General features: G+C 62.8%; 408 protein-coding genes, 16 tRNA genes, 1 other RNA gene, 7 pseudogenes and 1 riboswitch (1 of these 433 cut by a window edge). Of the genes and pseudogenes, 232 read left to right on the top strand and 200 right to left on the bottom strand.

Annotated elements, in window-relative coordinates; genetic code table 11:
* Positions 1–129 precede the first annotated feature (129 nt).
* The 7 genes and pseudogenes from gltX (at position 130) to AC1IN8_RS06625 (ending at position 2,498) form a co-directional block, all read left to right on the top strand.
* Positions 130–1,545 (top strand): glutamate--tRNA ligase, encoded by a 1,416-nt coding sequence (gene gltX / locus AC1IN8_RS06655; RefSeq protein ID WP_479758417.1) that lies wholly within the window; start codon positions 130–132, stop codon positions 1,543–1,545.
* An 11-nt stretch (positions 1,546–1,556) separates the two neighbouring features.
* A pseudogene (locus AC1IN8_RS06650) lies at positions 1,557–1,692 on the top strand (glutamyl-tRNA synthetase); the annotation flags it as partial.
* Positions 1,693–1,929: 237 nt separating this feature from the next.
* A tRNA-Ala gene (locus tag AC1IN8_RS06645) sits at positions 1,930–2,005 on the top strand.
* A gap of 28 nt (positions 2,006–2,033) precedes the next feature.
* Positions 2,034–2,109, top strand: a tRNA-Ala gene (locus tag AC1IN8_RS06640).
* 63 nt (positions 2,110–2,172) lie between these two features.
* Positions 2,173–2,248 (top strand) — tRNA-Ala (locus AC1IN8_RS06635).
* A 58-nt stretch (positions 2,249–2,306) separates the two neighbouring features.
* Positions 2,307–2,382 (top strand) — tRNA-Ala (locus AC1IN8_RS06630).
* Between the two features lie 40 nt (positions 2,383–2,422).
* Positions 2,423–2,498: transfer RNA gene (locus AC1IN8_RS06625), tRNA-Ala, on the top strand.
* A gap of 148 nt (positions 2,499–2,646) precedes the next feature.
* Here AC1IN8_RS06625 and AC1IN8_RS06620 read toward each other — a convergent pair.
* Positions 2,647–4,794 (bottom strand): ExeM/NucH family extracellular endonuclease, encoded by a 2,148-nt coding sequence (locus AC1IN8_RS06620; RefSeq protein ID WP_479758416.1) that lies wholly within the window; start codon positions 4,792–4,794, stop codon positions 2,647–2,649.
* 295 nt (positions 4,795–5,089) lie between these two features.
* Positions 5,090–5,173: riboswitch (cyclic di-GMP riboswitch) on the top strand.
* Between the two features lie 113 nt (positions 5,174–5,286).
* Between AC1IN8_RS06620 and AC1IN8_RS06615 the strand changes: the two genes are divergently transcribed.
* Complete coding sequence (locus tag AC1IN8_RS06615; protein WP_479758415.1) at positions 5,287–8,325, top strand: glycosyl hydrolase family 18 protein; 3,039 nt, start codon at positions 5,287–5,289, stop codon at positions 8,323–8,325.
* Positions 8,326–8,738: 413 nt separating this feature from the next.
* On the opposite strand, the gene AC1IN8_RS06610 is transcribed toward AC1IN8_RS06615, so the two are convergent.
* The 7 genes from AC1IN8_RS06610 to AC1IN8_RS06580 all read right to left on the bottom strand — a co-directional run bounded on the left by AC1IN8_RS06610 (position 8,739) and on the right by AC1IN8_RS06580 (position 16,495).
* A complete protein-coding gene (locus AC1IN8_RS06610; protein WP_139436722.1) occupies positions 8,739–9,974 on the bottom strand; it encodes a tetratricopeptide repeat protein in 1,236 nt (411 codons plus the stop codon).
* An 11-nt stretch (positions 9,975–9,985) separates the two neighbouring features.
* Positions 9,986–10,621: an energy transducer TonB gene (locus AC1IN8_RS06605; protein ID WP_106887700.1), complete on the bottom strand. Its 636-nt coding sequence runs from the start codon at positions 10,619–10,621 to the stop codon at positions 9,986–9,988.
* Positions 10,622–10,637: 16 nt separating this feature from the next.
* Positions 10,638–11,045: an ExbD/TolR family protein gene (locus tag AC1IN8_RS06600; RefSeq protein ID WP_005327075.1), complete on the bottom strand. Its 408-nt coding sequence runs from the start codon at positions 11,043–11,045 to the stop codon at positions 10,638–10,640.
* Positions 11,046–11,112: 67 nt separating this feature from the next.
* Positions 11,113–11,640, bottom strand: coding sequence for a MotA/TolQ/ExbB proton channel family protein (locus AC1IN8_RS06595; RefSeq protein WP_068979220.1), 528 nt, complete (start codon positions 11,638–11,640; stop codon positions 11,113–11,115).
* 10 nt (positions 11,641–11,650) lie between these two features.
* Positions 11,651–13,024 (bottom strand): MotA/TolQ/ExbB proton channel family protein, encoded by a 1,374-nt coding sequence (locus AC1IN8_RS06590; protein WP_139439731.1) that lies wholly within the window; start codon positions 13,022–13,024, stop codon positions 11,651–11,653.
* Complete coding sequence (locus tag AC1IN8_RS06585) at positions 13,021–13,785, bottom strand: DUF3450 domain-containing protein (RefSeq protein ID WP_202046608.1); 765 nt, start codon at positions 13,783–13,785, stop codon at positions 13,021–13,023. Before AC1IN8_RS06585 ends, AC1IN8_RS06590 begins: the two co-directional genes overlap by 4 nt.
* Positions 13,786–13,888: 103 nt before the next feature.
* Positions 13,889–16,495, bottom strand: coding sequence for a TonB-dependent receptor plug domain-containing protein (locus AC1IN8_RS06580; protein WP_265437597.1), 2,607 nt, complete (start codon positions 16,493–16,495; stop codon positions 13,889–13,891).
* Between the two features lie 739 nt (positions 16,496–17,234).
* On the opposite strand from AC1IN8_RS06580, the gene AC1IN8_RS06575 reads away from it, so the two are divergent.
* The 5 genes from AC1IN8_RS06575 to AC1IN8_RS06555 all read left to right on the top strand — a co-directional run bounded on the left by AC1IN8_RS06575 (position 17,235) and on the right by AC1IN8_RS06555 (position 23,570).
* The gene (locus AC1IN8_RS06575) at positions 17,235–18,260 is read left to right on the top strand and encodes an ABC transporter permease subunit (protein ID WP_319912655.1); all 1,026 of its coding nucleotides are present in this window, start codon (positions 17,235–17,237) and stop codon (positions 18,258–18,260) included.
* Between the two features lie 2 nt (positions 18,261–18,262).
* Positions 18,263–19,306, top strand: a complete 1,044-nt coding sequence (locus AC1IN8_RS06570; protein ID WP_205642345.1) for an ABC transporter permease — start codon at positions 18,263–18,265, stop codon at positions 19,304–19,306.
* 82 nt (positions 19,307–19,388) lie between these two features.
* Entirely contained in the window at positions 19,389–21,206 is a 1,818-nt protein-coding gene (locus AC1IN8_RS06565; RefSeq protein ID WP_265437445.1) for an extracellular solute-binding protein, read from the top strand.
* A gap of 13 nt (positions 21,207–21,219) precedes the next feature.
* Positions 21,220–22,278 (top strand): ABC transporter ATP-binding protein, encoded by a 1,059-nt coding sequence (locus tag AC1IN8_RS06560; RefSeq protein WP_319912657.1) that lies wholly within the window; start codon positions 21,220–21,222, stop codon positions 22,276–22,278.
* A 290-nt stretch (positions 22,279–22,568) separates the two neighbouring features.
* Positions 22,569–23,570 (top strand): ABC transporter ATP-binding protein, encoded by a 1,002-nt coding sequence (locus AC1IN8_RS06555; protein ID WP_479758414.1) that lies wholly within the window; start codon positions 22,569–22,571, stop codon positions 23,568–23,570.
* A 613-nt stretch (positions 23,571–24,183) separates the two neighbouring features.
* On the opposite strand, the gene AC1IN8_RS06550 is transcribed toward AC1IN8_RS06555, so the two are convergent.
* Positions 24,184–25,635 carry an aminoacyl-histidine dipeptidase gene (locus AC1IN8_RS06550; protein WP_479758413.1) on the bottom strand — a complete coding sequence of 484 codons (1,452 nt, stop codon included), beginning with the start codon at positions 25,633–25,635 and terminating at the stop codon, positions 24,184–24,186.
* A 931-nt stretch (positions 25,636–26,566) separates the two neighbouring features.
* On the opposite strand from AC1IN8_RS06550, the gene gpt reads away from it, so the two are divergent.
* From gpt to AC1IN8_RS06520, 6 genes are all read left to right on the top strand, one after another.
* A complete protein-coding gene (gpt, locus tag AC1IN8_RS06545) occupies positions 26,567–27,034 on the top strand; it encodes a xanthine phosphoribosyltransferase (RefSeq protein WP_005325980.1) in 468 nt (155 codons plus the stop codon).
* Positions 27,035–27,207: 173 nt separating this feature from the next.
* Positions 27,208–28,476, top strand: a complete 1,269-nt coding sequence (gene frsA / locus AC1IN8_RS06540) for an esterase FrsA (protein WP_139437199.1) — start codon at positions 27,208–27,210, stop codon at positions 28,474–28,476.
* A 62-nt stretch (positions 28,477–28,538) separates the two neighbouring features.
* On the top strand, positions 28,539–28,931 hold the full coding sequence (gene crl / locus AC1IN8_RS06535; RefSeq protein ID WP_479758412.1) for a sigma factor-binding protein Crl: 393 nt from the start codon (positions 28,539–28,541) through the stop codon (positions 28,929–28,931).
* Between the two features lie 134 nt (positions 28,932–29,065).
* Positions 29,066–30,169, top strand: a complete 1,104-nt coding sequence (gene proB / locus AC1IN8_RS06530) for a glutamate 5-kinase (RefSeq protein ID WP_163147058.1) — start codon at positions 29,066–29,068, stop codon at positions 30,167–30,169.
* Between the two features lie 124 nt (positions 30,170–30,293).
* A complete protein-coding gene (locus AC1IN8_RS06525; protein WP_479758411.1) occupies positions 30,294–31,547 on the top strand; it encodes a glutamate-5-semialdehyde dehydrogenase in 1,254 nt (417 codons plus the stop codon).
* A 150-nt stretch (positions 31,548–31,697) separates the two neighbouring features.
* Complete coding sequence (locus AC1IN8_RS06520) at positions 31,698–32,333, top strand: murein L,D-transpeptidase catalytic domain family protein (RefSeq protein WP_025325965.1); 636 nt, start codon at positions 31,698–31,700, stop codon at positions 32,331–32,333.
* 57 nt (positions 32,334–32,390) lie between these two features.
* Here AC1IN8_RS06520 and AC1IN8_RS06515 read toward each other — a convergent pair whose 3' ends face one another.
* Positions 32,391–32,822: a universal stress protein gene (locus tag AC1IN8_RS06515; protein ID WP_025325966.1), complete on the bottom strand. Its 432-nt coding sequence runs from the start codon at positions 32,820–32,822 to the stop codon at positions 32,391–32,393.
* Between the two features lie 195 nt (positions 32,823–33,017).
* Here AC1IN8_RS06515 and AC1IN8_RS06510 point away from each other — a divergent pair, with 195 nt between their 5' ends.
* A complete protein-coding gene (locus AC1IN8_RS06510; protein WP_479758410.1) occupies positions 33,018–33,770 on the top strand; it encodes a hypothetical protein in 753 nt (250 codons plus the stop codon).
* A 59-nt stretch (positions 33,771–33,829) separates the two neighbouring features.
* On the opposite strand, the pseudogene AC1IN8_RS06505 reads toward AC1IN8_RS06510, so the two are convergent.
* Positions 33,830–33,937 (bottom strand): annotated as a pseudogene (locus AC1IN8_RS06505) (TrmH family RNA methyltransferase); the annotation flags it as partial.
* A gap of 111 nt (positions 33,938–34,048) precedes the next feature.
* On the bottom strand, positions 34,049–34,549 hold the full coding sequence (locus AC1IN8_RS06500; RefSeq protein WP_479758409.1) for an RNA methyltransferase: 501 nt from the start codon (positions 34,547–34,549) through the stop codon (positions 34,049–34,051).
* 313 nt (positions 34,550–34,862) lie between these two features.
* Between AC1IN8_RS06500 and AC1IN8_RS06495 the strand changes: the two genes are divergently transcribed.
* From AC1IN8_RS06495 to AC1IN8_RS06450, 10 genes are all read left to right on the top strand, one after another.
* The gene (locus AC1IN8_RS06495; protein WP_479758408.1) at positions 34,863–37,484 is read left to right on the top strand and encodes a nitrate reductase; all 2,622 of its coding nucleotides are present in this window, start codon (positions 34,863–34,865) and stop codon (positions 37,482–37,484) included.
* A gap of 29 nt (positions 37,485–37,513) precedes the next feature.
* Complete coding sequence (gene cobA, locus AC1IN8_RS06490; RefSeq protein ID WP_479758407.1) at positions 37,514–38,272, top strand: uroporphyrinogen-III C-methyltransferase; 759 nt, start codon at positions 37,514–37,516, stop codon at positions 38,270–38,272.
* Between the two features lie 124 nt (positions 38,273–38,396).
* Complete coding sequence (locus AC1IN8_RS06485; protein ID WP_479758406.1) at positions 38,397–38,978, top strand: ANTAR domain-containing response regulator; 582 nt, start codon at positions 38,397–38,399, stop codon at positions 38,976–38,978.
* A 355-nt stretch (positions 38,979–39,333) separates the two neighbouring features.
* Positions 39,334–40,692 carry a CmpA/NrtA family ABC transporter substrate-binding protein gene (locus AC1IN8_RS06480; protein WP_479758405.1) on the top strand — a complete coding sequence of 453 codons (1,359 nt, stop codon included), beginning with the start codon at positions 39,334–39,336 and terminating at the stop codon, positions 40,690–40,692.
* Positions 40,693–40,706: 14 nt separating this feature from the next.
* Entirely contained in the window at positions 40,707–41,651 is a 945-nt protein-coding gene (locus tag AC1IN8_RS06475) for an ABC transporter permease (protein WP_429160211.1), read from the top strand.
* 31 nt (positions 41,652–41,682) lie between these two features.
* Positions 41,683–42,504, top strand: a complete 822-nt coding sequence (locus AC1IN8_RS06470; RefSeq protein ID WP_479758404.1) for an ABC transporter ATP-binding protein — start codon at positions 41,683–41,685, stop codon at positions 42,502–42,504.
* Between the two features lie 27 nt (positions 42,505–42,531).
* The gene (gene nirB / locus AC1IN8_RS06465) at positions 42,532–45,114 is read left to right on the top strand and encodes a nitrite reductase large subunit NirB (RefSeq protein WP_479758403.1); all 2,583 of its coding nucleotides are present in this window, start codon (positions 42,532–42,534) and stop codon (positions 45,112–45,114) included.
* The gene (nirD, locus tag AC1IN8_RS06460) at positions 45,111–45,470 is read left to right on the top strand and encodes a nitrite reductase small subunit NirD (protein WP_319912668.1); all 360 of its coding nucleotides are present in this window, start codon (positions 45,111–45,113) and stop codon (positions 45,468–45,470) included. The genes nirB and nirD overlap by 4 nt, the downstream gene beginning before the upstream one ends.
* A gap of 144 nt (positions 45,471–45,614) precedes the next feature.
* A complete protein-coding gene (locus tag AC1IN8_RS06455) occupies positions 45,615–46,706 on the top strand; it encodes a PfkB family carbohydrate kinase (protein ID WP_265435545.1) in 1,092 nt (363 codons plus the stop codon).
* The gene (locus AC1IN8_RS06450) at positions 46,700–47,608 is read left to right on the top strand and encodes a pseudouridine-5'-phosphate glycosidase (protein ID WP_319916255.1); all 909 of its coding nucleotides are present in this window, start codon (positions 46,700–46,702) and stop codon (positions 47,606–47,608) included. The genes AC1IN8_RS06455 and AC1IN8_RS06450 overlap by 7 nt, the downstream gene beginning before the upstream one ends.
* A 181-nt stretch (positions 47,609–47,789) precedes the next feature.
* Here the strand turns inward: AC1IN8_RS06450 and AC1IN8_RS06445 are convergent, their stop codons facing one another.
* A complete protein-coding gene (locus AC1IN8_RS06445) occupies positions 47,790–48,515 on the bottom strand; it encodes a carbonic anhydrase (protein ID WP_479758402.1) in 726 nt (241 codons plus the stop codon).
* Between the two features lie 448 nt (positions 48,516–48,963).
* Between AC1IN8_RS06445 and AC1IN8_RS06440 the strand changes: the two genes are divergently transcribed.
* The 3 genes from AC1IN8_RS06440 to AC1IN8_RS06430 all read left to right on the top strand — a co-directional run bounded on the left by AC1IN8_RS06440 (position 48,964) and on the right by AC1IN8_RS06430 (position 51,528).
* Positions 48,964–49,941 (top strand): cytochrome-c peroxidase, encoded by a 978-nt coding sequence (locus AC1IN8_RS06440; RefSeq protein ID WP_139437237.1) that lies wholly within the window; start codon positions 48,964–48,966, stop codon positions 49,939–49,941.
* A gap of 243 nt (positions 49,942–50,184) precedes the next feature.
* Complete coding sequence (locus tag AC1IN8_RS06435) at positions 50,185–50,940, top strand: DNA/RNA non-specific endonuclease (RefSeq protein WP_479758401.1); 756 nt, start codon at positions 50,185–50,187, stop codon at positions 50,938–50,940.
* A 240-nt stretch (positions 50,941–51,180) separates the two neighbouring features.
* Positions 51,181–51,528, top strand: coding sequence for a DUF2541 family protein (locus AC1IN8_RS06430; RefSeq protein ID WP_241672794.1), 348 nt, complete (start codon positions 51,181–51,183; stop codon positions 51,526–51,528).
* A 59-nt stretch (positions 51,529–51,587) separates the two neighbouring features.
* On the opposite strand, the gene mog is transcribed toward AC1IN8_RS06430, so the two are convergent.
* The gene (gene mog / locus AC1IN8_RS06425) at positions 51,588–52,118 is read right to left on the bottom strand and encodes a molybdopterin adenylyltransferase (RefSeq protein ID WP_479758399.1); all 531 of its coding nucleotides are present in this window, start codon (positions 52,116–52,118) and stop codon (positions 51,588–51,590) included.
* Between the two features lie 403 nt (positions 52,119–52,521).
* Here mog and AC1IN8_RS06420 point away from each other — a divergent pair, with 403 nt between their 5' ends.
* The 7 genes from AC1IN8_RS06420 to proX all read left to right on the top strand — a co-directional run bounded on the left by AC1IN8_RS06420 (position 52,522) and on the right by proX (position 58,801).
* The gene (locus AC1IN8_RS06420; RefSeq protein ID WP_479758398.1) at positions 52,522–52,860 is read left to right on the top strand and encodes a DUF3135 domain-containing protein; all 339 of its coding nucleotides are present in this window, start codon (positions 52,522–52,524) and stop codon (positions 52,858–52,860) included.
* A gap of 221 nt (positions 52,861–53,081) precedes the next feature.
* The gene (locus AC1IN8_RS06415; protein ID WP_139437247.1) at positions 53,082–53,894 is read left to right on the top strand and encodes a threonine/serine exporter family protein; all 813 of its coding nucleotides are present in this window, start codon (positions 53,082–53,084) and stop codon (positions 53,892–53,894) included.
* 115 nt (positions 53,895–54,009) lie between these two features.
* Complete coding sequence (locus AC1IN8_RS06410) at positions 54,010–54,477, top strand: threonine/serine exporter family protein (RefSeq protein WP_139437249.1); 468 nt, start codon at positions 54,010–54,012, stop codon at positions 54,475–54,477.
* A 24-nt stretch (positions 54,478–54,501) separates the two neighbouring features.
* Entirely contained in the window at positions 54,502–54,996 is a 495-nt protein-coding gene (folA, locus tag AC1IN8_RS06405; protein ID WP_479758397.1) for a type 3 dihydrofolate reductase, read from the top strand.
* A gap of 462 nt (positions 54,997–55,458) precedes the next feature.
* Positions 55,459–56,655 carry a glycine betaine/L-proline ABC transporter ATP-binding protein ProV gene (proV, locus tag AC1IN8_RS06400; protein ID WP_247625681.1) on the top strand — a complete coding sequence of 399 codons (1,197 nt, stop codon included), beginning with the start codon at positions 55,459–55,461 and terminating at the stop codon, positions 56,653–56,655.
* Positions 56,652–57,803 carry a glycine betaine/L-proline ABC transporter permease ProW gene (proW, locus tag AC1IN8_RS06395; protein ID WP_479758396.1) on the top strand — a complete coding sequence of 384 codons (1,152 nt, stop codon included), beginning with the start codon at positions 56,652–56,654 and terminating at the stop codon, positions 57,801–57,803. Before proV ends, proW begins: the two co-directional genes overlap by 4 nt.
* Complete coding sequence (gene proX / locus AC1IN8_RS06390; RefSeq protein ID WP_429108859.1) at positions 57,800–58,801, top strand: glycine betaine/L-proline ABC transporter substrate-binding protein ProX; 1,002 nt, start codon at positions 57,800–57,802, stop codon at positions 58,799–58,801. The genes proW and proX overlap by 4 nt, the downstream gene beginning before the upstream one ends.
* Before the next feature lie 102 nt (positions 58,802–58,903).
* Here proX and AC1IN8_RS06385 read toward each other — a convergent pair whose 3' ends face one another.
* From AC1IN8_RS06385 to AC1IN8_RS06375, 3 genes are read right to left on the bottom strand one after another with little or no spacing between them, the layout of a single operon-like run.
* Positions 58,904–59,710, bottom strand: coding sequence for a phosphoadenylyl-sulfate reductase (locus AC1IN8_RS06385; RefSeq protein WP_479758395.1), 807 nt, complete (start codon positions 59,708–59,710; stop codon positions 58,904–58,906).
* Positions 59,700–61,424, bottom strand: a complete 1,725-nt coding sequence (gene cysI / locus AC1IN8_RS06380; protein WP_319912679.1) for an assimilatory sulfite reductase (NADPH) hemoprotein subunit — start codon at positions 61,422–61,424, stop codon at positions 59,700–59,702. Before cysI ends, AC1IN8_RS06385 begins: the two co-directional genes overlap by 11 nt.
* Positions 61,424–63,214: an assimilatory sulfite reductase (NADPH) flavoprotein subunit gene (locus AC1IN8_RS06375; protein WP_479758461.1), complete on the bottom strand. Its 1,791-nt coding sequence runs from the start codon at positions 63,212–63,214 to the stop codon at positions 61,424–61,426. The genes cysI and AC1IN8_RS06375 overlap by 1 nt, the downstream gene beginning before the upstream one ends.
* A 178-nt stretch (positions 63,215–63,392) precedes the next feature.
* Here AC1IN8_RS06375 and AC1IN8_RS06370 point away from each other — a divergent pair, with 178 nt between their 5' ends.
* Positions 63,393–64,193, top strand: coding sequence for a PhzF family phenazine biosynthesis protein (locus tag AC1IN8_RS06370; RefSeq protein ID WP_479758394.1), 801 nt, complete (start codon positions 63,393–63,395; stop codon positions 64,191–64,193).
* A gap of 93 nt (positions 64,194–64,286) precedes the next feature.
* Here AC1IN8_RS06370 and lysS read toward each other — a convergent pair whose 3' ends face one another.
* Both lysS and prfB read right to left on the bottom strand, forming a co-directional pair.
* Positions 64,287–65,825 (bottom strand): lysine--tRNA ligase, encoded by a 1,539-nt coding sequence (lysS, locus tag AC1IN8_RS06365; RefSeq protein WP_202046562.1) that lies wholly within the window; start codon positions 65,823–65,825, stop codon positions 64,287–64,289.
* A 20-nt stretch (positions 65,826–65,845) separates the two neighbouring features.
* Positions 65,846–66,944, bottom strand: a protein-coding gene (gene prfB / locus AC1IN8_RS06360; protein WP_139437270.1) for a peptide chain release factor 2 whose coding sequence is annotated in 2 segments (ribosomal slippage) — positions 65,846–66,868 and positions 66,870–66,944 — 1,098 coding nt in all. Because the reading frame shifts where the segments join, the coding sequence is not laid out codon by codon here.
* Positions 66,945–67,199: 255 nt separating this feature from the next.
* Here prfB and AC1IN8_RS06355 point away from each other — a divergent pair.
* The gene (locus AC1IN8_RS06355; protein WP_139437272.1) at positions 67,200–69,071 is read left to right on the top strand and encodes a methyl-accepting chemotaxis protein; all 1,872 of its coding nucleotides are present in this window, start codon (positions 67,200–67,202) and stop codon (positions 69,069–69,071) included.
* A gap of 212 nt (positions 69,072–69,283) precedes the next feature.
* On the opposite strand, the gene gltS is transcribed toward AC1IN8_RS06355, so the two are convergent.
* Complete coding sequence (gene gltS / locus AC1IN8_RS06350; protein WP_479758393.1) at positions 69,284–70,483, bottom strand: sodium/glutamate symporter; 1,200 nt, start codon at positions 70,481–70,483, stop codon at positions 69,284–69,286.
* Positions 70,484–70,916: 433 nt separating this feature from the next.
* On the opposite strand from gltS, the gene ansA reads away from it, so the two are divergent.
* Complete coding sequence (ansA, locus tag AC1IN8_RS06345) at positions 70,917–71,924, top strand: asparaginase (RefSeq protein ID WP_042648756.1); 1,008 nt, start codon at positions 70,917–70,919, stop codon at positions 71,922–71,924.
* A gap of 222 nt (positions 71,925–72,146) precedes the next feature.
* Here the strand turns inward: ansA and AC1IN8_RS06340 are convergent, their stop codons facing one another.
* Together AC1IN8_RS06340 and AC1IN8_RS06335 are read right to left on the bottom strand one after the other, a co-directional pair.
* A complete protein-coding gene (locus tag AC1IN8_RS06340) occupies positions 72,147–72,425 on the bottom strand; it encodes a YeaC family protein (protein WP_163137374.1) in 279 nt (92 codons plus the stop codon).
* A 79-nt stretch (positions 72,426–72,504) separates the two neighbouring features.
* Positions 72,505–73,938 (bottom strand): glyceraldehyde-3-phosphate dehydrogenase, encoded by a 1,434-nt coding sequence (locus AC1IN8_RS06335; RefSeq protein ID WP_479758391.1) that lies wholly within the window; start codon positions 73,936–73,938, stop codon positions 72,505–72,507.
* Between the two features lie 210 nt (positions 73,939–74,148).
* Between AC1IN8_RS06335 and AC1IN8_RS06330 the strand changes: the two genes are divergently transcribed.
* Together AC1IN8_RS06330 and AC1IN8_RS06325 are read left to right on the top strand one after the other, a co-directional pair.
* Positions 74,149–74,952, top strand: a complete 804-nt coding sequence (locus AC1IN8_RS06330) for a DUF2989 domain-containing protein (protein ID WP_479758390.1) — start codon at positions 74,149–74,151, stop codon at positions 74,950–74,952.
* Positions 74,949–75,506 (top strand): NUDIX domain-containing protein, encoded by a 558-nt coding sequence (locus AC1IN8_RS06325; RefSeq protein ID WP_479758389.1) that lies wholly within the window; start codon positions 74,949–74,951, stop codon positions 75,504–75,506. The genes AC1IN8_RS06330 and AC1IN8_RS06325 overlap by 4 nt, the downstream gene beginning before the upstream one ends.
* 64 nt (positions 75,507–75,570) lie before the next feature.
* Here AC1IN8_RS06325 and sppA read toward each other — a convergent pair whose 3' ends face one another.
* Complete coding sequence (gene sppA / locus AC1IN8_RS06320) at positions 75,571–77,415, bottom strand: signal peptide peptidase SppA (RefSeq protein WP_479758388.1); 1,845 nt, start codon at positions 77,413–77,415, stop codon at positions 75,571–75,573.
* 306 nt (positions 77,416–77,721) lie between these two features.
* On the opposite strand from sppA, the gene AC1IN8_RS06315 reads away from it, so the two are divergent.
* Complete coding sequence (locus AC1IN8_RS06315; RefSeq protein ID WP_479758387.1) at positions 77,722–79,749, top strand: oxidoreductase; 2,028 nt, start codon at positions 77,722–77,724, stop codon at positions 79,747–79,749.
* A gap of 143 nt (positions 79,750–79,892) precedes the next feature.
* Positions 79,893–80,441, top strand: a complete 549-nt coding sequence (locus AC1IN8_RS06310; RefSeq protein ID WP_139437282.1) for an NAD(P)H nitroreductase — start codon at positions 79,893–79,895, stop codon at positions 80,439–80,441.
* Between the two features lie 422 nt (positions 80,442–80,863).
* On the opposite strand, the gene AC1IN8_RS06305 is transcribed toward AC1IN8_RS06310, so the two are convergent.
* The 3 genes from AC1IN8_RS06305 to AC1IN8_RS06295 all read right to left on the bottom strand — a co-directional run bounded on the left by AC1IN8_RS06305 (position 80,864) and on the right by AC1IN8_RS06295 (position 84,003).
* Positions 80,864–81,409 carry a sugar O-acetyltransferase gene (locus AC1IN8_RS06305; RefSeq protein ID WP_479758386.1) on the bottom strand — a complete coding sequence of 182 codons (546 nt, stop codon included), beginning with the start codon at positions 81,407–81,409 and terminating at the stop codon, positions 80,864–80,866.
* A gap of 165 nt (positions 81,410–81,574) precedes the next feature.
* Entirely contained in the window at positions 81,575–82,453 is an 879-nt protein-coding gene (prmA, locus tag AC1IN8_RS06300) for a 50S ribosomal protein L11 methyltransferase (protein ID WP_005317670.1), read from the bottom strand.
* A gap of 533 nt (positions 82,454–82,986) precedes the next feature.
* A complete protein-coding gene (locus tag AC1IN8_RS06295; RefSeq protein WP_479758385.1) occupies positions 82,987–84,003 on the bottom strand; it encodes a zinc-binding alcohol dehydrogenase family protein in 1,017 nt (338 codons plus the stop codon).
* 100 nt (positions 84,004–84,103) lie between these two features.
* On the opposite strand from AC1IN8_RS06295, the gene AC1IN8_RS06290 reads away from it, so the two are divergent.
* On the top strand, positions 84,104–84,976 hold the full coding sequence (locus AC1IN8_RS06290) for a LysR family transcriptional regulator (protein WP_479758384.1): 873 nt from the start codon (positions 84,104–84,106) through the stop codon (positions 84,974–84,976).
* Here the strand turns inward: AC1IN8_RS06290 and AC1IN8_RS06285 are convergent, their stop codons facing one another.
* The 12 genes from AC1IN8_RS06285 to torC all read right to left on the bottom strand — a co-directional run bounded on the left by AC1IN8_RS06285 (position 84,977) and on the right by torC (position 99,912).
* Entirely contained in the window at positions 84,977–86,401 is a 1,425-nt protein-coding gene (locus tag AC1IN8_RS06285) for a PTS transporter subunit EIIC (RefSeq protein ID WP_139437288.1), read from the bottom strand.
* An 88-nt stretch (positions 86,402–86,489) separates the two neighbouring features.
* Positions 86,490–87,947, bottom strand: coding sequence for a sodium/pantothenate symporter (panF, locus tag AC1IN8_RS06280; RefSeq protein ID WP_429108881.1), 1,458 nt, complete (start codon positions 87,945–87,947; stop codon positions 86,490–86,492).
* A gap of 68 nt (positions 87,948–88,015) precedes the next feature.
* Entirely contained in the window at positions 88,016–88,264 is a 249-nt protein-coding gene (locus AC1IN8_RS06275; RefSeq protein WP_139437292.1) for a YhdT family protein, read from the bottom strand.
* A gap of 196 nt (positions 88,265–88,460) precedes the next feature.
* Positions 88,461–89,801: an acetyl-CoA carboxylase biotin carboxylase subunit gene (gene accC / locus AC1IN8_RS06270; protein ID WP_025326014.1), complete on the bottom strand. Its 1,341-nt coding sequence runs from the start codon at positions 89,799–89,801 to the stop codon at positions 88,461–88,463.
* A 15-nt stretch (positions 89,802–89,816) separates the two neighbouring features.
* The gene (accB, locus tag AC1IN8_RS06265; RefSeq protein WP_139437295.1) at positions 89,817–90,278 is read right to left on the bottom strand and encodes an acetyl-CoA carboxylase biotin carboxyl carrier protein; all 462 of its coding nucleotides are present in this window, start codon (positions 90,276–90,278) and stop codon (positions 89,817–89,819) included.
* 36 nt (positions 90,279–90,314) lie between these two features.
* A complete protein-coding gene (gene aroQ / locus AC1IN8_RS06260) occupies positions 90,315–90,764 on the bottom strand; it encodes a type II 3-dehydroquinate dehydratase (protein WP_005326561.1) in 450 nt (149 codons plus the stop codon).
* A gap of 286 nt (positions 90,765–91,050) precedes the next feature.
* Complete coding sequence (acs, locus tag AC1IN8_RS06255; RefSeq protein WP_043129155.1) at positions 91,051–92,997, bottom strand: acetate--CoA ligase; 1,947 nt, start codon at positions 92,995–92,997, stop codon at positions 91,051–91,053.
* Between the two features lie 171 nt (positions 92,998–93,168).
* Complete coding sequence (locus tag AC1IN8_RS06250; RefSeq protein WP_479758383.1) at positions 93,169–94,962, bottom strand: putative bifunctional diguanylate cyclase/phosphodiesterase; 1,794 nt, start codon at positions 94,960–94,962, stop codon at positions 93,169–93,171.
* A gap of 106 nt (positions 94,963–95,068) precedes the next feature.
* The gene (locus tag AC1IN8_RS06245; RefSeq protein ID WP_043129151.1) at positions 95,069–95,437 is read right to left on the bottom strand and encodes a hypothetical protein; all 369 of its coding nucleotides are present in this window, start codon (positions 95,435–95,437) and stop codon (positions 95,069–95,071) included.
* 7 nt (positions 95,438–95,444) lie between these two features.
* Entirely contained in the window at positions 95,445–96,113 is a 669-nt protein-coding gene (gene torD / locus AC1IN8_RS06240; RefSeq protein WP_247625697.1) for a molecular chaperone TorD, read from the bottom strand.
* A gap of 99 nt (positions 96,114–96,212) precedes the next feature.
* Entirely contained in the window at positions 96,213–98,705 is a 2,493-nt protein-coding gene (gene torA / locus AC1IN8_RS06235; RefSeq protein WP_479758382.1) for a trimethylamine-N-oxide reductase TorA, read from the bottom strand.
* Positions 98,706–98,745: 40 nt separating this feature from the next.
* Entirely contained in the window at positions 98,746–99,912 is a 1,167-nt protein-coding gene (gene torC, locus AC1IN8_RS06230) for a pentaheme c-type cytochrome TorC (RefSeq protein WP_479758380.1), read from the bottom strand.
* Positions 99,913–100,057: 145 nt separating this feature from the next.
* Between torC and torR the strand changes: the two genes are divergently transcribed.
* Complete coding sequence (torR, locus tag AC1IN8_RS06225; RefSeq protein ID WP_479758379.1) at positions 100,058–100,771, top strand: two-component system response regulator TorR; 714 nt, start codon at positions 100,058–100,060, stop codon at positions 100,769–100,771.
* Positions 100,772–100,785: 14 nt separating this feature from the next.
* Here the strand turns inward: torR and torT are convergent, their stop codons facing one another.
* Complete coding sequence (gene torT, locus AC1IN8_RS06220) at positions 100,786–101,838, bottom strand: TMAO reductase system periplasmic protein TorT (protein ID WP_479758378.1); 1,053 nt, start codon at positions 101,836–101,838, stop codon at positions 100,786–100,788.
* 70 nt (positions 101,839–101,908) lie between these two features.
* Between torT and torS the strand changes: the two genes are divergently transcribed.
* Entirely contained in the window at positions 101,909–104,737 is a 2,829-nt protein-coding gene (gene torS / locus AC1IN8_RS06215; RefSeq protein WP_479758377.1) for a TMAO reductase system sensor histidine kinase/response regulator TorS, read from the top strand.
* 3 nt (positions 104,738–104,740) lie between these two features.
* On the opposite strand, the gene AC1IN8_RS06210 is transcribed toward torS, so the two are convergent.
* The gene (locus AC1IN8_RS06210; protein WP_139437313.1) at positions 104,741–105,067 is read right to left on the bottom strand and encodes a hypothetical protein; all 327 of its coding nucleotides are present in this window, start codon (positions 105,065–105,067) and stop codon (positions 104,741–104,743) included.
* Between the two features lie 430 nt (positions 105,068–105,497).
* Here AC1IN8_RS06210 and glyA point away from each other — a divergent pair, with 430 nt between their 5' ends.
* From glyA to AC1IN8_RS06140, 14 genes are all read left to right on the top strand, one after another.
* Positions 105,498–106,751 (top strand): serine hydroxymethyltransferase, encoded by a 1,254-nt coding sequence (glyA, locus tag AC1IN8_RS06205; RefSeq protein WP_043153250.1) that lies wholly within the window; start codon positions 105,498–105,500, stop codon positions 106,749–106,751.
* Positions 106,752–106,858: 107 nt separating this feature from the next.
* Positions 106,859–107,287 (top strand): hypothetical protein, encoded by a 429-nt coding sequence (locus AC1IN8_RS06200; RefSeq protein ID WP_479758375.1) that lies wholly within the window; start codon positions 106,859–106,861, stop codon positions 107,285–107,287.
* A gap of 146 nt (positions 107,288–107,433) precedes the next feature.
* On the top strand, positions 107,434–107,883 hold the full coding sequence (nrdR, locus tag AC1IN8_RS06195; protein WP_025326027.1) for a transcriptional regulator NrdR: 450 nt from the start codon (positions 107,434–107,436) through the stop codon (positions 107,881–107,883).
* 175 nt (positions 107,884–108,058) lie between these two features.
* Positions 108,059–109,168, top strand: coding sequence for a bifunctional diaminohydroxyphosphoribosylaminopyrimidine deaminase/5-amino-6-(5-phosphoribosylamino)uracil reductase RibD (ribD, locus tag AC1IN8_RS06190; protein ID WP_479758374.1), 1,110 nt, complete (start codon positions 108,059–108,061; stop codon positions 109,166–109,168).
* Between the two features lie 55 nt (positions 109,169–109,223).
* Positions 109,224–109,877 carry a riboflavin synthase gene (locus tag AC1IN8_RS06185; RefSeq protein WP_479758373.1) on the top strand — a complete coding sequence of 218 codons (654 nt, stop codon included), beginning with the start codon at positions 109,224–109,226 and terminating at the stop codon, positions 109,875–109,877.
* A 142-nt stretch (positions 109,878–110,019) separates the two neighbouring features.
* Positions 110,020–111,129: a bifunctional 3,4-dihydroxy-2-butanone-4-phosphate synthase/GTP cyclohydrolase II gene (gene ribBA, locus AC1IN8_RS06180; protein WP_139437321.1), complete on the top strand. Its 1,110-nt coding sequence runs from the start codon at positions 110,020–110,022 to the stop codon at positions 111,127–111,129.
* Positions 111,130–111,419: 290 nt separating this feature from the next.
* Positions 111,420–111,890: a 6,7-dimethyl-8-ribityllumazine synthase gene (ribH, locus tag AC1IN8_RS06175; protein ID WP_139437323.1), complete on the top strand. Its 471-nt coding sequence runs from the start codon at positions 111,420–111,422 to the stop codon at positions 111,888–111,890.
* Between the two features lie 14 nt (positions 111,891–111,904).
* Positions 111,905–112,318, top strand: a complete 414-nt coding sequence (nusB, locus tag AC1IN8_RS06170; RefSeq protein WP_139437325.1) for a transcription antitermination factor NusB — start codon at positions 111,905–111,907, stop codon at positions 112,316–112,318.
* Positions 112,319–112,375: 57 nt separating this feature from the next.
* On the top strand, positions 112,376–113,335 hold the full coding sequence (gene thiL, locus AC1IN8_RS06165) for a thiamine-phosphate kinase (protein ID WP_106887632.1): 960 nt from the start codon (positions 112,376–112,378) through the stop codon (positions 113,333–113,335).
* Positions 113,332–113,820 (top strand): phosphatidylglycerophosphatase A family protein, encoded by a 489-nt coding sequence (locus tag AC1IN8_RS06160; RefSeq protein ID WP_106887631.1) that lies wholly within the window; start codon positions 113,332–113,334, stop codon positions 113,818–113,820. The genes thiL and AC1IN8_RS06160 overlap by 4 nt, the downstream gene beginning before the upstream one ends.
* Before the next feature lie 769 nt (positions 113,821–114,589).
* Complete coding sequence (locus AC1IN8_RS06155; RefSeq protein WP_106887630.1) at positions 114,590–116,314, top strand: dipeptide ABC transporter ATP-binding protein; 1,725 nt, start codon at positions 114,590–114,592, stop codon at positions 116,312–116,314.
* 58 nt (positions 116,315–116,372) lie between these two features.
* Positions 116,373–117,929, top strand: coding sequence for an ABC transporter substrate-binding protein (locus tag AC1IN8_RS06150; RefSeq protein WP_106887629.1), 1,557 nt, complete (start codon positions 116,373–116,375; stop codon positions 117,927–117,929).
* 95 nt (positions 117,930–118,024) lie between these two features.
* Positions 118,025–118,999 carry an ABC transporter permease gene (locus tag AC1IN8_RS06145; RefSeq protein ID WP_479758371.1) on the top strand — a complete coding sequence of 325 codons (975 nt, stop codon included), beginning with the start codon at positions 118,025–118,027 and terminating at the stop codon, positions 118,997–118,999.
* A 3-nt stretch (positions 119,000–119,002) separates the two neighbouring features.
* Positions 119,003–119,944, top strand: a complete 942-nt coding sequence (locus AC1IN8_RS06140; RefSeq protein ID WP_025326038.1) for an ABC transporter permease — start codon at positions 119,003–119,005, stop codon at positions 119,942–119,944.
* A 129-nt stretch (positions 119,945–120,073) separates the two neighbouring features.
* Here the strand turns inward: AC1IN8_RS06140 and dxs are convergent, their stop codons facing one another.
* From dxs to xseB, 3 genes are read right to left on the bottom strand one after another with little or no spacing between them, the layout of a single operon-like run.
* Positions 120,074–121,939: a 1-deoxy-D-xylulose-5-phosphate synthase gene (dxs, locus tag AC1IN8_RS06135; protein ID WP_479758370.1), complete on the bottom strand. Its 1,866-nt coding sequence runs from the start codon at positions 121,937–121,939 to the stop codon at positions 120,074–120,076.
* A 21-nt stretch (positions 121,940–121,960) separates the two neighbouring features.
* Positions 121,961–122,851: a (2E,6E)-farnesyl diphosphate synthase gene (gene ispA / locus AC1IN8_RS06130; RefSeq protein WP_202046532.1), complete on the bottom strand. Its 891-nt coding sequence runs from the start codon at positions 122,849–122,851 to the stop codon at positions 121,961–121,963.
* Entirely contained in the window at positions 122,852–123,103 is a 252-nt protein-coding gene (gene xseB / locus AC1IN8_RS06125; RefSeq protein WP_025326041.1) for an exodeoxyribonuclease VII small subunit, read from the bottom strand.
* Between the two features lie 234 nt (positions 123,104–123,337).
* On the opposite strand from xseB, the gene pomA reads away from it, so the two are divergent.
* From pomA to greA, 3 genes are all read left to right on the top strand, one after another.
* Positions 123,338–124,096 (top strand): flagellar motor protein PomA, encoded by a 759-nt coding sequence (gene pomA, locus AC1IN8_RS06120; RefSeq protein ID WP_139437339.1) that lies wholly within the window; start codon positions 123,338–123,340, stop codon positions 124,094–124,096.
* An 8-nt stretch (positions 124,097–124,104) separates the two neighbouring features.
* Positions 124,105–124,998 (top strand): flagellar motor protein MotB, encoded by an 894-nt coding sequence (locus AC1IN8_RS06115; RefSeq protein ID WP_139437341.1) that lies wholly within the window; start codon positions 124,105–124,107, stop codon positions 124,996–124,998.
* 145 nt (positions 124,999–125,143) lie between these two features.
* Positions 125,144–125,620, top strand: coding sequence for a transcription elongation factor GreA (gene greA, locus AC1IN8_RS06110; RefSeq protein ID WP_139437343.1), 477 nt, complete (start codon positions 125,144–125,146; stop codon positions 125,618–125,620).
* Between the two features lie 49 nt (positions 125,621–125,669).
* Here the strand turns inward: greA and AC1IN8_RS06105 are convergent, their stop codons facing one another.
* Positions 125,670–126,263: a PilZ domain-containing protein gene (locus AC1IN8_RS06105; RefSeq protein ID WP_479758369.1), complete on the bottom strand. Its 594-nt coding sequence runs from the start codon at positions 126,261–126,263 to the stop codon at positions 125,670–125,672.
* A 105-nt stretch (positions 126,264–126,368) separates the two neighbouring features.
* Positions 126,369–126,665 carry a ribosome assembly RNA-binding protein YhbY gene (yhbY, locus tag AC1IN8_RS06100; protein WP_025326057.1) on the bottom strand — a complete coding sequence of 99 codons (297 nt, stop codon included), beginning with the start codon at positions 126,663–126,665 and terminating at the stop codon, positions 126,369–126,371.
* A gap of 97 nt (positions 126,666–126,762) precedes the next feature.
* Between yhbY and rlmE the strand changes: the two genes are divergently transcribed.
* The 16 genes from rlmE to AC1IN8_RS06020 all read left to right on the top strand — a co-directional run bounded on the left by rlmE (position 126,763) and on the right by AC1IN8_RS06020 (position 143,575).
* On the top strand, positions 126,763–127,392 hold the full coding sequence (gene rlmE, locus AC1IN8_RS06095; RefSeq protein ID WP_025326058.1) for a 23S rRNA (uridine(2552)-2'-O)-methyltransferase RlmE: 630 nt from the start codon (positions 126,763–126,765) through the stop codon (positions 127,390–127,392).
* A gap of 45 nt (positions 127,393–127,437) precedes the next feature.
* Positions 127,438–129,390: an ATP-dependent zinc metalloprotease FtsH gene (gene ftsH, locus AC1IN8_RS06090; RefSeq protein ID WP_202046530.1), complete on the top strand. Its 1,953-nt coding sequence runs from the start codon at positions 127,438–127,440 to the stop codon at positions 129,388–129,390.
* Between the two features lie 84 nt (positions 129,391–129,474).
* A complete protein-coding gene (folP, locus tag AC1IN8_RS06085; protein WP_479758368.1) occupies positions 129,475–130,320 on the top strand; it encodes a dihydropteroate synthase in 846 nt (281 codons plus the stop codon).
* A 17-nt stretch (positions 130,321–130,337) separates the two neighbouring features.
* A complete protein-coding gene (glmM, locus tag AC1IN8_RS06080; protein ID WP_202046528.1) occupies positions 130,338–131,672 on the top strand; it encodes a phosphoglucosamine mutase in 1,335 nt (444 codons plus the stop codon).
* A 131-nt stretch (positions 131,673–131,803) separates the two neighbouring features.
* A complete protein-coding gene (gene tpiA, locus AC1IN8_RS06075) occupies positions 131,804–132,568 on the top strand; it encodes a triose-phosphate isomerase (RefSeq protein WP_479758367.1) in 765 nt (254 codons plus the stop codon).
* Positions 132,569–132,895 carry a preprotein translocase subunit SecG gene (gene secG, locus AC1IN8_RS06070; protein WP_025326063.1) on the top strand — a complete coding sequence of 109 codons (327 nt, stop codon included), beginning with the start codon at positions 132,569–132,571 and terminating at the stop codon, positions 132,893–132,895.
* Positions 132,896–132,904: 9 nt separating this feature from the next.
* A tRNA-Leu gene (locus tag AC1IN8_RS06065) sits at positions 132,905–132,989 on the top strand.
* A 91-nt stretch (positions 132,990–133,080) separates the two neighbouring features.
* Positions 133,081–133,157: transfer RNA gene (locus AC1IN8_RS06060), tRNA-Met, on the top strand.
* 166 nt (positions 133,158–133,323) lie between these two features.
* A complete protein-coding gene (rimP, locus tag AC1IN8_RS06055) occupies positions 133,324–133,782 on the top strand; it encodes a ribosome maturation factor RimP (protein ID WP_025326064.1) in 459 nt (152 codons plus the stop codon).
* A gap of 14 nt (positions 133,783–133,796) precedes the next feature.
* On the top strand, positions 133,797–135,299 hold the full coding sequence (gene nusA / locus AC1IN8_RS06050; RefSeq protein ID WP_042648795.1) for a transcription termination factor NusA: 1,503 nt from the start codon (positions 133,797–133,799) through the stop codon (positions 135,297–135,299).
* 20 nt (positions 135,300–135,319) lie between these two features.
* On the top strand, positions 135,320–138,013 hold the full coding sequence (gene infB / locus AC1IN8_RS06045) for a translation initiation factor IF-2 (protein WP_139437351.1): 2,694 nt from the start codon (positions 135,320–135,322) through the stop codon (positions 138,011–138,013).
* 55 nt (positions 138,014–138,068) lie between these two features.
* Positions 138,069–138,503, top strand: coding sequence for a 30S ribosome-binding factor RbfA (gene rbfA / locus AC1IN8_RS06040; RefSeq protein ID WP_005326642.1), 435 nt, complete (start codon positions 138,069–138,071; stop codon positions 138,501–138,503).
* A 1-nt stretch (position 138,504) separates the two neighbouring features.
* A complete protein-coding gene (truB, locus tag AC1IN8_RS06035; RefSeq protein ID WP_479758366.1) occupies positions 138,505–139,464 on the top strand; it encodes a tRNA pseudouridine(55) synthase TruB in 960 nt (319 codons plus the stop codon).
* Between the two features lie 160 nt (positions 139,465–139,624).
* Entirely contained in the window at positions 139,625–139,894 is a 270-nt protein-coding gene (gene rpsO / locus AC1IN8_RS06030; RefSeq protein ID WP_005317514.1) for a 30S ribosomal protein S15, read from the top strand.
* Positions 139,895–140,074: 180 nt separating this feature from the next.
* On the top strand, positions 140,075–142,216 hold the full coding sequence (gene pnp / locus AC1IN8_RS06025; protein WP_139437353.1) for a polyribonucleotide nucleotidyltransferase: 2,142 nt from the start codon (positions 140,075–140,077) through the stop codon (positions 142,214–142,216).
* A 147-nt stretch (positions 142,217–142,363) separates the two neighbouring features.
* Complete coding sequence (locus AC1IN8_RS06020; RefSeq protein WP_479758365.1) at positions 142,364–143,575, top strand: MDR family MFS transporter; 1,212 nt, start codon at positions 142,364–142,366, stop codon at positions 143,573–143,575.
* A gap of 3 nt (positions 143,576–143,578) precedes the next feature.
* Here the strand turns inward: AC1IN8_RS06020 and AC1IN8_RS06015 are convergent, their stop codons facing one another.
* Complete coding sequence (locus tag AC1IN8_RS06015) at positions 143,579–143,932, bottom strand: DsrE/DsrF/TusD sulfur relay family protein (RefSeq protein ID WP_265435509.1); 354 nt, start codon at positions 143,930–143,932, stop codon at positions 143,579–143,581.
* A 159-nt stretch (positions 143,933–144,091) separates the two neighbouring features.
* Between AC1IN8_RS06015 and AC1IN8_RS06010 the strand changes: the two genes are divergently transcribed.
* Positions 144,092–144,484 carry a DUF1090 domain-containing protein gene (locus AC1IN8_RS06010; RefSeq protein WP_202046523.1) on the top strand — a complete coding sequence of 131 codons (393 nt, stop codon included), beginning with the start codon at positions 144,092–144,094 and terminating at the stop codon, positions 144,482–144,484.
* 182 nt (positions 144,485–144,666) lie between these two features.
* Here AC1IN8_RS06010 and AC1IN8_RS06005 read toward each other — a convergent pair whose 3' ends face one another.
* Positions 144,667–144,915, bottom strand: a complete 249-nt coding sequence (locus AC1IN8_RS06005) for a YfhL family 4Fe-4S dicluster ferredoxin (RefSeq protein ID WP_005326658.1) — start codon at positions 144,913–144,915, stop codon at positions 144,667–144,669.
* 1 nt (position 144,916) lies between these two features.
* Positions 144,917–146,278, bottom strand: coding sequence for a prephenate-dependent tRNA uridine(34) hydroxylase TrhP (trhP, locus tag AC1IN8_RS06000; protein WP_041205198.1), 1,362 nt, complete (start codon positions 146,276–146,278; stop codon positions 144,917–144,919).
* Between the two features lie 455 nt (positions 146,279–146,733).
* Here trhP and AC1IN8_RS05995 point away from each other — a divergent pair, with 455 nt between their 5' ends.
* Positions 146,734–147,660 carry a L,D-transpeptidase family protein gene (locus AC1IN8_RS05995; RefSeq protein ID WP_479758363.1) on the top strand — a complete coding sequence of 309 codons (927 nt, stop codon included), beginning with the start codon at positions 146,734–146,736 and terminating at the stop codon, positions 147,658–147,660.
* Positions 147,661–147,726: 66 nt separating this feature from the next.
* Here the strand turns inward: AC1IN8_RS05995 and AC1IN8_RS05990 are convergent, their stop codons facing one another.
* The 4 genes from AC1IN8_RS05990 to fldB form a co-directional block, all read right to left on the bottom strand.
* A complete protein-coding gene (locus AC1IN8_RS05990) occupies positions 147,727–148,122 on the bottom strand; it encodes a VOC family protein (protein ID WP_162519240.1) in 396 nt (131 codons plus the stop codon).
* A gap of 229 nt (positions 148,123–148,351) precedes the next feature.
* Positions 148,352–149,692 (bottom strand): TldD/PmbA family protein, encoded by a 1,341-nt coding sequence (locus AC1IN8_RS05985; protein WP_479758362.1) that lies wholly within the window; start codon positions 149,690–149,692, stop codon positions 148,352–148,354.
* Positions 149,692–151,092 (bottom strand): TldD/PmbA family protein, encoded by a 1,401-nt coding sequence (locus AC1IN8_RS05980; RefSeq protein ID WP_429160325.1) that lies wholly within the window; start codon positions 151,090–151,092, stop codon positions 149,692–149,694. Before AC1IN8_RS05980 ends, AC1IN8_RS05985 begins: the two co-directional genes overlap by 1 nt.
* A gap of 258 nt (positions 151,093–151,350) precedes the next feature.
* Positions 151,351–151,869 carry a flavodoxin FldB gene (gene fldB, locus AC1IN8_RS05975; RefSeq protein WP_025326077.1) on the bottom strand — a complete coding sequence of 173 codons (519 nt, stop codon included), beginning with the start codon at positions 151,867–151,869 and terminating at the stop codon, positions 151,351–151,353.
* Positions 151,870–152,052: 183 nt separating this feature from the next.
* Between fldB and xerD the strand changes: the two genes are divergently transcribed.
* Positions 152,053–152,964, top strand: a complete 912-nt coding sequence (gene xerD / locus AC1IN8_RS05970) for a site-specific tyrosine recombinase XerD (RefSeq protein WP_139437365.1) — start codon at positions 152,053–152,055, stop codon at positions 152,962–152,964.
* A gap of 69 nt (positions 152,965–153,033) precedes the next feature.
* Here xerD and mscL read toward each other — a convergent pair whose 3' ends face one another.
* A complete protein-coding gene (gene mscL / locus AC1IN8_RS05965) occupies positions 153,034–153,441 on the bottom strand; it encodes a large-conductance mechanosensitive channel protein MscL (protein WP_139437368.1) in 408 nt (135 codons plus the stop codon).
* Positions 153,442–153,701: 260 nt separating this feature from the next.
* Between mscL and AC1IN8_RS05960 the strand changes: the two genes are divergently transcribed.
* The 4 genes from AC1IN8_RS05960 to nqrE all read left to right on the top strand — a co-directional run bounded on the left by AC1IN8_RS05960 (position 153,702) and on the right by nqrE (position 157,594).
* Positions 153,702–154,418 (top strand): disulfide isomerase DsbC N-terminal domain-containing protein, encoded by a 717-nt coding sequence (locus AC1IN8_RS05960; protein WP_479758361.1) that lies wholly within the window; start codon positions 153,702–153,704, stop codon positions 154,416–154,418.
* Complete coding sequence (gene recJ, locus AC1IN8_RS05955) at positions 154,384–156,114, top strand: single-stranded-DNA-specific exonuclease RecJ (RefSeq protein ID WP_479758360.1); 1,731 nt, start codon at positions 154,384–154,386, stop codon at positions 156,112–156,114. Before AC1IN8_RS05960 ends, recJ begins: the two co-directional genes overlap by 35 nt.
* A 277-nt stretch (positions 156,115–156,391) precedes the next feature.
* A complete protein-coding gene (locus AC1IN8_RS05950) occupies positions 156,392–156,817 on the top strand; it encodes a hypothetical protein (RefSeq protein ID WP_479758359.1) in 426 nt (141 codons plus the stop codon).
* A gap of 177 nt (positions 156,818–156,994) precedes the next feature.
* Positions 156,995–157,594: an NADH:ubiquinone reductase (Na(+)-transporting) subunit E gene (gene nqrE, locus AC1IN8_RS05945; RefSeq protein WP_479758358.1), complete on the top strand. Its 600-nt coding sequence runs from the start codon at positions 156,995–156,997 to the stop codon at positions 157,592–157,594.
* A gap of 48 nt (positions 157,595–157,642) precedes the next feature.
* Here the strand turns inward: nqrE and AC1IN8_RS05940 are convergent, their stop codons facing one another.
* The 15 genes from AC1IN8_RS05940 to leuS all read right to left on the bottom strand — a co-directional run bounded on the left by AC1IN8_RS05940 (position 157,643) and on the right by leuS (position 173,130).
* Positions 157,643–158,149: a GNAT family N-acetyltransferase gene (locus AC1IN8_RS05940; RefSeq protein WP_479758357.1), complete on the bottom strand. Its 507-nt coding sequence runs from the start codon at positions 158,147–158,149 to the stop codon at positions 157,643–157,645.
* 164 nt (positions 158,150–158,313) lie between these two features.
* The gene (gene lipA, locus AC1IN8_RS05935; protein ID WP_025326085.1) at positions 158,314–159,279 is read right to left on the bottom strand and encodes a lipoyl synthase; all 966 of its coding nucleotides are present in this window, start codon (positions 159,277–159,279) and stop codon (positions 158,314–158,316) included.
* An 85-nt stretch (positions 159,280–159,364) separates the two neighbouring features.
* On the bottom strand, positions 159,365–160,042 hold the full coding sequence (gene lipB / locus AC1IN8_RS05930) for a lipoyl(octanoyl) transferase LipB (protein ID WP_139434106.1): 678 nt from the start codon (positions 160,040–160,042) through the stop codon (positions 159,365–159,367).
* An 83-nt stretch (positions 160,043–160,125) separates the two neighbouring features.
* Entirely contained in the window at positions 160,126–160,389 is a 264-nt protein-coding gene (ybeD, locus tag AC1IN8_RS05925) for a DUF493 family protein YbeD (RefSeq protein WP_005329804.1), read from the bottom strand.
* A gap of 286 nt (positions 160,390–160,675) precedes the next feature.
* Entirely contained in the window at positions 160,676–161,905 is a 1,230-nt protein-coding gene (locus AC1IN8_RS05920) for a D-alanyl-D-alanine carboxypeptidase family protein (RefSeq protein WP_005329807.1), read from the bottom strand.
* 181 nt (positions 161,906–162,086) lie between these two features.
* Complete coding sequence (locus AC1IN8_RS05915; protein ID WP_479758356.1) at positions 162,087–163,019, bottom strand: septal ring lytic transglycosylase RlpA family protein; 933 nt, start codon at positions 163,017–163,019, stop codon at positions 162,087–162,089.
* The gene (gene mltB / locus AC1IN8_RS05910) at positions 162,961–163,959 is read right to left on the bottom strand and encodes a lytic murein transglycosylase B (protein WP_479758355.1); all 999 of its coding nucleotides are present in this window, start codon (positions 163,957–163,959) and stop codon (positions 162,961–162,963) included. Before mltB ends, AC1IN8_RS05915 begins: the two co-directional genes overlap by 59 nt.
* The gene (gene rodA, locus AC1IN8_RS05905; protein WP_139434103.1) at positions 163,959–165,062 is read right to left on the bottom strand and encodes a rod shape-determining protein RodA; all 1,104 of its coding nucleotides are present in this window, start codon (positions 165,060–165,062) and stop codon (positions 163,959–163,961) included. Before rodA ends, mltB begins: the two co-directional genes overlap by 1 nt.
* 68 nt (positions 165,063–165,130) lie before the next feature.
* On the bottom strand, positions 165,131–167,059 hold the full coding sequence (mrdA, locus tag AC1IN8_RS05900) for a penicillin-binding protein 2 (protein WP_005329814.1): 1,929 nt from the start codon (positions 167,057–167,059) through the stop codon (positions 165,131–165,133).
* A 101-nt stretch (positions 167,060–167,160) separates the two neighbouring features.
* The gene (gene rlmH / locus AC1IN8_RS05895; RefSeq protein ID WP_319912722.1) at positions 167,161–167,628 is read right to left on the bottom strand and encodes a 23S rRNA (pseudouridine(1915)-N(3))-methyltransferase RlmH; all 468 of its coding nucleotides are present in this window, start codon (positions 167,626–167,628) and stop codon (positions 167,161–167,163) included.
* 6 nt (positions 167,629–167,634) lie between these two features.
* Positions 167,635–167,970 carry a ribosome silencing factor gene (rsfS, locus tag AC1IN8_RS05890; RefSeq protein ID WP_139434100.1) on the bottom strand — a complete coding sequence of 112 codons (336 nt, stop codon included), beginning with the start codon at positions 167,968–167,970 and terminating at the stop codon, positions 167,635–167,637.
* Between the two features lie 213 nt (positions 167,971–168,183).
* Positions 168,184–168,837 (bottom strand): nicotinate-nucleotide adenylyltransferase, encoded by a 654-nt coding sequence (nadD, locus tag AC1IN8_RS05885; RefSeq protein ID WP_247625726.1) that lies wholly within the window; start codon positions 168,835–168,837, stop codon positions 168,184–168,186.
* A 64-nt stretch (positions 168,838–168,901) separates the two neighbouring features.
* Complete coding sequence (holA, locus tag AC1IN8_RS05880; RefSeq protein WP_479758354.1) at positions 168,902–169,936, bottom strand: DNA polymerase III subunit delta; 1,035 nt, start codon at positions 169,934–169,936, stop codon at positions 168,902–168,904.
* Positions 169,937–169,949: 13 nt separating this feature from the next.
* Positions 169,950–170,432 (bottom strand): LPS-assembly lipoprotein LptE, encoded by a 483-nt coding sequence (locus tag AC1IN8_RS05875; protein ID WP_106887591.1) that lies wholly within the window; start codon positions 170,430–170,432, stop codon positions 169,950–169,952.
* A gap of 121 nt (positions 170,433–170,553) precedes the next feature.
* Positions 170,554–173,130, bottom strand: a complete 2,577-nt coding sequence (leuS, locus tag AC1IN8_RS05870) for a leucine--tRNA ligase (RefSeq protein ID WP_479758353.1) — start codon at positions 173,128–173,130, stop codon at positions 170,554–170,556.
* Positions 173,131–173,364: 234 nt separating this feature from the next.
* Between leuS and AC1IN8_RS05865 the strand changes: the two genes are divergently transcribed.
* Positions 173,365–173,847 carry a zinc ribbon-containing protein gene (locus AC1IN8_RS05865; RefSeq protein WP_139434096.1) on the top strand — a complete coding sequence of 161 codons (483 nt, stop codon included), beginning with the start codon at positions 173,365–173,367 and terminating at the stop codon, positions 173,845–173,847.
* 65 nt (positions 173,848–173,912) lie between these two features.
* On the opposite strand, the gene lnt is transcribed toward AC1IN8_RS05865, so the two are convergent.
* The 5 genes from lnt to miaB form a co-directional block, all read right to left on the bottom strand.
* A complete protein-coding gene (lnt, locus tag AC1IN8_RS05860) occupies positions 173,913–175,490 on the bottom strand; it encodes an apolipoprotein N-acyltransferase (protein WP_247625731.1) in 1,578 nt (525 codons plus the stop codon).
* 149 nt (positions 175,491–175,639) lie between these two features.
* Positions 175,640–176,521 (bottom strand): CNNM family magnesium/cobalt transport protein CorC, encoded by an 882-nt coding sequence (corC, locus tag AC1IN8_RS05855; RefSeq protein WP_005329827.1) that lies wholly within the window; start codon positions 176,519–176,521, stop codon positions 175,640–175,642.
* 98 nt (positions 176,522–176,619) lie between these two features.
* Positions 176,620–177,084, bottom strand: coding sequence for an rRNA maturation RNase YbeY (gene ybeY, locus AC1IN8_RS05850; protein WP_247625732.1), 465 nt, complete (start codon positions 177,082–177,084; stop codon positions 176,620–176,622).
* The gene (locus AC1IN8_RS05845) at positions 177,081–178,139 is read right to left on the bottom strand and encodes a PhoH family protein (RefSeq protein WP_202046502.1); all 1,059 of its coding nucleotides are present in this window, start codon (positions 178,137–178,139) and stop codon (positions 177,081–177,083) included. The genes ybeY and AC1IN8_RS05845 overlap by 4 nt, the downstream gene beginning before the upstream one ends.
* Before the next feature lie 49 nt (positions 178,140–178,188).
* Positions 178,189–179,622, bottom strand: coding sequence for a tRNA (N6-isopentenyl adenosine(37)-C2)-methylthiotransferase MiaB (gene miaB / locus AC1IN8_RS05840; protein ID WP_479758352.1), 1,434 nt, complete (start codon positions 179,620–179,622; stop codon positions 178,189–178,191).
* A gap of 226 nt (positions 179,623–179,848) precedes the next feature.
* Between miaB and AC1IN8_RS05835 the strand changes: the two genes are divergently transcribed.
* The 3 genes from AC1IN8_RS05835 to AC1IN8_RS05825 all read left to right on the top strand — a co-directional run bounded on the left by AC1IN8_RS05835 (position 179,849) and on the right by AC1IN8_RS05825 (position 182,367).
* Positions 179,849–181,012 (top strand): FAD-dependent monooxygenase, encoded by a 1,164-nt coding sequence (locus AC1IN8_RS05835; RefSeq protein ID WP_479758351.1) that lies wholly within the window; start codon positions 179,849–179,851, stop codon positions 181,010–181,012.
* A 33-nt stretch (positions 181,013–181,045) separates the two neighbouring features.
* Positions 181,046–181,612 carry a cysteine hydrolase family protein gene (locus AC1IN8_RS05830; RefSeq protein WP_202046499.1) on the top strand — a complete coding sequence of 189 codons (567 nt, stop codon included), beginning with the start codon at positions 181,046–181,048 and terminating at the stop codon, positions 181,610–181,612.
* A gap of 116 nt (positions 181,613–181,728) precedes the next feature.
* Complete coding sequence (locus AC1IN8_RS05825; RefSeq protein ID WP_479758350.1) at positions 181,729–182,367, top strand: excalibur calcium-binding domain-containing protein; 639 nt, start codon at positions 181,729–181,731, stop codon at positions 182,365–182,367.
* Positions 182,368–182,461: 94 nt separating this feature from the next.
* On the opposite strand, the gene AC1IN8_RS05820 is transcribed toward AC1IN8_RS05825, so the two are convergent.
* Entirely contained in the window at positions 182,462–183,358 is an 897-nt protein-coding gene (locus tag AC1IN8_RS05820; protein ID WP_479758349.1) for a LysR family transcriptional regulator, read from the bottom strand.
* A 113-nt stretch (positions 183,359–183,471) separates the two neighbouring features.
* Here AC1IN8_RS05820 and AC1IN8_RS05815 point away from each other — a divergent pair, with 113 nt between their 5' ends.
* Both AC1IN8_RS05815 and AC1IN8_RS05810 read left to right on the top strand, forming a co-directional pair.
* Positions 183,472–183,696, top strand: a complete 225-nt coding sequence (locus AC1IN8_RS05815; RefSeq protein ID WP_479758348.1) for a hypothetical protein — start codon at positions 183,472–183,474, stop codon at positions 183,694–183,696.
* Positions 183,693–184,355 (top strand): HAD-IA family hydrolase, encoded by a 663-nt coding sequence (locus tag AC1IN8_RS05810; protein WP_479758347.1) that lies wholly within the window; start codon positions 183,693–183,695, stop codon positions 184,353–184,355. The genes AC1IN8_RS05815 and AC1IN8_RS05810 overlap by 4 nt, the downstream gene beginning before the upstream one ends.
* Before the next feature lie 16 nt (positions 184,356–184,371).
* On the opposite strand, the gene AC1IN8_RS05805 is transcribed toward AC1IN8_RS05810, so the two are convergent.
* Together AC1IN8_RS05805 and AC1IN8_RS05800 are read right to left on the bottom strand one after the other, a co-directional pair.
* The gene (locus AC1IN8_RS05805) at positions 184,372–185,841 is read right to left on the bottom strand and encodes a sensor domain-containing diguanylate cyclase (RefSeq protein ID WP_479758346.1); all 1,470 of its coding nucleotides are present in this window, start codon (positions 185,839–185,841) and stop codon (positions 184,372–184,374) included.
* Positions 185,842–185,951: 110 nt separating this feature from the next.
* On the bottom strand, positions 185,952–186,554 hold the full coding sequence (locus tag AC1IN8_RS05800) for a nitroreductase family protein (protein ID WP_139435787.1): 603 nt from the start codon (positions 186,552–186,554) through the stop codon (positions 185,952–185,954).
* Positions 186,555–186,834: 280 nt separating this feature from the next.
* Between AC1IN8_RS05800 and AC1IN8_RS05795 the strand changes: the two genes are divergently transcribed.
* On the top strand, positions 186,835–188,382 hold the full coding sequence (locus tag AC1IN8_RS05795) for a diguanylate cyclase domain-containing protein (RefSeq protein ID WP_479758345.1): 1,548 nt from the start codon (positions 186,835–186,837) through the stop codon (positions 188,380–188,382).
* A gap of 244 nt (positions 188,383–188,626) precedes the next feature.
* Positions 188,627–189,103, top strand: coding sequence for a glycine zipper domain-containing protein (locus AC1IN8_RS05790; RefSeq protein ID WP_139435782.1), 477 nt, complete (start codon positions 188,627–188,629; stop codon positions 189,101–189,103).
* 53 nt (positions 189,104–189,156) lie between these two features.
* On the opposite strand, the gene AC1IN8_RS05785 is transcribed toward AC1IN8_RS05790, so the two are convergent.
* The 6 genes from AC1IN8_RS05785 to AC1IN8_RS05760 all read right to left on the bottom strand — a co-directional run bounded on the left by AC1IN8_RS05785 (position 189,157) and on the right by AC1IN8_RS05760 (position 194,828).
* A complete protein-coding gene (locus AC1IN8_RS05785; protein WP_139435779.1) occupies positions 189,157–190,113 on the bottom strand; it encodes a D-2-hydroxyacid dehydrogenase in 957 nt (318 codons plus the stop codon).
* A 121-nt stretch (positions 190,114–190,234) separates the two neighbouring features.
* Complete coding sequence (locus AC1IN8_RS05780) at positions 190,235–190,987, bottom strand: DUF3530 family protein (protein ID WP_202046491.1); 753 nt, start codon at positions 190,985–190,987, stop codon at positions 190,235–190,237.
* 107 nt (positions 190,988–191,094) lie between these two features.
* Complete coding sequence (locus AC1IN8_RS05775) at positions 191,095–191,706, bottom strand: DUF2238 domain-containing protein (RefSeq protein WP_247625741.1); 612 nt, start codon at positions 191,704–191,706, stop codon at positions 191,095–191,097.
* Between the two features lie 198 nt (positions 191,707–191,904).
* Positions 191,905–192,471, bottom strand: coding sequence for an elongation factor P (efp, locus tag AC1IN8_RS05770; protein ID WP_011707002.1), 567 nt, complete (start codon positions 192,469–192,471; stop codon positions 191,905–191,907).
* 43 nt (positions 192,472–192,514) lie between these two features.
* Positions 192,515–193,690, bottom strand: coding sequence for an elongation factor P maturation arginine rhamnosyltransferase EarP (earP, locus tag AC1IN8_RS05765; protein WP_479758344.1), 1,176 nt, complete (start codon positions 193,688–193,690; stop codon positions 192,515–192,517).
* Between the two features lie 94 nt (positions 193,691–193,784).
* Positions 193,785–194,828 carry a GMP reductase gene (locus AC1IN8_RS05760; protein ID WP_479758343.1) on the bottom strand — a complete coding sequence of 348 codons (1,044 nt, stop codon included), beginning with the start codon at positions 194,826–194,828 and terminating at the stop codon, positions 193,785–193,787.
* A gap of 395 nt (positions 194,829–195,223) precedes the next feature.
* Here AC1IN8_RS05760 and rloA3 point away from each other — a divergent pair, with 395 nt between their 5' ends.
* Complete coding sequence (rloA3, locus tag AC1IN8_RS05755) at positions 195,224–195,724, top strand: retropepsin-like aspartic peptidase RloA3 (RefSeq protein ID WP_139435768.1); 501 nt, start codon at positions 195,224–195,226, stop codon at positions 195,722–195,724.
* Positions 195,725–195,801: 77 nt separating this feature from the next.
* Here rloA3 and AC1IN8_RS05750 read toward each other — a convergent pair whose 3' ends face one another.
* The 7 genes from AC1IN8_RS05750 to AC1IN8_RS05720 all read right to left on the bottom strand — a co-directional run bounded on the left by AC1IN8_RS05750 (position 195,802) and on the right by AC1IN8_RS05720 (position 202,305).
* Positions 195,802–197,244, bottom strand: coding sequence for an ATP-binding protein (locus AC1IN8_RS05750; RefSeq protein ID WP_479758342.1), 1,443 nt, complete (start codon positions 197,242–197,244; stop codon positions 195,802–195,804).
* Positions 197,241–197,933, bottom strand: coding sequence for a response regulator (locus AC1IN8_RS05745; RefSeq protein ID WP_247625745.1), 693 nt, complete (start codon positions 197,931–197,933; stop codon positions 197,241–197,243). Before AC1IN8_RS05745 ends, AC1IN8_RS05750 begins: the two co-directional genes overlap by 4 nt.
* An 81-nt stretch (positions 197,934–198,014) precedes the next feature.
* Positions 198,015–198,650: a tetratricopeptide repeat protein gene (locus AC1IN8_RS05740; RefSeq protein WP_479758341.1), complete on the bottom strand. Its 636-nt coding sequence runs from the start codon at positions 198,648–198,650 to the stop codon at positions 198,015–198,017.
* A 1-nt stretch (position 198,651) separates the two neighbouring features.
* The gene (locus AC1IN8_RS05735; RefSeq protein ID WP_479758340.1) at positions 198,652–199,500 is read right to left on the bottom strand and encodes an SDR family oxidoreductase; all 849 of its coding nucleotides are present in this window, start codon (positions 199,498–199,500) and stop codon (positions 198,652–198,654) included.
* Positions 199,497–200,153 (bottom strand): iron-containing redox enzyme family protein, encoded by a 657-nt coding sequence (locus AC1IN8_RS05730; RefSeq protein ID WP_139435758.1) that lies wholly within the window; start codon positions 200,151–200,153, stop codon positions 199,497–199,499. The genes AC1IN8_RS05735 and AC1IN8_RS05730 overlap by 4 nt, the downstream gene beginning before the upstream one ends.
* Entirely contained in the window at positions 200,150–201,643 is a 1,494-nt protein-coding gene (locus tag AC1IN8_RS05725) for an AMP-dependent synthetase/ligase (RefSeq protein WP_479758339.1), read from the bottom strand. The genes AC1IN8_RS05730 and AC1IN8_RS05725 overlap by 4 nt, the downstream gene beginning before the upstream one ends.
* Positions 201,640–202,305 carry a thermostable hemolysin gene (locus tag AC1IN8_RS05720; protein ID WP_479758338.1) on the bottom strand — a complete coding sequence of 222 codons (666 nt, stop codon included), beginning with the start codon at positions 202,303–202,305 and terminating at the stop codon, positions 201,640–201,642. The genes AC1IN8_RS05725 and AC1IN8_RS05720 overlap by 4 nt, the downstream gene beginning before the upstream one ends.
* Before the next feature lie 130 nt (positions 202,306–202,435).
* Between AC1IN8_RS05720 and AC1IN8_RS05715 the strand changes: the two genes are divergently transcribed.
* Complete coding sequence (locus AC1IN8_RS05715) at positions 202,436–203,077, top strand: class I SAM-dependent methyltransferase (RefSeq protein WP_479758337.1); 642 nt, start codon at positions 202,436–202,438, stop codon at positions 203,075–203,077.
* A gap of 74 nt (positions 203,078–203,151) precedes the next feature.
* Complete coding sequence (locus AC1IN8_RS05710; RefSeq protein WP_479758336.1) at positions 203,152–204,372, top strand: winged helix-turn-helix domain-containing protein; 1,221 nt, start codon at positions 203,152–203,154, stop codon at positions 204,370–204,372.
* A gap of 10 nt (positions 204,373–204,382) precedes the next feature.
* On the opposite strand, the gene AC1IN8_RS05705 is transcribed toward AC1IN8_RS05710, so the two are convergent.
* Entirely contained in the window at positions 204,383–205,024 is a 642-nt protein-coding gene (locus tag AC1IN8_RS05705; RefSeq protein WP_479758335.1) for a TetR/AcrR family transcriptional regulator, read from the bottom strand.
* A gap of 94 nt (positions 205,025–205,118) precedes the next feature.
* Here AC1IN8_RS05705 and AC1IN8_RS05700 point away from each other — a divergent pair, with 94 nt between their 5' ends.
* A complete protein-coding gene (locus AC1IN8_RS05700) occupies positions 205,119–205,817 on the top strand; it encodes a DAPG hydrolase family protein (RefSeq protein WP_479758334.1) in 699 nt (232 codons plus the stop codon).
* Positions 205,818–205,967: 150 nt separating this feature from the next.
* On the opposite strand, the gene frdD is transcribed toward AC1IN8_RS05700, so the two are convergent.
* From frdD to mscM, 7 genes are all read right to left on the bottom strand, one after another.
* Positions 205,968–206,324: a fumarate reductase subunit FrdD gene (gene frdD / locus AC1IN8_RS05695; RefSeq protein ID WP_025326128.1), complete on the bottom strand. Its 357-nt coding sequence runs from the start codon at positions 206,322–206,324 to the stop codon at positions 205,968–205,970.
* 11 nt (positions 206,325–206,335) lie between these two features.
* Positions 206,336–206,734: a fumarate reductase subunit C gene (locus AC1IN8_RS05690; protein WP_139435736.1), complete on the bottom strand. Its 399-nt coding sequence runs from the start codon at positions 206,732–206,734 to the stop codon at positions 206,336–206,338.
* Between the two features lie 11 nt (positions 206,735–206,745).
* Positions 206,746–207,480 carry a succinate dehydrogenase/fumarate reductase iron-sulfur subunit gene (locus AC1IN8_RS05685; RefSeq protein WP_059168380.1) on the bottom strand — a complete coding sequence of 245 codons (735 nt, stop codon included), beginning with the start codon at positions 207,478–207,480 and terminating at the stop codon, positions 206,746–206,748.
* On the bottom strand, positions 207,473–209,257 hold the full coding sequence (frdA, locus tag AC1IN8_RS05680) for a fumarate reductase (quinol) flavoprotein subunit (RefSeq protein WP_202046479.1): 1,785 nt from the start codon (positions 209,255–209,257) through the stop codon (positions 207,473–207,475). The genes AC1IN8_RS05685 and frdA overlap by 8 nt, the downstream gene beginning before the upstream one ends.
* A 515-nt stretch (positions 209,258–209,772) precedes the next feature.
* Complete coding sequence (locus AC1IN8_RS05675; protein ID WP_139435729.1) at positions 209,773–211,650, bottom strand: methyl-accepting chemotaxis protein; 1,878 nt, start codon at positions 211,648–211,650, stop codon at positions 209,773–209,775.
* 159 nt (positions 211,651–211,809) lie between these two features.
* Positions 211,810–212,487: a glycerophosphodiester phosphodiesterase gene (locus AC1IN8_RS05670; protein ID WP_479758332.1), complete on the bottom strand. Its 678-nt coding sequence runs from the start codon at positions 212,485–212,487 to the stop codon at positions 211,810–211,812.
* 35 nt (positions 212,488–212,522) lie between these two features.
* Positions 212,523–215,798, bottom strand: coding sequence for a miniconductance mechanosensitive channel MscM (mscM, locus tag AC1IN8_RS05665; RefSeq protein ID WP_479758331.1), 3,276 nt, complete (start codon positions 215,796–215,798; stop codon positions 212,523–212,525).
* Between the two features lie 153 nt (positions 215,799–215,951).
* On the opposite strand from mscM, the gene AC1IN8_RS05660 reads away from it, so the two are divergent.
* Entirely contained in the window at positions 215,952–217,289 is a 1,338-nt protein-coding gene (locus AC1IN8_RS05660; RefSeq protein WP_479758330.1) for an MATE family efflux transporter, read from the top strand.
* A gap of 67 nt (positions 217,290–217,356) precedes the next feature.
* Here AC1IN8_RS05660 and AC1IN8_RS05655 read toward each other — a convergent pair whose 3' ends face one another.
* Positions 217,357–218,184, bottom strand: coding sequence for a peptidoglycan DD-metalloendopeptidase family protein (locus AC1IN8_RS05655; protein ID WP_479758329.1), 828 nt, complete (start codon positions 218,182–218,184; stop codon positions 217,357–217,359).
* Between the two features lie 250 nt (positions 218,185–218,434).
* On the opposite strand from AC1IN8_RS05655, the gene AC1IN8_RS05650 reads away from it, so the two are divergent.
* The 6 genes from AC1IN8_RS05650 (at position 218,435) to AC1IN8_RS05625 (ending at position 224,988) form a co-directional block, all read left to right on the top strand.
* Positions 218,435–218,974 (top strand): fimbrial protein, encoded by a 540-nt coding sequence (locus AC1IN8_RS05650; protein ID WP_025326137.1) that lies wholly within the window; start codon positions 218,435–218,437, stop codon positions 218,972–218,974.
* Between the two features lie 52 nt (positions 218,975–219,026).
* Positions 219,027–219,746, top strand: a complete 720-nt coding sequence (locus AC1IN8_RS05645; RefSeq protein ID WP_236661628.1) for a fimbria/pilus periplasmic chaperone — start codon at positions 219,027–219,029, stop codon at positions 219,744–219,746.
* Between the two features lie 76 nt (positions 219,747–219,822).
* Positions 219,823–222,375: a fimbria/pilus outer membrane usher protein gene (locus AC1IN8_RS05640; protein WP_479758328.1), complete on the top strand. Its 2,553-nt coding sequence runs from the start codon at positions 219,823–219,825 to the stop codon at positions 222,373–222,375.
* Complete coding sequence (locus AC1IN8_RS05635; protein WP_479758327.1) at positions 222,372–223,139, top strand: fimbrial biogenesis chaperone; 768 nt, start codon at positions 222,372–222,374, stop codon at positions 223,137–223,139. The genes AC1IN8_RS05640 and AC1IN8_RS05635 overlap by 4 nt, the downstream gene beginning before the upstream one ends.
* The gene (locus AC1IN8_RS05630; RefSeq protein WP_479758326.1) at positions 223,132–224,166 is read left to right on the top strand and encodes a fimbrial protein; all 1,035 of its coding nucleotides are present in this window, start codon (positions 223,132–223,134) and stop codon (positions 224,164–224,166) included. The genes AC1IN8_RS05635 and AC1IN8_RS05630 overlap by 8 nt, the downstream gene beginning before the upstream one ends.
* 39 nt (positions 224,167–224,205) lie before the next feature.
* Positions 224,206–224,988 (top strand): BPSS1780 family membrane protein, encoded by a 783-nt coding sequence (locus AC1IN8_RS05625; protein ID WP_479758325.1) that lies wholly within the window; start codon positions 224,206–224,208, stop codon positions 224,986–224,988.
* Between the two features lie 48 nt (positions 224,989–225,036).
* Here AC1IN8_RS05625 and AC1IN8_RS05620 read toward each other — a convergent pair whose 3' ends face one another.
* A complete protein-coding gene (locus tag AC1IN8_RS05620; protein ID WP_139435713.1) occupies positions 225,037–225,939 on the bottom strand; it encodes a LysR family transcriptional regulator in 903 nt (300 codons plus the stop codon).
* Between the two features lie 126 nt (positions 225,940–226,065).
* On the opposite strand from AC1IN8_RS05620, the gene AC1IN8_RS05615 reads away from it, so the two are divergent.
* The 3 genes from AC1IN8_RS05615 (at position 226,066) to oxyR (ending at position 228,701) form a co-directional block, all read left to right on the top strand.
* Positions 226,066–226,926 carry a Vmh family MBL fold metallo-hydrolase gene (locus AC1IN8_RS05615; RefSeq protein ID WP_202046675.1) on the top strand — a complete coding sequence of 287 codons (861 nt, stop codon included), beginning with the start codon at positions 226,066–226,068 and terminating at the stop codon, positions 226,924–226,926.
* Positions 226,927–227,004: 78 nt separating this feature from the next.
* Positions 227,005–227,640, top strand: a complete 636-nt coding sequence (locus AC1IN8_RS05610) for a DsbA family protein (RefSeq protein WP_479758324.1) — start codon at positions 227,005–227,007, stop codon at positions 227,638–227,640.
* A 164-nt stretch (positions 227,641–227,804) separates the two neighbouring features.
* Positions 227,805–228,701: a DNA-binding transcriptional regulator OxyR gene (gene oxyR, locus AC1IN8_RS05605; RefSeq protein WP_139435706.1), complete on the top strand. Its 897-nt coding sequence runs from the start codon at positions 227,805–227,807 to the stop codon at positions 228,699–228,701.
* 56 nt (positions 228,702–228,757) lie between these two features.
* Here the strand turns inward: oxyR and AC1IN8_RS05600 are convergent, their stop codons facing one another.
* Positions 228,758–231,247 (bottom strand): penicillin-binding protein 1A, encoded by a 2,490-nt coding sequence (locus AC1IN8_RS05600; RefSeq protein ID WP_319917686.1) that lies wholly within the window; start codon positions 231,245–231,247, stop codon positions 228,758–228,760.
* A 297-nt stretch (positions 231,248–231,544) separates the two neighbouring features.
* On the opposite strand from AC1IN8_RS05600, the gene tapM reads away from it, so the two are divergent.
* The 21 genes from tapM to AC1IN8_RS05495 all read left to right on the top strand — a co-directional run bounded on the left by tapM (position 231,545) and on the right by AC1IN8_RS05495 (position 250,804).
* Entirely contained in the window at positions 231,545–232,606 is a 1,062-nt protein-coding gene (gene tapM, locus AC1IN8_RS05595; RefSeq protein ID WP_479758323.1) for a PilM family type IVa pilus assembly protein TapM, read from the top strand.
* Entirely contained in the window at positions 232,594–233,163 is a 570-nt protein-coding gene (tapN, locus tag AC1IN8_RS05590) for a PilN family type IV pilus biogenesis protein TapN (protein ID WP_265435806.1), read from the top strand. Before tapM ends, tapN begins: the two co-directional genes overlap by 13 nt.
* Positions 233,160–233,759, top strand: coding sequence for a PilO family type IV pilus biogenesis protein TapO (gene tapO / locus AC1IN8_RS05585; RefSeq protein ID WP_479758322.1), 600 nt, complete (start codon positions 233,160–233,162; stop codon positions 233,757–233,759). The genes tapN and tapO overlap by 4 nt, the downstream gene beginning before the upstream one ends.
* A 2-nt stretch (positions 233,760–233,761) precedes the next feature.
* Positions 233,762–234,289, top strand: a complete 528-nt coding sequence (locus tag AC1IN8_RS05580; RefSeq protein WP_025326151.1) for a pilus assembly protein PilP — start codon at positions 233,762–233,764, stop codon at positions 234,287–234,289.
* Between the two features lie 16 nt (positions 234,290–234,305).
* Positions 234,306–236,531 carry a type IV pilus secretin PilQ gene (locus AC1IN8_RS05575; protein WP_319912753.1) on the top strand — a complete coding sequence of 742 codons (2,226 nt, stop codon included), beginning with the start codon at positions 234,306–234,308 and terminating at the stop codon, positions 236,529–236,531.
* A gap of 191 nt (positions 236,532–236,722) precedes the next feature.
* A complete protein-coding gene (gene aroK / locus AC1IN8_RS05570; protein WP_005329951.1) occupies positions 236,723–237,241 on the top strand; it encodes a shikimate kinase AroK in 519 nt (172 codons plus the stop codon).
* A 16-nt stretch (positions 237,242–237,257) separates the two neighbouring features.
* Positions 237,258–238,340 carry a 3-dehydroquinate synthase gene (gene aroB, locus AC1IN8_RS05565; RefSeq protein ID WP_479758321.1) on the top strand — a complete coding sequence of 361 codons (1,083 nt, stop codon included), beginning with the start codon at positions 237,258–237,260 and terminating at the stop codon, positions 238,338–238,340.
* Positions 238,330–239,868: an AAA family ATPase gene (locus AC1IN8_RS05560; protein ID WP_479758320.1), complete on the top strand. Its 1,539-nt coding sequence runs from the start codon at positions 238,330–238,332 to the stop codon at positions 239,866–239,868. Before aroB ends, AC1IN8_RS05560 begins: the two co-directional genes overlap by 11 nt.
* A gap of 70 nt (positions 239,869–239,938) precedes the next feature.
* A complete protein-coding gene (locus AC1IN8_RS05555; RefSeq protein ID WP_479758318.1) occupies positions 239,939–240,811 on the top strand; it encodes a Dam family site-specific DNA-(adenine-N6)-methyltransferase in 873 nt (290 codons plus the stop codon).
* 260 nt (positions 240,812–241,071) lie between these two features.
* Positions 241,072–241,743 carry a ribulose-phosphate 3-epimerase gene (rpe, locus tag AC1IN8_RS05550; RefSeq protein ID WP_404837975.1) on the top strand — a complete coding sequence of 224 codons (672 nt, stop codon included), beginning with the start codon at positions 241,072–241,074 and terminating at the stop codon, positions 241,741–241,743.
* On the top strand, positions 241,733–242,398 hold the full coding sequence (locus AC1IN8_RS05545) for a phosphoglycolate phosphatase (protein ID WP_005329960.1): 666 nt from the start codon (positions 241,733–241,735) through the stop codon (positions 242,396–242,398). Before rpe ends, AC1IN8_RS05545 begins: the two co-directional genes overlap by 11 nt.
* A 17-nt stretch (positions 242,399–242,415) precedes the next feature.
* Positions 242,416–243,420, top strand: coding sequence for a tryptophan--tRNA ligase (gene trpS / locus AC1IN8_RS05540; RefSeq protein ID WP_025326158.1), 1,005 nt, complete (start codon positions 242,416–242,418; stop codon positions 243,418–243,420).
* 123 nt (positions 243,421–243,543) lie between these two features.
* Positions 243,544–243,759, top strand: a complete 216-nt coding sequence (locus tag AC1IN8_RS05535) for a hypothetical protein (RefSeq protein WP_106887541.1) — start codon at positions 243,544–243,546, stop codon at positions 243,757–243,759.
* A 343-nt stretch (positions 243,760–244,102) separates the two neighbouring features.
* Positions 244,103–244,684 carry an aminodeoxychorismate synthase component II gene (locus AC1IN8_RS05530; RefSeq protein WP_479758317.1) on the top strand — a complete coding sequence of 194 codons (582 nt, stop codon included), beginning with the start codon at positions 244,103–244,105 and terminating at the stop codon, positions 244,682–244,684.
* 278 nt (positions 244,685–244,962) lie between these two features.
* The gene (locus AC1IN8_RS05525) at positions 244,963–246,180 is read left to right on the top strand and encodes an aspartate aminotransferase family protein (protein WP_454010060.1); all 1,218 of its coding nucleotides are present in this window, start codon (positions 244,963–244,965) and stop codon (positions 246,178–246,180) included.
* A gap of 75 nt (positions 246,181–246,255) precedes the next feature.
* On the top strand, positions 246,256–247,275 hold the full coding sequence (gene astA, locus AC1IN8_RS05520; protein WP_139435675.1) for an arginine N-succinyltransferase: 1,020 nt from the start codon (positions 246,256–246,258) through the stop codon (positions 247,273–247,275).
* A 65-nt stretch (positions 247,276–247,340) separates the two neighbouring features.
* On the top strand, positions 247,341–248,810 hold the full coding sequence (gene astD, locus AC1IN8_RS05515) for a succinylglutamate-semialdehyde dehydrogenase (RefSeq protein ID WP_479758316.1): 1,470 nt from the start codon (positions 247,341–247,343) through the stop codon (positions 248,808–248,810).
* Between the two features lie 201 nt (positions 248,811–249,011).
* Complete coding sequence (locus AC1IN8_RS05510; RefSeq protein ID WP_247625772.1) at positions 249,012–249,809, top strand: DUF1338 domain-containing protein; 798 nt, start codon at positions 249,012–249,014, stop codon at positions 249,807–249,809.
* Between the two features lie 186 nt (positions 249,810–249,995).
* Positions 249,996–250,256 carry a hypothetical protein gene (locus AC1IN8_RS05505; RefSeq protein ID WP_479758315.1) on the top strand — a complete coding sequence of 87 codons (261 nt, stop codon included), beginning with the start codon at positions 249,996–249,998 and terminating at the stop codon, positions 250,254–250,256.
* An 81-nt stretch (positions 250,257–250,337) separates the two neighbouring features.
* Entirely contained in the window at positions 250,338–250,589 is a 252-nt protein-coding gene (locus AC1IN8_RS05500) for a hypothetical protein (protein WP_479758314.1), read from the top strand.
* The gene (locus tag AC1IN8_RS05495) at positions 250,589–250,804 is read left to right on the top strand and encodes a hypothetical protein (RefSeq protein WP_479758313.1); all 216 of its coding nucleotides are present in this window, start codon (positions 250,589–250,591) and stop codon (positions 250,802–250,804) included. The genes AC1IN8_RS05500 and AC1IN8_RS05495 overlap by 1 nt, the downstream gene beginning before the upstream one ends.
* A gap of 7 nt (positions 250,805–250,811) precedes the next feature.
* Here the strand turns inward: AC1IN8_RS05495 and AC1IN8_RS05490 are convergent, their stop codons facing one another.
* Complete coding sequence (locus AC1IN8_RS05490) at positions 250,812–251,408, bottom strand: HAD family hydrolase (protein ID WP_202046456.1); 597 nt, start codon at positions 251,406–251,408, stop codon at positions 250,812–250,814.
* Positions 251,409–251,580: 172 nt separating this feature from the next.
* Here AC1IN8_RS05490 and AC1IN8_RS05485 point away from each other — a divergent pair, with 172 nt between their 5' ends.
* Entirely contained in the window at positions 251,581–252,945 is a 1,365-nt protein-coding gene (locus AC1IN8_RS05485) for an MDR family MFS transporter (RefSeq protein ID WP_479758312.1), read from the top strand.
* Positions 252,946–253,015: 70 nt separating this feature from the next.
* Here the strand turns inward: AC1IN8_RS05485 and AC1IN8_RS05480 are convergent, their stop codons facing one another.
* The 6 genes from AC1IN8_RS05480 to yqfB all read right to left on the bottom strand — a co-directional run bounded on the left by AC1IN8_RS05480 (position 253,016) and on the right by yqfB (position 259,731).
* Positions 253,016–254,155 carry an MFS transporter gene (locus AC1IN8_RS05480; protein WP_479758311.1) on the bottom strand — a complete coding sequence of 380 codons (1,140 nt, stop codon included), beginning with the start codon at positions 254,153–254,155 and terminating at the stop codon, positions 253,016–253,018.
* Positions 254,156–254,165: 10 nt separating this feature from the next.
* The gene (locus AC1IN8_RS05475; RefSeq protein WP_479758309.1) at positions 254,166–255,725 is read right to left on the bottom strand and encodes an ABC-F family ATP-binding cassette domain-containing protein; all 1,560 of its coding nucleotides are present in this window, start codon (positions 255,723–255,725) and stop codon (positions 254,166–254,168) included.
* 339 nt (positions 255,726–256,064) lie between these two features.
* Positions 256,065–257,699: an alpha-glucosidase gene (locus AC1IN8_RS05470; RefSeq protein ID WP_479758308.1), complete on the bottom strand. Its 1,635-nt coding sequence runs from the start codon at positions 257,697–257,699 to the stop codon at positions 256,065–256,067.
* A gap of 249 nt (positions 257,700–257,948) precedes the next feature.
* A complete protein-coding gene (locus AC1IN8_RS05465; protein ID WP_319912766.1) occupies positions 257,949–258,329 on the bottom strand; it encodes a DUF1622 domain-containing protein in 381 nt (126 codons plus the stop codon).
* Positions 258,330–258,389: 60 nt separating this feature from the next.
* Positions 258,390–259,310 carry an alpha/beta hydrolase gene (locus AC1IN8_RS05460; protein ID WP_479758307.1) on the bottom strand — a complete coding sequence of 307 codons (921 nt, stop codon included), beginning with the start codon at positions 259,308–259,310 and terminating at the stop codon, positions 258,390–258,392.
* Between the two features lie 88 nt (positions 259,311–259,398).
* Positions 259,399–259,731 carry a N(4)-acetylcytidine aminohydrolase gene (yqfB, locus tag AC1IN8_RS05455; RefSeq protein WP_479758306.1) on the bottom strand — a complete coding sequence of 111 codons (333 nt, stop codon included), beginning with the start codon at positions 259,729–259,731 and terminating at the stop codon, positions 259,399–259,401.
* Positions 259,732–260,012: 281 nt separating this feature from the next.
* On the opposite strand from yqfB, the gene AC1IN8_RS05450 reads away from it, so the two are divergent.
* On the top strand, positions 260,013–261,845 hold the full coding sequence (locus AC1IN8_RS05450; RefSeq protein WP_265435828.1) for an SLC13 family permease: 1,833 nt from the start codon (positions 260,013–260,015) through the stop codon (positions 261,843–261,845).
* 187 nt (positions 261,846–262,032) lie between these two features.
* Here the strand turns inward: AC1IN8_RS05450 and AC1IN8_RS05445 are convergent.
* The 15 genes from AC1IN8_RS05445 to lolB form a co-directional block, all read right to left on the bottom strand.
* Positions 262,033–262,116 (bottom strand) — tRNA-Leu (locus AC1IN8_RS05445).
* 8 nt (positions 262,117–262,124) lie between these two features.
* Positions 262,125–262,201 (bottom strand) — tRNA-Met (locus AC1IN8_RS05440).
* A 36-nt stretch (positions 262,202–262,237) separates the two neighbouring features.
* Positions 262,238–262,312 (bottom strand) — tRNA-Gln (locus tag AC1IN8_RS05435).
* Between the two features lie 41 nt (positions 262,313–262,353).
* Positions 262,354–262,428, bottom strand: a tRNA-Gln gene (locus AC1IN8_RS05430).
* Between the two features lie 17 nt (positions 262,429–262,445).
* Positions 262,446–262,522: transfer RNA gene (locus AC1IN8_RS05425), tRNA-Met, on the bottom strand.
* 36 nt (positions 262,523–262,558) lie between these two features.
* A tRNA-Gln gene (locus tag AC1IN8_RS05420) sits at positions 262,559–262,633 on the bottom strand.
* A 47-nt stretch (positions 262,634–262,680) separates the two neighbouring features.
* Positions 262,681–262,755: transfer RNA gene (locus tag AC1IN8_RS05415), tRNA-Gln, on the bottom strand.
* Between the two features lie 13 nt (positions 262,756–262,768).
* Positions 262,769–262,845: transfer RNA gene (locus tag AC1IN8_RS05410), tRNA-Met, on the bottom strand.
* Positions 262,846–263,080: 235 nt separating this feature from the next.
* Positions 263,081–264,172 carry a redox-regulated ATPase YchF gene (gene ychF, locus AC1IN8_RS05405; RefSeq protein ID WP_005330171.1) on the bottom strand — a complete coding sequence of 364 codons (1,092 nt, stop codon included), beginning with the start codon at positions 264,170–264,172 and terminating at the stop codon, positions 263,081–263,083.
* A gap of 91 nt (positions 264,173–264,263) precedes the next feature.
* Positions 264,264–264,860 (bottom strand): aminoacyl-tRNA hydrolase, encoded by a 597-nt coding sequence (gene pth / locus AC1IN8_RS05400; protein ID WP_005330168.1) that lies wholly within the window; start codon positions 264,858–264,860, stop codon positions 264,264–264,266.
* A 181-nt stretch (positions 264,861–265,041) separates the two neighbouring features.
* Positions 265,042–267,075 carry a bifunctional metallophosphatase/5'-nucleotidase gene (locus AC1IN8_RS05395; protein ID WP_479758304.1) on the bottom strand — a complete coding sequence of 678 codons (2,034 nt, stop codon included), beginning with the start codon at positions 267,073–267,075 and terminating at the stop codon, positions 265,042–265,044.
* 96 nt (positions 267,076–267,171) lie between these two features.
* Positions 267,172–268,119: a ribose-phosphate pyrophosphokinase gene (locus AC1IN8_RS05390; RefSeq protein WP_139435637.1), complete on the bottom strand. Its 948-nt coding sequence runs from the start codon at positions 268,117–268,119 to the stop codon at positions 267,172–267,174.
* Positions 268,120–268,291: 172 nt separating this feature from the next.
* A tRNA-Gln gene (locus AC1IN8_RS05385) sits at positions 268,292–268,366 on the bottom strand.
* Positions 268,346–269,236, bottom strand: a complete 891-nt coding sequence (gene ispE, locus AC1IN8_RS05380) for a 4-(cytidine 5'-diphospho)-2-C-methyl-D-erythritol kinase (RefSeq protein ID WP_479758302.1) — start codon at positions 269,234–269,236, stop codon at positions 268,346–268,348. The genes AC1IN8_RS05385 and ispE overlap by 21 nt, the downstream gene beginning before the upstream one ends.
* A complete protein-coding gene (gene lolB / locus AC1IN8_RS05375) occupies positions 269,233–269,811 on the bottom strand; it encodes a lipoprotein insertase outer membrane protein LolB (RefSeq protein ID WP_202046447.1) in 579 nt (192 codons plus the stop codon). Before lolB ends, ispE begins: the two co-directional genes overlap by 4 nt.
* 125 nt (positions 269,812–269,936) lie before the next feature.
* On the opposite strand from lolB, the gene hemA reads away from it, so the two are divergent.
* The 7 genes from hemA to AC1IN8_RS05340 all read left to right on the top strand — a co-directional run bounded on the left by hemA (position 269,937) and on the right by AC1IN8_RS05340 (position 276,893).
* Positions 269,937–271,196 carry a glutamyl-tRNA reductase gene (gene hemA, locus AC1IN8_RS05370; RefSeq protein ID WP_139435633.1) on the top strand — a complete coding sequence of 420 codons (1,260 nt, stop codon included), beginning with the start codon at positions 269,937–269,939 and terminating at the stop codon, positions 271,194–271,196.
* Positions 271,197–271,246: 50 nt separating this feature from the next.
* The gene (gene prfA / locus AC1IN8_RS05365) at positions 271,247–272,335 is read left to right on the top strand and encodes a peptide chain release factor 1 (protein ID WP_041205238.1); all 1,089 of its coding nucleotides are present in this window, start codon (positions 271,247–271,249) and stop codon (positions 272,333–272,335) included.
* A 5-nt stretch (positions 272,336–272,340) separates the two neighbouring features.
* The gene (prmC, locus tag AC1IN8_RS05360; protein ID WP_429109526.1) at positions 272,341–273,174 is read left to right on the top strand and encodes a peptide chain release factor N(5)-glutamine methyltransferase; all 834 of its coding nucleotides are present in this window, start codon (positions 272,341–272,343) and stop codon (positions 273,172–273,174) included.
* Between the two features lie 42 nt (positions 273,175–273,216).
* Complete coding sequence (locus tag AC1IN8_RS05355; protein WP_265435833.1) at positions 273,217–273,600, top strand: SirB2 family protein; 384 nt, start codon at positions 273,217–273,219, stop codon at positions 273,598–273,600.
* Positions 273,601–273,611: 11 nt separating this feature from the next.
* Positions 273,612–274,412 (top strand): SirB1 family protein, encoded by an 801-nt coding sequence (locus AC1IN8_RS05350; RefSeq protein WP_139435629.1) that lies wholly within the window; start codon positions 273,612–273,614, stop codon positions 274,410–274,412.
* A gap of 38 nt (positions 274,413–274,450) precedes the next feature.
* The gene (gene kdsA, locus AC1IN8_RS05345; protein WP_319912771.1) at positions 274,451–275,305 is read left to right on the top strand and encodes a 3-deoxy-8-phosphooctulonate synthase; all 855 of its coding nucleotides are present in this window, start codon (positions 274,451–274,453) and stop codon (positions 275,303–275,305) included.
* Positions 275,306–275,609: 304 nt separating this feature from the next.
* The gene (locus AC1IN8_RS05340; RefSeq protein ID WP_479758299.1) at positions 275,610–276,893 is read left to right on the top strand and encodes a dicarboxylate/amino acid:cation symporter; all 1,284 of its coding nucleotides are present in this window, start codon (positions 275,610–275,612) and stop codon (positions 276,891–276,893) included.
* Positions 276,894–277,000: 107 nt separating this feature from the next.
* On the opposite strand, the gene grcA is transcribed toward AC1IN8_RS05340, so the two are convergent.
* The gene (gene grcA / locus AC1IN8_RS05335; protein ID WP_025326187.1) at positions 277,001–277,381 is read right to left on the bottom strand and encodes an autonomous glycyl radical cofactor GrcA; all 381 of its coding nucleotides are present in this window, start codon (positions 277,379–277,381) and stop codon (positions 277,001–277,003) included.
* A gap of 596 nt (positions 277,382–277,977) precedes the next feature.
* Between grcA and ung the strand changes: the two genes are divergently transcribed.
* Together ung and AC1IN8_RS05325 are read left to right on the top strand one after the other, a co-directional pair.
* Positions 277,978–278,664 (top strand): uracil-DNA glycosylase, encoded by a 687-nt coding sequence (gene ung / locus AC1IN8_RS05330; RefSeq protein ID WP_319912773.1) that lies wholly within the window; start codon positions 277,978–277,980, stop codon positions 278,662–278,664.
* Between the two features lie 166 nt (positions 278,665–278,830).
* On the top strand, positions 278,831–279,379 hold the full coding sequence (locus AC1IN8_RS05325) for a hemerythrin domain-containing protein (RefSeq protein WP_202046443.1): 549 nt from the start codon (positions 278,831–278,833) through the stop codon (positions 279,377–279,379).
* A 98-nt stretch (positions 279,380–279,477) separates the two neighbouring features.
* On the opposite strand, the gene AC1IN8_RS05320 is transcribed toward AC1IN8_RS05325, so the two are convergent.
* Positions 279,478–279,657 carry a DUF3545 family protein gene (locus tag AC1IN8_RS05320; protein WP_025326190.1) on the bottom strand — a complete coding sequence of 60 codons (180 nt, stop codon included), beginning with the start codon at positions 279,655–279,657 and terminating at the stop codon, positions 279,478–279,480.
* Between the two features lie 192 nt (positions 279,658–279,849).
* On the bottom strand, positions 279,850–280,800 hold the full coding sequence (gene tal, locus AC1IN8_RS05315; protein ID WP_319912774.1) for a transaldolase: 951 nt from the start codon (positions 280,798–280,800) through the stop codon (positions 279,850–279,852).
* A gap of 724 nt (positions 280,801–281,524) precedes the next feature.
* On the opposite strand from tal, the gene AC1IN8_RS05310 reads away from it, so the two are divergent.
* The 4 genes from AC1IN8_RS05310 to yidZ all read left to right on the top strand — a co-directional run bounded on the left by AC1IN8_RS05310 (position 281,525) and on the right by yidZ (position 286,823).
* Complete coding sequence (locus tag AC1IN8_RS05310; RefSeq protein ID WP_139435616.1) at positions 281,525–282,964, top strand: alanine/glycine:cation symporter family protein; 1,440 nt, start codon at positions 281,525–281,527, stop codon at positions 282,962–282,964.
* 248 nt (positions 282,965–283,212) lie between these two features.
* On the top strand, positions 283,213–284,370 hold the full coding sequence (ampC, locus tag AC1IN8_RS05305) for an FOX/MOX family class C beta-lactamase (protein WP_479758295.1): 1,158 nt from the start codon (positions 283,213–283,215) through the stop codon (positions 284,368–284,370).
* A gap of 262 nt (positions 284,371–284,632) precedes the next feature.
* Complete coding sequence (locus tag AC1IN8_RS05300; RefSeq protein ID WP_479758293.1) at positions 284,633–285,802, top strand: MdtL family multidrug efflux MFS transporter; 1,170 nt, start codon at positions 284,633–284,635, stop codon at positions 285,800–285,802.
* 13 nt (positions 285,803–285,815) lie between these two features.
* Entirely contained in the window at positions 285,816–286,823 is a 1,008-nt protein-coding gene (yidZ, locus tag AC1IN8_RS05295) for an HTH-type transcriptional regulator YidZ (RefSeq protein WP_479758291.1), read from the top strand.
* Positions 286,824–286,851: 28 nt separating this feature from the next.
* On the opposite strand, the gene ruvX is transcribed toward yidZ, so the two are convergent.
* From ruvX to metK, 8 genes and pseudogenes are all read right to left on the bottom strand, one after another.
* Complete coding sequence (gene ruvX / locus AC1IN8_RS05290) at positions 286,852–287,274, bottom strand: Holliday junction resolvase RuvX (RefSeq protein WP_025326196.1); 423 nt, start codon at positions 287,272–287,274, stop codon at positions 286,852–286,854.
* A gap of 245 nt (positions 287,275–287,519) precedes the next feature.
* A pseudogene (locus tag AC1IN8_RS05285) lies at positions 287,520–287,624 on the bottom strand (YqgE/AlgH family protein); the annotation flags it as partial.
* 103 nt (positions 287,625–287,727) lie between these two features.
* A complete protein-coding gene (locus tag AC1IN8_RS05280; protein WP_139435608.1) occupies positions 287,728–288,282 on the bottom strand; it encodes a YqgE/AlgH family protein in 555 nt (184 codons plus the stop codon).
* Between the two features lie 193 nt (positions 288,283–288,475).
* A complete protein-coding gene (gshB, locus tag AC1IN8_RS05275) occupies positions 288,476–289,426 on the bottom strand; it encodes a glutathione synthase (protein WP_025326198.1) in 951 nt (316 codons plus the stop codon).
* A 51-nt stretch (positions 289,427–289,477) separates the two neighbouring features.
* Positions 289,478–290,209: a 16S rRNA (uracil(1498)-N(3))-methyltransferase gene (gene rsmE, locus AC1IN8_RS05270; RefSeq protein ID WP_307765608.1), complete on the bottom strand. Its 732-nt coding sequence runs from the start codon at positions 290,207–290,209 to the stop codon at positions 289,478–289,480.
* Positions 290,210–290,278: 69 nt separating this feature from the next.
* Entirely contained in the window at positions 290,279–290,971 is a 693-nt protein-coding gene (locus AC1IN8_RS05265; RefSeq protein WP_162519165.1) for an endonuclease, read from the bottom strand.
* A 73-nt stretch (positions 290,972–291,044) separates the two neighbouring features.
* The gene (locus AC1IN8_RS05260) at positions 291,045–291,584 is read right to left on the bottom strand and encodes a SprT family zinc-dependent metalloprotease (RefSeq protein ID WP_265435837.1); all 540 of its coding nucleotides are present in this window, start codon (positions 291,582–291,584) and stop codon (positions 291,045–291,047) included.
* A 68-nt stretch (positions 291,585–291,652) separates the two neighbouring features.
* Positions 291,653–292,804 (bottom strand): methionine adenosyltransferase, encoded by a 1,152-nt coding sequence (metK, locus tag AC1IN8_RS05255; protein WP_005330558.1) that lies wholly within the window; start codon positions 292,802–292,804, stop codon positions 291,653–291,655.
* A gap of 341 nt (positions 292,805–293,145) precedes the next feature.
* On the opposite strand from metK, the gene tkt reads away from it, so the two are divergent.
* Together tkt and AC1IN8_RS05245 are read left to right on the top strand one after the other, a co-directional pair.
* Positions 293,146–295,137, top strand: coding sequence for a transketolase (tkt, locus tag AC1IN8_RS05250; RefSeq protein WP_139435601.1), 1,992 nt, complete (start codon positions 293,146–293,148; stop codon positions 295,135–295,137).
* A gap of 371 nt (positions 295,138–295,508) precedes the next feature.
* Positions 295,509–295,910, top strand: coding sequence for a hypothetical protein (locus tag AC1IN8_RS05245; protein WP_479758287.1), 402 nt, complete (start codon positions 295,509–295,511; stop codon positions 295,908–295,910).
* Between the two features lie 96 nt (positions 295,911–296,006).
* On the opposite strand, the gene AC1IN8_RS05240 is transcribed toward AC1IN8_RS05245, so the two are convergent.
* From AC1IN8_RS05240 to AC1IN8_RS05230, 3 genes are all read right to left on the bottom strand, one after another.
* A complete protein-coding gene (locus AC1IN8_RS05240; RefSeq protein ID WP_479758285.1) occupies positions 296,007–297,272 on the bottom strand; it encodes a RidA family protein in 1,266 nt (421 codons plus the stop codon).
* Between the two features lie 792 nt (positions 297,273–298,064).
* Positions 298,065–299,189 (bottom strand): anhydro-N-acetylmuramic acid kinase, encoded by a 1,125-nt coding sequence (locus tag AC1IN8_RS05235; protein WP_479758283.1) that lies wholly within the window; start codon positions 299,187–299,189, stop codon positions 298,065–298,067.
* A gap of 166 nt (positions 299,190–299,355) precedes the next feature.
* Complete coding sequence (locus AC1IN8_RS05230; protein WP_479758281.1) at positions 299,356–300,675, bottom strand: peptidoglycan DD-metalloendopeptidase family protein; 1,320 nt, start codon at positions 300,673–300,675, stop codon at positions 299,356–299,358.
* A 114-nt stretch (positions 300,676–300,789) separates the two neighbouring features.
* On the opposite strand from AC1IN8_RS05230, the gene tyrS reads away from it, so the two are divergent.
* Positions 300,790–301,989, top strand: coding sequence for a tyrosine--tRNA ligase (tyrS, locus tag AC1IN8_RS05225; RefSeq protein WP_043128989.1), 1,200 nt, complete (start codon positions 300,790–300,792; stop codon positions 301,987–301,989).
* 78 nt (positions 301,990–302,067) lie between these two features.
* Here the strand turns inward: tyrS and ygjK are convergent, their stop codons facing one another.
* The 3 genes and pseudogenes from ygjK to AC1IN8_RS05210 all read right to left on the bottom strand — a co-directional run bounded on the left by ygjK (position 302,068) and on the right by AC1IN8_RS05210 (position 306,375).
* Positions 302,068–304,545: an alpha-glucosidase gene (gene ygjK / locus AC1IN8_RS05220; protein WP_479758279.1), complete on the bottom strand. Its 2,478-nt coding sequence runs from the start codon at positions 304,543–304,545 to the stop codon at positions 302,068–302,070.
* A 191-nt stretch (positions 304,546–304,736) separates the two neighbouring features.
* A pseudogene (locus tag AC1IN8_RS05215) lies at positions 304,737–305,051 on the bottom strand (helix-turn-helix domain-containing protein); the annotation flags it as partial.
* A gap of 67 nt (positions 305,052–305,118) precedes the next feature.
* Complete coding sequence (locus tag AC1IN8_RS05210) at positions 305,119–306,375, bottom strand: adenylosuccinate synthetase (protein ID WP_139435583.1); 1,257 nt, start codon at positions 306,373–306,375, stop codon at positions 305,119–305,121.
* 169 nt (positions 306,376–306,544) lie between these two features.
* Here AC1IN8_RS05210 and AC1IN8_RS05205 point away from each other — a divergent pair, with 169 nt between their 5' ends.
* The gene (locus AC1IN8_RS05205; protein WP_247625795.1) at positions 306,545–307,453 is read left to right on the top strand and encodes a LysR family transcriptional regulator; all 909 of its coding nucleotides are present in this window, start codon (positions 306,545–306,547) and stop codon (positions 307,451–307,453) included.
* 78 nt (positions 307,454–307,531) lie between these two features.
* Here the strand turns inward: AC1IN8_RS05205 and AC1IN8_RS05200 are convergent, their stop codons facing one another.
* A complete protein-coding gene (locus AC1IN8_RS05200; protein WP_479758276.1) occupies positions 307,532–308,860 on the bottom strand; it encodes a TAXI family TRAP transporter solute-binding subunit in 1,329 nt (442 codons plus the stop codon).
* Between the two features lie 122 nt (positions 308,861–308,982).
* Positions 308,983–310,125, bottom strand: coding sequence for a MalY/PatB family protein (locus tag AC1IN8_RS05195; RefSeq protein ID WP_479758274.1), 1,143 nt, complete (start codon positions 310,123–310,125; stop codon positions 308,983–308,985).
* A gap of 162 nt (positions 310,126–310,287) precedes the next feature.
* On the opposite strand from AC1IN8_RS05195, the gene AC1IN8_RS05190 reads away from it, so the two are divergent.
* Positions 310,288–311,460 carry an MFS transporter gene (locus AC1IN8_RS05190; protein ID WP_043128994.1) on the top strand — a complete coding sequence of 391 codons (1,173 nt, stop codon included), beginning with the start codon at positions 310,288–310,290 and terminating at the stop codon, positions 311,458–311,460.
* A gap of 75 nt (positions 311,461–311,535) precedes the next feature.
* On the opposite strand, the gene AC1IN8_RS05185 is transcribed toward AC1IN8_RS05190, so the two are convergent.
* Entirely contained in the window at positions 311,536–312,420 is an 885-nt protein-coding gene (locus tag AC1IN8_RS05185; protein ID WP_479758272.1) for a LysR family transcriptional regulator, read from the bottom strand.
* A gap of 87 nt (positions 312,421–312,507) precedes the next feature.
* Complete coding sequence (locus tag AC1IN8_RS05180; protein WP_139435573.1) at positions 312,508–313,263, bottom strand: YciK family oxidoreductase; 756 nt, start codon at positions 313,261–313,263, stop codon at positions 312,508–312,510.
* A 224-nt stretch (positions 313,264–313,487) separates the two neighbouring features.
* On the opposite strand from AC1IN8_RS05180, the gene sohB reads away from it, so the two are divergent.
* Complete coding sequence (sohB, locus tag AC1IN8_RS05175) at positions 313,488–314,495, top strand: protease SohB (RefSeq protein WP_479758270.1); 1,008 nt, start codon at positions 313,488–313,490, stop codon at positions 314,493–314,495.
* A gap of 89 nt (positions 314,496–314,584) precedes the next feature.
* Here the strand turns inward: sohB and astB are convergent, their stop codons facing one another.
* Positions 314,585–315,922 carry an N-succinylarginine dihydrolase gene (astB, locus tag AC1IN8_RS05170; protein ID WP_319912789.1) on the bottom strand — a complete coding sequence of 446 codons (1,338 nt, stop codon included), beginning with the start codon at positions 315,920–315,922 and terminating at the stop codon, positions 314,585–314,587.
* A gap of 360 nt (positions 315,923–316,282) precedes the next feature.
* Between astB and topA the strand changes: the two genes are divergently transcribed.
* Both topA and AC1IN8_RS05160 read left to right on the top strand, forming a co-directional pair.
* The gene (topA, locus tag AC1IN8_RS05165) at positions 316,283–318,904 is read left to right on the top strand and encodes a type I DNA topoisomerase (RefSeq protein WP_479758268.1); all 2,622 of its coding nucleotides are present in this window, start codon (positions 316,283–316,285) and stop codon (positions 318,902–318,904) included.
* Positions 318,905–319,020: 116 nt separating this feature from the next.
* On the top strand, positions 319,021–319,191 hold the full coding sequence (locus tag AC1IN8_RS05160; RefSeq protein WP_162852227.1) for a hypothetical protein: 171 nt from the start codon (positions 319,021–319,023) through the stop codon (positions 319,189–319,191).
* 20 nt (positions 319,192–319,211) lie between these two features.
* On the opposite strand, the gene AC1IN8_RS05155 is transcribed toward AC1IN8_RS05160, so the two are convergent.
* From AC1IN8_RS05155 to AC1IN8_RS05100, 12 genes and pseudogenes are all read right to left on the bottom strand, one after another.
* The gene (locus AC1IN8_RS05155; RefSeq protein WP_427230232.1) at positions 319,212–319,568 is read right to left on the bottom strand and encodes an MGMT family protein; all 357 of its coding nucleotides are present in this window, start codon (positions 319,566–319,568) and stop codon (positions 319,212–319,214) included.
* 77 nt (positions 319,569–319,645) lie between these two features.
* Complete coding sequence (locus AC1IN8_RS05150; protein WP_139435563.1) at positions 319,646–321,199, bottom strand: methyl-accepting chemotaxis protein; 1,554 nt, start codon at positions 321,197–321,199, stop codon at positions 319,646–319,648.
* A gap of 200 nt (positions 321,200–321,399) precedes the next feature.
* Positions 321,400–323,265, bottom strand: coding sequence for a beta-N-acetylhexosaminidase (locus AC1IN8_RS05145; RefSeq protein ID WP_479758265.1), 1,866 nt, complete (start codon positions 323,263–323,265; stop codon positions 321,400–321,402).
* Between the two features lie 195 nt (positions 323,266–323,460).
* A complete protein-coding gene (locus AC1IN8_RS05140) occupies positions 323,461–324,333 on the bottom strand; it encodes a glucosamine kinase nucleotide-binding domain-containing protein (RefSeq protein ID WP_479758263.1) in 873 nt (290 codons plus the stop codon).
* On the bottom strand, positions 324,326–324,454 hold the full coding sequence (locus AC1IN8_RS05135) for a hypothetical protein (RefSeq protein WP_275066072.1): 129 nt from the start codon (positions 324,452–324,454) through the stop codon (positions 324,326–324,328). The genes AC1IN8_RS05140 and AC1IN8_RS05135 overlap by 8 nt, the downstream gene beginning before the upstream one ends.
* The gene (locus AC1IN8_RS05130) at positions 324,447–326,162 is read right to left on the bottom strand and encodes a glycoside hydrolase family 9 protein (RefSeq protein WP_479758261.1); all 1,716 of its coding nucleotides are present in this window, start codon (positions 326,160–326,162) and stop codon (positions 324,447–324,449) included. Before AC1IN8_RS05130 ends, AC1IN8_RS05135 begins: the two co-directional genes overlap by 8 nt.
* A 100-nt stretch (positions 326,163–326,262) precedes the next feature.
* Positions 326,263–327,255 carry an ABC transporter ATP-binding protein gene (locus AC1IN8_RS05125; protein ID WP_139435555.1) on the bottom strand — a complete coding sequence of 331 codons (993 nt, stop codon included), beginning with the start codon at positions 327,253–327,255 and terminating at the stop codon, positions 326,263–326,265.
* Between the two features lie 11 nt (positions 327,256–327,266).
* Positions 327,267–328,289, bottom strand: coding sequence for an ABC transporter ATP-binding protein (locus AC1IN8_RS05120; protein ID WP_319912795.1), 1,023 nt, complete (start codon positions 328,287–328,289; stop codon positions 327,267–327,269).
* The gene (locus tag AC1IN8_RS05115) at positions 328,286–329,200 is read right to left on the bottom strand and encodes an ABC transporter permease (RefSeq protein WP_111910280.1); all 915 of its coding nucleotides are present in this window, start codon (positions 329,198–329,200) and stop codon (positions 328,286–328,288) included. The genes AC1IN8_RS05120 and AC1IN8_RS05115 overlap by 4 nt, the downstream gene beginning before the upstream one ends.
* Before the next feature lies 1 nt (position 329,201).
* Complete coding sequence (locus AC1IN8_RS05110; RefSeq protein WP_005331240.1) at positions 329,202–330,185, bottom strand: ABC transporter permease; 984 nt, start codon at positions 330,183–330,185, stop codon at positions 329,202–329,204.
* A gap of 117 nt (positions 330,186–330,302) precedes the next feature.
* Positions 330,303–331,988: an ABC transporter substrate-binding protein gene (locus AC1IN8_RS05105; protein WP_139435547.1), complete on the bottom strand. Its 1,686-nt coding sequence runs from the start codon at positions 331,986–331,988 to the stop codon at positions 330,303–330,305.
* 559 nt (positions 331,989–332,547) lie between these two features.
* Positions 332,548–332,916: pseudogene (locus AC1IN8_RS05100) on the bottom strand (TRAM domain-containing protein); the annotation flags it as partial.
* Between the two features lie 272 nt (positions 332,917–333,188).
* On the opposite strand from AC1IN8_RS05100, the gene AC1IN8_RS05095 reads away from it, so the two are divergent.
* Positions 333,189–333,683, top strand: coding sequence for a GNAT family N-acetyltransferase (locus AC1IN8_RS05095; RefSeq protein WP_479758258.1), 495 nt, complete (start codon positions 333,189–333,191; stop codon positions 333,681–333,683).
* 134 nt (positions 333,684–333,817) lie between these two features.
* On the opposite strand, the gene rimO is transcribed toward AC1IN8_RS05095, so the two are convergent.
* Entirely contained in the window at positions 333,818–335,146 is a 1,329-nt protein-coding gene (gene rimO, locus AC1IN8_RS05090; protein WP_247625806.1) for a 30S ribosomal protein S12 methylthiotransferase RimO, read from the bottom strand.
* A gap of 293 nt (positions 335,147–335,439) precedes the next feature.
* On the opposite strand from rimO, the gene befA reads away from it, so the two are divergent.
* The 42 genes from befA to AC1IN8_RS04880 all read left to right on the top strand — a co-directional run bounded on the left by befA (position 335,440) and on the right by AC1IN8_RS04880 (position 373,780).
* Entirely contained in the window at positions 335,440–336,216 is a 777-nt protein-coding gene (befA, locus tag AC1IN8_RS05085; RefSeq protein WP_139435540.1) for a beta cell expansion factor BefA, read from the top strand.
* Between the two features lie 149 nt (positions 336,217–336,365).
* On the top strand, positions 336,366–336,716 hold the full coding sequence (locus AC1IN8_RS05080; protein WP_479758256.1) for a hypothetical protein: 351 nt from the start codon (positions 336,366–336,368) through the stop codon (positions 336,714–336,716).
* A 125-nt stretch (positions 336,717–336,841) separates the two neighbouring features.
* On the top strand, positions 336,842–337,159 hold the full coding sequence (gene fliE / locus AC1IN8_RS05075) for a flagellar hook-basal body complex protein FliE (protein ID WP_106887480.1): 318 nt from the start codon (positions 336,842–336,844) through the stop codon (positions 337,157–337,159).
* 55 nt (positions 337,160–337,214) lie between these two features.
* On the top strand, positions 337,215–338,921 hold the full coding sequence (gene fliF / locus AC1IN8_RS05070) for a flagellar basal-body MS-ring/collar protein FliF (protein WP_162519164.1): 1,707 nt from the start codon (positions 337,215–337,217) through the stop codon (positions 338,919–338,921).
* On the top strand, positions 338,914–339,975 hold the full coding sequence (fliG, locus tag AC1IN8_RS05065; protein WP_139435536.1) for a flagellar motor switch protein FliG: 1,062 nt from the start codon (positions 338,914–338,916) through the stop codon (positions 339,973–339,975). The genes fliF and fliG overlap by 8 nt, the downstream gene beginning before the upstream one ends.
* Before the next feature lie 68 nt (positions 339,976–340,043).
* A complete protein-coding gene (gene fliH / locus AC1IN8_RS05060; protein WP_139435533.1) occupies positions 340,044–340,847 on the top strand; it encodes a flagellar assembly protein FliH in 804 nt (267 codons plus the stop codon).
* Positions 340,848–341,093: 246 nt separating this feature from the next.
* Positions 341,094–342,425: a flagellar protein export ATPase FliI gene (fliI, locus tag AC1IN8_RS05055; RefSeq protein WP_139435531.1), complete on the top strand. Its 1,332-nt coding sequence runs from the start codon at positions 341,094–341,096 to the stop codon at positions 342,423–342,425.
* A gap of 16 nt (positions 342,426–342,441) precedes the next feature.
* Positions 342,442–342,882 (top strand): flagellar export protein FliJ, encoded by a 441-nt coding sequence (gene fliJ / locus AC1IN8_RS05050; protein ID WP_139435529.1) that lies wholly within the window; start codon positions 342,442–342,444, stop codon positions 342,880–342,882.
* A gap of 87 nt (positions 342,883–342,969) precedes the next feature.
* Positions 342,970–344,772, top strand: coding sequence for a flagellar hook-length control protein FliK (locus AC1IN8_RS05045; protein WP_479758253.1), 1,803 nt, complete (start codon positions 342,970–342,972; stop codon positions 344,770–344,772).
* A 57-nt stretch (positions 344,773–344,829) separates the two neighbouring features.
* Positions 344,830–345,336, top strand: coding sequence for a flagellar basal body-associated protein FliL (gene fliL / locus AC1IN8_RS05040; RefSeq protein WP_171268714.1), 507 nt, complete (start codon positions 344,830–344,832; stop codon positions 345,334–345,336).
* Between the two features lie 10 nt (positions 345,337–345,346).
* On the top strand, positions 345,347–346,417 hold the full coding sequence (fliM, locus tag AC1IN8_RS05035; RefSeq protein ID WP_106887475.1) for a flagellar motor switch protein FliM: 1,071 nt from the start codon (positions 345,347–345,349) through the stop codon (positions 346,415–346,417).
* 50 nt (positions 346,418–346,467) lie between these two features.
* Positions 346,468–346,863: a flagellar motor switch protein FliN gene (gene fliN / locus AC1IN8_RS05030; protein WP_025326247.1), complete on the top strand. Its 396-nt coding sequence runs from the start codon at positions 346,468–346,470 to the stop codon at positions 346,861–346,863.
* On the top strand, positions 346,860–347,252 hold the full coding sequence (gene fliO / locus AC1IN8_RS05025; RefSeq protein WP_265436191.1) for a flagellar biosynthetic protein FliO: 393 nt from the start codon (positions 346,860–346,862) through the stop codon (positions 347,250–347,252). The genes fliN and fliO overlap by 4 nt, the downstream gene beginning before the upstream one ends.
* Complete coding sequence (fliP, locus tag AC1IN8_RS05020; protein WP_202046412.1) at positions 347,239–347,994, top strand: flagellar type III secretion system pore protein FliP; 756 nt, start codon at positions 347,239–347,241, stop codon at positions 347,992–347,994. Before fliO ends, fliP begins: the two co-directional genes overlap by 14 nt.
* Before the next feature lie 27 nt (positions 347,995–348,021).
* Positions 348,022–348,291 carry a flagellar biosynthesis protein FliQ gene (gene fliQ / locus AC1IN8_RS05015; protein ID WP_010673927.1) on the top strand — a complete coding sequence of 90 codons (270 nt, stop codon included), beginning with the start codon at positions 348,022–348,024 and terminating at the stop codon, positions 348,289–348,291.
* 70 nt (positions 348,292–348,361) lie between these two features.
* Positions 348,362–349,159, top strand: a complete 798-nt coding sequence (gene fliR / locus AC1IN8_RS05010) for a flagellar biosynthetic protein FliR (RefSeq protein ID WP_202046411.1) — start codon at positions 348,362–348,364, stop codon at positions 349,157–349,159.
* Positions 349,152–349,580: a hypothetical protein gene (locus AC1IN8_RS05005; protein ID WP_479758249.1), complete on the top strand. Its 429-nt coding sequence runs from the start codon at positions 349,152–349,154 to the stop codon at positions 349,578–349,580. The genes fliR and AC1IN8_RS05005 overlap by 8 nt, the downstream gene beginning before the upstream one ends.
* Complete coding sequence (gene flhB, locus AC1IN8_RS05000; RefSeq protein WP_042650090.1) at positions 349,573–350,703, top strand: flagellar biosynthesis protein FlhB; 1,131 nt, start codon at positions 349,573–349,575, stop codon at positions 350,701–350,703. The genes AC1IN8_RS05005 and flhB overlap by 8 nt, the downstream gene beginning before the upstream one ends.
* 534 nt (positions 350,704–351,237) lie before the next feature.
* On the top strand, positions 351,238–353,340 hold the full coding sequence (gene flhA, locus AC1IN8_RS04995; protein WP_139435519.1) for a flagellar biosynthesis protein FlhA: 2,103 nt from the start codon (positions 351,238–351,240) through the stop codon (positions 353,338–353,340).
* A gap of 16 nt (positions 353,341–353,356) precedes the next feature.
* Positions 353,357–354,856, top strand: coding sequence for a flagellar biosynthesis GTPase FlhF (gene flhF, locus AC1IN8_RS04990; RefSeq protein WP_247625816.1), 1,500 nt, complete (start codon positions 353,357–353,359; stop codon positions 354,854–354,856).
* A gap of 1 nt (position 354,857) precedes the next feature.
* Entirely contained in the window at positions 354,858–355,733 is an 876-nt protein-coding gene (locus AC1IN8_RS04985; RefSeq protein ID WP_025326254.1) for a MinD/ParA family protein, read from the top strand.
* A complete protein-coding gene (locus AC1IN8_RS04980) occupies positions 355,726–356,445 on the top strand; it encodes an RNA polymerase sigma factor FliA (protein ID WP_025326255.1) in 720 nt (239 codons plus the stop codon). Before AC1IN8_RS04985 ends, AC1IN8_RS04980 begins: the two co-directional genes overlap by 8 nt.
* 123 nt (positions 356,446–356,568) lie before the next feature.
* Complete coding sequence (cheY, locus tag AC1IN8_RS04975) at positions 356,569–356,940, top strand: chemotaxis response regulator CheY (protein WP_425266319.1); 372 nt, start codon at positions 356,569–356,571, stop codon at positions 356,938–356,940.
* A 12-nt stretch (positions 356,941–356,952) separates the two neighbouring features.
* Positions 356,953–357,693 carry a protein phosphatase CheZ gene (locus tag AC1IN8_RS04970; protein WP_025326257.1) on the top strand — a complete coding sequence of 247 codons (741 nt, stop codon included), beginning with the start codon at positions 356,953–356,955 and terminating at the stop codon, positions 357,691–357,693.
* A gap of 11 nt (positions 357,694–357,704) precedes the next feature.
* Positions 357,705–359,846 carry a chemotaxis protein CheA gene (locus AC1IN8_RS04965; RefSeq protein ID WP_479758246.1) on the top strand — a complete coding sequence of 714 codons (2,142 nt, stop codon included), beginning with the start codon at positions 357,705–357,707 and terminating at the stop codon, positions 359,844–359,846.
* 31 nt (positions 359,847–359,877) lie between these two features.
* Positions 359,878–360,990, top strand: a complete 1,113-nt coding sequence (locus AC1IN8_RS04960) for a protein-glutamate methylesterase/protein-glutamine glutaminase (protein ID WP_247625818.1) — start codon at positions 359,878–359,880, stop codon at positions 360,988–360,990.
* A gap of 2 nt (positions 360,991–360,992) precedes the next feature.
* Positions 360,993–361,730 (top strand): flagellar motor protein, encoded by a 738-nt coding sequence (locus AC1IN8_RS04955; RefSeq protein WP_162519155.1) that lies wholly within the window; start codon positions 360,993–360,995, stop codon positions 361,728–361,730.
* A gap of 2 nt (positions 361,731–361,732) precedes the next feature.
* Positions 361,733–362,641: a flagellar motor protein MotB gene (locus AC1IN8_RS04950; protein ID WP_202046406.1), complete on the top strand. Its 909-nt coding sequence runs from the start codon at positions 361,733–361,735 to the stop codon at positions 362,639–362,641.
* 4 nt (positions 362,642–362,645) lie between these two features.
* On the top strand, positions 362,646–363,440 hold the full coding sequence (locus tag AC1IN8_RS04945) for a ParA family protein (RefSeq protein WP_139435283.1): 795 nt from the start codon (positions 362,646–362,648) through the stop codon (positions 363,438–363,440).
* On the top strand, positions 363,437–364,303 hold the full coding sequence (locus AC1IN8_RS04940) for a chemotaxis protein CheW (RefSeq protein WP_139435281.1): 867 nt from the start codon (positions 363,437–363,439) through the stop codon (positions 364,301–364,303). The genes AC1IN8_RS04945 and AC1IN8_RS04940 overlap by 4 nt, the downstream gene beginning before the upstream one ends.
* 69 nt (positions 364,304–364,372) lie before the next feature.
* Complete coding sequence (locus AC1IN8_RS04935) at positions 364,373–364,861, top strand: chemotaxis protein CheW (RefSeq protein WP_005333026.1); 489 nt, start codon at positions 364,373–364,375, stop codon at positions 364,859–364,861.
* A gap of 94 nt (positions 364,862–364,955) precedes the next feature.
* Positions 364,956–365,342, top strand: coding sequence for a DUF2802 domain-containing protein (locus tag AC1IN8_RS04930; protein WP_479758242.1), 387 nt, complete (start codon positions 364,956–364,958; stop codon positions 365,340–365,342).
* A 235-nt stretch (positions 365,343–365,577) separates the two neighbouring features.
* Positions 365,578–366,213, top strand: coding sequence for a cytochrome c biogenesis heme-transporting ATPase CcmA (gene ccmA, locus AC1IN8_RS04925; RefSeq protein ID WP_139435277.1), 636 nt, complete (start codon positions 365,578–365,580; stop codon positions 366,211–366,213).
* Positions 366,214–366,215: 2 nt separating this feature from the next.
* Positions 366,216–366,884: a heme exporter protein CcmB gene (gene ccmB / locus AC1IN8_RS04920; RefSeq protein WP_202046404.1), complete on the top strand. Its 669-nt coding sequence runs from the start codon at positions 366,216–366,218 to the stop codon at positions 366,882–366,884.
* A gap of 164 nt (positions 366,885–367,048) precedes the next feature.
* Positions 367,049–367,789, top strand: a complete 741-nt coding sequence (locus tag AC1IN8_RS04915; RefSeq protein ID WP_025326267.1) for a heme ABC transporter permease — start codon at positions 367,049–367,051, stop codon at positions 367,787–367,789.
* A gap of 2 nt (positions 367,790–367,791) precedes the next feature.
* The gene (gene ccmD, locus AC1IN8_RS04910; protein ID WP_202046403.1) at positions 367,792–367,998 is read left to right on the top strand and encodes a heme exporter protein CcmD; all 207 of its coding nucleotides are present in this window, start codon (positions 367,792–367,794) and stop codon (positions 367,996–367,998) included.
* On the top strand, positions 367,995–368,486 hold the full coding sequence (gene ccmE / locus AC1IN8_RS04905; protein ID WP_025326269.1) for a cytochrome c maturation protein CcmE: 492 nt from the start codon (positions 367,995–367,997) through the stop codon (positions 368,484–368,486). The genes ccmD and ccmE overlap by 4 nt, the downstream gene beginning before the upstream one ends.
* Positions 368,487–368,651: 165 nt before the next feature.
* The gene (locus AC1IN8_RS04900; RefSeq protein WP_202046402.1) at positions 368,652–370,607 is read left to right on the top strand and encodes a heme lyase CcmF/NrfE family subunit; all 1,956 of its coding nucleotides are present in this window, start codon (positions 368,652–368,654) and stop codon (positions 370,605–370,607) included.
* Positions 370,604–371,134, top strand: coding sequence for a DsbE family thiol:disulfide interchange protein (locus AC1IN8_RS04895; protein WP_139435269.1), 531 nt, complete (start codon positions 370,604–370,606; stop codon positions 371,132–371,134). Before AC1IN8_RS04900 ends, AC1IN8_RS04895 begins: the two co-directional genes overlap by 4 nt.
* Positions 371,135–371,145: 11 nt before the next feature.
* Entirely contained in the window at positions 371,146–371,625 is a 480-nt protein-coding gene (locus AC1IN8_RS04890) for a cytochrome c-type biogenesis protein (RefSeq protein ID WP_139435267.1), read from the top strand.
* Positions 371,622–372,890 (top strand): c-type cytochrome biogenesis protein CcmI, encoded by a 1,269-nt coding sequence (gene ccmI, locus AC1IN8_RS04885; RefSeq protein WP_479758238.1) that lies wholly within the window; start codon positions 371,622–371,624, stop codon positions 372,888–372,890. The genes AC1IN8_RS04890 and ccmI overlap by 4 nt, the downstream gene beginning before the upstream one ends.
* 80 nt (positions 372,891–372,970) lie before the next feature.
* On the top strand, positions 372,971–373,780 hold the full coding sequence (locus AC1IN8_RS04880; RefSeq protein WP_479758236.1) for an MlaA family lipoprotein: 810 nt from the start codon (positions 372,971–372,973) through the stop codon (positions 373,778–373,780).
* 103 nt (positions 373,781–373,883) lie between these two features.
* On the opposite strand, the gene sodB is transcribed toward AC1IN8_RS04880, so the two are convergent.
* The gene (gene sodB / locus AC1IN8_RS04875; RefSeq protein WP_010673954.1) at positions 373,884–374,468 is read right to left on the bottom strand and encodes a superoxide dismutase [Fe]; all 585 of its coding nucleotides are present in this window, start codon (positions 374,466–374,468) and stop codon (positions 373,884–373,886) included.
* A 287-nt stretch (positions 374,469–374,755) separates the two neighbouring features.
* Between sodB and AC1IN8_RS04870 the strand changes: the two genes are divergently transcribed.
* Positions 374,756–375,100 carry a Grx4 family monothiol glutaredoxin gene (locus AC1IN8_RS04870; protein ID WP_139435261.1) on the top strand — a complete coding sequence of 115 codons (345 nt, stop codon included), beginning with the start codon at positions 374,756–374,758 and terminating at the stop codon, positions 375,098–375,100.
* Positions 375,101–375,310: 210 nt separating this feature from the next.
* Here the strand turns inward: AC1IN8_RS04870 and AC1IN8_RS04865 are convergent, their stop codons facing one another.
* Positions 375,311–376,522 (bottom strand): RsmB/NOP family class I SAM-dependent RNA methyltransferase, encoded by a 1,212-nt coding sequence (locus AC1IN8_RS04865; RefSeq protein WP_202046398.1) that lies wholly within the window; start codon positions 376,520–376,522, stop codon positions 375,311–375,313.
* 211 nt (positions 376,523–376,733) lie between these two features.
* On the opposite strand from AC1IN8_RS04865, the gene AC1IN8_RS04860 reads away from it, so the two are divergent.
* The 4 genes from AC1IN8_RS04860 (at position 376,734) to AC1IN8_RS04845 (ending at position 380,792) form a co-directional block, all read left to right on the top strand.
* Positions 376,734–378,710: a reprolysin-like metallopeptidase gene (locus tag AC1IN8_RS04860; protein ID WP_479758233.1), complete on the top strand. Its 1,977-nt coding sequence runs from the start codon at positions 376,734–376,736 to the stop codon at positions 378,708–378,710.
* Positions 378,707–379,030, top strand: a complete 324-nt coding sequence (locus AC1IN8_RS04855) for a hypothetical protein (RefSeq protein WP_139435256.1) — start codon at positions 378,707–378,709, stop codon at positions 379,028–379,030. Before AC1IN8_RS04860 ends, AC1IN8_RS04855 begins: the two co-directional genes overlap by 4 nt.
* Positions 379,031–379,194: 164 nt before the next feature.
* Positions 379,195–379,833, top strand: a complete 639-nt coding sequence (pdxH, locus tag AC1IN8_RS04850) for a pyridoxamine 5'-phosphate oxidase (protein WP_202046396.1) — start codon at positions 379,195–379,197, stop codon at positions 379,831–379,833.
* A complete protein-coding gene (locus tag AC1IN8_RS04845) occupies positions 379,833–380,792 on the top strand; it encodes a LysR substrate-binding domain-containing protein (RefSeq protein ID WP_429109508.1) in 960 nt (319 codons plus the stop codon). Before pdxH ends, AC1IN8_RS04845 begins: the two co-directional genes overlap by 1 nt.
* Positions 380,793–380,876: 84 nt before the next feature.
* Here AC1IN8_RS04845 and AC1IN8_RS04840 read toward each other — a convergent pair whose 3' ends face one another.
* The 3 genes from AC1IN8_RS04840 to AC1IN8_RS04830 are packed head-to-tail and all read right to left on the bottom strand — an operon-like array spanning position 380,877 to position 383,322.
* The gene (locus tag AC1IN8_RS04840) at positions 380,877–382,058 is read right to left on the bottom strand and encodes a M20 metallopeptidase family protein (protein WP_479758230.1); all 1,182 of its coding nucleotides are present in this window, start codon (positions 382,056–382,058) and stop codon (positions 380,877–380,879) included.
* Entirely contained in the window at positions 382,058–382,507 is a 450-nt protein-coding gene (locus AC1IN8_RS04835; RefSeq protein WP_139435248.1) for a hypothetical protein, read from the bottom strand. The genes AC1IN8_RS04840 and AC1IN8_RS04835 overlap by 1 nt, the downstream gene beginning before the upstream one ends.
* Positions 382,504–383,322 carry a DUF3100 domain-containing protein gene (locus tag AC1IN8_RS04830; RefSeq protein WP_479758228.1) on the bottom strand — a complete coding sequence of 273 codons (819 nt, stop codon included), beginning with the start codon at positions 383,320–383,322 and terminating at the stop codon, positions 382,504–382,506. Before AC1IN8_RS04830 ends, AC1IN8_RS04835 begins: the two co-directional genes overlap by 4 nt.
* A 219-nt stretch (positions 383,323–383,541) precedes the next feature.
* Between AC1IN8_RS04830 and AC1IN8_RS04825 the strand changes: the two genes are divergently transcribed.
* Both AC1IN8_RS04825 and AC1IN8_RS04820 read left to right on the top strand, forming a co-directional pair.
* Positions 383,542–384,756 carry a GNAT family N-acetyltransferase gene (locus tag AC1IN8_RS04825; RefSeq protein ID WP_479758226.1) on the top strand — a complete coding sequence of 405 codons (1,215 nt, stop codon included), beginning with the start codon at positions 383,542–383,544 and terminating at the stop codon, positions 384,754–384,756.
* A 161-nt stretch (positions 384,757–384,917) separates the two neighbouring features.
* Positions 384,918–385,424 carry a GNAT family N-acetyltransferase gene (locus tag AC1IN8_RS04820; RefSeq protein ID WP_139435242.1) on the top strand — a complete coding sequence of 169 codons (507 nt, stop codon included), beginning with the start codon at positions 384,918–384,920 and terminating at the stop codon, positions 385,422–385,424.
* A gap of 59 nt (positions 385,425–385,483) precedes the next feature.
* Here the strand turns inward: AC1IN8_RS04820 and AC1IN8_RS04815 are convergent, their stop codons facing one another.
* Positions 385,484–385,984: an SRPBCC family protein gene (locus tag AC1IN8_RS04815; protein ID WP_202046392.1), complete on the bottom strand. Its 501-nt coding sequence runs from the start codon at positions 385,982–385,984 to the stop codon at positions 385,484–385,486.
* Between the two features lie 182 nt (positions 385,985–386,166).
* Here AC1IN8_RS04815 and AC1IN8_RS04810 point away from each other — a divergent pair, with 182 nt between their 5' ends.
* The 3 genes from AC1IN8_RS04810 (at position 386,167) to AC1IN8_RS04800 (ending at position 391,346) form a co-directional block, all read left to right on the top strand.
* A complete protein-coding gene (locus AC1IN8_RS04810; RefSeq protein WP_479758224.1) occupies positions 386,167–386,598 on the top strand; it encodes a GNAT family N-acetyltransferase in 432 nt (143 codons plus the stop codon).
* Positions 386,599–387,059: 461 nt separating this feature from the next.
* Positions 387,060–388,133 (top strand): DNA cytosine methyltransferase, encoded by a 1,074-nt coding sequence (locus AC1IN8_RS04805; RefSeq protein WP_479758223.1) that lies wholly within the window; start codon positions 387,060–387,062, stop codon positions 388,131–388,133.
* Between the two features lie 90 nt (positions 388,134–388,223).
* Entirely contained in the window at positions 388,224–391,346 is a 3,123-nt protein-coding gene (locus tag AC1IN8_RS04800) for an N-6 DNA methylase (RefSeq protein WP_479758221.1), read from the top strand.
* Between the two features lie 326 nt (positions 391,347–391,672).
* Here the strand turns inward: AC1IN8_RS04800 and AC1IN8_RS04795 are convergent.
* From AC1IN8_RS04795 to smpB, 3 genes and pseudogenes are all read right to left on the bottom strand, one after another.
* Positions 391,673–392,347 (bottom strand): annotated as a pseudogene (locus tag AC1IN8_RS04795) (integrase arm-type DNA-binding domain-containing protein); the annotation flags it as partial.
* A 179-nt stretch (positions 392,348–392,526) separates the two neighbouring features.
* Positions 392,527–392,886, bottom strand: a transfer-messenger RNA (tmRNA) gene (ssrA, locus tag AC1IN8_RS04790).
* Positions 392,887–393,008: 122 nt separating this feature from the next.
* Positions 393,009–393,497 (bottom strand): SsrA-binding protein SmpB, encoded by a 489-nt coding sequence (gene smpB, locus AC1IN8_RS04785; protein WP_041206169.1) that lies wholly within the window; start codon positions 393,495–393,497, stop codon positions 393,009–393,011.
* A 240-nt stretch (positions 393,498–393,737) separates the two neighbouring features.
* On the opposite strand from smpB, the gene AC1IN8_RS04780 reads away from it, so the two are divergent.
* Both AC1IN8_RS04780 and AC1IN8_RS04775 read left to right on the top strand, forming a co-directional pair.
* Positions 393,738–394,172, top strand: coding sequence for an SRPBCC family protein (locus AC1IN8_RS04780; RefSeq protein ID WP_042650424.1), 435 nt, complete (start codon positions 393,738–393,740; stop codon positions 394,170–394,172).
* On the top strand, positions 394,165–394,524 hold the full coding sequence (locus tag AC1IN8_RS04775; protein WP_479758220.1) for an RnfH family protein: 360 nt from the start codon (positions 394,165–394,167) through the stop codon (positions 394,522–394,524). The genes AC1IN8_RS04780 and AC1IN8_RS04775 overlap by 8 nt, the downstream gene beginning before the upstream one ends.
* Before the next feature lie 88 nt (positions 394,525–394,612).
* On the opposite strand, the gene AC1IN8_RS04770 is transcribed toward AC1IN8_RS04775, so the two are convergent.
* From AC1IN8_RS04770 to yiaY, 3 genes are all read right to left on the bottom strand, one after another.
* Positions 394,613–395,248 (bottom strand): NAD(P)H-binding protein, encoded by a 636-nt coding sequence (locus tag AC1IN8_RS04770; protein ID WP_479758219.1) that lies wholly within the window; start codon positions 395,246–395,248, stop codon positions 394,613–394,615.
* Between the two features lie 125 nt (positions 395,249–395,373).
* Positions 395,374–395,712, bottom strand: coding sequence for an outer membrane protein assembly factor BamE (locus AC1IN8_RS04765; protein WP_005325779.1), 339 nt, complete (start codon positions 395,710–395,712; stop codon positions 395,374–395,376).
* Between the two features lie 135 nt (positions 395,713–395,847).
* Positions 395,848–396,999 carry an L-threonine dehydrogenase gene (gene yiaY / locus AC1IN8_RS04760; protein WP_479758218.1) on the bottom strand — a complete coding sequence of 384 codons (1,152 nt, stop codon included), beginning with the start codon at positions 396,997–396,999 and terminating at the stop codon, positions 395,848–395,850.
* 392 nt (positions 397,000–397,391) lie between these two features.
* Between yiaY and udp the strand changes: the two genes are divergently transcribed.
* On the top strand, positions 397,392–398,147 hold the full coding sequence (gene udp / locus AC1IN8_RS04755) for a uridine phosphorylase (protein WP_025326293.1): 756 nt from the start codon (positions 397,392–397,394) through the stop codon (positions 398,145–398,147).
* Between the two features lie 128 nt (positions 398,148–398,275).
* On the opposite strand, the gene AC1IN8_RS04750 is transcribed toward udp, so the two are convergent.
* On the bottom strand, positions 398,276–399,004 hold the full coding sequence (locus tag AC1IN8_RS04750; RefSeq protein ID WP_479758217.1) for an RluA family pseudouridine synthase: 729 nt from the start codon (positions 399,002–399,004) through the stop codon (positions 398,276–398,278).
* A 173-nt stretch (positions 399,005–399,177) separates the two neighbouring features.
* On the opposite strand from AC1IN8_RS04750, the gene rihA reads away from it, so the two are divergent.
* Positions 399,178–400,113, top strand: a complete 936-nt coding sequence (gene rihA / locus AC1IN8_RS04745) for a pyrimidine-specific ribonucleoside hydrolase RihA (protein ID WP_247626898.1) — start codon at positions 399,178–399,180, stop codon at positions 400,111–400,113.
* A gap of 29 nt (positions 400,114–400,142) precedes the next feature.
* Entirely contained in the window at positions 400,143–400,613 is a 471-nt protein-coding gene (locus tag AC1IN8_RS04740) for a hypothetical protein (RefSeq protein WP_479758216.1), read from the top strand.
* Positions 400,614–400,727: 114 nt separating this feature from the next.
* On the opposite strand, the gene AC1IN8_RS04735 is transcribed toward AC1IN8_RS04740, so the two are convergent.
* The 4 genes from AC1IN8_RS04735 to AC1IN8_RS04720 all read right to left on the bottom strand — a co-directional run bounded on the left by AC1IN8_RS04735 (position 400,728) and on the right by AC1IN8_RS04720 (position 403,881).
* The gene (locus tag AC1IN8_RS04735; RefSeq protein ID WP_479758215.1) at positions 400,728–401,174 is read right to left on the bottom strand and encodes a hypothetical protein; all 447 of its coding nucleotides are present in this window, start codon (positions 401,172–401,174) and stop codon (positions 400,728–400,730) included.
* A 67-nt stretch (positions 401,175–401,241) separates the two neighbouring features.
* Entirely contained in the window at positions 401,242–401,538 is a 297-nt protein-coding gene (locus AC1IN8_RS04730; RefSeq protein WP_247626897.1) for a winged helix-turn-helix domain-containing protein, read from the bottom strand.
* Positions 401,539–401,569: 31 nt separating this feature from the next.
* Complete coding sequence (locus AC1IN8_RS04725) at positions 401,570–402,100, bottom strand: DUF1523 family protein (RefSeq protein ID WP_139435198.1); 531 nt, start codon at positions 402,098–402,100, stop codon at positions 401,570–401,572.
* A 158-nt stretch (positions 402,101–402,258) separates the two neighbouring features.
* Positions 402,259–403,881, bottom strand: coding sequence for a methyl-accepting chemotaxis protein (locus tag AC1IN8_RS04720; protein WP_479758214.1), 1,623 nt, complete (start codon positions 403,879–403,881; stop codon positions 402,259–402,261).
* Positions 403,882–404,044: 163 nt separating this feature from the next.
* Here AC1IN8_RS04720 and AC1IN8_RS04715 point away from each other — a divergent pair, with 163 nt between their 5' ends.
* Entirely contained in the window at positions 404,045–404,677 is a 633-nt protein-coding gene (locus tag AC1IN8_RS04715; protein WP_139435193.1) for a LysE family translocator, read from the top strand.
* Positions 404,678–404,749: 72 nt separating this feature from the next.
* Here the strand turns inward: AC1IN8_RS04715 and AC1IN8_RS04710 are convergent, their stop codons facing one another.
* The 7 genes from AC1IN8_RS04710 to AC1IN8_RS04680 all read right to left on the bottom strand — a co-directional run bounded on the left by AC1IN8_RS04710 (position 404,750) and on the right by AC1IN8_RS04680 (position 410,781).
* Entirely contained in the window at positions 404,750–405,853 is a 1,104-nt protein-coding gene (locus tag AC1IN8_RS04710; RefSeq protein ID WP_479758213.1) for a beta-N-acetylglucosaminidase domain-containing protein, read from the bottom strand.
* Positions 405,854–405,942: 89 nt separating this feature from the next.
* Positions 405,943–407,670: a potassium/proton antiporter gene (locus AC1IN8_RS04705; protein WP_139435189.1), complete on the bottom strand. Its 1,728-nt coding sequence runs from the start codon at positions 407,668–407,670 to the stop codon at positions 405,943–405,945.
* A 268-nt stretch (positions 407,671–407,938) separates the two neighbouring features.
* The gene (locus AC1IN8_RS04700) at positions 407,939–408,085 is read right to left on the bottom strand and encodes a hypothetical protein (protein ID WP_005325762.1); all 147 of its coding nucleotides are present in this window, start codon (positions 408,083–408,085) and stop codon (positions 407,939–407,941) included.
* Complete coding sequence (locus AC1IN8_RS04695; RefSeq protein ID WP_479758212.1) at positions 408,085–408,771, bottom strand: M15 family metallopeptidase; 687 nt, start codon at positions 408,769–408,771, stop codon at positions 408,085–408,087. The genes AC1IN8_RS04700 and AC1IN8_RS04695 overlap by 1 nt, the downstream gene beginning before the upstream one ends.
* Positions 408,768–409,895 (bottom strand): succinyl-diaminopimelate desuccinylase, encoded by a 1,128-nt coding sequence (dapE, locus tag AC1IN8_RS04690; RefSeq protein WP_247626893.1) that lies wholly within the window; start codon positions 409,893–409,895, stop codon positions 408,768–408,770. The genes AC1IN8_RS04695 and dapE overlap by 4 nt, the downstream gene beginning before the upstream one ends.
* Positions 409,896–409,917: 22 nt before the next feature.
* Positions 409,918–410,268: an ArsC family reductase gene (locus tag AC1IN8_RS04685; protein WP_479758211.1), complete on the bottom strand. Its 351-nt coding sequence runs from the start codon at positions 410,266–410,268 to the stop codon at positions 409,918–409,920.
* 198 nt (positions 410,269–410,466) lie between these two features.
* Positions 410,467–410,781: a hypothetical protein gene (locus AC1IN8_RS04680; protein WP_162519153.1), complete on the bottom strand. Its 315-nt coding sequence runs from the start codon at positions 410,779–410,781 to the stop codon at positions 410,467–410,469.
* Between the two features lie 284 nt (positions 410,782–411,065).
* Between AC1IN8_RS04680 and dcuC the strand changes: the two genes are divergently transcribed.
* A complete protein-coding gene (gene dcuC / locus AC1IN8_RS04675) occupies positions 411,066–412,442 on the top strand; it encodes a C4-dicarboxylate transporter DcuC (RefSeq protein WP_479758210.1) in 1,377 nt (458 codons plus the stop codon).
* An 82-nt stretch (positions 412,443–412,524) separates the two neighbouring features.
* Positions 412,525–413,664, top strand: coding sequence for a M20 family metallopeptidase (locus tag AC1IN8_RS04670; RefSeq protein ID WP_479758209.1), 1,140 nt, complete (start codon positions 412,525–412,527; stop codon positions 413,662–413,664).
* Between the two features lie 70 nt (positions 413,665–413,734).
* Here the strand turns inward: AC1IN8_RS04670 and AC1IN8_RS04665 are convergent, their stop codons facing one another.
* From AC1IN8_RS04665 to AC1IN8_RS04655, 3 genes are all read right to left on the bottom strand, one after another.
* Positions 413,735–414,391, bottom strand: a complete 657-nt coding sequence (locus tag AC1IN8_RS04665; RefSeq protein ID WP_479758208.1) for a Dph6-related ATP pyrophosphatase — start codon at positions 414,389–414,391, stop codon at positions 413,735–413,737.
* A 131-nt stretch (positions 414,392–414,522) separates the two neighbouring features.
* Positions 414,523–415,866 carry an anaerobic C4-dicarboxylate transporter gene (locus AC1IN8_RS04660; protein ID WP_025326310.1) on the bottom strand — a complete coding sequence of 448 codons (1,344 nt, stop codon included), beginning with the start codon at positions 415,864–415,866 and terminating at the stop codon, positions 414,523–414,525.
* A 298-nt stretch (positions 415,867–416,164) separates the two neighbouring features.
* The gene (locus AC1IN8_RS04655; RefSeq protein WP_479758207.1) at positions 416,165–416,773 is read right to left on the bottom strand and encodes a TetR/AcrR family transcriptional regulator; all 609 of its coding nucleotides are present in this window, start codon (positions 416,771–416,773) and stop codon (positions 416,165–416,167) included.
* Between the two features lie 233 nt (positions 416,774–417,006).
* Between AC1IN8_RS04655 and AC1IN8_RS04650 the strand changes: the two genes are divergently transcribed.
* From AC1IN8_RS04650 to AC1IN8_RS04640, 3 genes are all read left to right on the top strand, one after another.
* On the top strand, positions 417,007–418,098 hold the full coding sequence (locus AC1IN8_RS04650; protein ID WP_479758206.1) for an alkene reductase: 1,092 nt from the start codon (positions 417,007–417,009) through the stop codon (positions 418,096–418,098).
* A gap of 115 nt (positions 418,099–418,213) precedes the next feature.
* Positions 418,214–419,011: an SDR family NAD(P)-dependent oxidoreductase gene (locus AC1IN8_RS04645; RefSeq protein WP_479758205.1), complete on the top strand. Its 798-nt coding sequence runs from the start codon at positions 418,214–418,216 to the stop codon at positions 419,009–419,011.
* 173 nt (positions 419,012–419,184) lie between these two features.
* Positions 419,185–420,189, top strand: a complete 1,005-nt coding sequence (locus AC1IN8_RS04640; protein ID WP_479758204.1) for an NADP-dependent oxidoreductase — start codon at positions 419,185–419,187, stop codon at positions 420,187–420,189.
* A 74-nt stretch (positions 420,190–420,263) separates the two neighbouring features.
* Here the strand turns inward: AC1IN8_RS04640 and asnS are convergent, their stop codons facing one another.
* Entirely contained in the window at positions 420,264–421,664 is a 1,401-nt protein-coding gene (gene asnS / locus AC1IN8_RS04635) for an asparagine--tRNA ligase (RefSeq protein ID WP_479758203.1), read from the bottom strand.
* A gap of 199 nt (positions 421,665–421,863) precedes the next feature.
* Between asnS and AC1IN8_RS04630 the strand changes: the two genes are divergently transcribed.
* A complete protein-coding gene (locus tag AC1IN8_RS04630; RefSeq protein ID WP_247626885.1) occupies positions 421,864–422,208 on the top strand; it encodes a hypothetical protein in 345 nt (114 codons plus the stop codon).
* Here the strand turns inward: AC1IN8_RS04630 and AC1IN8_RS04625 are convergent.
* Positions 422,196–423,017 (bottom strand): HAMP domain-containing protein, encoded by an 822-nt coding sequence (locus AC1IN8_RS04625; RefSeq protein ID WP_202046359.1) that lies wholly within the window; start codon positions 423,015–423,017, stop codon positions 422,196–422,198. The genes AC1IN8_RS04630 and AC1IN8_RS04625 overlap by 13 nt on opposite strands.
* Positions 423,018–423,152: 135 nt before the next feature.
* The gene (gene bioA / locus AC1IN8_RS04620; RefSeq protein ID WP_479758202.1) at positions 423,153–424,427 is read right to left on the bottom strand and encodes an adenosylmethionine--8-amino-7-oxononanoate transaminase; all 1,275 of its coding nucleotides are present in this window, start codon (positions 424,425–424,427) and stop codon (positions 423,153–423,155) included.
* Positions 424,428–424,618: 191 nt separating this feature from the next.
* Here bioA and bioB point away from each other — a divergent pair, with 191 nt between their 5' ends.
* From bioB to htpX, 5 genes are all read left to right on the top strand, one after another.
* Positions 424,619–425,707 carry a biotin synthase BioB gene (gene bioB, locus AC1IN8_RS04615; RefSeq protein ID WP_043131627.1) on the top strand — a complete coding sequence of 363 codons (1,089 nt, stop codon included), beginning with the start codon at positions 424,619–424,621 and terminating at the stop codon, positions 425,705–425,707.
* On the top strand, positions 425,704–426,900 hold the full coding sequence (gene bioF / locus AC1IN8_RS04610) for an 8-amino-7-oxononanoate synthase (protein ID WP_479758201.1): 1,197 nt from the start codon (positions 425,704–425,706) through the stop codon (positions 426,898–426,900). The genes bioB and bioF overlap by 4 nt, the downstream gene beginning before the upstream one ends.
* Positions 426,890–427,693, top strand: coding sequence for a malonyl-ACP O-methyltransferase BioC (gene bioC, locus AC1IN8_RS04605; protein WP_429160736.1), 804 nt, complete (start codon positions 426,890–426,892; stop codon positions 427,691–427,693). The genes bioF and bioC overlap by 11 nt, the downstream gene beginning before the upstream one ends.
* 120 nt (positions 427,694–427,813) lie before the next feature.
* Positions 427,814–428,494: a dethiobiotin synthase gene (gene bioD / locus AC1IN8_RS04600; RefSeq protein WP_139435152.1), complete on the top strand. Its 681-nt coding sequence runs from the start codon at positions 427,814–427,816 to the stop codon at positions 428,492–428,494.
* A gap of 114 nt (positions 428,495–428,608) precedes the next feature.
* Positions 428,609–429,481, top strand: a complete 873-nt coding sequence (gene htpX, locus AC1IN8_RS04595; RefSeq protein ID WP_171269207.1) for a protease HtpX — start codon at positions 428,609–428,611, stop codon at positions 429,479–429,481.
* 85 nt (positions 429,482–429,566) lie between these two features.
* Here htpX and AC1IN8_RS04590 read toward each other — a convergent pair whose 3' ends face one another.
* Complete coding sequence (locus AC1IN8_RS04590) at positions 429,567–431,369, bottom strand: MOSC N-terminal beta barrel domain-containing protein (RefSeq protein ID WP_479758200.1); 1,803 nt, start codon at positions 431,367–431,369, stop codon at positions 429,567–429,569.
* A gap of 352 nt (positions 431,370–431,721) precedes the next feature.
* On the opposite strand from AC1IN8_RS04590, the gene AC1IN8_RS04585 reads away from it, so the two are divergent.
* The 4 genes and pseudogenes from AC1IN8_RS04585 to AC1IN8_RS04570 all read left to right on the top strand — a co-directional run.
* On the top strand, positions 431,722–433,368 hold the full coding sequence (locus AC1IN8_RS04585) for an NAD(P)-binding protein (protein ID WP_479758199.1): 1,647 nt from the start codon (positions 431,722–431,724) through the stop codon (positions 433,366–433,368).
* Positions 433,365–436,940 carry a pyruvate:ferredoxin (flavodoxin) oxidoreductase gene (nifJ, locus tag AC1IN8_RS04580; RefSeq protein WP_479758198.1) on the top strand — a complete coding sequence of 1,192 codons (3,576 nt, stop codon included), beginning with the start codon at positions 433,365–433,367 and terminating at the stop codon, positions 436,938–436,940. The genes AC1IN8_RS04585 and nifJ overlap by 4 nt, the downstream gene beginning before the upstream one ends.
* A 237-nt stretch (positions 436,941–437,177) precedes the next feature.
* Complete coding sequence (locus AC1IN8_RS04575) at positions 437,178–438,512, top strand: KAP family P-loop NTPase fold protein (RefSeq protein ID WP_479758197.1); 1,335 nt, start codon at positions 437,178–437,180, stop codon at positions 438,510–438,512.
* A gap of 180 nt (positions 438,513–438,692) precedes the next feature.
* Positions 438,693–438,785: pseudogene (locus tag AC1IN8_RS04570) on the top strand (SDR family NAD(P)-dependent oxidoreductase); the annotation flags it as partial.
* Between the two features lie 134 nt (positions 438,786–438,919).
* On the opposite strand, the gene AC1IN8_RS04565 reads toward AC1IN8_RS04570, so the two are convergent.
* The 6 genes from AC1IN8_RS04565 to AC1IN8_RS04540 form a co-directional block, all read right to left on the bottom strand.
* A complete protein-coding gene (locus AC1IN8_RS04565) occupies positions 438,920–439,135 on the bottom strand; it encodes an HP1242/YdcH family protein (protein ID WP_005313020.1) in 216 nt (71 codons plus the stop codon).
* 286 nt (positions 439,136–439,421) lie between these two features.
* Positions 439,422–440,012: a hypothetical protein gene (locus AC1IN8_RS04560; protein WP_139435139.1), complete on the bottom strand. Its 591-nt coding sequence runs from the start codon at positions 440,010–440,012 to the stop codon at positions 439,422–439,424.
* 11 nt (positions 440,013–440,023) lie between these two features.
* The gene (locus AC1IN8_RS04555) at positions 440,024–441,370 is read right to left on the bottom strand and encodes an MATE family efflux transporter (RefSeq protein WP_479758196.1); all 1,347 of its coding nucleotides are present in this window, start codon (positions 441,368–441,370) and stop codon (positions 440,024–440,026) included.
* Positions 441,371–441,509: 139 nt separating this feature from the next.
* On the bottom strand, positions 441,510–443,333 hold the full coding sequence (locus AC1IN8_RS04550) for a SulP family inorganic anion transporter (protein ID WP_202046348.1): 1,824 nt from the start codon (positions 443,331–443,333) through the stop codon (positions 441,510–441,512).
* A gap of 70 nt (positions 443,334–443,403) precedes the next feature.
* Positions 443,404–443,988 carry a nucleotidyltransferase family protein gene (locus AC1IN8_RS04545; protein WP_479758195.1) on the bottom strand — a complete coding sequence of 195 codons (585 nt, stop codon included), beginning with the start codon at positions 443,986–443,988 and terminating at the stop codon, positions 443,404–443,406.
* Positions 443,978–444,235, bottom strand: a complete 258-nt coding sequence (locus tag AC1IN8_RS04540) for a GNAT family N-acetyltransferase (protein WP_427230564.1) — start codon at positions 444,233–444,235, stop codon at positions 443,978–443,980. The genes AC1IN8_RS04545 and AC1IN8_RS04540 overlap by 11 nt, the downstream gene beginning before the upstream one ends.
* A 146-nt stretch (positions 444,236–444,381) precedes the next feature.
* Here AC1IN8_RS04540 and cysM point away from each other — a divergent pair, with 146 nt between their 5' ends.
* Positions 444,382–445,284: a cysteine synthase CysM gene (gene cysM / locus AC1IN8_RS04535; protein ID WP_479758193.1), complete on the top strand. Its 903-nt coding sequence runs from the start codon at positions 444,382–444,384 to the stop codon at positions 445,282–445,284.
* 37 nt (positions 445,285–445,321) lie between these two features.
* Here the strand turns inward: cysM and AC1IN8_RS04530 are convergent, their stop codons facing one another.
* From AC1IN8_RS04530 to AC1IN8_RS04515, 4 genes are read right to left on the bottom strand one after another with little or no spacing between them, the layout of a single operon-like run.
* Complete coding sequence (locus AC1IN8_RS04530) at positions 445,322–446,506, bottom strand: iron-containing alcohol dehydrogenase (protein WP_479758192.1); 1,185 nt, start codon at positions 446,504–446,506, stop codon at positions 445,322–445,324.
* A gap of 17 nt (positions 446,507–446,523) precedes the next feature.
* Positions 446,524–447,030 (bottom strand): hypothetical protein, encoded by a 507-nt coding sequence (locus AC1IN8_RS04525; RefSeq protein WP_479758191.1) that lies wholly within the window; start codon positions 447,028–447,030, stop codon positions 446,524–446,526.
* The gene (locus tag AC1IN8_RS04520) at positions 447,020–447,610 is read right to left on the bottom strand and encodes a TetR/AcrR family transcriptional regulator (protein WP_479758190.1); all 591 of its coding nucleotides are present in this window, start codon (positions 447,608–447,610) and stop codon (positions 447,020–447,022) included. Before AC1IN8_RS04520 ends, AC1IN8_RS04525 begins: the two co-directional genes overlap by 11 nt.
* Positions 447,611–447,618: 8 nt before the next feature.
* Positions 447,619–449,046, bottom strand: coding sequence for a coniferyl aldehyde dehydrogenase (locus AC1IN8_RS04515; RefSeq protein ID WP_479758189.1), 1,428 nt, complete (start codon positions 449,044–449,046; stop codon positions 447,619–447,621).
* Positions 449,047–449,259: 213 nt separating this feature from the next.
* Between AC1IN8_RS04515 and AC1IN8_RS04510 the strand changes: the two genes are divergently transcribed.
* Positions 449,260–449,553 (top strand): hypothetical protein, encoded by a 294-nt coding sequence (locus AC1IN8_RS04510; protein ID WP_025326337.1) that lies wholly within the window; start codon positions 449,260–449,262, stop codon positions 449,551–449,553.
* A gap of 66 nt (positions 449,554–449,619) precedes the next feature.
* Here the strand turns inward: AC1IN8_RS04510 and AC1IN8_RS04505 are convergent, their stop codons facing one another.
* Both AC1IN8_RS04505 and AC1IN8_RS04500 read right to left on the bottom strand, forming a co-directional pair.
* Complete coding sequence (locus AC1IN8_RS04505; RefSeq protein WP_202046340.1) at positions 449,620–450,069, bottom strand: C40 family peptidase; 450 nt, start codon at positions 450,067–450,069, stop codon at positions 449,620–449,622.
* A gap of 117 nt (positions 450,070–450,186) precedes the next feature.
* On the bottom strand, positions 450,187–450,758 hold the 3' portion of the coding sequence (locus AC1IN8_RS04500) for a hydrogen peroxide-inducible genes activator (RefSeq protein WP_202046339.1). 343 nt of this gene lie beyond the right edge of the window; 572 of the gene's 915 nt are visible here — the last part of the coding sequence; the start codon falls outside the window, past its right edge — the gene reads right to left on this strand; the stop codon is at positions 450,187–450,189.

The following is a 450,758-nucleotide window of genomic DNA, read 5'->3' as shown; positions in this document are numbered from 1 at the left end:
ACCCCGGCGGAATCAAGACCTGTTTAGGCCCCGGCTATTGCATGGTTTTCCCATCCGTGATTCTGAGTGCTAAAATGCGACGGTTTTTTCTAACGCATTGGCCCAAGGCCCTCTACACAAGGCTTAAAGATGAAAGTCAAAACCCGTTTTGCTCCCAGCCCGACCGGCTTTCTGCATGTCGGCGGTGCCCGTACCGCACTCTATTCCTGGTTGTTCGCAAAGAGCCAGGGCGGCGAGTTCGTGCTGCGTATCGAGGATACCGACCTGGAACGTTCCACTCAGGAGGCGATCGACGCCATCATTGAGGGCATGGAATGGCTGGAGCTGAACTGGGATGAGGGCCCCTACTACCAGACCAAGCGCTTCGATCGCTACAACGGCATCATCGACGAGATGCTGGCCGATGGCCGTGCCTACAAGTGCTTCTGCTCCAAGGAGCGCCTGGAGGCGCTGCGCGAAGGCCAGATGGCGAGCGGCGAGAAGCCCCGCTATGACGGCAAGTGCCGGGATGCCGCCCACGATCACCCGGCCGATGCGCCCCACGTCATTCGCTTCCGCAACCCCACCGAAGGCTCAGTGGTGTTCGATGACCACGTCCGTGGCCGCATCGAGTTCGCCAACACCGAGCTCGACGATCTCATCATCCGCCGCACCGACGGCGCCCCCACCTACAACTTCTGCGTGGTGGTCGATGACTGGGACATGGAGATCACCCACGTGGTGCGTGGCGAAGACCACATCAACAACACCCCGCGCCAGATCAACATCTACAAGGCCCTGAACGCGCCCGTGCCTGAGTTTGCCCACGTCTCCATGATCCTGGGTGACGACGGCGCCAAGCTCTCCAAGCGCCACGGTGCTGTCTCCGTGATGCAGTACCGGGACGACGGCTACCTGCCGGAAGCCCTGCTGAACTATCTGGTGCGTCTGGGCTGGTCCCACGGCGATCAGGAGATCTTCAGCCTGGAAGAGATGATCAAGCTGTTCAGCCTGGACGCCATCTCCAAGTCCGCCTCCGCCTTCAACACCGACAAGCTGCTGTGGCTCAACAACCACTACATGCGCAGCCTGGATCCGGCCTATGTGGCCAAGCACCTGGAATGGCACATGGCCACCCAGAACATCGACACCAGCAAGGGCCCGGCGTTGCCTGCCGTGGTGACCCTGCTGGCTGAGCGCTGCAACACCCTGGTGGAGGTGGCCGCCCAGAGCCGCTACCTGTTCGAAGAGTACGAGGCCATCGACGAAGCGGCCGCCAAGAAGCACCTGCGCGGCGTCGCGGCCGAGCCGCTGACCCTGGCCAGGGCCAAGCTGGCGGCGCTGGAGACCTGGACCACCGAGGCGCTGCACGAGCTGATTGAAGCGACCGCCGCCGAACTGGGTCAGGGCATGGGCAAGGTCGGCATGCCGCTGCGCGTGGCCGTGACCGGTCTGGGTCAGTCCCCTGCCATCGATGCCGTGATGGCGCTGGTGGGCAAGGAGCGGGTGCTGGCCCGCATCGATCGTGCCCTGGCCTATATCGAAGCGCGCATGGCCGCCGAGTAAGCTTGCCGTCGCACATTGCCGTCACCGGTCTGGGGTAATCTCTCCCCCGCCATCGACGCCGTGATGGCGCTGGTGGGCAAGGAGCGGGTGCTGGCCCGCATCGATCGTGCCCTGGCCTATATCGAAGCGCGCATGGCAGCCGAATAAGCCTCTGCCATTGCTTGAAAAAGGGCTCCCGCAAGGGGGCCCTTTGCTTTTGTGCGGCGCTCAGATTCATGACATAAAACAGCGACATAGCGACGCAGTTGGCGGTAAAAACAGCTAACTGGCTGAATTTTGACTAAACGCTCCAACGGGCGTTATTTTTGGGTTGACAGCAAAGCGGGTGATGCCTATCATGCGCCTCCGTTGCCAGAGATAACTTTGGTAGCGCCGAGGTGAGTTGGGGTTATAGCTCAGCTGGGAGAGCGCTTGCATGGCATGCAAGAGGTCCGCGGTTCGATCCCGCGTAGCTCCACCAAATTCTCCTCGAGCAATCTGGAATCCAAGGGGTTATAGCTCAGCTGGGAGAGCGCTTGCATGGCATGCAAGAGGTCCGCGGTTCGATCCCGCGTAGCTCCACCAGGTTCCCGATTGAAATGAAGTACCCAGGGCAGTGCGGTGTGTAACACCCAGGCCGACCTTTGTGGGGTTATAGCTCAGCTGGGAGAGCGCTTGCATGGCATGCAAGAGGTCCGCGGTTCGATCCCGCGTAGCTCCACCACTATTTAGCAGTAAGGCAACTGGCCGCCAGAACCCGTTGTCTAATGAAGAAAGAATTTGGGGCTATAGCTCAGCTGGGAGAGCGCTTGCATGGCATGCAAGAGGTCCGCGGTTCGATCCCGCGTAGCTCCACCAAATTCAGAGTGAAGGTCTTGACCTTGATTCGCCACAACTTGGGGTTATAGCTCAGCTGGGAGAGCGCTTGCATGGCATGCAAGAGGTCCGCGGTTCGATCCCGCGTAGCTCCACCAAACACTTAAGGCCACCGCATTGCGGTGGCCTTTTTGTTTGTTTGGGTATTTGCTTTTTTCATGATGACGGCCTCTTCATTTACAAATCAAATGACCAAAATGAAAAAGCCCGCGGCTGTCGCGGGCTTTTGGCGTTATTCAATGCGGATCATGACGAGTGCCGACGCCGCCAGGCCAGCGGCAACAGGGCCAGCAGCAGGGCCCCCATGGCCCCGCCGCCCCCCTTGCTCTCTTCCTTGAGCTTGAGGTCGACGATGACGGGATCGTGATCCGAGGCGCTGAAGGGGTTGTCCGACTTGATGAGATCGCCGCTGAAGGCGCCGCCATATTCGAACAGGTTGCTCTCGAACGAGTTGATGTGCCAGTCGGCCACCGCCACCACCTTGTCAGCCAGCGCCGGGTTGGCGAGGGCGTAGTCCAGGGTGCCGAGCTCGGCCTCGTAGCTGTAGGAGATGGCTTTCGCCTGGTTGAACTTGACGTTCAGATCCACCAGGCCGTAACCCTTGCCCACCGCCTGGCCTATCTGCTCGTAGGGCTGCTCGCCGATGAAGGTGTGGGAGGCGGAGCGGATCTGGCGCTCCCCCGCGACCGGCGCATAGTCGGTCAACACCCGGATGGGATCCTCCTTGGCGTAGGAGTTGAAGTCCCCCACCAGCAGCACCTGGCCCGGCATCTTGCTCACCGCCTCCCCCAGTACCCTGGCGGCGCTCACCCGAAACTCGGTGCACTTGCCCTGCAGATCCGCAGGCTCCGTCTTGCCATCCCCGTTCTCGTAGCAGCCCGATCCCTTGGATTTCAGGTGGTTGACCACCAGGGTCAGGGGGGCGTCGCTGCCCGCCACCGTGAAGCGCTGCACCAGAGAGTCCCGCTGACCGGCGCTCCTGGGGACGCCACCCGTGGTGTAGCGCTGCTCAGGCAGGGGGATGACCTCGGCATCCCCGCTCGGGGTGAGCAGGGCGGGGCGGTAGATCATGGCCACCATGATGGCGTCGCCGCCGAAGAAGCGCTCCTCGGTGAGCAGGGCCTTGGGCAGGGTGACGAAGGCGTAGTGCTTGCTCGCCTCTTTCTGGCGGGCGTTGAGGCTCTGCACCAGATCGTGGAGGGCGGCGTGCTCGTCGAAGCCGTTGTTCTCCATCTCCATCAGGCCGAGCAGATCGGCGTCCATCTCGGCGATGGCGTTGACTATCTTGGCGCGCTGCAACTGGAACTCCTCCAGGCTCTTGGCGCCGCGGTTGCAGCCCTTGGCGCTGTCCGCATCCGCCTGATCCGCGCAGAGCACGTTGAGGGCGCCCCCCACGCTGGAGTGGCTGGTGAAGTAGTTGAGCACGTTGAAGCTGCCGATCCGCAGGTCGCTGTCATGAGCGCGGGCCGGAGCACCCTGGCGATCGTTCTCGTCGGTGCGCAGCAGATCCCCCGCGGTGATGCGCTGCTCCTTGGGCACGATCAGGCGGTACTCGTCATAGCTGTAGCCCACCAGGGCCTCCAGGTTGAGCGGGGCATCGCCGATGCGCAGATAGCCCTGCTCCGGCTCCCAGGCCGGCAGCCAGGGGAGCTTGCCGTTGGCGGCCTTGAAGTCCGATTCGAGGAAGACGCGGTTGCCGGCGTTGGCCTCGGCCAGCGCCACGGCCTCTGGGCTGCCCGCCACATGGAGCTGGGTCGGCTTCATCAGCGGGGCGCCGTGGGCGAGCACCAGGTTGTTGCGCTTGGCGGCGTAGTCGTAGCTGAAGTTGCGGCTTATCTTGAGCGCGCTGCCCTCATCGAGGCGCACCCGCATCCCCTCGTGACGCTCCAGGGCCCGGGCCAGGGTCTCCCCTTCCTGCACCCGCAGCGCCGTGGCGGCCGGTGCCGCGCCCTGGGCCAGCACCGCCAGGCGCGGGGCGTTGCCGTCAACCAGTGGCTTGAGCTGGGTGTGGCCGTAGAACTCCTCGACCCTGGCCTCCAGGCAGACCAGGGCCCCCGGCTGGATGCCCGGGTACTTGCTGGCGAACTGCTTGTCGTTGAGGTAGACGAAGATGCCGTCCGATGTCTCGGGGTTGCCGTCCCCCTGCAGATCCTGCAGGTAGAAGCCTCTGTTCAGGCTCTCGCCGAGGGCGGAGACCAGAGCCTTGACCTTGACAGTCCCGGGGCTCTCGAACAGATCGCCCGGAACGAGGGGGCTCTTGTCGCCGCTGCCCTGGATGGCGGGGATGGGGGTGAGGGCGCTGTCGGCCGGGCAGCTGAAGCCGGCGGCATGGAGAGACGGGGACGCGAGGGCGAGCCCCACGGCCAGGGACAGCAGGGTAGGTCTTCCTTTCATGGGTATTCCTTTTTTTATTTTTGCCAGTGTTTCCATAGCCTTGGCGCTTTGGCCAAGGGCGCGCATTGTCACATTTCTGGCAGCTCTGACCAGTGAGGCAACGCACATTATGGGGAGACAAAAGAGGCTGAGTCCGTTTTTTTGACGTGGCTAACAGATTGATATTAATGACTTAATGGTTAGTTGGCCGATTGAGGGGAAGTGTGAGCCGGCCGGCATTCACATATTTTCCTTAGAGAATAAAGATTGAGCGGTTGCCACTTGCTTCCTATACTCGAGCCGTTCCTCACGGAACCCAGGCAAAGGGCAAACCGGCAGTGATGCCGGGACGCAAAGCCTCCGATCTGCCCCAAGCGGGCCAGACAGCGGGGTTACCCAGGGTGACTTGAGGGTTTGTGGCCCGTCCATGGCCTGTTGTCGCTCCCTTGTTCCCTGTTGCGATTGCGCTTTTCCCGGTCTTAGAAGCCAAGACAAAACAAGGATGATAACAATATGCAACAGATCTTGAGGCCCAGCAGGCTCGCCATGCTGGTCGCCCTTGCGGCCGTCCCTGCCTGGGCGCAGGCCGCCTATCCCGCCTATCAGGCCGGCACCGCCTACAAGGCTGGCGACATCGTCAGCAACGCAGGCGCCCTCTATGAATGCAAGGAATTCCCTTACTCCGGCTGGTGCGGCGCGTCGCCTTACCACTACGAACCCGGTGTCGGCGCCGTCTGGGCAGATGCCTGGAAGCTCTTTGGCGGCGAGGTGCCGCCGCCGGCCCTGGTGGTCGCCATCGGCTCCCCCGCCGTGGGCAGCAGCGTCAGCGAAGGGGCCAGCCTGGCCCTGGCGGTGACCCTGAGCGGCCCGGTCACGGCACTCGCCCGGGTGGAATACCTCATCGACGGCACCCTGGTCGCCACGGCCATGGCTTCCCCCTGGAGTGCCAGCTGGTCTGCCGCCGGCGTGGGCAATCACGCCCTCAAGGCACGGGCGCTGGATAAAGACGGCAAGGTGCTGAGCGAGGCGGATTCGAGCTTCCAGGTCGCCGCCGTGGTGGCGCCAGAGGCGCCCAGGGTGAGCATCGCCAGCCCCGCCGCCGGGGCCAGGGTGACCCTGGGCCGCGCCCTCACCGTGACCGGCAATGTGACCGACGCCAATGACGACGTCGCCAAGGTCGAGCTCTTCGTGAATGGCCAGAAGGTGGGCGAGGACAGCAGCGCCCCCTGGCAACTGAGCTGGACGCCCCAGAACAAGGGGCTGACCGGTCTCAAGCTGGTGGCGACCGACAAGGCAAATCTCTCTGGCGAATCGGCCCAGGTGGATGTCCAGGTGGAGGAGGCGGCCCTGCCCCCCACCGGCGGCAATCTCTCCTGCGACGTGCGCCAGATCTACCGCGCCGACGGCAGCGAGTGCATGGGGGATGACCACGGCCGCCGCGTCATCGGTTACTTCACCTCCTGGCGCACCGGCAAGAACGGCCTGCCCGCCTACCTGGTGGGCGACATCCCCTGGGACAAGATCACCCACATCAACTACGCCTTCGCGGCGGTGGACGAGCAGAGCCACACCATCAAGGTGGATGACGCCGCCACCAAGCTGACCTGGAACGGGGTGCCGGGCGCCGAGATGGATCCCGAGTTCGCCTATCAGGGCCACTTCAACCTGCTGTCCAAGTACAAGAAGCAGTACCCGGACGTGAAGACCCTCATCTCCGTGGGGGGCTGGGCCGATACCCGCGGCTTCTACGCCGCCACCACCAAGGGCGACTGCTCGGTCAACACCGCCGGCATCAACGCCTTCGCCGACTCGGCGGTGGGCTTCATCCGCCAGTACGGCTTCGATGGGGTGGACATCGACTACGAGTACCCCACCTCCATGAAGGATGCGGGCAACCCCAACGACTTCCCGCTCTCCAACCAGTGTCGCGGCAAGCTGTTTGCGAACTATGAAGTGCTGATGAAGACCCTGCGCAACAAGCTCGACAGCGCCGGGACCGAGGACGGTCGCAAATACATGCTGACCATCGCCTCGCCGGCCTCGGCCTACCTGCTGCGCGGCATGGAAAACTTCCAGGTCACCCAGTACCTCGACTACGTCAACCTGATGACCTATGACTTCCACGGTGCCTGGAACCACTTCGTCGGCCACAACGCCGCCCTGTTCGACAACAAGGCGGATCCCGAGCTGTCCCAGTGGGGTGTCTACACCCAGGCCCAGTTTGGTGGCATCGGCTATCTCAACTCCGCCTGGGCGGCCCACTACTTCCGCGGCGCCCTGGCGGCGGGCAAGATCAACATAGGGGTGCCTTACTACACCCGTGGTTGGCAGGGGGTCACCGGTGGCACCCACGGCCTGGGGGGCAAGGCGGCGCTGCCGAGCCAGAGCGATTGCCAGCCGGGGACCGGTGGCAGCACCATCCCCTGCGGCAACGGGGCGGTCGGCATCGACAACATCTGGCATGATCTGGACAAGAACGGCAAGGAGATAGGCGGCGGCGCCGTGCCCATGTGGCATGCCAAGAACCTGGAGCACGCGGCCAGCCTCGGCATCACCACATTGCCGAGCTACGGCCAGGCCTGGGGTCTGGATCCCAACAACCCGGCCCACGTGATGCAAGGCCAGTACGTGCGTTACTACGACGACAAGGCCCATGCGCCCTGGCTGTGGAACGAGCAGAAGAAGGTGTTCCTCTCCACCGAAGATGAAGAGTCCATGGGTCACAAGCTCGACTACATAGTCAAGCGGGGCCTGGGGGGCGTCATGTTCTGGGAGATGGCGGGGGACTATGACTTCGACGCCGCGAAGAACGAGTACGTGATGGGCAGCACCCTCACCAGCCTCGCCTACGAGAAGTTCAGCAAGGCCGACAAGGCGGCCCTGAAGCAGAACGATCTGCCGGCCCCGGCCGCCCAGCTCGACATCGGCGTGAGCCTCTCCGGCTTCAAGGAAGGGGACTCCAACTACCCGATCAACCCGACCCTCAAGCTCACCAACAAGTCGACCCAGACCATACCGGGCGGCACCCGCATCGAGTTCCTGATGCCCACCTCCACCTCCGACACCATCACCGACCAGAGCGGCATGGGGTTGAAAGTGGTGGAGAGCGGCGGCAACCAGAACTCCGACGGCATCGCCAATGAGAAGGACTTCCACAAGGTGGCCCTGACGCTGCCGGCCTGGAAGGCCTGGGCGCCGGGCACCGAGGTGGAAGTGGCCATGACCTACTACCTGCCGGCCGCCGGCGTGCCGAGCGGCATGCGCCTGATTGCCGGCAGCCAGACCATAGGCCTGAAGTCCGACTTCCCGGCCCTGGCCGAGGCGGTGCTGGGGGGCAGCAGTGGCGGTGACGGCGGCAGCGGTGGCGCCAGCTGCGCCAGCCAGAACGTCAACCCGGCGGACTACAATGCCTATCCGACCTGGCCGCGCGGGGATCACGCCAATGGCAACGACCGCATGACCAACGGCAAGGCGGTGTGGCAGGCCAACTGGTGGACCAGCAGCGAGCCCAAGGCGGGTGACGGCAGCTGGAAGCTGGTGTGCAACTATTGAGTTGTCCCGGCTGCTGTACCAGCAGCGAGCTCAGAGCGGGCGATGGCGGCTGGAAGCTGGTGTGCAACAATTGAGTTGTCCCGGATGCTGTACCAGCAGCGAACTCAGAGCGGGTGACGGCAGCTGGAAGCTGGTGTGCAACTACTGAGTTGTCCCGGTTGCTGAAGCGGGTGTGCAACTATTGATAATCGGTTGAGGGGTTAACCCCGCATCAACCCAATGACCCAATCCGGAGCCCAGGCTCCGGATTTTTTTCGCCTCATACAAGGAAGGGATCTCGTGACAACCGGGGGAGGGGACCATAAAAAAGACCGCTCCGAAGAGCGGCCAATTGCCACCAGGCAAGCTGCGGGGCTGACCCCCTTGTGGATGGGCTGTCGCCATGGGCGGATGCCTGCCCATGGTGTGCCGGTTTATTGAGTGACGGCGCCGCCCTGTTGCTCCTTCAGGAAGCTGATCCAGGGGGAGGCGCGGCCACTGACGTTGCCATTCTGGGCGGCCTGGGTGAAGGCGCTGAGCGCCTCCTTCGGCTTTTGCTGCTCGAAGTAGGCGACCCCGGTCAGGAACTTCAGATCCGCCCGTTGCTCGCCGCTGGCATTGGCGGCGGGCTTGGCGGCCAGGGCGACCAGATCCTTGTAGCGCTTGCTCTGGATCATCATGCGCGCCATCTTCAGCTGCAGCTCGGCACTGGGGGCCAGCTGGTAGGACTTGGCCAGGGTGTCGATGGCCGGATCCAGCTCCTTGGCCTGATGCCAGTAGTTGGCGAGCGTCTTGTAGTTGGCCGCGCTGCTCTCGATGGTCCCCTCCTTCATCGCCTTCTCCATCACGCGGGCGGCGCGGTGGGGAATGCCGGCGAAGGCCAGGTAGTTGGCGAGCCGCTGCAACTCGGCCGCCTCGGTCAGCATGCCGAGGTTGTAGGCGCCTTCCAGCGCCGCCAGGGCCTTGGCATCGTTGCCCGCCTGCATGTGCATGGCGGAGAGCTGGGTCCAGTACTTCTTCTTCTCCGGGTATTTGTCCACCAGGGCGGTCAGCACCTCGGTGGCCGGCTTGTACTGTTTCAGCTCGTAGTGGGCCGCCATCTTCAGCAGATACCAGGACTCCGGCGCCTTGCCCGCGGAGAGCTTGATCGCCTGATCCACCGCCGGTATGGCCTCCCGGTACTGCTTGAGCTGCACATGGGCGTTGGCCAGGGTGATGTAGGCGTGCGGGGTCGGCTTCTCCTCCTTGCCGAGGTTCGCAAACCACTCCTTCATGGTGCTGATGGAGCCCTTGAAGTTCCCCTCCGCCATATAGAGCTGGGCCAGGTTGTAGCGCACCTGCTGGGCCACCGGCTGCGGCAGGCCGCCGGTGGCGATGGCATCGGCGAAGTATCTGGTCGCCTGACTGTATTTCTCCTGCTGGGCGGCCACGAAGCCCAGGGTCTGCAGGATCACCCCCTTGTCGTAGACCCGCTCGCCTGCGCCGGACAGCGCCTCCTGCAGCTTGGCATTGGCCTCGCCGTATTTCTTCTCGGTGATCAACGCCTGGGCCTTGTTGACCGCGCGGTAGGCGCGATCAGACAGGGCGGGTTGCTCGGCGGCCCAGCCGGCGGTACTGAGCAGTACCGCCATGGCCACCGGGGCGAGGATCAGGGTATGTAACTTTTTCATCGCCACCTTCCTTAGTTGACCGCGAACTCGATCTCTTGCTGCATGCGGCTTGCCTGGGGCTTGCCGTCCACCATGGCCGGCTTGAAGGTCCACTTGGCAATGGTCTTGCGCGCCTCCTTGCCGAGGTCGTAGCTGCGGGGCTCTTCCTTGACGATCCGGATGTTGCTGACGGTGCCGCGCTCGGTGACGGTGAACTCCACCAGTACCTTGCCGGAGGCGAGACCGGCCAGCGCCGCCTTGCGGGGCATCATGGGCTCGAAGGTCGCCATGGGCATGGCGCCGTTGTTGCCGCCCATGCCGCCACCACCGCCGCCGGTGCTGTAGGCACCCAGGGCGTTGCCGCCGCCGATGTTGACCGGGATGTCGAGCTTGGGCATGTCCATGGGGGCACTGTCCATCTTGGGCCTGTCCGTGCTCGCCACCTCCATCTCGGGTGGGGGCGGCGGGCGGTTCGGGGGCGGCGGTTTGGGCAGTTCCCGTTGTTTCTCTTGCAGGGTCTCCTGGGGCTTGAGGCGAATGAAGTCGGTCATGGTGACGTCTTCTCTCTCCGTCAGCTCCCGGTGATCCGGTGTGATGAGCTTGTTCATTCCCAGAAACAGGAAGAACACCACCACACAGGAGACAGCTATCGCTATCAGGTATCTCATGGTGCTCGCTCCGGCATCAGCTGCTCTTGCTCGCCGCGATGGAGATGTTCTGGACACCGGCCATGCGGATCTGATCCATGACCTGGACGACCAGCCCGGAACGGGACTCGGTATCGGCCTGGATCACCACGGCGCTCTCCGGGTTCTCCGCCCGCAGCCGCTCGATGTTGGCACGCACGGCGCCCACCTCGACGACCCGTTTGTCGACCCAGACCTGGCCGTTCTCGCGGACCGCGACCATGATGTTCCCCTTCTTCACCGTCTCGGCCGTGCTGGCGCTCGGGCGGTTGATCTCCACGCCGGACTCCTTGACGAACGAGGTGGTGACGATGAAGAAGATCAGCATGATGAACACTATGTCCAGCATGGGGGTCAGATCGATGGCCGCCTCATCGGCACCGCTGTCGCTGTGACGTTTTCTCATGGCAAAAAACTCCTTGCTTGTTCTGTGCCCCGGCGGGCCTGGGCCTGCCGGGGATGTGCATCCTGCATCAGCCGTGTTTCAGGTTGTCTTCCAGCTTCTGCACCGCCAACTTGGCCTTGTGATCGAGCTGGTTGACAAAAAACAGGCCGGAAAGGGCGGCAATCATGCCCGCCATGGTCGGTACCGTCGCCTTGGAGATCCCCGAGGCCATGGCCCTGGGGGAACCCGTGCCCGTGATGGCCAGGGTGTCGAACACCTGCACCATGCCCACCACTGTGCCGAGCAGCCCCATCAGCGGACAGAGGGCGATCAGCACCTTGATGACCGGCATCCCCTTGTCCACCGCCATGGCGACCCGGGAGACCAGCTCGCGCCGGATCTGCTTGGCAGACCAGGAGAGGTGATCGCTGCGGGCCAGCCAGGTCGCCTTGGTCTGCTTCACCTGTTTGGGATAGACCGCCATGAAGTAGAACCAGCGCTCCAGCAGCAGGGCCCACATCATCAGGGTCAGGAAGAACAGGGCGACCAGTACGTCGCCCCCCAATCCCAGAAACCGGCGGACCGACTCGACTTCTTCAATCAACCAGAACCACATGGGTGACTCCTTAGGCTGCGGCTTTGGCGGCGTGCAGACGTTCCTGATAACGGGCGACGAAACCGGCGCTCTGCTCTTCCAGGACCTGGATCAGACGACGGCTCTGGGTCTGCACTATGGTGTAGAGGAACAGCATGGGCACGGCGACCACCAGACCCTGCATGGTGGTGACCAGGGCCTCGGAGATGCCGCCCGCCATCAGCTTGGGATCCCCGGTACCGAACAGGGTGATGGCCTGGAAGGTGGCGATCATCCCCACCACGGTACCCAGCAGACCCAGCAGCGGCGCGACCGAGGCGATCAGCTTGATGATGCTGATGCCCTTCTCGAACTTGGGCACGTTGCGCAGGATGATCTCGTCGAGCTTGGACTCCAGATCCTCTATGTTGTCACCGCGGTGGGACTGATAGGCCCCCAGCATCTCGCCGATGGGGTTGCCCTTGATGATCTGCTCGGATTTCAGCTGCTTGCGCATGGACGAGCCGATCAACGACAGGCGGATACCGCAGAAGATGGCCAGCAGGGTGCCGAGCACGCCAAGCACCATGATGACGTAACCCACTTCACCCCCCTGATCGATCCGCTCCTTGAGGGTTGGCGACTGCACCAGCAGGGAGAGGATCACCCCGCGGGACGGGTCGATGAAGATGGGCTCGACGGCGCCGTTGCCCTGTTCAAACTCGGCGATCGGCTCCAGCACGCTCTTCTCCGGTTGACGGGAGAGCTGCTCGAACTTGCCGGTCTCCGGCACGAAGGTGAGGTACTTGCCCTCGGAGACGGTGTTGAACTCGCCTATCTGGGTCACCGTCTTCTCGGCCTGGTTGCCCTCGCCGTAAACCACGGTCGCCGGGATCTGGCTCACCTTGCCACCATCGACCATGCGGCCTAGGGTGGTGGTCCAGAAGGCGGTCAGATCGTCGCTGGAGGGAAGCTCCTTGCTCTCCGCCAGACGGGTCAGCAGTGCCGTCTGCTCAGGGTGTTCGACCCGGCGGGCGGAGGCGTTGAAGATCCCCTTGAACTCGCCGGCGAACTGGCGCAGCACGCCGAACATCTCGCCCATGTTGCCGGAGCGCTGGCGCAGGGTCTCGGTCAGCTCGGTGAGCTGCTTGTCGTTGGCATCGAAGGTGGCCTTGAGCTGCTCGCCCTTGGCGGTCTCGGCGGCCAGCTCCGCCTTGGCCTTGGCCAGCAGGGCCCCTTGCTCGTTCTTGTCAGCCAGGAAGCGGGCCTCCCGCTCCTTGTTGAGCTGGGATTCGCTGGTGCTGGCGGCCTTGACCTGGCTCAGCAGGGCATTGAGATCCACCGGTTTCTCGGCGGCGGTCACCGGCAGGGTGATCAGGGTGGCTCCCGCGATCAGGGAGGCAATGGCGAGTCTGATTCCTTTCATGATGCTTTCTCCGCAGTTTGAACCGGCAGCTTGATGAGGGCGGGGGGCGCCTGCTTCTTGGCGATGCGAAGGCCCTGTTCAACCGCACTGCGATACTCCTGGGGTAGCTCTTCCCACTGGCGGGTCTTCTTGTTCCACATGCCGGTCTCGTTGCCATCCGGGGACTGGTAGAGCAGGGCGATACGGCCGACGCGCAGGAACTCGTAGGTCTTCTCGCCGCCGTCCTTGTCCAGGCTGGCCTTGTAAGATTCGATGGTGCGGCTGAAGCCCTCCTCGATCTGGTAGGCCTCGAGGATCTTGCGGTACTTCTCGGAGATGGTGACGTCGGCCCGGTTCATGAGATCGGTCAGGGCCGCCACGCGGTCCTCCCGCTCGACCTTCTGGAACGGCAGGTCCAGGGCGACGAACTGATCGAGGGAGTCGATCATCTTGAGCATCAGGGGCACCACCTCGGTGCTGGTCTGATCGATCTGGGCTATCTGACGCTGCATCGAGGCTAGTTCGGCACTCTGGGAGTCGACCATCTTGCCCACTTGCTCGTTGTAGGTGCGCAGGCTGTCGACCTGGCGCAGGGCGGCCTTGTACTGGGCCAGGGCAGACTCGGCAGACTCGGCGTAGCTGTCGATCTTCTGCTGGGATACTTTGGAGGCATTGTCGGTGGCGGCTTGAGCGTCCACTGCCTGACCGGCAGAGGCGGCACTCAGATTGAAGCTGGTCAGCAGGGCAGCCGAAACCAGGCTGCCGAGGAGCGCTTTCTTCATTGTAATAGTCCTTGTTTTCATAGGATTACCCTATCTCCGTGACTTCCTTGGAACCTTGGGCAGAGCCGGCCCGAGGGGGCCGGCTCGTCACTTTCCTGGTGGATCAGAACTTCTGGGCGTAGTCGAGGTAGTAGATGCGACCGTCGATGCTGTAGAGCTCCTCGTCATAGGTGAAGCCATCGCTCTCGAGGGACGGGCCCGCGTTGAACATGTTCTTCACCCCGACCTGGATCTTGCCGTTCCAGGGGGCATCCACGCCGACGTTCAGGTTCCAGGTGGTCTGGGACGCGATGTGGCCCACTTCCTCACCGGTGTCGGCGATGTAGTCCTGGCTCTGGGAGTCGATGTAGTTCGCGCTCAGGTAGGTATCCATGTTCCACCACTGGGGCACATTGACACCCACGCCGGAGCTGAAGCGCATCTGCGGCTTGCCGTTCTGGCCGATCTTGTCGATGACGGGGCCACCGGCGTACAGGCCTTCCTTGTACTCCAGGATGTAGGTGCCGCCGAGGTCATAGCGGATGGTGGCGGAGGTCAGGTCGTAGCGGTAATCCAGCTTGAGATCCAGGCCGCTGGTGTTCAGGGTCCCCCGGTTGACCATGGGGGCGATGGCACCGCTGATCTTGCCCTGGCTGTTGCGGGTGACGTTGCTGGAGCCCCCGTTGTTCAGCTCGTCATAGATGACGGACTGCAGGGTGTTCAGCTGGATCACGTCCTCGATCTTGATGGTGTAGTAGTCCAGGGAGAGGTTCAGGTCATCCAGCGGGCTGTAGGCCACCCCGAAGTTCCAGGTGTCTGCCGTCTCTTCCTTCAGCTCCTCGTTGGAGGTGCGGGTGGTGTCGTACTGACGGTTCGGGCAGTCCGCCGCCGAGATGCCGTTGGCCTCGCAGTAGACATAGTCCTTGGCCCAGTCGGCCGAGAAGGAGTCAGCCGCGTAGAGATCGCTCAGGCTGGGGGCGCGGAACGAGCGGGACCAGGAGGTGCGCAGCATCAGGTTGTCCAGCGGCTGGTAACGCAGGCTCGCCTTGGGGGAGAAGGCGCTGCCGAAGTCGCTGTAGTCATCGAAGCGACCGGCCAGGTTCAGCTCGATCTGATCCGTGATGGGCACCAGGGACTCGATGTAGGCGGCGGTGACGTCGCGCACCCCGCCTGAGGAGTTGCCGGAGGAGCCGATGATGTTGCCGGCCTCGGACTGGGCATCGTACTTGTCGGTATAGACCCAGTCGTTGTACTCGGCGCCCGCATACCAGCTGACCGGACCGGCCGGCAGCTCACCCATGTCCCACTGGACACCGGCGTACCACTGGTAGAAGTCCATGGTGGAGCGGCGGCTGGTGTCGGCTGCCATGGCGGCAGTGCTCTTGGGATCGAACTCGCCCCCGACGAACTTGCCGTCAGCGATGGCCTGCTGGGCGGCGGATTGCAGCACGTAACCGGTGCCGTTCTCCTTGTTGTCGGTCTTGGAGTACATGTAACCGGCGTTCCACTGCATGTCGCCCACGGATTCTGTGGTGACAGTGCCCTCGAAGCCGAGGTTCAGGCTGCCGGTCATGTCGGTGACATAGTTGTCACGGGGACCGACGTTGCTGAAGCGGTAGTAGGCGTAGGCGGCTTCACCCAGACCCTGGGTGGCGGCGGCGTCCAGGCCGTTGTCGGTGAAGAACTGGGCGTTGTTCGGGTTGGACGGATCTATGGCGAAGGCACCGGCGGCGGGGGCGAAGCGGCCGAAGCTCTCGACCCGGGAGCCGATGATCTGTGGCACGAAGTCGACGGTGTCGTTGATGTGGTAGCGACCGTTCACATAGAGGGTGTCACGGCTGCGGGAGGCCGTGGTGGCCGCGACCTGACCGTAGTTGAAGTTGCAGCCGCCCTCGAAGCCGATGAAGGGCTCCTTGCAACTGCCGTCGGCATTGGTGGCACCGGCCAGGGGGCCGTATTTCCAGATGGGATCCCCGTTGGCGTCGAGGCCGGTGATCCCCTCCACGTTGCGACCGTAGGCGCTGGGGGCATCGTTGCCCTGCTTGGCCAGATAATCGCGATCACGGCTGTAGATGACGTCCTTCTTGTCGTGCTCGTAGACCGCCATCAGCGAGCCCTTCTCGCCATTGACGCCTGCCACGACGGAGCCACTGCTCTCGTCACCGCCCTCTTCGGTCGGGGAGCCGAGGCGTCCCTGGAAGGTCAGGCCGTCATAGCCCTCTTTGAGCACCACGTTGATGACACCACCGATGGCGTCGGAACCATAGATGGCGGAGCCGCCGTCCAGGTTGACTTCGACCCGCTCAACGGCGGCCATGGGGATGGTGTTGAGGTTGATGGAGGTGCCGCCCATGGTGGGGGAACCCGCCACCCGCTTGCCGTTCAGCAACACCAGGGTGCGCTCTGACCCCAGGCCGCGCAGGCCGACGGTGGATTGGGACTGGAAGGAGCTGCCGGAGGCCGGGGAGACGCCACCGAAGGAGTTGTAAGAGGCTTGTTTGAGGTAATCGGCGACGGTCTGCTGACCGGATTGCTCGATCTTTGCCTTGGTCACTGAGACGACCGGGGTGGATCCTTCCACATCGACCCGGGAGATCCGCGAGCCGGTGACCTTGATCTTCTGCAGTTTTTCGACATTCTGGCCCTCTTCGGCCAGGGCAGGGGTGCCCACAACTGCCGCGCTCGCCAAGGCAAACGCTACGGCAGCAGAGAGTCTGCTTTTCCTAAGCATCGTTAGTATCCTTCCTGATTGTTTTTTTGTTTGCTTCCCTTACCGCCCTCGTTGGAGCGGTGCGTAAGGCTTATCAAGGTTTGATGATTGACGTCAAATGGCACGACGAGGATGGGGACGACAGGGGGAATTAGAAGACTATGCAGGATAGCGGCATTTTTTTTGGCGTTTTATTCCGTAAAGAATGCGCCACTTCGTGTAAAGATGTTGTTAATTTTGTATTTTGCCATTTTATTGATTATTTTTGAACTTATCGATAAACCGCCTGTCTCCATGGCCTCGGTATCGTGGAATGACATTTTTGCAGTATTTAACTCTATCTTTGGTGGCCGGGGGATTTCAGTTCAGGTTCAGGCAGGAGGATATTTCCCTCTTCTTTAAGAGGTAAAATGAGATCAGGGGGTGTTTGATTTTATCTATATGTTTTTATTTGTGTTTTGTTGATTTTAAACGGTTGTGTAATTAATTTTTTAATAATTAAAAACAAGTTAAATGAGAAGGCGTAGCAGTTTTTTATATTGAAGTTGGATTTTTTGGAAAAAAACGTCAGCGAGTTATGCTGCGGACATCACTGACGATTGACGGGCTTAGTTCTACTTGATTTTTGTTGCAGAGCTTTTACAGTGGCCGAGCGGGATTGTCTGCCAATACCAGTCAATTCAGTGAGTAATGCCAGGAAGGAGAGGCCGGTCACCGGATGTGACTGACCATAAAAGAACAACAAGGACGAGGTTCCACCATGCTGTCGTATTTCTTACGTCGGATGCTTTTGATCATCCCGACGTTTCTCGGTATCACCCTGCTCGTCTTCACCATCACCCGCTTCGTGCCGGGCGGCCCGGTCGAGCGCATGTTGCTGCAGGCGCAGGTCTCACAGAACGAGACAGGTCGCTCCAGCGGCAGCAAGGGGGCGCAGGCGCTCTCCGATGAGCAGATCGAGGAGCTCAAGGCGTTTTACGGCCTCGACAAGCCCATGCTGATCGCCTACTGGGAGTGGCTGCAGAAGCTGGCGGTGCTGGATCTCGGGGAGTCGACCCGCTACTACGAGCCGGTGTGGGATCTCATCAAGGAGAGGCTGCCGGTGACCGCCTTCTTCGGGCTGGCGACCTTCCTGCTGAGCTACGCCGTCTCCATCCCGCTCGGGGTGGCCAAGGCCCTCAGGCACAACACCCGCTTCGATTCGCTCAGCTCCATGCTCATCTACATGGCCTATGCGCTACCCGCCTACGTGGTGGGGATCTTCCTCATCACCGTCTTCGCCTTCCACCTTGAGTGGCTGCCCATGGGGGGCTTCCCGGGGGAGGACTTCGAATACATGGAGAGCAGCTGGGATCAGATCCGCACCGTCTTCGCCCACGCCCTGCTGCCGCTCATCGCCTACGCCATCGGGGATTTCGCCATCCTCACCATGACCATGAAGAACAGCCTGATGGAGAACCTGTCGGCGGATTACGTGCGCACCGCCGTGGCCAAGGGGCTGCCGTTTCGCAAGGCGGTCACCGATCACGCCATGCGAAACAGCCTGATCCCCATCGCCAGCCACTTAGGATCGGTGCTCACCGTCTTCTTCGGCGGTTCCTTCCTCATCGAGACCATCTTCAACATCGACGGCATAGGTCTGCTCGGCTACGAGGCCATCGTCGAGCGGGATTACCCCACCGTCATGGGCATACTGGCCATCACCTCCATGTTGATGCTCATCGGCAATATCGTCTCCGACATCTGCGTGGCCCTCGTTGATCCCCGCGTGCGGTTTGGAGACTGACCATGAACCTGAACCCGGTAACGCTGAAAAAACTCAAGCGCTTCAAGTCCATCAAGCGCGGTTACTACTCCTTTGTCATCTTCTCGGCCCTGGTGGTCATCTCCCTGCTGGCGGAGCTGCTGGTCAACAGCCGGGCGCTGGCGGTGAGCTATCAGGGAGAGCTCTACTTTCCCACCTATGGCGACGTGATCCCGGGCCAGCACTTCGGGCTCGACTACGAGTACGAGACCAACTACCGCCAGCTCAAGGGCAAATTTGCGCAGGAAGGGAAGGGGGACTGGGTGCTGCTGCCCCTGGTGCCCTGGAACCCCTATGAGCAGGACTTCAAGGAGGAGGCCTACCCGCCCTATGCCCCGAGCCTGGCGGAGCGCCACTTCCTCGGCACCGACACCAGCGGTCGCGACGTGCTGGCGCGGCTGGTCTACGGCTTTCGCATCGCCATCGGCTTCGCCTTCATCACCCTGGTGGCGAGCTATGTCATCGGGGTCAGCATCGGCTGCATGATGGGCTTTCTCGGCGGCCGTTTTGACCTCATCCTGCAGCGCTTCATCGAGATCTGGTCCCAGGTGCCCTTCCTCTACGTCATCATGATCCTGGTGTCGCTTGCCAAGCCGAACTTCGGCCTCTTCGTCGGCATCAACGTGCTGTTCGGCTGGATGGGGATCACCTGGTACATGCGCACCCTCACCTACAAGGAGCGGGCACGGGACTACGTGATGGCGGCGCGGGCGCAGGGGGCGACCACGGGGCGGATCATCTTCCACCACATACTGCCCAACACCCTGATGATGATAGTCACCCTGGCTCCCTTCGCCGTGGTGGGCAACATCTCCACCCTGACGGCGCTGGATTATCTGGGCTTCGGCCTGGCCCCGCCGACCCCGAGCTGGGGGGAGCTGCTCTCCCAGGGGATCAACAACCTGGATGCCATCTGGATCGTGAGCTCTGTGGTGGCGGCGGTGAGCCTGGTGCTCATCATGGTCTCCTTCATCGGGGAGGCAATCCGCGAGGCGTTCGATCCGCGCAAGTTTACCCGTTATCAGTGACCCGGGGCCCGCCTCAGGGCCCTGGGTATCCAACCCTTAATTGAGACGCCCCCGGTGCAGGGGCCAGACTTGGAAGTCAAACATGAACAATAAAATCAAATGGATAGGTGCTCTCTTCGTGCTGGTGAACGGATCCTGGGTGTGGGCCGCCAGCCTGCCTGCGGATCTCAAGTGGGAGACCAACGACACCGACCCCACCTTCGCCTCTCCCAAGGCACTGCCCGGCGGTACCCTCAACCTCTTCATCGACAGCTTTCCGCTGACGTTTCGCACCGTGGGGCCCGACTCCAATGGCTCGTTCCGCTCCTTCATCCTGGACAACCAGCTGAGGCTCATCAGCTTCCACCCCAATACCGGCAACCCCATTCCCTCGCTGGCGAGCGCCTGGGCCATAGCACCGGACAGCCAGACCGTCTACTTCAAGCTGGATCCCCGCGCCAAATGGTCTGACGGCAAGCCGGTCACCGCCGACGACTACACCTTCGGCTACGAGATGATGCGCTCCAAGGACATCAAGGGTCCCTGGTTCAACAACTACTACACCACAGAGGTGGTGGCGGTGGAGAAGGTCGACGATCACACCATCCTGGTGAAGGCGGGCAGCCGCAAGGCCAGGCTGGATCTCCTCAACACCACCGAGCTGTGGCCCCAGCCGAAGCACTACTACAAGATGGGGCCGAACTGGGTGAAGCAGTACAACTGGGCTGTGGTGCCGACCACTGGCCCCTATGTGATGAGCGAGGTGAAGAAGGGCAAGTCCATCACCTTCAGCAAGCAGAAGGATTGGTGGGCCCAGCAGGATCGCTACAACCAGCACAGATTCAACCTCGACCGCATCAAGGTGCAGGTGATCCGGGATCACAACATAGCGTTCCGCCACTTCCTCAAGGGGGAGCTGGACACCTTCGAGATGATACTGCCCAACTGGTGGCATGAAAAAGCCGTGACCCCGGAATACAAGAAGGGCTATGTGCAGAAAGTGATGGCCATGACAGACACCAAGCAGGGGGGGCAGGGGGTGCACCTCAACGTCAGCAACCCCAAGCTGGCGGACGTGAATGTGCGGCTCGGCATCCAGCACGCCATGAACCTGGACAAGATGATTGCGACCGTGCTGCACGGCGACTATGACAGGGCCACCACCTTCGGCTCCGGCTTTGGCGAATTCACCGACATCAAGCTGCCGGAGCGGGCCTATGACATCACCAAGGCGCGGGAGTACTTCGCCAAGGGTGGCTACAACAAGCCGGGGCCGGACGGCATCCTGCAAAACGACAAGGGGGAGCGGCTGACCCTGGCGCTGACCTATACCAGCCAGGAGCACTCCAAGCGGCTGACCGTGCTCAAGGAAGAGGCCAAGAAGGCGGGCCTGGATCTGGAGCTCAACCTGGTGGATGGCGCCACCGGCTTCAAGGTGATGCTGGAGAAGAAGCACGAGGCGGCCTGGCTCGGCTGGGGCGGCGGCGGTCTCTACCCGCAATACTGGGAGTCGTTCCACTCCGACAACGCCAACAAGCCCCAGACCAACAACCTGTTCAACGTGGCCGACAAGGAGCTGGACGCCCTGATCGACGCCTACAACGTCGAGTTCGACATGACCAAGCGGGCCGGGATCTCCCGCCAGATCCAGCAGCGCATCTATGACTTGGCCATCTTCGTGCCCGGGGTGCAGCTCAACTACGTGCGGGCCAGCAGCTGGCGCCACCTGATGCTGCCCGAAGTGCCCGCCACCCGTAACACCCCGGATCTGCTCTACTGGCCCATGGATGGCTACCCCCACAGCAGTGGCGGCCTGCTCTGGCTCGATCCCAAGGTGCAGGAAGAGACCCGAAAGGCCAAGGAAGCGGGTGAGTCGCTCGCTCCCATTACCCTGATCGACAAGACCTATGCGCATCATTGAGAAGGGGGAGACGATGGCAGAGACAGAGACCCCCATCCTGAACGTTCGAGAGGATGGGGGAAAGTTCACCGCCGATAACGACAAGGGCAGGGCTCCCATCCTGGAGGTCAGGGATCTCGAGGTGGAGTTCACGGTCGATGACGGCAAGATCAAGGTGCTCGACGGGGTCAGCTTCCAGGTCGCCCCGGGTCAGACCTTAGGCATAGTCGGCGAGTCCGGCTGCGGCAAGAGCGTTACCTCGCTCGCCATCATGGGGCTGCTGCCCAGGCCCCACGGTCAGGTGGTGGCCGGCTCCATCCGCTTTCAGGGGGAGGAGTTGCTCACCCTGGCGCCGGATCAGATGTACAGGGTGCGTGGCAACCGCATCTCCATGATCTTCCAGGAGCCCATGACGGCGCTCAATCCGGTGCAGACGGTCGGGGATCAGCTAATGGAGGTGTTTCACCTGCACAGGCCGGATTTCAGCAAGGCCCAGCGCAAGGAGGCGGCCATCGCCATGCTGCAGAAGGTGGGGATCCCGGAGCCGGCCCAGCGCTTTGCCGTCTATCCCCACAACCTCTCAGGCGGCATGCGCCAGCGGGTGATGATCGCCATGGCGCTGGCCTGCGAGCCGGACTTGCTCATCTGCGACGAGCCGACCACGGCGCTGGATGTCACCATCCAGGCCCAGATCCTGGATCTGATGAAGGCGCTGCAGGCCCAGACCGGCATGGCCATCATCTTCATCACCCACGATCTCGGGGTCGTGGCGGAGCTGTGCGACGAGGTGGTGGTGATGTATGCGGGCCGCGCCGTGGAGCGGGCCGACATCTTCGAGCTGTTTGACCACCCGCGCCATCCCTATACTCATGGTCTGATGGCCTCGATCCCGCGCCTCGAAGACGTGCCCAAGAGCCTGCTCAAGACCATCAAGGGCCAGGTGCCCGCCCTGCACGAGATGCCGGCGGGCTGCCGCTTCTCCAACCGTTGCCCCCACGCCACCGAGCTCTGCGTGGGCACCAACCCGGTGACAGAGCAGTTGAGCGATCGCCACGCGGTGGCCTGCCACCACTGGAAGGAGTTGAGCATATGAGCATCTTGTTGTCGGTACGGGAGCTGAAGCAGCACTTCAGCAACAGGGAAGGGGCTATGTCGGCTCTTCACCAGGATGGACGGGAGCGGCGGCGATGAGCATCTTGTTGTCGGTAAGAGACTTGAAGCAGCACTTCAGCAACAGGGAAGGGGCTATGTCGGCTCTTCACCAGGATGGACGGGAGCGGCGGCGATGAGCGTCTTGTTGTCGGTAAGAGACTTGAAGCAGCACTTCAGCAACAGGGAAGGGGCTATGTCGGCTCTGCACCAGGATGGACGGGAGCGGCGGCGATGAGCGTCTTGTTGTCGGTAATAGACTTGAAACAGCACTTCAAGATGGGGGGCGGTTTCTTGCGCAAGCCCTACACCGTCTACGCGGTGGATGGCATCAGCTTCGATCTCAAGCAGGGGGAGACCCTGGGGCTGGTGGGGGAGTCCGGCTGTGGCAAGTCCACCCTCGGCCGCTCCCTGCTCAAGCTGTTTGAGCCCACGGCGGGGCAGATAAGCTTCGAGGGGCGCGACATCACCCGGTTGTCATCCGGGGAGATGCGATCCCTGCGCCAGGAGATGCAGATAGTGTTTCAGGATCCTGCAGAATCCCTCAACAGCCGCCACACCGTGGGCCAGATCCTGGAAGAGCCCTTCATCATCCATGGCAAAGGCAACACAGTGCAGCGGCGTGGCTGGGTGCTGGAGCTGCTGGACAAGGTGGGGCTGCCGAAGAGTGCGGTGGATCGCTATCCCCACGAGTTTTCCGGCGGTCAGCGCCAGCGCATCGGCATCGCCCGCGCCATCGCCCTCAAGCCCAAACTCCTGGTGTGTGACGAGGCGGTGTCGGCGCTGGATGTCTCGGTGCAGTCCCAGATAGTGAACCTGCTGCTCACCCTGCAGCGGGAGATGAACCTGGCCATCATCTTCATCGCCCACGATCTGTCGGTGGTCAAACACATCTCGGACCGGATTGCGGTCATGTACCTGGGCCGGGTCGTCGAGCTGGCCGAGGCCCAGCAGCTTTACCTGAGCCCGCGCCACCCCTATACCCAGGCGCTCATCTCGGCGATCCCGGTGCCGGATCCCCGCAGGCGCAACCAGCGTATCCTGCTGACCGGGGACGTCCCCTCACCCATCTCCCCCCCGAGCGGCTGTCACTTCCATCAGCGCTGCCCCTATGCCACCGAGCTGTGCCGCACCACCTCGCCGAGTCTGGAGAGCTGTGGCACAGAGGCCCATCAGGTGGCCTGCCACTTCCCCTTGCCCGTGGTGGAGGCGGCGCCGCTGGGAAAGGCGATCTGATGCCGGCGTCCACTGCGCCAGGGCCGGTATCACAGCAAGGTGGCGTCGGGGACGAGCAATAAAAAAATGGGGCCTGTGGGCCCCATCTTCATGGTTGGAGTTCAGGTTTGGCCGTGGAACATCTGGCCCGGGCAGGACAGCGCCCCGAGGGGGTGGCTGTGGTGTGAATTGCTGAGTTGTTTTGTGGTTTTATTACGTCGTCAATGTCGACTTCCGGACGGGCGACATCAGGCGCCATAGCGGAAGTAGTAGTTGCGAGTCGAAGGCGCATAAGTGTCTTTCTCTTGTGTGCCTTTCTTGCTGGATGCACCTTTCAGGTGGAACAGCACTGCCAGGTTCTCAAACATAGTCTTACCTCTTCGCTCTGTTGATTATTGTTTCCTGTGACCTTGGTCACACTTTGATGCTAGAGGCTTTCGTGATCTCGATCAACTTATTGTGTTGTAAATTTACATAAATCATGGAAAAGGTTTTCAAATCCAGGGTTGCTTATGGATACGATTTCAAGGGAGAGCGGCAGGGGCTGTGAAGAGGCAACGCAGGGAGAGCAAGGGGGAGCACCAATGACATGCCCCGCACTGGGCGGGGCATGAAGCGGCAGGGGAGGCTGTGCTTACTTGGCCGGGATCTGTTCCAGCACGTGGACCAGCAGTTGCCAGAAGCGCTCGACCGCCGGGATGTGTACCTTCTCGCCCGGCGCGTGGGCGCCGCGTATGGTCGGGCCGAAGGAGACCATGTCCCAATCCGGGTAGGCGCTCTTGAACAGACCGCACTCGAGGCCGGCGTGGATCACCATGACGTTCGGCATCTCGCCGAACAGGGTCTGGTAGCTGTTGCGCACCAGGGCCATGACGGGGGAGTCCACGTTCGGTGCCCAGCCCGGGTAGGCGCCGGTGAATTCACAGCTGGCGCCCGCCAGGCTGAACAGGGAGCTGGTCATCTGCTCTACGCTCTCGCGACCGGAGTCGATCAGGGAGCGGATCAGGCACTGCACATACACCTCGCCGTCGAGGGTCTTGATGACCCCGAGGTTGGTGGAGGTCTCGGTGACGCCCGGGATGGCGTCGCTCATGCGCATCACCCCGTTGGGGCAAGCCACCAGGGCGTCCAGCAGGCGGGTCTGGAGGGATTCGCTCATCAGCTTGGCGGGCGTGTCCCGGCCGCTTAGCAGCACGGTCAGGTTCGCTTCTGTGGCGGCCAGCTCGCTCTGGTAGATGCCGGCGTAGCGGTCAACCAGGGCCTTGAATTCGCTGACACTGGCGGTGGGCACCAGCAGGGTAGCGCGGGCTTCGCGGGGGATGGCGTTGCGCAGGGTACCGCCGCTTATCTCGGCCAGACGCACCCCCAGCGGCTCGGCGGCCTTGAGCAGGCGCACCAGCAGCTTGTTGGCGTTGCCACGACCGCGGTGGATGTCGACCCCGGAGTGACCGCCACGCAGCCCCTTGACCTGCAGCTCGAAGCCTTCCCCTTCAGTGGCGGCAACCAGCTCAAGCGGGAAGCGGATATTGGCATCCACGCCGCCAGCGCAGCCCATGTAGACCTCGCCATCCTCTTCGGAGTCGGTGTTGAGCAGGATCTCGCCCTCCAGCCAGCCCGCCTCCAAGCCGAAGGCGCCTGTCATGCCGGTCTCTTCGTCGGTGGTCAGCAGCACTTCCAGCGGGCCGTGCTTGATGGTCTTGTCCGCCAGCACGGCCAGGCAGCCTGCCATGCCCATGCCGTTGTCGGCGCCCAGGGTGGTGCCACGGGCGGTGACCCATTCACCGTCGATGTAGGCATCGATAGGGTCTTTGGTGAAGTCGTGCTGGGTATCGGCATTGGCCTGGGGCACCATGTCGATATGGGCCTGCAGTACCACGGCCTTGCGGTTTTCCATGCCCGGGGTGGCCGGCTTCTTGATGATGATGTTGCCCACGGCGTCCTGCTTGACCGCCAGGCCTTCTCCCTGGGCCCACTGCACTATCCAGGCGCTCAACTTGGCCTCGTGCTTGGAGGGGTGGGGAATGGAGCAGATCTGCTCGAAGAATTGCCAAATCAATTTGGGAGACAGAGAACTAAGCTGTGCCACGTCGGGACTCCTTACCAGCACGGAAATGGACAGGGCCCAGTGGGCCGCAGAAGAGGGTAACGATAATACAGTCAATCACACAAAAATGTGAGCGATCTGCGCAAATTGCGGTCTGCTTGTGCTGATAAAGGGGGCTTGAATGGCGGACATGACTGCCTTGCCCATGTGTACCAGCAGAAGATGAAATTCGTGATGCGCGTCACAAAAATATTGTCTTTTTGCCGCCGGGTGGTAAATTAGCCGCCGTGGGTCAACCACTTGTCAGGATGACAATCAATGCCTCCAGGGAACCGAAGCAAAGCAAGTGCGCCTCCACGGAACCGAGTGTCTGTTCAAGGATCTGAACCCGCATTATAGGTACGTAACTTGTTAAGCAATCAGGAGTTTTAATATGTCAGGCAGCAATTCAACCTATTGGTTTGCCCAGTCTCTCTATACCCAGGGTTTCAACTATCCGAACCCCTACGCCGGTCGCCGTTAAGACGGGCAGTCAGCCAGGCTGACAGAGAAAGCAGCAGGTGTGTGAGGATTCCATCCTCCCCCTGCTATTTTTTTGCCCGAAATTCGAGGTTTGCTCTTCAAATGAGCACCCTGTTGATGAGGACTGGGCCCGAAGGGGAGGCGAAGCAGACAGGAGATGACCGACTTTTCCTGTTTTTCGCATACGTTTGCCAGTCATTTTATCTGCAAAGGGTGCTATCATACCGGCCCAACAGCTGGCCTGAGGTCTGGGTTTCGATCGATATGGCCGCCAGCCATGCCCGTCCTGCTTTCAATGCATCTGCTTTTTGCTGCCGAGGGTTCACCCCTGAGGCCGCAAAAGTGCAAGCAAAATTCAGGAAACGGGGGCCAGAATTTACCGGATCCCGTGTGTCTGCCGGGACTCTTACGTCTTAAGTGATTGCCTTTATAACTCGTTGAGATCGATAGCATGCCAAAAAAGTTCTATGTATCGTGGGATAACCTGCAACGTGAAGCGCGCCGTCTGGCCCGTCGTCAACTGCCCGTCAGCCAGTGGAAAGGGATCATCGCGGTCAGCCGTGGTGGCCTGGTACCGGCTGCCCTGATGGCCCGTGAACTTGGCATTCGCAACGTCGAAACCCTCTGCATCTCCAGCTATGACCACAACAGCCAGCGTGAGCTGGTGGTCGTCAAGGCTGCCACCACCGCCGGTGACGGCGAAGGCTGGCTGGTCGTGGACGATCTGGTGGATACCGGTGGCACCGCCAAGGCGATCCGTGACCTCTACCCCAAGGCCAAGTTCATCACCATCTTCGCCAAGCCCATGGGCGAGCCGCTGGTGGATGACTTCGAAGTGGCCATCCCGCAGGACACCTGGATTGAGCAGCCCTGGGACATGGCGCTGGAGTTTGCCAACCCTATCTGCGACGAAGAGTAATCGGCACCTGCCTTGGCGCACCGCCCCTGACTGCTGCGGGGACGGGTTGCTCGCGCCTATGGCAAGACGGTTTCATAAGGCCCCTGTTTGGGGCCTTATGTGTTTATGATGTGGCTGCCCGCGGTGAAAAGTGGTTAAGATGGGCCATTGTTTGAGACAGAAGAGTCACCATCTTGGAACCAAACGACGATACCAACCTGACGGAAAAGCTGTTCACCCGGGTCAAAAAGGTATTGGAAACCTCCGAAATATCCAACTCCAGCCCGGTCGAAGAGCAGGACAGCTCCCTGGCCGAGAGCTTCATCGACGGCGCCCTGTCGCCCCATTGGTATCGCCTGCTGCGCCGGCCGACCTGGGCCTGGCAGGGGGCGGATCCGGTGGAAGTGGAGCAGACCCTGGCCCGCATCGCCATGGGGCAGGGAGAACGCAGCCACGAGCGCTATCTGGATACCATCAAGGGCTATGTGCCCGGCAACTGGGTCTATGAGTGGAGCCAGCTGGCTGGCCGCTATTTCAATGCCGGGCGCGAGCTGGTCGGCCAGGGCGATAGCGCCGGAGCGCTGAAGAATCTGCTCAAGGCGGTGCGCTACTACTCCATCGCGAGCTACCCCCACCTCAAGAATGACGAGCTGGCGGATCAGGCCCAGTTGCTCTGCAACATGGCCTACCGCGAGGCTGGCAGGCTGTTCAAGGTGCCTCTCAAGGAGCTGCAGGTCCCGTTCCGGGGCAAGACCATTCAGGGCTATCTGCACCTGCCCACCACCGACAGGCCTGTGCCTCTGGTCATCGTCAGCGGCGGCATCGACGCCCTCCAGGTCGACTTCCTCAACTTCTACTTCAAGTGCCTCGAGCCCCACGGCATCGGCATGCTGTCGCTGGATATGCCGGGAACCGGCTATGCGGAGCACTGGCCGCTGGTGCAGGACACCAGTCGCCTGCACCAGGCGGTGCTCAACCACCTCTCCGAGGTGGCCTGGGTCGATCATCAGCGCATCGCCATGGTGGGGTTCCGCCTCGCCGGCAATGTGGCGGCGCGCCTCGCCTTCATCGAACCCTTCAAGCTCAGGACTGTGGTCTGCATCGGGGCCGGCATCAATCAGGTGTTTACCAATCAGGAGATGTTTGCCCGCTGTCCGCGCATGATGCGGGACGGGCTGGCGAACCGCCTGGGGGCCGATGCGGCCCAGTGGGATCTGCTGCGCACCAAGTGCCAGGTCTTCTCCCTCAAGACCCAGGGATTGCTGGGGAGTCGCACCTCTGTGCCCATCCTGAGCATTGGTCACAAGCGTGATTTCATCTGTCCCGAGCAGGATGTCCGGGCTCTGGCCTCCGCCAGCCGCAATGGCAAGGCGGTGGTGTTTGACAAACAGCCTCTGCTAGAGGTGTATGACGAGGCGCTCAAAGAGACGGTAGATTGGCTAAAGAAACACTTATGTACATGATATAGAACTAAAAATGTAACATCATCATGTGATGGTATGGCTTGTTCAACAGGGAGGTTAGCATGTCAGAAAGAGTGACCTACAAGCGATTGTTGCGGCAATTCGCGGCCATTGGCCCCTATCTGCGCGAGGATCTGTGCGAGGAGGGACGCTACCGCTTCGACTGCCTTTCCGTCTGCGTCAGCGCCAAACCGGCGCCGGACAAGCGGGAGTTCTGGGGTTGGTGGCTGGTGCTGGAGCAGGAGGACCACAGCTTCAGCTATTACTATCAGGTCGGCTTCTACAATGCGGACGGGGAGTGGATCGACAAGCCGCTGCCCAAGAAGCATCAGGCCGAAGTCGAGCGTACCCTCAACCACTTCTACAAGCTCATCAGCGCCAAGCTGACCCTGCTGGAGTGCACCTTGTCTCCCGCCAAGCAGGTCACCGCCGAGCTGAATGTGACGGCGGCCTGATCCGCCCGGGCCCTGCGGTCATGGATCCGCGGGGCCTCCTTCTTTGCCATGACAGCGGTGAGGCTTAATTGCCTTGCAGGGCAACAGGGCCGTGGGTATAAAGGGATTCCTTACTTTTCTAACCCTTTGTTCCCATGGAAAACAGAACCATAGTCGTCAAATTGGGCACCAGCGTGCTCACCGGGGGATCTGCCCGTCTCAACCGTGCCCACATGGTGGAGCTGGTCAGGCAGTGTGCCGCCCTGCATCGACACGGGCACCGTGTCGTTCTGGTGACCTCTGGCGCCATCGCCGCCGGACGTGAGCACCTGGGGCACCCTCCGCTGGCGCCGACCCTGCCCAACAAGCAGATGCTGGCGGCGGTGGGCCAGACCCAGCTCATCCGGGTATGGCAGGACCTGTTCAATCTCTACGGGCTGCACATCGGCCAGATGTTGCTGACCCGCGCCGATCTGGAGGACAGGGAGCGTTACCTCAATGCCCGCGACACCCTGCGCACCCTGCTCGATCATCGCATCATCCCGGTCATCAACGAGAACGACGCCGTGGCCACCGCCGAGATCAAGGTGGGGGACAACGACAACCTCTCCGCCCGCGCCGCCATTCTGGCGGATGCGGATCTGCTGATCCTGCTCACCGACCAGAAGGGGCTCTTCACCGCGGATCCCCGCACCAACCCGGATGCCCAGCTCATCGAAGAGGTGCAGACCATAGACGACACCCTGCGATCCCTCGCCGGTGACAGCGTCAGCGGTCTGGGTACCGGCGGCATGGCCACCAAGCTGCAGGCCGCCGATGTGGCGCGCCGCGCCGGGGTCAACGTGGTGATCGCCACCGGCCAGATCCCGGAAGTGATCGGTCGCCTCGCCGCCGGCGAGCGTGTGGGCACCCTGTTCCCGGCCCTGGCCTCGCCGCTGGAAGGGCGCAAGAGCTGGATCCTGGCAGGGCCGCCCCCCCACGGGGAAGTCCAGGTGGATCAGGGGGCCGTGGCCGCCATGCAGGAGAAGGGCTCCAGCCTGCTGCCCAAGGGCATAGTCGCGGTCAAGGGAGACTTCGTCCGTGGCGACGTGGTGCGGATCCTGGGCCCCCAAGGGAGCGAGCTGGCCCGTGGCATCTGCCGTTACGATCATCTGGAGCTTGAGAAGCTGCGGGGCGTACACTCGGATCAGATAGAGGCCGTGCTGGGTTACGGCTATGGCGCCGTTGCCATTCACAGAGACGACATGGTGCTGCTGTGAGCAGTCGGCCCCGATAGACCCTGCCGCTACGGCTGCGGCCATGGCTATGGGGTCATGGGCCAGCCACCGAGACGACATGGTGCTGCTCTAAGCAGCACCTATGAAAGAGAAAAAGGATGACGTTATGAGTCTGGAGAAAATGGGGCAGGCGGCCCGCGAGGCCGCCTATCAGCTGGCGACCATCAGCACGGTGCAGAAAAACCGTGCGCTGGCCGCCATCGCCGATGAACTGGAGGCGCACAGTGCGCAGATCCTGGCTGCCAACGAGAAGGATATAGCGGCAGGCCGCGACGCCGGCTTGTCGGAAGCCATGCTGGATCGCCTGCTGCTCAACCCTGCCCGTCTCGCCGGCATAGTGGCGGACGTGCGCAAGGTGATCTCCCTTGACGATCCGGTCGGCGCCGAAATCGACAGCCGGGTGCTGGAGAACGGCCTGCGCCTCTCCCGCCGCCGGGTGCCCATAGGGGTCATCGGCGTCATCTACGAGGCACGCCCCAACGTCACCATCGACATCGCCAGCCTCTGCCTCAAGACCGGCAACGCCAGCATCTTGCGCGGTGGGCGCGAGACCTTCCACTCCAATCTGGAGCTGGTACGGGTGATCCAGCGCGCGCTGGCGGCCTCGGGCTTGCCTGGGGATGCGGTGCAGTACATCGACAACCCTGACCGGGCCCTGGTGGGCGAGCTGCTGCGCCTCGATCGCTATGTGGACATGATCATCCCCCGCGGCGGCGCCGGGCTGCACAAGATGTGCAAGGAGAACAGCTCCATCCCCGTCATCATCGGCGGCTTTGGCATCAGCCACATCTTCGTGGACGAGAGCGCCGATCTGGCGCGCTCCCTGGCGGTCATCGACAACGCCAAGGTGCAGCGCCCCTCCGCCTGCAACGCCCTCGATACCCTGCTGGTACACGAGAAGGTCGCTGCGACCTTCCTGCCGCAACTGGTGGCACTGATGAACCAGCGCAAGGTGACCCTGGTGGGGGCGCCCAACGCCATGGCGCTGCTGGCAGGCGGCGACAACCTGTGCGAGGCGGGAGCGGAAGATTTCGACACCGAGTGGCTGGGGCTGACCCTGGGGATCAAGCTGGTGGCGGACGTCAACGAGGCGCTCGCCCACATGCGCGAGCACAACGCCGGCCACTCCGACGCCATCCTGACCAACGATCTCGCCAATGCGGAGCGCTTCGTCAACGGTGCCGGTTCGGCGGCGGTCTACGTCAACGCCTCCACCCGCTTCACCGATGGCGGCCAGTTTGGCCTGGGGGCCGAAGTCGCGGTCTCGACCCAGATGCTGCACGCCCGTGGCCCCATGGGGCTGACCGAGCTGACCAGCTACAAGTGGGTCGGTCAGGCGGACTATCTGATCAGAGCCTGAGCCAGGTCGTCAGCACAGTGCCGTCAATGCCGACTCAGGTCGGCATTTTTGTGGTTTTTTATTGCGCACTATCAGTGGCTTGCATATAACTATCCAGCGAGACATGGCGTCATTCAGAGCGCCAGTTCAGGAAGGGGAGCGACTTCAAGGATGAAGCGACAGTATTGGATGTCGCGGCTGGCCAGCCTCTGGCTGGGGCTGCCGCTGCTGCTGGGGGCCCTCTGCTTCAGCAGCCAGGGTCACGCCAGCTGGGATCAGGATCTCTATCGCCAGCTGGGTCTGGCGGGCAAGCTGGACAAGCAGGTGTTCCGCAAGGCCCTGCAGGGCTATCAAGATGTGCGCCACAAGCGCAAACCCATACTCACCATCATCGACTACAGCAAGCCCTCGACCATGCGCCGCCTCTTCGTCATCGACGTGAAGCGCCACAAGCTGCTCTACCACACCTGGGTCAGCCACGGTCGCAATTCGGGGGAGCTGGCGGCGCGCCAGTTCTCCAACCAGCTCAACTCCCGCCAGAGCTCCCTCGGGGTCTATCGCACCGCCGAGACCTACCAGGGCAAACACGGCTACTCCCTGCGCCTGGACGGACTCAGTCCCGGCAAGAACAGCAATGCCCGCAAGCGCGCCATCGTGGTGCACGGTGCTGACTACGCGAGCCCGAGACACCTGCAAAAATATGACAAGCTGGGCCGCAGCTGGGGTTGCCCGGCCCTGCCAAGGGAGCAGTCCAGGGCCATCATAGACACCATCAAGGGGGGCAGCGTCATCTATGCCCACGGTTGAGGGGGCATAGAGAGCAAAAAGGCCAGCATGGGCTGGCCTTGTGATCGGGGGCTGGAGTTACTTGCGCACCACCAGCACCGGGCAGGGGGCGTGGCGCACCACGGATTCCGCCACGCTGCCCACCAGCAGGTGGCTGATGCCGGAGCGACCGTGGCTGCCCATGACCAGCAGATCCACCTTGTCTTCCTTCGCCTGGATCACTATCTCGTCGGCGGCGCGGCCGAAGCGCACCTCGAATTTGGCCGGGATGGGCAGGCTGGCGACCAGCTCCTTGAGCTGGCTCTTGGCCTGACGCTCCATCTCATGGGTGATCTCGATGGCGGTCATGTGCAGGATCTTGTAGCTGTCGAAACCGTGCAGCTGATCCACCACGTGGACCAGCTTGAGCTCGGCCTGATGGCTCTGGGCCATGAAGACGGCGTAGTCGAGCACGGCCTTGGACATCTCGGAAAAATCGACGGGACAGAGCAGGGATTTGATGGTTGGCATGAGAAGGCTCCCCTCAGTTAGGTCACTAATGAATCTTATGGTTCATGATACCGATCGAGGGGGCAATAACCCTCGACCCGCTCGCAAAATCGGGAAAAATGTCACCGGGCATGCTGGCTTTCTATGCTATCAGTATGCCTGAACGGACCGCCTGGCGATGAGCGCCTGCCGACGGTCATACCACTGAGGAAACCCATGGTTCGTCTTTTTCTGTTCTGCTGCCTGCTGCTCATCTGGCCCGTGCGGGCCGATACCCTGCATGTCTATTGCGATGACTGGCCCGGCTTCTGCCAGCAGGATGGCGAAGGTGTCTATCTGGACATAGTGCGCGCCATCTATGAGCCCGAGGGCTATGTGGTGCGCCCCCACCTGGTCCCTTACAAGCGGGCGCTGGCGGTGGTGTCCCAGAAGGCGGGGGACATGGCGATGGGGGTCTATCGGGGAGAGGTGAAAGGCACCCATCAGCCCGATTACCCCGACTCGGCGGACTACGTGAGCGTGGTGATGCAGAGCCGCTGGTTGCCGCACTGGGACGGTGAGCACAGCCTCAAGGAGCAGGAGGTGCTCTGGCTGCGGGGCTGGGCCTTCGACAAGTTCATCCCGGTGCCGATGCGCTGGTTCGAGATAGACAGCCATGAGATGGCGCTGCAATTGCTGCTCAAGGGGCGCTATCGCTACTACCTGACCGACGGTGCCCTCTACCCCAGGGACGCCCTCCCGCCCGAGCTGGCACAGGTGTTCCTGCGCTGGATCCCGACCTACCCCATCTTCGCCGACAACGAGAAGGGCAGGCAGTTGCATGGGCTCTGGGATCCCGGCATGTGCACCCTGATAAGGGAGGGGACACTGGCACGTATCTATCGGGAAAACCGGCTCTACGACGACTACCAGGACTTTATCAGGGAGCAGGAGGCCAAGGTGCGCAGGGAGGCGCCATCACAGGATTGAAGCGGCCTGCTGGCTGGCCATCCGGATCATCTTCTTGCTTGGCCTTCAGCCTTCAGCCCTCAGCCCTCAGCCCTCAGCGTCTTGGCCAGCCGGTCGTAGAGGATGACATTGACCGAGGCGGCCAGGTTCATGCAGCCATTGGCTGTGGTCACGTAGATCACCGTCTTGCTCAGCCTTCAGCCCTCAGCGTCTTGGCCAGCCGATCGTAGAGGATAACATTGACCGAGGCAGCGAGGTTCATGCAACCCTGAGGTGTGGTTACGTAGAACACCTGCTGCTTACTTGGTACGCAGCTGCTTGGCCAGCCGGTCGTAGAGGATGACATTGACCGAGGCCGCGAGGTTCATGCAGCCGTGAGTCGGTACATAGATCACCTCCTTCACCGCCGCGAAGCGGGCGGGCTCCAGGGTGCCATCCTCAGGGCCGAAGATGTAGAAGGCCCGCGCGGGGTGCTCGTAGTCCGGCAGGGAGGTGGCTCCCTCGATGAGATCCACCAGCACAGGGGTGCAGCCCTCGGGGACGAAGTCCAGCAGATCCTCGACCCCGAGCAGGGGGATCTTCTCCACCATCTGCTTGGTGTCGGTGGCAAAACGCCGTGCCAGCTCGAAGCGCTGACCCGTGTAGTAGACCTCTTTTGCCCCGTAGCAACCGGCGGCCCGCATCACGGCCCCCACGTTCTCCGGTGACTTGGGATTGACCAGCCCGATGGCGCAATACCCGGGGGCCGCATCCGGCCGCGCATCGACCCGCTGCGCGGCGTCGTAACCTGACTCTTTCATCTCGTTCTCCTCTGTGGCGGCGCATTATACCCCCGGCGCGCCCCTTGCCCAGCCTGTGGGCCGACTCCCGCCCGTCGGGCCCAACAAGGGAGCAGTTGCACCGCCCTGGCGCAGCCCTGCACCCTGGCGCCCAATGGCGGCGCACCTGGCATCCTGGCGCGGGGTTTGCAGTCCCTTCCCCATACAAGATGATCCAGGCTCATCCGGACAAAGGCGTCCGTCCCCGCAGGGGGCGGACGCTTTTTTTATGGGCCTGCCATCAGACGGGACAAGGGGCGGCCCCCGGGGGCTGCCGGCGACAAGGAGCGAGGGAATGAAGACCACCTGTGCCTATTGTGGAGTGGGATGTGGCATCCGGTTGAGCCGGGAGGGGGAGCGCTGGCAACTGCAGGGGGATGAAGATCATCCGGCCAACGGCGGCGCCCTGTGCGTCAAGGGGGCCAGCCTGCTGGAGAGCCTGGCCTTCCCCGATCGCCTGCTCTATCCGCGCTGGCTGGGGCAGCGCATCGGCTGGGAGGAGGCCCTGGACACTCTGGCGGAGCGCCTTGCCGCCATTCTGGCCGAATCCGGGCCACAAGCCATCGGCATCTATCTGTCTGGCCAGCTCACCACCGAGGATTACTACGTCGCCAACAAGTTGATGAAGGGGTACCTCGGCAGTGCCAACGTGGACACCAACTCCCGGCTCTGCATGTCGTCGGCGGTGGTGGCCCACCAGCGCGCCTTCGGGGAGGATCTGGTGCCCGCCTGTTACGAGGATCTGGAGCTCGCCGATCTGGTGGTGCTCACCGGTGCCAACACCGCCTGGACCCATCCCGTGCTGTTTCGCCGCCTGCAGCAGGCCAGGGCGCGGCGCCCCGAGCTCAAGCTGGTGGTGCTGGATCCCCGCCGCACCATGACGGCGGAGCAGGGGGATCTGCATCTGGCCCTCAAGCCCGGCAGCGACGTGGCGCTCTGGAACGGCCTGTGCCGTTATCTGCTCGACAGCGACGGCTGGGACCAGGCCTATGTGGCGCAGCACGTGAGCGGCTTCGAGGCGCTGGCGGCGGCGCTGGACGACCCCGCCTGGCAGCTGGACGAGGTGGCCCGCAGCTGCGGCCTCTCTCGCAGCGATCTGCTCGGCTTCTACCAGCTGTTTGCCCGCACCCCCAGGACGGTCACCCTGTTCTGCCAGGGGATAAACCAGTCCAACCAGGGGGTGGACAAGGCCAACGCCATCATCAACGCCCACTTGCTGTGCGGCCGCATCGGCAAGCCGGGGGCGGCCCCCTTCTCCATGACGGGGCAACCGAACGCCATGGGGGGGCGCGAAGTGAGTGGTCTGGCGACCCAGCTCGCCGCCCACATGGGCTTTGGCGAGGAAGAGTGCGATCGGGTGCAGCGCTTCTGGGGAAGCCCGACCATGGTGCGCGGGCCGGGGCACAAGGCGGTCGATTTGTTCGAGGCGGTGCACAGGGGGGAGATCCGCGCCCTCTGGGTGCTCGGCACCAACCCGGCGGTCTCCCTGCCGGACGGCAACCGGGTGCGCGAGGCCCTGAGCCGCTGCGAGCTGCTGGTGGTCTCCGAGGTGACGGCCAACACCGACACGGCGCGCCTCGCCCACCTGCTGCTGCCCGCCGCCGCCTGGGGGGAGAAGAGCGGCACAGTCACCAACTCCGAGCGCACCATCAGTCGCCAGCGCGCCTTCCTGCCCCTGCCGGGGGAGGCCAGACCCGACTGGTGGGCGCTGACCCGGCTCGCCCGCCGACTCGGCTTTGGCGAGGGGTTCGCCTATGAGCATGAGCACGAGATCTTCTGCGAGCACGCCGCCCTCTCCGGGTTTGAGAACGAGGGGGCCCGCCAATTCGACATCTCGGGGCTGGCCGGCCTCAGCCGCGCCGAATTCGAGGCGCTGGAACCCTTGAGCTGGCCCGTCAACGCCGACTGGCCCCGGGGCCGTGCCCGCTTGTTCGAGGACGGACGCTTCGCCACCCCGGATGGCCGGGCCCGCCTGCTGCCCCTGGCCCAGCACTTCCCCCCGCAGCCCGAGGCCGGGCCAGGGGAGGATCTCTCCCTGCTCCTCAACAGCGGCCGGCTGCGGGATCAGTGGCACACCATGACCCGCACCGGCCACGTGCCCAGGTTGCAGGAGGCCGAGCCCTGGCCCAGGGTGCGGGTGGGGGCCGCCAGCCTGCTGGCGCTCGGTGCCAGGGAGGGGGATCTGGTGCGTCTTCACAACGAGCTCGGGGAGGCCCTGCTGCTGGTGGGGCTGGACGAGGGGCTCAGGGAGGGGGAGGCCTTCCTGCCCATGCACTGGACCGACAGCCAGTGCAGCCAGGGGGCGGTCAACCGCCTCATCGCCGCCGTGGTGGATCCCCTCTGTGGCCAGCCCATGTTCAAGCAGGGGCGGGTGCAGGCCAGGGCGCAGCCCACCCGCTGGCAGGGGCTCTGGTGCGGCCGCCATGACTGGCGCGAGCCGGTGGACTGGTGGGCCAGGCGCCCCCTGCCCGAGGGCAACTGCACCCTGCTGGCTTCCTGGTCCGACAGCCCCCAGGGGCTGTGGCAGCGGTTGGGGTCGGAGGGGCACTGGCTGCGGCTGCCCCTGAAGGAGGGCTGGCTCGCCCTGGCCCTGGCCGGGGATCGCATCGAGGGCATCTTGCTGGTGGGGGAGCGGCGTCCTGACATCAAGGTGGATCTGCTGGCCAGCCTGCTCGGCACGCCGCTGCAGGCGGGGGCCCTGAGCCAGACCCTGAGTCTGGCCCTGGCCGGGGAGAGCCGGCTGGTCTGCTCCTGCCTGCGGGTGTCGGAGCAGCGCATCGTCGATGCCATCACCCGGCAGGGGGTGGGCGAGCTGGCGGGGCTGCAGGCCCTGCTCGGCTGCGGCAGCAACTGCGGTACCTGCCTGCCAGAGATCGACAAGCTGTTGATCAAGCATGTCTATATCGCCCAGGCCTGAGGTCTGGGCAGCAACACAAGGAGTGTGCGATGAGCCAAATCAGTCTGGTAGGAGCGGGCCCCGGGCCCCTCGAATTGTTGACCCTGCGCGCCCTGCAGCGCATAGAGGCGGCAGAGGTGGTGGTCTATGACCGCCTGGTGGGGAGCGAGATCCTGGCCCGGATCCCCCAGGGGGCTGCCCGCTTCGACGTGGGCAAGCGCTGCGGCGAGCCGAGCCCGACCCAGGAGGAGATCAACGCCCTGCTGCTGGCCCTGGCCCGCACCGGCAAGCGGGTGGTGCGCCTCAAGGGGGGGGATCCCCTGGTGTTCGGCCGGGGCGGGGAGGAGGCGCTGCACCTGGCCCGCCACGGCATAGAGGCCGAGCTGGTGCCCGGCATCACGGCGGCCCTGGGCTGCGCCGCCAGCACCCTGATCCCCCTGACCCACAGGGGATTGGCCCGCTCCCTGACCCTGGTGACGGGCCACCTGATGGACGAGGGGGACTATCGGGGCTGGCAGGGGCTGACCCGGGCCGGTCACACCCTGGTGTTCTACATGGGGCTGGAGCGGGCGGCCCAGATCCGGCAGGGGCTGCTGGCGGCGGGGGCATCCGGGGATCTGCCGGTGGCCCTGGTGGTGGCCGGGTGCAGTGCGCGCCAGCAGGTCCATCACGCCAGGCTGGAGGGACTGGAGCAGGCCGCCCGTACCCTGCTCGGCCAGAGCCCCGTGCTGATGATCATGGGGGAGGTGGTGAACCTTGGCGCCGAGCTGCAGGCCCTGCTGAACCAGACCATGGAGCGGGTGGCCTGAGCCGGTTTTCCCCTCTACCCCCACTACCTCCTGATGGATAAAAAGGAGGTAGATTCAAATAGTTGGCCTTCATGTTGCGGCATTTTCGGCAGACACGTTGCGATAGCCGTTGGCAAGGAGCGCCATGACTACTCTTCCCCGGGGCCAGGACGGCCCCCCCTCCCGCCTGCTGATCCACGCCGATGATCCGGGCCAGGCCAATCGCCTGGCCCTGCTGGTCAGCCACTACGGCCATCAGCCCAGGATACTCGACACCCGCCAGCTGCTGACCCCGATGGAGCAGGGGGACGCCCTGCTGGTCAGTTGCCGCCAGTTCGGCGCCGAGGTGCGCCTCGGCCTCTCCCTCTGGCCCGGCTTGCCGCGCCTCTTGTTCTGCGAGCGGCTGGGGGGCGACACCCAGCTCGCCCTGTTGCAGCAGGGGGTGCTGCTGGTGCCTCATCCTTGCGGCGAACGGGAGCCGGTGGAGCAGTGGCTGCGCCTCGCCCGCAGCCAGCTGGCTATGGTGAAGGCCCTGATGCAGACCGAGAGCGAGCTGCGCCAGAAGCTGGAGGAGCGGCGGCTCATCGAGCAGGCCAAGGGGCGCCTGATGCGCCATCAGGGGCTGGACGAGGAGCAGGCCTATCGCCTGATGCGCAGCACCGCCATGAGCCGCCACCTGAGCCTGGGGGAGCTGGCGCGGCAACTGCTGCAGGCATTGCCCGCCTGAGCGCCCCGCTGGCAAACCGTTTTGGTGCAATTGCGCCTAATTGAGGCAAGTGGGGGACAAAAGCAGGAAGACAAAGACCGGAAAAGGCCGTCCGATGCGGCTTGGACGAGCTGGCACGGAAAGTGAATAACAAAATAACAAGAAGACGAGTGCAATGAAGTGAAGAGACGCAGTGAGGGGCCAGATCGGCCACCTCGCTGCAACAGGGCAAAGAGGCCCCACCGATCCCGGATCGGTGGGGCTTTTTTTTGGTCGCAACACGCTGTCCGGGTCGCAGCGCTGCAACGAGGCAGCACAGCGATCCCCCGACGGCCTGGCGCGAATGCCCGGACCCTGAACCGAGCGAGGAGATGCAATGAAGGGACGACAAGGATGTGCGGGGCTGCTGCTGGCGGCGCTGTCGCTGCCGGTGCTGGCGGCTGTGGGTGCCCCCGAGCAGGAGGAGCTCAGGCTCGGCTTCATCAAGCTGACCGACATGGCGCCGCTGGCGGTGGCCTACGAGCGGGGCTACTTCGAGGATGAGGGGCTCTACGTGACCCTGGAAGCCCAGGCGAACTGGAAGATCCTGCTGGATCGGGTGATAGACGGCGAGCTGGACGGCGCCCAGATGCTGGCGGGCCAGCCCCTGGCGGCCCACATCGGCATCGGCACCCAGGCCGAGCTGGTGACGGCCTTTGCCATGGATCTCAACGGCAACGCCATCACGGTGGCCAACAGCGTCTGGGCCGCCATGGCGCCCCAATTGCCCAAGGCGAAGGCGGGCCAGGTGCCGCCCCCGGTGAGCGCCGCCGCCCTCAAGCCCGTGGTAGCGGAATACCGCCAGGGGGGCAAGCCGTTCAACATAGGGATGGTGTTCCCCGTTTCCCCCCACAACTACGAGCTGAGGTACTGGCTGGCGGCGGGCGGCCTGCACCCCGGCTTCTATGCCCCCCAACTCGGCGACAACTCGGGCCAGCGCCAGGCAGACGTGCTGCTGTCGGTGACGCCGCCGCCCCAGATGCCCGCCACCCTGGAGGCGGGCACCATAGCGGGCTACAGCGTGGGTGAGCCCTGGAACCAGCAGGCGGTCGCCAGGGGCATAGGGGTGCCCGTCATCACGGATCAGGAGATCTGGCGCAACAACCCGGAGAAGGTGTTCGGCGTCACCCGGCAGTGGGCCGAGCGTCACCCCAACACCCATATCCGGCTGGTGAAAGCGCTGCTGCGGGCGGCCTGGTGGCTGGATGCGGAGCAGAACGGCAACCGGCGCGAGGCGGCCAAACTCTTGGCCAAACCCGAGTACGTGGGGGCCGACGAGGCGGTGATCGCCAGCTCCATGACCGGCACCTTCGAGTACGCCAGGGGGGACAAGCGCCAGCTGCCTGACTTCAACGTCTTCTTCCGCCACCACGCCACCTATCCCTACTACTCCGACGCCATCTGGTATCTGACCCAGATGCGGCGCTGGGGCCAGATCCCCGAGGCCAGGCCGGACGCCTGGTTCGAGCAGGTGGCCAAGGCGGTCTATCAACCGGGCGTCTATCGCCAGGCCGCCGAGGCACTGATCGCCGAGGGCAAGCTCAAGGCCACGGACTTCCCGGACTTTGCCAGCGAGCAGGGCTATCGCGGCCCCCAGGATGGCTTCATCGACGGCCTCATCTATGACGGCCGCCACCCCAACGCCTATCTGCAGCAGTTCGCCATCGGCCTCAAGGGCGATGAGCGGGTGCAATGAGCGAGGAGAGCGCAATGAAACGACTTCAGTGGAAAATCATTGATTGGAAAACCCTGGTGCAGCCCCTGCTCGGCGTGCTGCTGTTCCTCGGCCTCTGGCAGTGGGGGGCGAGCCAGGTGCAGACCAGTCTGGGCACCCTGCCCGGGCCGCTCGCCACCGCCAGCCAGCTCTGGTCCCTGGGTCAGGAGCATCTGGCGGAGCGGGAGAAGGCGAGCGCCTTCCTCGAGCGCCAGCAGGTTCGCAACGCGGCAAGGCTGGCGGCGGATCCGGCGGCCGAGGTGAAGCTGCGCCCCTACACAGGGCGCCCCACCTTCTTCGATCAGATAGCCACCAGCCTGCTCACCGTGCTGTGCGGCTTCACTCTGGCGACCCTGATCGCCATCCCGTGCGGGGTGCTGCTCGGCATGAACCAGGGGCTCTATCGCGCCGCCAACCCGGTGATCCAGCTGCTCAAGCCGGTGTCGCCCCTGGCCTGGCTGCCCCTCATCACGCTGGTGGTGAGCGCTCTCTATGCAAACCCGAGCCCCTGGCTCGCCAAGTCCTTCCTCACCTCGGCCCTGACGGTGACCCTCTGCTCCCTCTGGCCGACCCTGATCAACACCGCGGTGGGGGTGGCGGGGCTGGATGGGGATCTGCACAACGTCAGCCGGGTGCTGCGACTGTCGTTTGTGACCCATGTGCGGCGCATCGTGCTGCCCGGGGCCCTGCCCATGATCTTCACCGGGTTGCGACTCTCCCTGGGGGTGGCCTGGATGGTGCTGATCGCGGCGGAGATGCTGGCCCAGAACCCCGGGCTCGGCAAGTTCGTGTGGGACGAGTTCCAGAGCGGCGGCTCGGCCTCCCTGGCCCGCATCATGGTGGCGGTGATCACCATAGGCCTCATCGGCTGCGCCCTGGACAGGGGCATGCTGGCCCTGCAGCAGTGGTTGTCCTGGGACAAGCGCCAGGTACTGCGTTAATCACATTCCTATTCAGGCAGGAGAAGAGCCAATGAAGAGTTATCTGCAGTTAAGCGACGTCGGCATCTCGTTCGAGACGGAGCAGGGCAGCTTCGAGGCCTTGAGCCGGGTCAACCTGCGCATCGAGAAGGGGGAGTTCGTCTCTCTCATCGGTCACTCGGGCTGCGGCAAGAGCACCGTCCTCAACCTGGTGGCCGGGCTGCTGGAGCCGACTCTCGGCGGCATCATCCTCGATGGCCGCGAGGTGGCGGGCCCGGGGCCGGAGCGGGCCATGGTGTTCCAGAATCACGCCCTGCTGCCCTGGCTCAGCGTCCAGCAGAACGTGGCGCTGGCGGTGGGCCAGGTGGAGTCTGACAAGCGGGCGGTGGCGGAGCGGGTGGACTACTACCTCTCCCTGGTGCAGATGGATCACGCCAGCCAGAAGATGCCCCATGAGCTGTCGGGGGGGATGAAGCAGCGGGTCGGGATCGCCCGCGCCCTGTCGCTCTCCCCCAAGGTGCTGCTGATGGACGAGCCGTTCGGCGCCCTCGACGCCCTGACTCGGGCCCATCTGCAGGATGCCCTGATGGCCATCCAGGCGGAGCTTGGCAACACCGTCATCATGATCACCCACGACGTGGACGAGGCGGTGCTGCTCTCCGATCGCATCGTCATGATGACCAATGGCCCCGCCGCCACCGTCGGGGAGATCCTGACCGTGGACTTGCCAAGGCCCAGAGACAGGGTCGCCCTAGCGGACGATGGTCACTATCACAAGCTGCGCCAGCAGGTGCTGCGCTTCCTCTACGAGAAGCAGCGCAAGGTGACCCCCCTCAAGGCGGCCGAGAAAGTGCGCAGCAAGCTGCGCGCCTGAGCCCAAACGGATTCAAGGAAGAGAGACATGACTGACAAAGAGCAACAGTGGGTGACAGGGGATGGCATGGGTCTGCTCGATCGCCAGAGCGCCGGATCCGCCAAACAGACCGCAAAGCAAAGGCTGCTGGTGGTAGGCAACGGCATGGTGGGCCATCACTTCGTCGAACAGCTGGTGGCGGCGGGCGGCCTCGATCGGTTCGAGGTGACGGTGTTCGGGGCCGAGCCTGACTCCGCCTACGACAGGGTGCACCTCTCCGAGGTGTTCGGCGGCAAGGCCCCGGAGGCGCTGCGCATGGCGGATCCCGCCTGGTATGAGGAGAACGGCATAACGCTGCGGCTGGGGGCCGAGGTGGAGGTGCTCGACCGGGCCGCCCGCACCCTGACCCTGGCCAACGGCGAGCAGTTCCCTTACGACCGTCTGGTGCTGGCGACCGGCTCGGTTCCCTTCGTGCCCCCCATCCCCGGCCATCAGCGGGAGGGGTGCTTCGTCTACCGCACCCTGGGGGATCTTGCCGCCATCCGCGATGCTTGCGCCCAGGCCCGCAGCGGCGTGGTCATAGGTGGCGGCCTGCTGGGGCTGGAGGCGGCCAACGCCCTGCGGCTGCTCGGCCTCAAGACCCAGGTGGTGGAGTTCGCCCCCAGGCTGATGCCGGTGCAGCTCGACGAGAGCGGTGGTGCCGTGCTGCGAGACAAGATCCAGGCTCTCGGGGTCGAGGTGCTGGTGGAGAGGGCCACCGAGTGCATAGAGCAGGGGGAGCAGGCACGCCACCGGCTGCGTTTCAAGGACGGTTCCCACCTTGAGACCGATGTCTTGTTGTTCTCGGCCGGCATCCGCCCCGCCGACGCCCTGGCCCGCCAATCCGGACTGGAGGTCGGGGAGCGCGGCGGCATCTGCATCGACGACGGCTGCCACAGCTCGGATCCTGCCATCCTCGCCATCGGCGAGTGTGCGCTCTGGCAGGGGCGCATCTTCGGCCTGGTGGCCCCCGGCTACCAGATGGCCCGGGCCGCCGTGGCCAGCCTGTGCGGTGGCGAGACCCGTTTTGTCGGGGCCGACATGTCCACCAAGCTCAAGCTGATGGGGGTGGACGTGGGCTCCATCGGCGATGCCCACGCCGCCACCGCCGGTGCCCAGGAGCTGCTGCTGCTGGACAGGGTCAAGGGCATCTACAAGAAGCTGGTGACCGACGGCGAGGGGAGCCGCCTGCTCGGCGCCATTCTGGTGGGGGACGGCGCCGACTATGAGCGGCTGCTGCAGTACTACCAGAACGGAGTGGCACTGCCCCAGCCGCCGCTCTCCCTGCTGGTGGGGGAGGCAGGCGCCGCCCCCGCACCCCTGGTGCTGCCGGACAGCGCCATCCTCTGCTCCTGCCACAACGTCAGCAAGGGGGAGGTGGTGGCCGCCGTTCGGGCGGGCAACCACGAGCTATCGGCGGTGAAGAGCTGCACCAAAGCGGGCACCGGCTGCGGCGGTTGCAGCAACCTGCTCAAGCAGGTGGTGGATCAGACCCTGACGGACCTCGGTGTGGAGGCGGACAAGGGGCTGTGCGAACACTTCGCCTACGGCCGCCAGGAGCTCTATCACCTGGCCCGGGTCGGCGAGCTGAAGAGCTTCGAGGCGCTGCGGGACAAGCACGGCCAGGGGCTGGGGTGTGACATCTGCAAGCCGACGGTGGCCTCCATCCTGGCGTCGCTGTGGAACGAGCACGTGCTGGAGAAGCCCCACCGCGCGTTGCAGGACACCAACGACGCCTTCCTCGCGAACCTGCAAAAGGACGGCACCTACTCTGTGGTGCCGCGCATCCCGGGGGGGGAGATCACCCCGGACGGCCTCATCACCATCGGGGAGGTGGCGCGCAAGTACGGCCTCTACACCAAGATCACCGGCGGCCAGCGCATCGACTTGTTCGGTGCCCGGGTCGACCAGCTGCCCGCCATCTGGGGCGAGCTGGTGGCGGCGGGGTTCGAGACCGGCCAGGCCTACGGCAAGTCGGTGCGCACCGTGAAGTCCTGTGTCGGCTCCACCTGGTGTCGTTACGGGGTGCAGGACTCCATGACCCTGACCCAGACCCTGGAGCACCGCTACAAGGGGCTGCGGGCGCCCCACAAGCTGAAGTTTGCGGTCTCCGGCTGCACCCGGGAGTGCGCCGAGGCCCAGAGCAAGGACATCGGCGTCATCGCCACCGAGCGGGGCTGGAACCTCTATGTGTGCGGCAACGGCGGCATGCGGCCGCGCCACGCCGACCTGTTCGCCACCGATCTCGACGAGCAGACCCTGATCCGCTACATCGACCGGCTGCTGATGTTCTATGTGCGCACCGGAGACAGGCTGCAGCGCACCTCGGTCTGGATGGAGAACATGGAAGGGGGGCTCGACTACCTCAAGTCGGTGATCATCGAGGACAGGCTCGGCATCGGTGCCGAGCTGGAGGCCATGATGGGGGAGATAGTCGGCACCTGGCAGTGCGAGTGGAAGAGTACCTTGGCGGATCCGGACAAGCTCAAGTTGTTCGAGGCCTTCGTCAACCGGCCCGAGGACCAGACGCCGCCGCGCCGTGAGGAGCGGGGGCAATGGGTGCCGGATATCGCTATCAAGGAGGTGGTATGAGCGACATAAAAGAAGAGACCTTGCAGTCAGCGACCGGGGCCTGGCATCGGGTGTGCGAGCTGGCGGCGCTGCCGGAGCAGGCCGGGCGCAGCGCCTGGCTGAATGGGCGGGTGCTGGCGCTGTTTCGCCTCGGGGAGCATGTCTATGCCCTGGACGGGGTGGATCCCCTGGCCGGGGTGGCGGTGCTGGGGCGCGGCCTGGTGGGGGATGCCGGGGGCGAGCCCGTGGTCGCCTCGCCCCTCTACAAGCAGCGCTACGCCCTGATGGACGGTCGCTGCCTGGATGATCCGGCCCTGAGTGTCGCCTGCTGGCCGGTGCGGCTGGAGGGGAGCGAGGTCTGGGTAAAGCTGGGTTGAGTGGCATCATCTGAAAACCGTTTTTCTATCACCGGGCTTGCCCGGTGATTTTTTGTGGCTGACCCGACATTTCTTGCACGAGAGGATGGCGGGAAAACGTTTTTCGGAAATAATGGACAAACGTTTATAACTGGATGTTTGTCTATGACGGAACGTGAACAGGAGATCCTCGCCCTGCTGCGACAGGATCCCATGATTGCCCAGCAGGAGCTGGCAGACAGACTGGGTATCAGCCGCTCGGCGCTGGCGAGCCACATCTCCAGCCTGATGCGCCAGGGCTATGTGCAGGGGCGAGGCTATGTGCTGCGCGAAGGCCCCTATGCCGTGGTGATCGGCGGTGCCAACATGGATATCTGCGGCTGCAGTCACGACAACCTGCGCATCGGCGACTCCAACCCGGGTCGGGTGCGCACCTCCGCCGGCGGGGTGGGGCGCAACATCGCCGAGAACCTGGCGCGGCTCGGCACCGACACCCGGCTGCTGACCGCAGTGGGCAACGATCAGTACGGCCATCACCTGCTGGAGGTGAGCCAGCGCGCCGGGGTCGACGTGCGCCAGGTGCTGGTGCTGGAGGGGCAGGCGACCTCCTGCTACCTCAGCCTGCACGATGGCAGCGGCGAGATGAGCTGCGCCGTCAACGACATGGGCATCATCGACGAGCTGACTCCGGCCAGGCTCACCCCCTTGAGCGGTTTTCTGCAGGCGGCGCGGCTCTGGGTGCTCGACACCAACCTCGCCACCCACACCCTGGACTGGCTGTTCGAGCGCCAGGGTGAGCACATCATCTTCGTCGATACCGTCTCTGTGGCCAAGGTGGAGAAGATCCGCCCCTGGCTGCACCGCATCCACACCCTCAAGCCCAACCGCAGCGAGGCGGAGCAGCTGTGTGGCTTCCGCATCGCCGGGCCAGATACCTGGCCCATGGCGGCGGCCTGGTTCCACCGCGCCGGGGTGCAGCGTCTGTTCCTGAGCCTCGGCGATCAGGGGATCTTCTACAGCGACGGGGCGTGCCAGGGCCATCTGCCCGTGCTCGGCAGCCCTGTCGTCAACGTGACCGGCGGCGGCGATGCCTTCATGGCAGGGCTTGCCCACGCCTGGTTGCTGGAGCAGGGCATCATGGAGGCGACCCGATTCGCCCTCGGCTGCGCCGCCCTTACCGTCAATTGTTCCGATACCGTCTTTTCCGGCCTATCCAAGGCCGCCGTTGAACGCATGCTGGAGGAGTACCCATGTTGAACGCTTACCTCGATATCCAACCTGTCGTCGCCGAAGCCCTGGCCGCCGGTAAACCCGTCGTTGCCCTGGAGTCCACCATCATCTCCCACGGCATGCCCTATCCGCAGAACGTGGAGACGGCGCGCCAGGTGGAGCAGGTGGTGCGGGACAACGGCGCCGTGCCGGCTACCATCGCCATCATCGATGGCCGCCTCAAGGTGGGTCTGGATGAGGGGGCCCTGGAGGCGCTGGGCCGGGCCGGCCACGCCGCCACCAAGTGCAGCCGTCGCGACATCCCCTTCGTGCTGGCCAACAAGGGTCTGGGGGCGACCACAGTCGCCTCCACCATGATCATCGCCGCCATGGCGGGGATCCGGGTGTTCGCCACCGGCGGCATCGGCGGCGTGCACCGCGGCGCCCAGGAGACCTTCGACATCTCCGCCGACCTGCAGGAATTTGCCCAGACCCCGGTGGCCGTGGTCTGTGCCGGCGCCAAGTCCATCCTCGACATCGGTCTGACCCTGGAGTACCTGGAGACCCAGGGGGTGCCGGTCATCGGCTACCAGACCGAGGAGCTGCCCGCCTTCTACACCCGGGAGAGCGGCTTCAAGGTGGATTACCGCCTCGACACCCCGGCGGCCATCGCCGAGGCGCTGCGCCTCAAGTGGGAGCTGGGGCTGGCCGGTGGCGCCGTGGTGGCGAACCCCATCCCGACCGAGTTTGCCATGCCCAAGGCGGACATAGACGCGGCCATTGCCCAGGCGCTGCGGGAAGCGGACGAGCAGGGGGTCAAGGGCAAGGAGTCCACCCCCTTCCTGCTGGCCCGGGTGTGCGAGCTGACCGGCGGCAACTCCCTGGCGGCGAACATCCAGTTGGTGCTGAACAACGCGGCCCTGGGGGCAAAGATTGCCGCCAGCCTGTAACGGTCAGTCCGGGTGTGCGAGCTGACCGGGTGTGACTCCCTGGCGGCGAACATCCAGCTGGTGCTGAACAACGCGGCTCTGGGGGAAAAGATTGCCGCCAGCCTGTAACGGTAGGTGAATGAACGCAAAAAGAGGGCCAGAAGGCCCTCTTTCTATTGCGCAAATCGGTGAGATAACCCCCTTATTGCAGCACCTGACGCCCGTTGAGGGGCTGGACTGGCCTGTTGTTGGGGTGGTGCATCACCGCCTTGAAGGCGTCGATCTGGGCCTGGCTCACCTGCACCGGCTGCTTCATCACCAGCCAGCGCACCCCTTCCGAGCAGGGCGGCGTGGTCAGGGAGCCGCTGAAGCGGTAGTAGTCGCGCTGGGCGGGCAGCAGTTGCTCCGCCGAGATCGGTTCCTTGAAGGCGTGGATCTCTCCCGCCTTGGCTGGCAGGGTTTGCCAGGCCTGGCTCAGGGCCGGGTTGGCGCTGCCCGGCTCGAACATCACGGCGACCACCGCCAGCTCACCCTTGGCGTTGGCATGCACCAAATGTCCCTCAAGCGGATAGGATCTGCCCTCGATGAGGTTTTCGCTGGGGGCGTGGAAGTGGAACTGCTTGAGCTCGAAGCGCATGCCATCGAGCTCCAGGCTGCTGCCGGGGGCATAGTTGACCTGCACCGTGTGGCCGTTGTTGACCAGCGTCTTGCCGCCCGGCAGGTAGTGGAACTGCAACGGCGCCAGCTCGGCCTCCACCAGACCCGAGAGGTTGACCGGCGACTGGTTGCTGCCGGCGCACTGGCCATATTCCGGGGTCAGGCTGGCCCATTTCGCCGGGCCGCCCTCGCCGCTGTATTCCCAGTGCACTGTGGCAGCGAAGGCGGCGGGGCAGAGCAGCAGGGCACCGGCCAGCAGGGACTTTTTCATCATATATCCTTATCTTGATTGAAAAGCACAACCATTCGCCTCCTTAATAAGTGAAGGAGTGACAAATGGCATCGTCTGAAATAAGGGGAACAGCGGTTCAGACCGGCTTATTTATTATGGGTGGCGACAGCTGCTCATATTTATGATGCATATTAAATGGATCTAATTAACGGACGGTCGCCACTGCATATTGAATAATCGCTTTATTCAATGACAGCAATCTAATTAATGGGCTGTCGTTGCTGATGAATTAGCTCATAATTCATTCATCGAAATTCAGCTTGTTTTTACCTCGCAAGTCCCCGCCGTTATTCCGTCTGAAATAAATCAATCCATTGTTTTTGTTGTGGTTTTTTATGACTGGCATTGATCTTGGGCAAATAAAAGACAGCCTTTCCCGGGCAGGCTGAGGCTGCGATTGTTCGCAGACTCAAGGGAGAGAAAAAAGATGAATAAATATTGTCTGCTACTGGCACTGGCCTTGCCCGGGATGGGGTGGGCGAGTGAACCGATACAAGCGGTCGAGGCCGCCAGGGCGAAAGACCCGGCGAAAGTCGAGCTGGGCAAGATGCTGTTCTTCGAGCCTAGACTGTCAAAATCCAATGCCATCTCCTGCAACTCCTGCCACAACCTGGCAACCGGCGGGGTGGATAATCAGGTCAGCTCCCTCGGCCACAAGTGGAAGGAGGGACCGATCAACTCCCCGACCGTGCTCAACTCCAGCCTCAACTTCGTGCAGTTCTGGGATGGCCGCGCCAAGGATCTCAAGGAGCAGGCGGCCGGGCCCATCGAGAACCCGCTGGAGATGGCCTTCACCCACAAGCTGGCGGTGGGCACCCTGCACACCCTGCCCGAGTACCGCGCCCGCTTCGATGCCGTCTATGGCAAGGCAGACTTCGGCATAGATGAAGTCACCGATGCCATCGCCGCCTTCGAGGAGACCCTGATCACCCCCAACGCGCCGTTCGATCGCTGGCTGAAGGGGGACGGCAAGGCGCTGACGGCGCAGCAACTGAAGGGGTACCAGCTGTTCAAGGAGAAGGGCTGCACCGCCTGCCACAACGGGGTCGCCATAGGTGGCAACTCCTTCCAGAAGATGGGATTGGTGAAGCACTACCAGACCGACAACCCGGCCCAGGGGCGTGGCGCCGTGACCGGCGAGTCGCAGCTCATCGGCTGGTTCAAGGTGCCCACCCTGCGCAACATAGAGCTGACCTACCCCTACTTCCACGACGGCGCCGTCTGGGATCTCAAGGAGGCGGTGCAGATCATGGCGGACATCCAGCTCGGCCAGCGCCTGAGCGAGCAGGAGGCCGACGACATGACCGCCTACCTCAAGAGCCTGACCGGGGAGCAGCCGCAGATAGTGCTGCCGATCCTGCCGCCGTCCCGGCCCGATACCCCAAGGCCTGAGGTGAAGAGCTGAGCAGTACGATAAGCGCAGCGGAGCCGGTGGCTCCGCTTTTTGTCTGCCTATCTATCTGATAACCAAGTCAAAGTCCTTTTCCTGTCACAGGGAGGGAGGGATGGCAATCCCCCAGCTGGCGACAGGGATTTCACCGATCTGCCGCCCCCCTCACATTTCCGAATTGCTCGCTATTTGTGCGATTGCCTTGCTCGTCCGACCTGGTGTCAAATCACTCCGCCTAACACAAGGAGTGGCATAATGATGAATAATATCAATAAATTAGTTCTGGCTATCGGATTTACTCTCAGCGCTTTCCCGACCCTGGCGGCGGGCTTCCAGTGCAAGGATCACGTCACCCTGGGGGTGCCAGGTCAATCCAGTCAGCTGTTGTGCCGGGAGGGCTATGCCGCCGGTTACAACTATGACACCAAGGTCTCTGACTGGGTCTCCTACCGGATGACGGCGGCCAGCGCCCAGGGGCAGGTGCCGCGCAAGGATGCCTTCGCCGAGGACAAGGAGGTGCCGGTGCAGTACCGCGCCACTCTGGCGGACTACAAGGGCTCGGGCTTTGATCGCGGCCATCAGGCGCCCGCGGCGGACATGCGCACCAGCGCCACCACCATGAAGCAGAGCTTCCTGCTGACCAACATGACGCCGCAGTTGCCGGCACTCAATCAGGGGGCCTGGCGCATCCTGGAGGAGAAGACCCGGCAGTGGGCCATCGCCTATGAGAATGTCCAGGTGATCACGGGCCCCATCTTCACCAACTCCGATGGCGCCATCGGCAACGGCGTGACTGTGCCCCACGCCTACTACAGGGTGGTGATGGATGTGGCCAATCAGGAAGCCATCGCCTTCATCCTGCCCCAGGAGAATGTGTCGGCCAGCAAGCTTGCGGACTACATAGTGACGGTGGATGCGGTGGAGGAGCAGACCGGGCTCGATTTCTTCACCGCACTGCCGGATGAGCCGGAAGAGGCCATGGAGTCACAGCTGATGACCATGTGGGGCAACTAGTCTCCCCGGAGGTGATGACGGGGGCCTGAGCCCCCGCCATCACAGGCCCGGCGCCTGAGGTGCCATCGCCTGTATGAGCCTCGCCTGGCTATTGTCTTGCCCCCTGGTACAGCTCCAGTACAGCTTGGGTTTGGCTATGGACCCTTATCATGCCCCCTTTTTTCAGGAGGCATAATGTCAGGTCTGTTTTCACTTCATCTCTCATCCCCCTTTACTCGCGCCTTGCGCATCCTGGTGCCGATGGCGCTGCTCGGCGGGGTGGTGTCCCCGGCCATGGCCGACGATGAATTTCGGCTGGGTAACACCCTACTGCTGGGGGTAGGCGATCACCCAGCCATTATCCCTATCATCATCTGCCGACCGGCCAGGTCCATCATGGTCAAGGCGGGGCGGGAGCTGACCCTGGACAGGGTCAAGGTGATCTACGGCAATGACCGCAGCAAGACGCTGCACTTTGACAAGGGCCTGAAAGAGGATCAGGAGTCGGGCTGGAAGTCCCTCGGCAGCCGGGTCTGCATCAAGCGGATCGAGGTCTATGGCAATTCGGAAGGGAGCAAGGCGGGGGTCAAGGTGTACGGCCGCAAATAGGGCGGAAATAACGGTGGCCGGGGAGACCCGGCCACCGTGTTCATGTTCTGGGGAATGCCTTATTTCTTGGGTCTGAACGGCTTGATGACGGCTTCGTCGCACTCGAGATAGGGGCCGTCCATCAGGTCGATGCAGTAGGGAATGGCGGGGAAGACCGCATCCAGGCACTCGCGGATGGACTTGGGCTTGCCCGGCAGGTTGACGATGAGGGAGGTGCCGCGCAGGCCGGCGGTCTGGCGTGACAAAATGGCGGTGGGCACGAACTTGAGGGACTCGGCCCGCATCAGCTCGCCAAAGCCCGGCATCATGCGATCGCACACGGCTTCGGTGGCTTCCGGTGTCACATCCCGCCTGGCCGGCCCTGTGCCGCCCGTGGTGACGATGAGGCAGCATGACTCCTCATCCGCCAGTCGAACCAGGGTCGCCTCGATCTGATCCTGCTCATCCGGGATCACCTGATAGACGGGCTCCCACTCCGAGGTCAGATAGGCGTTCAGGGTGTCGATGATGGCCTTGCCGGAGAGATCTTCATAGATGCCCGCGCTGGCGCGATCGCTGACGGTGACGATACCGATTCTTGCCTTGCTCATGCTCAACCCTTGGTCATTGGAAAAAGTGGTAAATAAAATAACATAATCAGTGAGATATGTTAAACCACCGGCTCGGGTACGAGATGGAAAGGCGTAAATTGAGAGTCGAACGAAAAGCAGATTTATTCGCTATCGATGAATAGGGAATAAGAAGAGCCATAAAAGCCTTTAAAATTTATAAAAAAAGTGACGCATGTGACATCACGATAATTTCATGAATCCTAAAGAATAAATCTCTCCTCTCGCCCAATATCCGCCAGCTGGATGAAAAAGTGGACTCCTGTGGCTCGGAGTCGACTGACCCAAAATCCCCACTATCTTATATAACCTTCCTGTGGACGGCGAAATGATGTGCCGGGCGTGGTCGTACCGAGATGTGCGGGGAGTCTGGCCAGGAGGGGATATGGAGCTGCCAGATTTTGATACGCTCAAACACTGGGCCCTGGCCGAGCCGGAGCGGCTCGATGCCTTGCTGCACCAGCAGATAGAGGCGCTGATCGCCCAGGTGGGGCCGGATCAGCAGCGAAGGTTGCGGGGCCTGCAGTTTCGCATCGATTGCCAGCGCCGCCTGGCCAGGAACAACCTCGACAGCTGCATCCGGATTGCCAACATGATGCACGACTCCGTCTATGCCATGCGCCGTCACATGCTTCACCTGCAGGAGGAGTCACTGGCGCAAGCCGAAGAGAGCCTGCCGCCAGACAATGTGATAGTGCTGGCGGATCATCCGAGGATTAAATAATTTATTGGCCGCCATCCTGTACCGTTATTTTCAATATTTCCTTCGGCGCAAACCACCCAATGTTAATAAACAGGGTGGTTTGTTTTTTATTTGCTGCAAACCCCAGTCGCGCACTCATTTAATTCCATGACGGCCCGCTAAATCCACAGATATGGATGAAGGAATATAACGCTTGGGGTAATATCTCGGCACAATTCATCTTGCTACGACTCTAAGGGATTATGAGAAGTATCACTCCAAGAAGGGTGCTGTCGCGGGAGCAACAGACAGAGATCACCCGGATCATCGTCAAGGTGGGCCAGTTGCTGGCCCAGCATGGTGCCGAGGGGCGCATCATAGAGCAGACCACGGTCCGGCTCGGGTTGGCGCTGGGGCTGGAGAGCGTCGAGATGGCCATCTCCGCCAGCGCCATAGTGCTCACCAGCCTCTATCAGGGGAGTTGCGTCACCACCACCCGCCGGGTGCGGGATCAGGGGATCAACATGCAGGTGGTGTGCGAGGTCCAGCGCATCTGCATCCTGGCGGAGAAGGAGCTGATCGGTGTACGGGAGGTGCGCCAGCGGCTCGACGGCATAGTGCCGTTCCATTATCACCCCTGGCTGGTGGTGCCCATGGTGGGGCTCTCCTGTGGCGCCTTCAGCGTGCTGTTCGGCGGCGACTGGCCCATCTTCCTGGTGACCTTCGTCGCCTCTTCGGTGGCGATGCGAGTGCGCCAGCTGATGGCTCGCCATCACCACAGCCCGCTCATCAACTTCGCCGCGACCGGCTTCGTCGCCACCCTGATCGCCTCCTGCGCCACCTACTTCCAGTGGGGAGACCAGCCCTATCTCGCCATGGCGGCCAGCGTCTTGCTGCTGGTGCCGGGTTTCCCGCTCATCAACGCGGTCTCCGACATGGTGAAGGGCTACTTCAACCTGGGGCTGGCCCGCTGGGGCATGGCGACCCTGCTCACCATCAGCGCCGTCATCGGCATAGTGCTGGCCATGTCGGTCACCGGGATCTGGGGCTGGAAGCTGTGGTGGAACTCCATATGAGATGCAATGACACTACCCGCTCCCGGAGCGGGACAATCGGGCTTTGCCTCTGTGCCGCGAGCTTGAACCCTGGGCCGGCGCCTTGCCCGGTCGCCTTGGCGGGAGGGACGCAGCCATGATGGAACTGCTCTTGCTGCTGGCCAGGGATGCGTTCTGGTCTGCCATGCCGGCGGTCGGCTTCGCCATGTTGTTCAACGTGCCGCCGAGGATGCTGAAGTATTGCGCCATGGGGGGCGCCCTGGCCCACAGCCTGCGCACCCTGCTCATTCATTACGGCATGCCCATCGAGTGGGCCACCCTGGCGGCGTCCACCACGGTGGGCTTTGTCTGCGTCTACTGGTCGAAGCGCCTGCTGGCACCGCGTCCCGTGTTCAGCGTCGCCTCCATCATCCCCATGATCCCAGGTGCCTATGCGTTCAAGACCATGATCGCCGTGGTGGAGCTCAACATCTCGGGGGTGACCACAGAGCTTATCCACCACGCTGTGACCAACGGCCTCAAGGTGCTCTTTATCGTGGGGGCCCTCAGTTTCGGTTTGGCGATCCCCTCCCTGGTCGTGTACCGTAACCGGCCCATTGTCTGAGACAGGCTGCAAGAGGCTGAACCCATGCACATTTCCATGATTGCCGCCATGGCGCACGATCGCGTGATTGGCCTGGACAACCAGATGCCCTGGCATCTGCCCGCCGATCTGGCCCACTTCAAGCGGGTGACCCTCGGCAAGCCGGTGCTGATGGGGCGCAAGACCTTCGAGTCCATAGGTCGCCCGCTGCCCGGGCGCCGCAATCTGGTGATCAGCCGCAATCCCGACTATCGCGCAGAAGGGGTGGAGGTGGTCGATTCGGTGGAGGCCGCGCTCGCCTTGCTGGCAAGCGGCGAGAAAGTGGATGAGCTGATGGTCATTGGGGGCGGCTATCTTTATGAACAGCTGCTGCCCAAGGCGGATTGCCTCTATCTGACCCGGATCGATCTGGCGGTGGCAGGGGACACCCGCTTCCCCGCCTTCGACGAGAGCGACTGGGTGCGCACCGAGAGCGATCCCCATCAGCCCGACGAGAAGAACCCTTATCCTTACTGCTTCGAAACCTGGCGGCGACGCTAGTCCCTCCCGTCGGCAAGGCCCCTCCACAGCGAGGGGCTTTTTTTGCGACCTTGCCGCCGCGCCCCGCATCGGTTCCTGCTCCGCTCACCCCTCTCCTGAACTCTCCCCTGCACAGGGATTAAATATGGTTAGCTCTGTAATCATTTCATGAGTGCCGATGGAGGTATCCTCTGCCCGGGAACCACCCTCATTCATGCCTCTCACTCGCTTGATTTTACTCATTAAATGGATGTGGTATGGACTCTTTATGCAGTTTATTCATATTTTCCCGATCTTTTTCGGTCATCTGTTGAATTTTTGTTGCTTTAAATAAGTGATAAAAATCATATGCTTATGACTTGGCTCGTCATGGCGGACTCTTACGGTTCTTTTGTTTTGGCTCAAAATTACTTAGTGTTAAAAGTAATTGGTGCGCGTTCGGCAGCAGGAACAGCAAGATGCCGGCCATAAAAAAAGGACAGTATGACAGTCAAACTCGAAGTGAAATCGCTCTATAAAATCTTCGGAGAACATCCGGAAAAAGCGTTCAAATTGCTGGCGAAAGGGCACGACCGCGCCAGCATACTGCAAAAGACCGGGCAGACCCTGGGGGTCCAGGATGTCAATCTGGCCATCCAGGAGGGGGAGATCTTCGTGGTGATGGGCCTCTCCGGCTCGGGCAAATCCACCCTGGTGCGTCTCTTCAACCGGCTGATAGAGCCGACCCGCGGCCAGGTGCTGATCGACGGCGAGGACATAGCCGCCATCTCGGAGCGCGAACTGCGCCAGGTGCGGCGCAAGAAGATCAGCATGGTGTTCCAGTCCTTCGCCCTGATGCCGCACCTGAGCGTGCTGGAAAACACCGCCTTCGGGCTGGAGTTGGCCGGGGTGCCCCTGGCGGAGCGCCAGCAGAGCGCCCGTCAGGCGCTCCACCAGGTGGGGTTGGGGCCGTGGATCGACGCCTTCCCCGATGCCCTCTCCGGCGGCATGAAGCAGCGGGTCGGGCTGGCCCGGGCGCTCGCCAACGACCCCGATATCCTGCTGATGGACGAGGCCTTCTCGGCGCTGGATCCCCTGATCCGCACCGAGATGCAGGACGAGCTGCTCAAGCTGCAGGCCAGCCAGCAGCGCACCATCGTCTTCATCTCCCACGATCTGGACGAGGCGATGCGCATCGGCGATCGCATCGCCATCATGCAGGATGGCCAGCTGGTGCAGGTGGGTACCCCGGACGAGATCCTGAACCAGCCCGCCAACGACTATGTGCGCGCCTTCTTTCGCGGGGTGGATCTCGCCAACGTCTTCAGCGCCCGGGATGTGGCCAGCCGCAAGCAGACCCCCCTCATCAAGAAGCACACCACGGACGGGCCGGGCAACGCCCTGCGCCAGCTCAAGGAGCTGGAGCGGGAGTATGGCTACGTGGTGGATCGCAGCCGCCGCTTCCTCGGGGTCGTCTCGGTCGAGTCGCTCGGCCGGGCGGTCCGTGACAAGGGGAGCCTGGAGCAGGCGCTGCTGGCGGACATCCAGCCCATACTGGCGGACACCTCCCTCAACGAACTCATCAGCCAGGTGGCCGCTGCACCCTGTCAGGTGCCCGTGGTCGAGGAGGATGGCACCTATCTGGGACTCATCTCCAAGGCCAATCTGCTCAACACCCTGGACAGGAGTACCCCGGTATGAATCTCAACCACTTTAAGCGTCTGCTGACCGGCTTGCTGGCGCTGTTGCTATTGACCAGCACTCCCGCCTGGGCCGACGAGGCACAGGCCGATCCCTGGGGGGCTGCTGCCACCACCACGCCAGCCGAGGATCCCTGGGGCAGTACGGCCACAGAGGCGGCAGACTGGCAGAGCCAGATCGCAGCGGTCGACAACAGTGCCGCCGTCGACTGGCTGGATCCCTTCCAGCAGGCCCTGGTGCCGCTGGATAGCTGGGTCGAGGGGGGCATCGGCTGGCTGGTGGAGAACCTGCGCCCTGTGTTCCAGCTGATCCGCGCGCCAGTGGAGCTGGCCCTGGGGGCCATGACCCAGCTGCTGCAGACGGTGCCCTCCACCCTGATGATGGGGCTGCTGACCCTGATCGCCTGGCAACTGGTGGGTGGGCGCATGGCACTCGGCACGCTCGCGTCCCTTGTCGGGATAGGCCTTATCGGGGCCTGGTCCGATGCCATGGTGACCCTCTCCCTGGTGCTGACCTCGCTCTTCTTCTGCGTGCTGATAGGCTTGCCGGTGGGCATCTTGCTGGCCCGCAGCGAGCGGCTCTCCACCTGGACCCGGCCGCTGCTGGACGCCATGCAGACCACTCCGGCCTTCGTCTACCTCATTCCCATCGTCATGCTGTTTGGCATAGGCAACGTGCCCGGGGTAGTGGTGACCGTCATCTTCGCGCTGCCCCCCATGATCCGCCTCACCATGCTGGGCATTCGCCAGGTGCCCGCCGATCTGGTGGAGGCGGCCCACTCGTTCGGCGCCAGCCCCTCCCAGCTGCTGTTCAAGGTACAGCTGCCGCTCGCCATGCCCACCATCATGGCCGGGGTCAACCAGACCTTGATGCTGGCGCTCTCCATGGTGGTGATCGCCTCCATGATCGCGGTCGGCGGTCTGGGGCAGATGGTGCTGCGCGGCATAGGCCGCCTCGACATGGGGCTCGCCTCCATCGGCGGCCTCGGCATAGTGCTGCTGGCCATCGTCCTCGACCGACTGACCCAGGCGATGGGGCAGCCGGATCGCAGCCGGGTCGGCCGCTGGCATCAGCGCGGCCCCGTCGCCCTGCTGCTGCGTCTGTGTGGCCGCGGCAAATCCCTCGATTACCAAGGAGTTAAAGCATGAAACAGATCACCAAAGGATTGACCCTGAGCACCCTGCTGCTGAGTTCCCTCGCCATGGCCAGCGCCGAGTTGCCGGGGGAGGGGGTCAAGGTGCAGCCCCTGCAGAGCTCCTTGCCGGAGGAGGCCTTCCAGAGCCTGCTGGTCAGCAAGCTGATGGGGCGCCTCGGCTACGAGGTACAGCCCGCCCAGGAGGTGGACTACAACGTGGCCTACGCCTCGGTGGCGCAGGGGGACGGCACCTTCCTCGCCTTCAACTGGATACCGCTGCAGGACAACAAGTACCAGCAGGCGGGGGGGGACAAGGTGTTCTTCCGTCAGGGCACCTATGTGGCCGGTGCCGCCCAGGGGTACCTCATCGACAAGAAGACGGCGGCCCAATACGGCATCACCAACCTGGGCCAGCTCAAGGATCCCAGGCTGGCGGCCCTGTTCGACGGCGATGGCGACGGCAAGGCCGACCTGGTGGGCTGCAACCCGGGCTGGGGCTGTGAGGGAGCCATCAACCATCACCTGGACGAGTTCGGCCTGACCCCCACGGTGACCCACAAGCAGGGCAACTACGCGGCCCTGATCGCCGATACCCTGGCCCGTTACCAGGCCGGCAAGCCGGTGCTCTACTACACCTGGACCCCCTACTGGCTCAGCAGCGAGCTGGTGCCGGGCAAGGATGTGGTGTGGCTGGAGGTGCCCGCCGATGCCCCTGATGGGGACAAGACCCGGCTGCCGAACGGCAAGAACTACGGCTTTGCGGTGAACACCATGCACATAGTCGCCAACAAGCAGTTTGCCGAGGCCAACCCGGCGGCCGCCAAGCTCTTCTCCATCGTCAAGCTGCCGCTGAACGACATCAACATCCAGAACGGCCTGATGAACAAGGGCCAGAACAAGCCGGCGGATGTGGAGCGCCACGCCGACGCCTGGCTCAAGGGACACGAGGCCCTGGTCAATGACTGGCTGACCCAGGCGCGCGCCGCAGCGCAAGAGCAGTCTGCGGGCTAAACCCCGCCTCGGCCCAGTCCATGGATGTCAGCAAGCAAAACGCCCGGCCATTGCCGGGCGTTTTTTTATGGGCGGGGCGCAGCAACAGGCTGCGCTCCAGGCTCAGATACCGGAGCCGTCGTGCTCGCCGTTCTCTTCGTGCAGGCCGCATTCGCGCTTGAGGCCGAAGAAGCGGGTCTGCTCCTCGCTCATGCCCGGCTCCCACTTGGCGGTGGTGTGAACGTCGCCCACCGAGAGGTAGCCCTGCTCCCACAGGGGGTGGTAGGGCAGGTCGTGCTCCTTGAAGTAGTAGAAGACGTCCTTGTTGCTCCAGTCGATCACCGGCAGGAACTTGAAGCGGCCGCGCTGGATGGCCAGCACCGGCAGCTTGCCACGGCTGCCCGCCTGCTCCCTGCGCAGGCCGGAGAACCAGGTGCGGGCGCCGAGCTCGCTCAGGGCGCGATCCATGGGCTCCACCTTGTTGAGCTGGTTGTAGCGGGTGATCCCCTCCACCCCCTGCTCCCACAAGAGGCCGAAACGGGCCTCCTGCCAGGCCGGGCTGAGCTCGGCCCGATAGATCTTGAGGTTGAGGGCGAGGCGCTCGGTCAGCTCGTCGATGAAACGGTAGGTCTCGGGGAAGAGATAACCGGTATCGGTCAGCACCACGGGTACATCGGCCCGCTCGCGGCTCACCAGGTGCAGCATCAGCGCCGCCTGGATGCCGAAGCTCGACGACAGCACGTGCTGCCCCGGCAGGTTCGCCAGGGCCCAGCGCACCCGCTCGGGGGCGTTCATGGCGTCCAGCTCCCGGTTGAGGGGGGCCAGCGCCTCGGTCTGCTCTTCGCGGCCCAGGGCCAGCAGGGCGTCGAGGTCGAGCCGGCCGTCGGCGGTGCGCGCCAGCCGCTCGGTATCAGTCTGTTCAGGCTGCATAGAAGTCCCTCGCAGAGTCGATGACCGGGGCTATGATCCCGGCGCGGATGACGAAGTCGCCGAAGCACTCGTTCCCGTCACGCTCGCTGGCCCAGCGGCCGATCAGGGCATCCAGCTCCGCCAGGATCTGCGGCTCCGTGATGTTCTCCAGGTGCAGGCGCGGGATGCGGGTCCCCTCCAGGTTGCCCCCCAGGTGCAGGTTGTAGCGGCCCGGGGCCTTGCCCACCAGACCCACTTCCGCCAGCATGGCGCGGCCGCAGCCGTTGGGGCAGCCGGTGACCCGGAAGATGATGGCGTCATCCGCCAGACCGTGCTTGGCCAGCAGCCCTTCGATGTCGGTGACGAAGGCCGGCAGCATGCGCTCGGCTTCCGCCATCGCCAGGGGGCAGGTCGGCAGCGCGACGCAGGCCATGGACTGCTTGCGCTGCTCGCTCACGCCGTCGTCCAGCAGGCCATACTGGCGCGCCAGGGCTTCGATGCGGGCCTTCTCGCCGGCAGGTACCCCGGCGATGATGAGATTCTGGTTGGCGGTGAGACGGAAGTCCCCCTGGTGGATCTTGGCGATCTCCAGCATGCCGGTCTTGAGGGGCTTGCCCGGGAAGTCCAGCAGGCGGCCGTTCTCGATGAAGAGGGTCAGGTGGTGCTTGCCGTCTATCCCCTCCACCCAGCCGAAACGATCGCCACGGCTGGTGAACTCATAGGGGCGAACCTCGCCAAACTGGATGCCGGCCCGGCTCTCCACCTCGGCCTTGAAGGCCTCGACCCCCACTCGCTCGAGGGTGTACTTGGTCTTGGCGTTCTTGCGGTTGACCCTGTTGCCCCAGTCGCGCTGGGTGCTGACCACGGCGGCCGCCACCTCCAGCACGTGGGATAGCGGGATGAAGCCGAAATCGCTCGCCTTGCGCGGGTAGGTGCTGGTGTCGCCGTGAGTCATGGCCAGACCCCCGCCCACCAGCACGTTGAAGCCCACCAGCTTGCCGTGATCACTAATGGCCACGAAGTTGAGATCGTTGGCGTGGATGTCCACGTCATTGTGGGGCGGGATCACCACGGTCGTCTTGAATTTGCGCGGCAGGTAGTTGGAACCCAGGATCGGCTCCTCGTCACCCCCCAGCTTCTCGCCGTCCAGCCAGATCTCCACGTAGGCGCGGGTCTTGGGCAGCAGGTGCTCGGAGATCTTCTTGGCCCACTCGTAGGCCTCCTGGTGCAGCTCGGACTCCACCGGGTTGCTGGTGCAGAGCACGTTGCGGTTCACATCCCCCGCGGTGGCTATGCTGTCGATGCCGGTGCTGTTGAGGGTCTGGTGCATCAGCTTGATGTCGCGCTTGAGCACCCCGTGGAACTGGAAGGTCTGGCGGGTGGTCAGGCGGATGCTGCCGTACAGGCTGTGCTCTTCGGCGAACTTGTCGATCACCTGCCACTGGGCCGGGGTGATGATGCCGCCCGGCAGACGGGCACGCAGCATGACGTTGTGCAGGGGCTCCAGCTTCTGGGCGGTGCGCTCCGGGCGGATGTCTCTGTCATCCTGCTGATACATGCCGTGGAAGCGGATCAGCTGGAAGTTGTCGCCGTTGAAGCCGCCGGTGAGGGGATCCTGCAGATCCTCGGCTATGGTGCCGCGCAGGAAGTTGCTCTCGCGCTTGAGGCGCTCGTTGTCAGCCAGCGGCCCTTCGACCGGTCCCGCTTTTTGGTGAGAGAGAGGTTGTTTGCTCATCAATAGACATCCCTTTGATAACGTTTGGCACGACGCAATTCGCTCAGATACTCTTCTGCTTCCTCACGACTCTTGTGGCCGTGTTCGGCAATCACATCCAGCAGGGCTTCCTGCACATCCTTCGCCATGTGGTTGGCGTCGCCACACACATAGAAGTGAGCGCCTGCTTCCAGCCACTGGTAGAGCTCAAGCCCGGCCTCGCGCAGGCGGTCCTGCACATAAATCTTGTTGGCCTGATCCCGGCTGAAGGCCAGGGAGATCTTCGACAGCAGGCCAGATTTCACATAACGCTGCCACTCCACCTGATAGAGGAAGTCCTGGGTGAAGTGGGGGTTGCCGAAGAAGAGCCAGTTCTTGCCCTCCGCCCCTTGGGCTTCCCGCTCCTGCATAAAGGCGCGGAACGGGGCTATGCCGGTGCCCGGGCCCACCATGATGACGGGGGTGTCGGGGTTGGCGGGCAGGCGGAAGTTGTCGTTGTGCTCCACGAACACTCTGACTTCGGCGTCTTCAGGCAGACGGTCCGCCAGATAGGAGGAGGCGCCGCCAGATCGCACTGTGCCATCTTCCTGGGGGTAGCGCACCACGCCCACGGTCAGGTGCACCTCTTCCTCTACCTCGCTCTGGGCGGAGGCGATGGAGTAGAGGCGGGGAGTGAGGGGGCGCAGCAGGCCGGTCAGCTGCTCGGCACTGAGGGCGGTCGGGAAGCGTTTCAGCACATCCACCACCTGGGCGCTGGCCACCAGGGCGTTGACCTGGGCCTTGTCGCCGGCCAGATCTTTCAGCGCCGCGTTACCCGAGATCTCGGCAAGACCAGTGATAAAGCCGCCGTGCAGCCGAGTCAGCTCGACGTGGCGGGTCAGGGCCGCGCGCAACGGACCCTGGGCGGTGGCCTCGTCACCGGTGAGACCGGTCAGGGCCAGCACTTCCCCCACGAGATCGGCGTCGTTGTCGAACCAGATGCCCAGGGCATCCCCCGGCTGATAAGTGATGCCGGACTCTTCCAGGTTGATCTCGATATGGCGGATGTCCTTGGTGGAGTCGCGACCGGTGATCTTCTGATTGACCGAGAGTCGTGCCGGGAAGGGGTTCTCCTTGTGATACTGGCTATGGCCGACGGCTTGCTGCACCGAGCCCGCCACGCTGGCAGTCGCGGCGCCGGCAGAGAGGGTGGCGGCGACGGCATTGACCGCCTGTTCGCCCCAGGCCTTGGCCGCTTCCTGATAATCCACGTCCAGGCTCGCGAGTTCATGAATGCGCTCGGCCCCGGCTTTTGACAGGAAGTCGTCGAAGTCCTTGCCGGTCTGGCAGAAGAACTCGTAGGAGCTATCACCCAGCCCCAGCACGGCGAACTTGAGCCCCTCGAGTTTGCCAATCTTGCCCTTCTTGAGCTGCTCGAACAGATCCACCGCGCTCTCCGGCGGCTCACCCTCCCCGTAAGTGCTCACTATCACCAGCAGGTGGGTCTCTTTCTTGAGCTGCTTGGGTTTGTAGTCCGCCATGGAGGTCAGGGTCACCGGCAGGCCGTGGGCCTTCGCCTGCGCCTGGATGGCGCTGGCGACACCCTTGGCGTTGCCGGTCTGGGAGCCGTAGAGAATGGTCAGGCTGCCACCGGGGGCGGCCACGGCGGCGCTGGTGGCGACGCTCTGGACGCCTGATTGGGAAATACCGTAGAGATAACCGCTCACCCAGGCGAGTTGCTGGGTGTTGAGGGTCGACAAAACCTGATTCAGCTGGCGCTGCTGCTCGTCAGAGAGCGGGCTTATGTTGGGTATTGGGGCTGTCAATTGCATCACACACGTCTTCCATGGTCTGATTTTTGGTCAGGTTAAGGGGTGCAATGAATAACAACAAAGAATAAAAATATCTTCTTTATGCGATTTATGAATTTATAAAGCCGAAATCCGCCTCAGCGGCTCCCCGGCTGTGGTATAAAAATCGCAATATTGAGTCCCCTTTCAGGATCTGCCGATGTCCAGACTGTTCCATGTCAATGCCTTCAGCCAGCACCCCTTCGGGGGCAATCCCGCCATCGTCGTATTGGGGCCGGAGCGCAGCGATGCCGAGCTGCAGGCCATGGCGGCGGAGTTCAACCTGTCGGAGACCGCTTTCCTCAGCCCCCTGGGGGAGGCGCACTATCGGCTGCGCTGGTTTACCCCGACGGTCGAGGTGGATCTCTGCGGTCACGGCACCCTGGCGGCGGCCCATGTGCTGTGGCAGACCGGGGCCGTGGCCCGCTCCCAGACGCTGCGCTTCGAGACCCGCAGCGGCCTGCTGGAGGCCAGCGCCGAAGGGGAGTGGATCCGGCTCGACTTTCCGCGCATCCCCCTTGCTCCGCTGACATTGGATCCCGCTTATGCCAAAGCCCTCGGCTGCACACCGTTGCAGACCCTGGCCGCCGGCGCCAAGTTCCTGCTGGTGCTCGGCAGCGAGCAGGAGGTGCAGGCCCTCAAGCCGGACTTCCACGCCCTGCGGGCCCTGCCCGGTCGTGGCCTGATGGTGACGGCGCCGTCGAGGGATCCGGACCATGACTTTGTCTCCCGCTACTTCGCCCCCTGGGTCGGGGTGGAGGAGGATCCGGTCACCGGCTCCAACCACTGCGCCCTGGTGCCCTTCTGGGCCGAGCGCCTCGGCAGGGCGCAACTGAGGGCGCGCCAGATCTCCGCCCGGGGCGGGGAGCTTGTGCTGGAGTTGCAGGGGGACAGGGTGTGGATGTCGGGTCAGGCGCTGACCCTGTGGCAGGGGGAGTGGCTGCTGCCGCCCGGCCCATGAGCCGCAAGCCGGTTGTTGTCTTCGCCATAAAAAACGCCCCGCAGTTGCGGGGCGTTTTATTGCTAGAACGCTCGGGCTGGCCGAGCGGCAGGCTTATTTCTGTTGCGGACGCAGGGCCGGGAACAGGATGACGTCGCGGATGGTGTGGCTGTTGGTGAACAGCATCACCAGACGGTCGATACCTATGCCCTGACCGGCAGTCGGCGGCAGACCGTGTTCCAGCGCGGTGACGAAGTCGGCGTCATAGAACATGGCTTCGTCGTCGCCCGCTTCTTTCTGGTTCACCTGATCCTGGAAGCGCTTGGCCTGATCTTCCGCATCGTTCAGCTCGGAGAAGCCGTTGGCCAGCTCGCGGCCGCCGATGAAGAACTCGAAGCGATCGGTCACGTCCGGGTTCTTGTCGTTGCGGCGGGCCAGCGGGGAGACGGCAGCCGGGTACTCGGTGATGAAGGTCGGTTGCAGCAGCATGTGCTCAACGGTCTCTTCGAAGATGGCGGTGATCACGTGGCCCAGCTCCCAGCCCTTCATCAGCTCGATGTGCAGGCGCTTGGCGACGGCCTTGGCGCTCTCCAGGGTGGCCAGGTCGGCCAGGGTCACATCCGGGTTGTACTTCAGGATGGACTCGACCATGGTGAGGCGCTGGAACGGCTGACCGAAATCGATGGTCAGACCCTCTTCACCCTCTTTGGCGTAACGGATCTTGGTGTCACCCAGGATGTCCTGGGCCAGGGTGCGCAGCAGCTCCTCGGTGAGATCCATCAGATCGATGTAATCGGCGTACGCCATGTAGAACTCGATCATGGTGAACTCGGGGTTGTGACGCACCGAGATCCCTTCGTTACGGAAGTTGCGGTTGATCTCGTAGACACGCTCGAAACCACCGACCACCAGACGCTTCAGATAGAGCTCGGGGGCGATACGCAGGTACATGTCGATGTCCAGCGCATTGTGGTGGGTGACGAACGGACGCGCGGAGGCACCACCCGGGATGACCTGCATCATGGGGGTTTCCACTTCCATGAAGCGCTTCTCGTTGAAGAACTTGCGGATACCGGCCACTACCTGGGTGCGGATCATGAAGGTCTTGCGGGACTCTTCGTTGGCGATCAGATCCAGGTAGCGCTGGCGGCAGCGGGCTTCCTGGTCGGTCAGGCCCTTGTGCTTCTCGGGCAGCGGACGCAGTGCCTTGGTCAGCAGGCGGATTTCGCCCACATGGACGGAGAGCTCGCCGGTGTTGGTGCGGAACAGGGTTCCTTCCACGCCGACGATGTCCCCCAGATCCCACTTCTTGAACTGCTCGTTGTAGAAGCCTTCCGGCAGGTCGTCACGGGTCACGTAGATCTGGATCTTGCCAGCCATGTCCTGCAGGGTAGCGAAGGAAGCCTTGCCCATGATCCGGCGGGTCATGATACGACCGGCAATCTTCACCCGTTTATTCAAGGCCACCAGCTCGTCGGCGCTCTTGTCGCCAAACTCGGCGTGCAGATCGCCGGACAGGCTGTCACGACGGAAGTCGTTGGGGAAAGGGTTGCCCTGGGCGCGCAAGGCGGCCAGCTTGGAGCGACGCTCAGTCATCTCGTTGTTCAGTTCGAGAGTCTGGTCGACTTCCGGAGTAGTGGTTTGTTCAGACATGGTGATTCCTGCTGCTCTGTTTACAGGCCTGATTTCAGGCTGGCTTCGATAAACTTGTCCAAGTCGCCGTCGAGTACCGATTGGGTATTGCGGGTCTCGACGCCGGTGCGCAGATCCTTGATACGGGAGTCATCCAGTACGTAGGAGCGGATCTGGCTGCCCCAGCCGATGTCGGACTTGGTCTCTTCGAGGGCTTGCTTCTCAGCGTTCTGCTTCTGAATTTCCAGCTCGTAGAGCTTGGCCTTCAGCTGCTTCATACACTGATCTTTGTTCTTGTGCTGGGAACGGTCGTTCTGGCACTGCACCACCACCCCGGTGGGGACGTGGGTGATACGCACCGCGGACTCGGTCCGGTTGACGTGCTGACCACCGGCACCGGAGGCGCGGTAGACGTCGATGCGCAGATCCGCCGGGTTGATCTCGATCTCGATGTCATCATCGATCTCGGGATAGACGAACACGGAGCAGAACGAGGTGTGGCGACGCCCACCGGAATCGAATGGCGACTTGCGAACCAGACGGTGTACGCCGGTTTCGGTGCGCAGCCAGCCGAAGGCATACTCGCCGGTGAACTTGATGGTGGCGGACTTGATGCCGGCCACGTCGCCCTCCGAGCATTCGATGAGCTCGGGCTTGTAGCCGTGGGCATCGCCCCAGCGCAGGTACATGCGCAGCACCATGTTGGCCCAGTCCTGGGCCTCGGTGCCGCCGGAACCGGACTGGATGTCGATGTAGCAGTCGGAGCCGTCGTGCTGACCGGAGAACATGCGACGGAACTCGAGATCCACCAGCTTGGCTTCCAGCTGATCGGCTTCGACGATGGCCTCGTTGAAGGTCTCCTCGTCTTCGCCCTCGACCGCCAGGCTGACCAGCATCTCGACATCATCGACGCCCTGGGTCAGGGTATCTATGGTGGTGACCACGTTGTCCAGGGACACGCGCTCCTTGCCCAGCGCCTGTGCGCGCTCCGGCTCGTTCCAGACATCCGGCTGTTCCAGCTCGGCATTGACCTCTTCTAGACGCTCTTTCTTGGCGTCATAGTCAAAGGTACCCCCTAAGCAGCTCGGTCCTCTCAGACAGCTCCTTAAGCTTGTTTAATACAGGATTGACTTCAAACATCGTGAAAACTCTCGGGGTCGATGTGATTTAAAAACGGGATATTCTAGCCAATTGTGGAAGGAATAAACAGGGTTGGCTGGCCCCGGCCGCCTTCTGTCGCCGATTTCGGAGGCCATTTTGTGCTTTCTTGTGGAAAATATCGCCGGCCGCGTCATTCTGCGCTTCAGTTCTGTGCGCTTTGGCCGCTAACAACAACATGGAGTGCCGCGCACTTTTCGAGTAATCCTGTTCCTGACCCCACAAGAAGAAAGCACGATGAAAAACCTATCACTCAAGCAGAAGATACTGTTGTCTGTGGTGATCGCCCTCTCCCTGGTGATCCTGCTGCTCTCCTGGCAGAGCTACAGCAGCCAGAAGTCCCTGTTGCTGCAAGGCAGTCAGGAACAGGTACAGCGCCTCGGCAGCCAGCAGGCCGCCAGCGTCAGTGACTGGCTTGCCGCCCGTCGCGATGTGATCCAGGCCCTTGGCAACAAGGCTGGCCCCGACCCCCTCAACGCCCTGCAACAGGCCCAGGTGTCGGGCCGTTTCCAGCTCACCTATTTCGGTGAGGGCAGCGGCAAGATGAACGATTCGGATCCCTCCATCAACCGTGACGGCTATGATCCCCGCTCCCGTGGCTGGTATCAGGAGGCCATGGCCAAGGGCGGCATGATAGTGACCAAACCCTACTTGGACGTGGCCTACAACGTCATGGTGGTGACCCTGGCCCAGCCGGCCCAGGGCGGCGTGGTCGGCGGCGACCTCTCCATCGCCTCCCTGGTGGAGGATGTCACCAAGATGGCCCTGCCGGCGGACGGTGTCGCCATCCTGATGCACAAGGACGGCACCGTCATCGCCTATAAAGATGCGGCCAAGGCGATGAAGCCCGCCAGCGAGATCGACAACGATCTCTCCAATGCCCTGATCGAACAGAGCAAGAGCAGCAACAGCCTGCTCCCCGTCTATTTTGACAACGAAGGGCGCGACAAGCTGCTGTGGGCGACAGACATCCCGAACACCGACTGGGAGCTGGTGCTGGTGCTGGACAAGGCCACCCTGGAGGCGCCGCTCTCCTCCCTGCTGATGACCCAGCTCGGCCTGGCCCTGCTGGTACTAGTGGGCAGCATCATCGCCATCTCCTGGCTGGTCAGCCTGCTGCTGGGCCCGCTTGGCAAGGTTTCCCAGGCTCTGGCCCGCATCGCCGACGGTAACGGCGATCTGACCCAGCGCATCAAGATCGACGCCAACGACGAAGTGGGTCAGCTGGCCAACAGCTTCAACCGCTTCGTCGGCAGCCAGCACCAGCTGATCGGCAACATCCGCCAGCTGGCCAACGAGCTGAATGCCGATGCGGAGCGCAGCCTGGTGACCAACCAGGCCGCGGTGGAAGAGCTGCAGCGTCAACAGCAGGAGGTGACCATGGTCGCCACCGCGGTCACCGAGATGGCGAGCGCCACCATGGAGATCGCCGGCAACGCCGAGAACACCGCCGCCGCCGCCCAGCAATCTGCCCAGAGCAGCGAGCAGGGCAAGATGCTGGTGAACCAGACCCGCCAGTCCATCAACAACCTGGCCGAGGAGGTGGGTCAGGCCACCGGCGTCATCGGCGAGCTGAGCCGCCACGCCCAGGCCATCTCCGGCATCCTCTCCACCATTCAGGGCATCGCCGAGCAGACCAACCTGCTGGCGCTGAACGCGGCCATTGAAGCGGCCCGTGCCGGTGAACAGGGTCGCGGTTTCGCCGTGGTGGCGGACGAGGTGCGGGTGCTGTCGCGCCGTACCCAGGACTCCACCCAGGAGATCCAGTCCACCATAGAGACTCTGCAGCAGACCACGGCCCGCGCGGTCAGCCTGATGCAGACCAGCCAGGGGCTGGCTGACAACAGCGTCAAGGACGCCGATGCCGCCGCCGCCGCGCTCGAAGAGATCACCCAGGCCGTCTCCCTCATCTCCGATATGGCGGGCCAGATCGCCACCGCCGCCGAGGAGCAGACCCAGGTGACCGGCGAGATCACCCAGAACACCACCGCCATCAAGGATGTGAGCGACGAGATCACCGCCGCCGCCATGCGGGATCTGGATCAGGCGCACCACCTCAAGGGACGTGCCACCAACCTGAACCAGCAGGTGTCGACCTTCATCCTGTAAGGCAGGGTCGGGAAGCGGCGCCATCCCGGCGCCCTCCCATGTCAAAGCCCCGCACGAGAGTGCGGGGCTTTTTGTTGTCCACCATCCGGCCAGTGCCTCGATGGGATGCGTCAGGGGACGCCCCAGACGCTATGGAGGTGCAAGGTGCGGGAGCCAGCAAGCAAAGAGCCCACCAAAAGGTGGGCTCATTCATACGGGGTCTGGCGCAGGGCTTACAGGAAGGGCAGGGCCAGGAACAGCTTGATCACCACGGCGTTGATGATGTCGATGAAGAAGGCGCCCACCATGGGCACCACCAGGAACGCCAGGTGGGAGGGGCCGAAGCGCTGGGTGATGGCCTGCATGTTGGCGATGGCGGTGGGAGTGGCCCCCAGACCGAAGCCGCAGTGGCCCGCCGCCAGCACGGCCGCGTCATAGTTGCGGCCCATGACCCTGAAGGTGACGAAGATGGCGTAGAGCGCCATCGCCACCGTCTGAGCGGCCAGCAGGATGAAGATGGGCAGGGCCAGGCTGGCGAGATCCCACAGCTTCAGGCTCATCAGCGCCATGGCGAGGAAGAGCGACAGGCTGACGTTGCCGAGCAGGGAGACTTCCCGATCGCTCACCTCGTGCCAGTTCAGCATGGTCAGCAGATTGCGCAGCAGCACGCCGACGAAGAGCACGCAGACGAACACCGGCAGCTCCAGGGCACTGCCCTTGAGGTAGAGGGAGAGCATCTCACCCCCCTTCAGGCTGATGGCGATGAGAGCCAGGGTCTCGATCACGCTGAAGGTGGTGAGGGGGCGCTCCATGTCAGGCATCTCGAAGCCTTGGGGGGCGCCGTCACGGTTGTGCTCCTCGCCGGGCACCTGCACCTTCTTCACCAGGTAGCGGGCGACAGGCCCGCCGATCAGCCCCCCCAGCACCAGACCGAAGGTGGCGCAGGCGATGGCGAGCTCGGCGGCGGATTGCACGCCGTACTTCTCGGTGAAGATGGAGCCCCAGGCCGCGCCGGTACCGTGGCCGCCGGAGAGGGTGATGGAGCCAGCCAGCAGCCCCATGTGGGGATCCAGGCCGAGCAGGGTCGCCAGACCCACACCCAGGCTGTTTTGCACCAGCAGCAGGCCGGTGACCACCAGCAGGAAGGTGATCACCGCCTTGCCGCCGCGCTTGAGGCTGCCCAGATCGGCGGAGAGGCCGATGGAGGCGAAGAAAGCCAGCATCAGCGGGGTTTGCAGTGTGGTGTCAAATTGCAGTTCAAGCTGCATGGTGGAGCGCAGCAGCAGCAGCACCAGGGCGACCACCAGGCCGCCTGCCACCGGTTTGGGGATGTTGAAGGTACGCAGGGGGCCAATCCGGTTGACCAGCAGACGGCCGAGCAGCAGCACCAGGGTGGCGGCGACCAGGGTGGCGTAGGAATCAAGTTGTATCATGCGGTACTCCCATGTTGATCGGCTGTGTCTTTGGCGAGAAAGACTCACAGATTCAGCCGGGATAAAAACAGTGTGGCGCAGGCGCCAGTTCAAGAGGGGGCCACAGGCCCAGTCCCAGGCAAAAATGGGATCGATGCGAGCCCGATTTCATCAGGCATCCAGATGACATTCATGAAAAATCCGCCGGATAGTAGCAAAAATCACCGTTTATATCCATGTTCATCATATTAATGCTCAAAACAGTGCATTAACCTAGCATTTAACACTATGTCCTGGGTGTGCTCCGGCCCGCAACAATGACTGCTGTCATTTGCAGCGGCAGTCTCTATAATTCGCCAGTTTCCCGCCCATGAGCGGCACCGGAATAGGAAGTGAAGGAACCGGTTGAACCTTGAATTGTCTGCCGGTTGTCAGTCCAGAGAGAGGAGAGGGTGTGAAGAAGTCTATCTATATCGCCTACACGGGCGGCACCATAGGGATGCAGCGTTCCGACCACGGTTATGTGCCGATGGCGGGTTTCATGGAAGATTGTCTGGCCCGGATGCCCGAGTTCCACCGGCCCGAGATGCCGGATTATCATATCCACGAATATGCCCCCCTCATCGACTCCTCCGACATGACCCCGGCGGACTGGCAGCGCATCGCCGAGGACATTCGTGACAACTACGAGCAGTACGACGGCTTCGTGATCCTGCACGGCACCGACACCATGTCGTTCACCGCCTCGGCCCTCTCCTTCATGCTCGAAGATCTGCACAAGCCGGTCATCATCACCGGCTCCCAGATCCCGCTTGCCGAGCTGCGCTCCGACGGCCAGCAGAACCTGCTCAATGCCCTCTATATCGCGGCCAACTACCCGATCCACGAGGTCACGCTGTTTTTCAACAACCAGCTCTATCGCGGCAACCGCAGCAAGAAGGTGCACGCGGACGGCTTCCACGCCTTCGATTCACCGAACTACCCGCCGCTGCTCAATGCCGGCATCGCCATCTCCCTGGAAGCGGGGGAGCTGGGCGTGCCGTCCGAGCGGCCGCTGGTGCTGCACGACATCACACCCCAGCCCATCGGTGTGGTGACCCTCTATCCGGGCATCTCGGCGGAGGTGATCGCCAACATACTGCAGCAACCGGTGCGGGCGCTGATCCTGCTCTCCTTCGGGGTGGGCAATGCGCCCCAGAACCCGGCCATGCTGGCGCTGCTCTCCGAGGCGTCGGCCCGGGGCGTCATCATAGTCAACCTGAGCCAGTGCCTGCACGGCAAGGTCAACATGGGGGGCTATGCCACCGGCAACGCCCTCTCCCGGGCCGGGGTCATCTCGGGCTTCGACATGACGGCCGAGGCGGCGCTGACCAAGCTGCACTTCCTGCTGAGCCAGGATCTGCCCGCGCCGCGCATTCGCGAGCTGATGCAGCAGTCCCTGCGGGGTGAGCTGACCCCCTGAGAAACTGCCCACGATCTTACTGCGAAGCCGTGATCAAGGCTCATGTGCTGCTCGGAATCCTCACGTATATCTATACGCTCCGGTTCCTGCGCTGCTTTCACCTTGCTGACGCCTTCTCGCTACAGGTCGTGAACAGCTTCTGACCTCCCCACCATGGGGGAGAGTGGAAAAAGAGGGGAGCCATGATGGCTCCCCTTTTTAGTTGTGGCGGGCGGGTCAGTCTCAGTGGTTGAGGTCAATCCGCACTATCTCTTCCTCATCGCGATACTGGCGCTTGAGCTCGCTCTTGCTCTTCATCACGATCTCGCCGTCGCGGCCTATGTTCATGTGCTCGGGATCGGCAAGGTGCATCGCCTGCCAGGCCATCACGGCCTGCAGCGAGGTGGCCTTCTGCTCCTCGGTGAGGGGCTGGCCGTCCGGCCACTTGCCCAGCTCGACCGCGGTCTTGAGCCGCTCGTACACTTCCTTGGGCATCTGCCCTATCACTTGTTGAAACGACATCGGCCTCTCCTTGCAAATTGAGCCATGAAGGGATCAGGTGGGCAGATCCTGGCGGACTATGCCGGTAGATCCTCGCGTACTATGCCGGTAGATCCTGACGGACTACGCCGGCCATCTGCTCCATCACCCGCACTACCTGACAACTGTACCCGAACTCGTTGTCATACCACACGTACAGCACGCAGTGATCCCCCTCGGCTATGGTGGCCTGGGAGTCCACTATGCCCGCGAAGCGGGAACCCACCATGTCGGAGGAGACCAGCTCGGTGCTGGCGCTGAAGTCGATCTGGCGGTGCAGGGCCGAGCTCAGCGCCATCTGCTGCAGATAGGCGTTGAGGCTCTCCCGGTCGGTGGCCTGCTCCAAAGACAGATTGATGATGGCGAGCGACACATTGGGGGTGGGCACCCGGATGGCGTTGCCGGTCAGCTTGCCCTTGAGCTCCGGCAGCGCCTTGGCCACCGCCTTGGCGGCGCCCGTGCTGGTCATCACCATGTTGAGGGCCGCGCTGCGACCGCGCCGCTCCCCCTTGTGATAGTTGTCGATCAGGTTCTGATCGTTGGTGTAGGAGTGCACCGTCTCCACGTGGCCGTGGCGGATGCCGTACTTGTCCTGCATCACCTTGAGCACAGGGGTGATGGCGTTGGTGGTGCAGGAGGCGGCGGAGATGATCTTGTCATCCGGGCCTATCACTTCGTGGTTGACCCCGAACACCACGTTCTTCATCTCCCCCTTGCCGGGGGCGGTCAGCAGCACCCGGGCGGCGCCGCGCGCCTTGAGGTGCTCGGACAGACCCGCCTCGTCACGCCAGACCCCGGTGTTGTCGACGATCAGCGCATTGTCGATGCCATGGGCGGTGTAGTCGATGTCGGCCGGGCTGTTTGCGTAGATCACCTGGATGAAGGTGCCGTTGGCGATGATGGCGCTGCGCTCGTTATCCACCTCGATGGAGCCGTTGAAGGGGCCGTGCACCGAGTCGCGGCGCAGCAGGCTGGCCCGCTTCTCCAGATCCCCCTCGCGACCGCCGCGCACGACGATGGCGCGCAGGCGCAGGGAGTTGGCGGCGCCGGTGCGCTCGATCAGCAGCCGGGCCAGCAGGCGGCCGATGCGGCCAAAGCCGTAGAGCACCACATCGGTCGGGGCGGGCACGCTGTCCCGGTTCAGGGCCGGGGCCAGCCTGGCGCGCAGGTAGTCGTCTATGCCGGCCTCATCCTGGTGATCCTGCCAGTAACCCACCGCCAGCTTGCCGAGGTCCACTTCGGCGGCGGTCGGGTTCAGGGCGACCATGGCCTGGAGCAGGGGGAAGCTTTGCTGGATGGGGAGGGGGGTGCCCTGGTGGCGGCGAACGACCCGATGGGCCTTGAGGATGTCGATGGTGGAGGCGTTCTGCAGGGGGCGCCCGTAGACGGTGATTTCTATCCCTTGCTGGCGGTAGAGGCGACCAATCAAGGGCTGCATGGCTTCGGCGAGCTCCTGGCTCTCCTGCCACGCCTGCAAGTAGTGCTCGTGGGTCATTAACCAGATCCTTTATTTCACGTTGTTGAAGCAAGTTGCCTGGGCAAATTGAAATTCGTCGAATGCAGATCAGTGTAGGGCTGACGGTTTCGTTATATTATTCTGCAGTCGCGGCCTTATACGGCGCGCGCATTGTAATGGATATGTAGCCTGTTTGCTAGTTGGCGGTGGCCAGGGCGGGTTGCGATTGTTACCAACCAGATGTGAACCATGACCCTATTCTCACAGCGTCCGTTACTGCTCCCTCTCGCCTGTTGTCTGACGCTGATGGCCTGCGATGACGACAGGATCCACAACATTTGCTCCCAATATCCCGCCCTGTGCGCGGACCTGGTGGACGACGGCTGGTGTCGCCATGAGCGCAGCGATGTCATCCGCGCCCGCTACTACCTCCAGGAGGAAGGGACGGACAGGCAGAGGTACGAGCTGATGCGCGGCCTGGAGCGTTACCTGCAGTGCGCCGAACACTCCACCAACATCGAATACAAGCGGGCCCGGGAGCAGAAGAGCCCCAGGGTGGAGGGCATGCTGGCCGCCGGCACTCAGCTGGAGCAGCTGGATGCGCAGACCCGTGGCTCCCAGGATCCCTATCTGCTGCTGTGGCACTGGACCAACAACACCAATCCCGCGGCCCGTGCCAGCTTCCTGGCGCTGGAAGGAACCCCCGCCCTCGAGGAGCCTGAGTTGCAACTGGCCCTGGGGGGCATCTATGCCAAGAGCGAGCCCCAAAAGGCCATCGCCCTGATGCATCATGCCCTCTCCCTCTATGGGGAAGGGGACAAGGTCAACAGCCGGATCCTCACCGCCCTCAGCACCCTCTACATGGGGCAGAAGGCGTTTGATCAGGCCTATCTGTGGGGCAAGGTGAGCGAGTCATTCCAGGAGAGTCCCGAGGTCTCGTCCACCCGTCTCGGGATCTACCACGCCATCGGCAAGGCGCAGCAGGAGGGGCTGGACGAGCAGGCCGCCACCATAGTCGACGCGCTCAGAGCCGGGAGCTACCAGGCCCCATGATACCGCTGCCATCCGGCGCCCCCGAGTGGGCCCATGCCTTCGACATCCGCCTCGTCCATGGTCAGGTGCCCTGCGAGGGGCGGGTGCTCGAGCGGACCACGGTCAGGGCCGTGGTGATGCGCGGGGATGAACTGCTGCTGGTGCATTCTCGCGTCAACGGGGATCTCATGTTTCCCGGGGGCGGCATAGAGGCGGGGGAGTGTCACCATACGGCCCTGGCCCGGGAGCTGCGGGAGGAGTGCGGCGCCGAGCTGGTGGCCGTGGGCCTGCGGCTCGGGCAGACCCGGGAGTTTCGCGCCGCCCGCGAGGCCGACTACGACGCCTACTGCATCCGCTCCTTCTACTACCTCTGCCAGGTGGGGGAAGCCTGGAGCGAGCCGCTCCCCCAGCCCTACGAGATACGGCTTGGCTTCACCCCGGGCTGGTTCGCACTGGAAGAGGCCCTGCAGACCAACAAGACCCAGCTGGCCGGTCCCTGCCCCCAGTGGACGGTGCGGGAGACGAGGGTGCTGGCCGAGCTGCAGCACTGGGTGGATGCGGGCCTGCTGGGCTGACCGCCATGGAGTGCTGAGGATAAAAAAACCGCCATTCGGCGGTTTTTTTATTCTCGCTGCCGGATCAGGGCACGCAGACCGGGCAGAAGGCGTAGGTGCCTTGCGGGTCATTGAAGCGGGTCAGCGGGTCCAGGCTGCGGTTCATCTCCACCAGCGCCTTGCCAAACCCGGCGGGCAGCCAGCTTTGCAGGTGCGGGGCCAGCGCCTGGGCGCTGCTGTCAAACAGCTCGCGCAGGAACTTGTCCCTTGCCGACTCTTCCGGCGCTATGGGGGTGACCTGCCAGCTCTTGAGGTTGGCGAGCTCGGCGGCGGCCTTGAGGGCGTCGTCCAGGTTGCCGAACTCGTCCACCAGCCCCAGCTCCTTGGCATCCTGACCGGTCCAGACCCGGCCTTCGGCGGCTTTCTCCGCCTCTTCCGGGCTCAGACCCCGGCCCTTGCCGACCAGACCGACGAAGCGCTGATAGGTGTCTTCCACGCTCAGCTGGATAGCCTGACCGACATGTTCCGGCAGGGCCCGGGTCAGCCCGACCCCCACGAAGTCCGTGGTGCCGACGCCGTCGGTGTGCACCCCGTACTGGGAGAGCGCCTTGTCGATGGTGGCGAACATGCCGAACACCCCGATGGAGCCGGTGAGTGTGGTGGGGGAGGCGAAGATCTTGTCCGCATCGGCGGAGATCCAGTAACCCCCGGAGGCGGCGTAGCTGCCCATGGAGATGACCACCGGCTTGCCCGCCTGTTTCAGGGCCAGCAGCTCGGCGCGGATCTGCTCGGCGGCGAAGGCACTGCCCCCCGGGCTGTCGACTCGCAGTACCACGGCTTTCACCTGATCGTCGCGGCGGGCCTCGGCCAGCAGATCGGAGAGACTGTCGCCGCCTATGGTGCCGGCCGGCTGGATCCCGTCCATGATGGCGCCGCTGGCGGTGATGAGGCCCACCTCATCCTTGCCGCTCTGGGGATATTGCTCGGGGATGGCGGCCAGATACTCTTTCAGGCCGACCCCTTTCCAGCTGTGATCCTCGCTCTCGCCCACCTCCTTGATGACCGCCTGGGTCATCTCGTCCCGGGTGGCGAGCTGATCCACCAGACCGTTGTCGAGGGCGTAGCTGGCAGCATTGCCACCGGCCTTGCGCAGCAGTTCGAGGAAGTGATCCTTGTTCGGCGCGACGGCATCGGGCTCTATCTCCCGCTGCTCGGCTACGTCGGTGACATAGGATTGCCACAGTTGATCCAGCCAGCGCTGGTTCGCCTCCTTGCTCTCGGGGGACATCTCGTCACGGGTATAGGGCTCGACGAAGGATTTGTAGGTGCCGACCTTGAACACATGGGGGGTGACGTTGAGCTTCTCCAGCGCCGACTTGAAGTAGGTCTGGTAGACCCCAAAGCCTTCGATCAGCACGGCGCCGCTCTGGTTGAGCAGCACGTGATCGGCATGGGCGGCGAGCAGGTAGGCGCCCTGGCTGTAGTAGTCGGCCATGGCGATGACCGGCTTGCCGCTCTCCTTGAATGCGTCTATGGCGCTCGTCACCTCCTGCAGCTTGGAGAGGCTGGCCCCCTGCAGTCCCTGGGGCTTGATCACCAGCGCCTTGATGCGATCGTCATCCTTGGCACTCTTGATGGCCCACAGCAGGTCGGAGAGGACGATTTCGCTCGGCTGATCGTCGCTCTTCTCCATCTGCCGCAGCAGTTGCACCGTCGGATCGGTCTGGGTGCGTTGCTCCACCAGCACGCCGGTGAGATTGAGGGTGAGGGCGCCCTCTATGGGGGTGCCGGGTGTCTCGCTCTGGTTGAGGCTGAAGGCGATGACCAGCACGACGACGAGAAACAGCAGATTGACCAGCATCAAGCGGGTAAAGTTGAGCAGACGCCAGAGGCTGCGAAACAGCCACCCCAGACCTTTGAAAATAGACATAGCCGTGCTAACGCCCTGTTAATGGGTAGAGAAGGGCATTATTAACCAGTTGACCCGCCAATTGCCATTTTCCCTTGGCCGCGATCGCTCCCCCTGGCTTCGGGACACGGCTGTTCGCTGAAAAAATGTCCAAACATTTGTTTGAAAAAGGATTTTCGATTCTTTACTCTAGCCTCAGTTTGATAACAAAAAATTAACTGGAGGCCCTGTGAGCCGCTACCCCACCCTGCTGATCCCTCGCTCTCCTCTCTTGCGTCACCATGTGCTCGCGGCATCCTGCGCGTCTGCCTCGAAAAGGAGTTCATCATGAGCCTTTATCCAACCTTGCTGACTCCCCTGGATCTCGGCTTTACCCAGCTCAAGAACCGGGTATTGATGGGCTCCATGCATACCGGTCTCGAGGAGGAGAAGGGGGGCTTTGACAAGCTGGCCGCCTTCTACGCCGAGCGCGCCCGCGGCGGTGTCGCCCTCATCGTCACCGGCGGCATAGCCCCCAACCTGCGGGGGCGCCTGGTGCCCCATGGCTCGCAGCTCAGCTTCCCTTGGCAGGTCGCCAAGCACAAGAAGGTGACCGGCGCCGTGCATCAGGAGGGGGGCAAGATAGCCCTGCAGATCCTCCATGCCGGTCGCTATGCCTATCATCCGTTCAGCCTGGCGCCGAGTGCCATCCGGGCTCCCATCTCTCCGTTCAAGCCGCGGGCCATGAGCGAGCGGCAGATCCGCGGCACCATCAGGGACTTTGCCTCTACCGCGGCACTGGCCAAGGCGGCGGGCTATGACGGTGTCGAGGTGATGGGGTCGGAAGGCTATCTCATCAACCAGTTCATCTGCGAGCGCACCAACCAGCGCAGCGACGGCTGGGGCAGCAGCAGCGAAAACCGCATGCGTTTCCCGCTGGAAATCGTGCGGGCCATTCGCGAGCGGGTCGGCAGCGACTTCATCATCATCTTCCGGCTCTCCATGCTGGATCTGGTGGAGAAGGGCTCCTCCCTGGAGGAGGTGATAGCGCTCGGGAAGGCGCTGGAGCAGGCCGGGGTGAGCCTCATCAACACCGGCATCGGCTGGCACGAGGCGCGCATCCCCACCATAGCCACTAGCGTGCCGCGCGGGGCCTTCAGCTGGGTGACCGCCGAGCTGAAAAAGCACCTCACAGTGCCGCTTATCACCACCAACCGGATCAACACCCCCGAGGTGGCCGAGCGCATCCTGGCGCAGGGGGAGGCGGATATGGTCTCCATGGCGCGCCCCTTCCTGGCGGATCCCGAGTTTGTCATCAAGGCCGCCGAGAACCGGGCGGACGAGATCAACACCTGCATCGCCTGCAACCAGGCCTGCCTGGATCACGTGTTCAAGCAGAAGCGCGCCTCCTGCCTGGTCAATCCCCGCGCCTGCTTCGAGACCGAGCTGACGTTTGGCCGGGTGCCCCAGCCCAAGAAGCTGGCGGTGGTGGGGGCCGGGCCGGCCGGACTGGCATTCGCCTGCTACGCCGCCGAGCGCGGCCATCAGGTCAGCCTGTTCGATCAGGCGCCGACCATAGGCGGCCAGTTCAACTTCGCCAAGCAGATCCCGGGCAAGGAGGAGTTTCACGAGACCCTGCGCTACTTCGCCAGGCGGCTGGAGAAGTGCGGCGTCGAACTCTATCTCGGCCAGCGCCAGAGTGCCGAGAGCCTGCTTGGCGGCGGTTTTGACGAGGTGATCCTCGCCACCGGCATACGTCCTCGCACCCCCAACATTCCCGGCATCGATCACCCCAAGGTGCTGAGTTACCTCGACGTGCTGCGCGATGGCAAGCCGGTGGGCAACAAGGTGGCGGTGATCGGGGCCGGCGGCATCGGCTTCGACGTGGCCGAGTTCCTGGTGGAGAAGAAGGCGGAGGGGAGCGCGGATCATCATCGCGATCACTGGCTCAGGGAGTGGGGCATCGACAAGAGCCTCGGTGAGCGCGGCGGTCTGATGACGCCTGTGATCGACGCGCCCGAGCGCCAGATCTGGCTGCTCCAGCGCAAGGAGAGCAAGGTGGGGGATGGCCTCGGCAAGACCACAGGCTGGATCCACCGCACCGTATTGAAGAACCGCAAGGTGCAGATGCTCTCCGGCGTGCAGTACCTGCGCATCGACGACGAGGGGCTGCACATCCAGGTGGGGGAAGCCAGACAGTGCCTGCCGGTGGATCAGGTGATCATCTGCGCCGGACAGGAACCCCTGCGGGAGCTGCAGGCCGGCCTGCAGGCGGCGGGCAAGCCGGTGCACATCATAGGCGGTGCCGACGTGGCGGCGGAGCTGGACGCCAAGCGCGCCATCCGCCAGGGGGCCGAGCTGGCGTCCGTCATCTAGCGCCTTGGCCTGAGCCGACAGCATGAAGATAACCCCCTGACTATCAGGGGGTTTTCATTGGTGGCGCCGAGTGGCCCTGGCTGTGCTCCCCTTCGGGCTGTGCTAAGGTAGCGCCATCATTGCCTCCTGATAAGGAACTGACCATGGATGCCCTCTCCCTGTTACTCAATCGCCACTCCTGTGGCCGTCTGACCACCCCGGCCCCGAGTGGCGAGGTGCTCGACAATATTCTGAAGGCCGGCCTGCGGGCGCCGGATCACGGCACCCTGACCCCCTGGCAGTTCATCCTGTTTGAAGGGGAGGGGCGTGAGCGTCTGGGGGCCCTGCTGGCGGACGCCGCTCGCGCCCGCGGCGAGGATGAAGATAGCATCGAGAAGAGCCGCGCCGCGCCCCTGCGCGCGCCCCTGGTGGTGGCCGTCGCGACCCGCTATCAGGCACACCCCAAGGTACCTAAACTGGAGCAGGAGCTCTCCGCCGGCTGCGCCCTGATGGCGATGCAGATGGCGGCCCAGGCACAGGGGTTCAACGGCATCTGGCGCTCCGGCTGGTTCATCTTCGACGAGGGGATCAATCAGGGGTTGGGGCTGGCACCGGACGATCAACTGGTGGGCTTCCTCTACCTGGGCACCCCCATGCTGGAGGCGCGCAAGCTGCGGGAGTTGCCTGTCGCTGACTTCGTCCGTCGCTTCTGAGTCGAAGATAGTGCAGAAAAGCCCTGATTATTCAGGGCTTTTTTATTTCCCCCCAAATGGTGTCAGGCTGTACTGATAAATGGAAACTTGCCAAGGGGGAGTTCGGGCTTGCCTGGGAATTTTTTGAATAGTGAGAGGCTGTTCTCAATCCTGGTTGATTACCCTATGTAAAACGTTTGCGCCCCGTTATTATCCCATTGCCAGTTTAGAAGGTGACCCCTTCTAATTTTCTGCGATGAGAGTCGCAATTCCGTAGCACCTTTTTACAGCCCAGCGTCGTTATGACATTGGGCTTTATTTTTATGGGCGGTTTTCTGCGCCAGCCCCACGGCGTCTGTGGGCGGCATCTTTTTACACTATCGCTGGGCCTTGGTGACATAGGGCTGTACGTTTATGGGCCCCTACCTCCCGGTCACTGGCATCTAGACTCTGGCGGGCAGGATGCGGGCCGGATTGCCCACCACCCGGGCTCCGGCCGGGACGTCTCTGGTCACCACGGCCCCCGCGCCGACGATGGCCTCCCGCCCTATGGTGATCCCCGGCAGCAGTATGGCGCCACCGCCGATCCAGACCCTGTCTTCTATGGTGACCGGCAGCGCCGTCTCCACCCCCTGGATGCGCTCATCGGCGTCCAGGGCGTGGGCGGCGGTATAGATCTGCACGTTCGGCCCTATCATGACGTCGGCGCCGATACGGATAGGCGCGTTGTCCAGCAGGGTGGCCCCCATGTTGATGTAGCTGCGCTCGCCAAGGTGGATGTGGCGGCCATAGGTGCAGTAGAGGGGCGGGCAGATAAAGGCCTCCTCCGCCAGCTCGCCGACGATCTCGCTGAGCAGGGCCTCTTGCTCCTCCTCGTCGCTGCGATTGAAGTGGCGATAGCGGCGCGCCGTCTCCCGGCGCAGGAGATCCAGCTCGGGGGCCATGCAGTTGTAAGGTTGGCTGGCGATCATCTTTTCGTATTCGGTCATGGCTGGGCCTCAATGGGGTGGAGGAGGAGAGCATAAGCCATCGAGGGGGATAGAAGCGTGAAGCTCTCCCCAGAGTGGGCAGAAGGGTGCGCAGCTGGCGCCGGGAAACGACAAGGGCACCCTGGGGTGCCCTTGTTGGTCTGCATAGCAGGATAACGCTCTCTATCAGCCGTGCTTGCGGCCTGAGAGACGACACCACTCTTCCTTCACCGCAGTCGGGTCCATGTCGAACCACTGGCCGTAGATGGTCTCCAGCTCCGGGGCCTGGCTCTCCAGCACGCCGGAGAGCGCCATCAGGCTGCCGGGCTTGCCGTGGCCGGCGATGAGCGGCGCCAGCTCCCGCAGCGGGCCGGCGAGGATGTTGGCGACGACGACGTCCGCTTCAACGTCTTGCGGCTGGTCGGCCGGCAGGTAGAGCTCGATCTGGCCCGCAACGCCGTTGCGCTCGGCGTTGTCATGGCTGGCCTGGATGGCCTGCGGGTCTATGTCGATGCCGATGACCCGGGCGGCGCCGAGTTTGAGGGCGGCGATACCGAGGATGCCGGAGCCGCAACCGAAGTCGACCACCGTCTTGCCGGCCAGATCCAGCCCGTCCAGCCACTGCAGGCAGAGCGCCGTGGTGGGGTGGGTGCCGGTACCGAAGGCCAGACCCGGATCCAGCATGACGTTGACCGCATCGGGATTCGGCACGTCGCGCCAGCTCGGGCAGATCCAGAGGCGCTCGCCGAACTGCATGGGGTGGAAGTGATCCATCCACTCGCGCACCCAGTCCTTGTCTTCCAGCTGCTCGACCTTGTAGCCGACGTCTTCCCCGAAGATCTGCTGGAAGAAGGCGATGGTGGGAGCCGGGTCGGTTTCGGCATCGAACAGCCCCATCACCTCGGTCTCGCCCCAGAGCGGCGTTTCACCAGGCAGTGGCTCGTAGACGGGCACATCCTGGGCATCCATAAAGGTCACCGCCTGGGCTCCACGCCCCAGCAGCATGTTGCTCACCTTGTCCGCGGTCTTGGCGGTGGCGTTGATTCGAATTTGTATCCAGGGCATGGGGTCGACTCTTCATAAATGTGAAACCGCGGGATTCTATCATCATGGGCCTGTGCTGTCGTGGTTTGCCCATGATGGGATGGGGAAGGAAGGCAACTCTGCCAAGTTGGCACGGTTAATGTATTCCTTACTGGGTGACGGGAAGCAACTTGTTCCCGCTGAATGCTTTGCTCTATGAAGTTCCGTCATCTTTTTCAGCCACCTTCGGGTGGCTTTTTTTATGCCGGCGCGCTGAAAAACGGTCATTTTGCGGGTAAAAGCAGACATTGGCACGCAATCTGCAAAGTTCAATATGTCCTGCATAAGGATATGTGTGTGATTGTTACCCCAACGTTCAGGTTTTGAGGGCCATCCCGGCGGGATGGCCTCTTTTTTTATGATTTTTCGGGGGAAGGGCCTGTCAGGAGCCCAGATCGGCTGCGGGGCTGTGCACTCTTGGGGCTTGTCACTGGTGATCTCACCCCATGATGGTGCATTTTTTACCTATAAGGGAATAGGCAGCATGGCTGCGGGGATCCCTGGCGGCAAGGGCCTCAGCTGGCGAAGCCGCTCATGTCGATCACCAGCTTGCCCACCATGCGGCCCGCCTCCAGCTCGCGATGGGCCTGTGCCAGGCTGGCCGGAGTCAGTTCGGGCAGGGTGCGAGTGAGCGTGCTCTTGAGCACCCCTTGGTCCAGCAGGGCGGCGACCCGGCCGAGCAGCCGGTGCTGCTCGATCATGTCCGGGGTCTGGAACAGGGAGCGGGTAAACATGAACTCCTGACTGAAGGTGACGCTCTTGGTCTTGAGCAGGCCCAGATCCCAGGGCTCGCTGGATTCGGCAATGGTGCAGATGTGACCGAAGGGGCGGATGAGGCTCGCCATGGCGGCCCAGTGCTGCTCGGTGGCATTGGTGCAGAAGATGGCATCGAGCTGGCTGATGCCAAGGCCGGCCAGCTCTTCCTGCAGGTTATGATGACTCACGACCTGGTGGGCGCCCATGGCCAGGCACCAGTCACGGGTTTCAGGCCGGGAGGCGGTGGCGATCACCTCCATCCCGGTGAGCTGGCGGGCCAGCTGGATGGCGATGGAGCCGACGCCGCCGGCGCCGCCTATGACAAGCAGTCGCCCGGTACTTTCGCGGTTGAGGCCGATGCGCTCGAACAGGGTTTCCCAAGCGGTGATGGCGGTCAGGGGCAGGGCGGCGGCTTCCTGGTCGCTCAGGGTCTTGGGGGCGAGGGCGGCGATGCGCTCGTCCACCAGTTGCAGGGCGCTGTTGCTGCCGGAGCGGCTGATGTCGCCGGCATACCAGACCCTGTCCCCCGCCTTGAACAGGGTCACCTCGCGGCCCACGGCCACCACTTCCCCTACGGCATCCCAGCCCAGCACTCGAGGGTTGCTCTCTACCTTGGCCTTGGGGGCGCGTACCTTGGTGTCCACCGGGTTGACCGAGGTTGCCGTTACTCTCACCAGCAGATCCCGTGGGCCCGGGGTCGGATCCGGCAGTTCGGTTTCGATGAAGCAGTGGGGGTGATCGCTTGGCAGATAATGGGTGAGGGCGATGGCTTTCATGGCAGTTCCTTTCAAATCGCTATGAGTGGGATTGCCAGAGAGTCTAGTCTGGTTGATTATTCCGATTAAGATGGGTAATCAGGACAGACTGTTTGTATATATGAACAATGTCGAACTGGAGTTGATGGGGCTGTTCGCCACCGTGGTGGAGCAGGGCAGTTTTACCGGGGCGGCCGAGGTGCTCGGCATGCCCAAGTCCTCGGTGAGCCAGAAGATCTCGCGCCTCGAGTCACGGCTCGGGGTGCGACTGTTGCAGCGCACTACCCGCAGGCTCAGCCTGACCCCCCAGGGGGAGGTCTATGTGGAGCATTGCCAGGCCCTGCTGGCCCTGGCAAGAAGCGCCAATCTGGCCATGGCCAGGTTGCGATCGGCCCCGGCAGGCCGGGTGCGGATCACCGCCCCAGAGGCGACCGGTACCCTGCTGCTTGGCCGGATCCTGGCCCAGTTTCGCGCCCTCTACCCCGAGGTGGTGCTGGAGTTGACCTTGAGTGACGAGCAACTGGATCTGGTGGGGGAGGGCTACGATCTGGCGCTGCGGGCGGCGCCGCTCAAAGATTCCAGCCTCATCTGCCGGCGTATCGGCCAGGTGGCGCGTCACCTGGTGGCGGCCCCGGGTTATCTGGCGAGCCGGGGCACGCCGCAGCAGCTGACGGAGCTGGGGGGGCATGCCTGCCTGGTTCACGGGGCGCTGCCGGTGTGGCCACTGCAGGAGGGGGGCTGGCGACCGCAGGGGGCCTGCCTCAGCAACAGCCTGCTGGCGCTGAGGGAGCTGGCGCTTCACGAGGGGGGGATCGCCCTGTTGCCGGATCACGTCTGCTGGGACGATCTGGCGGCGGGGCGCCTGCTGAAGGTGCTGCCGGATCACCCCATCCCCCCCAATCCTTTCTACCTCATCTATCCGAGCCGCGAACACCTGGCCCCCGCCCTGCGCAGCCTGATGGACTTCGTCGCCGAGCGGCTGCCCTTCGCCTGATCAGCGGTGCTGGCTGAGGGGGGCCTGGCCGGGCTCGAGGCCGAGGGGGACCGACTGGCGCTCTGCCAGCATGCGGATCTGCCCCTCGATGAGGCCGGCGTTGGGGCCCAGTACCAGCACCAGCTGATGCTCGTTGAGCTGGATCCAGGAGAGGCAGCCGAGCCTGGCCAGGCGGGACTGATCCACCAGCGCCATCTCCCGCACCCGCAGGCTGAGGCGCGTCAGGCAGACGCTCATGGCCTGCAGGTTGTCCATGCCCCCCAGCATCTTGAGGTACTGGATGGCTAGCATCTGGGGATCCGTGGGGGCCACGGTCGCGAGCTGGGGCAGATCCTCGGCGATGGGCTTGCTCGGCAGGCTGAGGGGGGCGTATTCAAGCAGCCGGGAGAAGACCAGGGCATAGATGACGAAGAACAGGATGCCGAGGGGAATGAGCCAGAAACTGTGCTCGCCGGCGCCATAGCTGAGCACCAGATCCAGCAGTCCGGCGGAGAAGTAACTGCCCACCTGGATGCCGAGCCCGCTGCAGATGGCCAGCGACAGCCCGGTCAGCAGGGCATGGGCCAGGAACAGCCAGGGGGCGGTGAAGGCGAACAGGAATTCGATGGGTTCGGTGATCCCCACCAGGGCCGAGGTGAGCGCCAGGGTGAGCAGCAAACCCCCCTGCGGCAGGCGTCGCATCCGCTGGCGATGGAGCCAGATGGCAAAACAGGCGCCGGGCAGGCCGAACATGATGACCGGATAGAGACCCGCCACATAGCCCTCGTGCAGCGGCTGGGCGGCGGAGAGCGCCTGCAGGTTGCTCTCCCCCAGCCCCATGAGGCTGCCCAGCACCTGGTGCAGGCCGAGGGGGATCAGCAGCCGGTTCAGCACGCCGTAGCAGAAGGCGCCAAACGGCGTGGTGAGCAGGTCGGAGGCGAGCAGGGTGATGCCTTGCTCCAGCAGCGGCCAGAGCAGGGCCAGGGGCACGACCAGCAGCAGGCTGGCCAGGGCCGAGAGCAGCAGGCCGGGCAGCTCCTCCTGCAGCGGCCGCAGCCAGCCGGGGAGGGAGAGGCTGCGGGTCCAGGAGCAGACCATGGCGGTGGTCAGGCCCGCCAGCAGGCCGCAGATCATGTCCGCATGCAGGCCGGGCTGCAGGGTGGCGAGCGCCGAGCTCAGCAGCAGGAAGTTGACCGCGCCGGCCAGGGCCTGCGCCCCTTGCCCCTGTCGGCTCAGCCCGAAGGCGATGGCCACCGCATAGATGAGCGGCATCTGGCTGAAGAGGGCGCGTCCGGCCAGGGAGAGCACCGCCAGATCCAGCACGTCCGGCTGGCCGAGCCGATAGAGCAGGGCCGCCAGCGGCAGAATGGAGACGGGCAGCAACAGGGCATAACCGAGCCGTTGCAGGGACTGGGTCAGGATCTTTCTGGCGTTCTGGACTGGCATAAGGGCGCGGCATTTTGTGACGTGGCGCACATTTTACCCACTCGCACCCATTTGGGAATAGGTGCGAGTCCCTTTATTGGCCCCTTTCTTATTTCTGATCAAACAATCGGCGAACCGACTGATCCGGGGCAGGGGTCAGCAGGCTGACCAGGATGAAGGCCGCAAGGCCGAGCGCCAGGCTTGGCACTATGGCGTGCAGGCCGGCCAGCTTGATCCCCCACTGACTCAAGACCCCGTAGCAGACAATGCCTGACACCATGCTGGCCAGCGCCCCTGGGCCATTGGCCCGCGACCAGTAGAGGCCGAGCACCAGGGGCCAGAGGAAGACCGCCTGCAGGCCGCCGAAGGCGAGCAGGTTGAGCCAGATGATCATCTCGGGGGGCTGCAGCGCCGCCAGCAGCACCAGCGTGCCGAGGATCAGGGTGCAGAGCAGGGAGAGCCGTGGAATGCGCACCTCCAGCTTCTCTTGGCGAGGATTGAGGTAGTTGAGGTAGAGATCCTTGACCAGGGTCGCCGAGGCCTGGATCAGCTGGGAGTCGATGGTGGACATGATGGCCGCCATGGGGGCCGCCAGGAAGACCCCGGCCAGCCAGGGGGGCAGCACCTCCATCATCAGGGAGGGCATGATCTTGTCCGGGCTGTCCATGCCGGGCAGGATGGCGCGGCCCAGGGCGCCGGCGAGGTGCATGCCCAGCATCAGCAGGGCGCTGACCACGGTGCCGATGAGGATGCCTCTGTGCAGCGCCTTGCTGTCCCGGTAGCCGAAACAGCGCAGGGCCGAGTGGGGTAGCCCCACCACACCGACGCAGACCAGGATCCAGAAGCTCAGCATGAAGGGCTGGGTCAGCATGTCGCCGGCGCCGGTCGGGCTCACCAGCTTGGGATCGATCACCTTGAGCTGGTGGATGAGGTTCGGCAGGCCGTCACCGGCAATCAGGATCCCCGCCAGCAGGGCCCCGGTGCCGATCAGCATGATGATGCCCTGCAGGGCATCCGTCATCACCACGGCGCGAAAGCCGCCGATCACCGTGTAGAGCAGCACGCAGCTGGCAAACAGGAAGAGCCCCTGCTGGTAGCTGAGGCCGGTCGCCGTCTCCAGCAGGCGGGCGCCGCCGATAAACTGCACCACCATGGTGGCGATGAAGGCGAGGATGATGGTCACCGAACCCAGCACCACCACCCACTTGCTGCGGTAGCGGGCCCACAGCATGTCGTTGATGGTCACCGCATTGACCCGGCGGGCTATGATGGCGAACTTCTTGCCAAGCACCCCCAGGGTGAGCCAGACGGTGGGCAGCTGGATCATCGCCAGCAGCACCCAGCCCAGGCCTATCTTGTAGGCGGCGCCCGGCCCGCCGATGAAGGAGGAGGCCGAGGTGTAAGTGGCCACCAGCGTCATGGCCAGTACCAGGCCGCCCATGCTGCGGTTGCCGATGAAGTACTCCTGCACGAAGTCCCCCCCGGCGCGGTGGCGACCGGCCCAGAAGCCGACCCCGAGCACCAGTATCAGATAGACGAAGAGTGGCAGCATCAACTCAAGATTCATGGGGTGACTCCTGGGGGGCCAGCGGGACCTCGGTAAACCGGGGATCCGTCATGGGTTCAGTAAGCGGCTCAGGAGTCATGAGGGGGCTCCTCGGTGTCAAGAGGAATGTCGACGAACAGGCGATCCACCATGAGCGCACACAGGCCGATGAACAGCAGTGGCATCAGCATGCAGCTGAGCAGGAACCAGAGCGGCATATCCCAGAGTTCCAGCTCTTCCGGAATGAGATAAGCGGTGCCATACCAGGCAACGAAATAGAGCAGGGTCAGCAGCAGGCAGAGGGCTGCTTCCCGACGGGCGAGCGCGAAACGATTCACCTTGGCCTCCGACAATTTTGAGGGGCGCAAGGATAACAAAAAAGGGCCATGTCGCCATGGCCCTTTTTCAATTGTCGATCCAGATGGATCGGGCAACCGCTCGCTAAATGAGGATCTCTTACAGACCCAGCTTCTTGTGCAGGTAGTGGCTGTTTGTGCTACCACCGTGCGCCAGGTTGCAGGGTCCCGAGACCTCTTACAGACCCAGCTTCTTGTGCAGATAGTGGATGTTGGTACCACCGTGCTGGAAGTTCTCGTCCTTCATGATCTCTTTTTGCAGGGCGATGTTGGTCTTGATCCCTTCCACCACCAGCTCGTCGAGAGAGTGACGCATGCGGGCGATGGCGATGTCACGGTTCTCGCCGTAACAGATCAGCTTGCCGATCATGGAGTCGTAGTAGGGGGGCACCTTGTAACCCGCATAGATGTGGGATTCCCAGCGCACGCCCAGACCACCCGGCGCGTGGAAGCGCTGGATGAGACCAGGAGACGGCATGAAGGTAGCCGGATCCTCGGCATTGATCCGGCACTCGATGGCATGGCCACGGAGGCGGATGTCCTGCTGGGTGATCGACAGGGGCTGGCCGGCGGCGATGCGCAGCTGCTCCTTGATGAGATCCACGCCGGTGACCATCTCGGTGACCGGGTGCTCGACCTGGATCCGGGTGTTCATCTCGATGAAGTAGAACTCGCCGTTCTCGTACAGGAACTCGAAGGTGCCTGCACCGCGGTAGCCGATCTCGAGGCAGGCACGCACGCAGCGCTCACCGATGAACTTGCGCATCTCTTCGGTGATGCCGGGTGCCGGCGCCTCTTCCACCACCTTCTGGTGACGACGCTGCATGGAGCAGTCCCGCTCACCCAGGTAGAGGGCTGTACCCTGGCCATCTGCCAGCACCTGGATCTCGATGTGGCGCGGGTTCTCCAGGTATTTCTCCATGTAGACCATGTCGTTCTTGAAGAACTGGCCCGCTTCGGATTTGGTCAGGGCGATGGCGGCGGCCAGCTCCGACTCGTTGCGCACCACGCGCATGCCACGACCACCACCGCCACCGGCGGCCTTGATGATCACGGGGTAGCCGATCCGCTTGGCGATGGTGGCGTTGCGCTTGGCATCGTTGTCCACCGGGCCGTCGGAGCCGGGTACGCAGGGGACGCCCGCCTTCTTCATGGCTTCGATGGCGGAAACCTTGTCACCCATCAGGCGAATGGTCTCGGCGCGCGGGCCGATGAAGATGAAGCCGGATTTCTCGACCACTTCGGCGAAGTCGGCGTTCTCGGAGAGGAAGCCGTAGCCCGGGTGGATGGCGACGGCACCGGTCACCTCGGCGGCGGCTATGATGGCCGGCACGTTGAGGTAGGACTCACCGCTGGCGGGTTTGCCGATACAGATGGTTTCGTCGGCCAGGAGCACATGCTTGAGCTCCCGATCGGCGGTGGAGTGAACGGCCACTGTCTTGATCCCGAGCTCTTTGCAGGCGCGCAGGATCCGCAGGGCAATTTCACCGCGGTTGGCGATGACTACTTTGTCCAACATGGGTGGCGTCTTCCCTTATTCGATGATGAACAGCGGCTCGTCAAATTCGACGGCCTGACCATTTTCAACCAGGATCGCTTTGATCACACCGGCCTTGTCAGACTCGATTTGGTTCATCATTTTCATGGCTTCGACGATGCACAGGGTGTCGCCGACATTGACGTGCTGACCGACTTCCACGAACGGCTTGGCTTCCGGGCTGGAGGAGCGGTAGAAGGAGCCCACCATGGGGGAGCGCATCAGATGGCCACTCGGGGCGGCATCGGCAGCAGGGGCGGCGGCCGGAGCGGCAGCGGCGACCGGGGCGGCGGCTTGTTGAACCTGGGCCGGCTGCATCATCATCTGCGGGGCAACGCTAACCTGGCCGGAGAAATTACGGCTGATGCGAACGGACTCTTCCCCTTCGGAGATTTCCAGCTCGGCGATGCCGGACTCTTCAACCAGTTCAATCAGCTTCTTGATTTTGCGGATATCCATTAGCATTCTCTTTCTTCTTTATCTGATCAGTGATTATCAAGCCGCGCGCAACTGATGCACGGCCGCGGTTAAAGCGAATTGGTAGCCATCGGCACCCAGCCCACAAATGACCCCCTTGGCGACATCAGACAGATAGGAGTGATGGCGGAAGGGTTCCCTGGCATGCACGTTTGACAGGTGAACCTCGATAAAGGGGATGGCCACGCCCAGCAGGGCATCGCGCAGGGCGACGCTGGTGTGGGTGAAGGCGGCCGGGTTGATGATGATAAAATCCACCTGGCCCATGGCCTGATGGATGCGGCCGACCAACTCATGTTCGGCATTGGATTGCAGGTGTTCCAGGGTGACACCGAGTTCGTTGGCGTACTGGCTCAGATCGGCGACGATCTCATCGAGCGTCTTGCTGCCGTAGATTCCCGGCTCCCGCTTGCCCAGCAGATTCAGGTTGGGACCGTTGAGCAGGAGGATTCGGTGATGTTGCGACATATTGAGTACATCCTCGATGATTATGCTGCTATCTATCAGCTATCTGTGGACCACCAAAAATCTAGCCACTTTCTGCACAATTCGGTGTGCCCTGGCACACAGATTTCGCAATTATATTGATTTCGTGAAAATTAGCAGCATTTTACTGGTCTAATCTCTACATCTGGCTATTTATTGAGCATGTTGGCGCCCGGAGCCGCTCTGCCGCAGCATCCACCTCTTCAGGCTTTCCAGACACGACAAAGCCGGCACAGGGCCGGCTTTGTCGTGCAGCAAGCGAAGGGGATCAGGCCGCTTCCGACTTCTCGCGGATAAGCTTGTCCACGACACCCGGATCCGCCAGGGTGGAGATATCCCCCAGGCTGTCGGTCTCGCCGGTGGCGATCTTGCGCAGGATACGACGCATGATCTTGCCGGAGCGGGTCTTCGGCAGCCCCTCGGCCCAGTGGATCACATCCGGGGTGGCGATGGCGCCTATCTCCTTGCGCACCCACTCCTTCACCTCTTTATGCAGCTCGCGGCTCGGCTCCTCCCCGGCGATCAGGGTGACATAGGCGTAGATGCCCTGACCCTTGATCTCATGGGGCACCCCCACCACGGCCGCCTCGGCGATCTTCGGATGGGCCACCAGGGCCGACTCGATTTCGGCGGTGCCCATGCGGTGGCCGGAGACGTTCAGTACATCATCCACCCGCCCGGTGATCCAGTAGTAGCCATCCTCGTCGCGACGGGCACCGTCGCCGGTGAAGTAGCGGCCCGGGAAGGTGGAGAAGTAGGTCTGCTCGAAGCGCTCGTGATCGCCAAACACGGTGCGCATCTGGCCAGGCCAGGAGTCGGTGATCACCAGGTTGCCCTCGGTGGCGCCCTCCAGCGGTTCACCCAGGTTGTCCACCAGGGCCGGCTGCACTCCGAAGAAGGGACGGGTGGCGGAGCCGGGCTTGAGGGCGGTGACGCCGGGCAGGGGGCTTATCAGGATGCCGCCGGTCTCGGTCTGCCACCAGGTGTCGACGATGGGGCAGCGCTCGTCCCCTATGGTGCGGTAGTACCACTCCCAGGCTTCCGGGTTGATGGGTTCCCCCACAGATCCCATGATGCGCAGGCTCTGGCGGGAGGTGCCTTCGACAGCTTCCTTGCCCTTGGCCATCAAGGCGCGGATGGCGGTGGGTGCGGTATAGAGGATGCTGACCTGGTGCTTGTCCACCACCTGGCTCATGCGGTTGGTGGCCGGGTAGTTCGGCACCCCTTCGAACATGAGCGTGGTGGCGCCGTTGGCGAGCGGCCCGTAGACCAGATAGGAGTGACCCGTGACCCAGCCCACGTCGGCGGTACACCAGTAGATGTCCTCCTCGTGATAGTCGAACACGTACTTGAAGGTGAGGGCGGCATAGACCAGATAGCCGCCCGTGGTGTGCAGCACCCCCTTGGGCTTGCCGGTGGAGCCCGAGGTGTAGAGCACGAACAGGGGATCCTCGGCGCCCATGGCTTCGGGCGGGCAATCCGGGCTGGCAGCGGCGACGGCGTCGTGCCACCAGATGTCCCTGTGGTCATGCCAGGCGACCTTGCCGCCGGTGCGCTTGAGGACGATCACCTTGCTGACCTTGGTATCCGGGTGGGTGAGCGCCTCGTCCACGTTCTTCTTGAGGGGGATGGGGCGGCCGCCGCGCAGACCCTCGTCGGCTGTGATGACGATGGAGGAGCCCGAGTCGATGATGCGACCCGAGAGCGCCTCCGGCGAGAAGCCGCCGAAGACGATGCTGTGCACGGCGCCGATGCGGGTACAGGCGAGCATGGCGATGGCCGCCTCAGGCACCATGGGCATGTAGAGGCAGACCATGTCACCGCGCTTGACCCCCTGGGCTTTGAGCACGTTGGCAAACTTGCACACCTCGGTGTGGAGCTCGCGATAGGTGAGCTTGCGATCCTCGGCCGGGTTGTCCCCTTCCCAGATGATGGCGACCTTGTCGCCGCGTTGGGCCAGATGGCGATCCAGGCAGTTGGCCGACACGTTGAGCAGGCCATCCTCGTACCACTTGATGGAGACGTGGCCCGGATCGTAGGAGGTGTTCTTGACACGGGTGTAGGGGGTCATCCAGTCGAGGATCTTGCCCTGCTCCCCCCAGAAGGCGTCCGGGTTCTGCACCGACGCCAGGTACATGGCTTCATAACCTTCCTTGTCCAGCAGGGCGTCGCTACCTATGTGGGCCTTGACCGGATAGACCTTGCTCTCGCTCATCTCTCACTCCTGTGAATACATTTTTGTAATGATTGAGTAACAACTTATACCTTTGGCACGGGAGGGCAATTAGACTTTTGGATAGCGACGAGAGGGGCCGGTCGACATGGCGGAGGGATCGCGAAGAAGGGAGCCTGAGGCTCCCTTCTTTCATTGGGCTGTCCGGGATCGTCAATGCCCTGTGGCGAGCATGGAGGTCATGTGGGGTTCGGACAGGGGATGGCTGAACAGGTAGCCCTGGCCCTCCTCGCAGCGCAGGGATTGCAGGAACTGGCGCTGGGGCTGGGTCTCTATGCCTTCCGCCGTGACCGCCATGCCGAGGCTGTCTGCCAGGCTGACTATGGTGCGGCACAGCTCCCGGCTGTGCCTGTCGTCGGGCAGCGCCTGCACGAAGGCCCTGTCTATCTTGATGCGGTCTATGGGCAGGCTTTTGAGCAGGCTCAGGGAGGAGAAGCCGGTACCGAAGTCGTCGATGGCGATCTGCACTCCCAGCGCCTTGAGGCGGGTAAAGAGGCGCAGGCTCTGATCCACGCTCTGGATGATGCTCTCGGTGACCTCGATCTCCAGCCGCTCTGCCGGGAAGCCGGTCTGCGCTAGGATGGCGGTGACCCTGTCCACGTAGTCGGGGGAGCGCATCTCCCTGACCGACACATTGACGGACAGCCTGGGCACGGCGAACCCCTCCGCCAGCCACCGCTGTCCCTGCTGGCAGGCGGTGCGCATCACCCATTCCCCCAACTGCTCTATCAGGCCGCACTCCTCGGCCACCGGAATGAAGCGGGCGGGAGAGATGATGCCCTCGCTCGGGTGCTGCCAGCGCACCAGGGCCTCGAGGCCGCTGAGGCTGTCACTGGCCAGATCCGTCATGGGTTGGTACAGCAGGCGAAACTGCTGCTGCTCCATGGCCTTGATCAGCCCCTGCTCCAGGGCCATCCGCTCCCTCATCTGCGTCATCATCTCGGGGGAGTAGAACAGATGGCCGTTGCGGCCCCGGCGCTTGGCCTCATGCATGGCATTGTCCGCCGCACTGATGAGGCTGTCCGGGGTCAGGCCATGATCCGGGTAGAGGGCGACCCCTATGCTGGCGGAGAGCCTCACCCGCTCCTGCCCTATGTCGACCGGATCGTGGAGCCTGTGTTGCAGCCGCTCGATCAGCCCCACCAGCTCCTGGGGCTGCCCGATGTCGGGCAGCAGCACCAGAAATTCGTCTGCGCCGAGTCGGGTGGCGAGATCCCCCGGGCGCAGGCTGTGGCGGATGCGCTCCGCCAGCAGCTTGAGCAGCAGATCCCCGGCGCTGTGCCCCAGGTTGTCGTTGATCAGCTTGAAGCCGTCGAGATCGATGAACAGCAGGGCGAGGGGCAGCCGGTTGAGCCTGGCCGTCTCCATCTCCAGTGCGAGCCGCTCCTGCAACAGGCTGCGATTGCCAAGGTCGGTGAGGGGGTCGTGATAGGAGAGGTGGTGGAGCCTGGCCTCCGCCTGGTAGAGCCGCTGTGCATGCAGGCGGCTGGTCTCCTGGATCTCCCCGGTGAAGCGGGTCAGGCCCAGGTAGGCGCGGGGATCCTGGGTGAGATCGCGGGCGATGAGGAAGATGCCATTGAAGAGCCCTGTTGCGTCCATCAGGGGGCTGCAGCTCATCTGCCAGCGCCTCGGCCCGCCGGGGCGGGAGACATGGATACAGCCGAGATCCAGTTCGGCCCGGGGGGCGCCATCGAGCAATTGCTTGAGCCGGGGGAGCAGCATGGGCGCCTGGGCCGGGGTGATGTCAAACAGCGTCTTGCCGAGGTGATCCCCCTGCGCCAGACCGCTCAGCTCGGTGAAGATACCGTTGACGCCACGGCACCTGAAGTCACGATCGAAGACCCCTATCCCAAAGGGTGCCAGCTCGAACAGTTGTTGCCATTCATGAAGGGATAACGGGCCTGACAAATGCAGTGTCTGAACCGATTCGGGTAGCACTTTTTCCATGGAGGCTCCTGAATTGATTTCATTATCATTTAGATGACTGTGTCAGTATGGCAGGAAGTTTCAGGAGGAAGAAAAAGTCTGGGAATGATGTCAAATCAAGGGGATGTCAGCCTTTCTGGCGGCCGAATGCCTGAATGCCGCGCACCAGTACCAGCCAGCCGAGCAGGTGGAACGGCAGGGCCAGCAGATAGAGCAGCAGGAAATGTGACTCGCTGCCGCTGCTGTTGATGAAGCCTATCCAGGCCACCAGCAGGGTCAGCATGCCCGCTATCTGGAAGCGGCGGCGCAGCACCACCTCCACGCCGAGATTGGCAAGGTAGAGGGTGAGCAGAATGCCGCCAAAGCCGGTCAGCTGGGCGGCGCCGTACAGTTCCCTGTCCGGGTGGAACAGCAGGACGGCGAGGGGGGTCAGGCCCTGATCCAGCGGGATCAGGGCCAGCAGCCAGCATGCAATCAGAAGCAGGGCTGTCTTCATGCGAGGCTTAGTCGGCGGACTGCGCCGGCTTGACCAGGCTGAGGTAGTTGGCATCCATGGTGAGGAAGACCCCCAGCAGACGGGCACTGGCGCCGTAGAAGCCAAACTGGTCGGCGGCGCGACAGGCGGTCTCGAACTTGTCGAACCAGCCCAGCAGATGATGGTGCAAGAGCGCTTCCTGCTCCTGCAGCCATTGCGCCCGCTCGGCGGCTGTGGTCGCCTCGGCGGCGCGAATGATGAGGTTGCCCATCAGATCCAGCTCGATGGCCAGGTGATCGGCGGGCTCCTTGTACTTGTCGCTGACATTGATGCCGAGGCGATCGAGGCGGGCCTGCATCTCGGCCATGGGGGCCTGCATCATCAGCTTGGCCTCACCCCGGTAGAGGGACTCGTAGGGCAGGGCGCCCTGCTTGGGATCCACCAGGAAGAGGCCGGCGAAGTCGGCGGCGAGCTCCAGCTGGCGATCGGTGCGCACCAGCAGGCGGGCGATGGCGTCATTGAGCTCGGTCACGGCCTCGCGCATCGGATCCAGGGTGGAGAGGCTCTTCAGGAAGCTTCGCACATCATAGGTGTCATATTCGGCGATCTGCTCATCACTGAGTTCGGCGGCAAACAGGGTGGAGAACCACCAGTAGAGTTGGGCCCGGCGTTCGCTGGTAGCCATAAATTCCTGCATTTTTCCTCCGTGGATGGCAATCGGGAGCCTTGATGGCTCCCGATTCTAACGACTTTAAAAATAAAGGAAACTCAAGGGGGCGCTTTCGTCCCCCTGGGGTCAGAGCGCCGGGAACATGGGGTCTATGCCCTTTGCCGACTCGGGCGCGCCGAAGGCGGTGACGGCAGGCGCCTGCCCGCGGAACTTCTCGATCTCCACCAGGGCCGTGTGGGCCGTGGTGGCCTGCGCCAGGCTGGAGGAGCCGATGTCGGCGGTCAGCACATTGGGGTCACCATAGGTGCAGAGGGTGCCGACCTTGCCGCCCTCCTGCGGACCATACCAGGCACCTTCCTGAATGCGCACCACGCCGGGGGCGTAGTCATCGCTCACCACCAGACCGGCCAGCACCTGACCGCGACCGTTGAACACCCGCACCAGATCGCCGTCCTTGAGGCCACGGGATTTGGCATCCTGCGGGTTCATGTAGACGGGCTCGCGCCCCTGCACCGTGTAAGTGGCGCGGTAGTTGTCGGAGGAGCAGAGCTGGCTGTGCAGCCGCTTGTCCGGGTGGCAGGATTGCAGGTGCAGCGGGTACTGTTTGCTGCCCGGCCCGCCGTGGGAGCGCTCGTAGGGCTCGATCCAGACCGGGTGGCCCGGGCAATCCCCATAGCCGTAGTCGGCGATGGTCTTGGAGTAGATCTCGATGAGGCCAGACGGGGTGCCGAGCGGTTCCAGATCCGGCTCCTGACGGAACGAGGCGTGGCGCACCCAGGGCTGACCCGCCGGGAAGGTGACGAAGCCTTCCCCGTGCCAGAACTGGCTGAAGCGGGGCAGACGGATGCCGATGCCGCGACCCTGCAGGCGGGCGTCGTCATAGATGCTCTGGATCCACTCCAGCTTGCTCTTGCCACCGGTGAACTCGGCCTCGCGACCGAAGCGGCGGCAGAGATCGGCGAAGATGTCGTAGTCATCGCGCGCCTCGAACAGCGGCTCGACCACCTTGTACATGGCCAGAATGCCCGCGTTGGAGTGAGAGCCCCACTGCTCGATATCATCTCGCTCATAGGTGGTGGTGGCGGGCAGCACTATGTCGGCGAAGCGGCAGCTGGCGGTCCACTGGTGATCGATGCTGACCACGGTTTCCAGCTTGCGCCAGGCGGCGACCATCTTGTTGCGATCCTGCTGGTGGTGAAACGGGTTGTTGCCGCAGAACACCGCCATCTTCATGTGGGGGTAGGTGATGGTCTGGCCGTTGAAGGCGATGGTCTTGCCCGGATTGAGGATGCAGTCGACGAAACGGGCCACCGGAATGAATTTGGAGTAGCCCTTCCAGTCGCCATCATGGCGCGGCTTGACCCCGGGAATGACCGAGCTGAAACCGGACATGATGGGGCCGCTGGAGGTGATGGTGCCCGCCCCGTTGTAGTGCCAGCCAAAGCCGTAACCGCCCCCCGGCAGGCCGATCTGGCCAATCATCGAGGCCAGTACCACCAGCATCCAGGCGTACTGCTCGCCGTGGTGCATGCGCTGCACACACCAGCCGCCGATTAGCTGGGTACGGCCGCTGCTCATGGCGCGGGCCAGCTCGCGGATGGTCTCGGCAGGCACGCCACAGATGGCGGCAGCCCACTCGGCATCCTTCACCTGACCGTCGCTGGTGCCCAACAGATAGGGCAGGAACTTGTCAAAACCGGTGGTGTAGTTCTTCAGGAACGCCTCGTCGTGACGCTTCTCGCTGTAGAGGGTGTGGGCTATGCCCAGCATCAACGGCACGTCGGTCTGCGGATTCAGGGTCACCTGATCGCAATTGAGGTACTTCTGGGTCTTGGATTTGACCGGGTCGACGCTGATGACCCGGATCTCGCCCTTGGCCACCTTCTCTTTGAGCTGCGCCCAGTAGTCGTAGACGCTGTGATCCGGCACCAGCCAGCCCACCTGCAGGTTCTTGATGGGATCTGAACCCCAGATGACTATGGTCTTGCTGTGCTCCAGCACCAGTGGCCAGGAGGTCTGCTGCTCGTACACCTCCATGGCCCCTGCCACGTGGGGCAGGATCACCTGGGCGGCGCCGGTGGAGTAGTCGCCGGCCTTGGCCAGATAGGTGCCGTGCAGGTTCATGGCACGCCCCAGCATGGCGCCGGCGGAGTGCAGCTTGCCCACCGACTGCCAGCCGGAGTGACCGGCATAGAGGGCGCTCGGGCCATAGGTTTTCTGCACCCGCTCCAGCTCGTGATAGAAGAAGTCGAGCGCCTGTGACCAGGTGACCCGCACGAAGCGGTTCTGGCCGCGTTCGCTGGTGTCGGACTGGTGGCCCTTGCGCAGCCAGTCCAGCCGCACCATGGGGTAGCGGATGCGGGAGGGGTTGTAGACCACTTCACTCAGGGCCTTGAGCATCTCGGTGGGGTGCTTGTCATGCTCGAACGGCAGGGTCTCGACCCAGCGGCCATCGACCACCCGGGCGCGGAAGGCACCCCAGTGGGAGCCGGACTGCACCAGCTTGTCGCCGGACTCGGCGGCCATCACGGCGCGACCGAGCAGGGAGGGGCCGATCAGGGCAGAGGCACCGCTGGCCAGCAAGCCACCCAGAAAACCACGACGGGAAATATTGATCATCTTGTTATTCCTCTCTCGGATCCGGAACTCGAATCCGGAATTAGTGGCTGCCCTGACCACCGGTATCGGCGGCATGGTTTTGCAGGTATTTGAGCAGGGTGCGCTCCTCTTCCTTGCTCAGGCGATAGTAGGCAGACATCGCCTTGAGCCCCGAGATCCAGCCGTTGGCAGTGAAGTGAGCGGGATCCGGCGCGCCGTGGCAGGAGTTGCAGGTGGATTTGTACATCTCGCCAGCGTAATCCCAGATCGGTTTGAGCGAGGACTCAAAGCCCTTGCCATCGACCCAGGCCTGCACCTGAACCTGCTCCCACTTGATATGGGTGGCGCTGTCTGTCTCCTGCTTGAGCACTTTCTCGCTCGCTTTCAGTTCATCACGGATGGTAGCGACGAAGACCCGCTTGCCCATGTATTCGCTCAGCACCCGGCCCTTGCCGTCGCTCTCGCGCCACCCTTCGATGGTCACCTTGAGGCGATCGCCGCTGCGGTCCACCACGTCTATACGGGAGGCAGGCAGCAGTTTGCCGACCGGGTCGCTGCTCTGTTCGCTGGCATAGAGATCTTTTTCACCCAGGTTGTAGAGGGTCTTGGCGGCTGGCGCCTCTTGCGCGTCGTTAACCAGGGTGGCGTAAGTGGCCCGGAAGCCGCCTGCCATGTTGGGCAGTTCGTGGGCGATGCCCTTGTGGCACTCGATGCAGTTCATGTTCTTCGCCGCCGCGTCTTTCATCGCCAGCGCGGCCGCCGGGGACTGCTTGGCGTGATCCATGTTGTCGTAGCTGTGGCAGGACTTGCAGGTCTTGGAGTTCTGGCTGCTCATCCGTGCCCACACCTTCTCGGCCAGATGCAGGCGCCTGTCCTCGAACTTCTCCTGGGTGTCGATGCTGTGGCCTATGTACTCCTGATAGAGGTCGTTTGCCGCCTCCATCTTGCGGGCCACCTTGCCGACAAAGTCCTTCGGCTGGTGACAGTCGGTACAGACCGCCTGTACCCCTGAGGCATTCTTGAAGTGGATGGACTCCTTGTACTCCGGATAGACGGTGTCTTTCATGGAGTGGCAGGAGATACAGAATTCGAGGCTGCTGGTTTTCTCAAAGCCGTAGTGCAGGCCGACGGTGCCCGCGAGGGTGACGCCGACGCCCACCAGAAGCAGCGCCAGTACCGACCAGCGGCGGCTGGGGGTGCGCAGGAAGTGCCACAGTTTTTTCATCATGCTCTCTCACATCACTTTTTTGATGGGAGCCATGATAGGGAGGCGTTGTGAACAGGGCTGCCGCCACAAATTAATGAAATAGGGGTATTTATGACAAAATGTGAATAGAATAATCCTCCCTTGTCGACCATCGTGAACCCTGCCCATGAGCTACCACATTCTGGTTGTTGAAGATGATGCGGTGACCCGCGAGAAGCTGACCGGCTATTTCGAGCGGGAGGGCTATCGGGTGACGGCGGTCGAAAACGGCCAGGAGATGCGCGCCGTGCTGGCGGAGCAGACGGTCGATCTGGTGATGTTGGATATCAACCTGCCGGGAGAAGATGGTCTGCTGTTGACCCGTGAGCTGCGGGCGCGCAGCACGGTGGGGATCATTCTGGTCACCGGCCGCAGTGATGCGGTGGACCGGATTGTCGGCCTCGAGATGGGGGCCGACGACTATGTCACCAAGCCGTTCGAGCTGCGGGAGTTGCTGGTGCGGGTCAAGAATCTGCTGTGGCGGATCTCGCTGGCGGCCGCCGCGCCGAGCGAGCCTGCGGTCGCTGACGATGCGGTGCGCTTCGGCCCCTGGCGCTTCGACATTCCCCGCCGCCAGCTCAGCAAGGACGGGGTGCCGGTGCGCCTGACCAAGGCCGAATACGAGGTGCTGGTGGCCTTCGTCGCCCACCCCGGGCGGGTGCTCAGTCGGGAGCGGATCCTGACCCTCATCAGCCATCGTGGCGATGGCCCGAGCGATCGCACCATAGACGTGTTGATCCGGCGGCTACGGGGCAAGATGGAGCTGGATCCCCGGGATCCCCAGCTGTTTGTCACCGTGCACGGGGAGGGCTATCTGTTTGCCGGTGAGCTGGCTCCCTGAGTCAGCAGGCTTGGCTATTGGCCGGCTGGGGCGGCACCGACCCGGTAGACGGGGCGAAAAGCCCCATCGGAGAGGGAGTCGCCGGTGTCGGCCAGGGGCCCATCCAGAGTCAGAATAGGGGGGCCCATCACCCGGGGGCACTGCTGCTCGTCCGCCTCGGGATGCTGTAGCAGGCAGACGGCCTGGGCCACGGCGAGGCGGCCCTGCAGCCGCATCTGATCGCTGTTGGCCGCCAGCATCTTGCCCCGCAGCAGGCCGCGCTGCACCCCGTGACTGAAGTAGGTACCGAGCACTCTGGGGTGGTCGAGCCGGCGTTGGGCCAGCTCGTTGACCGCCACTTCGGCGGCAATCGCGCCCCCCACCAGATAGTCGAGGTCCGGGTGGCGGGCCAGGGTCTGCTGCACCAGGGTGCGCTGGATCTCGCGGCTGTTGTCGCCGCGGGCCGTGGTCACCAGCCTGATGGCGCTCCCCCGGATGGCATCGGCAAAACCGGGCTCGACCACGTTGTTGCCACCGCTGCTCTTGGGGCCCGGGAACAGGGCAACCGAGACGGGTTTGCTGCCCGCCGGGTGACGCAGTGCCAGCCAGTGCCCCATCTGCCAGCCCATCTGATACCAGGAGACCCCCACCTTGGCACGCACCAGGCCGGCGGGCAGATCGTTGACCAGGCCGAATACCGGTAGCGGGCTGGCGGTGATTGCCTCCCTCAGCCCCTCATAGCTCACGGCGCCAAGCAGAATGGCGTCGCTCCCCTCCCTCACGCACTGCTGCAACTGCTGGCGCTGCTCGGCCAGGGCACCGTAGCCCCCCGCCTCGTGGATCCGCAAGCTGACCCCAAGCCGTGTCGCCTCTTCCACCATGCCCTGATTGACCGACAGCCAGTAGGCATCCCGCAGATGGGGATAGAGGGCGCACAGGGTCAGGGGAGATGGAAGAGGCGCTGGCCCTGGCCACAGGAGGCGCACGGGCTGGCCGCTGAAGGCGCCACCTGGCCAGTGATCCACCTCGAAGGCGAGGAGGGGGCCAGGGAGCAGCATGAGCAACAGGGAGAGATAGACGCTTCGCATGAGCCGGGGTTTTGTTAAAGTGTGGGCCCACATTATCCGGTCAAAGCCGACCACAACCAAGGTGCCGAGCGTGAGAATCTTTTCCGGCCTGGGGGGCAGGCTGCTGCTGGCCTTCTCCCTGATGGCGCTGCTGACCCTGAGCGCCTCCCTGCTCGGGTGGATTGGGCTCACCCACCTGCGCCAGCTGGAGCAGGGGGTGCAGCAGACCCTGGCCGATCAGGAGCGGGCCCGTACCCTGGCGCGCCTGAGCGGCGAGATCCAGAGCGCCTCCCATCTGCTGGCCACGGCGACCAGCGAGGCGGAGCGTGAGCATCAGGGACGCTTGCTCACCCTGCAGGGGCAGCAGATGCAGCGCCTGCTGGCGCAGCTCGGCGGTGAGGGGGACAGGCAGGTGCAGGAGCAGCTCCATCCCCTGAGCCAGAGCATCATCGGCAACCTGGGGCAGCAGGGCTGGCTGGTGGGGGAGCGCCTGACCCTGATGGCGCAAGGCAACGACCTGCGCGCCCGCCTGGTGGCCGCGGCCGGCGAGGTGGCGGAGCTTGCCCGCAGCCAGATGGAGAATGCCGAGACCGTGATGGTGGCGGGGCTCGGCTCCCTCTACCCCTTGCAGGGGCGCGCCGCCGCCGCAGCGATAGACCGCTTGCTGGAGCAGGATCTCGACTGGCTGGAGCAGATGACCGAGCTGCGTCACAGAACCCTGATGCAGCAGCAGCGCATCGAGGAGATCTGGCGCGGCGAGCGGCAGGAGCGCTTGCAGGCACTGTTGCGGGATGGACAGCGGGAGCTGGCGATATTGCAGCTTCGGGCCGGGGCGGTGACGGATCCGGCCCGCCGCCAGGGGGTGGAGCAGGCCCTCGCCGTGCTGGCGCAGAGCGACCAGCTGGTGCAACTGCGCAGCGACTGGCTCGGCAAGGGGGAGGCCCTGCGGGTGCTGGCCAGCGCCAATGAGGCCTTGATGAGCAGCCTCAACCAGCAGGTGGGTGATCTGGTCAACCGTGCCCGCGATTCCCTGGGGCAGAGTCAGCAGGCACTGAGCCAGCGTCTCAGGCTGCTGGAGCAGGCACTGATGGGGATAGGTCTGCTCACCCTGGTGCTGCTGATGCTGCTGATGTGGCGCATGGTCTACGGCCGCATCGTCTGGCCGCTGCAACACGCGGTGGCGGGGATGAGCCGGCTGGCGCGGGGGGATCTGGCCCCCCTTGACCCGATCGCCAGTGCCGGCCGTGACGAGCTGGCGGAGCTGGGACGGGCCCTGCAGGTGTTTCGTGACAATGCGGTCGAGCTGGGCCGCTATCAGCGGGAGCTGGAGTCGCGAGTGGTGGAGCGGACGGAGCAGCTCAGCCATGCCAATCTGCGCCTCAACGAAGAGGTGGAGAAGCAGCGCCTGGCCCGTGCCGAGGCGGAACAGGCCAATCGGGCCAAGTCGGTCTTCCTCGCCACCATGAGCCACGAGATCCGCACCCCCATGAACGGCATTCTGGGGGGCCTGACCCTGCTGGAAGATACCCATCTCAGCGAGACCCAGCGGCGCTATCTCGCCGCCATAGAGCACAGCGGCGAATCCCTGCTGGAGATCCTCAACGACATCCTCGACTACTCCAAGATCGAGGCGGGCCACGTGGAGGCGCGCCGGGAACCCTTCCCGCTGCATCAGCTGGTCGATGAGCTGAGCGCCCTGTTCCGGCCCAGGGCAGAGGCCAGAGGGGTGGCCCTGGTGCTGGAGTACGCCCCCGCCCTGCCTCCCGTGGTGGAAGGGGATCTGGGCAAGCTGCGCCAGGTACTCGCGAACCTCCTGGGCAACGCGGTCAAGTTCACCGCCAGGGGCCGGATCTGCCTCGAGGTGAGCCCCCTCCCATGCGGCGGCCCCTGCGCCGAGCCCTGCATCCTGTTCGTGGTGAGCGATACCGGCCCCGGCATTCCTGAACAGGAGCAGGAGGCGGTGTTCGAGGCGTTCCGCCAGCGCAAGCGGGACATGGGGCACCAGGGGGGCACAGGGCTGGGGCTTGCCATCAGCCGCAGGCTGGTGGCCGCCATGGGGGGGGAGCTGTGCCTCGCCAGCCGGCCCGGGGAGGGTTGCCGCTTCAGCTTCAGCTTGCCCCTGCAACGCTCGGCCGCCCAGCTGCCGGCCGCGGCCCAGCCGCTGCACCTCGGCCAGCCTCGCGAGATCCTGCTGGTGGAAGACAACGAGATCAACCGGCTGGTGGCGCAGGGCATGCTGACTCGCCTGGGCCATTGCGTCACCCTGGCGGAAGACGGGCGTTCGGCGCTGGCGCGGGTGACTGAGCGGAGTTTCGATCTGGCGCTGCTCGATATCAATCTGCCTGACATGGATGGCCTGACCCTGCGCGAAGATCTGGCCGCCATCAGCGAGGAGGTGCACGAGCGCCCCCTGCCTGCCATCGCCATCTCGGCCCAGATGTACCCCGAGGATATCCGTCTCTGTCTGGAGGCGGGCTTTGCGGACTTTGTCGGCAAACCGGTGCGTCTGGCGGCGTTGGCCAGCGCCATCGACCGTCAGTTCCAGATAGAGACAGCGCAGGCCCTGCCGGACGCGAGGGAGGGCACCGTCAGCCTGCCGGCCCCCCAGGCCGCCAACCCCGTGCTGGACGCCGACCTGGCCTTGCTCGGCAGTCAGCGCATCCGTCAGCTCATCGGATTGTTTGAATCCCAGGGGGCGGCCCTGGTGGCCGCACTGGTGCGGTGCGAGGGGGAAGAGCGCAAGGGGATGGCCCACAAGCTCAAGGGCAGTGCCCTGGCGCTCGGGCTGGATGATTTTGCCGCGCAGTGCGCCGCCCTGGAGGCGGGAGACGCCGATCCGGCGGGGCTGGCCGGGGAGTTTGATGCGGCGGTGGCGACGCTCAAGGCGTGGCAGGAGAGGCAGCTGTCGGCCCCGGCATGAGCCTCAGCCTGGTCTGCTGCCGACGACTGATCCGCCGCTTCCTTCCTGCTCCTCGTCTCTGTAGAGCGCCTGCTTGCAGCGGGGGCAGATGTGCTGGCGCCGGTAGTCGGCCTGGTGCACCACCCCCACCTCGAGCTGCTGATGGTGGCCGCAATGGATGCAGAAGATGATATCGCCATCGACGGCCTCGGGGTGGGCCGCCAGGTACTGCGCCCGGGTGGGCAGCGTCTCCCAGCGGGTGGTGCAGGCGCCCTTGCGACTGCCGGTGTAATAGACCCAATAGAAGATGGCAAAGACGGCGACAATCACGAACAGCATCAGATGATCCATGGAATTCCCCCTTGTGGTGAGAGAGGCAAATGCAGGGCTCTGGTGCGACCCTGTGCGCCAAAGGGCCCTGCCGTTGCCAGCCGATGGCCGCTCGCCAGGCTTCGCAGCCCCTGTGCCGTCTAAAGATGTTATCTGTTAGTAAATGCTATATCCATGATCTGGCTCTGGTTTTTGCCCTCCATAGGGGAGGATTCAGGGGGCGGGTCAGACAGGATTGCCGGGCGCCCCAGGAGGGGCCGAGCCGACGGAAGGGGCGCCGGCCCCGCGAGAGGCAAGGGGAAAGAGGGGCGTCCGGCTTCGAAAATTGCGACGTATTTTACATTTTATAAACAAGTTTTTGGGTGGTTGGACTGTCTCTTTGATCCAGCTCACGTTACAATGCGCGGGCCCACTTCACCTATCGCGCAAACGATTTTCAGGAGATAAACGGATGTTGAAACGTGACATGACCATCGCCGGCTATGATCCAGAGCTGTGGCAGGCCATCACAGACGAAACCCGTCGTCAGGAAGAACATATCGAGCTGATCGCGTCTGAGAACTACACCAGCCCCCGCGTCATGGAAGCCCAGGGCTCCCAGTTGACCAACAAGTACGCCGAAGGCTATCCGGCCAAGCGTTACTACGGCGGTTGCGAGTACGTCGACGTGGTCGAAACCCTGGCCATCGAGCGCGCCAAGGAACTGTTTGGTGCCACCTATGCCAACGTGCAGCCGCACTCCGGCTCCCAGGCCAACAGCGCCGTCTACATGGCCCTGCTGCAGCCGGGCGACACCGTGCTGGGCATGAACCTGGCCCACGGTGGTCACCTGACCCACGGCTCCCCGGTGAACTTCTCCGGCAAGCTGTACAACATCATCCCCTACGGCATCGATGAGTCCGGCAAGATCGACTATGACGAGATGGAGCGCCTGGCGGTCGAGCACAAGCCGAAGATGATGATAGGTGGCTTCTCCGCCTACTCCGGCATCGTCGACTGGGCCCGCATGCGCGAAATCGCCGACAAGATCGGTGCTTACCTGTTCGTCGACATGGCCCACGTGGCCGGTCTGATTGCCGCTGGCGTCTACCCGAACCCGGTGCCCCACGCCCACGTGGTCACCTCCACCACCCACAAGACCCTGGCCGGTCCGCGCGGTGGTCTGATCCTCTCCGCCGCCGACGACGAAGATCTGTACAAGAAGCTGAACTCCGCCGTCTTCCCGGGTGGTCAGGGCGGCCCGCTGATGCACGTCATCGCCGGCAAGGCCGTGGCCTTCAAGGAAGCGCTGGAGCCCGAGTTCAAGACCTATCAGGCCCAGGTCGTCAAGAACGCCAAGGCCATGGCAGCTACCTTTATCGAGCGCGGTTACAAGATCGTCTCCGGCGGTACCGACAACCACCTGATGCTGGTTGACCTCATCGGCCGCGAGCTGACCGGTAAGGACGCCGACGCCGCACTGGGCAAGGCCAACATCACCGTCAACAAGAACTCCGTGCCGAACGACCCGCGCTCTCCGTTCGTCACATCCGGCGTGCGGATCGGTACCCCGGCCATCACCCGCCGCGGTTTCAAGGAAGCCGAGTCCATCCAGTTGGCCAACTGGATCTGCGACGTGCTGGACAACCACGACAACGACGCCGTGCTGGCCACCGTTCGCGAGAAGGTGCTGGATATCTGCCGCCGTTTCCCGGTTTATGCCTGATACGCCAGAGACTCTGGTATAAAAACAATGCCACCCCAGGGTGGCATTGTTGTTTCTGCTCCGGCCTTGCCATAGGGCTGTACTCATCGACCGACAGAGGAGGCACCATGCCAAATCAGACCGCGCTCAGTGATGAGGAACTCATCTCTGCCCTCCGCGCCCAGTATCATTTTCGCCCCAGCCCCGAGGGCCTGCTGGCCTGGGATGTACGCCGTCTGGTGCGGCTGAGCCGCGGGTTGCCGGTGCGCGCTGTGCCACTCTCGCAGCTCGCGGAGCTCGATAGCGAGCACTGGTACGGGCATGGCAGCGTGAAACCCACGGTGCGCAGCATAGTAGAACACTGCCAGCTGATGCAGGCCGCCGATCTCGCCTATCCCATCATTCTGGACAGTGCGGGGCGGGTGATGGATGGCATGCACAGGGTGGGCAAGGCGCTGATGCAGGGCCATACCCATATCGATGCGGTGCAATTCGAGCTAGATCCGGCCCCCGACTATGTGGATTGCGATCCGGATCTGTTGCCCTACGACGACTGAATCGGCGCCATTTCTGCCCCAATGCCACCCACAGGTGGCATTGTTTTTTCTGGGCTTTTACCGGCTTTGGATGGCCGTGCTACACTGGCCGGCCAAGATCCTGACCCCGCGGGGCAGGTGCCTTTTCCGTTAACGCCGGAGGTCCGATGCATTGCCCTTTCTGTAGTGCGGTTGATACCAAGGTGATCGATTCCCGTCTGGTGGCAGAAGGCCATCAGGTGCGCCGCCGTCGTGAATGCCTGCTCTGCCATGAGCGCTTCACCACCTTCGAGATGGCCGAGCTGGTGATGCCCCGTGTCATCAAGTCCAATGGCTCCCGCGAGCCCTTCAATGAAGACAAGCTGCGGGCCGGCATACTGCGGGCCCTGGAGAAGCGGCCGGTGAGCATGGAGGCCATCGAAAAGGGGGTCAATCACATCAAATCCCGGCTGCGTGCCACCGGCGAGCGCGAAGTCGCGTCCCAGCTGGTGGGCAACCTGGTGATGGATGAACTCAAGAGCCTGGACAAGGTGGCCTATATCCGCTTCGCCTCCGTCTATCGCAGCTTCGAGGACATCCGCGAGTTCGGCGAAGAGATCGCCAAGCTGGAGAAGTGAAGAGGGTCGGGTGAGCAAAGCAATATCCGCTTCACCCCTCTCTACCTCAGGACTCGAGGACATCCGCCTTGTTTGTAACAAGAAGCGGTGAAGAGATCGCCAAGCTGGAGAAATAAGCCAGCCACCCACGGATTGCGTTAGCACCCCTATTTTCTCGCGTTGAACGGGAGCCCAGATGTTTAGTCAAGATGATTACCAATGGATGAGCCGGGCCCTCGAGCTGGCCCGTCGCGGCCGTTACACCACGGCCCCCAATCCCTGTGTGGGCGCCGTGCTGGTGAAGGCCGGCGTGGTGGTGGGGGAGGGCTGGCACCAGCGTGCCGGTGAACCCCATGCCGAGGTCTATGCCCTGCATGCCGCCGGGGAAGAGGCTCGCGGCGCCACCGCCTATGTGACCCTGGAGCCCTGCTCCCATCACGGTCGCACCCCTCCCTGTGCCGAGGCGCTGATCAAGGCCGGGGTGACCCGGGTGGTCGCCGCCATGGTGGATCCCAATCCCCAGGTGGGGGGACGCGGCCTGCGCATGCTCTCCGAGGCGGGCATCAAGACCGACTTCGGCCTGCTCAGCGCCGAGGCCGAGGCCCTGAACCCCGGTTTCTTCAAGCGGATGCGCACCGCCTTCCCGCAGGTGACGGTCAAGCTCGGCGCCAGCCTCGACGGTCGCACCGCCATGGCGAGCGGCGAGAGCCAGTGGATCACCTCCCCGGAGGCGCGCCGGGACGTGCAGCGGCTGCGTGCCCGCCACGATGCGGTGCTCTCCAGCGCCGAGACGGTGCTGGCCGACGGCGCCTCCCTCAATGTGCGCTGGGACGAGCTGCCGGCCTCGGTCAAGGCCAGCTATCCCAGGGAGGCCCTGCGCCAGCCGCTGCGGGTCATCGTCGATTCCCAGAACCGGCTGACCCCGGACCTGCCCCTGTTCCAGAGCGAGAGCCCTGTGCTGCTGGCCCGTCACAAGGTCGACGGGGAGTGGCCTGCGTGGGTGCAACAGCTGGAAGTGCCGCTGCTGGATGGCAAGCTGGATCTGGTCAGCCTGTTCATGTTGCTGGCCAAGCAAAACGTCAACTCGGTGCTGGTCGAGGCGGGGCCACGGCTGTGTGGCGCTCTACTGGATAAGGGGTTGGTGGATGAGCTGGTGCTCTATCAGGCGCCCAAACTGATGGGTGACGAGGGGCGTGGCCTGTTCCATCTGCCCGGTCTGACCCGGCTGTTCCAGGCCCCCAAGCTCGCCATCAAGGATGTGCGCATGGTGGGGCCGGATATTCGCATTACCGCCAAAATAGCCTGATTTATCAATGTTCAAGGGGGCATGATCAGCCCCCGTCATCAGCAAGGTGATCTGCATGTTTACCGGAATTATCGAAGCGGTGGGAACCCTGGCCGAGCTGCGCCGTCAGGGCGATGACATGGCCCTCACCGTCCACGCACCAGGTCTGGATTTTAGCGACGTTAAGCTGGGCGACTCCATCGCCACCAACGGCGTCTGCCTCACCGTGGTGGCGCTGGGCGACAAGAGTTATACCGCCGACGTGTCGCTTGAGACGCTCTCTCGCACCGGCTTTGCCGAGGCCAAGGTAGGGGATCCGGTGAACCTCGAGAAGGCGCTGATGCCGAGCTCCCGCCTCGGCGGCCACCTGGTCTCGGGCCACGTGGATGGCATCGGCGAGGTGAAGAGCAAGTCCAGCAGCGGCCGCGCCATCGAGTACTGGATCGAGGCGCCAAAGGAACTTTCTCGCTACATCGCCGAGAAGGGGTCCATTGCGGTGGATGGCATCAGCCTGACGGTCAACGCCGTGCAGGGGGATCTCTTTCGCCTGACCATAGTGCCCCACACCGCCCAGGAGACCACCATAGCCCGCTGGAAACCGGGCCACAGGGTGAACCTGGAGGTGGATCAGATCGCCCGCTATCTGGAGCGGCTGATGCAGGGCAGGGCGCAGGAGCAGGGCGGATCCAGCCTGACCCTGGAGACCTTGGCCCGATCCGGGTTTATCTGACAGGCAGGGGAGCGGGCAAAACACGGTTCTGTGATCCCGCTCCGATTGAAATGGGGCCCCGTGCCCCCATCTAGCACACAATGATGCAGTATCAAGCCGAGCCGGCAGGCTCAATTCCCCAAGCATGTTGATGGAGTAGCCCATGGCGCTGAGCACAACCCAGGAAATCATTGCCGATATCAAGGCGGGCAAGATGGTGATCCTGATGGATGACGAAGACAGGGAGAACGAAGGGGACCTCATCATGGCCGCTTCCTGTGTCCGTCCGGAGGATATCAACTTCATGGCCCGTTACGGCCGTGGCCTCATCTGCCTGACCCTGACCCGGGATCGCTGCAAGCAGCTGGCGCTGCCGCTGATGGTGGACAGGAACAATGCCCAGTTCTCCACCGCCTTCACCGTGACCATAGAAGCGGCCGAAGGGGTGACCACGGGCATCTCCGCCGCCGATCGCGCCGTGACCGTCCAGGCCGCCGTCGCACCGAACGCCAAGGCCGCCGATCTGGTGCAGCCCGGCCACATCTTCCCGCTGATGGCGCAGGATGGCGGCGTGCTGACCCGTGCCGGCCACACCGAGGCGGGCTGCGATCTGGCCCGTCTGGCCGGTTACGAGGCGGCCTCTGTCATCGTCGAGATCCTCAACGAGGATGGCACCATGGCGCGTCGTCCCGATCTCGAAATCTTCGCCGAGCAGCACGGCATCAAGCTGGGCACCATCGCGGATCTCATCGAGTACCGCAACCAGCACGAGACCACGGTGGAGAAGGTAGCCGAGTGCAAGCTGCCCACCGAGTTCGGGGAGTTTGATCTCGTCACCTTCCGCGACACCATAGACAACCAGGTGCACTTCGCCCTCAAGAAAGGCGAGGTGAAAGCCGACCAGCCGACCCTGGTACGGGTCCATCTGCACGACGTGCTGAGCGATCTGCTGCTGACGGATCGCCACAGCGCCCGCAGCTGGCCGCTGCCCAAATCCATGGCCCGCATCGCCGACGAGGGCGGTGTGCTGGTGATCCTGGGGGCGGAAGCCCAGGGCGCCGAGCTGCTTGCCCGGGTCAAGGGCTTTGAAGCCGCCGACAAGGGACTGGCACCGGAAGGGGCCAAGTGGCAGGGCACCTCGCGCCGGGTCGGTGTGGGCTCCCAGATCCTCAAGGCATTGGGGGTCGGCAAGATGCGCCTCTTGAGCTCGCCGAAGAAATACCATGCTCTCGGCGGCTTCGGCCTCGAGGTGGTGGAGTACGTCGGCGAGTAAGCGCCCTGGTGCTCGCTTGACGACATACCATGCTCGCCAGTGGCTTCGGCCTCGAGGTGGTGGAGTACGTCGGCGAGTAAGCGCCCTGGTGCTCGCTTGACGACATACCATGCTCGCCAGGGGCTTCGGCCTCGAGGTGGTGGAGTGCGTCGGCGAGCAAGCCCCTGACGGGTTGAATGACTATCCTGGCCGCTCGTTGCGGCCATGGTTTTTTGTCGCGGCTCTGTTGTGCTAGAATGCGTGCACTTTTGGCCCCGGCCCCTATTGATTGCACAGAGACAGGATTTCCAATGAAGATTATCGAAGGGAATATCGCCGCTCCCGAGGCGCGTGTTGCTATTGTCGTTGCCCGTTTCAACAGCTTCATCAATGACAGTCTGGTGAACGGTGCGGTCGACGTACTGAAGCGTCAAGGCCAGGTCCAAGACAGCAATCTCACCCTGGTGCGCGTGCCGGGTGCCGTCGAAATTCCCCTGGCAGCCAAGAAGCTGGCCAAGAGCGGTCAATACGACGCCATAGTTGCGCTCGGTACCGTCATCCGTGGCGGCACCTATCACTTCGAACTGGTGGCGAGCGAGAACGGCAAGGGGCTGGCCCAGGTGATGATGGAGTATGAGATTCCCGTCGCCTTCGGCGTACTGACCACTGAAAACATTGAACAAGCCATCGAGCGCGCCGGTACCAAGGCGGGTAACAAGGGTGCAGAGGCTGCACTGAGTGCGCTCGAAATGATCAACGTCCTGAAACAGCTGGACGTGTAACGAGGAGAAGTACATTGAAACCGTCCGAGCGCCGTAAGGCCCGCCATTGCGCCACCCAGGCCATCTACCAGTGGCAGATGACCCAGGCCAACGTGGGCGACATCGAAGAGCAGTTCAAGATCGATCAGGACACCAAGGGTGTAGACCTGAGCTATTTCCGCGATCTGCTGTTCGGGGTAGCGGTCCACTGCAACGAGCTGGACAAGGTGTTCTCGCCTTTCCTCTCCCGTCCGCTGGAAGAAGTGGACATGGTGGACAAGGCGATCCTGCGTCTGGCGACCTACGAGCTGACCCGTCGTGATGATGTGCCGCCGCGCGTGGTGATCAACGAAGCGATCGAGCTGGCCAAAGCCTTCGCCGCCGATGACAGCCACAAGTTTGTCAACGGTGTACTGGACAAGGTGATCAAGACGCTGACCAAGCGTTGATCCTGACGTCCATCAGCATTAAGAGAGGAGCCAGCCTAACCGCTGGCTTTTTACTGTATGGGTGAATTTGAGCTGATTGAGAAGTACTTCAAGGTCCCCCACGCCCGCAAGGACGTGGTGATGGGCCCAGGGGATGACTGCGCCCTGCTGACCCTGCCCGCCGATACCATGCTGGCGGTGAGCACCGATACCCTGGTGAGCGGCGTGCACTTCTTCCCGGACATGGATCCGGTGGATCTGGGCTACAAGGCGCTGGCGGTCAACCTCTCCGATCTCGCCGCCATGGGGGCCGAGCCGCGCTGGGTCTCCCTGGCGCTGACCCTGCCTGCCGTCAACGAGGCCTGGGTCGCGGGCTTTGCGGAAGGGTTCCTCGAGCTCGCCGAATATTACAATGTGGCCCTGGTGGGGGGGGACATGACCCGCGGGCCACTCTCCATCACCGTCTCGGTGAAGGGATCCGTGCCGACCGGTCGTGCCCTGATGCGCAGCGGCGCCAGGGTGGGGGACGGCATCTATGTCACCGGCACCCTGGGGGATGCGGCCCTGGCCCTCTCCCATCTGCTGGGCAAGCGCACCCTCAACGAGAACCAGCTGGCGGCCGTGCTGCCCAGGCTCGATCATCCCCATCCCCGCATCCTGGCCGGTCAGGCCTTGCGCGGGCTGGCGAGCAGCGCGCTGGATCTCTCCGACGGCCTGGCTTCCGATCTCGGCCATATCCTCAAGGCGTCCGGTGTGCGGGCCCAGATAGATCTGGACCTGCTGCCCCTCTCGCCCGTGTTGCAGGACGCCGTGCCCGCACGGGATGCCTGGCAGCTGGCGCTGGCCGGTGGCGATGACTACGAGCTCTGCTTCACTGTGCCACAAGAGCATCACGGTGCCCTGGACACGGCGCTGGCCAACTGCGGCGTCAGGTTCACCCGCATCGGCCGCATCCAGGCCGGCGACCCCGGCATCGACTATGTGCAGGATGATCAGCCGGTCGAGCTTCATCTCAAGGGCTGGGATCACTTCGCATGAGCTTTTTCAAGATAAGGCCCGAGCTGAACAGCCTGAGCCTGAAGAACCCGCTCCACTGCCTGGCGCTGGGCTTTGGTGCCGGTCTCTCCCCCAGGGCGCCGGGCACCATGGGGACCCTGGTGGCCATTCCGCTCTACCTGCTGGTGAGCGGCCTGCCGACCCCCTGGTTCATCTCCCTGCTGGCGGTGGGCTTCGTGGCGGGTATTCGCATCTGTCAGGCGGCCACCGATGCCATCGGCATGCCGGATCACGGTGCCATCGTCTGGGACGAGGTGATAGGCTTCGGCGTCACCATGATTGCCGCTCCGGCTGGCTGGGAGTGGGTGCTGGCCGGCTTCGTGCTGTTCCGGCTGTTCGACGTGCTCAAGCCCTGGCCCATCTCCTGGTTCGATCGCCGTATTCACGGCGGGCTCGGCATCATGCTGGATGATCTCATCGCCGGTCTGTTCGCCCTGCTCTGCATGCAGTTGCTGGCTCGCTGGTAAGGCGGGATCGGCGGTCGCGGCGGGCTATCTCATCGCCGGTCTGTTCGCCCTGTTCTGTATGCAGTTGCTGGCCTGCTGGCCTGCTGGCCTGCTGGTAAGGCGGGGTGGCGGTTGCGGCCGTCATGGCGGGCTTGGCCCTCGATGCCGCGCAGTGTCATCCTCTGCCTGCCCGCTCTTTCCATACAATTAAGCTTCAGGCGCAGTTCCTTGGTGGGACTGCGCCTTTTTGTATGCAATCCCCCCGGCTTGTCCGGTGACGGCGCGCCGGGCTCTGGCAGATCATTCTGAGTTGACCCTATTTATCTCTGCTTAGTTTTCCTTCATCCAGATATGCTGCCGTTAAAAAATCATTTCACATAAATATTCACTACTCATTCGAAGCTGCGTAGTCTGTATTGAATAGTGAATTCGATTGCTTGTTACATCTTTGTTGAAATTTAAATAAGCTAATCTCTCGCATTGCCATCACAATCTCTGTTAATGTGATTTTTATCGACATTTTGCGCCAATGGCGAGTGCGTTATCTGCGCAAAGTATTGCGAAATTGTATAACTGGATCATTTACACCCGCGGGCAAACCGACTAACTTACTCGCGGGTTATTCCAAAAAAATGCAAAAAACCCGCCCGGATCGCTGGTTTGGCTGCCTCATGGATTGAGCGTTTATTACACAAGACAAGCTCTCAACATAAGTACCAAGGCACAACCAGCATCTGCGGCTGATTTACGGACGAATTATTTGGGACGGATGTCCCCCGCAGAGGTAACCATGTCCTTGCTCGAAGTGAAAAACTTGCGGATCGAGTACCCCTCCCGCTATGGGGTGCTGGCCGCGGTCAAGGATCTCTCTTTTTCCGTGGAAAAAGGCGAGATCGTCGGCGTAGTCGGTGAATCAGGTGCCGGCAAGTCCACCATAGGCAATGCCGTCATCGATCTGTTGAGCCCGCCCGGTCGCATCGCCCGTGGCGATATCTACCTCAACGGCGAGCTCATCTCCGGCAAGAGCCAGAACGAGATGCGGGCCATCCGTGGCTCCCGTATCGGCTTCATCTTCCAGGATCCCATGACCTCCCTCAATCCGCTGTTCACCGTTGAACAGCAGTTGGTGGAGACCATACTGGCCAACACCGATCTCAATCGCGAGGCCGCCTTTGCCAAGGCCCTCGAGTTGATGGGGGCGGTCGGGATACCGCAGCCGGAAATCCGCATCAAGCAGTACCCGCACCAGTTCTCCGGTGGCATGCGCCAGCGGGTGGTCATCGCCATAGCGCTGTCGGGGGATCCCGAGCTCATCATCGCCGATGAGCCGACCACGGCGCTTGACGTTTCGATTCAGGATCAGATCCTCCAGCTCATCCGCAACCTCTGCAAGGAGCGTCAGGTGGGCTGCATGCTGGTGACCCACGACATGGGCGTGGTCTCCAACGTCACCGACAAGGTGGCTGTCATGTATCGCGGGGATCTGGTGGAGTTCGGCACCACAGAACAGGTGCTGGGTCGCCCCAGTCACCCCTATACCCGCAGCCTCATTTCGGCGGTGCCCCGCTCGGATGTGAAGCTGGTGCGCTTCCCCCTGGTCTCCTACATAGAGGATGCCGGTGCGCCGGATCTCAGCATAGATCTCAAGACCCACTGGCTCGGCCAGAGTCAGGACGAGCGCAGCTATGAAGGTGCCCTGCTGCGGGTGGAGAACGTGGATCTGAAGTTCGTCACCAAGGATTCCATCTTCCCGAGCCGTCGCCAGTACGTGCGTGCCTGCAACAACATCAGCTTCGAGATCTTCGAAGGGGAGACCTTCGGTCTGGTGGGGGAGTCGGGCTCCGGCAAATCCACCATAGCCCGTGCCATCACAGGCCTCTATCCGCCCGATACCGGCAAGATCTTCTTCGAGGGGATCGACCTCACCGCCCTGAAAGGGGAGCATGAGCGCCGCCCGCTGCGCCGCCAGATGCAGATGGTGTTCCAGAACCCTTACTCCTCGATGAACCCGCGCATGAAGGTGCGTGACATCATCGCCGAGCCGATCCGCTTCCACAAACTGGCGAGCAGCGAGAGCCAGATCCAGGGCATAGTGAGCGATCTGCTGGATCACGTCGGCCTCGGCCGCGGGGCAGGGGTCAAGTATCCCCACGAGTTCTCCGGTGGTCAGCGCCAGCGCATCTCCATCGCCCGCGCCCTGGCGACCCGACCGCGCTTCCTCATCTGCGACGAGCCCACCTCGGCGCTGGATGTCTCGGTACAGGCCCAGATCCTCAACCTGCTCAAGGATTTGCAGCAGGAGCTTGGGCTCACCATGCTGTTCATCAGCCACGATCTGCCGGTCATCCGCCAGATGTGCGATCGCATCGGCGTGATGCAGCACGGCCACCTGGTGGAGGTCGCGGAGACCGAAAAACTGTTTACCAATGCCGAGCATGAGTACAGCCGCAAGCTGATCTCCCTCATGCCGGAATTTAAGGGAATGTCCCGCGAGGGGCTGGAAATCGCAAGCTAGGAAAGCACCGGTTCGCCGGTTTGTCTGTCAATAAAAAGCCAAAAGCATGGAGAAAGACATGAAGAAAGGATTATCCAAGATCGCCATGGCGCTGTTCGCCGCTGGTCTCGCGTTCAACGTTTCTGCCGCCGACATCAAGGTTGCCGTCGCCTCTGACGCCACCTCGCTGGACCCGCAGGAGCAGCTCTCCGGTCAGACCCTGGAGATGTCTCACCTGGTGTTCGATCCCCTGATGCGTTACACCCAGGATCTGCAATTCGAGCCGCGTCTGGCCGAGAAGTATGAGCGCATCGACGACAAGACCGTCCGCTTCCACCTGCGCAAGGGTGTCAAGTTCCACTCCGGCAACGACTTCACCGCCGATGACGTGGTATGGACAGTCAACCGTCTGAAGGCCTCCCCGGACTTCAAGGCGATCTTCGACCCCATCGCCGAAGCCAAGAAGGTGGATGACTTCACCGTGGATCTCGTCACCGCCAAGCCGTTCCCGCTGGTGCTGCAGACCGTCACCTACATCTTCCCGATGGACTCCAAGTTCTACAGCGGCAAGGATGAAGCCGGCAAGGACAAGGCCGCCATCGTCAAGAACGGCGACTCCTATGCCTCCACCCATGTTTCCGGTACTGGTCCGTTCAGCGTCAAGTTCCGCGAGCAGGGCGTGAAGCTGGAGTATGCCCGCAACGCCAACTACTGGGACAAGGCCTCCAAGGGCAACGTCCAGAACCTGACAGTGGTGCCGATCAAGGAAGACGCGACCCGAGTAGCCGCCCTGCTGGGTGGTGACGTGGACATGATCTACCCGGTTGCCCCGAACGATCTGGAGCGCGTGAAGAACGGCAAGGATTCCCAGCTGGTGACCCTGTCCGGTACCCGCGCCATCATCATCGAGCTGAACCAGAACACCAACCCGGCGCTCAAAGACAAGCGCGTGCGTCAGGCAATCAACTACGCCATCAACCAGGTGGGCATAGTCGACAAGATCAACAAGGGCTTCGGTACCCCCGCTGGCCAGCTGAGCCCGAAAGGCTATGCCGGTTACAACGAGGCGCTCAAGCCCCAGTATGATCTGGCCAAGGCCAAGGAGCTGATGAAGGAAGCCGGTTACGAGAAGGGCTTCAAGATGACCTTCATCTCCCCGGCTGCCCGCTACGTCAACGACGTCAAGATCGCCCAGGCCGTCTCCGCCATGCTGTCCAAGATCAACATCAAGGTGGATCTGAAGACCATGCCGGTTGCCCAGTACTGGCCCGAGTTTGACAAGTGCGCCTCCGACATGCAGTTGATCGGCTGGCACTCCGACACCGAAGACAGTGCGAACTTCTTCGAGTTCCTGACCTTCACCAAGGATGCCAAGACCGGCATGGGTCAGTACAACTGCGGCGGTTATGCCAACGCAGAGGCTGACAAGATGGTGATGGAAGCGAACACCGAAACCGACCCGGCCAAGCGTGCCGCCATCCTGCAGAAGGTGGAAGCCATGCTGATCGACGACGCTGCCTATGTGCCCTTGCACTGGGAAGACCTGGCCTACGGTGCCAAGAAGAACGTCGACATCAAGCCTGTGGTCAACGTGATGAACTTCCCTTACCTGGGTGACCTTGTGGTCAACAAGTAAGTGAAGCGCTAAGGAAGGACCTGGCGGGGCGCCCATGGGTGCCCCGTCATTAACAGAAGCCTGTGCCAAGACACAGGCCACGTAGAAGGACAAGCATGTTTACATTCCTGCTGAAACGGTTCTATCAGGCCGTGATAGTGATGTTCGTCATCAGCCTGGTCGCCTTCTCCATCCAGGACAACCTGGGGGATCCGCTGCGCGAGCTGGTGGGACAATCCGTCTCCGAGTCCGTGCGCCAGGAGCTGCGCGACAAGATGGGCCTCAACGATCCCTTTTTGGTGAAATACAGCCGCTTCTTGCAGAACGCGGTGCAAGGGGATCTGGGCACCTCCTATTTCTTCAAGCGACCGGCCCTCGAGGTGATCCTCGACAAGCTGGTGGCTACCCTTGAGCTGGTGTTTGCTGCCGCGCTCATCATCGTCGTGGTCTCCATTCCGCTGGGGGTTTATTCGGCGATAAGACCACGCAGTTTCCTGACCAAGCTCATCATGGCGGTGAGCAGCATCGGCATCTCGATCCCGGTCTTCCTGACCGCCATCATGCTGATGTACCTCTTCTCCATCCAGCTGGGCTGGCTGCCGGCCTATGGCCGTGGCGAGACCCTTAACCTGCTGGGCTGGGAGTCGGGCTTCTTTACCTGGGACGGCATACTGCACCTGATCCTGCCTGCGGTGTCGCTCTCCTCCATCATGCTGCCGCTGTTCATCCGGCTGGTACGCTCCGAGATGCTGGAGCAGCTCTCCTCCGAGTACGTGAAGTTCGCCCGTGCCAAGGGGCTGGATAACAACAAGGTCTACTACAGCCACGCCCTCAAAAACACCATGCTGCCTGTCATCACAGTCGGCGGCGTGCAGATCGGCACCATGGTGGCCTACACCATACTGACCGAGAGCGTGTTCCAGTGGCCGGGGACGGGTTTCCTGTTCCTCGAGGCGATCCACAGGGTCGATACCCCGCTGATCACCGCTTACGTCATCTTCGTGGGCCTTATCTTCGTGGTGACCAATACCCTGGTCGACCTGCTCTACGGGTTCATCAACCCGACCGTCAACCTGACCGCCAAGGGGTAACAGATGACTAATGCTGTAACTGCAAGCCCAAGCCGTTGGGCGCGATTCAAGAACTCTGACATCGTCTACTACTTCCTGCGGGACAAGGTAGCCATGTTCAGCTTTGCGGTGTTTGTGGTGTTCGTACTGGCGGCGCTGCTGGCGCCCTGGCTGGCACCGCACAACGTCTATGACCAGACCAGCTTCGATCTGATGGATGCGGAGCTGCCTCCCTCCTGGCTGGAAGGGGGCGAAGCGCGCTTCTGGCTCGGCACCGACAACCAGGGTCGTGACATCTGGAGCACCATCCTCTATGGCGCCCGCATCTCGCTGACCATAGGCCTGTTCGCCGTCGGTCTGCAGCTGGTGCTCGGCATCGTCATCGGCCTCATCGCCGGTTACTTCGGTGGTCGTATCGACAACCTGCTGATGCGCTTTGCCGACGTGCAGCTGTCGTTCTCCACCATGATGGTGGCGATCATCATCTCCGCCATCTTCCAGGCGACCTTTGGCTCCGAGTTCTACTCTAAGTTCGCCATCCTGATGCTGGTGGTGATCATCGGCATCGCCGAGTGGCCCCAGTACGCCCGGACGGTACGCGCCTCCGTGCTGGCGGAGAAGAAGAAGGAGTACGTGGAAGCGGCCCAGGTGATGGGGTTCCGTGCCCCGCGCATCATGTTCCGCCACATACTGCCGAACTGCCTGTCGCCCATCCTGGTCATCTCCACGGTGCAGGTGGCGAACGCCATCATGAGCGAGGCGGCACTCTCCTTCCTGGGGCTGGGCATGCCGGTGGATCAGCCGTCCCTGGGGTCGCTCATCAGCGTGGGCTTCAACTACATCTTCTCCGGCTCCTGGTGGATCACCGCCTTCCCGGGCATCTGCCTGGTGGTGCTGGTGCTGGTCATCAACCTGCTGGGTGACTGGCTGCGGGATGTGTTTAACCCCAAGATCTACAAGGGCTGATGGAGGGCGATTCACGAGTGCGCTGCGGCGGCCCGTGAACCGGTTTGACATCATGAATGACAGGAAGGGCGCCTGATGGCGCCCTTCTTTATTGCTCGTGTTTGCCCTTGTCGGGCCTGCCGTTCTGCGTCAGGCCTTCAGCCAGGCCTCGATGCTGGCCTGGATACCTGCGGCATCCAGCCCCAGCTGGGCATAGATCTCCTCCTGGGTGCCTTGCTCCACGAAGCGATCCGGCAGCCCCAGATTGAGCACAGGCTTGCACTGCTTGGCATGCATCAGCAGCTCGTTCACCGCAGAGCCGGCCCCGCCCATGATGGCGTTGTCCTCGAGAGTGACAAACTGATCGTGGGAGGCGGCAAGGGATAGCACCAGGGCCTCGTCCATGGGCTTGACGAAGCGCATGTCCACCAGGGTGGCGTCCAGCGCCTCGGCGGCGGCCTTGGCCTGATGCAGCAGGGTGCCGAACGCCAGTATGGCGGTGCCCTTGCCCTGGCGAACAATCCGGCCCTTGCCGAGTTCAAGTGCCTGCATCTCGCTCATGATCTCGCTGCCGCAGCCGCTGCCACGGGGGTAGCGCACCGCAGCGGGCTGGTTGCACTGATAGCCGGTGTAGAGCATCTGGCGGCACTCGTTCTCGTCGGAGGGCGTCATCACCACCATGTTCGGCACTGTGCGCAGGAAGCTGATGTCGAACGCCCCCTGATGGGTGGGGCCGTCGGCGCCTACGAGACCGGCCCTGTCGATGGCGAACAGCACCGGCAGGTTCTGCAGCGCCACGTCGTGGATCAGCTGGTCATAGGCCCGTTGCAGGAAGCTCGAATAGATGGCGACCACGGGTTTCTTGTCGGCGATGGCAAGGCCGGCGGCGAAGGTGACCGCATGTTGTTCGGCGATGGCCACGTCGAAGTAGCGATCCGGGTACTGCTGGCTGAACTTGACCAGGCCGGAGCCCTCGCGCATGGCGGGGGTGATGCCGACCAGTTTCTCGTCTTTCGCCGCCATGTCGCACAGCCACTGGCCGAAGATGGCGGAGAAGGTCGGCTTGCCGCCGGCGCTCTTGGGCAGGGCGCACTCGTCCGGGTTGAACTTGGGGACGGCGTGATAGCCGATGGGGTCTTTCTCGGCAGGCTCGTAGCCCTTGCCCTTCTTGGTCTTGACGTGCAGCAGCTGGGGACCCTTGAGGTTGCGCATGTTGCGCAGGGTCTCGACCAGAGCGTGGATGTCGTGGCCGTCGATGGGGCCTATGTAGTTGAAGCCGAACTCCTCGAACAGGGTGCCTGGCACCACCATGCCCTTGAGGTGTTCCTCGGCCCGCTTGGCCAGCTCCTTGACCGGCGGCAGCCCAGCCAACACCTTCTTGCCGCCTTCGCGGATGGTGGTGTAGAGCTTGCCGGACATCAGCCTGGCCAGGTGGTTGTTGAGCGCTCCGACATTTTCGGAGATGGACATCTCGTTGTCATTGAGCACCACCAGCATGTCCTTGTGGACGTCGCCTGCATGGTTGAGGGCCTCGAAGGCCATGCCCGCCGTGATGGCGCCGTCACCGATGACGGCCACCACCTTGCGGCCCAGCCCCTCGCTCTCGGCGGCAACCGCCATGCCGAGGGCGGCACCTATGGAGGTGCTGGAGTGGCCCACGCTGAGCACGTCATACTCGCTCTCTTCCCGCCAGGGGAAGGGGTGCAGGCCATCTTTCTGGCGAATGGTGTGAATGCGCTCGCGCCGACCGGTCAGGATCTTGTGGGGATAGGCCTGATGGCCCACGTCCCACACCAATCGATCGAAGGGGGTGTTGTAGACGTAGTGCAGCGCCACCGTCAGCTCGACTGTGCCGAGGCCGGAGGCGAAGTGGCCGCTGGAGCGGCTCACCGAGCGCAGCAGATACTCGCGCAGCTCTTCGCACAGAATGGGCAGCCGCTCTTTGGGCAGGGATCGCAACTCGACCGGCGTATCCGCGAGGGCCAGGTTGGGGAAATCGCTAATATCAACGCTCATATTGTTACTGTTATCCAGCGTTTAGTGGGTTCGCTCGATGATGTAATCGGCAAACGCTTCCAGAATGTCGGTATTGTAGGGCAAGGATTGCAGGGCTGTTAAGGCCTTGTCATGCAGTTCGCGAGCCAGCTCACGGGCAGGATCGAGACCGAGCAGGGCCGGATAGGTGCTCTTCTCCTGCGCCAGATCCGAGCCTTGCGGCTTGCCCAGGGTGGCGGTGTCGCCCGTGATGTCGAGGATGTCATCCTGCACCTGGAAGGCGAGCCCGATGGCGGCGGCATAGGTTTGCAGCGCGGCCAGGGTGGCGGGTTCCACGTCGGCCTTGCACAGGGCCCCCAGGGTGACGGCGCACTCGATGAGCGCGCCCGTCTTGTGGCGGTGCACCTGCTCCAGCTCGGCGAGGCTGATCCGGCGGCCTTCGGCCTCAAGATCCAGCGCCTGACCGCCGCACATGCCGAGATAACCGGAGGCGCGGGCCAGGGCACTCAGCATCCGTACCCGGTTGGCCAGCAGCTCGTCGGGGAGGGGATGATCCGCCAGGATGGAGAAGGCCAGGGTCTGCAGGGCATCACCGGCCAGGATGGCGGTGCCTTCATCGAATGCCTTGTGGACTGTCGGTTGGCCGCGGCGCAAATCGTCGTTGTCCATGGCGGGCAGATCGTCGTGCAGCAGGGAGTAGGCGTGAATGCACTCCACCGCGGCGGCAGGGCCGTCGAGCCGCTCGCTTGGCACCCCCAGCATCTCGCCCACGGCGTAGACCAGGAAGGGGCGTACCCGTTTGCCGCCGAGCAGCAGGCCGTATTTCATCGCGTCCCGCAGGCGCGGCGCCATGGCGGGCAGAGCCTCAAGCTGTGCCGAGAGGCAGTCGTCGATGCGGCGCCGGTGCAGGCGGGAGAAATCGTCCAGGGTCACTCACTCCTCTCCTTGCTCTGATCGAAAGGGGACCGCCTGTTCGCTGCCGTCGGCCTGGGTCAGGAGGATCTGGATCTTCTGCTCGGCCTGCTCCAGCTTCTGCTGGCCGGCCCGCACCAGATGGATGCCCTGTTCGAATTGTTTGAGTGCCTCCTCGAGGGGGAGCGACCCCTGTTCGAGTTGATGCACTATGGTTTCCAGCTCTTCCAGGGTGGCATCAAAACTCAGACGGTCGATTTTTTTACTGGCCATGTCCATCCTCGGGGATTGAAAAAAACGGCTCATCTTAACATCGACCGGGCACAGGGGGGAGGCAGAAAAGTGTGCCGTCCTCAAACTATCCTGACCGCGGCCGATAGAAAGGGGCTGGCATCCATGTACTGCCGATGGGTTATTGAGGTGTGCCGGGCTTGCTGCCAGGGGCGCAATAGCAGAAAATTCAACAAAATATAAATAGATGGCAAGTTCGGTGACAGGAGTAGGGATGTGGATTTAGGCAGTCTGATAGGCATAGTGCTGGGATTCGGGGTGGTGGTGTACGGCATGCTGCTGGGTGGCCCCATGAGCATGTATGTGGATATGCCCTCGGTCTATATCACCATACTGGGTTCCCTCTTCATCTGCATGATGAAGTTCAACCTCAGCCAGTTCCTGATGGCGTTCAAGGTTGCGGGCAAGGCCTTCATGTACAAGGGCGACAAGCTCGACGATCTGATTGCCAAGGCAGTGGAGCTGGCGGACGCGGCCCGCAAGGGAGGCTTTCTGGCGCTGGAGGCGGCGGAGATCCCCAATCCCTTCATGAAGAAGGGCATCGACATGCTGGTGGACGGCCATGACGCCGACGTGGTGCGCGCCGTGATGGAAAAAGACATAGAGCTGACCTCGGAGCGCCACGTCATCGCCGTCAAGGTGTTTCGCTCCCTGGGTGACCTCGGCCCCGCCATGGGGATGATAGGTACGCTAGTGGGGCTGGTGGCCATGCTGGCGAACATGAGTGATCCCAAGTCCATCGGCCCGGCTATGGCGGTGGCCTTGCTGACCACGCTGTACGGGGCGATCGAGGCCAACATGATCGCCATCCCCATCGCCGACAAGCTGGAGCTGCGCAGCGGCGAGGAGCAGCTGAGCCGCACCCTGATCCTCGACGCCATCATGGGCATTCAGGATGGTCAGAACCCTCGCGTGATCCAGGCCATGCTGCAGAACTACCTGAATCAGTCCAAACGCAACAACGGGGTTGAATAGGAGGCCCCATGGCAAAGTGCAAGTGTCCGCCACCCGGCCTGCCCGGTTACATGGGTACCTTCGCCGATCTCATGTCCCTGTTGATGTGCTTCTTCGTGCTGCTGCTCTCCTTTGCGGAGATGGATGTGCAGAAGTTCAAGCAGATCGCCGGCTCCATGGAGAAGGCGTTCGGGGTGCAGAACATCCTGGAGGTGAAGGATATTCCCAAGGGGACCTCGGTCATCGCCCAGGAGTTTCGCCCCGGCCGGCCTGAACCGACGCCCATCGACACCATCATGCAGCAGACCATAGACATGACCCAGACCGAGCTGGATTTTCAGCCCGGGGATGCGGATCAGGCGGGAGGCCATGACAAGACCGAGGGGCAGCAGAGCGGCGGCGACACCGCCCAGCAGGCCCAGAAGGCGCAGCAGCAGTCCAACGAACTGGCCAAGGCGCTGGCCGAGCAGATGCAGGCCCAGATCCAGGACGGGGCCATCGAGATAGAGGCGCTGGGTCAGCAGATCATCATTCGCATCCGCGAGAAGGCGGCGTTCCCGGCGGGTTCCGCCTTCCTGCAGCCCCAGTTCTGGCCGGTGATCCGTAAAGTCGCGACCCTGCTCAAGGATGTGCCGGGGGAGATCACCGTCTCCGGTCATACCGATGACGTCGCCACCGAAGACGAGCTGTTCCAGTCCAATTGGGAGCTTTCGTCCCAGCGGGCGGTGGCGGTGGCCCACCAGATGATCAAGGTGCCCGGCTTTGACGGCAACCGCCTGGTGGTGCAGGGCATGGCGGATTCCCAGCCGCTGGTGCCGAACAACAGCCCGGAGAACCGGCGCATGAACCGGCGGGTGGAGATCGCCATCATGCAGGGCAAACCGACGGTATCTGCCCCTATCGGGGTGGCGGATCCCAAGTAGCTTTCGCCAGGAAGCGCGATCCCGCTCGCAGGGGCTGACATGGATTTTGTGACGGCTTCATATTAAGATGCCTCATCCGAACCGATAGCTGCGGCTCTCTTTGATTGCCGCAGCTTCTCTTTATAAAGCAACCCAGGTTTCGACTATGAATCATACTCCGATGACTGTTCGCGGCGCTGAAAAGCTGCGTCAAGAGCTCGACTATCTGAAGAGCGAGCTGCGTCCCCAGATTATCGAAGCGATTGCTGATGCCCGTGAACATGGTGATCTGAAAGAAAACGCCGAGTACCATGCCGCTCGCGAGCAGCAAGGTTTCTGTGAAGGCCGCATTCAGGAGATTGAGAGCAAGCTCTCCAATGCCCAGGTGATCGATATCACCAAGATTGCCAACAATGGCCGCGTCATCTTCGGTGCGACCGTGACCCTGCTGAAAAGCGAGACGGAAGAGGAAGTGGTGTACCGCATCGTGGGTGACGACGAGGCGGACATCAAGCAGAACATGATCTCCGTGAACTCGCCCATTGCCCGTGCCCTGATCGGCAAGGAAGTGGACGACGTGGCCATCGTCAAGACGCCGGGTGGCGACGTGGAATACGAGATCCTGGAAGTCGCCTATCTCTGATTGAGTTCTGACAGAGACAGACAGGGGAGCCCCGGCTCCCCTGTTGCATTTAGTCCCCCTGATAGGTCTGGACGAAGGCGTCCTGATGACGCTGGAAGAGCCAGTCCCGCAGTTGCTCCTGGTCTCCCTTGTCCAGCTGGAATTTCAAGGCCCAGTCATGGTGCTTCTGGTGGGACTGGACATGCCTTATCAGGGTGCCGCTCAGTGCCAGGGGGGGCAATCCCTCTATGCCGAGGGTACCGTGCAGCCGGTCGCCCTTGGCCAGCGTCGGTGGCAAACCGGCCACAATGAGACCACCGAGGGAGAGGCTGTGCACCTCATACTCGGCATCGCTGGTATGCAGGACGGCTTTCTCATCGAGTCGCCAGGCGCGCAGGTGAGGGGAGCCCAGCTCAGTGATGGTGGGGGCGGCGATGCGCAGCTCGGTGTGGCCTTCCGCCGCCAGGGTACAATGCAGCGGAAAACGCAGTTGGTGGCCGGCGATGCGGGCCTCGATCGTCAGGGGGTTGGCCCGTTGCAACAGGCTCTGTAGGGGAAGACTCAGGTTGCCTCGCAGGAACTGGCCGGCGGCCATGTCCTCGGCATCTCCCAAGTCCTGCAGCATGGCCAGCTCCTCGTCGGTGAGAATCTGATGCTTGTCCATAGTGGGTGTCCGCAAGTATTCATCGCAGGTTAAGGGCCTGACGACTATTTTGGCAAGCGACTTGGGAAGAAGGGAAATGAAGGAAAGAGCGAACGCTCTTTCCTGTTACTTGCGGGGCAACTGGATCTTGGGTTCTGTGGCCTGACGATAGATGGTCAGTACATGGCCCATGCTCTGTACCTTGATGGCGCCTGTCTCACGGACGATGGCTTCCATCACCAGCTGTTTCATCTCACGATCTTCAGACGACACCTTAACCTTGATCAGCTCGTGATGGTTCAGCGCCAGATCGATCTCGGCCAGCACCCCTTCGGTCAGGCCGTGTTGTCCCAGCAGGACGACCGGCTTCAGGCTGTGGGCGAGGCCCTTGAGGTACTGTTTCTGTTTATTGTTGAGAATCATGGCAATTTCTTCATAAGTCAGGGTTGAAAGGGGCGTATTCTACCCCCACTTAGCCCTTAATACTAATAACCCTTGTGGTTTTTTAAAGTCGACAATCATGACCCAGAAAAAACATTCCCCCAGTTCAACCCGCTGGTTAAAAGAACATTTTGACGATCATTACGTCAAAAAAGCCCAGAAGTTGGGACTGCGTTCCCGCGCCGTGTTCAAGATCGATGAGATCCAGGGCAAGGACAAACTGCTCAAGCCGGGCATGACGGTGGTGGATCTGGGGGCGGCCCCCGGTGGCTGGTCCCAGTTCGCCATTGAGCAGGTGGGTGAAAAGGGACGAGTGATTGCTTGCGATATTCTGCCGATGGATTCCATTGCCGGTGTCGATTTCCTGCAAGGGGACTTTCGGGAGGAAACTGTGCTTGCCGCCTTGCTGGCCCGGGTTGGCCCGGACAAGGTCGATGTGGTCATGTCTGACATGGCCCCCAACATGAGCGGGACCCAGCAGGTGGATCAGGCTCGCTCCATGTATCTGATCGAGCTGGCGCTGGACATGTGCAATCAGGTCTTGCGCAGTAATGGCAGTTTCGTGGTCAAGGTATTCCAGGGGGAGGGGTTTGACGCCTATCTCAATGAAATTCGTAGACTTTTCTCTGTCGTCAAGATTCGTAAACCAGACTCCTCCCGTGCCCGTTCACGAGAAGTCTACATTGTGGCTACCGGTTTTAAACTGTAGTACCCTAACCCTCATCGTTAACTGTCAGTCTGCGAGGTCATTGATTTGAGTGACATGGCGAAAAACCTAATCCTGTGGCTGGTCATCGCCGTCGTGCTGATGTCGGTGTTCAATAGCTTCAGCCCCAGCGATACCACCAGTCGCCAGCTGGACTATTCCAGCTTCGTGAAAGAAGTGACCCAAGAGCAGATCCGTGAAGTGCGGATGGATGGCAAGGTCATTAATGGCGTCAAGCGCACCGGTGAACGTTTCACCACCATCATCCCTGCGCCGGATCCCCAACTGCTCAACGACATGCTCAACCACAACGTGAAGGTGATGGGTGAGAAGCCGGAAGAGCCGTCTCTGATCACGTCCATCTTCATCTCCTGGTTCCCGATGCTGTTGCTGATCGGTGTCTGGGTCTTCTTCATGCGTCAGATGCAGGGCGGCGGTGGCAAGGGTGCCATGTCGTTCGGCAAGAGCAAGGCTCGCCTGATGAGTGAAGATCAGATCAAGACCACCTTCGTCGACGTGGCGGGTTGTGACGAGGCAAAGGAAGAGGTCAAAGAGCTGGTCGACTATCTGCGCGATCCGACCAAGTTCCAGAAACTGGGCGGCAAGATCCCCACCGGCGTGCTGCTGGTTGGTCCTCCCGGTACAGGTAAGACTCTGCTGGCCAAGGCCATTGCGGGCGAAGCCAAGGTGCCCTTCTTCACCATCTCGGGTTCCGACTTCGTCGAGATGTTCGTGGGTGTCGGTGCCTCCCGGGTGCGCGACATGTTCGAGCAGGCCAAGAAGTCCTCCCCTTGCATCATCTTCATCGATGAAATCGACGCGGTCGGTCGCCAGCGTGGCGCCGGTCTGGGTGGTGGCCACGATGAGCGTGAGCAGACCCTGAACCAGATGCTGGTCGAGATGGATGGTTTCGAAGGCAATGAAGGCGTCATCGTCATCGCCGCGACCAACCGTCCAGACGTGCTGGATCCCGCTCTGCTGCGCCCGGGTCGTTTCGACCGTCAGGTCGTGGTCGGTCTGCCGGATGTCCGCGGCCGTGAGCAGATCCTGAAGGTGCACATGCGCAAGGTTCCGTTGGCGGATGACGTCAATCCGGCGCTGATTGCCCGTGGTACGCCCGGTTTCTCCGGTGCCGATCTCGCCAACCTGGTCAACGAAGCCGCCCTGTTTTCCGCGCGTGAGAGCCGCCGCGTGGTGTCCATGAACGAGTTCGAGAAGGCCAAGGACAAGATCATGATGGGGGCGGAACGTCGCTCCATGGTGATGAAGGAGTCCGAGAAGGAGATGACGGCTTATCATGAAGCCGGTCATGCCATCATCGGTCGGGTCGTGCCGGATCATGATCCCGTCTACAAGGTCTCCATCATTCCCCGTGGCCGTGCCCTTGGGGTGACCATGTACCTGCCGGAGCAGGATCGCTGGAGCCACTCCAAGCAGCATCTGGAGTCGATGATCTCCAGCCTGTACGGCGGTCGTCTGGCGGAAGAGCTGATCTACGGTGCCGAGAAGGTATCGACCGGTGCCTCCAACGACATCGAGCGTGCCACCGACATCGCCCGCAAGATGGTGACCCAGTGGGGTATGTCCGAGCGTCTGGGCCCCATGCTCTATGCCGAAGAAGACGGTGAAGTCTTCCTTGGCCGCAGCATGGCCAAGGCCAAGCACATGTCCGACGACACCGCGCGCGTCATCGATGCCGAGGTCAAGCAGGTCATCGATCGCAACTATGCTCGTGCCAAGCAGATCCTGCAGGACAACATGGATGTGCTGCACACCATGAAGGATGCCTTGATGAAGTACGAGACCATAGATGCCAAGCAGATCGACGATCTGATGGCTCGTCGTGAGGTACGTGCTCCCAGCAACTGGCACGATGAACACGGTGACACCCCGCAAGGGGGCGCCAGCGTGAGCAGCGAGCCCGAGGTCAAGGCGCAGGCCGATGACAACAGCGCACCGCGCAATGACATCGACAAGGCGAACGATGTGCCGGCCAAATAAGCTTTCATGATCCAAACCCCGGGCTTGCCCGGGGTTTTTCTTTGTGCGGATATCCAGATTTTCTTGTGACAGGTAGATGTAAAGATGCAACTAATCAGCAAGGGGCGCAGCCTCTCCCTGGAGCGTCCCCACGTCATGGGGATCCTCAACGTGACGCCGGACTCCTTCTCCGATGGTGGCCGCTTCAAGCAGCTTGAACTGGCCCTGGCCCATGCTCGCCAGATGATGGAGGAGGGGGCCACCCTCATCGACATCGGCGGCGAGTCGACCCGCCCCGGCGCCCCCGACGTGAGCGAGCAGGAGGAGCTGGACAGAGTCATCCCCGTGGTCGAGCGGATGGTGCAGGAGCTGGATGTGATGATCTCCCTCGACACCTCCAAGGCTGCTGTAATGAGGGCGGGCTGCGCGGCAGGGGGCCACCTCATCAATGACGTGCGGGCCCTGCTCGAGCCCGGAGCCCTGGCTGCCGCGGCAGAGGCTGACGTGCCCGTGTGCCTGATGCACATGCAGGGGCAGCCGAGAACCATGCAGGCGGAACCTCATTACGAGGACTTGCTGGGGGAGGTGAGGGCCTTCTTCGACGAGCGGATAGCCGCTTGCCTGGATGCCGGGATCCCGCGCCGGCACCTGCTGCTGGATCCGGGTTACGGCTTTGGCAAGACGGTGGCACACAACTATCAGTTGCTGGCCGGGCAGCAGAAGTTGCTGGATTACGGTTTGCCGCTCTTGGTGGGGATGTCGCGAAAGTCTATGATAGGCAATCTGCTTGGCCGCCCAGTTGATGAGCGGCTGGCCGGCAGCCTGGCCTGCGCCCTGATCGGGTTGCAACATGGCGCCAGGATCATCCGGGTGCACGACGTGCGAGCCACCATGGACACGCTGCGTGTAGGCTGGATGACCATGACGGGACAAGATTTCGTATCCAGATAAAATAACGAGAACAGACAATGACCAGAAAGTACTTCGGCACAGACGGTGTGCGCGGCAAGGTGGGTGAATACCCGATCACCCCGGATTTCGTGATGAAGCTGGGCTGGGCCGCCGGCAAGGTGCTCTCCAAGAAGGGCACCAGGAAGGTGCTGATAGGCAAGGACACCCGGATCTCCGGCTACATGCTGGAATCGGCGCTGGAAGCGGGCCTCTCCGCTGCGGGCCTCAAGGCCATACTGATGGGCCCCATGCCGACGCCGGCGGTGGCTTACCTGACTCGCACCTTCCGTGCCGAGGCCGGCATCGTCATCAGCGCCTCCCACAACCCCTATTACGACAACGGCATCAAGTTCTTCTCCGCCGACGGCACCAAGCTGCCCGATGAGGTGGAGCTGGCCATCGAGGCCGAGCTGGATCACGAGCTCAAGTGCGTGGAGTCCGCCGAACTTGGCAAGGCGCAGCGCATCGACGATGCCGCCGGCCGTTACATCGAGTTCTGCAAGAGCACCTTCCCCACCCATCTGAGCCTGGAAGGGGTGAAGATGGTGGTGGATTGCGGCCATGGCGCCACCTATCACATAGCCCCCTCGGTGTTCCGCGAGCTGGGCGCCGAGGTGATTGCCATCGGTTGCAGCCCGGACGGCCTCAACATCAACGATGGGGTGGGCTCCACCGCACCAGAGGCGCTGGCCGCCAAGGTGCTGGAGTGCAAGGCCGATCTCGGTGTTGCCTTCGATGGTGACGGCGATCGCCTGGTGATGGTAGACAGCACTGGCTACATCATCGACGGGGACGAGATCCTCTACATCATCGCCCGAGATGCCCTGCGCAACGGCCGCCTCAAGGGCGGCGTGGTCGGTACCCTGATGGCCAACATGGGTCTGGAGCTGGCATTGCAGACGCTCGGTATTCCGTTTGCCCGTGCCAAGGTGGGTGACCGCTACGTGCTCGAGATGATGAACGAGAAGGGCTGGCGCATCGGTGGCGAGAACTCGGGTCACATCATCTGCCTGGATCAGACCACCACAGGGGATGGCATAGTCGCCGCCCTGCAGGTGCTGACGGCGGTGTGCTCTGCGGAGATGCCGCTGGCCAAGCTGCGCTCCGGCATGAGCAAGTTCCCCCAGGTACTGGTGAACGTACGTTTTGCCGAGGGCAAGGATCCGCTGGCGGCCGAAGCCGTGCAGCAGGAAGTGACCAAGGTGGAACAGGAACTGGGCGGCCGTGGCCGTGTCCTGCTGCGCAAATCCGGCACCGAGCCCCTGATCCGGGTCATGGTGGAAGGGGAGCATGAGCAACAGGTGCGTGACATGGCACAACGCATCGCCCAACAGGTCGAATCGGCGTTTTAATGAGCAACCAGGGCGATTTTTTAATCGCCCTGGTTGTATCTTGTTCAAACGATTCGAAAATTTGAAAATAGCACTTGTCAGCTGATCATCCTCTGGATATTATCAGCCCCGCTTTCGCAAGGGAGTTGCCGATGGGACATCGCAAGCCGTTTGTAGCCGCCAACTGGAAGTTACACGGTAGTAGGTCGCAGTTAGAGCAGTTTACGAGTCAATGCCTGAAGGGTGTTGGTGATGATGTAGATGTTGTTCTCTGTCCTTCCCATGTGCATCTCGACTTTACCGCACGACTGCTCGATGAGCAGAAGGTGATAAGGTTGGGGGCTCAGAATGTGAGCCAGCACAGGCTGGGCGCTTATACGGGTGAAGTCTCGTGTGAGATGCTGGTCGAGGCAGGGTGCCGATACGTACTGGTCGGTCACTCCGAGCGCAGGCGTCTCTTTGGTGAGACCAGCTTTATCGTCGCAGAGAAGTTTGCGGCAGTCAGAGCGGCAGGTTTGATTCCCATCCTTTGTCTGGGGGAGTCAGGTGCGGCGAGACAGGCGAGAAGAACCTTCGAGGTGATCGCCGAAGAGCTGGATATCGTCATAGAGAAAAATGGCGCGATGGCTTTCGATAATGCTATCATCGCCTACGAGCCGATTTGGGCTGTAGGTACAGGTAAATGCGCCACACCCGAGCAGGCACAAGAGGTTCATTCCTTTATACGTGGTCGCTTGGCGGAGGATACTCCGGTAATAGGTGAGAAAGTCAGAATCATCTATGGTGGGAGCGTGACGCCGACCAACGCGAGAGATTTGTTTGCCCAGCCCGACATTGATGGCGGACTGATAGGTGGAGCAAGCCTCGACAGCGATGCGTTTTTAGGAATTGTTGAAGCGGCAAAGGGTGCAAGTTAAATGTACGAGATTCTTTTAGTCGTTTATCTGCTGGTGTCACTGGCTCTGATCGGTCTGGTGATGATTCAGCAAGGTAAAGGGGCTGATATGGGCGCCTCCTTCGGCGCAGGGGCATCGAATACCGTATTCGGCTCCGGTGGTTCAGGCAGTTTCCTGACCCGCACAACTGCAATTTTGGCCACTCTGTTCTTTTTGATCAGCCTGGTGCTTGGCTCAATGTCAAGCAACAAGGTAAAACAGGGTAGCGAATGGGAAAATCTGCAACAGACTCAGCAAGTTGAGCAGACCAAAGCGCCAGTGAAGAAAGACACTGACGTTCCCGAGTAAAGAGTTTTTGCCGTGGTGGTGGAATTGGTAGACACGCTATCTTGAGGGGGTAGTGCTCTAGGGTGTGCGGGTTCGAGTCCCGCCCACGGCACCAATTAAGCAGTGAACCCGGGTAACCGGGAAGTTATAGCCAGTCAGTCTTGTGTGATGAGAATGAAGTGGCTATAATCTCGCACGATTTCGGACGCGGGGTGGAGCAGCATGGTAGCTCGTCGGGCTCATAACCCGAAGGTCGTCGGTTCAAATCCGGCCCCCGCAACCAAATTTCACGCATTTCCTACGCTCAGGAAGGCGGTCGCTGCGAGGCGACAATCAGGGTAAAGCGCCAAGCCCCGATTTGACATCGGGGCTTTTTGTTATGTGCGATTTACTCTGAATCGATCTCTATCTGGGCTATATGCCCTTTTTTTGTTTTTCGGAGGGTGACTTTGGCTACGTTGGAACAACGTTTGACCGATCTGCTCGAGGCTCCGGTCGTTGCCTTGGGTTTTGAACTTTGGGGTGTCGAGTTTATCCGTGCGGGTAAGCACTCGACCTTGCGCGTCTTCATCGACTCGGAGCAAGGCGTGACGGTGGAAGACTGTGCCGAGGTGAGCCGCCAGGTTGGCGCCATCATGGACGTCGAAGATCCCATCACCGAGGAGTATTACCTCGAGGTGTCCTCCCCGGGCCTGGATCGTCCGCTGTTCAAGGTTGCCCAGTTCGAAAAATACGTTGGCCAGGAGGCGGCGGTTTCGCTTCGGATGGCAACAAACAACCGCCGCAAGTTCAAAGGCGTAATCAAAGCTGTGCAGGGGGACATGATCACCCTGACAGTAGATGGTAAGGACGAGGTGTTGGCTTTCACCAATATCCAAAAAGCGAACATAGTGCCGAACTTTGGTTAACGAGGCTATCGGATATGAATAAAGAGATTTTGCTGGTCGTTGACGCTGTGTCCAACGAGAAGGCTGTCCCCCGCGAGAAGATTTTCCAGGCTCTGGAGACTGCGCTGGCGACTGCGACCAAGAAAAAATACGAAGGCGAGATTGAAGTTCGGGTCGAGATCGATCGCAAGACCGGTGACTACGACACCTATCGCCGTTGGGTCGTGGTGGCCGATCAGGCTTCCATGGAGAACCCGTACGGGGAAATCACCCTCGAAGCCGCTCAGATCGAGCAGCCGGATATCCAGATCGGCGACTATGTTGAAGACCAGATTGACTCTGTCACCTTCGACCGCATCACCACCCAGACCGCCAAGCAGGTTATCGTGCAGAAAGTGCGCGAGGCCGAGCGTTCCCAAGTCGTTGACCAGTTCAAGGACAAGGAAGGCACCATCATCAGCGGCGTGGTCAAGAAGAGCAACCGCGACAACGTGATCCTGGATCTGGGCAGCAATGCCGAGGCCGTGATCTTCCGCGACGACATGCTGCCCCGTGAGACCTTCCGTCCCGGTGACCGCATCCGTGGCCTGCTGTATGCAGTCCGTCCGGAAGCCCGTGGTTCCCAGCTGTTCGTCAGCCGCTCCAGCCCGGACTTCCTGAAAGAGCTGTTCCGCATCGAAGTGCCGGAGATCGGCGAAGAGATGATCGAGATCATGGGCGCTGCCCGTGATCCGGGTTCCCGCGCGAAGATCGCGGTGAAGACCAACGATCGTCGTATCGACCCGATCGGTGCCTGTATCGGCATGCGCGGCGCCCGCGTTCAGGCGGTCTCCGCCGAGCTGAGCGGTGAGCGTGCCGACATCGTCCTGTACGATGACAACCCGGCCCAATACGTGATCAATGCCATGGCGCCTGCCGATGTGGCCTCCATCATCGTTGATGAAGACAACCACACCATGGACATCGCCGTGGAAGCCGCCAACCTGGCCCAGGCCATCGGTCGCAACGGTCAGAACGTACGTCTGGCCTCCCAGCTGACCGGTTGGGAGCTGAACGTCATGACCGTCGAGGACATGCGTGCCAAGCACCAGGCCGAGAACGATCGCATCCTGACCCTGTTCACCACAGCGCTGGACATCGACGACGATTTCGCCGGTCTGCTGATGGAAGAAGGTTTCTCCACCCTGGAAGAGATCGCCTTCGTGCCCGTCAATGAGCTGCTGGCCATCGACGGTCTGGACGAAGACATGGTGGAAGAGCTGCGCAAGCGTGCCAAGGATGTCCTGACCACCAAGGCCCTGGCCAAAGAAGAATCCTTCGACGGCGTAGAGCCTTCCGAAGAACTGCTCAATCTCAACGGCCTTGGCCGTGACATGGCGTATGCCCTGGCCGCTCGCGGCGTCGGCACCCTGGAAGATTTGGCAGAGCAAGGTATCGACGACCTTGCCGACATTGAAGAGCTGACCGCTGAGAAAGCCGGTGAGCTGATTATGGCTGCTCGCAATATCTGTTGGTTCGGAGAAGAGCAGTCTGAATAAGGTCAAACGGAGGAAAATGAATGGCAGAAGTATCAGTCAAACAACTTGCCACTGACATCGACACGCCGGTTGATCGTCTTCTCCAGCAGTTTGTCGATGCCGGTATCAGCAAGAGCAAGGCCGACGACCTCGTCAGCGAGTCTGAGAAACAGACTCTGCTGGCTCACTTGAAAAAACAGCATGGAGGTGACGAGATCACCGCACCAGCCCGCATGACTTTGCAGCGCAAGACCAAGAGCACCCTGAGTGTTCAAGGGACTGGCGGCAAGAACAAGGAAGTGCAGGTTGAAGTGCGCAAAACTCGCACCTATGTAAAACGCTCGGCGCTGGAAGATGAACAGCGTCAGGCGGAAGCCGAGGAAAAAGCGCGTTTGGAAGCAGAAGAAAAAGCTCGTCACGAGGCCGAAAACAAGGCCCGTCTCGACGCTGAAGAGAAGGCTCGCCGTGAGGCTGAGCAGGCTCGTCGTGAAGCTGAGGAAAAGGCGCGGATCGAGGCACAATCAAAGGCTCGACAGGCTCCACAGCCCGCCAAAGTAGCCGCTAGCACAGCTCAGCAAGAGGCAGAAAAGATGGCCAAGCGCGAAGCAGAAGAACTGAAGCGCCAACAGGAACAGACAGCTTTGCAAAAAGCTGAAGAACTCGCCGCGAAGAAAGCCGAAGAGGCTCGTGTCATGGCGGAACAGAATGCGGCCCGTTGGGCCGAGGAAGAGGCCGCTCGCGCCAAAGAGAGCAGCGATTACCATCTGACCACCAACAAGCACGCGCAAGCGGCCGAAGATGAGTTGGATCGTAAGGAAGAGACCAGCCGTCGCACGGCTGCCGCTGCCAAGGCCCCGAAAAAGGCCACTCGCCGCGAAGACGACCGTGACTCCCGCAACCCCCGCGCCCGCAAGGGCAAGCGTGGCAAGATGGCCATGCCGAACGCCATGAAGCACGGCTTCAACAAGCCGGCTGCCGTGGTGAACCGTGACGTCGTCATCGGCGAGACCATCACCGTGGCCGAGCTGGCCAACAAGATGGCCGTCAAGGGCGTCGAAGTCATCAAGGTAATGATGAAGATGGGTGCCATGGCCACCATCAACCAGGTGATCGATCAGGAGACCGCTCAGCTGGTCGCCGAGGAGATGGGTCACAAGGTGGTGCTGCGCCGTGAGAACGAGCTGGAAGAGGCGGTACTGTCCGATCGTGACGAGACCTCCGAAGCCAAGCCGCGTGCCCCTGTCGTGACCATCATGGGTCACGTCGACCACGGCAAGACCTCGCTGCTGGACTACATCCGTAAAGCCAAGGTCGCCGCAGGCGAAGCCGGTGGCATCACCCAGCATATCGGTGCCTACCACGTCGAGACCGACAGTGGCATGATCACCTTCCTGGATACCCCGGGTCACGCCGCGTTTACCTCCATGCGTGCTCGTGGTGCCAAGGCGACCGATATCGTGGTTCTGGTGGTTGCTGCCGATGACGGCGTCATGCCGCAGACCATCGAAGCCATCCAGCACGCCAAGGCGGCAGAAGTGCCCCTGGTGGTGGCGGTCAACAAGATCGACAAGCCTGAAGCGGATCCGGATCGCGTCAAGACCGAGCTGGCCCGTTACAACGTCATGTCCGAAGACTGGGGTGGCGATTGCCAGTTCGTCCACGTCTCCGCCAAATCCGGCGAAGGCATCGACGAGCTGCTGGAAGCCATCCTGATCCAGTCCGAAGTGCTGGAGCTGAAAGCGGTCGTCGATGGCATGGCCAACGGCGTCGTGATCGAATCCTTCCTGGACAAGGGTCGTGGCCCGGTTGCCACCGTACTGGTACAAGAAGGTACCCTGCGTCAGGGTGACATCGTGCTCTGTGGTCTCGAATACGGCCGTGTTCGCGCCATGCGTGACGAACTGGGTCGCGAGATCAAGGAAGCGGGTCCGTCCCTGCCGGTGGAAATCCTGGGTCTGTCCGGTGTTCCCTCTGCCGGTGACGAAGCCACCGTCGTGCGTGACGAGAAGAAGGCCCGTGAAGTGGCTCTCTATCGTCAGGGCAAGTTCCGCGAAGTCAAGCTGGCTCGCCAGCAGAAGGCCAAGCTGGAAAACATGTTCGCCAACATGACCGAGGGCGAAGTGTCCGAAGTGAACGTGGTGATCAAGGCCGACGTACAGGGTTCTGTGGAAGCGATCTGCGATGCGCTGGTCAAGCTCTCCACCGACGAAGTCAAGGTCAAGATCGTGGGTTCCGGGGTCGGTGGTATCACCGAAACCGACGCTACCCTGGCGGCTGCTTCCAGCGCCATCCTGGTGGGCTTCAACGTCCGTGCCGACGCTTCTGCGCGCAAGGTCATCGAATCCGAGAGCCTGGATCTGCGTTACTACTCCGTCATCTATGACCTGATCGACGAAGTGAAGCAGGCCATGAGCGGCAAGCTGGCCCCTGAGTATCGTCAGGAGATCATCGGTCTGGCTGAAGTCCGTAGCGTCTTCAAGTCACCGAAGTTCGGCGCCGTTGCCGGCTGTATGGTCACCGAAGGTGTGGTCAAGCGTTCCAACCGTATTCGCGTTCTGCGTGACAACGTGGTTATCTATGAAGGCGAGCTGGAATCCCTGCGTCGCTTCAAGGATGACGTCAACGAGGTCCGCAACGGTTACGAGTGTGGTATCGCGGTCAAGAACTACAACGATGTGCGTGAAGGCGACCAGATCGAAGTTTACGAGACCATTGAAATTCAGCGGACTCTGTAAGCCGAGCGTTAGAACAAATAGGGGGCTGCGGCCCCCTTTTATCGCAGGATAGAATATGGCCAGAGAATTCAGCCGGACCCGTCGGGTCGGGCAGCAGATCCAGCGTGAAATCGCGCTGATCCTGCAGCGCGAGGTGAAAGACCCGCGCATCGGCATGGTGACCGTCTCCGACGTGGAAGTGTCCAAGGACCTCAACTATGCCAAGATTTACGTCACCTTCCTGCAGCTGGAGAATGACGCCGAGCGCATCGCGGAAGGGCTCAAGGGCCTGACCGAGGCAGCCGGTTACATTCGCAGCCTGCTTGGCAGCGCCATGCGTCTGCGGGTGGTGCCGGAGCTGCGCTTCTACTACGACCAGACCCTGGTCGAGGGGATGCGCCTCTCCAACCTGGTGACCAACACTGTGCGTGAAGACAAGCGTCGCATGACCGAAGCCGGTCGTGAAGAAGACGAAGCCGCACCGGATGATACTACTGAGGACAAAGCCTGAGATGTCTCGAAGACGTCGTTTCAAGGGCCGTGACGTACACGGTATCCTGCTGCTGGACAAGCCGACCGGTCTGACTTCCAACGATGTGTTGCAGAAGGTCAAGCGGATCTACAACGCGGCCAAGGCCGGCCACACCGGCGCCCTGGATCCCCTGGCGACCGGCATGTTGCCTATCTGCCTGGGCGAGGCCACCAAGTTCTCCCAGTATCTGCTGGAGGCGGACAAGCGCTATGAGGTGACCGCCAAGCTGGGCGAGCGCACCAACACCAGCGACTCCGACGGCGAGGTGGTCTCCACCCGTCCGGTGAACGTGGCCGTGGGTACCCTGATCGAGGCGCTGGACCAGTTCCGCGGCCCCATCATGCAGGTGCCGTCCATGTACTCCGCCCTCAAGCACAACGGTCGTCCGCTCTACGAGTACGCCCGCGAAGGCATAGAGATCGAGCGGGAAGCCCGTCCCATCACCGTATTCGAGCTCAAACTGCTGAGTTTCGAAGGGGATGAGGTGCGCCTCGAGGTGCACTGCAGCAAGGGCACCTACATCCGCTCCCTGGTGGACGATCTTGGCGAAGTGCTGGGCTGTGGCGCCCACGTCACCCAGCTGCGTCGCACCCAGGTGGCCAGCTATCCCTATGATCGGATGCTGACCCTGGAGCAGCTCGAGTGCATCTTCGAGCAGGCCAAGGCCGAGAGCATTCCGCCACGGGAGCAGCTGGATCCCCTGCTGCTGCCGATGGATACCGCAGTGGCGTCCCTGCCCGAGGTGAACATGCTGACGGCCGTGGCCGCCTATGTGAACCAGGGCCAGGCCGTGCAGGTGGCGGGTGCGCCGCACAGCGGCCAGGTCCGCATGACGGTGGGCCCTGAGCGCGAGTTCATCGGCGTCGGCGAGATCGACGACGAAGGACGGGTCGCCCCCAAGCGGCTGGTGCGTTATCACGACGATCGCGACGAGGAGTGATCCTCTGGCGGTATCGCCCTGGCTCACCGGCCAGGGCGCATGCAGCTCGCTCCTCTTTATCGTTGCGAAAAGGGGCGGCTGCGATTATGATACCGCCCTCATTTCACGGCTGAATTAGAGATTGGCTGTGAACCTTTAAACACTCTACTGGAGTAATACCATGTCTCTAAATGCTGAGATCAAAGCTTCCATCGTTGCTGACAACGCTCGTTGCGCCAACGACACCGGTTCCCCCGAAGTGCAGGTTGCCCTGCTGACTGCCCAGATCAACCATCTGCAAGGTCACTTCAAGGAGCACGCCAAGGATCACCACGGTCGTCGCGGTCTGCTGCGCATGGTTTCCCAGCGTCGTAAGCTGCTGGACTACCTGAAGCGTAAAGACGTTCAGCGTTACGCTGCTCTGATCGCCAAGCTGGGTCTGCGTCGTTAATCGACCATCAGATTTCGCGAAAAAGGGGAACCGTGAGGTTCCCCTTTTTTATGGATCATTTTTATCGCGCGACAAACCGTTGCCTGCCTCACAGAATGCGTGCCACCGCTTACCTTTTGATGCGAATCAAGTATACTTGCACGCGAATTTAAAGCGCCAAATTGTAAAAAGGAAATTCACGTGAATCCTATTGTAAAGTCATTCCAGTACGGTCAACACACCGTCACCCTGGAAACCGGTGTGATGGCCCGTCAAGCCACTGCGGCCGTCATGGTCAGCATGGACGATACCTGCGTATTTGTGACCGTCGTCGGCAAGAAAGAGGCCGATCACGGCCGTGATTTCTTCCCGCTGACCGTCAACTACCAGGAGCGTACCTATGCTGCTGGTCGTATCCCGGGTGGTTTCTTCCGTCGTGAAGGCCGTCCGAGCGAAGGTGAGACCCTCATCTCCCGCCTGATCGACCGTCCTATTCGTCCGCTGTTCCCGGAAGGCTTCCTCAATGAGGTTCAGGTGGTTGCCACCGTCATGTCCGTGAACCCGGCCGTGTCCCCCGACATCGTTGCCATGATCGGTGCCTCTGCTGCCCTGGCCATCTCCGGTATCCCGTTCGGCGGCCCGATTGCTGCTGCCCGCGTGGGTTACATGAACGGTCAGTACGTGCTGAACCCGACCACCACCGAACTGCCCCAGAGCGATCTGGACCTGGTGGTTGCCGGTACCGCCAACGCCGTGCTGATGGTGGAATCCGAAGCGGCCATCCTGTCCGAAGAGGTGATGCTGGGCGCCGTGGTCTATGGCCACGAGCAGATGCAGGTGGTGATCAACGCTATCAACGAGTTTGCCGCCGACGTGGGTACCCAGCCCTGGGACTGGACCCCGCCTGCCGTCAACGAAGCGCTGAAAGCCAAGGTTGCCGAGCTGGCCACCGCCGAACTGGGTGAAGCCTACCGCATCACCGAGAAGGCCGTGCGTTATGCCGCCATCGGTGCCATCAAGGCGCGCGTGGTCGAGCAGGTCATCGCCTCCGGCGTGGAAGAAGATGCCAAGAAGATCGGCGAAGAGTTCCACAGCCTGGAAAGCCGTATCGTCCGTGGCCGTGTGGTCCGTGGCGAGCCGCGCATCGATGGTCGCGATCCGGAGATGATCCGCGCCCTGTCCGTCGGCACCGGCATCCTGCCCCGTGCCCACGGCTCTGCCCTGTTCACCCGTGGCGAGACTCAGGCCATCGTGGTTGCGACCCTGGGTACCGAGCGTGACGCCCAGAACATCGACGAGCTGTCTGGCCACCGTGCCGACCGCTTCATGCTGCACTACAACTTCCCGCCCTACTGCGTCGGCGAGACAGGCATGATGGGCAGCCCCAAGCGTCGTGAAATCGGTCACGGTCGTCTGGCCAAACGCGGCGTTGCTGCCGTGATGCCGAGCGCCGCCGAGTTCCCGTACGTGGTGCGCGTGGTCTCTGAAATCACCGAATCCAACGGTTCCTCCTCCATGGCCTCCGTCTGTGGTTCCTCCCTGGCGCTGATGGACGCGGGTGTGCCGATCAAGGCCTCCGTTGCCGGTATCGCCATGGGTCTGGTGAAGGAAGAAGAAGGTTTCGTGGTGCTGTCCGACATCCTGGGTGACGAAGATCACCTGGGCGACATGGACTTCAAGGTGGCCGGTACTACCCAGGGTATCACCGCGCTGCAGATGGACATCAAGATCGAAGGCATCACCAAAGAGATCATGGAGATTGCCCTCAAGCAAGCTCGTGGCGCTCGCCTGCACATCCTGAAGGTCATGGACGAAGCCATCCAGGCTCCCCGTGCCGAAATCTCCGATTTCGCCCCGCGCATCCACACCATCAAGATCAATCCCGAGAAGATCAAGGATGTCATCGGCAAGGGCGGTTCCGTGATCCGTGCCCTGACCGAAGAGACCGGCACCAACATCGAGCTGGATGATGACGGCACCGTCCGCATCTCTGCCGTTGCCAACGAAGCCGCCATGGAAGCCATCCGTCGCATCGAGGCCATCACCGCCGAGATCGAAGTGAACCGCATCTATGAAGGCAAGGTTGTGCGTCTGGCCGATTTCGGCGCTTTCGTCAACATACTGCCGGGTAAAGACGGTCTGGTGCACATCTCCCAGATCACCGATGCCCGCGTGCAGAACGTGGCCGACTTCCTGAAGATCGGCGATGTGGTGAAGGTGAAGGTACTGGAAGTGGACCGTCAGGGCCGCGTGCGTCTCTCCATCAAGGAAGCGAATGCACCGACCGAAGCCGTCGCCCCGGTTGCCGACGTGGCCGTTGCTGAAGAGCCGGCTGCCGAATAAGGCACCCGTACTGTGAAGAGCCGACCTCAGGGTCGGCTTTTTTGTGCCTGTCTGCCTGTGAAGACCAGAGAGAAGATGCCTTGTTCCTTTTGGCGCCAGTTGCTATAAGGGACGACTCGCCGTCACGTTGTCAAAAGGAAGTGCAGCATGTCATGGGCCTATCTCAGGCAGTTTCCCCCGTTAGTCTGGATCGTCATCCTGGGCACCTTCATGGTGCGCACCACCTTCTTCATGGTCTGGCCCTTTCTCTCCATCCTGCTCTATCACGACTACGGGCTGTCGGCGACCCTGATCGGCCTCATCCTGGGGGCCACGGCGGCCCTCTCCACTCTAGTCAGCTTCTATGGCGGCTGGCTGTCGGACAAGTGGGGGCGGCGCAACATACTGCTGTTCGGCTGCCTAGTGTCCGCCCTGAGCGTCGCCTTGCTCGGCCTCTCCCATCAGGTGATCTGGCTGGCTCTCGGGGTGATCGGCAGCGGGCTCTCCTACGGGCTCATCGATTCCCCTGGCAAGGCGTTGATGGCCGACAGCCTGGCCGAGCCCAAGGCCCGCGAGCTGGCGCTGCACCTGCGTTACTTTCTGCTCAACCTGGGGGCGGCCATAGGTCCCCTGCTCGGGGTCAGCTACGGCCTGAGCGCACGGCAGGAGACTTTCCTGCTGCTCAGTGCCAGCTATCTGCTGCTCGGCTTCATCTTCTTCGTCGGTTTTCGACTGGCCGCCTGTCAGCCAAGCCATGCCACCGGCCCGGGCATGCGCGCCGTGCTGCGGGTGCTCTGGCAGGACAGGGGCTTCCTGCTGCTGACGATGGCCAACATGTTGCTGATGCTGGTCTATGCCCAGTTCGAGTCACCGCTCATCCAGTACCTGACCCGGGCGGGGACCCCGGAAGTGGAGCGCCTCATCGGCTGGCTGGTGAGCACCAATGCGCTGACCATAGTGATCCTGCAGTTCCCGCTGCTGCACCTGACCGCCAACTGGTCTATCAAGCGCCGACTGCAGCTCGGGGTCGCCTTCTTCCTCAGCGCCCAGCTGCAGTTCGCGCTCGGGGATACCGCTATCTGGTGGCACTGGATAGTGGCGGTGATCCTGCTCAGCATCGGCGAGTGCATCCTGTTCCCGCTGCTCAATGTGCTGGTCGATCAGATGGCGCCGGAGCACCTCAAGGGCAGTTACTTCGGGGCGGCTTCCATGTCCGGGCTCGGGATTGCCATCGGTGCCCTGCTGGGGGGCTGGATCCTGGCCAACTGGGGGGGCAGCTGGCTCTATGGCTGCATGGCGCTGCTCTGCCTGGCGATCCTGATGCTCTATGGCCTGAGTACCCGGACCTCACGCCCTGCGCTGGTCCGGGCCGAGCCCTGATCCCTAGAAGGTCAGCACCTTGTCGGCCGCCAGTGTCCACTGGGCCAGCAGGGGCAGGGTGCCTACCTCTATACCCTCGATGAGGGGAAGGGCCGTGATGCCCCGCGCGTCCGTGCAGCTCTTGCACAGCCGGATCCGGGTGCCCTGTGCCAGCAGGATCTCCAGCATCTGGCGCAGGTTGTAACCCTCGGCGGGGGATTGGCCCGCCAGGGCGGCGCTGACCGCGTCTGACATCAGGAAGAGTTTCAGGTCGATGTCTTCCTGCTCGTTGAGGGCTATCCCCAGGCGCAGGGCATTGAACAGGGTTTCGCTGCCATAGGGGGCACCGTTGGCGATGATGACGATCTGTTGCTTCATGGGACTCTCCGGGTTGAAAGGGGCATTGTAGCGTCGCCGGCATGGCGGCGGCATGACCCAGTGCAAACTCTGTCGTAGCCCTTTCCCTGTGCCTTGACCTCGGGGTATGAGTCAGGTTTCATAGGCGGCCATCCAGTATGACAGAGCAAAGAGGTCGTTATGTGGAAGATCGCCGGAATAGGATTATTGCTGTTGGCCGGACAGGCCTATGGCAGTGAAAACGTCGGCTGCAAGGCCAGGCATCAGGCAGTGACCGAGCAGTTGAGCTTCGCCCGGGCGCACGATAACGCGCAGCAGGTGGCGGGTCTGGAGCAGGCCCTGCGTAACATCGAGACCCATTGCACCGATGCCGGGCTCCTCGAGGAGCAGCAGCGAAAGGTGGCCAAGCAGAAGCAAGAGGTGGAGGAGCGTCTGGCGGATCTGCAGAGCGCCCGGGTCTCGGGCAAGCCGGACAAGATCGCCAAGAAGCAGGCCAAGCTGGAGGCATCCCAGGCCGAGCTGCTGGAGGCCCAGCGCGAGCTTGAGGCGCTGCAGAAGCTGGTCAAGCCCTGAGTGGGCTGTAGCGCAATAGAAAAAGCCGGGCATGCCCGGCTTTTTCTATTTCTGGATGGCCCGCAGGTCCGGCACTACTGCCGGTGCATCAGCACAAACTGGTCCATCAGCTCTTCTTCGGTCTCCACGTGAGCGGGATCCCGGAGGATACAGTCCACAAGGTGCAGACGCCGATGCACATTTTACTGCCTGTGCATCAGCACAAACTTGTCCATCAGCTGCTCTTCGGTCTCCACATGAGCGGGATCCCAGATGATGCAGTCGATAGGACAGACGCTGATGCAGGTGGGCTTCTCATAGTGGCCGACGCACTCGGTGCAGCGATCCGGATCTATCTCGTAGATCTTCTCCCCCAGGCTGATGGCCTGGTTCGGACACTCGGGATCGCACATGTCACAGTTGATGCACTTGTCGGTGATGAGCAGCGCCATCTCAGGCCGCCGAGTGGGGCTGACGGGTGTCCTGACGATCGCCCAGGTTGCGCAGCAGTATGCCGTAGTTGACGTCGATCTCCTTGGGGACGGGCACATAGACCACGTGGCCGTTGCCCGGCGCGGTGTCGATAAGCTCGCCCTTGCGGTTCTGCATCTGCTCCAGGTTGAAGCTGACGTTGCCCTGGGGCGTCATCAGCTCCAGGCTGTTGCCCACCAGGAACTTGTTCTTCACTTCCACTTCCACCATGTCGCCCTGGCGACCGGTGATCTCGCCGACGAACTGCTGGGTGTCGGAAACGGAGTAGCCGTAGTCGTAGTTCTGGTACTCGCTGTGGTTGTGACGGCGCAGGAAGCCCTCGGTGTAGCCACGGTGGGCCAGGTTCTCGAGGGTGCCCATCAGGGTCGGATCGAACGGACGACCGGCGACCGCATCGTCGATGGCCTTGCGATAGACCTGGGCGGTACGGGCGCAGTAGTAGAAGGATTTGGTGCGGCCTTCGATTTTCAGCGAATGCACGCCCATCTTGGTCAGACGCTCCACGTGCTCGACGGCGCGCAGATCCTTGGAGTTCATGATGTAGGTGCCGTGCTCGTCCTCGAACGCCGTCATGTACTCGCCGGGGCGGTTGGACTCTTCCAGCAGCACCAGGGCATCGCTCGGCTTGCCGAGGCCCAGGGTGTTGTCCGGGCGCACGGCGATGGGCTCCTGACGGTGGACTATCTGGCCCACGTCGTCTTCCTTGCCCTCGTGCACCTTGTACTCCCAGCGGCAGGAGTTGGTGCAGGTGCCCTGGTTGGGGTCACGCTTGTTGATGTAGCCGGAGAGCAGGCAGCGGCCCGAGTAGGCCATGCACAGAGCGCCGTGGACGAAGACTTCCAGCTCCATCTCGGGCACCTGCATGCGGATCTCTTCGATCTCGTCGAGCGACAGTTCGCGCGACAGGATGGCGCGGGTCAGGCCCATCTGATGCCAGAACTTCACCGTGGCCCAGTTGACCGCGTTGGCCTGTACCGAGAGGTGAATGGGCATGTCCGGGAAGGCTTCGCGCATCATCATGATGAGACCGGGGTCTGACATGATCAGCGCATCCGGCTTCATGTCCACCACGGGGCGCATGTCGCGGATGAAGGTCTTGAGCTTGGAGTTGTGGGGCTGGATGTTGGCCACCACATAGAACTGCTTGCCCAGGGCATGGGCCTCGTTGATGCCGAGCTGCAGATTCTCGTGATCGAATTCGTTGTTGCGCACCCGCAGGCTGTAGCGCGGCTGGCCCGCATAGACGGCGTCGGCGCCATAGGCATAGGCGTAACGCATATTCTTGAGGGTCCCGGCGGGGGAGAGCAATTCTGGTCTGAACATGTTGGACTCTTTCTGTCTGATTGCAAATCAGGACGGCGCCACCTGATGGCGCCGTATAGGGTCATCGGCATGGTGCGACCGTACTAGACGCACGGCCACCCGATGAGGTACACCCAGAGCACGAGATGACTCGATACTCCTGATAAAAGGGGTGCGAGATTGTACTCGTGACGGCGCCATCATGCAATTTGGCGCTAGGGTGGCGGGCCGGATGCATGTTCATTTTGTGCTCAGATTGGCGATGTTAGGGTAACAGGCACCCGATACGGTCGATTGTTGGGGGGAGAATGGATCTTTTCCGTGAAAAAGCCCCCTCTTCAAGTTGAAATTTTGTCCGACTCGGGAAAGAATGCGCGCTCGGTATTGGCCTCGGGCGAGCGTGACTCGTGACAAGGGACAGACCGAGGATGAACCGGCTTCAGGCCAACAGGTACAGGAAACCATACAGGAATTTTATGAATCCCCTTCGCATTGCCGCTTCGGCCCTTTTTTGCACTCTGACCCTGGTCAGCCAGCAGGCCGCCGCCGTTGAATACGCGCTGCCGGCCGCCAACAGCCGTCTGATCGGTGAGAACCAGGAATACGTGGTGCCCGCGGACAACCGTCCGCTGGAGCAGATCGCCGCCGACTTCCAGCTGGGCCTGACCAACATCATGGAAGCGAACCCGGGCGTCGACCCCTATCTGCCGACGCCGGGCAGCAAGCTGACCATTCCGCATCAGCTGATCCTGCCGAATGCGCCGCGCGAGGGGATCGTCATCAACGTGGCCGAGATGCGTCTCTACTACTACCCGAAAGGCAAGAACGTGGTGCAGGTATTGCCCATCGGCATCGGCCAGCTGGGGGTCAACACCCCGGAGAACTGGATCACCAAGGTGGAGCGCAAGCGCGCCAACCCGACCTGGACTCCGACCGAGAACATCCGTCGCCGCTACGCCGCCCAGGGCAAGATACTGCCTGCGGTCTGGCCGGCTGGTCCGGACAACCCCATGGGCCTGCACGCCCTCTACATCGGCAACCTGTACGCCATCCACGGCACCAACGCCACCTTCGGCATCGGTCTGCGGGTGAGCAGCGGCTGTGTGCGTCTGCGCGCCGATGACATCAAGTACCTGTTCGACAACGTGCCGGTCGGTACCCGCGTCCAGTTCGTCAACCAGCCGGTCAAGACCACGGTCGAGCCGGATGGCGGTCGTTACATGGAAGTGCACGAGCCGCTGTCGCGCACCGAGGAGGAGTTCAACTCCACCGCCTCGGTGCCGCTCCCCATGACCCCGGCCACCACCCGCTTCATCGCGCACATGGACAGCGACTCCAACGTGGTCAAGCAGGTGCTGGAACAGCGTACCGGCATGCCGACCCGCCTCAATCCCGAAGCCTGATCGCTTCTGATTGGTGTCAGGTAACAATAACGGCGACCCCAGGGTCGCCGTTATTGTTTATGCGGCTCAAGGGGCGGGCGGGGCATAGAGGGCCAGCCAGTTGCCTTCGGTATCCTCGATGATGACCCGGGAGCCGTGGCCGCTGCCGATGGAATGCAGGGGTTCGAGCACGCGCCCGCCGAGCCGGGGAACCAGCTGCTCGGCCTCCTGCAGCCTGTCACCCAGAGAGAGATAGATGAGGGGACCGGCGCCACCGGGCTGGTGGTATTTGTCCATGGGGCCGAGACAGGCCGCCGCGTTGCTGCCATCGTAGCGCAGCATGGCAAAGCGCATCTCCTCCTCCTGTATGGGGGTGACCTGCACATCGAGCAGGGCCGAGTAGAAGTCCATGGCGCGATCCAGATCCCGTGTCGGAATGTCGGCCCAGACCAGGGTGTTGTCCATCTTCGTATTCTCCAGCATGTTCCGGCCGATGCGACCGGCGGCTCTTGGAATCAATCTGCGATCTTGCTGCGAGACCGTGATCAAGGCTCATGCGCTGCTCTTTACCTTGCTGACGGTCTCGCGACAGGTCTTGGACTGGTTCTTAGAGGTTAGGAGTGGGGGATGAGAGATGCCATCAATGAAAAAGCGGCACCTGATGGCGCCGCTTTTGGATGGGGAAGATAACCGATTTTCCCGCTAGATACAGTCACTTGCCTGCGACATTCAAGCCACCGAAACGGATGAGGGGGGCATAAAAGCCCTTGCCATCGTTGTGGTGCAGCAGGTTGCCGACCGCTTCCAGCTCCCCGAGCAGACGGTAGAAGTTGCCCGCGACCGTGATGCCGCGCACCGGCTGGACGCGTACACCGTCCCGGCACAGGAACCCTGACGCGCCAAACGAGAAGTCGCCGCTCACCGCATCGGCACCGGAGTGCAGGCCGTCCAGCTTGAGCAGCTCCAGATAGTCGCCGCTCTGCACCTCGCCCTCGCTGTGAGGGCCTGTGCCAAACACCAGGTGGCGGGCGGTCACATCCAGGGCGCTGCGGGCACTGCGGGCCGCCGAGCCATTGCTCGTCACCCCAAAATGGCGGGCGGTGGCGCTGTTGTGCAGCAGGGTCTTCAGCTCCCCTTCGCCAATGAGCAGCAGATCCGAGGTGGCGGCACCCTCGCCATCGAACGCCTTGATGTTCATGCCCCCCGGCATATAGGCCCGGCTCTCCAGGGTGAGCCAGCGGGAGGCCACGCTTTGCCCCAATTTGCCGCGCCAGGGGTTGATCCCCTGCTGGGCCCACTTGCCCGACAGCGCCCCCTGGAAGCAGCCAAACAGGCTGGCAAAGCAGTTGGTGCTGAAGATCACGCTGTAGCGACCGCTTGGCACCGCCTCACCCATCAGCAGGCCGTCGGCCACGGCGTGGATCTGCCGGATGAGGGGCTGGCTCTCCAGCTCGTCGAAGCGCCGTGCGTATTGTCCCTGGTAGTGCATGGACTGGCGCCCCTCCCGCTCGATGAGGGCGGAGCTGTGGCAACCGACGCTGAATTCCTGATGTTCGCAGAACGAGCCCTGGCTGTTGGCGAGCCAGAGGCGGCTCTCCCCTTCGAAGAAGCCGTTGTAGGGGGCGCCGGTCACATCCGGCAGGGCCAGCATGTCCGATTCGAGGCGCAGGGCCAGGGCGATCTTCTCTTCCACCGCCGTGGTGTCGGCCTGGTGTATCTCGGCGCAGTCGGTGGTGAGCCGGCTCTGCTGCACTGTGATGCGCTGATCCGGGTCCACCTTGGCGAAGCGGCTGGCATCCAGCGCATCCTGCACCATGGCATCCAGCGCCGGCTCATCGAGGGACTCGGAATAGGCGATGCCGACCCGGCCCTCCTTGATGAGGCGAATGCCTATCTGCTGGCTGCTGGTGACCTTGTATTCGCCGAGCTCGCCCTTGTCGGCCTTGAGGGAGAAGGCTTTCTCCTGGTTGGCGATGACGTCCGCCTCGGCGCCCAAATCGGCGACCTTGTCCAGCAGGCGTGCAAGCAGTTGGTTCATGTCGAGCTGGCTCATCAGGCGTTCCCTCCCACCAGAATGTTGTCCACTTTGAGGGCCGGTTGGCCCACCGAGGTGGGCACAGAGCCCGAGATGGAGCCGCACATGCCGGCGGCCAGCGCCAGATTGCGTCCCACCATGGAGATCTCTTTCAGCACCTGCGGGCCTGTGCCGATCAGGGTCGCCGACTTGAGGGGCCGGGTTATCTTGCCGTGCTCGATGAGGTAGGCCTCCTGCACGTTGAAGTTGAACTCGCCCGTGCCCGGCTGCACCGAGCCGCCCCCCATCTTCTTGGCGTAGATGCCGTGTTCCACGGTCGCCAGCATCTCCTCCAGGCTGTGGTTGCCCGGCTCGATATAGGTGTTGCGCATGCGCGAGGTGGGAGCGAACTTGTAGGATTCGCGCCGCCCGGAACCGGTGCGGGCATGGCCGGTCTTGATGGCCCCCATTCTGTCCACCAGGAAGCCGGTGAGCACGCCCTCCTTGATGAGCTGGGTGTGCTGGGTCGCCATCCCCTCGTCATCGACGTTGATGGAGCCCCAGGCGTTGCTCTGCAAGCCCTCGTCCACCGCGCTGACCGCCGGATTGGCGATGAGCTGGCCCATCTTGTCGTGGAATACCGAGGCCTTCTTGGCCACCGAGGTGGTCTCCAGCAGGTGGCCGCAGGCCTCGTGGAAGATCACGCCGCCAAAGCCGCTCTCCATGATGACCGGCAGCTTGCCGCTCGGGCAGGGGGCGGCACCCAGCTTCACCAGCGCCTGACGGGTGGCGGTGAGGGCCAGCTCCCGCGGATCGATGCGATCGGCATGCTCCCAGCCCATCAGGGCTCCGGGGGCCTCGTAGCCCACGCTCTGCTCGCCCCCGTCCAGGGCGATGGTCTGGGCCATGATGCGGTTGTAGTGGCGGCGATCTGCCACCTGGAGCCCTTCGCTGTTGAAGATCTCCACCTCCTGCTCCCAGCCCAGCACGTTGCCGGAGAACTGGCTCACCTTGCTGCTCTCGGCGCGGGCCACGGCATCCATGGCGTGCAGGTAGGCGATCTTCTGCTCCAGCAGCTTGTCGGCCGAGAGCGGCAGGGCCACCGGATTGCGATCGGTCAAGCGGGTGAAGTCGAAGGCGGTGGCGGTGACCACGGGGTCACGCCTGTCCTTGGCCGCCAGCAGGGTGACGATGCGCAGCAGCTCCTCGCGGCTGGCGAGGTTGGTGTAGCCGTAGAGCACCTTGTGGCCGTAGCACAGGCGCACGCCTATGCCGAAATCGAGGCCGCCGCTGATGTTCTCTATCTGGCTGGAGAGCAGGCTGAGCTGGCTGCGGCGCTTGCGCTCCACAAACAGCTCGGCGAAGTCGGCACCCAGCGCCAGGGCGTGATCGAGCACGTCGCGGGCTATGGTGGGGGCCAACAGGGAGAATGAGGTCATAGAATTTCCTTTTCTGGTCTGTTTCCTGTTTGCTTCCGACACCCGTTCTGATTGTGTTATGGGGTGTCGGTTGCATTGTTGCAGACCAGCACAAAAAAGTCGCTATAGCGTCATGCGATGATACCGATTGAGAGAATCGGTGCGATAACTGCGACCGGCAGCCAGGGTGGCTGGCTGCCGGCAGGGGAGATCAACGTCGCTTTCGAAGAGCGATAAGGGAGCCGAACCGTCGATGCTATTTGGTACCACTTGGCGGGATCACAGCAGCTCGTGGATCTCATTCAGGATCTGATCGACCCACTGCTCGATGCGGGATTCGGTCTGGTCGTACTGGTTGGCGTCGTCGAGGGCCAGGCCGACGAAGTGACGGCCATCGTCGATCAGCGCCTTGGAGGCATCGAACTCGTACCCTTCGTTGGGCCAGTAACCTACCAGCCTGACCCCCTTGGGTACCAGCTGATCGTGCAGCAGGCCGAGGGCATCCTGATACCACTCGCCGTACCCCAGCTGATCGCCCATGCCGAACAGGGCGATGATGCGCCCTTCCAGAGGCACATCCTTGATGTCTTCCCAGCGGGATTCCCAGTCTTCCTGCAGCTCGCCGAAGTCCCAGGTGGAGATGCCGAGGATCAGGATGTCGTACTCCTGCATGCGGGCCAGGGGCACGTCCTTGATGTTGTGGAGATCAACCAGCTCGGGGCCAATGAGGGCGCGGATCTTCTCGGCGGCCATCTCGGTGTAGCAGGTGGTGGAGCCGTAAAACAAACCTATCTTCATCGCTCTTCTCTTGATCGCAGTAGGCAAGGGGGTGTCGGGCAACCATGGGGTCGGACCGCCCGAGTGAGGGCGCCAGTCTAGCAGATTGCCCCTCGCGCTTCACCGCCTGGTGTGCCTGCTCCTGGTGTATGCGCCGGCCTGGCAGGCTACAATGGGCCACCGTTTGCCCAAGACCGACACCCAATGACCAAGCCTGCCCCTGCCGTGCACAACCATCCCCTGATCGAGCCCTTCCTCGATGCCCTCTGGCTGGAGCGGGGGCTGTCCGACAATACGGTCAGCTCCTATCGCACGGATCTGGAAAAGTTTGCCCTCTGGCTCGATGGTCAGGGTGGCTCCCTGCTGCTGGCGGGGATGGATGACATCCAGCACTACCTCGCCTGGCGGGTGGACAAGCAGTTTGCGGCGAGCAGCACGGCCCGCTTCCTCTCGGCCCTGCGCCGCTTCTATCAGTATCTCAATCGGGAAAAATTGCGTAGTGACGACCCGACAGTGCTGCTGGAGGGGCCCAAGCTGCCCAAGAAGCTGCCCTCGGATCTCAGCGAGGCCGAGGTGGATGCGCTGCTCACGGCGCCCCTGGTGGACGATCCGCTGGAGCTGCGGGACAAGGCGATGCTCGAGTTGCTCTATGCCACCGGGCTGCGGGTCTCCGAGCTGGTGGGGCTCACTGCCGAGCATGTCAGCCTGCGCCAGGGGCTGGTGCGGGTGGTGGGCAAGGGCAACAAGGAGCGGCTGGTGCCCATGGGGGAGGAGGCGGTGTACTGGCTGGAGCGCTACTACAGAGAGGGGCGTACCCTGCTGCTGGGGGGCACCAGCTCGGACGTGGTCTTCCCCTCCAAGCAGGCCAGGATGATGACCCGCCAGACCTTCTGGCATCGCATCAAGCTCTATGCCCAGCGGGCGGGGATCAGGGGGGAACTCTCCCCCCACACCCTGCGCCACGCCTTCGCCACCCATCTGCTCAACCACGGCGCCGATCTGCGGGTAGTGCAGATGCTGCTGGGGCACGCGGATCTCTCCACCACCCAGATCTACACCCACGTGGCCAACGAGCGGCTCAAGGCGCTCCATGGGGAGCACCATCCTCGGGCCTGATCCGTGCCGCCGCCAATAAAAAACCGCCAGATGGCGGTTTTTTCATCACTGCACGACAGGAGATGGCGTCTATTTCCCCTGCTGGGATTTGAGCAAGTCGCGGATTTCGGTCAGCAACTCCTGATCCTTGGTGGGGCCGGCCGGGGCGGCGGCCTCTTCCTGCTTCTTTTTCAGGGTGTTGATGGCCTTGAGCCCCATGAAGATGGCGAAGGAGATGATCAGGAAGTCGATGATGGTCTGGATGAACTTGCCGTAGGCGATGACCACGGCAGGGATGTCACCTTCGGCGGCCTTCAGGGTGACTGCCAGATCGCTGAAGTCCACCCCCCCCAGGATGAGGCCGATGGGCGGCATGATGACGTCACCCACGAAGGAGGAGACTATCTTGCCGAAGGCGGCACCTATGATGATACCGACCGCCATGTCGATGACGTTGCCTCTGGCTGCAAAGGCCTTGAACTCTTGAATCAGACTCATTTTTCCCCCTAAAAATGGACGGCGTGAGGTCAGGCCGCACGTCGAATCTGGATAATAAAACATCAATAAAACAGAGGGATGACCATGATGTCTCCCGTCCTCCTGATTAGCTTGCGGGGCTCAAGCCCGATTGGCAACCTGTCAGATCGGGATTTTTTTGCGATCCACTCTATTAATCAATCGCTAATTAAGAGGTTGGGACAAGGATGTGCACTGAGTTACCTTATGAATCCATTCAATCATGCCAGGTGAGTCATCAAGTGCGATATTTACTGCTGGGAATGATGCTGCTGTGCACCTTTGCTGCCAGCGCGGGGATGGATCCCCAGCTGTTGAAACAGACCATAGGGCAGCGCCTCGGGGTGCAGGTCTTCCTGGTGGACGAGACCCCGGTGCCCGGGCTCTATCTGCTGGGCACAGCCCAGGGGCTGCTCTATAGCGATGCCAGGGGAAACTATGTGCTGCAGGGCTCCATGCTGGATCTGGCCCACGACATGCAAAACCTCACTCGCCTCAGCCAGCAGCAGCAACGCCGGCTGGCGCTGGCGCAGGTAGGCGAGGCGCGACTCTGGCTCAAGGCGCCGAACGAGCGCTATCAGGTGACCCTGTTTACCGATCTCGGCTGTCGCCGCTGTCACGCCGTGCTGGACGAGCTGCCCCAGTTGCAGGCCAGGGGGGTGAGCGTGCAGTTGCTGCCCCTGGCTGCCCCCTTCGCCGAACTGGCCGAGACGCAGGCGCTCTGGTGCGATCCCGCGCTGCTGGGTGAACTCAGCCTCAGTGATCGTTTGCCTGCGGCCGGATGTAATGAGATCCTTGCCCATCATATCGGCCTGAGCCAGTGGCTCGGGATCAAGGCGTCACCGAGCTGGGTCCTGCCAAACGGGGATCTGGTGCGGGGATATCAGAGCCCCGAACAACTGCTCAAGATACTGGATCACATCAATGCCCCTGCAAATCCGTCGTCGTCCGCGAGTTGATGATTCCCATCTGCCCGCCACCCTGCACCCCCTGCTTCGCCAAATCTTCGCCAGCCGCGGGGTGGAAGATCCCGCCCTGCTGGAGCGCAGCGCCAGCCAGCTGCTGCCGCCCCAGCGCCTGTTCGGTATGGAGCAGGCGGTGCCCCTGCTGGCGGATGCCCTGACGGCGCAGCAGCGCATCCTCATCGTCGGCGACTTCGACTGCGACGGCGCCACCAGCTCGGCCCTGTGCGTGCTGGCCCTGCGGGCCATGGGGGGACGCCACATCGATTTTCTGGTGCCCAACCGCTTCGAGTTCGGCTACGGCCTCACCCCCGAAATCGTCGAGCTGGCGGTGGCCAGGGGCGCCGAGTTTCTCATCACGGTGGACAACGGCATCTCCAGCATTGCCGGGGTGGCGGCGGCCAAGGCGGCCGGGATGCGGGTACTGGTTACCGATCACCACCTGCCGGGCCAGGAGCTGCCTGATGCCGATGCGATAGTGAACCCCAACCAGCATGGCTGCGATTTTCCCTCCAAGTCTCTGGCCGGGGTCGGGGTGGCCTTCTATCTGATGGCGGCCCTCAACACCCACCTGCGTCAGTGCGGCTGGTATGAGCGCCAGGGCATTCGTGCCCCCAACGTGGCGGATTATCTGGATCTGGTGGCCCTCGGCACTGTCGCCGACGTGGTGGCGCTGGATGGCAACAACCGCATCCTGGTGCATCAGGGCTTGCAGCGGATCCGGGCCGGTCGTTGCCGCCCCGGCATCCAGGCGCTGGTGGATGTCTCCGGCCGCGACGGTCGCCGCCTGTGCGCAGCCGATCTCGGCTTTGCCCTGGGGCCCCGCCTCAATGCGGTGGGTCGCCTGGATGACATGTCCCTCGGGGTCGCCTGTCTGCTCAGCGATGACATCAACCTGGCGCGCCAGCTTGCGGCCGAGATGGACAGCCTCAACCAGGAGCGCAAGGAGATAGAGCAGGGGATGCAGCAGGAGGCCCTCGCCACCCTGGAGCAGATCCGTTTTCGTGATGGTGAAGTCCCCTCCGGCATAGTGCTGCACAGGGACGAGTGGCATCAGGGGGTGGTGGGGCTGGTGGCCTCCAAGATCAAGGAGAAGTACTACAGACCCGTGATCGCGTTTGCCGAGAGTAGCGACACCGAGCTCAAGGGCTCGGGCCGCTCCATCCCCGGAGTACATCTGCGCGATGCCCTCGAGCTGCTCGATACCCGCCATCCTGGCCTGATGGGCAAGTTTGGCGGCCACGCCATGGCGGCCGGGCTGACCCTGCCCAAGGCCAATATAGAGGCGTTCGGTCGCGCATTTGAGGCGGTGATCGGCGAACTGGTGACCCCTGAGCTGCTGACCGGGGTGCTGCTTACCGATGGCGAGCTGCTGCCGGACGAGCTCAGCCTGGAGCTGGCGGAGCTCATCCGCGCCTCCGGCCCCTGGGGCCAGGCCTTCCCCGAGCCGCTGTTCGACGGCGAGTTCGTGCTGGTGGCGCAGCGGCTGGTGGGGGAGAAGCACCTCAAGATGATGCTGACCACGGATTCCGGCCATGCGGTGGATGCCATCGCCTTCGGGGTGGATCTCAAGCGCTGGCCCGATGCCTCGGTGAAACGGGTGCGGCTGGTCTACCGGCTCGATGTCAACGAGTGGCGCGGCAACCGCAGCGTCCAGCTGCTGGTGGAGCATCTGGAGGCCGCCGGTCTCTGAGCCGGCGGCGACTCCACCCTGTCGATGACAACGGCCACCCTGGGGTGGCCGTTTTTGTTGCCGGAGCGGCTATGCCCTCACCGAATGGGGCTCAAGTGTCGAGGATGGGAGTCGTTCCCCGCGGTTTTCATTGAGGGCGTTAAATGCCTTCTTTGCGGAGAAACCAGGTTGTTTGTATCGAATTTTCCAGGTTAGTGGATGCCAAAATTCAATATGAAGGGGAATTGTGATATATTCGGCCCCGTTCAACCCCTTGCCTTTTCAAGGAGCCCGTCCCTTGCCACCTCTTGGCCGATCATTGCGCTGGCCGATGGCGCTCGCCGTTGCCTGCCTGCTGTGGCTTGCCGCCTCTGCCGCGGCAGGGCCAGGTGCGCCCGCGCTGTCGACCCAGGGGACATCGACATCCTCGATGCAGCTGCACGAGCCTCCCGCATCGGAGTTGGCCGACAGCGTCAGCCTGCCTCCCGCCTCCCAGTGGCGGCTCAGCGCCGAGCAGGGGCGGCGGCTGGAAGGGACCAGGGACCCGGATCTCTACCAGATGCTGCTGGCCTGGTTCCAGCACGAGATCCTCGGCCTGCTCTGCGGCCTGCTGTTTTTCCTGCCCCTCATCAATCTCAGGCAATGGCCGAACTGCCTTGGTCATCTGCACCAGCGGCAACTGCTCTGCCACCACCTGCAATTTCGCTTCTGCCAGGGCGACTAGCACTGCTCGCCTCGCCGGGCGCACGCCGACGCCGTCTCTGCCGCTGATCCCTTTTTGTTGATCCGCCGACCCCGTCGTCTGCGATCGCGCCCGTGCTGACTGTCATCCGGTTTCTGCCGCTGGCCCCTGGCCAGGGGCGGACTCTCTCTTTGCACAATCTCGTGGTGAGCTGCCTTCATGGACTATTACGTCAATTTGTTTATTCAGTCGATCTTTGTGGAAAACCTGGCCCTGGCCTTCTTTCTCGGCATGTGTACCTTCCTCGCGGTGTCGAAGAACATCAACACCGCCTTCGGCCTTGGCATGACGGTGCTGGTGGTCATGGTGATCGCCATCCCCCTCAACAACCTGATCTACCGCCATATACTGCGCCTGGACAGCACCTTCCTCGGGGAGTTTGACCTCAGCTTTCTCGATTTCATCATCTACATAGGCGTGCTGGCGGCCCTGGTGCAGGTGATGGAGATGGTGCTGGACAAGCATTTCCCGGCGCTCCATCAGGCCCTGGGCATCTATCTGCCGCTGCTGACGGTGCACTGCGCCATCTTCGGCGGTGTGATGTTCATGGCGCAGCGGGACTACGACTTCATCGAATCCGTGGTCTACGGGGCTGGCTCCGGGCTCGGCTGGCTGCTGGCCATCGTCGCCATCGCCGGCCTGCGCCAGAAGATGAAGTATTCGGACGTGCCAGAGGGATTGAGGGGCATAGGCATCACCTTCATAGTGGCGGGGCTGATGTCGCTCGGCTTCATGTCGTTTTCCGGGATCTCGCTGTGAGCGTCGGCTCGCCATGGCATGACGGAAGAGGGTTGATGACGAGGGCCATCAACCCAGCGTCTTGGCCATGTTGTAGCCCGTGATGTGAAAGCCTACCTCTTCGTAGAGCGCCCTGGCCCTGGGGTTGTCATGGGCGACCCTCAGCTTGATCTGGCTGACGCCAAGACACTTCAATTCGGCCTCCAGCACCGCCATGGCGGCCTTGCCATATCCCAGTCCGCGATGGGTCGGGAATATGTAGAAGTCATAGATGAAGGTGGTGCGGGCGGCGCTGTCGATGCTGTGCCAGAGATAGCCGGCGATGGCCGTCGTCGGTGCGACGGCGCCCCCGACATTGTCATTCACAGGGAGGATGCAGAGCAGGCTCTGGCCTGGCGTGGCGGCCCCTTGGGGCAGGTGTTGCAGCAAGGAGGCCTCGGCCTGTTGGCGGGCATCGGCCAGGGTCAGCCCGTGATTGCTGGCAAGATCCTGGGCGTAGTCGTCGATGAAGTAGTCGCGATAGGCGGGGAATGCCGCCTCATCCATGGGGATCAGCCGAACGATAGGGGTTGGCATCTGAGTGTCACTCAAGGGAAGGGAGTCGTCACCTTAACCCCGGGGCCGGGAATTAGCCAAGGGATTGGCCGGGCGTGTCGAGTCAGACAGGTTCAACAAGAAGAGCGCCCTTGGGCGCTCTTCTTTTAGCAGGAGAGGTTATTTGACCCCTCTTTCGGGGGAGGTTATTTGACCTCTTCGCCCTTGGCTTGCAGATCCGCGTGGTAGGAGGAGCGCACGAAGGGGCCGCAGGCGGCGTGGGAGAAGCCGAGACCCATGGCGACGTCTTTCAGCTCGTCGAACTCTGCGGGCGGCACGTAGCGCTTCACCGGCAGGTGGTGACGGCTAGGCTGCAGGTACTGGCCCAGGGTCAGCATGTTGACGCCGTGCTCGCGCAAGTCCTTGAGCACCTGGACAATCTCTTCGTTGGTCTCGCCCAGACCCATCATGACGCCGGACTTGGTCGGCACATGGGGGTGCATCTCCTTGATGCGGCGCAGCAGCTCCAGCGACCACTTGTAGTCGGCACCCGGGCGGGCGACCCGGTACATGCGCGGGGCGGTTTCTAGGTTGTGGTTGAACACGTCAGGGGGCGTCTCGCGGAACACCTCCAGCGCCTGCTCCATCCGGCCGCGGAAGTCCGGGGTCAGGATCTCGATGCGGGTCTGCGGGCTGTGCTCGCGGATCTGCTTGATGCAGTCGGCGAAGTGCTGGGCACCGCCGTCCCGCAGATCGTCGCGGTCCACCGAGGTGATGACCACGTATTTCAGCCCCATCTCCTTGATGGTGAGCGCCAGCTTCTTCGGCTCTTCGGGATCCAGCGCCAACGGGCGGCCGTGGGCCACGTCGCAGAAGGGGCAGCGGCGGGTGCAGATGGCGCCCATGATCATGAAGGTGGCCGTGCCGTGGTTGAAGCACTCCGCCAGGTTGGGGCAGGAGGCCTCTTCACAGACCGAGTGCAGCTTGTTCTTGCGCAGGGTGCTCTTGATGTGCTCGATCTTCTGGCTCGACGGCGGCAGCTTGATCCGCATCCAGTCCGGCTTGCGCAGCACTTCCTCGTTGGGATCCGGCATGAATTTCACCGGGATCAGGGCCATCTTGTCGCCATCGCGCAGCTTGACGCCCGGCTCCATACGAACGGGTTTGCTCATGATTCACTCTCGGTGTTTGTTATTGTCTGATTGGTAGCCATCAGGGTCTGCTCAGAGCCCTCATGGTTGCACGGCATGGGGTTGCTCATGCGGCTTCTTCGCTATTGATGATCGTTTGGTAGCCAATCAGGCGGGCCAGTTCGGCCACCAGAATGGATTGCGCCTCGGCCACGCTCTGCGGGCCGCCCAGGGCGCTGGTCTGGGTCATGGCCATGCCCGCATAACCGCACGGATTGATGCGCAGGAAGGGGGTCATGTCCATGTTGATATTGAGGGCCAGTCCGTGGAAGGAGCAGCCCTTGCGGATGCGCAGTCCCAGTGAGGCGAGCTTGGCCTCCATGCCGAGGTCATTCTTCACGTAGACCCCGGGGGCATCGGCCTTGGCATAGGCCTGGATGTCGCTTCTGGCCAGGGTGTTGATGATGGCGGTTTCCAGGCAGGTCACCAGCTCGCGCACCGAAAGCTTGCTGCGGCGCACGTCCACCAGCACATAGAGCACCAGCTGGCCGGGACCGTGATAGGTCACCTGGCCGCCGCGATCGCTCTGCACCACGGGGATGTCACCGGGGGCGAGCAGATGTTCGGCCTTGCCGGCCTGGCCCTGGGTGTAGACGGGATCGTGCTCCACCACCCAGAACTCGTCGGGGGTCTCGCTGGTGCGGTTGTCGGTGAAGGCCTTCATGGCGTCCCACACCGGCTGGTAGGGGCGACGGCCCAACTGTCTGACTAACAGCCGTGGCTGGGCGGGGATCTGTGATGACATCTTTCCTCACTGACTGGCGCTTGCGTCGGCAAAACAGAATGGCAAATAATCACTCGCCCCGATGGCGGGGCGAGAGAGGCGACTCACAGGACGTAGCGAACCAGCTCGATCTTGCCGAGTGCGGTGTACATGGCTTCGATGTGCTCCTTGCTCTGGGCTGTGACCGTCACTCGTACCGAGTGATAGTTGCCCTTGGTGCTGGGCTGAACGGTCGGGCTGTAAGTGCCCGGGGCATGTTGCTGCAGCACTTCAACCACCTGATCCGGCAGGGCGGGATCGGCCACGCCAAGCACCTTGAACGGGAACTTGCAGGGGAACTCCAGCAGCTCATCAAACTTGGTATTCATCTCACTCACCTTTAGCGTCGTCACGAAACGACTTCATCTTGCATCTTGTCTGGCCGAGGTACTCGGGCCGCCAGTCGCGTCAACCATGGGCACGGCTCCATCTTATATGGGCACTGCCCGGCGCGGGATCAAGCCCGCCAGGTCGACAGGACGTGGGAATGCTGCTTTTTACCACAAATGGAGCGTCGGCGGAACCTGCAGATTGCAGGGTTATTCACTGCCATGATGCGGTAAAGACAGCTGCGGCGCCTGTTGGCGCCGCTGTTTGGTCAGGATCGTGCGCAGGTTACTTGAACCAGCTGGCGACCAGCATCACCAGGTAATCCCACAGACGGCTCATCAGGCCACCTTCCTGCACCTCTTCCAGGGCGACCAGCGGAACCTGCTTGATCTCCTTGTCACCCTGCTTGAGGAACACGGTACCGACGCGCTGACCCTTGGCCAGCGGGGCCTTCAGCTCGCTCTCGAGCTGGAAGTCCGCCTTGAGGTTGTTGCCCTGGCCACGGGTGACCAGCACGGAGACATCCTGATCGACGCCCAGTTTCACTTCGGACTTGTCGCCCATCCAGATCTTCTGGGTCACCAGCTCGGTACCTGCCTTGTAGGGGGTCAGGCTCTGGAAGAAGCGGAAACCGTAGGTGAGCAGCTTCTTGCTCTCGGCGGCGCGGGAGCCTTCGCTGCTGGCGCCCAGCACCACGGCGATCAGGCGCATGCCCTCGTTGTTGGTGGCGGAGGAGACCAGGTTGTAGCCGACCTGGCTGACGTGGCCGGTCTTGATGCCATCCACTTGCAGGGACTGATCCCACAGCAGGCGGTTGCGGTTGTGCTGGGTGATGCCGTTGAACACGAACGACTTCTGGGAGTAGATCTTGTACTCCTCCGGCAGGTCGCGGATCAGCGCCTGACCCAGGCGGGCCATGTCATGGGCGGTACTGTAGTGGCCTTCCGCATCCAGACCGTGGGGGTTCATGAAGTGGCTGTCGTTCATGCCGAGCTTGGCGGCCCAGGAGTTCATCAGGCTGGCGAAGGAGTCGGTGCTGCCCGCCAGGTGTTCGGCCATGGCGACGCAGGCGTCGTTGCCGGACTGGATGATGATGCCCTTGTTGAGATCATCGACCGAGACCTGCTTGCCCACTTCGATGAACATCTTGGAGGAGTCGGAGTAGTTCTTGGACCAGGCGTTCTGGCTGATGGTCACCATGTCGGTGCGCTTGATGTTCCCCTTCAGCAGCTCCTGGCCGATGATGTAGGAGGTCATCATCTTGGTCAGGCTGGCGGGGGGCAGACGCTCTTCGGCGTTCTGCTCGGCCAGCACCTGACCGGAGTAGTAGTCGATCAGAATATGGGCCTTGGCGGAGATCTCCGGCGCGGCAGGCACCACCATGGGGGCGCTGTTCAGGGTGGGGACCGGCTGGGCAGTCGGCAGCGCCGAATCCGGCGTCGGTACCGGCTGGTTGGCCTGGGCGGTCGCGCTTAGCAGGGAGGCCAGAATAACGGAACGGGCAAATTTGGACATCTTGAAATTCCTGGTGCCTGGATGGGGATTACCCAAGTTGAAAAAAAGCGGGCTCCACTATACCAGATGTGCCGGTCGGTCATAGTCCGGTGTGCCATCTGGTCTGGTTTTTTATCCATCGGTTGTCGGCGTCACGCCGGGAAACGACGTGACGCCTGGATAAGGTTGTGTTCCGTTGCTATCAAGGAACGATAAAGGCCTGCTCCAGCCCTCCCTGCCGGATCTGTTCCAGCAGGCTTGCCTGCTGATCGGCGGCGACCGGTCCCAGCAGCACCCGGAAGATGGCGTCGTGGGCCACCACCTGGTAGGGCACGCCGTAGCGCTGGGTCATCACCTTGCCCATGGCCTCGGCCCTGGGTTGGGAGCCGCTGGCCAGCACCTGGATCATCTTGCCCTGGCCGGTTGCGGCCTTGGGCGTGGAGAGGGTGCCGGTCGCCGTGGCGGCCGCCGCGGGAGCGGCCTTGGCCGGGGTGACTGTGGTTGCAGCCTCAGGCTGGGCCTCACCCAGGAAGGCGGCCTCCTGGGCAGCTGGCTGCATGGGTTGCATCGGCGTCATGGGCACCATCTCGACCATCTGATCCGGCTGATCGGTGATGAGCTCGAGACGCACCCTGGCCTCGCCCCCATCGACCATCTCCAGCTGCTTGGCCGCGGCATGGGAGAGATCGATCAGGCGCTCGCTGCCGAAGGGACCGCGATCGTTGACCCGCACTATGGTCTCCAGCCCCTTGTCCAGATTGGTGACCCGCACATAGCTCGGCAGCGGCAGGTTGCGGTGGGCGGCGCTGAACAGGGTGCTGTCCTGCACGTCGCCGTTGGCGGTCTTGTTGCCATCGAGATCCTGGGACAGCCAGCTGGCGGTGCCTTCCTCGCTGTAGTGCTTGATGTCGCGCCACACCTCGTACTTCTGCTTGCCAATCCAGTAGTCCCGGTTGCCGCTCTCGCTCATGGGCTCGGGGCGCGGGATGGCGCCGGTCGCCTGCGGTATCTCGATCACCTGGGGTTTTTCCGGCTGCACCTGGACCGGCGGCGGGGGAGCCTGCTCCGGTTGGCTGCTACAGGCGGCCAGCAACAAGGTCAGCGTGAGGGGGAGAAGTTTGTGGCTGTAATGCATATGCGTCCTGGATGGCTTGACTGAGTTGATGCACCGCCATCGCATAGAGAGGGCTGCGGTTGTAGCGGGTGATCACATAAAAATTGTGGCGCGCGACCCAGTATTCCGGTCCATCGGCCTGCTCCAATGCCAGCAGTTTCACCGGCGTGTCCGGTGCCAGCGGGGTGGCGAGCTCAATCCCGGCGGCAGCCAGCTCGGCCCAGCGCTGCTTGAGCTCGGGCTCGGGCGCAAGCAGGGTACCTACAGGCGCCAATCCGATCAAGGCGGGTTCCACCACAGACTCCCCCCAGCGCCAGCGGTGCTCGGCAAAGTAGTTGGCCACGCTGCCGATGGCGTCCGCCGGGTTGGCAAACAGATCCCGCTTGCCGTCGCCATCGAAATCGACGGCGTAGTGGCGATAGCTGGAGGGCATGAACTGCCCCATGCCCATGGCGCCGGCATAGGAGCCCTTGAGAGCGGTGAGCGGCCACTTCTCTTCCCGGGCAAGCAGCACCAGCTGGGCGAACTCCTTGGCGAAGAACTCCTCGCGGGCGGGGTAGTGGAACCCCAGGGTATAGAGGCTGTCGAGCACCGGGTGGCGGCCCATCTGGCGGCCATAGAAGGTCTCTATGCCGATGATGGCGACGATGAGGGAGGCGGGCACCCGGTAGTGCTGCTCGGCCCTGGTCAGGGTGGCGGCGTGGCGTTGCCAGAAGCCGACCCCGTCCCGGATCCGCTCCGGGGTGACGAACAGCGGCCGGTAGCGATGCCAGGGCTTGGCCTCCCAGGGGCGGCTGATGGTGTCGAGCACCTCCTGGCGCAGCCGCGCCTGGACGGTCGCGGCCTGCAACTCGGCCAGCGGCACGGATTGCTGCTCGGCCAGCAGGCTCAGCCGCTCGGGGGAGACGCTCGCCCCCGCCGTGAGCGAACAGGCGCAGAGCACCAGCCAGCCAGCTCTCATCAGGCTAGCAGTCGTCTGTGGGTCTGGATGGACATCAGGATGCCGAAGCCCGCCATCAGGGTCACCATGGAGGTGCCGCCATAGCTCACCAGGGGCAGGGGCACCCCCACCACAGGAAGGATGCCGCTCACCATGCCCATGTTGACGAACACATAGACGAAGAAGGTGAGGGTCAGGGCACCGCCGAGCAGGCGCTCGAAGCTGTTCTGGGCCTGCATGGAGATGAAGAGGCAGCGGCTGATGATATAGAGGTAGATGACCAGCAAGAGGGCCACCCCCACCAGGCCGAACTCCTCGCTGAACACAGCGAAGATGAAGTCGGTGTGGCGCTCGGGCAGAAACTCCAGCTGGGACTGGGTGCCCTGCAGCCAGCCCTTGCCGAACACGCCGCCTGAGCCGATGGCTATCTTGGACTGGATGATGTGGTAGCCGCGGCCGAGGGGGTCCTTCTCCGGGTCCAGCAGCATCAGCACCCGCTGGCGCTGGTAGTCGTGCATCAGGAAGAACCAGAGCACCGGCATGAAGGCGCAGATGAGCAAGACAGCGAGCCCGATCAGCCACCAGCTGATCCCCGCCAGGAAGATGACGAAGAAGCCGGAGGCCGCCACCAGGATGGAGGTGCCGAGATCGGGCTGGGCGGCGATGAGCAGGGTGGGCAGCAGCACCATCACCAGGGCTATCATCACATGGCTGAACTTCGGCGGCAGCGAATGCCGGCTGAGCCAGGCGGCCACCATGATGGGCATGGAGAGCTTCATCACCTCGGAGGGCTGGAACTTCATGAAACCGAGATCCAGCCAGCGCTGGGCCCCCTTGCCGATATGGCCGAACACGTCCACCGCGATGAGCAGCAGCACCACCAGGGTGAACAGGGGCACGGACCAGCGCGCATAGAGGGAGGGGGGCAGCTGGGCCAGGCCTATCATCAGGCCGAAGGCGAGGCCGCCACGCACCAGCTGGCGCACTATGGAGTCAAAGTCCTGGCCCGAGGCGGAGTAGAGCACCACCATGGAGAGGGTCATCAGCGCCAGCAGGCCGAGCAGCAGCGGCAGGTCGATGTGCAGCTTGTACCAGATACTCTGCTGGCGGGCGGAGTTACTCATGAGAGAAGACCTCGTTCTGCATGGATGGCCTCGGGAGGAGAGGCAAGGTGCGCAGCAGGCGTGCGGCGTTATTCATTGGGCACGGCCTCGCTCTGATCCGGGCTTTGGGTGGACGGCTTGTCGGGCGCCGGCGGCAGCTGGGGTTCTGGCGGCAGCAGGTAGGCATCCAGCATGTGGCGGGCGACCGGCGCCCCCATGGCACTGCCGCCACCGGCGTTTTCCAGCACCAGGGCCACCACGGCCTTGGGAGCCTCGAACGGTGCGAAGGCGACGAAGAGGGCGTTGTCACGGTGCTCCACCTTGGTGGTGGCCGCGTTGTAGACCTGGTTCTCCTTGAGGCCCACCACTTGGGCGGTGCCGGACTTGCCCGCCGCCTTGTAGGGGGTATTGGCAAAGGCGCGGCGGCCGGTGCCCTCATGGCCGTTGATGACGCGCCACATGCCGTCCTTGGCCACCTGCCAGTAGGTGTCGCTCTTGGCGGCGATGGCCACGTTCGGGTTGATGGGGGCGTTGACCACGCCATCCGCCGAGGCGGTGCTCTTGAGCAGGTGCGGCGTCACGTCGTGACCGTTCTGGGTCAGTATGCTGATCGCCTTGGCGAGCTGGATGGGGGTGGAGCTCCAGTAGCCCTGGCCGATGCCGATGGAGATGGTGTCCCCCTGATACCAGGGCTGACGCCAGCGCGCCATCTTCCAGTCGCGGGACGGCATGACCCCCTTGGTCTCTTCATAGAGGTCGACGCCACTGTACTGACCGAAGCCGAACTTGGTCATGTAGCTGTGGATCTTGTCGATGCCGACCCGGTAGGCGAGATCGTAGAAGTAGGTGTCTGCCGATACCTCGATGGCGCGATAGACGTCGAGCCAGCCATGGCCCCAGCGGCGCCAGTCACGAAACTTCTTGGTGGTGCCCGGGATGGAGAAGCTGGGACCGCCGAAGTAGCGATAGTTGGGGGTGATGGCCCCCTCATTCAGCCCCATCACCGCCATCATGGGCTTGACGGTGGAGGCGGGGGCATAGATGCCCTGGGTGGTGCGGTTCACCAGCGGGCGCGCCGGATCGTTGAGCAGCGCCGAGTAGTTGGTGTTGGAGATGCCGGTCACGAACAGGTTGGGGTCGTAGCTCGGGCTCGACTCCATGGCCAGGATGGCGCCGGTATTGGGATCCATCATGACGATGGCACCCCGACGGCCGGCCAGCAGCTCCTGCGCTTTAAGCTGCAGGCGGATGTCGATGTTGAGGTAGATGTCCTTGCCCGGCTCCGGCGGCTGGAACTTGAGGGTGCGCACCACCCGGCCGCGGTTGTTGACCTCGACCTCCTGGTAGCCCGCCACGCCGTGCAGCTGATCCTCGTAGAACTTCTCCACCCCCTGCTTGCCGATGTCCTTGGTGGCGGCATAGTTGGCGAGCTTGTCCTCCTTGTCGAGGCGCTCCACGTCACGGGTGTTGATCTTGGCCACATAGCCCAGCGCATGGGTCAGGGTATCGCCAAACGGATAGTAGCGCTTGAGATAGGCCTCAATGCTGGCGCCCGGGTAGTTGTGCTGGTTGACCGAGAAGAGCGCGACCTGGTACTCGGTCAGCTTCTCGAACAGGGGCACCGGCTTGAAGCGGCGCTGGCGCTTCACCTCGGCCAGGAACCGCTCCTTGGTCCCCTCCGGCAGGGCCAGCAGGGTGATCAGCTCGTCGGCCGTCTTCTCCAGATCCTCGGTCTCTTCCGGCACTATCTCCAGGCTGTAGACGGGGCGGTTCTCCGCCAGCAGCACCCCGTTGGCGTCATAGATGAGGCCCCGTGGCGGTGCCACCGGCACGACCCGGATCCGGTTGTCGTTGGATCGGGTCTGGTAGGTTTCGTAAGACTCTACCTGCAGGTAGTAGAGATTACCCAGCAGCACCAGCATGAGGACGACCATGCCGATGTAGGCTACCAGGGTGCGCCGGAAGAACAGACGTCCCTCGGCACTGTGATCGCGCATTTCGATGCGATTCTTCAGCATGCCGTTACCTTATGGCTGACGGGGAGCAAGGGCGGGTACCACATGGACTATTCCCTGTGGTACTGGGTGTATGGGGGCGTGATGTGCCAAGGGATCATGGCTCATTCCCTGTGATACGGATGATTGGTGGTAATGCTCCAGGCCCGGTAGAGGCTCTCGGCCACCAGCACCCGCACCAATGGGTGAGGCAGGGTCAGGGGTGACAGGGACCAGCTCTGTTCGGCGGCGGCCTTGCACTCGGGGGACAGGCCTTCAGGCCCGCCCACCAGCAGCGCCACATCCCGGCCATCGAGCTTCCAGGCTTCCAGTTGCACGGCGAGCTGCTCCGTGGTCCAGGGCTTGCCGGGAATGTCCAGGGTGACGAGGCGCGAGCGGCCGGCGGCGGCCAGCATGGCTTCCCCCTCCTTCTGCAGGATGCGGGGAATGTCGGCATTCTTGCCGCGTTTGCCCGCGCCTATCTCGACGAGTTCGAACGGCATGTCTTTCGGGAAACGGCGACGGTACTCTTCGAAGCCATGCTCTACCCAGGCAGGCATCTTGGTGCCCACTGCAATCAACTGGATCTTCATCGTTCGTTACGCTTGCACCTGGGTGCCACCCCAGAGTTTCTCCAGTTGGTAGAAGTCGCGGTACTCATCCTGCATCACATGGACGATGACGGAACCCATGTCCACCAGCACCCATTCACCGGTGAGCTGACCTTCCACGCTGAGCAGATCGAGCCCCGCATGGCGGGCCTCGCTGGCCAGGTGGTGGGCGATGGCGCTGACGTGGCGATTGGAGTTGCCGGAGCAGATGATCATGGTGTCCGTGATGCTGGATTTGCCGCGTACATCCAGGGTGATGATGTCGCGGCCTTTCATGTCATCGATCTTGTCGACGATAAAGGCGAGCAGTTCTTGGCCTTGCAATGTCTTCTCCTATCTTCCGGCGCCAGAGGGCGGCGGATTATATCATGGTCACTCCCGTTTCCCAGTCTGGCAAAGGGGAATGGATCCGGGGCCGCCGCCCGTGGGCAAGGCAGGCCCCTGTTGATCACTATAGTGCGCAACCGGGCGGGACAATAGTCAAGCCTGTGCCGGGTGCGCCTCAGGGTGTCGGCTGACAAACCCGCGTGGCGCCGCTCACCGGCCTGGCGATGGCTGATAGAGCCGGTGCTGCCGGATGTAGTCGGCGACCGGGGCCGGCAGCAGGTACCTGGGATCCTGCCCCGCCGCCAGCAGAGCCCGCAGCCGGGTGGCCGACAGCTCAATGGGCAGGTTGTCAGCGATCCAGACATGGCCCTGACGGTGTCGATGCAGATCCTGCACATCCCGGGTCTGGTGGCGGGCCAGCAGGCTGGCCACTTCGCCCGGGTAATCCGGTTGCCAGCCCGGGCGCTTGCTCACCACCAGGTGGGCATGATCGAGCAGCTCCTGCCAGCGATGCCAGCTCGGCAAGCCGAGCAGGGAGTCCATGCCCATCAGGAAACAGATTGGGGTATCCGGCAGCTCCTGCTTGAGCTCGATGAGGGTGTCTATGGTCCAGGAGGGCTTGTCCCGTTGCAGCTCCCGCTCATCAACCACGAAGCCCGGGTTCTCCGCCGCCGCCAGTGCGACCATGGCGAGCCGCTGCTCGCTGGAGCAGAAGGGGTTGGCGCGATGGGGCGGGATATGGTTCGGGAGCAGGCGCACCTCGGCCAGGCCCAGGGCGTCGCGGGCCTCGATGGCGGGCCTCAGATGACCGATGTGGATGGGGTCGAAGGTGCCGCCCAGGATGCCGATGGGAGCCTTCAGCATGAGACTCTCCCAGTCAGATCATGGAGGGTCCCCAAGGGGCCGGCCCTGCGTTCAACCGGGGCGCTCAGCATGGTTCCGCCTCCAGCAGGGGCAACGGCGTGCCATCGCGAAAACCCAGGGCTATGGTCTGCAACATCAGCCAGGCCTGCTCGGTGTCGAACCGGCGCTGGGCGTCGTCGAGCCGGGCCATCAGTTGCCACAGCTGCTGTATCTTGCCAACGGGCAGCCGGGTCAGGGCCTGCTGAATGAGTTGCTGGCGGCTCTGCCAGATGCGCAACCGGCTGAAGTGTTCCACCAGCGGCTGACCGGCGCGGGCGGCCAGGGCCAGCTCGGTGAGCTGCTCCAGCTCCCGGCACAGGGTCCAGGCCAGCATGCCGGGCTCGGTGCCCTCGGCCCGCAGCGCCAGCAGGATGCGCTGGGCCCGGTTCACCTTGCCCTCCAGCAGGGTATCGACGAGCTGGAACGGGGTGAAGTGGGCGTGCCGTATGATGGTCTCCTGCAGATAGGCGACGCTGATGGGCTGGGGCGGGCCGAGCAGGGTCAGCTTCTCTATCTCCTGGCTCGCGGCCAGCAGGTTGCCCTCAAAGGCGTGACACATGAAGTTGACCGCATCCGGCAGCGCCTTGAGGCCGAAGCGTTGAAACCTCGCACTCATCCAGCGCGGGAAGAAACGGGGCTCGGGGTGATTGACCGGCACATAGGTGCCGCTCTGGCTCAGCTTGTCGAACCAGGCTGCCTTCATCTGGGTCTGGTTGAGACGCCCCCCCGAGAGCACCAGCAGCAGGTCGGGATGAAGCTGCTTGCCGATCTCCGTGATGCGGGCGGCGAGATCCTTGTCGACCTTGGCGGGCAGCTCCAGCTCGATGATCTGGCGGGCCGAGAAGAGGCTCAGGGCCTGACAGGCGTCATAGACCTGATTCCAGTCCAGCCCGGCTTCCACCACGAAGCTGTGGCGTTCATCGAACCCCTGTTTGCGGGCCACCTGGCGCACGGCGTCGATGGCCTCGAGCTTGAGCAGCGGCTCGTCACCAAAAACGAGATAGCAGGGCTTGAGCCCTGCCTTGAGATGATCGCTGAACTGCTCGGGATAGACTCTCATCAAGAAGCTCGCATCAGAACTTGACCTGGCTCAGCTGACGGATCACCAGGTTCGCGGCCTGCTCCTGCATCTCCTTGCCAAGCTGCTCCTGCTCGCGGGAGGAGGCCAGCGCCGCATCCGGCTTGTTCAGGAAGCTGCGGTTGAAGGTGATGGGGAAGACCTGGGTCGGTTTGCCCGGCATGGAGACGGTGAACTGGGTGCTGTAACCCAGCAGGTACTCGCGGTCCTGGCCGATGGAGTCGACCGAGGCAACCTGGCTGCTGCTGCTCACCCCGGACAGGGTCAGCACCGGAATGCCCTCCTTGTCCGCCAGGGTCACCCCGGAGGCCTTGAGGCGGGTGGTCACCAGCCGATAGAAGTCGCTCTTGTTGTCACCGACCACCTTCATGGTCATCAGCTCCGGGGGGATGGCGGTTCCCCGCATCTGAAAACCGCAGGCCTGCAGCAGCAGGCCCGTCAGCATGATGGCAATCCAGCGAGTGAGGGACATGCCCATGTGAATTCCTCTTTGCATCAAGTGAAGAACGGCGGGCGCTTGCCCGCCGTCACATATGGATTCAGACCCCTGCAGCTCTCCTCCCCCGACAGGGGGAGGAGGCCGGGAGTGCTGGTCATCCTCAGTTTGCGACTATGTTGAGCAGCTTGCCCGGTACGTAGACCACCTTGCGCACGGTCAGGCCTTCGGTGAACTTCTGCACCGAGGCATCGGCCATGGCAAGCTTCTCGACGTCGGCCTGGCTTATCTCGGCCGGGACGGTCAGCTTGCCGCGCATCTTGCCGTTGATCTGCACCACCACCAGCTTCTCGGTCTCGACCATGGCCGCTTCATCCGCCACCGGCCAGGCCGCGACGTCGATGTCCCCTTCCTTGCCCAGCATCTTCCACAGCTCGAAGCCGATGTGCGGGGTGATGGGGTAGAGCATGACGACCACGGCTTCCAGCGCTTCCTGCATCAGGGCGCGGTCCTGCTCGTCAGAGCCCAGCTTGGCCAGGTTGTTCATCAGCTCCATGATGGCGGCGATGGCGGTGTTGAAGGTCTGACGGCGACCCACGTCATCGCTCACCTTGGCGATGGTCTTGTGCAGCTCACGGCGCACAGCCTTCTGCTCGTTGGAGAGGGCGGCGGCATCCAGTACCGGTGCTGCACCTGCCGAGACGTGCTCGAAGGTGGTGCGCCACAGGCGACGCAGGAAGCGCTGGGCGCCCTCTACGCCGGAGTCGGACCACTCCAGGGTCATGTCGGCCGGGGAGGCGAACATCATGAACAGGCGGACGGTATCGGCGCCGTAACGCTCCACCATCAGCTGTGGGTCTATGCCGTTGTTCTTGGACTTGGACATCTTGGTCATGCCGGAGTGGATCACTTCACGACCTTCGTTGTCGATGGCCTTGGTGATGCGACCCTTGTCGTCACGCTCTACCTTGACGTCGGTCGGGCTGACCCAGACGTTGCCACCCTTCTCGTCCTTATAGTAGAAGGCGTCGGCCAGCACCATGCCCTGGCAGAGCAGGCGCTTGAACGGCTCGTCGCTGTTCACCAGGCCTGCATCACGGAGCAGCTTGTGGAAGAAGCGGGCGTAGAGCAGGTGCATACAGGCGTGCTCGATACCGCCTATGTACTGATCCACCGGCAGCCAGTGGTTGGCGGCCGCCGGATCCAGCATGCCCTTGTCGTAGTCCGGGGAGCAGTAGCGGGCGTAGTACCAGGAGGACTCCATGAAGGTGTCGAAGGTATCGGTTTCCCGGAACGCTTCCTGGCCGTTGTAACTGGTCTTGGCCCACTCGGCGTCGGCCTTGATGGGGCTCTGGATGCCGTCCATCACCACGTCTTCGGGCAGCAGTACCGGCAGTTGATCTTCCGGGGTCGGCACCACTGTGCCGTCGGCCAGGGTCAGCATGGGGATGGGGGCACCCCAGTAACGCTGACGGGAGACGCCCCAGTCGCGCAGGCGGTAGTTGACGGTACGCTTGCCGTGACCGAGGCCTTCCAGCTTGCTGGCGATGGCATCGAAGGCGCCCTGGAAGTCCAGACCATCGAATTCGCCGGAGTCGAACAGCACGCCCTTCTCGGTGTAGGCGGCTTCGCTTACGTCCACGTCGCCATCAATCGGCTTGATCACCGCCTTGATGTCGAGGCCGTATTTGGTGGCGAACTCGAAGTCACGCTGGTCGTGGCCCGGCACCGCCATCACGGCGCCGGTGCCGTAGTTCATCAGCACGAAGTTGGCGACCCAGACCGGCACCTTGCGGCCATCCAGCGGGTGAATGGCGTAGAGGCCGGTGGCCATGCCCTTCTTCTCCATGGTCGCCATGTCAGCCTCGGCGACCTTGGTGTGCTTGCACTCCTCGATAAAGGCAGCCAGCTCGGGATTGGTTGCGGCAGCCTGGGCGGCCAGCGGGTGACCGGCGGCTATGCCCACATAGGTCACGCCCATGAAGGTGTCCGGGCGGGTGGTGTAGACCTCCAGCTGCTCGTCCTGACCCTCGATGGCGAAGCTGATGTTGACCCCTTCGGAGCGGCCAATCCAGTTGCGCTGCATGGTCTTGACCATCTCCGGCCAGCCTTCCAGATTGTCGATGTCGCTGAGCAGCTCTTCGGCGTAGTCGGTGATCTTGATGAACCACTGGGGGATCTCTTTCTGCTCCACCGGGGTGTCGCAGCGCCAGCAGCAGTTGTCGATCACCTGCTCGTTGGCCAGCACCGTCATGTCGTTCGGGCACCAGTTGACGGAGGAGGTCTTCTTGTAGACCAGACCCTTCTCGTAGAGCTTGGTGAAGAACCACTGCTCCCAGCGGTAGTAGTCCGGCTTGCAGGTGGCAAGCTCTCTGTCCCAGTCATAACCCAGACCCAGCATCTTCAGCTGGTTCTTCATGTATTCGATGTTTTCGTAGGTCCAGGGGGCCGGTGCCGTGCTGTTCTTGATGGCGGCGTTTTCCGCCGGCAGACCGAAGGCATCCCAGCCGATGGGTTGCAGCACATTCTTGCCATTGAGCCGTTGATAACGGGAGATCACATCACCTATGGTGTAGTTACGCACGTGCCCCATGTGTAGACGACCAGACGGATAAGGGAACATGGAGAGGCAGTAGAACTTTTCCTTGTCTACTTTCTCCACGGCCTTGAAGGTTTTCTTGGCATCCCAGTGCTGTTGCACTGCTGGTTCTATGGATTGGGGAACGTATTGCTCTTGCATTGGTGACATCCGGATCTGTGAAATGAATAGATAAATCAGCTGGGAAATCCCGATAGAATACCCATATCCTGCGGCGGCAACAACCGCCAGCATCCGCCCAGTCTCAGGCCGACCCGGGCAGCATCGAGGTTTCACGGAGCAGCAGGGGTGACAGAGGGCGGCAACCACCGCCAGCACGGCTCAGTCTCTGGCTCAGGCCGGGCACGATCAGGGTTCAGCAGAGGAGTAATGGCCATGGACAAACGTCGACAAGGGTATGAAGCCTTCATCGCCCAGCTCAAGAAGCAGTGGGAGGAGACCGAAGAGTTTCAGGGAGAGCGCCTCAACCGGATGATCGCCAAGGTACAGGCCTATCTGGAGGCGGCCGGCGATCTGACCCAGGACGAGCTGGCGCTGATCGCAGAATACGTGAAGCGGGATCTCGGCAACTATGACGAGAGCCGCGCCGAGGTGCCCGAGTCCGCCTTTATGCTGGCGCTCAAGGACACCGTCTGGTCCTGGCTGGCGGACGTGACCGACCGCGCCCAGGTGGAGTGGAGCGAACTGGCAGACGAACTGGAACACAAGGGCGTCTATCGGGCTGGCGACTGGGTGGGGCTGGGGGTGCTGGTGTGCGATCACTGCGAGTGGCGCCAGACTGTGCTGCACCCGCAACAGCTCGGTACCTGCCCGGAGTGCGGCGCCAACGAGTATCATCGCGAACCGCTCTCACCTTGACATAGGGTGATGAGGTTATAAAAAAGAGGCGCCCAAGGGCGCCTCTTTTTATGTTCTTAACATGCTCAGAGCTTGCGCGCCCAGGGGTGGGCGCGGGGCCGCAGCACCAGTGCCAGGCCGAGCAGCAGGGCGGCCAGCGCGTACATGGGCCAGCTGCCAAAGCGCAGGTAGGGGGTCGCGCCGTGGGCGGGACGCACCTCGGTTCTCAATACCCCCGCCTCGAACTGGGGGATCTGGGCGATGATGCTGCCGTCTATCTCGGTGACTATGGTGATGCCGGTGTTGGTGTCTCGCAGCAGCGGACGTGCCAGCTCCAGGGCGCGCATCCGGGCGATCTCCATGTGCTGCCAGGGGCCTATGCTGGTGCCGAACCAGGCGTCGTTGGAGACGGTCAGCAGGAAATCGGTGTCCGGCTGCACGTTGCGGCGCACCTCGTCCGGGAAGATGATCTCGTAGCAGATGGCGGCGGCGAACTTGAGCCCCTTGGCGATCAGGTTCGGCTGCACCGCATCTCCCGGGCTGAAGGAGGACATGGGCAGGTTGAAGAAGGGGGCTATGGGGCGCAGCAGATCTTCAAACGGCACATATTCGCCGATGGGCAGCAGGTGGTACTTGTAGTAACGGTTCTTGTGCTCGTAGTGATAGGACTCCTTGCCGTCCAGATCCTGCACCCCCATGCCGAGCACTGTATTGAAGAAGCGCTGCTGCTTCAGATCGTAATGGATGATCCCCGCCAGCAGGCCGGTGTCATTCACCTTCATCGCCTTGTCCAGGCTCTCCAGATAGGTGCCCATCTCCTTCTCGATGGCCGGGATCGCCGATTCAGGCCAGATGATGATGTCGGCGTCCTGATTCTCGCGGCTGAGATCCTGATAGGTGCGCACCGTGGGGATCAGGGCCTCGGGATCCCACTTGAGGGACTGGGCTATGTTGCCCTGCACCAGGGCCACCTTGACCGGCTCGCCCCGGGTCACCCAGTTGAGCTGCATCAGCCCCTGGGCGGCACCGACCAGCACGACGGGCAGCAGCAGCCAGGCGGGCTTGCGGCTCTGCCAGGTGAGCCAGAGGGCGGAGGTGGTGAGCAGCAGGGCGAGCGTGATGCCCTGCACCCCGAGGATGGGAGCGAAGCCCTTGAGGGGGCCGTCTATCTGGGTGTAGCCAAACCAGAGCCAGGGATAGCCGGTCATCACCCAGCCCCGCAGCCAGTCTGCCATCAGCCAGAGCGCCGGGAAGGCGAGCAGCCAGCGGCTCCAGTGGCGGCCGCCAAAGAAGCGGGCGAAGACCCAGCAGGCCAGGGTCGGGTAGAGGGAGAGATAGGCGCAGAGGCCGGCCAGCAGCACGAAGGCGGCGGGCAGCGGGATGCCGCCAAACTCCGTCATGCTGACATGGATCCACCACTGTCCGGGCAGAAACAGCCCCATGGCATAGCCGAAGCCGCGCCAGGCCGCCTGCTTGGGGTTGGCCTTGTCCAGCAGGGCATAGAGGCCGAGCAGGGAGAGGATCACCAGAGGCCAGTAGCCGAAAGGGGAGAAGGCCAGCACGGCGATGGCGCCAGAGGCCAGGGCGAACAGGCTTGTCAGAAGTTTCGATTTCACGGGGGATCGGGGCTCGAATTGGGCTGAATAATGTGGAATGGCCGACATCTTAACCGCAAACCGCGCCAACGGCGAGCCTCCCGGCCAGCCGGATGTCGAAGGGGCGCGCAGCAAGAGAATGGGAAGGCGCAAGGGCGGCAGAATGACAAACGCCCCTGAGAGCAGGGGCGTTGATTGACGACGCGGGGAGGGCGGGATCAGGACTCCGGCTGGGCCGCCGCGTGATTCTCCGGGATCTTCACCTGCAACTGCTGCAGGCGGCGCCTGTCCGCGTGCATCACCTTGAACAGGTAGCCGTCCAGCTCAATCTCCTCGCCCTTCTTGGGCAGGTGGCTGAAGGCGTGCATCACCAGGCCGCCCACGGTATCCACCTCTTCATCGCTGAACTGGGTGCCGAAGAAGTCATTGAAATCCTCGATCTCGGTCAGGGCGCTGACGGAGAAGACCCGCTTGCTGATGCGGCGGATCTCTTCCGGCTCATCCTCGATGTCGTCAAACTCGTCGTCGATCTCGCCGACGATAAGTTCCAGTATGTCTTCTATGGTCACCAGACCGGAGACGCCGCCGAACTCGTCCACCACTATGGCCATGTGGTAGCGCTCTTCGCGGAACTCCTTGAGCAGGCGATCGACCCGCTTGCTCTCCGGCACTATCACAGTGGGGCGCAGGATCTTCTCGAGTTGCAGCGGCTCGCTGGCGTGATGGCCGCCAAAGCCGAACGGCAGCAGATCCTTGGCGAGCAAGATGCCCTCCACGTGATCCTTGTCTTCGTTGATCACCGGGAAGCGGGAGTGGCCGGATTCGATGATGACGGGCAGGAAGTCGTCCACCGGCTGGGACTTCTCTATGGTCACCATCTGGGAGCGGGGGATCATGATGTCACGCACGCGCAGCTCGGCAATTTCGAGCACGCCTTCGATCATGTCTTTGGTGTCCTGATCGATGAGGTCACGTTCTTCCGCATCGGCGATGACTTCCACCAGATCGTTGCGGTCTTTTGGCTCGCCCTGGAAGAGTTGGCTGAGCTTGTCGAGCCAGGTTTTCTTCGGCGAGCCGGTACTAGGGTGATCGTCGGTCATTTTCTCTCTTGGTTACTCGTGTGAACACAGGGGATATTGTCTTGGTTATATAAGGATGACAGCGGCGTGTTTCAATGCCGTGATCGCCTCGTCAGCCCTTACTCTTCATCATTTAGATAGGGGTCGGGGAAACCGAGTTCCTGCATGATGTCGCGCTCGAGCGCCTCCATCTCCTCGGCCTCCTCGTCCTCGATATGGTCATAACCTAGCAGATGCAGACTGCCGTGCACAACCATGTGAGCCCAGTGGGCCATGAGGGGCTTGCCCTGTTCGACCGCCTCGGCCTCGACCACCTGGCGACAGATCACCAGATCCCCGAGCAGGGGGAGTTCCATGCCGGGGGGGGCTTCGAACGGGAAGGAGAGCACGTTGGTGGGCTTGTCCTTGCCGCGGTAGGTGTGGTTGAGCTCGCGGCTCTCCGCCTCATCCACCAGACGCACCGTCACCTCGGCCTCGTCCTGGAAACCCGAAATGGTGCCATCGAGCCAGCCTTGCAGCTGGGCTTCGGTCGGCAGGCCGTCGGTGCTGGCGCAGGCCAGCTGCAGATCCAGGGTCACGCTCATTGGGCACTCTCTTTGCTGGTGTTCTCGTTGCGGGTATTGGGGGCGCTCTTCTCGGCCGCCTGCTGGGCGTCGAACGCCTCGTAGGCCTGCACTATGCGGGCCACCACGGGGTGGCGGACCACATCTTTGGATTCGAAGAAGTTGAACGACAGGCCATCGACCCCCTGCAGTACTTCCAGGGCGTGGCGCAGGCCGGATTTGGTACTGCGCGGCAGATCCACCTGGGTTATGTCGCCGGTGACCACCGCCTTGGAGTTGAAGCCGATGCGGGTCAGGAACATCTTCATCTGCTCGGTGGTGGTGTTCTGGGCCTCGTCCAGGATGATAAAGGCATCGTTCAAGGTTCTTCCGCGCATATAGGCGAGCGGCGCCACCTCTATGATGTTGCGCTCCATCAGCTTCTCGACGCGCTCGAAGCCCAGCATCTCGAACAGGGCGTCGTAGAGGGGGCGCAGGTAAGGGTCCACCTTCTGGGAGAGATCCCCGGGCAGGAAGCCGAGCTTCTCACCGGCTTCCACCGCCGGGCGGGTCAGCAGGATGCGGCGGATCTCCTGGCGCTCCAGGGCATCCACGGCGGCGGCCACCGCCAGATAGGTCTTGCCGGTACCGGCCGGGCCTATGCCGAAGCTGATGTCGTGGCGCACTATGTTGGCGATGTACTGGGCCTGGTTCGGGCTCCTCGGCTTGATGAGGCCGCGCTTGGTCTTGACCGTCACCTCCTTGCCATAAGGCTGGGATGAGACCGCATCATCGTCCTGCTCCAACACACGGGACTCCTGCACCGTCAGGTGCACCATCTCCGGGGTGATGTCATTCACCTTGCCCCCCTTGAGGGGCTGGGTCTCCACATAGAGGTGCTTGAGGATGGCGGCCGCCGCATCAATCTGGGCCTGCTTGCCGAGCACCTGAAAGTGGTTGTCACGGTAGCTTATCTCGATGCCGAGACGGCGCTCCAGCTGCTTGAGGTTGTCGTCAAAGGGGCCGCACAGGCTGGCGAGACGCAGGTTGTCGGCGGGCTCCAGGTGCAGATTCAGGGTCGAGATGTGTCGGCTCAAAATGTCCTCGTATCGGCTGTTCCCCCCGCCCTCGGGAGGGGGGAGAAAATTAATGGGGTCTGAAGGCCGCCACCCCGAGATCATCGGGGACGTTGTCCGGGCGGCGAGCCAGGATTTCGCTCGGCGCGGTGGCGATGCGCAGATTCATCTCGTCCTCGCCGCGGATGAAGCGGCCACGCAGGGAGTAGGGGCGCACGTCGGTGATCTCCACGTCGGCGAAGCCGCCGATGAGGCGGTGCGGCCCCTCGAAGTTGACCACCCGGTTGTTCTCGGTACGGCCACTGAGCTGCATGGGATCCATCTTGGAGGGGCCCTCCACCAGGATGCGCTGCACCGAGCCCAGCATGGCGCGGCCGATGAGCATGGACTGGTGGTTGATCTGGTTCTGCAGGCGGGTGAGGCGGGCCTTCTTCACCTCCATGTCGACGTCGTCCGGCAGATCGGCGGCCGGGGTGCCGGGGCGCGGGCTGTAGATGAAGCTGAAGCTCATGTCGTAGTTGATCTCCTCGATGAGCTTCATGGTGGCCTCGAAGTCCTCGTCCGTCTCGTTCGGGAAGCCGACGATGAAGTCGGAGCTCATGGTGATGTCGGGACGGGCGGCGCGCAGGCGGCGGATCTTGGACTTGTACTCCAGCACTGTGTGCGGGCGCTTCATCATGATCAGGATTCGATCAGATCCGCTCTGCACCGGCAGGTGCAGGAAGCTGACCACTTCCGGCGTGTCCTTGTAGACCTCGATGATGTCGTCGGTAAATTCGATGGGATGGCTGGTGGTGTAGCGAATGCGGTCGATGCCGTCGATGGCGGCCACCAGGCGCAGCAGCTCGGCGAAGGTGCAGTCATTGCCATCGAAGGTCGGGCCGCGGTAGGCGTTGACGTTCTGGCCGAGCAGGTTCACCTCGCGCACCCCCTGCTGGGCGAGCTGGGCGATTTCGTAGAGCACGTCGTCGAGCGGCCGGCTCACCTCCTCGCCGCGGGTGTAGGGCACCACGCAGAAGGAGCAGTATTTGGAGCAGCCTTCCATGATGGAGACGAAGGCGGTGACCCCCTCGGCGCGGGGCTCCGGCAGGTTGTCGAACTTCTCTATCTCGGGGAAGGCGATGTCCACCTGGGCGCCGCGTCCCTCCTGGACCTGCTTGATCATGGCGGGCAGGCGGTGCAGGGTCTGGGGGCCGAAGACGATGTCCACATAGGGCGCCCGGCTGCGCAGGGCTTCCCCTTCCTGGGAGGCGACACAGCCACCTACGCCTATCACCAGTCCCGGTTTTTTCAGCTTGAGCTTCTTCCAGCGACCGAGCTGGTGGAACACCTTCTCCTGGGCCTTTTCACGGATGGAGCAGGTGTTGAGCAGCAGGACGTCTGCCTCCTCGGGCTCTTCGGTCAGCGTGTAGCCATTGCTGGCGTCCAACAGGTCGGCCATCTTGGACGAGTCGTACTCGTTCATCTGGCAGCCCCAGGTCTTGATATGAAGTTTCTTGCTCATTGCTACTCTTGACTGTGTTTGAGATCGGCAGGGTCAAAGGACCGGCCATTTTACTCCGCAATCCCGGTGCTGACCAGTCTGGGGCCGCGCCGCCGCCATATGGCCTGGCCCGTCGCGGCAATTGCCCGCCTGACGCACTGTTTATCCGGTCTCCTTGCGTTATCATGCCCCATTCGGTTCGCCCCTCTCTTCCTTGTTCGGGGCGACCCCTTGCAGGAATCAAGTCATGGAACAGTGTGATATCGCCATCGTCGGCGCCGGCATGGTGGGCGCCGCCACCGCCTGCCTGCTGGCGGCAGAGGGTCTCAACGTGCGGGTCATCGAGACCCGGTTGCCGGAACATTACGCCCCGGATCAGCCGCTGGATCTGCGGGTCTCCGCCATCAGCCAGGCCTCGGTGGTGCTGCTGGACAAGGCCGGTGCCTGGTCGCATCTGCAGCAGATGCGGCTGTGCCCCTACCGCCGGCTGGAAACCTGGGAGCTGGACGGCTTTGCCACCCGCTTCGACGCGGCGGATCTGGGGCTGCCCCAGCTCGGCTACATCATAGAGAACCGGCTGGTGCAGCTCGCCCTGCTGAGGCGAATGGAGGATTTCCCCAACATCCAGACCCACACCCCAGCGGCTGTGGTCCGGCTGCAGCAAGGTGCCGAGCACGCCAGCCTGCAGCTCGATGACGGCACCGAGCTGCAGGCGCGCTGGGTGCTGGCCTGCGACGGCGCCGAGTCGCTCACCCGTCGCCTCGCCGGGATCGGGGTGTCGCGCTTCGAGTACCGCCAGCACTGCATGCTGATCAATATCGACACCGAGTTCGAGCAGGATGACATCACCTGGCAGCAGTTCACCCCGCAGGGCCCGCGCGCCTTCCTGCCGCTGCCCGGCCGGCACGGCTCCCTGGTGTGGTACGACAGCCCGGCCCGCATCCGGGCCCTGGCCGCCATGAGCAACGAGGCCCTGGCCGCCGAGGTGCGTCGCCACTTCCCGGCCCGGCTCGGCGGCTTCCAGGTGACTGGCAAGGGGAGCTTCCCCCTGGTGCGCCGCCACGCCAACCACTACCACGCCGGACGGGTGCTGCTGCTCGGCGACGCCGCCCACACCATCAATCCGCTGGCGGGGCAGGGGGTCAACCTCGGCTTCAAGGACGTGGCCTGCTGGGCCGAGCTGCTCGGCAAGGCGGGGGCTGACTGGCACGACATCACCCTGGCCAGCCGCTACGAGCGGCGTCGGCGCCCCGACAACCTGCTGATGCAGTCTGGGATGGATCTCTTCTACGGGGTGTTCAGCAACGACATAGGGCCGCTGCGCCTGACCCGCAACCTGGCCCTGACCCTGGCGGACAAGGCGGGCCCGCTCAAGGAGATGGCGCTGCGCTATGCTCTGGGGCTGGTGTAAGGGGCCGGATATTGACGCCGAGGAGGCAGACCCATGAACAAGGCATTGCTGGTGATCGACTTTATCAACGACATCGCCCACCCGGACGGGCGCATCGCCGCCTCGGCGGCCCATGTGCAGGAGCAGGATGCCATTCTCCATGCCAACCAGGCGCTGGCCCATGCCCGAGCCAGGGGCTGGCTGGTGGTGCTCATCAAGGTCGGCTTCGATGGCGGCTATCTGCTGCAGCCCAAGGGCTCCCCCATGTTTGGCCGGGCCCACCAGCTCGGCGCCCTCTCCCTGGCTGAGGCAGGCACTGACTTTCACCCCGAGCTCGACGTGCAACCCGGGGATCTGGTGCTGACCAAGCCCAGGGTCAGTCCCTTCTACGGCACGGCGCTGGAGCCCGCACTGCGGGCCAATCACATCGATCACCTCTATCTGTGCGGCGTCAGCACCGGCTGGGCCATTCAGGCCGCTGCCCGGGATGGCCACGATCGGGACTACGCCATCACCATACTGGAAGATGCCTGCGCCGCCGCCGATGCCAATGAGCACCATGCCTCCCTGCGCCAGCTCGGCCGCATCGCCGAGGTGATCAAGGTGGCCCGGCTGGCCTGATCCCCGCGGCAGGCGGAGCTTGTTCACTGTTTTGACATTTTGTCTACGGCCCCCTGTCGGGCCGCATGCATTTTGGGCAACATGAAACGAGTATCTCTGGCCACAAGGATGGGGACATGCGTTATCAGGGACGGATAGTGCGCTGGAACGAGACGCGCGGCTTTGGTTTTATCGTGCCCGAGAAAGGGGAAGGCGAGCCGAAAGGTGCCGAGCTGTTCGTGCATATCTCGGCATTGCAGTGTGATGGCTTGCCTCCCATGGCGGGAGAGCGGGTCTCCTACCTGATTGGTACCGGTCAGGATGACAAACCCAGGGCAGAGCAGGTGTACTTCCCCGATCGGCCCCTGTCACTGGTGCCGGGAGCCAGCGCCGTCAGGGGACGGTCCTCGCCTGCGCGCGATGAATCCATCAGTACGCCAAGACCTCGCACCCAGCCCTCCTATAGGCGCAAGGGCAATTGGCGTGGCAAGCTCATCCTCTTGCTGGTGCTGGCGGGCCTGTTTTCCATCTACTCCCGCTTCTCGGACGAGTCGGTCTTGCCGCTACCAGTCTCCTCTTTCAGTCAGGATGACGTCAGCTCTCCCCATAGCGTGTCGCAGTCATCCACCTTTCTCCGTCAGTGCGATGGCAGGCAGCATTGCTCCCAGATGCGCTCCTGCGAGGAGGCAACCTGGTTCCTGCAAAATTGCCCGAATACCAAGATGGACGGGGAGGGCGATGGCATTCCCTGTGAAGATCAGTGGTGTGGTCATTGAGTACTCCATAACGAACCGAATCACATGACTTGGGAAGTCTCCCCCTTCCTTGATGTAGGCTCGAATATGTTGGCCCCAACTTCCATCAAAAGCGTCATGTAGTCGCCGCCTCCGGGTGCATGGCCCTGACCAGGGTCAGGAAGCGATCCCGAATGGGATCCGCAAAGTCGGGGTTCCACACCAGGCTTATCTCCCACTCGGACCAGGGGCCGGACAGGGGATAGAGGGTCACGTCCTTGCCCGCGATGAAGCCGACGCTGCGGGGCAGTATGGCGTTGCCTATGCCGGCGGCCACCAGGGCCACCAGGGTCTGGATGTCTTCCGCCTCCTGGATCATGCCGGTCAGCCGGTTGGCGCCGAGGAAACGGGCGATCTGCTGGCTGAGGCCGGGGCAGCGGTGGCCCACCATCTGCAACAGCGGCTGCGTGGTCAGCGCCCGCTCCACGTCGAACGCAGCCGGATCCGGCCCCGTCATCTGGCTCGGCACGGCCAGCACCAGCCGATCGGTCAGCAACCTGTGCTCCCGCAGCTGTGGCGCCTGCGGCCTTCGCATAAAGCCGATCTGCAGCCGCCCCGCCAGCAGCAGATCGTGCTGGACGGCGGAGGTCATGTCCTGCAGGTGCACCATCACATCCGGGGCCTGCTGCTTGAAGCGGGCCACCAGGGAGGGGGCCAGTGCGAAGCTCGACAGCCCGAACCCTATCTTGAGGCGCCCGGCTGCGCCACTCGCCAGCGCCAGGGCGTGGTGCTCGAATCCCTTGCCGTGTTCCACCAGGGCGCGGGCCTGGGGCAGCAACTGGGTGCCGATGGCGGTCAGCTCGGCGCCGTGGCGGCCCCGGTTGAACAGGGTGCTGCCGAGCGCCAGCTCCAGCCCCTGGATCTGCTTGGTCAGCGCCGGTTGCGTGATGAAGAGCCGACTGGCGGCCTCCCGGTAGTTGGCGGTCTCGGCCAGCATGACGAAGGCCTGCAGCTGTCTTAAGTCGAATTTCATTCCATTTGGTTATCCAATGTGGCGATTTATTGATTATAAATTATCTAACACCCTTGTTCTAATGGTCTCGAAACGGGCCTTTGGCCCTCTGACCAGCCACAAGGAGTCATGTCATGTCGAGCGGACGCTATCTGTTCTTGATCAAGGGAAGCCTGGTAATGGCCCAGCCACTGGCGGCGCCGGAGACGGGGGAGCTTCTGACCAGCCTGTTGCAGCAGGGATTTGCCGTCGGACCCCTGCCGGTGTGGGCGAGCAATACCGAGCAGGCGCTCGCCTGCTATGAGCAGTCGGCCCAGCGACAGGCCTTCGTCGACGTGCTGGCGGGGAGAACCGCATGACCATGCTCACCCTGAGGGCCGAGGCCCTGCTGCTGGACATGGACGGCACCCTGGTGCACTCCACCACCGAGGTGGAGACCGTCTGGCGGCTCTGGTGCCAGGGCCATCGGCTGGATCCCGCGCCTGTGCTGGCCATGTGCCACGGGGTACGCTCGCGGGAGGTGATACGCGCACTGGCGCCACAGCTGGATCTGGCCAGGGAGGTGGCCCTGCTCGACGAGCTGGAGATCCAGCATGCGGGGGTGGCCGAGCCGATCGCCGGGGCACGCACCCTGCTGGCAGCCCTGCCGCCGGCGCGCTGGGCGCTGGTGACCTCCGCGAGCCAGCGGGTGGCGCGGCACCGCCTGGCCAGTGCCGGGTTGCCGTTGCCGAGATGGTTGATCGGGGCAGAAGATGTGGTGCGGGGCAAGCCGGATCCCGAGCCTTACCTGCTCGCGGCGCGCCGACTTGGCCTTGCCCCCGCCGACTGCCTGGTGTTCGAGGATGCCCCGGCGGGGATACGCAGCGCCCTGCAGGCCGGTTGTCAGGTGGTGCAGATCGGGGGCGACAAGCGGTTCGATGGCGGGGTCAGGGCGCGGCTGGAGGACTGGCGGCAGATCCGGCTGACCGAGGACGAGGCTGGCCTGCAGCTTTGCATGGCAAGCCTGCTGCCGGACTGAGGCTGCCCTCTTTGAGTCAAGGGGGATCCGAGTCCATGGCGGGCGCCGCATCCCCCGAGCACCTGTCTGCCTCGTGCAGTTCCACCCGGTTGCGGCCATGATGCTTGGCCCGATAGAGGGCCTGGTCGGCGCGGGAGAGCAACCTGTCCAGGTTGAAGTGACCCTGGTGCTGGCAGGCTATTCCTATGCTCACAGTGACCGAGACCGGTTTGCCTTCCCCATCCAGAACCTTCAGCCGGGCAACCGCCTCCCGTAGCCGCTCGACCACGTCCAGTGCCCGGGCCCCGGTGGCATCGGGCAGCAGCACCGCAAACTCCTCGCCCCCCAGCCGGCCGAACAGGTCTTCCTGGCGCAGATGCTGGTTCACCGTGGTGGTGAAGGACTTCAACAGCCTGTCGCCCGTCTCGTGACCATGGCGGTCGTTGATGCCCTTGAAGTTGTCCAGATCCAGCATGCAGACCGCGAGGGGGCGTTTCCCCCGTTCCAGCTTCTCCGCCATCTGTTCGGCACCGGGCCAGAAGCCGGCCCGATTGAGGACGCCGGTGAGGTGATCGTGGTGCGCCAGGTATTCCATCCTGCGCAGCAGGTTATTGCGTGTCGCCATTATGCTGGCGGCGGTGAGCGGGGTGAGGGCAATCAGCATGACGCCGATCCGCACCGAGAACATCCAGTACTGGGTCTGGACATCCTGACTGATGGTCAGGTAGCCGTTGGAGAGGGCGAGCAGGATCAGGGTGCTGAAGGAGAGCGAGAGCAGGCTGGTGGCAAAGATGGAGTAGTTGATGGCGCACCAGAGCAGGGCCGGGACCGGGAAGGCAATGGAGCCAGGCCCCTCGATCAGCAGGGTCAGCAGCAGGGTGCCAACCAGGCTCAGCAGGGGCAGCAGCCTGCGCCAGGAGATATTCGTCTGATACAGGAGGCGGCGCCAGTCCGGCAGTGTACCCGGCGGGGGCAGGGTCAGGATCACCGGCAGTATGGCCATGTAGTTGACCAGTTCGCTGGCGAACCAGAAGCCGAGCCCGTAGAGGTGTGAGCCCTGAAACAGCATGGGGTTGATCGCCGCCCCCACCAGGCCGGCGGCGAGGGAGGCCGCCATGGCGATCAGCAGCAGATAGACGATGGAGGCGGGCCGCCGGAGCCGCTTGTCTTCGAGATCCAGCCGGCGGAACAGCAGGTAGCCGACGCTGACGCCAGCCAGGTTGCCGAGGGTGAGCAGTGCCGTCTTGAGGGGGGGATCCTCGGTGAACAGGGAGGCGAGCAGATAGCCCAGCAGGCCCCCCAGCCAGCCTGGGGCCGAGGCCAGGCGCGGGTAACGCAGCAGCATGCCGAGCAGGACGGCATTGGCGGGCCAGAAGGCCGCCAGCAGGCTGGGAGGCCGGGTGAAGATGCCGACAAGTGAAAACAGCAGGATGATGGTGGCGACACAGAGCAGGGCAAACAAGGGATAGAGAGTGGACAAGATACGCTGGCGTCTGGCTTCTCCCATGCGTCTCTCCTGAGGGCGGTTGGCGTGATAGCCCTGAGTATGGTTGCACACCATGGAAAATGCGGGGGGAAGCTGGGGCAAAGGCCCCCTCGGCGAGGGGGCCTGAGGGGTTAGCCGAAGACCCGGAAACGGACCTCGTCATCCATGAAGGTCTTGTCACCGGCCGGTTGCTCTATGCTGCCAAAGGGCATCTGGGCACGGAGCAGCCAGCTGGCGGGCAGGTCCCACTCCTTGCGGACCGCCTCGTCGATCAGCGGGTTGTAGTGCTGCAAGGAGGCGCCGATGCCTTCCTGGGCCAGGGTGGTCCAGACCGCAAACTGGGCGATCCCGGTGGCATGTTCGGACCAGATGGGGAAGTTGTCGGCATAGAGGGCGAACTTCTGCTGCAGATCCTGGATGACGGCGGTGTCCTCGAAGAACAGCACGGTGCCGAAACCGGCGCGGAAGCTGCCGTTGACCTTGGCTTCGCTCTGGGGATAAGCCTCTGGCGGTACAATCTTTTTCAGTTCAGCTTTGACGATGTCCCACAGCTTGTGGTGCTGCTCGCCAAACAGGATGACGGCACGGGAGCTCTGGGAGTTGAAGGAGGAGGGGCTGTGCTTGACGGCATCCTTGATGAGGGCCGTCAGCTGGGCCTCGGAATGGGTCACCTGGTCACCCAGGGCATAGATGGTACGACGTACTTTGATCTGTTCGATAAACGGACTGCTCATAACATCTCCTTGGTTGATGAATCGTGGCTGCCAGCGTTGCCGACAAAGGTCATCTGGCTCCGATTTCTCGAGTGATGGACTATAACACCTTCTGTGCAAGAAACCGTCAACGCTGGGTGATGACTGTTTCTACTTTTTATGGATATTCACATGACCAAAGCGGGTATGACCCCTTGATGTCTTTGTTGTCATTAACGGTGGGGTTAATGACTTCAATCAATATGTTGATGGTGTTTTCAACTATAAAATGCATCTCGAGCGACATTTTATAGAGAGTGGCATGGCTGCAACCATCATCAAGGAACGCTACTACATACTGACGCCGCTGTCGTTTCTGCTCGGTGCCCTGGTGCTGGTCGCCACCCTGTTGCTGGCGGCGACCAGCTACCTGCGCAGCATCGACAAGACCCTGGCCGGCTATAACCACATGCTCACCTCCATCGATGCCACCCTGATCCACGAGATGGTGCTGGCCAATCGGCGGCAGCTCGGCGTGCTGGAAGCGTCCCTGGACAAGCAGGCCATTGCGAGGGGCGGCTCGGCCATCAACGGGATCTGGGCCATAGCCCACCAGTTCAAGCACGACGCCCACTTCCTCTACTTCTACAACACCCGCTTCGACCGTTTCGACAGCTATCCCGACTGGCAGATGCCGACCGGCTACCAGGTGCAGAAGCGCCCTTGGTATCAGACCCTGGCCAGCGACAGCGACGAACTGGTCTGGTTTGGTCCCTACCAGGAGTTCGGCGGCAACGCAGAGGTCCTGACCCTGATCAAACGGGTCAAGGATGACGAGGGGCAACTGCTGGGCCTGCTGATGGTCGACATGTCGTTCAACTCGCTGCAGGCGGCGCTGCGACGGGCGATGGGCAGCGATCAGGCCGCCATCTACATCACAGAGCGCAAGGGCGGCCGGCTGGTGGTCGGGCACAATCTGTCACTGCTGCCCGCGGTGTCCGGCACGCCGAGCCAGGGCGCCGTGTTGAACGTGATCCGGGAGGGCTGCTACCTGAAGCAGCCGCTGTCGGATATCGACTGGGATCTCAACATCTACCTGCCTCCCGCCCACTTTCATGGCAACCTGCAAGATACCCTGCTGATGGTGGTGCTGCCCGCACTGGCGCTGCTCGGTATCTGGCTGTGCAGCCTGCTGTTTCTGGTGCGGATCTTTCGTCAGGAGCAGACCCTGGTGCAGCGCTCCCTCAGCGGCCTCGTTCAGGATGAGGCGTTGATGGAGATCCAGCTGCGCCAGCGCACCTGGTTCGTGCACGGCAGCCTGGGGGAGATCCATCAGGTGAGAAACAGCCTGCTGCAGGGGCAGGATGCCCTGCTGCACGATCCTCTCACCGGCATCATGAACCGGCGTGCCTTCGAGCAGGACAGGGCCAGGCTGGCGCAGGAGGAGAGGCCTCACTGGCTGGTGCTGTTTGATGTGGATTGCTTCAAGCGCGTCAATGACAGCTGGGGGCACGGGGTGGGGGATGCTGTGCTGTTCCGGGTGGCCACCATCATGGCAAGAACCCTGGGAGAGGCCCAGGTCTACCGCATCGGGGGGGATGAGTTCGCGGCCCTGCTGCCCTGGGAGCGGGAGGAGGTCGAGGATCGCCTGACCCGTCTGCTGGCCCGGGTGCGGGCGCTGCAGTGGCGCGAGTTTGAGGAGTCCATCACCCTGAGTGCGGGCGGAGCACGCTATCCGGATGACGCCGCTGCCCTGCTCGATCGAGCGGACGAGTGCCTGTACCAGAGCAAGCGGCAGGGACGTGACTGCTGGCATCTGTCCGCCACTGCGCCTCCCTCCAAAGGGGCTGTAGTGACAGTATCTGTCTGACCGCCATCAGGAGAAAAAGGGCCTGAATGGCCGGGAAAGGGGTCACGGTGGGGATAATTTCCCATGTGACCTTTTTTTTTAATTCATTTTCAGTCGGTTAGCCCATGTGATTGGGCAATGTCGCGAAGGAGAGACAGTCCGCCTGTCGGCGAAGACGCCGTAATCCCGGTAGCGGAGTCCGGGGCGCTTTGTATAGTGCAGGGAAAAATAATCAATCAGACATCAGGTTTGACAGGAGTACCCCATGGAGATGAACAAATACGGCATGAGCGCGGTGGCGCTGCTGGGCGCGCTGCTGTTGGGCAATGGTCAGGCGCAGGCGTCCGAGACCCTCAACACCATACTCGGCGGCGGCGTCGGCGGGGTGGCGGGCACCATGATAGGCAAGCAGCTGGGGGGCGACACCGGCGCCCTGGTGGGGGCCGCCGTCGGCGGCGCGGCGGGCGGTGCGGCCACGGCCGACAGGGGCAACAAGAATGAGGCTGCCCTGGGGGGCGCCGTCGGTGCCCTGGGTGGCGCCGCTATCGGCAAGAGCGTGGGTGGCAGCACGGGCCAGCTGATCGGCGCCGGCATAGGCGGGGCCGGTGGCTCCGCCATCGGGGCCAGAACCGGCGATAGCCACGAGAGCAAGAACGAACGCTATTACGACGACAGGCGCTATCACAAGCACCACAAGAAATACAAGAAGCACCGCAAGCACAGATGGCATGACGACGACTGAGATCTGCCAGGAGAGAGAAAGGGGCCCAGGGGCCCCTTTTTCGTGTCCGTCCTCTAGACCAGGCGGTGCTGGCGCCTGCCGAGGGCGAAGGCGTTGATGTTGTCGATCAGCTGATCCGCGAGGCGCTGCATCGACTCCTCGCTGGCCCAGGCCACATGGGGCGTCAGGATGAAGTTGGGGTAACGCAGCGCCTGCATCAGGGGGTGGTCGGGGGGCGGCGGCTCCACGCTTGCCACGTCGAACCCGGCACCGCCGAGGCGACCGTTGCCGAGCGCCTCCAGCAGCGCCTGCTCGTCCACCAGGCCGCCACGGCCCACGTTGATCAGTAGGGCCCCCGGTTTCATCATGGCCAGCTCCCGCTCCCCGATGAGGTGGCGGGTGTAGGGAGTGAGCGGGCAGTGCAGGCTGATCACATCCGAACTCTGCAGCAGGGCCTCCAGGGGCAATCTGTCTTCATCCCCGGGGGCGCCGACCTGGCTCTGGGCATAGAAGACCTCCATGCCGATGGCGCTGGCCCGCTGCCCCAGGGCCTGACCCAGGGTGCCCTTGCCTATGATGCCGAGGCGCTTGCCGTGCAGATCCATGATGGGGTGATCGAAGAAACAGAACTGGCCGCTCTGCTGCCAGCGCCCCTCTTGCAGGGACTGGCGCCAGGCGAACAGGTTGCGTGACAGGGCCAGCATCAGTGCCATGGCGTGTTCGGGAACCGAGGGGCCCGAATAGTTGCGGATGTTGCACACGGCGACATTGGCGGCGCGACACGCCTCCAGATCCAGGTTGTCGCTGCCGGTGGCCGCCAGGGCGATCAGGCGCAGCTCCGGCAGCTGGGCCAGCTCGTCCTTGCCGATGCGGATCTTGTTGATGATGGCGATGCTGGCGCACCTGAGCCGCTCCACCACCTGTTCCGGTCTCGTCTCGGGGTAGCTTTGCCAGTGATGGGGGAAATCGGGGCGACGCAGATTGATGCCGGCGTCCAGGGTGTCACTGTCGAGAAACACGATTTGCTGCATGAAGCCTCCTGCCGTTCGCTGCCGCGTGGGAGTCGCCATGATGCCAAAGATGGGGGGCGGCTGACCAGCCCGGATGCAGACGGGCCGGGTGGCCCAATCCCATGCTCTCTAGCAGTTCGGGTCAGATCCAGCCCAGATGGGTCAGCCAGCCCTGGATGCGCCCAGGCGTTTCGTCCAGCGCCATCAGGGCATAGGGGCGGTAGTTGAGCTTGTGGCTGCGGCGGCTCTCGCTCTGGCGCGCCTCGGCCGCCAGCAGGGGCCAGCGCCCCCCGTCTTCCTGATAGAGATCCAGGGTGGGAATGCTGGCCTGGGCCACCTGCTTGGCCAGGGTCTGGTTGCTCAGCTGGTTGGGAAAGAAACCGTCGAGCAGCACCAGGGCATCGGGGGCGGGCAACTGTTCGCTGGTGATGAGGTTGGCGGCCCAGGCCGCGCTGGTGCCTTGCGCCAGCAGCAGCTTGAAGCCGCCCTCCTGCAGCTTGGCGTCACCTAGCTTGACGATGCGCTCGGCAAATTGCTGGCGAAATGCGTCAATGTTCTCCTGCTTCTTCTCGGAGGCCGGATCCAGCTCTGTCTGCTGGGGGGAGGGGAGCAGCAGCAGGGTGTCGAAGCCGAGTCGCCCCAGCTCCCGGGTCAGCTGCCACAGCTGACCGCTGCGCTGCCAGTCCGGCAGCAGGATGGCGAGCCCCAGGTAGCTGTCGCCGTCGTGCTTGGCAAAGAGCACCCGCTGCTTGTCGATCCGGGTACTGTCAGGCATCCCCTTCCAGTCGCTCTCCTGCCAGTGATCGAGCGGGGCTGGGGGCGAGATCTCGTTGGCCGGCAAGGTGGTGCTCGCCAGCAGGGTCAAAAACAGCAGTGGTAAGGATAATCTGGCCATGATGCGCTCCCCGGTTGACTGGGTTAGCGGCGGCGTGCCGGATTTCTGAAGGGGGTCGGGGGAATCCACGAGAAAGAGGGAAGGGGCAAGCCCTTCCCTCGACGGGCTCAGGGCCGGGCAAGCCTGCCGAGCTGGCGGTCGTGCAGGGGGGAGAGCAGCAACAGGGCGCTGACGGCCCCCACCAGGGCACAAAACATGTCGGACTGGGTATCCCAGGGATCCCCCTGGGTGCCGAGGAACTCGTCGGCGCCCTGACCCAGTGCCAGTGCGGCGCCCCACTCGATGAGCTCATAGCTGGCGCTGACGGCGAGCACCACGCAGATCACCAGAAACACCAGCATCTTCTTGCCCTGCACATGGTGGCCGCGCAGCAGTATCTCGCGACAGGCCAGGGCGGGCACGAACCCCTGGAAGAAGTGGCCAATCTTGTCATAGGGGTTGCGACTGAGATCGAACCACTGCTGCAGATCGAAACCGAGCGGCACCCGGGCATAGGTGTAAGCGCCCCCCAGCATCAGCACGGCCCCGTGCAGGAAGATGCACAAGTAGAGCAGGCTGGTGAGGGGGTAGCTGCGCTGGCTCAGCAGCAACAGCGGCACGACGATGAGCACGGGGGCGACTTCCAGCAGCCAGGTGACCCTGTCATAGGGTTGCCAGCCGGAGAGCACCAGCAGTACCAGGGTGAGCAGCAACAGCAGGAGTTTTTGATGAGATGTCATAGGGAGCCTGTGGCGAAGGAAGAACCTGACTTCATGGTGTAGCCCCAAACGGCGCGAGACGAAAGGGGGCAGGGGAATTCTCTCTCAATGGGCGGGCCGCTGTCACTGACCGGGGCTGAATGATCGCAGGGCCGGTGCCCATAAAGAAAAAGCGAGCCTGGGGCTCGCTTTTTTCAACACGGGCGTGAAGCCGTCAACTCAGTTGACGCGACGCTTGAACTCGCCGGTGCGGGTATCGATTTCGATCTTGTCGCCGATCTCTACGAAGGCGGCAACGGCCAGCTCGTAGGTGGTGCCCTTCAGGCGGGCCGGCTTGGTCACTTTACCGGAGGTGTCGCCACGGGCGGCCGGCTCGGTGTACTCGACTTCGCGAACGATGGTGGTCGGCAGTTCGACGGAGATGGCTTTCTCGTTGTAGAAAGTCACTTCGCAGATGTCTTCCATGCCGTCAACCATGTAGTTCAGGGCGTCACCCAGGTTGTCTTTCTCGACGTCGTACTGGTTGTACTCGGTGTCCATGAAGACATACAGGGGGTCGGAGAAGTAAGAGTAGGTGCACTCTTTACGCTCCAGCTGAACGACTTCCAGCTTGTCGTCGGCCTTGAATACGGTCTCGGTGGCGCTGCCGTTCAGCAGGCCTTTCAGCTTCATCTTGACCACGGCGGAGTTACGGCCGGATTTGTTGAATTCGGCTTTCTGGACCACCATCGGCTCGGTACCGATCATGACGACGTTACCAGCGCGGATTTCCTGTGCGGTTTTCATGTAAAAATTCCTGTTCGTATACGGGCAGATAAAAACTGCCAGATTATATACGGCTTTCTAAAAATTTCACCAGCCGAGTGACGAGATCCCCATCGGCAAGCAACTTCTGTGACCAGCTTCGCGCATGTTGTTGCCAAACTGTGCCGAATTGCGGCCATTGGGCCCAGAGTTCGCGCACATCCTGCCCATGGTTGAGGGCATGGTTGAAGGCGCGCAGCCACTGGCCGCCATCGGCGGGCAGCGCCCCCAGATAGTGGTCGAGGAAATCATCCAGCTTGGCAATGTGAGCCTGATCGTCCTGGGGATAGATGTGCCACAGGAAGGGCTTTGCCGCCCACTGGGCCCGCACGAAGGAGTCCTCGCCGCGCACCAGGTTGAGATCGCAGCTCCACAGCAGCCGATCGTAGCCCGCCTGGCTCGTCATCGGCAGCAGCTTGATGGCGAGCTGGCCCGATTGCAGCAGATCCCCCGCCCGGGCCGTGCCGATGGCACTCTCAAGCCCGGCGCCGCTGAGCACGTCGGGGAGGGCGCGCCCCATGGGCAGCAGCAGGGTGACCGGGGTGGCGCCCTGGCTCCAGCACTGGACCAGGCTTTTCAGCGCCTCGCTCTCGTAGGTGAAGAGGCTGATCCGCAGCTCGTCTTGCACCCTGGGCGGCAGCCCCAGGCTCGCCCAGTAGGCGGCAAGGCCAGCCTCATCCTGCTGCCACAGTTCCCGCTCGGCGATGAGCCCCCGCTCGCACAGCAAGCCACCGGTTTTAGCCGTGAAGCCCGGGAAGAAGAAGTATTTGTTGAGACTCTGGTTACCCACCCGCTGGGGCGAGGCGAGGCCGTGGCAATCCTCGACCCAGCTCTCCGCCGAGAGATACTCCAGATTGATCCAGCAGGGGGGCGGGCTCTGCTCGGCCATGCGCTCGATGAAGAGGGCGGGCAGCTCGCAGGCAAAGGCTTCTATGACCACCTTGGCCGGGATGGCATCCGCTGGCAGGGGGCCCTGCCAGCGCTGGATGTGAATCCCCTCAACCCACTGGCGATCCCGCGCGGGATCCAGCCCCGGACAGATGCGGGCGAAGCTCGCCAGATCGTCCACCCAGAGCCGCACCTCTCCATGCCCCTCCCGCTCCAGCTGGCGGGCCAGCCGCCAGGTGACGCCGATGTCGCCGAAGTTGTCCACCACGGTGCAGAAGATGTCCCAGTCAAAGGGGGGCAGGGGGCTTGTCATGGCTCGGGGTTCCAGATGCAAAAAACCGGTGCGCAGGGTAGCACACCGGTGACTTGGCTTCTAACTGTCAGCGCGTGACGGTGGCTGCGGCAGGTTACTCCTTGCCGTAGACATTGTTCTCCTGCTCGCGGACCCGGATAAAGGTGGTGCGCTTGGTGAGCTCTTTCAGCTGGCTGGCGCCGACATAGGTGCAGGTGGATCGCACGCCGCCGAGGATGTCGCGCACGGCGTTCTCGACCGGGCCGCGGTAGGGCAGCAGCACCGTCTTGCCCTCGGAGGCGCGGTACTCGGCGACGCCGCCGGCGTGCTTGTCCATGGCGCTGGAGGAGCTCATGCCGTAGAACTTCATGAAGGGGGCGCCATCGACCTCCACCACCTCGCCGCCGCACTCCTCATGGGCCGCCAGCATGCCACCCAGCATCACGAAGTCGGCGCCGCCGCCGAAGGCCTTGGCCACGTCACCCGGGCAGGTGCAGCCGCCGTCACCGACGATCTGGCCGCCGAGGCCGTGGGCCGCATCGGCGCACTCTATGATGGCGGAGAGCTGCGGATAGCCGACGCCGGTCTTGACCCGGGTGGTGCAGACCGAGCCCGGGCCTATGCCCACCTTGACGATGTCGGCGCCGGAGAGGATCAGCTCCTCCACCATCTCGCCGGTGACCACGTTGCCCGCCAGGATGACGTGGTTCGGGCAGGCTTCACGGATCTTGCGCAGGAACTCGACGAAGTGCTGGGAGTAGCCGTTGGCCACGTCCACGCAGATGAAGCGCAGTGCCTCGGACATGGCGAGGATCTGGCGAGTCTTGATGAAGTCCTCTTCCGAGGTGCCGGTGGAGACCATCACATGGCCGAGCAGGGCCGGATCTGTGTCGTTCACGAAGGCTTGCCACTGCGCGAGGCTGTAGTGCTTGTGTACCGCCGTCATCATCTCGAAGCCCGCCAGGGTGCGCGCCATGGCGAAGGTGCCGACGGTGTCCATGTTGGCGGCGATGACGGGCACCCCCTGCCACTGGGTCCGGGTGTGCTTGAAGGTGAACTGGCGGGTCAGGCTGACCTGGGAACGGCTCTTGAGGGTAGAGCGCTTGGGACGAAACAGGACATCCTTGAAACCTAGCTTCAAGTCTTCTTCGATACGCATTGCAAATTCCTTATTGAGCCTTGTGAACGTCACTTTGCAGTGGTTTATTTTCGGCAGGCACAAAAAAACCGCAGGTTTTCAAGGCCTCCGGTTTACAACAGTCTAGGCAAAAATCCCGCCAGAACAAGACTGATAATTCGCTCATCATTGTGGTAGCCTTTGGCGTCACAACCCGAGGTTGGCCACCAGCTTCATCCAGCACCTCGTAATGGCCCCTCTCTCCCCTCTTTTTGCCCCCTGCCTCAGAGTCAACTGCTGTCGGATCCCCCATGCCGTGAACGCCAGAAGCCCGGGTTCTGGGCGCCTGCGCCACGTTTGCCAGTTGACAGGGGCCTGCGTGCTGCCCACTCTGGCGCAGAGGGCCAGCGTGGGCCCGCTTCGACGAGGAGAACACATTGTCCGTATCACACAAAGCCGGCTGGTTGCTGCTGGCCAGCCTCTGCCTCTCATCGGGCGCCTGGGCCGCCCCCACCGTCTATGGCTGGATAGAGAAGGGCGTGCTCATGCCCGGTGGGGTGGCGGTCAAGATGAAGCTGGATACCGGCGCCCTCACGTCCTCGCTGGATGCGCGAGAGCTGCACCACTTCAAGCGTGACGGCAAGCCCTGGGTGCGCTTCACCCTGGCACTGACCGATGCCAACACCGACAAGGAGGTGCGCCAGACCCTGGAGCGGCCGGTGGAGCGCAGCGTGACGGTGCGCGGGGCCGGTGGCATGGAGGAGCGCCCCACGGTCACCATGTCCATCTGTGTCGGTGACAAGGTCTACAAGGAGTGGTTCACCCTGCGGGATCGCAGCGACATGATCTATCCCGTGCTGCTCGGTCGCCGCCTGCTGGCGGAGCTGGGGCCGGTGGACTCTTCCCGCACCTTCACGGTACAGCCGAGCTGCGGCTAGGGAGGCCGCGTTGGGATCATCTATGGTGCGCGGGGGCTTGGGCCCCCGCGCTTTTTCTTTGCTGAGGCCTGCGCCGCCTATGCCGGACGCGGCGGGGCGGGCAGCAGCACGCTCACCTCAAGGCCCCCCTCTGGCCGGTTGTGGATGTCGAGATCCGCGCCGTGCAGCTGCACTATGCGCTGGACTATGGCCATGCCAAGGCCCACCCCGTCCCCCTGCTGGGGGTTGACCCGGAAGAAGCGCTCGCACAGGCGCGACAGGGCGGCGGTGGGGATGCCGGGGCCGTTGTCCCGCACATCCACCCTGACCCTGTTGCCCTCCTGGCTGATCACCACGGCGACCTCGCCGCCCACCTGGGTGTAGCGCAGCGCGTTGTCGATGAGGTTGCCAAACATCAGCTCCAGCAACATGGCCTGCCCCATCACCTGCAGATGCTCGTCCCCCTCCAGGGAGAGCTGCAGATCCTTCTTCAGGGCGATGGGGGCCAGGGTGGCCAGGGTGCCCTGCAACAGCAGGCTCAGATCCAGCTTGCCGAGCGCGGGGGCCTGCTGGTTGTCGATGCGGGCCTGGGTCAGCAGCTGGCGGATCAGGCGGTCGCTGCGATCGAGCGCCAGCAGCATCTTGCGCAGCGCCTGCTCCCGGCTCTGCTCATCCTCGGCGGCCAGGGCGTTCTCGCTGTGGATGCGCAGCACCGCGAGCGGGGTGCGCAGCTCGTGGGCCGCCTCGTTGGTGAACTGTTTCTCCCGCTCTATGGTGTCTGCCAGGGTGTGCATCAGCCGGTTGATCTCCGCCACCAGGGGCGTCAGCTCCTCGGCCTTGATGGCCAGGTTGAGCGGGCTCAGGTTGGCGGGATGACGCTCCCCTATGGCCTGGGTCAGCTGGTGCAGCGGGGCCAGCCCCCGGGTCACCAGCCACCACAGCAGGGCGAGCAGGAAGGGCAGGGTGATGAAGAGCGGCAGCATGGTCAGGGTGGCCATCTTGCTGGCCAGCTCTCCGCGCTCGTCATCCCGCTCCGCGACGATGAGCCAAGTGCGCTCATCCTCGTTGTAGAGGGTGAAGGTGCGCCACTCGTGGTGATCCTTGGTCTCGCTGTCGAAGCCGCGCTCCAGGGTGGCCAGGGGCTGACTCGGCGCATTGGGTGAGCGCAGCAGTATGGTGCCCTGCTCGTCGAGCAGCTGGAAGGTGAGGTTGCGCTCGAACTCGTGGCCGTAGGGGGTGAACTCGTTGTCCCGCCCCAGCTGGCTGAAGCTGCGCTTCTCCTGATGGGGGTCGTCGGGCACGGCCTGCTCCCACTCCTGGTAGACGGCCCCGTTGCTGGGCAGCTCGCCGCGCTGCTTCAGATAACGGCTGAGCAGCTGGTTGGTGATGCGGGCGGACTGGGCGAGACGGGCATCGAACAGCTCCTCCATCTCGTGGTTGGCTTCCAGGTAGCCGATGAGGCCGCTGACGGCCAGGCTGACGCTGACCAGGGCCAGGATGCCGGAGAGCAGGAAGCGGCGGATGGAGCGGACGCGACTCATCGGGCGGGCATCCCTCTGCTGCCCGGGGTATCTGGCTGCGGCACTATGTAGCCGACGCCGCGGATGTTGCGGATGAGCTCGGGGAAGAACTTCTTGCGCAGGTGGTGAATGTGCACCTCCACTGCATTGCTCTCGGCCCCCTCGTCCCAGCCATAGAGGCTCTGCTGCAGCTGATCCCGGCTCAGGACCCGGCCGCTCTGGGTGATGAGCTCCTGCAGCAGCTTGTATTCGTGGGGGGTCAGTCTGACCACTTCCCCCTGATAGGTGACCTGCTGGGACTCGGGGTAGATGAGGATGTCGCCATACTCCAGCACCGCCTGGGCCTGCCCCTTGCTGCGGCGCACCAGGGCGCGCAGGCGGGCGTTGAGCTCCTGCAGGGCGAAGGGCTTGACCATGTAGTCATCGGAGCCCGCATCCAGCCCCAGCACCCTGTCGTCCAGGGCATCCCGGGCGGTGAGGATGAGCACCGGCAGCGTCTGCCCCTCCCGGCGCAGCTTGCGCAGCAGGCTGATGCCGTCGATGTCCGGCAGGTTGAGATCCAGGATTAAGGCGGCGAACTCCTCGCTCTTGAGCACCGACAGGACGGGCAGCCCCTGCTGCAGCCAGTCCACCGTGTAGCCGCTGCTGCGCAGGGCATCCACCATGCCATCCCCCAGCATCACATCATCTTCCACCAACAGGATCCGCATTGTTCTCTCCCTCAAATGACGCTGCCCACCAGTATGCAAGTTGGTGGGCAGAGTTTAAATAGCGCACTGATCTGCTTGTGTTTATAGCTTGGCGAGACGCTCGCGGATCTCCGTCCTGCGCCCTTCGTCCGCCAGCTCGCGGCCCGGTCTGGCCGGGGCGGCCAGGGCCTTGTCCAGATAACGCTTCGCCTGGGCCTTGTCCCCCTGATCCAGCAGGAAGTCGCCGTAGAAGAAGTTGGGGTCGATGCCGTTGGGGTTGATGGCGAGCGCCTGCTTGAGCAACTGGTCGGCCTTGTCGTCATCCCCGAAGCCGACCGGCCAGCCCGGCACCTGGTAGTAGAGCGAACCCAGGCTGGTGTAGGCGGAGCCCTCCAGCGCCTTGGGATCCTGCTTGATGGCGATCTCCAGCCTGGCCTTGGCCTCCTTCACCAGGCTGAGGGCCCCGAGGCCGCCCTTGGCGCCGGCCCAGGTGCTCTTGACGATGGCGGACCAGATCAGCAGATCGGTGCGAAAGGCCTCCTTGGCACTGGCCTGATCCGCCTGGGCGCTCAGGGCCTCCAGGCAGCTCTCCTTGGCCTTGCCGGTCTCCTGATACTGGCAGTGGGCCCACTGCTGCTGAATGGTGGGCAGGGCATCGGCGGCCTGAACCAGGCTGCTTGCCAGGGCGAGCAGCAGGAGGCTGTGACCAAATCGGGGGCGCAAAGTGGCGTGTTTCATCTCAATGTTCCTTCTCGTTCGTGGCACAGGCGGAGTTGTCCCCGTGATCTGTGGCCAGGGGGGCGGGGTGGCGGGCATGGCGTTCGATGATGGGCAGCTGTCTGGCCAGCGCCTGGTCGACCAGGGCGGGCAGCAGGGCATTGAGCCGCACGAACAGCTTCTCCGGCCAGCCGAGCCAGCGGCGGCGCGTCTCGTTGCACAGGGCGATGACGGCCTCCTCGGCCACGTCCTGGGGGCTGTCGGTCCGGGTGCCGAGCTCGGCGTTCATGGCGTAGGCCGCCTCGGAGTTGAGGTGGGTGCGGGTGGCGCGGGGGGCAAAGTGCAGCACCTTGATGCCGGTGCCCTCCAGCTCCCGCCCCAGGGCCTCGCTAAAGCCGCGCAGGGCGAACTTGCTGGCGCAATAGACGCTGTAACCGGGATAGCCGATGGCCCCGAGGCTGGAGCCTATGTTCATGATGACGGCGGGCTTGCGCAGCCGGGGCAGCAGGGCGCGGGTGAGCTGGATGGGGGCCTCGATGTTGAGCAGCAGCTGGCGCGTCACCTGCTCGCCGCTCTGATCTTCCAGCCAGGCGAACTGGTTGCAGCCTGCGCTGTTGATCAGCACATCCAGCCCCTCCTCCAGCGCCGGGTGCTGCAACAGCCTGGCCCGCTCCTGGGGCGAGCCCAGATCGGCGGTCACCGTCTGATGGCGCTCCGAATGGGGCAGCTCCTTGCGCAGGCGCTCCAGAGCGCTGGCCCGGCGTCCGTGCAGCAGCAGGTGCGCCCCCTGGGCCGCCAGCTCCATGGCCAGGGCTTCCCCTATGCCGCCGCTGGCGCCGGTGAGCAGTATGCGTTTCCCTTCAAGCTTCATTGGCAGGATCCCGTGAGCTGATGGAGCATGTCGCCATAGAGGCGGTAGACCACCCTGGCCGAGTGAATGATGGCCGCCTGATCGGCGGCGTCTTCCACCCGGTTCATCAGGGACTCGAAGAACTTGAGGTGCTCCTGATCCAGGGCGCCGTGGGAGCTCAGGTAGCTCATCGCCTGGGGCGGCAGCCCCAGACCGTGCTTGAGCTGGTCCGCCACCGTCAGGGCGATGGCGACGCTGGTGCCTTCCAGCACCTGTACCATGCCGAAGAAACCCATGGGGTTGCCGCGCTGGATCTGGTCGTAGAGGAAGGCCACCATCAGCTCGATGGGCAGGCCGGGCCGACCGTGGCGCACCGCCTCGGCGTCACCGCCGCAGGCGCGGATGTCGTTCAGGATCCACTCCTGGTGGCCGTACTCCTCGTCGATGTACTCCCGGATGGCGCCGCGCACCCATTCGTACTCCTGTCCCAGCTTGCCGCCGGTGGCCATCAGGAGCGGCACAGTGTGGCGCACGTGGTAGTAAGCCTCTGCCAGGAAGGCGAGGTAGGTCTCCCGGCTGATGTCGCCGCGGCGGCAGGCCTCGATGATGGGGGCATTGAACAGGTGCTCGCGCTCGGAGGCGGTGGCTTGTTGCAGGGTCTGGTAGAAGCTCATGAGGTCTCTCCTGTGAGGCCTTGGGTCAGGCATTGGTCGATCTGCCGGGAAAAGTGGTGATAAATCTCGTTGCGGCGGGGGCGGCCGTTGGCGGTCAGCAGGCCGGGGTGCTGATCCAGCGCCACCGGCAGCCAGTGATGGATGCGGGCGTAGTCGGGCAGTTGCTGGTTGAGCCGGGCAATCTGCTCGGCCAGCTGGAACTGGGTGCCCGGCAGCGGCTGGATCAGGGCCACGTTGGCGGGCTGGCCGTCACCGAAGATCACGATGCGGGCGATGGCCGGGCAGAGCTGGGCCTGGGCCTCCACCCATTCGGGGGAAAAATTGCGGCCAAAGGCGGTGATCTGCACGTTTTTCTTGCGCCCCGTGATATGGAGATAGCCCTCCTCGTCGAGCCGACCCAGATCCCCTGTGGCGATCTGGCTGCCCGTCTCGCCCTCTTCCCCCAGATAGCCCAGCATGGCGCTGCCGCTCACCATGACTTCGCCGTCTGCGGCGATCGTCACCTGGCAGTGGGGCAGGGGGCGGCCGACGCTGCCCGGACGGTCGGTGTCCGGGCCGTTGAGCGCCACGACAGAGCCGCATTCCGACAGGCCATAGCCCTCATAGACAGGGAGCCCCAGGGCGCGGGCATGGGCGATGAGCTCGGGGGCCACCTTGCCGCCACCGACGGCGACGAAGCGCAACCCCTTGAGCCGCTCGGCCAGTGCCGGGGTATTGGCGCACAGCGCCAGCAGCAGGCGCAGCAGCTCGGGCACCAGCACCAGGCTGTGGCTGGGCCAGCGTGCCAGAGCCTGGCCCAGCATGGCCGGGTTGAGGGTGCTGGAGCCGGTGAAGCCCAGCTCGCCGAGGGAAGGGATGCGGCTGCAGGCGCCGGTGAGCAGCGGCACGTACAGACCGGTCAGATTCTCCAGCAGGGTGGCCAGGGGCAGCAGGCTCAGGTGCTGCTCGACCCGGGCAGGGGCGACCCGCAGGGCCAGGGACTCGCAGACCGCCGTCATCTGGGCAAGGGAGAGGCAGACCCCCTTGGGCTGGCCCGTGGTGCCCGAGGTATAGGTGATCTTGGCGGTGCCCGCCGGCAGCTCGGGCAGGCTGGCCGGGATGCGGCGCCACAGGGGCAGCGCCTGTTCATCCGGCCTGCCCGTCATCAGGATGAGGGGGGCGGCGGCCTGCCAGCCCTCATGCTCGGGGCCCACCAGGGCATCGGCCCCGCTGCTCTCCAGCAACCAGGCCTGCTGGGCCGGGCTGAAGAAGTGGGGCACCGGGATGACCACTATACCGGCCCGGGTGCAGGCCAGATCGATCAGCGCCCAGGGCAGGCCGTTGTCGAGCTGGAGGGCCAGGCGGCGAATGCCAGCTTGTCGCAGGCGGTCGGCCAGGTGCTGGATCTGCTGCCACAGGGTCTGGTAATCCAGCTCCCCCTGGCTGCCTTGCAGCGCCGGTTGGCGCGGCGTCAGGCCGGCGTGGCGGGCGATGGCGTCGAACAGGCTCATTGGGCGCACCTCTTGTCATGGCCAGCCTGGTTAAAAAGCATGGGCATGGGCCCCAGCAGGTTGAGCAGCAGACTGCTCTGGGCGAGCACCTCGCGCCCCTGGTTGATGTCCCCGGCCATCACCTTGGGCTGGCAGCGGTAGTACTCCCCCCAGGCGCTGGCGTCCTCACCCACCTGATGGGCCTGGGCAGGGGCCAGCTCCACCGGGTTGAGGCGCAGCCGGGCAAAGCTGTTGCGCAGCTTGGCGGTGCCGGTGAACACCACGTAGTCGAGGGCGTTGTCGCACAGGAGCCGGCACAGGGCGGCAAACATCAGGCGGGCATTGCCCGGCTCGCTGCAGGCCAGGTTGCCCACTTCGATGATGCGGCTGCGGGCCGGACATACCCCGAGGCGGGTTTCGATGGCGGCCTCGATGGGTTGCTCCAGATACTGCTCCAGATAGAGGGGCTGCTCGCCCTCGCCGTTGCAGGCCTGGTTGAGACCACAGGCGCCGACCAGCACCCCATCGGCCCGGTAGAGCCCGAGCAGGCAGGGCAGAAAATGGGGGATGCGGGCGTTGAATTCGAGGGTGTAGGCGGCCTGGATATAAGCTTGCAGCGCCATGACCTGCTGCGGGGAGTCGGCCAGGATCAACCTGTAGGGGGCTTGGATCTCTATGGTCATGGTTGGCTCCTTCTCTTGGGATGGCTTGAGAGTAAAAGGGCAAACTTAAGAAACCCTTAAGGAGTAAAAAAAGTTGTCAGGGAGGCGGCGGGCAGGCAATCTGCGCGGCTGTCACTCAGGAGGATCCGTCATGTCATCAAGCGCCAGCTGCCCCCTCTGCTCGGCTCGCCACAGCTACCCCCTGCCGGTGGCGGGCAAGCGCTATCACCGTTGTCTGGACTGCGAGCTGGTCTGGCTGGATGAGGCGGATCACCTTGACGAGGGCGCCGAGAAGGCGGTCTATGACGGGCACGACAACCAAGTGGACGATCCCCGTTATCGCGGTTTTCTGATGCGGGCCTTCGGCGAGGTGCTCTCCCGGGTACCGGCGCCGGCCAGCGGCCTCGATTTCGGCTGCGGTCCCGGGCCTGCCCTCATCGCCATGGGGCGGGAATCGGGTTACGAGATGGCGGGTTACGACAAGTTCTATGCCGACCAGCCCGAGCTGCTCACCCGTCGCTACGATTTCATCACCAGCACCGAGGTGATAGAGCACCTGGCCGCCCCCCGCGCCGTGCTGGACGGGCTCTGGGCCTGCCTCAACCCCGGCGGCGTCCTGGTGTTGCAGACCCAGCGGGTGCTGGGGGACGAGCGTTTCAAGAGCTGGCGCTACCGTCACGATCCGACCCACATCGTCTTCTTCGCCGAGGCCTCGTTCCGTGCCCTGGCAGCCCGCTGGCAGGCGCGGCTCGAGTTTCCCCACGCCGATGTGGCCGTGCTCGTCAAACCCTGAGACGGGCGTTTTCATTTGGCCATGAGTTGGGCATGCTGGTGGCCTGAAACCCAGGAACGGATGCCCCTATTTCCATGTCGATCCCCCATTTGTCATTGCAAGACGCCCGCCACCTGCAACTCGCCGCCCAGGGGCTGCTGACCCCGCGCCGCGCCAAGGCTTCTCCCTCCGATCTGCTGGCCTGCATCAGGCGCATGGCGCTGCTGCAGATAGACACCATCTCTGTGGTGGCTCGCAGCCCCTATCTGGTGCTGTTCAGCCGGCTCGGCCATTACGATCCGCGCTGGCTGGAGCAGTTGCTGGCCGATGGCGAGATCTATGAGTACTGGGCTCACGAGGCCTGCTTCGTCCCCCGGGAAGATTACCGGCTGCTGCGCCATCGCATGCTGGATCCCGCCGCCATGGGCTGGAAGTTCTCCGCCCAGTGGCTCAAGACCCACGGCGGCGAGATAGAGCAGATAGTCGAGCGCATTCGTCGGGATGGCCCGGTGCGGGCCAGCGATTTCGAACGCAAGGAGGGCAAGGGCAACGGCTGGTGGGACTGGAAGCCCGAGAAGCGCCACCTGGAGGTACTGTTCACCGCAGGGCGCCTGATGGTGCGCGAGCGGCGCAACTTCCAGCGGGTCTACGATCTCGCCGAGCGTGTCATGCCGGAGTGGAACGACGAGCGGGATCTGCCGAGTGTCGAGCAGGCCCAGCGGGACATGGTGCGGGCCAGTTGCCGGGCGCTGGGGCTGGTCAAGACCGGCTGGGTGGCGGATTACTATCGCCTTAAACGGGGGAAATACGATGCCCTGCTCCACCAGCTGGCGGATGAGGGGGAGCTGTTGCCGGTGCGGGTGGAGGGGTGGCAGCACGGCGCCTTCGTGCACGCATCGCTCTTTGATGAGCTGGCCCTGGCCCAGGCTGGCAGCCTCAAGGCGACCCACACCGCCGTGCTCTCCCCCTTCGATCCCCTGGTGTGGGATCGCAAGCGGGCCAGCGAGCTCTTTGGCTTTGACTACCGCATCGAGTGCTACACCCCGGCCCCCAAGCGCCAGTACGGCTACTTCGTGCTGCCGTTGCTGCATCGCGGCAAGCTGGTGGGCCGGATGGACGCCAAGGCCCATCGCAAGGAGGGGGTGTTCGAGGTCAAGAGCCTCTATCTGGAGCAGGGGGTCAGGGTGACGCGCACCCTGGCGCAGGATCTGGGGAAGGCGCTGCAAAAACTGGCCGACTGGCACCAGACCCCGACCCTGAAACTTGGCGCCATCCCCGCGCCCCTGCTGGCACAATGGCAGGAGGCTACTCGCTGAGGAAGGGCGCCTACCCTCGCATCAAGCCGGGCAGCACCAGCGCAACGGCGGCGGCTATACGTTCGCAAATGTCGCTGCCCGGCGCCAGCAAGCCGAGCGCCATCTGGCGCAGCGGCTCCGCCATGGTCATCGCCAGCAGCAGGTCGCTGGTCTGGGCGGCGTCCAGCTCGCGCAGCCAGCCCAGTTGCTGCTGGCGTTGCAACCACGCCGTCAGCGTCGCCCTACCGCGGGCAATGCCGTTCTCCTGATAGGTCGCCAGCAGGGCATCGCGCCCCACAAATTCATGTTGCAACAGCCGGAACATGCCGACCGCCGGTGCGCTCAGTACCTGGCTCGCAATGGCCTGCAATCCCCGCTCCAGCATCTCCCCCAGGGCGTCGGGGCTATCGGCATCCTGTTCGAAGGCCGGCTGAAAGGCATCGGTCCAGCTGCGCACCGCCTGCGCCACCAGCTCGTCGCGATTGGCGGCGAAGCGGTACAGGGTCTTCTTGGCAACCCCTGCCTCTTTGGCCACAGCATCCACGGTCGCTGCGCCGTACCCCCCCTTGAGCAACAAGGTCAGCGTCGCCTCGGCGAGGGCAGCGCGCAGGTCGGATTCCGGGGTGGCCGGCCGGCCCCGTGAGCGTGTCTCTTCATCGGTTTGGTGCGACATGATGGGCTCCTGTAAAGCATTGACAGACCCAGCATACAGGCATAGCGTAATTTAGGAAACGAACTTCGTTTCCTAAATTTATCGGAGTCACATCATGCATCCTTCTGCCTTGCTTGCCCCTTGGGGCGTCAATGACATCAACGAGTTGCTCAGTCCTCAACCCCTTCGCCTTGAAATGGGCCTGACCCGCAGCACCGACGGTCTGCTGACGGTCGCCATCCGCACCGATCTGCACGGGTGCAAGGGGCGCATGCTGGACTGGTGGTTTACGTTTTTCGAGACGACCCAGCACATCAAGTGGTGGCACCCCCACGATCACGTCGAACACCGGGGCTGGGATCATCACTGGAAAAAGGGAGAGCGTTACGTGGGGGCCAGCATAGATGCGGTGGAGTGGCTTGCCGAGCTGCCGCCGGTGGCGGCTCGCCTGAAGTTTCACGGCGCCGAAGAGGTGTTCGCCCCGCAATCGCTGCACGAGGCGAGGGAGACGCAGGTATTGTCTGCCGCCATCTGCGCCCGCATCGGCTTTGGCGATGAGGTGGCGCTGGATCAGCAGGGGGCGCCGCTGGATGGTGAGATGTTGCATCTGGCGCGTGATACCCCCTATGGCTGCGTGCTGCGCAGCCGCTTCCTGCTGGGCAAGGCCTGCGCCAATCCGTTTGATGAGGTACCGGACGAGGTCGGCTTCAACCTGATGCGCCACTGCTACAGCGAGTTCAGCTATCTGGCGCAGTTTCTGTCGTCGCTCTATTACGCGGAAAACGGCCGCGAACCGGCGCCGCGACTCTGGTGAAGCGGCGCTCAGAGTGCGCCTTCGGCCGAAGACAGCCTTGTCCCATGAGAGGGCCGGAGTGGTCGTCGACGTGACGCCTGACCGTTGGGGGAGTGATAAAAAACCGGGCACTGGGCCCGGTTTTATCATCTGTTGCTGGCAACTTAAGGATTACTGGAGTACCAGCACCATCAGCAGGCCGACCGTGATGGCGGACACCAGGAAGGCGAAGCCATAGAACACATAGTGGTGCAGCTTGGTGGTGTGGATCCCGAGATCATGCAGGCCGTGGTAGATGCGGTGCATGCCGTGCCAGATGGGCAGGGCTATGATGACCAGCAGGATGCAGGCACCCCACCAGGAGCTGGCGAAGGCGAGCACGCGCTCGTAGCTCATGGTCTCCACGTCCATGATGCCCATGGGCACCAGCAGACCGGTAATGAGGACAATCACCGGCAGCAGCATGGCAACCACCATGCCACCGGCACCAAAGAGTCCCCAGTAAATGGGTTCGTCAGAACGTCTCATCATTAATCTCCTCAAGCCACGATGATCAGGATCAGCAGGGATACCGCCGCCAGTGCCACATACTGGGCGATGACGATTGGCTTCTCCGGCACCAGGTCTTCGCCACGGAAGATGCGCATGGCTTTCGGGGCCAGTGCGAACCAGGTCTTGGCGTGGAACAGGCAGGCGGCCAGGGCGATGACGTGGAACAGGATGGCGATGGGGCTCTGCAGGGACTCCAGCCAGCCGTTGAACGCCTCCTGACCCTGCACCAGACGCATCAGACCCCACATCAGCACCACGGCGTAGATGGAGACGAAGATGCTGGTGCCTTCGCGGATCATGTAGCCGGTGTAGAAGGCATTCTTCAGCCACCAGTCTTTCTTCATCTCGCGCACGTAGGGCTTACGTTTGCTCTCTGTGTTGTTCATGGTCTCACTCCTCAATCCGGCTTGAACATGGCGATCATGTAGTCCTTGGCGCTCTCGACCTTGCCAAGCTGGATGGCGGCGGCCGGGTCCACGCCCTTCGGACAGACATCAGAGCAGTAACCCACGAAGGTACAGCCCCAGACGCCCTCGTCCTGGCTGATGATCTTCATCCGCTCCTTGGACGCGCTGTCGCGGTTGTCGGCGTTGTAGCGATAGGCCAGCGCCAGGGCCGCCGGGCCGGTGAACTTCTTGTTGATGCCATACTGCGGGCAGGCGGCGTAGCACAGACCGCAGTTGATGCACATGGAGAACTGGTGATACTTCGCCATGTCGGCCGGGGTCTGGGTGTACTCGCCGTCGCACAGGCTGCGCGGCTCGCTCGGGATGATGTAGGGCTTGATGCTCTCCAGCTTCTCGATGAAATCGGACATGTCGACCACCAGGTCGCGCTCGATCGGGAAGTTGTTGAGGGGCTCTATGGTCATCTTGCCCGGCAGGTAGTCCCGCAGGAAGGTCTTGCAACCCAGCTTCGGAATGCCGTTGACCATCATGCCGCAGGAGCCGCAGATCGCCATCCGGCAGGACCAGCGGAAGCTCAGGGTGGAGTCCAGCTGATCCTTGATGTATTGCAGGGCATCCAGCAGGGACATCTCTTTCAGGTAAGGCACCTGGAAGGTCTGCATCCAGGGCTCGTTATCCTGCTCGGGACGGTAGCGCAGGATTTCAATTTCGATCATCTCAGCCATTCTTCTTAGCCTCGTCTTGTTTCTCACCCTCGGAACCGTACACACGCTTGGCCGGTTGGGATTTAGTGATCTTCACATCGGAGTAATCGATGGTCGGGGCGCCTTCCTGGTTGTAGAAGGAGAGGGTGTGCTTGAGGTAGTTCACGTCATCCCGCTCCTCGTAACCGTCCAGACGCTGGTGGGAGCCACGAGACTCTTTGCGGTTGAGGGCGGAGTGGGCCATGGCTTCGGCCACGTCCAGCATGTAGCCCAGTTCGATGGCGTACAGCAGGTCGGTGTTGAAGACAGAGGACTTGTCGTTGATCTTGACCTTCTTGTAACGGGCCTTCAGCTCGTTGATCTTGTCGATGGTGCCCTGCATCAGCTCTTCGGTACGGTAGATACCGACGCCGGCTTCCATGGACATGCCCAGCTCGTTGCGGATATCGGCCGGGTTTTCGGTGCCGTCGATGTCGAGCAGGGAGAGGTGCTGCTTGATCAGCGCCTCGGCCTTGGCGGCCAGCGCCTGGGTGTTGCCGTGCTGCTGGGTCGCCGCGAATTCGGCTGCCTGCTCACCGGCCACCTTGCCGAACACCACGATCTCGGACAGGGAGTTGGAGCCCAGACGGTTGGCGCCGTGCAGACCGACGGAGGCGCACTCGCCAGCGGCGTAGAGGCCCGGCATGCGGGTGGCGCACTTGCCGTCAGTCTCGATGCCGCCCATGGTGTAGTGGGCAGTCGGACGGACCGGGATCGGCTCCTTGACCGGATCCACACCCACGTAGGCCTTGGCCAGTTCGCAGATGAAGGGCAGACGCTCCTTCAGGTACTTCTCGCCGAGGTGGCGCAGGTCGAGGTGAACCACGTCGCCCATGGGGCCCTGGATCACGCGGCCTTTCTGCTGCTCCTGCCAGAAGGCCTGGGAGAGACGATCGCGCGGACCCAGCTCCATGTGCTTGTTCTTCGGCTGGCCGACCGGGGTTTCCGGGCCCAGACCATAGTCTTGCAGGTAGCGGTAGCCATCCTTGTTGAGCAGGATGCCCCCCTCGCCACGACAGCCTTCGGTCATCAGTATGCCGGTGCCCGGCAGGCCGGTCGGGTGATACTGGACGAATTCCATGTCACGCAGCGGTACGCCGTGACGGTAGGCCAGCGCCATGCCGTCGCCGGTGACGATGCCGCCGTTGGTGTTGTAGCGGTAGACGCGGCCGGCACCGCCGGTGGCCAGCACCACGGACTTGGCCTGGATAAAGCGGGTGATACCGTTCTGGATGTCAAAGGTCAGTACCCCCTGGACGCGGCCATCGTCCACGATGAGATCCAGACAGAAGTGCTCATCGTAGCGCTTGATGGTCGGATACTTGATGGAGGTCTGGAACAGGGTGTGCAGAATGTGGAAACCGGACTTGTCTGCGGCGAACCAGGTGCGCGGGATCTTCATCCCGCCGAAACGGCGGACGTTGGCCTTGCCATCCGGCTTGCGGCTCCAGGGGCAACCCCAGTGCTCCAGCTGGATCATTTCGTTGGTGGCGTTGTTGACGAAGTATTCGACTACGTCCTGCTCACACAACCAGTCACCACCGGAGACGGTGTCATTGAAGTGGTTTTCGAGGGAGTCGTCATCACGCACGACGCCTGCGGCGCCACCTTCGGCGGCCACTGTATGGCTGCGCATCGGATAGACCTTGGAAATCAGGGCGATTTCCAGCTCCGGGTGGGCTTCTGCAATGGCGATTGCGGCACGCAGGCCACCACCACCGGCACCGATGATGGCAACATCGGTCTTGATAATATCCACATCTGCCTCCTTAGGGATAGATTTGCTGGGCACGATTTTGCTCTATGAAAAAAATTCAGGCTTGATGCAAGTCAAACTGCTTTGTTTTAGTGCTTGGCAACGGTGATTTTTATTACAACCACCCCATTCCTTGGATGAAAATGCCGTCATTATCGCCATCCATCAGTGATCTGGATCAGCCGTACTCGCTACTCTGGTGATTTTAACCCCAAGATTGTACGTAGTTTTCTTTCAAAAAAATGAGAAATGCCTCTCTTTTTAGGTATTACCCATAAAGTTTTTAAGTTTTTTATCAGAAATGTTTAATGATAACTATTATCACCTTGGGGGTGCTGAAAAAACATCGAAAAAAGTAATGCGAATATAGTCAGGGCAGGCACCAGTCGCGTCAGAATGATACTCGAATGGAGAGGAAGATCACAGAGTGTCCGGTGTCGAAAGGGAATTATAACCATTGAAACGAAAAGGGTTTATATAAAAAAAGGGGCCTGGACGGCCCCTCTTCATTGGCTCGATCAGATGCGGAACATGCCGACCTGATTGTTGAGCTCACCTGAAATATTTTTAAGTTGAGCCGAGAGATTGCGGGAGCTGTCCGCATCCACCGCCAGCTCGTCCGAGACGTCCTTGACCGCCTGGATGTTGCGGCTGACCTCGTCGGTCACCGCCCGCTGCTCCTCGGCGGCACTGGAGATCTGGGTCGCCATGTCGGAGATCTGGTTGATGGAGGTGGTGATCTGCTCCAGGGCCTGGGTGGCATCGTTCGCATCTTCCACGCTGTTCTGTGCCAGCAGCTGGCCCTCGTGCATGGTGCTGACGGCCCCCTGGGTGTTGCGCTGCAGCGTCTCTATCATGCTGCGGATCTCGACGGTGGAGCTGTGGGTGCGTTGTGACAGCACCCGTACCTCGTCGGCGACCACCGCAAAGCCGCGACCCTGCTCACCGGCCCGGGCGGCCTCGATGGCGGCGTTCAGTGCCAGCAGGTTGGTCTGCTCGGCGATGCCCTGGATGGTGGAGAGGATGGTGTTGATCTCCTGGGCGTTCTTCTCCAGCTCCTGGATGATGCCGGAGGCCTGCTTGACCTGGGTGGCGAGATCCGTGATGGAGCGCTGGTTGCGGGCGATCACCTGCTTGCCGTGCTCGCAACTGCTGGAGGAGCTGCGGGCTGCCTCCGCGGTCTGCTCGGCATTGCTGGCAACCTCGACGGCGGTGGCGGACATCTCGTGCACTGCCGTGGCTATCTGGGAGATCTCGTTCTGCTGGCGCGCCAGACCCTGGTTGGATTTCTCCGCCATGTCGTGGGAGGACCTGGCCTGCTGGTTGAGCTGCCCGGAGGAGTTGGAGATGTCCTGCACCATGACGTGGATGCGCTCGATGAAGGTGTTGACGTGCTTGGCGACGGTGCCGACCTCGTCTTCCCGCTCGATCTTGATGCGGCGGGTCAGATCGCCGTTGCCGCGGGAGAGATCCGCGATCGCCTCGCCGAGGGTCTTCAGCGGGGCCAGGGAGCTGTTGATGGCCACGTAGGAGAAGCCCGCGACGATGAGGATGGTCAGCAGGCCCTGCAGCAGGGCAGAGGTGACCATGCGGGAGACGGACTGGTAGGCGACCGCCTCGTCCACCACTATGCCGAAATACCAGTTGGTATTGGGGATCTCGGTAAGGTCGAACACGCTGGCCTTGCCGCTGATATCCATCTCGGAGATGGTGTTGTCATGGGCCAGCTCGTTGACCTTGGCCGCCGTCAGCTCGGGGGAGAGGGCGGTGGCGGGCTTGAGGGTCAGCGCCTTGTCCGGGTGGGCTATGATGGTGCCGTTGCTGTCCACCAGGATGGCGTAGGTGCCTTCCGAGTTGATGGCCAGCACGTCGCGCACCAGGCCGTCGATGGAGACGTCACCGGCGATGACGCCGTCGGTGTTGCCACGGCTGAAGGGCTCGGCGATGGTGATGATGAGGTTGCCAGACGAGGCATCGGCATAGGGGGCCGTGATGGCGAGCTTGCCGGCGGCCATGGCGTCCTTGTACCAGGGACGCTGGCGCGGATCATAGCCGGCAGGCAGGTTGGTCTGCTTGCTCTGGATCATCCGGCCATCCTTGGTGCCCACATAGACCAGGTCGAAGTTGCCTGCGTTCATGGACTGGGCCAGGTGGCTGAGGGGCTCATCCTCCTTGGTGAAGGCTTCCTTGGTGGCGGTGACGAGATTGATGCGCGCATCGAGCCAGCGGGAGATCCCCTTGACGTTGGAGATGGAGCTGTCGTCGATGAAGCTCCAGATCAGCCGCTGGGTTTCGCTGCGCAGCTGGGTGGTGTTGTACCAGACCTGCAGGCTGGAGATGACCAGGATAATGGCCCCGATGGCGAGGACCAGCTTGTTCTTGATGGATAGATTCATGTTTACATCCTTGTGAGCGTCGGTCTGAGATCTGTGTGGTGTTTATTATTGTTATGAGCCAACTCTGTATCGGCTGAAAGTGGACTTTATGTATCCCGGTGCACAGGAAATTTTCGATCTTTTTTCACCTCCTGATGGGCCGCCAGGGCGCGCCGATACTCAGCTGAATCGATCTGGTCGGTTGGTAAAGATGCCATCGACACCCATGGCCGCCAAGGCAGCCCCATCACTCAGTTCGTCGACCGTGTAAACCAGGATCTTGAGCCCACGGCGATGGGCATCCACCACCAGCCCGGCGTCGACAAAATCCACATCGCAATTCAGGGACCAGGCCCCCAGCTCTTCGGCGAAACGGGCACCGTGCAGCGGCAGGCTGGCGGTCAGGGCGCCAAGCCGGATCTCTGGCCGCAGTGCCTTGAAGCGCGCCAGTTCGGGATGGTGAAAGGAGGAGACGACCCAGTGGGCCGGGGTGAAGCCAAGCTCCGCCTCGGCGCGGAGGGTCAGGGCCGCCACCGGCTCGGCGGTGTGCGCCCCCTTGAGCTCGATGTGCAGCTCGCAGCGTCCCGCCACCAGGCCCATCACCTGCCACAGGGTCGGGATCCGCTCCCCGTCCCCCGCATCCAGGCTCGCCAGATAGTCCCGGGACTGCTCGGCCAGCACCCCGTGGCCGTCGGTGCAACGCTCCAGCCGCCGGTCGTGGAAGACCCAGAGCTCGCCGTCTGCCCACTGCACGTCGAGCTCGATGGCGCCGACTCCGAGTGCGATGGCTATCTCCATCGCCTTGAGGGTGTTCTCCGGCGCCAGTTTGCTGGCACCGCGATGGGCAATGATCTGCATGATTGGCTCCTGCGTTGTCTGGGCTTAGCCCCGGCTCATCCCCGGCTCATCCGAATGTCGATCTGCTGGTGGGGCAGAGGCATGCCGAGCTGGTTGAGTTTATCCAGGATCAGCGAATGGACTTCATGAGTGATCGGCATCCGGTGATCCATGTTGTTGACGTAGAGGCGGATCTCGTAGATGAGGGCCGAGTCGGTGAACTCGATCAGGAACACCTCTGGGGTGGGGGTATCCAGCACCAGGGTGGACTCCTGCACGCACTGCTCCAGCAGCTGCTGCACCCGCTTGGGCTCCTGGGTCAGGCCGATGCGGATGCGCAGCTTGACCCGGGTGATGGCATCGGACAGGGACCAGTTGATGAACTGCTCGGTGATGAAGGCCTTGTTGGGGACGATGATCTCCTTCCTGTCCCAGTCCACGATAGTGGTGGCGCGGGTCTTGATCTTGGTGACAGTGCCGGTCAGATCGCGAATGGTGACGGTGTCGCCGAGCCGGATCGGCTTCTCGAACAGTATGATGAGGCCGGAGACGAAGTTCGCGAAGATCTCCTGCAGACCGAAGCCCAGGCCCACCGAGAGCGCCGCCACCAGCCACTGGGTCTTGGACCAGTCGATGCCGAGCATGGAGAAGCCGGTGAGGGCGCCGATGAGGATCACCAGATACTTGCTGACCGTGGTCAGGGCGAAGCCGGTGCCGGGGGAGAGGCTCAGGTGCTGGAGCAGGGTGAGTTCCATCAGCCCCGGCAGGTTGCGGGCGGTGACCACCGTCAGGATGAAGGCGAAGGCGGTTAGCATCAGATCCTGCAAGGTGATGGCGGAGAGCTGCTCTATGCCGGCCACCTTGCTGCTCACCTGCCACACCTCGATGCTGCTGAGGAAGCTGAAGGCCGAGTTGAGATCCGACCATTGCACCACCACCAGCATGGTGAAGCCCAGCATCAGCAGGGTGCGCACCAGGCCGAGGGACTGGGCGCTGATGGTGTCCAGATCCAGCTCGGGCTCCTCCACCGCGTCCGGGATCTCGGAGCTCAAGTCGTCATCCTCTCGCTCCCGCTGGGCCAGGATCTCGGCCCGCTTGCTCTTGGCGCGATCGAAGGCGAGGCGGCGGCGCTGGATCAGCATCCAGCGATGGGCCAGGTAGTAGATCAGCAGGCAGCCGAGCCCCGCCAGCAGGCTTAGCTCCAGCTGGCGCAGCAGGATGCGGGAGGTATAGAAGTAGCCGAACAGGGAGCCCAGCACCGCCAGCAGGGGGGCCAGCATCAGGCTGTTCCAGATGAAGTGGTGCAGCAGGTGGGGCTTGGTCATGTCCGCCTGGCCCCAGGTGAGCGGCAGCCTCTCCCGGTTGAGGCGGGCGAAGAAGAGCAGCAGCCAGAGGGCACCGATGATGAAGGCGAGGCGACCCAGGGAGTCGTAGACGGCGTGCTCCTGATAGCTGTTGGCCATGCCCTGCACGAAGAAGCTGGGGATCAGCACCAGCAGCAGGGTGCGGAACTGGCCCCAGACCCGCTGTACCGACTCTTTTGGCCAGCGGAAATGGAGGATGAGGATCCCCTTCTCCAGGGTCAGATGGCGGGCGACCAGCAGCGCCAGCAGCAGGAACCAGATCTCGCCAAGGCCCCGGGCCACCGCCACCGCGAAGGGGTATTGCCAGGCGCCGTCCAGCAGGCCGCGCATCATCAGCACCATGGCGGGCAGCGGCAGGGCCGCCAGCAGGGAGCGCACCAGCAGCCGGCTGGTGAGGCTGAACTTGTCCTGGGTCACCTTGCCGATGCGCGGGGCTATGTAGTGGCTGTACTGCACCAGGTGGCGCCCCAGCTTGGCCCAGCACCAGGCCAGCACCAGCAGGCCGAGCCCCGCCAGGGTCAGGGTCATGGGGTTGTTCTCCACTATGGCCCTGGGCAGTTGCAGCCAGTTGACGGGATCGAGCAGCAGGCTCAGGGCGGTGGGCACGCCGAGCAGGACGGCCGGGGTGAGCGGGCGTACGTCCGGCATCCAGAACAGGTGGCTGGCGCTGATCTCGCGGATTTCGTCGATCTTGCTGTTCTGGCGGCTGTAGAGCAGCTTGAGCCGGGTCTGCTCCTGAATGAGGGTATCCGAGGCGTCGTTGAGCCGGGTCAGCAGCTGCCGTCTGGCCTTGAGCAGGTTGTCGAGCACGGCGCGCTGGGCCCTGTCCAGGGTGATCTCATCCCCGCTCAGCAGGTTGTTGCGGATCTGCACGGGATCCTTCAGGGCATCCTGCTCTGTCTCGTACTGGTACTTCGCCATGCGCGCCTTGACGATGTCGGACTCCAGCTTCTCCAGCGGGAAGTAGGCAGGCAGATCCGCCAGCTTGCTGCGCAGGTTTTCGCCGTAGGCGTTGCTTATCTGCAGCCACTCCAGTTGCTCCCGCACCGAGTTGACCAGATCGCTCAGCCCTGACAGGGAGGTGTCGATGCCGCGCTGCTCGTCCTGTACCCGCTCTATCTGATCTTCCAGGGCGCCGAGTTGCAGGGAGAGCGCCTGGTTCTGCTGTTGCTGCTCCTGCAGCAGGGGCAGATCCGAGGTGAGCTGCCGGCGCAGCCGCTCGCTCTCCGCCAGCGCCTGCTCCGTTTTTTCTCGCCGCAGCTGGTTTTGCTGGTTGAGCAGGCTGTTCTGCCACTCGTCCTCGTCCGTGATGGCGAGGTTGAGCTCCTGCAGCTTCAGCTTGCCGAGATCGTTGCGTTGCTGGGCGGAGAGCTGCTCCAGCTCCAGCATCTGGATCCGGTCGGAGAGGCTCTGCTCCTTGAGGCGGGTGGCCAGTTGCTGGGCCTCCTGCAGCCTGTCCGACTCGTTGCTGAAGCTCAAGCGATCGAGCTGGGAGCGGGTCTGCAGCAACTGCTTGCGCAGCTCATCGACCCGCACATGGTACTCCTGGCCCGTGCTCTCCAGCTGGTTGAGGCTGTCGGTCACCGCCTGGCGCTCCTTGCGCAGGTTGATCTGGCGGTTGCTGCTCAGGCTGATGGCCTGGCGCAGCGCCTCCTCCTTGAGGGAGGAGAGGGGCGGGCGGGGCTGGGGCTGATAGTTGTGCAGGCTCTCCTTGAGGCGGGCCGACTCCTTGGGATAGTCGATGAGGATCTGCTGATAGGCCTTGCCCTGCTCCCGGTAGCGCTGGGCATCCCGGGCATACTGCAGCGCCTGCTGATAGCTCTCCCGCAGTTGCTGGTTCTCGGGGCTGTCGGTCTTGGGGACGCTTTGCAGCAACTCTTCCACCTGGGTGACGGCATCATCGGCCTGGGCAGCGGAGAAGGGGAGCAGGCTGAGACAGAGCATCAGGCAGAGCAGGCGTTGCAACATGGCGCACGTTTCCGTTCATGAGAAGTCGCCTTAGCCTAAAGCAGGGGCAGGGGTGGGTAAAGCCTTCCACATTAATGATCTGCAACATAAATAACGGGTGATCCGGGTCTTGTTTGGCTATTATTCTGGCCGTTCCCCTCCCTTGAGCAATTTATGTCCACTGTCGATCTGGGCACGGCGCCCCTCTCTCGTCTCTTTTTGCGTTACGTCACCCCGACGGTGGCCGCCATGCTGGTCACCGGCATCTACGTCACCATAGACGGCATCTTCGTCGGCCATATCCTGGGTCAGGACGGCCTGGCTGGCATGATGCTGGCCTACCCCATCTGCGCCGTGCTCTATGCGGTGGGGGCGCTGATCGGCATGGGCTCCTCGTCGCTCGCCTCGTTCTATCTGGGCAAGGGGGAGCAGGCCAAGGCGCGCCACATAGTCGGCAACGCCCTGGTGATGGTGCTCATCGCCTCCGCCGTGCTCGCCTTCATCGGCATCCGGTACGGCAAGGAGATGCTGACCTGGATGGGGGCCGAGGGGGGCATCTTCGACGCCGGGTTCGCCTACCTGCAGTGGTACGCCTGGCTCGGGGTCTTTGCCGTGCTCTCCATGGCGTTCACCGCCCTGCTGCGCAACGACGGGCGACCCGGCCTCACCACCTGGATCCTGGTGGGGGGCGGCGTGCTCAACGTGCTGCTCGACTACCTGCTGATGGCGGTGATCCCCTGGGGACTGGCGGGGGCGGCGATTGCCACCATGCTCTCCCAGGCGGTGACCGGCGGCCTCTGTCTGTGGCACTTCTTCACCCCCCGCAGCCAGCTGCGCATCCGCTGGGATACCCTGGTGCCGGACTGGCGCCTGATGGGGGAGACGCTGCGACTCGGGGTGTCGAGCTTCCTGATGTACCTCTATCTGTCTGTGGTGCTGGCGCTGCACAACAAGGCGCTGTTGTCGGTCGGCAGCTCCCTGCACGTGGCCGCCTACGGCGTCATCAGCTACAGCGAGGCCTTTTTCTATCTCATCTTCGAGGGGATCGCCATGGGCATCCAGCCCATCGCCAGCTTCAATGCCGGGGCGGGCAACTGGCAGCGGGTGCTGCGGGTGCGCAACCTGGCGCTGGGGGTGACCCTGGGGGTGGCGCTGTGCGGCATGATACCGCTCTATGTCTGGCCCGAGGGGGTGGTCTATCTGTTTGCGGGGGACAACGCGGCCCTCCTGCCGGTGGCGACGCTCGGCATCTGGCTCTACTTCTGGGGGCTGCCGATGGAAGGCTTGCTGCTGGTGGGGGCCACCTATTTCCAGGCCATCAATCGGGCCCGCATCGCCTCCCTGCTCACCGGGGGCAAGCTGGTGCTGATTGGCGGCTTCCTGTGGGGCTTCTCCTCCCTGTGGGGAGTGGCCGGGGTCTGGCTGGCGCTGCCCACCTGCAGCACCCTGCTGGTACTGGTGATGTGGCGGGCCATGGGCAAGGAGGCCGGGCAGCATGTCGCAGCCCCGTGACTAGCCCCCCTCTCCATGAACGAAAAAAGGCAGCCCGGGCTGCCTTTTTCGTTTCGTGCTGCCCGGATCAGGGCTTGAAGGCGCCGATGAAGATGGCGGGGTCGACGCGGGCATCGTTGAGGCTGACGTTCCAGTGCATGTGGGGACCCGTGGCGCGACCGGTGGCACCGACCCGGCCGACGATGCCGCCGCGGGGCAGGCTCTGGCCCAGCTTCACGTCCACCTTGGACATGTGGCAGAACATGCTGATGAGCCCCTGACCGTGATCGACGAACACCGTATTGCCGTTGAAGAAGTAGTTGCCGATGAGGATCACCTTGCCGGCGGCCGGAGCCTTGATGGGGGTACCGGCGCCGACCGCGAAGTCGAGACCGGAGTGGGGGTTACGCTCCTCGCCGTTGAAGAAGCGGCGCAGCCCGAACGGGCTGGAGAGGGGGCCCTGGACCGGTTTGTCGAACAGCAGGTTGCTCGGCTGGGCCGGGCTGAAGGTCTGGTAGGCCTCGTTCTGCTCGGCCAGCTCACGGTTGATGCGCGCCATGTCCTCGGCCAGCGGATTGACCTGGCGGGTGTTCTTCAGCTTGATGTGCTGCTCCCGATAGTGCTTGTTGCCGACCGTGAAGCCCAGGGTGCGGCCATCGCTCACCTGCAGCTGATGGGGGCCCGCCTGACTCTTGAGCGGAATGCCGACGATGGCAATCCAGTGCCGCCCCTCTTCCCGCACCACCAGGACCGGTTTGTCCTGATAGCGCGCGGCGGGCGCCTTGGGCCCATCCCCCAGCGGCACCACGGCCACGCCCCCCGGCACCGGGTGGTTGAGCAATCGGCTGATGAAGCCGGGTTCGGCATGAAGGGAGGCGCTGCCGAGCAGCAGAACGAGGAAGAACAGGCGGCGCATGGTGGCTCCATCGAACAAGGCGGTGAGATAAAAGGGGGAAAATGATGCCACATTCTTGCCCGGCTGTCCGTCACCTCGGGTCATGGGGTGCGTCAGGGTTTGCCTGGAACAGGGCAGGAGTGAGAACTCTGTGCTATTTACTAATGTGTTACTAAAGGTGTCTTTGAATGGCACCTATGGCGGCAGGCAGCAAGACACTGGCAGGAGAAAAGCAGTCGCCAGCGACATCCAGGGACAGGTGGAGGTTGTGATGAAGACGAAGGCTCTCTTGATACTCGGACTCACCATGGGGATGTCGGCACCCGTTGCCGCCTTCAACGGGGTCATTACCATCAATGGCGAAGTGACCGCCGGGACCTGTGCCATCGCGGTCAATGGCGGTACGGCGTCGGCGACCGTGACCCTGCCGACCGTCAGCACCAATGCGCTCGGCAGCATAGGCCAGACCGCGGGGGCGACAGGCTTCAACCTCGCCCTCACCAGCTGCCCGACCACGGGGTCGGTGAGGGCCTACTTCGAAAACATCGGGGTGGAGCAGACCACGGGCAACCTCAGCAACAAGGCCGTCGCCTCGGGCGGCAAGAACCCGGCCCAGAACGTCGAGGTGCAGATCCTCTCGGCCAACAGCACTCCCATCGATCTGAGGACCAACACAGGCAACAACGTGCTGGTCAACTTCAGTGCCACCGGGGGGGCAACCCTCTACTACAGCGCCCAGTACATAGCCACAGGTGCCGTCGGTGCCGGCCTGGTCTCGGCGGATCTCATCTACTCCCTGGACTACCACTGAGCGCTCTGCCATGAAGGCGCTCCGCATCCATCGGCCCCGCAGGGCGGGGCTGATGCTCATGCTCTGGTGCGTGCTGCTCCTGCCCTGGCTGGCCTGGGGCCATGTCCAGATCTCGGGTACCCGGGTCATCTACCCGGCCAACGCCCGTGAGGTCACCCTGGAGCTGACCAACAAGGGGAGCACCCCCTCGCTGGTACAGGTGTGGATAGATGCGGGCGATCGCCGCATCCGGCCCGGTGCCGAGGCGCTCCCCTTTCTGGTAACCCCTCCCATCACCCGCATCGAGGCCCAGCGTGGCCAGTCCCTGCGCCTGGCCTACGTGGGGCAGGGGCTGCCCCAGGATCGGGAGTCGGTGTTCTGGCTGAACGTGCTGGAGGTGCCGCCGAGCGTGAAGTCGACCCAGGCGGGTCAGAATCTGGTGCAGCTCGCCTTCCGCTCACGGATCAAGATGTTCTACCGGCCATCCGGGCTGCCTGGCAATGTCGAGCGCTCCGCCAAGCAGTTGAGCTGGCGACTGATCCGGCAGGGGGACGGTTACGCACTGCGTGCCAGCAACCCCAGCCTCTATCACGTCAGCATCAGCAATCTGGAGCTGCAGGCGACGGCGTCGTCGCAGCGCTACAGCAACTCAAGTGGCGGCATGGTGGCGCCGGGGGGCAGCTTCGATTTCCCCCTTGAGCCGCTGTCCGGGGTCGTCCATGCCAAGGCCGTGACCTTCTATTGGCTCAACGACTATGGTGCCCGCGAGGTGGGCCAATTCGTCTTCAATTGATCCCGGAAGATGCCGGAGCGGGCCCCAGGGGTCGGTGCTCCCGGTGCACAGGCCGGCGCTGAGGGGGAGGTTTGCCGTGACAGCCAGAATGCCCCTCTCTTGCTGCCTTCATGCCACCGTCCTCTGGCACGCCGCCTGCGGTATCTCTCTGTTGCTCTGGGGCGCCCTTGCCATGGGGGAGGAGCTGGCCGGACAAGCGGTCAGCCCACCCGCTGACATCGAGTTTGACAGCCGACTGCTCGACAGCCTGGGGGTCAACATCGACCTGGCCCGTTTCTCCCGTGCCGACTTCATCCCCCCCGGGCGCTACCAGCTCGACATCACCATCAATGGCAAGGAGAGGATAAGCCAGCAGGTGGAGGTGAGAGCGGGGCAGGATCCCGGGACGCCTCTGTTCTGCTTTCATCCGGATCAGCTGACCCAGTGGGGGCTCTTGGTCGACAAGCTGCCCGACCAGGGGGCGGTGCAGCAGCAACTCCGGAGCGACTGCATCGAGGTGGGAGCCCTGGTGCCCGGCGCCAGCTTCACCTTCGATCTGGCCAGTCTGAGCGGGGCACTCAGCCTGCCCCAGGCTTATCTCGGTCAGGCCAGGCGGGACTATGTGGGGCCTGAGCAGTGGGTGCAGGGGATCAATGCGGCCTTCGTCGGCTATAACGCCAACCTCTATTACAGCGAGCAGGGGAGCACAGGGGAGCCATTGAGCAGCAGCGTCAACCTCAACACCGGCATCAACCTCGGCGCCTGGCGCCTGCGCCACAACGGCTCCTGGCAGGGCAACCAGGGGGGCGGCTATCAACCCCTCAACAGCTATGCGCAGCGGGATGTCACCTCCCGCAAAGCCCAGCTGACCCTGGGAGAGTACTTCACCCCGGGCGACAGCTTCGACAGCGTGCCCTTCACCGGCGTGCAGCTTGCCAGCGACGACGCCATGCTGCCGGATTTCGAGCGGGGCTTTGCCCCCGTGGTGCGCGGGGTGGCCCAGAGCAATGCCAGGGTCACCATACGGCAGGGCAGCGCCCTCATCTATGAGACCCAGGTCGCCCCCGGTGCCTTTGCCATCGACGATCTCTACGCCACCAGCTTTGCCGGTGATCTGGACGTGACCATCACGGAGGCGGATGGCAGCGAGCGCAGCTTCACCCTGCCGTTCTCCTCCGTGGTGCAGATGTTGCGAGACGACACCTCCCGCTTCAGCCTGACCCTGGGACGCTATCGCAATGATGCGGGCCCCGATGGCCCGGATTTTCTGCAAGGCACCTACAGGCGCGGCTTCTCGGACGCCCTGACCCTGTATGGCGGAACCATAGCCGCCGAGGATTACGGTGCCCTGCTGGGGGGCGCGGCCATGGGCTCGGACTACGGCGCCCTGGCCCTGGATGTGACCGGCTCCTGGGCACTGGCGCTGCCCGCCAGCGCGAACGTGCCCGATTCCCTCGCCGGTCAGAGCTATCGCCTCACCTACAGCAAGCAGATGGAGAGGACCCAGACCTACTTCACCCTGGCCGCCTATCGCTTCTCCAGCGAAGGCTATCTCGACCTCAACGACGTGGCGGCGATACAGGTCCAGGCGCTGGACCGGTTGCAGCGGGAGCGCAATCGCTTCCAGCTCAACATCAACCAGCCGGTGGGGGAGTGGGGGGATCTCTACTTCAACGGCATTCGCCGCGACTACTGGGGGGGCCAGGGGGAGAGCAGCAGCTTCCAGCTCGGCTACAACCGGGGGTTTGACTGGGGCAGCCTGACCCTGTCGGCCAGCCACTCCCTGGACGAGGGGGTGGGGGATCAATACGTGCTGAGCCTCAGCATCCCCATCGGGGACAAGCTGGGGTCGCCGCGCCTCGGTAGCACCCTCTCCTATCAGGAGGGACAGGGCGCCAGCGCCAGACTGGATCTCAATGGAGGAACCCGGGACGGGCGTTTCTATTACGGTGTCTATGGCAATCAGAGTCGGGTGAGTGGCAGCTCGGCCCTGAGCTATGGCGCCAACCTGCAATATCAGACGGCGGCCACCCAGCTGGGGCTGAGTACCAGTCAGGGGGAGGGTTACGCCCAGTACGTGGCCTCGGCCAAGGGAACCCTGCTGGTCCATGAGGAGGGCTGGGTGCTGGGGCAGACGCAAGGGGAGACGATGGCGCTGGTGGAAGCCAAGGGAGCCCAGGGGGCCAGGGTCAGCCACGGGATCGGCAGCGAGGTGGACGGGGATGGCTATGCCGTGCTGGCCGGGCTCAACCCCTATCGCACCAACATCATAGGCCTGGATCCCAGCGGCTTGCCGCTGGATGTGGAGATAGATGGCAGCGCCCAGATGGTCGCCCCGCGCCGGGGGGCCATCGTCAAGCTGGCATACGAGACCCATGTCGGCCAGCCCTTGCTGCTCAAGGCCGTGCGTCAGGATGGCAGTGCGCCGCCCTTTGGTGCCGAGGTGGTCGATGGCCGCGGCGATGCCGTGGCCGTGGTCGGTCAGGGGGGGCTCATCTTCGTGCGTGGCGAGCAGGGGACCCTCCATGTCCAGTGGGGCAGGGAGGGGGATGAACGGTGCCGGCTCGATTACCGGGTCCCTCGGCCGGATCCTGCCGTGCCCTATCAGCAGGTCGCCGCCCGCTGTCTCGCTTCGGGAGCAAGTTCATGAGAGACCCCCTTGATTGCCATGGCTGGCGCCGGGCCCTGGAAGGATACGCCATGCTGTCATGGCTGGCGTTGGGATCCCTGCTGTGGTGCTCAAGCTGCGAGGCCGCCCTGAACCTGATGCGTACCCGGGTGATCTATGAGGGGGGCTCTGAGGCCAGCCTGATGGTGCGCAACGACGGCAGCGAGCCCAGCCTGCTGCAGGCCTGGGTCGATGGCGGCAATGAGCAGCAGGGGCCGGCCGATGTCTCGACCCCCTTTCTGGTGGTGCCGCCCATGATGCGGCTGGGGTCGCAGAAGGGGCAGGTGCTGCGCATCCTGGGAGCGGATCTGAGCGGGCTTCCCCAAGACAGGGAGTCCCTGTTCTGGCTCAATGTCCTCGGACTGCCCCCCAAGGCACAGGCCTCGCAGGGGAGCGTGCAGCTGGCGTATCGCACCCGCATCAAGCTGTTCTACCGGCCGTTCGGCCTGGCGGGTTCCCCGGCCGAGGCGGTTAGCCGGCTTGGCTGGCAGGGGCTGGCGGGGGGCGGACTTAGGGTCAGCAATCCTGGCCCCTTTCACATCAGCCTGAGCGAGGTGTTGCTGCGCGCACCGCACCTCGCCTGGCGCGAGGGCGGGGTGCTGCCGCCTTATGGCTCCCTGTCGCTTCCCATGGCGGGCGCCGTGCCGGCGGGGGCCCGCGGGCGACTGCGCTGGATCGACGACGATGGCAATTATCATGAGCAGGAATTTGTCCTGGGCAGGCATGGAGGAGAGCGGGATGAGTGACGGCGTCGGCAACCTGGGCCAACCTTCCTTGCTGGTGGCGGCGCTGCTGTTGCTGGGGAGCTTGTGGGCGGGCGAAGCACGGGCCGTCAATGGCCAGTGCACCAGCCCCTTCGTGGCGACCGGCGCCATCACCGCCGATAGCGGTCTCTATCAGCCAGGAGGGACCAACGCTGCCACCTCCTTCTCGACCACGGGCACGGCCACCTGTGATTGCACCGGCATCTCGGTGGGGTTGCTGGTGACCGTCTATTACCAGGGCACCACCAGTCTGCCCACCGTCTCCGATCCTCTGGGGACTCTCATCAAGCTCAACCCCTATTTCGGCCTCAAGGTCGAGTTCAATGCGGCAGGGAATTATCGGACTATACCTTTCAACGCGACTAGCAGCGGGTTGCTGGCCGTCTGCATCGGCAACGTGTTGAATCTGGCCTTGGGCGGGATTGATGTTAACGGCGGCCGCTATACCCTGAAACTGCTCAAGGGGGTCACGGGTACCCAGACCTTCAGCGGCACCGTCGCCCACCTCTTTGTGCGTCGTGCTAATGTACCGGACACCAGCCCGGTCAATGCCTTCAGCACCCTGGCGATGAACATCAGCGTCACCTCGACGCCGACCTGCCAGTTCCCCGCCGGCACCAGCATTCCCATCGATCTCGGCGCCGTGGCGCAGAGTGCCTTCGTCGAGGGGGAGATCCCCAGGGGTTATGCCCCGCGCAGCGTCAATGTGAGCGTGACCTGCAGCCAGATCCCGAGTGACTACCTGGTGCCGCTGCAGTACAGCTTCGGGGGGGCGCTCAGCAGCCAGAATCGCTTCATCACCACCAGCCTGGCCGGAGTCGGGGTGGGCATGGTCGAGCAGGATACGCTGACCCCTATTCCATTTGATACTGCCATCGCGGTACCCTACTCGGCGGCCAGCCACAACACCCAATATCAGGTGAGGCTGTATCCGACCCGGTTGCCGGGTCAGGTGGTGCGCACCGGTGCTTACACGGGCACCATCATGGTCACGGTGAGCGTGCCCTGATGACAGGGTTATCTGCCCCTATTTTCGACGAGGTCAATGATGAACAGTGACAGCGCCCTGCGCCGCGAACCCAGACGCCACACCATAGGGCAGGGCTGGATCTGGATCCGCACCGGGTTCGACATCTTCAACAGGGGCATGGGCGCCAGCGTGGCCATGATAGTGATCTGGTTCCTGGTGGGCATGTTGCTGGAACAGCTGCCGGCAGGGGGCTTCATCTCCCAGCTGCTTTACATGGTGTGGGGCGCTGGCTGGGTGGCGGTGGCCCGCCGGGGTCATGAGGGTCACCCCCTGCAGTTTGCCGACTTCTTCGCCGGTTTTCGTCACCGGCTGACCCCGCTGATGCTGGGGGGGCTGATGGTGCTCGCCCTGTTCATGGGGATACTGCTCATCTGCGCCTTCATGCTGCATCAGTGGGGCCTGACCGGCCTGCTCTCCCAGGATCCGGAGACCCTGACCCTGACCCCCGAACAGGCGCAGGGGTTCCTGCTCTGCCTGTTGCTGGGGCTGGCCTTGCTGGTGCCCGTGCTGATGGCCATCACCTTCGCTCCCGCCCTCATCTTCTTCCACGGCGTGGGTGCCTGGCAGGCGGCCAGGCTCAGCTTCAAGGGCTGTCTTTGCAACATCTGGCCCTTCCTCTGGTGGGGGCTGCTGGGGGCCGTGCTGATTTTCTTTGGTGCGCTTTTGATGCTGGTGGGTCTGCTGGTGGTGTTGCCGGCCATCAACTACTCCATCTACGCCGCCTATCGCGACATCTATGTGGACGAGGAGGCTTCCGACGACGGCGAGTCGCCGGTCAAGGCGTTTGGCTTCGAGGCATAAGCCGACACAGGATGACAGGGGGCCGACAGGCCCCTTTTTCATGGGCCCTCAGCTGGCCTGCCACAGGGGATCGTCCGCCATGTGCGCGATCAGGAAGTCGAGGAAGCTGCGCAGCAGGGGGGACATCTGCTTGCGGGTGCCATAGACGGCATAGACGCCGAGCTGCTTGGGCTGCCACTGGGTCAGCAGAGGCACCAGGGCGCCGCTCTCCAGGTGGGCCTGCACCGAGTAGCGTGGCTGCAGGCTGATCCCCGCTCCATCCAGGGTTGCCGCCAGCAGCAGGTTGGAGATGTTGGCGCTGAGGTTGCCGCTCACCGGCACGGACTCCGGGCCCCCGGGTCCCTGAAATTCCCACAGGCTCTTGCCGAAATAGGTGTAGGTGAGGCAGTTGTGCAGGGCCAGATCCTGCACCTGCTGCAAAGGCGCATGGCGGGCCAGATAGGCGGGACTGGCGCAGACGACGGAGTGGCAGGTGCCGAGGCGGCGCGCCACCAGGTTGGGATCCAGATCGTTGGTGATGCGCACCGCGAGATCGATCCGCTCCTCCACCAGGTTGACGGTTCTGTCCAGCAGCAGGATGTCGATGGCCGTACCGGGGTAGCGAGCCAGGTAGTCGTCCGCCGCCTTGACCAGCAGGGCTTCCGAGAGGGAGTAGCTGCTGGTGATGCGCAGTTGCCCCTTGGGGGCCTCGTCACTGCGGATGGCCAGATGCTCCATCTCTTCCCCCAGCGCCAGCATGGCCCTGGCCCGGTTCAGTGCCTCTTCCCCCGGTCCGGTCAGGCTCAGCCGACGGGTGGTACGGTGCAGCAGTCTGGCCCCCATCCAGCGCTCCAGCTCGGCCAGATAGCGCGAGACCATGGCGCGGGACATCTCCAGTTTCTCTCCGGCGCCGCTCAGGCTGCCCTGTTCGACCACGCAGACGAAAACCCGCAATGCGGTCAGTCGGTCCATGCTCAGTGCCTCTATATGTTCGATATGTGCAACAGTGATGCGCTTTTTATGCTGTATTTGCACCTTAGGCGATCCAATACACTGTGTCCATCAAGTGAACCCCGAATACTTAATGAGGAATAGATGATGAACAACACCCTGGTCCGCAACCTGACTCTGGCTACCACCCTGCTCGGTGGCGCCGCGCTGGCCGCTCCCCTGAATGTGACCGTCTACAACCCTGGCGAGAAGGCGATCTTCCCGGTCTCTTCCTCACTGGTGACCGGTGACAAGGAGGCGATCCTGATCGATGCCCAGTTCGACGTGCAAAATGGCCAGGCGCTGGTCGACATGATCAAGCAGAGCGGCAAGAAACTGACCACTGTTTATATCAGTGCTGGTGACCCCGACTTCTACTTCGGTCTGGAGCCCGTCATGGCGGCGTTCCCGGATGTCAAAGTGCTGGCCGACCAGCATGTGGTTGACCATATCAACCAGACCAAGGATGCCAAGCTGAGCTACTGGAGCCCGATCCTGGGCAAGGGCGCACCGAAGAGTCTGACCGTGCCGCAGGTGATGACGGCCTCCCACCTGACCCTGGATGGCGAGAAGATTGAAATCAAGGAGATGAACACCCCGAATGCCTACCTCTGGGCTCCCTCCATCAAGACGGCGTTTGGCGGCGTGCCGGTATACAGCGGGGTGCATGTCTGGATGGCGGACAGCCAGACCAAGGCGGCCCGCAGCAACTGGGTCAAGGCGCTGGACAACCTGCTGGCCTTGAAACCCGAGCGCGTGGTACCGGGCCACTTCCTGGGCACCGCGCCCAAAGGCACTGCCGCCGTGACCTTTACCCGTGACTACGTCCAGCGCTTCGAGCAGGCGTTGGCCTCCGCCAAGAACAGCGATCAGCTGATCGACGGCCTGAAGAAGGCGTTCCCGTCCCTGCCGGTGGACGATGGCCTGGCCATCGGTGCCAAGGTCAACATGGGCGAGATGAAGTGGTAATGGACTGAGTCCCTTTCCCTGTGTTTTTGCCGGGCATTGATTGCCCGGTTTTTTGATCAACTGCCGAGGATCACTCAGATGAACGACATCACACTGCACTATGTCTATGACCCCCTCTGTGGCTGGTGCTATGGCGCCGCCCCCCTGCTCGAGGCCGCAGCCGGGATCCCGGATTTGCAGATCGCGCTGCATGCGGGCGGCCTCTGGCTGGGCCCGCGCCGCCAGCCCATGGGCCAGGCCCTGCGGGACCATGTCCGCCCCCATGACGAGCGGATCCAGGCCCTGACCGGCCAGCCTTTTGGTGAGCGCTACTTCAACGAGCTCCTGCTCAGGGACGGCCTCCTGCTCGACTCAGAGCCCCCCATCCGGGCCATACTGGCGGTCACCGAGCTGGGTGGTGATGGTTTGAGCCTGCTGCATCGCATTCAGCAGTCCCATTACCTTGACGGTCAGTGGGTTGGCGACCAGGCCCATCTCGCGCGGCTGGCGCAGGAGCAGGGCATAGCGCCGGAGGCGTTCGCCCTGGCCTTTGGTCAGGTGGATCTCGCCGGGCATCTGGCCCAAAGCCAGGGCTGGCTGCGTCGGCTCGGCGGGCAGGGGTTCCCGACCCTCGGGCTGATGCGGGGGGGAAGCCTCATCCCGCTGCCCGTCTCCTCGTTCTTGGGGGAGCCGCAAGCCTTCGCGAGCCATCTCGCCGCCCTGATAGCGGCCTGATCCGGGCCATGCCCGGGTTTGCCGCACCGGCCCTCAGGGTCACGGCAATGGGCATGTCGGGTGAGCGGGGCAGGGGAGAGCGCTCCCCGTTTCGGGCTTCCCTTGTCCCCCGCACCGTTCTTGGGCATGCTAACGGCCTCTTTGATTGGCAGGATGCAGTACCTATGAACCTTCGCGATCTCGAGTACCTGGTAGCGCTGGAAGAGGAGAAACATTTTCGCAAGGCGGCGGAGCGCTGCTTCGTCAGCCAGCCGACCCTGAGCGGCCAGCTGCGCAAGCTGGAAGATGAGCTGGGAGTGATCCTGATCGAGCGCACCTCCCGCAAGGTGTTGTTTACCCCGGCCGGCGATGCCATGGCCCGGCAGGCCCGCAAGGTGCTCAAAGAGGTGCGCGAGCTCAAGAGCATAGGCCAGCACTTCGCCGAGCCCATGTCCGGCGAGATCCACATCGGCTTCATTCCCACCGTGGGTCCCTATCTCTTGCCCCACATCATTCAGGATCTGCGGGAACACTTCCCCAAGCTGGAGTTCTATCTCTACGAAGAGCAGACCCAGGTGCTGCTCAAGCGGCTGGAGGAGGGGGAGCTGGATTGCCTGGTGCTCGCCGAGCTGGAGGGCATGGACGGTTTTGGTTCCATCCCCCTCTATCAGGAGCCCATGTGGCTGGCGGTGCCCCAGCATCATCCTGAAGCCAGTGCCAGGGCGGTGCCGCTTGGCAATCTCAAGGGCAAGAAGTTGCTGATGCTGGCCGACGGTCACTGCCTGCGGGATCAGGCGATGGGCTTCTGTTTTGCCGCCGGCATCGGCGAGGATCAGCGCTTCAAGGGCACCAGTCTCGAGACCCTGCGCAACATGGTGGCGGCCGGCAGCGGCATGACGCTGGTGCCCAGGCTGGCGGTGCCCGCCAACGCCGAGGAGGGAGGCGTCAGCTATCGTCCGGTGATAGACCCGGTGCCGGGGCGCACCATCTCCCTGCTCTATCGCCACTACTCGGTGCGTCGCCCCTGCTTCAATGAACTGGCCTCCCGCATCTCGGCCCTGATGAAGGGACTGCTCGGCTGAGGGCAGATAAAAAAACCGGCGCCAGGGCGCCGGTTTTTTTTGCCTCAACGGGCAGCTTAGAAGATGTCGTCGGTGGAGACGGGGCCATCGCTGCTGGAGCCATCGCCGCCGTAGACCTGATTGCCATCGGAGAGCTGGCTCGCATAGCGGGTCGGTTCAGTCCCCTCCTTGAAGAACTCCTCCATGCTGGCGCCATCGGTGCGGTTGGTCAGCAGACCCGTCTCCCGATCGATGCGTACCTGCATGATCCCTTCGGGAACCGGCATCTTGCGCTCGGGCACTTGCTGCAGGGCCGTCTTCATGAAGTCGATCCAGATGGGCTGGGCGGCGCCGCCCCCGAATTCGGCCCGGCCGAGACCGCGCTGGTGGTTGTCAAAACCTATCCAGGAGGTGGCCACCAGATTCGGGGTGTAACCGGAGAACCAGGCATCCCTCGATTCGTTGGTGGTCCCCGTCTTGCCCGAGATGTCGTGACGCTTGAGGTCACGGGCCGCGCGCCAGCCGGTGCCACGCCAGCCATTGCCACCCCAGATGGCGGTGGTCAGGGTATCGGTGATCAGGAAGGCGCTCTGGGCACTGATGGTCTGGGGCGCCATGTTGTTGGGCACGACAGGGTCAATCGGGCACTGGGCCTTCCAGTCTGGGACTGTGTTGGCGTAGGCATCGGCGCTGTCGAGCCCGGCGGCGGCCAGCACACCACAGTCGCGGCAGGCGGCGGCCGGATTGGCCTGATACAGGGGAGTGCCAAAGCTGTCGGTCACTTCGGTGATGAAGTAAGGCGTCACCTGGAAGCCACCATTGGCCAGTACAGAGTAGCCGCGCACCACTTCCAGCGGGGTGAATTCGGCGGCCCCCAGGGCCAGGGATTCGTTGGCCGAGATGTGCTCGCGGGCGAAGCCGAAGCGGGTCAGGCCATCGATATAGGTATCCAGCCCGATGGCGCGCATCAGCCGGACCGACATCACGTTCTTGGACTTGGCGAGGCCAAGGCGCAAGGTGGTCGGGCCCTCATAGATGGCCGGCGAGTTCTTGGGCTGCCACATGGGGCCCTTGGCGGGATCCCACTGGTTGATCGGGGCGTCGTTGATGAGGGACGCCAGGGTATAGCCCTGCTCCAGCGCGGTGGCATAGAGGAAGGGCTTGATGTTGGAGCCGACCTGGCGGCGAGCCTGATCGACCCGGTTGAACTTGGAGATCTCGAAGCTGAAGCCGCCGACCAGGGCCTCGATGGCACCGTCCTGCGGGTTCATGGCGACCAGGGCGGCGTTGACGTCAGGGATCTGGGAGAGCAGCAGCTCTTCCCCTTTCTCCCGCACCCAGATCTGGGCGCCGACCTTCAGCACGTCCCGTGCCGATTTCGGTGGATAGGTCTGGCGATCGTCGGTGATGAAGGTTCGGGCCCACTTGATGCCGTTCCAGCCGAGTTCGGCCTGCTTGCCATTCTTCAGCACCAGAGTGGCGCTCTTGTCACCGACCTTGGTGACCACGGCGGCCATCAGGGGCTGGTAGGTCGGTTGCTTGGCCAGGTGGGCCATGATCTGGTCGTAGTCCCAGGCCGTTTCCCCGGCCTTCCACAGCAGGGCTGTCGGGCCGCGATAGCCGTGGCGGGTGTCATAGTCGAAGACGCCGTCCAGCAGCGCCTGGTGGGCGGCACGCTGGCGCTTGGCGGTGACAGTGGTGTAGACGTGCAGCCCCATGGTGTAGGCATCTTCACCAAACTGCTCCACCATCTTCTGGCGCACCATCTCGCTCAGGTAAGGGGCGTTGAGTGTCGTCTCGGCACCGTGGTAACGGGCCTTGACCGGCATCTTGGAGGCCTCGTCAAACTGGGCCTGGGTGATCTTGCCGGTCTCCAGCATGCGGCCCAGCACCACGTTGCGGCGCGCAAAGGCACGCTCAGGCGAACGTATGGGGTTCAGCATGGAGGGGGCTTTCGGCAACCCGGCTATGATGGCGATCTCGTCCAGAGTCAGATCCTTGACGTCTTTGCCGAAGTAGACCTGGGCGGCGGCGCCGACCCCGAATGCCCGGTAACCCAGGGGGATCTTGTTGAGATAAAGGGTGAGGATCTCATCCTTGGAGAGATTCTGCTCGATGCGCCAGGCCAGGAAGACTTCCTTTATCTTGCGCACCAGGGTCTTCTCGTTGCTCAGGAAGAAGTTGCGCGCAACCTGCTGGGTGATGGTACTGGCGCCCTGGCGGGCCTGGCCGGAGACGGCCCAGACGGTGGCGGCCCGGATGATGCCGATGGGGTCTATGCCCGGGTGCTCATAGAAGCGAGCATCTTCGGTGGCAAGCACGGCATCTATCATGGACTGGGGAATTTCATCCAGCCGCAACGGGATACGACGAATTTCGCCGAACTGGGAGATCAACTCCCCATCCCGGCTGTACACCTTCATCGGGGTGGCCAGTTTGACATCGCGCAGGGCGCTCACATCCGGCAACTGGGGCTTGATGTAGAAGTAGATGCCGATGAGGCTGGCAACACCCAGCACTGCACCCAGCATCATGACAATAAACAGGCGAACGAGCCATTTCAGCATGGAAGAACTACCAATCGTCTTAAAATTAGCCAACGGGCGCAGAGTATAGCCTTTTTACCCTCGCGGATTCGAGGTTTTCCTGTCCGGGGACATCGACCTCGAGAAGAGGCGGGAGGGTAGCATTCCAGGACGCAATTACCAAGGGGGCCGCAATCAAGGCCGAAAGGAGAGCAGCGTCAACTTTTGACATAAACTTTATGACATTGATAGATAGAGCATTATATTGAGTTAAGTCATCACCTCGTGATGCGCTGTCCTACAATAAGTCCTAAAACCCAATAACGCATGGATGTGTATATGTTTGGGCTATTAAGTAAGGGATCCCTCCTCTCCTTGGCGGGCATTGATTTTGGCAGTCAAACCATCAAGGCCGTCACCCTCAGCGGACGTCCTGGCAAGGTGCATCTCGAATCGGTTGCCGAGATACCCATGCCCAAGGGCACCCTGGTCGATTATCAACTGCAGGACATTGAACGGGTCAGCCAGTCCCTCAAGTCGCTCAAGCGGCTCATTCAAGGGGATTGTCAGCAGGTGGCCACCGCCGTGACAGGCTCCAATGTCATCACCAAGGTTATTCAGGTTGATGCCAACATCAACGAGAACGAGCTGGAGAACCAGGTTCACCTGGAGGCAGAACAGCTCATTCCCTTCCCCCTCGACGAGGTCAGCCTGGATTTCGAGATCCTCGGCCTGACGGCCGACGAGAGCCGCCAGGAGGTGCTGCTGAGCGCGGCGCGCACCGAGAGCGTCAACGGCCGGGTCAGTGCGCTGACGGAGGCCGGCATGAATACCATGGTGGTGGACGTGGGGGCCCATGCGCTGGGACGTGCCGTGCTGGCCTGTCTGCCCGAGCTGCAAACCTGGGACAAGCCGGTCGGCATCGTCGACATCGGCGCCAGTGCCATGACCTTTGCCGCCCTGCTCAGGGGGGAGGTCGTCTACTCCCGCCTGCAGAATTTCGGTGGCGATCAATACAGCCAGGCCCTGGCCTCTTTTTACAGCATGAGCCTGGACGAGGCGGAGCTTGCCAAGGTTCAGGGCAGCTTGCCTGCCGACCATGAAGTGGATGTGTTGTTGCCCCACCTCAGTACCTTGGTGTTGCAGGTCAGGCGCAATGTGCAGCTCTATTGCAGCTCGTCCGGCAACAAGGAGCTGTCAAAACTGGTGCTGACGGGAGGGGGCAGTCTGCTGCCTGGTCTCGTCGGACAGTTGGGCAGCGAGCTCAACTGTGAAGTGCTGCATCCCGACCCCTTCGCCCTGTTTGGCAAGCCCAGGGGGGAAGGCGGTCTCATCCATGGGGCCAAATACATGGCGGCATTCGGTCTGGCACTGCGGAGCTTCACACCATGTCAAATATAAACCTCCTGCCCTGGCGGCTGGCCAGGGCCCAGCGCCAGAAGAAGCAGTTTGGCATCATGATCGGTCTTTTTCTGGCAGCCACCGCCTCTCTTGCCTTTGCCGTCGACTGGCTGGTGCAGCAGCAGATCGGGTATCAGCAACAGCGCAACCAACGTCTGTTGCAGGAGATGGCCACGCTCGATACCCAGCTCGGCGAGATCCGGCTGCTCAAGGAGCGCCGCAAGGAGCTGATTGATCGGATGCAGCTTATCGAGCAGTTGCAGACAAGGCGCAACATACCGGTACGCCTGTTCAACCAGCTACCCGTGCTGGTGCCCAATGGGGTCTATCTCAATACACTGGCCTTGCAGGCAAACAGAATCGATGTCAACGGCAAGGCCGAAGCCTATGGCCGGGTTGCCAGCATGATGAGGCGCATCGACGGGTCTGGCTGGCTGGGACAATCGCAGCTCAGCACCATCTTCTCAGCAGATGTGGCGCCCGTGGCCCTCAGCCAGTTCTCCATGATGTTCCAGATTGCTGGCGTCGCTCCGGTCGCGACTAAGGGGCAACAATGAACCTGCAACAGCTCAATGACCTGGATCTCAATGACATCGCGCGCTGGCCGAAAGTCGCCAAGGGGATCTTCATCCTGTTCTGCTGCGCTCTGCTGGGCGGCGCCATTTACTACTATGTGATTGCCAACTCCCTGACGGCCTTGCGCCAGGAGGCCGCTAAAGAGCAGGGGCTGAAGGCCCAATTCGAGAGCAAGGCCATGCTGGCCGCCAACCTGGAGGCGTACAGGAAGCAGATGGTGCAACTGGAGCATCTGGTGGATACCCAGCTCAAGCAGTTGCCCAACACCCATGAAGTGGCGGGGCTGCTGGATGACATCAGCTTCATTGCCACCGATAACGGGCTCAAATTGAACAGGATCAACTGGGAGGCAGAGGTCAAACACGAATTCTCGACCGAACTGCCCATGCGCATCGAGGTGGTGGGTACCTATCACGAGCTCGGCAAGTTCACGGCAGACATGGCCGCGTTGCCGCGCATCGTGATCCTGGAGTCGTTTCAGCTCAATCAAGGCCCGGGTCAGGACGAGTTGATAGGCATGTCCATGCAGGCCAAGACCTACAAGTACAACGGTAAAACCCTGGAGCAGAAGCCATGAGCATGAGAGTGATCGGACTCCTCTTGCCGGTGCTGTTGTTGACGGCCTGTGGCGGGCAGGAGGACATGGACGAGTACGTACAACAAACCAAGGCGAGGAAACCCATCCCGATCGAGCCCTTGCCGGAGATAAAACCATTCTCCCCCATGGCCTATCAGCGCAGCGATCAACGCAGTCCCTTCATTGAACCGCAACCGGAGACCAGCTCCAGGGTGGATGCCAAGACCAAACCGGACTGCGCCCAGATAGTGGCCAGTCGGGAGAAGGAGGTGCTGGAGCGTTACTCGCTGGCCAGTCTGAGCATGAAGGGATCCATCGGCAAGCAGGGACAGTTGTGGGCACTGATCAGGACCCCGGACGGGCAAGCCGTGCGTGTGGGGCTCAATCAGTACATGGGACTGGATCAGGGAAGAGTCATCAAGATAACGAATACCCATGTTGACTTGATGGAAACGGTACCGGATGGCAAAGGATGCTGGGTCACCCGAGAAACTCAGCTGGCCATGGCCAATCTCGACGCAAAACTATGATCAGGGATGAGCAGAGATGAGAACAACAATAAGAAGGATGAGGGGTGTAGCGCTGCTGTGGCTGGGCGCATGTACTCAGGTGTGGGCGGTGCCGGCGTTGCAGGAGGTCAAGGTGAATCCGCTGCTGGCCGATCAACTCCTGCTGGAGCTGAGCTTCAGCGAGCCAGTGAGCGGATTTACCGACAGACTGTCGTATGAGCCCAATCAGCTCCTGCTGCACGTGCCAGGCGCCATAGGGGCACTGACGGTCAATCCGCTGCCCATCAAGCAGCAGGGGGTGGACAACCTCAAGGTGGAGGGCAAGGGAGAGGGGCTGGATATCAAGATAGCGCTCGATCAACTGACCCCCTATCAGGTCCATCAACAGGGCAACAAATTGCTGGTGTCATTGGGAGAGAAGGCCGGCCAGCCGGTGGCTGCGACGACGAGCTCCCCTGCTGCCAGTCCGTCGGCACTTGTCAGGAGTCAGCCTGTGACCCAGTCTGCACTGATTGATACCCAGCGGGTTGCCCAGAACCAGTCTCAGTACCAGGCTCAGCCCGTCTCTGTCTCCTCTCCCGTGGCGGCTCCCGCCCCCGTTGCGGCCAGCAAACCCGTGCTGTCCGTCTCTCAGGCGAATGCAGGCGGCGCTTATTTCAACTCTGTCAAGGGGGTGGATTTTCGCCGTGGCAAGGAGGGGCAGGGGGAGTTTCTCGTGACCCTGGACAACAGCTCGGCGGCGGTGGATGTGAGCAGTCGTGGCCAGAAGGTGCTCGCCAAGTTCCACGGTACCCGGATCCCGGATGATCAGCTGAATCTTATCAATGTGCAGGATTTTGCGACCCCGGTCTCCCAGGTGGAGGTGTTCCGCCAGGGCAATGACACCCTGTTTGAGCTCTCGGTCAACGGCCAGTTTGATTATCGCTACGACCAGGCCGACAAGATGTTCATCATAGAGGTGAAAAAGCGCGTTGCCACCACGACAGCGAAACAATATCAGGGCAAGCCAATCTCGCTGAACTTCCAGGATATTCCTGTTCGAACCGTGCTGCAGATCATCGCCGACTTCAATAACCTCAACCTGGTGACCACGGATTCCGTCTCCGGCAACATCACGTTGCGCCTCGATGGTGTGCCCTGGGAGCAGGCGCTCGACATCATCCTCAAGGTCAGAGGGCTCGACAAGCGGCTGGACAACAACATACTGCTGGTGGCCCCGGCGGACGAGATTGCCGCACGAGAGAAACAGCAGTTGGAGAGCCGCAACCAGGTGGCCGATCTCGCGCCGCTCTATACCGAATATCTGCAGATCAACTATGCCAAGGCATCCGAAGTGGCGGCCCTGCTCTCCTCCGAGAGTACCAAGCTGCTCTCTCCCAGAGGGGCGGTGAGCGTGGATGAGCGCACCAACGTGCTGGTGGTCAAGGACACGGCGGATGTCATCAGCAACGTCAAGCGGATGCTGGACATCCTCGATATTCCGGTCAAGCAGGTGGTGATCGAGGCGCGCATGGTGACCATAGACGACGGCTTCGACGAGGCATTGGGGGTGCGTTGGGGGGTGACCAAGACGGATGGTCATGGCAATGGCACCTCGGGCACCATAGAGGGCAATGATGGCGCCGGCAATAATGACGGCAGCTCCACCATCACGCGACCTGAGATAGAAGATCGGCTGAACGTCAACCTGCCGGTGACCAATGCCGCCGGCACCCTGGCCTTCCAGGTTGCCCGTCTGGCCAATGGCACTCTGCTCGACCTTGAACTGTCGGCGCTGGAGAAGGAGAGCAAGGCCGAGATCATCGCGAGTCCTCGCGTCACCACGGCGAACCAGAAACCGGCCCTGATCGAGCAGGGGACAGAGATCCCCTATGTGGAGTCCTCGTCCAGCGGGGCGACCTCGGTCACCTTCAAGAAGGCGGTGCTGAGTCTCAAGGTCACGCCACAGATCACTCCGGACAACAGGGTCATCCTGGATTTGACCGTGACTCAGGATACCAAGGGGGAAACCGTCCCGACCGGTACCGGGGATGCGGTCTCCATCAACGCCCAGTCCATCACCACCCAGGTGCTGGTCAACAACGGCGAGACCCTGGTGCTGGGCGGCATCTATCAGCAGACCATCAAGAGCGACGTCAGCAAGGTGCCGCTGCTGGGGGATATTCCCGGACTCGGTTACCTGTTCAAGAAAACCACCAGCGAGAACAAGAAGCGTGAACTGCTGATCTTCGTGACCCCGAGGATAGTCACCGACGCCCTCTGAAAACTTTACATGTGAGGGTAAAACACATATAACCTTACGCCCCGATGAGGCTGGGGCGTAAGGGCTGCGGTTGCCAGTCCTGGTTTCTATTGAGATAATCCCCCTCCTGATCCATCGCAAGATAAGGTTCATAGGTACCCCGGTCGAGTAGTTACCGGGGCCATACAGTTTGTAATTACTAACGAAAAGACATGGCTGAGAAACGCAATATTTTCCTGATAGGTCCCATGGGTGCGGGCAAGAGCACCATAGGTAGACATCTGGCAGAACAACTGCACATGGAGTTTTTCGACTCAGATCATGAGATTGAGCGCCGCAGTGGTGCCGATATCGGCTGGGTGTTCGATGTTGAAGGCGAAGAGGGTTTCCGGATCCGCGAAGAGAAGGTGATCGGTGAACTCGCCGAGCAGCAGGGTATCGTGCTGGCAACGGGCGGCGGCGCCATCAAGAGCCGTGAGACCCGCAACAAACTCTCTGCACGCGGCATCGTGGTCTACCTCGAAACCACCATTGAAAAGCAACTGGCGCGTACCCAGAGAGACAAGCGTCGCCCCTTGTTGCAAACCGAAGAGCCGCCCCGCGAAGTGCTGGAGCGTCTGGCCCTCGAGCGCAACGCCCTGTATGAAGAAGTCGCTGACTTTGTCATCCAGACGGATGATCAAAGTGCAAAAGTTGTAGCTAATCAAATCGTTAAGTTGATTGGCATGTAATCAATAGAGGACGTCCATGGAAAGGTTGAAGGTCGAACTGGGTGAGCGCAGCTACCCGATTGAGATAGCTGCTGGTCTGTTGCAACGCCCCGAGGTGCTGGCGCAGACGATCAAGGGCAAGCGGGTCATGATAGTGACCAACACTGTCGTCGCCCCCTTGTATCTTGAGCAGATCATTCAGTTGCTGCCCGGTTTTCAGGTTGAACACCTGATACTGCCGGATGGCGAGGCCTACAAGACCCTGGCTACCTTCGAGCGGATCATGTCTGCTCTGCTGGAAACCAGTCATGGTCGTGACACCACCCTCATCGCCCTGGGGGGCGGCGTGATAGGCGACGTTGTCGGCTTTGCTGCGGCAAGCTATCAACGAGGCATTCCGTTCATTCAGGTGCCTACCACACTGCTCTCCCAGGTTGACTCCTCCGTCGGCGGCAAGACCGCCGTCAACCACCCTCTTGGCAAAAACATGGTGGGTGCCTTCTATCAGCCCAAGCATGTGATCATCGATACCGATTGCCTCAAGACCCTGCCTGCGCGGGAATTTGCCGCCGGCATGGCCGAGGTGATCAAGTACGGCATCATCTGGGATGCGGCCTTCTTCTCCTGGCTCGAAGTCAACATGGCGCGGCTGCAACGCCTTGACGCCGATGCCCTTTCTTATGCCATTCGCCGTTGCTGCGAAATCAAGGCCGACGTGGTCGGTCAGGACGAGACCGAGCATGGCGTGCGCGCCCTGCTGAATCTGGGTCACACCTTCGGCCATGCCATCGAGGCCGAGAAGGGCTATGGCAACTGGCTCCATGGGGAGGCGGTGGCGGCGGGCATGATGCTGGCGGCCGAGACTGCCCTGGCCCGTGGCGACATGACGGCGCAAGAGGTTGCACGAGTCCGCGATCTGCTGCTGGCGGCGGACCTGCCGGTGCTGGCGCCGCCCGAGATGGATTTTGCCGCCTTCATTTGCCATATGCGCCGTGACAAGAAGGTGCTGGAAGGCAAGCTGCGGCTGGTGTTGCCGATCGGGATCGGACAGGCCCAGGTGGTGGCCGATGTGACGGATGCGCAATTGATGGCGGTGATCGAGTCTGGTCGTGACCAATAACAAATTGCTGAAATTGCCTTCCCAGCGGCAGCTGGTTGACCGGCTGCTGCATCTGATTGAGTTCAATCACCCCTTTATTTTTCTCTCAGGCAAGCCCGGCAGCGGCCGTGGCACCCTGTGTGAATCCCTGCTTGCCCAACTGCCTGACTCGGTTCGGGTGGTGAGCCTTATCGGCAGCCCGACCATGAAGATGGCGGACGTGCGCCAGTTGCTGCTTCAGCAGGTGGTGGCGCGCCCCCTGTTCAATGCGCAGGATGCGCTGGCCGACAGCTTCTTCCGCATGCTGGAGGGCAAGCCTTCCACCCTGCTGCTCATGATAGAGCGCGCCGACACCCTGCCCGCCGAACTGGTGGGGGAGCTGTGGGCGCTCTGTCGCCACAACGATACCCTGGCCTCTCCCCATAAACTGGCCATCCTGCTCTCGGGCAGTGACGTCTGGTGTCGCGATCAGAAGAGTGCCCTCAAGGGGCGTGCCATGCCCGCGCTCGAGCTGGAAGTCGCGCCACTGAGCGCGCCTGAGCAACGGATCTTCCTGTATGAGAAGGCCAAGGAGCTGAAGATCCCGGCGGCCCTCTTGCCCAAGCCGAAAGTGGAAGAGATCCTGAAGGGGGCGGGGGGACACCCGTCCGCCATCATGCAGTCATTGGAGGATGTCATGACCGACAGAAGGCCCAAGAAACGTCAGGCCGAGTTGCCCGTCAAGAAGATTGCGACCGTGCTGGCCCTGGCGGCCGCTGGCTTGCTGGCCCTGAGCTATCTCCCCCTGTTCGAGGAGGCGGGCAAGGAACAACCCCAGACCTCGACCCAGGGGATGGCGTTGCCCGACCCCGTCGCGACCGATCCGCTGAGCGTCGGCGCGGCGAGCGGTGCCCAAGGGAGCCAGGCGAGCAGTGGCGCCGATGCCAGCGTCTCAGGCAACCAGGTCGCCCGGGATTGGCAGCCCGATGCCAAGACCTTGCCCAAGAAGGTCGAGAGCGAGACGGTCACCACGGAATCGAGCAATTACGAGGGGCGCCGGGTCGTCATCTCCGACGAAGTGGTTGAGAAACTGATGACACAGCCCAATGTCAGCGGTGCCCTGCCTACGGCCGTGGTGGACGAGCTGGTCGGAGGTAGTTCCCGTGCCGCTCCGACCGGGGCGGCGGCACAGGCACAGAGCACGGCGCCCGTTGCCAAGACGACGCCCACTCCTGCCGCGACTGCGCCCGCCGCGGCGCCGGCACCCAAGGTGGCCCTGACGCCGGTGGCGACCCTCAACAAGAAGGCGAGGAACCACTACAGCATCCAGCTGATGGGGGCGAGCAACACCAAGGCGGTCGACAGCTTCGTGGCCGAGCATGGGCTGGCGGGCAAGGTCTGGGTCTACAAGACCCGCTTCCGTGGCAGCCCCTGGTACGTGGTGGTGCAGGGCGACTATGCCAACAGCACCCAGGCCAAGGCGGCGATCCGCAAGCTCTCCCCCGCCTTGCTCAAGGGACAACCCTGGCCCAAGTCGTTTGCCCAGATACAAAAAGAATTGAAGCAATAGCCAGTCGCCCGGGGAAGGGGGTAGAATCGTCCCCCTTTTTTGGGCATTGCCTTCTTAACACCGGACTTCCATGAAAAAAACACGCGCGTTTTTAAAATGGGCCGGGGGAAAATACTCCCTGGTCGAAGAGATTGCCGAGCGCTTGCCGGCCGGGCGTGTGTTGCTGGAGCCCTTCGTCGGAGCGGGCTCGGTGTTTCTCAACACGGATTACGATGCCTATGTGCTCAACGACATCAATCCGGATCTGATCGGTCTCTACAATCACCTCAAGCGGCAGCCGGACAGCTTCATCCGCGAGGCGCGCAAGCTGTTTGTGGCCGAGCACAACCACAAGACCGCCTATTATCGGCTGCGCACCCAGTTCAACCAGACCGAGGCCGGGTTCGAACGGGCCCAGCTGTTCCTGTTTCTGAATCGCCACGGGTTCAACGGCCTGTGCCGCTACAACAAGAAGGGCGGCTTCAACGTGCCGTTCGGTTCGTACAAGAAGCCCTATTTCCCGGAGAAAGAGCTGTGGGCCTTCGCCGAGAAGGCCCAGAAGGCCACCTTCATCTGCGAGAGTTATGCCGATGCCATGGCCAGGGCGGAGGAGGACTGGGTGATCTACTGCGATCCCCCCTATGCGCCGCTCTCCACCACGGCGAGTTTCACCACCTACTCGGCTGGCGGCTTCACCCTGGACGATCAGGCCCTGCTGGCCAGGCTGGCCCGTCATACCGCCGCCCACAAGGGGGTGCCCGTGCTCATCAGCAACCACGACATCGAGCTGACCCGGGAACTCTACCGCGGGGCCCGGCTGGACGAGATCCTGGTCAAGCGCACCATCAGCCGCAACGGTGGCAGCCGCAACAAGGTGGCCGAGCTGCTGGCGCTCTACCCGCCCGGCATAGCCCCCGAGCAGGGCCATTACCCCGGTGAGGCCGAGCAGGTCTCTGTCGTCTGAGTCATGAACGGTCCCTGCGGGGACCGTTGTCGTTTCTGCCCGGGCACGGCGCCAGTCTGGTCGGGCAAGCGCGGGTCGTTTTTATTCCGTGTTTGCGGAGAGACTCGCGGTCCGGGTCTTCTGCACTTGCGGGTCGTTTTTATTCCGTGTTTGCGGTGAGACTCGCGGTCCGGGTCTTCTGCACTTGCGGGTCGTTTTCATTCCACGTTTGCGGTAAAATTGCGCCGCTTTTTCTGCCACGCTGCCAATGGATGACGCTGATGAAAGACTTTCTGATTGCCCCCTCTATCCTCTCCGCCGACTTTGCCCGTCTGGGCGAGGATGTGGCCAAGGTGCTGGCCGCCGGAGCCGACGTGGTGCACTTCGACGTGATGGACAACCACTATGTCCCCAACCTGACCATAGGCCCCATGGTCTGTCAGGCCCTGCGTGACTACGGCATCGAGGCCCCCATCGATGTGCACCTGATGGTCAAGCCGGTGGATCGCATCGTGCCCGATTTTGCCAAGGCGGGTGCCAACCTGATCACCTTCCACCCGGAAGCCTCCGATCACGTGGACCGTACCCTGGGTCTCATCAAGGAACAGGGTTGCCAGGCCGGTCTGGTGCTGAACCCGGCCACGCCGCTCACCTGCCTGGAGTACGTGATGGACAAGCTGGACGTGATCCTGCTGATGTCGGTCAACCCGGGCTTTGGTGGTCAGAGCTTCATCCCCGGCACCCTCGACAAGCTGCGTCAGGTGCGTCGCCTGATCGACGAGAGCGGCCGTGACATTCGCCTCGAGATCGACGGTGGCGTCAAGGTGGAGAACATCCGCGACATCGCCGCCGCCGGGGCTGACATGTTCGTGGCGGGCTCCGCCATCTTCGGCAAACCGGATTACAAGGCGGTGATCGACCAGATGCGGGCGGAGCTGGCTCATGTCCGTTGAACGCCCCTTCGATCTGGTACTGTTCGATCTGGATGGCACCCTGATTGACAGCGCCTCCCAGCTGGCGCTGGCAGTCAACCGCACCCTGACCGATCTGGGGCTGGCCGAGGCCGACGAGGCCGTGGTACGCACCTGGGTCGGCAATGGCGCCGACAAGCTGATCCAGCGTGCCCTCGATTACCGCGAGGCGCCCGAGCTGTTTGCCAAGGCCCGCCCCCTGTTCGACCAGCACTATCAGGCCTGCCTGCTGCAAGGGCTGGCCATGTATGACGGGGTGGAGCAGAGCCTGCGTCGCCTGCAGGCGCTCGGTTACCGACAGGCCGTGGTGACCAACAAGCCGAGTCACTTCGTGCAGCCCATTCTGGATGCCCTCGGCATCGGCGACTGTTTCGCTCTCTGGCTGGGGGGCAACTGCGTGCCCGTCAAGAAGCCGAGCCCGGATCCGCTGCTGCACGCCTGCCACGAGCTTGGGGTCAGCCCGTCCCGCACCCTGATGGTGGGGGACTCCGAAAATGATGTGCTGGCCGCCCAGGCTGCCGGCATGAAGGTGGTGGGGCTCACCTACGGCTACAACTATGGCCGTCCCATCGCAGATTCCCGCCCTGACTGGGTATGCGAGCAGTTTGCAGAGCTCGATGCCCTCTTGGCTGAATAACAAGGATCAACACATTCATGGCTAAACCAATCGTATTGAGCGGGGCCCAACCCTCGGGCCAGCTGACCATAGGCAACTACATGGGAGCCTTGCGTCAGTGGGTCAACATGCAGGATGACTTCGACTGCCTCTACTGCATCGTCGATCTGCACGCCATCACCACCCGCCAGGAGCCTGCCGCCCTGCGCAAGGCGTGCCTGGATGCCGCCGCCCTCTATCTGGCGGTCGGCATAGATCCGGCCAAGAGCACCGTCTTCATCCAGTCCCACGTGCCCCAGCACGCCGAGCTCGGCTGGATCCTGAACTGCTACACCCAGATGGGCGAGCTGTCGCGCATGACCCAGTTCAAGGACAAGTCCGCCCGTTTCGAGAACAACGTCAACGTCGGCCTGTTCGGCTATCCGGTGCTGATGGCGGCGGACATCCTGCTCTATCAGGCCAACCAGGTGCCTGTCGGCAACGACCAGAAGCAGCATCTGGAGCTGACCCGCGACATCTGTACCCGGTTCAACAACCTCTACGGCGAGGTGTTCACCCTGCCTGAGCCCTTCATCCCGACCGACGGTGCCCGGGTGATGAGCCTGCAGGATCCCACCAAGAAGATGTCCAAGTCCGACGACAACGAGGCGAACTTCATCGGCCTGCTGGAAGATCCCAAGCAGATCGTCAAGAAGATCAAGCGGGCGATGACCGACTCCGACGAGCCGGCCGTGGTGCGCTTCGATCCCGAGAACAAGCCGGGGGTCTCCAACCTGCTGACCCTGATGTCCGGGGTGACTGGTCGCTCCATCCCCGAGCTCGAGCAGCACTTCGAGGGCAAGATGTACGGCCACCTCAAGAGCGAGACGGCCGATGCCGTGGTCGCCCTGCTGGAGCCCATCCAGGCCCGCTTCCGCGAGCTGCGTCAGGATGAGACTCATCTGCAGGCAATTTTGGCGGCTGGCGCACAAAAGGCGCGGGAAAGGGCTGAAAAAACCCTGATCAGCGTATATGATGTTGTCGGCTTCGTTCCTCGAGCCTGACATACTGGGAAGGTGTAGTTGTAGAGAGCTGGGTATTTGCCTGGCTTTCTTTGTTTTACCCGACCCCTGGTTCGTCATCTCCTCTTCCAATGTCAAACGCGGGCGCTTGCCCCAAGAGAAAGCATGTCTGTCGAATCAAATACAGTGATTGAAGAACTGAGTGACAAGGGCCACTGGCTGCGCAAGTTCCGCAAGGCCAAGAACCTCAACACCCTGCAGCTAATGGTCTCCAATGCCATCGACAAGCACCACAAGACCCCGGCCATCGCCGCCGCCATCTATCTGGCCGAATGCCAGCGCGAGCGCGAGCTGGAGCAGGGGCGTTATCTGGATCGCTGAGGCGCTCCCGGGCTCTGCCCATCTGCCGATGGGCCGCCATTTCACACCCCGCTTTCGGCCCTTGCGCCTTGCTTCGCCTTTTCCCCTGTCCAGTCATGGGCTATCCGGCGTCTTCTGCCTGTTCTCGTTTGCCTCCCTGCTAAAGGGCATGGGTTGCATGGGGCAATGCCGTCGAGCTGGCAGACAGTTAATCTTGTAGAAAAGAGGCCGCCTCCATACCCGTGCGACAGCCCCTCAGCGGTTTATTAACCCAGGCAGACATGCCAGAATGCGCGGCGTTTGTCCGTAGATAGCCACAATGGCTGTCCGATCACCGCCTCGACCTCATTCTCAGGGCTTTTGCATGCTGTTACTCATCGACAACTACGACTCCTTTACCTGGAACCTGGTGCAATATTTCGGCGCCCTGGGGCAGGAGGTGGTGGTCAGGCGCAACGACGAGCTCAGCCTGGAAGAGATAGCCCGGCTTGCCCCCCGTCATCTGGTGATCTCTCCCGGTCCCTGCACGCCGAACGAGGCGGGCATCTCGCTGGCGGCCATCTCCCGTTTTGCCGGTGAGATACCCATTCTTGGCGTATGCCTCGGCCACCAGTCCCTGGCCCAGGCGTTCGGCGCCCGGGTGGTGCGCGCCCGTCAGGTGATGCACGGCAAGACCTCCCTCATCCGCCATACGGGGGAGGGGGTGTTCAAGGGGCTCAAGGATCCGCTGCGGGTCACCCGCTACCATTCGCTCATCGTGGAGTACGAAACCCTGCCCGACTGTTTCGAGGTGACCGCCTGGAGCGAACACGCCGATGGCTCCATGGACGAGATCATGGGGCTGCGCCATAAAACAGTGGCGCTGGAAGGGGTTCAGTTCCATCCGGAGAGTATTTTGAGCGAGCAGGGGCACCAGTTGCTGGCCAACTTTTTGGCCGTTTCCTGAAAAAATCGTGATCCTCGTCTCATAATCGAAATGAGGCCAAAAAAATTTTCCCTGACACTTTATTCACCCTGCTTCCTGCCCAAATTATCTCTTGCCAACACCCCCTGAGCCGTTATGCAATGCGGTTGCCTAAAATCTCACGGGCAATCGAACATTGTTCCTCATTGGCGGTTAAGTTACAGACTTTTTACTTTTTTTCTGTGATAATTCCGCCACGTTTACACGGATTTAACTTTTGGGCGGTGGATTATTCTGCCGCGAGCTAGCAGGAGAGCAATATGTCAGAGTTGTTGGCAGTGACACGTGAAGTGTTTGATGAAGTGATGGTTCCCAACTATGCGCCCGCCAAGATCATTCCGGTGCGCGGTGAGGGATCACGTGTCTGGGATCAGGAAGGCCGCGAGTATGTCGACTTCGCGGGCGGGATCGCGGTCAATGGTCTGGGCCATTGCCATCCCAAGCTGGTCGAGGCCCTGAAAACCCAGGGCGAGAAGCTGTGGCACCTCTCCAACGTGATGACCAACGAGCCGGCCCTGCGCCTGGCCAAGAAGCTGGTCGCCGCCACCTTTGCCGAGAAGGTCTATTTCTGCAACTCCGGCGCCGAAGCGAACGAAGCCGCCCTCAAGCTGGCCCGTCGTTACGCCATCGACAAGTTCGGTGCCCACAAGACCCAGATCATCGCCTTCCACCAGGGCTTCCACGGCCGGACCTTCTTCACCGTCAGCGTCGGCGGCCAGGCGGCCTACTCCGATGGCTTCGGTCCCAAGCCCGCCGACATCACCCACGTGACCTACAACGATCTGGCCGAGCTGGCCTCCGTCATCTCCGACAATACCTGCGCCGTGGTGATGGAGCCGCTGCAAGGTGAGGGTGGCATCATCAGCCCCACCGACGAGTTTGCCAAAGGGGTGCGCGAACTCTGTACCAAGCACAATGCCCTGCTGATCTATGACGAGGTGCAATCCGGGGTCGGTCGTACCGGCGAGCTGTTCGCCTACATGGGCCTTGGCGTCACGCCGGACATCCTCACCAGCGCCAAGGCGCTCGGCGGCGGCTTCCCCATCGGCGCCATGCTGACCACCACCGAGATTGCCTCTCACCTGAAAGTGGGCACTCACGGCTCCACCTACGGCGGCAACCCACTGGCGTGCGCCGTGGCCGAAGCCGTGCTGGACGTGGTCAATACCCCGCAAGTGCTGAGCGGCATCAAGCAGCGCGAGCAGCTGTTCCGTGATGGTCTCGCCGCCATCAACGCCAAGTACCACTGCTTCAGCGAAGTGCGTGGCCAGGGCCTGCTGCTCGGCGCCGTGCTGAACGATGACTACAAGGGACGCTCCCGTGACTTCCTGCTGGCCTCCATCGACCAGGGGTTGATGGCGCTGGTGGCGGGCACCAACGTGGTGCGTTTCGCCCCCTCCCTGGTGATCCCGGAAGCGGACATCAAGGAAGGGCTGGCACGGTTCGAAAAAGCGGTAGCTCAGGTGGTCAACGCCTGATCCAAGTTGAGGTGGGGAGCCCTCCCGGCAGGAGCCGGGACCCCACCTGTCGTCAATGAAAGGGAGTTGTCATTTATGTTGGTTATCCGTCCTATCGAGCAGCGCGACTTCGCCGGCCTCAAGACCTGTGCCATCGAATCCGGCACCGGCATGACCTCGTTGCCGGTCAACGATGAACTGCTGCAACGCAAGATCGATGCCTCGACCCAGACCTTCCTGGACAAGCCCGCCGGCAAGGGCGACTGCCTCTACTTCTTCGTGGCCGAAGACCTGGAGACCGGCGAGATGGTCGGTACCTGCGCCATAGACGCGGCGGTCGGCCTGTCCCAGCCGTTTTACAACTACCACATCGGCAAGGTGGTGCACTCTTCCCCCAAGCTCGGCATCTACAACGTGGTGGAGACGCTCACGCTCTCCAACGACTACACAGGCAACTCCGAGCTGTGCACCCTGTTTCTGCGCGAATGTGCCCGCGAGGGGCTCAATGGCCGTCTGCTCTCCAAGCACCGCTTCCTGTTCATGGCCGAGCACCCCGAGCTGTTTGACAAGACCGTCTTCGCCGAGATGCGCGGCGTCTCCGATGAGAACGGTCACAGCCCCTTCTACGAGTGGCTGCAAAAGCATTTCTTCTCGATGGACTTTCCCACCGTCGATTACCTCACCGGCATCGGCAAGAAGCGCTTCATCGCCGAGCTGATGCCCAAGTACCCCATCTACGTGAACCTGCTGAGCAACGAGGCGCGGGCCGTCATAGGCCAGACTCACGAGAAGACCCGCCCGGCCATCAAGATGCTGCAGGACGAGGGCTTCGTGAACCGTGGCTATGTCGACATCTTCGATGCCGGCCCCACCGTCGAGTGCGATGTGAAGCACATCCGCAGCGTGCGCCGCAGCCAGAAGCTGGCGGTGCTGGTGGGTGAGCCCATCGGCGGTCACACCTACCTCATCTGCAACACCAGGTTCGAGCAATACCGCGCCTGCTACGGCAACATCCGGGTCGATCTGGACAAGCACGAAGTCATCATTCCGCCCAAGATGGCGGCCGCCCTCAAGGTGGAGAATGGCGACATGGTGCGGGTCGTCGATCTGGAATAACGGGTCCATATCACCGCATTGAAGCAGGCTGCCGAGGCGGCCTGTGCACCACAGGGAGTGAATTGATGATGTCTTTAGTCCAGTTTATCGATGGCCAGTGGCTGGCCGGTGAAGGCAAGCCGTTCGAATCAAAAGATCCGGCCAGGAACGAAGTGATCTGGCGCGGGGAGGCGGCGAGCGCAGCCCAGGTGGACGCCGCCGTCAAGGCTGCCCGCGCGGCCTTCTACCATTGGTCCGATCTGGCCCTCGAGGATCGTCTGGCCATAGTGCGCCGCTATGCCGATCTGCTCGGCGAGCACAAGGAGGCGCTGGCCCTGACCATAGCCCGGGAAACCGGCAAGCCCCTGTGGGAGACCCGCACCGAAGTGGCGGCCATGCAGGGCAAGATCGCCATCTCCATCCGCGCCCATGACGAGCGTACCGGCACGGTGGAGAACCCCATGCCCGGTGCCAAGGCGTTCGTGCGCCACAAGCCCCACGGCGTGGTCGCCGTGTTCGGCCCCTACAACTTCCCGGGTCACCTGCCGAACGGTCACATAGTGCCTGCGCTCATCGCGGGTAACGCCGTGGTGTTCAAACCTTCCGAGCTGACCCCCATGGTGGCCGAGGCCATGCTGAAGATCTGGCAGGAGGCTGGGCTGCCCAAGGGGGTGCTCAACCTGGTGCAGGGCGAAGTGGAGACCGGCAAGGCGCTGGCCGGCAATCCGGACATCGACGGCCTCTTCTTCACCGGCTCGTCCCGTACCGGCCACTTCCTGCACCAGCAGTTTGCCGGCCAGCCGGGCAAGATCCTGGCCCTCGAGATGGGGGGCAACAACCCGCTCATCGTCAAGGATGTGAGCGACATCGACGGCGCCGTCCATGCCATCGTGCAATCTGCCTTTATCACTTCCGGCCAGCGCTGCACCTGCTCCCGCCGCCTGTTCGTGGAGCGTGGCGAGCGCGGCGATGCCCTGGTCAAACGGCTGCTGGAGGTGGTCGGCCAGATCAGGGTCGGTCTCTATGACGCCGCCGAGCAGCCCTTTATGGGCGCCATGATCAGCGAGAAGGCGGCGCTCGGCATGGTCGAGGCGCAAGCCAAGCTGCAAGCGCTCGGCGGCGAGAGCCTGCTCACCCTCAAGCACCTGGAGGCGGGCACCGGCTTCGTCTCTCCGGGCATCATAGACGTGACCGCGGTCAGCGCGCTGCCGGACGAAGAGTACTTCGGCCCGCTGCTGCAGCTCATCCGCTACGACGACTTCGATGCCGCCATCGACCAGGGCAACGCCACCAGCTTCGGCCTCTCCGCCGGCCTGCTCGGCGACAACGAGGCGGACTGGAACCACTTCTTCAAGCGGATCCGCGCCGGCATAGTCAACTGGAACAAGCCCATCACCGGCGCCTCCAGTGCCGCGCCCTTCGGCGGTATCGGTGCCTCCGGCAACCACAGGGCGAGCGCCTACTACGCCGCCGACTACTGTGCGTACCCGGTCGCCTCCGTCGAAGACAGCAAGGCCGCCATGCCGGATCAGCTGTCCCCGGGTTTGACGTTTTAATCGTTCATGGAGATGCGATGCAGACGAGATGGCTCAATGCTGACGACTACTGTGTCATATCTCCCGGTCGCCTCCGTCGAAGAGAGCAAGGCCGCCATGCCGGATCAGCTGTCTCCCGGTCTGACCTTCTGATAACAAGAAAATAAAAGAGGGGCACTGAACAGGTGCCCTTGTCTGTACCCGCAATCAAAGGAAAGAGAGATGCAAAAGGATATCGAGACCCTGTTTGGCCATCTGTGGGACAACTACATTCAAGTCACCCCCAGTGCCCACAAGGTTCACCAACTGCTGGGGGGCGGTGCCCCCATCATCAACGATCACGTGGCGTTTCGGACCTACAACCTGCCCAAGCTCGGTCTCGAGAAACTGGCGGCCCACTTCCGTGCCCTGGGGTACGAGGAGAAGGGCGAGTATGTGTTCAAGGCCAAGAAGCTTTATGCCAAGCACTTCGAACATGCCGATCCGGATGCGCCCAAGGTGTTCATCAGCGAGCTGAAGGTGGAAGAGCTCTCGGAAGGCGCCCAGGCCATCATCCACAAGCTGGTGGATCAGGTGCCCGATCACCTTACCGACACCCCGGCCTTCCTCTACGCCGGCGCCCCCTGGCAGGTCTCCCACGCCGACTACCAGACCCTGCTGGCGGAGAGCGAGTACGCCGCCTGGATGGCGGCCTGGGGCTATCGTGCCAACCACTTCACCGTCAATATCAACCGCCTGAAGGACTTCGACACCATCCAGCAGGTCAATGCAGCGCTCAAGGCGGCGGGCTTCGTGCTCAATACCGTCGGCGGCGAGGTGAAGGGGGATCCCCAGGTGATGCTGGAGCAATCCTCCACCATGGCGGACAAGGCCGAGGTGCCCTTCAGCGACGGCGTGCGCACCATACCGAGCTGCTTCTACGAGTTTGCCCTGCGCTACCCCCAACCGGACGGCGTGCTCTACCCGGGCTTCGTCGAGGCGTCCGCCGACAAGATCTTCGAATCCACCAACGCCATGTAACGGCGGTTGTTGGTAAAAACGCCCCGGACGGGGCGTTTTTTTATGGCACTTTGCGCCTGGCCTACGCCCCCTTTACGCCCCCTTGACCCCGAAGCGCCGCGTTATTCGCTAGCATGATCCCGCCCGGACTGCCGGGCCATCGCCGCCCTCTGCCGGTCGATGACACTCGTTGCACGGAGTCATGCCATGAAGATTGTTCTGCCCCTGCTGTTGTCCCTGGTTACCTGCGCCGCCATGGCGGCGGATCAGGGCAGCCGCACCCCGCCCAAGCCGCCCCGCGAGATCTCGGCCGAGATGAAGGCGGCGTTCGAGAGCTGCGAGGAGAGTGGCAAACCGGGGGAGGTCGAATTTGACGGCTGCATGGCCGAGCTGGGCTTTGCCAGACCGACGGGCGCTGCCCCTGGCGGCGACAAGGGGGAAGGGGAGGATGAGGTGACGGCAAACTGAGAGTGAGCTGACTACCCATTCGAGGTGAGCCAGTTTGCAACCGCCGGTGTAGAGTGGGGGTCCAATGCCTCGGAGCCCACCATGTCTCGCTATCACTTCTTCAAACAAGGCCAGTCATTTACCTATCTCGATACCTTGGCGGTCGGTTATGACGATGAGCGTTGCCAACTGGTCGAGCAGGGATTTGTGACTGTCGTTGCCCCCTCTTTTGCCGATACCCCGGCCGAGGCGCTGATGCTGTTGCAGGATCATGAGGCGCTGGAAGAGGAGCGCAGGGTGCACAATCCGTGGTACACAGTCGCCGGCATTCTCGGCCTGCTGGGGATGAGCTGATGGCCCTGTCTGGCAAGGGGGCCGGCGTTGCCACGCTGCTGCGCTGGTCTGTCTTGAAAGGGCCGCTCTGTCGCGGCCTGTTCAGCGTCCTGTTTATCTATCTGGCGTCCCTGCCGGCGGATCTCTATTTCACTTTCCATTGGGAGATGGCCCTGGGCCTCTTCCTGCTCGCCTTCCTTGGCGGACTCTGGCAGCAGTGGTGGGGGCTTAGCTAACCCGGTCTCACACCCGCTGCAGCGCCCCTTCGGTGGCCAGCAAGGTGGTCATGCCGCCGGCCTTGCCCGCCTGGATGCCGATGGGGGTGTCTTCAAACACCAGGCAGTTGGCCGGGTTGGCGCCGAGCAGCTCGGCCACTCTCAGGAAGGTGTCGGGATGGGGCTTGTGGTTGGTCACGTCGTCGGCGCTCACCAGCACGGGGATGAAGGCATCGAGGCCGGTATTTCTCAGTATGTGCGTCGCATGATCCCGGGTTGAGCCTGTGCCTATGCCCATGGGCACCTTGCCGTGGCAGCGCTTGACCAGCTCCCACATGGCGGGGAAGACGCGGACCTTGTCGATCCGCTCCAGGTAGAGGGCTATCTTGCGGCGGGCGAAGGCCTCCACGTCGATGGCCAGTCCGTGCTGCTCGGCCAGCATGGCCACTATCTTGCGGGTGGGAATGCCACCGTACTCGTTGAGCTGTGCCCGATCGAACGGCAAGCCGAACTCGGCGCTGGTGGTTTCCCAGGCATCCAGGTGCAGGGGCATGGAGTCCACCAGGGTGCCGTCCATATCGAAGATCAGGGCGTCGTATTGTTCAAACTGGAACTGCTCGGACATGGGGTACTTCCTCCTCGGCCAAAAGAGCACAGTACCAGATCCGCTCCCCGGATGCCGCGACCGTCGTCATGGCCTGGGCAGGAGGCGGGTTTGACCATGGGCTGCTGATTTATGAGACAATAATGCGCTCTGCGCCTCGGGTGCCGGCAACTCACAGTAGCGAGCCTCTTTTATGTCCCCAAAAACCGTCTTCTCAAGCGTGGCCCTGGTGATCGCCCTGGGCTCACTGGAAAAGAGCATAGTCACCACCCCCTTGCCCATCATAGGGGCCGAGCTGAACGCCGGCGCCGCCCTCACCTGGGTGGTGACCGCCTACCTGCTGGCGGCCACCGCCGCCCTGCCCATCTACGGCAAGCTGAGCGATCTGTTCGGTCGGGTGCGGATGCTCAACATCGGCATCGGCCTGTTTCTGGCGGGGTCCGTGGCCTGCGCCCTGGCCCAGGATCTGCCGACCCTGCTGGCGGCCCGGGTGCTGCAAGGATTGGGGGGCGGGGGCCTGATCGCGCTCGCCTTCACCGTCATCGCCGACTGCATTCCCCCGCGGGAGGTGGGCAAGTATCAGGGCTACATCTCGGCGGTCTATGCGGTCTCCAGCATCGCCGGGCCCCTGCTCGGGGGTTATTTCACCGAGCAGCTGAGCTGGCGCTGGATCTTCTGGATCAACCTGCCCCTCGGGGCCCTGGCGCTCTGGCTGGTGAACCGCAACCTGGGCCACCTCAACGTGCGCCGGCACAGCCGCTTCGACTGGAAGGGGGCGGGGCTGCTCATCACAGTCACCACCCTCTCCCTGCTGCTGCTCTCGCCGGAAACCATGCTGTCCGCCATCTGGCTGGCGGCGGGACTGGCCCTGGCCCTGCTGCTGCTAATCCTGGTGGAGCGACGGGCCCAGGATCCCATACTGCCCGCCCATCTGGTCCGCTTGCCCGGTTATCTGGTGAGCGTGCTGCTGGCGCTAGCCTCGCAGCTGCTGATGTTCGCCGTGCTGGTCTACCTGCCGCTGCAGATGCAGTGGCAGAAGGGGATGGGGGCCAGCGAGAGCGGCCTCTACATGGTGATCTTCATGGTCTGCATCACGGCGGGGGCCTTCGTCGGCGGCAAGCTGATCGGCCACTCCGGTCATTACAAGCGCTTCGTGGTGATGGGCTTTGCTCTGGCGGCGCTGGCCCTGTGGCAGATCCATTTTGATCTCTTTGCCAATCTGGGGCTGGGCTTCGCCGGTCTGGGGCTGGGACTGGTGCTGCCGGCCCTCTCTGTGGTGGTGCAAAACGCCCTGCCGCGGGAAGATCGCGGCATCGGCATGTCCCTGTTCAACTTCGGTCGCGAGCTGGGGGGCGCGGTCGGGGTGGCCATCTGCGCCGTGCTGTTCCACTCCGCCCTGCCGGCCGGGACCAGCCACAACCTGGCGAGCCTGAGTCCCGCCGAGCTGGCCCCGGGGTTCAGCGCCACCTATGTGGGCATGGCGCTGATCGCCAGCGCCGCCTTCCTCATCACTCTGCTGGCATTGAAGCGCCACGAGCTGGCCAGCATCCCGGCCTGATGTGCTCCCTTGAGACGAAAAAGGGCTCCCGAGGGGGCCCTTGTTGCGTGCGAGCGTGGGGATCAGCCCATCAGACCCTGAGACGGACGGGGCGCAGGGCGACGATGGCCCCGCCAAAGAGCGCCATGGCCAGCAGTGCCAGGGCCACAGGCCCCGCACTGTAGGCAAACCCGGCGACGGCGGACCAGAGCGCCACCCCGAGGTGCATCATGGTCATCGCCAGCGACATCAGCATGCCCCTGTGGGCCGACGAGAGCCCGGCAATGTGGCCTTGCAGGGCGGGGGATCCTATGCCACCCGCCAGCGCCCAGAGCCCGAGCGGCAGCAGCAGGGCAGGCAGTGAGGCGGGAGAGAGGTAGAAGCCGACGCTGACCGGCACGCAGACTACCAGGGCCAGGCGCATCAGGACGCGCCCGCTCTCGACCCGGCCAGACAAGCGGGGCATCAGCAGGTTGCCGATGACGCTGATGATGCCGAGAGCCCCATAGAGGAGCCCCACAGACCCCATCGACAGGCCCTGGGTGTCGCGCAGGTGCTGGCCGACCAGGTTGAACAGGCCAATGCCGCCGCCCAGGCCCAGGCACATGGCCAGCAGGGCGCCGGCCGCCCCCGGGATGGCCAGCAGGCGGACGCCCTTCTCCTCCTGCTGCGCTGCCGATGTGTCTGCCAAAGACCTGCTGGCGGGCAGCAGGGCCAGGGCCGCCGCCACTCCCCAGGCACAGAGGCCGAGCAGGATAAAGGCGGCGCGCCAGGAGTGCCACTGCGCGAGCAGCGCCCCCAGTGCCGGGCTCGCTATCATGCCCAGCGTCAGGCCGGACTGCACCCAGGCAATGCGCTTCATGGCATCTTTGCCCGTGCCGTCTGCCGCCAGGGCAAAGGCGATGGGCAGCATGCCGGCACTGGCGAGGCCGGTGAGCACCCGGCTTGCCAGCCCCCACTCGAAGCTATCGACCAGGCCGGTGGCGATGGAGGCGGCCCCGAACAGCAGGGCGGCGGGCAGCATGATCCTCACCCTGCCGAGGCGATCCGAGAGGCTGCCGAGCAGGGGGGCGATCAGTGCCAGCGCCAGGCTGTAGGCGGTGATGAACAGCGTGACCCGCTCGGGCTGGACCCCCAGCTCCCGGCCTATGGGGGTCAGCAGGGGGCCCAGCATCAGCTCATCGGTACCCACCAGGAACGCAATAAAAAAGAGCAATACTTTCAATAACATGATCTTCACCTTACGCATGTGATACCGAGTTGGTGGCCGCGAGGGCGTGAATGTCCAGCACCCGGTCCGGCCAGCCGGCCACGAAGGCCTGCTCGTGGCAGACCACCACCACAGTCCCGGCATAGTCCTGCAACGCCTGTTGCAGGGCCGCCTTGACGGCGACATCCAGGTGGGTGGTCGGTTCGTCCAGGATCAGCAGGTTGCTGGGTTGCAGGGCCAGTCGGCACAGTTTCACCCTGGTCTGCTCCCCGCCACTCAGGGCGGCGATCGGTTGCAGTGCCAGCTTGCCCGTGATGCCGACCCGGGCCAGATGCTGCCTGGCGCCCTTGTCATCGAGGGCGGGGCAGGCGGCCTTCACCAGGGCGAGCGGGCTGGCATCCGGATGGGGCCAGTGCAGCGCCTGTTCGAAGTAGCCCGCCTTGACCCCGGGGGCGAGACTGAGCCCACCGCCCAGGGGAGCCAGCTCCCCCGCCAGCGTCTTGAGCAGGGTGGACTTACCGACGCCGTTGAACCCGGCGATCACCACCTTCTCCCCCCGGCTGAGGGTCAGAGTCAGGGGCGCCAGCAGCGCGCGATCATGGCCGATGACCAGTTCAGAGGCGGCGAGCACCTGCTGGCCGACGCCCCCGGCGCTGCGAAACGCGAGGGAGACCCCCTTGTCCCGCTCCGGGCTGGTCAGGCGCTCGATGCGCGCCAGCTGCTTCTTGCGGCCGTTGGCGATGCTGGCGTTGACCCCGGCGCCGTTCTTGGCGATGAACCGCTCCAGCTTGTCGATCTGCCTCTGCTGCGCCTGGTATTGCCGGGCGTGAGCGACATCATCCGCCCCCTTCTGGGCCATGGCCTTGTCGAGGTTGCCCTGGTATTTGCGAAGCTGCAGGCGATCGATATCGCAGATGCCGGTGGCGATGCGGTTCACGAAATCCCTGTCGTGGGAGACCACCAGGAAGGCGCCCGCGAAGCCTTCCAGGTAGCTTGCCAGCCAGGCGACGTGGGCGCTGTCCAGGTAATTGGTCGGCTCATCGAGCAGCAGCAGATCCGGCGAGCGCAGCAGCAAGCCGGCCAGCATCACCTTGTGGCGCTGGCCGCCGCTCAGATTGGCCAGGCGGGTCTGCATGCCGAGCTGGGTGAGGCCAAGGCCGGCGGCCACCTCGTCGATCCGGCTCTTTAACTGGTAAAACGACTGGCTCTCCAGGGTGGTCTGGAGGCTGGCGGCCAGGGCCAGCTGATGGGGCTGGGCACAGCGCGCCGGGCTGGCATAGATGGCCATCATCTCCGCCTCGGCCCGATAGAGGGGGGCAAAGGCCGTTTGCAGATATGCCCGTATCGTCAGTTGCCCGTCCAGCTCCGCATGCTGGTCGAGATAGCCCCGGTCAAGACCGGGCTGCCAGAGAATATCCCCGGCGTCAGGCTGGCGCTCCCCCTGGAGCAGCTTGAGCAGGGTGCTTTTGCCGACGCCGTTCCTGCCGGTGATGCAGATATGTTCGCGGGGAAGCAGGGTGAAGCTGGCGTCCTGGTACAGTGTCTTGTCACCGAGGTGACAGGTCAGATGGTGAATGCTGAGCAGACTCATGGTGCTATATCCATAAAAAAACGGGGGCGGTACTTGGCGTACCGGCCCCCGTTCCAAGCAATGTTGAAACTTTGTCCTGAAGATCAGAAACAAAAAGGCCGGCGATGAAGCATCTCGCCGGCCTTTCTCCTGTTCTCATCAGACGCGGGGTCGCCTCCCTCTATGGAGGGCGCAAGCGCTATCTGATGAAGATTCAGAAGAGATGGGCTCCGGGCAACACTTCATCGTGTTAGTGCACGGAGCACAGCCTCCTGACAGAGCATTTGAACAGGATGTACAACATTGCAGAGCAGTCCAACATGAAATCTGGACGCAAAATACGCAGATCCCGGGGGAGAGTCAACCCGAACGCCCCTGACCAGGCCTGCTTAGCTCGGGTCTATGGGGGTCTGGCGGGAGCGCCATGGCGGGCTCCGCGAGAAGCCAGACAGCCGTCTGGTAGGGGGCAAAGCAGCACTCTGGCTGGCCGGGGTAGTTGCCCATCAGCAAGCTGGCACCGCTGGCTAGCTTGTCAAAATGGGGCATGGGCAAGGGGTCTGCGGTGAGATTGGCGAGCAGCAGCAGCACTTGAGTCTGGCCGGTGGCGGGATCCCGCCACCGGCGGCGATAGCCGATGCGCAGGGGATCGTCCCCACCCAGCAGCTCGAAGTCGCCATGGCGAATGACGGGGTGGGTCTTGCGCAATGCAATCAGCCGGCGATAGCAGTGAAACAGGGAGTCGGGGCGGGCCAGCTGCTCGGCGGCGTTGATCTCCAGGTAGTTCCCGTTGAGCGCGATCCAGGGCTCTGCCGTGCTGAAACCCGCCCGGGGGCCCGAGTCCCACTGCATCGGGGTGCGGGCGTTGTCACGGCCGATGGCATCGAGGCGGCGGGCGAGCTCGGCGGGCGCCAGATCCGGCTGGCTGGCGCTGTAGTTGATGGCTTCCACATCGCGCAGCTCCTCTGGCTGCCAGCGGCGGTTGGTCATGCCAAGCTCCTCCCCCTGATAGATGAAGGGGGTGCCCTGCATCATGTGCAGCACCAGGGCCCACTGCTTGGCACTCAGCTCGCGCCATTCGGTGCTGTCGTTGCCGAAGCGGGAGACGGCGCGGGGCAGGTCGTGGTTACCCAGAAACAGGCTGTTCCAGCCCTGGCCGTGCAGCCCGCTCTGGTGGCGGGCCATGGCGCCTTTAAAGGTGAGGGGGTCAAAGCGGGAGGTCCATTTGCCCTGCCCCAGCCCCAGGTGCTCGAAGTTGAACACCATGCTGAACTCGCTGTCATCTGGGTTCGAATAGCGCCTCATCTGGGCCAGATCTGCCCCCCAGGTTTCACCGACCGTGATGATCCCCTTGCCGCCGAAGCTGGCGTCGCTCAGCTCGCGGATATAGTCGTGCAGGCGGGGGCCGTTGCTCATGGCAAGGGGCGACCACTCTTTGCTCACCATGTCGATCACATCGAAGCGAAACCCCTTGATGCCCCTGGCCAGCCAGAAGTTGATCACCTCCGCCATCTCGGCCCGCACCGCCGGGTTGTCCCAGTCCAGATCGGCCTGGCTCGCATCGAAGTTGTGCAGGTAGTAGCTGCCGAGCGCAGGCACGAATTCCCAGGCGCTGCCGCCGAAGATGGAGTCCACCGGGTGGGCATCGACGAAGGCCTGGTCTCGAAAGACGTAGTAGGCCTGATAGCGGGGATCCCCCGCCAGCGCCTGCCTGAACCACTGATGTTCGGTGGAGGTGTGGTTGGCGACTATGTCCATCATGATGCCCATGCCGTGGGCGGCCGCCTCGGCAATGAGCGAGTCCATCTCGGCCAGGGTGCCGAAGGCGGGGTCGATGGCGCGGTAATCCGCCACGTCGTAGCCGTTGTCCCGCCTGGGGGAGCGATAGACGGGGGTGAGCCAGAGCAGGTCCACCCCGAGCGTCGCCAGGTAGTCCAGGCGCTGGCGGATGCCGTTGATGTCTCCCATGCCATCGCCGTCGCTGTCCTGAAAACTCATGGGGTAGATCTGGTAGATAACGCACTGCTCGAGAGCGAGAACGGGGTGAGGATGCATCAGCGCGGCCGGTGGCGAAGTGGTCCTGCCATGTTACGCAGAGGGCGCCGGGGACGACAGGGTGGTGAGGGCCTTGAAAAGGGTTCCATTATTGGCTGATTGCCAAAACTGCGGGCAGGGTCACAACAGCGCCATCCCGGCCTGAGGGGGGGCGGAATGGCGGCGAACTCATATGGTCGCCGCCATGGGCCCTTATCGGGTCGCTTCGGTCTGTCCGGCGCCGGGGGCCTGCTGGCGTTCGGCCTGGGCGTCCAGCTCCTTGCCGAGGAAGTAGTTCAGGAAGGTGCGGATCACCGCGATGATGGCGAGGCGAACGAGCTCCTCCTTGCTCGGCGCGACTGTGGTGGCCAGGATGTCGGCGGCGAGCTGGAACTCCAGGGCCAGGATGAGCCAACTGCCGAAGCAGAGGCGAATGCGCGGAAAACCGGGCTCGTGATCCCGCACCCGCGCCGCCAGCCAGAGGGTCTTGCCAAGTCCAATCACCACGCAGGCGATGGAGATGATCTCCAGCAGCAACTGGAACAGCTCGACCCCGTGCATCATGCCCTCTTTCAGGCTCGCTATCTCAAACACTGGGATTACCTCACTGATTCAAAAGAGACACTTTTAGCACGGCATGGGGCCGGATCCAACTCAGAGCCCCTTGAGCAGCATGGCGACCTGCGCGATGGTATGACGGGCCGCAGGGCTGATGCCCGCCAGCTGGAAGAAACCGTGGATCACCCCGAGCTGTCGCTGACAGGTAGCCGTAACACCGGCTTGCAGCAGTTTGCCATAGAGGGCTTCCCCCTCGTCACGCAGGGGATCGTACTCGGCCGTGAGGATATGGGTGGGCGGCAGCCCGGCAAGATCAGGATGGTGCAGCGGGCTCGCCTCGGGATGGCTGGCGGGCAGCTCGCCCAGATAGGCCTGAAATCCGCTGAGCAGCATGTCGCGAGTGATAAGGTAGTCCTCACCGAGCTGCCGATAGCTGTCACTGTCGCCCGCTGCATCGAGCATGGGATAGATGAGGATCTGGGCGGCGGGCAGTGGCGCTCCCGCCGCCTTGAGCCGCAAGGTGGTGACCAGGGCGAGGTGGCCACCGGCACTGTCGCCTGCGAGTGCGACCCGCCAGGGATCGCCGTGCCACTGCGGCAGTGCGGCCAGGATGGCGAGGGTCGCTGCCAGCGCGTCGTCATGGGAGGCAGGATAGGTATGCTCGGGGGCGAGGCGGGTGTGCACGGCAAACACCAGGGTATGGGCGCTGTTGCACAGCATCCGCATCTGGCGATCGTGGGTCTCGAAATCCCCGCTGACGAAACAGCCGCCGTGGAAATAGATCAGCACCGGATAGGCGGGGCAAGGGGGGCACTTGGGCCGGTAGAGCCGGATGGCGTAGTGATCGGCCTGCCACTCTTCGATGGCGCCCACCTCTGCCCGCTCGCCCCCCAAGACGGCAGAGGCAAGATAGCCCTCACGCCGCTCTTGCCAGCTCAGGCCACTCGCCTTGGGGCGGCCTGCGGCGATGAAATCCGCCACCATGGCCGCAATGGCCGGTTCAAGTTGTGTATCCATAACGCACCCATCAACTGTATATAAAAACAGGTATTGTGCGCTTTTGGCCCGGGAGCGCAACCGGCGTTAGCTGAGGCAGCTCACAAAATCAGGCTTCAATCAGTGTGAATTCAATCACATAGAGCGGCGGCAGTGCGGGGTAGATGTCCCGGATGACGGTTTTGAGCTCGGCAAGGGTCATGTTCTCCTGGCGAGCGTGCTCGTCGGTCAGCTCATCGAAGGCCACGGGGATGACCGAGAGCACCTCTATGGCACCAAAGGGCTGGTGCTCCGGATTGGTGAAGAGCGCGAGCCGCTGGCCGGGCTGCCAGTTGGCCTCGCTCTCGTCGCGGATGGTGATGGTCTTGCGGCCGGACTGAATATCGGCGACGAAGCGGCCGAAGAAGGTGAATTCCGGGTAGGTTGGGGTGTGAACTGACATCTTCTCTCCGAAGGACAAGGGGTGGGCAGGGGCCGGCTCAGCGAGCGGCTGGCCCATTCTAGGTGTGCCGATGAGGGCGCGCAGCACTTTTTGCCCGGGCGTGCGAGGGACGGGCGCCGGCGCCCTTGCTCTGCCCTGCAAAGTGGCCGCAAGTGAACCCGAATGTGCGATGATGTGGGCTCCTCTTTCTTGATATGTAACAAAATGGAGGGGGACTGGCTGTGGTCTGATGGCGTCTGGCGCGGTTCTCCGCCCGGCGGACATGAACGAAAGGAGCGAGTGTGAATTCCGAGTTGATCTGGGTGCTCAGTATGCTGGTGGGCGCCATCTTCCTGTTTATTACCAACAGGGTGCGCATGGATGTGGTGGCCTTGTTGATCATCATCCTGTTCGTGTTGAGCGGCACCCTGACGCTGCCACAGGCGCTGGCGGGGTTCAGCGATCCCAACGTCATCCTGATCGCCGCCCTGTTCGTGGTGGGGGAGGGGCTGGTGCGCACCGGGATCGCCTACCAGGTGGGGGATGCCCTGGTGAAGGTGGCGGGCAGCAGCGAGACCCGGCTGCTGGTGCTGCTGATGGTGGCGGTGGCGACCCTGGGGGCCGTGATGAGCAGCACAGGGGTGGTGGCCATCTTCATCCCCGTGGTGCTGAGCGTGGCGAACCGGATGGGGATCCCGGCGGGACGGCTGATGATGCCCCTCGGCTTTGCCGGTCTCATCAGCGGCATGATGACGCTGGTGGCCACGCCGCCCAACATGGTGGTGAACAGCGAGCTGATGCGCCATGGCATCCAGGGCTTCGGCTTCTTCGGTTTCACCCCCATGGGGGTGCTGATCCTCGGGCTGGGGGTGATCTACATGCTGCTGATGCGTAACCGTCTGGTGCATGAGGGGGAAGAGGGCAAGGGCAAGCAGGCGGGGCGCAGCACAATGCGCGACCTCATCCGCGACTATCGCCTGGCTGGCCGGGCGCGCCGCCTGGCGATCCGCCCCGACTCTCCCCTGATAGGCCAGACCCTGGACGAGCTGCAGCTGCGTGCCCGCTTCGGGGCCAACGTCATCGGGCTGGAGCGCTGGCGCAAGTTTCGACGGGTGATGGTGACCGTCTCCGGCGTCACCGAGTTCCAGGCCAAGGACGTGCTGCTCATCGACATGTCCGACCCCGAGGTGGATGTGCGGGAGTTTTGCAGCGAGGCGCGGCTCGAACCCATGATATTGCGCGGGGAGTACTTCTCGGATCAGGCGCGGGAGGTGGGCATGGCCGAGGTCTCCCTCATTCCGGGATCCCGGCTGCTCGGCAAGAGCATCCGCGAGGTGACCTTTCGTTCCCGCTACGGCCTGAGCGTGGTGGGGATCCGCCGCAACGGCGAGGCGCTCACCGGCAAGCTGGTGGATGAGCCGCTGCTGATGGGGGACAGCCTGCTGGTGGTGGGCAACTGGAGCCTCATTCGCCAGTTGCAGACCCATCACAGGGATTTCCTGCTGCTCGGCCTGCCTGCCGAGGTAGACGAGATGGCGCCGGCCCGCAGCCAGGCCATCCACGCCCTGATCGCCCTCGCGGTCATGATAGTGCTGATGGTGACGGATCCCGTGCCCAACGTCATAGCGGCGATCATCGCCTGCCTGCTGATGGGCAAGTTCCGCTGCATCGACATGGAGAGTGCCTACAAGTCCATCCACTGGCCGACCCTGATCCTGATCGTCGGCATGTTGCCCTTCGCCCTGGCGTTGCAGAAGACCGGCGGGGTGGATCTCATCGTCGGCGGGCTGATCTCGGCGGTGGGGGAGATGGGGCCCCGTGTCATGCTGGCCAGCCTGTTCGTGCTCTGCGCGGCCATCGGGCTCTTCATTTCCAACACGGCGACCGCTGTGCTGATGGCGCCCATTGCGCTCGGCACGGCCCAGCAGATGGGGGTCTCTCCCTATCCCTTCGCCATGACCATCGCCATTGCCGCCTCGGCGGCCTTCATGACGCCGGTCTCCTCACCGGTCAATACCCTGGTGCTCGGGCCCGGCAACTACAAGTTCATGGACTTCATCCGCGTGGGCGTGCCCTTTACCCTGCTGGTGATGGTGGTGAGCGTCATCGCCATCCCCTGGTTCTTCCCGTTCTGACAAGAGGAAACAGAGACAAGCGGCCTGCGGGCCGCTTTTTAGTGGCCATCAATCCCGACGCTGCGGGGTGAGGTCCTGGGCTGACAAGCCAGTGAGCAGGGAGAACGGCAGGGAAGGAGAGGAGACAAGGGCTGAAATCCGGGCACAAAAAAACCAGCATGAGCTGGTCTGTTTGGTACTGCCTTGATGGTGCGGAAGGAGAGACTCGAACTCTCACGCCTAGGGCGCCAGAACCTAAATCTGGTGCGTCTACCAATTTCGCCACTTCCGCAATATTAATGGTGGCTATGACGGGATTCGAACCTGTGACCCCCGCATTATGAGTGCGATGCTCTAACCAACTGAGCTACATAGCCGTCTTGTGACCGACTCTCGTCGAAAACAAGTAAAAATGGCTGGGGTACTAGGATTCGAACCTAGGGATGGCGAGATCAAAACCCGCTGCCTTACCGCTTGGCGATACCCCAACGACGATGCCTGACAGAGACTATCAAACATCTTCTAAAAATGGCTGGGGTACTAGGATTCGAACCTAGGGATGGCGAGATCAAAACCCGCTGCCTTACCGCTTGGCGATACCCCAACTGAACAACTTGTAAATGGTGGCTATGACGGGATTCGAACCTGTGACCCTCGCATTATGAGTGCGATGCTCTAACCAACTGAGCTACATAGCCGTCTTGTGACCGACTCTCGTCGAAAACAAGTAAAAATGGCTGGGGTACTAGGATTCGAACCTAGGGATGGCGAGATCAAAACCCGCTGCCTTACCGCTTGGCGATACCCCAACAGTGCTCCTCGGCAGTCATGAGACTGGCCAAAGAACTTTTAAAAATGGCTGGGGTACTAGGATTCGAACCTAGGGATGGCGAGATCAAAACCCGCTGCCTTACCGCTTGGCGATACCCCAACTGAATGATTAATGGTGGCTATGACGGGATTCGAACCTGTGACCCTCGCATTATGAGTGCGATGCTCTAACCAACTGAGCTACATAGCCAACCGTGCTTCCAGTGAGTCGTTGCCTCGTCACTGTGCGGCCGGAATTATGCGTATCTGGCTCTGGGGCGTCAACCCTTTTTTTGCCAGAAAAACCGAATTTGGGTGCGTTTGGCGAGTTATTGGACGCTGTCGCGCAAAAGCCCAACAATCTGGTTTTTTTTGCGACATTTGGCAGCAGATCCGCAACCTGCGCCCATAACAAAGAGGCCAGCAAATGCTGGCCTCTCATGGGGTTAGACGTTGAACAGGAAGTTCATGATATCGCCATCCTTGACGATGTAGTCTTTCCCTTCGGCGCGCATCTTGCCCGCTTCCTTGGCGCCTTGCTCACCCTTGTAGGTGATAAAGTCGTCGAAGGCGATGGTCTGGGCGCGAATAAAGCCTTTTTCAAAGTCGGTGTGGATCTTGCCCGCCGCCTGCGGGGCGGTGGCGCCGACCGGAATGGTCCAGGCGCGCACTTCCTTCACCCCGGCGGTGAAGTAGGTCTGCAGGTTCAGCAGCTCGTAACCTGAGCGGATCACCCGGTTCAGACCCGGCTCTTCGATCCCCAGATCGGCCATGAACTCGGCGCGGTCGGCGTCGTCCAGCTCGGCGATGTCCGCCTCGATGGCGCAGCAGACCACCACCACAACGGCGTTCTCGGCGGCGGCGATTTCACGCACCTTGTCGAGGAAGGGATTGTTGTCGAAGCCATCTTCCGCCACGTTGGCGATGTACATGGTGGGTTTCAGGGTCAGGAAGTTGAGGTGGGCAACGGCCGCCAGCTCTTCCTTGTCCAGCTTCATGCCGCGGATCATCTGGCCGTTTTCCAGGGCAACCCGAATCTTTTCCAGGGTCTCCACTTCCAGCTTGGCATCCTTGTCGCCGCCCTTGGCGCGCTTGGACTGACGGTGGATGGCGCGCTCGCAGGCGTCCAGATCCGACAGGGCCAATTCGGTGTTGATCACCTCGATGTCATCGGCCGGGGAGACCTTGCCCGCCACGTGGATGATGTTCTCGTCCTCGAAGCAGCGCACCACGTGACCTATGGCTTCGGTCTCGCGGATGTTGGCCAGGAACTGGTTGCCCAGACCCTCGCCCTTGGAGGCGCCCGCCACCAGACCGGCGATGTCCACGAACTCCATGGTGGTCGGCACCACGCGCTGGGGGTTGATGATGGCCGCCAGCTGGTCGAGGCGGGGATCCGGCATGGGGACCACACCCGTGTTCGGCTCAATGGTGCAGAACGGGAAGTTGGCGGCTTCGATGCCGGCCTTGGTCAGCGCATTGAACAGGGTGGATTTGCCTACATTGGGCAGGCCCACGATACCGCATTTAAAACCCATGAATTGTTACCTTACGTGATGGATGCTGTGAGGGGCCACGCGGGCAGCCCTGTCATATTGTGCGAGCCTGACTCAGGTCAGGCATCTGTATTCAGACTTTCTCGGCCTTGAAGCTGTGCAGCCGGTTCATGGCCTTGGTCATGTCCTGCTTGAACAGGATGTCGGTGGCGCGCAAAGACTCATCCAGTGCGGCCTCGATCAGGCTCTGTTCACTGCTGGGCGCCTTGGTCAGCACGAAACCGGCGACCAGCTCCTTGGCACCGGGATGACCTATCCCGAGGCGCAGCCGGAAGAAGTTATTGTTGTTGCCCATCCTGGCGATGATGTCTTTCAGGCCATTGTGGCCGCCGTGACCGCCGCCCTGCTTGAACTTGGCGATGCCGGGGGGCAGGTCCAGTTCGTCGTGGGCCACCAGGATCTCCTCCGGGACTATCTGGTAGAAGCGGGCCAGGGCCGCCACCGCCTTGCCGGAGAGGTTCATGTAGGTGTTCGGGATGAGCAGCCGCACATCCTGCCCCTCCACCAGGAAGCGGGCGGTGTGGCCGAAGAACTTGGGCTCTTCGCGCAGGCTGACATTGTGCCAGCGGGCTAACTGCTCCACATACCAGGCCCCCGCGTTGTGGCGGGTCTTGGCATATTCGGGGCCGGGATTACCCAGCCCGACAATCAGTTTGATTTGATGGGTCACGCTTGATGTCTTCACTCGCTACTTGCCATGAGCGGATGGCCCGGGGCAATGGGACGCAATATTCTAGCCGCCGAGTGGCGATCACTCAACCAAAGCTCGGCGAGCGGGGGGAATAACCCGGGAACCGGGTGCCAACGATCGCCAGAACGGGCCTGGTCAGGCCCGTTTCTGACGCAGCGGCTCAAGGGGCGTCGGCTTGACCGGCACGCAGCAGGGTCACCGTCTCTTCATCCAGGGCGGTCACCAGGGGGCGGGCATGACGCACATAGTCCACGAACGAGGCTGCGTCTGTGCCGCAATCCACCTTGGCCGCCTTGCAGTCGAGGGCCTTGCCCGGCCCATAGACGGCGCTGAGCTGCTCGCCGCGCTGTGCCACTGCCAGCACCGGGAAGGCGGTCAGCTGGCCCGCGACCCAGGCGAGATCCACCCGCTCGGCACTCTGGCTCTCTGGACTCTGATTCTCTGGACTGTGGCGCTGGGCCCGTGCCAGGGCCTGCCAGCCGTCGTTGCCGTTGGCGCTGTAGGCGTTGGTCACCACCCGGTAGCGCTTTGTATCCACCAGATCCTGCCACTGACCCTCGGCCGTCTTCCACTGCAGGCGAGTCAGCTGGCCCGCCTTGCCTGCGTCGGTCTCCTGGAAGCTGTAACGCAGGTGGCCGCCATAGGGGAACTTGCCCGCATGAGCGCTGGCGGGCAGGGTGGCGGTGATGGTCTCGGTCAGCAGGGCCCGCACCTCGGCGCCGGAGAGGGTCAGCACGCTGAGCGGGTTCTTGAACGGCAGCAGGCTGAGGGCCGCCTCCCCTTCACGCAGTTCACCGGCGGGCAAGTCGGCACGCACGCCCCCCACCGCCAGCAGGGCGAAGTCGACCGGGCCGCCGGTCAGGGCCTGCACCTGCGGGGTGTTGGCCCAAAAATATTGGCCTTCCGCCACCAGGGGCGCGACGTCGGAGCCGTGGTTGTCGCTGCCGTTGTCGCCGGGGCGGCGGGCATTTTGCAACGGCGCGGGAAGGGTGCCGATGACGGGGCCGTAGGCCTGCTCCAGCGCCGGTTTGTAGTGGCTGTCGATGATGCCGCGCAGGCGCGGATCCTCATCCACCGTCACCAGGTTGGGCTGGGCGTCGATGAACTTGCCGGCCTGCTGGCTGCGGGTCTTGTCCAGCGTCTGCTGGCGGGCCGGATCGGCGAAGAAGTCGCGGCTGGCCAGCAGCTGGTTCTGACCCTTGCAGGCGATGACCCGGCCCTGGGCGTCGAAGCTGACCCGGGCAAGGCCGATGGCCTGGGCGTAGGATCCCGCCTGCACCACGCAGGTCAGGCCGACGCCGTCCGGATTGGTGACCAGCGCCGCGTATTCCCCCGTCTTGCCCCAGCCGATGTTGCGAAAATCACCGAGCAGGCTGTGGGAGTGGCCGCCGACGATGGCATCGATGCCATTCACCCTGGCGGCCAGTGCCAGATCCCGGGCGTTGCCGATGTGGGTGAGGGCGACGATCCGGTTGATCCCTCTGGCCTGCAGCAGGTCGACCGTGGCCTGGGCCGAGACCACCTCCCTGGCAAAGCGCAGCTTGCCGACGTTGGGGGAGATGTTGGCCATGTCCTCCAGCACCAGCCCGATGACGGCGACCAGCTGCTTGTCTGCGGGCAGATGGTCGAGATCGGTGACCGGGCTCTTCTGGTTGCCATCGAAGGCATAGACCACGAAGGGCTTGAGGTTGCTGGCCTGGCTCAGATCCGGATCGTCGCGGCTGTCCAGATTGGCGGCCAGCACCGGGAAGTTCACCCCCTGGATGAAGCGGGCCAGCTTCTGGTTGTCGAGATCGAACTCGTGGTTGCCAAGGGCCATGGCATCCAGGCCGAACTGGCTCAGCAGCTCGGCATTGGCCATCCCCTCGTTGAGCTTGAAGTAGCCGCTGCCCTGCCAGGCATCGCCGCCGTGCAGCAGCAGTATCGGCTGGTTCTTGGCGAGCGCCTCGGCCTGGAAGGCTTTCGTCATGGTGAGCAGGCGCGGATAACCGCCGAGGCGGGTGTAGAGGGTGTCGGTTTCCCCCTGCCTGCCGAAGAGGGGCCCCTTCAGCTCGGCGTTGACCGGGTCGAACTGGGAGTGGGTGTCGTTCATGTGTGCCAGGGTCAGGGTGAAGGGCGGATCCTGCTGGCCGGTCAGGCAGGCAGAGAGCAGGGCGCACAGCGGGAGGAGAGTGAGGAGACGCAAGCACTTCATGGGGACATCCTTTACCTGCGGGGGCAGGGCATTACATTGACCAGGCTTGAAAAAACAAAAACCGCCAGTTGGCGGTTTTTGTCACAACGGGGTCTATCAATGCTCAAACATGGCAGAGATGGACTCTTCGTTGCTGATACGACGGATGGCCTCGGCCAGCACGGAGGAGAGGGTCAGCTGCTTGACCTTGCCGACGGCTTTCATCTCCGCGGTGAGCGGGATGGAGTCGGTGATGATCAGCTCGTCGATGACCGAGTTCTTGATGTTCTCCACTGCGGTACCGGAGAAGACCGGGTGGGTCGCATAGGCGAACACGCGCTTGGCACCGCGCTCTTTCAGCGCTTCTGCGGCCTTGCACAGGGTGCCGCCGGTGTCGATCATGTCGTCGACGATGACGCAGTCACGGCCAGCCACGTCACCGATCAGGTGCATGACCTGGGAGACGTTCGGACGGGGACGACGCTTGTCGATGATGGCGATGTCGGTGTCGTCCAGCAGCTTGGCGATGGCACGGGCACGGACCACGCCGCCGATGTCCGGCGACACGACCACGGGGGATTCGAGGTTCTTGGACTTCATGTCTTCCAGCAGCACAGGGCTGCCGAACACGTTGTCTACGGGGACATCGAAGAAGCCCTGGATTTGCTCGGCATGCAGGTCAACGGTCAGCACGCGATCCACACCCACGCTGGAGAGGAAGTCGGCGACGACCTTGGCGGTGATGGGCACACGGGCGGAGCGGACGCGGCGGTCCTGACGGGCATAACCAAAGTAGGGAATAACGGCAGTGATACGGCCAGCTGAAGCACGACGCAGTGCATCCACCATGACGATCAATTCCATCAAATTGTCGTTGGTCGGGGCACAGGTGGATTGAATGATGAAGATATCGCCACCGCGTACATTCTCATTGATCTGTACGCTGATCTCGCCGTCGCTAAAGCGACCTACGGCAGCATTGCCGAGTTTGATAAACAGGCGATCTGCGATCTTCTGGGCTAGTTCCGGCGTTGCGTTACCAGCAAACAGCTTCATGTCAGGCACGGTTTGAAACCTCGGGGTTGCATCCAGTATGTGGGGAGTCTGATTCAGACCCGTATCGTTTGGGGGCAAACGATTTATCAAGATAACGGACAAGGTCTCTGGAAGTTCATGGTGGCGCCGGATTACCCGGGTGGACGGCAGAGCCACCACCTCAGGCGCCATTATGTCAGATTGGCTGGGGTACTAGGATTCGAACCTAGGAATGGCGAGATCAAAACCCGCTGCCTTACCGCTTGGCGATACCCCAATCACTGACTTGTTGCAAAGTGACGAAGAGTGGTGATATGTTCTCGCCCTTGGCGACAAACCCATCCCAGCCTTCCGGCACCCTTGCCAACACCTTCCGAGCAGCCACTTCGTCTTCAAATTGAGCAAAGACGCAGGCGCCAGTGCCCGTCATTCTTGACGGCGCGTATTCTAGCAACCAGCCGAGCGCATTGGCAACCTCGGGGTGGCGCTTTTTCACCAGCAATTCGCAATCGTTTTTCCACACCCCTTCCAGCAGGTTGTGCAATGTCATCCTGGGGGTGTCGCGGGGCAGCTCGGGATCCTGAAACACCGCCGCCGTTGCCACATGGCAATCGGGCTTGAGCACCAGATACCAGGCGCTCGGCAGCTCCACCGGTTGCAGCTTCTCGCCGACCCCTTCTGCAAACGCGGCCCGGCCGCGCACGAACACAGGCACGTCGGCCCCCAGCTGCACGCCGAGCTGCGCCAGCTCCTCTTCGCAAAGCCCCGCCTGCCAGAGATGATTCAGCGCCACCAGCGTGGTGGCGGCGTCAGACGAGCCGCCGCCGATGCCGCCCCCCATGGGCAACACCTTCTCCAGCCGGATATGGGCCCCCATCGGGCTTGGCAGCCTGGCCTGCAACAGGCGGGCGGCACGGATGATGAGGTTCTGTTCATCCGGCACCCCGGGGATGGCCGGGCTCAGGGTGAGCAGGTCGGTATTGGCGAGCGGCTCGAATTCCAGCCAGTCGCCGTGATCGAGGAAGATGAACAGGGTCTGCAGCTCGTGGTAGCCGTCGGGACGGCGGCCGTTGACGTGCAGGAAGAGGTTGAGCTTGGCCGGTGCCGGCCAGCGGATCGGCGCCTGCCGGATGGTATCCTGCATCATGGCGCCAGGGTCCATTGGTTGATCTGCAACTTGAGGCGGCTGCCCTGGCCCGTCATGGTCAGCAGGTGGGGCAGCCGGTAGTTGTCCTGATCCCGGTAGTCCCCATAGACGATCTGCCACTGACCGTCGCGCACCGAGGCCAGGCTGGCGTCGGGGTTGAGCTCGAATTCGGCCTGGCCCGGCAGCCCCTTGATCCACTCCGGCAACCCGGCGACCGGAATATTCCAGCCGGTGAGTTGATAGACGAGTGTCTCGGCATCCTGGCTCTGATGCACCTTGCCCTCGTTGTCGGTCAGGGTGATCTCCCCCTTGCTGCGGGAGAGTTCCAGGATATGGGTGCCGATGAGGCTGGTGAGGTTGAGGCGATAGTCATCGCCGTTCTGCTGCCAGTTGAGGCGGGCGCTGCCCTTCTGGCGCGCCGTGATGATGGCCATCTTGCCCGACAGCTCCCAGTGGGTCAGCTGTTCGAGACGGGCCCGTTCCTGCTGCCAGTTGACCTGATCCCGCTGGGGTTGAGTGGTGGTACAGCCGGCCAGTACCAGCAGGCAGGCGAGGGAGAAGATACGCAACAACAAGGTCGTGCTCCGGATAAGAGATTTGCCACAGTATAAGGGGCGGCCGTATTGCTTTTAAAGACTTACCCTTTCTCGTACAATTGTCGGCCTTCATACCCTGTGCACGAAACGATCATCACCCACCCATGAGTCTGCTTGCCCTCGGAATCAACCACAACACCGCCAGTGTCGCCTTGCGGGAACGGGTCGCATTTGGCCCGGACTGCATCGATCGCGCCTTGCGTGAGCTGGTGGAGCAGCCCGGCGTCAGCGAGGCGGTGATCGTCTCCACCTGCAATCGCACCGAGCTGTACTGCAGTCTGGAGCAAGGGCAGGGGGAGCAGGTGCTGAGCTGGCTGCAGCGGTTCCACGCGCTGGAGGCGAGCGAGGTGCTCTCCGCCATCTACCGCCACCAGGACGAGGAGGCGGTGCGCCACCTGATGCGGGTGGCCTGCGGGCTGGACTCCCTGGTGCTGGGAGAGCCGCAGATCCTGGGGCAGATCAAGCAGTCCTACGCCCACGCCCAGCAGGCGGAAGCGGTGAAGGGCTCGCTGGAGCGCCTGTTCCAGAAATCCTTCTCGGTGGCGAAACGGGTGCGTACCGACACCGAGATCGGCGCCAGTGCGGTCTCGGTGGCCTTCGCCGCCGTGAGCCTGGCCCGCCGCATCTTCTCCGATCTCTCCCAGACCAAGGTGCTGCTGGTGGGGGCGGGCGAGACCATAGAGCTCGTCGCTCGGCATCTGCGCGAGCAGAGCGTCACCCAGATGATGGTGGCGAACCGCACCCTGCAGCGGGCCCAGCTGCTGGCCGAGGAGTTCGGCGCCCAGGTGATGACCCTCGAAGAGATCCCGGACTACCTGCACGAGGCGGACATCGTCATCAGCTCCACCGCCAGCCCCCTGCCCATCATCGGCAAGGGCATGGTGGAGCGCGCCCTCAAGGCCCGCCGCTTCAGGCCCATGTTCCTGGTGGACATCGCCGTGCCCCGCGACATCGAAGCCGAGGTGGACGAGCTCTCCGACGCCTATCTCTACACGGTGGACGATCTGCAGGGCATCATCGAGCAGAACCTCGAGACCCGCAAGCGGGCGGCCGCCGAGGCCGAGCTCATCGTGCAGGAAGAGCGCGACGACTTCATGGGCTGGTATCGCAGCCAGCACTCTGTGGATCTCATTCGCGATTACCGCCACCAAGCCCAGCAGGTGGCGGATGAAGAGTTGCAGCGTGCCCTGCTGGCCCTGCAACAGGGCGAGAATGCCGAGCAGGCGCTCAAGGCCCTGGCCCACCGCCTCACCAACAAGTTGATCCACGCACCGACCCAGGCCCTGCGCCAGGCCGCCGCCCAGGGGGACAGCCACAAGCTGTCCCAGCTGCGCCAGGTGCTGGGATTGTCACAAGAGTCATAGTTTGGGGGTGGCCAGCCGGCTGCCCCTCCTCCATCGAGAACACAAGATTTATGAACCCGTCATTGATCAGAAAGCTGGAAGGCCTCATCGAGCGCCACGAAGAAGTACAGGCCCTGCTCGGGGAGCCCGGGGTCGCCTCGGATCAGGACAGATACCGTGCCCTGACTCGGGAATATGCCCAGCTCGAAGACATAGTGCACGCCTTCCAGCGCTTCCGGCAGGCCGAGGAGAACCTCGAGACCACCAAGATGATGCTGGAAGAGGATGACGCCGACCTGCGCGAGATGGCGCAGGAGGAGCTGCCGCTCGCCAAGGCGACCTTCGAGGAGCAGGAGCAGGCGCTGCAGGTGATGCTGCTGCCGCGGGATCCCAAGGATGACAACAACTGCTATCTCGAGATCCGTGCCGGCGCCGGTGGCGATGAGGCGGCCATCTTCGCGGGGGATCTGTTCCGCATGTACTCCCGTTACGCCGAACGTCAGGGCTGGCGCGTCTCCATCGTCAGCTGCAACGACGGCGAGCACGGTGGCTACAAGGAGGTGATTGCCAAGGTGGACGGCGAGCACGTCTACGGCCGCCTCAAGTTCGAGTCCGGTGGTCACCGGGTGCAGCGGGTACCCGAGACCGAATCCCAGGGCCGGGTGCACACCTCCGCCTGTACCGTGGCCGTGCTGCCGGAAGTGCCGGAAGCCGAACAGATCGAGATCAACCCCTCAGAGCTGAAGATCGACACCTTCCGCGCCTCCGGGGCCGGTGGTCAGCACGTCAACAAGACCGACTCCGCCATCCGCATCACCCACCTGCCCACCGGGCTGGTGGTGGAGTGCCAGGATGAGCGCTCCCAGCACAAGAACCGCGCCAAGGCGATGTCGGTGCTCTCCGCCCGCCTGCAGGCGGCCGAGGACGAGCGTCACCGTGCCGCCGAGCAGAGCACCCGCCGCAACCTGGTGGGCTCTGGGGATCGCTCCGAGCGCATCCGCACCTACAACTACCCCCAGGGTCGCCTCTCCGAGCACCGCATCAACCTCACTCTCTATCGGCTGGGGGAGATCCTCGAAGGGGATCTGGATTGCGTCATCACGCCCCTGGTGCAGGAATACCAGGCGGATCAGCTCGCCTCCCTGGCCGAGAGCAACTAATGCCCATGCAGATCCAGCAGGCTCGTGCCCACATCATGGCGACCCTGGCCTCTGGGGAATCCCCCCGTGCCGATGCCGATGCGCTGCTCTGCCATCTGCTGGGGTGCCGGCGCAGCTACCTGATGACCTGGCCGGAGCGCGAGCTCGATGCCGACCAGCAGGCCACCCTGCAAGGGTGGCTTGACCGTCGGCTGGCCGGTGAACCCATAGCCCACCTCATCGGCGAGCGGGAGTTCTGGTCCCTGCCGCTGAAGGTGAGCCCGGCCACCCTGATCCCGCGCCCCGACACCGAGGTGCTGGTGGAGCAGGCGCTGGCGCGCTTGCCGGCCGGCCCCTGTGCCCTGCTGGATCTGGGCACCGGCACCGGCGCCATCGCGCTGGCGCTCAAGTCCGAGCGGCCCGATGCCGATGTATGGGCGGTGGATCGGATGCCGGACGCCGCCGCCCTGGCCCGCGCCAACAGCGCGGCTCTGGGGTTGCCCATCGAAGTGCGGGACGGCAGCTGGTTCGCGCCCCTGGCGGATGCACCGCGTTTTGCGATGATCGTCTCCAATCCGCCCTATATCGACGGGGCGGATCCCCATCTCGACGAGGGGGACGTGCGTTTCGAGCCGCGCTCCGCCCTGGTGGCGGACGAGCAGGGGCTGGCGGACATTCGCCTGATAGTCGCCGGTGCCCCCGCCCATCTGTGCCCGGGGGGCTGGCTCCTGCTGGAGCACGGCTGGGAGCAGGGAGCCGCGGTGCGTCAGCTTCTGCTGCAACAGGGCTACTGCCAGGTGGAAACCGTGCGGGATTATGGGGATAACGAGCGGGTGACCCTGGGTCGTCTGGCGCCGTGATGATGACGGGCGGAACTGTCCGCCCCTGTGCAAGGAAATCATATGTATGTTGCTCTCAAGCATCTGCACCTCACCCTGATAGTCGGGGCCGTGCTGATGTTTATCCTGCGCTTCTATTGGCTGCAGACCGGTTCGAGCCGTGCCGGCAGCGCTCGTACCCTGACGTTGAGCGGCTGGCTCAATGGCCTGGTGGTGCTCTCCGGCGTGCTGCTGTGCATGGTGCTGGATCTCAATCCCCTCAACAACGGGATCCCCTGGCTCAGCGAGAAGCTGAGCGCAGTGCTGGCGGTGGCCTTCCTCGGCATGATGGCGCTGCGCCTGGCGCGCAGCAACAGCATCCGCTGGTTTGCCTTCCTGGGCGCCCTGGGGTGGATCTTCTTTATCGCCAAGCTGGCGGTGCAAAAGCAGGCCAACCTGTTCGGTTAGGGATGACGACGATGATACGTGTGGATGAGTGGACCGACTTCGAGGCCCACGACCTGGCCGAACTGGCGCTGTCGGTGAGCGACGAGATCCTGGGCCATGGCGGCGCGGGAGAGGCCGAGCTGGCCCGCCTCGATAGCTGGCTGGACGAAGCCATAGTCGAAGGGGACTGTGACGAGGTGCGCCGTCAGCTGTTGCAGGGCTTCTACCAGACCCTGGGGTTTCGGGGCGACTGGCAGGATTACTTCTCTGCCGCCAACTGCGACCTGAACCAGGTGCTGGTGCAGCGCAAGGGCATACCGGTGAGCCTTGGCATCCTCATCATCCAGCTGGGTCGCAAGATTGGCCTGGATGTGGAGGGGATCTGCTTCCCGGGCCATTTCCTGGTGAGCTTCGCCGGCCTGGAGGGGGAGGTCTATGTGGACCCCTTCAACGGGGACGAGCTGAGCCTGCACCGCATCGAGCTGCTGCTGCGCGGGGCCCTCGGCAACCTGGCAACCCTGAGCGACGACCATTTGCAGCCTGCGGGGCAGTGGGAGATCATCGAACGCCTGCTCAACGTCAGCAAGGGTGCCCTGCTGCGGGAGGAGCGCATGGCCGAGGCGCTGCGCACCAGCGAGCTGCTGCTGCGCATGAAGCCCGGCGATCCGCTGGAGACGCGGGATAGGGGCTTCATCTACGAGCAGCTCGACTGCCCCCGTTTCGCCGCCGACGATTTTGAATACTTTATTGAACAATGCCCGGACGATCCTGTGGCCGACGTGCTGAAAACCCAGCTGGCCAGCCTGGATCTTAGCCCCAAGCCCCTCCATTGAGGGCCTCTGGGGAAGCCCTTTCACTTAAGGATGCTGAGATGGAACAGAAGAATATCAAGATCAACGCGATCGACGTCGCCAACGACAAGCCCTTCGTGCTGTTCGGTGGCATGAACGTGCTGGAATCCCGCGACATGGCGATGGCGGTGTGCGAGAAGTACGTGGAAGTGACCAGCAAGCTGGGCATACCATTCGTGTTCAAGGCGAGCTGGGACAAGGCGAACCGCTCCTCCATCCACTCCTACCGCGGCCCGGGTCTGGAAGAGGGGATGAAGATCTTCCAGGAGCTCAAGGCGACCTTCGGCATGCCGGTCATTTCCGATCTGCACGAACCCCATCAGGCCAAGCCGGTGGCGGAAGTGGTGGATGTCATCCAGCTGCCCGCCTTCCTGGCGCGCCAGACCGATCTGGTGGAGGCCATGGCCCGCACCGGCAACGTCATCAACATCAAGAAGCCGCAGTTCCTGAGCCCGAGCCAGATGAAGAACATCACCGACAAGTTCGAGGAGTGCGGCAACGATCGCCTGATCCTGTGCGAGCGCGGTGCCAACTTCGGCTACGACAACCTGGTGGTGGACATGCTAGGCCTGGGCGTAATGAAGAAGAGCACCGGCGGCTACCCCGTCATCTTCGACGTGACCCACTCCCTGCAGTGCCGCGACCCGCTGGGTGCAGCCTCCGGTGGTCGCCGCGAGCAGGTGACCGAGCTGGCCCGTGCCGGCATGGCGGTCGGTCTGGCGGGTCTCTTTATCGAATCCCACCCGGATCCCAAGATCGCCCGCTGCGACGGCCCGAGCGCCCTGCCGCTGGAGAAGCTGGAAGGCTTCCTCAAGCAGATGAAGGCCATCGACGATCTCATCAAGGGCTTCGAGCCCCTGGATACCTCCGTCTGATCCAGCACGCCGGTTGAGTGATGCCAAATGCCCCGCCATGCGGGGCATTTTCTTATCCAACATGTTTTCATTGGGCGCCCAAATACATCACCGGCCAAACATATCAAGGTTGCCGTGGTGTTAATGATGTTAAATATATTGTGTGATTAATGTCTCTTAATTGCTTCTTATAACGTGTGAAAGTGGCGCCGTTGCGATGACGAAATAGCATGACGCCGGCGAGAGAAGGATATTTTCTCGTGACGGCTCCCTGCATGCCTATTTCTGCCATATGAGCTGTCAATTAATTAACAGGACGTTAATCATGCACAAGAAAGTATTCAGCAGCCTTTATTTCCAGGTGTTGCTTGCGATCACCCTGGGGGTATTTCTGGGACATGTCTATCCCGACCTAGGGGCTGAAATGAAGCCGCTGGGTGATGGCTTCGTGAAATTAATCAAGATGATCATTGCCCCCGTTATTTTCTGCACCGTGGTGACCGGCATCGCCGGCATGGAGAGCATGAAGGCGGTGGGGAAAACCGGTGCCATCGCGCTGCTCTACTTTGAAGTGGTGAGCACCATAGCCCTGGTCATCGGGCTGTGCGTGGTCAACCTGCTGCAACCCGGGGTCGGCATGAACGTGGATCCCGCCACGCTGGATGCCAGCGCCATCTCGGCCTATGCCGAGCAAGCCAAGTCCCAGGGCATCATCGCCTTCCTGCTTGACGTGATCCCGGGCAGCGTGATCGGCGCCTTTGCCAGCGGCAACATTCTTCAGGTGTTGCTGTTTGCGGTGCTGTTTGGCTTCTCCCTGCATCATATCGGCGAGAAGGGGAAACTGGTCTTCAATATGATAGACAGCTTCTCCCAGGTTATTTTCGGCATCATCAACATGATCATGAAATTGGCACCGGTTGGCGCCTTTGGTGCCATAGCGTTTACCATAGGGAAATATGGTATCGGCTCCCTGGTCCAGCTCGGTCAGTTAATTGCCTGCTTCTATGTGACCTGTCTGCTTTTCATCTTCATGGTGCTGGGCAGCATTGCCAGGGCAAATGGTTTCAGCATAGTGCGCTTTATTTCCTACATCCGGGAAGAGCTGCTGATCGTGCTGGGCACCTCCTCTTCCGAATCCGTATTGCCGCGCATGCTGGTGAAGATGGAGGCGCTCGGCTGCAAGAAGTCGGTGGTGGGCCTGGTGATCCCGACCGGTTACTCCTTCAACCTGGATGGCACCTCCATCTACTTGACCATGGCGGCCGTCTTCATCGCCCAGGCGACCAATACGCCGCTGGATCTGTTCCAGCAGCTCACTCTGCTGGTGGTGCTGCTCATCTCCTCCAAGGGGGCGGCCGGGGTCACCGGCAGCGGCTTCATCGTGCTGGCGGCCACCATCTCGGCGGTGGGGCACCTGCCGCTCGCCGGACTGGCGCTGATCCTGGGGATAGATCGCTTCATGTCCGAGGCGCGGGCCCTGACCAACCTCATCGGCAACGGTGTGGCGACCCTGGTGGTGGCGCGCTACTGCGATCAGCTCGACGAGCAGAAGATGAACGAGGTGCTCGCCAACCCGGTCAAGGGGCTGAAGGTCGACCAGCACGGATAGCCGGCAGGCGCGGCCTGCGAGGCGAGGATGGGCAGGCACAGTGGCTTGCCCATAAAAAAACGGCCCGTTTGGGCCGTTTTTCATGGTGCAGATGACCGCAGAGAGACTTACAGGCTCTGGGTGAAGGTGCGGGTGACCACATCACGCTGCTGTTCCGGGGTCAGGGCGTTGAAACGCACTGCGTAGCCGGACACGCGGATGGTGAGCTGCGGGTATTTCTCCGGATTGGCGATGGCGTCTTCCAGGGTCTCGCGGCGCAGCACGTTGACGTTCAGGTGTTGACCACCCTCGACCACGGGTTCGGTCTGGACCGGCAGTTCACGGTATTCGAACTGGCCCAGATCGGACAGTGCGACTTCCTGATCGGCGACGAAGCTGTCGCCCTTGGCGCAGATGCAGCGAGCCTGCTGCTTCTCTTCATCCAGCAGCCAGAAAGAGTTCAGCAGTGCGGCGTTGGCGGACTGGGTGATTTGGATGCCCTTGATCATGGTATGACTCCTCATAGGAAAACGGATTCAACGGTAAGCACATTACCCTGATGTTTTTAAACCACCTTGGTGACGGGATGATTTAACGGGGCCTTGCCTTACACCTTTACTTCGTTGGGGTCATATATATCACGATGGTAATAATACGAAAATTGATCTAAATCAATAAATGCGCGATTTGCGCGCGAGAAAAGGGATTAATTCATTGAGATTAATCAAAAAGAGATCATTTTTATGATTCCGTAAGATATATGAATTATGCATTTTTTATTGGGTATATCTAGTAATTTAACTACACCTTTAGCCGTTATTCTCTTTATAAGGTCAGGGCTGGCGTCTTATCAGGTCAGGGGGGGACGCCGCTGGATGGCCGGGGGAGCGGCCGCCAGGGCGCCGATGGCTGAAGCCATCGACCGTCATCTCGATAGCCAGGGTGGCAAGGTGGAAGGGGACATGGGGATGCAGGTGCGGCCATCTCCTTGAGCCGAGTCGCGGTTGCGTCTTGCTGCCCGGCCCCCTATCCTGAGCCCCTTGCGGCATTCATCGAGGATATCGGGGTGCCAGAGGCAGTGGATTCACAGAGAGAGGAGACTGGCGTGCTGACCTGGAAGGACGTGATCGGTTCTGAGAAAGAGCAGGACTATTTCAAGGCAACCCTGGCGACCGTCAGGGAGGAGCGGGAAGCGGGCAAGGTGATCTACCCCCCGGCCACCGAGGTGTTCAATGCCTTCAAGCTGACCGAGCTGGACAGTGTCAAGGTGGTGATCCTGGGGCAAGACCCCTATCACGGGCCGAGCCAGGCGCACGGCCTCTGCTTCTCCGTGCTGCCCGGGGTGCGCACGCCCCCCTCCCTGGTCAACATCTACAAGGAGATGCAGCGGGATCTGCCGGGTTTTGTCACACCCGGTCACGGTTATCTGGAGTCCTGGGCCACCCAGGGGGTGCTGCTGCTCAATACGGTGCTGACGGTGCAGGCGGGCATGGCCCACTCCCATGCCCACCTGGGCTGGGAGACCTTTACCGACAGGGTCATAGAGCGGATCAACTCCCACTGCCAGGGGGTGGTCTTCCTGCTGTGGGGAGCCCATGCCCAGAAGAAGGGGCGCTTCATCGACAGGCAGCGTCACCATGTGCTGACGGCTCCCCATCCCAGCCCATTGTCCGCTCACCGCGGCTTCATCGGCTGCGGCCACTTCTCCGAGGCAAACCGCCTGCTGGTGCAGCAGGGGATGAGCCCCATCGACTGGTTCTCGGTCTGCCATGACCAGCCCGTGCCGGCCTGACCGTCTTCCCGCCTCTGCGAGTGGCCAGGGCACGCAGGCTTGCCCGCTGGTCTGCACCGCCGGGGCGGGGATTGTCTGCAACTGATTTGATTGAGTGCAAAGTTCGGGTATTAAATGACCGTATACTCGAGACAGTCTCTTTTTCAATTCAGCGCAAGGAGTGCTCATGTTATCCAGTCTCCATAAGGACCACCTCAACATCGCCAGGCTGTTGACGCTGCTCAAGCACAAGCTGGCAGCCATCCGCAATGAGCAGCCGGTGAGCTATTTCCTGCTCCGGGACGTGGTGGACTACTTGCGGGAGGTCTCCGACAAGTTCCATCACCCCAAGGAAGACATGATCTATGACTACTACCTGAAGTACAGGGTGGTGGAGGGGGAGGTCGCCAACCGGCTGCATGAGGAGCACGCCCGCCTGCTGGTGGCCGGCACCGAGCTCAAGGAGATGGTGGAGATGATACTGATGGACGCCGTCATTCCGCTTGAGCAGTTCACCGCCAAGCTGGAGCAGTTCATCGAGCAGCAGGAGGCCCACATGAACTATGAGGAAGGGGTCATCTTCCCCCATCTGCGTGACTCCCTGACCGAGGATGACTGGCGCCACCTGGAGCAGCTCTGGCAGAACAGGGCCATCAATGATCCCCTGTTCGGGGCCGAGGTGAGCCAACACTTCCAGGCGCTGGCCAAGCAGCTCTCGCTGCCCCCCTCATCCTGAAATGGCAGGCGGACCAAAAAACGACGCCCCGGCTTGGCCGGGGCGTCTTGTTTTACTGTGTCGGCGGGTCTGTGCCGTCATCGGCGACACCGGCGACGCTACAGCTCCAGTTCTTCCGAACCTTCATAGGCGATGTCGATGGCTTGCAGCTCCTTCTGCAGGCGGTGCTTGTCTTTGAGCGCCTCTATCTCACGCCATTTACGTTTCTTTCCCGTTGTCCCGCGGCTACGTGAACCCAGCTCAACGACCTCGTCAAAATCGAAGTTGAACATGTCCATGGCTCCCTCCTTGGTTTTATGGTTTTCACCATTCGTATAACACGACGCATTTGAAAATAAAACGTTTTTATGACCAGGTTGTGACAATCGGGAGGGTGGATAAAAAAAACCGGGCTGCCCTGTCGGGAGCCCGGTTTTATCGGCGCAACCCCCCTTGTGGAGGGGCTGGCCGAGATGGCTTAGGCCGTCTTTTTACAGGCGGCTGGCCAGCATGGTTTCCAGCTTGCCCTGATCGACGGCGAACATGCGGATGCCTTCGCCCAGCTTCTCGTGAGCCATGGCGTCCTGGTTCAGTTCCCAGCGGAACTGCGCTTCGGTCATCGGAGTCGGTTTGGCCTTGCGCTCGCCGGTGTAGTCCAGTTTGCGAACCACGGCGCCTTCGGTCTTGCTCAGCTCTTCCAGCAGGGCAGGGCCTATGGTCAGGCGGTCACAGCCGGCCAGCTCCAGGATCTCGCCGGTGTTGCGGAAGCTCGCACCCATCACCACGGTCGGGTAGTCGTGCTGCTTGTAGTAGTTGTAGATGGCGGTGACGGAGACCACGCCCGGATCTTCGCTCGCGGTGTAGTCACGGTTGTGCTTGGCCTTGTACCAGTCGAGGATGCGGCCTACGAACGGGGAGATCAGGAAGGCACCGGCTTCGGCACAGGCACGGGCCTGGGCGAAGGAGAACAGCAGGGTCAGGTTGCACTGGATGCCCTCTTTCTCCAGCACTTCGGCGGCACGGATCCCTTCCCAGGTGGAGGCCAGCTTGATCAGGATGCGATCGTTGCTGATGCCGGCTTCGTTGTAGAGGCGGATCAGCTTGCGGGCCTTGGCGATGCTGGCGTCGGTGTCGAAGGAGAGACGGGCATCCACCTCGGTGGAGATGCGGCCCGGAACGATTTTCAGGATTTCCAGACCTATGTTGACCGCCAGCTTGTCGCCCGCGTCGATGATTTGCTGTGCCTTGTCCTGGCTCTGGGACTTGGCCCAGTTGATGGCGTCTTCGATCAGAGCCGCGTACTCGGGGATCTCGGATGCCTTCAACACCAGGGAGGGGTTGGTGGTGGCATCGATGGGCTGGTAGCGCTTGATGGCTTCGATGTCGCCGGTGTCGGCAACTACCGTGGTCAGGGCTTTCAGCTGGGTTAATTTATCGGCCATAGCAAATATCATCTCTATATGAGGGAGCAATCCCAGGGGTTGCGGGCGTGAGACGGCCGTTCTGAAATAAAATTACAAAATCCCGGCGACTCAGGCTCAGAAAAGCACGATGGGGGTGGCCCATCGCCACTGCCTGCCTAATTAATACGGATGTGGCACTTCCTGCAATAGGGAGCCTTGTACGTGAATCATCCAGGTGGCGGGAAGGGGGGGAGTGACAGGAGGAAAGTGTCTGATAAAAAACGACTTTTGCTTATCTTTTGGCAACGCCCGCCGGCCGGCACAAAAGCAACTTTTTTAGTTGATTCTTCAATTTGTGCAGTAGGTCACACAAATACTCTTGTCAGCTACTTGAAATTTAATTACGTGTAAAACGTTTGGCGCGATCAGCCCCTGGCTGGACGGCATCAAAGGCAAACGCTTGCCTTCCTGCGGACCGTCAAGGCATCTGTTTTTGCCGCCATGGGCATATCGACAGATGAGCCCCCTTCGGGTCCTGTTTGTCGACTGTAGCAGCGCACATCAAGTTTTGTTGATTATTTGCGTGCTAAATGAAGCTTTTTTGCATCAAATCGCTCGTTTTTTGTCTTTCCAGTGAACCTAATCACTATTCTGAATCCCCTCCCTATGCTAGATTCCGCCCCTTCGGCGCAATGCTAATTCGGAAATTGACAGAGAGCGGTCAGCGCAGACTGACCATGGATGTGATAACAACGAGAGAATTATGGACACCTTGATTGCAATGATTAACGACCTGATGTGGGGAGCCGTGCTCATTTACCTGCTGATCGGGGTCGGACTCTTCTTTACTTTCCGCCTGGGGTTTATCCAGATCCGCCACTTCGGCCACATGTTCTCGGTACTGCGCAATAGCCGCAAATCCGACAGTGCCGGCATCTCCTCCTTCCAGGCCCTGTGTACCAGTCTGGCCGCCCGTGTGGGCACCGGCAACCTGGCTGGCGTGGCCGTCGCCATCTATCTGGGTGGCCCGGGCGCCATCTTCTGGATGTGGCTGATCGCCTTTATCGGCATGGCGACGGCGTTTGTAGAAAGCACCCTGGCCCAGCTCTACAAGGTCAAGGACGAAGACGGCAACTACCGTGGCGGCCCCGCCTACTACATGGAACGCGGCCTCGGCATGCGCTGGATGGGGGTGGTCTTCTCCCTCTGTCTGCTGCTGGCCTTCGGCCTGGTGTTCAATGCGGTGCAGGCCAACTCCATCAGCCTGGCCATGAACGTCGCCTTCGGCATCCCTGACTGGGTCAGCGGACTTGCTCTGGTGGTGCTGTCCGGTCTCATCATCTTCGGCGGCATCCGTGGCATCGCCCGCTTCGCCGAACTGGTGGTGCCCTTCATGGCGCTGGCCTACATATTGATGGCGCTGTTCGTGGTGGCCATGAACATCAGCGAGCTGCCCGGGGTCTTTGTCCTCATCATCAAGTCTGCCTTCGGCATCGAGCAGGCGGGGTCCGGCGCCATGGGTTACGCCATCTCCCAGGCGATGATCAACGGCATCAAGCGCGGTCTCTTCTCCAATGAAGCCGGTATGGGCTCTGCCCCCAACGCCGCCGCGACCGCGACCCCCTATCCGCCGCACCCGGCGTCCCAGGGCTATGTGCAGATGCTGGGGGTCTTCCTCGACACCATAGTCATCTGTACCTGTACTGCCGCCATCATACTGATGTCAGGCCAGTTCGAGCCGGGCTCCGGCGTGACCGGGGTCGAGCTGACCCAGCGTGCGCTCTCCTCCCAGGTCGGTGGCGGTGGCAACATCTTCATCGCGGCGGCCATCTTCTTCTTCGCCTTCACCTCCATAGTGGCGAACTACTCCTACGCCGAGACCAACCTGGTATTCCTCGAGCACAACCACAAGGGCGGCCTGATGCTGTTCCGGATGTTCGTGCTGGGCATGGTGATGTTCGGCTCCGTGGGCGAGCTGCCGACCGTGTGGGCCCTGGCGGATGTCTCCATGGGGCTGATGGCCATCGTCAACCTGATCGCCATACTGCTGCTCTCAGGGGTTGCCATCAAGCTGGCCAAGGACTACAACGACCAGCTCAAGGTGGGTCGCGTTCCCACCTTCGATGCCAACAAGTACCCCGAGCTGCGCAGTCAGCTGGAAGAGGGGATCTGGGATAACCCGCCCAAGAGCAAGCAGGCCTGAGTCCTGCGTTGATCCGGTTGGATAATGAAAGAGGGGAGCCATGGGCTCCCCTCTTCTATATGGGCTTGTGCCTGCCCGGGGCGGTGGCATGGGATGGCTGGACTCACAGGGTGCTGGCTGGGAGCCTCCTTGGCAACAGCGATGAGACTTCACGCCACTTCACATCCAGCACACCTTGGCCCGTTATGCTGGCCCCACAGCTCGTCGCTGGTGCGGCGATCCCAAACAACCGAGAGGATGAAATAACCATGCAACAACAGGTGCGGATGACATTGCTGACGGCGGGCACGCTGCTCTGGACCGGTCTGGCGCAGGCCACGGCGGCCCCCCAGGGCGATCCCCTGCGCCCCCTGGTGGATGCCAGCATCCGGCCCGTGCTCAAGGAGCACAGGATCCCGGGCATGGCGGTGGCCGTGCTGAAGGATGGCAAGGCCCACTACTTCAACTACGGGGTGGCGAACCGGGAGAGCGGGGCCCGTGTCAGCGAGCAGACCCTGTTCGAGATAGGCTCGGTCAGCAAGACCTTTACGGCAACGCTTGGGGCCTACGCCGTGGTCAAGGGCGGCTTCCAGCTCGATGACAGGGTGAGCCAGCACGCCCCCTGGCTCAAAGGTTCCGCCTTTGACGGCATCACCATGGCCGAGCTCGCCACCTATAGCGCCGGTGGCCTGCCGCTGCAATTCCCCGACGAGGTGGATTCCACCGACAAGATGCGCGCCTACTATCGCCAGTGGACGCCAGCCTACCCGGCGGGCACCCATCGCCAGTACTCCAACCCCAGCATCGGTCTGTTCGGCCATCTCGCGGCCCAGAGCCTGGAGCAACCCTTTGAGCAGCTGATGAGCCAGACCCTGCTGCCCAGGCTCGGTCTCGAACACACCTATCTCAAGGTGCCCGCCGCGGCCATGGGGCACTACGCCTATGGCTACTCGAAAGAGGACAAGCCCATCCGGGTCAATCCGGGCGTCCTGGCGGACGAGGCCTATGGCATCAAGACCAGCTCGGCGGATCTGCTGGCCTTTGTCGGCGCCAACATCACAGGCGGTGGCGACGAGGCGATGCAGCAGGCGATTGCCCTGACCCACAAAGGGCTTTACTCGGTGGGCGCCATGACCCAGGGGCTCGGCTGGGAGAGCTATCCCTATCCTGTCAGCGAAGCTTCGCTGCTGGCGGGCAACTCCCCGGCGGTGAGCTTCAAGGCCAATCCGGTCAGCCCCGTTGCCGGGTCCCGGAAGACGGGGGAGGCGCGGCTCTACAACAAGACAGGCGCGACCAACGGCTTCGGTGCCTACGTGGCCTTCGTGCCCGCGAAGGGCGTCGGCATCGTCATGCTGGCCAATCGCAACTATCCGAACGAGGCCCGAGTCAAGGCGGCCCACGCCATCCTGAGCAAGCTGACGGAGTGAGGGTTCGGCCCCATTGATTGAGGTGAGTACGCCGGGACAGCCCGGCGTACTTTTTGGTGCTGCCCGGCACTGTCACGCCTAGGCGAATGGCTCCAATGGCCTGCCCCTCGCCACAGGATTTCCAAACTGGAATCTACCGTTCGCCATCTCTTCACTCGATGCGAGCGGTGCCCCCTCCTATAGTGCTGCCCATATTCATCCTGTCCCCCATGCTCATGCCATCGACGGTCTGAGTGGGCGGGCCCTTCGCAATGGAACATCCATGGGCATTTTCCTGCTGTGCACTTTCCTGATGATCATCCTCTACCCGCTCGGGATCGATCTCTATCTGGTGGCCGTGCCCCAGATTGCCGACACCCTGCAGGCGAGTGAGGCGCAGATCCACACCGCCTTCTCCATCTACCTGTTCGGCATGGCGGCCACAGTGCTGCTGGGGGGGATCATTGCGGATCGCCATGGCCGGCGCTGGGTAGTGCTGGGGGGCGCCCTCATCTTTGTCGTCGCCTCCCTGGTGGCGGCCAATGCGACGGGGATCAGTCAGTTCTACCTCGGCCGCTTCTGGCAGGGGGCCGGGGCGGGGGCGCTCTACATCATGACCTTTACCGTGCTGCGGGATGTGCTGAGCCAGGGGCGGCTGGCCATGGCGCTCTCCATGATCAACGGGGTGATCTGCGTCATCCCGGTGCTGGCGCCGGTGCTGGGTTATCTCATCCTGTCGCATTTTGATTGGCGCGGGATCTTCGTGGCGATGGCGCTGGTAGCCGCCGTCATCGGCCTGGTCAACCTGCTGCTGCTCAGGGAGACCCGTCCGGCCCGCCAGCAGAGTGGCGCGACCCGGCCCTTTGCCCTGCTGGGCTCCCCGGGCTTCATGCTGCACTCGCTGCTGACCAGTGCCAGCGTCACCGCCATCCTGGTCTATGTGAGCGTCTCGCCGCTGATCCTGATGCAGGGGCTTGGCTTCACCACCGAGCAGTACGCCCTGGTGATGATGGTGATGGCCGGGGTGAGCATGTCCGCCTCCTTCCTGACACCGTTGCTGCTGCGCTGGCAGGGCAAGCAGAGGGTGTTGGCGCTCTCCCATCTGGCCTACCTGCTGGCGGTTTGCCTCCTGCTCGGCCACTGGCAGCTGGGTGACGACGTCCGCTTGCTGCTGCCGGGTTTTGCCCTGGTCTGCATCGGCTTCTCCTGCGGTTTCGGGGTGGCGATGGGGGAGGCGCTGGGGGGGGGTCGGCACCAGGCGGCATTTGCCAGCGCCCTGCTCTGCATCATGCAGATCAGCCTCTCCGGCCTCTATATCTGGCTGCTGGGCCAGCTTGGCGTTACCCCATCCGGGATGCTGATCTCTGCCCTGCTGTTGACCCTGCTCAGTTACCTGGCCGTCAAAGGGCTGTTACCATGGCTCGCGCTGCGCGAAGCGCGGTCGCGGGGATAAGGGGAGAGGAAAGATGCGCAACCTGGGTGAACTGGATTTGAACCTGCTGGTGGTCTTCAAGCACCTGATGCAGGAGCGCAGCGTGTCAGGGGCGGCCAAGAAGCTCTGCGTCACCCCCTCGACGGTGAGCAAGGCGCTCGCCAAGCTGCGGGACTGGTTTGACGATCCCCTCCTGGTGCGGGTGCGGCAGGGGCTGCAGCCGACCCAGCTCTCCCTGACCCTGGAGGAGGAGCTCAAGGCCTGGTTCCTGCTGACAGGCAGCATCACTGCTCTCAACAGCGAGGCGATCCCCGAGGGGGCCCGCTTCAGCCTGGTGATGGAGTCCCCCTTTGGCATCAGCTTCCTGAGCGAGCTGCCCATGACCATCTACCAGAAGTACCCCCACTCTGTGGTCAGGATGCTGGGGTGGGATCACCACTCCCTCAACGACATCGTCAACGGGGATGCGGATCTCGGCTTCTGCGCCCGGGAGACCCATGGTCGCTCCCAGGCCAGGGTCAACCGGCTGCCCTATTACATCGATCACGAGGTGCTGTTCACCGATCGCCCCGTGGTGTTCCTGCGCAAGGATCACCCCCTGCTCGGGCGGACGTGGTCGCTGGAAAACTTTCTGGCCTGTCCCCAGATAAGCGTGGTGTGGGAGGCCAGCGACAGCTGGGCGCTGGACGATCTGCTGGAGGATGAGGGGCAGAGGCGGGAGGTGCCCATCATGGTGGCGAGCTTCGAGCAGGCCCTGCACATCGCCTCCCAGTCGAGTCACGAACTGATCGCCGTGGCGCCCTCCTATTGCGCTGGCTATGCCGCCAGTCACCACGGCAACCTGATCGCCATGCCCCTGCCGCTCCCTGAGGCACTCTATGTACAACTGGAGATAGCCTTCATCCTGCTGTGGCACAAACGCCATAACCAGGATGCCAAGGTGATGTGGCTGCGCAATGAGACGAAGCGGCTCTATGGTCAGGCGGCGCAGGGACTGGCCCTGTTCCCGTGGGACGGGGGAGAGGCGGTGGGAGATGCCTGATGCAGGGGGCCTGGCCGGCCCCCCGGGTTCAACCGTATTGCTCTTCCATCCAGGCTTCGACGATTAGCTGGGCGGAGACCCCGTCCACGCTGCCCTTGTCCAGCGCCTTGTAGCCGCCGCGCTCGAACAGGCGGGCGCGGGCATCCGTGGTGGTGAGCCGCTCGTCCTTGAACTCCACCGGCTTGCCGAAGCGGCCATGGAGGCGGTTGCCGAACTTGCGGGCCCGCACCGTGATCTCCTGATCCGTGCCATCCATGTTCAGCGGCAGGCCGACGATGAGCAGATCCGGCTGCCACTCCTTGAGCAACTTTTCAATCTCGTCCCAGTTGGGAATGCCGTCGTTGGCCTTGAGGGAACGAAGGGGTTGGGCCGTGCCCGTGAGCTCCTGGCCGATGGCGACGCCGATGCTCTTGGTGCCGTAGTCAAAGCCCATGATGCTGCGTGATGACATGGATGTCCTCGAAAAAAGATGAATAAAAAGATGTCGTATCCCCTCACCCTAGCCCTCTCCCGAAGGGAGAGGGAACCGATCGAGGTTATGCTCGCTCGAATCTGGCTAACTCCGTTTTAGCTGACAGGTTGCCACAGATATATCCGAAACGTGCCGATTTACCCCCTTCTCCCCTCGCGGGAGAAGGGCTGGGGATGAGGGGCACTAAATGGGAACTGCATCAACTAAAGAGCGTTACAAGGGATCTAACTGTGCCCCACCTGGCTGGAGAGATGCAGGGGATTGACGCCTATGCTGATGACGACAATGGCCTGCTGCCAGCGCTGGTGAATGTGCGTGTCAAACATCATCAACTGTGCCCCACCTGGCTGGAGAGATGCAGAGGGTTGACGCCTATGCTGATGACGACCATGGCCTGCTGCCAGCGCTGGTGAATCTGTGTGTCAAACATCATCAGCTGTGTCCCACCTGGCTGGAGAGATGCAGGGGATTGACGCCTATGCTGGCGGCGGCCTGCTGCCAGCGCTGGTGAATGGGGGTGTCGAACACCAGCCTGGGGTTGGGGGGGATCACCAGCCAGGCGCCATCCACCAGCTCCTGCTCGAGCTGCCCTGCGCTCCAGCCGGCATAGCCCAGCGCCACCAGCCAGTGGTCAGGGGCTTCGTCCGTGCCCAGGGTCTCGAGGATGTCCTTGGAGGTGGTGACCATCATCTCGTCGCTCACCTGCAGGGTGGAGTTGAAGCCGGGCCTGAAGCTGTGCAGCACGAAGCCGCGATCGGCATGGACCGGGCCCCCCTGCAGCACCGGCTGTTTCATCTCGGCGGTGGCGGGCGGGCTCAGCTTGAGCTTGGTCAGCATGGCGTCCAGGGACATGTCCACCGGGATATTGACCACCAGTCCCATGGCCCCCTCGCTGCTGTGCTCGCACAGATAGACCAGGGAGCGTTCGAAGTAGGCGTCCGTGAGGCTCGGCATGGCGAGCAGAAAATGGTTTTGCAGTGTTTGCATAGATATCAAAGAGTGCAAAGGTATTTGGGGTGATTATGGCAGTTGACGGCGGCGGGCAAAACCGCTTTTTCGTGCAGAAAACCCGGAAGTCCGGGGCTGGCTCACATCGTCACGCAACAGAAAAGAGCAGGGGCCGCGTCGGCCCCTGTAGTGTCACTGTCTGGGTGACGGCCTCAAGGGGCGTCACCCTGGGTTATTTTCCCAGTCGACGCTCGATGGCATCCATCAGCATGCCGGTGATATGCACCGGGAAGGCCGCCTCGATTTCGCGGATGCAGGTCGGGCTGGTGACGTTAATCTCGGTCAGGCGGTCGCCTATGATGTCGAGCCCGACGAAGATGAGCCCCTTCTCTTTCAGGGTGGGGCCCACCGCACGGGCGATGGCCCAGTCCGCCTCGCTCAAGGGGCGCGCCTCGCCGCGGCCGCCGGCCGCCAGGTTGCCACGGGTCTCTCCCTGGGCCGGAATGCGGGCCAGGCAGTAGGGCACGGGCTCGCCGTCCACCACCAGCACCCGCTTGTCGCCGTCCTTGATGGCGGGCAGGAAGGTCTGGGCCATGCAGTACTGGCTGCCGTGGGCGGTGAGGGTCTCGATGATGACCCCCACGTTGGCGTCATCTTCCTTCATGCGGAAGATGGAGGCGCCGCCCATGCCGTCCAGGGGCTTCAGGATCACGTCCTTGTGCTCGGCGTGGAAGGCGCGCAGCTTGTCGGCGCGGCGAGTGACGAGCGTGGTCGGGGTGTGCTCGGCAAACCAGGCGGTGTAGAGCTTCTCGTTGGCGTCGCGCAGGCTCTGGGGCTTGTTGACGATGAGGCAACCCTCGTCCTCGGCCCGCTCCAGCATATAGGTGGCGTAGATAAACTCGGTGTCGAAGGGGGGATCCTTGCGCATCAGGATCACGTCCAGGCTGGAGAGCGGCTGATCCACCACCTCCCCCAGGCTGAACCAGTGGGCGTAGTCATGCTTGACGGTGAGCGGACGCATGGTGCCAAACGCCCGTCCGGCCTGCATGTAAAGATCCTTCATCTCCAGATAGAAGAGCTCGTAGCCGCGCTTTTGCGCCTCTTCGAGCATGGCGAAGCTGGAGTCCTTCTTGATGTTGATGGCCGAGATGGGGTCCATCACTATGCCGAGTTTGATGGTCATCCGAATATCCTTTTGGTAGCTCGATTGCGAGTGAGATTTTTAAAACCTGTTTCAGGCGAGATCGCCGAAGCGGCACTGCAGCGCCGTAATGGCGGTCAGGGCGGCGGTTTCGGTGCGCAGCACCCGCGGCCCCAGCAGCATCTCCTTGAAATCCTCTTGCACGGTACGGGCGATCTCGTCGCTGGACAAGCCCCCTTCCGGGCCGATCAGCAGCCGCACCCCGTGCTCGGGGACCGGCAGGGTGTTGATGCTGTACGGGGCGCGCGGGTGCAGGTTGAGCTTGAGCTCCTGGGTCTCTTCCGCCAGCCAGGCGTCCAGCTCCATGGGCATGCGCACCTCGGGCACCACATTGCGGCCGCACTGCTCGCAGGCGCTGATCACCACCTTCTGCCACTGCTCGCGCTTCTTCTCCAGCCGATCGGCGGGCAGCTTGACGCCGCAGCGCTCGGAGAAGAGCGGGGTGATGCAGGTGACGCCGAGCTCCACGGATTTCTGGATGGTGAAGTCCATCTTGTCGCCACGGCTGATCACCTGGCCCAGATGGATGGCGAAGGGGGATTCCACCGAGCGGGCCTCGCAGCTGTCGATGCGCACCTCCACCGACTTCTTGCCGACGCCTGTGATGGTGGCGGCATATTGGTTGCCGTCGCCGTTGAACAGCTCGAGCTGCTGACCCGGCTGCATGCGCAGCACCCGGCCTATGTGGTTGGCACCGTCTTCCGACAGGGCGAGAGTCTGGCCCACCTGCAGGGCGGCCGGTTCATAGATACGTGGAATGCGCATGGCTGATCACAATCTCTTGGCTTGAACGCGTTGGGTGATGGGAGGGGTGACCCTCCCTGTCAAATGGGGCTATTGGCACTGCTTTTCAATGAAGGGGTTGGTATTGCCCTGCAGTTTGCCGATGCGGCTGTTGCGCTCGCACTCCCAGCGGTCGGCCGGGTACTGCCTGTCCCAGGCCTCGAACAGTTTACGCTGTTGGGCGGCCAGGCGCAGCCCATACTGCTGGCCCATGTAGAGGTAGGCGCGGGCTATCTGGCCACGCACCGGCCCCTTGGGCGGCTGCACCCGGCGATCCTTGAAGTCCACCAGCATCTGGCACTTGCCGTACTGGTTCGGCTTGCCGTTCCAGTCGGAGAAGCGGTAGTTGGCCCGATCGCCGTTCACCTCGCCGATGGCGGGGAAGAGGTTGTGCATGTCCCCCTCCATCTTGTTGAACTCGTCGCTCTTGCCGCAGTTCTTGCGCCCGCCCTCCTGCCAGCACTGGAGCTGGTGGCCGAACTCCCAGGCGGGGACCACGTGCTCCCACTCGATGCGAGAGGCGCGATTGGCCTGCTTGCGCGGCAGGTAGCCGCAGCTCTCCCAGTCCGGGGCCATCTGCTTGCCGCTGAACTTGATGTTGCAGCCGCAATAGAAGGTGGTGGGGTGGCTCTGGTAGAGCTTGTTCAGATCCTGCTTGGCGGCGCGAAAGGTCTGGGGGGCCTCGGCATGGGCCGGGGCACTGACCAGCAGGGCCAGGCAGAGGGAGATCAGAGGGCGAAACATGAATATCCTTGGCAATGAAACGAGTGAATGAAGAAGCTGCGCACCCTAACACAGGGGCGCGACACGGGTTGACTCAATCCGCCGACGACCCCGGCTGCAATACCAGGGGCTGGCGGCAGCGGCGGCAGTGATAGCGGGCCTCGCCGCGCACCACCTTGTTGTGACGACGCACCGAGAGCTGATGCTGCTGGCAGGCACAGGCGTAGGCATGGGTGCGCTGGGCCAGCACGGCGAGATCGAAGCTGTGGGTGGTGTTGGGAGCGAGGCCGAACACCTCCCGCATCACCGACTGCCACTGGCGGCCATGGGGCAGCACCCGCGACTTGCCGCGCCCTTCCCCCCAGAGCGCATAGACCAGCAGGTGCGCCACCTCATGGGGTACCACCTCGGCCAGAAAGGCCTGCTGGTTGGCCTGATAGAGCGCCGGGTTGAAGCGCAGCTCCCAGGTTTGCAGCCGCGCCGACCCCGCCGCCCGGCCCCGCATGTTGCAGTGGATCTGCGGGCGTGGGAAGGGGCGGCCGAGGCGTGCCTCCGCCTGCACTAAGCAGGCGTCGACCCGCTGGTGCAGCAGCTGGAGCAGGGAAGCGTCGAGTTGGGCTCTGGTGGCTGACATCGAGGTCTCGTCGGGTAGCGGATAAGCAAAAGGGGAGCCAGGCTCCCCTTTTATCACAACGGCCAGCCTTACAGACCGGCGGCGTCGCGCAGCAGAGCGGCCTTGTCGGTCTTCTCCCAGGGGAACTCGTCACGACCGAAGTGGCCGTAGGCGGCGGTCGCCTGGTAGATGGGACGCTTGAGATCCAGCATCTCGATGAGGCCGTAGGGACGCAGTTCGAAGAACTCGCGCACCAGCTTGACCAGCAGCTCCTCGGCTACCTTGCCGGTGCCGAAGGTCTCGACGCTGATGGAGGTCGGCTCGGCCACGCCGATGGCGTAGGAGACCTGGACTTCACAGCGGGCAGCCAGACCGGCGGCGACGATGTTCTTGGCCACGTAGCGGGCGGCGTAGGCGGCGGAGCGGTCCACCTTGGACGGATCCTTGCCGGAGAAGGCGCCACCACCGTGACGGGCCATGCCGCCGTAGGTGTCGACGATGATCTTGCGACCGGTCAGACCGCAGTCACCCATGGGGCCGCCGATGACGAAACGGCCGGTCGGGTTGATGAAGTACTTGGTGTCCTTGTTGATCCACTCGGCCGGCAGCACCGGCTTGATGATCTCCTCGCGCACCGCTTCCACCAGATCCTTGTGGCTGATGGAGTCGCAATGCTGGGTAGAGAGCACCACGGCATCCACACCCAGGATCTTGCCTTCGCTGTCGTAGGCGAAGGTGAGCTGGCTCTTGGCATCCGGGCGCAGCCACGGCAGGGTGCCGTTCTTGCGCACTTCGGCCTGACGCTTCACCAGCAGGTGGGAGTAGGTGATGGGGGCGGGCATCAGCACGTCGGTTTCGTTGGTGGCATAGCCGAACATCAGGCCCTGGTCACCGGCACCCTGCTCCAGCGGATCGGTACGATCCACACCCTGGTTGATGTCCGGGGACTGCTTGCCGATGGCGTTCAGCACGGCGCAGGAGTCGGCATCGAAGCCCATGTCGGAGTGGGTGTAACCGATTTCGCGCACGGTGTCGCGCACGATCTGCTCGATGTCGACCCAGGCAGAGGTGGTTACTTCGCCGGCCACCATCACCATGCCGGTCTTGACCAGGGTCTCGCAGGCGACACGCGCCTTGGTGTCTTGCACCAGGATGGCGTCCAGCACCGCATCGGAGATCTGGTCGGCGATTTTATCGGGATGGCCTTCGGAGACCGACTCGGAAGTAAACAGCTTTGCCATGATTGGTTCTCGATTCGTATGGGGTTATCGCCTTGGCCATAACCGGAAAATGACAGTATGTCTGTAGAGGTATCTACATCTGGACGTCTATTTTAATTAGGTCACTGGGTGATTGCCAGCACTATTTGGGGTTGGACCCGCCCGGGCCAAGGCTGAGGGGGCAACCACCCCGATGGGGGTAAGGGAGGGGGCGGATTGAATCGTTTTCCCGGGCCAGAAAAGCGATTGTGCTCCCAAAGCCACTTTATTCGCCCAGATAATATTTGCACCGCGCCCGCCCTGCTGGGACAATAACGCGCCTTAATCTTGGCCATCAAATGAAGCAATCGCAGGAGATACAGATGCCTTCTCGTAAAGAGCTTGCCAATGCCATTCGCGCATTGAGTATGGATGCCGTTCAAAAAGCCAACTCCGGTCACCCGGGCGCCCCCATGGGAATGGCAGATATCGCCGAAGTGCTGTGGCGTGGCCACCTCAAGCACAACCCGAACAACCCCAAGTGGGCCGACCGTGACCGCTTCGTGCTGTCCAACGGCCACGGCTCCATGCTGCTGTACTCCCTGCTGCATCTCTCCGGTTACGACCTCTCCATCGATGATCTGAAAAACTTCCGCCAACTGCACTCTCGCACCCCGGGTCACCCGGAGTACGGTTATGCCCCTGGCATCGAAACCACCACTGGCCCCCTGGGTCAGGGCATCACCAATGCCGTGGGCATGGCGATCGCCGAGAAGGCCATGGCCGAGCAGTTCAACCAGCCGGGTCACGACATCGTCGACCACTACACCTACGCCTTCATGGGCGACGGCTGCCTGATGGAAGGCATCTCCCACGAGGCTTGCTCCCTGGCCGGCACTCTGGGCCTGGGCAAACTGATCGCGTTCTGGGATGACAACGGCATCTCCATCGACGGTCACGTGGAAGGCTGGTTCACCGACGACACTCCCAAGCGTTTCGAAGCCTACGGCTGGCACGTCATCCCGGCCGTTGACGGTCACAACCCGGAAGCCATCAACGCCGCCATCGAGGCCGCCAAGGCCGAGACCGGCAAGCCGACCCTGATCTGCTGCCGCACCATCATCGGTTACGGCTCACCGAACAAGTCCGGCTCCCACGACTGCCACGGCTCACCGCTGGGCAACGACGAGATCGCCGCCGCCCGTGCCTTCCTGAAGTGGGATCACGCGCCCTTCGTCATCCCGTCCGAGATCGCTGCCGAGTGGAATGCGCAGGAAAAGGGCACCAAGCTCGAATCCGACTGGGCTGCCAAGTTTGCCGCCTATGAAGCCGCGCACCCGACCCTGGCTGCCGAGTTCAAGCGCCGCACCACTGGCGAGCTGCCTGCCAACTGGGCCGCTGAATCCGCCAAGGTCATCGAGACCCTGCAAGCGAACCCGGCCAAGATCGCGACCCGCAAGGCCTCCCAGAACGCCCTGGAAGCCTTTGGCAAGCTGCTGCCTGAGTTCATGGGTGGTTCCGCCGACCTGGCTCCGTCCAACCTGACCATGTGGTCCGGCTCCAAGTCCCTGACTCCCGAGAGCGCGGCGGGCAACTACATCCACTACGGTGTGCGCGAGTTCGCCATGTCCGCCATCATGAACGGCATCGCCCTGCACGGTGGTTTCATCCCCTACGGCGCCACCTTCCTGATGTTCATGGAGTACGCCCGCAACGCCCTGCGCATGGCCGCCTTGATGAAGCAGCGCGCCATCTTCGTCTACACCCACGACTCCATCGGTCTGGGTGAAGATGGCCCGACTCACCAGCCGGTCGAGCAGATCGCCTCCCTGCGTCTGACCCCGAACATGAGCACCTGGCGCCCCTGTGACCAGGTCGAGTCTGCCATCGCCTGGAAGCACGCCATCGAGCGTACCGACGGCCCGACCTCCCTGATCTTCTCCCGTCAGAACTTGCCCCAGATGGACCGCACCGCCCAGCAGCTGGCCGATGTGGCCAAGGGTGGCTACGTGCTGAAGGATTGCGCCGGTACCCCGGAACTGCTCCTGATCGCCACCGGTTCCGAAGTGGAGCTGGCCGTGGCCGCCTATGAGCAGCTGACCGCCAAGGGCCGCGCCGTGCGTGTGGTCTCCCTGCCGGCCACCGACGTGTTCGACGCCCAATCTGCCGAGTACAAGGAGTCCGTCCTGCCGTCCAGCGTCACCAAGCGTGTCGCCATCGAAGCGGGTATCGCCGACTACTGGTACAAGTACGTGGGCTTCGGCGGCAAGATCATCGGCATGACCACCTTCGGTGAGTCCGCCCCGGCCGAGCTGCTGTTCAAGGAATTCGGCTTTACCGTGGAAAACGTGGTCGCGACCGCTGAATCCCTGTAACAGCTGACCATTGAGCCTCTTTGGCTCAATGGCCGGAAAATAAAACGCCCTCCATCGCAAGATGGGGGGCGTTTTTTATAAGAAAAATTCTCTTTCAGGCAACCTGATTCATCCTGGATGAATAATTCAGGTTTACCACTGGGTATTTTAACTGTCTAAAGTTTCTCTATGTCACGATATTTTTTTTGGTGCCATATGGTGCTTCTTGTAATATTCTATGCGTCTGAATGGAGATTAATCCGCGTTCAATGCAATATCATTTTCAGTGATATAGGACTGGCGAGTTATTTTGTCGACCTAACATGGTAGTGAATGGTTTTTGAAGTTAATCAGGTGATATATAACTTTTAAAAAAAGATGGAGTATTTACAATGGCTTGTTCTGTATTGATTGATAAGTCAGAGGGAACGCTGAAGATAAATTCTGATTCGTATGATTTGAATCGGATCTCCGATGTACAAGTAAAAGAACTTACATGGAAAGATAAACTGACAAACATGTTGTTGTTTGGGTTAATCACATCAAGTATCCTATTTTACTTTATACCGACTGAAGCGCAGGGAAAGGGAATGACGTTATTTCTTCCCGCAGTCGCTTTTCTGGCAGGTATGGTGATGGCGATGGCCACCAGTGCAAAATACGTGTTCAGACTGGAATTTAAACATGCCGATGAAACCGGCGTGCAATGGATCACTGCCGCCAAGAGCAGAAATGTGCGGGAGTATGAGATTTTTAAATTGAAAGAAGCTGAGCTTAAACAGATTCTCGGATAATAAAGGTCAGTTTTAAGCATAAGGTCGTCAATATTGACACCCGATAAAAAGACACCGGCCTGAAGCCGGTGTCTTTTTTACCATTAGCAACAACCCTTACACCTGCGGCGGGGTACTTTCGGCGTTGGACATCACCGCATCAATTTGCACCAGGGCGCCGGCGGGCAGTTCGCTCACGCCAATGACGGTGCGGGCGGGCAGATAGCTCGGGAAGTATTTGGTGTAGATGGCGTTTACTGCGTCCAGATCCTCGATGTTCTTCACCTGGATATTCACCTTGACGATATCGTCCATCACATGGTCGATGCTCTCCACTATGGTCTTGATATGGCCGAGGCACTGGGCGGTCTGCTCTTTGATGCAACCGGTCAGCACCTTGCCGGTGGCCATGTCGATCGGCAACTGGCCGGCGATATGGTTGTAGTGGGAGAAGGCGACGCTCTGGCTATGGAGCGGGCTGCGTGGCGCCTGGTCGGTGTTGCGGGCGCGGATCACCAGGTTGTGTCTGTCTTCCACCAGTTGGGGCGGGGTGCCGTCACCGTGGGAGATGACCGCATCCATCTGCACCCGGGCGCCCATGGGCAGGGCAGAGGCCGCGATCACGCTGCGGGCCGGCAGATAGGCGACGGCGCGGGCGATGGCGGAGTCGGGGAAGAAGGTGCGGTAAACCTCGTTGACGGCCTCCAGATCCGCGAGGCTGGTCAGATAGAGGGTCACCTTGACGATATCGTCAAAGGGCACATCGATGCTCTCCAGCACGTTTTTGATATTGCGCAGGCACTGGGCGGCCTGCTCCTGGATGCCACCGGCAACCAGCTGGCCGGTGGCGGCATCCACCGGCAGCTGGGCACCGATATTGTTGTAGTGGGAGAAGGCCACCGTATGGGTCGAGAGCGGGTCGGTCGGCGCCCGGCAGCTGTTTCGGGCGAGCTTGATCAGGGGGCAGGGGGCCTGGGGGAAGGTGCCTTCCCCGTTGGAGAGCAGGGCGTCCATCTGAATGGCGGCGCCGAGCGGCAGGGCGGCCACGGCCAGCACGGTACGGGTCGGCAGGTTGCGGGGGAAGAATTCCCGATAAACGGCGTTGACCGCCTCCAGATCCCCCATGTTCTTGAGGAAGAGGGTGACTTTCACCATGTCGTCCATGACGTGGCCGATGCTCTCTACTATGGCCTGGATATTGGTCAGGCACTGTCTGGCCTGGGCCTGGATATCGCCACCTACCAGTTTGCCTGTCCTGGGATCGACCGGCAGCTGGGCGGCAATATTGTTGTAGTGGGAGAAGGCCACGCTCTGGGTGCTGGGGCCCAGATCCTGGGGGGCATTGGGGGTATTTCTGGCGGACTTGATGATGGTACCACTCATGGCGATACTCCTTTCTCTTTATTGATGTAGGGTCAACGCCTTCCTTCCTCGATTGCCGCACGTCTCGCTTTATTTCGGCAACAGTTGCCCGTTCCCGACGAATGACGACGGGTGGTACGGAAAACAGTCATCGCTGTTTCGAGTCTTGCTTCGACGTCGCCTGCGTGGGCGAGCGGCTGATGAAGAAATGGATCGGGTTGATGATTCAGACAGGGGGATTCTATGGGGGGCCGACCAGGGGATGCAAACCGGGATCGCATTTCTATGAGGTGGCTCAACGCTCTGAAATATAGCTAAAATGCGGTTCAATTCACCATATATAACGGCTGGCCGGGTGTCATAACGCGCCTTATAAGGGAAATGGCCGCAGTGCGTGGGTTTGTGCCGGATCGTCGTTGATCAACTCTGTGAATAAAGGGTTAATCATCGGCAATATTTTGCTGTTCATGCATTTAAATATGAATGGCTATGCATTTTATGCCCATGGACGGGGCTGTCAGCAACCTTAAAAATATGCTAGCCGGTGTCCGTTTTCGCCCCTTGAAACAGCGGCGGGAAATATCATTCACCCAGGCTGCATGGCGACGATGTCATTGACGCAAGCGAGCCGCCGTAATCAACCAATACGTGCTGCATATGACATCCAGATTTATGCAATGAAGTTGCAGCGGGAAATAGAGCGGGAAATAGAGGGGGAATGAACAAGGTCGATAACGTCTGCCGGCAGAGCCGGACAATAACAGAGAGGGCGGCATATGCCGCCCTCTCTGTTCGTGTGCGCAGGTTGCCCGCTCAGGCGGGGTAGAGTGCGCCCAGCACCGCCGGTCGGCTGGCGCCGGTGACGGCGGGCAGGTTGCCGGGCTGGCGCGTCACGAAGCGCTGTGCCAGCCAGGCAAAGGCCGCTCCTTCCACCCAGTCGGGGGCAAGCCCCAGCTCGGCCGTGCTGGCAAGGCGCCAGCGGGGCAGCAGGGCGGCGAGCTCCCCCAGCAGGGGGCCGTTGTGGGCGCCGCCGCCGCAGACGAACAGCTCTGGCCTGGTTTGCGTCTCATCCACCGCGGGCAGCTGGCGGGCTATGCTGTGGCAGGTCAGCGCCTGCAGGGTGCGCTGCACATCCACCGGGGCGTATGCCGTGCCTGCCAGCTCGTGGTCTAGCCACTCCAGGGTGAACATCTCCCGCCCCGTGCTCTTGGGGGCGGGGGCGGCGAAGTAGGGGTGAGCCAGCAGCTTGGCTAGAAGCTCGGGAACAAGCTGGCCGCTGGCCGCCCACTGGCCACCGGCGTCATAGCTGCCGCCGTCGGGCTGATGGCGGCGATACCAGCCATCGAGCAGGGTGTTGGCGGGACCGGTATCGAAGCCATATACCCCTGAACCAGAGCCCCCGTCGGCCTGGCCCGGCAGTACAGAGATGTTGGCGATGCCGCCGAGGTTCAGCACCACCCGCAGGGCATGGGGTTTGGCAAAAATCGCCTGATGGAAGGCGGGCACCAGGGGCGCCCCCTGACCGCCGAGGGCCATGTCCGGGGTGCGAAAATCGGCGATGACGTCGATGCCGGTCAAGGCAGCCAAGAGGGCCGCATTGCCGATCTGCAGGGTAAAGCCGAGCTGGGGGCGGTGGCGCACTGTCTGGCCGTGGGAGCCGATGGCGCGGATATCCTTGGGCTCAAGCCCGGCCTTGGCAAGCAGCGCCAGGGTGGCGGCGGCAAACTCCTGCGCCACGCGATTGTCGGCCACCCCCATGCGGTCGATTTCGTTCTCCCCCGGGGTGCAGAGGGCGTGCAGCTCGCGGGCCGTTGCCTCTGGCCAGGGATGGCACAGTGCCTCCTCCACCCGCAGGGTTTCCCCATCCAGAGTGACCAGCACGGCATCGATGCCATCCATGCTGGTACCCGACATCAATCCGATATAGCGCTCGCTCATGACATGCCCTTCTGTGACGAGAAACCTGACCAAGGAGTGGAGGAGGGCGTGGCATCTATCCCATGCCAGGCTCTGGTACCCGACATCAACCCGATATAGCGCTCGCTCATGGCCTCTCCTTGTTATCTGTTCATTTACAGCAGCCACGATGGCAGTGGGGCGACTCTTAGCTGCCGTTGCTGTCCCGCTTGTTCTGGGCCAGCTGCAGCTCGTTACTGTCGAGCTTGGCCAGTTGCGGTCTGGCCTCGGCCTTGAAGCTGGCCAGCGCCCGTCCGGTGAGGGTCTCGGCCTGGGGCAGGGTGAGGGTGCGCGGGTTCTTGTGCACGCCGCCCACCACGAATTCATAGTGCAGGTGCGGGCCTGTGACCCGGCCCGTGCCTCCCAAGAGGCCTATGGTCTGCCCCTGTTTCACCCGCTGCCCCTTGTTCACGGTGCGCTTGGAGAGGTGCAGGTACTTGGTCACATAGTTGCCGGCGTGCTTGATGAAGACATAGTTGCCGTTGAACTGGTTGTAACCGGCGGCCACCACGCTGCCTGAGCCCGCCGCCATGATGGGGGTGCCCACGGGAGCCACGTAGTCGATGCCGTTGTGGGGGCGCACTTTGCCGGTGACAGGGTGCAGGCGACGCGGGTTGAAGTTGGAGCTGATGTATTTGAAGTTGACCGGGGCGCGCAGGAAGCTCTTGCGCATCGCCTTGCCTTCCGGGGTGTAGTAGTTGCCATCCTGGTTCAGCACGGCGCGATAGATGGCCCCCTGGTTGATGAACTCGGCGGCCAGGATGTCGCCGGAGGCCACCCGCTCGTCATCCTGAAACTTGTCTTCGTAGACCACCCGGAAGCTGTCCCCCGGCTGCAGGTCCTGGGCAAAATCGATGTCCCAGCCGAAGATGGCGGCGAGATCCATGATCTGATCCTCCGTCATGCCCGCCTCGCTGGCGGCGCCCCAGAAGCTGGATCGGATCTCCCCCTTCGCCACCTGCTCGCGGGTGTCGAGCTCGAGACGCACCGGCCTGGCCACGAAGCTGTCGTCTTTGCGGCTCACCTTGAGCGCCTGCTCCAGGCTGTGGGGGTAATAGAGGCTGTGCAGCTCGCCCTGTTCGGTGAGCTTGAAGGTGAGCTCCTGCCCCGGCTGCAGCATCCGCAGGGGATCGCTGCCGTCGAGCTGATCGATGAGGTGCAGATCAGTGGTATTGAGCCCGATGCGCTGGAAGATGACCCCCATGTTGTCTCCCCGGCGCACCTTCACCTGCTTGGTGATGTAGCGCGGCTTGGGCGGGGCGAGGGGCTGCGCGGCCTCGAGTTCATCGCTTGAGGCGGCCGCGTCGGCGGGCTGGCGCAGGGCAAGCTCGTTGCCGTTGTCATCGACCCGGGTGGCGACCGCCTGTTCGCTTGGCCAGGCCGCCAGCATCATCACCAGGATGCTCAGAATAAGCACCATCTTGCGGTGCCAGGTAGGAAGAGAGTTGAAGGCGTGCCAAATGACCATGAGAAGCTGACGAAGTTGAACCCAGAAGAAGGTCGGAGTTTACCGCCTTTCCAATTGGCCTGCCATTCCAGTAATATGTCTGGCCCTGTGGAATCGCGATTGGAGAGTCAAAAAATGTCCCAGCTCGAGGTGGCGCTAGCCGAGATCAAGCGCGGAGCGGAAGAAATTCTGGTTGAAGAAGAACTTGTCGCCAAGTTGAAGGAAGGGCGCCCGCTGCGCATCAAGCTGGGGATGGACCCGACGGCTCCGGACATTCACCTGGGTCATACCGTGATCCTCAACAAGCTGAAGACCTTCCAGGATCTGGGCCACGAGATCATCCTGCTGATCGGCGACTTCACCGCCATGGTGGGGGATCCCTCCGGCAAGAACAGCACTCGCCCGCCGCTCTCCGAAGAGGCCATCAAGCACAACGCCCTCACCTATGCGGAGCAGGCGTTCAAGATCCTGGATCCCGCAAAGACCCGCATCGAGTACAACTCCAGCTGGCTCGGCGAGCTGGGCGCGACCGGCATGATCAAGCTGGCGGCCAAGCAGACCGTGGCCCGCATGATGGAGCGCGACGACTTCAAGAAGCGCTACAGCGGCGGCCAGTCCATCGCCATTCACGAATTCCTCTATCCGCTGCTGCAAGGCTATGACTCGGTCGCGCTGAAAGCGGACGTGGAGCTCGGCGGTACCGATCAGAAGTTCAACCTGCTGATGGGCCGCGAGCTGCAAAAAGATGCCGGCATGGCCGCCCAGTGCGTGCTGATGATGCCGCTCCTGGTGGGTCTGGACGGCGTCAAGAAGATGTCCAAGTCCGCCGCCAACTACATAGGCGTGCACGACGCCCCGGGGGAGATGTTCGGCAAGATCATGTCCATCACCGACACCCTGATGTGGAACTACTACGAGCTGCTCTCCTCCCGCCCGCTGGCGGACATCGAAGGCTTCAAGGCCGGCATCGAAGCCGGTACCCTGAACCCGCGGGACGTGAAGATCTGGCTGGCCAAGGAGATCATCACCCGCTACCACGACGAAGCGGCGGCCGAAGCGGCCCACGAAGACTTCACCCAGCGCTTCTCCAAGAACGCCATCCCGGACGAGATGCCTGAGGTCGAACTAGCCCTAGAAGGGGAAGGGCTGGCGATTGCCAACCTGCTCAAAGACGCCGGTCTGGTGGAGACTACCTCCGAGGCGCTGCGGATGATCAAGCAGGGCGCGGTCAAGCGTGACGGCGACAAGCTGGAGGATGGCAAGGCGCTGGTCGGCGCCGGCACCGCCGTCTATCAGGTCGGCAAGCGCAAGTTTGCCCGGGTGACCGTCAAGTAAGTCGCCAGCCCCTGGCGCCGCCATAAGAAAGGCCTCCCTAGCGGAGGCCTTTCTGTTTTGGGCTGGGCCCCGGCAGTGTCACTCCTGCTTCAGGAAGTTGCGATAGAGCATATAGAGGTGGGCCGAGCTCCAGCTGAAGTTGCTGGCCCCCTGCATGGCGCCGGTCTCCGGGTTGTAGTTCTCGCGGATGGGGCCGCAGCCCGCCAGCCCCTCGGCATTGGCAAACAGCTTGTTGACCAGCAGCTGGGCGTCGTCGCGATAGCCGTAGTTCTCCAGCCCCTTCACCCCGAAGTAGAACTGATCCAGCCAGACTCGGCCGCGCCAGTAGATGTCGGGGTCGTAGGCCGGGTTGGTCAGCGCCGCCGTGCCGAGCGGCACCCTGGTGTTGAACTCCTGGCTGCTCAGCATCACCTCGCGCACCCGCGCCGCCTTCTCCTTGTCCGCCACCTCGGCCCAGAGCGGGCTCCACCCTTCCGGACCGCGGCCGCGGGCGGTCAACAGCTTGCCGACGCAACCGTTGGCGTCGGGCAGATCCCCCTGGGCTATCTGGCGGTCGTAATAGAAGCCGGAGGCCTCATCGAACAGGCAGCTGTTGATGTAGCCGGCGAGCTGGCTGGCCCCTTCGCGGTAGCGGCTCGCCTCGTCCGGCTTGCCGAGCAGCTCGGCCATGTCCGCCAGGATGCGCTTCTCCTTGGCGAGGAAGGCGTTGAGCTCCACCGACTCCTGATCGATGGAGAAACCGATCAGCTCACCGCTGCCTTCATGGTTCTCGAAGAAGGCCACGTTCCAGTCCTGGCGGGCTTTGTCGATGTCGCCGCCATAGGCCTTGTCGGCGTAACGTTGTAACTGGTCTTGCTCGATAAAGCCGAAGCGGGCGGCGTTGTCCATGCCGGATTCCCAGCCGGCGCCGTGCTGGGCACCGATGTCCATCTCGTCGTAACCGCCTGTGCTCAGCACCTGCTGATAGAGCGGCATGCCGGCGCAGCCATACCAGCCGTCCCCCTCGTCGGTACAGCGGGTGAGATCCAGCCCGGCGGGCACGCCACTCCCATATCGCACCTTGAAGGTGATGTTGCCGAACTCGTCGTTGTGCTCGACGTGGCGGGTGGCGCCGTATTCGATGATGCCGTTGCGGTTGTTGTCCCGCGCCCGATACCACCAGTCGTGATAGGCCTGGATCTTCGGATACATCTCGGCGATGAAGGCCTTGTCCTTGGTGGCGCTGTAGATCTCCCAGATGGCCCAGGCGGAGAGGGGCGGCTTGGTGTCGCGCTCGTTCCAGTTGCCGCCGTCACCGCCGCGATCCGCAAGCTTGTTGTAGAAGACGGCGTCGATCACCATGCCGGCATCCTGCGGACGCACCGGATCATCCGGCTGCACCTGATAGTCATACATGGCGCGCACGTTATTTTTGGCCACCTCCGGGTTGAAGTGCGCCATGGCGTAGGCGTGCTTCCAGCTGTCCCAGGCCCAGACGCCGTCGAACCAGCGGGCGGTGTTGGAGGGGGTCACTCCGTCATGGAGGATGGCGCCAGCCGGTGAGCGCCAGTTGCCGTTGAGGGTCTCCATCGCCTTGACCGCGATGCGGCGCTCCGACTCCGGGATGCCCTGATTGGAGAGGCCGCGCGCCAGGTAATCCTCCCAGCGGCGGATGGAGGCCTCGAAGGCGTCGGCCGGGTCGGCCAGCAGCGCCTGGCGGCTCTGCTGATAGCGATCGGCCTCCTCGCTGCTGTGGACATAGCTCTGCAGGGTGTAGATATCCTGCTGACCCTTGGCTGCCAGGGTGAGGCTGGCCTCGCTCACATAGCCGAGCCCCTTCTCGTCGAGGGTGGTGCGGCTTGGCAGGGTGCGGTCGATGCGATAGCTGGCGCTGCCGCTTTGCATGATGTTCCAGGTGCTGCGCAGCTTGCCGAACTGGAAGGCGATCCCCTGCTCGTTCTGGCTGATGGTGCGGCGCCAGTCGGGATACTGCTCGGCGACCGTCTTGTTGGCATCCCACTGCTGGAGCAGCTCCCCCTGCCAGTTGAAGGTCAGGGTGAGGGGCGCATCCTGATTGTTCACCAGACGGGTGCGGACAAGCGCCGTGCGGGCATCGCCGTAGCGCAGCTCCAGCTCCAGGGTGAAGGGCGCGAACTCGAAGCGCTGCACCAGGGCGCCGGGGATGGCGTAGATCTCATGCTTGCTGGCGCTGGTGAGCGGGTACTGGCGACCGCTCTCGTCCCCCAGGCTGAGTCTGTCAAGCTCGCTGGCGAAGAAGAGGCTGTACTCTTCGGCGATCACCATGGGGCCGGTGAAGCCCCCCCACTCGGTGTCGCTTTTGGGCAGCAGGAAGCCGTGCCAGGCCCCGAGATCGAGCAGGGGGTTGTATTTGAGGTTGGAGTAGCTGTCAAAGTCACGGAACTGGAGCGGGGTGCCGGTGCGATCGATCACGTTCCTGTACTGGTTCGCCAGGGTGGCGCCGGGCGGGGTCGGGGCACTCGAGTCATTGCCGTTGCAGGCGGCCAGGCCAAACAGGGCGACACCCAGGGCGACGGAAAGTAAATTTTTACGAAACATATCTCGCTCCAATGACGATTTTGTAGGTTAAGGAAGGTGCATTTTTTGTGTTTATTTTAGTAAAAACGTTTTCATGGCCATTCTAGGGGAAAGAAAGCGGAAAGGTTGGCGCTGCGTCACACTCCGGGCGGGGAGCCGTGTGATCGGGATCACCGGGTTACATGAGGTTACACAGAAGTTGTTTTTAGTAACTATTTACTTGGCGTTGCGGGGCAGGTGCGCAGATATTGGTAGGGGGTCAGACCGCACTCCTGCTTGAAGCGGGCGGCGAAGCAGCCGGGGGAGTCGAAACTGCAGGCGAGGGCCGCCTCCAGTGGGTTCACTCCCTGTTGCAGCAGGGTGAGGGCGTGGCTCATGCGCACCTGGGTTTGGGTGGTCTGACTCAGCGTGCGGCTGGCCATGGAGCAAACCCGCTCGAAGCAGAATGTCAGCACCGGGCCTATCTCAAGGCGCGGCTTCCTCTGCAGCGTGGCCTGGGCGTCCGTCAGCCACTCGGCGGGGAGCGGGCCGGCCATAAAAAAACCGGCCTCCATGAGGCCGGTTTTGACATCTTGCTGACAGCCGGGAGGCGGCTTAGCGCAGTATCATCTGCTCGCGGCCCGGGCCGACGGAGACCATGGGAACCGGCACACCCAGCAGGGCTTCGATGCGCAGCACATAGTGCTGGGCAGCCTTGGGCAAGTCTTCGAACTTGCGGATGTGGGAGATGTCTTCGCTCCAGGCTTCCATGGACTCGTACACCGGCTTCAGACCGGCGGTTTGCGGCCAGATCGGGTTCTCGGTGTTGGCACCTTCGTAGGCCACGCAGATCTTCAGATCCGGCATGCCGGAGAGGCAGTCCAGCTTGGTCAGGGCGATCTCGTTGGCAGCCTGGATCTCCAGACCCTGCTTGGTGGCAACCGCATCGAAGTAACCGATGTCACGGGGACGGCCTGTGGTGGCGCCGAACTCGTTGGCGAACTTGCGGAACTCTTCCTGGTTCTCCATGGCGGTGATCAGGGTGCCGGTACCGACCGAGGTACTGAACGCCTTGGCCACGGCAATCACGCGCTCGGGGCGCAGGGCCGGCAGGCCGCCACCGATGCCGGCGTAGGCGCCGGAGACGTGGGAGGAGGTCACCCAGGGGTACTCACCGTAGATGAGGTCACGGCCGGCGCCCAGCTGGGCTTCGAACAGCAGGGTGCCGTTCTGGGCCTGGATGGCCTTGAGCGGCTCGCTGACGTTGCAGACGGCGTCGATCCAGGGGGCGGACACTTCCAGCAGCCAGTCGGCCATCTCCTGGGCGGTCTGCTTGAATTCGAAGCTGGGGTAGAGGGCCTTGAGCTGCGGCAGTTTCCAGTCGAGGAAGAACTGGATGCGCTCGACCAGCACGTCCGGCTGTTTCAGCCAGCCCACCAGGATCGCCTTTTTCATGACCCGATCACCGTAAGCCGGGGCAATGCCCTGACGGGTGGAGCCATAGGCGCCATCACCCAGACGGACTTCTTCCAGGGTGTCTTCCAGGGCGTGGATCGGCAGGCAGAAGGTGGCTCTGTCAGAGATGGCGAGTTTGGGAGTCACGCCGGCGGCCTTCACTTCGGCCAGTTCCTTGGTCAGCGGCTCCGGGCTGATGACCATGCCAGGGCCGAGCACGACCAGGCAATCCGGGTTGAAGACGCCGCTTGGCAGCTGGTGCAGCTTGAAGGTGCCAAGATCGTTGACCACGGTGTGGCCGGCGTTGTTGCCGCCCTGGAAACGGATGCTGGCGGCGGACTGGCCTGCCAGATAATCGACGATGCGGCCTTTGCCTTCATCACCCCAGTTAGCACCTACGACTACGATAGACGACATGACTCTTTCTCCTAAGACGTTAGGCGTCCATCCTAGGAGCCCTGTGCGGATTAGAAAAATTAATTATCTTTATAATTCCGATAAGTAAGTCATATAATTATGGCCAATTTATCGGCAAAGCCCCGCCATGACGCGCCACCCCGCGCCGGCCGTGGGTGAGAGTTACCTCATGTTGGATATTCACTGGTTAAATACCTTCGTCACCCTGGCCCGCCTGCAGCACTTCGGCCAGACCGCCACCGAATTGCACATGACCCAGCCCAACGTCAGCCTGCACCTCAAGAACCTGGAGCAGGCCACCCGGGTCAAGCTGATTGAACGCAGCCCGTTTCGACTGACCCAGGCGGGGGAGCGATTGCTGCAAAGCGCCGAGCGCGCCATCAACGAGTTGCAGCTCTGCCAGTCCGATCTCAACGCCCTCAGCCAGCTGAGCCAGGGGACGCTCGCCATCGCCGCCAGCGACATCATCTCGCGCCTGCTGCTGATCCAGCCGTTCCAGCGCTTCAAGCAAGCCTTTCCCGGCATCGATCTCACCCTGTTCAACACCACCTCGGATCAGGCGGCGGATCTGGTCAGGGCGGGCAAGGCGGATCTCGGCTTTGTGATGGCGCAAAAGCGCAGCGAGCCGCTCTTCTACACCGAATTGCAGCAGGTGACCTGGTGCGCGCTGGGGCAGGGGCTCACCCGCTGGCAGGCCCGTGCCAAGGCCGGGGAGAGCGATCCCCTCGACGAGCCCACCCTGATCCTGCTGGGGCACGACACCCGCACCCGGGCACTGATCGACCCTTCCTTGCCCCTGCTCGGGCTGCCGAGCTGCCGCATCATGGAGGTGGGCAGCGTGGATGCCCAGCTCGACTGGGCGGAGGCGGGCTTTGGCGTCGCCATAGTGCCGGACTTCTCCCTCCACCCGCGGCTCAAGCTCACCGCCCCGGTGACCCGGCTCACCGACTTCCCCGGCACCAGCCTGGGGTATGTGGTGCGCCAGAACCAGGTGCTGTCGCGGGCCATCAAGCAGTTGCTGCACTGGGTGGAGGAGGAGATCCAGCGCCCGGACTCGCTGCCGCTTCCCAAGGGATAGGCCCGGCGCCACTCGTCGGCGCACATCCGGATGACAAGAGGCCACCCTGGGGTGGCCTCTTGCATTGTGCTCTCCCCGTCATTGGGTGGGGGCGGGCGTCTCGCCGGTGAGCGGCGAGGCACCGCTTGGGCTGCCCGGTGCGGACGCCTCGGTCGGTGCTTGCGCTGTGCTCTTTGCTGCCGAGGGGGTGGTGACCCCGGCCGCGTCCGGCTCGCTGCCCTGCGCCGACCTTGCCTCTGTCGGCGTAGGTTGCGTGGTCAGCGCCGGGGCTTGTTCGGTCGTCACCGCATCCGAACTGGCCGGCAGGGTGGCGCCGGCGGGTTGCTCCGGCAGCACCTCAGCCCCTTCCAGCGGGGTGGTCGCACTGGTGGGGGCGGACGGCGCCGTGGGGAGCGCCCCCGAGGTGGCCTCGGCCCCGGAGGGAGCATCGGGCAACAGGGTCGGCGCGGCATCCAGCATGCCGGGATGGAGCGGGAGTATGTCTCCCGCCTGCATGGATTCGGGGGTGAGCGTGGTGAGCGCCGGGTGCAGGCGAGTGAACTGCTTGAGATTGCGGCTCAGCACGTCGCGCAGGGTGCGCACCTGATCTTCAGGCAGGCTGGCCTCGGCCACCAGCTCGGCGGTCACCGCAAAGGTGGCGACGGAGCTGGTCTGCCCCGGGTAGAGGTTGGCGCCGATGCGGCTGCGCTCATAGTAGGGATACTGCTTGAGCAGCTTGTCGACCTGCTCCCCCTCGATGGGAATGAGGCGGGCCTGGCAGCGACCGGTCAGATCGCCTATTGCCTGGTTGGGGTGGCCGGCGACCAGGAAGGCGGCATCCAGGGTGCCGTTGCAGAGCCCCTCCAGCCGGTTGCCTGCCGAGGCGACGGGGGGCACGGCGAACTGGCTCTCCTGCCAGCCCATGGCGTCGAGCAGTGCCCGGCTGGTGACCCTGTCCCCGGAGTTGGGGGCACCGAGATCGACCCGCTTGCCTTCGATGTCCGCCAGGGTGGTGATGTTGCTGGTGGCGCTGGCGAGCAGGGTCAGGGACTCCTTGTGGAGCCGCAACAGGCTGCGCAGCTGCGCGTTCGGGCTCTGGCCCGCGAAGGGGCCGCTGCCGTGGGCCGCATGGTACAGGACATCCGACTGCACCAGCGCCAGCTGGATGTCGCCCTTGGCCAGCGCGGCCAGGTTGGCGATGGAGCCCGAGGTGCTCTGCACTGTGCAGTGCAGCCCGTGGTTGCTGCTGTCGTCGTTGAGCAGACGGCAGATGGCGCCCCCCGTGGGGTAGTAGACGCCGTTGAGCGCCCCCGTGCCTATGGTGACATAGGCGGGGGTGGCCGAGAGGGGCTGTGCCAGCATGGCCGCCAGCCAGGGCAGGGCGGCAAGTGACAGGCGCGACAGGTGACGCAGGGCTCGTGGGTGCATAGTGAACCGGAACAATGGCTGAAAAAAGGATGAGCCAGGCTCATCCCGTCATGTGTCACATCTTATCTATATCAGATGTGAACCTGAATGGCTTTCACCATTCCCGTCAAGGGGGCTCCTTGTCAGATCTCGCGCTGGAGAATGGCCTTCTCCATGCGCGCCAAGGCTTGGGTGAGGCGAGCCCGGGTGCAGCCAAAGTTGAGGCGCACGAACTGGCCGTCGCCAAACTGGGCGCCCGGGGAGAGACCGACCCCTGCCTGCTCGAAGAAGGCGACAGGATCGTCCAGCCCGAGGGCGCTCACATCGATCCAGGCGAGATAGGTCGCCTGATTCTTTGCCAGCTTGACGCCGGGCCAGCGGGCCACCGCCTGCTCGATCAGCGCCAGGTTGGCCCTCAGATAGTCGAGCTGTTCACTGAGCCACTGCTCGCCGCCCTCGTAGGCCGCCTCGGCGGCGACAAAGCCCAGCAGGTTGACGTCGGCGCTGATGCCGCGCATCGCCTGTTGCAGCTTGAGCCGCAGGCGGGGGTTGGGGATCACGGCGAAGGAGCAGCACAGGCCGGCGATGTTGAAGGTCTTGCTCGGCGCCATCATGACCGCAGAGCGCTCGGCGGCCGACGGGCTCAGGGCACCGTAGGGAATGTGGCGGGCATCCTTGTCCAGCAGCAGATCGCAGTGGATCTCGTCCGAGCAGACCACCAGATTGTGGCGCTCGGCGATGGCGTCGATGGCGAGCAGCTCCTCGCGGGTGAAGACGGTGCCCCCCGGATTCTGCGGGTTGCACAGCAGCAGCAGGTCGGCGGAGGGAGCCTGGCGCTCCAGCTCTTCCAGATCCAGCACCCAGCGTCCGGCTTCCTCCATCATGGGGACGGTCAGCAGGGGGCGATCGTTGAAGCCCGGCGCCTGCAGGAAGGGGTAATAGACCGGCTTGGGGGTGATGATGCCACGGCCGTGCTGGCTCCAGGCCTTGCAGGCGAGGTTCAGACCGGGCACCACTCCCGGCAGGAAGACCAGCCACTCCGGGGATATGGTCCAGCCATAGCGCTGCTGCAGACGGGTGATGATGAGTTCGATCAGCCGGGGGGAGGGGCGGGAATAGCCGAAGACGCCGTGGGCCACCCGCGCGGTGAGGGCCTCGATGACGGCGGGGGGCGAGGCGAAATCGGTGTCGGCCACCCACATGGGCACGACATCCTGACCCTTGTACTTGTCCCACTTCAGGCTCATGGTGCCGCTGCGATCTATCTCCCGATCAAAATCAAACATGTGAAATCCTTGTACTGGCCAGAGGGTTTACCAATGTACGGACTTGGACGTGGCCTCGCAAGCCTTGAGGTGGCTGTTGATAATCGCATAAAATAATCGCCGTCATGCTGTACATCCGCCGGCTTCTGGCTTCCTTTTCTCTTCCATATCAATGGTATCTCTATGAGTTTGCTGAGTGCTGCCCGCAAGAGGCCGGATCCCGTCTCTCTCTCTTTCCTCGCCGTGACCTTCATGACCGGGGTGGCGGTGGCACTCCAGGTGCCTACCTTGAGCCTGTTTCTGGCCGAAGAGGTGCAGGTGCGCCCCTTCCTGGTGGGGCTCTTCTATACCGTCAACGCGGTGATCGGCATCCTCATCAGCCAGTGGCTCGGCCATCGCTCCGACAACGGGGGGGATCGCAAGCAGCTGATCCTGCGCTGCTGCCTTGCCGGCATAGTGCTCTCCCTGCTGTTTGCCTGGAACCGGCAATACTGGCTGCTGGTGAGCCTGGGGGTGGTGCTGGCGAGCCTCACCGCCACCGCCAGCCCCCAGCTGTTTGCCCTGGCGCGGGAATACGCCGACAGCCGCAACAAGCGGGCGGACATGTTCAGCTCTGTGCTGCGGGCCCAGTTCTCCCTGGCCTGGGTCATCGGGCCGCCGGCCGCCTTCGCGCTCGCCATCGGTTACGGCTTCGAGGTGATGTATCTGGCTTCCGCCCTGGCCTATCTGATCTGCGCCCTGGTGGTCTGGCGCTGGCTGCCCTCCCTGCCGCTGCCGAGCAGCCAGGGCGGGGGTGAGCGGGTCAGCAGCTGGCGAGATCCTTCGGTGCGGGCGCTCTTCATCGCCTCCACCCTGATGTGGACCTGCAACAGCATGTATCTCATCAACATGCCGCTCTACATCACCCGCGAGCTGGGGTTGGAGGAGAAGCTGGCCGGCATCCTGATGGGCACGGCGGCGGCCCTGGAGATCCCCTTCATGCTGCTGGCGGGTTACTACACCCGGCGTTTTGGCAAGCGGCCCATGATGCTGCTGGCGGTGCTGGCCGGGGTCGGTTTCTACGCCGGTCTGGTGACGCTGTCGAGCCAGGGGGCCCTCATCGCGCTGCAGCTGCTCAACGCCATCTTCATCGGCATAGTCGCCGGCATCGGCATGTCCTATTTCCAGGATCTGATGCCGGGTCGGGCCGGGGTGGCGACCACGTTGTTTGCCAACAGCATCCGCACCGGCTCCATCATGGCGGGTGCCATCGCGGGGACTGTGGCGGAGATCTGGAGTTTTCACGGGGTCTTCATGGTGGCCACCGCATTGGCGCTGGCTGCGCTGGCCGCCTGCTGGCGGGTGCCCAATGTGTGAGGCGCCCCTGGCGGGCACTGGGGCATTGACGCCGGCGGCAATAAGAAGAGGCCGGCCGCGGTGGCCGGCGGAGCATTACTTGCCGTTGTCGGCCTGGTATTCGTTGCGCAGGCAGCGCAGCAGCAGCTCGGCCGCCGGGCCCAGGGCATCGGTGGAGGGGGTAAGCAGGTAGGTGTAGAGGTAGCGCTCGCTGCCGCCGGCCAGATCGAGCTGCACCAGGGCGCCGCTGGTGAGCTCCTCCCGCACCAGGTGACCAGGTACCCAGGCGTAGCCGAGGCCGAGGCGCACCATGCTGAGCACCTCGTGATAGTGGGTCGCCTTCCAGCCGGTGTCGTCCGCATCGTTCCAGTCCACCGAGCGGTGGATGGGCGGATGCAGGCTTATCTGGTTATGGCTGGCGAGCAGCTCCGCCGTGATGGGCTCCTCCTGCCCGGCGAGGGGATGCCCGGCCGCGCACAGCGGCAGCAGGCAGACCTCGTCCAGCGGCAGGCCGGTGCGATCGTGGGGCAGGTGCTCGGAGAGCATCAGGTCCCCCACCTGGAGCGCATTGAAGTGGCAATGGATCCGCTCGTGCAGATTGATGCGGCAACCCCGGCTGCGGGGGTGGAAGTGGGCCAGCGCCCGGTAGAGCCGGTCTCTGGGTTGCAGCGCGGAGACATAGAGGTTGATCTGCGGCTCCCACTGGCGCTCCAGGTTGTTGGCCAGGTTCTCCAGCTCTTCCACCTGCTGGCTGAGCTGGCGAGCCCGCTTGAGGAAGATCTCCCCCGCCGGTGTCAGCACCGCCTTGCGTCCCCTCACCTCCAGCAGGGCCAGCCCCAGGCTCTGTTGCAGCTTGGCGACCGCATGATTGAGGGAGGATTGGCTCTTGTTCAGCGCCTCTGCGGCCTGGGCGTAACCGCCACAGTCCACCACGGCCTGGAAGATCCGCCATTGCTCAAACGTGCTCTTGGGACGAAACATAGTGCAACCTGTCAGGGGCCGATGGGATTCAACAGGGCGCGACTGGCACCCCTCTTCACTTTAACCCCATCTGGTTAGTTTGTTGATTTATTTGGGCTGGGCCACGAAGGTCTGGCCTGTCTTGCCACGGCTGTCCGGCCCCATCAGATAGAGATAGAGCGGCATCAGGTCGGCCGGGGTCTTCAGCAACTGGGGATCTTCCGCTGGGAAGGCGCTGGCCCGCATCCTGGTGCGGGTGCCGCCCGGGTTCAGGGTGTTGACCCGCACCCCGGTATTCTCCAGCTCGTCCGCCAGCACTTCCATCATGCCCTCGACGGCGAACTTGGAGATGGCATAGGTGCCCCAGTAGGCGCGCCCTTTTCGTCCCACGCTGGAGGAGGTGTAGACGATGGAGGCCTCGCCGTGCTCCTTGGCGGTCTGGCGAATGAGGGGCAGCAGGGCCTGGGTCAGCAGAAATTCGGATTTGACGTTGACCTGCATCACCTCGTCCCACTCCTTCTCCTGGATGTGCTCGAAGGGGGAGAGGGTGCCGAGCAGGCCGGCATTGAACAGCACGCCGTCGAGGCGGCCGAACTGCTGGGCGAAGGTCTCGGCCATGCCGCGGTAGTGAGCGGCGGTGGCCCCTTTCAGATCCACAGGGACTATGGCGGGCAGGGGGTGACCGGCCGCCTCTATCTGGTCGTAGACCGCCTCCAGCTTGGCGCTGGTGCGCCCGAGCAGCACCACGGTAGCGCCGTGGGCCGCATAGGTGAGCGCCGCTTCGCGGCCGATGCCGTCACCGGCACCCGTTACCAGAATGACCTTGTCCTTGAGCAGATCCCGGGGGGCCTGATAATCGAGCATGTGCACTCCTGTTAACAAATCCGTGACGGATGGGCGCGACAATAGAGGAGGCAAGTGTACTGATCCGGCCCTGCCGTTGACCAGTATGAGACGGCAAAAATGTGAAGAAAACAGGGCGCTAGCCTGAATTGGCGCTGCCTGCCCCTGGCCCATGGCAGAGTTTTTGCACCATGCCGCCAAACTCCTTACTATGTGAAAAAACCGAACATAGCGCGGAGCATCAAGTGGTATTTCTGACCGAATACGGCCTGTTTCTGGCCAAGACCCTCACCTTACTGCTGGCCATAGGCGCCGTCGTCCTGATGGTGGTGAGCAGCCGTCAGCCCAGGGCCCGCAAGGGGGAGCTGGTGGTGACCGATCTCTCCCGGGAGCTGGAGCAGGGGCGTCATCAGCTGCAATCGGCCCTGGCTGGCAAGGCCGAGCGCAAGCAGATGGACAAGGCGCGCAAGGCCGAGGAGAAGGCGCGCGCCAAGACAGAGGACGAGCGCAGCCGGCTCTTTGTGCTCGATTTTCACGGCAGCATGGACGCCAGGGAGGTGGCCTCCCTGCGGGAAGAGGTGAGCGCCGTGATTGGGGTCGCCCGGCCCGGTGACGAGGTGCTGCTGCGCCTCGAGTCCGGCGGCGGCGTGGTGCACGGCTATGGTCTGGCAGCCTCCCAGCTGCAGCGCCTGCGGGACAAGGACATCACGCTGACGGTGGCCATCGACAAGGTGGCGGCGAGCGGCGGCTACATGATGGCCTGCGTGGCGGACAAGATACTGGCGGCGCCCTTTGCCATCGTCGGCTCCATCGGGGTGATAGCCCAGTTGCCGAACTTCAACAAACTCCTGAAAAAGCATGACATCGAGTTCGAGATGCACACCGCCGGCCAGTACAAGCGCACCATCACCATGTTCGGCGAGAACGACGATCTGGGGCGGGAGAAGTTCCGTGAGGAGCTGGGGGCCATCCACGAGCGCTTCAAGGGGTTCGTGGCCGAGCACAGACCCGGCCTCGACATCGACAAGGTCACCACGGGGGAGCACTGGCTGGCGAGTCAGGCCAAGCAGCTCGGCCTGGTGGATGCACTCTGCACCAGCGATGACTACCTGCTGGCCCAGGCCAGCCACCACAAGGTGGTCGGCATCAGCTACCGCAAGCCCAAGAGCCTGACCCAGCGGCTGGGTCAGCAGGGGGCCCAGGCGCTGGAAGGCGCCCTTGGTCGCCTCTGGCAGCAGAGCCCCTGGCGCTGAGGCATAGTTCAACGGGTTGAAACAAGAGAGCCGGGCATTGCCCGGCTCTCTGTTTATGCTGATGTCGCGGCTTCGCTGCGAGCCTGTGCTCAGCGCTGGAAGGGGTAGACGGAGCCGAGTTTGAGGATCTGGGTCAGCTCGTCCAGGGCGGTGCGGGTCTCCAGCACCAGGGCCGGATCGCGCAGATCGTCCAGCGACAGGCTGTCGCGGTAGTGACGCTCGACCCAGTTGTCCAGACGGGCAAACTGGCTGTCGTTGATGAGGCAGGCCGGGTTGACCGCCGCGAGCTCGGCGTCGTTCATGGCGACCCGCAGGCGCAGGCAGGCGGGGCCGCCGCCGTTCTTCATGCTCTGCTTCACATCCATGAAATGTACCCCCTTGATGGGGGTGCCCAGGGTCACCAGCCTGGCCAGATAAGCGGATACCGCCGGATTGTCACGGCACTCGGTGGGGGCGATGATCGCCATCTCACCGGAGGGCAGGGTCAGGATCTGGGTGTTGAACAGGTAGGATTTCACCGCGTCCTGCACCGACACCTCGGCAGTCGGCACCTCGATGAAGTGCAGCTCCCCCTCGCCGAACTTGGTGCGCACCTCGGCCAGGGCCGAGGCGGTGTTGAGGAAGGCCTGCTGGTGGAAGAAGAGCACGTTCTGGTTGCCCACCGCGATCACGTCGTTGTGGAACACCCCCTGATCGATCACGTCCGGGTTCTGCTGGATAAAGACGGCGCTCTCTTCCCCCAGGCCGTGCAGGCGGGCGATGGCCTGGCTCGCCTCCAGGGTCTGGCGGGCCGGGTAGCGCTTGGGAGCCGGCTGGGAGACGTCGAAGGCGCTGCGGCCATAGACGAACAGCTCGACCCCGGCCTCGCCATAGGCGCGGCACAGCCGGGTGTGGTTGGCGGCCCCCTCGTCACCGAAGTGGTCGTTCTCCGGCAGGTGCTGGTGGTGGCTGAAGTGACGGTCGTTGTTGAACACGGCGCGCAGGATGCGACCGGTCACTTCGGGCTCCAGGGAGCGGTGGAACTTGTTGGTCAGGTTGGCGGGGGTGAAATGGATGCGGCCATCCTGGGTGTCGGCACTCGGCGAGACGGTGGCGGCGTTGGCGGTCCACATGCTGGAGGCGGAGTAACAGGCGGCCAGCACGGCGGGGGCCTGTTTCGCGGCCTGGGCCAGGACGCTGGCATCGTTGCCGGTGAAGCCGAGGCGGCGCAGGGTGGCGAGATCCGGCCGCTCCTGCGGCGCCAGCACCCCTTGCGTCATGCCGAGCTCGGTCAGCGCCTTCATCTTGCGCAGCCCCTGCTTGGCGGCCTCCTTCGGATTGGACGCCTCCTTGGCGTTGCTTTGGGACGCCACGTTGCCATAGGAGAGACCGGCATAGTTGTGGGTGGGGCCGACCAGACCGTCGAAGTTGACCTCGAAGTGCTTCATGACTACATCCTTTCGATTTTTATATGGGGAGCGGTTCCTTCCGCGCACAAAGCTGCGGCGTGCGGCCATTATAAAGAGATTTCATCCTTTGTAACAAGCTGATAACCAAGATGGTTTTTTATGTGACGGGGGTGGCTGGATATGTCATTTCCAATCTAAAAAAGGGGGGGATATAGCATAAAAACAAAAAAGCGGTTGCTTCCCGCGCGTCCCCTTCGCATTAATAAATAAAGAAGCAAGGTGGTTCGGGCTGCATGGCAAATTTGTTCACAAGATTGCTTTTTCCCGTCAAATCTCTTATACAGCCCCACAAAACCGCACGCCAACCCCGTCGGGTGCAATGAGGATAATAGTTACAGCATGGGCAAATCACTGGTCATAGTGGAGTCTCCGGCCAAGGCCAAGACCATCAACAAATATTTGGGCAAGGACTACGTGGTGAAATCCAGCGTCGGTCACGTGCGCGATCTGCCGACCAGCGGCAGCGCCAGCACAGAGCCCAAAAAACCTGTCATTCGCGGCATCAAGCTCAGCGAATCCGAGAAGGCGGCCAAGGATCGCAACGCCCTGTTCTCCAGGATGGGGATCAACCCGACCGCCGGCTGGCAGGCCAACTACCAGATTTTGCCCGGCAAGGAAAAAGTGGTCAGCGAGTTGCAAAGTCTGGCCGCCAAGGCCGACACCATCTATCTCGCAACCGACTTGGATAGAGAAGGGGAAGCGATCGCCTGGCACCTGCGGGAGATCATCGGCGGCGACGACAGCCGCTACAAGCGGGTGGTGTTCAACGAGATCACCAAGACCGCGATCCAGGAGGCGTTCGCCCAGCCGTCCGAGCTGAACATCCACCGCGTCAACGCCCAGCAGGCCCGTCGTTTCCTCGACCGGGTGGTGGGCTACATGGTCTCCCCGCTGCTCTGGAAGAAGCTGGCCCGCGGTCTCTCCGCCGGCCGGGTGCAATCCGTCGCGGTGCGCCTCATCGTCGATAAAGAGCGCGAGATCAAGGCCTTCGTGCCGGTGGAATTCTGGGATCTCAACGCCGACCTGCTGACCGGTGACAAGGCCGATCTGCGGATGGAAGTGGTCAGCCGCAACGGCGCCGACTTCAAGCCGGTGACCCAGGCCGAGACCTTCGCCGCCGTGGCCGCCCTCGAAGGGGTCGACTACAAGGTGGTGAACCGGGAAGACAAGCCGACCGGCTCCAAGCCGTCCGCTCCCTTCATCACCTCCACCCTGCAGCAGGCGGCCTCCACCCGGCTGAGCTTCGGGGTCAAGAAGACCATGATGATGGCCCAGCGTCTCTATGAAGCGGGTTACATCACCTATATGCGTACCGACTCCACCAACCTCAGCAAAGAGGCGGTCGAGGCGGTGCGGGAATATATCGGCGAGCAGTATGGCGCCGCCTATCTGCCGAGCGAGCCGAACCTCTACGGTGCCAAGGCCAATGCCCAGGAGGCCCACGAGGCGATCCGTCCCTCCAGCGTGCAGGTGACTGCCGAGATGCTGGAAGGGATGGAGCCGGACGCCATGCGGCTCTATGACCTCATCTGGCGCCAGTTTGTGGCATGCCAGATGACCCCGGCCCAGTACGACTCCTCCACCCTGACCGTCAAGGCGGGCGAGTTCGAGCTCAAGGCCCGTGGCCGCACCCTGCGCTTCGCCGGTTGGACCAAGGCCCTGCCGCCCATGGGCCGCAAGGGGGAAGACAGCCAGCTGCCGGCGGTGACCGTCGGCGAGATCCTCAAACTGGTCAAGCTGGATCCCCGTCAACACTTCACCAAGCCGCCCGCCCGCTTCACCGAGGCGGCCCTGGTGCGCGAGCTGGAAAAACGCGGCATCGGCCGCCCGTCCACCTACGCCTCCATCATCTCCACCATCGTCGATCGCGGCTATGTGCGGGTCGAGAGCCGTCGCTTCTTCGCCGAGAAGATGGGGGAGATCGTCACCGATCGTCTGGTGGAGAACTTCGTCGAGCTGATGAACTACGAGTTCACCGCCAAGATGGAAGACAAGCTCGATGGCATCGCCGAAGGCAGCCTGGAGTGGAAGAAGGTGCTGGACGCCTTCTACGCCGAGTTTACCCAGGAGCTGGAGCAGGCCGACAAGCCGGCGGAAGAGGGGGGCATGCGCGCCAACCAGATGGTGCTGACCGACATCGACTGCCCGGACTGCGGCCGCAAGATGGGCATTCGCACCGCCACCACAGGGGTCTTCCTCGGTTGCTCCGGCTATGCCCTGCCGCCCAAAGAGCGCTGCAAGAAGACCATCAACCTGGTCAGTGCGGACGAGTTCGTCTCCGCCACCGACGGTGACGAGGCCGAGACCGAGGCGCTGCGCGCCAAGCACCGCTGCGGCGTCTGCGGCACCGCCATGGATGCCTACATCATCGATGACAGCCGCAAGCTGCACGTCTGTGGTCGCAACCCGGACTGCGACGGTTACGAAATCGAGCAGGGCCAGTTCAAGCTCAAGGGCTATGAAGGGCCGAGCATCGAGTGCGATCGCTGCGGCTCCGAGATGCAGCTCAAGAACGGCCGCTTCGGCAAGTACATGGGTTGCACCAACGAGACCTGCAAGAACACCCGCAAGATCCTGAAAAACGGTGACATAGCGCCGCCGAAGGAAGATCCGGTGCCGCTGCCCGAGCTCAAGTGCACCCAGTCCGACGCCCACTTCGTACTGCGTGATGGCGCCGCCGGTCTGTTCCTCGCCGCCAGCAACTTCCCGAAATCCCGTGAGACTCGTGCGCCTCTGGTGGAGGAGCTCAAGCGCTTCCGCGACCGCCTCTCGCCCAAGCATCAGTACCTGGCCGACGCCCCGGCGTCAGATCCTGACGGTAACGCATCCGTGGTGCGCTTCAGCCGCAAGAGCAAGGAGCAGTACGTGATGACCGAGGTCAACGGCAAGGCGACGGGCTGGACCGCCCATTACGACAACGGGAAGTGGCAGGAAAGTCTGGCCAAGGCGAAGAAGTCCTGATCGCGTCACCGCTCACATCATGATGAAAGAGGCCCCTTGCGAGGGGCCTTTTTATTGGGAGATGGCGGTATACTGAGAGGGCTGCATGGATGGCAGCACAAGACAGGGAGGTTGTCATGGAGATACATGAAATCCGGCCAGGCATGACCTGCCTGACGCGGGAAGGAACGGCCTATGTACTGGAAGTGGACAGGCAGAGTCTGCTGGTATTGCTGCAGCGGGAAGACGAGACCATACCGGTGCAGGTACGTTGCGACGACATCCTGGGCCCCCTTGCCAGCGACTAGCGACGGCGCCCTGACAGGCGCTAGAACGGGATCAGAAAGAGCAGCTCGGCGAGGTCGGGCTGCCACTGCCACTCCCGCATCCTGACCCGCCCCTTGATAACCGGCACCCCCTCTTCCTGCAATCTTCCTACCTGTTCATCAAAACCCGCCGAGCCCTTGGGCAAGGAGATGGTACCGCCTGCGCCCAGCACGCGATGCCAGGGCAGCGTCTTGTCCGTCTCCCGCAACACTTTTCCCACCAGCCGCGCCCGCCCGGGCAGGCCCGCGAGATCGGCGACCTGGCCGTAGCTCACCACGCGGCCGGCCGGGATCAGGGCCAGGATAGCCTCGATGCGCGCCACCTTGTTCAAGGGGGAAGGGGGAGGGGTCATCATCATGGTGCGTTACTCGGCGTGAAACAAAAGCGCCATCATTGTGGCGCTTCCGTGGTCTGGGGGGCAACAGGGGATCCGGCTCAGCCAAAGGTCTGGCTCAGCCCCCTGAGCTCGCTGGCGCGCTTGAGCAGCTCCTGGCTGGAGTTGTCCACCGCCTGGATCTTCTGGCTGTTGGCGCGGGAGTACTGGGAGATCTGGTGGATGTTGCGGCTGATCTCTTCCACCACCGCCTGCTGCTGTTCGGCCGCGGCGGCTATCTGGGTGGAGAACTCGGTCACCTGATCGATCTCTCCCAGCACCAGATGCAGGTTGCCAGAGCCCTGGCGCGTCATCAGGGCGCACTCGCGGGTCTGGGCCAGGTTGTCCTGCATCATCCCCTGCCAGCGACCCAGGGTCTGCTGGATCTGGCGAATGCTGCCCTGGATCTGCTCGGTCGCCTTGTGGGTGCGGGTGGAGAGGGTGCGCACCTCGTCCGCCACCACCGCAAAGCCGCGTCCCTGCTCACCGGCCCGGGCCGCCTCGATGGCGGCGTTGAGCGCCAGCAGGTTGGTCTGCTCGGCGATGCCCTGGATCTCGCCCATGACGCTGCCGATCCGCTCGGATTCGTTCGCCAGCTCGACGGCGGAGTGGAAGGCATGCTCCGCCTGCCTGGCCAGCAGCTCCATCTGCTGCTCGGTCTGATCCAGCTGCTGCACCGTGTGCTGGCAACTGCTGCGTGCCTCTGTCACCTGGCTGTTGGTGTCCTGGATGTTGCGCGCTATCTCGTGGGCCGTGCTGGCCATCTGGGTCATGGCGGCGGCCATCTGCTGGGTCTGGGCATCCTGCTCGTTGATGTCGAGGAAGGCTTGATGGGAAGAGTCCTGCAGGTCGGTCGCCAGGGTCTGCAGGGGATGGGTGGCGTCGTTGACCCGACCCAGCACGGTACGAATGCGGGCCTGCAGCATCTTGAGATGGAAATCGGCGATGGCGCCGGGGGCATCCCCCGAGTAGACCAGCCGGGTCAGGCTGTCATATTGCTGGCCGAGCCGCTTGAGGTAGCGTGGCAGCGAGATGAGTTCGCGCCAGTAAGTGCCGGCCACGGCCAGCAGGGGCAGCAGCATCAGCAGCACCGTCAGGGCCCCCTGGGAGAAGGCCGCCCAGCCAAAGAGCACCAGCATCAGCAGGCCGAGCAGCAGGGGTCTGGCACTGTGCAGGGAGGGCAGCTTGCTGGCGCCGCCCTGTTCGGCCTTGAGCAGGGCCTGATAGGCCTGGGCGGCGACCCGCTTGAGCTGGGGCTCCGGCTTGCAGCGCACCGACTGGTAGCCGCTTATCTTGCCGTTCTCGTAGATGGGGGTCACATAGGCGTCGACCCAGTAATAGCGGCCATCCTTGCAGCGGTTCTTGACCATGCCACGCCAGGGGTTGCCCTCCTTGAGGCGATCCCAGAGGTCGGCGAAGGCGGCCTTGGGCATGTCGGGGTGACGCACCAGGTTGTGGTTGTGTCCGACCAGTTCATCGACATGGTAGCCAGCGATGCGGCAGAAGGCGGGGTTGGCGTAGGTGATGACGCCGCGCAGATCCGTGGTGGAGACGAGTTGCACGTCGGCGGGGAACTCAACTTCACTGTCCTGGATCTGGACGTGTTTGCGGGCCATAGGGATAAGCTCCGATGCGTTGCTGGTTGTTATTGTGGTTGAGCCGGATGCTGGCCCGGGCGCAGTGCGTCTTGCCCGGCCTCATCGGGGGCCTTATTTTGCCAACAAAGGCGGAGTAAAAGTAGGGGCCAGGTTGGATTTCTGTTGTTTGGTGGTAAAAAAATGGCGACCAAAAGGTCGCCAAAAAGAGAAAGACAACACTACCTCTGTGGCACCCGGTAACGCACCTGTAACTGATCGAGGATCTGCAGCTGGCCGGGCAGACGGGCGGCGAAGTGATCCCAGGCCTTGCGGGCGGGGTCGCTCCAGGCCACCTCAGCCGTGGCGAGCATGCGCGGGAACAACATGTAGTCGAGACGATCGCGAGAAGTGATCAATTCCGACCACAAGGGGCTCAGGACCCCCAGGATGTTATCGTTGGCATGGAAATCGGCCGGCGCAGGATCACATCGGTAGACCTGCTCCAGATTGAGGGTGCCCGCCCAGTAGAGCCCGGGTTCATGGATGTCCGGGCTCCAGGCGAGATCCAGATAGAGAGACTGGGCCGGGGCCATCACCACGGGGTAGCCCGCGGAGGCGGCATCCAGCCCTGCCTGGAAGCTGGTCCAGGCGAAGATGGTGGCGTCCCGGCTCACCTTGTCCCCGTGCAGTATCTCCTCCCACCCCAGCATCTGCTTGCCCCTGGCCGCCAGGTATTGCTGGCAGTGGCGCAGCAGGTGGCCCTGCAGCTCCCGGCAATCGGAGTAGCCCTGTTCGGCCATCAACTGTTGACAGGCGGGGCTGTCGGTCCAGACCCCGGTCGGCACCTCGTCCCCCCCCATGTGCACCTGAGTGCCGGGGAAGAGCGCGCACACCTCGTCGATCACCGCCTCCAGGAAGCGATAGGTGCCGGGCAGGGCAGGGTTGAGCACGTTGTCGTCAAAATATTGCACCGAGAGGTAGCGGGAGTGGTCCGCCTCTTCCCGCAGCAGCTCGGGCAGCGCCTTGATGGCCGCGTGGCAGTGACCCGGGATGTCTATCTCCGGGATGATGGTGATGCCGAGTCCGGTGGCATAGGCCACCAGTTCGCGCACCTCGCTCTGGGTGTAGTAACCGCCATAGGGCTCGGGGCCGCCGCTGAGCTGGGGACCGACCGCCAGGCCATGTCCCCGCCAGGCCGCCACCTCGGTCAGCTGGGGGAAGGCCTTGATCTCGAGGCGCCACCCCTCGTCATCGGTCAGGTGCCAGTGGAAACGGTTGAACTTGTAGAGGCTCATCTGCTTGAGCAGGCGCTTGAGGGTGGCGATGGAGTGGAAGTGGCGGGCGCAGTCGAGGAAGATGCCGCGAAAACCGAAGCGCGGTGCATCCTCCACCTCGAGGCAGGGCAGGCTCTCCCCGTGTTGCAGGGCCCACTGGGCCAGGGTCACCAGACCGTGGCGCCAGCCCGCCTCGCCGGCGGCCCGGATGCGGATCTCCTCGGGGGTGATGACGAGCTGGTATGCCTCCGGCGGGAGCTGGGCCTCGACCAGGTGGATCTCGGCGTCGTGATCCTGAGTCAGGGCAAGCCCCGTCAGCTCGTTGAAATGGGCCAGCAGGGGAGCGAGGGAGACAGGGCCGCTGACATGGGCCCGCTCGGCCAGGCGGAAGTTGCCCTCCGGCAGCCGCAGCTGAGCCGGCTGGGGCACTATGCCGTTGGCGGGCTCCACCTCGGGCAGATCGGGGGCCGCCGCCGGGCTCGGCGGCAGGCCGAGATCCTGGCCCACCTGCACCACGGGTTGCAGCTGGGCCTGAGCGCCTTGGTCCGTCAGGCTGAGAAAGAAGCCCTGGGGCAGATCGGAGTAGCGTTTGATGGGGGTGTTGCGGCAGCAAAAACGCAGCTCGCTGACCCCCTCATGGGGCACCAGTACCTTGTAGCTGCCGCTCTGGCGCACCAGGGAGCCCCCCTCCACCGACTGGGGATCTATGTGGCGGGTCAGGCAGAAGTGCAGCTTCCAGGGGCTGGCCGGGAGCTGGCTCAGGGTGAAGCGGAACCAGACGTCTTCACCGTCGCGACGGTCGATCTGGGTATGGATCAGGGGTGCAGACATGGGTATTCCTCTGATGGGGTGAACAAGATGGGAGCCTCTCCCGCAGATCGCCCGGCGTGGACAGGGCTCAGGGATGCCAGGATGGGTAGGCGTCCGGCTGGGCATATAGGGCTCAAGGATGCAGGCATGGGTAGGCCTCCGATTGGGCAAACGGGGTTGTGCCCTTTCCAGCGCATCGTTCACACCCGACAGGGCTCAAGGATGCAGGCATGGGTAGGCCTCCGATTGGGCAAACAGGATGGCACCTTCCAGCGCATCGGCTTGCGGGTGAACCAGGTTGAGGTGCCCCAGGCGAGGGGCCAGGCGCATGCCGACGCCGCCCAGCAGGGCGATGCGGTCGGCTCCCAGCAGCCTCATGCCCTCCAGCAGGGTCTGCAACTGGGCGCAGGTTTCATCCAGCAGCTGGTTGGCGAGCTCGTCTCCGTCGCTGGCGGCGTCGAACACCCAGGGGGCGAAGCGGCCATAGTCGGCGGGAATGGCGCGGGCGGCCCAGCGCACTACCTCGGCCTGATCCCGCTTGAAGTGATCGAGCAGGCGCACGGCGAGCAGGCTGGGAGGCAGGATGCCGTCGTGGCAGAGCAGGGATTGCTGGATGGCGCGCAGCCCGAGCCAGGCGCCGCTGCCGAGATCCGAGATGGGGAAGCCGCGCCCTGAGCAGCTATGCAGCTGACCATGGCGGTAGATGAGCCCGGCGGACCCTGTGCCGGCGATGAGGATGGCCCCCTCGCGGCCACCAAAGGCGCCGAGGCAGGCGCCGAAGGCGTCGGAGGTGAGCCTGACGCTCGCGAAGGGGAAGGGCATCTTAAGCAGGGCGTGGTAGCAGTCGGCCAGCTCGGCGGAGGCGAGCGCCAGCCCGACCCCCATCCGCTGTTCGCACTCGATGCCAAGCCCGGCGGCAAGGCGGGCGCTGGCGATGGCCGCCTGCACGTTGGCGTGGGCGAGGGGGATGCCGAGCTCCAGATTGGAGCCCGCGGCGCGCCCCTCTCCCAGCACTCTGCCCCCCTTGTCCCGAATGCGGGCGCGGGTGTGAGTCCCCCCGCCATCGACCCCGACCCAATACTCAATCATGACGGGCCTCCGGCGCACTCTGCCAGCTGATGGCCAGGGCAAACCAGGCGACTGCATGGAGGATCCGCTGCTCTCCCCAGTGCCAGTTATGATCGAGCCTGCCCTTGTACGTCTCAATCATGACTAGCCCCCTGTGTGCTCTGCCAGCTGATGGCCAGGGCAAACCAGGCGCCGTGGGGGATCCACTGCTCCCCCCAGCGCCAGTTCTGATCCAGCCTATCCTTGTACGCCTCCGGGATGAAGGCCACCTCAGCCTCGTCATCGAACCCGGCGGTGATGCCGTTGCAGATCCCCCCGGGTGCATTGGGATAACCGGCGGTGTAGCTCGGGTTGTTGATGCCGTGCCCCGCCAGCATGCAGGCGTTGAAGGGGTTCTGTCCGAGGATCCAGTCGAGCTGGCGCTGGCCGAACGTCATCAGGAGTGCGCTCTGCTGGGGGAAGTGGCGGGCCGCGGCGAAGGCCATGGCGGCGAGGGAGGCCAGCCGGGCGTTCTCCCCCTGCCACCAGTAACCGGACTCGTTGTGGTGGGGCATAAAGAAGCTGATGCGAGGGGCTTCGTCGACCCCCTTAACATATTGGCGGGCCAGGGCGAAGGGGTTGCCCGCCCGGGCGGCGAGGGCCAGCTCGGCGGCCAGCGCCTGCTGCACCACGGCACTCACCCGGGCGCGGCGCTCCTGATCCGGCTCGACCCCCAGGTATTCCAGCAGGGCCAGCACCGGCAGACCCGCCTCGGCGGCGTGGTAGTAGGGACGCGAGCCGTCGTCGTTGGCACTCCAGTAGTGGCCTAGCTCGGGGTGGGGGCGCTGGCGGGCGCAGAGCCTGCTGGCCCTGTCCCTTGCCTCCCCGAGCCAGTCGCGGCCAAGGGTTTGGGTCAGCTCCACCGCCGCCAGCAGGGCGCAGTAGTCGTCTATGATGTTCTCGCAACCGTCGTCCAGGTAGGCGAGGTTGTGTTCGCGCAGGTGCAGGTAGCCGCGCCGGGCCGCCCCGGCATAGTGGCTGGTATCAAAATCGCCGCCGGTCTGCTCGCGGGCGGCCCGGGCCAGGGCGGCGATGGCCATGCCGCCCCCCTGGCGAAAGCCCGCCTGCCAGTTGGCGGACTTGAGCCCCTGCTGGGTGGCGTAGGCGCACAGCTCGCGCTGCTCGGGATCCTTGCTCCACTTGTCGAACAGTGTCATGTAGAAGAAGCCGCTCTCATCTTGCATCCGGCAGAGAAAATCCGCCCCGTGCAGCCCCTCGTCACTGAGCCGCTTGCAGAGGTTCAGCCCGTCGATGTCCCGGCGCGTCGCCAGGAGCGCCCGGCTCTTGAGCAGGCTCCACACCACCAGTGGGGTCTGCTGGGGATTGAGGTAGTTGGCGTAGGAGAGGTGGCTCAGGTACTTGCTCATGTCGCCGCTGGCATCGAACCAGCCCCCGTGCACATCCTTGTGCCGGTTGGTGCCAAACAGGCGGGCGTTGCGGTCGGCCCTATCGAAGGTGCCGCTGGCGCGCTGCCCCTTGAAGTAGTGAATGACATCGGAGAGGCAGCGGCCGGTCAGCAGATCCTGACCGATGGCGAAGCGGGTGGAGCGGACTATGCCTTGTGCTGTTATCGCCTCCAGCCGGTAGTGGCCGGACTCCTTGAAGGCGGAGAAGTCGGCGCGCCAGTAAGCGCGCCCCTGCCAGCCGGGCACCTGGCCTGCGGCCTGGAGAGGAAGCTCCAGCAGGAGGCGGTCATCATGGAGGCGGCGCAGTCGCACCAGGCCGCTTATCTCCACGTCGGCGGCGGTCTGCAGCAGGGCAATCTTGTGTCCGTCACACTCGTAACCCACCTGATTGATCAAGAGTTCCATCCAGCTTTACTCCCTGGTCTGGGCAATGAAGGGGCCTCGCGAGGAGGCCCGGGTGAAGGTGTCGCGGGCCGGTAAGGCCGCCCCCGGCGTGGGGGCTGGCTTATTCGTGCAGGTAGCAGCGCACGAAGTGGTTGTCGGCAAGCCGGGTCACGGGAGGCAGGCTCTCCTTGCAGCGCGCCATGGCCTGATGGCAGCGACCGGCGAAGGGGCAGCCCCGGGATTCCGGGGTCCAGAGCGGTATCTCCCCCTTGCGGCCCCCCTCCAGCTCGGCGTGGATGCTCTTCTCGGGGTCGGGCACCGCCGAGATGAGCAGCTGGGTATAGGGGTGCTGGGGATGGTGCAGTATCTCGTCCACCTCCCCCCACTCCACCATGTGCCCCACGTACATCACCGCCAGATCTTCTGCCACGTAGCGGGCGGTGGCGATGTCGTGGGTGATGTAGAGCATGGAGACGCCGAGCTCGTTCTTCATCTGCTCCATCAGGTTGAGGATGCCGATGCGAATGGAGACGTCGAGCATGGAGGTGGGCTCGTCCGCCAGCACCACTTCCGCCTCCACCGCCAGGTTGCGGGCGATGTTGACCCGCTGGCGCTGGCCGCCGGAGAGCTGGTGGGGATACTTGGCCGCCGTCGCCTTGGCCGGGGTCAGCCCCACTTTCTCCAGCAGGGCATAGACCATGTCAGGCAGCTCCCGCTTGTCACTCACCTTGCTGTGCAGCAGCAGGGGGCGGGCGATGTGGTGGTAGATGGTGTGGGTCGGATTCAATGAACCGAACGGATCCTGCCACACCATCTGCACGCTCTGGCGATAGTCCAGCAGGGCGGTGCCCTTGTTGAACTCCTCCAGATCCCGGCCCCGGTAGAGGATGCGGCCGTTGGAGAGCTTGTACATCTTGGCGATGATCTTGGCGATGGTGCTCTTGCCGGAGCCCGACTCCCCCACCACCGCCAGGGCGCGGCCCCGGTGCAGGTTGAAGGTGATGTCGGAGAGGGCCCGCATCTTGCCGCTCTTGATGGCATTGGAGTTGACGGCGAAGTCCTTGTAGAGATGCTGGACCTCGATGATGGGCGCGTCGGTTTGGGCGATTTGCATGACAGACATCCTTAACAGCCAGCGGCCTTGTCCAGATAGATGGGGTGGTTCAGGGATTCCTCGGCCGAGTCATAGAGGTGGCAGGCGGCCTGCTGCCCGGGCCGGATCTCGGCCAGCTGGGTATATTCCTGGCGGCAGCGCGCGTGCACCTTGCCGCAGCGGGCCTGGAAGCGGCAGCCGACCGGCACCTCCAGCAGGTTGAGCGGGGTGCCGGGGATCCCCTCCAGCACGGTTTTCGGGCCGTGCAGGGGCGGGAAGGAGTTGCCGAGTCCCTTGGTGTAGGGGTGCAATGGGGCGGTCAGTATTGACTTGGACGGCGCCACCTCCACCAGTTCCCCCGCATACATGATGCCGATGCGATCGCAGAACTCGACCATGAGGGAGAGATCGTGGGTGATGAAGAGAATGGAGAAGTTGAACTTCGCCTTGAGGGCGTAGACCTTCTGCAGTATCTCCCGCTGCACCACCACATCCAGCGCCGTGGTGGGCTCATCCATGATGAGCAGCTCGGGGTTGAGCGCCATGGCGATGGCGATCACCAGCCGCTGGCGCATGCCGCCTGAGAACTGGTGCGGGTAGTCCTTGAGCCGGCTCGGGTGGATGTCGACTATCTCCAGCAGCTCCTGGGCGCGCTTGATGGCCTCGTAGCGGGTCATGCCGGGGTTGTGGGCCAGCAGTACGTCACAGAACTGCTCCTCCATGCGCAGCACGGGGTTGAGCGCATTCATGGCGGACTGGAACACCACGCTCGCCTGGCGCCAGCGGTAGCTGCGCAGCCGCTCGTCGTCAAAGCCGAGGATGTTCTCCCCCTTGAACAGGATCTCGCCGCCGCTGATGTAGGCGGGCGGCTTGTGCAGCCGGGCCACCGAGAAAGCGACCGTGGACTTGCCGCAGCCGGACTCGCCGGCGAGGCCGAAGACTTCGCCGGGGGCGATGTCAAAGCTGACGGAATTGACGGCGCGCACGTCGCCGCTCTCTGTGATGTAGTCGACGCAGAGGTTGCGCACCGACAGCAGGGGTTGTTGCAAGCTCATGCTGTCTTCTCCTGGGCGGCAATGGGGGTGACGGGGGCGGCGAGCTGTTTCCAGCGGCGCAGGCCCTTGTGAGAGCGCAGTTGCGGGTTGGCTATCTCGTCGATGGCGAAGTTGAGCATGGCCAGGCCCGCCCCCAGGGTGGCGATGGCGAAGCAGGGGGCCAGTATCTCCCACCAGGCGCCTACCAGGATGGCGCTGGAGGTCTGGGCGTTGTAGAGCATGATGCCCCAGCTGACCACGGTGGGATCACCGAGCCCCAGGAACTCCAGGGTCGCCTCGGTGACGATGGCGTAGATGATGGAGCCGATGAAGCTCACGCCGATGATGGAGATGAGGTTGGGCAGTATCTCCACCAGGATGATGCGCCAGGCCGGCTCCCCCAGCACCTCGGCGGCGATGACGAACTCTTTCTCCCGCAGCGCCAGGGTCTGGGCACGGATCACCCGGGCGCCATAGGCCCAGGAGGTAAAGCCTATGATGAGCGCAATCACCGTCGGTGACGCCTCCCCGATAAAGCTCGCGAGCACCAGTAATAAAGGGAGGTTGGGGATCACCAGCACCACGTTCATCAGGAAGGTGAGGCACTCGTCCACCACGCCGCCGAAGTAACCGGCAGTGATGCCGATGCCGATGGCGAGGGCGCAGACCAGCAGGCCTGCCCCGAAGCCCACCATCAGGGAGATGCGGGCACCACTGGTGAACTGGGCCCAGAGATCGTGGCCCATGCGGTTGGATCCCATCACCAGCTCCACGCTGGGGGGCTGGTGGGGGCGGGCGACCCGCTTGGTGGGCTCGTTGCTGGCGAGCAGCGGGGCAAACAGGGCCATCAGCACGAAGGTGACCACGATGGCGAGGCCGAAGGCCGCCTTCTTGTTGCCCAGCAGGATCTTGAGGATGGTCGGCATACGCATCTTATTTGCCTCCTGTACGCAGACGGGGATCCAGGAAGACATAGAGCACGTCCGCCAGGAAGTTGAAGCTGAGCATGGTGATGGTCATGATGAGCAGTTGCCCCTGAATGAGCGGGTAGTCGCGGGCCAGGATGCCCTGATAGAGGGTCAATCCGAGACCCGGATAGTTGAAGATCACCTCGGTAATGAGGGAGCCGCCGATGACGAAGCCGAGCGCCATGGAGAGGGCGGTGACGCTGGGCAGCACGGCGTTGCGGGCGCCGTAGTTGAAGATGACCCTGTTGCTGGAGAGCCCCTTGGCCTTGGCCATGGTGATGTAGTCCTCGCCGAGCAGGTTGATCATGTTGTTGCGCATGGTGATGAGGAAGCCCCCCACCTGCACCATGGCCAGGGTGCCCACTGGCATGATGGCGTGCAGCATGATGCTCTTGATGTGTTCCCAGCCGAAATCGGCGGTGATCTCCGGGCTGTAGGCGTAGCCGATGGGCAGCCAGCCGAGGCTGACCCCGAACAGGAACAGGGCGAGCAGGGAGACCACCACGGGGGGAATGGCCTGCATCACCAGGGTGAGCGGGGAGAGGATGCTGTCCATGCGTCCCCCCCGGTACCAGGCGGCGAAGATGCCGACGATGGAGCCGATGGAGAAGCTCAGAATGGTGGAGGTGCCCACCAGGAACAGGGTCCAGCCGATGGCGCGACCGAGCACGTCGGCGACCGGTTGGGGGTAGTAGCGCACCGAGGTGCCGAGATCCCAGGTGAAGACACTCTTCACATAGGCGAGAAACTGGGTGGTGATGGGACCGTCAACGAACCCGAAGGTGGCCTTGAGGGCCTCGAGGGCGGCAGGTTCCATCATGGCGCCGGCCCGGGCGAACATGACGGAGACGGGATCTCCGGGCATGGCTCTGGGCAGCAGGAAGTTGATGGTGGCGGCCACCAGGAAGGCGACCAGATAGAAGGAGAAGCGTCTAAGTATAAATCCCATGGTGATACCTTTTACTGCAAGCCTGCCCCGCGCCGGGCAAAGCTCCCCCAACCCCGGCAAAGACGGGGGATGGAAGACATGGCGGGGAAAGAGGCCCCCCGCAGGGGGCCGAGGTGATTAGCTGTTTGGCTTGAGTGACAACACGTGCAGCAGACGCTCCGGGGTGTCCGGGTGTACCTGCGGCTTGGCGACCGGGTTGTCGGCACTGAACCAGCCATTGAAGCGCTTGGTGCTGTATTCGTACCAGGTCGGGTTGTTGAACACCGGGATGATGGTCTGGTTGGCCCCGACGCGCTCCTGGATGGCAAACATGATCTCCTTCTGCTTGGCCGCATCGGCGGTCTGGGTGAAGTCATCGATCAGCTTGTCGAGCTCGGGATCCTTGTAACGGGGCGCCGCGAAGCGGTTGCCGCGCTCACCCATGTTGCGGGAGTGGAAGGCGGTCTCGAAGTACTTGTGCGGGTTGGCACCGGCAAAGTAACCCTGCAGGGCGACGTCGAAGTCACCGGTGATCAGGTTCTCGGTCCAGACGGTGGCTTCCGGGGTGGAGGTCTTGGCGTTCAGGCCCAGGGCCTGCAGGCCTTCGACCCCGATCTGGACTGTGTTGACCCAGTCGGTCCAGCCGTTCGGTACCAGCACCTTGAACTCGATCTTCTTGCAGCTCGGGGTGTCGAGGAACTTGTCGCCGTCACAGTCCTTGTAGCCCGCTTCCTTCAGCAGTGCCTTGGCACCTTCCAGATCGAACTTGTTGTATTTGCCGTATTTCTTCTCGACTTCCGGGTTGTCCCAGGAGGCGAATGCCTTGCCCAGACCCGACGGGTATTCGTTGACGGTCGGGTAGCCGTAGCCTGCGATGTCCACCATGGACTGGCGGTCCATCGCCATGGAGAAGGCGCGGCGGAAGTTGATGTCGTTGAAGGCTTCGTTATTGCCCGGGTTCTTGCTCTGGAAGTTGACGTTGAACGCCACCGTGCCGGAGGCCGGGAACCAGTACTTGTTGTTCTTGGGATCGTTGCCGACGTAGAGGCGCTCGATGTCCGGTACGAAGGAGCCGAACCAGTCCACGTCACCCTTCATGACGGCAGCCAGTACCTGGTCGTTGGTGGCCATCTGCGGCATGCGCAGGCAGTCGATGGCGAGGTTGGCGTTGTCCCAGTAGTGCGGGTTGCGGCACTGGGTATAGAGCTGGGCGGAGAAGTTGTCCACTTCGGTGAAGGGACCTGTGCCGACCGGCTTGTCGTTGGTGAAGGCAACCGGGTCTTTTACCGACTTCCACTGATGCTCGGGGACGATTGGCACCAGCACCAGGTCGTTCACCACGTTGGTGTTGACCTCGGCCAGGTCGAATTTGACCTTGTGCTCACCCAGCTTCTCGACACCCTTGATCTGAGTCCAGATGGAGCGCTCGTCCAGTGCCTTGTTGGCCTTGACCAGGTTGAAGGAGAAGAGGATGTCGTCGGCGGTGAAGGCTTCACCATCGGACCACTTGACCCCTTCGCGCAGGTCAAAGGTGACCGACTTCAGGTCATCGCTGAAGGCATAGTTGGTGGCCAGACGATAGACGGGTTTGCCACCCTGCATATCGTTGAAGATCACCAGCGGCTCATAGATGAAGTGACGGGTGGTGTGCAGCAGACCGGCCTGCAGGAAGGGGTTGAAGTTCTTGACCCATGCGGTCTCCTGTTGCGCGACCAGGGTCAGCACCGTCTTGTTCTCGGCGGCCATGGCAGTGCCGGCGGTACCGGCGAGCATCAGGGTTCCCAGCATGACTGAGGTAGCGATTTTGGATACTTTGGCAAGCATATTTTTTCCTTTCTTATTGGTCTTCCATGGTTTTGGAATGGAGCACCGGATCCCATGCTTGGATGCCGGCCCTCAATGTTGGTCAGGTTTTGCACCCTTGTAGTTGTGTCATCCAACGCCCTTAGAAAAGCAGAGTTAACAGGAAAACAACAACTCTTCATTTCGTCGATATCGTAAAAACTCGCACTCTCTCGTCATTATCGTCAAACTCTATTTTTAATCCTTTTAAATTATACAGTTGCATTAATTCTCACAAAGTACCAAGTCACCCTTTATGACAATTCAAAGACGATAGTGTGAAGTGGATCGTGCTCGTTTTTGCGCCCCTTCAGTGGCTTTTTTTTGAGCTTGAAACAAGCGAACCTGGGGGCGGGGCAGAACTGTGCGCTGGCTCACTAAGGGGGCATCTCCCGGTGAGTCGGGTGATGGCAGGCGGCCTCCCTCTTGCAGAAGGAGCCGGTGCCGGCTGCCGAGGGTGTTTAGCGCAGGTGGCTTGCTGGCAATTAAAAAGCCAGTCAGCATTCACTGACTGGCTTAGGGTGTCACATCCGTTGGCGGATTAGTTGACCAGGCTGGCCCACAGGTCGTACTCGTCCGCCTCGTCGATGCGGACCTTGACGAGATCGCCTGGCTTCAGATCGGTTTCACCGTTCAGGTAGACCAGGCCGTCGATCTCGGGGGCGTCGGCGAAGGAGCGGCCGGTGGCGCCCTCTTCGTCCACCTCGTCGATCAGCACTGTCATCTCCTTACCGACCTTGCGGGCCAGCTTGCAAACGGAGACCTGTTGCTGCAGCTCCATGAAGCGCTGGAAACGCTCTTCCTGGACCTCTTCCGGCACAGGATCCGGCTGCTCGTTGGCCTTGGCACCCTCGACCGGGCTGTATTTGAAGCAGCCAACCCTGTCCAGCTCCACCTTGTCGATGAAGTCGCAGGCCAAGACCATTTTTACCTTCACCCCGGCCAGTCTGCCACGTCAGCTGCAGACCGGTTGCTGGGTCATGGCGGGAAAGTGCGCCTTGGCTCCCGACCCCTTCCACTCCCTGGCTGGTTATGGTATCCATTCGATAACCTTGTCTAGAGCATGCCGGTCTCGGAGCCTAGCTGCTGGCGAGGCCGCCGCTCGCGGGTGCGACCCTGGGTTTCGCCTCGTCGTGTTCATCCTTCCCCAGCCGGTCAGGGGTCATACGCAAAAGAGGCTTTATGGAGTTGTTGTTACTGGCTAATGAGCCATCTGCCGCAGGCGTGGTTGCCTCATGGTATTTTGACGAATGGTGCCGCGACAGTGGTCGCTGCACTCAAGAGCAGGTGCTGGCCAAGGTCACGGCGGCCACCCAGGTCGACCGGGCTCCGCTGATGGTACTGGCCCGCCTGGCCGGTGAATGGGTGGGGGCTGCCGAGCTCAAGATCCGCGAAATGGCGATGTTTCCCGAGTACGAACATTGGTTGGGTGGGGTATATGTCGTTGAAAAAGCACGCGGGCAGGGGGTCGCCTCCTTGCTGGTAACAGAGATCCTCAGCCGTGCCCGCAGGGCGGGGATCAGCAAGCTGTACTTGCAAACCGAGAACCTGAGCGGTGGCGTTTATTGCCGCCATGGTTTCAAGGCCCTTGAGGAGGTCCATTACAAAGGCCTTCATGTTCTGGTGATGGTGGCGGATACCGGCCTCTCGCCCTCGTCAGAAGCGCTGACCGAGTGATGCCAGGTGCAGCAGCGTGCGCCCCGCTTCAGCGCGCATAACCTATCGGTGCTACCAATAAAAAAGCCAGTCAGGGTCACTGACTGGCTTTTTTATTGGCGCCTGCCGGGCAGGCGCCATCATGAACTGCGGACTTAGCCTATCAGGCTGGCCCACAGATCGTATTCGTCCGCTTCGTCGATGCGGACCTTGACCATGTCGCCGGGCTTGAGGCCGGTTTCACCGTTCAGGTAGACCAGGCCGTCGATCTCGGGGGCATCGGCGAAGGAGCGACCGGTGGCGCCCTCTTCGTCCACTTCGTCGATCAGCACTGTCATCTCCTTGCCGACCTTGCGGGCCAGCTTGCGAACGGAGACCTGTTGCTGCAGCTCCATGAAGCGCTGGAAACGCTCTTCCTGGACCTCTTCCGGCACAGGATCCGGCAGCTCGTTGGCCTTGGCGCCCTCGACCGGGCTGTATTTGAAGCAGCCAACGCGGTCCAGCTCAGCCTTGTCGATGAAGTCCAGCAGCATCTGGAACTCTTCTTCGGTCTCGCCGGGGAAGCCGACGATGAAGGTGGAGCGCAGGGTGATCTCGGGGCAGATCTCGCGCCACTTCTGGATGCGCTCCAGGGTGCGCTCGACGGTACCCGGGCGCTTCATCAGCTTGAGGATGCGCGGGCTGGCGTGTTGCAGCGGAATGTCCAGGTAGGGCAGTACCTTGCCGTCGCGCATCAGCGGGATGACGTCATCCACGTGGGGATAGGGGTAGACGTAGTGCAGGCGCACCCAGATGTCGAGCTTGGCCAGCTCCTCGCACAGGGCGACCATGCTGGTCTTGACCGGCATGCCGTCGTAGAAACCGGTGCGGTGCTTGACGTCCACGCCGTAGGCGGAGGTGTCCTGGGAGATCACCAGGATCTCCTTCACGCCGGCCTCTTTCAGGCGCTTGGCCTCGGCCAGTACCTCGCCGATGGGACGGCTCACCAGATCCCCGCGCATGGAGGGGATGATGCAGAAGGTGCAGCGGTGGTTGCAGCCCTCGGAGATCTTGAGATAGGCGTAGTGACGGGGTGTCAGCTTGACGCCGTGGGCCGGCACCAGGCTGGTAAAGGGGTTGTGGGTCGGCTTCTCCACGTACTTGTGAACGTGGCCCAGCACCTCTTCATAGGCGTGGGGGCCGGTGATCTCGAGCACCTTGGGGTGGATCTCGCGGATCTGGTTCTCTTTGGCGCCGAGGCAGCCGGTGACTATCACCTTGCCGTTTTCGGCCAGAGCCTCGCCGATGGCTTCCAGCGACTCCTGTACCGCGCTGTCGATGAAGCCGCAGGTGTTGACCACCACCAGCTCCGCATCGTCATAGCTGGGCACCACATCGTACCCTTCGGTACGCAGCTGGGTCAGGATGCGCTCGGAATCGACCAGATTTTTGGGGCAACCCAAGGAGACGAATCCTACTTTGGGGGCCTGTTTTGTGTTGGACATCGCTCAATCACTCTTAGGTGGCTCTTATTCAAGGGCGCGGATTTTACCGGAATGGCTAACCAAAAACTATACAACCGAGGTTGTCAGGCCGAACAATATTTACGGTCAGCTTTTGTCCCTTGCCGTCAGGGAGGCTGTGCCCGCTCATGAGGGCACAGTCGCCGTCCCCTCGCTGCCGGGGGAGCCTGGCCCAGGTTGACTCGCTGGAGGGGACAGGCACTCAGGACTTCTTTGAGTAGTCTTAAATCTGATAGGGTGACATGTCCGCTGATGGGATATTAAAGGAGCACACAATGAAGAGCCGATCCTGGTTGATTGCCGCCGTCCTGGCACTTGCATCTGGCCCCAGCCATGCCGACTGGGCGAAATTGAAGGAAGCGGCCTCCGAGCTTGGCACCGCGGTGAGCGACACCAGCAAGGAAGCCTGGCAGGGGATCACCGACTTCTCCAAGGCGACCTGGGAGTCTGTCTCCACCTGGGGAGCCGATGCCTACAACAAGGCGGGCGCCTGGACGGAAGAGAGCGCCGCCACCGGCAAGGAGTGGTTGACGGCCGCCGACAAGAAGCTCGACACCATGCTGGAGCCCAAGACCCCCGCCGAGGCCAGAACCGCCCTGGATACCATGGCCGATACCGCCCTGGTACGGCTGTTCAACGAGCAACCCTCCGCCAAGCTGCTGTTTGACAAGGCCTATGGCTATGCGGTGTTCGACTCGCGCAAGTTCTCCCTGATGGTGCACACCAACCAGGGATCCGGGGTTGCCATCAATCGCAAGACGGGCAAGCACACCTATATGAAGATGTTTGGCGCCGGGCTGGCCGCCGGCATGGGGGGCAAGTTCTACCAGCAGGTGGTGCTGTTTGAAGACAAGGCCAGGTTCGATGCCTTCGTCAACAAGGGCTGGGAGGCCACCTCCGAAGTGGGGGCCGTGGCCGGCAAGGAGAGTGCCGAGCTGACCGCCAAGTACAATGGCGGCATGGCCATCTACCAGATCGGGGAGAAGGGGCTGCTGCTCGATGCCAATATCTCGGGTTCCAAATACTGGCTTGATGAGGATCTGAACAAGTGACGAAGGTCCCTGGCAGCGATCCGGTATTTTTCTTTTATCATGTTGAAATACTGCCTGTTTAAATGACGTGACTTGCAGTAAAAAGGGGGCCTTCGGCCCTCTTTTTCATGGGCGCAAGCAAGACACAGTCGTTGAACAAGGAGAGTGGCATGACCCAAGCATCTGAATCTGCCGTGGACCGGCGCCGGGAGTGGGAGCGGCAGAGTATCTATCTGCGGCTGCAGGAGGGCAGTCCCATGGTCCTCTGGGTCAATGGCGATGAGGTCGCACCCCTGGCGGAAGGGGCGGCTGAGGGGGGCGTCTTCGGCTGGGGACGGGCGGACGAGGCGACCATGGCTCTGGCGCTGGCCATTGTCGCCAGGCTGGTGGAGGTGGGCCTGGTGGCCCCTGAGCAGGCCACCGAGAAGGCGCGCTTCCTGCACGACGAGGTGCTGGTCAAGCTGCCAGCGGACGAGCACCGAGATCTGCATCTCGGTTATCTGAAGCTGGTGCTGGGGTGACATGAGCCGGGGCCAGGGGGCCTGCTTGTGGCTGCCCCTTGGCGCCGGCGGCCAGTCCCTCTTCCCTTTTGGCACTCTAATTGCTTAAGGCTTGCCAGTGTCAATGATTTGTCTGGGAAGGGAAGATGGAAATTAGCGCAAGCAGCCTGATGCAAGAGATGCAGGCACTCAAGGTCGAAGCCGGTGCCACGCCGCTGACCCAGCCCGGTCGTCCGGTCAACTCGGATTTCGGTCAGATGCTGCAGCAAGCCCTGGACAACGTCAACGAGTTGCAGGGCAGCGCCAACGATCTGCGTACCCGGTTCGATATGGGCGACAAGTCGGTGGACCTGTCCGAGGTGATGATCGCCGGGCAGAAATCCTCCATCGCCTTCGAGGCGACGGTGCAGGTGCGCAACAAGATGGTCGATGCCTACAAGACCATCATGAACATGCCGGTATAACTCGGCCCCATGGCGACCGAGCATCACGAAGATGTCAGCAATAAGGACCTGAAGAGTGGCTAACGATCCAAACGGCGATCTGCTGATGAACAACGAGGGGGCTGCCGCCCTCGATGAGCACGAGCAGAAGAGCTCGGCCCTGGGCTTCTTGTCCAACACCGATGTGTTGCGGCAGATCACCCTGATCCTGGGGTTGACCATCTGTCTGGCCATCGCCGTCTTCATCCTCTTGTGGGGCAAGGAGCCGGAGATGCGTCCCCTCGGCACCTTCAACACCCAGGAGCTGGTCTCCACCCTGGATTACCTGGATCAGCAGAAGATCCCCTATCAGGTCGAAGGCAAGAGCGTGCTGGTCAGTGCCGAGAATTATGCGGACATCCGGTTGCGCCTGACCCGCGCCGGCCTCGCCAGCAGCAGCGAGGCCAGCAACGACGGCGAAGCCATACTGCTCAAGGACTCCAGCTTCGGGGTCAGCCAGCGCATGGAGAGCGAGCGTCTGAAACTGAGCCGCGAGCGCCAGCTGGCGAGCGCCATCGAGCAGTTCCAGAACGTCGCCAAGGCCCAGGTGCTGCTGGCCATCCCGAAAGACAACGTGTTCGCCCGCAACGAGCGCAAGCCGAGCGCCACCGTCGTGCTGAGCCTGAAAGGGGCTGCCCTGGGCCAGGGGGAGGTGGACTCCATCGTCGACATGGTCGCCTCCGCCGTGCACGGCCTTGAGCCGACCCGCGTCACCGTGACCGATCAGAACGGCCGCCTGCTCAACTCCGGCTCGCAAGACCCGCTCTCTGCCCAGACTCGCAAGGAGTTTGCGATGCAGCAGAAGCAGGAGCTGGAATACAAACAAAAAATTGACGCCATCCTGATCCCGGTGCTGGGAGCCGACAACTATACCGCCGAGGTGGATCTTTCCCTCGACTTCTCCCAGCAGGAGCAGACCCGCAAGACCTACAATCCTGACCTGCCTGCGGTGCGCTCCGAGATGACGGTGGAAGAGAACAGCGCCAATGGCAGCAATGGCGGCGTGCCTGGTGCGCTCACCAATCAGCCCCCCGCCGCCTCCAGCATTCCCGAACAGGCCGCCGGCGCTGAAGGGGGAACCGGCTCTTCCGGCCGCTCCCGCAAGGAGGCGACCCGCAACTTCGAACTGGACACTACCGTCAGCCACATCCGGCGCCAGCAGGGCGGCATCCGCCGCATGACGGTGTCGGTGGCGGTGGATTACAAGGCCACTCCCGGTGCTGAGGGGGCCGTCACTCGCGAGCCCCGCAGCCAGGCCGAGCTCGATACCTTGCGCCGTCTACTGAGCGGCGGCCTCGGCTTTGACGTGACCCGGGGAGATACCCTGGAGGTGGTTGCCATTCCGTTCAACCGCCCCGAGCTGGAAGCCGTGGCCGACATGCCTATCTACGAGCAGCCCTGGTTCTGGCGCGCGGTGCGCATCGCCGCCTCGGTGCTGGTCATCATAGTGCTCATCGTCACCGTGGTGCGGCCCATGCTCAAACGCCTGCTCTACCCGGATGCCAAGCCGGAAGGGGAGCTGGACTTCGACAACCACACCGTGCTGGGTGGCGACGACGAGCTGAGCCTGCTGGCGGCCCAGGCCGAGGCCGAGCCGGTGTTCGGCCTGCGGGATGGCCAGCTCAAGCTGCCTGACTTGCACCGTGACGAGGACCTGCTCAAGGCCGTACGCGCCTTGGTAGCGAATGAACCAGACCTGGCCGCTCAGGTCATCAAAGAATGGGTAACGAACCGAGATGCCTGAAGAGAAGAAAAACCAAGTCACCGGTAACGACATCACCGAAAGCCAGCGCCAGATCCTGGATCAGATGGGCGGGATGGAGATGGCGGCGGTGCTGATGCTGAGCCTCAACGAGGAGGATGCCGCCCAGATCTTCCGCCACCTCGAGCCCAAGCAGGTGCAGCGGCTCGGTATGTCCATGGCCTCCATGTCGGATTTCAGTCACGACCGGGTGGCGGCGGTGCATCGTCAATTTATCGACGACATCCAGAAATACACCAACATCGGCATCGGCAGCGAAGACTTCGTGCGCAAGGCCCTGGTGGCGGCGCTCGGGGAGGACAAGGCCAGCAACCTGGTGGATCAGATCATCCTGGGATCCGGCGCCCGCGGCCTCGACTCCCTCAAGTGGATGGATGCCCGCCAGGTGGCCAGCATCATCCAGAACGAGCACCCGCAGATCCAGACCATAGTGCTCTCCTATCTGGAGCCGGAGCAATCCGCCGAGATATTGAGCCAGTTCCCGGAGCAGGTGCGCCTCGACTTGGTGATGCGTATCGCCAACCTCGAAGAGGTGCAACCGGCGGCGCTGCAAGAGCTCAACGACATCATGGAGAAGCAGTTCGCCGGTGCGGCCGGTGCCCAGGCGGCCAAGATGGGTGGCCTCAAGGCGGCCGCCAACATCATGAACTACCTGGACACCAACATCGAAGGCCAGCTGATGGACTCCATCCGCGAGTCGGACGAGGAGATGAGCCAGCAGATCCAGGACTTGATGTTCGTGTTCGAGAACCTCATCGACGTGGACGATCGGGGCATCCAGACCCTGCTGCGGGAAGTGCCCGGGGATCTGCTGCAACGGGCCCTCAAGGGCTCGGACGATCAGATGCGCGAGAAGGTGTTCAAGAACATGTCCAAGCGGGCCGCCGAGATGCTGGCGGACGACCTGGAGGCCATGGGGCCGATCCGGGTCTCCGAGGTGGAAGCCGCCCAGAAGGAGATCCTCTCCACGGCACGCCGTCTGGCGGACGCGGGCGAGATCATGCTGGGGGCCGGCGGTGGCGAAGAGTTCCTCTAAGCCATGGGCAATGGAATGTGCGATGATGTCGCCCCCTTCGTCCGGCACGCCAGGAGTGTCTTTCGCACATGAATAACAAGAACAGCAAGCTGCGGGGTTATGTCAGACCCGAGACGGACGAGACCCGGGTGGAGGCCTGGGGCTGGCCCGAGATGGAGGTCGAATCCGAGATCCAGAGCAATGCCCTGGGGCTCGGCCCTGACTGGTATCGCCAAGAGCAGGCGGACGAGATGCCGCCAGAAGAGCAGCCGGAGGAGCCCACCCCCAGCATCACCGCCGAAGAGGTGGAGGCAATCCGCCAGGCCGCCTGGGAAGAGGGGATGGCCGAGGGGCGGGAGGCCGGCTTTGCCAAGGGGCTCGAAGAGGGCAAGCTGGAAGGCTTGCAGCAGGGCCATCAGGCGGGTCTGGAGCAGGGTCGCGAAGAGGGGCTGGCCCTGGGCCGCGACCAGGTGGAGCAGGAGATTGCCCACTGGCAGGGGCTCGCCGCCCGCCTCGCCAATCCGCTCCAGGAGCTGGATGGCGCCGTGGAACAGCAGCTCATCACGCTGGTCCAGCAACTCGCCCGCGCCCTCATTCGCCACGAGGCCGAGACCTCCCCAAGACTGCTGCTCGAGGCCCTCAAGCAGGGCCTTGCCCTGCTGCCCGCCGCCGAGCAGGGGGTCACCCTGATGCTGCACCCGGACGATGTGGCCCGGGTCGAGCAGGCCTTCGGCGCCGAGGAGTGTGCCCGGCGTCACTGGCGGCTGCAAAGCGATCCCACCCTCTCCCCGGGGGATCTGCAGCTGGCCACCGAACTCTCCAGCATCGATCTGACCCTCTCGGGGCGCATCGAGCAACTGCTGCGCAACTTCCTTCGTGACAATGCCGGCTGACACCCTTTTCCGGTCAGGCAAGGGGAAGCCAGGCTGCTTCGCCCCCTCTCCCTTCGCGGCAATGCTGGCTGACACTCTTTTCCGGTCAGGCACAGGGGAGCCAGGCTGCTGCGCACCCTTTCCCTTCGTGACAATGCTGGCTGACACCCTTTTCCGGTCAGGCACAGGGGAGCCAGGCTGCTGCGCACTCTCTCCCTTCGCGGCAATGCCGGCTGACACTCTTTCCCCTTTCTCTCTGGAGGCGCGATGACCGCATCCCTGCTCAGTCGACTGCAAGGCTACCGGGTCCGCGATCTCGCTCCCATACCGCCGGTGGCGGGCAAACTCACCCGGGTGGTGGGGCTGACCCTGGAAGCCATCGGCTGCCGCGCCGCCATCGGTGCCCTCTGCCGCATCGACACCCAGGACGGCGTGCTGGAGGCCGAAGTGGTGGGCTTCTCCGGCGATCGGCTGTTTCTGATGCCGAGCGAGCAGCTCAAGGGGGTCATTCCCGGCGCCCGTGTGGTGCCCATCACCGAGGATCACGGCATCCCCGTGGGCATGAACCTGCTCGGCCGGGTCATAGACGGCATAGGCCAGCCCCTGGACGGGCTGGGCCCCATCATCTCCTCCCAGACGGTGCAGTTCGCCCAGCATCGCATCAACCCCCTGGCCCGTCGCCCCATCCATGAGCCCATGGACGTGGGGGTGCGCGCCATCAACGCCGTGCTCACCGTGGGACGGGGTCAGCGGATGGGGCTGTTTGCCGGCTCCGGGGTCGGCAAGTCGGTGCTGCTCGGCATGATGACCCGTGGCTCGGTGGCGGACGTGGTGGTGGTGGGCCTCATCGGCGAGCGGGGCCGGGAGGTGAAGGAGTTCATCGAGGAGATCCTCGGCGCCGAGGGGCGCGAGCGCGCCGTGGTGGTGGCGGCGCCGGCCGATGCCTCGCCGCTGATGCGGCTCAAGGGGTGCGAGACGGCGCTCGCCATCGCCGAGTATTTCCGCGAACAGGGGCTCAACGTGCTGCTGCTGATGGACTCCCTCACCCGCTACGCCCAGGCCCAGCGCGAGATCGCCCTGGCGGTGGGGGAGCCGCCGGCCACCAAGGGCTACCCCCCCTCGGTGTTTGCCAAATTGCCGGCGCTGGTGGAGCGGGCCGGCAACGGCAGCGACGGCCAGGGCTCCATCACGGCCTTTTTCACCGTGCTGACGGAGGGGGACGATCTGCAGGATCCCATCGCCGACGCGGCGCGGGCCATCCTGGATGGCCACATAGTGCTGGCACGGGAGCTGGCGGATGCGGGCCACTACCCGGCCATCGACATCGAAAAATCCATCAGCCGGGTCATGCCCATGGTGACCTCACCTGAGCATATGGAGCTGGCGCGCGCCTTCAAGCAGTTCTACTCCCTCTATCAGCAGAACCGGGATCTTATCACCATAGGCGCCTACAGCCAGGGATCGGATCCGCGCATCGACAGGGCCATCATCCAGAAACCCTATCTGGATCAGTTCTTGCAGCAGAAGATGCGCGAGGTCATTCACTACGACGAAGGCCTGCAATCCCTGCAGCTGGTGGCCATGCCGCTGATGCGTTAACCGGTGGAGAGCCCTTATGAGTAAAGGATTGACGTTGCTGGCGGGCCGGCTGCTGGAGGCCGAACAGCAGGCCGCCATGGCGCTGGCCAAGGCCCAGCAGGATCTCAAGCTGTTCATGGATCAGCAAAACGCCCTCAACCAGTACCGCCAGATCTATCACCAGCAGTGGACGGATCGCGGCCTGCAGGGGATCACGCCCCAGCAGAACAGCCAGTATCACGCCTTCATCAACAAGCTGGAAAATGCGGCGACCCAGCAGTACCAAGGGGTGCTGCAGGTGCGCGAGGCGCTGGCCCAGTGCCGTACCCAGTGGCTCGAAGCCCAGCAGCGGCGTAAGGCCGTCGAGCTGCTGCTCGAGAAGCAGGCTGGACGAGCGCAGCTGAAGGCCCAGCGTCAGGAGCAGAAGATGCTGGACGATTACGCCATACTGCGACGCTATCACCATTCTGGCCTGTAACTTGCTTTCTATTGCCAACACAGGCTAAGACGCCGCCTCCGCCCCTGGATGTGCGGTCATCACAGGATTGTCGTCAGGGATCCCAGCATGATACAGACCCAGTTAACCCTAGCGCCCAGCCAGGCAGTCCCTGCCGACGGCGCCCTGTCGCCCTCGCTCCTCGCCGGGGGGGAAGGAAAGGATCTGTCGCTGGCGGACGGCAAGGCCGCATTTGCCGATGCCATGGCCAGGGCCCAGCTGCTGGGCCAGGAGCCATCGACCAGTCAAGGGGGTGACGACGCCCTGGCTGCGGCCACCCCGGATGCCAAATCTTTGGCGTCTGCCGAGGCAACGGGCAGTCAGGAGGCGGCCAGCAAGGCGCCCTCTGAGGAGACCGAGCTTCCCCCCGAGGATTTTCTGCAGCAGCTGCAGGCCTCCCTCAGGCAGGATGTCAGCCTGGTGGTGCCCCCTGCCTTGCCCCCCCAGGAGGTGACGGCGACCGTCGACGGCAATGACTTGCCGCCCGAGTCGCATCCCGTGGCACAGGCCGCGGGGCCTGTGATGGCGGGGGCGGCGCCTGCCTTGCCGGTGCCGGTGGCGGTCGATGGGCAGGGCGCAGAGGCGCTCCCCCTTGAAAATGAAGAGAGCGGGCTCGCCGCTGGCAAGGCACCCGTCGCCGCAGGCAAGGGCCAGCCCTCGGAGCCGCAAGAGAGCGAGCAGGCCACTGCCGAACACAACACGGCGGCCCCCAAGGCCGGTCAGCCGGCGGCCGCTGTGGCGACTGAACCCTTGTCAGGCGAGGCGCGGGCGGCCCTGCTTGCCAAGGTGGTAGCCGGTGAAGCCCCCCCTGTGCCGGCGAGTCAGGGCTCGGTGGCGGGCGGGCAGCCGTCCGGGCCAGTTTCCCATGACGAACAGATCAGCGCGGCCTCCGCAACCACCGCCAGGGCCTTCGACGCCGGCGTGGTCAGGGTGGAGCCCCAGGGCGCGGCGCAGGCCACGCCAGAACCTGGCACTGCCGGTGGCGAGGGCGACAAGGCGAGCCCGGCTGGTGACGCCCGGGAGGCCAAGCCAGGCGCAGCCCCCAGAGCCGAGACGGCGGCCAGTGGCACCACTCCCCAGCCCGCTCCATCCAGCCCGGATCCCGTGCTGACGGCGCCCCAGCAGACGCTGGCGCGTCACGAGTCCCAGGGGCCGCAAGCCTCGTTGACGGCGCTCTCGGCCGGCATCCAGCAGATGGAGGCCGAACCCGCGGTGGCCGTCGGAGCCGCCGTGGACCTCAAGCCGGCGGCGCAGAAATCCAGGCTCGATGAGCTGGGCAAGCAGCTCGGGCTCGAGGTCAAAGGAACCGAATCGAGCGAGGGAAGTCAGCCGTTGCAGCATGCCCAGACCAGCGATGGCAAGCCGGCGGCCGAGGTGAGCGCGCGGCGGGAGCCCCAGAGCCTGCCGCACCTCAAGCTGGCCACCCCGGAGGCGCCAGCCCAGTTGCACCAGAAGGTAAACCTGATGCTGGCGGACAAGCTGCAGCAGGCAGAGATCCAGCTAGACCCCCTGGGCCTTGGCAAGATGAAGATCCAAATCCAGCTGGATGCCTCCAGCCAGGCCAGCGTCCACTTCGTGGTGCAGCATGGCCAGACCCGGGAGATGCTGGAGCAGGCCATGCCCAGGCTGCGGGACATGCTGGCGGGGCAGGGGATCCAGCTCGGTCAGACAGTGGTGCAACAACAGGCGCAGCAGCAGGGGCAACAGCAGCAGGGACAGCCGTCATCACAGGGCCAGTCTGGCTTCGGCGGTCAGGGTCAGCAAGGGGGAGGCTTTGCCGGTGGCGACCAGTCGGAGGGGGAGGGCAGGGCCCGCACCCTGAGTCTGCTGGTGGAATCGACAAACGATGCCGGAATTGATTTCTATGCTTGATGACTGCCCGAGTAAGTTTATGATACCGAACAAGTTTGAGACTAGGGTGGACAAGGGATGGCAGACGATAACGAACTGACGCTGAAGGACCCGGCGGCGGCCAAGAAAAAGAAGCTGATCATGATAGTCGCCCTGGTCGTCATCCTCCTGGGTGGCGGCGGGGCCGGTGCCTGGTTCATGTTTGCCGGGTCGGACGAGCCGGCGGCCGACACGGCCGAGGCCAAGCCCGAAGCCAGTGCGCCCCAGCCCTCCCTCTATGTGGGCATGCCGCGCCCCTTCGTGTTCAACGTGGCGGGCGGGCAACGGGATCGGCTGGTGCAGATCAAGATCCAGCTGATGGTGCGCGGGGCCGCTGACGAGACCCTGGCGAAACAGAATATTCCCCTGATCGAAGGGACCCTGCTGCGGGTCTTCAGCGCGGCCACCGCCGAGCAGCTGATGACCTTCGAGGGCAAGGAGAAGCTGCGTCAGGATTCATTGGAAGAGTGTCGCCGGGTCCTGAAGGATCTGGTCTCTTCCCCCGTAATAGAACAAGTGCTGTTTACCGGCTTTGTCATGCAATGAAAGGTGAAGCGTGAGCGATCTGTTAAGTCAGGACGAGATTGATGCCCTGCTGCACGGTGTCGATGATGTCGAAGAGGAAGAGCTAGGGGCGGCCGGGGATCCCGGTATCGCCCAGTTTGACTTCTCCTCCCAGGACCGCATCGTCCGTGGCCGCATGCCGACCCTGGAGCTGGTGAACGAACGGTTCGCCCGTCACATGCGCATCAGCCTGTTCAACATGATGCGGCGCACCGCCGAGGTGTCGATCAACGGCGTGCAGATGCTCAAGTTCGGCGAGTACGTGCACACCTTGTTCGTGCCGACCAGCCTGAACATGGTGCGCTTCCGCCCCCTCAAGGGAACGGCACTCATCACCATGGAGGCGCGTCTCGTCTTCATCCTGGTGGAGAACTTCTTCGGCGGCGACGGCCGCTATCACGCCAAGATCGAGGGGCGCGAGTTCACCCCCACGGAGCGGCGCATCATCCAGATGCTGCTCAAGCTGGTGTTCGAGGACTACAAGGATGCCTGGGCGCCCGTGATGGACGTCGGCTTCGAATACCTCGACTCGGAAGTGAACCCGGCCATGGCGAACATCGTCAGCCCCACCGAGGTGATAGTGGTGAGCTCCTTCCACATCGAGCTGGATGGCGGCGGCGGCGACTTCCACGTGGCCATGCCCTACTCCATGCTGGAGCCCATCCGCGAGCTGCTGGATGCCGGGGTGCAGAGTGACAAGGGCGATACCGACGTGCGCTGGAGCAAGGCCCTGCGCGACGAGATCATGGACGTCAAGGTGGAGCTCAAGGCCAAGTTGCTGGAGACAGAGCTCTCCCTGCGCGAGCTGATGGAGCTGCAACCCGGCGACATCATCCCGGTGGAGATGCCGGAGAACCTGCTGGTCTTCGTGGAGGACCTGCCCACCTTCCACGCCAAGATGGGGCGCACCAAGGAGAACGTGGCGCTCAAGATAGTGGACAAAATCAAGCGCCCTGACGGAGTCAAGACAGAGATGCATCTGGTGACCCGGGGGGGCGTGCGCATCGATGGCGAGGCCGAGCTGGAAGAGCTCGAACGCAGCATCGCCGATAAACAGCCCTAACAGACCCGTCGCCTGCGACCTGGGTCAAGAAGCAGCATGAGGAAGTGAAGATGAGCGGAACCGATGACGAGCAGGATCTGATGGCTGACGCCTGGGCTGCCGCACTGGAAGAGCAGGTGACGGCCGAGGCCAAGCCCGCCCCCCTGGAAGAGCTGAAGGACGACGCCCCCATCAGCGCCGAGGAGCGGCGCAAGCTGGACACCATTCTGGACATTCCGGTGACCATCGCCATGGAAGTGGGGCGCAGCCAGATCAGCATTCGCAACCTGCTGCAGCTGAACCAGGGCTCTGTCGTGGAGCTGGACCGGGTGGCGGGCGAGCCCCTGGACGTGCTGGTCAACGGCACCCTGATCGCCCACGGCGAGGTGGTGGTGGTGAACGACAAGTTCGGCATTCGCCTGACCGATGTCATCAGCCAGATAGAGCGAATTAAGAAACTCAAATGATCCGTGCTCTCGCTCTGGTACTGTTTGCCGCCCCCGCACTGGCCAACCCTGCCAACCCGGGGGCGGGCGCCACTCCCCCCAGCATCACCTCCTGGCTGCTCTCCAGCCTGATGGTGATCGGCCTCATCCTGGTGCTGGGCTTCCTGCTCAAGAAGAGCAAGCTCACCCAGGTGATGGGGGGCGGCCAGATGAAGGTCATCGCCACCCTGCCGCTCGGCTACAAGGAGAAGCTGATGGTGGTCAAGGTGGGCGAGCAACAGCTGCTCATCGGGGTGACGCCGCAGCAGGTCAACTTCCTCTATCGCCTGGAAGAGCCCCTGGACGAGCGTCAGCCCCAGGCCTTCTCCCAGCAGCTCGGCAAATTGATGGGCAAGCATGAAAAAAGTTAACTGGATCGGGGGCCTGGGCCTGCTCTGCGTGCTGCTGTCGCCCCTGGCGATGGCCCAGGACGGCATGTCGGCGCTGACGGTCAAGACCATGGCGGATGGCAGTCAGGAGTACAGCCTGACCCTGCAGGTGCTGGCGCTGATGACCGCGCTCTCCTTCCTGCCGGCCATTGTCATCATGATGACCTCCTTCACCCGGATCATAGTGGTGCTCGGCATCCTCAGGCAGGCCATAGGCCTGCAGCAGAGTCCGTCCAACCAGGTGCTGATCGGCATCGCCCTCTTCATGTCCTTCTTCATCATGTCGCCGGTGCTGGATCGCATCAACGAGGAGGCGCTGCAGCCCTATCTGGCGGAGACCATAGGGCCCAAGGAGGCGCTGGAGAAGGCCGAGCTGCCCATTCACCAGTTCATGCTGGCCCAGACCCGGGTCAAGGATCTCAACACCTTCATGGAGATAGCGAACGTGCAGGTGGAGAAACCTGCCGATGTGCCGCTGCGGGTGCTGATCCCGGCCTTCGTCACCAGCGAGCTCAAGACCGCCTTCCAGATAGGCTTCATGCTGTTTCTGCCCTTCCTGGTCATCGATCTGGTGGTGGCGAGCATACTGATGGCCATGGGGATGATGATGCTCTCCCCCATGCTGGTCTCCCTGCCGTTCAAGCTGATGCTGTTCGTCATGGTAGATGGCTGGAACCTGATCCTGGGGTCGCTCGCGACCAGCTTCGGGTTGGGGGCGGGGTAAGCCGGTCAATGGAAAGGAGCCGATAAGATGAGTCCGGAAACCTTTGTCGACGTATTCCGCGAGGCGCTCTGGCTGGTGACCATCATGGTGTGTGCCGTGATCCTGCCGAGCCTGATGGTGGGGCTGGTGGTCGCCATCTTCCAGGCCGCCACCTCCATCAACGAACAGACCCTGAGCTTCCTGCCCCGTCTCGTGGTCACCCTGCTGGCCCTGGGGGCCGGTGCCCACTGGGGCTTGCAGAGCCTGATGGACTTCTTCCAGCTGATGGTGAGCCAGATCCCCGAGGTGGTCGGCTGATGCCAGTGTCGGCATTTGCGACCATCAGGCTGCCGATGACGACCCGTCCCACGGCTTTCGGAGCGGCGGCGTGAGCTACACCACTGCGGTGATCATGGAGTGGTTGGCGTCCGTGCTCTGGCCGCTTGCCCGGGTGAGCAGCCTGCTGATGGTGATGGCGGTGTTCGGCAGCCGGCTGGCTCCTGCCAACGTTCGCATGGGGCTGGCGCTCGCCATCACCTTCATCATCGCCCCCCTGCTGCCCCCCATGCCCAAGGTGGAGCTGTTCTCCGTCGGCAGCTTCCTGGTGTTGGGGCAGCAGCTGCTCATCGGCATAGCGCTCGGCCTCATGACCCAGTTTCTGCTGGAAAGCTTCGTGATGGCGGGCCAGATCATCGCCATGCAGACCAGCCTGGGCTTTGCCACCCTGGTGGATCCCATGAACGGCCAGTCGGCTCCCGTGGTGGGCCAGTTCTACCTGATGCTGGCGACCCTGGTGTTCCTGGCGGTGGATGGCCATCTCCTGATGATCAGGATGGTGGTGCTGAGCTTCGAGACCCTGCCGGTCTCGGACAGCGGGCTCAGCCTGCCCGCCATCCGCAGCCTGGTGAGCTTCCTCGGGGTCATGTACCAGGCCTCCCTGGTGATGGCCCTGTCTGCCATCATAGCCCTGCTGCTCATCAACTTCGCGTTCGGAGTCATGACCCGGGCGGCTCCCCAGCTCAACATCTTCAGCATCGGCTTTGCGGTCAGCATGATGTCGGGCCTCTTCATCCTCTGGCTCACCATAGGGGGTTTCATGGGGCACTTCGATTCCCTCTGGGAGCGGGTGCAGGAGACCAGCTGCGAGCTTATCAAGGTCCAGTGCCTGGGGGGCCAGAATGGTTGATACCGGTCTGCTCGACAGTTGCCAGCCAGTCGGGAGACTGCATCCCATTGATACCGATCGGGTCAATGGCACCGAACAACCAGGCCATGCTATCGGCTGGCTGATCTACAACGGCCAGTCAGTCGGGGGACTGCATGCCATTGATACCGATCGGGTCAACGGCACCGAACAACCAGGCCATGCTATCGGCTGGCTGACTTACAGCGGCCAGTCAGTCGGGGGACTGCATCTCATTGATACCGATCGGGTCAATGGCACCGAACAACCAGGCCATGCTATCGGCTGGCTGATCTACAGCGGCCAGTCAGTCGGGGGACTGCATCTCATTGATACCGATCGGGTCAATGGCACCGAACAACCAGGCCATGCTATCGGCTGGCTGATCTACAACGGCCAGTCAGTCGGGGGTCAGCATGGCTGATACCGATCAGGAACGCACAGAACAACCCACGGGCAAACGACTGCAACAGGCCCGGGAAAAAGGGCAGATTGCACGCTCCAAGGAGCTGGGAACCGCCAGCGTCCTGCTGGCGACCGTGTTCGGCTTGCTGATGATCAAGGAGAGCCTGGCCGGTGCCATGGTCAAGGTGCTCACCATGGGCTTTACCCTGGACCGGGATCAGGCCTTCGATCCCAACGCCATGGGGGTCATGCTGCCCACCCTGCTGTGGGAGCTGCTGCAACCCCTCGGCCTGCTGTTCCTGCTGGTGACCATAGCCGCCTTCGTGGGCAACACATTGCTCGGCGGTATGAACTTCTCCTCCGAGGCCATGTTGCCCAAATGGAGCAAGCTGAGCCCCTTGAGTGGTTTGAAGAGGATGTTCGGGGTGCAATCCCTGGTGGAGCTCGTCAAGTCCATCGCCAAGGTGGTGTTCATCAGCCTGTTCGCCTGGTGGATGCTGTCGAGCCAGTTCAATCACCTGCTCAATCTCTCCCTCGAGGGCTTCCCCGGCGGCATCATAGACGCCCTGGATCTGCTGCTGTGGATGCTGATCATCCTCTGCTGCGCCCTGATCCCCATCGTCGCCATAGACGTGCCCTTCCAGACCTGGAACCACAATCGCCAGCTCAAGATGACCAAGCAGGAGATCAAGGACGAGTTCAAGGACAGCGAGGGCAAGCCCGAGGTCAAGGGACGGATACGCCAGTTGCAGATGCAGATGGCGATGCGCCGGATGATGGGGGATGTGCCCAAGGCGGACGTCATCATCACCAACCCGACCCACTACTCGGTGGCCCTGAAGTACGACGCGGGCAAGCCGGGGGCCGCGCCCAAGGTGCTGGCCAAGGGGGTGGACGAGGTGGCGATGAAGATCCGAGAGATAGCGCGGGAATACGACATCCCCGTGATGTCCTCGCCGCCCCTGACCCGGGCTATCTACCATGCCACCGAGATTGGCCAGGAGATCCCCGAGGGGCTCTTTGCCGCCGTGGCCCAGGTGCTGGCCTACGTCTATCAGCTCAAGAAGTTCCGCCGTGGCCGTGGCCGCCGCCCGACCCCGGTCGCCAGGGATCTCCCCATTCCGCCGGAATATCGCAAATAATCCGTATTCTGGGAGGTGCTGGCTGTCTCTATCCCCAGGGATCTGTCCACTATGGCGCCGGAATATCGCAAATAATCCGTATTCTGGGAGGCGCTGGTTGTCTCCATCCCCAGGGATCTGTCCACTATGGCACCGGAATATCGCAGGTAGTCTGGTGTTCAGCGGAGGCTGGCTGCCCTGAGCGCCATGGATCAACCCACTGTGCCACCGGACTATCACAAGTCGTCACTGCTCTGAGGCGTTGACTGCTCCCGTTGTCAGGGAGCAGTCCACTGTGCCACCGGAATATTGCATCTAGCCTCGCTCCCGCCCCGTTTGCATGGATCGGCTCGCTATTCCCCACATTGATCACCATGGCGCTGCCCGTTCCAGCGGGATTTGCGGCAACACCTCGCTGCCCATCAAGCTACCCGAACAAGTCCTCCGACGGACTTCTGACAGCATCAAAATAAAATCCATATAGATCAAGCCATTGGGTAATTGGCTTGATATTTGCTTTAATTCGCCATCGGCAGTGGTAAATCGAGAAGAACGATGGGATTCAAGGCTGGAGTGAGCCGTTTCAAAGAGTACAGATGGTTGCTCAGCAAGGGGATAGGGACCCCGTTGCTGGTGCTCGCCTCCCTCGGCATGGTGGTGCTCCCCATACCGCCCCTGATGCTGGATATCCTCTTCTCCTTCAACATCGCCCTCTCCATAGTGGTGCTGCTGGTGGCCGTCTATACCCGTCGGCCGCTGGAGTTTGCCGCCTTCCCCACAGTCCTGCTGATAGCGACCCTGCTGCGGCTCGCCCTCAACGTCGCCTCCACCCGGGTGGTGCTGCTGGAAGGCCACAACGGCAGCGCGGCGGCGGGCCATGTGATCGAGGCCTTCGGCAACGTGGTGATCGGCGGCAACTATGCGGTGGGCATCATCGTCTTCATGATCCTGGTGATCATCAACTTCGTGGTGGTCACCAAGGGTGCGGGCCGGATCTCCGAGGTGAGCGCCCGCTTCACCCTGGATGCCATGCCCGGCAAGCAGATGGCCATAGATGCGGACCTGAACGCCGGTCTCATCAACCAGGAAGAGGCGAAGAAGCGCCGTCAGGACGTGACCCAGGAAGCTGACTTCTACGGCTCCATGGACGGTGCCTCCAAATTCGTGAAGGGGGATGCCGTCGCCGGCATCATGATCCTCTTCATCAACATCATCGGTGGCTTCATCATCGGCATGATGCAGCACCAGCTCAGCTTCGGCGAAGCGGCCGAGATCTACACCCTGCTCGCCATAGGTGACGGCCTGGTGGCCCAGATCCCGTCCCTGCTGCTCTCCATCGCCGCCGCCATCATAGTCACCCGCCAGAATACCGATCAGGACATGGGCACGGCCGTGCTCGGCCAGTTGTTCGAGAACCCCAAGGCGCTGGTGATCTCCGCCGGCATATTGCTGATGATGGGCAGCGTGCCCGGCATGCCGCATCTGGCCTTCCTGAGTCTGGGGGCCGTGGCGGCAGCGGGGGCCTGGTGGCTGCTGCGCCGGGAGAAACTGAACAAGGCCAGGGCGGCGAGCGGTGAACTCTTGCCTGCCCAGGGTGATGCCCCGGTGGAGCAGAAGGACCTGAGCTGGGACGACGTCATGCCGGTGGACATCATAGGCCTGGAGGTGGGCTATCAGCTCATCCCGCTGGTGGACAAGAATCAGGGGGGCGAGCTGCTCAACCGGATCAAGGGGGTGCGCAAGAAGCTCTCCCAGGAGTTCGGCTTCCTGGTGCCTGCGGTGCACATCCGCGACAACCTGGATCTCGCCCCCAACCAGTACCGCATCACCCTGATGGGGGTGAGCACCGGCGAGGCCACCGTCTATCACGACAAGGAGATGGCCATCAACCCGGGTCAGGTGTTCGGCCAGATCCAGGGCATAGCGACCCAGGATCCCGCGTTCGGACTGGAAGCTGTCTGGGTCGCCAAGGATCAGGTCTCCCAGGCCCAGACCCTTGGCTACACAGTGGTGGATGCGGCCACCGTGGTGGCAACTCACCTCAGCCAGATCCTCTCCAACCATGCCGCCCTGCTGCTGGGTCACGACGAGGTGCAGCAACTGCTGGACATGATAGGGAAGCATCAGAGCAAGCTGGTGGAAGGGCTGGTTCCCGAGGTGATCAGCATGGGCAACCTGGTCAAGGTATTGCAAAATCTCCTCAATGAAGGCGTGCCAATTCGCGATATGCGCACTATCCTGCAGACCCTCGTGGAATATGCGCCACGCAGCCCGGACCCGGAAGTGCTGACCGCCGCCTGCCGTATCGCCCTGCGCAGGCTGATCGTGCAGGAGATTGCCGGCCCCGAGCCCGAGCTGCCGGTGATCACCCTTTCACCAGAACTGGAACGCATATTGCATCAATCCCTGCAAGCAGGTGGGGGAGATGGCGCCGGTATAGAACCGGGACTGGCGGAGCGGATGCAGCGCTCCCTGGTGGAAGCCACTCAACGACAAGAACTGGAAGGCCAGCCGGCCGTGCTTCTGACATCGGGGATATTGCGCAATACCCTGGCGAAATTTGTCAAGAATGCCATTCCTGGATTACGCGTCCTGTCTTATCAGGAAGTGCCTGATGACAAGCAGATCCGCATCGTCAGTGCGGTGGGACAGGGCTAGTTAGCGGAGATGACGGGTGAAGATTAAGCGGTTTTTTGCCAAAGACATGCGCACGGCGCTGGCCGAGGTCAAGGAGACTCTCGGGCCGGATGCCGTCATCATGTCCAACAAAAAGGTCACCGGTGGGGTGGAGATAGTCGCGGCCGTCGATTATCAGTCCCAGGTGCCTGGACCTAAAGATGCGCCGGTTCGCCGTCAGTTGAACGATGAGAGCGTCAATATCTCGTCTGCGGGCAAGCAGATGACGCGCTCGGCTCCCCCCAAGGAGCAGAACGAATATTATGCCGATACCCTGGCGGCCCTGCTGGCGCGCCAGCAGAAGCTCAACCCGTCCAATCCGGCGGGCGGCAACGCCGCTCAGGGGTCATGGCCAGCGAATGGGGCGGGCAACGGCAATGCTGCGCCGGCCTCCTGGCAGGGTAATGGCGGCGCCGGCACCCAGTCCGCCGGACTGGCGTCTGCCGCCAGCGCACCCAGAACCCTGGCCGAACAGGGCCAGTGGGGGGCGGCCCCCGAGCCCGCCAAGCCCAAGGCGCGCCCGGCCCCCGGCCCCCGTGCTGCCCAGTCCGCCCCGCGGGATCAGGAGATGGAGGGGATGCGCAAGGAGATGGCCAGCATCCGCAAGCTGCTGGAGCACCAGATCTCCGGCCTGATGTGGCAGGAGGTGGAGCGCCGCGAGCCGATGCGGGCACTGCTCATCAAGGAACTCAAGAAGATGGGGTTCGATGATGCCTTCGCCGATCAGCTGGCCGGGCTTATCCCGGAAGACATGCCCATCCATCAGGCCATGGCCCAGCTGGCCGAGGTGCTGACGGCCCAGCTCAAGATCAGCGAAGACGACATCTTGCGCCAGGGCGGTGCCGTGGCCCTGCTCGGCCCGACCGGGGTGGGCAAGACCACCACCATCGCCAAGCTGGCGGCCCGCTTTGCCATGAAGTATGGCGCCGAGCAGGTGGCCCTCATCACCACGGATAACTACAGGATCGGGGCCCACGAACAGCTGCAGACCTATGGTCGCATCATGGGATGCCCGGTGCGTCAGGTGCGCGATGCCGAGGAGCTGGCCAGTGCGCTCTATCAGTTCCGTCACCGCCGGCTGGTGCTCATCGACACCGCCGGGGTGGGGCAGCGGGATATCCGCCTGACCGAGCAGCTCGACACCCTGGTCAAGAATGCCAAGGTGCGCATTCGCAGCTACCTGGTCATGTCGGCCACCTCCCAGCGCCGGGTGATGCAGGAGGCGGTGGATCACTTCCGGCGCATTCCGCTCTCCGGCTGCATCCTGACCAAGCTCGACGAGAGCCTGAATCTGGGTGAAGTGATTAACGTATGCATTCAGAACGCCCTGCCCATCAGCTACATCACGGATGGACAGCGGGTGCCGGAAGATATTCAAGTTGCCAATGCGGCGCTGCTGGTCGGCGCGGCCATGGGCTCGCTGGAGCGGGAAACAGAAGACCCTTACTTCTGGGGTTCAGGTTTTGGCGAGGCCGAAGATTCGGAGTTTTATGAGTAACATGTATATGGATCAGGCGAGTGGTCTGCGCAAAATGCGTCAAAACAATCGAGTGAAAGTGATCGCCGTGTCCGGAGGCAAGGGGGGCGTTGGCAAGACCAACGTGACCCTGAACGTGGCGGGAGCCATGGCCGCCCAGGGCAAGCGGGTGTTGGTGCTGGATGCCGACCTTGGTCTGGCCAACGTCGACGTCATGCTGGGGCTGCGGGTGCACCGCAACCTCTCCCATGTGTTGGCGGGGGAGTGCACCATAGACGACATCATCGTCGAGGGGCCCTATGGCATGATGATAGTGCCGGCCACCTCGGGCACCCAGTCCATGGTCGAGCTGTCGCCGGTGCAACATGCCGAGCTCATTCGCGCCTTCAGCGAGATGAAGACCCAGGTGGACGTGCTGCTGGTGGACACGGCGGCGGGGATCTCCGACATGGTGCTGAGCTTCACCCGTGCGGCCCAGGACATCATGGTGGTGGTGTGCGACGAGCCCACTTCCATCACGGATGCCTATGCCCTCATCAAGATCCTCTCCAAGGATCACGGGGTGTTCCGCTTCAAGGTGGTGGCCAACATGGTCCGCTCCCTGCGCGAGGGGCAGGAGCTGTTCGCCAAGCTGACCCGGGTCACCGACCGCTTCCTGGACACCTCCCTGGAGCTGGTGGCCTGCGTGCCCTACGACACCAACCTGCGGGCCGCGGTGCGCAAGCAGAAGCTGATCGTCGAGGCGTTTCCCAAGTCCCCCGCCTCCCTGGCATTCCGTGCCCTGGCGAACAAGGCGGCGAGCTGGCCCATCCCGAACCAGCCGGGGGGACACCTCGAATTTTTCCTGGAAAACTTATTGCAAAAGCCGGTCATAGCACAGGAAGACTCCCGTGAATAAAGCCCAAGCATACTTGCGTCATCAGGATTCCTACGTGCTGGTCGAGCGTCATGCTCCGCTGGTCAAGCGGATTGCCCAGCATTTATTGGCTCGCCTGCCAAGCAGTGTCTTGCTGGATGACCTGATCCAGGCAGGTATGATTGGGCTGCTCGAAGCCTCCCGCAACTTTGACGGCAGCAAGGGCGCCAGCTTTGAAACCTATGCCGGCATCCGCATCCGCGGCGCCATGCTCGACGAGATCCGCCGCGGGGACTGGGTGCCCCGCTCGGTGCACCGTAACAGCCGTGCCATCGCAGAGGCGATCGAAAACGTGGAGCAGGCCCATGGCCGGGATGCCAGAGACACCGAGGTGGCCGCCAACATGGGGGTCTCCCTTGGCGAATACCATGCCATGCTGCAGGATGTCTCCTGCGGCAAGATCATCGGCATCGAGGATCTCGGGGTCAGCGAGGATGTGATAGGGCATCCCGATGACGCCAGCGGTCACGGCGGCTTCGACGATCTGGCGGCCGAGCGCTTTCAGGGCGCCCTGGCCGAACACATCGCCCGCCTGCCCGAACGGGAAGCCCTGGTGCTGTCGCTGTATTACGACGAAGAGCTGAACTTGCGTGAAATCGGGGAAGTCCTGAGCGTGAGCGAGTCTCGGGTGAGCCAGATCCACAGCCAGGCCATGCACAGGCTGCGGGCCCGTTTGAGAGATTGGAATTTATAAGTGGTTGTACTGGCTACACTGGAACGCAACTCTAAGGCATAATCCGCACCATAAAACCTGCGATCTGCATCATGTAAGTGAGCCGTTTTGGCGGCTATTTAGGAGGGAATTTTGGACAAGAACATGAAAATCCTCATCGTCGACGATTTTTCAACGATGCGCCGGATTATCAAGAACTTGCTGCGTGACCTGGGATATAACAATACCCATGAAGCAGACGATGGCAACACGGCCTTGCCGATGTTGAAAAACGGCGATTATCAGTTCGTGGTCACCGACTGGAACATGCCCGGCATGCAGGGCATAGACCTGCTCAAGGCGATCCGTCTCGATGACAAGCTCAAGCACCTGCCGGTACTGATGGTGACTGCGGAAGCCAAGCGCGAGCAGATCATCGAAGCCGCCCAGGCCGGGGTCAATGGCTATATCGTCAAGCCGTTCACTGCCGCCACCCTCAAAGAGAAGCTCGACAAAATCTTTGAACGAATCGGCTAAGGAGCGGCAGGGATGAAGGCCAAAACGAGTGCCATGATCTCGCTTGAACAGGCAAGGATGCTGGTTGCCCACCTGGAGCGAGAAGAGTTTGAACAGGCCGATACCATCCTCGCCGATGTGTGCGCCCCCAATGCGGCGGCCCTGTTTGACAAGGTGGGGCAGCTGACCCGCCAGTTGCACAACTCACTGCAAGATTTTCGCCTGGATCCCAGGATCCCCGACCTGGCCACCCATGAGATCCCGGATGCCCGGGAGCGGCTCAGCTATGTCATCGACATGACGGACAAGGCGGCCAATCGCACCATGGATGCGGTCGAGGCCAGCCTTCCCATCGCCGATCGGCTCAATGACAACATTCAGCTGGTGATGCCCAATTGGAATGCCCTGATGAGCCGGGATCTTGAACTGGGCCAGTTCAAGGCACTCTGCCATCAACTGAATGATTTTATTAAGGCTTCGGAGACGGATGCCGATAAGTTACGACAACTGCTGACTGAAATCCTGATGGCTCAGGATTTCCAGGACTTGACCGGTCAGATGATCCGCAAGGTGATCAAGCTGGTGCAGGAAGTTGAAACAAAGTTGATAGAGATGCTGACCATGTTTGGTGAGGCCGTCATCGAGAATTCGGCGCGCAGCCTGCCGGCGAGCGGCATCGAGGCAGAGGGCCCCATCATGAACCCGCAGACAAGGTCCGATGTGGTCAATGGTCAAGATGATGTGGACGATCTGCTGTCTAGCCTGGGATTCTAATGGAGTGACGCATGGCCTTCGAAGTTGATGAAGACATACTGCAAGACTTTTTGGTCGAAGCATCAGAAATATTGGAACAGTTGTCTGAACAACTGGTCGACTTGGAAAAGCGGCCCGATGACAAGAATCTGTTGAATGCCATCTTTCGCGGCTTCCATACCGTCAAGGGGGGAGCGGGTTTCCTCTCCCTAACCGAGCTGGTGGACGTCTGCCACGGTGCCGAGAACCTGTTCGACATGCTGCGCAACGGCAAGCGAACCCTCAGTGCCGAGCTGATGGATGTCATCTTGCAGGCCCTTGATGCCATCAACGTCATGTTTGCCCAGGTGCAGAACCGGGAGCCGACCAGCCCGGCCTCTGCGGATCTGCTGCACGATCTGCACGAATTGTGCAAACCCGAAGGGCAGGAGCAGCTGCGTACCGCCAGTGTTGCCGCCCCGCAGCAGCCAGAACCCGAGCCCGAACCTGAACCCGTCATCGTCGCCGAAAGCGCCCCTGTGGCCGTCAACGGTGGCGGCTCCATCGACGAGATCTCCGCCGACGAATTCGAACGCCTGCTGGATGAACTGCACGGTGCCGGCAAGGCGCCGACGGTGTCTGCCGCCCCCGTGTTGAGCGGTTCGGGCGACATCACGGACGACGAGTTCGAGGCCCTGCTCGATCAGCTGCACGGCCAGGGCCAGCACGGCGGCGCCCCGGATCTCTCCCCGCTGCAATCGGTACAAAAAGAGGTGGACGAGCTCATCGACGACGACGAGTTCGAACGCCTGCTGGATGAATTGCATGGCCGTGGCCAGGCGCCCCAGCACAGCATGGCGGCTGCTCCGGCTCCCGAGCCCAAGGCTCCCGCCGCGCCCGTGACCCCCAAGGCGCCGGTCGCGGCCAGCGCCGCCCCCGCCAAACCCGCCCCTGCCCCGGCCAAACCGGCTCCGGCACCCGCCCCTGCCAAGCAGGCGGCCCCCGCCGAGAGCAGTGCGGTGCAAAACGACACTACGGTGCGGGTGGATACCAAGACCCTGGACGTCATCATGAACATGGTGGGCGAGCTGGTGCTGGTGCGAAACCGCCTGGTGAGCCTCGGCATCGCCAGCAACGACGAAGAGATGTCCAAGGCGGTGGCCAACCTGGATGTGGTGACCGCCGATCTGCAGGGCGCGGTCATGAAGACCCGCATGCAACCTATCAAGAAAGTCTTCGGTCGCTTCCCCCGCGTTGTGCGCGATCTCGCCCGCACCCTCAAGAAAGAGATCGAGCTGGTGATGGTGGGTGAAGAGACGGATCTCGACAAGAACCTGGTGGAGGCCCTGGCCGATCCCCTGGTTCACCTGGTGCGCAACTCCTGCGACCACGGGGTCGAGATGCCGGACGTGCGGGAGAAGGCGGGCAAGCCCCGTCAGGGCACCATCACCCTGAGCGCCTCCCAGCAGGGTGACCATATCCTGCTCTGCATCGAGGATGACGGCGCCGGCATGGATCCGGAGAAGCTCAAAGCCATCGCCATCAGCCGTGGCGTGCTCGATGCCGACAGCGCGGCGCGCATGAGCGACAACGACGCCTACAACCTGATCTTCGCCCCCGGTTTCTCCACCAAGTCCGAGATCTCCGACATCTCGGGTCGTGGCGTCGGCATGGATGTGGTGAAGACCAGCATCGTCAGCCTCAATGGCTCGGTGCACATCGATTCGACCTGGGGCAAGGGCACCCGCCTCGAGATCAAGGTCCCCCTGACCCTGGCCATACTGCCGACCCTGATGGTGGAAGTGGGTGAACAGACCTTCGCCCTGCCGCTTGGCTGCGTGAACGAAATCTTCCACCTGGATCTGAAGAAGGCCAACGTGGTGGACGGCCAGCTCACCATCATAGTCCGTGACAAGGCGATCCCGCTGTTCTACCTGCACAAGTGGCTGGTACGCGGTGCCGGCAGAACGGCCCGCCAGGACACAGGCCACGTGGTCATCGTCCAGATCGGCACCCAGCAGGTGGGCTTCGTGGTGGACAACCTCATCGGTCAGGAAGAGGTGGTGATCAAGCCGCTCGATAACCTGTTGCAAGGGACCCCCGGCATGGCCGGCGCCACCATCACCAGTGATGGCGGCATCGCCCTCATCCTGGACGTGCCCAGCCTGCTCAAGGCCTATGCCCGCCGCCACTGAGCGTCTGGCCCAAGGAGTTAAAAGAATAACAATGGCAGTCAAGGTATTAGTGGTCGACGATTCGAGTTTCTTCCGTCGTCGGGTCAGCGAGATCATCAATCAGGATCCCCTGATGACGGTGATCGACACGGCCCAGAACGGCCGGGAGGCGGTAGACAAGGCGCTGCAGTTGCGGCCTGACGTCATCACCATGGACATCGAAATGCCGGTGCTCGACGGCATCAGCGCCGTGCGCGAGATCATGGCCAAGTGCCCGACCCCCATACTGATGTTCTCCTCGCTGACCCACGAGGGGGCCAAGGCGACCCTGGATGCACTGGATGCCGGAGCCCTGGATTTCCTGCCCAAGAAGTTCGAAGACATAGCCCGGGACAAGGATGAGGCCGTCAAGCTGCTGCAACAGCGCGTCAGGGAGATAGCCCGCAAGCGCTTCCTGATGGCGGCCGCCAGACCCCGGACGCCTGAGCCTGCGGTGCGCCCCGCCCTCGGCGCTGCCTTGGCACGTCCTCTTGAGCGCCAGCCCGAGCCGGTTCGCGCCGCGGCGCCCGCCAGCTTCAAGCGCAGCGGCAAGAGCTATCAGCTGGTGGCCATCGGCACCTCCACCGGTGGCCCGGTGGCGCTGCAGAATGTGCTGACCAAGCTGCCGGGAGATTTCCCTCACCCCATATTGCTGATCCAGCATATGCCGGCCACCTTCACCGCGGCCTTCGCCGCCCGTCTCAACGGCCTGTGCCAGATCGGGGTCAAGGAGGCTGAAGACGGTGATGTGCTGAGGCCTGGTCACGCCTATCTGGCCCCAGGTGGCAAGCAGATGCTGCTGGAAGGGCGTGGGCCAGGTGCTCGCCTTCGCATCATAGAGGGCAATGACAAGGTCAACTACAAGCCCTGCGTCGACATCACCTTCGCCTCCGCCGCCAAGATCTACGGCGACAAGGTGCTCGCCATCGTGCTGACCGGCATGGGCGCCGATGGCCGGGACGGGGCGCGTCTGCTCAAGGAGCAGGGCGCCACCATCTGGGCGCAGGATGAAGCCTCCTGCGTGGTCTACGGCATGCCTCAGGCGGTTGCCAAGGCGGGCATAGCCAGCGAATCCCTGCCGCTGGACAGGGTGGCCCAGCGCATCCTGGTCGAGTTGGGCCGCTGACCATGGGCATGTTCGGCCTGGTGCTGGCGCTGGTCGCCGTGGCCGTCGCCCAATGGTGGCACGGCGGCAGCCTGCTGACCCTGCTGGATGGCCCTGCCTTCGTCATCGTGGTCGGGGGCACCTGGGGTGCCGTCATCCTGCAGACGCCCCGCAAATACATGCTGTCCGCCCTCGCCCAAGCGCGCTGGATGCTGTTCCCGCCGCAACTGGATCTGGTGCAGCAGGCCGAGCGCCTGCAGGCCTGGGCCCAGTTTGCGCGCCAGCAGGGGTTGCTGGCCCTGGAGAATCAGGCCGAACAGGAGAGCGATCCCTTCACCCGCCAGGGGCTCACCATGATAGTGGACGGCGTCTCCATCGAGGATATCCGCCGCCTGCTGGAGGCGGACATCGACATCGAGCAGGAGCGCAACGAGCACGCTGCCAGGGTGTTCGAGGCCATGGGGGGCTACAGCCCGACCATAGGCATCATAGGGGCCGTGATAGGCCTCATCCAGGCCATGTTTCATCTGGAGGAGCCGGGCACCCTGGGCGCCGGCATCGCCATCGCCTTCGTCGCGACCATCTACGGGGTGGGCTTTGCCAACCTCCTCTATCTGCCGATAGCGAATCGCCTGCGGGCATTCCACTACCACTACGGTCTCTATCAGGAGATGACGCTGGAAGGGTTGCTGGCCATCGCCCACGGGGAGAACGGCCAGCAGGTTGAACGGCGGCTACGGGCTTATCTGAAAGGGGAATAGCCATGCGCAAGCGCTATCGTTTGCACCTGCAGGGGCGAGAACATCTCGATCGCTGGCTGGTCTCCTATGCCGATTACATGACGCTCATCTTCGCCCTCTTCGTGGTGCTCTACTCGGTGGCCATCGTCAACAAGGAGCAGTACCGCGCCGTCATCGAGGGCATGACCCAGGCCTTCAACCAGGTGCCGCGCAGCGATGGCCTGCTGGAAGGGCAGGGCAACTCCCTGCTCAACAACCCGGTGTCGGCCGCGCCTTCCCTGCTGGAGAGCCAGGCCTCCCCGTCGCCTTCGCGCGCCCCCATCACGGGCACCCCGATCCAGCAAGACGGCACGGCCCTTGCGACCATAGACCTGCAACTGCAGGAGGCCATGGGCGCCCTGGTGGATGCCGGCGTGGTCAAGCTGGCGAAGGATGACAACTGGCTGACGGTGGAGCTGAGTTCCGGCCTGCTGTTTCGCAGCGGCAGCGCCTTTCTGGGGAGCAATGCGGCCCCTGTGCTCGATACGCTTTCAGGTATTCTGAAACCGGTCGATAACTATGTCAGGGTGCGGGGTTACACGGATAACCAGCCGATCAACAACGAAATGTTTCGCTCCAACTGGACCCTGTCTGCCGCCCGCGCCGAGGCAGTGCTCGGTGCCCTGGTGGCCAAGGGGATAGCCCCCGAGCGGCTCGCCTACGAGGCCTATGGGGAGTTCTCCCCCTTCGCCGACAACGGCAGCGAACAGGGGCGGTTACAGAATCGCAAGGTCGTGGTCGCCATATCCAGATTCGCCTGGGTGCCGCGACTCCCCGTCAACTCCCTGACGGTGACGCCGGCTCCGGCCGCGCCACAGAGCGTCGACAGCGAGAACGTCAGAGTGGTGACGCTGCCCGGTGGTGGCATACGCATAACAACAAGGCAGGATTGATACAGTGATTGTTTGGACGGTTGCCAATCAGAAGGGTGGAGTCGGTAAAACCACCACGGTCGTCTCCCTGGCGGGCATTCTGGCCCAGCGTGGCCAGCGGGTACTGCTGATCGACACCGATCCCCACGCCTCCCTGACCTCGTATTTCGATTTTGACTCGGACCGGCTGGAAGGCACCCTCTACGAGCTGTTCCAGGCGGCCAAGCCCAGTGCCGAGCTGGTCAACCGGATGACCCTGAAGACCAAGTTCGAGAACATCCACCTGCTGCCCGCCTCCATCACGCTGGCGACCCTGGACAGGGTCATGGGCAACCGGGAAGGCATGGGGCTGGTGCTCAAGCGTGCCCTGTTGCGGGTGCAGGACCAGTATGACTATGTGCTCATCGACTGCCCGCCCGTGCTGGGGGTGATGATGGTCAATGCGCTGGCGGCCTGCGATCGCATCCTGGTGCCGGTGCAGACCGAATTTTTGGCCTTGAAGGGGCTGGAGCGAATGATGAAGACCTTCGAGATCATGCAGCGATCCAAGCGGGACAAGTTCCGCTATACCGTGATCCCGACCATGTTCGACAAGCGTACCCGGGCCTCCCTGATGACGCTGCAGTCCATCAAGGAGCAGTATGGGGAGGCGGTGTGGAATGCGGTCATTCCCATCGACACCAAATTCCGGGATGCCAGCCTGCTGCACATACCCCCGTCCATCTATGCACCGGGCAGCCGTGGCACCTATGCCTACGAGACCCTGCTCAACAATCTCGATGCGCTTGAGCGTCAACGGACCCAGGAGGTGAAGCCATGAGAGAGACCACCCAGGTTCGGGCCATGGATGACTATTTCCACTCCCTGCTGCTCGATGATCTCCTGCTGCGGGACGATCCGGACGAGGAGGCACCGGCCCCTGTGCTGCAGTTGCAGCCTCAGCCCGCCCCCTTGCCCGAGGTGGCTGCGGCCCCCTATCTCGAAGCCGACAGCCGGCTGGCGCAACTGAGCGAGCTGCTCGCCCAGGTGAGCCAGGTGCAGGATGAGATGGATGTCCTGAGCCATGAAGAGCTGCATGTCGAGCCCTTCCAGCTCGAGGTCGAGGCAGAGCCCGAGCCAGTCGAGGTGGCCCTGGTGACGCCCGAGGTGATCCCGGTGATCGCCGAGCCCGTCGCCCTGGCACTGGCCGAACCCGTGCTGGCGGCGGAACCCGAGCCTGCCCCTGCGCCCTGGGAAAACCTGGATACCGGCAACGAGTTTCAGGCGCTCTTCTTCGACGTGGCCGGAGTGACCTTCGCCGTGCCCCTGACCGAGCTCGGCGGCATTCACCAACTGGGGGAGGTGACTTCCCTGTTCGGCCAGCCGGGCTGGTACAAGGGGATCATGACCTCCCGGGAGCAGAAGATGAACGTGGTCGACACGGCCCAGTGGGTCATGCCGGGCCAGCATCTGGAGATAGACGAGTACAAATATCTGATTATGCTGGGGGAATCACCCTGGGGGCTGGCCTGTCATCAGTTGAAGGGCACCGAACTGCTGCATCGGGATCAGGTGAAGTGGCGCCATCAGGAGGGGAAACGCCCCTGGCTGGCGGGCATGGTCAAGGAGAAGATGTGTGCCCTGCTGCACGTCAGGGAGCTCTTGGTGCTCCTTGGCCGAGGCGTGAACATCGAAGGCCGCTGACAACATCGGCACTGCCATGGTTTTATTGCTAATTTTACCCGTTGACGGGTTCATACAAGGATCAAGAAGATGACAGAGAAGCGCAATATTGCACAAAATCTGGCCGAGGACGAAGTGCTGCAGTGGGTGACCTTCCAGTTGGAAAACGAGACCTATGGCATCAACGTGATGCAGGTCCAGGAAGTGTTGCGCTACACCGAGATAGCCCCGGTACCGGGTGCGCCCGACTATGTGCTGGGCATCATCAACCTGCGTGGCAACGTGGTGACCGTCATCGACACCCGCTCCCGCTTCGGCCTGCCGGCCGGTGATGTGAGCGAGAATTCGCGCATCGTCATCATAGAGGCGGAGAAGCAGGTGATCGGCATCATGGTGGACAGCGTGGCCGAGGTGGTCTATCTGCGCTCCTCCGAGATCGACGCCGCCCCGGCAGTGGGCACCGAGGAGAGCGCCAAGTTCATCCAGGGTGTCAGCAACCGCGACGGTCAGCTGCTGATCCTGGTGGATCTCAACAAGCTGCTCTCCGACGAAGAGTGGGACGATATCGGCTCCCTGTAACGGCGCGTCAAAAAGTGATACAACAGCGGTCCCGGATCTGCCTGCGGCACCTTGATGCCGAGCGGGACCCTGTGATGAGGAAGGTGACAGTTTGATGATTGAATTCGCAGCCTTGGGGTTGTCCTTGTTGGCGCTGGTGCTGGCCCTCTACGGTCTATTGGGTTACCGCCGCCGTCAGCGAGAGTCCGAGGCCAGGATGGAGACGCTGCAGGGGCAGCTCGAGAGTCTGCGCAAGCAGATGATGGAGCTGCATACCGGTGCCATCGGCATGGGGCAGCGCCTGCAATCCGCCGAAGGGGCCATGCAGAAGATCCAGGATAGCCAGCAGGAGTTGACCCTGCAGGATCCGGAGCGCCGCCTCTACAGCCGCGCCGCCAAGATGGTGGAGCTCGGCGCCGATCTCGACGAGGTGATGAGCGAATGCGAGTTGCCCCAGGCCGAAGCCGAGTTGCTGATCTCCCTGCGCAAGGGTCGCACCTGACCCCTGCTTCAGGTCGAGAGGGGAGGCATGTGCCGCCCCTCTTTTCCCTGCCACCTCTTCCCCTGCTACCCCTTCCTCTGCCCGTGCCTGGCCACTCCAGTTTCCCCTGCCACATCTTCTTCTGCCGGTGCGCGATCTCCCCCACAAATCCTGTTGATTATTGGCATCTTTGAAAAGACGCCTCCGGATCCTGTGTTAAGATGCAGGCCGCCTCATTTTCAACGATTACACCCTCATGCTGCTTCAAGCCAACAATCTGAGCTGCGTGCGTGAAGATCGCACCCTGTTTGAACATCTCTCCTTCGCGGTGCGCTCGGGCGATCTGATGCAGATTGAAGGCCCCAACGGGGTGGGCAAGACCAGCCTGCTGCGGTTGCTGACCGGCCTCTCCCAACCCTTCGCGGGGGAGGTGTGCTGGAACGGTGAGAACATCCGCCACTGCCGGGATGAGTACCATGCCAGCCTGCTCTACCTGGGCCATCAGCCCGGCGTTAAGGCGACCCTGACCCCTCTGGAGAACCTCTCCTTCTATCAGAAGCTGCACGGCACGGCCGAGGCTTCCGTGGATCTCTGGCAGGTGCTGGCCCAGGTCGGCCTCGCCGGCTTCGAGGATTATCCCGCGGGCCAGCTCTCCGCCGGGCAGCAGCGGCGGGTGGCGCTGGCGAGGCTCTGGCTGTCTGAGCGCCCGGCGCTCTGGATCCTCGACGAGCCCTTCACCGCCATCGACAAGCAGGGGGTCAGGGTGCTGGAGCAGTTGTTCCTGACCCACGCGGATCGGGGGGGCATGGTGGTGCTCACCACCCATCAGGATCTGACCCTGATGCAGGGGCGGCTCAAGACCCTCTCCCTGACCTCGCTGTTGCAGGAGTAGCCATGCTGCGCGCCGTCATACACCTTATTCACCGCGAGTTGCTGATGGCCCTGCGCCAGCGCGCTGACATCTTCAACCCGCTCTGGTTCTTCCTCATCGTCATCACCCTCTTTCCGCTCGGCATCGGGCCCGAGCCCCAGCTGCTGGCCCGCATCGCCCCCGGCATCATCTGGGTGGCGGCCCTGCTGGCGGCCATGCTCTCCCTGGAGCGGCTGTTTCGCGACGACTTCAGCGACGGTGCCCTGGAGCAGATGATGCTGATGCCTCATCCCCTCGGGCTGCTGGCGCTGGCGAAAGTGATCGCTCACTGGTTACTGACCGGCCTGCCGCTGCTGCTGATCTCTCCGCTGCTCGCCATCCTGCTCTCCCTGGACATGAAGAGCTATCTGGCCGTGGTGGCCACTCTGGCCCTCGGTACCCCTGTGCTGAGCCTGCTCGGCGCCGTCGGGGTGGCGCTGACGGCGGGACTGCGCAAGGGGGGCGTGCTGCTCAGCCTGCTGCTGCTGCCGCTCTATATCCCGGTGCTGATCTTCGCCACCTCCGCCATCGATGCGGCGAGCATGGGGTTGCCCTACGGGGGGCAGCTGGCGATCCTGGGGGCCATGCTGGTGGGGGCCCTGACCCTGACGCCCCTGGCCATCTCGGCGGCACTGCGGGTCAGCGTCAACTGATTAATTATCTAAAAAGCCTCCTTTGAGGCTGTTTTTTGAAAAATATAATTGAGATAGATCAAGGGGATGGCTGCTTATTGCTTTCGGGGGATATGATGTTTCCCGGCGGTGGGTATGGTAGCCCTCGCCACTTAAAAATTAATAACTGAAAGGTTCTGTGAGCTATGTGGAAATGGTTGCACCCTTATGCCAAACCCGAGCGCGCCTATGGGCTGGCCGGCACCCTGCTGCCCTGGTTTGTCGTGACAAGCCTGCTCGCCTTCATCATAGGCACCGTCTGGGGGCTGGCCTTTGCCCCCGCCGATTATCAGCAGGGAGACTCTTTCAGGATCATCTACATCCACGTGCCTGCCGCCATCCTCTCCATGGGGGCCTACTCCACCATGGCGGTGGCGGCCTTCATCGGCCTGGTGTGGCAACTGCGCATGGCGGACATGACGGTGGCGGCCATCGCCCCGGTGGGCGCCGTCTTCACCTTCATCGCCCTCTTCACCGGCGCCGCCTGGGGCAAGCCCATGTGGGGCACCTGGTGGGTGTGGGACGCGCGCCTCACCTCGGAGCTTATCCTGCTGTTTCTCTACCTCGGCGTCATCGCCCTCTACAACGCCTTCAGCGACAAGGTAGTGGCGGGGCGAGCCGCCGGCATACTGGCGCTGGTGGGGGTGATCAACCTGCCCATCATTCACTACTCGGTGGAGTGGTGGAACACCCTGCACCAGGGCGCCTCCATCACCAAGTTTGACAAGCCCTCCATCTCCCCCGAGATGCTGTGGCCGCTGCTCATCATGATACTGGCGTTTGCGACCTTCCTCGGGGCCCTGACCCTGATGCGGTTCAGGAACGAGCTCCTGATGCGGGAGTGGCACCGCCCCTGGGTTGCCGACATCGCCAGACAGGAGAAGTAAGCATGCACTTTGCCTCATTCAGCGACTTCATGGCCATGGGCGGTTACGCCTTCTACGTCTGGCTCTCCTTCGGCCTGACCGCGATCTGCCTGGTCGGCATCGTCATTTCCACCCGGTTGAAAACCCGCAGCCTGCTCGGCGAATTGCGCAACAAGCAGGCCCGCGAGGCCCGTCGCAAGGCGGCCCAGCAGATGGAGAACACCCTATGAACCCGAGACGCAAGAAACGCCTCACCATCATTCTGGCCATCAGCCTGGGCCTCGCCAGCGTGACTGGTCTGGTGCTCTATGCCCTCAGCCAGAACATCGATCTCTTCTATACCCCAAGCGAATTGGTGGAAGGCAAGGGGCCGGACAAGATCAAGCCGGAAGAGGGTCAGCGCCTGCGCATCGGCGGCCTGGTGGTGCCGGGCTCGGTGCAGCGGGATCCCCAGAGCCTCAAGGTGGCCTTCAAGCTGGTGGACAACGGGGGCCATCTGGTGACGGTGGAGTTTGACGGCATACTGCCGGATCTCTTCCGGGAAGGGCAGGGCATAGTCGCCCAGGGCACCCTCAAGGATGCGACCACGGTGGCTGCCTTCGAGGTGCTGGCCAAGCACGACGAGAATTACATGCCGCCGGAAGTGGCGGACGCCACCAATGGCATGCACTTCAAGCCCGAATATACCGAGGCGCAATTGCAGGGGGCCAAGCAATGACGTTGGCAGCCTTGATCTTGTGTTCACCTCGTTTCGCCGCCGGATCGGTATGTCTCACAGCGCCATCGAAAGGAAATAGTCAATGATCCCCGAAGTAGGGCAGTTCTCACCGTCTCATGCCTGTGCACCGGTTCTGGTCGCGGCGCAATTGAAAGGAAGTCAGCCATGATCCCTGAACTGGGGCAATTCGCACTGATCCTGGCCTTTGCCACCGCCCTGCTGCTGGGGAGCTACCCGCTGATCGGCGCCCGACTGGGGCGTCTCGGCATGATGTCGGCGGCCCGTCCGCTCGCCTACAGCCAGTTCCTGCTGCTGCTGCTCTCCTTCCTCTGCCTCACCTGGGCCTTCGTCGACAACGACTTCACCGTGCAGTATGTGGCCACCAACTCCAACAGCCTGTTGCCGTTGCAGTACCGCATCTCGGCGGTGTGGGGGGCTCACGAGGGTTCCCTGCTGCTCTGGGTGCTGACCCTGGGGGGCTGGACCGCGGCCGTGGCCCTGTTCAGCCGCAGCCTGCCGCTGGATGCGGTGGCGCGGGTGCTGGGGGTGCTCGGCCTCATCTCGGTGGGCTTCACCGCCTTCGTGCTGTTCACCTCTGACCCCTTCACCCGCACCCTGCCGTACTTCCCGGTGGATGGGCGCGACCTCAACCCCCTGCTGCAGGATCCCGGCCTCATCTTCCACCCCCCCATGCTCTACATGGGTTACGTCGGCTTCTCGGTGGCCTTCGCCTTTGCCATCGCCTCCCTGATGACGGGGCGCCTCGACGCCACCTGGGCGCGCTGGTCCCGTCCCTGGACCATGGCGGCCTGGGTCTTCCTGACCCTTGGCATAGTGCTCGGCTCCTGGTGGGCCTATTACGAGCTCGGCTGGGGCGGCTGGTGGTTCTGGGATCCGGTGGAAAACGCCTCCTTCATGCCCTGGCTGGCGGGCACGGCCCTGCTCCATTCCCTGGCGGTGAGCGAGAAGCGCGCCACCTTCAAGGCCTGGACTGTGCTGCTGGCGCTCTCGGCCTTCTCCCTGAGCCTGTTGGGTACCTTCCTGGTGCGCTCCGGCGTGCTGGTGTCGGTCCACGCCTTTGCATCCGACCCGACCCGCGGCCTCTTCATCCTGGGCTTCCTGCTGGCGGTGATAGGCAGCTCCTTGCTGCTGTTCGCCTTCAAGGGCTCCCAAGTAAAGAGCCACGGCAAGCACGAGCTCTGGAGTCGCGAGACCCTGCTGCTTGGCAACAACATCCTCTTGGTGGCAGGCCTGCTGACTGTGCTGCTCGGCACCCTGCTGCCCCTGGTGCACAAGGAGCTGGGGCTTGGCAGCATCTCCATCGGCACCCCCTTCTTCAACCACATCTACAGCTGGCTCATCATCCCGTTTGCCCTGCTGCTGGGGGTGGGGCCACTGTTCCGCTGGCGCCGTCAGGAGCTCGGTGAGCTCAAGGGCAAGGTGGTGCTGGCCCTGGGGCTGAGCCTGGCCGCCGCCCTGCTGCTGCCGCAGCTCTTCGCCGGGGAGTTCAAGCCCTGGGCCGCGCTCGGCATAGGCCTGGGCAGCTGGATCATCATCACCAGCATCCAGGAGACCTGGGTGCGCGCCACCCACAAGCACGGCTTTGCCACCGGGGTGCGCAAACTCGGCAACAGCCACTGGGCCATGATCCTCGGCCACGTGGGGCTCGCGGTCAGCATCATCGGCATCGCCTGCACCCAGAACTACAGCATCGAGAAGGACTTGCGGATGCAGGCCGGCGATCGGGTGCACTTCGCCGACTACGAATTCGTGTTTGCCGGCATCAGCGAAAAGAACGGCCCCAACTACGACGGCTTCAAGGGGGTGCTTGAGGTGCACAGGAACGGCAAGCAGGTGGCCCTGCTCAAGCCCGAGAAGCGGATGTACAAGGTCAGTCGCATGCCGATGACGGAAGCCGCCATCGATGCCGGCTTCACCCGGGATCTCTATGCGGCGCTGGGCGAACAGCTCGACAACGGCGCCTGGGCGGTGCGGATCTACTACAAGCCCTTCGTGCGCTGGATCTGGTTCGGCGGCGTCTTCATGGCCATCGGCGGCGTGCTGGCCATGCTGGACAAGCGCTACCGGTTCGGCCGTCGTGACGAGGAGACCAAGGCATGAGCAAGAAGACCTGGCTGTTTCTGCTGCCCTTCATCATCTTCCTGATGGGGGCCGTGTTCCTGTTCAAGGGGCTTTACTCGGACCCCACCAAGCTGGAATCCGTGATGGTGGACAAGGAGGTGCCCGTGTTCACCCTGCAGGACATCTACGACCTCGACAAGCAGCATGACAGGAGCATCTTCAAGGGGCGTCCCATGCTGCTCAACGTCTGGGCCACCTGGTGCCCGACCTGCTATGGGGAGCACACCTACCTCAAGCAGCTGGCGGGGCAGGGCATTCCCATCGTCGGCATGAACTACAAGGATGAGCGGGACAAGGCCATCAAGTGGCTGGCGGAGCTCGGCAACCCCTATGAGGTCAACCTCTATGATCCGGACGGCATGCTGGGGCTGGATCTGGGGGTCTACGGCGCCCCCGAGACCTTCTTCATCGACAGCCAGGGCATCATCCGCTATCGCCACGTGGGGGACGTCAATCCCGAGGTCTGGGCCTCGACCCTCAAACCCATCTTCGAGGCCATGAAGTGAGGGCAACTCTGATGAAAACGCTTATTGCATCCCTGTTGCTGCTGGCGGGCCTGCTGGGTGCCGGCCAGGCTCGCGCCGCCATCGACGTCTACACCTTCGACAGCGATGCCCAGGAGCAGACCTTCCGCGAGCTGACCAAGGAGCTGCGCTGCCCCAAGTGCCAGAACCAGGACATCGCCGACTCCAATGCGGGGCTCGCCAAGGATCTGAGGGACAAGACCTACCAGATGGTGCGGGAAGGCAAGGACAAGCAGGAGGTGGTGGATTACATGGTGGCCCGTTACGGCAACTTCATCCTCTATGATCCCCCCCTGATGGCCTCCACCCTGATCCTCTGGCTGGGCCCCCTGCTGGTCATCGTCATCGGTGCCGCCACTGTGGTGGTGCGCAGCCGCCGTGCCCCGGCGGCGACAAAACGAATGGATAACGCCCTGAGCGAAGAAGAGCGGCGCCGTCTGGCCGAGCTGCTCAAAGAGGAAGAGAAACAATGACCGCATTTTGGATAGTGATCGCGGCCCTGCTGGCGCTGGCGAGCCTGGCGCTGATCCTGCCGCTGTGGCGCGGCGAGGGTCGCCAGAGCATCAGCCGTTCGGCCCTCAACAAGCAGCTCTACCGTCAGCGTCTGCGGGAGATAGGCGAGGAGCGTGAGCAGGGGATACTGGCCGAGGAGGCCGAGTCCCTGGTGGAGCTGCAACGCAGCCTGCTGGACGACATCCCCGACGTGGAGCAGAGCGCCCGCGGCGGCAAGAGCCTGACCTGGATCCCGGGTGTGCTGGTGCTGGTGGTGGTGAGTCTGGGGCTTTATTACCAGCTGGGGGCCTGGCAGGAGGTGAGCCGCTGGCAGGATGCCAGCAGCCGTCTGGGGGAGCTGAGCAACCGCATCCTGGTGGAGCGGGATGCCGAGGTGACAGAGCAGGATCTGCTGGATTTCACCTTAGGCCTGCGTACCCGCCTCAAGGATGAACCGAACGACTACCGCGGCTGGCTGCTGCTGGGGCGTCTGACCCTGGATGGCAACGACCCCGAGATGGCCCGCGAGGCGCTGGAGCGGGCCTACTCCCTGGCCCCGCAGAAGGCCATGGTGGCGGTACCCTATGCCCAGGCCCTGATGATGACGGGGGAGGAGGCCAGGGCGGATCAGCTGCTGCAGGCGGCCATCGCCCAGGATCCGGCCAACATAGAGGCGCGCTCGGTCCATGCCTTCATGGCGCTGCAGAAAGAGGACTTCCAGACCGCGCTGGTGCGCTGGCGAGCCATGTTGCCGCTGCTGGAGAAGGGCTCGACCCGTCACGCCATGGTGGAGCGCTCCATCGAGTATGCCGAGCAGCAACTGCGTCAGCGCGGCATCGTCGTGACAGCCGCACCCGCCGCCCAGGCCGAGCAGGGCAATGCCCAGGTAGTGGCGGTGAAGGAGGGAGAGTATCCCCTGCACATCACTCTGGCGCCGGGCATCCAGCTGCCGGAGGATGCCCACCTGTTCGTCTTTGCGGTGATCCCCAATGGCCCGCCCATGCCCATCGCGGTCAAGCGCATCCCGGGTCCGCAGTTGCCCCTCACCCTGTCACTGGGGGATGGGGATGCCATGATAGAGGGGAGCAAGCTGGCGGCCTATCCCGAGCTGCAGTTCAAGGCTCGCCTCTCCCGGGGCGGCAACGTCATGAACAAGGAAGGCGCCTTCGAGGGGGTCTCGGTCACAGTGCCGACCACCACCATCCCCACAGCGCCGATTGACATCCGCATCGATCACGCACTCTAATACCCCCTTGGCCCGACCCCGGGACGGGGCGGGCCTACCTATAATCCATAAAGATTCCCAAAAAAGCTTAGGACTTTCATATGTATCTGCGTTCAGGAGCATTGGCAGTGGCACTGCTGTTGGGGGGCTGTGCCGGTGGCCCTCCCAAGCCGGGCCCAGAGAGCCTGGATCTCAACGAAACCCCCATCCGCCCCGGGGCATCCAGCACGGCCAGCGATCCCCGCGACCCCTTCCAGGGGGCGAACCGGGCCATGTGGGCCATCAACTACGACGTGCTGGAACCCTATGTGGCCCGGCCCGTGGTCCATGGCTATGCCCGCTATGTGCCGCAGGGGATGAAGGACGGCATCGACAACCTGGTGGAGAACTTCGACGAGCCAAGCAGCATGATCAACCACCTGCTGGTCGGCGATCTGAAGGGGGCGGGGACCAACCTGGGCCGCTTCACCCTCAACACCACCATAGGTCTGCTGGGGATCTTCGACGTGGCCAAGCATGCCGGCCTCGAGCGCAACATGCTGGAGATGGATACTGTGCTCGGCAAGGCGGACATCGGGGATGGCGCCTACATCATGGTGCCCGTCTACGGCCCGACCACCACCCGCGAGCTGGTGGGGGACACCATCGATACCCTCTACTTCCCCTACGCCCTGCTGACCTTCCCGATGAAGTTCGTGCACTGGGCGCTGGATGGCCTGGGCACGCGCTCCAAGCTGATCGATCAGGAGCGGATCATCGACAATGCGCTCGATCCTTATGCCCTGACCAAGGACTTCTACCTGCAGTACAACGACGGCAAGGTGACGGGTCGCCAGCCTGAGCTCAAGCAGCAGGGCCAGCAGGAGGATGACAGCAACCTGGACGAGTACCTGGACGAGATAGACCAGTAACGACCCATGGTTATCAGAAAGGCGCCCATGGCGCCTTTTTCGTTGGTCGTTCGCCATAAAAAAACGCCCCGCAGTGCGGGGCGTTTTGGCAAGAAAGAGGCTATCAGGCAGCCAGGTTCTTGGCCACGAATTCCCAGTTGACCAGGGCCCAGAAGGTTTCCATGTACTTCGGACGCAGGTTGCGGAAATCGATGTAGTAGGCGTGCTCCCACAGGTCGACAGTCAGCAGCGGGGTGGTCCCGGCTTCGGTCAGCGGGCAGCCGGCGTTGGAGGTGTTGACGATGGCCAGGGAGCCGTCGGCTTTCTTCACCAGCCAGGTCCAGCTGGAACCGAAGTTGCCGATGGCAGACTTGGTGAACGCATCCTTGAACTCGGCGAAGGAGCCGAACGCCTTGGTGATGGCATCGGCCAGGGCGCCGGTGGGCTCGCCACCGCCGTTCGGGGAGAGGCAGTGCCAGTAGAAGGTGTGGTTCCAGATCTGGGCGGCGTTGTTGAAGACACCGCCAGTGGAGGTCTTGATGATCTCTTCCAGAGACTTGCCTTCAAACTCGGTACCCGGCACCAGGTTGTTCAGGTTGACCACGTAGGTGTTGTGGTGCTTGCCGTGGTGATATTCCAGGGTTTCCTGGGAGATGTGCGGTTCCAGAGCATTGATTGCATAGGGCAGAGCGGGAAGTTCGAAAGCCATTTTCTACTCTCCATTGGCTGGGCCGTGCGAAGGCGACGGTTGCAAGACATTGCGTACTCTTTTCTATGTTGAAAAGAATTGTTCTTGAAATGATGGGGCCAGACGGCCCAAAGCCCGTCGATTGTAGCAGCATCAAAGATGGGCGAACAACTCTTGATTCTCGCCATGATCCGGATCAAGCTGCGGCGTATTGATTCATCACTTCTTGCATTCGGGACGGTTTGCCAGTTTGTGGTCTGCCCGGTTTGCAGTAGAATGGCCGCCGAAATCGCTCTAGTGAGGCATTTATGGAAACTATTGAAAAGATCAAACAGCAGCTGGCTGAGAATCCCATCATCCTGTACATGAAGGGATCCCCCAAGCTACCCAGCTGCGGTTTCTCTGCCCAGGCCTCCCAGGCCCTGATGTCCTGTGGCGAGCCCTTTGCTTACGTCGACATCCTGCAAAACCCGGACATCCGTGCCGAGCTGCCGAAATTTGCCAACTGGCCGACCTTCCCGCAGCTGTGGGTGGAAGGTGAGCTGGTCGGTGGTTGCGACATCATGATCGAGATGTTCCAGGCTGGCGAGCTGCAGACCCTGATCAAGGAAGTCGCCGCCAAGCACAAGCAGGATGATGCCGCCGCCGAATAAGGTCGCATCCACATCATGCAAAAAGGGGAGCCATTGGCTCCCCTTTTCTATGGGTGCGCTGACAGCCCAGAACCTGTTCACGATGTGTCACGAGAGGCTGTCAGCAAGGTGAAGAGCCGCGGAGGAACCGGAGTGTGTAGATACACATGAGGATTACGAGCATCAAATGAGCCTTGATCACGGCCTCGCAGTCAGATCGTGAGCGGGTTCTCAGCCGATGCGCTCGATCCGTGCCATGTAGAAACCGTCGAAGCCGGTCTCTGAGGGGCTGACGGTGTGGTCATCCCGCAGGCGATAGTTCTCGTTGGCCGCGAGGAACTTGTCCACCTGCTGGCGGTTCTCCTCTGGCAGGATGGAGCAGGTTGCATAGACCAGCAGGCCGCCCACCTTCACCATCTGGCTGTAGCGCTGCAGGATCTCTTCTTGCAGGGCGACCAGCACCGGCAGGCGCTCGGCGGTGTCGCGCCACTTGGCATCCGGATTGCGCTTGAGCACGCCAAGACCGGAGCAGGGCACGTCCAGCAACACGCGATCGGCGCTCTCCTTGAGGCGCTTGACGGTCTTGCTGCTGGTGATGACCCGGGTCTCCACGTTGTGGGCACCGGCGCGGCGGGCGCGCTGCTTGAGGTTCTCCAGCTTCCACTCTTCCACGTCCATCGCCAGCAGGCGGCCCTTGCCTTCCATCATGGCGGCGATGTGCAGTGTCTTGCCACCGGCACCGGCGCAGGCGTCGATGACCCGCATGCCCGGGGTCACTTCCAGGGCGGCGGCGACCAGCTGGGAGCCGGCATCCTGCTGCTCGAAGCAGCCATCGGCAAAGGCCTTGGTGCGGAACAGGGCGGCGTCCGAGGTGACCTGCAGGGCAGTCTCCACCCCGTCAACCGGAATGGTGGTGACATGCTCTTTGGCCAGTATGGCCTGCAGCTCTTCCCGGGTGCACTTGAGGGTGTTGACCCGCAGGTAGCGCTTGGGCATCCAGGCCAGGGCGGCACGCTCGGCAGGCCAGGCCTCCCCCAGCTGCTCGCTGCCCAGCTTCTCCAGCCAGCTCGGGCAACCATCCATCAGCACCGGGTTCTTCTTCGCCTCGGTCAGACGGCGGCGGAATGCCTCTTCATTGAAGCGATCCAGGGTCGGGTTGTTGGGCTGGGCAATCTTGTGGAAGGCGTGCCAGCTGTGCAGCAGCGGCCAGACATTCTTTTCGGCCTGACGCACCTGGATGCCGGTCAGGAAGCAATAGAGGCTGAGACGACGCAGCAGGTCGCCGGTGACCAGGGCAATCCTTGCCTGTTCTTGCGGTTTGAGTTCGATGCCGGAGAAGTGACGGGCATAAGCGCGGTCCAGGGTGAGACCCTGACCGAGTACATCGTCAACAATGGCAACGACCAGATCCCCGAAACGGGGCAACAGTGGGGATTTGAGCATGAGATTAACCTTGGCCAAAAAAGGATGAACCGGCCCGTGACACAGGAGGGTTCTGAAACGGACAAATCCGCGCCATGATAGGGGCTAGACTGCATTGGTGCAACCGTCCCCATTCGGGGAATGTACAGAGGATGGGGCTGGACTTCTCACCCTGGCAGGAAAATGATGCTGAGGCAGTTCAGGCGAACGCATGGAAAAAGGAATAACAAAGATGCAGTTGATGAAATACTCTCCGCTGGCGTTGCTGGTAGCCGGTCTGATGAACGCCACCGGCCTGGCCGCCAGTGAGTGGAATACGGTGGCGGCGCGGGCCACCGCCGCCGATGGCTATGAGGTGCGGGCCAGCCAATATCGCATTGCCACTGTGCCGGCCGATCACTTCGCCGGTTTGCAGGGAGGGGAGCCCCGACTGACCCTGCCGCTGCCGGATGGCAAGGAGGTGACCTTCAACCTGCAGGCCTATGATCTGCTGCCATCGGATCTCGCCGCCAGGTATCCCGGTATTCTGGCATTCAAGGGGTATGACGAGTCCAACCCGGTGGAGACGGGGCGCTTCGATCTCGGTCCCCAGGGGTTCCACGCCATGTTCAGCCACCAGGGCCGCATGGTGTTCGTGGACCCGCTCAGAAACGGTGAAGGCTACGCTATCTATTACCAGCAGGATGCCCACAGCCGGCTGGAGGAAGAGGCGGACAGGGTCATCGGCTCCCAGGCCAAGGCGCTGGCCCGTCAGGTCCTGGTGGATGGCAACGAGCGTAAGCGCTACGTCATCGCCATCTCGGCGGCGGGGGAGTACACCCAGTATCACGGTGGCACCGTAGAGGCGGGTCTCGGCGCCATCGCCACCCTGCTCAACCGGGTCAACGAGGTGTACCAGCGTGACGTCGCCGCCGAGTTCCAGCTCGCCAGCGGCAACGACACCATCATCTTCACCGACACCGCTACCGATCCCTTCAACAACGATGACGGTGACATAGATGCCAACGTCACTGTGCAGCAGCAGGCACAGACCCAGGCTGGCACCAAGCTCGGCCCCTTCGACATAGGTCACGTGGTCAACACCGGGGGCGGCGGCCTGGCGGGGCTGGGGGTGCTCTGCACCGCGGAGAAATCGGCGGGCATGACGGGCTCCCCGGATCCGGTGGGGGATGCCTTCTTCATCGACTACGTGGCCCACGAGATCGGTCACCAGTTCGGCGCCGACCACACCTTCAACGGCACCACAGGCAGCTGTGGCGGCGGCAACCGGGAGGCCAGCCAGGCCTGGGAGCCCGGCAGCGGCAGCTCCATCATGGCCTACGCGGGGATCTGCGGGGAGGAGAACCTGCAGGCCAACAGCCTGCCCTACTTCCACAGCAAGTCCATCGAGCAGATGCGAGCCCACATGGCCACGGTCGCGAGCTGCGGCACTCCCCAGCGCCTGACCAACAACGCGCCCCAGGTCGCCGCCGGCAACGACTATGTGATCCCGGCCAACACCCCCTTCGTGCTCAAGGGCGCCGGGGCGGATCTGGATCAGGATCCCCTGAGTTACACCTGGGAGCAGATCGATCTCGGCACCGAGTCCTTCAGCGTCGCCAGCATGGTGGACGACGGCAGTCGCCCGCTGTTTCGCTTCGTGGCGCCGACCGCGTTGCCGGAGCGTACCCTGCCAAGCCTGCCCTCCCTGCTCACCAACACCCTGGCGAAGGGGGAGGCCTGGCCTGCCACCAACCGGGATCTCAACTTCCGCCTCACGGTGCGGGATGGCAAGGGCGGTGTCGCCAGTGACGACATGAAGATCCAGGTGGTCAACACCGGCAAGGCCTTTGCCCTGACCAGCCCGCTGGTGACCCCGCTGGGAGCCGGCACCAGCCAGACCATCAGCTGGGACGTGGCCGGTACCAACGCGGCCCCCATCAACTGCAGCAAGGTGGATCTCTCCCTGACCCGGGACGAGGGGGTGAGCTGGACCCTGCTCGCCAGCGGCCAGCCCAACTCCGGCTCGGCCAGCGTCACCATACCCGCAGGCAACGACGGTACCGCCAGGCTGAAGGTGGCCTGCAGTGACAACCTCTTCTTCGCCATCAGCCCGCTCAAGCTGTCGGTGACCCAACGTGGGGAAGAGGGCGGCGGTGGTGGCGGTGGCGCCCTCGGCTTCTGGACCCTGGCCCTGGCGCTGCTGGGCTGGCAACGGAGGCGGGCATGAGGCTGGCCGGCGTGCTGCTGCTCGCCCTGCTCGGCGGCTGTCAGGCCGATGCCGACACCCTGGATCAGGCGGTCAGTGCCAGCCTGGCAAGGCAGGACTACCGGCTGATAGTGCGGGCCGGTCGTGGCGAGGTGGCACCCGGCATCGCGGCGGATCAGCAGGCGGCGGCCAAGGCCCGCTGTGGCGTGCGCTACCTGGAGGGGCTCGGCGATGTCATCAAGCCGGATCAGAAGGAGGCCCACGCCAGGCTGAGCGCCTATGCGGCGGAATATAACCGGCAAATGCTGGCCCATTGCCCGCCGGTTGACGGCAAACCATAGGCAGGCGGCAAGCTGACGGCAGAAAAAGGGAGGCACAGGCCTCCCTTTGTGTTTCTGGTGCCGGCATTTGGCCGCCCCCAGGCTTGTACCCATGGCGTGCTCGTCGCACAATGCCTGCACCCATAGCCGCAGGGGCGGCAAAGAAAGAGAGAAGGAAAATCAAGATGATGGATGTGGCTGATCTGCGTCGTGAATACACCAGGGGCGGACTGCACCGTGCCGATCTGCCGGCCGAGCCTCTCGTCCTGTTCGAGAAGTGGCTGGCCCAGGCGTGCGAGGCCAGGCTGACCGACCCCACCGCCATGGTGGTGGGCACAGTGGATGCCGACGGCCAGCCCTGGCAGCGCACCGTGCTGCTCAAGCACTACGATGCCGAGGGCATGGTGTTCTACACCAATATGGGCAGCCGCAAGGCGCATCAGCTGGAGGGCAACCCCCGCATCAGCCTGCTCTTCCCCTGGCACCCCCTGGACCGCCAGGTGCACGTGACCGGCCGGGTGGAGAAGATGAGTACCTTCGAGGTGATGAAGTACTTCCACAGCCGTCCCAAGGATAGCCAGATAGCCGCTTGGGTCTCCAAGCAGTCGACCCGCATCTCGGCCCGCGGCGTGCTGGAGGCCAAGTTCCTGGAGCTCAAGCAGAAGTTTGCCAATGGCGAGGTGCCGCTGCCGAGCTTCTGGGGCGGTTTCCGGGTGCGGATCGAGACGGTGGAGTTCTGGCAGGGGGGCGAGCATCGCCTGCACGATCGCTTCTACTACACCCGCGAGGGGGATGGCTGGCACATAGAGCGACTGGCCCCCTGATGAACATAGCCAGGCTCAAGAACTTCACCGAGATAGTGAAGAACAACTTCAACATCTCGGCGACGGCAGAGAAGCTCTACACCTCCCAGCCGACCCTCAGCAAGCAGATGAAGATGCTGGAAGACGAGCTGGGGCTGGCGCTCTTCACCCGCAAGGGCAAGAACCTGGTGGGCCTGACCCCCATGGGGGAGCAGGTGATGGAGCTGGCCAAGGGGGTGGTTGCCCAGGTGGAGCAGATTGGCCAGCTCTCCCTTGGGGATCAGCTGGCCACCAGCGGGGTGCTGCGCATTGCCACCACCCACACCATGGCCCGCTACAAGCTGCCGTCGGTGATCACCGCCTTCTCCCGCCGCTATCCCGAGGTCAGCATACAGCTGCATCAGGGGGCGCCGGCCCAGCTGGCGCAGATGGTGCAAAACGGGGATGTGGAGATGGCCATCGCCACCGAGTCCATGCACCTGTTCGACGAGCTGGCGACCGTGCCCTGTTACCGCTGGGGACGCGGCGTTGTGGTGCCCCACGGTCATCCGCTGCTCGACTGCCAGCCGCTCGCCATGGCGGATCTGGCCCGTTATCCCCTCATCACCTATGTGTTCGGCTTCACCGGTCGCTCCAAGATGGACAAGGCGTTCGGTCGTCATGGCCTCAGCCCTCGCATAGTGCTGACCGCCACCGACAGCGACATCATCAAGCACTATGTGCGTCTCGGCATGGGGGTCGGGGTGATCGCCACCTCGGCGTTCGACGAGGGAGACAGGGAGAGCCTGGTCTGTCTCAACATCGATCATCTGATCGCCTCGAGCGTGGCCCATGTCTGCCTGCGCAGGCACGCCCACCTGCGGGACTATATGTACGACTTCATCCACCTCTATGCCCCCCACGTGAGCCGGGAGACGGTGCAGCTGGCGCTGCTCAACCAGGGAACGCCAGCCCCGTCGACGACCCTGCCCTGGTTGTAGCGCCGGATCCGTGCCGCAGCCCTGAACGACAGAGACAAAAAAAGAGAGGCCGTAGGCCTCTCTTCTGTTTATCGGTATGCGGGATTAATCGCCTCTGGTCGCCAGATTGACAAAGATCTGGGCTCCCACCAGCAGGCAGTCATCGTCCAGGTAATAGGGATTGGCGTGCAGGTAGTTGCAGATCCCCTTGGCCTGGCAGCCGCTGCCGAGGAAGAACATGGCCCCCTTGCGATCCGGGGTGGCGTTGATCATGTAGCTGAAGTCCTCGCTGCCGGTCATGGGCTGGCCCTGTGCATTGATGCCCTCGGCGGGCAGCACGTCGGCGGCGGCTTGCAGCAGGCGCTCGCAGGCCTCGGCGTGGTTCTCCACCGCCGGGTAGCCGGCATGGACCATGGTGGTCTTGAAGCCGCGCAGCTCGCTCTGGGCGATGATGTCCCTGAAGCTGTTTTTCAGGATCTGGTCGGTTTCGGCGTCCATGGCGCGGATGGTGCCACGGGCCTGCACATGATCGGCGACGGCGTTGGGAATGGTGCCACCGTTGATCATGCCGCAGCCAAAGACCGCCGGGCTGAACGGGCTGGTGCGCTTGGCGACTATGTAGTCCATGTCCTCGATGATCCGCACCGCCTCGCGGATGGCATCCAGCCCCTTGTGGGGGGTGGAGCCGTGGGCGGAGATGCCGTGCACATCCAGGGTCCAGGCCGAGCCCCAGGAGGACATGACCCCCTGGTTGAACTTGATGGTGCCCGTCTCCATGGCACCGTCGTTGTGCAGGGCATAGACCTCGTCCACCCCCTTCATGCAGCCGAGCTCCACCATCTTCTCGGCCCCCGGCACCCGCATGTCCTCCTCCGCCATCTGGAAGATGACGCGGACGTTGTAGCGCAGCCGCTCTTTGTGCCCTGCCAGGTATTTTGCCGTGGTCAGGGCGATCGCCATGTGGGAGTCGTGGCCACAGTTGTGGGCCATTCCCTCGTGGGTGGACTTGAACGCCACCTCGCTCATGTCGTGCATCTCCAGGCCATCCATGTCGGCCCGAAACGCTATGGTGGGCAGCGCAGGGTCTATGTGCAGATCCCCGTGAAAACCGGTGAAACCCGGGTACAGGGTGATCTGGTAGCCGAACTCTTCCATCAATCCCCGGCAGTAGGCGGAGGTCTTGAACTCGGCCCCGGAGTATTCCGGGATGCGGTGCAGGTGGTGGCGCACCTCGTGGCTGAAGTCGCGCAGGGCAAGCAGGTCAGGTTCGATATGGTAGTGGTTCATCAGATGATCCCTTGAATGGAGAAACCGAGCTGGGCAACCAGGGAGGCGCCGAAGAAGCAGCAGGTGGAGACGATCATGAAGATGAGGATCACCTTCCACGACATCTTCTTGAGCTCCTCGAGCTGACCGCCCACCGAGAGACCGGCGAAGGCCAGCAGCGGCACGCAGCAGGAGAGGAAGGAGATCCTGGCCACGGCGTCGATGAAGAGGCCGCGCACCGGGGTCTCGGGCAGGCAGATGAGGATGCCGATGATGGTGGCATAGGCAAAGGCCGGCAGGGACGAGGGCAGATAGCGCTTGGCCACCAGGGAAGCGAACACCACCAGGGACATGGCGACGAAGCTGTCACCCATGAGCCAGAGCGGGGTGCCCGTGGTCAGGGTCTGGGTGAACATGGCCAGCAGGATCGCCAGGAAGACGAAGCGCATATCCATCACGATGCTTTTCATGCTTTCTCTCCTTTGGTAGATATGGCGAAGATCTTCTCGGCAAGCGGCAGTCCCAGATAGGTGAGGGAGAGGGCTCCCAGGGCCGACGAGAGCAGGTTCGAGGCGGCGGCTATGCTCAGCACCTGCTGGGCCAGCGCCTCGTCGAGGCCGTTGATCAGGGCGCCGGAGGCGGCGCTCAGCATGGAGCCAGAGCCCACGCCGGAGCCGGCGGCCAGGGCCAGCGGATGCAGACCGGTAAGCGGGGCGATACTGCCGAGCACGCTGAACCAGAGGGTGCCGATGACGGAGCCGCACAGGTAGATGGCGAGCACCCCTATGTACTCCTGGGAGCCGGTGCCGAATTTGCCCTGGATCACCGCGACCGAGGGTTCACGGCTGATGGAGGAGCAGGCCCCGATGGCGCGGCGGCCGAAGCCGAACTTCACCGCCAGCGGAATGGCGATGAGGATGGGCAGCAGGTTGCCTATCTCCTGCAGGAAGAGCGGCACACCGACGCTCAGGATCATCTTGAGGTTGGGGATGATCATGCCCGCATACTGGGTGCCCAGGATCAGCAGGCTGAAGCCCACCATCTTGCCGCAGAAGCCCTCTTCCTTCTCGCCAAAGAGGCGCTTCCAGCCGGGGATGCGATCCTTGACGGGCTTGGCGGAGACCATCATGCCGATGATGACGGCAAAGAGCATGGGCAGTATGGGGATGATGGCGATGCCTATTCTGATCTCCTGCTTCCCGATGAGGTATTGGGCCACGAAGATCAGCAGGGCGGTCGCCAGGGTACTGACTAACACCGTTTTGAGTGGGCTGGTTTGCTGCATAGTGTGTTCTCTTGTTATGCGTTGTCATTCACGAGCGGCGCTGGCCGCAGCGAGATGGGGGCATGATAGGAAGGGCAGGGGGGCATTAATGTGACCGCCATCAAGCTGGCCATATGGCATTTTTTCATGGGGTATGCCGTTTAACCATGCTAAAAATATGGGTTAACAAACCATTAGCAGACGGTTATGCTGCGCCGTTCGGCGGTCGCAGGGGGAAGCATGGAACTGTTGATAGAAGAGGTGCTCTGGCAGCCTCGCTGGCAGGGGGCGCTGCAGGGGTGGCAGGGGCAGGGCAACCGTTGGCAGTTGCTGCGCGGCAGGGGCGGCGAGCAAGGGGCAGTGACCCCTGCGCCCTGGGCCTGCTGCCCGCCCGACGGCATCCTCTCGGCCAGCGGCTTGCTCGCCGCCTGGCTGGGGGAGGATGAGTCGCCCCTCATGACGGCGGATCCTAGCCGCCAGATCCTGATCTCTGCCTTCAGCGTCCTCCTGACCCTGGCCAAGGAGAGCGGCCTGCTCACCCTGGGGCCCAATGGGGCGGACATGCGCCTCGGTGCCGATGGGGATCTGGCCGCCGCACTGCAACGCCTGCTGGCCCGGCGTCTGACCACGCCCCTGCTGCGTGAACCCGGGAGCGCAGCCTCCCCGGCCCTGGTGCTGCGGCCGCTGCAAGCCACCGACGAGCCGGCCATACTGCGCTACTGCTCGGATGCGGCGCTTGCCCGCTACACCCTCAACATCCCCCACCCCTATCCACCGGAGGCGGCCCGCGACTGGCTCGCCATGAGCGGGCGCAAGGCCGCCCTCGGGCTGGGGCGGACCTGGGCCCTGACATTGCCCCCAGGTGATGAGCCGGCCCCTCTGCTCGGGGTCATCTCCCTGCACTGGCACGGCGAGCTGGCCTGGTGGGTGGGTGTCCCTTGGCAAAACCGCGGGCTGGCCACCCGGGCGGGACGGCTGGTCAGGGCCTTTGCCTTCGAGCAGCTGCGCCTGCCCGCCCTGACCGCCCGCCACATGCCGGGCAACCTGGCCTCCGGCCGGGTGATGGCCAAGCTCGGCATGCACCATTGCGGTCGGCGGCCCGGGTCGGCACGCCAACCCGCTGAACTGGATCATTGGCGGCTGGATCGCCCGCCGCACCTGCCGGACGGCCTCAAGGGGGCGCTGGCCCCCTGGCTCGAAGACGAGCGGGTGGCGGTGGCCATCCTCCATGAGGACGAGATCGGGGGGCAGGAGGTGGCGCTCTTCATGGAAGGGGCCGAGGCGAGTGGCGAGCGGCGCCTCTCCGCAGGGCTGACGGTCAGGTGCCATCCGCTCGCCTGGCTGGTACCTGAGGCCCCCGGAGTGCAGGCCCATGGTGGCGGCGTCCTGCTCAAGGACAGGGGCGAGCTTGGCCTCGGGTATCTGCTGCGATTGCTGGGGGAGCCTGGTGCTTGATGCTGGCGAAGCCGGTGGGAAGAAGGTGCATTGCGACGCTTTGTGCACGAATGGCCATTCGTTTTCCTGAGTCAGCCCTCCCATTTTCGGATAAAGGCACTCAAGTCAGGGGCCACTTCTGTGAAATAATGGCCGCCCTGCTGTACGAGGAGTAACCCTGTATGTTGAGAACCGAGCGTCCCGGCGACATGCTGCCAGTCTACGAGCTGGTGAGCGCCGCCTTTGGTCGTCCCGACGAGGCCGAACTGGTCAATCGCCTGCGCGAGTGTGGGGCCGCCGTGGTCACCATGGTCGAGGAGGAAGAGTACGAGTTCATGGGGCACCTGATGCTGAGCCCGATCACCATTGACGGCCAGGAAGGTCCCTGGCTCGGGCTGGCGCCGGTGGCCGTCCATCCGGACTGGCAGGGGCAGGGCATAGGCTCGGATCTGGTGCGGGAAGGGCTGGATACTGCGCTGGAGATGGACTGGAAGGCGGTGGTGGTGCTCGGCGATCCGGCTTACTATGGCCGCTTCGGCTTCAGGCCCGCCAGCGACTTCGGCCTGCACTGCATCTACGAGGTGCCCGCCGACTGCTTCATGGCGATGGAGCTGCAGCCCGGGGGGCTGGCCGGCCTGCGGGGCGAGGTGCTCTACCACCCCCTGTTCGACGAAGAGCCGGTGGAATAACCACCTGAATGCCATAGAAAAAGGACCCGTACAGGGTCCTTTTTCATTTCAATCCCCCCTCACTGGGCCAGGGATTTCAACTGCTGTTTGCCCGGCGGGTTGTTCCAGTCGATGGGGCCGTGGGTGAAGCGATACTGCAACCTTGGCAGACTGAGCTCCAGCCACTCCTCCCTGAAGTAGGCATAGCCCAGGTCCCAATCCGGGTCATTGGCCCAGCCGGTTTGCAGGAAATAGAGCCGGGTGCCCTGACCCTCGGGCACGAAGCGCAGGCTGACCTGGGTCTTCTGCTGACGGATATGGGGAAACTGGGGCGGGAAATTCCAGCTGAAGCTGAGCAAGTCATGGGGCATGACCGCCATCACCCGGCACCCTTCACTGCCGCGCTCCCCCAGCGGGGCTTCTGGCCTGAAATAGATTTCGAAAGGACCGTTGGGTTCCGGCACCATCAGACACTCCGGCGCCAGGAAGCTGCGCAGACCGCTCTCCGTGGTCCAGGCCCGCCAGACATCGTCGATATGGGCGGGTACCAGAATACTGCCTTCTATTTGCTTGTTATCCATAAATCAGTGAACCTCAAACCAGTCATGGACGGGACCCAGGCAGTATAGCCCCTAAGGCGATAAAATAGGCAGCCCTGCGTCACAGCATCACGTATTCAAGGGGGTCCATATTGCCGATTTGACAGCGCGGCGGGATCCATCGAGAGTGGGAGGCAGTGAGCAGGCAAATCAAGGATGTCTTCATGATCAGAATGATGCGAGATGCAGATGAACCCATGCTGGCGCAACTGTTCCTCAAGGGGAGGCGGCAGGCCTTTCATTGGGTCGAGCCCTCCCTGTTTAGGCTGGAGGATTTTGCCGAGCAGACCCGGGGTGAGCAGATCTGGGTGGCGGAGAAGGGCGGTACCCCCTGCGGATTTATCTCCATCTGGGGCCCTGACAGTTTCGTGCATCACCTCTATGTGGTGGCCGACTGGCATGGGCAGGGAATGGGGCGGGCCTTGCTGGCCGCCGGGCTGGCCGGACACAAGCCCCCGGCATCCCTCAAGGTGGCCACCCGCAACACCACGGCGCTGGCGTTCTATCACCGGCTGGGTTGGGAAAATACCGATGAAACGGGGCACTGTGACATCACGGGCCCCTGGCGCAGACTGGTCCAGACATCCGGCTATTAAGTGTTTAGTCCCAGAGAGCCATGATGTATTTTCACCGGCAAAAACTGACAGCCACGAGCGATGCGATTGGGGTTGGCGGGAGAGAGCCGCGGTTCAAGACAGCGATTGGGCGCTAGTCCTCACGAAAGTCCCATAGTAGTTAGGAATCAGCACTGATTTTTAACTGCTGGATGTATTTACAGTTCACCACCTTGGTGTAGAATGGTGAGGGGATATTGTGAGAATGCATGTTATGTCAATACAGCGAAGACGGCAGGATCCAGGTGCTCATGAGCGTAGTGTTCGCGCATCTATAAGCTTTCCTGAAGAGCAGTACTCCGTACTGGAGAAGATTGCAGCGGAACACCGTGTCTCGCTTGCATGGGTGGTACGAGATGCGGTTGATGGATACTTGAAAGCGCGCTGGCCGCTTTTGGAGCAGAGTAATAGCTCGGAAGAAAAAAAATCTGATGTGAGACAACGTGAATAATATATTTGAGAAAAATGGAGACGAAATCCGGGTCCTATCTTTATTTTCCGGATGTGGGGGGATGGACTTCGGTATCGAAGCTGCCGGAGGTCATATTGTTTTTGCAAACGACATTCTTAAAGATGCGTGTAAAACGCTGGAAAAATATTTCCCCAATACGGATGTAAGAAATGGCGATATATCTCAGATCTTCGCATTTCCGAATGCAGATATTGTCGTTGGAGGATATCCTTGCCAGTCTTTTTCTATGGCAGGGAATAGGAACCCGAAGAAGGATGAGCGTACAAATCTCTATAAGCAGTTCTTACGAGTAATAAGCCTCGTTCGTCCTAAATATTTCGTAGCTGAGAATGTTTCTGGGTTGAAACAACTAGGTGCTGGGAGCTTTTTGGAGGAGCAAGAGACAGCCTACAGGCAGGAAGGATATATTGTTAGCCATCATCTCATCAACGCCAAGGCATATGGAGTTCCTCAATCACGCAAGCGTCTATTCATTGTCGGTGTAAGGAAGGATTTAAATCAAATTTTTGAGTTTCCGCCTGAAACACATGGAAAGGCAACAAAGAAAAAGCCTGATCTTAAGCCATATACATCTCATGGTGATGCAATTTTGGGTCTGCCTCTTTGGCCCGAGGGAGAGTTTTACGAGCGTCCACATGATCCAGAAGGCCATTTTTCTTGGTACTTCATGTCCCGGAATCGTAAAGCTAAGTGGAGTGAGCCAGCGTTTACAGTGGTTGCTAATTCGCGGCATGTAACATTGCATCCCGCAAGCCCAGTTATGAAACTGACATGGTCGAATCTAGCTGATGGCTGGAAGCAAAGGTGGGACTTCTCAGATGAATATGAACATCTATCCGCAGACCCTACTCGACCTATTCTCGAGATACCGAGACGACTCTCTTGGAGAGAGTGTTCTCGTATTCAGACGTTTGGGAATGATTTTGAGCCAGTAGGAGATACTGACTCGAAGTTTACTCAGATTGGGAATGCAGTACCTCCGATGCTTGCTGAGGTTATTTTCAAGCATCTCTTTACCGGCGCTGGATTGAAAAAAAATACGTAGAAAATATAAATAGAGGGACGCTGACGGTGGTTAGATTCCCTTGTCTTCCACGGTTATAAAAATTACGTCAATTGTAATAAGGCTACAATAGTGTCAAAAGTTGCATCACAGCTCGTTAATAAAGTCATTTATGCTGCACAAGCCGCAAGAAACGAGGCGCAATTACGACATGAGCTGGAGGGGGTTCTTAAGATAGCCTGTGACGCACGAAATATTCCATGGACGCCATTCCAGCTGGAGAGAGCGCTTAAAGAAACGGGTAAACCCACTAAATTTGCTGATGTAGCTCATGGAGCTGTGGTAATCGAGTATGAGCCTCCTAGATCTTTTGGTGGGCGTCTCAATAGCAAGGCTCAGCATGCTCGAAATCAAGCTGAAGAATATGCTTTTCTTCTCTCAGCCGAAGAAGGCCGCCTCTTAGAAGACTATATATTAGTGATCTGGGATGGTTCCCATATTAGCTTTGGCGGTTTTGAAGAGGCTTGCCCGAAATGGGATAGTGTCATTCCTTTTGACATCAACGCCGCTAACCGATTATTGGATTTTCTTGAGCAGGATGGTCGTCCGCTTGTTCATCCTCAGCTATTGCATGCTCTGGTTGGGCCAGAATCTGACTATGGGATTGCGTTAATTCCTACACTTTATAGAAATATATGTCTGGCGGAGTCTAACCCCTGTGCTTCCAAAACGAAGATGCTTTTTACAGAGTGGCGTAGGCTTTTTAGTCAAGTTGTAGGTTTTCAGCCTGCCAATATGAAGGCTCTGCTGGCTAGGCAAGAAATATCTCATGATCAATCTTATGATGAAAATCCTGCAGCTTATCTTTTTGCTCTTAATACTTACATCGCGATCATTGCCAAAATCGTTACTGCATGTGCTCTTCCTCGGCCGAGTCAGAATATTCTAGATTCGACGGTGCCAGTAATTTATCGTTTGCGAGCAATTGAAACCGGTGAGCTCTTTGAACATTCGGGAATTCTAAATATGCTCAGCGGTGATTTTTTTGCTTGGTATTTAGATGATGGTGGATTGGAAAAATACACACCTCATTTAGAATCCTTGTTTGGGAAGTTATCCGGTGTCGACTTCACAATTGCAAAAAAGCATCCTAATACTACGCGAGATTTATTTAAAGGCATATATGAACGTTTTATTCCTCGTGAAGTCCGCCATGCTCTTGGAGAATTTTATACTCCTGACTGGCTTGCCGAACATGGGATGGATCTTCTTGAGTGGGACACGGAAGCCTCGCTTACTGACCCGACATGTGGGTCAGGAACGTTTCTGCTTGAAGCGCTACGCCGGCGTCGATTACAGCAAGGAGATAGTGCCACTGCAAAGTCTTTGCTTTTGGGGTTGAATGGGATTGATTTGAACCCTCTAGCTGTGCTAACTGCAAAGGGATCTCTGGCTGTATTTCTTTCCCCATTTTTGGATCCTACTGATCCTATACGCTTGCCGATCTACTTAGCAGATGCCATCAACCCTGCTCGCGTGAGCAACGGCCTTTTCCCAAGCCCAAGTTACAGCTATGTCATGCAGACTGAAGTTGGCCCAAGAGAATTCTCAGTACCGGAGGCAATGATCAACCATTCGGATTTTTTTAAGGTATTTGCGAGAATCCGGGTGTTGATTGATGCCGATGTTATTGCCGATAAAATAAACAGTGAGATTCGATTTGATCTCAAGCAAATGCTGTTGGATGATTACGATATCCAAAATGTTGAGGCGACTATCGGAAATCTAGTATCTCTCCATGAACAAGGATGGAATGGGATTTGGTGTGCTATTCTGGCTGATCGTTTTGCTGCGGGTGCTATCCCACCATCGAGTCATGTCTGCGGCAACCCTCCTTGGGTAAAATGGAGCAATCTTCCTGAGGAATACACCAAGACTATTCAAGCACAATGCAAGCAGCTTGGTGTTTTCAGTAATGATAAGTGGGTCGGTGGAATCGAAGCAGATATTTCTACAGTTGTGACTTATCAGGCGATCTATCATTACCTAGCACCGTCGGGGCGGCTTGGCTTTTTCATGCCGGGCTCAGTTTTTACTACTCCCTCAAGTGCTGGTTTCCGCAGATTCTCTGTCGGTCCCAATCGAGTAAACTGCAAAGTGCTATTGGTTGAGGACTTCGATGCAATTAGTCCATTCGACGGTGTGACCAATATGCCTCGTTTCCTGGTTCTAGAGCGAGATTCTTCGACTATTTTTCCTGTACCGTACCGTATTTGGACTACTGGTGATGTGTCAGCCTCGACACTACGGAATTCAAGGAACGCCGAGGCATTTCGTCAAGCTGCAACTCAGATCGAATACACGGCGGTTCCGGTGCCTGGTGAAGAGGGCGGGCGGCCTTGGCTGACTGGCCTGAATGAAGAGCAGGCTGTATTCGCGAAAGTTTTTTCTGGCGCAGAGCAAGTGTACCAAGCTCGCAAAGGTGTTACTGCAGATCGTAACGGAGTGTTCTGGGTCTACGAGATGGGAGAGGGCGATGAGAGCACTGTTACAGTACGCAATGCCGCCTCCATCGGTAAAACGAAAGGTATTCCAGAAATAACCGCGAGAATTGAGTCAGAACACCTTTTTCCGCTACTCAGAGGCAAAGGAGTGAGGCCTTTTTGCGCTGTCCCAGACGAGCACTTACGTATCATAGTTCCTCAGCGGGGGATGCATGGAGATCCTGAGCTCGCTATTCATTCTCCGTTGGTGTTCAAGTTTTTGAATCGTTTTAAATCCTATCTTGAGGCTCGTTCGAGCCTAAAAAGGTTCCAGAAAGGACAGGCATTTTATTCGCTATGGAGCACGGGCCCATATACATTCTCGCCTTACAAAGTTTTGTGGCGTGAGATCGGAACAGTATTTGCTGCTGCCTATGTAGGAAGTGTGGTATCTAGTTTTGCGGGCGAAAAATTGGTGATACCGGATCACAAGCTTTATTTTATTCCCACTGAAACAGAGGGAGAGGCTGCGTATTTAACAGGATTTCTAAATTCGCCTATAATTTCTGGTGCAGTATCAGCTTATGCTTCCAAGCTAAGTTTGGGTGTTAGTGTCGCTAAGTATTTGAATATCCCACCTTTCGATGAAAATGACGTGCATATCCAAGCTATTAGAGATTTATCACTTGAGATCACAGCTAGGCTTGACGGCGCGACTGAGAATGATCTTTTAACTCTTGATGCACATGTCAAAGCTTTATTGAATCTTTAATTTCTTTGGGGAGAAGGTGTAGTGATGTGATGGACGCCCCCACCCAGCGCGGTCAGTTTCATACTTAAGCTGACTGCGTTCAACTTGGGAGAGCACCACATGAACACGATCAAAGTAGTTGGTATCGATATTGCCAAGTCTGTTTTTCAGGTGTGTGTATGGATGATGGTTCTGTTGCCTGGCATCGTAAAATATCTCGCCAGAAACTGCCCCACACGATGTGCCAGTTTCCACAGTAGACACTGATTGCTATATGACAGAATTCCGTCAGCAAAAACCGATGATCGGCCTAACCAAGCATATGGATTCGCTTGACAACCGCAGCCGGACATCAGCAGTGGTAACTCCTCTGGCTTGAGCGTAGGCATATGCTTCTTGGCAGGCTTCTTGAACACTTTGCGAATGGCAGAGCAGGGGTTGGCATCAAGCAGGCCGTGGTTAACGGTGTAGTCGAGGATCTCGTTTATCCGCTGACACAGCCGGCGCACTGTCTCCAGCTTGCCATCAGCCTCAATAGGGCGCAGTAGTTCGATCACCAGGGGGGCGCGTATCTGGTCGATGGGCATGGAGCCGATGAAAGGCAGCACATACAGCTCAAGGGAGCGCCACGAATCGGCGGCATAGGCTTCGCTAACGTCGTGCCGTTTCAGTTCCAGCCACTTGGCAGCCATTCGTTCGAACGTGTTGGAGCAGGCCTCTTGCTGAGCCTGAACGATGGCGATCTGCTCTTCTTTATGGCGTTTGGGGTCAATTGCTTGAGCCAATAGGGCACGAGCCTCTCGCCGCCGTTCTCGAGCTGCGGCAAGAGTAACATCAGGGTAGGGGCCAAAACTGATGTTGGCGCGCTTCTTGTCGCTCGGCCTGTAGTAGTTGAACACCCAGAGCCTCGCACCATTCGGCTTAACCCTTAGGTAAAGCCCGTCACCGTCACCCAAGCTGTATTCCTTGGCTTCAGGCTTGGCGGTTCTCAGCTTTGAGTCGGTCAGCTTGTCTTTACTCACGGCACATTCCCCCCAGTAGTAACACCGAAACCGGTGTTACAAAACCAATGTGACCGTAGATGTTACTCTTATGGCTGGATTTAGGCGACTTGCTCGGACTACTGCGGACAACAAAAAACCCGCAAGACGTTGAATCTTGCGGGTTTTTGTACTTCTTCGTTCCCGGCCGGAACATTGTTTGGTGGAGCTGGGGGGATTTGAACCCCCGTCCAAAATTACTACATCCTCGGTACTACATGCTTAGTCACTCTTTACATTCGCCAACACGCTGCGGAGAGACACGCCACGCATTGACTAGCTCGATTGGTTTTAATGCTTCCGCCCCGAGCAGGACTTCCACACGATCCTGTGAAGGATGACCTTCCAATTCCCTAGGACACAGGCAAGCTAGGGGAGAAGGGCTCAGCGCAGGTTATTAAGCTGCGAGTGCGTAGTTTTCGTCGTTTGCGACTATTTTTTTGCGGTTTGTTAACGAGGCCTACCGCACCTCGGCATGCACCTTGGGTTTCGTGAATCTTGTCGAATCCAGAATCAGCCCCAAGTTGTCAAAAGCGATTGTACGCAAAAATCCTGCCATGGCAAGGCGTTGATGGCAATCGACCGGCACGGGCCGGTCGATTGCTGGTTTATTGGTCGCCGCACGGGCGCTGGCGGCGCACAATCAACCGCGGTTCTTGTTCTTCATGATGCGGGCCTTCTCCCGGTCCCATTCCCGGGCCTTGGTGTCTTCCCGCTTGTCGTGCTCTTTCTTGCCCTTCACCAGGCCGATCTCGACCTTGACCCAGCACTCTTTCCAGTAGAGCGCCAGCGGCACTATGGTGTAGCCCTGGCGGGCAACCAGGCTCTCGAGCTTGTCGAGTTCACGGCGGCTCAGCAGCAGCTTGCGGGTGCGGGTCGGGTCACACACCACGTGGCTGGAGGCGGCGTTCAGCGGCAGGAAGCTGGAGCCGAACAGGAAGGCTTCGCCCTGCAGGAAGATGACATAGGCTTCGCTGATGTTGGCCTTGCCCGCCCGCAGGGATTTGACTTCCCACCCTTGCAGGGACAGACCGGCTTCCACGCGCTCTTCGATGAAGTACTCGTGGCGGGCGGTTCTGTTGAGTGCAATGGTGCTGGACCCGGCTTTGTTTTTACTGTTCTTTTTGCTCATGACGGGGGCCTTCGGCAATGTTTAGGAAGGCGCATTATACGTGGGTGGCGGCGGCTGTAAAACGCGCAACCACTCGAGTGGCGGCTTTGTGAGCAGTTCGGTGATGTTTTTGGTTGGCAAGGTGGTGTAAAGCTGGTCATCAGGGGCGGCAATTGCGCGCGTGGCGGCCAGGTGAGCAGTTTCGGCGGTGATTTTGGCTGACAAGGTGATAAAATCGGCCCGATTGGATGAGGAAAGCCCATGCCCCGTATTACTCGCAGTGCCCTGGTGATGTTCAGCGCGGAACAGATGTTCCGTCTGGTCAACGATGTTCACGCTTACCCCGAGTTTCTGCCCGGTTGTGTCGGCAGCCGCGTTCACGAGACGGGTGAGGACTACATGATGGCCTCGGTGGATGTGGCCAAGGCGGGCATCGCCAAGACCTTTACCACCCGCAACCTGCTCGACGCCAACCGTGCAATCAAGATGGAACTGGTGGAGGGCCCCTTCAGCAAGCTGGCGGGCTGGTGGACCTTCACGCCGCTGGACGTGGATGCCTGCAAGGTGGAGTTCGATCTCGACTTTGAATTTACCTCCAAGCTGATCGAGCTGGCCTTTGGCCAGATCTTCCGTGACCTGGTGAGTTCCATGGTGCTCGCCTTCTCCAACCGCGCCAAGGTGGTCTACGGTGTCTGATCTGCTCAATATCGAAGTCGCCTATGCCCTGCCCGAGCGGCAAACCGTGCTGTGCATCCGGGTTGCCCCGGGCACCAGCGTGCTGGCCGCCATCGAGCAGTCCGGCATAGTGCAGAAGCACCCGGAGATCGATCTCTCGGTCAACAAGTTCGGCATCTACAGCCGTCCGGTCAAGGGGAGCGAGCCGGTGCTGGACGGGGATCGCATCGAGATCTACCGCCCCCTCATCGCCGATCCCAAGGAGATGCGCAAGAAGCGGGCCGAGAAGGCCAAGGAAGAGGGGCGGGCCGACGTGGTCACCGGCGGACGCCCCGACGTGCACCGCAAGCGGGACGATGGCGAATCGACCTGATGCGGGGAAGACCGAGCAATGAAAAGAGGCGCCATGGCGCCTCTTTTCTATTGGATGTTTTACCACAGGGGCTGCACTGGCCTGGGCCTTACAGGGTGAGCAACCGCTCGTTCTGCACTATCTCTACCCCCTGAGCCTGGTTGGCGAGCACCGTCATGGCATGGGCCACCTGGCTCGCCTCTATGGCACGCCAGCGCCTGAGGGGCCCTTGCAGCAGGGGCTTTATGCAGGGATAGATGGCCTGAACTAGCTGCTCGGAGCGGCGCGGAGGCTCGCGATGGCCGAGCAGCATGGCGGGGCGCAGTATGACGAGTCGCTGCCACGCCTGGGCCAGCAAGGCCTGCTCCATCTCGCCCTTGGTGCGGGGATAGAGGGCGGGAGCGCGCGGGTTGGCCCCCAGGCTGGAGACGACCAGCAGGCGCCGGCAGCCGTGGCGGCGGGCGAGGGCGGCAAAGGCCAGCACATAGTCGTGATCGACCCGGCGAAAGGCTTCATCGGAGCCAGCGTCCTTGCGGGTGGTGCCGAGGCAGCAGAAGGCCATGTCGACGGGGCCGGGCAGCGCTACCTCGTCGAGGTGTTCGAAGTCTACCGGCAGCCAGTGCCGGTTGGGGGCGGCCTCGCCCGGCTGGCGGCAGAGCAGGGTCAGCTGGTGCTCGGGGCCGAGCTGGCGGATGAGGGCCTGGCCGACCAGGCCGGTTGCCCCGGCGATCAGGATCTGGCTCATGTGATCTCCTTGAGGGGATGATGAGGGGCGTTGACGTCCTTGATCATGGTTCAGGGAGCACACCTTCGAAACCCGATCGGAGGCCAGACAAGAGAAAACCGGCCTTGGCCGGTTTTATGATGCTGTCAGAGCGGGGTGGTGAAGGCGGCGGGGAGGGGGAAGTCACCCGTGGCGGTGGCGAGTCTGTCGCCCACGAAGTTCAGGGTCAGCTCCTTGCGCTCCTTGTCACCACGACCAGGCTGGAACTCATAGAGATAGTACCAGGTGTTGGGGTCAAAGCCGTCGCGCAGCATGGGAGAACCCAGCACGAACTCGACCTGCTCGCGGGTCATGCCCTGGCGCAGCTTGTCGACCTGCTTTTGTTCCACATAGTTGCCCTGAGGAATATCGATGCGATAGACCAGGCTGCAACCGGACAGGGTGAGGGCGGTCAGGGCCGCGGCAATCAGGTGTTTCATCCGCATATCGGGTTCAGATCATCCATACAGTCTTTTTTAGCTCGGCAAATCATACCCACTCCCCGTGCGGAAGTAAAAAGCCATTGATCCTCCTGCCAATAAAAAGGGCCGCGTGGCGGCCCTGACACACAATGGCGCGTCTCACATGGCGGCGCGGAAGATGGCGACTATCTCCTCGTGGCTTGCCTGCCTGGGGTTGGTGAAGCCGCAGGCATCTTTCAGGGCGTTGCTGGCCAGCACGTCGAAGTCATCGGCCCTGACCCCGAGCTGCTCCAGCCCGGCCGGGATCTTCACGTCCAGCGCCAGCTGCTTGATGGCGGCAATCGCCGCCTCGGCCCCCTGCGCGTCGCTCATGGCGCTCACGTCCACCCCCATGTGGCGGGCCACCTCCTTGAGGCGAGCGGCGCTCACCCGGGCGTTGTAGGCCTGCACGTGGGGCAGCAGCACGGCGTTGCAGACCCCGTGGGGCAGGTCATAGAAACCGCCGAGCTGGTGGGCCATGGCGTGTACATAGCCGAGGCTGGCGTTGTTGAACGCCATGCCGGCCAGGAACTGGGCGTAGGCCATCTGCTCGCGGGCATGCAGGTCGTCCCCCTGGTTGACGGCGGTACGCAGGTGTCTGGCAATCAGCTCGATGGCCATCACGGCGCTGGCATCGGTGACCGGGGTGGCGGCGGTGGAGACATAGGCCTCGATGGCGTGGGTCAGGGCATCCATGCCGGTGGCGGCGGTGAGACCGGCGGGTTTGGCCAGCATCAGCTCGGGATCGTTGACCGACATCAGCGGGGTGACGTGCTTGTCGATGATGGCCATCTTCACCTGACGGGTCTCGTCGGTGATGATGCAGAAGCGGGTCATCTCGGAGGCGGTACCGGCCGTGGTGTTGATGGCGATGAGCGGCAGCTGCGGCCTGGCGGAGCAGTCTACCCCTTCGTAATCCTGGATGCTGCCCCCGTTGGTGGCCACCAGGGCGATGCCCTTGGCGCAGTCATGGGGGGAGCCGCCACCCAGCGAGATGACGCAGTCGCAGCCATGGGCCTTGATCATGGCCAGACCGGATTCCACGTTGCTCATGGTGGGGTTCGGCCTGGTGTCGTCGAAAACTGCGCTTTCAATGCCATGTTCTGCCAGCAGGCTGGTAAGCCTGGTGACCACCCCTATCTGGTTGAGGATCTTGTCGGTGACGATCAGCGCCTTGCGAAAGCCATGACCCTGGATGTCGGCCGCCGCTTCTTGCAGGCAGCCCGCCCCCATCAGGTTGACCGCGGGAATGTAGAACTTGAATGTCGCCATGGTGGACTCCGTTTGATTAGCCATTAAGTGGTATACGGGCGTCAACATAACAGCGTCAGAGGGGATGAAAAGGGGTCAATGGTATCTGATTGGCAACTTTATGGACTCGATCACGGACCGAAAAACCGGGGCCAGACGGGGATTGACAAGGGCGCTTGCCTCTTGTTCGGTGTATAAACGTTTTTCAAGAAATTCATCAAGTTAGCAAACGTTTTGCCGGTTTTTTAGCGCCTCGGATGCGCGGAAGTGTGAAGCGCGTCAAGGAATTGGAAAGCGCTTTCGACCATAGTTGGCGCCTTCCCCGATGGAGGGAAACAGGCTCGAAAATACCATAAAGAATCACCTTAACTGCGCTCGGCTGCGAGGCGGCGGGATGCAACCAGGAGTCCACTATGTCTGATGTATTTCACTTGGGTTTGAAGAAAGCGGATCTGCAAGGCGCCACCCTGGCGATCGTTCCCGGTGACCCCGAGCGCGTGAAGCGCATCGCAGAGCTGTTGGACAACCCTGTGCACCTGGCCAGCCATCGTGAGTTCACTACCTGGCGCGGCGAGATGGACGGCAAGGCCGTGATCATCTGCTCCACCGGTATCGGCGGCCCGTCCACCTCCATCGCGGTGGAAGAGCTGGCCCAGCTGGGTATCCGCACCTTCCTGCGCATCGGCACCACAGGCGCCATCCAGCCGCACCTGAACGTGGGCGACGTCATCGTCACCACAGGCTCGGTGCGCCTCGACGGTGCCAGCCTGCACTTTGCACCCATGGAGTTCCCGGCCGTGGCCGACTTCGACTGCACCACCGCGCTGGTCAACACCGCCAAGGAGCTGGGCTCCACCCTGCACGTGGGTGTGACTGCCTCTTCCGATACCTTCTACCCGGGTCAGGAGCGCTACGACACCGTATCCGGCCGCGTAGTGAGCCGTTTCCAGGGTTCCATGAAAGAGTGGCAAGCCATGGGCGTGCTGAACTACGAGATGGAGTCCGCCACCCTGCTGACCATGTGCTCCAGCCAGGGCCTGCGCGCCGGCATGGTAGCCGGTGTCATCGTGAACCGTACCCAGCAGGAAATCCCGAACGCCGAAACCATGGCGAGAACCGAATCTGATGCCATCAAGATCGTGCTGGGCGCCGCCCGCAAGCTGATCTGATAGCACCACCACGAGTGGGGGGTGGGGGCCGTTGCGAAAGCGCGGCCCCTATCTTTATCCGCCGTTTGCCCTGTTCCCCTTCGCCTCTCTGTTTTTCCTCCCAATGCGTTTGATATCGGCCAATGTCCCTAGAAGGGGGTGGCACACTTGACGGCCATCGGCTCGCCGCTCACCGGATGCACTAAATCCAGCGCGCTGGCATGCAGCATCAGCCGTGGTGCCTGCTCGCAACCCGGCAGCACCAGACCGCCGTAGAGATCGCAGCCGAGTATGGGGTGACCCAGCCACTGGCTGTGGATGCGCAGCTGATGAGTGCGGCCTGTCTCCGGCACCAGGCTGACCCGGGTCAATGGCAAGGGCTCGCCCCTCGCGCCCTCGCGCACCAGTCGCTCCACCACCCGATAGCGGGAGCGGGCGGGCTTGCCGCTGGCGCAGATCTTCATCAGCGGGAAGATCGCCGGATCCTTGGCGATGGGGGCCTCGATCACCCCCTCATCGTCCGCCAGATGGCCGCACAGCAGGGCGCTGTAGGCCTTGCTCACGGTGCGCTGGCTGAACTGCTGGCAGAGCAAGGCATTGATGGCCCTGTTTTTGGCCACCACCATGAGACCCGAGGTACCAAAGTCGAGGCGGTGCACCAGGGTGCAGCCGGGGTAATCCTGCACCAGTCGATAATGCACCGAGTCGAGGTTCTGCGGGTTCTTGCCCGAGAGGCTGAGCAGGCCGCTCGGCTTGTTGATCAGCAGCAGGTGTTCATCCTCGAACAGGACCTCTATTTGGGCATTGCAAGGGGGGGCGATAAAGGTATCGACGATAACAGACATGGGGCGCACGGGCTGGAAACGGGGGGCGATCATACTCCAAGCTGTGGCGCGGAGCGAATCGGCGTGAGCTGGTCAGGTCCTGTCTGGGTGCCTGGTGGCAAGTGATTGATAATGCAGGACGATGCCGTTTTGTGACCCCTTCCCGAGTTCATTCGGCGCTGGCTTGCTAAGGTATGGCTCCCTGTCATGTCGTAAGGAGCCTCTCCATGGCGTTGCCCGTTATTCTCGATTGCGATCCCGGCCACGATGATGCCATCGCCCTCATCCTGGCGCTGGCGAGCCCAGAACTCAAGGTGCTGGCGGTGACCACCAGTGCGGGCAACCAGACCCCGGACAAGACCCTCAACAACGCCCTGCGCATCCTCACCCTGCTCGGTCGCCACGACATTCCGGTGGCGGCGGGGGCGCCCAAGCCGCTGATGCGCGAGCTTATCATCGCCGACAACGTGCACGGGGAGTCGGGCCTCGACGGCCCCACACTGCCGGATCCCGCCTTTGCGCCCCAGGCAATGACGGCCCTCGAGCTGATGGCCAAGTGCCTGCGCGAGAGCCCGGAGCCGGTCACCCTGGTGCCGACCGGTCCCCTCACCAATATCGCCCTGCTGCTGGCGGCCCACCCCGAGTTGAAATCCAGGATTGGCCGCATCGTCTTGATGGGCGGCGCGGCGGGGGCGGGCAACTGGACCCCGGCGGCGGAATTCAATATTTATGTGGACCCGGAAGCGGCCGATATGGTGTTCAGCGCCGGCATTCCCATCACCCTGTGCGGGCTGGATGTGACCCACGAGGCCCAGGTGATGGACGAGGATATAGCGCGGGTGCGTGCCATCCCCAACCCGGTGGCCCAGTGCGTGGCGGACCTGCTCGACTTCTTCATGATCTACCACAGGGATCCCAAGTGGGGATTTGCTGGCGCGCCGCTCCATGACCCCTGTACCATCGCCTGGTTGCTGGCGCCGTCGCTGTTCCATGGGCAGGACTGCTGGGTCGGCATAGAGACCCAGGGCAGGCATACTGTGGGGATGACGGTGGTGGATCGCTACGGGCTCACCGGCAAACCGGCCAATGCGCGGGTGCTGCTGGGGCTGGACAGGGTCGGCTTCATCGATCTGCTGGTGGGGCGCCTAAGGGCATTTGACTAAGTTCTTCGACATCGGATAAGGGGTTGGGCATGTGGAAAGGGACGTTGGCACTGCTGACATGTATGCAATTGACGGCCTGTGCCACCCCCTTCGAGAGGATGTGGCAGGGGCTGGCGACCTGCGATCTGGACGATCTCCATCTCGACAGCGAGAGCGGTGAGCCGTCCCACCCGCTGCTCAAGACCTTCACCCCCGACAAGACGTCAGACGGCTTCGCCTGGTACAAGACCCACCAGGAGCTTCATGGCCTGCCCATCACGGGCTTTCTGATCCCGGCCTCGACCTTCGAGGTGCACGCCCTGTTTGTGGATACCCCCATCGCCAATGCGCGCAGACTGACCCACAACGCCTACGGCAGCGAGTTTGCCGACGAGCAGAAGCACGACAGGGGAGAGGCCCCCCTGCTGCTGCGCGATCCGGGCAACCCCAAGCGCTCCATCATCGACTGCACCCGGGGAGAGTCGGAAGAAGAACTGGAGGATTCGGCCATGCCCGAGTAGGGCTGCCTGTCACGCCATCGGCCTGGAAAAAGAGGGGCCAGCCTTGTCGGCTGGCCCCTCTTTTTCCAGGAAGACAATGAGTTAACAAGGCTTACATGATTGCATTCAGTAAGGTTATCTCCTTCCTCTCACCAGGTGGTAACCAATAAAGCAAAGAAATAGTCCCACGACTGACCACAGGCCGAAGGCAAACAGTTTGGCAACTTCTTGGCCAAATGTTTCGGATGCCAACAACATGATCCCGCACATAGCACGGCATGTATCACTGCCATTCGGTAGAGGTTGATGTCCGCTGAGAATGCTCGTGCCGTAGAAAATGGCAAATATTCCAGACAGGAACAAAACCATGCCAATTGGTTTGAGGCTGAGCTTATGATCAGGGCTCAAGCGCGTTTCCGTATGCTCTTTTAGTACCAGAGTCAGAGCAAGGAGAAGTGCCACACAGCCAAGTAAAACGACAATGACCGTGAAGTCTGGGTCAGGGACAACAATGAGAGCCGCAATCGTAATACATCCTGCGGCAAGAATCACAAGCTGCAAAATGATGCGTATAGCCTTCATCGGTACGTCCTGGGATTGGCCGGGAGGATCCTCATTAGTCGGTACATATCCGCGCTCAATCTCAGGATCAGGGATATCCCAACGTCCCCTTGATGACAGCCAACTGGGCCTTGATCCAGTCAGGATTGATGGGCCCCCAGTCGCTGATGCGGTAGTGGCCCTGCAGGTGGCGAGCCCCCTCGGTCTGCTCGAAGGCGCAGCTGATATCGAGTTCGGCCAGGGCGCTCAGGGTATCCTGGGCGGTGCGCCTGGGCATGCCGGTGGCCGCCATGATGGCGGGCACTGTGTCCGTGCCCTGGCTGATGAGGTGAGCCACGTAGAGGCGGCGATAGAAGCTGGTGCGGGTCTTGCTCGGTTCGCTCATTGCCCGTCTCCGCCTGATGCCGGTGTGCTCCTCATATCTCGTCCTCGAGACGGTCGAAGTAGCGCCAGGTGGCGATGGCGGCCTTACCCATCACCAGCGCCCAGACGCCGAACCAGAACCAGCGGAAGAAGCTCCAGGTGGAGGCATCGGGCTGGGTGCTCTCTATCTTGGTGACGTTGGGGAAGAGGGAGAACATGTTCACCCGCCAGCCGTAGGAGGTGATGATGGCCAGGCGCTTCTCGAACTCCATGGACTTGGCCTTGGCCTGAACGTCGGCGGCATTGAACTTGAAGTAGAAGGGCCAGCCCCAGCCGGTATCTTCATTGCGGAACACCCGGATCTTCTCGCCGGGACGCTCGGTGTAGATGTAATAGACGTCGGTGATGGGGCCGTCTGCCGGGTTCTTCTGGCTGATGGGACCATCCTTGTCGGTACGCTTCACCTCGACCCCCGTGATGGTGGCTATGGTGTGTTCCGGCAGATAGAAATCGAGCCAGAGCGCGGAGAGCAGGGCGACGAGGCCCAGCGTGATAAAAGCGGGTTTCTTGAACTTCAGGCTCATGGTGTTCTCTGGGTGAGGGGGAATGACGTGCCTCTACCATACCCATATTTGCGGATGCAGCCCAGCCCCTAATGGCGCCTTGTGGGCAAAAAGCCGTTTTAAACACGAGGGGACAGACCCCGGGGCGGGGCCCGGAGTCTGTCAACGAGAGGGGAGTATTACAGCTGGAACTGGGCGAGCTGCCTGCGCTGCTGCTCGGCGAGCTGTGACAGTTCGTGACTGGCGGCGGCGCTCTGGCTGATGCCGGCCACGTTCTGGTTCACTATCTCGTGGATGTTGGTGATGTTGCGGCTGATGTCGGCGGTGACACAGGATTGCTCCTCGGCGGCGGTGGCCACCTGGGCATTGGCGCCATTGATCTGGTTGACCGCCTCCGTGATGCCCCCCAGCAGCGCCTGCACCTCGGCGGAGAGGCGCTGGTTGTGGCCGAGGATCTCCAGGGTCTCCTGCACGCCGCTGTTGGCGGAGAGGGACTGACTCTGCAACTGCTCTATGATGACCTGGATCTCCTTGGTGGAGTCCTGGGTCCGCGCTGCCAGCAGGCGCACCTCGTCGGCCACCACCGCAAAGCCTCGGCCGGTTTCACCGGCGCGGGCGGCCTCGATGGCGGCGTTGAGCGCCAGCAGGTTGGTCTGCTCCGAGATGCTCTGGATCACCTCGATCACCTTGCCGATCTGCTCGGACTGGGACTTGAGCCGCGCGACCACGGTGGCGGCGTTCTCCAGGCTGCCGGTCATGCGACCGTTGGCCTGGATGCTCTCGGCAAACAGCGCCAGCCCCTGCTCGACCCGGCGGTTGGCGTCCCGCGCCAGCTCATCGGCCAGGGCGGCGTTGTGGTTGACGTTGTCCGCTGTGCTGGCCAGCTCGGTGACGGCGGAGGCCACCTGCTCGGTCTCGCTGCGCTGCTGCTGGGCGTTGGCCTCGGACTGGGTCATGACGGCAGCCAGCTCGGTGGCGGCGGAGGCCACGTTGCCGCTGATGCCGGTCAGGGCATGGATAGTGCTGCCAAGCTGGCTCAGGGTCTGGTTGATGTCCTTGGCCAGCTGGCCCAGCTCGTTGTTGCCTTCGGCCTTGGCGCGCACGTTGAAGCGACCGAGGGCGACGGCGTGCATCACCTCCTGCAACTGGCCTATGGGCTGGACGATGCGACCGGAGAGCCACCAGCCGCCGCAGAGCGCCGCGATCAGGGTGGCCCCCATCAGCAGCAGGGTCTGCAGCAGGGTGGCGTGGTAGTGGGCCTGCTCCTGGGCTATCTCCTGCTGGATCAGCTGATTGATGTGGGCAGAGAGGGTGTCAATCTGCTTGATGAGCTGCTCCCCCAGCTCGCGAAAGCGCAGCCGGGACTGCTCATAGCCGGCGGGCTCGCCACTGCCTGCGTGTTTGGCGGCCAGCAGCGGCAGCATGTTGCTGCGGGTATGGCCGAGATAGGCCTGCAGCGCCGCAGCCACCTGGCCGTTGTCCTGCTCGGCCCCCGGGATCACCAGCCGCGACAATATGGTGCCAATCTCCTGCTCGGCGGCGGAGAGCTGGCTCGGCAACTGGGCGAAGCGCGCCTGATCGTAGAGGCCGTAGATGGCGTTGGTGCGCAGCCGGTAGGTGGCGTGGATCAGGGCGGCGATGTCGTCCTTGTGGCGGGTGACGCTGGCGGTGGTGTCGTTCATGTCCTTGATGGCACCGTCTATCTCCTGCTTGCTGATCACGGCCATGAGTAGCATCAGCAGGCTGGCGAGCAGTAGTGGAATGAGAACTTGCAGACGAATGGACAGATTATTCAAAGACATGAAAGATCCTAACCCAAAAGAGGAGTGAGGCGGCATCTTACACAGGCGCGACAACTCTTGTCACAGGGTTTTTAATGCTGAATTCTTGCTGAAGGAAAAGGTTTTTCTTGTGTTAAAAGAGTGTGATAGGCAAGATCGACTGCTTGTTACCTGGAGGTGTAGTGTGTCTCACTGGATTGATCCCGCCATCTTGGCGCTCTTTATTCCCACGTTTTTCTTTGTCTCCGTGACCCCCGGCATGTGCATGACCCTGGCGATGACCCTGGGCATGAGTCTGGGGGTGCGCCGCACCCTGCACATGATGTGGGGGGAGCTCATCGGCGTCGGCCTGGTCTCGGTGCTCTCTGTGGTCGGGGTGGCGGCCGTCATGCTCAACTACCCGGCCCTGTTCTCGGCCTTCAAGTACGTGGGCGGCGCCTATCTGGTCTGGCTCGGCATCCAGATGTGGCAGGCCAAGGGCAAGATGGCGATTCCGGCGGATCTCTCCGCCGGCCAGGAGACCAAGCCGCTCGGGCTGGCGCTGCAGGGCTTCGTCACCGCCATCGCCAATCCCAAGGGGTGGGCCTTCATGGTCTCCCTGCTGCCCCCCTTCATCAATGCGGCCAAGCCGATGGCCCCCCAGATCAGCGCCCTGGTGGTGCTCATCCTGGTCATCGAGTTCTCCTGCCTGCTGCTCTATGCGAGCGGTGGCCGCACCCTGCGTCACTTCCTCGCCAAGAGCGGCAACGTCACCCTGATGAACCGCATCGCCGGCTCGCTCATGCTGTTTGTGGGCGTCTGGCTGGCCTTCGGCTGAGGGGATCGGAATGAAAAAGGCCACCTCCCTGCCGGGGAGGTGGCCTTTTTCGTGGGCGGCTGACGGCCGGGGTCAGTCGGTGAGGCAGTCGGGATCGAACACGTATTCGCCGTCCAGCCAGCGCAGGATCTCGGCGACGCAGCCCTGATCCTGGAATGGCAGGTAGCGGGCCTTGAGGTGAGTCACCTGCTCAGGTGTCAGCTGGGCCAGCCCTATGTCCTGAAACAGCGGCAGGTCGGCCTCTATCATGGCGGAGATCTGCGGCCCGCAGGTGGCGTTGAGGGAGGCGTGCAGCGCCTGATCCGGATCGTACTGGCGACCGAGCCGGTAGCTCATGGGCAGGGTGGCGAGCGGCAGCACAGAGAGCGCCGCCTGCTTCATGGGATTGACAGCGTGACCGGCGGTGAGATCCGCCAGCTCGGCGGGGCGGTGCTCGAAGGCGCGCAGGTGCAGGAAGCTGCTCGCCTTGCTGCCGTCATTGACCGGGTAGTTGTCCCACAGGAACGGCTTGCGGTGCAGCCAGTCGGCGGCCTGCCTGAGATGGGCGGTCGGATACTCGGTGGAGCAGACCCTGGGGCCGGTCCAGAAGATGTCGAAGCGCTTGTCCAGCCCCTGACCCAGATCCGTCAGATAGTGGGGGGGCATGGCGCCGAACACCTTCTCCAGCACGGGATCCGTCGAGTAGTAGCTGGGGCAGAAGATGAGACGGCCGGCGCGGGTGTGGGCCGCGATGTCGTGGGCTATGGTGAGCTGCCAGTGGGCGAGATCCGGGGTATCCCCCTTCATGTCGTCAAACAGCACCGCCAATATGTCGGGCTGGAGCGCCTCCTCGATGAGGCGCACCTTCTCGAGCAGGGCCGGGCGCTTGTGGGCGTAGTCGTGATGGGCGCCCATGGGGCTCAACCCCACACCGAAGGCGAGGCCGTTCTCCCGGCACTGCCGGGCCAGCTGGCGCAGGTGGTCGAGTTGCTCCCTCGGCCAGGGCTCGGCCCAGTGCTTGCGCAGGTAGCCGTCTTCCTTGGGGGCATAGAGGTAGAAGCCGTAGCCATGGCGGGGCAGCCACTGGGCATAGCGGGCGCGGGCCTCCCAGCTCCAGCCCTTGCCGAAGAAACCCTCGATCAGCCCCAGTCGGGGGGAGGGAGGATAGAGACCAGACAACTGGGTTTGATAAGGCATGGGTCACTCCCTTCTCGCCGGGCGCCGGTTCACCGTCTTGGCGGGAACGGGCGCCGAGTATGTGTATTGAACAGGGTCCGGCTTGCGTCCTAGACCGGATCTTCTTCCAGGAAGCGTACCCCTATCTTGCGAGGCTCACCCTCTTCCATCTCCGCCACCGTCCAGAGCAGGCCCTGCCAGGCGACGTGGTCACCCACTACCAGATTATCGCCCAACTGATGGGCAATGAAATCGCCGAGCGTCTGATCCGCCACCTCGCTCACATCCAGCCCGTAGAGCGGGGCGAGATCCACCAGCCTGGCGGTCGCCTCCAGCAGGAAGTCACCGAAGAAGCGCGGGCCCAGATCCTGCTCCGGCGCCTGGCTGAACAGCTGGCCGAGGGCGGGCAGATCGCGCTCGTGGCCGATGACGCAGAGGATGTCGTCCGACTGCAGGCAGGTACTGCCCGAGGGGTGCAGCAGCTCCTGACCGCGGAACAGGGCGCAGATGCGGGTGCCTTGGGGCATGCGCAGCTCCCGCAGGGGGGAGCCGATGCACCACTTCTCGGCGCTCAGGCGATAGACGAAGGTCTCCCACTGGCTGTCGAGATCGATCTCGAGCCCGGAGCGGTTGATGGGGGACGGCGGCGCCGGCACCTCCACCCGCGCCAGCCTGGAGGCCAGCGGTAGCGAGCTGCCCTGCAGGATGAGGGAGACCAGCACCACGAAGAAGGCGACATTGAAGTAGAGCTGGGCGTTGGGCAGCCCCGCCATCATGGGGAAGACCGCCAGTATGATGGGCACGGCGCCACGCAGGCCGACCCAGGAGATGAACCAGCGCTCCCGGGGGGCGAAGTTCTTGAACGGCAGCAGGCCTATCCAGACCGACACCGGGCGGGCAAAGAGTATCATCCACATGGCCAGCGCCAGCGCCGGCACGGCGATGGGCAGCAGATTGCTCGGGGTGGCGAGCAGCCCCAGCACCAGGAACATGCCGATCTGGCTGAGCCAGGTCAGGCCGTCCAGCACCGACAAGGTGGTGCTGCGGCTGCGCAGGGAGAGGTTGCCGAGCAGCAGGCCGGTGAGGTAGATGGCGAGGATGCCGCTGCCCCCCACCGCCGTGGTGAGGGCGAAGATGAGCAGGCCGCCGCTGACGGTGAGCAGCGGATAGAGCCCGGGGGCCAGGCGGGCCGTGTTGATGAGCCGCCACAGCAGCCAGCCCCCGGCGAGGCCTATGCCGGCGCCCAGGCCAAACTGCTTGATGAGTTGCAGCAGCAGGAAGCCGGCGTCCAGCCCCTGCTGGGCGGTGGCCAGCACCTCTATCAGGGTGACGGTGAGAAAGACCGCCATGGGATCGTTGCTGCCGGACTCTATCTCCAGGGTGGCGCTGACCCGCTCGTTGAGGCTGCGCCCGCCGAGCAGGGAGAACACAGCCGCCGCATCGGTGGAGCCGACGATGGCGCCGATCAGCATCCCCTGCATCAGGTTCAGATCAAACAGCCAGGCGGCGGCCAGCCCGGTCAGGCCTGTGGTGATGGCCACCCCGACGGTGGCGAGCGACAGGGCGGGCCAGAGTGCGACCCGAAAGGAGGAGACCCGAGTGCGCATGCCGCCATCCAGCAGAATGATGGCGAGCGCCAGGTTGCCCACCAGGTAGGCGACAGAGTAGTCGGCGAAGTGGATGCCGCCGGGGCCATCCTCACCGGCCAGCATGCCGACGGCGAGGAAGATGACCAGGATGGGGATGCCGACCCGGGACGAGAGCGCACTTAACAGGACACTGGCTCCCACCAACAAGGCACCGATAAAAAAGAAACTGTTGATGGTGGTGGCATCCAATGGCGAACTCCTTATAGCGGACGGCAAAACAGGCACATTATATGCAGATTGCACCCCTTTGTGTGGCTTAATTGTGCATCGATTTGCAGTTTTTTACGGTTGTTGTGCTGTTTTTAAGCAGCAGGCGCGAGGCTAAAGAGGGGCGAGAAAGAGGGGGCGGGAGTGGCAATCGGTGCCCATTTTCAGGGGCTGGGGCCGGGGTGGCTGCTGGCTGGCATCGAGCCCGGCGAGGGGGAGCAGGAGCGCCATCGGGCTCCTGCGGGGGAGGTCAGTCGTCCTCGTCGTCCTTGACTTCCCGGATCTTGTCCCTGTATTTCGGCAACTGCTTTTCGAGCTGTTTCATGTCCTTGATGGCATTGAGAAACAGGCCGAGCAGAAACAGCAGCGGCAGGCCTATCCATAACCACAGACTCATCAGATTCTCCTTTCGGTGTGACCGGCAGTGACATAACGGGCCAGGATCTCGTCGAGCTGGGACAATATGCACGCCTTGCCTTCAATATCCGCCTGTTGCAGGCAAAGCGCCAGCGCATCCGGATCCAGCCGCTGTTCAGCGGACTCCAGGGCGAAGCTGATGTGCCAGGGCTCGTAGGCGACCCCCTGAGCCGCGTCCAGCTGTTTGGCATAGGGCAGGAAGAAGCCGAAGTCGTTCATGTGATCCCCGAGCCACTCGCCGAGATCGGCAAACCAGCCTCCCGCCTCGTACTCCCAGGGCTCCAGCGCCAGCCTGGTACCGGCGGGCAGGCAGTCGGGATCATAGATGTCGAGATCCGTGCCCCAGTGGTGGCGGCTGGTGCCCGGCAGGGCGCTCCAGCGCAGTATGGCGTGCAGCCGTTCGGTCTCGCCCAGTTGCAGCGCATCCAGCGGCTGGTTGTTCGCATCCAGCAGGGGCCGCTCCCCGCGCCACTTGCCATTCCAGATGGCGAGCTGGCGCTCGAAGCTGCGCCAGCTGGAGGCGGCCTGCAGGTTGAACCCCTCATGGGCGGCCGCCACCTGCATGTCGTTGAAGGCCGCCGCGGTGGCGGCGGTCAGGCGGTGGGGGCCGCGCCCCACCAGGATGAGGTGGCTCTCGTCGAGCCCAAGCAGTTGATCCTGGGTCATGCCAGCAAGTGCTCCAGCACCCCTTGGTACATGTCCGCCAGCAGATCCAGATCCTCCGCCTTCACGCACTCGTTCACCTTGTGGATGGTGGCGTTGACCGGGCCCAGCTCGATCACCTCGGCCCCGGTGGGGGCAATAAAGCGCCCATCGGACGTTCCCCCCGTGGTGAGCAGGGCCGGTTGCTGACCGTTGACCGCCGCCACGGCGGCGACTGTGGCCTCCAGCAGGGCGCCGGTGTCGGTCAGGAAGGGCTGGCCTGAGAGGGTCCACTTCAGCTCGAAGTCCAGACCGTGACGGGTCAGCAGCGCCTCGACCCGCTCGCGGATGTCGAGATCGGTGAGCTCTGTGCTGAAACGGAAGTTGAACTGCACCTGCAACTCGCCGGGGATGACGTTGGAGGCACCGGTGCCGGCCTGGATGTTGGCTATCTGGAAGCTGGTGGGGGGGAAGTAGGCGTTGCCCTCGTCCCAGACGGTGGCGGCGAGTTCAGCGAGGGCCGGGGCCGCCTTGTGGATGGGGTTGTCCGCCAGGTGAGGGTAAGCCACGTGACCCTGTACCCCGCGCACCAGCAGATCGCCGGTGATGGAGCCGCGGCGACCGTTCTTCACCACGTCCCCCACCAGGTTGGTGGAGGAGGGCTCGCCGACGATGCACCAGCGGATCTTCTCGTTGCGCGCCTCCAGGGTGTCGATGACGCGCACCGTGCCGTTGATGAAGGGGCCCTCTTCATCCGAGGTGATGAGGAAGGCGATGGAGCCCTTGTGGTCCGGATGCTGGGCCACGAAGCGCTCGGTGGCCACCACCATGGCGGCGAGGGACCCCTTCATGTCGGCGGCGCCGCGGCCATGGAGCATGCCGTCCTTGATGGTCGGCTCGAACGGCGGGGTGTGCCACTTCTCCAGCGGGCCGGCGGGCACCACGTCAGTGTGGCCGGCGAAGCAGAACAGCGGTCCCTCGCTGCCACGGCGGGCCCAGAGGTTGGTGGTGTCTTCAAACACCATGGGCTCGATGACGAACCCGAGGCGCGCGAGGCGCTCCGCCATCAGGGTCTGGCACCCTTCGTCCAGCGGGGTAACTGAGGGGCGGCGGATCAGATCCTTGGCCAGTGCGATGACATCCGACATCGGCGTTCCTTAACAGAAATGTTTAACGAGAGAAGAGGGATTGGTAGTGGTCTGCCTTGAACCCCAGGGTCAGCTCGCCATCGCGGTCCAGCAGCGGGCGCTTGATCATGGCGGGGTGCTCCAGCAGCAGGGCGCGGGCTTTGGCGCCGTCCAGCCCTTGCTTGGCCTCCTCCGGCAGGGCGCGGAAGGTGGTGCCTCGGGTGTTGAGCAGGACTTCCCAGCCCAGCTGGTCCAGCCAGCCGTCCAGCCGGGCAGGCTCGAGGCCGTCGGCCCTGTGATCGTGAAAGCGATAGTCGATGCCAGCCTCGTCCAGCCACTTGCGGGCCTTCTTGATGGTGTCGCAGTTCTTGATGCCATAGAGGGTGGTGGCCATGGGAGATCCTATATCTGCGGGCCCGGGGCCCTGAAATCCGAACGTGAAATCGTGCAAGGGCCCGATTCTGGCATTGTGGCCCAGCCATGGCAACGCTCATGGCCGGGCTGGCTGGTTTTACCAGCGGGGAGGGGGAGAAAAAGCGAGGGGCCAGATAGCCAAAACGCGCCTGGGGCGCGTCTTGGGGGAAGGGGGCTATCAGTGCAGGGTGGTCCACTGGTGGTCGAAGACCCGGGCCCGCTCCCAGGGCGCATCCGGCAGGCTGGAGGAGAGGCCGGTGTATTTGCCCACGTCGTCCACCACGATGGCGGAGAGGATCGGCAGGTTGTTTTCGGTGCAGTACATGCGGATGCGTTGCAGCAGGGTGCGCAGCTCATCCTGGCACTGTTCCAGCCCGGCCTGCCTGGCCAGCTTGGAATAACGAATGGTGGTGCGTTCCTTTGCAGACTCGACGAGGATGTCCCACAGCTTGTAGTCGCAGGTAGAGACACCTGCGGTGGCTTGGCTTGTCATAACTCTCTCCGGTGCGAAATGGTCGCTCTGTATCGACGGGCATCTTGGCCAGTTCACCCCTGACGGGCGTTGATCCAACGCAAAAAAAGTGGAGGTTGTTGGCCAGGATCTCATGCAGGGCATTCTAGTGCGTCGGGACTGGATTGATGTACCGATTTTATTTGATTTATCAAAATTTAATGCTGCTTTTTGTCACTCAAGCCACTTTTATTGATAGGGATCAAGGGGAAAGGAGGGGCTCGCCACTAGATTTCGATCCTCGATAATCTTATCAGGAGCGCACTTTGGAACTCTTATTCGTCTTGCTCGTGCTGATGGCCGTGGTCTACGGCATCGTCAAGGATTACAACCCGCAGGCGGTGCTGGCGCTGGCAGGCATGACCATCTTCGCGGTGGCCTACTGGCTGGGGTTGCACCCCATACTGCCTGCCGACAAGAGCACGGGGTTCGCCCTGTTCGACCTGTTCGAGGTGTTCAAGGGGATCTTCTCCTACCGGGCGGCGGGGCTCGGCCTCACCATCATGGCGGTGGCGGGTTTTGCCACCTACATGTCCCATATCGGCGCCTCCCAGTCCCTGGTGCGGGTGGCGGTCAAGCCGGTGGCGGGCATCCGGTCCAGCTACCTGATGCTCTCCATCTGTTATCTGGTGGCGGTATTTGTCTCCCTGTTCGTCACCTCCGCCACCGGCCTCGGCCTGCTCTTGATGGTCACCATGTACCCTGTGATGCGCAACCTCGGCATCAGCCCGGCGTCGGCCTGCGGCGTCATCGCCACCTCCCAGGCGTTTGAAATCGGTCCGACCCAGACCAACGCCATCTTCTCCGCCGGTCAGTCCGGCATGGATCCGACCAGCTACTTCGTCGACTACCAGATCTGGCTGGTGGCTCCCATGCTGCTGGTGACCATGGTGCTGCACTTCTTCTGGCAGCGTCACTGCGATCGCCAGGATGGCTGGGATCCCGCCCTGCACCGGGGCGATCCGGCCGAGCTGGACGAGCAGGGGAAGGAGGAGGTGCCGGCGCCGACCTGGTATGCCCTGCTGCCCATCATCCCCTTCGTGCTGATGATGACCTTCTCCAAGCTCCTGGTGACCACCATCAGCGTCAGCGTGGAGGTGGCCATGCTGCTGTCGGTCTTCATCGGCATGCTGTGCGAGCTGCTGCGTACCCGCTCGGTGCGCACCGCCATGGCCGGGCTGTCGAGCTTCCTCGACGGCATGGGCAAGGTGTTTGGCCCCGTGGTGGCGCTCATCGTCTGTGCCGAGCTGTTTGCCGAGTCCCTCAAGGCCATAGGCGCCATCGACACCCTGCTGCACTCTGCCAGCAATGCCGGTATCGGCAGCGGCCTGATGACGCTGGTGATGGTGGGGCTCATCATGGTGGCGGCCGTCATCATGGGCTCAGGCAATGCGGCCTTCCTGAGCTTCTCCACCCTGGCCCCCGCGGTGGCGGCCAAGTTCGGCGTGCCGGCGGTGACCATGCTGCTGCCGATGCAGCTTGCCTCCAGCATAGGCCGCACCGTCTCCCCCATAGCGGCGGTGCTCATCGCCTGTGCGGGGATCGCCAAGGTCTCCCCCTTCGTGGTGGTCAAGCGCACCTGCGTACCCATGGCCGGAGCCCTGGTGACGGCGCTGCTGCTCAACTATCTGCTGTTTATGTAATGGCGGGGCGGGTGGCCAGGCTGCCCGCTCCATTCACTCTGCGCAAGGGCGAGGCCGGACCTTTTGCCCTTTGGAGACGATGATGACAGATCCTCGCAACGCTTTTTCCCTGGACGCCTATCTGGCGGATCTGGCCCCCCTCATCAACCTGGATTGCGGCACCCGCACCCCGGTCGGGGTGGCTCGGGTGGCCGATATCATGACCGAAAAATACGAGGCCATCGGCTGGCAGGTGAGCCGCCACCAGTTTGCCGCCGAGTGCGGCCCCTGCCTCGAGGCAACCAATGCCCCGGGGGCGGATCACTACGACGTCATGCTGGTGGGCCACATGGATACCGTCTTCCCCGAGGGGACGGCGGCCAAACGCCCGCTGACAGTCGAAGGCAATCAGGCCTTCGGCCCCGGCGTCTCTGACATGAAGAGCGGCCTGCTCTCCACCTGGTATGCCTTGAAGGGGATGGACCCGGCCGTGCTGGCCAAGCTCAAGGTGCTGGTCTGCTGCAACTGCGACGAGGAGATTGGCTCCCCCTGGTCGAAGGATTGGCTGGTCGAGCGAGCCAAGCAGAGTGGCTGCGTGCTGGTGGCCGAGGCGGCCCGTCCGAGCGGGGATCTCATCAGCGCCCGCAAGGGCAACGCCAAGTATCGCATCCGCTTCCACGGCAAGGCGTCCCATGCCGGTTCGGCCCTGGCCGAGGGTATCTCCGCCATTACCGAGCTCGCCCATTGGGTGCTGGCCATCAACGAGCAGGTGAACCTGGAAACGGGCACCACCATGAACGTGGGGGTGGTGCAGGGGGGCACCGGCGTCAACGTGGTGCCGGACTTCGCCGAGGCGATCGTCGACCTGCGCTTCTGGAGTAACGAGGAGGCGCAGGCGGTGCACAACCGGCTCAGCTTCATGGCCAAGAATCCTTTCCTTGCCGGTTGCCGGGTCGAGGTGGATCGCCAGAGCTTCAAGCCGGCGATGCGCCCGAGTGAGGACACCCGGGCCCTGATGGCGCTGGTGGAGGCGGCCGCAGCGCAGGAGGGGATCCCCTTCAACTGGCTGGAGGCGGGGGGCGGCTCCGACGCCAACTTCACCGCCGCCGCCGGTGTGCCGTCCCTCGATGGCTTCGGCCCCATGGGGGGCGGCTTCCACTCGGAGACCGAGTTCCTGCTGCTGGGTAGCATAGCGCCGCGCATTCGCCTGCTGCAGCGGGTGCTGGGCAAGCTGGCCAGTTAGGCTGGCGTGAAAGGCAAGCAAAACGGGAGGCCATCGCCTCCCGTTTTTTATGTGCCGCCTTAGTGAGGCGTCACCCCTCGTCCTCCAGCAGATAGGCCAGATGATCCTGGCGCGCCACCTGCCAGCCATCGAGGCGCAGCGGGGCGGCAAAGCCCGGGCCGTCGGTCACCATGGTGTGGTACTCCCCCTGCTCGCCGCAGGCATCGAACCCTTCACGCTCGGCCAGTTGCTGCAACTCGGTCAGGGTGGCGGCATCCAGCACTCGCCCGGCCCATGCCGGCGCCAGCACCCGGGTATCGACGCAGGAGAGGTGGGCGACGATGCCGCGGGCCAGCATATCCGCCAGCAGCGCCTCGCGAGATTGCTGCCAGAGCGGGGTGTGGACGGCGAGCCCGAGCGGCTGGCAGCGCTCGCGGATCCAGTTCGGTGCGCCCCCCACGCTGTCGATATCGCCGGTCACTACACCATCGAGGGCCCACTCCTGCTGCAGGCGGCTCAGCGCCGTCTCATAGCTCTGCTCGAACGGCGCCTCTATGGTGACCAGCAGATGGGGCAGCCCGAGGGCCGCCGCCTGACGGCGCACCAGCGGCAAGGGGTGAGCGAGAAAGCGGGGCTCAGGGGGCGCAAAGGTGGCCAGGGCCACCACCTGATGACCCGCATAGCGGGCATGACAGAGTGCCAGCATGGCATCTTTGCCACCGCTCCAGAGCAGGATGACGCGAGACATGGGGTTGATTCCAATCATGAAAGATGAGGCATGCTACCGAGCCGGCGGGCGCTTGGCAAAGCGGGAGGGCGGGAAAGGCAACGGGCCCGCGAAGGGGCCCGTTGGGGATGGCGCGGCGAACGCCGTCTGGATCACAGCAAGATGGTGGTCAGCACATACCCCAGGGCGCAGGAGCTGCTGACCCCGATCAGCCCAGGAATGATGAAGCTGTGGTTGATGATGAACTTGCCGATGCGGGTGGTGCCGGAGCGGTCGAAACCGATACAGGCCAGATCGCTCGGGTAGGTCGGCAGCACGAAGTAGCCGTAGCTCGCCGGCAGGAAGGCGATCAGCAGTTTCGGCTCCACCCCCAGCGCCAGACCCATGGGGGCGATGGCGGTCAGGGCGGCGGCCTGGCTGTTCACCAGCTTGGAGATGAGGAAGAGCACCAGGGCATAGGTCCAGGGCTGGGCCTGTACCACGTGGGCCAGGGTTTCCTTGAGCAGCGGCATGTGAGCCTGGAAGAAGGTCTCGCTCATCCATGCAACCCCGAATACGGAGAAGATGGCGACCATGCCTGCCTTGAAGACGGCGCCGTTGGAGATGTCGCCCGGCTTGACCTTGCAGCGCATCAGGATGATGGCGCCGGCGATCAGCATCATCATCTGGATCACCAGGTTCATGGAGAGGGGGCCAGTTTTGTCCTTGATGGTGAACACAGGACGCAACCCTTCGTTGGCACCGAGCAAGACCACGGCGGCGATGGCGGCGAAGAAGATCCAGGTAGACCAGTAGGCCTCTTTCGGGAACTTGGTGTTGAGCAGGGTTTCACCGCCGCCGTAGACGAAGGCGCGCTGCTCCGGATCCTGGATCTTGGCCTGGAACTCCTCGTCCTTGTCCAGATCCTTGCCGCGGCGCAGGCTCCACAGGGCCGCCATGACCACACCCGTGAGAGAGGAGGGGATGGCGATCATCAGGATGTCGAGCAGGCCGTAAGCCTGACCTATGCCGTGACCGGCCGCCAGAATGGAGACCATGGAGACCACGGCAACCGAGACCGGGGAGGCGCAGATCGCCATCTGGGAGGCAACGGATGCCACCGCCATGGGGCGCTCGGGACGGATGTTCTTCTGCAGCGCTATGTCGGCGATGATGGGGAACATGGTGTATACCACGTGGCCGGTACCGCACAGGAAGGTGAGGGTCCAGGTGGTGAGCGGCGCCAGTATGGTGATGTATTGGGGGTGACGGCGCAGCAGGCGCTCGGCCACCTGCATCATCAGGTTGAGGCCACCGGCGGTCTGCAGGGTGGCGGCGCAGCCGATCACCGCCAGTATGGTCAGCATCACCTGAACAGGCGGCTCCCCCGGCACCAGGCCGAACACGAAGGTCAGCAGGAACAGACCTATGCCGCTGATGAGACCCAGTCCCATGCCCCCAAAGCGGGTACCCAGCAGCAAGCAGCCGAGCACCACCAAAAATTCCATCAAGATCATTCCATTACCTCGTGTGATTGAATCCATGTCCGCACTGGCCCTGGGGCCCGGGAGCATCTGTTGTGGTTATTTGCCCCTAAAGGGTTAGCGGGTATTCTGGCACCCCTAAAGGGGTAAAAAATTGAGGTGGTTCAATAACAGACCCTTTTCCGATTTAAGTGCATAAAAACTATGGATATGCCCTTGAACAGGGGGGATCGGGGAATGACAGGCAGGGGAAGAGGGGATGGATCCGAGGACCGGGAAGGGATGAAGGGGGTCGCAGGCCGGCGCCGGCCTGCGAGTCTGGATGACCGGCTCAAGCGTCCCGGTTTGGCTCGGCGGTGGCCGCCTCTTCGCAAGAGGCAACCTGCGACAGCAGGGTTGTGCGGCAGGCAGCCAGGATCTCATCGGCCAATGGCGACTCGTCCGGGCAGGCCCGTGACAGCATGATGGCGCCAATCATCTGTGCCATCAGCGCTATCCTCCTGGCGCGATGGGCCTGGGTCTCCTCTGTATCCGGCGTGTCGTGAGGGCCACAGGTGCGGGCCAGCATCTCTTCAATGCCGGCCTCGAAGGCAGCCTTGACCTGGGGCGGTTGGCGCGCCGCATCGGCGCACAGCGCGGCCATGATGCAGCCATCCCCTGGGGCATCGCGGTGCTCTCTGGAGAGGTAGTGCCTGACAAACTCGGGGCTAGCCAGGGCACTGGTTTTCTCCAGACTCTGTTCAAAGCCGCAGGCGGCGGCCTCCGCCATCAGATCCGCCTTGGCGGTGAAGTGCTTGTAGAAACCGCCGTGAGTGAAGCCGGCCGCCCCCATCAGATCCGCCACTCCCACGCCATCGTAACCCCGCTCGCGAAACAGCCTGGCTGCGGTGGCGACTATGTGTGCCCGGTTTGCCTGAGCCTGTGCCTTGGTGACCCTCATACCCGGTCCTCCTCTGAATCATGGAAGTGGTGATCACTATACATTGATGTTGGTCATCATCAAAATGCTTGACTGAAAAGATTATGATCGTCATCTTTAATGGGCAGACCCCGGGAAGGGGTTGAACGCCCTGACCCTGGATTGACCCTTGCAGCCCCGAGCCTGGCGGCGCCATGTCGGGATACGGACTACCTTCCTTCCCAGACCCATGTTCCACACGACAGAGGCACGCCATGACAGACAAGAGACTCTTCGAGGCCTATTCCCTTGGCCCCATCACCCTCGCCAACCGCATCGTGATGGCGCCACTCACCCGCAACCGTGCCGGCCCCGGCCTGGTCCCGAGCGAGCATGCCGCCACCTATTACAGCCAGCGGGCCACGGCGGGTCTGCTGATCGCCGAGGCGACCCAGGTCTCTGCCCAGGCGCAGGGCTACCAGGACACCCCCGGCCTCTACACGGCGGCGCAGATTGCGGGCTGGCGCAAGGTGACCGATGCGGTGCATGCCAGGGGAGGTCGTATCTTCGTGCAGCTGTGGCACGTTGGCCGCGTCTCCCACGTCGCGCTGCAACCCGATGGCGCGGCGCCGGTGGCCCCTTCGGCCCTTCGCGCCCAGACCAAGACCTTCGTCAACAATGAGTTCGTCGAGGTGTCTATGCCCCGTGCATTGGCACTGGAGGAGCTCCCCGGCATCGTCGACGACTTTCGTCAGGCGGCTGCCAACGCCATGGCGGCGGGCTTTGACGGGGTCGAGATCCACGGTGCCAACGGCTATCTGCTGGAGCAGTTCCTCAAGGATGGGGCCAACCTGCGTACCGACGGCTATGGCGGCTCCATCGAGAACCGCGCGCGGCTGCTGCTCGAGGTCACCGCCGCCGTGGCCAAGGAGATCGGGGCCGATCGCACCGGGGTCCGGATCTCCCCCGTCTCACCGGCCAATGGCATCTCCTGCAGCGATCCCCAGCCGCAGTACGACTATCTCGTCGAGCGGCTCAGTACGCTGGGCGTCGTCTATCTGCACGTGATCGAGGGCGCCACCGGCGGCCCCCGGGATGTCGCCCCTTTCGACTTCGCCTCCCTGCGTCGGCGCTTCAAGCAGACCTATCTGGCCAATAACGGCTATGACCTGACGCTGGCCAGCAGTGCGCTGGCCCAGGGCAAGGCGGACTTGTTTGCCTTCGGTCGCCCCTTTATCAGCAATCCGGATCTGGTCGAGCGCCTGCAGCAGGGCGCCCCGCTTGCCGCGCTCAGACCCGAGACCCTCTATGGCGGCGGTGCCGAGGGCTACATCGACTACCCGGCCCTGGCGGGTGCCGGCGAGTAAACGGACATGGGCAGGGGCGTCATAGCAGGTCCCCTGTCGACACAGCGCCATCGGCCGTTGAGTGCCTGGCGCGACATCCATCCCGGTTCAAAACGATCACAGAGAGAATGACATCATGACCATTAAACCCAGAGTGCTTATCACAGGTGCCTCCAGCGGCATTGGCGCCACCTATGCGGACCGCTTCGCCCGGCGCGGCCACGATCTGGTGCTCGTCGCCCGCGATGAGGCGCGGCTGACGGCACTGGCCGGCCGCCTGCGCCTGGCGTACGGCGTCGCCGTCGACATCCTGCCCGCCGACCTTACTCAATCCCGGGAGCTGGCCGCCGTGGAGGCCCGGTTACGGGAAGATGCCAGCATCGGCATCCTGATCAACAACGCAGGGGCGGGTCAGGTGGGCCACTTCCTCGCCCAGACCGCCAGCAGCGTCGAGCAACTGGTGACCCTGAACACCACGGCGCTGGCACGCCTGGCGGCGGCCATAGCCCCGCGACTGGTGCAAGCCGGAGAGGGGGCCATAGTGAACATCGGCTCCGTGGTCGGGCTCGCGCCCGAATTTGGCATGACGCTCTATGGCGCGACCAAGGCCTTCGTGCTGTTCCTCTCCCAGGGGATGAGCCTGGAGCTCGCTCCCGCCGGGGTCTATGTGCAGGCGGTGCTGCCCGCCGGCACGCGCACCGAGATCTGGGCACGCTCCGGCATCGATCCCGACAGCTTGCCGGAGTTGATGGCGGTGGAGGAGCTGGTGGACGCGGCCCTGGTCGGTTTCGATCGCCGGGAAGTGGTCACCATACCGCCGCTGCATGAGGCCAGTCGCTGGGATGAGCTCGATGGCGCGCGCAAGGCGCTGCTCTCCGACCTTAGGCAGGCGCACGCCGCCGAACGTTATCAGGTTGCGCCTCAGGGCCGCTGATCCCGGCAACAAGACTGGCGGTCTGCTGGGGACGGCGCCACGCCCAACCCGCAGTTCTCTCTCCAGACCGCCTCTTTTATCCTCGCGATGAGGCGTGCCTGACCTGTGTCGCTGCCCTGTATGGGACAGGGCGGTTTGCCTGGTTCGGTCACCTCACGCTTTCTGGTAACGAGATGATGAAAGCCTTTGTGTTCAGACACTATGGTCGCTCGGCGCGGCCCGAGTTCGCGGAACTGCCGCACCCGACCATGGGGCCGGACGAGATCCTGGTCAAGGTGCATGCCGTCGGCCTCAATCCCATCGACAACATGATCCCGCGAGGCACCTTCAAACCCCTGCTCAAGTTTGAGCTGCCCGCCGTGCTCGGCAGCGATCTGGCCGGTGTGGTGGTGGAGGTCGGCAGCCGGGTGACGCGGTTTCGGCCGGGGGATGCCGTCTATGCCAGCCTCTTCGATCTGGGGCGTGGCGCCCTGGCGCAATGGGTTGTGGTACCCGAACACGCGGCTGCCCTCAAACCGGCCAGCCTCGACTTCGTTCAGGCGGCGTCCATTCCCATGGTGGCGCTGACGGCCTGGCAGGCCTTCACCGAGCAGGCCCCGCTCGCGCCGGGCCAGAGGGTGTTCATTCCCGCGGGTTCCGGCGGCATAGGCTCCTTTGCCATTCAGCTGGCCAGGCACCTGGGGGCCTTGGTCGCGACCTCCACCAGCACGGCGAACGCCGAGTGGGTAGGTCAGTTGGGGGCCGAGGTGGTGATCGACTACAGACGGCAGGCGTTCGATGCCGTATTGCAGGGTTATGATCTGGTGCTGGGGACCTTGCGGGGCGATGCGATCGAGCGGTCACTGTCGATCCTCCGGCCGGGGGGGCGGCTCCTGTCGCTGGTCGGTCCGCCGGATGCGGCCTTTGCGCGGGCGAGAAACATGAGTGTCATCATGACCGCCCTGTTTGGCCTGATGAGCTGGAAGATACACCGTCTTGCCCGGCGACGGGGTATCACCTACGGCATGATGTTCGTGCGTCCGGATGGTGCCCAGCTGACCCGGATTGCCGCGCTGCTCGACGAGGGCAAGCTCAGGCCCGTCATCGACAAGGTCTTTCCGTTTGAACAGGTCGGCGAGGCGCTCGCCTATCTGGCGACCGGTCGCGCAAAGGGCAAGGTGGTCGTCAGCCTGGCGTAAGCGCAGGGCGACGGCAAAGAACAAAAAAAGCCGACCCAAGGGTCGGCTTTTTGCGATTCGCGTGCTGTCCGCGATTAGAACTCGGCGGTGCGAGGGGTACGCGGGAAGGGGATGACGTCGCGCACGTTGCCCATGCCGGTCACATAGACCACCAGGCGCTCGAAGCCCAGGCCGAAGCCGGAGTGCGGCACTGTGCCGTAGCGACGCAGGTCGCGATACCACCAGTAATCTTCCTTGTTCAGGCCCATCTCGGCCAGGCGGGCATCCAGCACCTCGAGACGCTCCTCACGCTGGGAGCCACCGATGATCTCGCCGATCCCCGGGGCCAGCACGTCCATGGCGGCGACTGTCTTGCCGTCGTCGTTGAGGCGCATGTAGAAGGCCTTGATGTCTTTCGGGTAGTTTTTCACCACCACAGGAGACTTGAAGTGCTCCTCGGCCAGATAGCGCTCGTGCTCGGAGGAGAGGTCGATGCCCCAGGAGACCGGGAACTCGAACTTCTTGCCGCAGTTCTTCAGCACTTCGATGGCGTCGGTGTAGTCAATCTGGGCGAAGTCGGAGGCGACGAAGCGCTCCAGACGGTCGATGGCATCCTTGTCGATGTGCTGGGCGAAGAACTCCAGATCGTCGCGGCGCTCGGTCAGCACGGCGTTGAAGACGTACTTCAGCATGGCTTCGGCCAGGGCGGCGTTGTCTTCCAGGTTGGCGAAGGCCACTTCCGGCTCCACCATCCAGAACTCGGCCAGATGGCGGCTGGTGTTGGAGTTTTCGGCGCGGAAGGTCGGCCCGAAGGTGTAGACCTTGGACAGCGCGCAGGCATAGGTCTCGACGTTGAGCTGACCGGAGACGGTCAGGAAGGTCTCCTTGCCGAAGAAGTCCTTGTCGTAATCCACCTTGCCTTCTGGGGTGCGCGGCAGGTTTTCCATGTCCAGGGTGGAGACGCGGAACATCTCGCCGGCCCCTTCGGTGTCGGAGGCGGTGATGAGCGGCGCGGCAATCCACAGATAGCCTTCTTCATGGAAGAAGCGGTGAATGGCCTGGGCCAGGCAGTTGCGCACCCGGGTCACGGCACCGACCACGTTGGTACGGGCACGCAGGTGACCCTGCTCGCGCAGGTATTCGATGCTGTGGCGCTTGGCAGACATGGGGTAGGTGTCCGGGTCTTCGACCCAGCCCACGACCTTGACGTCGGAGGCCTGCAGCTCGAAGGCCTGGCCGCTGCCCTGGGAAGCCACGACCACACCGGTCACTTCCACTGAGCAGGCGGTGGTCAGACGCAGCACTTCATTCTCGTAATTGGCCAGGGTATTGGGGACGACGGCCTGTACCGGATGGAAACAGGAGCCATCGGACATGGCCAAAAATGAGATCCCCGCCTTGGAATCGCGGCGGGTCCGGATCCACCCTTTCACTGTCTGGGTGGTGCCAACCGCATACTTACCGGTCAGCACATCTACTACGGATGCGTGCGTCATCGAAATATTGTCTCCAGCTTGTTCTTGCAGCGCTATTTGCAACACTAGGGGTCTGGCCCGGGCATGAGTGGCCCACCATGGCAGACTAAGCCGTTAATCTTACCCGCGCGGGTTTGATAAACAAGCAAAAATGTCGGACCCTTGCGGGGTTTTCCCCATGAATCTTGCATGGATCCGGTCGGTTGGGCAGGGGGTGAGAGTGAAGGAACGCAGGCGGGGGCCGGATGGCTGGATACGGGTTCTCCAGGGGCTGGTGATCCTCTGCTGGAGCGGCTTTATCGTCCTGCTCTCCCTTTACCACTTCGCCAGGCCGCAGACAGCCTACGGTTTTCTGGTCTATGGTGGGGTCAAGGTGCGCCAGGAGTGGGATCCCGCCCTCACCCCCTGGCTGGTGCACGGACTCTGGGGTTGCTGCCTGCTGACCCTGGTGGTGCTGGCGCTGGAGCACAGGCGCAGCCGACGGCAAGAGGATGCCCTGCACGTCAATCTGTTCATCCTGCTGCTGATCCTTGCCGCCAGCCTGCTGTTTTATTACCTGGCGTGATCCGTCGGCTTCTCGTCCTGGGACGAAGGGGCAGGGCGCTTGCCGAGCTGGCGCTCCACGCTGTCGAGCATCTGGTTGTAGGCGAGGGCCACCCGGCCTATCTCGTCCCCTTCATCGCCCTCCAGCCGGTGACCGAAGTCGTGCAGATCGGTGGCCTCCTCCATGGAGCGGGTCAGCTGGTTGAGGGGGCGGACTATCCAGGTGCGTATGACCCAGAGGGTGAGCAGCAGCCCCAGCCCGAAGATGAGGGTGAGGCTCAGGGCCGAGGTGAGTATGTTCTGCTCGACCCGGGTAAAGAGGGTGTCGAGGGAGTAGTCAAAGCGCACCGCCCCCAGCACCGTATTCTCTGGCACCTGGTGACAGCTGGTGCAGTCGGTGCCACGAAAATCCTTCTTGGCCAGCAGGGGGCGGGTCACCACCAGCTTGCTGTGGGTGCCGTCGTGCACCACCTCCAGGCTCCCTTTGCCCGCCAGGGCCAGGGCATCGAATCTGTCCTTGGGGGCCTCGCTGTCGCGGCTAGGCCCATACTGCTTGTTGACCGGCGCCCCGCGCACTATGCGGGCATCTTCCACGTGGGCGTGATCGAGAAACTTGGCACGCAGGGTGTCGCGGGCCTCCATCTTGCCGGTCAGCATCAGCATGTTGAGGCCGTCGAAATAGGCCTCGGTCTGCTCGCGGCTCTGCTCCTTGATGAGGGTCAGGATGAGGTCGCGCTCGCGCACCGCCTGATAGGCCGCGGAAAACACCAATACCATGGAGAAGATGAAGAGCAGGAAGAAATTGATCTTGGCAGTGATGGAGAGGCGCATGGGAAAGGTACATCTGTTGGGTAAAACCCGCGCAGTCTACTCTCCTCGCCTGGCGGGTTCTGGTGTCTCGCTCACATTCTGATGAAAAAGAGCCAAAAGGCCCTGCATTCTCATGCAGAGCCTATTCATCCAGACTCAGAATTCGCCGCTGGCGATGGCCTCATGGATGGCCCGGGTCAGCACCCGCAGCTCCTCGGGGCTGATGACGAAGGGGGGCATCAGGTAGATGAGCTTGCCGAACGGGCGGATCCAGGCCCCCAGCGACACGAACTTGCGCTGGATGCGCGCCACGTCCACCCGCTCCTTCATCTCCACCACACCGATGGCGCCGAGTACCCGCACGTCGGCCACCGCAGGATGCAGGGTCAGCTGTATCAGTTCGGTGCGCAGCTGATGTTCGATGGCCCGCACCCGTTCCTGCCAGGGTGAGGCCAGCAGCAGTTCGATGGAGGCGTTGGCCACCGCGCAGGCCAGCGGATTGCCCATAAAGGTGGGGCCGTGCATAAAGACGCCGGCCTTACCGTCACAGATGGTGCGTGCAACCTGCTCCGTGGTGAGGGTGGCCGACAGCGTCAGGTAGCCGCCGGTGAGCGCCTTGCCAAGGCACATGATGTCGGGGCTGATCCCCGCCCAGTCGCAGGCAAACAGCTGGCCGGTGCGGCCAAAGCCGGTGGCGATCTCGTCGGCGATCAGCAGCAAACCGAACTCGTCGCACAGGGCGCGCACCCACTGCAGGTAGCGGGGGTGATAGAAGCGCATGCCACCCGCCCCCTGCACTATGGGCTCCAGCACGATGGCAGCGATTTCCTCATGGTGGTCCGCCACCAGGGTCGCCAGCTCCACCACGCAGCTCTCGTCCCACTCGGCGTGGAAGCGGCAACTGGGGGCGGTCACGAAATGGTGCTCCGGCAGGAAACCCTTGTAGAGCTCGTGCATGCCGCCATCCGGATCGCAGACGCTCATGGCACCGAAGGTGTCCCCGTGATAGCCGCCCCGCAGGGAGACGAACCTGGCGCGGGGCGTTCCCCTGGCGTGCCAGTACTGCTGGGCCATCTTGAGCGCCACCTCCACCGCCACCGAGCCGGAATCCGCCAGAAAGACCCGATCCAGACCGGCCGGGGTGATCTCCACCAGCTTGCGACAGAGCTCGACCGCTGGGGCATGGGTGAGGCCGCCAAACATCACGTGGGACATCTTGCCGAGCTGGGCGGTGGCGGCGGCGTCGAGTTCCGGCACCTGATAACCATGGACGCAGGCCCACCAGGAGCTCATGCCATCCACCAGCTCGCGGCCGTCGCTGAGGGTGAGGGTCACCCCCTTGGCACTGGCCACTTCATAGCAGGGCAGGGGATGGGTGAGGGAGGTATAGGGGTGCCAGATGTGGTGCAGGTCGAATTCTTGATTGGTCATTTTGTGTTCTGTTGTCAATTGGTTTGATCTGGTCGGTGTTGACAGTCTACGCGCGCTCTCTACACTAGCCAACAATTTCAGCCACTTGGCGCCTGTCCTCACAGCGAGTAGGTCGGCCGATGGCGGCTTTTGCGGTCCTTCATCCCAGGATGGCGGCGCAGGATCCCACTTATAACAACTGGAAGCCATGTATGAATGCTCTCACCCTGGGCGGCCACGCCCTTCGTCACGACTGGACCCTCGCCGAGGTCCAGGCCCTGTTTGCCCTGCCATTCAACGATCTGCTGTTCCAGGCTCAGACCGTACACCGCGCCCATTTCGACCCGAACGAGGTGCAGGTGAGCACCTTGCTCTCCATCAAGACCGGCGCCTGCCCGGAGGATTGCAAATACTGTCCCCAGAGCGCCCGCTACCACACCGGGCTCGAGACCGAGCGGCTGATGGAGGTGGAAAAGGTGCTGGAGCGGGCTCGCGAGGCCAAGGCCAACGGCTCGTCGCGTTTTTGCATGGGGGCCGCCTGGCGCAACCCCAAAGAGCGGGACATGCCCTATATCCTGCGCATGGTCGAGGAGGTGCGCGGGCTGGGGATGGAGACCTGCATGACGCTAGGGATGCTGACTGCGGATCAGGCGGCGCGCCTGGGTGCTGCCGGGCTTGATTACTACAACCACAACCTCGACACCTCGCCGGAGTTCTATGGCGACATCATCACCACCCGCACCTATCAGGACCGCCTGGATACCCTGGAGCACGTGCGCGGCGCCGGCATGAAGGTCTGCTCCGGCGGCATCGTCGGCATGGGGGAGCAGGCAAAGGATCGGGCAGGCCTCCTGATGGCGCTGGCCAACCTGCCCCGCCACCCGGAGAGCGTGCCCATCAACATGCTGGTCAAGGTGAAGGGGACGCCCATGGAAAACCAGGAGAATCTGGACCCGTTCGAGTTTATTCGCACCATAGCCGTGGCGCGCATCATGATGCCCGCCTCCCACGTGCGCCTCTCCGCCGGGCGGGAGAAGATGAACGAGCAGATGCAGGCCATGTGCTTTATGGCGGGTGCCAACTCCATCTTCTACGGCTGCAAGCTGCTAACCACCCCGAACCCGGACGAGAACAGCGACATGCAGCTGTTCAAGCGCCTCGGCATCCGCCCCGCCCAGCGGGCCCAGAAGCCGGATCAGGTGCAGGAAGAGGAGCTCCTTGCCGAGGTGAGCCGCCAGAGCGAGCCGAGCGAGCTCTTCTACGATGCCACCCGTTCCCGCGCAGGTGCCGTCCGTCCATGACTTCCCCTGTTGTCACCGGCCCCTTTGCGCTGGGGGAGGCCCTGGCCGAACGTGAGCAGGCCGCCCTGCTGCGCAACCGCATCGCGACCGACGGGGCGAGTGGCGGGCGGCTCAGGGTGGCGGGGTGCGACTACCTCAACCTCTCTGCCAACGACTATCTGGGGCTCGCCGATCATCCCGCCATCAAGGCCGCCTTCAAGGAGGGGATCGACCGCTATGGCGCGGGCGCCGGTGCCTCGCCCCTGGTGACCGGCTACAGCCGTGCCCACCAAGAGCTGGAGGAGACGCTGGCCGACTGGTTGGGGGTGGAGGCCGTGCTGCTGTTCAACTGCGGCTTCTCCGCCAATCAGGCGGTGCTCAAGGCCCTGCTCGGCAAGGAGCACCTGCTGTGGCAGGACAGGCTCAACCACGCCTCCCTGCAGGAGATGGGCAGCCAGCTGCCCTGCAGGATGAAGCGCTTCGGCCACAACGACATGGCCGCGCTCGCGTCTCAGCTTGAGCCAAACCGGGGCCTGATCGTCTCGGAGGGGGTGTTCAGCATGGACGGGGATCAGGGCCCCTGGGCTGAACTCGCGACATTGGCAGCCCAGAGCGGCAACTGGCTGATGATCGACGATGCCCACGGCCTCGGGGTGCTGGGGCCACAAGGGCGCGGCACCCTGGCGGCGCAGGGGGTTGCTCCCGCCAGCGTGCATATCCAGATGGGCACCTTTGGCAAGGCGCTCGGGGTGGCCGGGGCCTTCGTGGGGGGCAGCCGCGAGCTGGTGGAGTACCTGGTCAACTTTGCCCGCCACTATGTCTACAGCACCCATATGCCCGCCGCGCAGGCTTGCGCTATCAGCCAGAGCATTGCGCTGGTACGCGCCGCCGACGAGGCCCGCGCCCACCTCGATCACCTTATCGCCCGCTTTCGGCAGGGGGCACAGGCGCTCGGCTGGACGCTGGGCGCAAGCGAGACCCCGATCCAGCCCCTGCTGGTGGGGGAGAGCAGTGCCGCCCTGCAACTGGCCGAACGGCTGCGGGATCGCGGCGTCTGGGTCAGCGCCATTCGCCCGCCCACTGTGCCGGTCGGCACGGCCCGGCTGCGCATTACTCTGAGTGCCGCTCACCGCGAGCAGGATGTGGATAGCCTGCTCGAGGCCCTGGGTCCCTGCCCATCCAGTGATCAGAGAGGAGGCGCCCATGCTGCATGAGCGTTTCCAGCAGGTCGACAAGGCCCAGCTCGCCCGTCGCTTCGGGGCCGCCGCCCGTCACTACGACGCCCACGCCCGCTTCCAGCAGGAGGTGGGGCAGGCGCTGCTGGTGCGCATGGGCGAAGGGAGTATGAAAGAGATGCGCCCGGGGGCCGGGCTGGATCTGGGCTGCGGCACCGGCTTCTTCCTGCCCGCGCTGGCGGGTCGTTGCCAGCAGTTGCACGGGCTGGATCTCGCCCCCGGCATGCTGGCGCAGGCCGCCCTGCGTGGCAGCGGCGCCCGGCTGGTGTGCGGCGATGCGGAGGCGCTGCCCTTCGCGGATCAGAGCCTGGACTGGGTCTTCTCCAGCCTGGCCCTGCAGTGGTGCGAGCGCCCGGCCCAGGCGTTTGCCGAGATCCACCGGGTGCTCAAGCCCGGCGGTCAGATCTTCTTCTCGACCCTGCTGGCCGGCTCGCTTTGGCAGTTGCGCGAGGCCTGGGGCGCCGTCGACGGGCATGCCCACGTCAACCGCTTCCTCGCCCTGCCCCAGTTGCAGCAGGCCATTGGCGCCGCGGGTTTTCAGGCGCCTGAGCTGACCTCTGTCACCTGGTCTCTCGCCTATCTGGAGCTCAACGACTTGCTGCGGGATCTCAAGGGCATAGGGGCCAGCCAGGTCAATGACGACAGGGCTGCGGGGCTGGGCAACCGCCAGCGCCTGAGGCGTCTCGGGGAAGCCTATGAGCGCCACCGCCAGCCCGACGGCCTGCTGGCCGCCAGCTATGAGGTCTGTCTCGGGCGCCTTGTCCGCCGCTGACCGGCTGCGGGAACACGCGTTTTTGCCTTGGGCCAGGCGAGGTTAGCCGCCCGGCACAAGCCCATCATTGATACCCAGGTGGTGCCAGAGCGCCACCTTGAACTGCGCTGAGGAATCATCATGGTCAGATCCTATTTCATCACGGGCACCGACACCGACGTGGGCAAGACCCTGGTCGCCCGTACCCTGCTGCAGGCGTTCGCCGCCCGGGGCATCCCCTGCGCCGGCTACAAGCCGATCTCAGCCGGTTGTGCCCGCACCCCGGAGGGGCTTCGCAACCTCGATGCCCAGCAGCTGCAAGCGGCCGCCAGCCTCCCGCTGCCCATCGACTCGGTCAACCCCTACGCCTTCGAGCCCCCCATCGCCCCCCACATAGCCGCCCGGGAGGTGGGGGCGAGCATTCCCCTGGCGGGCCTGTCTGCCGGGTTGCGGGAGATTGAGCGGGCGGGGGCCGAACGGGTGATAGTCGAGGGGGCGGGGGGCTGGTTTTTGCCGCTGGATCACCAGCATCTGCTCTCCGACTGGGTCGCCCTTGAGCGCCTGCCGGTGATCCTGGTGGTGGGGGCCAAGCTGGGTTGCCTCAATCATGCCCTGCTCACCTGCGCCGCCATCCGCCATCAGGGGCTGACCCTGGCCGGCTGGGTGGTCAATCGGGTGGATCCGCACATGAGTCGCTACCAGGAGAACCTGGCCACCTTGAAAGCCATGTTGCCGGCCCCATTTCTGGGGGAGATCCCCTTCGTAGACCAGCCGCTCGAGGCGGATCTGCGCGATTGTCTCGACATCTCGTCCCTGCTCTGAGGCCCAACATTCAGCAAACATTCATCGAGTCTGTCTATGATCGGGGGCAGGTGTGGTATCGGGTCGATTGTGAATTGGCCCGAACCATGCATCTATATCTCACAAGGAGTCAATATGAAGCGAATTATGCTATTCCTGGTGACCAACCTGGCCGTCATGCTGGTGCTGGGGGTGGTACTCAATATCCTGTTCTCGGTTCTGGGGATCAACAAGTCCAGCATTTCCGGTCTGTTGGTGTTCTGTGCCGTGTTCGGTTTTGGGGGTTCCTTTATCTCCTTGCTGATGTCCAAGTGGATGGCCAAGCGCAGCTATGGCGTCCAGGTCATCGAGCAGCCCCGCAACGAGACAGAGCACTGGCTGGTGAGCACAGTCGCCCGTCAGGCCCGTGAGGCTGGCATCAAGATGCCGGAAGTGGGGATCTACGACTCCCCCGAGATGAACGCCTTCGCCACCGGCGCCCGCCGCGACGACTCCCTCGTTGCCGTGTCGTCCGGCCTGCTCTACAGCATGAGCCGTGACGAGGCGGAAGCCGTGCTGGCCCACGAGGTGAGCCACGTGGCCAACGGCGACATGGTGACCCTGACCCTGATCCAGGGGGTGGTGAACACCTTCGTGATGTTCTTCGCCCGCATCGTGGCCGGCGTCATCAGCAACTTCTTCAGCTCCAACAACGACGAGGAGAGCAGCAGCTCGGGTGGGTTTGCCTACATGATCACCGTGTTCGTGCTGGAGATGCTGTTCGGCGTGCTGGCCTCCATGATCGTCATGTGGTTCAGCCGTCAGCGCGAGTTCCGCGCCGATGCCGGTGCCGCCAAGCTGGCCGGTCGCGACAAGATGATAGCCGCGCTGCAGCGCCTCTCCCGTGGCGCCGAGCCGCAGATGGAAGGCACCATGATGGCCTTCGGCATCAACGGCAAGCGCTCCATGAGCGAGCTGTTCATGAGCCACCCGCCCATCGAGCAGCGCATCGCCGCCCTGCGTGGCTGATTGCCAGATGCGATAAGAAAACGGCTGCCTCAGGGCAGCCGTTTTGCTTTGCGATGATGGCGCCGACCCGTGCGGCGCCATCCTCCTATTTGATCACCAGATCGGAGAGGGGCACGGCGCAGCAGGTGAGGATCTTGCCCGCGGCCCGCTCGGCGGCTGTGATGGCCGGGGCGTCCGGATGATCCACCTCCCCTTCGAGCAGGGTCTGCTTGCAACTGCCGCAGATGCCGGCGCGGCAGCTCCAGGGCAGCTCCACCCCCTGCTTGTGGGCCTGATCCAGCACAGTGCCCTGATTGTTGCCAGCGAAGGTCTGCTCGCCGATGCGCAGTTGCACTGCCTTGTGGGGACGGGCCACCGAGAGGATGGCCCCGCCAAAGCTCTCCTGGCGGATGCGCTCGGCGGGCACGCCAAGGGCGGTCAGTCTGGCGGCCGCATCGGCCATAAAGCCGTGGGGGCCGCACAGGAAGATCTCCCGTGCCAGCAGATCCCTGACCTGCTCGAGGTGCCCCTTGCCAAGGCGACCGCTCATGCCCTGCCAGTGGCCATCGGGCTGGCTCAGGATCAGGGTCAGTTGCATGCCTGCCTGACTCATGGCGTGCAGCTCGGTGGCGGCCGGAATGTCGGCCTCGCTGCGGCACAGGTGCATAAAGTGAACATCTTCCAGCTCCCCGCGCCGCGCCAGGGTGCGGGCAATGGACAGCATGGGGGTGACGCCTGAACCCGCCGAGAGCAGCAGCAGCTTGCGCTCTGTGCCTAAGTGAAACTCGCCGGCCGGGGGGGCGGCCAGCAGGTGATCGCCCATGCGCAGCTCATGGTGAAGCCAGGGGGAGATGCGGCCATCGGCCAGCTTCTTGACGCTGATGCTGTAACGCTCCGGCCTCTCCGGGGTGGAGCTCAGGGTGTAGCGGCGCTGTTGCCGTTCCCCCTTGATGTCGAGGCTGATGGGCAGGTGCTGGCCAGGCAGATAGTCGGGCAGGGGCTCGCCGTCGGCGGCCTCGAACCAGAAGGTCTCCAGATCCCGGGCCAGGGGCTCGCGGGCGACGCAGACCAGCTCCCGCTTCTTCGGCGCCGCATTGGGGTAGACGGGGGGACGGGCGGTTTCCAGCACCTGGATCTCGCTCCCTGCCTCAATCCAGCCCTCGTTCAGCGCCACCAGATTCTGGCCGAAATAGACCTCCCCATCCTCGCCACGGCGGTAGCGGGTGAGGGTGGCGAGCGGCTCTTTCAGCGCGTTGAAGCGATCCGTGCCCGCCTCCACCGTGGTCATGATGCAGCGGCTGCACGGCTTGGCCACCAGAAACTCCACCTCGCCGATGCGGATCCGCTTCCAGCCATCCTCCTCGAACGGGCGGGTGCCGCTTGCCACCAGGTTGGTGCGAAACTGGCTCATCTGGTGCAAGGCATCGGATCTCAGGTTGAGGTCATCCAGCGAACTCTGGCTGATCAGCAGCAGGGGATAACCGTCGGCAAAGCTGACCCGGGTGCCGGTCTTCTCCCGAAAGCGGTCAGAGGTTTCGCCGAGCCAGAGCAGGCGAACCGGCTCCCCCGCCACCCGGCTCAGCCACTCATCGGCCTGGGACTGGGTGTGCAGGGCATGGAAGCTGTCGCCCCAGACGCCTGTGGCCTGGGGGGCGCGGCTGAAGTCCGCTTCCTGCAGCCTGAGCTGCGCCATTCCGGGGTAACGCAGTTGCAGGCCGCCCTCCACCGGGGTGGCCGTCACCAGTTGCAGTTGGGGATGGGTGCGGGCTGTGATGAAGCTGCCGTCCGGCTTGACCACCATGTAGCGGCGATCCCCCAGCAGCCCCTCCTCGGTCACCCGGGCACGGGTCAGCGGCATGCCCGCCGTCGATTTGATGGGGTAGAGATGTATGCTGGCGAGGCTGGGCATGTCAGGGTCCTTGTGCTGTGGCGATTCCAGTGAAGAGGGCAAGATAACGATTCCTGCCCCGTGCGGCAATCCTCTCTTGCCCCCCATCATGGGGGGGCAGGCGAGGAGGCGCCTGATCGGTGCAGGCCAACGGCGCCATGTGATCGGGGTCGTATCCCGGGGGAAACGCCTCATAAAGCGCAACATTTATTGATCCTGATCCACCATGTCGTACAAAAAACGGCCCATCATCGAGCCAGCTTCCAGTTTCTGACGCTTTCGCTTCTTCCCTCTCCGGCCACCGTCTGCCCAGGCAACACGGTATCAAGCGCCATCGGAGCGGGCCTGTTACCCAACAAGAAGAAAGCAATGTATGAGCAAACAACTGGATATGACCCCACAGCCGGATCTCTCCCAGAAGACGGGAACAGGCCCGGTCCGCACCCGGCTGCCCGTCTGGCAACCGGCCCTGCCACCTTGCAACCATGCCTGCCCGGCTGGCGAGAACATCCAGGCCTGGCTTGCCTTGGCCGAAGCGGGCCGCTTCGAGGCGGCCTGGCAGCGACTCATCGAAGAAAACCCCCTGCCCGCAGTCCATGGCCGGGTCTGTTATCACCCCTGCGAAAGCGCCTGCAACCGGGCCCAGGTGGATGACGCCGTCTCCATCCACGCCATTGAGCGCTTCCTCGGTGACGAGGCGCTGGCCCGTGGCTGGCTGCCTGCGCCGCCTGCGCCTGCCAGTGGCAAGAAAGTGCTGGTGATCGGCGCCGGGCCCTCTGGTCTTTCTTGCGCCTGGCACCTCAACCGGCTCGGCCATCAGGTGGAGATCCGCGAGGCGGGACCACTGGCGGGCGGCATGCTGCGCTTCGGCATCCCCGCCTACCGCCTGCCCCGCGATGTGCTGGACAGGGAGGTGGCCCGCATCCTGGCCGCAGGTGTCACCCTCACTCTCAATCACAAGGTGGAAGACGTGCTCAAGGCGCGTGATGAGGGGGGCTTTGACGCCGTCTTTATGGCCATCGGTGCCCATCTGGCCAAGCGGGTCGATATTCCGGCCCGCGAGGCGGGCAAGATCCTCGATGCGGTGAGCTTCCTCGAGCAGGCCAGTCTTGCCGAAGAGCAGGGCTTGCCGCCCCCCAGACTGGGACGACGAGTAGCCATCTACGGCGGCGGCAACACCGCCATGGACGCGGCCCGTACCGCCCGTCGCCTCGGGGTGGAAGAGGCGATGATCATCTACCGCCGCGACCGGGATCATATGCCTGCCCACGCCTTCGAAGCCGACGAGGCCGAGGAGGAGGGGATCAAGATCAACTGGCTGCGCAGCATTCGCCAGCTCGACAACACCAATATCGAGGTGGAGGTGATGGCGCTGGATGAGCAGGGCAAGCCGGTGCCCACCGGCCAGTTTGAAACCCTCGAAGCGGACTCCCTGATCCTGGCGCTCGGTCAGGAGGTAGACCTCTCGGTGCTGGAGAGCATTCCCGGCGTGCGGGTCAACAAGGAGGGGGTGGTGCAGGTGGCGGGAAACCTGATGACGGATGTGCCGGGTCTGTTTGCCGGCGGCGACATGGTGCCCTCCGAGCGCACCGTCACCATCGCCACCGGCCATGGCAAGAAGGCGGCGCGCCATATGGATGCCTGGCTGCGCGGTCGCCACTACCACAAACCGCTCTCCTATCCATTGGTGGGGCCGGAGCAGTTGCAGCTCTGGTTCCAGACACAGGCTCCGGCCAGCAGTCAGCCGGTCAAACCGGCGTGGGCGCGAGACGACTTTGGCGAGATCATCGGCGGGCTGGATGAGGTGGCCGCCCGTTACGAGGCGGCGCGCTGTTACTCCTGCGGCAACTGCTTCGAGTGTGACGGCTGCTATGGCAGTTGCCCCGAGCAGGCCATCGCCAAGCTGGGGCCGGGTCTGGGGTATCAGGTGGATGCCGAGAGCTGCACCGGCTGCGGTGCCTGCCACGACCAATGCCCTTGCCACGCCATCCTGCTGCGCCAACCGGAGGTGTCCCAATGAAACATGAACTGATCATGGTCGACGGCAACGAAGCCGCGGCCCGGGTGGCCTACCAGCTGAGCGAAGTGTGTGCCATCTACCCCATCACCCCGAGCTCGACCATGGCCGAACTGGCCGACGCCTGGGCGGAACAGGGGCAGACCAATCTCTGGGGCAATATCCCCACAGTGGTGGAGATGCAGAGCGAAGGGGGGGCGGCCGGCACGGTGCACGGCGCCCTGCAGGCGGGGGCGCTCGCCACCACCTTTACCGCAAGTCAGGGACTGATGCTGATGCTGCCCAACATGTACAAAATCGCCGGGGAATTGACCGCGGCTGTGTTCCATGTGGCGGCCCGATCGCTCGCGGCGCAGGGGCTGTCGATTTTTGGCGACCATCAGGATGTGATGGCGGCGCGCAGCACCGGCTTTGCCATGCTCGCCTCCGGCTCGGTGCAGGAGGCGCAGGACTTGGCCTTGGTCGCCCATAGCGTCACCTTGCAGTGCCGAGTGCCCTTTATCCACTTCTTCGATGGCTTTCGTACCTCCCACGAGGTGAACAAGATCCTCGCCCTGCATCGAGATGAAATTCGGGCCCTTATCGACAACGACTGGGTACGCGCCCACCGTGCGCGGGCGCTCAACCCGGATCATCCGGTGATGCGCGGCACCGCCCAGAACCCGGACACCTATTTCCAGTCCCGTGAGAGCGTCAACCCCTTCTACGAGGCGGTGCCGGCGCGGGTGCAACAGTGCATGGAGAGCCTCGGCAAGCTGACCGGCCGCCACTACCATCTGGTGGAGTACCACGGCGCAACCGATGCCACCGACGTCATCGTGCTGATGGGCTCGGGGGCGGCTACCGCCCGCACCACGGTCGATTGGCTCAACCGGCAGGATCGCAAGACCGGGGTGCTGGTGGTGCGCCTCTATCGCCCCTTCCCGGTGCAGGCGCTGCTCGATGCCCTGCCCGCGAGCGTGCGCCGCATCGCCGTGCTGGATCGCACCAAGGAGCCGGGGGCGGGGGGCGAGCCGCTGCTGCTGGATGTGCAGAGCGCCCTCATCGACGGCTTGCAGCGGGGCCTTGTCAAGCGCCTGCCCTGGCTCAGTGGCGGCCGCTACGGCCTCTCTTCCAAGGAGTTCACCCCCGCCATGTGTGCGGCAGTGTTCGAGGAGCTCTCCTCCGATGCGCCGCGCCCACGCTTTACCGTGGGAATTGTCGATGATGTGTCGGGCCTCAGTCTGGCCTGGCACCCCATCGGCGATCTCGAACCTGCCAGTCGGGTGCGGGCGCTGTTCTTCGGCCTCGGTGCCGACGGCACGGTGGGCGCCAACAAGAACAGCATCAAGATCATCGGCGAGCTGGAGGGCTTCCACGCCCAGGGTTATTTCGTCTACGACTCCAAGAAGTCGGGCTCGCGCACCGTGTCCCACCTGCGCTTTGGCCCCGATCCCATAGACGCCCCCTGGCTTATCGAGCAGGCGAGCTTTATCGGTTGCCACCAGTGGGGTTTTGTCGAATCTGTGGATCTGCTGGAGCACGCCGCCGAAGGGGCGACCCTGCTGCTCAACGCCCCCTATGAGGCTGACAAGGTGTGGGGCCAGCTGCCCGAGCGGCTGCGCGCCCGTATCCGCGCCCTCAATATCCAGCTCTACTGCATCGATGGGGATCGGGTGGCCGAGCAAAACGGCATGGGCAATCGCATCAACACCATCATGCAGACCTGCTTCTTCGCGCTGGCCGGGGTGCTGCCGCGGGACGAAGCCATTGCGCTCATCAAGGAGAGCATCGAGAAGAGTTATGCCCGCAAGGGGCCCGAGGTGGTGGCGCGCAACTTCGCCGCGGTGGACGATACCCTGGCTCACCTCTGCAAGGTGGTGATCCCGGCCGGTGACGAGCAGATCAGCGACTATCCGCTGCCACTGGCACCGGGGGGCAGCGAGTTTGTCCAGCGGGTCACTGGCGAGATGCTGGCGGGGCGTGGCGATCTGATCCCCGTCTCCATGCTGCCGGTGGATGGTACTTACCCCACTGCCACCAGCCGCTTCGAGAAGCGGGATATCGCCCGCGAGATCCCGATCTGGAATTCGGATATCTGCATCCAGTGCGGCAACTGCGTCTTTGTCTGCCCCCACGCGGCGCTGCGGGCCAAGTTCTACCATCAGGACTGGCTGGCGACTGCCCCCGAGGCGGCCCAGTCGGTGCCCGTCACCGCCAAGGGCTTCCCCGACAGCCGCTACACCTTGCAGCTCTATCCGGAAGATTGCACCGGCTGCGGTCAGTGCGTGCAGGCCTGTCCGGTGCGAGCCGGGGCGGATGAAAGTCACGAGGGCGAGCGCGCCATCACCATGATGGACAAGGCGCCGCATCTGGCGGGTCAGAAGCAGGCGCTGCGCTGGTTCGAGAGCCTGCCCTGGCCTGCCCGCGAGCGGGTGGATTTCTCCACGGTGCGCGGAGCCCAGTTCCTCGAACCCCTATTCGAGTTCTCCGGTGCCTGCGCCGGCTGTGGCGAGACCCCCTACCTCAAGTTGCTGACCCAGCTGTTTGGCGATCGCATGCTGGTGGCCAACGCCACCGGTTGCTCATCCATCTATGGCGGCAACCTGCCGACCACTCCCTGGGCCAAGAACGGCGAAGGGAAGGGGCCAGCCTGGTCGAACTCCCTGTTCGAGGACAACGCCGAGTTCGGCTTTGGTTTTCGTCTCACCGCCGATCAGCATCATGGTCAGGCGGTGACGGCCTTGCAGGCGATGAAGGGGGAGCTGGGGGAAGCGTTGGTCGAGTCGCTTATCAAGGCTCCGCAGCGGCTGGAGTCGGAGATCCGCGCCCAGCGCACCCGGGTGGCGCAAGTGCGGGAGCGATTGGAAGAGGTGAAATCCGGCAAGGCTCGCGAGCTGCTGTCACTCATCGATCAGCTGGTGCGTCGCTCGGTCTGGATCATCGGCGGCGATGGCTGGGCCTATGACATCGGCTCATCGGGGCTCGATCATGTGCTCGCCTCCGGGCGCGATGTGAACGTGCTGGTGATGGATACCGAGGTCTACTCCAACACCGGCGGCCAGATGTCGAAATCGACCCCGCTCGGCGCCGTCGCCAAGTTCGCGGCGGGGGGCAAGACGCTGGCCAAGAAGGATGTGGCGCTGCAAGCCATCTCCTACGGCAACGTCTATGTGGCCCGTATCGCCTTTGGTGCCAACCCGCAGCAGGCGCTGCAGGCCTTGCGTGAAGCGGAGGCCTATCCGGGCCCGTCGCTGATCATCGCCTACAGCCACTGCATCGCCCACGGCATCGATATGGAGTTTGGCCTGACCCAGCAGAAACGCGCCGTCGCCTCCGGTCACTGGCCGCTGATGCGCTACAACCCCGTACTGCGCAGCGCGGGGCAGAACCCCTTCAGCCTCGACAGCCTGCGCCCCTCCATCCCGCTCGCCGAGTACCGCCAAGAGGAGAACCGCTACCAGGTGCTGGCACAGAGTCATCCCGAGGAGGCGGAGCGGCTGATGCAGGTGGCGCAGCAGGTGGTCTGGCAGAGGTGGAGCACCTACGAGGAGATGGCGACCCGCGAGGCCAGCCATTTCCATCCGCCGGTGTGATGATGGGGTTAATTCTGTATAAACAAGCGGGCCATTGGCCCGCTTTTATGTATTGGAAATACACGAATTGCTCACAGGGAAAACGCATTTTGTCCGATGGAAAGTACTGTTACAGAATGATCATGCATTGATGGAAATAACAAAATTATTGATATAAAGGTCTCATGTGGGCATGATGCACTCATGAAGATTTTTAATATATCTATTCTATAAATAATATTTTATTTGGGGGAAGGGATGAAATTAACAGTTCCGGAGTTAAAAATTAATGATGGTGAAGGGTTCTCAACAGAAAAAGATTTGTTTATTCGAAAGCCGTTTGGTGACCGACTTTATAATTTGATAATGAATTCTGATGATAATTTGGTGCTGGCCTTGGATGCTCAATGGGGTGAAGGCAAAAGCACATTTATAAAAATGTGGTCTGGTGAGAATAAATATAAGCAAGAACCTCCTCTTGAAACAATATATTTCGATGCATTTGAAAATGATTACCAAAAAGAACCATTCTTAGCTCTCGCCTCAGAAATATATGAGTTACTAGAGGACAAGGCTGAAAGTAAGAAAGTGGAGTTCAAGCAAAAAGCAGCTCAGGTCTTTAAAACTTTTAGTCGAGGCATGATTAAAACAGGCATTCGGCTAGGTACTGCTGGTCTAATTGATGGATCGATACTCGAACAAGCTGAAAATGATATTTCTACATTGGTTTCTGAGCAAGTAGATTCAGTTATTGCCTCAAAGTTCGAGAGTTCTAAAGCAGATAAATTAGCATTGAGCAATTTCAGAGAGTTTTTATCAGACATAGCGATCAATCATACACCCGGAAAACGCATAGTTTTTGTTATTGATGAGCTTGATCGCTGTAGGCCGGATTTTGCATTAGACCTACTGGAAAATATTAAACACTTATTTTCAGTATCAGGTATCACATTCTTGCTTGTTATGAATAGAAAGCAATTGGAGGAGTCGGTCAAGTGTCGATATGGTAATGGAATTGACTCCGTTACATATTTACAGAAATTTATTAATGTTTGGCTCTCCCTGCCTCGTTCATCTGGTAAATATCAGCAAGATGACGGCGCTAAATATCTAGCTACAGCTTTTTATTTAATGAACGAGGGGAGAAAAATTCACAATGAAAATGCTGTGCAAACACTAAAGTCTTTGGTTAAACATTTAAAGCCATCATTACGCGACATAGAACGAATGTTAACCTATTTTGCGATAATAGAAAATTCTCGTAATGAATCTATGAACGATTTTTACCAAGAAATAATGGCGACAGTTTGCTTTATGAAAGTTGCTAATCCAAGAATGCTGGATGCAGTAATTAGTAAACATGCTAACGCTCAAGATTTATTAGACTTTCTAAAAATATCTGAAGGTTCAAATTACTCTGAAGAGTATGCGCTTGAGTATTTGGCTGCGGAAATAGAGTTTGATCTTTCTTCGGAAGAACGTAGGAAGGTGATGCAGGAAAGTAAATTGTTAGATTTCAGATATGGGCGCCTTCCGAGTCAAGTTTTTGATTATTTCTATCAGGAGCTCAATAACATTCAGCCAGTTAGATAATGATTGTTTTTTTACGTTTTTTAGAGGGCGGCTTTATAAAGGCATGGCAATTTAAACTACCCACCTGCAAATAGAAAAATGCCGCCGTCTTGGTAGTATTTGTCTATTTGCAGGCCAAGGGTTTCTTTTCCTTCCAAGGTAGATAAGCTGCGGGGCAAATAGCGTCAAGCAAGTGAAGGGATGATGACAGAACAACATATAACCGGGGCGAGCGGCATTCTGGGGGCGGGTTGGCTCGGGCTGCCGCTGGCGCGTGCCTTGTTGGCAGCAGGTAGCTATCACGGCTAGCAGCGGCGAGAGTACCGCCTGACATGGTCTGCCCCGCACCGTCGTGAACGGCCAATAAAAAGCCCGGCTTTAAGCCGGGCTGGGGGATAAGTTGCTTATCCGGGTATTCGTCGAGGCGTCTAGTGTGGATGTTGTTTGAGGATGTCGTATATCTCCTCTTTCAGTTTAAGTTTCTGTTTTTTCAGATCCTTCACCTCGGAGCTGTAATCGCTGGCGTGATGTTTTTCCAGCTTCCTGATCTCCGCATCCAGGTCGTTGTGCAAGTCAAACTTCTTTTGGAAATGGACATCACTGCTCTTCAGTTTCGAGATGAGATCTCTGTACTCCGGGAACATGTAATGAAGCCTCCTTGGTGTCGTTTGATTGTGCCTTGACCTTCAAACTACCCCTTACCCCGGGAGATAAATGTGATCCCGATCCAATTTGGGGCAATGGGTTTGCTGCATCTGGCGGATGATTTTTAACTGATTGAATCACAAGCAGATAAGTGATTTATGAGGAGGGCAGAGAGGCGGGAATCGGGATCCCGTTCACAGTTGTGACCCTTTGGTGACAGCCAAGGGCCGCCGGGCGGGCAGCAAGAAGGGGCGCAGGGCCCCTTCTTGGTAACAGGTGTGGCGTTTACTCTTTTTTCTTTTTCTTCTCGGGCAGGGGCTGACCGCCTCGGGCAATCACCTTGCCCACCTCGAAGCCTATCTGGGCCGCCAGCTCTTCCAGATCCGGGGCCTTGGCCTCGTTGCCGATGGCGTACTGGTAGTTGGCTATGGTGATCTTCTCGGCCACCGGGGTGCCCGGCACTATGGGCTCACGCCAGCCCTGGCCCACATGGGCCACCAGGGTACCGTTCATGATGAGTTCGCCGACTATCTCCTGGGTGGGGATGCCCTTGCCGTAGGTGAGGCCCTGAGGGTGCTTTTTGCCGACCAGGGGTTCGGTGCTTGCGGGCACCAGCTTGGTGCGGATCAGCCACTTGGGATCCTTGTGCTTGCCCACCGCCTTGCCGGTCTGGTACTCGTTGATCTTGATGGTCTTGATCATCTGGGCCATGAAGTCCTTGGTCAGGGCCTTCTGCGCCTCGCTGGTCTGGTCGATGACGATGGGGGCCACGTACCAGGTCTGGGGGGCTTGCGCCTTGGGGGCCGCCGGAGCGGTTTGTGCCATGGCGAGCGGGCTGAGCAGGATGGCCGCCAACAAGAGTCCGATTTTCTTCATTGTGATTCCGCTTATGTTTCGACAAGAATTTTGTTTTGCCAGCGACGACTGCGCCAGCGCCAGAACATGGCCAGACCGCGAACCCACTCGTCGCAGGCCAGCGCCAACCAGATGCCTACCAGGCCATAGCCCTGCATGATACCAAGGAAATAGGCGAGGGGAACGGCAATGCCCCACATGGAGACGAGCGCCATGTAGAGCGGGAAACGGGCATCCCCGGTGGCGCGCAGGGCGTTGATCACCACCAGGTTGAAGGTGCGGCCGGGCTCGAGGATGAGGCTGATGAGGAACAGCTGCGCCACCTGGGTGATGATGTCGGCGTCGTCGGTGAACAGGCTGATGATGGCGCGTCCGTTCAGGGCCGCGGCGATGGCAATCAGGCTGGTGACGATGAGGCCGAGCTTGAGGCTCTTGATGAGCTGGCGATAGGCCTGCTCGAAGCGACGGGCTCCCGCGAGGTGGCCGATGATGATCTCGTTGCCAAGGCCGATGGAGAGGCCGAACAGCAGGATGAACAGGCAGATCTGGAAGAAGTAGGACTGGGTCGCCAGCGCCTTGTCGCCGAGCAGGCCGACGAAGGCGGTCACCACCATGAACTGCAGCATCCAGGAGAGGTTCTCCCCCGCCGCTGGCAGGCCGATGTGCAGCACCTTGTCCAGCATGGCGCGGCTTGGCCGGAAGATCTCCGGCAGCCGCAGCCGTATGCCGGTCTTGCGCGCCACCAGCCACACCAGCAGCACCACGCCGACGATGCGCCCGACAACAGTGCTGATGGCGACCCCGGCGACCCCGAGCTGGGGCAGGCCGAACCAGCCGTAGAGCAGCAGCAGGTTGCCGACGAAGGTGATGAGGTTGACGATGAGGGTCACGTACATGGCCTGACGGGTGTGGCCATGGGCGCGCAGGGTGGCGGCCAGGCAGAGCGCCGCCGCCTCCGGCAGCAGGCAGAGCCCGATGATCTGCAGGTAAAGGGTGGCATCCCCCATCAGGTGGGCGGGCAGGTTCATCAGCGCCAGCATGGTGCTGGCACCGGCCATGACCCCGACCGCGGCCACCAGCCCCACCAGCAGGTTGAAGCCGATGGCGGTGTGGATGACCACGCGCGCCTTCTCCCTATCCCCCGCCCCCAGGTACTGGGTGATCACCACGCTGGTGCCTATGCTGACGAAGCTGAACAGGGTGATGGCGAGATCGAACACCTGATTGCCCACCGCCAGCGCCGCCACCCCCTGGTAGGAGACGTGGCCCACCATGAAGGTGTTGAGGGCCCCGGTCAGGAAGTGCAGGGCGAGATCGATGAACAGTGGCCAGGTCAGGGCGAAGAGGGAGCCCGGGCCCGCGTGGGATTGAGTCTGCATGGGATGTCCAAATACTGGGGATGGCCCTCGTCAGCGCCATCTGGACGGGCATTTAACACCAAGCGGGTGCGGGGTGCAATCCTGCCCTGAGCAAAGAGGGGGACGGGCCGGCCCGGCACCCTCTCGCTGGGTGGCGCCGTCAGACCGGGGTGGCGCCCGCTTCCTGTTCGCAGGGCCGGGTGAGGCGTGCCGAGTCCGGCAGCTCGTCGTCCTGGGGCCAGCGGGAGAGCAGGGTATCCGTGGTGCTCTCCACCACCTCGTCATCCTTGAACACCGGCTCCCGGTAGCAGCGGGTCATGCGCAGGGCCTGATACATGTCGGGACTGAGGATGACCCCCTCGTCCCCGATCCGGATCCCTGCCTGCTTGAGCCACTGGGTCATCTGGCCGTGGCGACCGGCCATCACCATGTGGATGCCACGGCGCCTGAGCTCCTTGTGCAGCTCCCCCACCATGCTCATCACGCTGATGTCCTGATGGGTGAAGCAGGCCACCGCGTCCACCACCAGGCACTTGGGATTGTGGGGATCCTGCACCAGCAGCGCCAGCACCCGCCGCTTGAAGTAGGGGGCGTTGAAGTAGGTGAGCGGCGAGTTGAAGCGATAGACCAGAATGCCGGGAATCGCCTTGGCCTGCTCGTTGTCTCCCAGGGTGCGCACCACCCCCTCGTCGTCCATGCCGAGCAGCTGATCGGTGGGACGCATCACGTTGCGCAGGAACTGGAACAGGCCCAGCAGGACGGCCAGGGTGATCCCCGGAATGACCCCCATGGTCAGCACGCTGATGAAGGTGATGAGGGCCAGCCAGAAGGCGGCGCGGTCCGAGTCGCGCAGGGCCCAGAGGCCGCGAAAATCGGTGAGCGACAGGGAGGCCATCACCAGCACCACCCCGAGGGCTGCGGTGGGGATGAATTTAAGCGGCGCCGTCAAATAGAAGGTGATGAGGGCGATCACCGCCGCGGCGATGATGGAAACCAGCTGGCTCTTGCCGCCGTTGGCGTCGTTGACCGCGGTACGTGAATCCGCCCCGCTGATGGCAAACCCCTGGGAGACCGCAGAGGCGAGGTTCGCCATGCCCAGCGCCCTGAACTCCTTGTCCGCGTCGATCTCGTAGCCGTTCTTGGCGGCGAAGCTGCGGGCGGTGAGCATCATGGAGACGAAGCTCACCATGGCGAGGTTGAGCGCCGGCAGCACCAGCTCGCGCATCAGGCCGGGGGGGAATTCCGGCATCTGGAAGGCGGGCAGGCCCGAGCCCACGGCCCCCAGGGTGGCGATGTCGAACTGGCCGAGGTTGAGGGCCCACACCAGGGCCGCCGTCACCACCATGGCCACCATGGAGGAGGGCCAGGATGGCTTGTAGCGCTTGGCCAGCAGTAGGGTGAGCAGGGCGGTCAGGCTCATGGCCAGGGTGGGCAGATGGGTCTGGGTAATGTAGTCGGTGCCATTCAGGATCCGCTCGATGAGATAGCGCTCGCTGAAGGTGAAGCCGAAGATCTTGGAGAGCTGACCCACCATGATGGTGATGGCCACCCCGTTGAGCAGCCCCATCAGGATGGGGCGGGAGAGAAAGTCCGCCAGCACCCCCAGCTTGAAGCGGCTGGCGATGAGGCACCAGAAGCCGGTCATGGCGGTCATGGTCATCACCAGTTGCCACTGGCGGGTGGGATCCCCGGCGGCGAGCGGCGTCACAACGGCGGCGATGACGGCGCAGGTGGCGGCGTCCGGGCCGACGATGAGCTGGCGGGAGGTGCCAAAGAGGGCGTAGACCACCATGGGCAGTATGCAGGAGTAGAGGCCGACGATGGCGCCCACGCCGGCGAGCTCCGCATAGGCGATGGCCACGGGCAGGGCCACGGCCGCCACCGAGAGTCCAGCGCGAAGATCCGGCATCAGCCAGGCCCGCTGGTATTGCAGCAGGGCGGCGAGGCCCGGCAGCCAGCGTTCGAGTGAGAAGAAGTCGCGCATTATTTAACCCATTGAGTTACAAACATCTTTTTCTTAGTGTGCCCAAGGTTGTCGGCCCATTGCAATCCGGTCATGGCCAGTTCACCACCAGATCAGGCCAGATGCGCTGCCACTGTTTGTCCCTGATCCTGTCGATGAAGATCCGGCTCTCCTGCCGGCAGCGCGGATTGGGGCTCACCTGCAGGGACCAGTTGGGGCCAAAGCCGTAGGGAGCCAGCCACTGGAACTCATCGTTTTCCAGCAGGCGGACCCCGATGCAGGTGGGTATCTCCACCCAGTGGCCGAGCGCCACCAGCGAGCTGGCAAAGGGAGCCACTTGCTGGCGCACATGCATGCGCGCCTGGTTGCGCACCTCCCAGCGCTGGCCGGGTAGACGCTCCGCCAGCCAGGCTTCGTGCTCCCGCTCGGCGGCACCTTCCGGATCGCCTGGATCCAGATAGACAAGATCTATGTCGTTGAGGGGGGTGGGCTCGGCCTTGTGATGGAGATGATCCCAGATGAGGTTGCGCACAAAGCCCGCCCCCAGCGCCCAGTCCGGCAGGGCCAGCTCCCGCGCCGTTCGCAGGCAGGCCATGCGCAGGGGATCGGCCCGCAGCAGGGCCTCGGTGTGGGCTTGCAGCTGCGCCTCCCGGGGGGCTTGTGCCTCAACCGGCATGACGGCGCAGCCAGACGTCTATGTAGCTGCAGCTCGGCACTATGGTGAGCCCCTCTGCCCGGGTCCAGTCGTAGAAGTTGCGAGCCAGCCTGTCGGCAATGCCCTGTCCCCTCAGCTCGGACGGCACTTGGGTGCTGCAGGCGTCCACCGTGGTTGCGTCCAGCATGCGGTAGCTGAGGCGAGAGGTCTTGCCGTCCACCACGCAGATGAACTGCTGCTGGTCGGCCTGATGAAGAATGTCGCTCATGGAGGCTCCTCAAAGGGTGGGGAAGGGGTATCAGAGCATGCTGGCCGGACTTTGCCAACCGTGCTCTTTGCGGGCCGAGGAGGCTCGCTTACACTGACCGGCCTGCGAGCGGCTCGCTAGGCAAGGTATAGAACAGTTAGCAGAGGATGGATCCCGTTATGGCCTTCGCCACCCTGGAAGATCTGATTGGCAATACCCCGTTGCTGCGCCTGCGCCGCATCAACCCCTGTCCCGACGTGACCCTGCTGGTGAAGCTGGAGGGCAACAACCCCGCCGGCTCGGTCAAGGACAGGCCGGCCCTGAACCTCATCCGGGCGGCGGAGGCGAGCGGTCACTTAGGGCCAGGAGCACGACTCATCGAGGCCACCTCGGGCAATACCGGCATAGCGCTGGCCATGGTGGCGGCGGCCCGGGGATACCGGATGCGCCTCGTCATGCCCAGTACCATGAGCCAGGAGCGGCGCGACGCCATGCAGGCCTACGGCGCCGAGCTGGTGCTGGTGGAAAACGGCATGGAGGAAGCTCGGGATCTGGCGCTGGCCATGCAGGCCCGCGGCGAGGGGCTGGTGCTCGATCAGTTCAACAACCCGGCCAACCCGGATGCCCACTACCTCTCCACCGGCCCCGAGATCTGGCGCCAGAGCGCGGGGGCAATCACTCACTTCGTCTCGGCCATGGGCACCACGGGCACCATCATGGGGGTCTCCCGCTACCTCAAGGAGCAGAACCCGGCGGTGCAGGTGATAGGCCTGCAACCGGCAGAGGGGAGCCAGATCCCGGGCATTCGCCGCTGGCCAGAGGCCTATATGCCCGCCATCTTCGAGCCTGCGCGGGTCGATCGGGTGCTGGATGTGACCCAGGAGGAGGCGCTCGCCACCATGCGCCGGCTGGCGCGGGAAGAGGGGATCTGCTGCGGGGTCAGCTCGGGGGGCGCCGTGGCCGGCGCCCTGCGGGTGGCGGCGGAGATCAAACAGGGGGTGGTGGTGGCCATCATCTGCGATCGGGGGGATCGCTACCTCTCCACCGGGGTCTTCACGCCGCCCATCTGATCCAGTGCCCCCGACCCTCTGCAGACTGGCTTGGGGGTCATTCCCATACCTGCTCCAGCAGGGCCAGCAGTTGTTCCCTGTCCGCATCCTTGCGGTTGTAGAGCAGGGCGCCGTCGTTGATGGCGAGATCCCGGATATCCTTGAGCACGGCTCTGTCCGTCACCCCGGCTTCCGCCAGGGTGCGCGGCAGCCGCACCGCCTCCCACAGGGTGTCGCGCAGGGCGCAGAGTGCATCCAGGGTGGCCTGGGGGCGCAGCGCCTCTGGGGTGGCGGCGAAGCGCTCCGGCCCCGCCAGCGGCAGCAGCAGACGGGCCAGCTCAGGGTCTATCTGCGGCCTGTTGTAGTCGAGCACAGTGGGCAGGAAGAGGTTCATGCACAGGCCGTGGGGCAGGTGGCAGCGGGCCCCCAGGCTGTGGCCGAGGGCGTGCACCAGCCCCACCATGGAGTTGGAAAACGCCATGCCCGCCAGGGTGGAGCCCTCCGCCAGCTGCAGTCGCAGGCGCTTGTCCTCGGGGGCCAGCAGCACCCTGGGCAGGGCATCGGCTATCTTCTCCACCGCCATCAGGGCCAGGGCGTCGCTGACCGGGTTCTTGCCGTTGCCGATGAAGGCCTCGATGGCGTGGGTCATGGCGTCCATGGCGGTGGCGGCCGTGATGGGCAGCGGCAGCCCCTGGGTGAGGCGCGGATCCAGCACCGCCAGCTGGGGCAGCAGGAAGGGGGAGGTGAAGGGCACCTTGCGCCCGCTCCCCTCGTCCCGGATCACCGCCACCAGGGTCACTTCGGAGCCGGTGCCCGCCGTGGTGGGCACCACCGCCAGCGGCTTGAGGGGCCGGGTCAGGCAGCCTGCCCCCGCGTGATCCAGCAGCCGCTCCCCGCCCAGGGTGACCAGGATGTTGACCGCCTTGGCGGTATCGATGACGGAGCCGCCCCCCAGGGCCACCAGGCTGTCACAGCCCAGCTCCCGCCAGCGGGCGGCGATGCGCTCCACCACGGCGGTGGAGGAGTCGGCGGGGATCTCGTCCCAGATGGCGGCCACCGGCAGGCCTCCCTCCGCCAGCACATTGGCCAGCAGGGTGGCGAGCCCGCTGCCGCCGACTCCCTTGTCGGTGAGCAGCAGCGGACGGCGTGCCCCCAGTGCCATCAGCTCGTCCGGGAGCTGCTCCAGCGCCTGCTCCCCCGCCATCAATCTGACCGGACAGAAGAAATCGTAATAACGGCTCATGGTGTTCATCCTTCTCTTCAACCGGTCAGCAGACCCAGGTAGATGTGGCAGGCTCGCGTCAGCTTGTGGCGCGGGTTCGGGTAGTGGCGCAGCAGGGGCCGCGCGATGAAGGCAGGCAGGATCAGCGCTTGCAGCTGCTCCAGCGCCCGCACCAGGTGCATGGCCGCCCCGAGATCCCCCTCCACCAGCAGCCGGTTCTCGCAGAAGGCCTGATTGATGCCGAGGCGAAAGCTGAGGGCGCGAAAGGCGATGGCGGGGTGCTTGAAACGTACCCGCAGCGGGTGCAGGCCGCCGGGATCGGGCGCAGCGCCGCAGCGCCAGCGACCCCCTGACTTGTACAGGGTCAGCCCCCGTTTTATGCCGCTCACCTCCAGCCGGATGCAGAGCCCCTCCGGCAGGGGGGCGAGCTCGCGGCGCACCGCCTCGTCGACCCGGGCGGCGCGGCACAGGGTGCGGCCGATGACCCAGAGCAGGCCCCCTATCCAGAGGCGCCTGCCGGTGGCAAGCCAAGGATCAAGCGTCATCAAGACCTCCTGCGATGGCGGACCAGAAGAGGGCGAAGGCGCTGGCCTGCCAGTGGGGATCCTCCCCGAGCTCGGGCTGGTCGACAAAGAGGGAGGCGCAGGCCAGGAACTGGCTCTGGCACACCTCCAGCATCAGGACGGGGGGCGCCTGCATCAGCTCGCCGCTGGCCTGCCCCTGGGCGAGCAGGCGCGGCAGGAAGCGCAGTGTCTCCCCCAGGATCTGGCTTCGCAGGGATCTGGCCAGCAGGGGGGAGTGGAAGAAGCCCAGCACGAACTTGAGCTCGTGGGGATGGGCCTGCATCCAGCTCATCGCCTGACTCCAGTAGTGGCGCGCCTGCTCCCTGAGGGGCAGGGCCGGATCCGCCTCGCTGATGGCGGCCCCAAGGCGCAGCTTGACGTCCTGGTAGAGCTGTTGGATCAGCAGCTCCTTGCTGGGAAAGTGGTGGAACAGGGTGCCGTTGGCCACCCCGGCCGCCCGGGCGATGCGGGCGGTGGCGGCCCCCTGCAGGCCATCCTCGGCGCACAGGGCAAGGGCGGCATCCAGGATCTGGCGGCGTTTGTCTGTCATGGGATCGCTCATGCTGCCTCCTAGCGCAGGAACAGGGCCATCATCAGCCGCTGGTACCAGCGCCGATAAGGGGGGTGGATCAGGGTTCCGGCGCTGAAACGGCCGCGGCGCAGCACGGTTTTCGCCTTGGAGAAGGTGAGAAAACCCTCGTGGCCGTGGTAGTGACCCATGCCGGAGGGGCCTATGCCGCCGAAGGGGGCGTCGTCCGCCGCCACCTGGAACAGGCACTCGTTGATGGCCATGCCACCGGCGTGGGTCTCCCGGATGAGTCGGTGCTGCAGCGCCGGATCCAGGCTCATCAGATAGAGCGCCAGCGGGCGTGGCCGGGCCGCCACATAGGCAATGGCCTCCTCGATGCTGTCATAGGGCACCAGGGGCAGCAGGGGACCGAAGATCTCCTGCTGCATCAGCTGGCAGTGGCCGGGCACCTCGGTCAGCAGGTGGGGCACCAGGCGGCGGGTGCCGTCATCCCGGGCCGGCGAGGCGCAAGGGTGCACCTCGGCACCCGCCTGTTTCGCCTCCGCCAGCCAGGCGGTGAGCCGCTCATACTGGGCCCCGTTGATGATGGAGCCGTAATCCGGGCTATCCAGCCCCTTGGGATAGAGGCGGCGAAAGTGCGCCTGATAGGCCTCGATAAAGGCCTGCTCCTGCCCTCGCGGCAGCAACACATAGTCCGGGGCCACGCAGATCTGGCCGGCGTTGAGGCTCTTGCCGAAGATCATCCGCTCCACCGCCAGGGCCAGGGGCATGTCGGGGGCGATGAGGCAGGGGCTCTTGCCACCGAGCTCCAGGGTCAGCGGCGTGAGCTGGGGGGCGGCGGCGGCCATCACCCGCCTGCCCACCGCGGTGGAGCCGGTGAACAGCAGATGATCGAAGGGGAGGGTGCTGAAGGCGGCCGCGAGTCCCGCGTCCCCCTCGATGACCACCACCTCGTCATCGTCAAACACCCGGGCCAGCAGGGTGCGCAGCACGGCGTTGGTGTGAGGGGTGAACTCGGAGAGCTTGATCATGGCGCGGTTGCCGGCGGCGATGGCGCCGATGAGGGGCCCCAGGCTCAGCATCACAGGGAAGTTCCAGGGCACCATGATGCCGATGACGCCCAGCGGCTGATAGTGCACCTCGACCCTGGCGGGGGCCAGCAGCAGGCCGGGATGGCGCCGCACCGGCCTCATCCACCCCTTGAGCCGTTTCAGGCTGTAGTTGATCTGCATGACGCAGGGCAGGATGTCGGCGACCAGGGAGTCGTAGTCGCTGCGCTGGCCATAGTCCAGGGCCAGGGCGTCGCACAGGGGTTGCTTGTGGGCGAGCAGGGCTCCCTTGAGTGCGATCAGCCGGCTGCGGCGCTGTGCCAGGCTCGGCATGGGATGGGCCTGGCAGGCCTGCTTGAGGCGGTGCAACTGCTCGGGCAGGGAGAACTTGTCTGGGGACTCTGTTGATATGGCTTCCATGGCTTGCTCCGCACAAAAACTGACCGACTGATTAGTCGGTCCAAGCCTAGCGCCTTGTTGCCAGCTTGTAAACAGGGGTGTGCCGGAGCGAGGGCGGCTGGGGGGCCCTGTCCGTGGGAACTGTGCTCGGCCCCACAGTTTTGGGGTATCTCGATTGGTGAATTATCCAATAAGGGGTAGTTTTTGCTTATCAACTCAAATGGAGAGCAGCACATGACCAGGGAATTGCACAGCCTGCTGGCCCGGCTGGACGATGTGATCGAGCGGATGCCGGACAGTTTCAACACCTATGAGTTTGCCCAGAAGCTGGCGCTGCAACATCAGCGGGAGTATTTCGCCGCGGGCCACTCCCTGGCGGAGCAGGAGAAGAACCTGCTGCGCCTGCTCCACGAGAAGATTGCCGAGGCGCTGGCGGCCAGCGATGGGCTGATCGAGGGAGCCCTGCTGCCCTGCGTCACCCCCTGGGGGGAGCGGGCCACCTCGCCCCGCTGGCACCGCAAGCACTGAGCCTCTGCGCGGCACAAAAGAAGAAGGCCCCTCGGGGCCTTCTTCTTTTCGGTTCGTTGGTGGCGGCTACTGGGTCAGGCGGCGGGCCTGCCAGTAGCGGCTGTTCCAGTAGACGTTGTCGAGGCGCGAGCGGATCACCCCCTTGCTGGTGGAGGCGTGAATGAACTCCCCGGCCCCGGTGTAGACCCCGACGTGGTACTGCTGCCAGCCGGTCTTGAAGAACACCAGATCCCCGTGCTGCAACCGGTATCTGTCCACCGGCCTGCCGAGACTGGCCTGGGATTCCGTGGTGCGGGGAAGGGTGAAGCCCAGCACCTGCTGGTAGGCAAGCTGGGTGAAGGCTGAGCAGTCGAGGCCGGCGCGACCAGTGCCGCCCATGCGGTAGGGGACGCCGCGCCACTGTTGATAGAAGCCGTCGAAGGCACTGGCCTGGCGGGCAGGCGGTGGCGGCTCCGGGGTACTGGAGCAGGCGACGACAAGCAGGGCCAGCAGGGGCGGCAGCAGGGTGCGAAACATCTCAACTCCTTGATAGGGCACGGGATTCATCATAGACGATGTTCCTGCCTGGAAGCTGAACAGCGATAGCATAAATGCTTGCCAAGGGCAGAAGACCAGCCCCCGGCAAGCCAGTCGTCACTCCGCCGCCTTGGGGGTTATCAGCGGCGTGAGCAGCTCGGCAATCTTGTAGAAGGTCTGCACCCGGGTGGTGCTGGGGCGCCACACCAGGCCTATCTCCCGATAGGGTTTCTCCCCGGGCAGGGGGATGGCCACCAGATCCGAGTTGTCGAGGATGCCCGCATCTATGGCCATCTGGGGCAGGAAGGTGGTGCCAAGGCCGGCGCCCACCATCTGCACCAGGGTGTGCAGGCTGGTGGCGGCGAAGGGGTTGATCTTGCTCTTGTCCCGCAGCCGGCAGGCGCTCACCGCGTGCTCGGTCAGGCAGTGCTCCCGCTCCAGCAGGAAGATGCTCTGGTTGGGCAGCTCCTTGTAGTCGAACGGCATGTGCAGCCCCGCCGCCATGTGGGAGGGCATCACCATGTGGAAGGGATCTTGCCCCACCGTCTTGCTGTGAAAGCCCCCTATCTCCACCGGCAGGGCCAGGATCAGCAGGTCGAGCTGGCCCTGCTCCAGCTGCTTGAGCAGGTTGGTGGTGGTGTCTTCCCGCAGCAGCAGCTCCAGCTCCGGATAGGCCTTGCCGCACCGCT

It is taken from the genome of Aeromonas sp. 130281 (genome assembly GCF_056642115.1).
This window is presented reverse-complemented; position numbering and strand designations above follow the sequence as displayed.

What these genes read in the sequence shown, in the direction of transcription:
- AC1IN8_RS05525 (WP_454010060.1), top strand. Translation starts at nt 244,963, where the DNA reads ATGTCAGAGTTGTTGGCAGTGACACGTGAAGTGTTTGATGAAGTGATG.
- AC1IN8_RS05265 (WP_162519165.1), bottom strand. Translation starts at nt 290,971, where the DNA reads ATGTTTCGCCCTCTGATCTCCCTCTGCCTGGCCCTGCTGGTCAGTGCC.
- AC1IN8_RS06510 (WP_479758410.1), top strand. Translation starts at nt 33,018, where the DNA reads ATGGTTCGTCTTTTTCTGTTCTGCTGCCTGCTGCTCATCTGGCCCGTG.
- AC1IN8_RS06600 (WP_005327075.1), bottom strand. Translation starts at nt 11,045, where the DNA reads ATGAGAAAACGTCACAGCGACAGCGGTGCCGATGAGGCGGCCATCGAT.
- AC1IN8_RS06440 (WP_139437237.1), top strand. Translation starts at nt 48,964, where the DNA reads ATGAATAAATATTGTCTGCTACTGGCACTGGCCTTGCCCGGGATGGGG.
- AC1IN8_RS05355 (WP_265435833.1), top strand. Translation starts at nt 273,217, where the DNA reads ATGTATGTTGCTCTCAAGCATCTGCACCTCACCCTGATAGTCGGGGCC.
- AC1IN8_RS04555 (WP_479758196.1), bottom strand. Translation starts at nt 441,370, where the DNA reads ATGCAGACTCAATCCCACGCGGGCCCGGGCTCCCTCTTCGCCCTGACC.
- AC1IN8_RS05110 (WP_005331240.1), bottom strand. Translation starts at nt 330,185, where the DNA reads ATGGGATTTATACTTAGACGCTTCTCCTTCTATCTGGTCGCCTTCCTG.
- AC1IN8_RS05115 (WP_111910280.1), bottom strand. Translation starts at nt 329,200, where the DNA reads ATGCGTATGCCGACCATCCTCAAGATCCTGCTGGGCAACAAGAAGGCG.
- AC1IN8_RS04575 (WP_479758197.1), top strand. Translation starts at nt 437,178, where the DNA reads ATGAAATTAACAGTTCCGGAGTTAAAAATTAATGATGGTGAAGGGTTC.
- AC1IN8_RS05460 (WP_479758307.1), bottom strand. Translation starts at nt 259,310, where the DNA reads ATGGATACACAACTTGAACCGGCCATTGCGGCCATGGTGGCGGATTTC.
- AC1IN8_RS04655 (WP_479758207.1), bottom strand. Translation starts at nt 416,773, where the DNA reads ATGAGGGTCACCAAGGCACAGGCTCAGGCAAACCGGGCACACATAGTC.
- AC1IN8_RS04965 (WP_479758246.1), top strand. Translation starts at nt 357,705, where the DNA reads ATGGCCTTCGAAGTTGATGAAGACATACTGCAAGACTTTTTGGTCGAA.
- AC1IN8_RS05775 (WP_247625741.1), bottom strand. Translation starts at nt 191,706, where the DNA reads ATGACATCTCATCAAAAACTCCTGCTGTTGCTGCTCACCCTGGTACTG.
- AC1IN8_RS05780 (WP_202046491.1), bottom strand. Translation starts at nt 190,987, where the DNA reads ATGGCCAGATTATCCTTACCACTGCTGTTTTTGACCCTGCTGGCGAGC.
- AC1IN8_RS04645 (WP_479758205.1), top strand. Translation starts at nt 418,214, where the DNA reads ATGACCATTAAACCCAGAGTGCTTATCACAGGTGCCTCCAGCGGCATT.
- AC1IN8_RS05915 (WP_479758356.1), bottom strand. Translation starts at nt 163,019, where the DNA reads ATGCATTACAGCCACAAACTTCTCCCCCTCACGCTGACCTTGTTGCTG.
- AC1IN8_RS05995 (WP_479758363.1), top strand. Translation starts at nt 146,734, where the DNA reads ATGAATCCCCTTCGCATTGCCGCTTCGGCCCTTTTTTGCACTCTGACC.
- htpX (WP_171269207.1), top strand. Translation starts at nt 428,609, where the DNA reads ATGAAGCGAATTATGCTATTCCTGGTGACCAACCTGGCCGTCATGCTG.
- AC1IN8_RS05190 (WP_043128994.1), top strand. Translation starts at nt 310,288, where the DNA reads ATGAGTTTGCTGAGTGCTGCCCGCAAGAGGCCGGATCCCGTCTCTCTC.
- AC1IN8_RS05260 (WP_265435837.1), bottom strand. Translation starts at nt 291,584, where the DNA reads ATGTCAGCCACCAGAGCCCAACTCGACGCTTCCCTGCTCCAGCTGCTG.
- AC1IN8_RS05675 (WP_139435729.1), bottom strand. Translation starts at nt 211,650, where the DNA reads ATGAATCTATCCATCAAGAACAAGCTGGTCCTCGCCATCGGGGCCATT.
- AC1IN8_RS06450 (WP_319916255.1), top strand. Translation starts at nt 46,700, where the DNA reads ATGTTGAACGCTTACCTCGATATCCAACCTGTCGTCGCCGAAGCCCTG.
- ampC (WP_479758295.1), top strand. Translation starts at nt 283,213, where the DNA reads ATGCAACAACAGGTGCGGATGACATTGCTGACGGCGGGCACGCTGCTC.
- ychF (WP_005330171.1), bottom strand. Translation starts at nt 264,172, where the DNA reads ATGGGTTTTAAATGCGGTATCGTGGGCCTGCCCAATGTAGGCAAATCC.
- AC1IN8_RS06015 (WP_265435509.1), bottom strand. Translation starts at nt 143,932, where the DNA reads ATGAAGCAACAGATCGTCATCATCGCCAACGGTGCCCCCTATGGCAGC.
- AC1IN8_RS06295 (WP_479758385.1), bottom strand. Translation starts at nt 84,003, where the DNA reads ATGAAAGCCATCGCCCTCACCCATTATCTGCCAAGCGATCACCCCCAC.
- asnS (WP_479758203.1), bottom strand. Translation starts at nt 421,664, where the DNA reads ATGACGCACGCATCCGTAGTAGATGTGCTGACCGGTAAGTATGCGGTT.
- prmA (WP_005317670.1), bottom strand. Translation starts at nt 82,453, where the DNA reads ATGCCCTGGATACAAATTCGAATCAACGCCACCGCCAAGACCGCGGAC.
- AC1IN8_RS06435 (WP_479758401.1), top strand. Translation starts at nt 50,185, where the DNA reads ATGAATAATATCAATAAATTAGTTCTGGCTATCGGATTTACTCTCAGC.
- tyrS (WP_043128989.1), top strand. Translation starts at nt 300,790, where the DNA reads ATGTCCCAGCTCGAGGTGGCGCTAGCCGAGATCAAGCGCGGAGCGGAA.
- leuS (WP_479758353.1), bottom strand. Translation starts at nt 173,130, where the DNA reads ATGCAAGAGCAATACGTTCCCCAATCCATAGAACCAGCAGTGCAACAG.
- AC1IN8_RS05655 (WP_479758329.1), bottom strand. Translation starts at nt 218,184, where the DNA reads ATGCGCCGCCTGTTCTTCCTCGTTCTGCTGCTCGGCAGCGCCTCCCTT.
- AC1IN8_RS06420 (WP_479758398.1), top strand. Translation starts at nt 52,522, where the DNA reads ATGGAGCTGCCAGATTTTGATACGCTCAAACACTGGGCCCTGGCCGAG.
- nifJ (WP_479758198.1), top strand. Translation starts at nt 433,365, where the DNA reads ATGAAACATGAACTGATCATGGTCGACGGCAACGAAGCCGCGGCCCGG.
- AC1IN8_RS04725 (WP_139435198.1), bottom strand. Translation starts at nt 402,100, where the DNA reads ATGAGCCTGAAGTTCAAGAAACCCGCTTTTATCACGCTGGGCCTCGTC.
- AC1IN8_RS04665 (WP_479758208.1), bottom strand. Translation starts at nt 414,391, where the DNA reads ATGTCTCGCGTCATCCTGCTCTGGAGCGGTGGCAAAGATGCCATGCTG.
- infB (WP_139437351.1), top strand. Translation starts at nt 135,320, where the DNA reads ATGGCAGAAGTATCAGTCAAACAACTTGCCACTGACATCGACACGCCG.
- AC1IN8_RS04640 (WP_479758204.1), top strand. Translation starts at nt 419,185, where the DNA reads ATGATGAAAGCCTTTGTGTTCAGACACTATGGTCGCTCGGCGCGGCCC.
- torT (WP_479758378.1), bottom strand. Translation starts at nt 101,838, where the DNA reads ATGCGAAGCGTCTATCTCTCCCTGTTGCTCATGCTGCTCCCTGGCCCC.
- nusA (WP_042648795.1), top strand. Translation starts at nt 133,797, where the DNA reads ATGAATAAAGAGATTTTGCTGGTCGTTGACGCTGTGTCCAACGAGAAG.
- lysS (WP_202046562.1), bottom strand. Translation starts at nt 65,825, where the DNA reads ATGTCTGAACAAACCACTACTCCGGAAGTCGACCAGACTCTCGAACTG.
- AC1IN8_RS06200 (WP_479758375.1), top strand. Translation starts at nt 106,859, where the DNA reads ATGCCAAATCAGACCGCGCTCAGTGATGAGGAACTCATCTCTGCCCTC.
- lipA (WP_025326085.1), bottom strand. Translation starts at nt 159,279, where the DNA reads ATGAGCAAACCCGTTCGTATGGAGCCGGGCGTCAAGCTGCGCGATGGC.
- cysI (WP_319912679.1), bottom strand. Translation starts at nt 61,424, where the DNA reads ATGAGCAAACAACCTCTCTCTCACCAAAAAGCGGGACCGGTCGAAGGG.
- AC1IN8_RS05505 (WP_479758315.1), top strand. Translation starts at nt 249,996, where the DNA reads ATGAAGATTGTTCTGCCCCTGCTGTTGTCCCTGGTTACCTGCGCCGCC.
- nrdR (WP_025326027.1), top strand. Translation starts at nt 107,434, where the DNA reads ATGCATTGCCCTTTCTGTAGTGCGGTTGATACCAAGGTGATCGATTCC.
- AC1IN8_RS06500 (WP_479758409.1), bottom strand. Translation starts at nt 34,549, where the DNA reads ATGAAAGAGTCAGGTTACGACGCCGCGCAGCGGGTCGATGCGCGGCCG.
- AC1IN8_RS05705 (WP_479758335.1), bottom strand. Translation starts at nt 205,024, where the DNA reads ATGTCGCACCAAACCGATGAAGAGACACGCTCACGGGGCCGGCCGGCC.
- proV (WP_247625681.1), top strand. Translation starts at nt 55,459, where the DNA reads ATGACAGTCAAACTCGAAGTGAAATCGCTCTATAAAATCTTCGGAGAA.
- AC1IN8_RS05990 (WP_162519240.1), bottom strand. Translation starts at nt 148,122, where the DNA reads ATGCTGGAGAATACGAAGATGGACAACACCCTGGTCTGGGCCGACATT.
- AC1IN8_RS06595 (WP_068979220.1), bottom strand. Translation starts at nt 11,640, where the DNA reads ATGTGGTTCTGGTTGATTGAAGAAGTCGAGTCGGTCCGCCGGTTTCTG.
- AC1IN8_RS06565 (WP_265437445.1), top strand. Translation starts at nt 19,389, where the DNA reads ATGAACAATAAAATCAAATGGATAGGTGCTCTCTTCGTGCTGGTGAAC.
- flhA (WP_139435519.1), top strand. Translation starts at nt 351,238, where the DNA reads ATGGGATTCAAGGCTGGAGTGAGCCGTTTCAAAGAGTACAGATGGTTG.
- AC1IN8_RS05310 (WP_139435616.1), top strand. Translation starts at nt 281,525, where the DNA reads ATGGACACCTTGATTGCAATGATTAACGACCTGATGTGGGGAGCCGTG.
- AC1IN8_RS06620 (WP_479758416.1), bottom strand. Translation starts at nt 4,794, where the DNA reads ATGAAAGGAAGACCTACCCTGCTGTCCCTGGCCGTGGGGCTCGCCCTC.
- AC1IN8_RS04845 (WP_429109508.1), top strand. Translation starts at nt 379,833, where the DNA reads ATGAACATAGCCAGGCTCAAGAACTTCACCGAGATAGTGAAGAACAAC.
- AC1IN8_RS06475 (WP_429160211.1), top strand. Translation starts at nt 40,707, where the DNA reads ATGAAACGACTTCAGTGGAAAATCATTGATTGGAAAACCCTGGTGCAG.
- fliQ (WP_010673927.1), top strand. Translation starts at nt 348,022, where the DNA reads ATGAGTCCGGAAACCTTTGTCGACGTATTCCGCGAGGCGCTCTGGCTG.
- accB (WP_139437295.1), bottom strand. Translation starts at nt 90,278, where the DNA reads ATGGATATCCGCAAAATCAAGAAGCTGATTGAACTGGTTGAAGAGTCC.
- AC1IN8_RS04670 (WP_479758209.1), top strand. Translation starts at nt 412,525, where the DNA reads ATGACAGATCCTCGCAACGCTTTTTCCCTGGACGCCTATCTGGCGGAT.
- AC1IN8_RS06160 (WP_106887631.1), top strand. Translation starts at nt 113,332, where the DNA reads ATGAGCTTTTTCAAGATAAGGCCCGAGCTGAACAGCCTGAGCCTGAAG.
- AC1IN8_RS05205 (WP_247625795.1), top strand. Translation starts at nt 306,545, where the DNA reads ATGTTGGATATTCACTGGTTAAATACCTTCGTCACCCTGGCCCGCCTG.
- AC1IN8_RS05140 (WP_479758263.1), bottom strand. Translation starts at nt 324,333, where the DNA reads ATGATTGAGTATTGGGTCGGGGTCGATGGCGGGGGGACTCACACCCGC.
- AC1IN8_RS05045 (WP_479758253.1), top strand. Translation starts at nt 342,970, where the DNA reads ATGATACAGACCCAGTTAACCCTAGCGCCCAGCCAGGCAGTCCCTGCC.
- AC1IN8_RS05865 (WP_139434096.1), top strand. Translation starts at nt 173,365, where the DNA reads ATGGACAAACGTCGACAAGGGTATGAAGCCTTCATCGCCCAGCTCAAG.
- AC1IN8_RS04955 (WP_162519155.1), top strand. Translation starts at nt 360,993, where the DNA reads ATGGGCATGTTCGGCCTGGTGCTGGCGCTGGTCGCCGTGGCCGTCGCC.
- rodA (WP_139434103.1), bottom strand. Translation starts at nt 165,062, where the DNA reads ATGAGTAACTCCGCCCGCCAGCAGAGTATCTGGTACAAGCTGCACATC.
- AC1IN8_RS06285 (WP_139437288.1), bottom strand. Translation starts at nt 86,401, where the DNA reads ATGCCAGTCCAGAACGCCAGAAAGATCCTGACCCAGTCCCTGCAACGG.
- AC1IN8_RS05670 (WP_479758332.1), bottom strand. Translation starts at nt 212,487, where the DNA reads ATGCAGATCATTGCCCATCGCGGTGCCAGCAAACTGGCGCCGGAGAAC.
- AC1IN8_RS04870 (WP_139435261.1), top strand. Translation starts at nt 374,756, where the DNA reads ATGGAAACTATTGAAAAGATCAAACAGCAGCTGGCTGAGAATCCCATC.
- AC1IN8_RS04720 (WP_479758214.1), bottom strand. Translation starts at nt 403,881, where the DNA reads ATGTCTTTGAATAATCTGTCCATTCGTCTGCAAGTTCTCATTCCACTA.
- AC1IN8_RS05555 (WP_479758318.1), top strand. Translation starts at nt 239,939, where the DNA reads ATGAAAAAAACACGCGCGTTTTTAAAATGGGCCGGGGGAAAATACTCC.
- thiL (WP_106887632.1), top strand. Translation starts at nt 112,376, where the DNA reads ATGGGTGAATTTGAGCTGATTGAGAAGTACTTCAAGGTCCCCCACGCC.
- bioF (WP_479758201.1), top strand. Translation starts at nt 425,704, where the DNA reads ATGACTTCCCCTGTTGTCACCGGCCCCTTTGCGCTGGGGGAGGCCCTG.
- AC1IN8_RS04545 (WP_479758195.1), bottom strand. Translation starts at nt 443,988, where the DNA reads ATGCCGGTTGAGGCACAAGCCCCCCGGGAGGCGCAGCTGCAAGCCCAC.
- AC1IN8_RS05745 (WP_247625745.1), bottom strand. Translation starts at nt 197,933, where the DNA reads ATGCGGATCCTGTTGGTGGAAGATGATGTGATGCTGGGGGATGGCATG.
- ruvX (WP_025326196.1), bottom strand. Translation starts at nt 287,274, where the DNA reads ATGTCATCACGCAGCATCATGGGCTTTGACTACGGCACCAAGAGCATC.
- recJ (WP_479758360.1), top strand. Translation starts at nt 154,384, where the DNA reads ATGCCCCTGCAAATCCGTCGTCGTCCGCGAGTTGATGATTCCCATCTG.
- cheY (WP_425266319.1), top strand. Translation starts at nt 356,569, where the DNA reads ATGAAAATCCTCATCGTCGACGATTTTTCAACGATGCGCCGGATTATC.
- AC1IN8_RS05120 (WP_319912795.1), bottom strand. Translation starts at nt 328,289, where the DNA reads ATGAGCTTGCAACAACCCCTGCTGTCGGTGCGCAACCTCTGCGTCGAC.
- AC1IN8_RS06495 (WP_479758408.1), top strand. Translation starts at nt 34,863, where the DNA reads ATGAAGACCACCTGTGCCTATTGTGGAGTGGGATGTGGCATCCGGTTG.
- AC1IN8_RS05095 (WP_479758258.1), top strand. Translation starts at nt 333,189, where the DNA reads ATGGAGTTGTTGTTACTGGCTAATGAGCCATCTGCCGCAGGCGTGGTT.
- fliG (WP_139435536.1), top strand. Translation starts at nt 338,914, where the DNA reads ATGCCTGAAGAGAAGAAAAACCAAGTCACCGGTAACGACATCACCGAA.
- miaB (WP_479758352.1), bottom strand. Translation starts at nt 179,622, where the DNA reads ATGAGCAAGAAACTTCATATCAAGACCTGGGGCTGCCAGATGAACGAG.
- rpe (WP_404837975.1), top strand. Translation starts at nt 241,072, where the DNA reads ATGAAAGACTTTCTGATTGCCCCCTCTATCCTCTCCGCCGACTTTGCC.
- ccmD (WP_202046403.1), top strand. Translation starts at nt 367,792, where the DNA reads ATGCACTTTGCCTCATTCAGCGACTTCATGGCCATGGGCGGTTACGCC.
- lnt (WP_247625731.1), bottom strand. Translation starts at nt 175,490, where the DNA reads ATGTCGGCCATTCCACATTATTCAGCCCAATTCGAGCCCCGATCCCCC.
- AC1IN8_RS04505 (WP_202046340.1), bottom strand. Translation starts at nt 450,069, where the DNA reads ATGTTTCGCACCCTGCTGCCGCCCCTGCTGGCCCTGCTTGTCGTCGCC.
- AC1IN8_RS04935 (WP_005333026.1), top strand. Translation starts at nt 364,373, where the DNA reads ATGACAGAGAAGCGCAATATTGCACAAAATCTGGCCGAGGACGAAGTG.
- proB (WP_163147058.1), top strand. Translation starts at nt 29,066, where the DNA reads ATGGAAAACAGAACCATAGTCGTCAAATTGGGCACCAGCGTGCTCACC.
- AC1IN8_RS05920 (WP_005329807.1), bottom strand. Translation starts at nt 161,905, where the DNA reads ATGTCCAAATTTGCCCGTTCCGTTATTCTGGCCTCCCTGCTAAGCGCG.
- AC1IN8_RS05185 (WP_479758272.1), bottom strand. Translation starts at nt 312,420, where the DNA reads ATGTTTCGTCCCAAGAGCACGTTTGAGCAATGGCGGATCTTCCAGGCC.
- AC1IN8_RS05810 (WP_479758347.1), top strand. Translation starts at nt 183,693, where the DNA reads ATGACCATGCTCACCCTGAGGGCCGAGGCCCTGCTGCTGGACATGGAC.
- pdxH (WP_202046396.1), top strand. Translation starts at nt 379,195, where the DNA reads ATGATGGATGTGGCTGATCTGCGTCGTGAATACACCAGGGGCGGACTG.
- AC1IN8_RS05820 (WP_479758349.1), bottom strand. Translation starts at nt 183,358, where the DNA reads ATGAAATTCGACTTAAGACAGCTGCAGGCCTTCGTCATGCTGGCCGAG.
- AC1IN8_RS06305 (WP_479758386.1), bottom strand. Translation starts at nt 81,409, where the DNA reads ATGACCGAATACGAAAAGATGATCGCCAGCCAACCTTACAACTGCATG.
- AC1IN8_RS06330 (WP_479758390.1), top strand. Translation starts at nt 74,149, where the DNA reads ATGACCCTATTCTCACAGCGTCCGTTACTGCTCCCTCTCGCCTGTTGT.
- AC1IN8_RS05795 (WP_479758345.1), top strand. Translation starts at nt 186,835, where the DNA reads ATGGCTGCAACCATCATCAAGGAACGCTACTACATACTGACGCCGCTG.
- AC1IN8_RS05710 (WP_479758336.1), top strand. Translation starts at nt 203,152, where the DNA reads ATGTCGATCCCCCATTTGTCATTGCAAGACGCCCGCCACCTGCAACTC.
- AC1IN8_RS04940 (WP_139435281.1), top strand. Translation starts at nt 363,437, where the DNA reads ATGAGAGAGACCACCCAGGTTCGGGCCATGGATGACTATTTCCACTCC.
- AC1IN8_RS06005 (WP_005326658.1), bottom strand. Translation starts at nt 144,915, where the DNA reads ATGGCGCTGCTCATCACCGACAAGTGCATCAACTGTGACATGTGCGAT.
- AC1IN8_RS06615 (WP_479758415.1), top strand. Translation starts at nt 5,287, where the DNA reads ATGCAACAGATCTTGAGGCCCAGCAGGCTCGCCATGCTGGTCGCCCTT.
- sodB (WP_010673954.1), bottom strand. Translation starts at nt 374,468, where the DNA reads ATGGCTTTCGAACTTCCCGCTCTGCCCTATGCAATCAATGCTCTGGAA.
- AC1IN8_RS05720 (WP_479758338.1), bottom strand. Translation starts at nt 202,305, where the DNA reads ATGACCATAGAGATCCAAGCCCCCTACAGGTTGATCCTGGCCGACTCC.
- rimO (WP_247625806.1), bottom strand. Translation starts at nt 335,146, where the DNA reads ATGTCCAACACAAAACAGGCCCCCAAAGTAGGATTCGTCTCCTTGGGT.
- glmM (WP_202046528.1), top strand. Translation starts at nt 130,338, where the DNA reads ATGACCAGAAAGTACTTCGGCACAGACGGTGTGCGCGGCAAGGTGGGT.
- corC (WP_005329827.1), bottom strand. Translation starts at nt 176,521, where the DNA reads ATGACCGACGATCACCCTAGTACCGGCTCGCCGAAGAAAACCTGGCTC.
- torD (WP_247625697.1), bottom strand. Translation starts at nt 96,113, where the DNA reads ATGCAGGAATTTATGGCTACCAGCGAACGCCGGGCCCAACTCTACTGG.
- xseB (WP_025326041.1), bottom strand. Translation starts at nt 123,103, where the DNA reads ATGGCCAGTAAAAAAATCGACCGTCTGAGTTTTGATGCCACCCTGGAA.
- ybeY (WP_247625732.1), bottom strand. Translation starts at nt 177,084, where the DNA reads ATGAGCGTGACCCTGGATCTGCAGCTGGCCTGCGCCAGCACCGACGGC.
- flhB (WP_042650090.1), top strand. Translation starts at nt 349,573, where the DNA reads ATGGCTGATACCGATCAGGAACGCACAGAACAACCCACGGGCAAACGA.
- AC1IN8_RS04860 (WP_479758233.1), top strand. Translation starts at nt 376,734, where the DNA reads ATGCAGTTGATGAAATACTCTCCGCTGGCGTTGCTGGTAGCCGGTCTG.
- xerD (WP_139437365.1), top strand. Translation starts at nt 152,053, where the DNA reads ATGACCAAGCCTGCCCCTGCCGTGCACAACCATCCCCTGATCGAGCCC.
- AC1IN8_RS04950 (WP_202046406.1), top strand. Translation starts at nt 361,733, where the DNA reads ATGCGCAAGCGCTATCGTTTGCACCTGCAGGGGCGAGAACATCTCGAT.
- gshB (WP_025326198.1), bottom strand. Translation starts at nt 289,426, where the DNA reads ATGACCATCAAACTCGGCATAGTGATGGACCCCATCTCGGCCATCAAC.
- astB (WP_319912789.1), bottom strand. Translation starts at nt 315,922, where the DNA reads ATGAAGCACTTCGAGGTCAACTTCGACGGTCTGGTCGGCCCCACCCAC.
- AC1IN8_RS04830 (WP_479758228.1), bottom strand. Translation starts at nt 383,322, where the DNA reads ATGCAGCAAACCAGCCCACTCAAAACGGTGTTAGTCAGTACCCTGGCG.
- folA (WP_479758397.1), top strand. Translation starts at nt 54,502, where the DNA reads ATGCACATTTCCATGATTGCCGCCATGGCGCACGATCGCGTGATTGGC.
- AC1IN8_RS06430 (WP_241672794.1), top strand. Translation starts at nt 51,181, where the DNA reads ATGGCGCTGCTCGGCGGGGTGGTGTCCCCGGCCATGGCCGACGATGAA.
- AC1IN8_RS06210 (WP_139437313.1), bottom strand. Translation starts at nt 105,067, where the DNA reads ATGGATCATCTGATGCTGTTCGTGATTGTCGCCGTCTTTGCCATCTTC.
- AC1IN8_RS05980 (WP_429160325.1), bottom strand. Translation starts at nt 151,092, where the DNA reads ATGACCTCATTCTCCCTGTTGGCCCCCACCATAGCCCGCGACGTGCTC.
- AC1IN8_RS05125 (WP_139435555.1), bottom strand. Translation starts at nt 327,255, where the DNA reads ATGCAAATCGCCCAAACCGACGCGCCCATCATCGAGGTCCAGCATCTC.
- AC1IN8_RS06150 (WP_106887629.1), top strand. Translation starts at nt 116,373, where the DNA reads ATGAAGAAAGGATTATCCAAGATCGCCATGGCGCTGTTCGCCGCTGGT.
- AC1IN8_RS06470 (WP_479758404.1), top strand. Translation starts at nt 41,683, where the DNA reads ATGAAGAGTTATCTGCAGTTAAGCGACGTCGGCATCTCGTTCGAGACG.
- AC1IN8_RS05320 (WP_025326190.1), bottom strand. Translation starts at nt 279,657, where the DNA reads ATGGACATGTTCAACTTCGATTTTGACGAGGTCGTTGAGCTGGGTTCA.
- AC1IN8_RS06560 (WP_319912657.1), top strand. Translation starts at nt 21,220, where the DNA reads ATGGCAGAGACAGAGACCCCCATCCTGAACGTTCGAGAGGATGGGGGA.
- AC1IN8_RS04970 (WP_025326257.1), top strand. Translation starts at nt 356,953, where the DNA reads ATGAAGGCCAAAACGAGTGCCATGATCTCGCTTGAACAGGCAAGGATG.
- AC1IN8_RS04880 (WP_479758236.1), top strand. Translation starts at nt 372,971, where the DNA reads ATGTATCTGCGTTCAGGAGCATTGGCAGTGGCACTGCTGTTGGGGGGC.
- AC1IN8_RS04520 (WP_479758190.1), bottom strand. Translation starts at nt 447,610, where the DNA reads ATGAGCGATCCCATGACAGACAAACGCCGCCAGATCCTGGATGCCGCC.
- AC1IN8_RS06410 (WP_139437249.1), top strand. Translation starts at nt 54,010, where the DNA reads ATGATGGAACTGCTCTTGCTGCTGGCCAGGGATGCGTTCTGGTCTGCC.
- AC1IN8_RS05760 (WP_479758343.1), bottom strand. Translation starts at nt 194,828, where the DNA reads ATGCGTATCGAAGAAGACTTGAAGCTAGGTTTCAAGGATGTCCTGTTT.
- AC1IN8_RS06315 (WP_479758387.1), top strand. Translation starts at nt 77,722, where the DNA reads ATGAGCCTTTATCCAACCTTGCTGACTCCCCTGGATCTCGGCTTTACC.
- efp (WP_011707002.1), bottom strand. Translation starts at nt 192,471, where the DNA reads ATGAAAACCGCACAGGAAATCCGCGCTGGTAACGTCGTCATGATCGGT.
- AC1IN8_RS06525 (WP_479758411.1), top strand. Translation starts at nt 30,294, where the DNA reads ATGAGTCTGGAGAAAATGGGGCAGGCGGCCCGCGAGGCCGCCTATCAG.
- rihA (WP_247626898.1), top strand. Translation starts at nt 399,178, where the DNA reads ATGGCGTTGCCCGTTATTCTCGATTGCGATCCCGGCCACGATGATGCC.
- aroK (WP_005329951.1), top strand. Translation starts at nt 236,723, where the DNA reads ATGGCTGAGAAACGCAATATTTTCCTGATAGGTCCCATGGGTGCGGGC.
- AC1IN8_RS04590 (WP_479758200.1), bottom strand. Translation starts at nt 431,369, where the DNA reads ATGCCCAGCCTCGCCAGCATACATCTCTACCCCATCAAATCGACGGCG.
- AC1IN8_RS06340 (WP_163137374.1), bottom strand. Translation starts at nt 72,425, where the DNA reads ATGTCGTTTCAACAAGTGATAGGGCAGATGCCCAAGGAAGTGTACGAG.
- AC1IN8_RS06310 (WP_139437282.1), top strand. Translation starts at nt 79,893, where the DNA reads ATGGATGCCCTCTCCCTGTTACTCAATCGCCACTCCTGTGGCCGTCTG.
- AC1IN8_RS06555 (WP_479758414.1), top strand. Translation starts at nt 22,569, where the DNA reads ATGAGCGTCTTGTTGTCGGTAATAGACTTGAAACAGCACTTCAAGATG.
- yqfB (WP_479758306.1), bottom strand. Translation starts at nt 259,731, where the DNA reads ATGTCAGTTCACACCCCAACCTACCCGGAATTCACCTTCTTCGGCCGC.
- glyA (WP_043153250.1), top strand. Translation starts at nt 105,498, where the DNA reads ATGTTGAAACGTGACATGACCATCGCCGGCTATGATCCAGAGCTGTGG.
- hemA (WP_139435633.1), top strand. Translation starts at nt 269,937, where the DNA reads ATGAGTCTGCTTGCCCTCGGAATCAACCACAACACCGCCAGTGTCGCC.
- aroB (WP_479758321.1), top strand. Translation starts at nt 237,258, where the DNA reads ATGGAAAGGTTGAAGGTCGAACTGGGTGAGCGCAGCTACCCGATTGAG.
- nadD (WP_247625726.1), bottom strand. Translation starts at nt 168,837, where the DNA reads ATGCTGAAGGCTCCCATCGGCATCCTGGGCGGCACCTTCGACCCCATC.
- AC1IN8_RS06385 (WP_479758395.1), bottom strand. Translation starts at nt 59,710, where the DNA reads ATGCAGCCTGAACAGACTGATACCGAGCGGCTGGCGCGCACCGCCGAC.
- fliN (WP_025326247.1), top strand. Translation starts at nt 346,468, where the DNA reads ATGAGCGGAACCGATGACGAGCAGGATCTGATGGCTGACGCCTGGGCT.
- AC1IN8_RS04565 (WP_005313020.1), bottom strand. Translation starts at nt 439,135, where the DNA reads ATGTTCCCGGAGTACAGAGATCTCATCTCGAAACTGAAGAGCAGTGAT.
- AC1IN8_RS04510 (WP_025326337.1), top strand. Translation starts at nt 449,260, where the DNA reads ATGACCAGGGAATTGCACAGCCTGCTGGCCCGGCTGGACGATGTGATC.
- AC1IN8_RS05480 (WP_479758311.1), bottom strand. Translation starts at nt 254,155, where the DNA reads ATGTTATTGAAAGTATTGCTCTTTTTTATTGCGTTCCTGGTGGGTACC.
- rbfA (WP_005326642.1), top strand. Translation starts at nt 138,069, where the DNA reads ATGGCCAGAGAATTCAGCCGGACCCGTCGGGTCGGGCAGCAGATCCAG.
- secG (WP_025326063.1), top strand. Translation starts at nt 132,569, where the DNA reads ATGTACGAGATTCTTTTAGTCGTTTATCTGCTGGTGTCACTGGCTCTG.
- nirD (WP_319912668.1), top strand. Translation starts at nt 45,111, where the DNA reads ATGAGCGACATAAAAGAAGAGACCTTGCAGTCAGCGACCGGGGCCTGG.
- AC1IN8_RS05815 (WP_479758348.1), top strand. Translation starts at nt 183,472, where the DNA reads ATGTCGAGCGGACGCTATCTGTTCTTGATCAAGGGAAGCCTGGTAATG.
- astD (WP_479758316.1), top strand. Translation starts at nt 247,341, where the DNA reads ATGATGTCTTTAGTCCAGTTTATCGATGGCCAGTGGCTGGCCGGTGAA.
- AC1IN8_RS04835 (WP_139435248.1), bottom strand. Translation starts at nt 382,507, where the DNA reads ATGAAAAGCATCGTGATGGATATGCGCTTCGTCTTCCTGGCGATCCTG.
- AC1IN8_RS04660 (WP_025326310.1), bottom strand. Translation starts at nt 415,866, where the DNA reads ATGATCTTGATGGAATTTTTGGTGGTGCTCGGCTGCTTGCTGCTGGGT.
- AC1IN8_RS04585 (WP_479758199.1), top strand. Translation starts at nt 431,722, where the DNA reads ATGAGCAAACAACTGGATATGACCCCACAGCCGGATCTCTCCCAGAAG.
- prfA (WP_041205238.1), top strand. Translation starts at nt 271,247, where the DNA reads ATGAACCCGTCATTGATCAGAAAGCTGGAAGGCCTCATCGAGCGCCAC.
- AC1IN8_RS05235 (WP_479758283.1), bottom strand. Translation starts at nt 299,189, where the DNA reads ATGAGCGAGCGCTATATCGGATTGATGTCGGGTACCAGCATGGATGGC.
- mog (WP_479758399.1), bottom strand. Translation starts at nt 52,118, where the DNA reads ATGAGCAAGGCAAGAATCGGTATCGTCACCGTCAGCGATCGCGCCAGC.
- AC1IN8_RS05350 (WP_139435629.1), top strand. Translation starts at nt 273,612, where the DNA reads ATGATACGTGTGGATGAGTGGACCGACTTCGAGGCCCACGACCTGGCC.
- AC1IN8_RS05825 (WP_479758350.1), top strand. Translation starts at nt 181,729, where the DNA reads ATGCGTTATCAGGGACGGATAGTGCGCTGGAACGAGACGCGCGGCTTT.
- truB (WP_479758366.1), top strand. Translation starts at nt 138,505, where the DNA reads ATGTCTCGAAGACGTCGTTTCAAGGGCCGTGACGTACACGGTATCCTG.
- fldB (WP_025326077.1), bottom strand. Translation starts at nt 151,869, where the DNA reads ATGAAGATAGGTTTGTTTTACGGCTCCACCACCTGCTACACCGAGATG.
- AC1IN8_RS06325 (WP_479758389.1), top strand. Translation starts at nt 74,949, where the DNA reads ATGATACCGCTGCCATCCGGCGCCCCCGAGTGGGCCCATGCCTTCGAC.
- AC1IN8_RS05485 (WP_479758312.1), top strand. Translation starts at nt 251,581, where the DNA reads ATGTCCCCAAAAACCGTCTTCTCAAGCGTGGCCCTGGTGATCGCCCTG.
- rlmE (WP_025326058.1), top strand. Translation starts at nt 126,763, where the DNA reads ATGACCCAGAAAAAACATTCCCCCAGTTCAACCCGCTGGTTAAAAGAA.
- AC1IN8_RS06610 (WP_139436722.1), bottom strand. Translation starts at nt 9,974, where the DNA reads ATGAAAAAGTTACATACCCTGATCCTCGCCCCGGTGGCCATGGCGGTA.
- AC1IN8_RS05580 (WP_025326151.1), top strand. Translation starts at nt 233,762, where the DNA reads ATGAGAGTGATCGGACTCCTCTTGCCGGTGCTGTTGTTGACGGCCTGT.
- ccmB (WP_202046404.1), top strand. Translation starts at nt 366,216, where the DNA reads ATGCTGCGCGCCGTCATACACCTTATTCACCGCGAGTTGCTGATGGCC.
- AC1IN8_RS04710 (WP_479758213.1), bottom strand. Translation starts at nt 405,853, where the DNA reads ATGCCTTATCAAACCCAGTTGTCTGGTCTCTATCCTCCCTCCCCCCGA.
- AC1IN8_RS05280 (WP_139435608.1), bottom strand. Translation starts at nt 288,282, where the DNA reads ATGCAAACACTGCAAAACCATTTTCTGCTCGCCATGCCGAGCCTCACG.
- AC1IN8_RS05230 (WP_479758281.1), bottom strand. Translation starts at nt 300,675, where the DNA reads ATGGTCATTTGGCACGCCTTCAACTCTCTTCCTACCTGGCACCGCAAG.
- cysM (WP_479758193.1), top strand. Translation starts at nt 444,382, where the DNA reads ATGGATCCCGTTATGGCCTTCGCCACCCTGGAAGATCTGATTGGCAAT.
- AC1IN8_RS06415 (WP_139437247.1), top strand. Translation starts at nt 53,082, where the DNA reads ATGAGAAGTATCACTCCAAGAAGGGTGCTGTCGCGGGAGCAACAGACA.
- mscM (WP_479758331.1), bottom strand. Translation starts at nt 215,798, where the DNA reads ATGTTGCAACGCCTGCTCTGCCTGATGCTCTGTCTCAGCCTGCTCCCC.
- AC1IN8_RS06115 (WP_139437341.1), top strand. Translation starts at nt 124,105, where the DNA reads ATGGCAAAGTGCAAGTGTCCGCCACCCGGCCTGCCCGGTTACATGGGT.
- AC1IN8_RS04815 (WP_202046392.1), bottom strand. Translation starts at nt 385,984, where the DNA reads ATGGATAACAAGCAAATAGAAGGCAGTATTCTGGTACCCGCCCATATC.
- AC1IN8_RS05610 (WP_479758324.1), top strand. Translation starts at nt 227,005, where the DNA reads ATGAACGACATCACACTGCACTATGTCTATGACCCCCTCTGTGGCTGG.
- gltX (WP_479758417.1), top strand. Translation starts at nt 130, where the DNA reads ATGAAAGTCAAAACCCGTTTTGCTCCCAGCCCGACCGGCTTTCTGCAT.
- AC1IN8_RS06580 (WP_265437597.1), bottom strand. Translation starts at nt 16,495, where the DNA reads ATGCTTAGGAAAAGCAGACTCTCTGCTGCCGTAGCGTTTGCCTTGGCG.
- AC1IN8_RS05340 (WP_479758299.1), top strand. Translation starts at nt 275,610, where the DNA reads ATGCACAAGAAAGTATTCAGCAGCCTTTATTTCCAGGTGTTGCTTGCG.
- AC1IN8_RS05800 (WP_139435787.1), bottom strand. Translation starts at nt 186,554, where the DNA reads ATGAGCAGTCCGTTTATCGAACAGATCAAAGTACGTCGTACCATCTAT.
- AC1IN8_RS05685 (WP_059168380.1), bottom strand. Translation starts at nt 207,480, where the DNA reads ATGGCTGAGATGATCGAAATTGAAATCCTGCGCTACCGTCCCGAGCAG.
- AC1IN8_RS04930 (WP_479758242.1), top strand. Translation starts at nt 364,956, where the DNA reads ATGATTGAATTCGCAGCCTTGGGGTTGTCCTTGTTGGCGCTGGTGCTG.
- AC1IN8_RS06370 (WP_479758394.1), top strand. Translation starts at nt 63,393, where the DNA reads ATGTCCAGACTGTTCCATGTCAATGCCTTCAGCCAGCACCCCTTCGGG.
- AC1IN8_RS05130 (WP_479758261.1), bottom strand. Translation starts at nt 326,162, where the DNA reads ATGGAACTCTTGATCAATCAGGTGGGTTACGAGTGTGACGGACACAAG.
- AC1IN8_RS04900 (WP_202046402.1), top strand. Translation starts at nt 368,652, where the DNA reads ATGATCCCTGAACTGGGGCAATTCGCACTGATCCTGGCCTTTGCCACC.
- frdD (WP_025326128.1), bottom strand. Translation starts at nt 206,324, where the DNA reads ATGAGACGTTCTGACGAACCCATTTACTGGGGACTCTTTGGTGCCGGT.
- AC1IN8_RS06480 (WP_479758405.1), top strand. Translation starts at nt 39,334, where the DNA reads ATGAAGGGACGACAAGGATGTGCGGGGCTGCTGCTGGCGGCGCTGTCG.
- AC1IN8_RS05135 (WP_275066072.1), bottom strand. Translation starts at nt 324,454, where the DNA reads ATGATTGAGACGTACAAGGGCAGGCTCGATCATAACTGGCACTGGGGA.
- holA (WP_479758354.1), bottom strand. Translation starts at nt 169,936, where the DNA reads ATGAGAGTCTATCCCGAGCAGTTCAGCGATCATCTCAAGGCAGGGCTC.
- AC1IN8_RS05105 (WP_139435547.1), bottom strand. Translation starts at nt 331,988, where the DNA reads ATGCTTGCCAAAGTATCCAAAATCGCTACCTCAGTCATGCTGGGAACC.
- AC1IN8_RS06455 (WP_265435545.1), top strand. Translation starts at nt 45,615, where the DNA reads ATGACGGAACGTGAACAGGAGATCCTCGCCCTGCTGCGACAGGATCCC.
- astA (WP_139435675.1), top strand. Translation starts at nt 246,256, where the DNA reads ATGTTGGTTATCCGTCCTATCGAGCAGCGCGACTTCGCCGGCCTCAAG.
- ccmA (WP_139435277.1), top strand. Translation starts at nt 365,578, where the DNA reads ATGCTGCTTCAAGCCAACAATCTGAGCTGCGTGCGTGAAGATCGCACC.
- panF (WP_429108881.1), bottom strand. Translation starts at nt 87,947, where the DNA reads ATGAATCTTGAGTTGATGCTGCCACTCTTCGTCTATCTGATACTGGTG.
- nqrE (WP_479758358.1), top strand. Translation starts at nt 156,995, where the DNA reads ATGGACTATTACGTCAATTTGTTTATTCAGTCGATCTTTGTGGAAAAC.
- AC1IN8_RS05210 (WP_139435583.1), bottom strand. Translation starts at nt 306,375, where the DNA reads ATGTCGTCTATCGTAGTCGTAGGTGCTAACTGGGGTGATGAAGGCAAA.
- tapM (WP_479758323.1), top strand. Translation starts at nt 231,545, where the DNA reads ATGTTTGGGCTATTAAGTAAGGGATCCCTCCTCTCCTTGGCGGGCATT.
- rpsO (WP_005317514.1), top strand. Translation starts at nt 139,625, where the DNA reads ATGTCTCTAAATGCTGAGATCAAAGCTTCCATCGTTGCTGACAACGCT.
- AC1IN8_RS05575 (WP_319912753.1), top strand. Translation starts at nt 234,306, where the DNA reads ATGAGAACAACAATAAGAAGGATGAGGGGTGTAGCGCTGCTGTGGCTG.
- mscL (WP_139437368.1), bottom strand. Translation starts at nt 153,441, where the DNA reads ATGAGTCTGATTCAAGAGTTCAAGGCCTTTGCAGCCAGAGGCAACGTC.
- AC1IN8_RS04685 (WP_479758211.1), bottom strand. Translation starts at nt 410,268, where the DNA reads ATGGCCACCACCCTCTATGGCATCAAGAACTGCGACACCATCAAGAAG.
- AC1IN8_RS06575 (WP_319912655.1), top strand. Translation starts at nt 17,235, where the DNA reads ATGCTGTCGTATTTCTTACGTCGGATGCTTTTGATCATCCCGACGTTT.
- AC1IN8_RS05160 (WP_162852227.1), top strand. Translation starts at nt 319,021, where the DNA reads ATGGAGATACATGAAATCCGGCCAGGCATGACCTGCCTGACGCGGGAA.
- AC1IN8_RS05635 (WP_479758327.1), top strand. Translation starts at nt 222,372, where the DNA reads ATGAGAGACCCCCTTGATTGCCATGGCTGGCGCCGGGCCCTGGAAGGA.
- AC1IN8_RS04515 (WP_479758189.1), bottom strand. Translation starts at nt 449,046, where the DNA reads ATGGAAGCCATATCAACAGAGTCCCCAGACAAGTTCTCCCTGCCCGAG.
- kdsA (WP_319912771.1), top strand. Translation starts at nt 274,451, where the DNA reads ATGGAACAGAAGAATATCAAGATCAACGCGATCGACGTCGCCAACGAC.
- nirB (WP_479758403.1), top strand. Translation starts at nt 42,532, where the DNA reads ATGACTGACAAAGAGCAACAGTGGGTGACAGGGGATGGCATGGGTCTG.
- rlmH (WP_319912722.1), bottom strand. Translation starts at nt 167,628, where the DNA reads ATGAAGATCCAGTTGATTGCAGTGGGCACCAAGATGCCTGCCTGGGTA.
- fliO (WP_265436191.1), top strand. Translation starts at nt 346,860, where the DNA reads ATGATCCGTGCTCTCGCTCTGGTACTGTTTGCCGCCCCCGCACTGGCC.
- AC1IN8_RS06250 (WP_479758383.1), bottom strand. Translation starts at nt 94,962, where the DNA reads ATGGAAAAAGTGCTACCCGAATCGGTTCAGACACTGCATTTGTCAGGC.
- AC1IN8_RS05490 (WP_202046456.1), bottom strand. Translation starts at nt 251,408, where the DNA reads ATGTCCGAGCAGTTCCAGTTTGAACAATACGACGCCCTGATCTTCGAT.
- AC1IN8_RS04840 (WP_479758230.1), bottom strand. Translation starts at nt 382,058, where the DNA reads ATGAACCACTACCATATCGAACCTGACCTGCTTGCCCTGCGCGACTTC.
- prmC (WP_429109526.1), top strand. Translation starts at nt 272,341, where the DNA reads ATGCAGATCCAGCAGGCTCGTGCCCACATCATGGCGACCCTGGCCTCT.
- AC1IN8_RS05715 (WP_479758337.1), top strand. Translation starts at nt 202,436, where the DNA reads ATGTCATCAAGCGCCAGCTGCCCCCTCTGCTCGGCTCGCCACAGCTAC.
- AC1IN8_RS05195 (WP_479758274.1), bottom strand. Translation starts at nt 310,125, where the DNA reads ATGTTTGATTTTGATCGGGAGATAGATCGCAGCGGCACCATGAGCCTG.
- AC1IN8_RS05725 (WP_479758339.1), bottom strand. Translation starts at nt 201,643, where the DNA reads ATGAGCCTGTTCGACGCCATCGCCCGCCACGCCGGCCTGACGCCGCGC.
- ybeD (WP_005329804.1), bottom strand. Translation starts at nt 160,389, where the DNA reads ATGAATACCAAGTTTGATGAGCTGCTGGAGTTCCCCTGCAAGTTCCCG.
- bioC (WP_429160736.1), top strand. Translation starts at nt 426,890, where the DNA reads ATGCTGCATGAGCGTTTCCAGCAGGTCGACAAGGCCCAGCTCGCCCGT.
- AC1IN8_RS05145 (WP_479758265.1), bottom strand. Translation starts at nt 323,265, where the DNA reads ATGTCTGCACCCCTGATCCATACCCAGATCGACCGTCGCGACGGTGAA.
- tkt (WP_139435601.1), top strand. Translation starts at nt 293,146, where the DNA reads ATGCCTTCTCGTAAAGAGCTTGCCAATGCCATTCGCGCATTGAGTATG.
- udp (WP_025326293.1), top strand. Translation starts at nt 397,392, where the DNA reads ATGTCTGATGTATTTCACTTGGGTTTGAAGAAAGCGGATCTGCAAGGC.
- AC1IN8_RS05005 (WP_479758249.1), top strand. Translation starts at nt 349,152, where the DNA reads ATGGTTGATACCGGTCTGCTCGACAGTTGCCAGCCAGTCGGGAGACTG.
- AC1IN8_RS04890 (WP_139435267.1), top strand. Translation starts at nt 371,146, where the DNA reads ATGAAAACGCTTATTGCATCCCTGTTGCTGCTGGCGGGCCTGCTGGGT.
- bioA (WP_479758202.1), bottom strand. Translation starts at nt 424,427, where the DNA reads ATGACCAATCAAGAATTCGACCTGCACCACATCTGGCACCCCTATACC.
- AC1IN8_RS04765 (WP_005325779.1), bottom strand. Translation starts at nt 395,712, where the DNA reads ATGCGGATGAAACACCTGATTGCCGCGGCCCTGACCGCCCTCACCCTG.
- AC1IN8_RS04895 (WP_139435269.1), top strand. Translation starts at nt 370,604, where the DNA reads ATGAGCAAGAAGACCTGGCTGTTTCTGCTGCCCTTCATCATCTTCCTG.
- AC1IN8_RS06605 (WP_106887700.1), bottom strand. Translation starts at nt 10,621, where the DNA reads ATGAGATACCTGATAGCGATAGCTGTCTCCTGTGTGGTGGTGTTCTTC.
- AC1IN8_RS04730 (WP_247626897.1), bottom strand. Translation starts at nt 401,538, where the DNA reads ATGAGCGAACCGAGCAAGACCCGCACCAGCTTCTATCGCCGCCTCTAC.
- AC1IN8_RS06185 (WP_479758373.1), top strand. Translation starts at nt 109,224, where the DNA reads ATGTTTACCGGAATTATCGAAGCGGTGGGAACCCTGGCCGAGCTGCGC.
- mrdA (WP_005329814.1), bottom strand. Translation starts at nt 167,059, where the DNA reads ATGCTGAAGAATCGCATCGAAATGCGCGATCACAGTGCCGAGGGACGT.
- AC1IN8_RS04960 (WP_247625818.1), top strand. Translation starts at nt 359,878, where the DNA reads ATGGCAGTCAAGGTATTAGTGGTCGACGATTCGAGTTTCTTCCGTCGT.
- metK (WP_005330558.1), bottom strand. Translation starts at nt 292,804, where the DNA reads ATGGCAAAGCTGTTTACTTCCGAGTCGGTCTCCGAAGGCCATCCCGAT.
- AC1IN8_RS05835 (WP_479758351.1), top strand. Translation starts at nt 179,849, where the DNA reads ATGGAACAGTGTGATATCGCCATCGTCGGCGCCGGCATGGTGGGCGCC.
- tpiA (WP_479758367.1), top strand. Translation starts at nt 131,804, where the DNA reads ATGGGACATCGCAAGCCGTTTGTAGCCGCCAACTGGAAGTTACACGGT.
- fliI (WP_139435531.1), top strand. Translation starts at nt 341,094, where the DNA reads ATGACCGCATCCCTGCTCAGTCGACTGCAAGGCTACCGGGTCCGCGAT.
- fliL (WP_171268714.1), top strand. Translation starts at nt 344,830, where the DNA reads ATGGCAGACGATAACGAACTGACGCTGAAGGACCCGGCGGCGGCCAAG.
- AC1IN8_RS04820 (WP_139435242.1), top strand. Translation starts at nt 384,918, where the DNA reads ATGTTGAGAACCGAGCGTCCCGGCGACATGCTGCCAGTCTACGAGCTG.
- AC1IN8_RS06290 (WP_479758384.1), top strand. Translation starts at nt 84,104, where the DNA reads ATGAACAATGTCGAACTGGAGTTGATGGGGCTGTTCGCCACCGTGGTG.
- AC1IN8_RS05300 (WP_479758293.1), top strand. Translation starts at nt 284,633, where the DNA reads ATGGGCATTTTCCTGCTGTGCACTTTCCTGATGATCATCCTCTACCCG.
- proX (WP_429108859.1), top strand. Translation starts at nt 57,800, where the DNA reads ATGAAACAGATCACCAAAGGATTGACCCTGAGCACCCTGCTGCTGAGT.
- ribD (WP_479758374.1), top strand. Translation starts at nt 108,059, where the DNA reads ATGTTTAGTCAAGATGATTACCAATGGATGAGCCGGGCCCTCGAGCTG.
- torA (WP_479758382.1), bottom strand. Translation starts at nt 98,705, where the DNA reads ATGATCAATATTTCCCGTCGTGGTTTTCTGGGTGGCTTGCTGGCCAGC.
- yiaY (WP_479758218.1), bottom strand. Translation starts at nt 396,999, where the DNA reads ATGGCGACATTCAAGTTCTACATTCCCGCGGTCAACCTGATGGGGGCG.
- earP (WP_479758344.1), bottom strand. Translation starts at nt 193,690, where the DNA reads ATGACAAGCCCCCTGCCCCCCTTTGACTGGGACATCTTCTGCACCGTG.
- aroQ (WP_005326561.1), bottom strand. Translation starts at nt 90,764, where the DNA reads ATGTCGCAACATCACCGAATCCTCCTGCTCAACGGTCCCAACCTGAAT.
- AC1IN8_RS05730 (WP_139435758.1), bottom strand. Translation starts at nt 200,153, where the DNA reads ATGAGCTTCTACCAGACCCTGCAACAAGCCACCGCCTCCGAGCGCGAG.
- AC1IN8_RS05830 (WP_202046499.1), top strand. Translation starts at nt 181,046, where the DNA reads ATGAACAAGGCATTGCTGGTGATCGACTTTATCAACGACATCGCCCAC.
- acs (WP_043129155.1), bottom strand. Translation starts at nt 92,997, where the DNA reads ATGAGCGAGAGCAAGGTCTATCCGGTCAAGGCCCACATAGGTAGCGAC.
- AC1IN8_RS04540 (WP_427230564.1), bottom strand. Translation starts at nt 444,235, where the DNA reads ATGAGCGACATTCTTCATCAGGCCGACCAGCAGCAGTTCATCTGCGTG.
- dapE (WP_247626893.1), bottom strand. Translation starts at nt 409,895, where the DNA reads ATGTCGGATGTCATCGCACTGGCCAAGGATCTGATCCGCCGCCCCTCA.
- AC1IN8_RS05650 (WP_025326137.1), top strand. Translation starts at nt 218,435, where the DNA reads ATGAAGACGAAGGCTCTCTTGATACTCGGACTCACCATGGGGATGTCG.
- AC1IN8_RS04810 (WP_479758224.1), top strand. Translation starts at nt 386,167, where the DNA reads ATGATCAGAATGATGCGAGATGCAGATGAACCCATGCTGGCGCAACTG.
- AC1IN8_RS06375 (WP_479758461.1), bottom strand. Translation starts at nt 63,214, where the DNA reads ATGCAATTGACAGCCCCAATACCCAACATAAGCCCGCTCTCTGACGAG.
- gltS (WP_479758393.1), bottom strand. Translation starts at nt 70,483, where the DNA reads ATGATACAACTTGATTCCTACGCCACCCTGGTCGCCGCCACCCTGGTG.
- AC1IN8_RS05325 (WP_202046443.1), top strand. Translation starts at nt 278,831, where the DNA reads ATGTTATCCAGTCTCCATAAGGACCACCTCAACATCGCCAGGCTGTTG.
- AC1IN8_RS04735 (WP_479758215.1), bottom strand. Translation starts at nt 401,174, where the DNA reads ATGAAGGCTATACGCATCATTTTGCAGCTTGTGATTCTTGCCGCAGGA.
- AC1IN8_RS05630 (WP_479758326.1), top strand. Translation starts at nt 223,132, where the DNA reads ATGAGTGACGGCGTCGGCAACCTGGGCCAACCTTCCTTGCTGGTGGCG.
- AC1IN8_RS05805 (WP_479758346.1), bottom strand. Translation starts at nt 185,841, where the DNA reads ATGGGAGAAGCCAGACGCCAGCGTATCTTGTCCACTCTCTATCCCTTG.
- AC1IN8_RS04855 (WP_139435256.1), top strand. Translation starts at nt 378,707, where the DNA reads ATGAGGCTGGCCGGCGTGCTGCTGCTCGCCCTGCTCGGCGGCTGTCAG.
- AC1IN8_RS04985 (WP_025326254.1), top strand. Translation starts at nt 354,858, where the DNA reads ATGTATATGGATCAGGCGAGTGGTCTGCGCAAAATGCGTCAAAACAAT.
- proW (WP_479758396.1), top strand. Translation starts at nt 56,652, where the DNA reads ATGAATCTCAACCACTTTAAGCGTCTGCTGACCGGCTTGCTGGCGCTG.
- AC1IN8_RS04650 (WP_479758206.1), top strand. Translation starts at nt 417,007, where the DNA reads ATGACAGACAAGAGACTCTTCGAGGCCTATTCCCTTGGCCCCATCACC.
- AC1IN8_RS05985 (WP_479758362.1), bottom strand. Translation starts at nt 149,692, where the DNA reads ATGAGCCAGCTCGACATGAACCAACTGCTTGCACGCCTGCTGGACAAG.
- trhP (WP_041205198.1), bottom strand. Translation starts at nt 146,278, where the DNA reads ATGTTCAGACCAGAATTGCTCTCCCCCGCCGGGACCCTCAAGAATATG.
- AC1IN8_RS05645 (WP_236661628.1), top strand. Translation starts at nt 219,027, where the DNA reads ATGCTCATGCTCTGGTGCGTGCTGCTCCTGCCCTGGCTGGCCTGGGGC.
- AC1IN8_RS05530 (WP_479758317.1), top strand. Translation starts at nt 244,103, where the DNA reads ATGCTGTTACTCATCGACAACTACGACTCCTTTACCTGGAACCTGGTG.
- smpB (WP_041206169.1), bottom strand. Translation starts at nt 393,497, where the DNA reads ATGAGCAAAAAGAACAGTAAAAACAAAGCCGGGTCCAGCACCATTGCA.
- AC1IN8_RS05150 (WP_139435563.1), bottom strand. Translation starts at nt 321,199, where the DNA reads ATGGCCCGCAAACACGTCCAGATCCAGGACAGTGAAGTTGAGTTCCCC.
- grcA (WP_025326187.1), bottom strand. Translation starts at nt 277,381, where the DNA reads ATGATCAAGGGCATCCAAATCACCCAGTCCGCCAACGCCGCACTGCTG.
- ribH (WP_139437323.1), top strand. Translation starts at nt 111,420, where the DNA reads ATGAAGATTATCGAAGGGAATATCGCCGCTCCCGAGGCGCGTGTTGCT.
- topA (WP_479758268.1), top strand. Translation starts at nt 316,283, where the DNA reads ATGGGCAAATCACTGGTCATAGTGGAGTCTCCGGCCAAGGCCAAGACC.
- AC1IN8_RS05700 (WP_479758334.1), top strand. Translation starts at nt 205,119, where the DNA reads ATGCATCCTTCTGCCTTGCTTGCCCCTTGGGGCGTCAATGACATCAAC.
- AC1IN8_RS04780 (WP_042650424.1), top strand. Translation starts at nt 393,738, where the DNA reads ATGCCCCGTATTACTCGCAGTGCCCTGGTGATGTTCAGCGCGGAACAG.
- AC1IN8_RS05240 (WP_479758285.1), bottom strand. Translation starts at nt 297,272, where the DNA reads ATGAGTGGTACCATCATCAAGTCCGCCAGAAATACCCCCAATGCCCCC.
- AC1IN8_RS04530 (WP_479758192.1), bottom strand. Translation starts at nt 446,506, where the DNA reads ATGAGCCGTTATTACGATTTCTTCTGTCCGGTCAGATTGATGGCGGGG.
- bioD (WP_139435152.1), top strand. Translation starts at nt 427,814, where the DNA reads ATGGTCAGATCCTATTTCATCACGGGCACCGACACCGACGTGGGCAAG.
- AC1IN8_RS05625 (WP_479758325.1), top strand. Translation starts at nt 224,206, where the DNA reads ATGAACAGTGACAGCGCCCTGCGCCGCGAACCCAGACGCCACACCATA.
- sppA (WP_479758388.1), bottom strand. Translation starts at nt 77,415, where the DNA reads ATGTCTATTTTCAAAGGTCTGGGGTGGCTGTTTCGCAGCCTCTGGCGT.
- folP (WP_479758368.1), top strand. Translation starts at nt 129,475, where the DNA reads ATGCAACTAATCAGCAAGGGGCGCAGCCTCTCCCTGGAGCGTCCCCAC.
- AC1IN8_RS05535 (WP_106887541.1), top strand. Translation starts at nt 243,544, where the DNA reads ATGTCTGTCGAATCAAATACAGTGATTGAAGAACTGAGTGACAAGGGC.
- crl (WP_479758412.1), top strand. Translation starts at nt 28,539, where the DNA reads ATGTCAGAAAGAGTGACCTACAAGCGATTGTTGCGGCAATTCGCGGCC.
- tapN (WP_265435806.1), top strand. Translation starts at nt 232,594, where the DNA reads ATGTCAAATATAAACCTCCTGCCCTGGCGGCTGGCCAGGGCCCAGCGC.
- AC1IN8_RS06570 (WP_205642345.1), top strand. Translation starts at nt 18,263, where the DNA reads ATGAACCTGAACCCGGTAACGCTGAAAAAACTCAAGCGCTTCAAGTCC.
- AC1IN8_RS06590 (WP_139439731.1), bottom strand. Translation starts at nt 13,024, where the DNA reads ATGAAAGGAATCAGACTCGCCATTGCCTCCCTGATCGCGGGAGCCACC.
- AC1IN8_RS06245 (WP_043129151.1), bottom strand. Translation starts at nt 95,437, where the DNA reads ATGAAGACAGCCCTGCTTCTGATTGCATGCTGGCTGCTGGCCCTGATC.
- AC1IN8_RS05785 (WP_139435779.1), bottom strand. Translation starts at nt 190,113, where the DNA reads ATGCAGCAAATCGTGTTTCTCGACAGTGACACCCTGGACGCCGGCATC.
- fliH (WP_139435533.1), top strand. Translation starts at nt 340,044, where the DNA reads ATGAATAACAAGAACAGCAAGCTGCGGGGTTATGTCAGACCCGAGACG.
- ygjK (WP_479758279.1), bottom strand. Translation starts at nt 304,545, where the DNA reads ATGTTTCGTAAAAATTTACTTTCCGTCGCCCTGGGTGTCGCCCTGTTT.
- AC1IN8_RS05750 (WP_479758342.1), bottom strand. Translation starts at nt 197,244, where the DNA reads ATGAGTCGCGTCCGCTCCATCCGCCGCTTCCTGCTCTCCGGCATCCTG.
- yhbY (WP_025326057.1), bottom strand. Translation starts at nt 126,665, where the DNA reads ATGATTCTCAACAATAAACAGAAACAGTACCTCAAGGGCCTCGCCCAC.
- ccmI (WP_479758238.1), top strand. Translation starts at nt 371,622, where the DNA reads ATGACCGCATTTTGGATAGTGATCGCGGCCCTGCTGGCGCTGGCGAGC.
- AC1IN8_RS05200 (WP_479758276.1), bottom strand. Translation starts at nt 308,860, where the DNA reads ATGCACCCACGAGCCCTGCGTCACCTGTCGCGCCTGTCACTTGCCGCC.
- AC1IN8_RS05510 (WP_247625772.1), top strand. Translation starts at nt 249,012, where the DNA reads ATGCAAAAGGATATCGAGACCCTGTTTGGCCATCTGTGGGACAACTAC.
- AC1IN8_RS05395 (WP_479758304.1), bottom strand. Translation starts at nt 267,075, where the DNA reads ATGAAGTGCTTGCGTCTCCTCACTCTCCTCCCGCTGTGCGCCCTGCTC.
- AC1IN8_RS05790 (WP_139435782.1), top strand. Translation starts at nt 188,627, where the DNA reads ATGGAGATGAACAAATACGGCATGAGCGCGGTGGCGCTGCTGGGCGCG.
- AC1IN8_RS06140 (WP_025326038.1), top strand. Translation starts at nt 119,003, where the DNA reads ATGACTAATGCTGTAACTGCAAGCCCAAGCCGTTGGGCGCGATTCAAG.
- accC (WP_025326014.1), bottom strand. Translation starts at nt 89,801, where the DNA reads ATGTTGGACAAAGTAGTCATCGCCAACCGCGGTGAAATTGCCCTGCGG.
- AC1IN8_RS04525 (WP_479758191.1), bottom strand. Translation starts at nt 447,030, where the DNA reads ATGACGCTTGATCCTTGGCTTGCCACCGGCAGGCGCCTCTGGATAGGG.
- AC1IN8_RS05875 (WP_106887591.1), bottom strand. Translation starts at nt 170,432, where the DNA reads ATGGGCATGTCCCTCACTCGCTGGATTGCCATCATGCTGACGGGCCTG.
- trpS (WP_025326158.1), top strand. Translation starts at nt 242,416, where the DNA reads ATGGCTAAACCAATCGTATTGAGCGGGGCCCAACCCTCGGGCCAGCTG.
- AC1IN8_RS04695 (WP_479758212.1), bottom strand. Translation starts at nt 408,771, where the DNA reads ATGACCCAGGATCAACTGCTTGGGCTCGACGAGAGCCACCTCATCCTG.
- AC1IN8_RS05470 (WP_479758308.1), bottom strand. Translation starts at nt 257,699, where the DNA reads ATGAGTTTTCAGGACAGCGACGGCGATGGCATGGGAGACATCAACGGC.
- greA (WP_139437343.1), top strand. Translation starts at nt 125,144, where the DNA reads ATGAATCATACTCCGATGACTGTTCGCGGCGCTGAAAAGCTGCGTCAA.
- AC1IN8_RS06485 (WP_479758406.1), top strand. Translation starts at nt 38,397, where the DNA reads ATGACTACTCTTCCCCGGGGCCAGGACGGCCCCCCCTCCCGCCTGCTG.
- lipB (WP_139434106.1), bottom strand. Translation starts at nt 160,042, where the DNA reads ATGTCATCACAGATCCCCGCCCAGCCACGGCTGTTAGTCAGACAGTTG.
- oxyR (WP_139435706.1), top strand. Translation starts at nt 227,805, where the DNA reads ATGAACCTTCGCGATCTCGAGTACCTGGTAGCGCTGGAAGAGGAGAAA.
- AC1IN8_RS05155 (WP_427230232.1), bottom strand. Translation starts at nt 319,568, where the DNA reads ATGATGATGACCCCTCCCCCTTCCCCCTTGAACAAGGTGGCGCGCATC.
- ispE (WP_479758302.1), bottom strand. Translation starts at nt 269,236, where the DNA reads ATGATGCAGGATACCATCCGGCAGGCGCCGATCCGCTGGCCGGCACCG.
- torC (WP_479758380.1), bottom strand. Translation starts at nt 99,912, where the DNA reads ATGATGAAAAAACTGTGGCACTTCCTGCGCACCCCCAGCCGCCGCTGG.
- AC1IN8_RS06520 (WP_025325965.1), top strand. Translation starts at nt 31,698, where the DNA reads ATGAAGCGACAGTATTGGATGTCGCGGCTGGCCAGCCTCTGGCTGGGG.
- AC1IN8_RS05495 (WP_479758313.1), top strand. Translation starts at nt 250,589, where the DNA reads ATGGCCCTGTCTGGCAAGGGGGCCGGCGTTGCCACGCTGCTGCGCTGG.
- AC1IN8_RS05080 (WP_479758256.1), top strand. Translation starts at nt 336,366, where the DNA reads ATGACCCAAGCATCTGAATCTGCCGTGGACCGGCGCCGGGAGTGGGAG.
- AC1IN8_RS05660 (WP_479758330.1), top strand. Translation starts at nt 215,952, where the DNA reads ATGTCCACTGTCGATCTGGGCACGGCGCCCCTCTCTCGTCTCTTTTTG.
- mltB (WP_479758355.1), bottom strand. Translation starts at nt 163,959, where the DNA reads ATGAGAGCTGGCTGGCTGGTGCTCTGCGCCTGTTCGCTCACGGCGGGG.
- AC1IN8_RS06355 (WP_139437272.1), top strand. Translation starts at nt 67,200, where the DNA reads ATGAAAAACCTATCACTCAAGCAGAAGATACTGTTGTCTGTGGTGATC.
- AC1IN8_RS05180 (WP_139435573.1), bottom strand. Translation starts at nt 313,263, where the DNA reads ATGCTCGATTATCAGGCCCCCCGGGATCTGCTCAAGGACAAGGTCATT.
- AC1IN8_RS06145 (WP_479758371.1), top strand. Translation starts at nt 118,025, where the DNA reads ATGTTTACATTCCTGCTGAAACGGTTCTATCAGGCCGTGATAGTGATG.
- AC1IN8_RS04560 (WP_139435139.1), bottom strand. Translation starts at nt 440,012, where the DNA reads ATGAAGAAAATCGGACTCTTGTTGGCGGCCATCCTGCTCAGCCCGCTC.
- AC1IN8_RS04865 (WP_202046398.1), bottom strand. Translation starts at nt 376,522, where the DNA reads ATGCTCAAATCCCCACTGTTGCCCCGTTTCGGGGATCTGGTCGTTGCC.
- cobA (WP_479758407.1), top strand. Translation starts at nt 37,514, where the DNA reads ATGAGCCAAATCAGTCTGGTAGGAGCGGGCCCCGGGCCCCTCGAATTG.
- AC1IN8_RS04680 (WP_162519153.1), bottom strand. Translation starts at nt 410,781, where the DNA reads ATGACAAGCCAAGCCACCGCAGGTGTCTCTACCTGCGACTACAAGCTG.
- AC1IN8_RS04825 (WP_479758226.1), top strand. Translation starts at nt 383,542, where the DNA reads ATGGAACTGTTGATAGAAGAGGTGCTCTGGCAGCCTCGCTGGCAGGGG.
- AC1IN8_RS04700 (WP_005325762.1), bottom strand. Translation starts at nt 408,085, where the DNA reads ATGAGTCTGTGGTTATGGATAGGCCTGCCGCTGCTGTTTCTGCTCGGC.
- AC1IN8_RS04550 (WP_202046348.1), bottom strand. Translation starts at nt 443,333, where the DNA reads ATGCGCGACTTCTTCTCACTCGAACGCTGGCTGCCGGGCCTCGCCGCC.
- AC1IN8_RS04625 (WP_202046359.1), bottom strand. Translation starts at nt 423,017, where the DNA reads ATGCGCCTCTCCATCACTGCCAAGATCAATTTCTTCCTGCTCTTCATC.
- bioB (WP_043131627.1), top strand. Translation starts at nt 424,619, where the DNA reads ATGAATGCTCTCACCCTGGGCGGCCACGCCCTTCGTCACGACTGGACC.
- AC1IN8_RS06335 (WP_479758391.1), bottom strand. Translation starts at nt 73,938, where the DNA reads ATGACCCACGAGCACTACTTGCAGGCGTGGCAGGAGAGCCAGGAGCTC.
- AC1IN8_RS05245 (WP_479758287.1), top strand. Translation starts at nt 295,509, where the DNA reads ATGGCTTGTTCTGTATTGATTGATAAGTCAGAGGGAACGCTGAAGATA.
- AC1IN8_RS05940 (WP_479758357.1), bottom strand. Translation starts at nt 158,149, where the DNA reads ATGCCAACCCCTATCGTTCGGCTGATCCCCATGGATGAGGCGGCATTC.
- torR (WP_479758379.1), top strand. Translation starts at nt 100,058, where the DNA reads ATGAGCTACCACATTCTGGTTGTTGAAGATGATGCGGTGACCCGCGAG.
- AC1IN8_RS05545 (WP_005329960.1), top strand. Translation starts at nt 241,733, where the DNA reads ATGTCCGTTGAACGCCCCTTCGATCTGGTACTGTTCGATCTGGATGGC.
- AC1IN8_RS05740 (WP_479758341.1), bottom strand. Translation starts at nt 198,650, where the DNA reads ATGAAACACGCCACTTTGCGCCCCCGATTTGGTCACAGCCTCCTGCTG.
- AC1IN8_RS04915 (WP_025326267.1), top strand. Translation starts at nt 367,049, where the DNA reads ATGTGGAAATGGTTGCACCCTTATGCCAAACCCGAGCGCGCCTATGGG.
- AC1IN8_RS06020 (WP_479758365.1), top strand. Translation starts at nt 142,364, where the DNA reads ATGTCATGGGCCTATCTCAGGCAGTTTCCCCCGTTAGTCTGGATCGTC.
- AC1IN8_RS05600 (WP_319917686.1), bottom strand. Translation starts at nt 231,247, where the DNA reads ATGCTGAAATGGCTCGTTCGCCTGTTTATTGTCATGATGCTGGGTGCA.
- fliE (WP_106887480.1), top strand. Translation starts at nt 336,842, where the DNA reads ATGGAAATTAGCGCAAGCAGCCTGATGCAAGAGATGCAGGCACTCAAG.
- AC1IN8_RS06010 (WP_202046523.1), top strand. Translation starts at nt 144,092, where the DNA reads ATGTGGAAGATCGCCGGAATAGGATTATTGCTGTTGGCCGGACAGGCC.
- AC1IN8_RS06445 (WP_479758402.1), bottom strand. Translation starts at nt 48,515, where the DNA reads ATGAAAAAGTCCCTGCTGGCCGGTGCCCTGCTGCTCTGCCCCGCCGCC.
- ribBA (WP_139437321.1), top strand. Translation starts at nt 110,020, where the DNA reads ATGGCGCTGAGCACAACCCAGGAAATCATTGCCGATATCAAGGCGGGC.
- AC1IN8_RS05620 (WP_139435713.1), bottom strand. Translation starts at nt 225,939, where the DNA reads ATGGACCGACTGACCGCATTGCGGGTTTTCGTCTGCGTGGTCGAACAG.
- tal (WP_319912774.1), bottom strand. Translation starts at nt 280,800, where the DNA reads ATGGCCGATAAATTAACCCAGCTGAAAGCCCTGACCACGGTAGTTGCC.
- AC1IN8_RS06585 (WP_202046608.1), bottom strand. Translation starts at nt 13,785, where the DNA reads ATGAAGAAAGCGCTCCTCGGCAGCCTGGTTTCGGCTGCCCTGCTGACC.
- yidZ (WP_479758291.1), top strand. Translation starts at nt 285,816, where the DNA reads ATGCGCAACCTGGGTGAACTGGATTTGAACCTGCTGGTGGTCTTCAAG.
- AC1IN8_RS05475 (WP_479758309.1), bottom strand. Translation starts at nt 255,725, where the DNA reads ATGAGTCTGCTCAGCATTCACCATCTGACCTGTCACCTCGGTGACAAG.
- gpt (WP_005325980.1), top strand. Translation starts at nt 26,567, where the DNA reads ATGCCAAAAAAGTTCTATGTATCGTGGGATAACCTGCAACGTGAAGCG.
- ccmE (WP_025326269.1), top strand. Translation starts at nt 367,995, where the DNA reads ATGAACCCGAGACGCAAGAAACGCCTCACCATCATTCTGGCCATCAGC.
- AC1IN8_RS04770 (WP_479758219.1), bottom strand. Translation starts at nt 395,248, where the DNA reads ATGAGCCAGATCCTGATCGCCGGGGCAACCGGCCTGGTCGGCCAGGCC.
- dxs (WP_479758370.1), bottom strand. Translation starts at nt 121,939, where the DNA reads ATGAGCGTTGATATTAGCGATTTCCCCAACCTGGCCCTCGCGGATACG.
- AC1IN8_RS05615 (WP_202046675.1), top strand. Translation starts at nt 226,066, where the DNA reads ATGAACAACACCCTGGTCCGCAACCTGACTCTGGCTACCACCCTGCTC.
- AC1IN8_RS05735 (WP_479758340.1), bottom strand. Translation starts at nt 199,500, where the DNA reads ATGAAGCTTGAAGGGAAACGCATACTGCTCACCGGCGCCAGCGGCGGC.
- AC1IN8_RS06515 (WP_025325966.1), bottom strand. Translation starts at nt 32,822, where the DNA reads ATGCCAACCATCAAATCCCTGCTCTGTCCCGTCGATTTTTCCGAGATG.
- AC1IN8_RS06155 (WP_106887630.1), top strand. Translation starts at nt 114,590, where the DNA reads ATGTCCTTGCTCGAAGTGAAAAACTTGCGGATCGAGTACCCCTCCCGC.
- tapO (WP_479758322.1), top strand. Translation starts at nt 233,160, where the DNA reads ATGAACCTGCAACAGCTCAATGACCTGGATCTCAATGACATCGCGCGC.
- fliP (WP_202046412.1), top strand. Translation starts at nt 347,239, where the DNA reads ATGAAAAAAGTTAACTGGATCGGGGGCCTGGGCCTGCTCTGCGTGCTG.
- befA (WP_139435540.1), top strand. Translation starts at nt 335,440, where the DNA reads ATGAAGAGCCGATCCTGGTTGATTGCCGCCGTCCTGGCACTTGCATCT.
- AC1IN8_RS04750 (WP_479758217.1), bottom strand. Translation starts at nt 399,004, where the DNA reads ATGATCGCCCCCCGTTTCCAGCCCGTGCGCCCCATGTCTGTTATCGTC.
- AC1IN8_RS06105 (WP_479758369.1), bottom strand. Translation starts at nt 126,263, where the DNA reads ATGGACAAGCATCAGATTCTCACCGACGAGGAGCTGGCCATGCTGCAG.
- AC1IN8_RS04740 (WP_479758216.1), top strand. Translation starts at nt 400,143, where the DNA reads ATGTGGAAAGGGACGTTGGCACTGCTGACATGTATGCAATTGACGGCC.
- rsmE (WP_307765608.1), bottom strand. Translation starts at nt 290,209, where the DNA reads ATGCGCATTCCACGTATCTATGAACCGGCCGCCCTGCAGGTGGGCCAG.
- fliJ (WP_139435529.1), top strand. Translation starts at nt 342,442, where the DNA reads ATGAGTAAAGGATTGACGTTGCTGGCGGGCCGGCTGCTGGAGGCCGAA.
- AC1IN8_RS05500 (WP_479758314.1), top strand. Translation starts at nt 250,338, where the DNA reads ATGTCTCGCTATCACTTCTTCAAACAAGGCCAGTCATTTACCTATCTC.
- AC1IN8_RS05690 (WP_139435736.1), bottom strand. Translation starts at nt 206,734, where the DNA reads ATGAACAACACAGAGAGCAAACGTAAGCCCTACGTGCGCGAGATGAAG.